This is a genomic window from Agrobacterium sp. SOY23 (assembly GCF_027212525.1).
Lineage (GTDB): Bacteria > Pseudomonadota > Alphaproteobacteria > Rhizobiales > Rhizobiaceae > Agrobacterium > Agrobacterium tumefaciens_I.
The window spans coordinates 57672-480723 of sequence record NZ_JAPWDT010000005.1 but is presented as its reverse complement, the minus strand read 5'-3'; the positions used below and the strand labels follow the sequence as shown (position 1 = coordinate 480723).

The 423052-nt window shown below is 60.3% G+C and carries 363 protein-coding genes, 1 tRNA gene and 2 pseudogenes (1 of these 366 running past the window's edge); 201 read left to right on the top strand and 165 right to left on the bottom strand.

Going from position 1 to position 423052, the window contains the following annotated elements; all coding sequences use genetic code 11:
* The 5 genes from O3S81_RS17375 to tssH form a co-directional block, all read right to left on the bottom strand.
* Positions 1-429, bottom strand: a 429-nt coding sequence (locus O3S81_RS17375) for a contractile injection system protein, VgrG/Pvc8 family (protein ID WP_269345131.1), incomplete at its 3' end; no start/stop codon positions are given.
* Positions 430-442: 13 nt separating this feature from the next.
* Positions 443-943: a type VI secretion system amidase effector protein Tae4 gene (locus O3S81_RS17370; RefSeq protein WP_269345129.1), complete on the bottom strand. Its 501-nt coding sequence runs from the start codon at positions 941-943 to the stop codon at positions 443-445.
* Between the two features lie 11 nt (positions 944-954).
* Positions 955-1344: a Rap1a/Tai family immunity protein gene (locus O3S81_RS17365; protein ID WP_269345128.1), complete on the bottom strand. Its 390-nt coding sequence runs from the start codon at positions 1342-1344 to the stop codon at positions 955-957.
* A 108-nt stretch (positions 1345-1452) separates the two neighbouring features.
* Positions 1453-1929, bottom strand: coding sequence for an Hcp family type VI secretion system effector (locus tag O3S81_RS17360; protein WP_003504561.1), 477 nt, complete (start codon positions 1927-1929; stop codon positions 1453-1455).
* Positions 1930-1986: 57 nt separating this feature from the next.
* Positions 1987-4650 (bottom strand): type VI secretion system ATPase TssH, encoded by a 2664-nt coding sequence (tssH, locus tag O3S81_RS17355; protein WP_269345122.1) that lies wholly within the window; start codon positions 4648-4650, stop codon positions 1987-1989.
* Between the two features lie 220 nt (positions 4651-4870).
* Between tssH and tssA the strand changes: the two genes are divergently transcribed.
* The 14 genes from tssA to O3S81_RS17285 all read left to right on the top strand — a co-directional run bounded on the left by tssA (position 4871) and on the right by O3S81_RS17285 (position 23536).
* Entirely contained in the window at positions 4871-5926 is a 1056-nt protein-coding gene (tssA, locus tag O3S81_RS17350; protein ID WP_269345120.1) for a type VI secretion system protein TssA, read from the top strand.
* 65 nt (positions 5927-5991) lie between these two features.
* On the top strand, positions 5992-6501 hold the full coding sequence (tssB, locus tag O3S81_RS17345; RefSeq protein WP_269345118.1) for a type VI secretion system contractile sheath small subunit: 510 nt from the start codon (positions 5992-5994) through the stop codon (positions 6499-6501).
* A 95-nt stretch (positions 6502-6596) separates the two neighbouring features.
* Positions 6597-8078 (top strand): type VI secretion system contractile sheath large subunit, encoded by a 1482-nt coding sequence (gene tssC, locus O3S81_RS17340; RefSeq protein WP_269345116.1) that lies wholly within the window; start codon positions 6597-6599, stop codon positions 8076-8078.
* Between the two features lie 55 nt (positions 8079-8133).
* Positions 8134-9528, top strand: coding sequence for a type VI secretion system contractile sheath large subunit (gene tssC, locus O3S81_RS17335; protein ID WP_269345114.1), 1395 nt, complete (start codon positions 8134-8136; stop codon positions 9526-9528).
* The gene (locus O3S81_RS17330) at positions 9525-10349 is read left to right on the top strand and encodes a type VI secretion system accessory protein TagJ (protein ID WP_269345112.1); all 825 of its coding nucleotides are present in this window, start codon (positions 9525-9527) and stop codon (positions 10347-10349) included. Before tssC (O3S81_RS17335) ends, O3S81_RS17330 begins: the two co-directional genes overlap by 4 nt.
* Positions 10342-10851 (top strand): type VI secretion system baseplate subunit TssE, encoded by a 510-nt coding sequence (tssE, locus tag O3S81_RS17325; protein WP_269345110.1) that lies wholly within the window; start codon positions 10342-10344, stop codon positions 10849-10851. Before O3S81_RS17330 ends, tssE begins: the two co-directional genes overlap by 8 nt.
* Entirely contained in the window at positions 10844-12625 is a 1782-nt protein-coding gene (gene tssF, locus O3S81_RS17320) for a type VI secretion system baseplate subunit TssF (RefSeq protein ID WP_269345109.1), read from the top strand. Before tssE ends, tssF begins: the two co-directional genes overlap by 8 nt.
* A 9-nt stretch (positions 12626-12634) precedes the next feature.
* Positions 12635-13636: a type VI secretion system baseplate subunit TssG gene (gene tssG / locus O3S81_RS17315; RefSeq protein WP_269345107.1), complete on the top strand. Its 1002-nt coding sequence runs from the start codon at positions 12635-12637 to the stop codon at positions 13634-13636.
* 9 nt (positions 13637-13645) lie between these two features.
* Positions 13646-14845, top strand: coding sequence for a type VI secretion system-associated FHA domain protein (locus tag O3S81_RS17310; RefSeq protein WP_269345105.1), 1200 nt, complete (start codon positions 13646-13648; stop codon positions 14843-14845).
* Positions 14835-16175, top strand: a complete 1341-nt coding sequence (gene tssK, locus O3S81_RS17305; RefSeq protein ID WP_269345104.1) for a type VI secretion system baseplate subunit TssK — start codon at positions 14835-14837, stop codon at positions 16173-16175. Before O3S81_RS17310 ends, tssK begins: the two co-directional genes overlap by 11 nt.
* Positions 16172-17674 (top strand): type VI secretion system protein TssL, long form, encoded by a 1503-nt coding sequence (gene tssL, locus O3S81_RS17300; RefSeq protein WP_269345103.1) that lies wholly within the window; start codon positions 16172-16174, stop codon positions 17672-17674. Before tssK ends, tssL begins: the two co-directional genes overlap by 4 nt.
* The gene (gene tssM, locus O3S81_RS17295) at positions 17671-21159 is read left to right on the top strand and encodes a type VI secretion system membrane subunit TssM (RefSeq protein WP_269345101.1); all 3489 of its coding nucleotides are present in this window, start codon (positions 17671-17673) and stop codon (positions 21157-21159) included. Before tssL ends, tssM begins: the two co-directional genes overlap by 4 nt.
* A gap of 81 nt (positions 21160-21240) precedes the next feature.
* Positions 21241-22650 (top strand): type VI secretion system-associated protein TagF, encoded by a 1410-nt coding sequence (gene tagF / locus O3S81_RS17290; protein ID WP_269345099.1) that lies wholly within the window; start codon positions 21241-21243, stop codon positions 22648-22650.
* Positions 22637-23536, top strand: a complete 900-nt coding sequence (locus O3S81_RS17285; RefSeq protein ID WP_269345097.1) for a protein kinase domain-containing protein — start codon at positions 22637-22639, stop codon at positions 23534-23536. The genes tagF and O3S81_RS17285 overlap by 14 nt, the downstream gene beginning before the upstream one ends.
* Positions 23537-23544: 8 nt before the next feature.
* On the opposite strand, the gene O3S81_RS17280 is transcribed toward O3S81_RS17285, so the two are convergent.
* Positions 23545-24681 (bottom strand): polysaccharide biosynthesis/export family protein, encoded by a 1137-nt coding sequence (locus O3S81_RS17280; RefSeq protein WP_269345096.1) that lies wholly within the window; start codon positions 24679-24681, stop codon positions 23545-23547.
* Positions 24682-24952: 271 nt separating this feature from the next.
* Between O3S81_RS17280 and O3S81_RS17275 the strand changes: the two genes are divergently transcribed.
* Positions 24953-25249, top strand: a complete 297-nt coding sequence (locus tag O3S81_RS17275) for a PRC-barrel domain-containing protein (protein WP_269345094.1) — start codon at positions 24953-24955, stop codon at positions 25247-25249.
* Positions 25250-25326: 77 nt separating this feature from the next.
* Here the strand turns inward: O3S81_RS17275 and O3S81_RS17270 are convergent, their stop codons facing one another.
* From O3S81_RS17270 to O3S81_RS17205, 14 genes are all read right to left on the bottom strand, one after another.
* A complete protein-coding gene (locus O3S81_RS17270; RefSeq protein WP_080827908.1) occupies positions 25327-26052 on the bottom strand; it encodes an SDR family oxidoreductase in 726 nt (241 codons plus the stop codon).
* Positions 26053-26109: 57 nt separating this feature from the next.
* Positions 26110-27720: an FGGY-family carbohydrate kinase gene (locus O3S81_RS17265; protein WP_269345093.1), complete on the bottom strand. Its 1611-nt coding sequence runs from the start codon at positions 27718-27720 to the stop codon at positions 26110-26112.
* An 89-nt stretch (positions 27721-27809) separates the two neighbouring features.
* On the bottom strand, positions 27810-28541 hold the full coding sequence (locus O3S81_RS17260) for an SDR family oxidoreductase (protein WP_269345092.1): 732 nt from the start codon (positions 28539-28541) through the stop codon (positions 27810-27812).
* 39 nt (positions 28542-28580) lie between these two features.
* Entirely contained in the window at positions 28581-29558 is a 978-nt protein-coding gene (locus O3S81_RS17255; protein WP_269345090.1) for an ABC transporter permease, read from the bottom strand.
* Complete coding sequence (locus O3S81_RS17250; protein ID WP_269345089.1) at positions 29548-31050, bottom strand: sugar ABC transporter ATP-binding protein; 1503 nt, start codon at positions 31048-31050, stop codon at positions 29548-29550. Before O3S81_RS17250 ends, O3S81_RS17255 begins: the two co-directional genes overlap by 11 nt.
* A 70-nt stretch (positions 31051-31120) precedes the next feature.
* On the bottom strand, positions 31121-32032 hold the full coding sequence (locus tag O3S81_RS17245; protein ID WP_269345088.1) for an ABC transporter substrate-binding protein: 912 nt from the start codon (positions 32030-32032) through the stop codon (positions 31121-31123).
* Between the two features lie 97 nt (positions 32033-32129).
* On the bottom strand, positions 32130-33014 hold the full coding sequence (locus O3S81_RS17240) for a helix-turn-helix domain-containing protein (RefSeq protein WP_269345149.1): 885 nt from the start codon (positions 33012-33014) through the stop codon (positions 32130-32132).
* A gap of 373 nt (positions 33015-33387) precedes the next feature.
* Positions 33388-34440 carry an NAD(P)-dependent alcohol dehydrogenase gene (locus O3S81_RS17235; RefSeq protein WP_269345087.1) on the bottom strand — a complete coding sequence of 351 codons (1053 nt, stop codon included), beginning with the start codon at positions 34438-34440 and terminating at the stop codon, positions 33388-33390.
* A gap of 253 nt (positions 34441-34693) precedes the next feature.
* Positions 34694-35152 carry a DUF1801 domain-containing protein gene (locus tag O3S81_RS17230; RefSeq protein ID WP_269345084.1) on the bottom strand — a complete coding sequence of 153 codons (459 nt, stop codon included), beginning with the start codon at positions 35150-35152 and terminating at the stop codon, positions 34694-34696.
* A gap of 238 nt (positions 35153-35390) precedes the next feature.
* Positions 35391-36830 (bottom strand): ABC transporter permease, encoded by a 1440-nt coding sequence (locus O3S81_RS17225; protein WP_269345083.1) that lies wholly within the window; start codon positions 36828-36830, stop codon positions 35391-35393.
* A complete protein-coding gene (locus O3S81_RS17220) occupies positions 36827-37516 on the bottom strand; it encodes an ABC transporter ATP-binding protein (RefSeq protein ID WP_269345082.1) in 690 nt (229 codons plus the stop codon). The genes O3S81_RS17225 and O3S81_RS17220 overlap by 4 nt, the downstream gene beginning before the upstream one ends.
* Positions 37517-37520: 4 nt before the next feature.
* Positions 37521-37985: a hypothetical protein gene (locus tag O3S81_RS17215; protein ID WP_269345080.1), complete on the bottom strand. Its 465-nt coding sequence runs from the start codon at positions 37983-37985 to the stop codon at positions 37521-37523.
* A 121-nt stretch (positions 37986-38106) separates the two neighbouring features.
* Positions 38107-39861 (bottom strand): alkaline phosphatase, encoded by a 1755-nt coding sequence (locus tag O3S81_RS17210; RefSeq protein WP_269345078.1) that lies wholly within the window; start codon positions 39859-39861, stop codon positions 38107-38109.
* Between the two features lie 124 nt (positions 39862-39985).
* Positions 39986-40579 carry a TetR/AcrR family transcriptional regulator gene (locus O3S81_RS17205; RefSeq protein ID WP_269345076.1) on the bottom strand — a complete coding sequence of 198 codons (594 nt, stop codon included), beginning with the start codon at positions 40577-40579 and terminating at the stop codon, positions 39986-39988.
* A 122-nt stretch (positions 40580-40701) separates the two neighbouring features.
* Between O3S81_RS17205 and O3S81_RS17200 the strand changes: the two genes are divergently transcribed.
* Complete coding sequence (locus O3S81_RS17200; protein WP_269345074.1) at positions 40702-41928, top strand: MFS transporter; 1227 nt, start codon at positions 40702-40704, stop codon at positions 41926-41928.
* A gap of 25 nt (positions 41929-41953) precedes the next feature.
* On the opposite strand, the gene purU is transcribed toward O3S81_RS17200, so the two are convergent.
* The 7 genes from purU to O3S81_RS17165 are packed head-to-tail and all read right to left on the bottom strand — an operon-like array spanning position 41954 to position 50683.
* Positions 41954-42838, bottom strand: a complete 885-nt coding sequence (gene purU, locus O3S81_RS17195) for a formyltetrahydrofolate deformylase (RefSeq protein WP_269345072.1) — start codon at positions 42836-42838, stop codon at positions 41954-41956.
* 21 nt (positions 42839-42859) lie between these two features.
* On the bottom strand, positions 42860-44254 hold the full coding sequence (locus O3S81_RS17190; protein WP_269345071.1) for an L-serine ammonia-lyase: 1395 nt from the start codon (positions 44252-44254) through the stop codon (positions 42860-42862).
* The gene (glyA, locus tag O3S81_RS17185) at positions 44255-45523 is read right to left on the bottom strand and encodes a serine hydroxymethyltransferase (RefSeq protein ID WP_269345069.1); all 1269 of its coding nucleotides are present in this window, start codon (positions 45521-45523) and stop codon (positions 44255-44257) included.
* 18 nt (positions 45524-45541) lie between these two features.
* Positions 45542-46096 (bottom strand): sarcosine oxidase subunit gamma, encoded by a 555-nt coding sequence (locus tag O3S81_RS17180; protein WP_269345068.1) that lies wholly within the window; start codon positions 46094-46096, stop codon positions 45542-45544.
* A gap of 13 nt (positions 46097-46109) precedes the next feature.
* On the bottom strand, positions 46110-49100 hold the full coding sequence (locus O3S81_RS17175) for a sarcosine oxidase subunit alpha (RefSeq protein WP_269345067.1): 2991 nt from the start codon (positions 49098-49100) through the stop codon (positions 46110-46112).
* Positions 49097-49417, bottom strand: coding sequence for a sarcosine oxidase subunit delta (locus O3S81_RS17170; protein ID WP_269345066.1), 321 nt, complete (start codon positions 49415-49417; stop codon positions 49097-49099). The genes O3S81_RS17175 and O3S81_RS17170 overlap by 4 nt, the downstream gene beginning before the upstream one ends.
* A 12-nt stretch (positions 49418-49429) precedes the next feature.
* Positions 49430-50683, bottom strand: a complete 1254-nt coding sequence (locus O3S81_RS17165; protein WP_269345065.1) for a sarcosine oxidase subunit beta family protein — start codon at positions 50681-50683, stop codon at positions 49430-49432.
* An 85-nt stretch (positions 50684-50768) separates the two neighbouring features.
* Between O3S81_RS17165 and O3S81_RS17160 the strand changes: the two genes are divergently transcribed.
* The 11 genes from O3S81_RS17160 (at position 50769) to O3S81_RS17110 (ending at position 62212) form a co-directional block, all read left to right on the top strand.
* Positions 50769-51815, top strand: coding sequence for a GlxA family transcriptional regulator (locus O3S81_RS17160; protein ID WP_269345064.1), 1047 nt, complete (start codon positions 50769-50771; stop codon positions 51813-51815).
* 281 nt (positions 51816-52096) lie between these two features.
* Positions 52097-52807, top strand: coding sequence for a GntR family transcriptional regulator (locus O3S81_RS17155; RefSeq protein WP_269345063.1), 711 nt, complete (start codon positions 52097-52099; stop codon positions 52805-52807).
* A complete protein-coding gene (locus tag O3S81_RS17150) occupies positions 52804-53715 on the top strand; it encodes a dihydrodipicolinate synthase family protein (protein ID WP_269345061.1) in 912 nt (303 codons plus the stop codon). The genes O3S81_RS17155 and O3S81_RS17150 overlap by 4 nt, the downstream gene beginning before the upstream one ends.
* Positions 53708-55225, top strand: coding sequence for an aldehyde dehydrogenase (locus tag O3S81_RS17145; RefSeq protein ID WP_269345059.1), 1518 nt, complete (start codon positions 53708-53710; stop codon positions 55223-55225). The genes O3S81_RS17150 and O3S81_RS17145 overlap by 8 nt, the downstream gene beginning before the upstream one ends.
* Entirely contained in the window at positions 55222-56568 is a 1347-nt protein-coding gene (locus tag O3S81_RS17140) for an NAD(P)/FAD-dependent oxidoreductase (RefSeq protein ID WP_269345057.1), read from the top strand. Before O3S81_RS17145 ends, O3S81_RS17140 begins: the two co-directional genes overlap by 4 nt.
* Positions 56569-56645: 77 nt before the next feature.
* Positions 56646-57497 (top strand): glycine betaine ABC transporter substrate-binding protein, encoded by an 852-nt coding sequence (locus tag O3S81_RS17135; RefSeq protein WP_269345055.1) that lies wholly within the window; start codon positions 56646-56648, stop codon positions 57495-57497.
* A 98-nt stretch (positions 57498-57595) separates the two neighbouring features.
* Positions 57596-58675 carry a quaternary amine ABC transporter ATP-binding protein gene (locus tag O3S81_RS17130; RefSeq protein WP_442864939.1) on the top strand — a complete coding sequence of 360 codons (1080 nt, stop codon included), beginning with the start codon at positions 57596-57598 and terminating at the stop codon, positions 58673-58675.
* A 13-nt stretch (positions 58676-58688) separates the two neighbouring features.
* Positions 58689-59537 (top strand): ABC transporter permease, encoded by an 849-nt coding sequence (locus tag O3S81_RS17125; RefSeq protein ID WP_269345051.1) that lies wholly within the window; start codon positions 58689-58691, stop codon positions 59535-59537.
* Entirely contained in the window at positions 59534-60397 is an 864-nt protein-coding gene (locus O3S81_RS17120; protein WP_269345049.1) for an ABC transporter permease, read from the top strand. The genes O3S81_RS17125 and O3S81_RS17120 overlap by 4 nt, the downstream gene beginning before the upstream one ends.
* A gap of 13 nt (positions 60398-60410) precedes the next feature.
* Positions 60411-61409, top strand: a complete 999-nt coding sequence (locus O3S81_RS17115) for a 4-hydroxyproline epimerase (RefSeq protein WP_269345047.1) — start codon at positions 60411-60413, stop codon at positions 61407-61409.
* Positions 61410-61423: 14 nt separating this feature from the next.
* Entirely contained in the window at positions 61424-62212 is a 789-nt protein-coding gene (locus O3S81_RS17110; protein ID WP_269345045.1) for a pyrroline-5-carboxylate reductase family protein, read from the top strand.
* 45 nt (positions 62213-62257) lie between these two features.
* Here the strand turns inward: O3S81_RS17110 and O3S81_RS17105 are convergent, their stop codons facing one another.
* Positions 62258-63325 carry a hybrid-cluster NAD(P)-dependent oxidoreductase gene (locus O3S81_RS17105; RefSeq protein WP_269345044.1) on the bottom strand — a complete coding sequence of 356 codons (1068 nt, stop codon included), beginning with the start codon at positions 63323-63325 and terminating at the stop codon, positions 62258-62260.
* A gap of 4 nt (positions 63326-63329) precedes the next feature.
* Positions 63330-64577, bottom strand: coding sequence for an aromatic ring-hydroxylating oxygenase subunit alpha (locus tag O3S81_RS17100; RefSeq protein WP_269345042.1), 1248 nt, complete (start codon positions 64575-64577; stop codon positions 63330-63332).
* 124 nt (positions 64578-64701) lie between these two features.
* On the opposite strand from O3S81_RS17100, the gene O3S81_RS17095 reads away from it, so the two are divergent.
* Complete coding sequence (locus tag O3S81_RS17095; protein WP_269345040.1) at positions 64702-65580, top strand: LysR substrate-binding domain-containing protein; 879 nt, start codon at positions 64702-64704, stop codon at positions 65578-65580.
* A gap of 10 nt (positions 65581-65590) precedes the next feature.
* On the opposite strand, the gene O3S81_RS17090 is transcribed toward O3S81_RS17095, so the two are convergent.
* The 8 genes from O3S81_RS17090 to O3S81_RS17055 form a co-directional block, all read right to left on the bottom strand.
* Entirely contained in the window at positions 65591-65923 is a 333-nt protein-coding gene (locus O3S81_RS17090) for a cytochrome C oxidase subunit IV family protein (protein ID WP_269345039.1), read from the bottom strand.
* 14 nt (positions 65924-65937) lie between these two features.
* Positions 65938-66660, bottom strand: a complete 723-nt coding sequence (locus tag O3S81_RS17085) for a heme-copper oxidase subunit III family protein (protein WP_269345036.1) — start codon at positions 66658-66660, stop codon at positions 65938-65940.
* Positions 66661-66727: 67 nt separating this feature from the next.
* Positions 66728-67432, bottom strand: coding sequence for a cytochrome c oxidase subunit 3 (locus O3S81_RS17080; protein WP_269345034.1), 705 nt, complete (start codon positions 67430-67432; stop codon positions 66728-66730).
* On the bottom strand, positions 67429-69207 hold the full coding sequence (locus O3S81_RS17075) for a cbb3-type cytochrome c oxidase subunit I (protein ID WP_269345032.1): 1779 nt from the start codon (positions 69205-69207) through the stop codon (positions 67429-67431). The genes O3S81_RS17080 and O3S81_RS17075 overlap by 4 nt, the downstream gene beginning before the upstream one ends.
* A gap of 55 nt (positions 69208-69262) precedes the next feature.
* A complete protein-coding gene (locus O3S81_RS17070; RefSeq protein WP_269345031.1) occupies positions 69263-70078 on the bottom strand; it encodes a cytochrome c oxidase subunit II in 816 nt (271 codons plus the stop codon).
* Between the two features lie 179 nt (positions 70079-70257).
* A complete protein-coding gene (locus tag O3S81_RS17065; RefSeq protein ID WP_269345029.1) occupies positions 70258-70644 on the bottom strand; it encodes a c-type cytochrome in 387 nt (128 codons plus the stop codon).
* Positions 70645-70720: 76 nt separating this feature from the next.
* Positions 70721-71536: a DUF2189 domain-containing protein gene (locus tag O3S81_RS17060; RefSeq protein ID WP_269345027.1), complete on the bottom strand. Its 816-nt coding sequence runs from the start codon at positions 71534-71536 to the stop codon at positions 70721-70723.
* A gap of 264 nt (positions 71537-71800) precedes the next feature.
* Complete coding sequence (locus O3S81_RS17055; RefSeq protein ID WP_269345026.1) at positions 71801-72547, bottom strand: 4'-phosphopantetheinyl transferase family protein; 747 nt, start codon at positions 72545-72547, stop codon at positions 71801-71803.
* Positions 72548-72796: 249 nt separating this feature from the next.
* Here O3S81_RS17055 and O3S81_RS17050 point away from each other — a divergent pair, with 249 nt between their 5' ends.
* Both O3S81_RS17050 and panD read left to right on the top strand, forming a co-directional pair.
* Positions 72797-73285: an Rrf2 family transcriptional regulator gene (locus O3S81_RS17050; RefSeq protein WP_269345024.1), complete on the top strand. Its 489-nt coding sequence runs from the start codon at positions 72797-72799 to the stop codon at positions 73283-73285.
* Between the two features lie 23 nt (positions 73286-73308).
* Complete coding sequence (gene panD / locus O3S81_RS17045) at positions 73309-73776, top strand: aspartate 1-decarboxylase (protein WP_269345023.1); 468 nt, start codon at positions 73309-73311, stop codon at positions 73774-73776.
* Positions 73777-73809: 33 nt separating this feature from the next.
* Here panD and O3S81_RS17040 read toward each other — a convergent pair whose 3' ends face one another.
* The 6 genes from O3S81_RS17040 to O3S81_RS17015 all read right to left on the bottom strand — a co-directional run bounded on the left by O3S81_RS17040 (position 73810) and on the right by O3S81_RS17015 (position 87206).
* The gene (locus tag O3S81_RS17040; RefSeq protein ID WP_269345022.1) at positions 73810-74346 is read right to left on the bottom strand and encodes an Rrf2 family transcriptional regulator; all 537 of its coding nucleotides are present in this window, start codon (positions 74344-74346) and stop codon (positions 73810-73812) included.
* Between the two features lie 121 nt (positions 74347-74467).
* Positions 74468-75829, bottom strand: coding sequence for an MATE family efflux transporter (locus O3S81_RS17035; protein ID WP_269345020.1), 1362 nt, complete (start codon positions 75827-75829; stop codon positions 74468-74470).
* 33 nt (positions 75830-75862) lie between these two features.
* Positions 75863-79246, bottom strand: a complete 3384-nt coding sequence (locus O3S81_RS17030; RefSeq protein WP_269345018.1) for a non-ribosomal peptide synthetase — start codon at positions 79244-79246, stop codon at positions 75863-75865.
* Between the two features lie 12 nt (positions 79247-79258).
* Positions 79259-80326 carry an LLM class flavin-dependent oxidoreductase gene (locus tag O3S81_RS17025; RefSeq protein WP_269345017.1) on the bottom strand — a complete coding sequence of 356 codons (1068 nt, stop codon included), beginning with the start codon at positions 80324-80326 and terminating at the stop codon, positions 79259-79261.
* A 40-nt stretch (positions 80327-80366) separates the two neighbouring features.
* Positions 80367-84929 carry a type I polyketide synthase gene (locus tag O3S81_RS17020; RefSeq protein ID WP_269345016.1) on the bottom strand — a complete coding sequence of 1521 codons (4563 nt, stop codon included), beginning with the start codon at positions 84927-84929 and terminating at the stop codon, positions 80367-80369.
* Positions 84930-84968: 39 nt separating this feature from the next.
* Complete coding sequence (locus O3S81_RS17015) at positions 84969-87206, bottom strand: AMP-binding protein (protein WP_269345148.1); 2238 nt, start codon at positions 87204-87206, stop codon at positions 84969-84971.
* A gap of 337 nt (positions 87207-87543) precedes the next feature.
* Between O3S81_RS17015 and O3S81_RS17010 the strand changes: the two genes are divergently transcribed.
* The 21 genes and pseudogenes from O3S81_RS17010 to O3S81_RS16920 all read left to right on the top strand — a co-directional run bounded on the left by O3S81_RS17010 (position 87544) and on the right by O3S81_RS16920 (position 126771).
* Positions 87544-92112 carry a non-ribosomal peptide synthetase gene (locus O3S81_RS17010; RefSeq protein WP_269345015.1) on the top strand — a complete coding sequence of 1523 codons (4569 nt, stop codon included), beginning with the start codon at positions 87544-87546 and terminating at the stop codon, positions 92110-92112.
* The gene (locus tag O3S81_RS17005; protein ID WP_269345013.1) at positions 92109-93005 is read left to right on the top strand and encodes a class I SAM-dependent DNA methyltransferase; all 897 of its coding nucleotides are present in this window, start codon (positions 92109-92111) and stop codon (positions 93003-93005) included. The genes O3S81_RS17010 and O3S81_RS17005 overlap by 4 nt, the downstream gene beginning before the upstream one ends.
* Positions 93002-94465: an aminotransferase class III-fold pyridoxal phosphate-dependent enzyme gene (locus O3S81_RS17000; RefSeq protein WP_269345011.1), complete on the top strand. Its 1464-nt coding sequence runs from the start codon at positions 93002-93004 to the stop codon at positions 94463-94465. The genes O3S81_RS17005 and O3S81_RS17000 overlap by 4 nt, the downstream gene beginning before the upstream one ends.
* Positions 94466-94479: 14 nt before the next feature.
* On the top strand, positions 94480-94719 hold the full coding sequence (locus tag O3S81_RS16995; protein WP_269345009.1) for an MbtH family protein: 240 nt from the start codon (positions 94480-94482) through the stop codon (positions 94717-94719).
* Between the two features lie 11 nt (positions 94720-94730).
* Positions 94731-95249 (top strand): siderophore biosynthesis protein, encoded by a 519-nt coding sequence (locus O3S81_RS16990; RefSeq protein WP_269345007.1) that lies wholly within the window; start codon positions 94731-94733, stop codon positions 95247-95249.
* Complete coding sequence (locus tag O3S81_RS16985) at positions 95246-95809, top strand: siderophore biosynthesis protein (protein ID WP_269345005.1); 564 nt, start codon at positions 95246-95248, stop codon at positions 95807-95809. Before O3S81_RS16990 ends, O3S81_RS16985 begins: the two co-directional genes overlap by 4 nt.
* A 37-nt stretch (positions 95810-95846) precedes the next feature.
* Positions 95847-100280, top strand: coding sequence for a type I polyketide synthase (locus tag O3S81_RS16980; RefSeq protein WP_269345002.1), 4434 nt, complete (start codon positions 95847-95849; stop codon positions 100278-100280).
* Positions 100277-104839: pseudogene (locus tag O3S81_RS26640) on the top strand (amino acid adenylation domain-containing protein); the annotation flags it as partial. The gene O3S81_RS16980 and the pseudogene O3S81_RS26640, both read left to right, overlap by 4 nt.
* A gap of 6 nt (positions 104840-104845) precedes the next feature.
* A pseudogene (locus O3S81_RS26635) lies at positions 104846-106180 on the top strand (amino acid adenylation domain-containing protein); the annotation flags it as partial.
* A 9-nt stretch (positions 106181-106189) separates the two neighbouring features.
* Positions 106190-107473, top strand: a complete 1284-nt coding sequence (locus tag O3S81_RS26630) for a SagB family peptide dehydrogenase (RefSeq protein WP_442864941.1) — start codon at positions 106190-106192, stop codon at positions 107471-107473.
* A 14-nt stretch (positions 107474-107487) separates the two neighbouring features.
* Positions 107488-115185, top strand: coding sequence for a non-ribosomal peptide synthetase (locus O3S81_RS16970; RefSeq protein ID WP_269344998.1), 7698 nt, complete (start codon positions 107488-107490; stop codon positions 115183-115185).
* A 4-nt stretch (positions 115186-115189) separates the two neighbouring features.
* Positions 115190-116863, top strand: a complete 1674-nt coding sequence (locus O3S81_RS16965; protein WP_269344997.1) for a condensation domain-containing protein — start codon at positions 115190-115192, stop codon at positions 116861-116863.
* A gap of 29 nt (positions 116864-116892) precedes the next feature.
* Complete coding sequence (locus tag O3S81_RS16960; protein ID WP_269344995.1) at positions 116893-117624, top strand: thioesterase II family protein; 732 nt, start codon at positions 116893-116895, stop codon at positions 117622-117624.
* Between the two features lie 74 nt (positions 117625-117698).
* On the top strand, positions 117699-118559 hold the full coding sequence (locus O3S81_RS16955) for a ferric iron reductase (protein WP_269344994.1): 861 nt from the start codon (positions 117699-117701) through the stop codon (positions 118557-118559).
* Between the two features lie 154 nt (positions 118560-118713).
* Positions 118714-121137: a TonB-dependent receptor domain-containing protein gene (locus tag O3S81_RS16950; protein ID WP_269344993.1), complete on the top strand. Its 2424-nt coding sequence runs from the start codon at positions 118714-118716 to the stop codon at positions 121135-121137.
* 53 nt (positions 121138-121190) lie between these two features.
* Positions 121191-122111 carry an iron-siderophore ABC transporter substrate-binding protein gene (locus tag O3S81_RS16945; RefSeq protein WP_269344991.1) on the top strand — a complete coding sequence of 307 codons (921 nt, stop codon included), beginning with the start codon at positions 121191-121193 and terminating at the stop codon, positions 122109-122111.
* Between the two features lie 98 nt (positions 122112-122209).
* Positions 122210-123160, top strand: coding sequence for a FecCD family ABC transporter permease (locus O3S81_RS16940; protein WP_442864937.1), 951 nt, complete (start codon positions 122210-122212; stop codon positions 123158-123160).
* On the top strand, positions 123157-124131 hold the full coding sequence (locus O3S81_RS16935; RefSeq protein WP_269344987.1) for a FecCD family ABC transporter permease: 975 nt from the start codon (positions 123157-123159) through the stop codon (positions 124129-124131). Before O3S81_RS16940 ends, O3S81_RS16935 begins: the two co-directional genes overlap by 4 nt.
* Positions 124124-124915, top strand: coding sequence for an ABC transporter ATP-binding protein (locus O3S81_RS16930; RefSeq protein WP_269344985.1), 792 nt, complete (start codon positions 124124-124126; stop codon positions 124913-124915). Before O3S81_RS16935 ends, O3S81_RS16930 begins: the two co-directional genes overlap by 8 nt.
* A gap of 294 nt (positions 124916-125209) precedes the next feature.
* Complete coding sequence (locus tag O3S81_RS16925; protein ID WP_269344983.1) at positions 125210-125752, top strand: RNA polymerase sigma factor; 543 nt, start codon at positions 125210-125212, stop codon at positions 125750-125752.
* Between the two features lie 59 nt (positions 125753-125811).
* Complete coding sequence (locus O3S81_RS16920) at positions 125812-126771, top strand: FecR family protein (protein WP_269344981.1); 960 nt, start codon at positions 125812-125814, stop codon at positions 126769-126771.
* A 32-nt stretch (positions 126772-126803) separates the two neighbouring features.
* Here the strand turns inward: O3S81_RS16920 and O3S81_RS16915 are convergent, their stop codons facing one another.
* The gene (locus O3S81_RS16915; protein ID WP_269344980.1) at positions 126804-127304 is read right to left on the bottom strand and encodes a thermonuclease family protein; all 501 of its coding nucleotides are present in this window, start codon (positions 127302-127304) and stop codon (positions 126804-126806) included.
* Positions 127305-127378: 74 nt separating this feature from the next.
* Positions 127379-127750: a PAS domain-containing protein gene (locus tag O3S81_RS16910; protein ID WP_269344978.1), complete on the bottom strand. Its 372-nt coding sequence runs from the start codon at positions 127748-127750 to the stop codon at positions 127379-127381.
* A 210-nt stretch (positions 127751-127960) separates the two neighbouring features.
* Here O3S81_RS16910 and O3S81_RS16905 point away from each other — a divergent pair, with 210 nt between their 5' ends.
* The 7 genes from O3S81_RS16905 to O3S81_RS16875 all read left to right on the top strand — a co-directional run bounded on the left by O3S81_RS16905 (position 127961) and on the right by O3S81_RS16875 (position 133372).
* Complete coding sequence (locus tag O3S81_RS16905; RefSeq protein ID WP_269344976.1) at positions 127961-128863, top strand: NUDIX hydrolase; 903 nt, start codon at positions 127961-127963, stop codon at positions 128861-128863.
* A gap of 71 nt (positions 128864-128934) precedes the next feature.
* Positions 128935-129906 (top strand): quinolinate synthase NadA, encoded by a 972-nt coding sequence (gene nadA / locus O3S81_RS16900; protein WP_269344974.1) that lies wholly within the window; start codon positions 128935-128937, stop codon positions 129904-129906.
* Complete coding sequence (locus tag O3S81_RS16895; RefSeq protein ID WP_269344972.1) at positions 129903-131474, top strand: L-aspartate oxidase; 1572 nt, start codon at positions 129903-129905, stop codon at positions 131472-131474. Before nadA ends, O3S81_RS16895 begins: the two co-directional genes overlap by 4 nt.
* Position 131475: 1 nt before the next feature.
* Positions 131476-132333: a carboxylating nicotinate-nucleotide diphosphorylase gene (gene nadC, locus O3S81_RS16890; RefSeq protein WP_269344970.1), complete on the top strand. Its 858-nt coding sequence runs from the start codon at positions 131476-131478 to the stop codon at positions 132331-132333.
* 152 nt (positions 132334-132485) lie between these two features.
* Positions 132486-132737, top strand: a complete 252-nt coding sequence (locus tag O3S81_RS16885) for a GlsB/YeaQ/YmgE family stress response membrane protein (RefSeq protein WP_004437812.1) — start codon at positions 132486-132488, stop codon at positions 132735-132737.
* Positions 132738-132749: 12 nt separating this feature from the next.
* A complete protein-coding gene (locus tag O3S81_RS16880; RefSeq protein ID WP_269344965.1) occupies positions 132750-133163 on the top strand; it encodes a DUF3597 domain-containing protein in 414 nt (137 codons plus the stop codon).
* 20 nt (positions 133164-133183) lie between these two features.
* On the top strand, positions 133184-133372 hold the full coding sequence (locus O3S81_RS16875) for a hypothetical protein (RefSeq protein ID WP_269344963.1): 189 nt from the start codon (positions 133184-133186) through the stop codon (positions 133370-133372).
* 158 nt (positions 133373-133530) lie between these two features.
* Here O3S81_RS16875 and cydX read toward each other — a convergent pair whose 3' ends face one another.
* The 7 genes from cydX to O3S81_RS16840 form a co-directional block, all read right to left on the bottom strand.
* Positions 133531-133653, bottom strand: a complete 123-nt coding sequence (gene cydX / locus O3S81_RS16870; protein ID WP_003508602.1) for a cytochrome bd-I oxidase subunit CydX — start codon at positions 133651-133653, stop codon at positions 133531-133533.
* A 22-nt stretch (positions 133654-133675) separates the two neighbouring features.
* Positions 133676-134833 carry a cytochrome d ubiquinol oxidase subunit II gene (gene cydB / locus O3S81_RS16865; RefSeq protein WP_269344958.1) on the bottom strand — a complete coding sequence of 386 codons (1158 nt, stop codon included), beginning with the start codon at positions 134831-134833 and terminating at the stop codon, positions 133676-133678.
* A 6-nt stretch (positions 134834-134839) separates the two neighbouring features.
* Complete coding sequence (locus tag O3S81_RS16860) at positions 134840-136417, bottom strand: cytochrome ubiquinol oxidase subunit I (protein ID WP_269344956.1); 1578 nt, start codon at positions 136415-136417, stop codon at positions 134840-134842.
* A gap of 67 nt (positions 136418-136484) precedes the next feature.
* On the bottom strand, positions 136485-138176 hold the full coding sequence (locus tag O3S81_RS16855; RefSeq protein ID WP_269344955.1) for an amino acid ABC transporter ATP-binding/permease protein: 1692 nt from the start codon (positions 138174-138176) through the stop codon (positions 136485-136487).
* The gene (gene cydD / locus O3S81_RS16850) at positions 138173-139822 is read right to left on the bottom strand and encodes a thiol reductant ABC exporter subunit CydD (protein ID WP_442864936.1); all 1650 of its coding nucleotides are present in this window, start codon (positions 139820-139822) and stop codon (positions 138173-138175) included. The genes O3S81_RS16855 and cydD overlap by 4 nt, the downstream gene beginning before the upstream one ends.
* Positions 139823-139966: 144 nt before the next feature.
* Positions 139967-140545 (bottom strand): GbsR/MarR family transcriptional regulator, encoded by a 579-nt coding sequence (locus O3S81_RS16845; RefSeq protein WP_269344953.1) that lies wholly within the window; start codon positions 140543-140545, stop codon positions 139967-139969.
* Positions 140546-141054: 509 nt separating this feature from the next.
* On the bottom strand, positions 141055-142086 hold the full coding sequence (locus O3S81_RS16840) for an L-idonate 5-dehydrogenase (protein ID WP_269344951.1): 1032 nt from the start codon (positions 142084-142086) through the stop codon (positions 141055-141057).
* Positions 142087-142302: 216 nt separating this feature from the next.
* Between O3S81_RS16840 and O3S81_RS16835 the strand changes: the two genes are divergently transcribed.
* From O3S81_RS16835 to O3S81_RS16825, 3 genes are all read left to right on the top strand, one after another.
* Positions 142303-143058: an SDR family oxidoreductase gene (locus O3S81_RS16835; protein WP_269344949.1), complete on the top strand. Its 756-nt coding sequence runs from the start codon at positions 142303-142305 to the stop codon at positions 143056-143058.
* Between the two features lie 88 nt (positions 143059-143146).
* On the top strand, positions 143147-144040 hold the full coding sequence (locus O3S81_RS16830; RefSeq protein WP_269345144.1) for an NAD(P)-dependent oxidoreductase: 894 nt from the start codon (positions 143147-143149) through the stop codon (positions 144038-144040).
* A 174-nt stretch (positions 144041-144214) separates the two neighbouring features.
* Entirely contained in the window at positions 144215-145198 is a 984-nt protein-coding gene (locus O3S81_RS16825; protein WP_269344948.1) for an aldose 1-epimerase, read from the top strand.
* A 30-nt stretch (positions 145199-145228) separates the two neighbouring features.
* Here O3S81_RS16825 and O3S81_RS16820 read toward each other — a convergent pair whose 3' ends face one another.
* On the bottom strand, positions 145229-145690 hold the full coding sequence (locus O3S81_RS16820) for an Lrp/AsnC family transcriptional regulator (protein ID WP_003508584.1): 462 nt from the start codon (positions 145688-145690) through the stop codon (positions 145229-145231).
* 167 nt (positions 145691-145857) lie between these two features.
* Between O3S81_RS16820 and O3S81_RS16815 the strand changes: the two genes are divergently transcribed.
* The 8 genes from O3S81_RS16815 (at position 145858) to glgX (ending at position 158889) form a co-directional block, all read left to right on the top strand.
* The gene (locus O3S81_RS16815) at positions 145858-146571 is read left to right on the top strand and encodes an aspartate/glutamate racemase family protein (RefSeq protein ID WP_269344947.1); all 714 of its coding nucleotides are present in this window, start codon (positions 145858-145860) and stop codon (positions 146569-146571) included.
* A complete protein-coding gene (locus O3S81_RS16810; RefSeq protein WP_269344945.1) occupies positions 146572-147342 on the top strand; it encodes a class II glutamine amidotransferase in 771 nt (256 codons plus the stop codon). It begins immediately after the preceding gene.
* A 441-nt stretch (positions 147343-147783) separates the two neighbouring features.
* On the top strand, positions 147784-150246 hold the full coding sequence (locus O3S81_RS16805; RefSeq protein WP_269344944.1) for a glycogen/starch/alpha-glucan phosphorylase: 2463 nt from the start codon (positions 147784-147786) through the stop codon (positions 150244-150246).
* A complete protein-coding gene (glgB, locus tag O3S81_RS16800) occupies positions 150246-152453 on the top strand; it encodes a 1,4-alpha-glucan branching protein GlgB (protein WP_269344942.1) in 2208 nt (735 codons plus the stop codon). The genes O3S81_RS16805 and glgB overlap by 1 nt, the downstream gene beginning before the upstream one ends.
* Before the next feature lie 21 nt (positions 152454-152474).
* Complete coding sequence (gene glgC, locus O3S81_RS16795) at positions 152475-153737, top strand: glucose-1-phosphate adenylyltransferase (protein ID WP_269344940.1); 1263 nt, start codon at positions 152475-152477, stop codon at positions 153735-153737.
* Positions 153738-153742: 5 nt separating this feature from the next.
* Complete coding sequence (glgA, locus tag O3S81_RS16790) at positions 153743-155185, top strand: glycogen synthase GlgA (RefSeq protein WP_269344938.1); 1443 nt, start codon at positions 153743-153745, stop codon at positions 155183-155185.
* A 4-nt stretch (positions 155186-155189) separates the two neighbouring features.
* A complete protein-coding gene (locus tag O3S81_RS16785; protein ID WP_269344936.1) occupies positions 155190-156818 on the top strand; it encodes an alpha-D-glucose phosphate-specific phosphoglucomutase in 1629 nt (542 codons plus the stop codon).
* A 103-nt stretch (positions 156819-156921) separates the two neighbouring features.
* Positions 156922-158889, top strand: coding sequence for a glycogen debranching protein GlgX (gene glgX / locus O3S81_RS16780; RefSeq protein WP_269344934.1), 1968 nt, complete (start codon positions 156922-156924; stop codon positions 158887-158889).
* 61 nt (positions 158890-158950) lie between these two features.
* On the opposite strand, the gene O3S81_RS16775 is transcribed toward glgX, so the two are convergent.
* Entirely contained in the window at positions 158951-159385 is a 435-nt protein-coding gene (locus O3S81_RS16775; RefSeq protein WP_269344933.1) for a GFA family protein, read from the bottom strand.
* 128 nt (positions 159386-159513) lie between these two features.
* Between O3S81_RS16775 and O3S81_RS16770 the strand changes: the two genes are divergently transcribed.
* The 3 genes from O3S81_RS16770 to O3S81_RS16760 are packed head-to-tail and all read left to right on the top strand — an operon-like array spanning position 159514 to position 161425.
* Complete coding sequence (locus O3S81_RS16770) at positions 159514-159873, top strand: winged helix-turn-helix transcriptional regulator (RefSeq protein WP_269344931.1); 360 nt, start codon at positions 159514-159516, stop codon at positions 159871-159873.
* A 1-nt stretch (position 159874) separates the two neighbouring features.
* Positions 159875-160363 (top strand): MaoC family dehydratase, encoded by a 489-nt coding sequence (locus tag O3S81_RS16765; protein ID WP_269344929.1) that lies wholly within the window; start codon positions 159875-159877, stop codon positions 160361-160363.
* A 21-nt stretch (positions 160364-160384) separates the two neighbouring features.
* Complete coding sequence (locus tag O3S81_RS16760) at positions 160385-161425, top strand: DUF2332 domain-containing protein (RefSeq protein ID WP_269344927.1); 1041 nt, start codon at positions 160385-160387, stop codon at positions 161423-161425.
* On the opposite strand, the gene O3S81_RS16755 is transcribed toward O3S81_RS16760, so the two are convergent.
* The 5 genes from O3S81_RS16755 to O3S81_RS16735 are packed head-to-tail and all read right to left on the bottom strand — an operon-like array spanning position 161422 to position 166915.
* The gene (locus O3S81_RS16755) at positions 161422-161976 is read right to left on the bottom strand and encodes a sarcosine oxidase subunit gamma (protein WP_269344926.1); all 555 of its coding nucleotides are present in this window, start codon (positions 161974-161976) and stop codon (positions 161422-161424) included. The two genes, O3S81_RS16760 and O3S81_RS16755, sit on opposite strands and share 4 nt — an antisense overlap.
* Positions 161969-164929, bottom strand: coding sequence for a sarcosine oxidase subunit alpha (locus O3S81_RS16750; protein ID WP_269344925.1), 2961 nt, complete (start codon positions 164927-164929; stop codon positions 161969-161971). The genes O3S81_RS16755 and O3S81_RS16750 overlap by 8 nt, the downstream gene beginning before the upstream one ends.
* Positions 164926-165240, bottom strand: a complete 315-nt coding sequence (locus O3S81_RS16745; protein WP_269344924.1) for a sarcosine oxidase subunit delta — start codon at positions 165238-165240, stop codon at positions 164926-164928. Before O3S81_RS16745 ends, O3S81_RS16750 begins: the two co-directional genes overlap by 4 nt.
* Before the next feature lie 11 nt (positions 165241-165251).
* Positions 165252-165662, bottom strand: a complete 411-nt coding sequence (locus tag O3S81_RS16740) for a hypothetical protein (RefSeq protein WP_269344922.1) — start codon at positions 165660-165662, stop codon at positions 165252-165254.
* Positions 165662-166915, bottom strand: coding sequence for a sarcosine oxidase subunit beta family protein (locus O3S81_RS16735; protein WP_269344921.1), 1254 nt, complete (start codon positions 166913-166915; stop codon positions 165662-165664). The genes O3S81_RS16740 and O3S81_RS16735 overlap by 1 nt, the downstream gene beginning before the upstream one ends.
* 317 nt (positions 166916-167232) lie before the next feature.
* On the opposite strand from O3S81_RS16735, the gene rpsU reads away from it, so the two are divergent.
* Both rpsU and O3S81_RS16725 read left to right on the top strand, forming a co-directional pair.
* A complete protein-coding gene (rpsU, locus tag O3S81_RS16730) occupies positions 167233-167460 on the top strand; it encodes a 30S ribosomal protein S21 (RefSeq protein WP_003508541.1) in 228 nt (75 codons plus the stop codon).
* A gap of 133 nt (positions 167461-167593) precedes the next feature.
* Positions 167594-168490: a tetratricopeptide repeat protein gene (locus tag O3S81_RS16725; RefSeq protein WP_269344917.1), complete on the top strand. Its 897-nt coding sequence runs from the start codon at positions 167594-167596 to the stop codon at positions 168488-168490.
* Positions 168491-168561: 71 nt separating this feature from the next.
* Here the strand turns inward: O3S81_RS16725 and O3S81_RS16720 are convergent, their stop codons facing one another.
* Positions 168562-168828: a DUF6074 family protein gene (locus O3S81_RS16720; RefSeq protein ID WP_269344915.1), complete on the bottom strand. Its 267-nt coding sequence runs from the start codon at positions 168826-168828 to the stop codon at positions 168562-168564.
* A 342-nt stretch (positions 168829-169170) separates the two neighbouring features.
* Here O3S81_RS16720 and O3S81_RS16715 point away from each other — a divergent pair, with 342 nt between their 5' ends.
* Both O3S81_RS16715 and O3S81_RS16710 read left to right on the top strand, forming a co-directional pair.
* Positions 169171-169449, top strand: a complete 279-nt coding sequence (locus tag O3S81_RS16715; protein WP_269345142.1) for an exopolysaccharide production repressor protein — start codon at positions 169171-169173, stop codon at positions 169447-169449.
* Positions 169450-169559: 110 nt separating this feature from the next.
* Complete coding sequence (locus tag O3S81_RS16710; protein WP_269344914.1) at positions 169560-170549, top strand: glycosyltransferase family 2 protein; 990 nt, start codon at positions 169560-169562, stop codon at positions 170547-170549.
* A 230-nt stretch (positions 170550-170779) separates the two neighbouring features.
* Here the strand turns inward: O3S81_RS16710 and O3S81_RS16705 are convergent, their stop codons facing one another.
* Positions 170780-171748 carry a polysaccharide pyruvyl transferase family protein gene (locus tag O3S81_RS16705; protein WP_269344912.1) on the bottom strand — a complete coding sequence of 323 codons (969 nt, stop codon included), beginning with the start codon at positions 171746-171748 and terminating at the stop codon, positions 170780-170782.
* Between the two features lie 52 nt (positions 171749-171800).
* Entirely contained in the window at positions 171801-172766 is a 966-nt protein-coding gene (locus O3S81_RS16700; RefSeq protein ID WP_269344910.1) for a glycosyltransferase family 2 protein, read from the bottom strand.
* A gap of 118 nt (positions 172767-172884) precedes the next feature.
* Between O3S81_RS16700 and O3S81_RS16695 the strand changes: the two genes are divergently transcribed.
* The 13 genes from O3S81_RS16695 (at position 172885) to O3S81_RS16635 (ending at position 189024) form a co-directional block, all read left to right on the top strand.
* Positions 172885-174363 carry a lipopolysaccharide biosynthesis protein gene (locus O3S81_RS16695; protein ID WP_269344907.1) on the top strand — a complete coding sequence of 493 codons (1479 nt, stop codon included), beginning with the start codon at positions 172885-172887 and terminating at the stop codon, positions 174361-174363.
* Between the two features lie 371 nt (positions 174364-174734).
* Entirely contained in the window at positions 174735-175883 is a 1149-nt protein-coding gene (locus O3S81_RS16690; protein ID WP_331284196.1) for an acyltransferase family protein, read from the top strand.
* A gap of 4 nt (positions 175884-175887) precedes the next feature.
* Positions 175888-176679, top strand: a complete 792-nt coding sequence (locus tag O3S81_RS16685) for a glycoside hydrolase family 16 protein (protein WP_269344904.1) — start codon at positions 175888-175890, stop codon at positions 176677-176679.
* 25 nt (positions 176680-176704) lie between these two features.
* Positions 176705-177886, top strand: a complete 1182-nt coding sequence (locus O3S81_RS16680) for a glycosyl transferase family 1 (protein WP_269344902.1) — start codon at positions 176705-176707, stop codon at positions 177884-177886.
* 17 nt (positions 177887-177903) lie between these two features.
* Positions 177904-178902 (top strand): glycosyltransferase family 2 protein, encoded by a 999-nt coding sequence (locus O3S81_RS16675; protein WP_269344900.1) that lies wholly within the window; start codon positions 177904-177906, stop codon positions 178900-178902.
* Complete coding sequence (locus O3S81_RS16670) at positions 178899-179843, top strand: glycosyltransferase (RefSeq protein WP_269344898.1); 945 nt, start codon at positions 178899-178901, stop codon at positions 179841-179843. Before O3S81_RS16675 ends, O3S81_RS16670 begins: the two co-directional genes overlap by 4 nt.
* On the top strand, positions 179843-180838 hold the full coding sequence (locus O3S81_RS16665; RefSeq protein ID WP_269344897.1) for a glycosyltransferase family 2 protein: 996 nt from the start codon (positions 179843-179845) through the stop codon (positions 180836-180838). Before O3S81_RS16670 ends, O3S81_RS16665 begins: the two co-directional genes overlap by 1 nt.
* A 67-nt stretch (positions 180839-180905) precedes the next feature.
* Positions 180906-181811 carry a UTP--glucose-1-phosphate uridylyltransferase gene (locus O3S81_RS16660; RefSeq protein WP_269344895.1) on the top strand — a complete coding sequence of 302 codons (906 nt, stop codon included), beginning with the start codon at positions 180906-180908 and terminating at the stop codon, positions 181809-181811.
* Positions 181812-181919: 108 nt separating this feature from the next.
* Positions 181920-184268 (top strand): polysaccharide biosynthesis tyrosine autokinase, encoded by a 2349-nt coding sequence (locus tag O3S81_RS16655; protein WP_269344893.1) that lies wholly within the window; start codon positions 181920-181922, stop codon positions 184266-184268.
* 265 nt (positions 184269-184533) lie between these two features.
* Positions 184534-185478, top strand: coding sequence for a 2-hydroxyacid dehydrogenase (locus O3S81_RS16650; protein ID WP_269344891.1), 945 nt, complete (start codon positions 184534-184536; stop codon positions 185476-185478).
* A 382-nt stretch (positions 185479-185860) separates the two neighbouring features.
* Positions 185861-186859 (top strand): ABC transporter substrate-binding protein, encoded by a 999-nt coding sequence (locus tag O3S81_RS16645; RefSeq protein ID WP_269344889.1) that lies wholly within the window; start codon positions 185861-185863, stop codon positions 186857-186859.
* Between the two features lie 223 nt (positions 186860-187082).
* Positions 187083-187970: an ABC transporter permease gene (locus O3S81_RS16640; protein ID WP_269344887.1), complete on the top strand. Its 888-nt coding sequence runs from the start codon at positions 187083-187085 to the stop codon at positions 187968-187970.
* On the top strand, positions 187963-189024 hold the full coding sequence (locus tag O3S81_RS16635) for a quaternary amine ABC transporter ATP-binding protein (protein ID WP_269344885.1): 1062 nt from the start codon (positions 187963-187965) through the stop codon (positions 189022-189024). Before O3S81_RS16640 ends, O3S81_RS16635 begins: the two co-directional genes overlap by 8 nt.
* Here the strand turns inward: O3S81_RS16635 and O3S81_RS16630 are convergent.
* Entirely contained in the window at positions 189016-190251 is a 1236-nt protein-coding gene (locus O3S81_RS16630) for a TIGR03862 family flavoprotein (protein ID WP_269344884.1), read from the bottom strand. The genes O3S81_RS16635 and O3S81_RS16630 overlap by 9 nt on opposite strands.
* A gap of 62 nt (positions 190252-190313) precedes the next feature.
* Between O3S81_RS16630 and O3S81_RS16625 the strand changes: the two genes are divergently transcribed.
* Genes O3S81_RS16625 through O3S81_RS16615 form a run of 3 tightly spaced genes read left to right on the top strand, consistent with a single transcriptional unit; the run spans position 190314 to position 192243 of the window.
* Positions 190314-190901: an IMPACT family protein gene (locus O3S81_RS16625; protein WP_269344882.1), complete on the top strand. Its 588-nt coding sequence runs from the start codon at positions 190314-190316 to the stop codon at positions 190899-190901.
* 38 nt (positions 190902-190939) lie between these two features.
* Complete coding sequence (locus tag O3S81_RS16620; RefSeq protein WP_269344880.1) at positions 190940-191608, top strand: pseudouridine synthase; 669 nt, start codon at positions 190940-190942, stop codon at positions 191606-191608.
* Between the two features lie 8 nt (positions 191609-191616).
* The gene (locus O3S81_RS16615; protein WP_269344878.1) at positions 191617-192243 is read left to right on the top strand and encodes a class I SAM-dependent methyltransferase; all 627 of its coding nucleotides are present in this window, start codon (positions 191617-191619) and stop codon (positions 192241-192243) included.
* On the opposite strand, the gene O3S81_RS16610 is transcribed toward O3S81_RS16615, so the two are convergent.
* Complete coding sequence (locus O3S81_RS16610) at positions 192244-192429, bottom strand: hypothetical protein (RefSeq protein WP_020812967.1); 186 nt, start codon at positions 192427-192429, stop codon at positions 192244-192246.
* Between the two features lie 184 nt (positions 192430-192613).
* Here O3S81_RS16610 and O3S81_RS16605 point away from each other — a divergent pair, with 184 nt between their 5' ends.
* Positions 192614-193843, top strand: a complete 1230-nt coding sequence (locus O3S81_RS16605) for a PQQ-dependent sugar dehydrogenase (RefSeq protein ID WP_269344875.1) — start codon at positions 192614-192616, stop codon at positions 193841-193843.
* Between the two features lie 100 nt (positions 193844-193943).
* Positions 193944-194960, top strand: coding sequence for a DNA topoisomerase IB (locus O3S81_RS16600; RefSeq protein ID WP_269344873.1), 1017 nt, complete (start codon positions 193944-193946; stop codon positions 194958-194960).
* Positions 194961-195065: 105 nt separating this feature from the next.
* Here O3S81_RS16600 and O3S81_RS16595 read toward each other — a convergent pair whose 3' ends face one another.
* Together O3S81_RS16595 and O3S81_RS16590 are read right to left on the bottom strand one after the other, a co-directional pair.
* Complete coding sequence (locus tag O3S81_RS16595) at positions 195066-195788, bottom strand: response regulator transcription factor (RefSeq protein WP_080828556.1); 723 nt, start codon at positions 195786-195788, stop codon at positions 195066-195068.
* Between the two features lies 1 nt (position 195789).
* The gene (locus tag O3S81_RS16590; RefSeq protein WP_269344868.1) at positions 195790-197025 is read right to left on the bottom strand and encodes a GAF domain-containing sensor histidine kinase; all 1236 of its coding nucleotides are present in this window, start codon (positions 197023-197025) and stop codon (positions 195790-195792) included.
* Between the two features lie 308 nt (positions 197026-197333).
* Between O3S81_RS16590 and O3S81_RS16585 the strand changes: the two genes are divergently transcribed.
* From O3S81_RS16585 to recX, 6 genes are all read left to right on the top strand, one after another.
* Positions 197334-198350: an ABC transporter substrate-binding protein gene (locus tag O3S81_RS16585; protein WP_269344866.1), complete on the top strand. Its 1017-nt coding sequence runs from the start codon at positions 197334-197336 to the stop codon at positions 198348-198350.
* Positions 198351-198455: 105 nt separating this feature from the next.
* Positions 198456-199919, top strand: coding sequence for an ATP-binding cassette domain-containing protein (locus O3S81_RS16580; protein WP_269344864.1), 1464 nt, complete (start codon positions 198456-198458; stop codon positions 199917-199919).
* Positions 199916-200857 carry an ABC transporter permease gene (locus tag O3S81_RS16575; RefSeq protein ID WP_269344862.1) on the top strand — a complete coding sequence of 314 codons (942 nt, stop codon included), beginning with the start codon at positions 199916-199918 and terminating at the stop codon, positions 200855-200857. Before O3S81_RS16580 ends, O3S81_RS16575 begins: the two co-directional genes overlap by 4 nt.
* Positions 200854-201801, top strand: coding sequence for an ABC transporter permease (locus tag O3S81_RS16570; RefSeq protein ID WP_269344861.1), 948 nt, complete (start codon positions 200854-200856; stop codon positions 201799-201801). The genes O3S81_RS16575 and O3S81_RS16570 overlap by 4 nt, the downstream gene beginning before the upstream one ends.
* Before the next feature lie 33 nt (positions 201802-201834).
* Complete coding sequence (locus O3S81_RS16565; protein WP_269344860.1) at positions 201835-202755, top strand: SMP-30/gluconolactonase/LRE family protein; 921 nt, start codon at positions 201835-201837, stop codon at positions 202753-202755.
* A gap of 70 nt (positions 202756-202825) precedes the next feature.
* On the top strand, positions 202826-203416 hold the full coding sequence (recX, locus tag O3S81_RS16560) for a recombination regulator RecX (RefSeq protein ID WP_269344858.1): 591 nt from the start codon (positions 202826-202828) through the stop codon (positions 203414-203416).
* A 3-nt stretch (positions 203417-203419) separates the two neighbouring features.
* Here recX and O3S81_RS16555 read toward each other — a convergent pair whose 3' ends face one another.
* The 6 genes from O3S81_RS16555 to O3S81_RS16530 form a co-directional block, all read right to left on the bottom strand.
* Entirely contained in the window at positions 203420-203818 is a 399-nt protein-coding gene (locus O3S81_RS16555) for a c-type cytochrome (protein ID WP_269344856.1), read from the bottom strand.
* Positions 203819-203915: 97 nt separating this feature from the next.
* Positions 203916-204443: a DUF992 domain-containing protein gene (locus tag O3S81_RS16550; protein WP_269344854.1), complete on the bottom strand. Its 528-nt coding sequence runs from the start codon at positions 204441-204443 to the stop codon at positions 203916-203918.
* A gap of 247 nt (positions 204444-204690) precedes the next feature.
* Positions 204691-205500, bottom strand: coding sequence for an ATP-binding cassette domain-containing protein (locus O3S81_RS16545; protein WP_269344853.1), 810 nt, complete (start codon positions 205498-205500; stop codon positions 204691-204693).
* A 34-nt stretch (positions 205501-205534) separates the two neighbouring features.
* Positions 205535-207499 carry a Fe(3+)-hydroxamate ABC transporter permease FhuB gene (gene fhuB / locus O3S81_RS16540; protein ID WP_269344852.1) on the bottom strand — a complete coding sequence of 655 codons (1965 nt, stop codon included), beginning with the start codon at positions 207497-207499 and terminating at the stop codon, positions 205535-205537.
* The gene (locus tag O3S81_RS16535) at positions 207496-208398 is read right to left on the bottom strand and encodes an iron-siderophore ABC transporter substrate-binding protein (protein WP_269344851.1); all 903 of its coding nucleotides are present in this window, start codon (positions 208396-208398) and stop codon (positions 207496-207498) included. The genes fhuB and O3S81_RS16535 overlap by 4 nt, the downstream gene beginning before the upstream one ends.
* Positions 208399-208426: 28 nt before the next feature.
* Positions 208427-210589, bottom strand: coding sequence for a TonB-dependent siderophore receptor (locus O3S81_RS16530; protein ID WP_269344850.1), 2163 nt, complete (start codon positions 210587-210589; stop codon positions 208427-208429).
* A 159-nt stretch (positions 210590-210748) separates the two neighbouring features.
* Between O3S81_RS16530 and O3S81_RS16525 the strand changes: the two genes are divergently transcribed.
* The 5 genes from O3S81_RS16525 (at position 210749) to O3S81_RS16505 (ending at position 216130) form a co-directional block, all read left to right on the top strand.
* A complete protein-coding gene (locus O3S81_RS16525; protein WP_269344849.1) occupies positions 210749-211660 on the top strand; it encodes a LysR family transcriptional regulator in 912 nt (303 codons plus the stop codon).
* Positions 211661-211925: 265 nt separating this feature from the next.
* Entirely contained in the window at positions 211926-212189 is a 264-nt protein-coding gene (locus O3S81_RS16520; RefSeq protein ID WP_269344848.1) for a spike base protein, RCAP_Rcc01079 family, read from the top strand.
* A 198-nt stretch (positions 212190-212387) separates the two neighbouring features.
* Positions 212388-214055 carry a phosphoethanolamine transferase gene (locus tag O3S81_RS16515; RefSeq protein ID WP_269344846.1) on the top strand — a complete coding sequence of 556 codons (1668 nt, stop codon included), beginning with the start codon at positions 212388-212390 and terminating at the stop codon, positions 214053-214055.
* 66 nt (positions 214056-214121) lie between these two features.
* On the top strand, positions 214122-214775 hold the full coding sequence (locus O3S81_RS16510; protein ID WP_269344845.1) for a response regulator transcription factor: 654 nt from the start codon (positions 214122-214124) through the stop codon (positions 214773-214775).
* A 17-nt stretch (positions 214776-214792) separates the two neighbouring features.
* A complete protein-coding gene (locus O3S81_RS16505; RefSeq protein ID WP_269344843.1) occupies positions 214793-216130 on the top strand; it encodes a sensor histidine kinase in 1338 nt (445 codons plus the stop codon).
* A gap of 59 nt (positions 216131-216189) precedes the next feature.
* Here the strand turns inward: O3S81_RS16505 and O3S81_RS16500 are convergent, their stop codons facing one another.
* Positions 216190-217494: an MFS transporter gene (locus O3S81_RS16500; protein WP_269345141.1), complete on the bottom strand. Its 1305-nt coding sequence runs from the start codon at positions 217492-217494 to the stop codon at positions 216190-216192.
* Positions 217495-217785: 291 nt separating this feature from the next.
* Here O3S81_RS16500 and O3S81_RS16495 point away from each other — a divergent pair, with 291 nt between their 5' ends.
* Together O3S81_RS16495 and O3S81_RS16490 are read left to right on the top strand one after the other, a co-directional pair.
* Positions 217786-218898 carry an RHE_PE00001 family protein gene (locus O3S81_RS16495; RefSeq protein ID WP_269344841.1) on the top strand — a complete coding sequence of 371 codons (1113 nt, stop codon included), beginning with the start codon at positions 217786-217788 and terminating at the stop codon, positions 218896-218898.
* Positions 218899-219121: 223 nt separating this feature from the next.
* Positions 219122-219352 carry a helix-turn-helix domain-containing protein gene (locus O3S81_RS16490; protein WP_269344839.1) on the top strand — a complete coding sequence of 77 codons (231 nt, stop codon included), beginning with the start codon at positions 219122-219124 and terminating at the stop codon, positions 219350-219352.
* A gap of 13 nt (positions 219353-219365) precedes the next feature.
* On the opposite strand, the gene O3S81_RS16485 is transcribed toward O3S81_RS16490, so the two are convergent.
* Complete coding sequence (locus O3S81_RS16485; protein WP_269344837.1) at positions 219366-219545, bottom strand: hypothetical protein; 180 nt, start codon at positions 219543-219545, stop codon at positions 219366-219368.
* A 45-nt stretch (positions 219546-219590) separates the two neighbouring features.
* Between O3S81_RS16485 and O3S81_RS16480 the strand changes: the two genes are divergently transcribed.
* The 3 genes from O3S81_RS16480 (at position 219591) to O3S81_RS16470 (ending at position 223320) form a co-directional block, all read left to right on the top strand.
* Positions 219591-220835 carry an adenylate/guanylate cyclase domain-containing protein gene (locus O3S81_RS16480; protein ID WP_269344835.1) on the top strand — a complete coding sequence of 415 codons (1245 nt, stop codon included), beginning with the start codon at positions 219591-219593 and terminating at the stop codon, positions 220833-220835.
* A gap of 238 nt (positions 220836-221073) precedes the next feature.
* The gene (gene iolG / locus O3S81_RS16475) at positions 221074-222066 is read left to right on the top strand and encodes an inositol 2-dehydrogenase (RefSeq protein ID WP_269344834.1); all 993 of its coding nucleotides are present in this window, start codon (positions 221074-221076) and stop codon (positions 222064-222066) included.
* A 369-nt stretch (positions 222067-222435) separates the two neighbouring features.
* Positions 222436-223320 carry a DMT family transporter gene (locus O3S81_RS16470; RefSeq protein WP_269344833.1) on the top strand — a complete coding sequence of 295 codons (885 nt, stop codon included), beginning with the start codon at positions 222436-222438 and terminating at the stop codon, positions 223318-223320.
* Here the strand turns inward: O3S81_RS16470 and O3S81_RS16465 are convergent.
* The gene (locus O3S81_RS16465) at positions 223317-224396 is read right to left on the bottom strand and encodes an ornithine cyclodeaminase (RefSeq protein WP_269344831.1); all 1080 of its coding nucleotides are present in this window, start codon (positions 224394-224396) and stop codon (positions 223317-223319) included. The genes O3S81_RS16470 and O3S81_RS16465 overlap by 4 nt on opposite strands.
* Positions 224397-224411: 15 nt before the next feature.
* Complete coding sequence (rocF, locus tag O3S81_RS16460; protein ID WP_269344830.1) at positions 224412-225332, bottom strand: arginase; 921 nt, start codon at positions 225330-225332, stop codon at positions 224412-224414.
* Positions 225333-225462: 130 nt separating this feature from the next.
* Here rocF and O3S81_RS16455 point away from each other — a divergent pair, with 130 nt between their 5' ends.
* Positions 225463-225900 carry an Lrp/AsnC family transcriptional regulator gene (locus O3S81_RS16455; protein ID WP_269344829.1) on the top strand — a complete coding sequence of 146 codons (438 nt, stop codon included), beginning with the start codon at positions 225463-225465 and terminating at the stop codon, positions 225898-225900.
* A 121-nt stretch (positions 225901-226021) separates the two neighbouring features.
* Positions 226022-226095 (top strand) — tRNA-Gln (locus tag O3S81_RS16450).
* 384 nt (positions 226096-226479) lie between these two features.
* Here O3S81_RS16450 and O3S81_RS16445 read toward each other — a convergent pair.
* Positions 226480-226836, bottom strand: a complete 357-nt coding sequence (locus O3S81_RS16445; RefSeq protein ID WP_269344827.1) for a hypothetical protein — start codon at positions 226834-226836, stop codon at positions 226480-226482.
* 444 nt (positions 226837-227280) lie between these two features.
* Here O3S81_RS16445 and O3S81_RS16440 point away from each other — a divergent pair, with 444 nt between their 5' ends.
* The 8 genes from O3S81_RS16440 to O3S81_RS16405 all read left to right on the top strand — a co-directional run bounded on the left by O3S81_RS16440 (position 227281) and on the right by O3S81_RS16405 (position 235965).
* Positions 227281-228432, top strand: coding sequence for a transporter substrate-binding domain-containing protein (locus O3S81_RS16440; protein ID WP_269345140.1), 1152 nt, complete (start codon positions 227281-227283; stop codon positions 228430-228432).
* Between the two features lie 12 nt (positions 228433-228444).
* Entirely contained in the window at positions 228445-229053 is a 609-nt protein-coding gene (locus O3S81_RS16435; RefSeq protein WP_269344825.1) for an ANTAR domain-containing response regulator, read from the top strand.
* Between the two features lie 250 nt (positions 229054-229303).
* Positions 229304-230554, top strand: a complete 1251-nt coding sequence (locus O3S81_RS16430) for a transporter substrate-binding domain-containing protein (protein ID WP_269344823.1) — start codon at positions 229304-229306, stop codon at positions 230552-230554.
* A 150-nt stretch (positions 230555-230704) separates the two neighbouring features.
* Positions 230705-231598 (top strand): urea ABC transporter permease subunit UrtB, encoded by an 894-nt coding sequence (gene urtB / locus O3S81_RS16425; protein ID WP_269344821.1) that lies wholly within the window; start codon positions 230705-230707, stop codon positions 231596-231598.
* 1 nt (position 231599) lies between these two features.
* Positions 231600-232739: an urea ABC transporter permease subunit UrtC gene (gene urtC, locus O3S81_RS16420; protein WP_269344820.1), complete on the top strand. Its 1140-nt coding sequence runs from the start codon at positions 231600-231602 to the stop codon at positions 232737-232739.
* 1 nt (position 232740) lies between these two features.
* The gene (urtD, locus tag O3S81_RS16415; protein WP_269344817.1) at positions 232741-233490 is read left to right on the top strand and encodes an urea ABC transporter ATP-binding protein UrtD; all 750 of its coding nucleotides are present in this window, start codon (positions 232741-232743) and stop codon (positions 233488-233490) included.
* A complete protein-coding gene (gene urtE / locus O3S81_RS16410) occupies positions 233490-234185 on the top strand; it encodes an urea ABC transporter ATP-binding subunit UrtE (RefSeq protein WP_269344816.1) in 696 nt (231 codons plus the stop codon). The genes urtD and urtE overlap by 1 nt, the downstream gene beginning before the upstream one ends.
* Before the next feature lie 28 nt (positions 234186-234213).
* Positions 234214-235965 (top strand): nitrilase-related carbon-nitrogen hydrolase, encoded by a 1752-nt coding sequence (locus tag O3S81_RS16405; protein WP_269344815.1) that lies wholly within the window; start codon positions 234214-234216, stop codon positions 235963-235965.
* A 191-nt stretch (positions 235966-236156) separates the two neighbouring features.
* On the opposite strand, the gene O3S81_RS16400 is transcribed toward O3S81_RS16405, so the two are convergent.
* The 7 genes from O3S81_RS16400 to O3S81_RS16370 form a co-directional block, all read right to left on the bottom strand.
* Positions 236157-237401, bottom strand: a complete 1245-nt coding sequence (locus O3S81_RS16400) for an MFS transporter (protein ID WP_269344814.1) — start codon at positions 237399-237401, stop codon at positions 236157-236159.
* 12 nt (positions 237402-237413) lie between these two features.
* Positions 237414-237740: a putative quinol monooxygenase gene (locus tag O3S81_RS16395; RefSeq protein WP_269344812.1), complete on the bottom strand. Its 327-nt coding sequence runs from the start codon at positions 237738-237740 to the stop codon at positions 237414-237416.
* 56 nt (positions 237741-237796) lie between these two features.
* Entirely contained in the window at positions 237797-238492 is a 696-nt protein-coding gene (locus tag O3S81_RS16390) for a VOC family protein (RefSeq protein ID WP_269344810.1), read from the bottom strand.
* A gap of 245 nt (positions 238493-238737) precedes the next feature.
* Positions 238738-239394 carry a type 1 glutamine amidotransferase domain-containing protein gene (locus O3S81_RS16385; protein WP_269344808.1) on the bottom strand — a complete coding sequence of 219 codons (657 nt, stop codon included), beginning with the start codon at positions 239392-239394 and terminating at the stop codon, positions 238738-238740.
* Positions 239395-239424: 30 nt separating this feature from the next.
* Positions 239425-239727: an esterase/lipase family protein gene (locus tag O3S81_RS16380; RefSeq protein ID WP_269344806.1), complete on the bottom strand. Its 303-nt coding sequence runs from the start codon at positions 239725-239727 to the stop codon at positions 239425-239427.
* 55 nt (positions 239728-239782) lie between these two features.
* Complete coding sequence (locus O3S81_RS16375; protein ID WP_269344805.1) at positions 239783-242482, bottom strand: 2Fe-2S iron-sulfur cluster-binding protein; 2700 nt, start codon at positions 242480-242482, stop codon at positions 239783-239785.
* 112 nt (positions 242483-242594) lie between these two features.
* Positions 242595-243452, bottom strand: a complete 858-nt coding sequence (locus O3S81_RS16370; protein ID WP_269344804.1) for an AraC family transcriptional regulator — start codon at positions 243450-243452, stop codon at positions 242595-242597.
* Positions 243453-243737: 285 nt separating this feature from the next.
* Between O3S81_RS16370 and O3S81_RS16365 the strand changes: the two genes are divergently transcribed.
* Positions 243738-246521 carry an ATP-binding protein gene (locus tag O3S81_RS16365; protein WP_269344803.1) on the top strand — a complete coding sequence of 928 codons (2784 nt, stop codon included), beginning with the start codon at positions 243738-243740 and terminating at the stop codon, positions 246519-246521.
* An 18-nt stretch (positions 246522-246539) separates the two neighbouring features.
* Here the strand turns inward: O3S81_RS16365 and O3S81_RS16360 are convergent, their stop codons facing one another.
* From O3S81_RS16360 to O3S81_RS16315, 10 genes are all read right to left on the bottom strand, one after another.
* Positions 246540-247871, bottom strand: coding sequence for an MFS transporter (locus tag O3S81_RS16360; RefSeq protein ID WP_269344801.1), 1332 nt, complete (start codon positions 247869-247871; stop codon positions 246540-246542).
* A 351-nt stretch (positions 247872-248222) separates the two neighbouring features.
* Complete coding sequence (locus O3S81_RS16355; RefSeq protein WP_269344799.1) at positions 248223-249191, bottom strand: MBL fold metallo-hydrolase; 969 nt, start codon at positions 249189-249191, stop codon at positions 248223-248225.
* A gap of 349 nt (positions 249192-249540) precedes the next feature.
* Positions 249541-249906, bottom strand: a complete 366-nt coding sequence (locus O3S81_RS16350; RefSeq protein ID WP_269344798.1) for a response regulator — start codon at positions 249904-249906, stop codon at positions 249541-249543.
* A gap of 29 nt (positions 249907-249935) precedes the next feature.
* Positions 249936-252545 (bottom strand): PAS domain-containing protein, encoded by a 2610-nt coding sequence (locus O3S81_RS16345; RefSeq protein ID WP_269344796.1) that lies wholly within the window; start codon positions 252543-252545, stop codon positions 249936-249938.
* A gap of 228 nt (positions 252546-252773) precedes the next feature.
* The gene (locus O3S81_RS16340; RefSeq protein ID WP_269344795.1) at positions 252774-254264 is read right to left on the bottom strand and encodes a mechanosensitive ion channel family protein; all 1491 of its coding nucleotides are present in this window, start codon (positions 254262-254264) and stop codon (positions 252774-252776) included.
* A gap of 24 nt (positions 254265-254288) precedes the next feature.
* Positions 254289-254720: a CBS domain-containing protein gene (locus O3S81_RS16335; RefSeq protein ID WP_269344793.1), complete on the bottom strand. Its 432-nt coding sequence runs from the start codon at positions 254718-254720 to the stop codon at positions 254289-254291.
* Positions 254721-254853: 133 nt separating this feature from the next.
* Positions 254854-255267, bottom strand: coding sequence for a cupin domain-containing protein (locus tag O3S81_RS16330; protein WP_269344791.1), 414 nt, complete (start codon positions 255265-255267; stop codon positions 254854-254856).
* Between the two features lie 77 nt (positions 255268-255344).
* Positions 255345-256103 (bottom strand): SDR family oxidoreductase, encoded by a 759-nt coding sequence (locus O3S81_RS16325; protein ID WP_269344789.1) that lies wholly within the window; start codon positions 256101-256103, stop codon positions 255345-255347.
* 297 nt (positions 256104-256400) lie between these two features.
* Positions 256401-257051, bottom strand: coding sequence for a response regulator transcription factor (locus tag O3S81_RS16320; RefSeq protein ID WP_269344787.1), 651 nt, complete (start codon positions 257049-257051; stop codon positions 256401-256403).
* A 212-nt stretch (positions 257052-257263) separates the two neighbouring features.
* Positions 257264-257794 (bottom strand): RrF2 family transcriptional regulator, encoded by a 531-nt coding sequence (locus O3S81_RS16315; RefSeq protein ID WP_331284195.1) that lies wholly within the window; start codon positions 257792-257794, stop codon positions 257264-257266.
* 353 nt (positions 257795-258147) lie between these two features.
* On the opposite strand from O3S81_RS16315, the gene O3S81_RS16310 reads away from it, so the two are divergent.
* Positions 258148-260166 (top strand): mechanosensitive ion channel family protein, encoded by a 2019-nt coding sequence (locus O3S81_RS16310; protein WP_269344783.1) that lies wholly within the window; start codon positions 258148-258150, stop codon positions 260164-260166.
* Between the two features lie 119 nt (positions 260167-260285).
* Here O3S81_RS16310 and O3S81_RS16305 read toward each other — a convergent pair whose 3' ends face one another.
* From O3S81_RS16305 to O3S81_RS16290, 4 genes are all read right to left on the bottom strand, one after another.
* Complete coding sequence (locus O3S81_RS16305) at positions 260286-260660, bottom strand: response regulator transcription factor (protein WP_269344781.1); 375 nt, start codon at positions 260658-260660, stop codon at positions 260286-260288.
* Positions 260661-260725: 65 nt separating this feature from the next.
* Positions 260726-261385: a response regulator transcription factor gene (locus O3S81_RS16300; RefSeq protein ID WP_269344780.1), complete on the bottom strand. Its 660-nt coding sequence runs from the start codon at positions 261383-261385 to the stop codon at positions 260726-260728.
* On the bottom strand, positions 261378-262958 hold the full coding sequence (locus O3S81_RS16295) for a sensor histidine kinase (protein ID WP_269344779.1): 1581 nt from the start codon (positions 262956-262958) through the stop codon (positions 261378-261380). Before O3S81_RS16295 ends, O3S81_RS16300 begins: the two co-directional genes overlap by 8 nt.
* Positions 262959-263157: 199 nt before the next feature.
* The gene (locus O3S81_RS16290) at positions 263158-265452 is read right to left on the bottom strand and encodes an FdhF/YdeP family oxidoreductase (RefSeq protein ID WP_269344778.1); all 2295 of its coding nucleotides are present in this window, start codon (positions 265450-265452) and stop codon (positions 263158-263160) included.
* Between the two features lie 426 nt (positions 265453-265878).
* Between O3S81_RS16290 and O3S81_RS16285 the strand changes: the two genes are divergently transcribed.
* Positions 265879-266397 (top strand): Dps family protein, encoded by a 519-nt coding sequence (locus O3S81_RS16285; RefSeq protein ID WP_269344777.1) that lies wholly within the window; start codon positions 265879-265881, stop codon positions 266395-266397.
* Between the two features lie 60 nt (positions 266398-266457).
* Positions 266458-267438: an alpha/beta fold hydrolase gene (locus tag O3S81_RS16280; protein ID WP_269344775.1), complete on the top strand. Its 981-nt coding sequence runs from the start codon at positions 266458-266460 to the stop codon at positions 267436-267438.
* A 200-nt stretch (positions 267439-267638) separates the two neighbouring features.
* Here O3S81_RS16280 and O3S81_RS16275 read toward each other — a convergent pair whose 3' ends face one another.
* The gene (locus O3S81_RS16275; RefSeq protein WP_269344773.1) at positions 267639-268055 is read right to left on the bottom strand and encodes an organic hydroperoxide resistance protein; all 417 of its coding nucleotides are present in this window, start codon (positions 268053-268055) and stop codon (positions 267639-267641) included.
* Between the two features lie 383 nt (positions 268056-268438).
* Between O3S81_RS16275 and O3S81_RS16270 the strand changes: the two genes are divergently transcribed.
* The 3 genes from O3S81_RS16270 (at position 268439) to O3S81_RS16260 (ending at position 272079) form a co-directional block, all read left to right on the top strand.
* A complete protein-coding gene (locus O3S81_RS16270) occupies positions 268439-270214 on the top strand; it encodes a cytochrome c biogenesis protein DipZ (RefSeq protein ID WP_269344772.1) in 1776 nt (591 codons plus the stop codon).
* Between the two features lie 44 nt (positions 270215-270258).
* Positions 270259-271017, top strand: coding sequence for an alpha/beta fold hydrolase (locus O3S81_RS16265; RefSeq protein ID WP_269344770.1), 759 nt, complete (start codon positions 270259-270261; stop codon positions 271015-271017).
* Between the two features lie 300 nt (positions 271018-271317).
* On the top strand, positions 271318-272079 hold the full coding sequence (locus O3S81_RS16260) for a hypothetical protein (RefSeq protein WP_269344768.1): 762 nt from the start codon (positions 271318-271320) through the stop codon (positions 272077-272079).
* A 60-nt stretch (positions 272080-272139) separates the two neighbouring features.
* Here O3S81_RS16260 and O3S81_RS16255 read toward each other — a convergent pair whose 3' ends face one another.
* The gene (locus tag O3S81_RS16255) at positions 272140-273018 is read right to left on the bottom strand and encodes an AraC family transcriptional regulator (RefSeq protein ID WP_269344766.1); all 879 of its coding nucleotides are present in this window, start codon (positions 273016-273018) and stop codon (positions 272140-272142) included.
* A 130-nt stretch (positions 273019-273148) separates the two neighbouring features.
* On the opposite strand from O3S81_RS16255, the gene O3S81_RS16250 reads away from it, so the two are divergent.
* A complete protein-coding gene (locus O3S81_RS16250; protein ID WP_269344764.1) occupies positions 273149-274732 on the top strand; it encodes a GMC family oxidoreductase N-terminal domain-containing protein in 1584 nt (527 codons plus the stop codon).
* Entirely contained in the window at positions 274722-275570 is an 849-nt protein-coding gene (gene aroE / locus O3S81_RS16245; protein ID WP_269344762.1) for a shikimate dehydrogenase, read from the top strand. The genes O3S81_RS16250 and aroE overlap by 11 nt, the downstream gene beginning before the upstream one ends.
* 108 nt (positions 275571-275678) lie before the next feature.
* Here the strand turns inward: aroE and O3S81_RS16240 are convergent, their stop codons facing one another.
* The 3 genes from O3S81_RS16240 to O3S81_RS16230 form a co-directional block, all read right to left on the bottom strand.
* Entirely contained in the window at positions 275679-276512 is an 834-nt protein-coding gene (locus O3S81_RS16240; RefSeq protein ID WP_269344760.1) for an aldo/keto reductase, read from the bottom strand.
* Between the two features lie 14 nt (positions 276513-276526).
* A complete protein-coding gene (locus O3S81_RS16235; RefSeq protein WP_269344758.1) occupies positions 276527-277552 on the bottom strand; it encodes an LLM class oxidoreductase in 1026 nt (341 codons plus the stop codon).
* A gap of 63 nt (positions 277553-277615) precedes the next feature.
* Entirely contained in the window at positions 277616-278797 is a 1182-nt protein-coding gene (locus tag O3S81_RS16230; protein ID WP_269344756.1) for an MFS transporter, read from the bottom strand.
* 155 nt (positions 278798-278952) lie between these two features.
* On the opposite strand from O3S81_RS16230, the gene O3S81_RS16225 reads away from it, so the two are divergent.
* Positions 278953-279861, top strand: a complete 909-nt coding sequence (locus O3S81_RS16225) for a LysR substrate-binding domain-containing protein (protein WP_269344754.1) — start codon at positions 278953-278955, stop codon at positions 279859-279861.
* Between the two features lie 78 nt (positions 279862-279939).
* Positions 279940-281064: a zinc-dependent alcohol dehydrogenase family protein gene (locus tag O3S81_RS16220; protein ID WP_269344752.1), complete on the top strand. Its 1125-nt coding sequence runs from the start codon at positions 279940-279942 to the stop codon at positions 281062-281064.
* Positions 281065-281087: 23 nt separating this feature from the next.
* Here O3S81_RS16220 and O3S81_RS16215 read toward each other — a convergent pair whose 3' ends face one another.
* The gene (locus O3S81_RS16215; RefSeq protein WP_269344750.1) at positions 281088-281987 is read right to left on the bottom strand and encodes a LysR family transcriptional regulator; all 900 of its coding nucleotides are present in this window, start codon (positions 281985-281987) and stop codon (positions 281088-281090) included.
* A 190-nt stretch (positions 281988-282177) separates the two neighbouring features.
* Here O3S81_RS16215 and O3S81_RS16210 point away from each other — a divergent pair, with 190 nt between their 5' ends.
* The 3 genes from O3S81_RS16210 (at position 282178) to O3S81_RS16200 (ending at position 284189) form a co-directional block, all read left to right on the top strand.
* Positions 282178-282870, top strand: coding sequence for a type 1 glutamine amidotransferase domain-containing protein (locus O3S81_RS16210; RefSeq protein WP_269344748.1), 693 nt, complete (start codon positions 282178-282180; stop codon positions 282868-282870).
* 80 nt (positions 282871-282950) lie between these two features.
* Complete coding sequence (locus O3S81_RS16205) at positions 282951-283790, top strand: type 1 glutamine amidotransferase domain-containing protein (RefSeq protein ID WP_269344747.1); 840 nt, start codon at positions 282951-282953, stop codon at positions 283788-283790.
* 102 nt (positions 283791-283892) lie between these two features.
* Positions 283893-284189 carry a putative quinol monooxygenase gene (locus O3S81_RS16200; RefSeq protein WP_269344745.1) on the top strand — a complete coding sequence of 99 codons (297 nt, stop codon included), beginning with the start codon at positions 283893-283895 and terminating at the stop codon, positions 284187-284189.
* A gap of 112 nt (positions 284190-284301) precedes the next feature.
* Here the strand turns inward: O3S81_RS16200 and O3S81_RS16195 are convergent, their stop codons facing one another.
* Together O3S81_RS16195 and O3S81_RS16190 are read right to left on the bottom strand one after the other, a co-directional pair.
* Positions 284302-287397 carry a multidrug efflux RND transporter permease subunit gene (locus O3S81_RS16195; RefSeq protein ID WP_269344743.1) on the bottom strand — a complete coding sequence of 1032 codons (3096 nt, stop codon included), beginning with the start codon at positions 287395-287397 and terminating at the stop codon, positions 284302-284304.
* 14 nt (positions 287398-287411) lie between these two features.
* A complete protein-coding gene (locus O3S81_RS16190) occupies positions 287412-288587 on the bottom strand; it encodes an efflux RND transporter periplasmic adaptor subunit (protein ID WP_269344742.1) in 1176 nt (391 codons plus the stop codon).
* A 157-nt stretch (positions 288588-288744) separates the two neighbouring features.
* Between O3S81_RS16190 and O3S81_RS16185 the strand changes: the two genes are divergently transcribed.
* The 4 genes from O3S81_RS16185 to O3S81_RS16170 all read left to right on the top strand — a co-directional run bounded on the left by O3S81_RS16185 (position 288745) and on the right by O3S81_RS16170 (position 292849).
* A complete protein-coding gene (locus O3S81_RS16185) occupies positions 288745-289434 on the top strand; it encodes a response regulator (protein ID WP_269344739.1) in 690 nt (229 codons plus the stop codon).
* Between the two features lie 35 nt (positions 289435-289469).
* Positions 289470-290486: an ATP-binding protein gene (locus tag O3S81_RS16180; RefSeq protein ID WP_269344737.1), complete on the top strand. Its 1017-nt coding sequence runs from the start codon at positions 289470-289472 to the stop codon at positions 290484-290486.
* 184 nt (positions 290487-290670) lie between these two features.
* Positions 290671-292209 carry an MFS transporter gene (locus tag O3S81_RS16175; RefSeq protein ID WP_269344736.1) on the top strand — a complete coding sequence of 513 codons (1539 nt, stop codon included), beginning with the start codon at positions 290671-290673 and terminating at the stop codon, positions 292207-292209.
* Between the two features lie 67 nt (positions 292210-292276).
* Entirely contained in the window at positions 292277-292849 is a 573-nt protein-coding gene (locus O3S81_RS16170) for a cytochrome b (protein WP_269344735.1), read from the top strand.
* 120 nt (positions 292850-292969) lie between these two features.
* On the opposite strand, the gene O3S81_RS16165 is transcribed toward O3S81_RS16170, so the two are convergent.
* Together O3S81_RS16165 and O3S81_RS16160 are read right to left on the bottom strand one after the other, a co-directional pair.
* Positions 292970-293575 carry a nucleotidyltransferase domain-containing protein gene (locus O3S81_RS16165; RefSeq protein ID WP_269344733.1) on the bottom strand — a complete coding sequence of 202 codons (606 nt, stop codon included), beginning with the start codon at positions 293573-293575 and terminating at the stop codon, positions 292970-292972.
* Positions 293576-293644: 69 nt separating this feature from the next.
* A complete protein-coding gene (locus O3S81_RS16160; RefSeq protein WP_269344731.1) occupies positions 293645-294991 on the bottom strand; it encodes an aminotransferase-like domain-containing protein in 1347 nt (448 codons plus the stop codon).
* Positions 294992-295127: 136 nt separating this feature from the next.
* On the opposite strand from O3S81_RS16160, the gene O3S81_RS16155 reads away from it, so the two are divergent.
* From O3S81_RS16155 to O3S81_RS16130, 6 genes are all read left to right on the top strand, one after another.
* Positions 295128-295532 carry a VOC family protein gene (locus O3S81_RS16155; RefSeq protein WP_269344729.1) on the top strand — a complete coding sequence of 135 codons (405 nt, stop codon included), beginning with the start codon at positions 295128-295130 and terminating at the stop codon, positions 295530-295532.
* Positions 295533-295566: 34 nt separating this feature from the next.
* On the top strand, positions 295567-296190 hold the full coding sequence (locus O3S81_RS16150; protein ID WP_269344727.1) for a LysE family translocator: 624 nt from the start codon (positions 295567-295569) through the stop codon (positions 296188-296190).
* Positions 296191-296250: 60 nt separating this feature from the next.
* On the top strand, positions 296251-297096 hold the full coding sequence (locus tag O3S81_RS16145; RefSeq protein WP_269344724.1) for a PhzF family phenazine biosynthesis protein: 846 nt from the start codon (positions 296251-296253) through the stop codon (positions 297094-297096).
* Between the two features lie 26 nt (positions 297097-297122).
* Positions 297123-297719, top strand: coding sequence for an NUDIX domain-containing protein (locus O3S81_RS16140; protein ID WP_269344722.1), 597 nt, complete (start codon positions 297123-297125; stop codon positions 297717-297719).
* A gap of 146 nt (positions 297720-297865) precedes the next feature.
* Positions 297866-298417, top strand: coding sequence for a DinB family protein (locus O3S81_RS16135; protein WP_269344721.1), 552 nt, complete (start codon positions 297866-297868; stop codon positions 298415-298417).
* Between the two features lie 71 nt (positions 298418-298488).
* The gene (locus O3S81_RS16130; RefSeq protein ID WP_269344719.1) at positions 298489-298908 is read left to right on the top strand and encodes a GNAT family N-acetyltransferase; all 420 of its coding nucleotides are present in this window, start codon (positions 298489-298491) and stop codon (positions 298906-298908) included.
* A gap of 87 nt (positions 298909-298995) precedes the next feature.
* Here O3S81_RS16130 and O3S81_RS16125 read toward each other — a convergent pair whose 3' ends face one another.
* A complete protein-coding gene (locus tag O3S81_RS16125; RefSeq protein WP_269344717.1) occupies positions 298996-299883 on the bottom strand; it encodes a LysR family transcriptional regulator in 888 nt (295 codons plus the stop codon).
* Between the two features lie 126 nt (positions 299884-300009).
* On the opposite strand from O3S81_RS16125, the gene O3S81_RS16120 reads away from it, so the two are divergent.
* The gene (locus tag O3S81_RS16120) at positions 300010-300363 is read left to right on the top strand and encodes an antibiotic biosynthesis monooxygenase (RefSeq protein ID WP_269344716.1); all 354 of its coding nucleotides are present in this window, start codon (positions 300010-300012) and stop codon (positions 300361-300363) included.
* Between the two features lie 124 nt (positions 300364-300487).
* On the opposite strand, the gene O3S81_RS16115 is transcribed toward O3S81_RS16120, so the two are convergent.
* A complete protein-coding gene (locus O3S81_RS16115) occupies positions 300488-301063 on the bottom strand; it encodes a DUF1349 domain-containing protein (protein WP_269344715.1) in 576 nt (191 codons plus the stop codon).
* A 274-nt stretch (positions 301064-301337) separates the two neighbouring features.
* Entirely contained in the window at positions 301338-301997 is a 660-nt protein-coding gene (locus O3S81_RS16110) for a hydrolase (RefSeq protein ID WP_269344714.1), read from the bottom strand.
* A 153-nt stretch (positions 301998-302150) separates the two neighbouring features.
* Here O3S81_RS16110 and O3S81_RS16105 point away from each other — a divergent pair, with 153 nt between their 5' ends.
* The 3 genes from O3S81_RS16105 (at position 302151) to O3S81_RS16095 (ending at position 304420) form a co-directional block, all read left to right on the top strand.
* Positions 302151-303047 (top strand): LysR family transcriptional regulator, encoded by an 897-nt coding sequence (locus tag O3S81_RS16105; protein ID WP_269344713.1) that lies wholly within the window; start codon positions 302151-302153, stop codon positions 303045-303047.
* 279 nt (positions 303048-303326) lie between these two features.
* A complete protein-coding gene (locus O3S81_RS16100) occupies positions 303327-303947 on the top strand; it encodes a TetR/AcrR family transcriptional regulator (protein WP_269344712.1) in 621 nt (206 codons plus the stop codon).
* A gap of 29 nt (positions 303948-303976) precedes the next feature.
* Positions 303977-304420 carry an SRPBCC family protein gene (locus O3S81_RS16095; RefSeq protein WP_269344711.1) on the top strand — a complete coding sequence of 148 codons (444 nt, stop codon included), beginning with the start codon at positions 303977-303979 and terminating at the stop codon, positions 304418-304420.
* 171 nt (positions 304421-304591) lie between these two features.
* Here the strand turns inward: O3S81_RS16095 and O3S81_RS16090 are convergent, their stop codons facing one another.
* Together O3S81_RS16090 and O3S81_RS16085 are read right to left on the bottom strand one after the other, a co-directional pair.
* Positions 304592-305542: a phytanoyl-CoA dioxygenase family protein gene (locus tag O3S81_RS16090; RefSeq protein WP_269344710.1), complete on the bottom strand. Its 951-nt coding sequence runs from the start codon at positions 305540-305542 to the stop codon at positions 304592-304594.
* Positions 305543-305790: 248 nt separating this feature from the next.
* Entirely contained in the window at positions 305791-306564 is a 774-nt protein-coding gene (locus tag O3S81_RS16085) for an SDR family oxidoreductase (protein WP_269344709.1), read from the bottom strand.
* An 87-nt stretch (positions 306565-306651) separates the two neighbouring features.
* Here O3S81_RS16085 and O3S81_RS16080 point away from each other — a divergent pair, with 87 nt between their 5' ends.
* Positions 306652-307302 carry a TetR/AcrR family transcriptional regulator gene (locus O3S81_RS16080; protein ID WP_269344708.1) on the top strand — a complete coding sequence of 217 codons (651 nt, stop codon included), beginning with the start codon at positions 306652-306654 and terminating at the stop codon, positions 307300-307302.
* 85 nt (positions 307303-307387) lie between these two features.
* Here O3S81_RS16080 and O3S81_RS16075 read toward each other — a convergent pair whose 3' ends face one another.
* From O3S81_RS16075 to O3S81_RS16050, 6 genes are all read right to left on the bottom strand, one after another.
* Positions 307388-308062, bottom strand: a complete 675-nt coding sequence (locus O3S81_RS16075) for a 4-carboxy-4-hydroxy-2-oxoadipate aldolase/oxaloacetate decarboxylase (RefSeq protein ID WP_080827938.1) — start codon at positions 308060-308062, stop codon at positions 307388-307390.
* A 98-nt stretch (positions 308063-308160) separates the two neighbouring features.
* Positions 308161-308997 carry an ABC transporter substrate-binding protein gene (locus tag O3S81_RS16070; RefSeq protein ID WP_269344707.1) on the bottom strand — a complete coding sequence of 279 codons (837 nt, stop codon included), beginning with the start codon at positions 308995-308997 and terminating at the stop codon, positions 308161-308163.
* Between the two features lie 31 nt (positions 308998-309028).
* Positions 309029-309793 (bottom strand): amino acid ABC transporter ATP-binding protein, encoded by a 765-nt coding sequence (locus O3S81_RS16065; RefSeq protein WP_269344706.1) that lies wholly within the window; start codon positions 309791-309793, stop codon positions 309029-309031.
* Positions 309790-310548, bottom strand: a complete 759-nt coding sequence (locus O3S81_RS16060) for an amino acid ABC transporter permease (protein ID WP_269344705.1) — start codon at positions 310546-310548, stop codon at positions 309790-309792. The genes O3S81_RS16065 and O3S81_RS16060 overlap by 4 nt, the downstream gene beginning before the upstream one ends.
* A complete protein-coding gene (locus tag O3S81_RS16055; RefSeq protein WP_269344704.1) occupies positions 310545-311252 on the bottom strand; it encodes an amino acid ABC transporter permease in 708 nt (235 codons plus the stop codon). The genes O3S81_RS16060 and O3S81_RS16055 overlap by 4 nt, the downstream gene beginning before the upstream one ends.
* Positions 311249-312028, bottom strand: coding sequence for an SDR family oxidoreductase (locus O3S81_RS16050; protein ID WP_269344703.1), 780 nt, complete (start codon positions 312026-312028; stop codon positions 311249-311251). Before O3S81_RS16050 ends, O3S81_RS16055 begins: the two co-directional genes overlap by 4 nt.
* 240 nt (positions 312029-312268) lie before the next feature.
* Here O3S81_RS16050 and nac point away from each other — a divergent pair, with 240 nt between their 5' ends.
* Entirely contained in the window at positions 312269-313174 is a 906-nt protein-coding gene (gene nac / locus O3S81_RS16045; protein ID WP_269344702.1) for a nitrogen assimilation transcriptional regulator NAC, read from the top strand.
* 47 nt (positions 313175-313221) lie between these two features.
* Here the strand turns inward: nac and O3S81_RS16040 are convergent, their stop codons facing one another.
* The 9 genes from O3S81_RS16040 to O3S81_RS16000 form a co-directional block, all read right to left on the bottom strand.
* Positions 313222-314427 (bottom strand): pyridoxal phosphate-dependent aminotransferase, encoded by a 1206-nt coding sequence (locus O3S81_RS16040; RefSeq protein WP_269344701.1) that lies wholly within the window; start codon positions 314425-314427, stop codon positions 313222-313224.
* A 45-nt stretch (positions 314428-314472) separates the two neighbouring features.
* The gene (locus O3S81_RS16035) at positions 314473-315240 is read right to left on the bottom strand and encodes a 5-oxoprolinase subunit PxpA (protein ID WP_269344700.1); all 768 of its coding nucleotides are present in this window, start codon (positions 315238-315240) and stop codon (positions 314473-314475) included.
* A gap of 30 nt (positions 315241-315270) precedes the next feature.
* A complete protein-coding gene (locus O3S81_RS16030; RefSeq protein WP_269344699.1) occupies positions 315271-316266 on the bottom strand; it encodes a biotin-dependent carboxyltransferase family protein in 996 nt (331 codons plus the stop codon).
* A complete protein-coding gene (gene pxpB / locus O3S81_RS16025; protein ID WP_269344698.1) occupies positions 316263-316970 on the bottom strand; it encodes a 5-oxoprolinase subunit PxpB in 708 nt (235 codons plus the stop codon). Before pxpB ends, O3S81_RS16030 begins: the two co-directional genes overlap by 4 nt.
* Positions 316967-317395, bottom strand: coding sequence for an acetyl-CoA carboxylase (locus O3S81_RS16020; protein ID WP_269344697.1), 429 nt, complete (start codon positions 317393-317395; stop codon positions 316967-316969). The genes pxpB and O3S81_RS16020 overlap by 4 nt, the downstream gene beginning before the upstream one ends.
* Positions 317392-318783, bottom strand: a complete 1392-nt coding sequence (gene accC / locus O3S81_RS16015) for an acetyl-CoA carboxylase biotin carboxylase subunit (RefSeq protein WP_269344696.1) — start codon at positions 318781-318783, stop codon at positions 317392-317394. Before accC ends, O3S81_RS16020 begins: the two co-directional genes overlap by 4 nt.
* Positions 318783-319226, bottom strand: a complete 444-nt coding sequence (locus O3S81_RS16010; protein ID WP_269344695.1) for an acetyl-CoA carboxylase biotin carboxyl carrier protein — start codon at positions 319224-319226, stop codon at positions 318783-318785. Before O3S81_RS16010 ends, accC begins: the two co-directional genes overlap by 1 nt.
* Before the next feature lie 231 nt (positions 319227-319457).
* Complete coding sequence (locus O3S81_RS16005; protein ID WP_269344694.1) at positions 319458-320486, bottom strand: LLM class flavin-dependent oxidoreductase; 1029 nt, start codon at positions 320484-320486, stop codon at positions 319458-319460.
* A gap of 165 nt (positions 320487-320651) precedes the next feature.
* A complete protein-coding gene (locus O3S81_RS16000) occupies positions 320652-321197 on the bottom strand; it encodes a MarR family winged helix-turn-helix transcriptional regulator (protein ID WP_269344693.1) in 546 nt (181 codons plus the stop codon).
* Between the two features lie 149 nt (positions 321198-321346).
* Here O3S81_RS16000 and O3S81_RS15995 point away from each other — a divergent pair, with 149 nt between their 5' ends.
* From O3S81_RS15995 to O3S81_RS15985, 3 genes are all read left to right on the top strand, one after another.
* Positions 321347-321682, top strand: a complete 336-nt coding sequence (locus O3S81_RS15995; RefSeq protein ID WP_269344692.1) for a cupin domain-containing protein — start codon at positions 321347-321349, stop codon at positions 321680-321682.
* Positions 321683-321709: 27 nt separating this feature from the next.
* Complete coding sequence (locus O3S81_RS15990; protein WP_269344691.1) at positions 321710-322114, top strand: VOC family protein; 405 nt, start codon at positions 321710-321712, stop codon at positions 322112-322114.
* Between the two features lie 142 nt (positions 322115-322256).
* The gene (locus O3S81_RS15985; protein WP_269344690.1) at positions 322257-323519 is read left to right on the top strand and encodes a peptidase S41; all 1263 of its coding nucleotides are present in this window, start codon (positions 322257-322259) and stop codon (positions 323517-323519) included.
* Positions 323520-323578: 59 nt separating this feature from the next.
* On the opposite strand, the gene O3S81_RS15980 is transcribed toward O3S81_RS15985, so the two are convergent.
* From O3S81_RS15980 to O3S81_RS15970, 3 genes are all read right to left on the bottom strand, one after another.
* Complete coding sequence (locus O3S81_RS15980; RefSeq protein WP_269344689.1) at positions 323579-324409, bottom strand: SDR family NAD(P)-dependent oxidoreductase; 831 nt, start codon at positions 324407-324409, stop codon at positions 323579-323581.
* Positions 324410-324543: 134 nt separating this feature from the next.
* Positions 324544-327648, bottom strand: coding sequence for an efflux RND transporter permease subunit (locus O3S81_RS15975; protein WP_269344688.1), 3105 nt, complete (start codon positions 327646-327648; stop codon positions 324544-324546).
* Complete coding sequence (locus O3S81_RS15970; RefSeq protein ID WP_269344687.1) at positions 327645-328760, bottom strand: efflux RND transporter periplasmic adaptor subunit; 1116 nt, start codon at positions 328758-328760, stop codon at positions 327645-327647. Before O3S81_RS15970 ends, O3S81_RS15975 begins: the two co-directional genes overlap by 4 nt.
* A gap of 99 nt (positions 328761-328859) precedes the next feature.
* Between O3S81_RS15970 and O3S81_RS15965 the strand changes: the two genes are divergently transcribed.
* From O3S81_RS15965 to ppk2, 8 genes are all read left to right on the top strand, one after another.
* A complete protein-coding gene (locus tag O3S81_RS15965; protein WP_269344686.1) occupies positions 328860-329438 on the top strand; it encodes a TetR/AcrR family transcriptional regulator in 579 nt (192 codons plus the stop codon).
* Between the two features lie 60 nt (positions 329439-329498).
* Positions 329499-330767, top strand: coding sequence for a beta-ketoacyl-ACP synthase II (gene fabF, locus O3S81_RS15960; RefSeq protein ID WP_269344685.1), 1269 nt, complete (start codon positions 329499-329501; stop codon positions 330765-330767).
* A gap of 63 nt (positions 330768-330830) precedes the next feature.
* Entirely contained in the window at positions 330831-331901 is a 1071-nt protein-coding gene (gene ftsZ, locus O3S81_RS15955) for a cell division protein FtsZ (RefSeq protein WP_442864932.1), read from the top strand.
* A gap of 564 nt (positions 331902-332465) precedes the next feature.
* Positions 332466-334061, top strand: a complete 1596-nt coding sequence (locus O3S81_RS15950) for a peptide ABC transporter substrate-binding protein (RefSeq protein ID WP_269344683.1) — start codon at positions 332466-332468, stop codon at positions 334059-334061.
* Between the two features lie 54 nt (positions 334062-334115).
* The gene (gene oppB / locus O3S81_RS15945; RefSeq protein WP_269344682.1) at positions 334116-335039 is read left to right on the top strand and encodes an oligopeptide ABC transporter permease OppB; all 924 of its coding nucleotides are present in this window, start codon (positions 334116-334118) and stop codon (positions 335037-335039) included.
* A complete protein-coding gene (locus O3S81_RS15940) occupies positions 335032-336162 on the top strand; it encodes an ABC transporter permease (RefSeq protein ID WP_269344681.1) in 1131 nt (376 codons plus the stop codon). The genes oppB and O3S81_RS15940 overlap by 8 nt, the downstream gene beginning before the upstream one ends.
* Position 336163: 1 nt before the next feature.
* Positions 336164-337774: an ABC transporter ATP-binding protein gene (locus O3S81_RS15935; protein WP_269344680.1), complete on the top strand. Its 1611-nt coding sequence runs from the start codon at positions 336164-336166 to the stop codon at positions 337772-337774.
* Positions 337775-337925: 151 nt separating this feature from the next.
* The gene (gene ppk2 / locus O3S81_RS15930; RefSeq protein WP_269344679.1) at positions 337926-338834 is read left to right on the top strand and encodes a polyphosphate kinase 2; all 909 of its coding nucleotides are present in this window, start codon (positions 337926-337928) and stop codon (positions 338832-338834) included.
* Positions 338835-338978: 144 nt separating this feature from the next.
* On the opposite strand, the gene O3S81_RS15925 is transcribed toward ppk2, so the two are convergent.
* Complete coding sequence (locus O3S81_RS15925; protein WP_269344678.1) at positions 338979-340883, bottom strand: helix-turn-helix domain-containing protein; 1905 nt, start codon at positions 340881-340883, stop codon at positions 338979-338981.
* A 116-nt stretch (positions 340884-340999) separates the two neighbouring features.
* Between O3S81_RS15925 and O3S81_RS15920 the strand changes: the two genes are divergently transcribed.
* Positions 341000-342223, top strand: a complete 1224-nt coding sequence (locus O3S81_RS15920; RefSeq protein WP_269344677.1) for an MFS transporter — start codon at positions 341000-341002, stop codon at positions 342221-342223.
* A 9-nt stretch (positions 342224-342232) separates the two neighbouring features.
* Positions 342233-343624 (top strand): amidohydrolase, encoded by a 1392-nt coding sequence (locus O3S81_RS15915; RefSeq protein ID WP_269344676.1) that lies wholly within the window; start codon positions 342233-342235, stop codon positions 343622-343624.
* Between the two features lie 133 nt (positions 343625-343757).
* Here O3S81_RS15915 and O3S81_RS15910 read toward each other — a convergent pair whose 3' ends face one another.
* A complete protein-coding gene (locus O3S81_RS15910; protein WP_269344675.1) occupies positions 343758-343988 on the bottom strand; it encodes a hypothetical protein in 231 nt (76 codons plus the stop codon).
* Positions 343989-344260: 272 nt separating this feature from the next.
* On the opposite strand from O3S81_RS15910, the gene O3S81_RS15905 reads away from it, so the two are divergent.
* From O3S81_RS15905 to O3S81_RS15890, 4 genes are all read left to right on the top strand, one after another.
* Complete coding sequence (locus O3S81_RS15905; RefSeq protein WP_269344674.1) at positions 344261-345211, top strand: MYG1 family protein; 951 nt, start codon at positions 344261-344263, stop codon at positions 345209-345211.
* Between the two features lie 334 nt (positions 345212-345545).
* Positions 345546-346559 (top strand): taurine ABC transporter substrate-binding protein, encoded by a 1014-nt coding sequence (tauA, locus tag O3S81_RS15900; RefSeq protein ID WP_442864931.1) that lies wholly within the window; start codon positions 345546-345548, stop codon positions 346557-346559.
* A 72-nt stretch (positions 346560-346631) separates the two neighbouring features.
* Entirely contained in the window at positions 346632-347423 is a 792-nt protein-coding gene (locus O3S81_RS15895; RefSeq protein WP_269344673.1) for a taurine ABC transporter ATP-binding protein, read from the top strand.
* A complete protein-coding gene (locus tag O3S81_RS15890; protein WP_269344672.1) occupies positions 347420-348271 on the top strand; it encodes an ABC transporter permease subunit in 852 nt (283 codons plus the stop codon). The genes O3S81_RS15895 and O3S81_RS15890 overlap by 4 nt, the downstream gene beginning before the upstream one ends.
* A gap of 193 nt (positions 348272-348464) precedes the next feature.
* Here the strand turns inward: O3S81_RS15890 and O3S81_RS15885 are convergent, their stop codons facing one another.
* On the bottom strand, positions 348465-349511 hold the full coding sequence (locus tag O3S81_RS15885) for a substrate-binding domain-containing protein (RefSeq protein WP_269344671.1): 1047 nt from the start codon (positions 349509-349511) through the stop codon (positions 348465-348467).
* Positions 349512-349866: 355 nt separating this feature from the next.
* Here O3S81_RS15885 and O3S81_RS15880 point away from each other — a divergent pair, with 355 nt between their 5' ends.
* The 4 genes from O3S81_RS15880 to O3S81_RS15865 all read left to right on the top strand — a co-directional run bounded on the left by O3S81_RS15880 (position 349867) and on the right by O3S81_RS15865 (position 354779).
* Positions 349867-351348 carry a sugar ABC transporter ATP-binding protein gene (locus O3S81_RS15880; RefSeq protein ID WP_269344670.1) on the top strand — a complete coding sequence of 494 codons (1482 nt, stop codon included), beginning with the start codon at positions 349867-349869 and terminating at the stop codon, positions 351346-351348.
* Positions 351348-352382 carry an ABC transporter permease gene (locus O3S81_RS15875; RefSeq protein ID WP_269344669.1) on the top strand — a complete coding sequence of 345 codons (1035 nt, stop codon included), beginning with the start codon at positions 351348-351350 and terminating at the stop codon, positions 352380-352382. The genes O3S81_RS15880 and O3S81_RS15875 overlap by 1 nt, the downstream gene beginning before the upstream one ends.
* Before the next feature lie 32 nt (positions 352383-352414).
* Positions 352415-353458, top strand: a complete 1044-nt coding sequence (locus tag O3S81_RS15870) for a substrate-binding domain-containing protein (protein ID WP_269344668.1) — start codon at positions 352415-352417, stop codon at positions 353456-353458.
* Positions 353459-353525: 67 nt separating this feature from the next.
* A complete protein-coding gene (locus tag O3S81_RS15865; RefSeq protein WP_269344667.1) occupies positions 353526-354779 on the top strand; it encodes an LVIVD repeat-containing protein in 1254 nt (417 codons plus the stop codon).
* Positions 354780-354845: 66 nt separating this feature from the next.
* Here O3S81_RS15865 and mgrA read toward each other — a convergent pair whose 3' ends face one another.
* The 5 genes from mgrA to O3S81_RS15840 form a co-directional block, all read right to left on the bottom strand.
* Positions 354846-355889, bottom strand: a complete 1044-nt coding sequence (gene mgrA, locus O3S81_RS15860) for an L-glyceraldehyde 3-phosphate reductase (protein WP_269344666.1) — start codon at positions 355887-355889, stop codon at positions 354846-354848.
* Between the two features lie 89 nt (positions 355890-355978).
* Positions 355979-357241, bottom strand: coding sequence for an SfnB family sulfur acquisition oxidoreductase (locus tag O3S81_RS15855; RefSeq protein WP_269344665.1), 1263 nt, complete (start codon positions 357239-357241; stop codon positions 355979-355981).
* 10 nt (positions 357242-357251) lie between these two features.
* On the bottom strand, positions 357252-358520 hold the full coding sequence (locus tag O3S81_RS15850) for an SfnB family sulfur acquisition oxidoreductase (RefSeq protein ID WP_269344664.1): 1269 nt from the start codon (positions 358518-358520) through the stop codon (positions 357252-357254).
* A gap of 218 nt (positions 358521-358738) precedes the next feature.
* Positions 358739-359908, bottom strand: coding sequence for an FMNH2-dependent alkanesulfonate monooxygenase (gene ssuD, locus O3S81_RS15845; protein WP_269344663.1), 1170 nt, complete (start codon positions 359906-359908; stop codon positions 358739-358741).
* A 26-nt stretch (positions 359909-359934) separates the two neighbouring features.
* A complete protein-coding gene (locus tag O3S81_RS15840; RefSeq protein ID WP_269344661.1) occupies positions 359935-361371 on the bottom strand; it encodes an FAD/NAD(P)-binding protein in 1437 nt (478 codons plus the stop codon).
* A gap of 293 nt (positions 361372-361664) precedes the next feature.
* Between O3S81_RS15840 and O3S81_RS15835 the strand changes: the two genes are divergently transcribed.
* The gene (locus O3S81_RS15835) at positions 361665-363083 is read left to right on the top strand and encodes an LLM class flavin-dependent oxidoreductase (protein ID WP_269344659.1); all 1419 of its coding nucleotides are present in this window, start codon (positions 361665-361667) and stop codon (positions 363081-363083) included.
* A 74-nt stretch (positions 363084-363157) separates the two neighbouring features.
* Here the strand turns inward: O3S81_RS15835 and O3S81_RS15830 are convergent, their stop codons facing one another.
* From O3S81_RS15830 to O3S81_RS15815, 4 genes are all read right to left on the bottom strand, one after another.
* The gene (locus O3S81_RS15830) at positions 363158-364159 is read right to left on the bottom strand and encodes an ABC transporter permease (protein WP_269344657.1); all 1002 of its coding nucleotides are present in this window, start codon (positions 364157-364159) and stop codon (positions 363158-363160) included.
* A 1-nt stretch (position 364160) separates the two neighbouring features.
* Positions 364161-365168: an ABC transporter permease gene (locus O3S81_RS15825; RefSeq protein ID WP_442864940.1), complete on the bottom strand. Its 1008-nt coding sequence runs from the start codon at positions 365166-365168 to the stop codon at positions 364161-364163.
* Between the two features lie 25 nt (positions 365169-365193).
* Positions 365194-366753, bottom strand: coding sequence for a sugar ABC transporter ATP-binding protein (locus tag O3S81_RS15820; protein ID WP_269344655.1), 1560 nt, complete (start codon positions 366751-366753; stop codon positions 365194-365196).
* 89 nt (positions 366754-366842) lie between these two features.
* Positions 366843-367847, bottom strand: coding sequence for a sugar ABC transporter substrate-binding protein (locus O3S81_RS15815; protein WP_269344653.1), 1005 nt, complete (start codon positions 367845-367847; stop codon positions 366843-366845).
* Between the two features lie 373 nt (positions 367848-368220).
* Here O3S81_RS15815 and O3S81_RS15810 point away from each other — a divergent pair, with 373 nt between their 5' ends.
* Positions 368221-368973: a helix-turn-helix transcriptional regulator gene (locus O3S81_RS15810; protein ID WP_269344651.1), complete on the top strand. Its 753-nt coding sequence runs from the start codon at positions 368221-368223 to the stop codon at positions 368971-368973.
* Between the two features lie 30 nt (positions 368974-369003).
* Here O3S81_RS15810 and O3S81_RS15805 read toward each other — a convergent pair whose 3' ends face one another.
* From O3S81_RS15805 to O3S81_RS15770, 8 genes are all read right to left on the bottom strand, one after another.
* Entirely contained in the window at positions 369004-369654 is a 651-nt protein-coding gene (locus O3S81_RS15805) for a GntR family transcriptional regulator (protein WP_269344650.1), read from the bottom strand.
* A 23-nt stretch (positions 369655-369677) separates the two neighbouring features.
* Positions 369678-370769: an ABC transporter ATP-binding protein gene (locus O3S81_RS15800; protein WP_269344649.1), complete on the bottom strand. Its 1092-nt coding sequence runs from the start codon at positions 370767-370769 to the stop codon at positions 369678-369680.
* Entirely contained in the window at positions 370762-372444 is a 1683-nt protein-coding gene (locus O3S81_RS15795) for an ABC transporter permease (protein WP_269344647.1), read from the bottom strand. Before O3S81_RS15795 ends, O3S81_RS15800 begins: the two co-directional genes overlap by 8 nt.
* 109 nt (positions 372445-372553) lie before the next feature.
* Positions 372554-373645 (bottom strand): ABC transporter substrate-binding protein, encoded by a 1092-nt coding sequence (locus tag O3S81_RS15790; RefSeq protein WP_269344645.1) that lies wholly within the window; start codon positions 373643-373645, stop codon positions 372554-372556.
* A gap of 4 nt (positions 373646-373649) precedes the next feature.
* Positions 373650-374498, bottom strand: a complete 849-nt coding sequence (locus O3S81_RS15785) for an alpha/beta hydrolase (RefSeq protein ID WP_269344642.1) — start codon at positions 374496-374498, stop codon at positions 373650-373652.
* 113 nt (positions 374499-374611) lie between these two features.
* Entirely contained in the window at positions 374612-375280 is a 669-nt protein-coding gene (locus tag O3S81_RS15780) for an RraA family protein (RefSeq protein WP_269344641.1), read from the bottom strand.
* Entirely contained in the window at positions 375277-376137 is an 861-nt protein-coding gene (locus O3S81_RS15775; RefSeq protein WP_269344639.1) for a carbon-nitrogen hydrolase family protein, read from the bottom strand. Before O3S81_RS15775 ends, O3S81_RS15780 begins: the two co-directional genes overlap by 4 nt.
* Positions 376134-377051, bottom strand: a complete 918-nt coding sequence (locus O3S81_RS15770; protein ID WP_269344637.1) for a proline iminopeptidase-family hydrolase — start codon at positions 377049-377051, stop codon at positions 376134-376136. The genes O3S81_RS15775 and O3S81_RS15770 overlap by 4 nt, the downstream gene beginning before the upstream one ends.
* A gap of 138 nt (positions 377052-377189) precedes the next feature.
* Here O3S81_RS15770 and O3S81_RS15765 point away from each other — a divergent pair, with 138 nt between their 5' ends.
* The gene (locus tag O3S81_RS15765) at positions 377190-377966 is read left to right on the top strand and encodes an HpcH/HpaI aldolase family protein (RefSeq protein WP_269344634.1); all 777 of its coding nucleotides are present in this window, start codon (positions 377190-377192) and stop codon (positions 377964-377966) included.
* A 204-nt stretch (positions 377967-378170) separates the two neighbouring features.
* On the opposite strand, the gene O3S81_RS15760 is transcribed toward O3S81_RS15765, so the two are convergent.
* From O3S81_RS15760 to O3S81_RS15720, 9 genes are read right to left on the bottom strand one after another with little or no spacing between them, the layout of a single operon-like run.
* The gene (locus tag O3S81_RS15760) at positions 378171-379118 is read right to left on the bottom strand and encodes a LysR family transcriptional regulator (RefSeq protein WP_269344633.1); all 948 of its coding nucleotides are present in this window, start codon (positions 379116-379118) and stop codon (positions 378171-378173) included.
* Between the two features lie 49 nt (positions 379119-379167).
* Positions 379168-380676 carry a carboxylesterase/lipase family protein gene (locus O3S81_RS15755; protein WP_269344631.1) on the bottom strand — a complete coding sequence of 503 codons (1509 nt, stop codon included), beginning with the start codon at positions 380674-380676 and terminating at the stop codon, positions 379168-379170.
* 1 nt (position 380677) lies between these two features.
* On the bottom strand, positions 380678-381466 hold the full coding sequence (locus O3S81_RS15750; protein ID WP_269344629.1) for an ABC transporter permease: 789 nt from the start codon (positions 381464-381466) through the stop codon (positions 380678-380680).
* Positions 381467-381474: 8 nt separating this feature from the next.
* Entirely contained in the window at positions 381475-382350 is an 876-nt protein-coding gene (locus O3S81_RS15745; protein ID WP_269344626.1) for an ABC transporter permease, read from the bottom strand.
* Positions 382350-383405, bottom strand: coding sequence for an ABC transporter ATP-binding protein (locus O3S81_RS15740; protein ID WP_269344625.1), 1056 nt, complete (start codon positions 383403-383405; stop codon positions 382350-382352). Before O3S81_RS15740 ends, O3S81_RS15745 begins: the two co-directional genes overlap by 1 nt.
* Before the next feature lie 20 nt (positions 383406-383425).
* Complete coding sequence (locus O3S81_RS15735) at positions 383426-384499, bottom strand: ABC transporter substrate-binding protein (RefSeq protein ID WP_269344623.1); 1074 nt, start codon at positions 384497-384499, stop codon at positions 383426-383428.
* Between the two features lie 30 nt (positions 384500-384529).
* The gene (locus O3S81_RS15730; protein ID WP_269344621.1) at positions 384530-385531 is read right to left on the bottom strand and encodes a dipeptidase; all 1002 of its coding nucleotides are present in this window, start codon (positions 385529-385531) and stop codon (positions 384530-384532) included.
* Positions 385528-386172: a 2-hydroxychromene-2-carboxylate isomerase gene (locus O3S81_RS15725; protein WP_269344619.1), complete on the bottom strand. Its 645-nt coding sequence runs from the start codon at positions 386170-386172 to the stop codon at positions 385528-385530. Before O3S81_RS15725 ends, O3S81_RS15730 begins: the two co-directional genes overlap by 4 nt.
* Entirely contained in the window at positions 386165-387664 is a 1500-nt protein-coding gene (locus O3S81_RS15720) for an NAD(P)/FAD-dependent oxidoreductase (RefSeq protein ID WP_269344617.1), read from the bottom strand. Before O3S81_RS15720 ends, O3S81_RS15725 begins: the two co-directional genes overlap by 8 nt.
* 375 nt (positions 387665-388039) lie before the next feature.
* On the opposite strand from O3S81_RS15720, the gene O3S81_RS15715 reads away from it, so the two are divergent.
* The 17 genes from O3S81_RS15715 to O3S81_RS15635 all read left to right on the top strand — a co-directional run bounded on the left by O3S81_RS15715 (position 388040) and on the right by O3S81_RS15635 (position 408794).
* Positions 388040-389365, top strand: a complete 1326-nt coding sequence (locus tag O3S81_RS15715) for an LLM class flavin-dependent oxidoreductase (protein ID WP_269344615.1) — start codon at positions 388040-388042, stop codon at positions 389363-389365.
* A gap of 153 nt (positions 389366-389518) precedes the next feature.
* Entirely contained in the window at positions 389519-390514 is a 996-nt protein-coding gene (locus O3S81_RS15710) for an aliphatic sulfonate ABC transporter substrate-binding protein (RefSeq protein WP_269344614.1), read from the top strand.
* Positions 390511-391380: an ABC transporter permease gene (locus O3S81_RS15705; protein ID WP_269344612.1), complete on the top strand. Its 870-nt coding sequence runs from the start codon at positions 390511-390513 to the stop codon at positions 391378-391380. The genes O3S81_RS15710 and O3S81_RS15705 overlap by 4 nt, the downstream gene beginning before the upstream one ends.
* Positions 391377-392108 (top strand): ABC transporter ATP-binding protein, encoded by a 732-nt coding sequence (locus O3S81_RS15700; RefSeq protein ID WP_269344610.1) that lies wholly within the window; start codon positions 391377-391379, stop codon positions 392106-392108. The genes O3S81_RS15705 and O3S81_RS15700 overlap by 4 nt, the downstream gene beginning before the upstream one ends.
* Before the next feature lie 131 nt (positions 392109-392239).
* A complete protein-coding gene (locus O3S81_RS15695) occupies positions 392240-393082 on the top strand; it encodes an NADPH-dependent oxidoreductase (protein WP_269344609.1) in 843 nt (280 codons plus the stop codon).
* Positions 393083-393385: 303 nt separating this feature from the next.
* Positions 393386-394426 (top strand): ketopantoate reductase family protein, encoded by a 1041-nt coding sequence (locus tag O3S81_RS15690; protein ID WP_269344607.1) that lies wholly within the window; start codon positions 393386-393388, stop codon positions 394424-394426.
* Between the two features lie 37 nt (positions 394427-394463).
* Entirely contained in the window at positions 394464-395033 is a 570-nt protein-coding gene (locus tag O3S81_RS15685; protein WP_269344605.1) for a TetR/AcrR family transcriptional regulator, read from the top strand.
* A 12-nt stretch (positions 395034-395045) separates the two neighbouring features.
* Positions 395046-395648, top strand: a complete 603-nt coding sequence (locus O3S81_RS15680; RefSeq protein ID WP_269344603.1) for a 2-hydroxychromene-2-carboxylate isomerase — start codon at positions 395046-395048, stop codon at positions 395646-395648.
* 111 nt (positions 395649-395759) lie between these two features.
* A complete protein-coding gene (locus tag O3S81_RS15675; protein WP_269344601.1) occupies positions 395760-397136 on the top strand; it encodes an FAD-binding oxidoreductase in 1377 nt (458 codons plus the stop codon).
* Positions 397137-397173: 37 nt separating this feature from the next.
* On the top strand, positions 397174-399579 hold the full coding sequence (locus tag O3S81_RS15670) for a molybdopterin guanine dinucleotide-containing S/N-oxide reductase (protein ID WP_269344600.1): 2406 nt from the start codon (positions 397174-397176) through the stop codon (positions 399577-399579).
* A 335-nt stretch (positions 399580-399914) separates the two neighbouring features.
* A complete protein-coding gene (locus O3S81_RS15665) occupies positions 399915-401570 on the top strand; it encodes an ABC transporter substrate-binding protein (RefSeq protein WP_269344598.1) in 1656 nt (551 codons plus the stop codon).
* A 38-nt stretch (positions 401571-401608) separates the two neighbouring features.
* Positions 401609-402619 (top strand): ABC transporter permease, encoded by a 1011-nt coding sequence (locus O3S81_RS15660; RefSeq protein ID WP_269344596.1) that lies wholly within the window; start codon positions 401609-401611, stop codon positions 402617-402619.
* Positions 402616-403461 (top strand): ABC transporter permease, encoded by an 846-nt coding sequence (locus tag O3S81_RS15655; RefSeq protein WP_035262723.1) that lies wholly within the window; start codon positions 402616-402618, stop codon positions 403459-403461. The genes O3S81_RS15660 and O3S81_RS15655 overlap by 4 nt, the downstream gene beginning before the upstream one ends.
* Positions 403440-405158, top strand: a complete 1719-nt coding sequence (locus O3S81_RS15650; RefSeq protein ID WP_269344589.1) for a dipeptide ABC transporter ATP-binding protein — start codon at positions 403440-403442, stop codon at positions 405156-405158. Before O3S81_RS15655 ends, O3S81_RS15650 begins: the two co-directional genes overlap by 22 nt.
* Complete coding sequence (locus O3S81_RS15645; protein WP_269344587.1) at positions 405155-406288, top strand: LLM class flavin-dependent oxidoreductase; 1134 nt, start codon at positions 405155-405157, stop codon at positions 406286-406288. The genes O3S81_RS15650 and O3S81_RS15645 overlap by 4 nt, the downstream gene beginning before the upstream one ends.
* 108 nt (positions 406289-406396) lie before the next feature.
* On the top strand, positions 406397-407500 hold the full coding sequence (locus O3S81_RS15640) for an LLM class flavin-dependent oxidoreductase (RefSeq protein WP_269344585.1): 1104 nt from the start codon (positions 406397-406399) through the stop codon (positions 407498-407500).
* A gap of 112 nt (positions 407501-407612) precedes the next feature.
* Positions 407613-408794, top strand: coding sequence for an acyl-CoA dehydrogenase family protein (locus O3S81_RS15635; RefSeq protein WP_269344584.1), 1182 nt, complete (start codon positions 407613-407615; stop codon positions 408792-408794).
* Positions 408795-408865: 71 nt separating this feature from the next.
* Here O3S81_RS15635 and O3S81_RS15630 read toward each other — a convergent pair whose 3' ends face one another.
* Positions 408866-410101, bottom strand: coding sequence for an NADH:flavin oxidoreductase/NADH oxidase family protein (locus O3S81_RS15630; RefSeq protein WP_269344582.1), 1236 nt, complete (start codon positions 410099-410101; stop codon positions 408866-408868).
* Positions 410102-410186: 85 nt separating this feature from the next.
* On the opposite strand from O3S81_RS15630, the gene O3S81_RS15625 reads away from it, so the two are divergent.
* Entirely contained in the window at positions 410187-410594 is a 408-nt protein-coding gene (locus tag O3S81_RS15625; RefSeq protein WP_269344580.1) for a MerR family transcriptional regulator, read from the top strand.
* A gap of 141 nt (positions 410595-410735) precedes the next feature.
* Here O3S81_RS15625 and O3S81_RS15620 read toward each other — a convergent pair whose 3' ends face one another.
* The 3 genes from O3S81_RS15620 to O3S81_RS15610 are packed head-to-tail and all read right to left on the bottom strand — an operon-like array spanning position 410736 to position 413777.
* Positions 410736-411701 carry a LacI family DNA-binding transcriptional regulator gene (locus O3S81_RS15620; RefSeq protein WP_269345133.1) on the bottom strand — a complete coding sequence of 322 codons (966 nt, stop codon included), beginning with the start codon at positions 411699-411701 and terminating at the stop codon, positions 410736-410738.
* A gap of 46 nt (positions 411702-411747) precedes the next feature.
* Positions 411748-412740 (bottom strand): Gfo/Idh/MocA family protein, encoded by a 993-nt coding sequence (locus O3S81_RS15615; protein WP_269344578.1) that lies wholly within the window; start codon positions 412738-412740, stop codon positions 411748-411750.
* Positions 412740-413777, bottom strand: coding sequence for a Gfo/Idh/MocA family protein (locus tag O3S81_RS15610; protein ID WP_269344576.1), 1038 nt, complete (start codon positions 413775-413777; stop codon positions 412740-412742). Before O3S81_RS15610 ends, O3S81_RS15615 begins: the two co-directional genes overlap by 1 nt.
* A gap of 207 nt (positions 413778-413984) precedes the next feature.
* Here O3S81_RS15610 and O3S81_RS15605 point away from each other — a divergent pair, with 207 nt between their 5' ends.
* The 8 genes from O3S81_RS15605 to O3S81_RS15570 all read left to right on the top strand — a co-directional run bounded on the left by O3S81_RS15605 (position 413985) and on the right by O3S81_RS15570 (position 421926).
* Positions 413985-414764: a 6-phosphogluconolactonase gene (locus tag O3S81_RS15605; RefSeq protein WP_269344574.1), complete on the top strand. Its 780-nt coding sequence runs from the start codon at positions 413985-413987 to the stop codon at positions 414762-414764.
* Entirely contained in the window at positions 414761-415912 is a 1152-nt protein-coding gene (locus O3S81_RS15600) for an N-acetylglucosamine-6-phosphate deacetylase (protein ID WP_269344572.1), read from the top strand. The genes O3S81_RS15605 and O3S81_RS15600 overlap by 4 nt, the downstream gene beginning before the upstream one ends.
* A 12-nt stretch (positions 415913-415924) precedes the next feature.
* Entirely contained in the window at positions 415925-417001 is a 1077-nt protein-coding gene (locus O3S81_RS15595) for an ABC transporter ATP-binding protein (protein ID WP_269344570.1), read from the top strand.
* Between the two features lie 52 nt (positions 417002-417053).
* Entirely contained in the window at positions 417054-418322 is a 1269-nt protein-coding gene (locus O3S81_RS15590; RefSeq protein ID WP_269344568.1) for an ABC transporter substrate-binding protein, read from the top strand.
* A gap of 65 nt (positions 418323-418387) precedes the next feature.
* On the top strand, positions 418388-419278 hold the full coding sequence (locus tag O3S81_RS15585; protein ID WP_269344566.1) for a carbohydrate ABC transporter permease: 891 nt from the start codon (positions 418388-418390) through the stop codon (positions 419276-419278).
* On the top strand, positions 419275-420129 hold the full coding sequence (locus O3S81_RS15580) for a carbohydrate ABC transporter permease (RefSeq protein WP_269344564.1): 855 nt from the start codon (positions 419275-419277) through the stop codon (positions 420127-420129). The genes O3S81_RS15585 and O3S81_RS15580 overlap by 4 nt, the downstream gene beginning before the upstream one ends.
* Positions 420130-420198: 69 nt before the next feature.
* Entirely contained in the window at positions 420199-421419 is a 1221-nt protein-coding gene (gene uxuA, locus O3S81_RS15575; protein WP_269344562.1) for a mannonate dehydratase, read from the top strand.
* 201 nt (positions 421420-421620) lie between these two features.
* A complete protein-coding gene (locus O3S81_RS15570; protein ID WP_269344561.1) occupies positions 421621-421926 on the top strand; it encodes a hypothetical protein in 306 nt (101 codons plus the stop codon).
* Positions 421927-421977: 51 nt separating this feature from the next.
* On the opposite strand, the gene O3S81_RS15565 is transcribed toward O3S81_RS15570, so the two are convergent.
* Positions 421978-422460 carry an Lrp/AsnC family transcriptional regulator gene (locus O3S81_RS15565; RefSeq protein WP_269344559.1) on the bottom strand — a complete coding sequence of 161 codons (483 nt, stop codon included), beginning with the start codon at positions 422458-422460 and terminating at the stop codon, positions 421978-421980.
* Between the two features lie 92 nt (positions 422461-422552).
* On the opposite strand from O3S81_RS15565, the gene O3S81_RS15560 reads away from it, so the two are divergent.
* Positions 422553-423052: the 5' portion of an EamA family transporter gene (locus O3S81_RS15560; protein ID WP_269344557.1), read on the top strand. 415 nt of this gene lie beyond the right edge of the window; the window shows 500 of its 915 coding nt (coding positions 1-500); it begins with the start codon at positions 422553-422555; its stop codon lies off the right edge, out of view.

Below are 423052 nucleotides of genomic sequence, written 5' to 3'. Positions count from 1 at the left end.
GGGAATGCCGTGTTCGGAAAACAGCGTCTCGACGATCTCGACCGCCGTCTTGTCCATCCAGATGCGGCAATCGGACCGGCGCGACAGCAGCCACATCTGCGGCCGGATGGCCAGCGCATAGGAGCGCATGCCACGGGTAATCGGCGGTCCCTCGTGCAGTTCCGTCACCAGGCCGTTGAACGGACGGCGAACACCGCCGCCATCGCCCTGGCTGATTTCGATGGAGATATCGACCAGCCGTCCGATCAGTTCCTCGGGCTTGACCACTTCTTTCTTGGCACGCACCGTCAGGCGAATGTCGAAGAGCTGCGATACGCCCTCCTCGACGGACAGGCGCTCTGGCAGAAGCTGGTCTTCGCCGAGTGGCGAAGACACCTTCAGAACGCGGCTCGCCTGAACGAAATCGGAAAACGAAGGCTGGTCGTTCATGGGATACTCCTAATCAGGACCCGCGGCTGGCCTGCAGGGGCCAGAACCAAATCGTTTCCGAATTGTAGTAGCAGGCCGACGCGCATTGGGTGGCTTCCGAGCCGCCGCGCACGAGATCGATATGACCGCCACCCGTGTAGCCCGGGATATTGTTGAACGCCACGACACCGTTGCGCGCGCCGATGCCGTTGCGGGCCGTCGCGGGCGTGAAAGGCTCGGGCTCGCCGAGATAGCTCGTCCGCTTCATCAGGGTGGCAAGGCGGCGCATGTTCACCTCCGTACCTTTTCCGGCATAGGAGCCCTTCTGGATGCGGTGTGAGGCGGGCACGATATTGATGCCCGACTTCACGAAGGCAATGCTGACGCGGATCGCGCAGGTATTGTGATAGTTCGGATTGCCGATGAAGCTCTCCCAGCCGATTTCGGTGAACAGATCACGCTGGCTGAGATAGTTCGGATGCGACGGATCGCTGCTTGGATAATTCTTGTAGAGAGTGTCAAAGTTAACGCGCATGGTTCGTCCCACTAGTTACTTTTCTGCTCACAGGGAAAGGAGACCTTGAGCGCCTCCCGCACGAGAGTGGCTGCCTGTTCATCCAGTTTTTCCGCAGGGATATCGCCGAGATAGGTGTAGATCCGGTCGGTGAGCTCATGGGGCGCCACGGCACCCGCACCGCACCAGTCCGATCCGCCTGTCAGATCGGCCACACCGGCGATGTAGGCGCTCGATTTCGCGACGGAAACCAGCCGCCTCATTTCCGGATCAGTCACTTCCGGCGCAAGCTTGCCCTCAATGGCCTGCTTGAGTTCGGCACCGGAAAAAATCCATGTCCGTTCCGCCGCACCGGCCGGTGAATAACCGGACAGAGCCAGAATAAACGGCGCGGAGACAAAGAAAGCATATAGGGAGCGCATTATAACCCGCCTCGCCCAGCGTGGATGCGAAACATCACGATGTGAGCTGTAAAAACTGCAATGAAAACGTCCCGGTGCCGGCAATGCCGGCACCGGGTCGCGTCGCTATCAGGCGGCCTTGGTCGTCGCCAGATCGTAAGAAGCGATCATCGGAGACTGCGGCGAGTTGTTGTCATCAAACGGCGTGTACTTCACTTCCATTTTCGTGAAGTTGAGCTTGATGGTTTCCACCGGACGGTCACCGCTGGAATCCACCGAGTAGCTGGCGATAAGCGTGTTCGTCAGCAGGTACTCGATATAGGTGTTGCCCGGATTGCCGGTCGTCACCAGGTGGATCGTTGCAAGCTTGCCAGTGCGGCCGGCGCAGGCTTCCTGGAAAAGCTTCGTGGAAGAAGAATCGCTGACCTTCGTCAGAATGACTTCCGAGATGGTCGGTTCGGATGCTTCGCGGTTTGCAGCAGAACCAGCAGAGGTGTTCATGTTGCGGGCCACGTTCCAGTGAATGGCTTCAATGTCCATCCACTTGCGGTGCTCCTCATGCGTGGCGTCGCCCTGGATACCGTCAATCTGCAGATAAATTGGCATGCTGTAAGCTCCTGTAGCTGAAATGACCTCTTGCTCCGAGGCCGAGTTACCCTTCGTTCAATGCCGCATGCGTCGGGTAGCCCCATCCGACGCGGCAACTTTATCCACCCCAACCTCTTCGGTTACGGCGAATTCATCTGCTTCCCCAGCCGCTTCGGCACGAATGCCGAACCCGTTTTCACCAAAATCGACAATGATCTTCCCCACACGTTCTCCCGCGATGACCTTCTCAAGGAAAAAGCTGGAAAGAGGCGGCAGGAGATCCTTGCCGATCATGATCTCGATGGCGCGTGCGCCGATTTCACTTGCACCGGCGCGCGCCACCAGGGCACCGCGCGCCGCATCGGACAGGGTCAGGTCGGTGCCGTATGTTGCGAGCACACGTTCCCTGATCTTGCCAATCTGCATGTCCACGATCCTTGCAAGTTCCTCCGTGCCGAGCGGCATGAAGGGCAGGATGATCGTGCGCCCGAGAAATGCGGGCTTGAACTGTTTGGAGAGCTCCGGCATCAGAAGCGCTTCCAGCGCTTCGCCTTCCGGCATCGTGTCGGGATCGGCGGACAGCGCCGACAGCAGTTCCGAACCGGTATTGGCGGTCATGAAGATCGTGGTGTTCTTGAAATCGACGTCGCGGCCTTCGCCATCACGAAGTACACCCTTGTCGAACACCTGATAGAAAATATCCTGGACGCCGGGATGGGCCTTGTCGATCTCATCGAGAAGGAGAACGCCGAACGGCCGGCGGCGCACCGCTTCCGTCAGCACCCCGCCCTCGCCGAAACCGACATAACCGGGCGGTGAGCCGAGAAGCAGCGAAACCTTGTGCTCCTCCTTGAACTCCGACATGTTGATCGTCGTCAGGTGGCTGTTGCCGCCGTAAAGCAGATCGGCCAGCGACAGCGCCGTTTCGGTCTTGCCCGTTCCGGACATGCCGACAAGGAAGAACACGGCCGGCGGGCGGCGTGGATCGGACAATCCGGCCCGGGCGGTGCGCATGGCATCGGCAATCCGGGTAATCGCGGCATCCTGCCCCACCACCCGCTGCCGCATGCGCTGATCCAGCGTGCGGGCGCTCTCGATCTGGTCCGCCAGAAGTTTGCCGAGCGGAATCCCGGTCCATCGCGAGACGACAGCGGCGATCGCTTCCCGATCAACCACGGTCGGTACAAGCCTTTCGGCATTTGCCGGCCGCATCTCCGCGGCAGGCCGCAGGTGCGAAACATTCGACGCACCGGTTTCGGCTGGCTGCTCTTCACTGAGCGCCGCCAGTTCAGCCATTTCCGCCTCGTAGCGGCTGCGCAGATCATCGATCCCGCCCTCGAGCTGTTCAAGCTCGTCGCGTATCGACCGGATGCGGTTTTGCATGTCCTCATCCTGCGGTTCACGCAGTAGCCAGTTCAGCTCGTCCGACAGAAGGCGCCGCTCGCTTTCCATGGCACGCAACCGCTCCGGCAGGGTCTGGCGCGCCAGCGAAACGGCCGCGGCGGCGGTATCAAGCAGGCTGACAGCCTTGTCCGGCAATTGCCGCGCCGGCATGTAGCGCGCGGATAATTGCACGGCAGCCACGATCGCCTCGTCACGAACGGTGACGTTGTGATGGCTGACGAAACTATCCGCCACCCCACGCAGCATCCGTATCGCGGTCGCCTCGTCCGGCTCGCGCACATGCACGGGCTGGAAACGACGCGTCAGCGCCGCATCCTTCTCGAAATATTTCTTGTATTCGCTCCACGTCGTTGCCGCGACGGTGCGCACTTCGCCTCTTGCGAGTGCGGGTTTAAGAATATTCGCCGCATCGCCCTGGCCCGCGGCCCCACCCGCGCCAACAAGGCCATGAGCCTCATCGATGAACAGGATGACCGGTTCGGCCGAACGCTTGACCGCATCGATCACGCCGTGCAGGCGCCGCTCGAACTCGCCCTTCACGCCGGCACCGGCCTGAAGCAGCGAAATATCGAGGTTCAGCAGGCGGACATTGCGCAATTTTTCCGGAACGTTGCCGGAGGCGATCTCCAGCGCCAGCGCCTCGGCCACCGCAGTTTTGCCAACGCCGGCCTCGCCCACCAGAATGGGATTGTTCTGGCGGCGGCGCGTAAGAATATCAACGAGCTGGCGCAGTTCATCATCGCGGCCGATCACCGGATCGACCTTGCCGTTGCGGGCATCGGCGGTCATATCCTGGGTGTAGAGGCGCAAGAAATCATTCTGGCCGGCGGCCTGTCCTGCACTTGCCGGCGCGGTAGGAACATCCGCGTTTGCGCTGTTCTCGGCCGAGCTGCGAAGACGCTCAAGCGCCGCACGATCCATCGCCTTGAGCGACGGAAATGCCGAGCGGACGAAGGAGCGAAGTGAGGTTTCCTCATCCATCGCCAGCAAGAGATCGCAAAGCGTCACGCGGTCACGGCCAGCCTCCAGCGAAGCAAGAATCCATGCCTCCCGGGCTGCCGTCAGGATGTTCTGGGAGAGCGACAAGGCCTCGCCGTCGCCGATAATGGCCTCCTCCAGACTGCGGCCGATTTCAGCCTTCAATACCGGAAGTGGAATTTTTAATTCGTCGAATGTTTCCACATAGATACCGGCATCTACAACCGCCAGCAGCCAATGCGGGATATCAACGTACCTGTGCCCCATACGCACCGCAACGGAAGCCGCAGCCTCAAGGGTGACGCGAAGGTCTGGCTCAAGCGCTCCAACGAGGCGATTGAGATCAATATGCGACATGCAATGAGCCTCCTGCCCCGGTTCATTCCACAACGTGACGTGGAATAACTATGATGATGAAACCGGGTTGTCCACCCCGAAGTTTATTTTTTATCGGGTTAGATTAAGCAGTAGACGCCACAATTTAGACACATTTTGAATAAGTCTGTCTGATCAATAGCCTCACGCAAGGGAAGTAACTACAAAAAATCCATTACTATTTTCTGGGGATAGACTACTCTTGGATACGCAGCATGTTAAAAGAGATATAGAGTTTTTGGGGAATTGCGGAGATAATATCCGCAACGATTCAAGAACGCGTGAAATATACTATAGAATTAAGGACGAAAGAAACCAGGCACGAGCAGAAGAGCGGGCTGCATCCCCTCAGGATAACCTGAAGATCTCCAGTAGCTGGGACAGTGTTAGCAATCTTGGATTGCAGATTATATATTCCGAAAGCAAAGATGTTGAAATATTGGCATGGCTCGCTGAAGCAAGCCTGCGACTGCGTGGCTTCCATGGACTGCGCGAAATCTACGAGCTTTGTGGCGATCTTTTTTACAACCATTGGGACTCATTGCGCTCGATCAGCGATGATAATGACGAGGAAAAATTTGCACCTTTTGCGGGATTGAATGGCATTGGCAGCGAGGGAACACTTGTTCAGCCGCTCCGGCTGGCGTCATTGATCCCCGGTGGGAAATTCGGAGAACACAGTCTCTGGGATTTCCAGCTGGCCCAACGGCCGAACGAGAGCAAACGCCGCGAAGAACTGTACCGGATAGCGTCCGAGGCCGGTGTCGCCGCCATGTCTTCCCATCTGGCGGCGGTGAATGCCTGTCTCTCCTCGTTTGACGCCATCACGGCCGTTCTTTCCGAACGTTGCGGCCAGGCCGCCCCCCCGAGTTCCAATATCCGCAACACGCTTATCGAAGCGGCCGCGGCAATTCGCACGCTGGGCGGGCGCGACCAGGAGCCGGCACCGGTCGCGCAGGCGCCAGCCACCGTTGCGGGCGCCGATGTAAGCGGGCAGCCGGCCGTGCGGACACCCGCAGCCTCCCCGGAAGGCATATCTTCGCGCGACGAAGCGTTTGAAACTCTTCTTTCGGTTGCGCGTTACTTTCGCCGGACCGAGCCGCATTCACCGATCTCGCTCTCCATCGAAACGCTGGTTCGCAGGGGGCGCATGGATTTTTCGGAACTGCTGGCGGAGCTTCTGCCCGAAGCGCAGGCCCGCAACGCCGTTCTAACCGCCGCCGGCATCAAACCCGGCGGAGACAACAACGGAAAATAACCAATTCGGGGCGGGACGACGCCCCGTAACAGTCATCTATGCCAAGGGGCATCAAGGAGGTTGAAATGGCAAGTGTACATGAAAAGCTGGAGCGGGTTCGCAAACCCCGCGTTCACATCAAATATGAAGTCGAGACCGAAGGCGCGATGGTGGTCAAGGAACTGCCTTTTGTGGTCGGCGTGCTCGGTGATTTCTCCGGCAATCCCACCCAGCCGCTGAAGCCGTTCGGCGAGCGCAAATTCGTTCAGATCGACCGCGACAATTTCGACGAAGTCATGCGCCGCATGACGCCGGGCCTCACCATTTCCGTTGCCAACACGCTGCAGAAAGACGGCACGGACATGCAGGTCAACCTGAAGTTCGAAAGCATGGATGATTTCGAACCCGGCGCCGTCGTGCAGCAGGTTCCGGCGCTCAAGGCGCTTCTGGATGCCCGCAACGAGCTGCGTGACCTGCTTTCCAAGGCCGACCGCTCGGAAGATCTGGAGCGGATGCTGGAAGATATTCTGCAGAACAAGACCGACCTCGCAACGCTGGTTTCCGAACTGAAGGAAAAGAACGGCGCGAGCGAATAATCGCCTGTGCGGAGGAAAACCTCCCCGAACGGCCCCGTCATGGGGCTTCAACTGTTCAAGCGGCATTTAAAAGCCGCATGTGGAAGGACTGAAACATGAGCGCTGAAAGCCTGCTGAAAAGCGAAGCCCAGGCAACGACCGCCGAAGATCAGGGACTGCTGTCCAAGGTGGTTGCCGCAACCCGCCAGACCGAACCGGACCGCGCGCAGAATCTTCTGCGCACGCTGACCGACCAGGCCCTGAAGGGAACGGTCAAATATGACCGCAACCTCACCGTCACCCTCAACCACGCGATTGCGGAGCTCGACCGGACGATTTCCGAGCAGCTCGCCGCCATCATGCAGGCGCCGGAGTTCGCCAAGCTGGAAGGCACCTGGCGCGGGCTGAACTATCTCGTCAAGAACTCCGAGACGAGCGTGAACCTCAAGATCCGCGTCATGAATGCCGGCAAGCGGGAACTGGCGCGCGATCTGGAAAAAGCCGTCGAATTCGATCAGTCCCGCCTCTTCAAGGCGATCTACGAAGACGAATTCGGCACCCCCGGCGGCGAGCCGCTCGGCGCCATCATCGGCGACTACGAGTTCGATAATTCCTTCGATGACGTGCAGCTGCTTCAGGGTGTCTCGTCGATTGCGGCGGCCGCTTTCGCACCGTTCATCTCCGCTGCCAGCCCACATATGTTCGGTTTCGAGGATTATCGCGATCTCGCCCGTCCGCGTGATCTGGAGAAGATTTTCGACACGGTGGAATATGCCAAGTGGCGCAGCTTCCGTGAAAGCGACGATTCCCGTTTTGTCACGCTCGCCTTGCCGCGTGTTCTGGCCCGCATGCCCTATGGCCCGAAGACCAACCCCATCGATGATTTCGCCTATGACGAAACCAGGGGCGCGGTGAATGGCGACCTGCAGCATGACGAATATTGCTGGATGAACGCCGCTTACGTCATGGGCACCAAGCTGACCGACGCTTTTGCAAAAAGCGGCTGGTGCACGGCGATCCGTGGCGCGGAAAATGGCGGCCGGGTGGAAAACCTGCCCATGCACGTCTTCTCCAGCGATGACGGCGATCTCGACCTGAAATGCCCGACCGAAGTCGGCATTACCGACCGCCGCGACGCAGAACTCGGCAAGCTCGGTTTCCTGCCGCTCTGCCACTACAAGAACACCGATTACGCTGTGTTCTTCGGTGCCCAGACCGCGCACAAGCCGAAGCTTTACGACAAGCCGGAAGCAACGGCCAATGCCGCCGTTTCGGCCCGCCTGCCCTATATCATGGCGACTTCGCGTTTCGCGCATTATCTCAAGGTCATGGGCCGCGACAAGATCGGCTCCTTCATGGAAGCGTCCGACTGCGAAGTCTGGCTCAACCGCTGGATCGCCAACTACGTCAACGCCAATGACGAAGCGGGCGAAGAAAGCCGGGCGAAATACCCGCTGCGCGATGCCAAGGTGACGGTGCAGGAAGTGCCGGGCAAACCCGGCGCCTACAACGCGGTCGCATGGATGCGGCCCTGGTTGCAGATGGAAGAACTGACGACCTCGCTGCGCATGGTCGCCCGTATTCCATCCAAGAACTGAGCACGGACCGGGGTGGTCCGCCACCCCGGCCCCGTTCATCACCCGGAGCCCGCTCATGGCGCATCAGTCCTTTCCGGACGCCCGTCTTTTCGCCGACCAGCTCATCGCTCTCATCGACGATGCGCTGACCGGCCAGGTGAACGCCATTCTCCATCACCCTGATTTTCAGGCGATGGAAGCGAGATGGCGCGGGCTTGCCATGGTCGTGCGCGAGGCGGGCCGCAGCACCGATGTCAAGGTGAAACTGCTGAACGCCAGCTGGCGTGACCTTGCCCGGAACACGGAACGCGCCACCGACTTCGACCAGAGCCATCTTTTCGAAGTCATCTATAACCGCGAATTCGGCATGCCGGGCGGCGAACCCGTCGGGCTGCTGATCGGCGATTATGCCTTTTCCCCTGATGATGTTCAGGGGGCGGATTCCATCACCACGCTCTCACAGATCGGCATGGTGGCTGCGGCGGCCTTCTGCCCCTTTGTTGCAGCCGCTGCTCCTTCCGCCGTTGGCCTCGAGGACTTTGCCGAACTCAGCCGGGTCCACGACTTTTCCTCGCTGAAGCAGGACAAATCGCGGCTACGCTGGAACGCTCTTCGCGCCCGCGACGATTCCCGCTTCGTCGGCCTTGTCGCGCCGCGCGTTTTGCTGCGCTCTCCCTACAGGCCCTATGCGCGTGAACGGGACGACGGATTTCCATTCCGCGAACATGTGGCGGAAAGTGGCGAGACACTGCTCTGGGGCAATGCCGCCTTCGCCTTTGCAACCGTGGTGGTACGCAACTTCGTCGATTCCGGCTGGTTTGCCGATCTGCGCGGCGTGACGCAGGACGCCGTGGATGGCGGCATGCTCTCCTCCTGGCAATTGCCGCCGTTCGATCTCGGCGTCGAGAGCAACGGCCTTTCCGCGCAGCCGCCCGTCGAGGTACAACTGACGACCGGACAGGAACAGCAGTTTTCCGATCTCGGCATCGTGCCCGTCTCCACCACCTATCTTTCCGGCATGGCGATCTTCAACGCCAACCAGTCCCTGCATGCGCCCGGCCATTATTCCACCGAAGCGGCAAGGCAGAACGCCCGCCTTGCCGCCATGCTGCAATATGTGCTGTGCGCCTCGCGGTTCTCACATTACCTCAAGGTCATCATGCGTGATGACATCGGCCAATTGAGCGATGCCTCGACGATCGAGCGCAAGCTGGAAAGCTGGCTTTCCTCCTACACGCTCGGCAATGACGATGCGGAAGCGGCGTTGCGCACGCGCTATCCGCTGCGCTCTGCCGGGATCAATGTCTTCGAGGTTCCCGGCAAGCCCGGAACATTCTCCTGCACCGTGCGCCTTCAGCCGCATTTCCAGCTCGATGACGTCTCCACGAGCTTCCACCTCATCGCCGAAACCATGATGCAGCCCACCGGCGCATCCCGGTCTCCGGCCGAGCCGCAAAGGATATCCGCATGACGCTGCGCGACGACATTTCCCGCCTTCTCGATGATGACCGGCTGCAGGAAGCGATTGAGCTTGCGCGCGAACACGTCAAAACCAGACCGACCGACAAGGACGGCCGCCATTTTTACATCGACCTGCTGGTGCTTGCCGGCGACTATGAAAAGGCCGATGCACAATGCAATCTGGCCGCAACATTTTCGCCGCAGGACAGCGTCGGTTTTTCCCTCTTCCGCCACCAGCTGCGCGCCATGGCAGCGCGCAATGCGTGGTTCGAAAACGGCGCCGTGCCGGATTTCCCCGGCGGCCCCTCCGAACTCGATCAGCTCGCCATCCGGGCGAATATTGCCGCACGCGGCGGTGATGTGGATGCCGCCAAGACCGCTCTGGCTGAGCTCGACGAAAAACGCGGCAATGTACCGATCGGCCACGATGGCAAGAGCGCCGGCGACATCCGCGATCTGGACGATCGGGTCCCGCATGCGCTGGAAGTGCTGACCAATGGCGGCCGCTATCTCTGGATCGATTATGGACGCATCGAAAGCCTCACCATCGACCCCATGAGCCGCCCGCGCGATCTCGCATTCCGCGGCGCCGAACTGACCTTGCGCGACGGCGCGGTCGCATCCGTGCTGCTTCCGGCGATCTATCATGGCGCGGGAGACGATGTCGGCCTTCTCCTTGGTCGGGAAACGCGCTGGAGTGAAGACGACCAGCCGCTGGTGACGGGCCTCGGACAGCGCTGCCTGCTGATTGGCGACGATGTGGTGCCGTTCCATGAGATCGGCTCCCTTTCCGCCGCGTCCGACGAAGAAAGGCAGATCGCCCGTGGTTGATCCGCTCGAGCAATATCGCGCACGGCAGAGAACGCTGTCGCGCTCCGTTCTGGACCGGCTGCTCGATGACGCGCCGGATGCGGAAACGGACAGGCTCGTCAGCCTCAAGGATCAGGCACGCGAGATGCGCGAGGTGATCCGCCGCGATCTCGAGGCATTGCTCAATACCCGCCGTAACCCCGCCGGCCCGCCGGCGGCGCTGAACGAGCTTTCCGATGCGCTGGTGAGCTATGGCGTGGATGGCATTCTTTCGGCCAATCTGGTGACGGATGCCTCCAAGGCGCGGCTGGCGCGCAGCATCGAGCGGCGGATTTCCCTGTTCGAGACCCGCCTTGCCGATGTGCATGTGACAATCCTGAAGAACCGCACGGATGGCGACCGGGCACTTCGCATGCGCATACAGGCGACATTCCGTCTTCAGGAAGGCATGCCGCCGATCAGCTTCGAATCCCGCATCGATCCATCGACGCAGCGTTTTCTGGTGGAGACGACGAATGGCTGAGGGTTTTCTCGAAAAATACAATGACGAGCTTTTTGCGCTGAGAAAGCGGGCATCCCGTTTTGCGGCTGCTTTCCCGAAAATCGCCGGCAGGCTGCGCATGACGGGCGATGTCGCCGACGATCCACACGTCGAGCGGTTGATCCAGAGCTTTGCCTATTCCGCCGCCCGTGTGCGCCAGAAACTGGATGACGAGTTTCCCGAACTGTCGGACAGCCTGCTGGAAACGCTCTACCCGCATTATCTTGCGCCGATCCCTTCGATGAGCGTCGTGCAATTCGCTCCGAGCCCGGCACTGGCAACCGTGCAGACGCTTACCCGTCACAGCGAAATCCTTGCCGAACCGGTGGGTGGCGAGAGCTGCCGTTTTCGCACCACGCAGGAGGTGGGGATCGTTCCGCTGCAGGTTACCGCCGCGACGCTTTCCGGCCAGCCGATCGATGCACCTTTTTCAGCCTCCTTTGCCGGGGCGGCGAGCTGCCTGCGGCTTTCCCTGCGCAGCACGGCGCCGCGCGGCGGCACCTTTGCGGAAATGGGGCTGACGAAGCTCCAGATTTTCCTCTCCGCCGCATGGCAGCAGGCGACCGCCCTTTACGAGCTTTTGACGAACCATTGTGTGGGCATGGCGCTTGCGCGTCACTCCGAAGACAGGGAAGCCGTTTTCCTGCCCGCCGGCAATCTTAGGCCTTCCGGTTACACCCGCGATCAGGCGATGCTGCCCTATCCCGCCAACAGCTTCGATGGATACCGGCTTCTCACCGAATTCTTCGCCCTGCCGCAGAAGTTTCTTTTCATCGATATTGACGGGCTGAACAGATGGAGCGGCGGCGATTGTGAGCTTTATATCTATCTGGATGCGGCGGATACGCGGCTCGAGCGCATGGTCTCCGTCAAGGATTTCGTGCTGAACGCCTCGCCGGTCATCAACCTGTTCAAACAAAGCTGCGAACCGCTGAGCCTCGATGGAACGCGCACGGAATACCGCCTCCTGCCGGATGCGCGGCGGCAGCGGACCCGTGAAATCTACGCCGTCGAAACCGTGGAGCTGACCAGCCGCTCCGGACAGACGGAAAAAACCTCGCCCTTCTTCGGACGCACCCAGCGCAACAATGGCGCGACGGTGTTCTGGCAGATCCAGCGCCGGTTTGACGACGATGGTTCGTCCGACACCGACATTGCCTTCGTGGATGAAAAGCGCGGCCCCCTCGGACCGCTCGACGTGGTGGCAAGCATCGACACGCTCTGCATCAATCGCGAATTGCCGAGCCAGCTTCCCTTCGGCGGCGGGCATCCTTTCCTGCAGCTTACAACCGGCAACGAGGCGGTAAAGTCCATCCACGCACTGATGCCGCCGACGGCGGCCATTCGCGTCAACGAGCGCTCGGCGCGCGAATGGCGGCTGATATCGCATCTGCTGCTCAATCATCTTTCGCTCACCGACAATGGCGGCGCGCCGCTGAAGGATATATTGTCGCTCTATTCCTTCCGGGACAGCCCGGAAACCCGGCAACTGGTTGAATCGATCAGCAATATCGAGGCGCAGAATTCCCATGCCCGGATCGGTTCGGTGATGGTGCCGGGAACGGACATCACCGTGGAATTCGACCCATCGCTGATCGCCCGCCCTGCGGCTTTCATCTTCGCCAATGTTCTCAACCACTTCTTCGGCCTTTACACCTCGATCAACAGCTTCACGCGGCTGACGGCGACGATGCGTGGCCACTCCAAACCGATTGCCCGCTGGCCGGCCCGTGCCGCAGACCGGCCATTGCTTTAGGAGGCCGGGATGGAGCAACAGACACCAACCGCAAAAGACCGGCAGGCAGCGCTTCTCAGCACCGATCCCGGCCGCTTCGACCCTGCCACCGCTTTTCGCGTGGCCCAGCATGTTTCCGATGACGGGTTGACGATTACGGCGCATGGCGGCGTGCAGCCGACCGCATTGGCCATCAGCGGGTTCGGCCGCAAACAGGGCGCGTCTGAGCTCAAATCCGCCTTCGCGCCGATTGTCGGGCCGCTCGGTTCGCTGCCGCCGGCCTATGGCGAATTGCTCCAGCGGGAGGAACGCAACCGCTCCGGGGCGCTTGCCGGTTTCTTCAATCTGTTCGCCGCAAGGTTCAGCGAACTTTTTGTATCGGCCACGGAAAAATACCGTCTTGCAAGGGGGCTGCGCTGGTCCGGCCAGAGCGGGAACAACGGCTTCCGCAAGACCCTGCTTGCGCTCACCGGGTTTCGAACGGCGGGGTTGGTGCAGAAGGCGGGCGTGAGCGAAGATACGCTTCTGCGTTTCAGCGGGCTCATGGCCAATCGCAACCGCAATGTCTCCGCCCTCACCTCAATGCTCTGCGAATTCACCGGGCTTCCCGTCGGTATCGAACAGTTCCGCAGGCGATGGGTGGCTTTGCCGCTTCACGAACAGAGCCAACTCGGGCAGGCCTCCGGTTTGCGGCTGGGGCAGAACACAACGGCCGGAAGCGCGGTGGAAGATATGAGCGGTGGTTTCCGTGTCGTCATCGGACCGGTTGCCTATGCCGATTATCTGGCGTTGACGCCCGGATCGAAGCGGCTTGCCCAAATCTTCTCGCTGACGCGCCTGTTCGTCGGCAGCGCCCTTGAGTTCGACGTGCAGGTGATCCTGAAAAAGGAGGATATTCCGTTCTGCCGGCTGGGTGAGCCCGATGCTCCCGCCCGTCTCGGCTGGAACAGCTGGGCCCGTGTGGCCCCGGCACAAAAGGACAGCACCGACGCCATCGTGACCGAGCGGGAAGGCTCGGCAATCTCCGCGTGAGGGCATGATATGAAACTGGCGCTCAAGGACATACAAAATCTCGGGGCCTCAAGGCCCGGCCAATGGAGCTTCGAGCGCGGCCGCCGCGTGATCGGCCGTTCGCAGGATTGCGACTGGCAGATCGATGACAATGAACGGCGCGTTTCCAAACTGCATTGCACGCTCAGCCGTGAGGGCGAAGACTTCACGATCCTGGACCAGAGCGCAAACGGCACGCTGGTCGATGGCCGTCTGTTGCTCGAAGGTGAAAGTGCGCGTCTGCGGGACGGCTCGCAGATCAACATCGGCGGGCAGATTTTTCAGGTAAGCATCAGCGGCGCTGTCGAGCTGGATTTTTCCGACCCCGACGCCTCGCTGCGGATGAGTGACGAACCCCTGACCATTTCGGCCATCCTTGCCGATATCGCCCCGAACGGTCGTTCGGCCGGCGGCGTGCTGGGCAACACGCTTCCCCAGGAGGACTGGACACAAACCGCTGATGGCCAGACGGGCCGGAAGGCCAAAACCATTTCGCGCAATGTCGAGATCGGCTGGAGCGCCCCGCCCAATGCCACCGGCATTGGCGCGATACTCCCGGCGGACTGGGATGACGAGCCGGCCGCAAGCAGCAGGCACGAACATACTGATGCGCTGAACACGCCGGTCGTGATCGCGCGCACGCCATCACCAATCCAGGGCGCAGATTTCGACAGCGTTTTTCCGGACGAGGTCAAAAATCCGACAGCGGAAGAGCCGGAACCTGCTGGAATATCTGCCGCACAGGCGGAGATCGGCGATCTTGTGACGGCGCTCGAAAGGGAGAATGCCGAGTGCCTCGCCATTTTCGACATCGAGGGCGATCACGCCACCGGGCCGCACGCATCGCTGGGCGAGCGTCTGGAAGCGCTCATTCATCAGCAGCGCCGCCTCACCGCCTCTCTCGAAACCCTTATCCAGACATGCACGCAGAAGCTCGAACCAAGGCTTCTCGAAGCGTCCGTCGATACCGCAAACGATATCCGCTCGAAAATCGAGCGCAGGGATTGGCAGGCGCTGATCACGAAGACGGATTACTGGTCCGCCTACAAAAAACAGTTTGAAGAAAACGGTCGTCAATTGCCGGTTCGGCAGTTTCTGCAACGGGCAGCGCGCGGCAACGCCGCGCCTCTCGCTGAACCCGACGCGATTGCGGTCGATGCCAAGGGGGTAAATAACCACGATGAGACATGAAAACCGTGTTGCCTGGAGCGAAGGCATGTTTCTTCGCGTTCAACATTTCCAGCAATCCGATCGCTGGACGGAGCGTCTGGTGCGCAATACCACGCGCAACCTTTCCCCCTATCCCTGGGGCATTGCCGAGATCGGCCTGGATCGCAGCGCGCTTTCGATAGGGCAATTCGCCCTGTCCAACCTGCGCGGCGTTCTTCCCGACGGCACACCCTTCGAGGCGCCGGAGGATTCCGATCTGCCGCCGCCGCTCGATCTCGATGACACCATCAAGGATGCCATCGTCTACCTCGCCCTGCCCGCCCGTCAGCCCGGCAAGGCGGACATGTCCGCGTCAGGCCGGAATGATACGGCCAGCGTCCGCTTCCTCGCCTCCAGCTACGAGGTCTCGGACACCAATATCGAGACGGATTTCGTGGCGCCGATCGATGTCGGCCGCCTCAGCCTGAAATTCCTCAAGACCGGCGACGATCTCGCCGGCTACGATCTCATCGGCCTTGCGCGCGTGATCGAGGTGCGTTCCGACCGCGCAGTCATTCTGGATCCGGATTTCATTCCGCCCAGCCTCACCTGTGCGGCTGCACCCCGCCTCAACGAATTGCTGACGGAACTTCTGGGGATCGTGCGCCACCGTGCCCAGGCAATCGCCGAACGGATCGGCGATCCGACAATCCGGGGAACGGCGGAAGTGGGCGACTATTTCCTGCTGCAAATCCTCAACCGGGCCGACCCGCTGCTCGCGCATGTCGGCGCCAACGCCACGCGTTTTCACCCCATCCGCTTTTATGAAGACTGTATCCAGCTTGCCGGCGAACTCGCGACCTTCACCACCGACAAAAAACGGGCGACGAATTTCCCGCCCTACCGGCATGATGATCTGAAAGCCACATTCGGTGCGGTGTTCGATGATCTGCGCACATCGCTCTCGGCGGTTCTGGAACAGGCAGCCGTTGCCATCGAACTGGTGGAGCGCCGCCACGGCGTACGCGTCGGCACGATCCACGACCGTACCCTGCTGCGCGACGCCGGTTTCGTGCTGGCCGTGCGCGCGGATATGGCCGCCGAGGACATTCGCCGCCGGCTGCCCGCACAGATCAAGGTCGGGCCGGTGGAGCGGATTTCCGAACTGGTCAATGTGGCGCTGCCGGGCATTCCGGTGCGGTCGCTGCCCGTTCTGCCACGGCAGCTGCCCTATCGTTCCGGCACCGTCTATTTCGAAATCGATACGACATCACCGCTTTGGAAACAGCTCGATACGTCCGGCGCCATCGCCCTGCATCTGGCGGGCGAGTTTCCGGGACTTGAGATGGGAATGTGGGCGTTACGCGAATGAGCAACGAAAAGCCTTCTTCCTGGCAGGATTTGCCGACGGTGGTCGAAATCACCGAGGAGAGCCGCCGCCGCAACCGGAACGCCCGCAACATGGCGGCGATCCTCGAAGACATCATCGAAACCGACGAACCGGCCGGGCGACCCAGGGGCGGCGCGACCGCCATGCCGGTCGACGAACTGCTTTCCGGTTTCCGCTTCGGTGGCGAGGAGGTGCCGACGCTCGTGCAATCGGCGGCCCCCCTGCTCAATCTCGCGCATCTGTTGCGCTTCAGCGACGACCAGCCGGACCCGGATCATCTTCGCCGCGCCTGCCTGGAGGCGATCACCCGCTATGAGCGCGATCTCGCTTCCGCCCGCATCAGCGCCGAGCGGGCGCGGGCGGCGCATTATGTCGTCTGCGCAACGGTGGATGATGTCGTTCTCAGCAAGCCCTGGGGCGTGCGGGCGGGCTGGGCGCGCTCCGGTCTTGTCTCCACCTTTCACAACGATGTCACCGGCGGCGACCGGGTCTTCGACATTCTCGACCATTTTCACCAGTCGCCCGGCGCCAACAAGGATCTGCTGCTGCTGATCTATCTATGCCTGTCGCTGGCTTTTGAAGGGCGTACACGCGTCTCCCCCAAGGGCGCGCTGGAACTTTCGCGCATCCGCGACAGTCTCTACAAGACGCTGATCGGCCAATATGGCGCCTTCGAACGGGAACTTTCGCCGCACTGGAAAGGTGTCGAGGCGCGGCATACGCCGTTGCGGACAATGGCGGCACTGTGGACGCTGCTGTCGTTGATGGCGCTTGCTTTCGCCCTTGGTTATCTCTTCTTCACGCTGTCGCTCAACAACGCATCCGACGTCACTTTCGAAAGGCTGGCCCATCTGCCGCCGAACGAGACGCCGAGCGTGCTGATCGCGAGCCCGCCAGCGCCACCGGTGAAAACCGAAGCCCCGAAAATTGTCGAACCACCAAAAATCGTGGAGCCGAAGCAACCTTCCCGGCTTGAAAAGCTGATGGCCTTCCTTCAGCCCGAAGTCGAAAAGAAGCTGGTCACGCTGGCGGATGTGAACGGGCGACTGCGCGTGCGCATCAACAATTCCGGCCTTTTCGCCACCGGCAGCGCCGAGGTCAGCCAGCAGTTTCGCGATCTGATACAGCGCATCGGCGGCGCGCTTGCCGCTGAAAAATTCCGCGCGGTCGTCATCGGTTATACCGATAACGTGCCAATCAAGACCGTGGAATTCCCGTCCAACTGGCACCTTTCCGAAGCGCGCGCCAAGGCGGTCGGGGACATTCTTTCCCAATTCACCGGCCCGGATGCGATCCTGACGGAAGGCCGCGCCGATAGTGACCCGATTGCCGACAACAAGACGCAGGAAGGCCGCGAGACGAACCGCAGAACCGAGATCATGGTCCTGACCAACCCCGATGAAAAATTGAGCGACGCCGGCATTCTCTCGCCGACCATCCAGAACAGTCCGGGACAGCAGCCGGGAGAGACGCAGCCATGAATCCGCTGAGTTATTTTTATTCGATCCGTTCCTATGTCGACAGCTACGCGGCCCTCGTCGGACGCCGCTTCCTGTCACTTCTCTGGGTAATCGCGCTCTGCGTCGTCATCTGGTTCTACGGCTATTTAATTGCACTCGGCGGTTTCAAGCCGCTCGGCACGACACAATCCCGCCTCATCGCCATCGGCATCGTTGTCGCCATCTGGCTGGTTTATATCGCCGTCACGATTTACCGCGGCCGCAAGCAGGACAAGGAACTCGTCGACAGCATCGAGCGGGAGGCTCTGGCCAACCGGCAGGCTGAAATCGGCGAAATCCAGACACGGCTGAAGGAAGCGCTGGCGCTGCTGCGGCGCGTCACGAAAAAGCGCTTCGGTTATATTTACGACCTGCCCTGGTACGTGATCTTCGGCGCACCGGGCTCCGGCAAGACGACGGCGCTGACCAATTCCGGCCTGCAATTTCCGCTTGGCGACGCACTCGGCGAAAATGCGGTCAAAGGCATCGGCGGCACGCGCAACTGCAACTGGTGGTTCGCCGACGAAGCGATCTTGATCGACACGGCTGGCCGCTATACCACGCAGGACGATCTCGACGGCTCTTCGAAAGCCGGCTGGGAGGGTTTCCTTGGGCTTTTGAGGCGATATCGCCGTTCGCAACCGATCAATGGCGCACTGGTCACCTTGTCCATCCCCGATCTTCTCACCCGCGATCCGGAGGAGCAGCGGCAGGAACTCCGCTCCATCCGTCAGCGGCTTTCGGAACTGGATGAATATCTGCATGCCCGCGTACCCGTCTATATCGTGCTGACGAAGGCCGACCTGCTGCATGGTTTCGTGGAATTCTTCGACGGTTTCAACAAGACCGACCGCCAGCAGGTCTGGGGCACAACCTTCAAGCTGGAGGAAAGCTATTCCGCGAAAGACCTGCCGCAACGCCTGACGGAAGAGCTCGAACTGCTGCAACAGCGTGTCGATGCGATGCTGATCGAACGCCTGCAGCAGGAGCAGAACGCCGAGATTCGCGGGCGCATCTTCCGTTTCCCGGCGGAACTCGCACGATTGAAGGACCGGCTGCACGAGGCTCTGACCGAGCTTTGCGCAAGCTCGCCCCTGATCGAAGCGCCGCTTCTGCGCGGTGTCTATCTCGCTTCGGGAACACAGGCGGAAACGGAACGATCCGTCAGCGCTTCCAAAGCCCGCCGAAGCTACTTCCTGTCCAGGCTCTTCAAGGACGTCATCTTCCCCGAGGCCGCGCTGGTAATGCGCGACAAGCGCCTTTCGGGACGGCAGCTGCTGGTCCGGCGCATTGCCTATGCGGCTTGCGCCGTCGCGATCGCCGTCGTTTTCACCGGCTGGATTTTCACCTATTTCGCCAATACCCAGGCACTGGCGGAAGCAGATCGCAAGCTCGGCGCTTATGAGCAGCTCGTTCAGGGCATTCCCGTGCGGGATGTCTCCGATGCCGATTTCCTGCGCATCCTTCCGGCACTCGACAATCTGCGTGACGTCAATTCCGGCTTTGCCCGGGAGCGCGTGTGGAATGTCAGCTTCGGTCTCGATCAGGAAGACAAGATTGCCGGGCGGCAGCGTGATGCCTATCAGCGCGCGCTTAACGCCCTTCTGCTGCCACGCATGATCGTGCAGCTGCAGAAGCCGCTGAAGGACGAAAAGGATATCACCCGCACTTTCAATTCGCTGAAACTCTATGGAATGCTCGGCGGAATGGGCGCGCTGGACCGGGATTTCCTGACCATGCAGACCCACCAGATGTTCGCATCCCTTTATCCGGGTGACGGAAGGGCGGCAGCGAGAGAGGCGCTCAACCAGCACGCCAGCGCGCTGGCGGATGGCGTGCTCGCCCCGATAGAGCTCGATGCGCGGCTCATCGCCACCGCCCGCGAAACCATTCGCGATCAGGCGGTCGGCACGCGCGCCTATGATATTCTCGCCGGCCTCCCGCAGGCGCAGGAGCTGATGGAATGGACACCCGCCACGGCCTTCGGCCCACTTGGTGAGCGCGCCTTCGAACGCCGCAGCAAGGCGCCGATGGCGGACGGCGTAGAAGGCCTTTTCACGGCGGAAGGATATCGCACCGTCGTCATTCCGCAGATTGCCCACGCGGCGCGTGTCGCACTTTCCGAAGGGTGGGTGCGCGGCTCCGACGATGCGATCCGTGGTGCAACGGTGGAGCAGGTGGCGCAGGCTGCATTGCAAATCTATTTCGACCGGTTCGAGAAAAAATGGGCCGATACCCTCGCGAATCTTCGGGTCAAGCCTTCCCAGACCCTCGGCGATGCGGTGGAAACGACCCGCGCGCTTGCCAATGAGCGCAACATCCTGGCGGAGGCGGCAAAATCGATCGCCAATGCTACCGATCTGCGCCCCAATGTGGGAGAAAATCCGACCAGCCTCGCCTCCACCGCCGAAGGCGACGCAACGGCAGCCGTTCTCGCCGCCACCGTCAACGCCGCCGATCCTTATGCAAGATTGCGGGACATGCTGGCGGAAAAGGCCGCCGCACCGGCGGCAGGCGGGGAAACCGCCGGCGGCAAGGCTGCGGGAACCCCGGCCGAACAGCTGCTTGCGCATTTCAAGGTGCTGAACGAGCAGCTTGCCCGCTCGGCAACCACATCCGACGAGGTTGCCAAGGTGTTCGATGTGGACAGCCAGCTGACCAAGGCGAACCAGGATCTTTTGCAGCAGGCACGGGATTTGCCGGCGCCTCTCGACGTCTGGGTGGCGGGCGTCGCTGCCGATGTCGGCTCGCTTGCGGTGAAATCCGCACGCGGCCGCATTGCCGAACTCTGGGCAGCGGATGCGGCCTCCCTGTGCTCTTCGATCGTGACGGGGCGTTACCCTTTCGACAGGTCGTCTTCCCGCGATGTCGCGATCGCGGATTTCACACGGCTGTTCGGCCCGACCGGCGTTTTCCAGAGCTTCTTCAAGCAGCGCATGGAGCCTTTCGTCGACAGGACGACCACCCCCTGGAGCTGGAAAGGTACTTTCGGCGCCCCCGGCATTCCGAGCAGCGCCATTGCCCAGTTCGAAAATGCCGACAAGATTTCGCGCGCCTTCTTCCCGAACGGCAGCGAGACGCCGGCGGTCTCGATCAATGTCAAACCGGTTTCGCTCACCAATGCCTCAAGCGCCGTGATGCTGGAAATCGAGGGTGAGCGGGTCGTTTATTATCACGGTCCTATTCAGGCGAAGTCGATCACCTGGCCATCCCGCGAGAACACGGCCAGCCTGTCCCGCATCGCATTCCAGCCGGGCGGCTGGCAGCAGGCCAAGACGGAAAACGGCGACTGGTCGCCATTCCGCCTGTTCGACGGCGCCAATATCGAAAGCAAGTCCGGCGATCTTTTGCGGGTGCGGTTTGATAATGGCGGTCAGGCGGCCGAATTCGATATCCAGTTCGGTTCGGTTCTCAATCCATTCAGGCTGGAGGCAATGTCGAGCTTTGCCTGCCCGCAGCAATTTTAACGGCGGGCAGCGCATGGATTTGCAACGGAGGGGATTTATGATGACAGCGATGACAAGAGCCACCCGGATCGTTCGTGTCTGATGGCCAATCAGGCAACAAGACCTGCGGAAACCGCTGCGGAAAGCGACCGCATCGGTTTCTTCGGCAAGATACCCAGCCACGGCGATTTTATCTCCGATGGCCTTGAACGGGAATTGATCAGCATTTTCGACGACTGGATGCGATCCGGCCTGCATGCCTGCGCGGAAATGTTTTCCGGTCGCTGGCCGGCGATATTCTCGTCATCCCCGCCCATCCGTTTCATCGTCGAAAGGGGCATATGGGGAAATTGTGCCTATGTGGGCGTGCTGGTGCCTAGCGCTGACCGGGTGGGGCGGAAATATCCACTTGCGATCATTGCCCAGCTCAACGGTTTCCGGAAACATCCGAGAACGCTCTACCTCGACGATACCTGGTTCATGGCGGCCGAGGCTCTCGCCGAAACATCCATGACCGGTGATTTCGACATGTCCCGGTTCAATGCCGCCGTCAAAAAGCTGCGTCTGCCGAAGCCGCGGGCAGATGACGACGAACCGGATATGATGCGTGACCGCATGCCGACAAGCCTCTGGTGGCATATCGATCCGCAGAGCCGCCGCGCACGCGGACACAAATTCGACGGCAAGCCGAAGGCCTCCGATTTCATGCGCCTGTTCAGCGAGATAGCGGTGAAGGACGATGAAGACGCAGCAAGCCCTGCAAGGGCGGTGTCGCCGGGTGATGTGAAACCTGAGCCCACTGCCGCGGTTCGGCCCGCGCCGCCGGCCATGCAGCCGTCGTCATCGGTCGTCTACAGCTACGCGACACATGCCGGAACACGGCTTTCCCTCAATGCGGATTCGCTGTTCGTTTCACAAAAACCTTCTCTTTTCGCCATAGCCGACGGACAGGGCGATACGCACGGCGCCGTGGAAGCCGCACGTCTGGTGACCAATATTCTGGCGGAAACGCCGGATGCCGAAAATGCGGAGATGATGGCGCAGCAGATCAGGGGCAAACTCGGCACCGTCAACAGCCTTCTCCTGTCGAGACAGAGCGCCGGCGCAGACAGCAGGCCAACCGCCAGCACCGTCATCGCCCATATCATCGACGGAAGGCTGGGCATAATATGGTCTGGTGATGCGCGCGCCTATCTGCTGAAAAACGGAACGATGCATCTGCTTTCCCGCGATCACGTCATTATCGGCATGAAAAAGCAGCTGTCCCAATGTGTCGGATTTTCCCAGCAGTTCCGGCCGGATATTGTTTATGAGGATTGGGGCGAGCAGGACCGGCTGCTTCTGTGCAGCTACCCGCTGGTGCACTTGCTGAAAGAACGGACGATCGCCGAAATCATCAGCAGCACGCCGGTCAAGGATTGCGCCGGTGCCCTGATACAGGAGGCGCTGATCGAAAACGCACGCGAAAATATCAGCGCAATCGTGATTGGAAACGAGCATGAGCGAGGGTGAACGGGAGGGCCGAAGCCCCGTTTATCCGCAGGTGAGCGAGCGCTTTTCGGAGTTGTGGCAAAGCATTCGCCATGACGGCACGCGAGAGCGGCCCGCTGAAGAACAGAAAGACCTGATCGACCAGATAAGACATGCGCTGGATCGAAAGGTCTCGCATTTTTCCGCCGCGAAACCCGAATGGATCGCCGACAGCTTTTCCGTCGAGGGCACGGCCTATGAAAGCGAAACCACGCTGTTACTCCTGCTGCGACACCGCGATCTCGGCTCCCTTCATGCCCTGAAAACAGCGCCGCCGGCAATGAGAGACGACGCGGCGCTGCTGCAAAGATTGCGGGAGGAAGCTAGGATCGGCTTGGCCCTTCGCCATCCGTGTCTGCTGGAAACATCCATGCTGCTGCGATTGCCCGATGGCCGACCGGGGCTTCTACAGCCTTGGTTTCCGCAATCGCTGGCATCACCCGCCCGGCCAATCACGGCGCAGAATGTAATCCTCATCCTTCGCCGCGTGCTGGAAGGCCTGAGCGCCCTGCATGCGCGCGGATATGTCCATTGCGATGTGACGCCCGCCAATATCCTGCTGCAGGACGGTGATTACGAAACCGGCAGGCTCGGTGATTTCGGCATTGCACTGGAGATCGGTCAAAAACATGCGGAGCGGGGTATGACCTTTGCCGCATCGGCCGGGTTTGCCGCGCCGGAACAGAGGGGCGGGGCAGCAGCAAAGCCAAGTCAGGACATATTTTCAGTCGGGCGGCTTGCTGCGCGGCTCATCGAAACAGGCGACGGGGCGGCAACGGACAGGCTTTCGCACTTTGCCGATGCCTGTAGCCGTGACGACCCCACTCTCCGTCCGCAATCCGCCATGGATGCGCTACGGCTTCTCTAACCCTGGCTTCAGTTGCTGCTGCCGGGCAGAGGCGCGGCCGCCGTCGGCGCGCTTTTCTGGAACACGGTCAGGAGCTTGGCCGAATCCACCAGCGGCGCATTGCTGGCATAAAGCACGTCGCCCTTCTGCATCTGGAAGAGCTGCATGAGTGCGATACTGGAAGCGTCCCGCATGTTGACGTGATAGATCACCGGCCGCATGCTCGTGGCCGTAGCGACCGGGCCTTTCGCGCCCGGCGCGGATGTCGACGGAATCTGAATGATCTCGTTGCGGAACACATAAACGTTGCGCGCATCGGCGCGGTCATCCAGCAATCCGCCGGCACGGCCGACGGCCTGCGCCAGGGTCAGCTTTCCGGTTTCGAACTGGAATTCCCCGGCGCTCTTGAAAGCGCCAAGTGCCGTGTAGCTCGCCGCATCGCCATCGATCATGATCTGATCATCCGGCGAAAGACGGATGTTCTGACGGTCTTCCCGCATGACGCGGTCAAGCGGCGCGCTGGCTCTCTGCGAGCCGCGAACGATCGTGACGTTGGCCGCGCCCGGAGCGACAGTCGGACCGCCAGCCTGGTTGAGCGCGTCGAGCACCCGCTCCTGACGGGCGGTGAGCACGATCTTTCCGGGTGTCTTCACCGCACCGCTGAGCATGACGGCGCTCGTCGGCTTGTCGACGACGGTGACGACGGCCTGCGGATTAACGGCCGATCCCTTGAGCCCGGCGACGACCTGTGATTGCAGCCCTTCTGGCGTGGAATCAATAACCCTCTGCTTGCCGACGAAGGGAATATTGACCGAGCCGCTTTGATCCACGGTAAAGCGGCCGAGATTGAGCGTCTTGCTCTGCGTCGGGGAGAAAAGACCGTCTTCACCCGTATCCAGCACGGTGATGTCGATCACGTCGCCGCGCCGCAGTCTCTGGGCGTTATAGCCGGTATTGCGAAGCGCGGTGAGGCCGGGACCGGAAGCGTTTTGCAGGCTGCCGGCGGAAACCGTGGCCGCCGGTGCATTTGCAAGTTCGATAACGGGGATTTTTTCGTTGGTTCGAGGGAAGGTCGCAGACCGGATATTGCCCGCGGTCGGCCCGTCAGATGGCTTTGCACATGCGCTCAAAAGAGCCACCAGCAAAACCGCCCCCAACTTCTTCATCCCTCATCCCCTTGATGATTCAACCTGACGCAGAGATAACATCCAAACACGTCATCGCAACAACTTTAGCGGTTGCAATTTAGCGAAAACTTGTCTTCCGGCGAAAAGGTGTGACCATTCCGCAACCTTTTCCAAAGTGTTCCCTCACCGACCCCAACAATGTACCGATGAGAAATAAGTGGCCTGCTCCTGCCGGCGCCTAGGAGATTGGATGGAACGGTTTTGCAGTGCGGGAGTTAGCTTTCTGCACACCAAGACAGGAGAAAAAACAATGGACCACAGCAATCACGTTCGTCTGGTTGAAACCGAACTCACGCCATCCGTTCTTGAAGGCGCCACCGTTTATGGCGCGGACGATCACAAGGTCGGCAAGGTCGATCATGTCCATGGTGTTGGCGCCGGCACCACCGCGATCATCGATGTCGGCGGCTTTCTCGGCATCGGCGCAAAACCCGTCGCGGTGCCGATCAGCGATCTCGATTTCATGCGGGACGAGGACGGAGAGATCCACGCAGTGACCTCATGGACCAAGGACCAGCTTGAGGACATGCCCGAGCATCGTCATTAATTGCATTGTCATTGATCCAGAAGAGCGCCCGGCTGTTTGCCGAGCGTTCTTTTATTTTCCGGGCAAACGCTTTTGCGTCAAACGGCGAGGAAACCGCCATCGACGGGCAATACGGCACCGGAAATCATCTTGCTGTCGTCCGAGAGCAGCAGCGCAATGCTCTGCGCCACCTCTTCCGCTTCGGCAAAACGGTTGAGCGGATGACGAACCATCATCGGCTGGCTCTTGGCCGGATCGTTCCAGGCTTCGGCAGCGAGCTCGGTCAGCGTGATGGTGGGCGCAACCGCGTTGACGCGGATACCGTGGGGGCCAAGCTCCTTGGCGAGAACGCGGGTTGCGCCTTCAAGCCCGGCCTTCGACGCCGCATAACACAGGTGATCCTGAAAACCGCGATGACCGGCAATGGACGTGATGTTGACGATGGCACCGCCGCCGCCATTTGCGACGCGGGCGCGAGCAAATTCCTGGCAGGTGACGAGCGCGGCGCGCAGGTTGATGCCCAGCACGGCTTCGTAACCCGCATCACTCATGTCCAGTACGCTTTCCAGCACGTTGATGCCGGCGCTGTTGATCAGGAAATCGCAGGGACCGGCTTCCGCCATGGCGGCGCGGGTGGCGGCGACATCGGCAAGATCGACACGGATCGAACGGCCACCGATTTCGCTTTTCAGGCTGTCGAGATCGGACTGGGTGCGGCTGATCGCCACCACTTCCGCACCGCGCGCGGCCATCAGCTGCGCACAGGCGCGGCCGATGCCTTTGCCTGCGCCGGTGATGATGACGGATTTTCCGGAAAACTGCATGGAATCCTCGTTATTTTGCGGCCGATACGGCCGGATGATCTAAGTATGTGACAGCGCTCAGGAATGGCTGGCGGCACGAATGGCGCGCGCCGCATTCTGCAGCGCCAGAAACGCGTCGTAACGCGTCTGGTGGATCTTCTGAAAAGCAGGATCGGGCGCAGCACAGCTGGCGATACGCGACATGGCGGGCATGGCGGCCATCAGGTCCGGATAGGTTCCGGCGGCAACGGCACCCAGCATGGCCGAACCGAGAAGCACCGGCTCCTCGCATTCCGTCAGTTCCACAGGAAGCCCCGCCGCGTCCGCCAGCAACTGCCGGGCAAGCGGGTGTGCACCCGCCCCGCCGCTGACGCTGATGGTTTCCACCGGCGCACCATTGCGGGCCTGTGTTTCGATGATCTGGCGAAGCCCGTAACCGAGGCCGAGAAGCCCCGCCACATACAGCGCGACGAGGGAATCCACGCCGGTCTCCATGCCATAACCGGCAATGACCGCGCGGGCATGGGGATCAGCGAAGGGCGCGCGATTGCCAAGGAATTCCGGCACCACATGAAAATCTTCGGCAAGCTTTGCCGCGACGGAAGCAGATGCGGCGAGACTGAGCGCACGGTCGGCAAGCCAGACCGGCAAGGCTTTGCCTTCCTTCCCGGCAAGCGCCTTCGCCTCGGCAAAGGCCGGGTGCAATTGCACGAGGTAGTCGATCGCCGCCCCGGCGGCGGACTGTCCGCCTTCATTGAGCCATGCACCTGGAACCATGGCGGAATAATAAGGACCCCAGACACCCGGCACGAAGGCGGGTTCGGTGGTGGTGGTCATGGTGCAGGACGAGGTGCCGAAGACATAACCGAGGCATCGCGAGGCATCGCCACCGGCAGCCACCGTGCCGACACCGCCGGCATGGGCATCGATCAGGCCCGCGGCAACGGCGGTGCCCGCGACCAACCCCATGGCCTTTGCGGCATCTTGCGTCAGGCCTGCACCGAGCGCGGTACCGGGATGCACGACGCTTTCACCGATGCGGCGAAAGCCCTGCTCGGCCAGATCGCCAAGCCCGATCTTGGTGAAATAGTCCGCATCCCAGCGGTTTTCATGGGCGAGATAGGTCCATTTGCAGGTGACCGTGCAGGCGGAACGATCAAGCGCGCCGGAAGCCTTCCATGTCAGAAAATCCGTCAGGTCGAAGAAGTGCTCGGCGCGGGCATAGACATCCGGTCGGTTTTCACGAAGCCACAAAAGCTTCGGAGTCTGCATTTCGGGAGAGATGCGGCCGCCGACATATTTCAGGACGGCATGCTCTCCAGAATTGATGCGCTCCGCCTGTTCAACGGCGCGGTGATCCATCCAGACGATGATATCGCGTTCGGGATGATCGGCAGCGCCGACCGGCAGGGTCTCGTCATCAGGTCCACGCACGACAAGTGAACAGGTGGCGTCGAAACCGATGCCGGCAACCGCGGCCGGATCGATGCCGGCGCGGGAAACGCTTTCGCGCACGCTGTCGCAGACGGCCTGCCACACTTCTGCGCTCGATTGTTCGGCAATGCCGCCATCCTCGCGATGCATGCTGATCGGGCGCTTGGCGGTGGCGAGAAGCTTGCCCGCGACATCGAAGACACCGGCCCGCGCCGAGCCGGTCCCGACATCGACGCCAACAAGATAGGAAGCCATTTGCGATACTCCTCGGAGCGGATCATCCGGTGCTTGAACAGGTTGAAGCGGCGGGACCGTTTCCGGTCTTTCCGCCGCTCCAGAGATTTTTAAACGCGGTCGAAGTTGGTCGGCAAGACCAGCATGTCGCGGATGGTGACGGTACGCTTGCGTGTCAGCATGTAAACGACGGCATCGGCCACTTCGCTCGCATCGATGAGGCTGCCGGATTCCTTGGCCTTGCGAAGGTTTTCCTCCGGCCAGTCGGCCAGAAGCGCCGAGACGACCGGACCGGGAGAGACCTGCGCGACGCGCACGCCGTGCGGGATCATCTGGCGACGCATGCCCTGCACGAAGCTGGTGATCGCCCATTTCGAACCCGAATAGACCGGCTCCCAATAGGTCGGGAAATGGCCGGCGATCGAGCAGGTGACGATGATATCACCGGTCTTGCGCGCCGACATATGCGGCACGACGGCCTGCACGTTCTTCATCACGGTATTGACGTTGAGGTTCAGCATCTTGTCGATGGCTTCGGGCGTCGTCTCGGTGAGAGAGCCGCCGATATAGGTGCCGGCGTTGCAATAGAGAATGTCGATATGGTCGACCTTCTTGAGGATTTCCGGGATCATCGCATTGCAGCTGTCGGCATCCAGCAGGTTCGTCACCTGCGGGATGGCGCGGTCGCCGAGCTTGGCGGCCAGATCATTCAAGGCTTTCTCGTTCCAGTCGACCATGACCACGGTTGCGCCCTGTTCCAAGAGCGCTTCCGTTGTGGCAAGCCCGATGCCGGATGCGGCGCCGGTGATGACCGCGATCTTGCCTTGCAGCGATTCAGACATTTAATTCTCCTGCGTTTATGAAGATGTTTCCGGGCCGGCTCAGCGCCATTCGCGCCCGATATAGATGGCCAGCAGAATGATGCCGCCTTTGATGACATCCTGCAGATAGGGGTTGATGCCCATCAGGTTGAGGCCGTTATTGAGGATGCCGAGCAGCACCGCGCCGATGAGCGTGCCGAGGATGAGACCCCTGCCGCCGGCAATCGCCGTACCGCCGAGAACGACGGCCGCAATGGCATCGAGTTCGAAGCCGACGCCGGCATTGGGCTGACCGCTCATCAGGCGGCCGGTCAGAATGAGGGCGGCGAAAGCTGCCGTGACGCCCGAGATGCCGTAGACCGCGAGCTTGACGCGCTGGGTCTTCACGCCCGAAAGACGCGCCGCCAGCTCGTTCCCGCCAAGTGCGTAGACGTGGCGACCAAAAGCCGTGCGCTGCAACAGCACCCAGGCGATGGCATAAATCACCACCATGATGACGACAGGTACGGGAACGACGCCGATACGGCCGACGCCGAACCACGAAATCCAGCTCGGAATGCCGCTGACCGGGTAACCGCCGGAATAGATGAGACCGAGACCGCGCGCCATGCCCATGGTGGCGAGCGTCACGATGATGGCGGGCATCTTGCCCCAGGCGACGAGCGCCCCGTTGAAGATGCCGATACCGAGACCGATGAACAGGCCGGCCGGCAAAGCAACCGCGGGCGACAGGCCGGTATTCACCATCAGGCCGGCCGACAGCGTGCCGATAAGCGCCATGACCGCACCGACCGACAGGTCGATGCCGCCGGTGAGGATGACGAAGGTCATGCCGACGGCGAGAATGCCGACGACGGACACCTGCCGCAGCACGTTCATGATGTTGTTGAGGCTGAAGAAATTGTCGCTCGCGAGCCCCATCAGGATGGATACGACAATCAGACCCGCCAGCGGCAGGGTAAGCGGCGAGCGCAGCATGGCACTGAGACTGAAACCGCCCGTTTTCACGGCGGTGCCGGTGTTTGCATCAAGCGACATGTTCAACTCTCCCGGTGGTGGCGTTTGTCATTATTGTTTCTGAATTGATGTCTTCGCCTTCGACCGTGGCGACGATGCCGCCGGAACGGAAGACGCAGACCCTGTCGGACATGCCGATCACTTCCGGCAGCTCCGAGGAGATCATGATGATCGAATGGCCCCTGGCGGCGAATTCGCGCATCAGAGCGTAGATTTCCGCCTTTGCGCCGACATCGATGCCGCGTGTCGGCTCGTCGAAGATCAGCACGCGCATGTCATGGTTCAGCCAGCGGGCGATGACGATCTTCTGCTGGTTGCCGCCGGACAGCGTGTCGACCCGGGCATATGGTCCCTGCGCCTTGACCTGCACCTGCGCCATGGCCTTCGTCGTATGTTCCAGTTCCTTTTTGAGATCGAGGAACCAGTGGGCCTTGCGGTATTTGCGATAATTGTTCAGCGAAATATTCTGCAGGATCGAGAAGCTGGTGATCAGCCCCTCTTCCTTGCGGCTTTCCGGAAGCAGGCCGATGCCACGCATCAGCGCATCATCGGGGCCCGATAAACGGATATCCACACCATCGAGCTTGATCTTGCGGCGCGAGGCGGAATGCGCGCCGAGCATGGCCAGCACCGTTTCCGTGCGACCCGAGCCGACGAGCCCGGCAAAGCCGAGGATTTCACCCTTGCGCAGCGCAAATCGCGAGACAGGGCCGCCCTTCTTCAATTGCAGCTCTTCCACTTCGATCACCTTTGCGGCGGAAGGATCGAGCTGCGGCTTCGGCGGGAAGCTGGCTTCGATGCGCCGGCCGACCATCATCTCCACCAGGCGGTCATTGTCGACCTCCGATGTCAGGCAGGAACCGATCAACTCGCCATCGCGAAGGACCGTGATGCGGTCGCAGATCTCGAATATTTCCTCGAGATGATGCGAAATGAAGATGATCGCCACACCCTGACGTCGCAGCTCGCGCATGACCTTGAACAGATGCTCTGTCTCGGACGGCGTGAGCGTCGCTGTCGGCTCGTCGAGCACGAGAATGCGGGCGTCGAGCGACAGCGCCTTGGCGATTTCGACGAATTGCTGCTGGGCAACCGAAAGACGATGCACCGGCACGTCGAGCGGCACATCCACGGCCAGACGGCCCATGATCTCGGCCGCGCGCTTGCGCATCGCACCCTTGTTCAAAAGGCGCAGCGGCCCGCGGATTTCGCGAGCAAGAAACATGTTTTCGCCGGCATTGAGATAGGGGATCAGGCTGAATTCCTGAAACACGATGCCGACGCCAGCGGCAATCGCCTCATCGTAATTGGCGAAGCGGCGATCCTTGCCGTCAATGCGGATCGTCCCTTCGGAGGGCTGCAAAATGCCGCACAGGATCTTCATCAAAGTCGACTTGCCGGCACCGTTCTCACCCAGAAGCGCATGCACCTCACCGGCGCGCGCCTCAAGGTCGACGCCGCGCAGGACTTCGATCTTGCCAAAGCTTTTTCTTATTCCATTCAGTTCCAGCATTTCACCCTCCTCAATGGTCGGGACTTAACCCCGCCCCCACACAAGGTGGGGACGGGACTGGGAGGAGATCTTACCAGCTGAACTCGCCAGCGTTTTTGCTGTCGACAACCATGACGTCGATCGGGACTTCCTTCGGCACGACGCGTGCGCCCCACTTCTGGGCAAGCGCCATGGCAAGACCGACACGCACCTGGTCACGCGGGAACTGCGCGGTGGTCTCGATGAAAGGACCGCCATCGGCAATCGCCTTCACTGCTTCCGGAGCACCGTCCACCGAGGTCAGCTTGATGTCCTTGCCGGAACCCTGGATCGCAGCGAGTGCACCCATCGCGCCGCCGTCGTTGACCGAGAAGATGCCGGCGAGGTTCGGACGCGACTGGATCATATTTTCAACGACACCGAGAGCAACGGAACGGTCCTGACGGCCGTTCTGCGTGTCAACAAGCTTGATCTCGGGGAATTCGGCAAGAGCCGCCTTGCAACCTTCGACGCGCTGCAGGATCGGAACGACCGGAATACCGTCGAGGATAGCAACCTCGCCCTTGCCGCCAAGCGCATCGCCGAGATATTTGCACGACTGATAACCTGCGTCGCGGTTCTTCGAACCGACGAAGGTGTCGACCGGGCCGTTGGCATTGGCGTCAACCGCAACGACAGTCACGCCGGCAGCCTTGGCAGCGTGAACGGCGGCTTCGATGCCGGCGCTGTCTGTCGGGTTGAGGAGCAGGATGTCGATCTTCTGCTGAAGCATGTCTTCAACGTCGGAAATCTGCTTTGCCACATCGTGGCCGGCGTCGGTGACGATGACGTCAGCGCCGATACTTGCGGCGGCTTCCTTCAGCGCTTCCTGCATCGATACGAAATAGGGGTTGTTCAGTTCCTGGAAGGTCATGCCGATCTTCAGCTTTTCCTGCGCCAGCGCCGGAGCGGCCATCATTGCAATTGCGGCTGTCGCCATCAGAAACTTGGATTTCATTTTCATCTCACTTTTCCTCCCGTTTGGAAAGTTGGGGCAACAGGTGCCCGTTTCCGGACAGCCCTCTGCCCGAATTCTAAAAAATCGGCGATGTGTCGCTGGTTTACTCCGCCATGACCGCTGCCTTCTGGGCCGCGAATACGGTTCGGAACCTCGACGGCGACATTCCCTTCAGTTTCAGGAAATGCCGGTTGAAATTCGAAAGATTGGAAAAGCCCACATCGTAGCAGACCTCCGCCACCTTCACGTCCTGATCCGCCAGCAGCATCTGGCAGGCGAGATCGATGCGCAGTTGATTGCGATACCGCACCAGCGTCGTGCCCGTATGGCGCTTGAAGGCGCGGGAAAAGGCGCTCGGGCTCTGACCCACCATGTCGGCGAGATCGATCTCCTCGACCTGTTCGGTCAGGTGCTGGCGCAGATGTGACAAAGCGCGGTTGATGCCGCTATCGCCAATGCCGGTCAGATCAAGCTCATAACTCAGGCTTGCAAGCACTTCTGAAGACGGCGCGTTGACCAGCAGATCGAGAATTTCCCAGAAAAGCGCGAGCCGCGTCAGCCCCTGCGCCTCGATCAACCGCAGGATCAGCGGGCGAACCCGGTCACTCGTCTCATCGTCGAAGAGAATGCCACGGCGGCTGCGATCCAGCAGTGCACGCACCACGTCCATTTCAGACATGGAGGCGCAGGCATCTTCGATAAAGCTCTCCGGAAACTGGATCACGAGGGAACGAGTCGGCACGATTTCGTCCGGCTCGATCTCGCTGATCCAGTTCTGGGGGAGATTGGGGCCGGTCATGATGAGCTGACCGGGGCTGAAGCGACCGACGAAATCACCTATGTAGAAGGTGCCCGACGTGGCGACGACCAGATGAATTTCGTATTCGGGATGATAATGCCAGCGCACGGTGCGGAACGGATAGCCATGCCGCCAGGCAGCGAAGGATTCGCCCTTGCGGATGTGCACCAGTTCCAGATCGGGCTGCATCATGGTTCCTCCCATCAGTCGCGTCCGCCGCATTTGCGGAACAGAGCCATTTCCTCTTTATGGCTCGTCCCAGGCGTTGATGAGGAGCATATGGCGTGCGGCCTCTGTGCTTCCACATCACGCCGAAGAAATTACCGATACTTTTTTGACTCTTTTTTGTCGGGAAATGAATAGTCGCCCGATGGGGCTGACCAAAAACGCGGCGATGTCACCGAATTTTCCGCTCAATTTGGCGTGATGCGCTCAAACAATGCGCAACCGGAAGCAATATCCGGTGAAATCTTGACGTGTGGCCTGCCTCCTGTCGGCAGGCCACACTCATACTTTTCCGCAAGATATCTGCCGCTCAATCATCAGCGGCAGGCTTCGTCCTTTATTGCGGCATCACGATCTGCAGTTTCACGTCCGTTTCCCGTGCTTCGACTGCACGGTCGAAACCGGCAATGCTGTCTTCGAAGGGAATGGTCGCGGAAATCAGCGGCTTCAGATCGACCTTGCCGGATGCGATGAGCGCAACCGCGCGGTCATAGACATTGGCGTAACGGAATACCGTTTCCACCCGCAGCTCCTTGGCCTGAAGGCCAACAATATCGACCGGAACCGGATCAACCGGCATGCCAACAAGCACGATAGCACCGCCCGGCCGTGCCAGCTTCGCCATGCCAAGCACGGCGGGTGCCGCGCCTGAGCATTCAAAAACGACGTCGCAGCCCCAGCCATCAGTAGCGGCTGCCACGGCGTCGGCAAGATTACGCTCGCGAATGTTGACAGTCTCGATACCGTCATAAGACGCGATAATGTCGAGCTTCGGCTGGGCGAGATCAGCAACGATGACCTTGGCGCAACCGCCGGCAAGGGCTGCCAAGGCAACCATCATGCCGATCGGGCCGGCGCCGGTGACAACGGCAATATCACCGGGCTGGATGCGCGCCCGAAGTGCCGCCTGCATGCCGATGGCGAAGGGCTCGACCATCGCCCCTTCGGCAAAGGAGACATTGTCCGGCAGCTTGTAGGTGAAGGCAGCGGGGTGAACGACTTCCGGCGTCAGGCAGCCATGGATCGGCGGCGTCGCCCAGAAGCGGACAGCCGGATCGACATTATAGATACCGAGTTTCGAGGCCCGCGATGTGGCATCGGGAATACCCGGCTCCATGCAGACACGGTCGCCCGCCTTCAGGTGGGTGACTTCGGAACCGGTTTCGATCACCGTTCCCGAAGCCTCGTGTCCGAGCACCATCGGCGCATTGACGACGAAATGGCCGATCTTGCCATGGGTATAATAATGAACGTCCGAGCCGCAGATGCCGACCGTGTGGGTGCGGATGCGCACATCCTTCGGTCCGAGTTCACCGGACCCGGCTCCACCGGGAATATCAAAATCCCTGAGCGAGAGCTTGCCTTTTTCTTCCAGCACCAGTGCCTTCATCTCATCCTCCGTGGTTTGCGATACGCCTGGCAGCGAATTCAATGAGCGTGATGGCGTGCAACATCGGCAAAAGTAAACAGAAATCCACCGGATCGTCCGGTTTTTCTTCGCCAGGGAAAAACTGTATCGAGACGCCCGCTATTTCTCATCACTGGCAGGATGTCACGGCCTTTCGGAAGCGGGACAGAGGGCATGATTCGTCTGCCGATACGGAGCGCCTTCCATCCCCGCGGGGCTTGCGGGCCGAGCCTCCCTAAAGCTTCTCGCCCGGCAATCGGCTCGCCTGTTTCACCCAGTCGGCGAACTGCGCTTCATCGAAATTGCCCTCATGGATATCGAGGTAACGAACCCTGGGATGCTTCGACGCGCCGGGCGGCAGGGGCTGCAAGGATGCGCCGTTGAGGAAGGTGACTTTGATATATCTGGTAAAACAGTGAAGGCTGAGAAACCAGACGTCGTCTTCCATGCCGTAAAAGGGTGAATTCCACTTCACTGCCTTGCGCACGCCCGGCACCAAGCTTTCGATCAACGCGTCGATACGGGCTCCGGCCGGGCTTTTCCAACCCGGCATGGCGGCGATATAAGCCTGCACCGGCGCATCACCATATCCCTTTGCAATCTGCGGATTACCGCCCGAAAGAAGTTTCGGTTCGGCGGCGGACGGCTTGGTCTCAGCTATTTCGGCAGCTTTACCCGGCCTCTTTTCAGCCATCGCGGTTCCTCCTGTTCTTTGGCGGCCTCCTGCCGCTTTCCAAAGCCCCGGTACGAACCTGCCATAAAAAGCGAACGCAGTAAAAAAACTATATTTTATCGGCCCTGCCCTGTCCTGCCCTCGGAGCCGCATTTATCCAGGAAACGCGATCTGCCGGCATGGTACGGTGCGCCAGTCACCCGGCTGGCCCACCGTTAAAGCTGAAAAAAGCGGGGCCTGTTTTAGCCTATACGTTGTCTCAGGCACGCAGGGCAGCGGCTGGAGACTGGCGATAGGCGAGCAGCGCCGGTATCGCCGCAAGAACAGCGGCAAAGCCCAGCAGGAAGAGCGCAAGACGCAGATCCTCCCCGGTGAACCCCACCGGCAGGATCACGCCGCTTTTTGCCGTGAAGAGCTGCGCGCCGAGATGGGCCGCGCCCAATCCCAGCAGAAAACCGATGCCGACACCGAGTGCCACCAGAAAGAAAAGCTCCAGCCAGACGATGACGAAAACCGAGCCGCGCGGCGCGCCGAATGCGCGCAATGCGCCGATCTGCCGACGCCGTTGCCCGACATGGATCACCGTGACCAGCATCAGCGCCGCCGCCACCAACCCCTGCGAACCGGCGGCGACCGCGCCCAGCACCATCTTGGCGTCGCCCAGCGTTGCATAAAGGCCGGTCAGCACCTCACCCGGAAACACACCGAGCGTATTGCCGCTGCGATATTCCTGTCGCAGGCGATAGGCATCGGCAATCGTTTTCGGCTTGACGAGAATGGCCGGCAGGCCGGGCAGGCCATCGCCAAAATTTTCGACGATCGGGGCATCGGGATCGATGCCGCCATGATGATCGGACTCCATATGCGCCGACGTTGCGGGGCCGAGGGCCAGGGCATGCTTTTGCACCTGCGAGGCCGCAAGCTGAACGGAAGCTTCGGCCTGGCCGCCCCCGCTTTCGGCATGGGTGTCACCGTCCTCACGGCGCTCCCCATTTTCATCGGCGTGATCGTGCCCCTCCCCGTGCTGATGCTCGTCGGCATGCGCATCCGCATCGCCCACGCCATGCCCTTCCTCGTGGTCGTGCCCATGGTGCTCACCGAGACCATGGACATGCCAGACGGCCTGGATCGGCACCAGGATGGCGCGATCCCAGGGCGTACCGGTCGGCTGCAACTTGCCGACAACCTTATAGGCGATCTCGGTATGGGTATGGCCGCCGGTCTCGGCGGTGCCATGCATCGGCTTGATCTCCGCGCCGACGGACAGATTAACGGCAGCGCCAAGGACGGCTTCGCCTTCCAGCGTGAAGATTTTGCCCTCGGCAAAACCGGGCGTCGTATTGCTGACGAGGCTCGTCGTCGTACCGACGATGGGGTAACCGGCGAAGGAATCGCCAAACCCGACCGGGGCAGCCCAGGCAACGCGCGGATCGGCGGCAAGTCTGGTGAGGACGGCGCCATCCACGAGTGGCAGGGGCGCTGCCTGGAGGAAGATGGACGAGAGAACCAGCTGGGTTTCGCTGCCGGCCGCGCCGATGACGAGATCGAACTTATCGGCTGCGCGGGCACTGCCGAGACGCAGCGACCGTTCCTGCAGCGTGACCGCCACGCCGAGCGCCGTGGCCAGCGCAACAAGCAGAACCACAACGGCCCCGCCCAGCCAAAGGCGGCGCAGGTCGGCGAGGATGAAGCCGATCATGCCGCGATCTCCTTGCGTTCGCTATCGGCGACGATACGGCCTCCGCTGAGGGTCAGACGCCGGTCGAGACGGCCGATCAGATGCTGGTCGTGGCTGGCGACGATCAGCGTGCTGCCAGTGCTGGCGGCGACGGATAAAAGCAGGTCGCCGACAGCCTCGCCGCTTTCGAGATCGAGGCTTGCGGTCGGTTCGTCGGCGATGATGACGCCGGGGCTGCGCAGCAGCGCACGGGCAATGGCGACACGCTGCATTTCACCCCGCGACATGGTCTCAACATGCTGCTCCGGCCGTTTGAGGCCAACGGTCGCAAACAGGGATTGGGCGCGTTTCATGAGGTCCGCATCTGCCACACGCGACAGGCGGGCGGGCAGCAGGATATTATCCAGCGCGGACAGGCCGGGAAAAAGATGAAATTCCTGCATGACGAGGCCGATATTGGCGGCCCGCCAACGGTCACGGCGACCCTCCGACAAGTCAGCGATATTCTGCTCGCCCCAGACGACGCGGCCGGCCTGCACGCGCTCGAGACCGGCGATGATGTTGATAAGAGTACTCTTTCCCGAGCCGGAGCCGCCCGTCAGCGCAACACGGCTGCCGGCGGCGATGTGTAGATGGTCGAGAACGAGAACCGGCGCCGCAAGCCCCGGAAAGGACACGGCAAGATGATCTATCTTCAGGGACAGCATGGTCTCAAACCGTCGCGTATTCTGCCTGGCGAATGCGCAGCAGGCTGACGAATCCGGTCTCGGGATCGGTCCACGAGCCCGTTTCCAGCGTGCCGCGCACTTCGATCGTCTGGCTGGGCTGGGTAAAGGTCTGTTTTTCGCCGAGGTAAACAACGACGATATTGTCCGGCCAGTCCGCATCCGTGGAGCAGAACGGGCAGATCGACATGGGTATTTCAGTCAGCACGAAAAACTGCGCTTCGGCCTTCAGCGGCGGCGCCATGAAACCGCGCATGGCGATTTCCTTGCCGTTCAGCTGTTTGACCTTTTCGGAAAATTCCAGTCCGAGGACGCTGACCTTGCCGTAGAGTTCGTCAAAGGTGAGGTCGCTTGTCGCCTGCGCGCGCGTGCCGGCGGCCAGCAGCGGCAGGCCGGCAATGAGACCCAATGTCTGGCGGCGGTTGAACCGCGCCTGATCAGGCTTGCCCATGACCATTCTCCTTTTTGAAAGGTCTTTCATCACCAGCCGCGTGGACCGGCAATGCAAGACCGGAAGTGACGGCAAGGGCACGCCATGGCCCATGGCGGCGCGCCCTTACCCGGTTCAGATCTTAGTTGGTCTGCTTTGCGCCGAGTGCGAAGGCTTCAGCGAGACCCCTGTAAACGTCACTCTGTTCCATATAGCCGCGGAAACCTTCAGCGCCGGGGCCTTCGGCCTGCAGCACGACGTCATCCACCGCATGGACGCCGCTATCCGAGCTTTTCGGAATGATGCCGGATACGAAGACAGCACCGGGAACGTCCTTGTACTGCTCGTTGGCGACATATTCCTTCTTCTCGTTCTGCACGGCCGGCGTGAACGGACCGTCAAGCTTCGGACGGAAGGTTTCGTAATGGTCCGGGCCGTTATTGGCGTTCAGGAACAGGCGACGCGAAACATCCACCCTGTCCGGATAACCGTCACCGTTCTTGTCTTCGTAGTTCGGGAAGCCGGCTTCGGCATAGGTGCCGACCTTTTCCCGCATTTCGGTGCCCGGCTTGTCGTCATCAACGGTGCCGATGATGGAAACGCCATGCGTGTGGTCACCGGTGACGATGATCAGCGTATCGGGGTTCTTCGCTGCAAATTCGCGGGCAATGCCGATGGTCTTGTCGAATTCGATCGTGTCGACGACAGCGCGATCCCAGTCCAGCGGATGGGACATCTTGTCGACATTGGCGGCTTCAACCATCAGGAAGAAACCTTCCGGGTTCTTCGACAGATTGTCGAGCGCAACCTTGGTCATTTCGACGAGGCCCGGCTGGTCCGGGAACTTGGCCGTGGTGCCCTTTTTCAGGAACTCGCGGTCGAGCGCGGTATCCATGTTGCCGGTGTGGAACAGGCCGAGAATCTTGCCGGTATTGGTGCCGGCAGCCGTTGCGAGTTCGGCCTTGCTGGTCGCGAGCGTATAGCCAGCTTCCTTGAACAGGGCGATATAGTCCTTGTCGTCCTTGCGCTTGGAGCCGGCCGTGGCCTGCGGCAGGAAGTAGGCGGAACCGCCGCCGAGAAGCACATCCGGCTTCACATCGAACAGCATGCCATTGATTTCGGCCTTGTCGCCACGTTTGCGGGTGTGGGAAACGACGGCAGCCGGGGTCGCATCCTGCACTTCGGCGGTGGAGATGATGCCGATCGACTTCTTCGTCTGGCGGCGCAGGGCTTCGGCCAAGGTTTCCACCTTCGGATCGTCAAGCGAGGCCGGGGTGCGGTCGGCATAAACGCCGATGGCGTTCACGGCGGTCTTGTGACCGGTCATGTAAGCCGACATGGTGTTGGCGCTGTCGGTGGCGACGGCATCGGTGGCGGAGGTGCCGATGAAGGCGACCGGCGGCACGTCATCCATGTTGAGACGGCCATTGGCCTTACCCTCGGTCATGCCCTTGGACATGATGCGGGCGGCCGTGCGATGGGCGACGGAAAGGCCGTCGGCGATCAGGAAGATGACGTTCTTGGCCTTTGCCTGGGCAGGCGTGCCATAAACGGTCCAGGTGACATTCTTGGTTTCGGCACCGGCCGAAACCTCGACCTTGTAGTCACCGGCATTGGCGATCGAAACGCCGCGCAGGATGACGGCCGAACCGAGCACCTTGTCCTTGTTCTTTTCCTCGGCGACGAATTCCGCGTCCTTGCCGAGAGCAGCCTTGTAATCCTGGCCATTGACGGTGATCTTGACGTCTTCCGGCTTCACGACGGAAGCGAACTCGACTTTGAAATCGAACGGCGAACCGGTCAGGATCGTAGCACGATCAAGCGGATAAACCTCGGCAGCCTGAACGGCGCCGGCAAGAACGGTCGTGGCGACCAAAGCAGCAACGATTTTGCGCATATTCCCCTCTCGAGACGTGTGAAAACCACACCCCCTCCTAGACCCGCCACATGACAGTTGCATGACTTGCAACCCACCATATCGGGCGTTGCGGGAAATTCGCAGAGCCTTGTAAGGCTGCGGCTCAGTCTTTCTTGATCCGCAACCCTTCCAGAAAAGTCCGGAAACTGTCCACAGCCCGTTTCGAGGTCGTCTCCGGGTCGTCGGAATTCGCGATCCATTGGGCGGCACTGCTGCTCGCCGCATTGATGAAACGGGCGCATGCCTCCGGATCGATATCGCCTATGGTGCCCTCTTCCTTCAGCGCGCTGAGGCTGCGCGCAACGGCTGAGATACAGCCATTGGCATTTGGCCAGCGGGATGGATCGCCGAGAACCGCCGGCCCGTCGCGAAACATGATCCGCTGGATTTCGGGTTCCAGAGCCATGCGCACATAACCGAGATTTTCCTCGACAAAACCCTGCCACCGGGTCTCGGCCCTTGAGGAGATGTCACAGAGCCTTTTCGTCATCTCCGCGTCGATTTCGGCCACAACGGCCATCAGCAGACCCTTTTTATCGCCAAAGTGATGATAGAGCGCGCCGCGGGTGAGACCTGCCCCGGCGGTGAAGTCGTCCATCGATGCTTCCGCGTAACCGATGCTGCCAAAGGCCTCACGGCCGGCAGCCAGAAGCTTCGCCCGCGTCTCGGCAATCATTTCACTGCGAGGTTTACGCAATTTTTTCTCCAATCTTCGCATACGACGCGTATATTAGTTGACATACGCTCCGTATGCAATTATCTCATTCACATACGCCACGTATGTATGTGGTGGACACCCTCTGAACAAGGTGCATCCCGATGTCTAATCCATACAGAGAAATTTTCCGCGCTCCAGGTGCAAAAGGCTTTTCCGCCGCCGGCTTCTTCGCCCGCCTTCCCATCGCCATGGCCCCGATCGGCATCGTCGCCATGCTGTCACAGACCCATGGGGAATATTGGCTGGCCGGCGCCGTCTCCGCCACCTTCGCCTTGACCAACGCCGCGGCATCGCCGCAAATCTCCCGGCTGGTGGATCGCAAGGGGCAGAGCCGCATCCTCATCCCTGCCACCATCGTCTCGGTCATCGCCTTTGCGGCGCTGATTATCGCGACACATCAGAGGTGGCCGGCCTGGACGCTCTTCCTTTCGGCCTTCCTCGCCGCCGCCATGCCCAGCATTCCCGCCATGATGCGCGCACGCTGGACGGAAATCTTCCGCGACCGGCCGGAACTCAACACGGCTTTCGCCTTTGAATCCGCCGCCGACGAACTTGTCTATATCGCCGGCGCCTCGCTTTCCGTCGGCCTTGCGGTTTCCCTCTTTCCGGAGGCCGGCATGATGATCAGCACCGCCTTCCTGGCGCTCGGCACCTTTGCCTTCCTGCTGCAACGTTCGACCGAACCGAAGGTGCGGCCGGTTGAAAGCGGACACCGGCAGCGTTCGGCCATCTCCCTGCGCCCGGTCCAGATCATCACGCTCGCCCTGATCTTTGTCGGCTCGACTTTCGCCACGGCCGAAGTGAGCGCCGTCGCAATCACCAAACAACTCGGTCAGCCGGAAACCGCGAGCCTCGTCATCGGCGTTTATGCCGTCGGTTCCTTCGTGGTCGGCCTCATTCTCGGCGCGATCAACCCGAAAATGCCGTTGCAACGCCAACTGCTGATCGCCGTCAGCGTGCTTGCACTCACCACGCTGCCGCTCCTCGTCGCCAATACCAGCGTTGCCCTGCTCGCCTTTGCCGTCTTCCTCAGCGGCATTGCCATCTCGCCGATCTTCATCACCTCATTCGGCCTGATCGAGCGCCGCGTGCCGGAATCGATGCTGACGGAGGGTGTCACCTGGGTCATGACCGGCATCGGTATCGGCATGGCGTTCGGTGCCTTCGTCTCCGGCTGGGTGATCGACAATTTCGGCCCCAACAATGGCTTCTGGGTGTCGGTCGTCGCGAGCCTCTCGACAGTCGCCATCATCGGTCTCGGTCAGCGCAGCCTTTCCGGCGACCGCGAGCGCGCCGACACGGCGGCCGCAGCGCAACCCGCCGAATAACAGCCGTTAATCGCTGGCGGTCACGTCAGCCCATGCGCTCGGAGACATGCTCTCCGGGCGATGCGGGGAAGACGACCGTCTTGTTTCCGTTCAGGAAGACCCGGTGGTGAATATGGGCGTGGATGGCGCGGGCCAGAACCTGGCTTTCCACGTCCCGCCCCAGGCTCACATAATCCATCGCGCTCTGGGCGTGGGTCACGCGGATCGTATCCTGCTCGATGATCGGCCCTTCATCGAGATCGGCGGTGACGTAATGAGCGGTCGCCCCGATCAGCCGTACGCCACGTTCATAGGCCTGCTTATAGGGATTTGCACCCTTGAAAGACGGCAGGAAGGAATGGTGGATGTTGATGATGCGGCCCGACATTTCCTGACACAGACGGTCCGACAGGACCTGCATGTAGCGCGCTAGCACGACGAGTTCCGCCCCGTTATCCTGCACCACCTGCAGGATCGCGGCTTCCGCCTCGGGCTTCGTTTCCGGCGTGACGCGGATGTGGTGAAAGGGAATATCCTCATTCACCACCTGCTTCTGGTAATCGAGGTGATTGGAGATCACCGCGACGATCTCGACCGGCAACGCGCCGATGCGGGAGCGATAGAGCAGATCGTTCAGGCAATGGCCGAAGCGCGAGACCATGATCACGACCTTCGTCTTTCGCGAAAGGTCGTGAATGTCATATTCCATATCGAAATCGGCCGCGACGGGACCAAACCCGTCACGCAGCGCATCACGGCCCGCCCCCTGCTCGGAAACGAAGCTCAACCGCATGAAGAAGCGGCCCGTCTCCTGGTCTGTGAATTGCGAACTGTCGTTGATGTTGCAGCCGGACCGGGCAAGATAACCGGATACGGCGGCGACGATGCCGCTACGCGCCGGGCACGCGACTTTCATGATATAGGTGGTCAAATCCTGCTCCCCCTTGATGGATCAGCACTCGGGCAGATTGACGGCGATGCCGCCCTGCGAGGTTTCCTTGTATTTCACATGCATGTCGCGGCCGGTCTCGCGCATCACGGTGATGCAATTGTCGAGCGGCATGAAATGGGTGCCGTCGCTGCGCAGCGAAAGGCTGGCCGCAGAGACGGCCTTGATCGCACCGAGCGCGTTGCGTTCGATGCAGGGAACCTGAACCAGCCCCGCCGCCGGATCGCAGGTCATGCCGAGATGATGCTCCAGCGCGATTTCGGCGGCATTTTCCACCTGCGCGTTGCTGCCGCCCAGAACCGCGCAAAGCCCAGCCGCCGCCATGGCCGCCGCCGAACCGACTTCACCCTGGCAGCCAACTTCCGCCCCCGAGATCGAGGCATTGTGCTTGATCAGACCGCCGATTGCCGCCGCCACAAGCAGAAGATCGCGAATGCCTTCCCGGTGTGCACCAACGCAATGGTCGAGATAATAGCGTGCCACCGCCGGCACCACGCCCGCCGCGCCATTGGTGGGTGAGGTGACCACGCGGCCACCGGCGGCGTTTTCTTCATTCACCGCCATGGCGTAGACGCTCATCCAGTCATTGGCCTGATGCGGCTGGGTAAGATTGAGCCCGCGTTCCGATTGCAGTTGCGCGTGGATCGCCTTGGCCCGGCGTTTCACCTTCAGTCCGCCGGGCAAAATGCCCTCCTGCGTCAAGCCGCGCTCGATGCAGCTTTCCATGACCTCCCAGACACGGTCCAGCCGCGCATTCAGTTCCGATCCGTAAACAACCTCCTCATTCGCCCGCTTCATCTGGGCGATGGTCTTGCCGGATGCGCGGCCCATGCGCAGCATTTCCGCCGCCGTGCTGAAGGGATAAGGCACCGGATGCTGCTTGCCGGCACCCGCTCCCCCGGCCGACCTTTGCAGCTCGGTTTCGGTGACGACGAAGCCGCCGCCGATCGAATAATAAACCTCCCGGTGATAGGTGTTCCCCTGGCGGTCGCAGGCGCTGAGGATCAGCCCGTTGGCATGGCCGGGAAGCGGCGGGCCATAATCGAAGACCAGATCCTTGTCGGGATCGAACCGTAGCGCCGGCAGCCCCTCGGGCCGGACGAAACCGGTGCTGCGCACCTCCGCCTCGATCTCTTCAACGCGGTCGGGATCGAGCGTATCCGGCTTCAAACCACACAGGCCGAGGATGACGGCGCGATCCGTCGCATGGCCCTTGCCGGTGAAGGCGAGCGAACCGTGCAGGCTCGCCCGCAGACCGAACAGGTCTCCCGCCCCCGGGATCTTGTCGCCGCCGCGCAGATCGTCAAGAAACCGCGCGGCCGCGACCATGGGCCCCATCGTATGAGAGGACGATGGGCCGATGCCGATCTTGAATATATCGAAGACCGACAGGAACATTTACGAACCGTAGATCGGGAAGGCGTCGCAAAGTGCGGCAACCTGCGCCCGCACCTCGGCCTCCACGGCGCTGTCGCCTTCGGCATTCACCGAAAGCGCATCGATGACGCGCAGGATCAGCGCGCCGATCTGCTCGAATTCGGCGACGCCGAAACCGCGCGTGGTGCCGGCCGAGCTGCCGAGCCGAATACCCGAGGTGACGAAGGGCTTTTCCGGGTCATTGGGAATGGCGTTCTTGTTGCAGGTGAGACCCGCCCGTTCCAGGGCGATTTCGGCAATCTTGCCGGTCACGCCTTTCGGGCGCAGATCGACCAGCACCATATGGCTGTCGGTTCCGCCCGAGACGATGCCGAGACCACCTTCCGTCAGCACTTTCGCCAGTGCCTGTGCATTGGCGATGACCTGACCGGCGTAATCGGAAAATTCCGGGCGCAGCGCCTCGCCGAAAGCCACGGCCTTCGCGGCGATGACATGCATCAGCGGGCCGCCCTGGTTGCCGGGGAAGACGGCCGAGTTCAGCTTCTTGGCGAGATCGGCATCGTTGGTGAGGATCACGCCGCCGCGTGGGCCGCGCAGCGTCTTGTGGGTGGTCGAGGTGACGACATGGGCATGCGGCACCGGGTTCGGATATTTGCCGCCGGCAATCAGGCCGGCATAATGGGCCATGTCAACCATCAGATAGGCACCGACTTCATCGGCGATCTCACGGAAACCGGCAAAATCGATCTGGCGCGGATAGGCCGATGCGCCCGCGACGATCAGCTTCGGCTTCGTTTCCAGCGCCCGTGCGCGCACCTTTTTCATGTCGATCAGGTGCGTATCGGCATCGACCTCATAAGAAACGACGTCGAACCATTTGCCCGACATCGTGACCGGCGAACCGTGTGTCAGATGGCCGCCATGGGCAAGCGACATGCCCATGATCCGGTCGCCCGGCTGCAGCAGCGCCAGAAACACTGCCTGATTGGCCTGCGCGCCGGAATGCGGCTGCACATTGGCAAATTCCGCGCCGAAAAGCTGCTTCAGCCGGTCGATGGCGACCTGTTCGACCTTGTCGACGAATTCGCAGCCGCCGTAATAGCGCTTGCCGGGATAGCCTTCGGCATATTTGTTGGTCAGCACCGAGCCCTGTGCCGCCAGAACATCGGCGGAAACGATGTTTTCCGAGGCGATCAGCTCGATCTGCGTCTTCTGGCGATCGAGTTCCTCGGCGATGGCGTCGGCGATCACCGTGTCCGAGACGGTATTGTGTGACAGACGGTTGAGCATTGTTTTCTCCTCTGAGAATCAGGCGATGTCCGCCGCAAGTTCCTTGCAGCCGGTTTCAAGCAGATGGCCAAGATGCGATACGAAACTGTTCCAGATATCCATGCGGAAACGGTTTTCCGCATCGCGCCAGAGCACGACGCTGACGCCGTCAAAAATCGTCCGGCGCCCCTCGCCCACCGCAATGGTGTCGATGTCGCGGGCGCAGCCAAGCGTCAGCAGTTCGGCGGCCTGCGGGCCTTCGATCAGAAGTGTCACCTCGCGTCCGGAAATATCGACGAGGCTATGCGGATGGCTCGCATAAACGCCCGCGCAGGCGGCGATCAGCCGGTCGATCTCGCCAACTGGAGTAAGGATGGTCCACTCATCGGGACCGAGCCGCAGCACCTCGGTTTCACCGGAAGCGGCGCGGGCACCGATGCGGTCGGGCAAGGTGAGACCAAGGGCGGCGTTGAGCGCCGCCAGATCGCCGCGTGCGCGCAGCGACAGCCGCGCCTGTGTCGGCAGAATGGTGACCCGGGCTGCTTTGCTCTCGGCCAGCGTGCCGGCAACGGGGGAGGAAACGCGCATGTTCATTGTCATCTCCGGGTCAGATTTTCAGGCGGGTATTTTCAGGATCGACAAAGACCATCCCGGTGATTTTCGCGGCAATGGTGCGGTCCAGCATCGGAATATAGACGGTTTCGCCCATCCGCTCATGCCCGCCTTCCACCAGCGCCAGCGCAATCGGCTGGCCGGCCGCATCCGAATGATAGGAGGAGGTCACATGTCCCACCATTTTCATCGGGATCGGCTGTTTCGCATCGAAGACGATCTGTGCGCCCTCTTCCAGCTTCGAACGGTCTTCGGTGAGAAGACCGACGAGGTGGCGACGGCCCTTGGCGACGAGATCGGGGCGGGCAAGGCCGCGCTTGCCGACAAAATCGGGTTTGTTCTTGCCCACGGCCCAGCCCATCGCAGCATCATAGGGCGTGACCGTGCCGTCCGTGTCCTGACCGACGATGATGTAGCCTTTTTCGGCACGCAGCACATGCATGGTTTCGGTGCCATAGGGCGTGATGCCATATTGCTGGCCGGCTTCCCACAGGATTTCCCAGAGCTTGCGGCCGAGCGGCGCGGGCACATTGACCTCAAAGCCGATCTCACCGGTGAAGCTGACGCGGAACAGCCGCGCCGGCATGCCGGCGACCGTGCATTCCACGCAGGACATATGCGGGAAGGCCTCTTCCGTCAGCTCGACGCCTTCGACAAGTGGCGCGAGCAGCTTTGCCGCATTCGGACCGTTGAGCGCAATGGTCGACCATTGTTCGGTGGTCGAGGTCAGCCACACATTGAGATCGGGCCATTCGGTCTGGAGGTAATCCTCCATCATGTTCAGCACACGAGCCGCGCCGCCTGTCGTGGTGGTGACGTGGAAACGATCCTCGGTCATGCGGCCGATGACGCCGTCATCACGGATGAAGCCGTCATCGCCAAGCAGCAGGCCATAACGGCAGCGGCCGGCTGCCAGCTTTGTCCAGGGATTGGTATACATGCGGTTCATGAACTCAACCGCATCCGGACCGACCACTTCGATCTTGCCGAGCGTCGAGGCGTCAAAAATGCCGACACTCTGGCGCACCGCGCGGCATTCGCGGCCAACCGCCGCATCCATGTCTTCGCCCGGCTTCGGGAAATACCAGGCACGACGCCATTGCCCGACCGGCTCATAAACCGCGCCATGAGCCTCGGCCCACGCGTCGATCTGGGTCTTGCGCGTCACTTCGAAATGCGCGCCACGGTGATAACCGGCAAAAGCGCCGAAGGTCGTCGGCGTATAAGGCGGGCGGAAGGTGGTCAGCCCCACCTGCGGCTGGCGCTTGCCGAGCGCTTCCGCCGCGATGTTCAGGCCGTTGATGTTGGACATCTTGCCCTGATCGGTGGCCATGCCGTTGGTCGTATAACGCTTGACGTGCTCAATGGAGCGCATGCCCTCGCGCACGGCGAGCCTCAAATCCTTGGCGGTGACATCATTCTGGTAGTCGACGAAAGCCTTGGCCTTGCCGGCGTCGCGGTCGCTCGGCAGCTCCGTATGCGAGACACCAGTGCCGATGCGATCATGATCCACCGTATGGCTGGAAGCATTGGCAGCCTTGCCGAGTGCGGCGACGACTTCACGACCCCGCTCCGCGCCGTCCTTCAGCGCGGCCTCAATGCCCCAGAGCCCGCGCCCGGCGCCTGCAATCACACAGTCCTCGTTGGTCATGGCAGGCAGGAAGGTGGTCCGCTCATCGTCCCAGGCAAGCTTGCCCTGCGTGTGGGAGAAGAGATGCAGCGACGGCGTCCAGCCGCCCGACATCAGCACCGCGTCGCAGGCGATCTCCCGTCCCGCAGCGACTGTCGAACCATTCACCTGATTGACGCGGACAGACTTGACGCGCAGCCGCCCCGACGTCGCCGTGACCGTATGCGACAGCTTGACCGGAATGCCGAGCGCACGCGCCTCGTTCACCAGCTCCTCGCGCACCCTGGCACGGGTATCGACGATGGCCTGAACGCGCGCGCCGGCACCGTGAAGATCGAAAGCGGCATACCAGGCACTGTCATGGCTCGTCACCACCACCGGCCGGTTGCCGACCTTGACGCCGTAACGGTTGAGATAGGTCTGGGCCGCTCCTGCGAGCATCACGCCCGGCCGGTCATTGCCGTGGAAGACCAGCGGCTTTTCCAGCGCGCCCTGCGCCAGCACCACCTGACGTGCCCGAACCCGCCACAGGCGTTCGCGCGGCGTATCCTTCGGTACGGTTTCAAGATGGTCGGTCAGCTTTTCGCAAAGGCCGATCATGTTCTGGTGGTAATAGGCAATCGCCGTCGTGCGGGTCATTACCTTGACGCCCTGATCCTTCAGGGCCTTCAATTCATCCACCAGCCAGGTCCAGGCGGGCTTGCCATCAATCTTCGCCTGCGGTTCCGACAGCAGCGTGCCGCCGGCTTCTGCATTTTCATCGACCAGCACGACCTTCAGACCATCGACCGCCGCCGCACGCGCGGCTGCGAGACCCGCAGGACCGGCGCCGACGATCAGCACATCGCAATGCAGGTTACGCGAAGCATAGGTGTCCGGGTCTTCCTCCTTGGGAGAAACGCCGAGACCCGCGGCCGCGCGGATGAAGGGCTCATAGACCTTGTTCCAGAAGCTCTTCGGCCACATGAAGGTCTTGTAGTAGAAGCCGGCCGAAAACAGCATATAGGCCATGTCGTTGACAGCGCCGATATCGAATTTCAGGCTCGGATATTTGTTCTGCGAGGTGGTTTCCAGCCCGTTCCAGATTTCCTGCACCGTGGCGCGGGTATTCGGCTCGAACCGGCCGGCGCCACGGCGGGTGCCGATCAGCGCATTCGGCTCCTCGGAACCCGCCGCCACCGGGCCGCGCGGGCGGTGGTACTTGAACGAGCGGCCCATCAGATGCACGCCATTGGCAAGAAGCGCGGAAGCAACGGTGTCACCCTTGACGCCGCGATAGGTCTTGCCGTCGAAGGTGAAGCTCACGGAACGGGCAGCATCCACCCGGCCACGGCCGGAAACGCGATAGGAGTTCATTTCGACACCTCGGAGCTTGCTGGTGCGTGTGTCAGGGAAGACAGTTCAGGGCGCGGCTCACCCGCGCGATAGGTCGTGAGAAAACGGTCGCTCACCGTGTCGCGCACGGCGTTGAAGAAGCGGCCGCAACCATGCATGTGCCGCCAGCGCTCGAAATGCGGACCTTTAACGTTTTCGCGGATGAACAGGAATTCCTCCCATTGTTCGTCGGTCTGCGACGAAGGGTCGGCGGCGCGCACGATATGGGCCTGCCCGGCATAGGTGAATTCGGCTTCGGGCAGCGTTTCGTTGCAATAGGGGCAGCGGATCAAAAGCATGGGGTCAGCTCCTCAATGCGCCACGGCTGCGGCGGCGGCCTCGTCGATCAGGCGGCCGGAGCGGAAGCGTTCCAGCGTGAACGGCGCGTTGATCGGGTGCGGTTCGTTTTTGGCGATGGTCCAGGCGAAGGTGTGGGCAGCGCCCGGCGTGGCCTTGAAGCCACCCGTGCCCCAGCCGCAATTGACGTAGAGCCCGTCGACCGGTGTCTTCCCGAGAATGGCCGAGCGATCCGGCGTGACATCAACGATACCGCCCCATTTACGCAGCATGCGCATGCGGTTGAAGATCGGGAAGATTTCGACGATGGCCGCAATCGTATGTTCGATGAGCGGCAGGCCGCCGCGCTGCGAATAGGAAGTGTACTGGTCCGTGCCCGAACCGATGACCAGTTCGCCCTTGTCGGACTGGCTGATATAGGCGTGGACCGCATTGGACATGACCACGCAGGGGAAGATCGGCTTGATCGGCTCCGACACCAGCGCCTGCAACGGATAACTTTCGAGCGGCAGGCGGACGCCGGCCGTATCCATGACGACCGATGTGTGGCCAGCGGCCGAGACCGCGACCTTCTTCGCCTTGATGAAGCCGCGCGCCGTTTCCACGCCGGCAACGGAGCCATCGGCGTTACGGCGAATGGCGGTGACCGGGCAGTTCTGGATGATATCGACGCCACGGGCAGCGGCACCACGTGCATAACCCCAGGCAACCGCATCGTGGCGTGCCGTACCCGCACGCTCCTGCAATGCGCCGCCCATGACAGGGTAACGGGCATTCGGCGAAAGGTTCAGGGGCGGGCAATATTCCTTGCATTCTTCCGGGGTGAGCCAGCGATTGTCGACGCCGTTCAAGCGGTTGGAATGGATATGGCGCTTGAAGCTCTGAACGTCGTGCACATTATGGGCCAGCATCAGCACGCCGCGCCGGGAATACATGACGTTGTAGTTCAGTTCCTGGCTCAGGTTCTCCCACAGATCGACCGCGTGATCGTAAAGATGGGCGCTCTCGTCATAGAGATAGTTGGAACGGATGATCGTCGTGTTGCGGCCGGTGTTGCCGCCGCCGAGCCAGCCCTTGTCGATGACGGCGACATTGGTGATGCCGTGCTGGCTGGCCAGATAATAGGCGGCACCCAGACCATGGCCGCCGGCGCCGACGATGACCACGTCATATTCGGCTTTCGGCTGGCTGTCGGGCCATTGCTCGTCCCAGTTCTTGTGGCCGGTCAGGGCATTCCGCAAAAGATTGAAGGCATTAAAACGCGTCATAGCGGGACCCGATGGTTGGAAAATCTCGTGTCATAAAAGCTAGGAGCATTTGTTACACCCCGGCTGGACAATCGCGTCTGTTTGCATGAATATTTGCGCCATGACCTCACATCGAACCAGAAAACGCCTCAGCGTCGCCTTCCTGCTGGCCGATCGCTTCACGCTGTCGGCCTTCGCGAATTTCGTCGATGTGCTGCGTCTTGCCGCCGACGAGGCCGACCGCTCCCGGCCGATCCTGTGCGAATGGTCGGTGCTCTCGGCAACGCTCGGCAGCGTGCAGTCCAGCTGCGGCGTGAAGGTGCAGCCGGATACGCGGCTGATGGATGCCGGGCACTACGACTATATCGTCGTTGTCGGCGGCTTGATCAGCGACCACAGCGCCCTGCCGCCGGAGGCACTGCGCTTCCTGAAGGATCGCGCGGCGGCGGGAGTTCCGATTGTCGGGCTCTGCACCGGCGTCTTCATCCTGCACGAAGCGGGCCTGCTCGACGGCTATCGCTGTTGCGTGAGCTGGTTCCACCGTCAGGATTTTCTCGACCGGTTCGACACGGTGCAAATGGTCTCCGACCAGATCTTCGTCATCGACCGCGACCGGTTGACCTGTTCCGGCGGCCACGGCGCCGCGCATCTGGCCGCCTTTCTCGTCGAGCGCCATGTCGGCCAGTCCGCTGCCATCAAAAGTCTCAACATCATGATGATCGACAGCGCGCTGAGCGGCGAAAAGCCCCAGCCGGGCCAGCAGAGCGCTCGCAAGGCCAATGATCCCCTGGTCAAGAAGGCGATCCTGCGGATGCAGCAGAATATCGAGGTGCCGAGAACGGTGCTGGAACTGGCCCACGACCTCGGCCTTGGCCGCCGCAGCCTCGAACGGCGCTTCCTCAACGACCTGAAGGCGACACCGTCCAAGGTCTATCTCGAGCTCCGGCTGGACCGCGCCCTGTCACTTCTGCGCACGACGCATGACCCGATCACCCAGATCGCGCTTGCCACCGGCTTTTGCGACGCCCCGCACCTCTCCCGCACCCTGCGGACCGAGCGCGGCTTTACCCCCAGCGAATATCGCAAGACGCAGGCCGGACACACGACAACCGACGAGGAATTCGCCGTCGGCGTACTGCTTCCGCAATCCTGAACATCCCCCGATCATCGGTACTGCTCAGCTTCCGCACCCTGCCCGTTGCTGAAACGAGGCGGATTTCGCCAGCCGCACGCGAATAGCCAGAATCCATAAAGATAAGCGTTTTCAAACCATTGCTCATTCGCGAACGTATGAAATCATCACATTGAATTATTTCCTTATAAGCAATGTATAACGAAATTATACAATTTCATTGACTCGCCCTGCGACCCGTGTCAGTTTTTCACCGTCGACAGAAATGGAATGAGCTCACACCGGTTGGGCAGGAGGTTTGGATGAAAAACGGCAAGAACGGCTTGTACGAAGATATCAAGCATCAGATTCTGACGATGGAACTCGACCCCGACCAGGATCTGGACGAAGTGAGCCTCGGCCTGCGCTATGGTCTTTCGCGCACGCCTGTCCGGGAAATTTTCCGCCGGCTCGAGGGCGAAGGTTATATCGATATCCGCGCCAATCGCGGCGCCCGCGTCATTCCGATGAATCACCAGACGCTGCGGCACTTCTTTCTGGTCGCGCCGATGATCTATGCCGCGATCGGCCGCCTCGCCGTGCAGAATTTCCGGCCGAAACAGCTTGGCGAATTGCGGGACACACAGGAGCGGTTCCGCACGGCAAGCCTGACGGGCGATGCGCCGGCCATGGTGGTGGAAAACAACCATTTCCACGCACTGATCGGCGACATGTCCGGAAATGTCTACCTGCAGGCGAGCCTCGGCCGGCTGCTGATCGATCACGCCCGCATCGGCCACACCTTCTACCGGCCACGCAATGACGACATGCGCGAGCGCCTGAAGCTCGCCGTCGAGCACCATGACGGCTTCATCGCCGCGATTGAAAAGCATGACGAGGACGCCGTCGTCGATCTGGTCTTCGAACATTGGGAATTGTCGCGCGAGAACATGGAAATGTTCATCGCACCGCAGGGAATGAAGGCGGATGCCCTCGTCGAGGTGCCCGTCGCAGCGATGGAGAAATCGTCTTGAAGTTCGAAGGCATATACACTCCGGCAATCACGCCGCTCGGGCCCGATGGGCAGATCGACCGTGACGGTTTCGCAGCCGTTCTGGAACAGCTGATCGAAGCCCGCGTCCACGGCATTATCGTCGGCGGTTCCACGGGCGAATATTACGCGCAGACAGCGCAGGAGCGCTTCGATCTCGCCGCTTACGCAAAGCAGGTCATTGGCACGCGCCTGCCGCTGATCGTCGGCACGGGCGCCACGCGCACCGAGGATTCCATCGACTATGCCAAGGCCGCGAAGGAGATCGGGGCGGACGCCATTCTCGTCTCCTCGCCGCCCTATGCGCTGCCGACGGAGCGCGAAAATGCGGTCCATGCCCTTGCCGTCGACCGCGCCGCCAACCTGCCGATCATGCTCTACAATTATCCCGCGCGCATGGGCGTGGTGATGGGGGAGGACTATTTCTCCCGCGTCGGCAAATCCAAGAACGTCGTCGCCATCAAGGAAAGCTCCGGCGACATGGGCAATCTGCATCTGCTCGCCCGCAAGTTTCCGCACATTGCGCTTTCCTGCGGCTGGGACGATCAGGCGCTGGAATTCTTCGCCTGGGGCGCAAGAAGCTGGGTCTGCGCGGGTTCGAATTTCCTGCCGCGCGAACATGTGGCGCTCTACGAAGCCTGTGTTCTCGAAAAGAATTTCGACAAGGGCCGCGCGATCATGACCGCGATGCTGCCGCTGATGGATTTCCTCGAATGCGGAAAATTCGTGCAGTCCATCAAGCACGGCTGCGAGATTATCGGCCTGAAGGCCGGTCCCGTCCGCGCTCCGCTGCGTCCGCTCAATTCCGAGGAAAAACGCACCCTCCAGACTGTCGTCGCCACCTTGAAGCGCACGGTCGCCCAGATCACGTCGGGAGCCAATCATGCATGAACCTTTGACCGCCGCCGAATACCGCGCGATCGCCGCCAATCTGCAACTGCCCGCCAATGCCTTCATCGACGGCGCTTTCGTGCCGGCGAAATCGGGCAAGACATTCACCTCGACCAACCCCGCCACCGGCGAGACGCTCGCCGAAATCGCCGCCTGTGACGCAAGCGACGTGGATTTCGCCGTCGCCAAGGCGCGGGAGGCTTTTGACGACGGCCGCTGGCGCAATCTTGCGCCGGCCGACCGCAAGGCGATCCTGCTCGACTTCGCAAAACTTCTGGAAACCAACCGGCACGAACTAGCCGTCATGGAAAGCCTCGACAGCGGCAAGCCGGTCCGCGAATGCCAGACAGTCGATATTCCCGATACGATTCATACCATTCGCTGGCACGCCGAACTGATCGACAAGCTTTACGACAATGCGGCCCCGGTCAGCGGCAATGCGCTTGCCATGATCGTGCGTGAACCCGTCGGCGTCGTCGGCTGCGTGCTGCCCTGGAACTTCCCGCTGCTGATGCTCGCCTGGAAGATCGGCCCGGCACTTGCCTCCGGCTGCTCGGTCATCGTCAAGCCGGCGGCGGAAACGACGCTCACGACCTTGCGCGTTGCCGAACTCGCCCATGAGGCCGGCATTCCGGCCGGCGTCTTCAACGTCGTCACCGGCGGCGGCAAGGAGGTCGGCGAGCCGATCGGCCTGCATATGGATGTCGACATGGTGGCCTTCACCGGCTCGACGCCGACCGGACGGCGGTTCCTGCGTTACGCCGCCGACTCCAACCTCAAGCGCATCGTGCTTGAATGCGGCGGCAAGAACCCGGCGGTGGTGCTGGATGACGCCGAAGACCTCGATCTCGTTGCCGAGCAGGTTGTCAACGGCGCCTTCTGGAACATGGGCGAGAATTGCTCGGCCTCCTCGCGGCTGATCGTCGATGCGAAGATCAAGAACGAACTGCTTCAGCGGATCGGCGCCTATATGCGCGAATGGAAGATGGGCGACCCGCTCGACCCGGAAAACCGCGTCGGCGCGCTGGTCAGCAAGGCCCATTTTGACAAGGTCCATTCCTTCCTCGAGGATGTGAAGACCGAAAAGCTTGCCATCGTTCACGGCGGCAAGACCGAGAAGGGCATCTTCATCGAGCCCACGGTGGTCGACAAGGTGACGCCGGCGAGCCGTCTCTTCCAGGAGGAAATCTTCGGGCCCATCCTGTCGGTGACGAGTTTCAACACGCTGGCCGAGGCAGTCAGTCTCGCGAATGACACCAATTACGGCCTCGCCGCCTCCGTCTATACCGCAAGCCTGCGCAAAGCGATCCGGCTGTCGCGCGAAATCCGCGCCGGCATCGTGACGGTCAACTGCTTCGGCGAGGGTGACGCCACCACGCCCTTCGGCGGTTACAAGGAATCCGGTTTCGGCGGGCGCGACAAGTCGATTTTCGCGCATGACAATTATTGCGAACTCAAGACGATCTGGATCGACATATCGGATCGTTCGGTGGACGAGACGGTCAGATGACGACCCGGTCCGTCAAACGTTTGCCGGTCGAAAACGGCATCTCGGGCTGGGAGGCGATCAGCAAACGTTCCTTCCCGGTCCGCAGCCTGGAAGGCAACGTAACGGCGGACTGGCTGGTCATCGGCGCGGGTTTTGCGGGTCTTTCCGCTGCCCGCCGCCTCACGCAGCTTCGTCCCGGCGACAGGATCGTCGTGCTCGATGCGAGCGAGGTGGGCAAAGGAACCTCGGGCCGCAATTCCGGCTTCATGATCGACGTCCCGCATAACCTCGCCTCCGGTGAATATTCGAGCGGCGCGGCCGATGCCACCAAACTCGAGATGGAACAGAACCGGTCGGCGATAAAATTCGCCACCGAAGCAGCGGCGGAATACGGAATGTCGCGCCAGACATTCGATCCGGCCGGAAAGATCAATGCCGCCGCCACCGCCCGGGGGCTGAAACTCAACCAGAGTTTCGGCCTGTCGCTGAAAAACACCGGCGAAAAACACCGTTTCCTCGACGCCGCCGAAATGCGCGCACTGACCGGATCGGACTACTATCTCGGCGGGCTTTATACGCCGGGAGCCGTGCTGATCCAGCCGGCGGACTATATTCGCGAACTGGCCTCAGGCCTGTCGCCGAAGGTGGACCTGTTCGAAAATTCGCCGGTCACGGCGCTCGGACACGAAAACCACATCTGGACGGCGACGACACCAAAGGGCAGCGTCAGCGCTCCAAAGGTCATTCTCGGCGTAAACGGCCATATCGACGATTTCGGCCATTTCGGCGGACGGCTGATGCATATTTTCGCCTATGCCTCGATAACCGCGCCCTTTGCGGCGGATGATTTCGGCCACCGTGTCTCGGGCGAGGACAGATGGGCGCTGCTGCCTGCCGACGCGATGGGCGCGACCGTGCGCAAGATTACCTCGGGCGGCCAGTCACGCATCGCGATCCGCACGAAATACACCTACGAGACGACGGTCGGCATCAGCGAGCGGTGGCTTGCGAAGATGGCGCAGGCGCATCGGCGCTCGCTCGACGCCCGCTTTCCCGGCCTTACCAATATCGGTTTCGAACATAGTTGGGCCGGCAGGCTTTGTCTCAGCCGCAACCACGTGCCTGCCTTCGGCGAAATTGAGGAAGGGCTGTTTTCCGCCTGCTGCGAGAACGGGCTCGGCACCGTGAAAAGCACGCTTGCCGGCATGATGGCGGCGGAACTGGCGACCGGCAACGCCTCCCGGCACCTTGAGGAATACATGGATCATCCCGCGCCCACCCGGCTGCCACCGGAACCGTTTGCGTGGCTCGGCATCAATTCGGTGATCCGATTGCAGGAATTGCGTGCAGGCCGCGAGGGATGAACCCTCCCGCGCAATAGGAGGACCGGGCCGGTGTCGGGTCTTCGATAAGAATGGGAACAAAAACTAGGAGAAATAGTATGAAGACTTTATGGAAAGCGCTTTGCGCGGTCGCGATGGTCGGCATGACGGCGTTCTCCGCTCATGCGGAAGAAAAGACCATTACCATGGGTACGATGTCCTGGGAGGATCTCACACCCATCACCGGCATTACCAAGAAAGTGCTTGAGGATTCCGGTTATACCGTCAAGGTCGTACCGTTCTCGGAATGGGGCATCGCCTATGCCGCGCTGACCAAGGGCGATATTCAACTGCTCGCCTCGCAGATCGATTATGTCGCACAGGATTACTGGGACAAGAACAAGCGGCGTCTCGAGAAAATTTCGCCCGTGTCGCACGGCCTCTTCCAGGGCGTCGCCGTGCCGAAATATGTCACCGTTGATTCCCTCGACCAATTGAATGACAACGCCGAGAAGTTCGGCGGCAAGATCGTGGGTATCGAACCCGGTTCCGGCCTGATGCGCGACACCAGCAACGCCGTGAAGGATTACGGCCTGAAGCTGCAGCTCGTCGAAGGCAGCACGGCGGCAATGACCGCGGCGCTCAAGTCGGCAATCGACCGCAAGGAATGGATCGCCGTCACGATCTGGGAACCCTCCTGGATGATGCAGCGCTACGACGTCAAGTTCCTCAAGGATCCGAAGGCCGTATTCCCGCCGCCGCAGGGCTATTACTGGATCGGCCAGAAGGGCTTTTCCGAGAAATATCCGCATGCGCGTGAAGTGGTCGCCAGCGTTTATGTGCCGCTTGCCGATATCACCGCCATCAATGCTGCGGTCAATGATGGCAAGACGATGGATCAGGCGGTCAAGGACTGGACCGACAGCCACGCCGACCTTCTGAAGCGCTGGGAAAACATCAAGAGCGAATGACCCTGAACGTGCGGGCCGCAAAGCCGGCCCGCACGCGGATTTCCAAAAGTTGAAGGCCGGCCCCGAGCAGGCCCGTGGGGAACGCGATGAATGCTGTGATGAACGAACCCAACGAAGTGTTGGTTGATTGCCAGAACGTCTGGAAAATTTTTGGCGCACGGGCCCAGGCCGCCGTCAAGGCCGTCTCCGAGCGCGGATTGTCAAAGAAGCAGATACTGGAGGATTTCGACTGTGTCGTCGGCGTCTCCGACGCCAGCCTTCAGGTTCGCCGCGGCGAAATCTTCTGCATCATGGGGCTTTCCGGCAGCGGCAAATCGACCCTGATCCGGCTCCTCAACCGCCTCATCGAACCGAGTGTCGGCAAGATCACGGTGAAGGGCAAGGATATCGCCAGGCTGAACGCCGCCGAATTGCGCGAATTGCGCGCCCGCAACATCGCCATGGTTTTTCAAAGCGTGGCGCTGCTGCCCTACCGGACGGTGCTCGAAAATGCCGGTTTCAGCCTTGAGGTACGCGGTGTCGCGAAAGACGAACGCAATCGCGTGGCGCGCGAAGCCCTTGAAAAAGTAGGGCTGGCCGACTGGACCTCCCGTTATCCCTCGGAATTGTCCGGTGGCATGCAGCAGCGCGTCGGCCTTGCCCGTGCGCTCGCGGCCGATCCCGAGATCATTCTTATGGACGAGCCGTTCAGCGCACTCGATCCCCTCATCCGCCGTCAATTGCAGGACGAGTTCCGGCAGCTGACGAAATCGCTCGGCAAATCCGCCGTCTTCATCACCCATGACCTCGAAGAAGCCATCCGTATCGGCGACCGCATCGCCATCATGAAGGACGGCGTCATCGTGCAGGTCGGCACCGCCGAGGATATCGTCACCAAACCTGCTGACGATTATGTCGCTGATTTCGTGGCGGGCATCTCCCGGATTCACCTGGTGAAGGCCCATTCGGTCATGCAGCCGGTCGCCGAATTCGTGGCCTCGCAGCCCCAGTGTGATATCGGCACGCTGCTCCGCGCCTCGCCGGAGACCGATATCGGCGGGCTGATCGATCTGACGATGCGGTCCGACCACGACGCCGTCGCCGTCTTCGAGAAAGACACCGTCATCGGCATCGTCACCGCCCGCGACCTTTTACGCGGCGTGGCCGGCGCGCCCGACGAACAATTCGCGGCGGCATAGGTGGAGGCTCAAAATGGACACCTCGATCATCACGGACCGTTTCGATAGCTTCACGGAGGATGCACTCGGCTGGATCGGCGATAACGGTCAGGGGCTGTTCGATTTCGTCAGCAGGCTGCTTGAAGGCAGCTATGACGGAATCCTCGGGCTGCTCCAGCTTGCCCCGCCCGTCGTCATCGCCCTCATCGCGGCCCTGCTCGGCTGGCGGTTGATCAACCTCGCGGCCGGTATTCTTGCCGGCGTCGCGCTGATGTTCTGCGCCGCCATGGGGCTGTGGACCGAAACCATGAGCACGCTTGCCTTGGTGGCCACGGCGACGATCCTCGCTTTGCTGGTCGGCATTCCGCTCGGCATCCTTGCCGGCTTCGCCAAATCGCTCGACCGGGTACTAGAACCCGTGCTCGACCTGATCCAGACCATGCCGCCCTATATCTATCTCCTGCCCGCAATCGCGCTTCTGGGCTATGGGCCGGCGACGGCACTCATCGCTACCTTCATCGTCGCCATGCCGCCCGCCATCCGGCTGACCTCGCTCGGCATCCGCATGACGCCGCGGGAATTCATCGAACTCGGCCACGCGAGCGGTCTCACCTCCTGGCAGATGTTCACGAAAATCCGCCTGCCCTTCGCCATTCCGAGCATCATGGCCGGCATCAACCAGAGCCTGATGATGGCTTTCGGCATGGTCGTCATCGCCGGCATCGTCGGTTCCGGCGGGCTTGGCGAAACGATCTACGGGGCGGTGCGCACGCTGGATATCGCGACCTCCATCAATGCTGCAATCGCCATCGTCATTCTGACCATGGTGCTGGACAGGCTCACGCAAAGCGCGGCCAGCCGCGTCAAGGCAGGTGCAAGATGAACTTCGATCTCCTCCGATTTTCTCCGGGCACCTATCTCGCCCCCGCCGTGGACTGGCTGAACACCAATTTCCACCCGTTTTTCGCAGCCGTGACCAACCTCATCGAGAGCGTTCTCGGCGCGATCGAAGCCGTGCTGCTTTATCCGCCCGCCTTTGCCCTGATTGCGGTCGCGACCTTGCTCGCCTTCTTCGCCATCAACCTCAAGGCCGCGATCGTAACGGTGCTTGCGCTCTCCTTCTGCTTCTTCGCCGGCTTGTGGACGGAATCGATGCAGACGCTCTCTCTGGTGACCGTGGCCGTCGCCATTTCGGTGTCGGTCGCCTTCCCGCTCGGCATTCTGGCGTCGCGCTACAAGAGGTTCGAAACCTTCATTCGCCCGGTGCTCGACATCATGCAGACCGTACCGCCATGGGTCTATCTGATCCCGGCCGTGATGATCTTCAGCCTCGGCCGTGTCCCGGCGATCATCGCTACGATCGTCTATGGCGTTCCGCCGATGCTGCGCCTCACGACGCTTGCCTTCAACCAGGTGCCGAAGGATCTTCTGGAACTTGGACAGGCAACAGGCGCCTCGCCCCGATCCATCCTGTTCAAGATCGAAATCCCATCCGCCACGCCCACGCTTCTGGTCGGCCTCAACCAGTGCATTCTGCTGTCCCTGGCCATGGTCGTGCTGGCCGGGCTTGTCGGGGCCGGCGGGCTCGGCGCCGAAGTCACGCGCGGCTTGACGCGCATGGAAATGGGTCCGGGCCTGAGAGCCGGACTTGCCATCGTCGCCATCGCCATTTTCCTCGACCGACTGTCCAGAAGCGCGCTACAGGGCCGCAGGGTATCGGCCGGAGGAAACGGCGCGCACTGAGGAAAAGAGAGCCATGCGCCACAGCTTCTTCTGCATCGATTCCCACACCTGCGGGAATCCCGTTCGTCTCGTCGCCGGCGGAGGGCCGCTGCTGCCGCATCTTCCGATCGCCGAGCGCCGCGACATATTCGTTCGCGACCACGACTGGGTACGGCAGGCGCTGATGTTCGAGCCGCGCGGCCACGATGTGATGTCGGGTGCGATCATCTATCCGGCCTATCGGCAGGACTGCGATTTCGCGGTGATCTTCATCGAGGTCAGCGGATGCCTGCCCATGTGCGGCGCCGGCACAATCGGGCTTGTGACGGCGGCAATCGAGGAGGGCCTAGTGATTCCTAAGGTGCCGGGAAGGCTGTCAATTGAGACGCCCGCTGGAAAGGTCGATATTCAATACGAAAAGCCCGCAGACTTCGTCGAATCCGTCCGCATGTTCAACGTGGCCAGCTATCTTCATGCCGCCGATGTGGAGGTGGAAATTCCCGGTCTCGGCAGGCTCACGGTCGATGTCGCCTATGGCGGCAATTATTATGCGGTGGTCGAGCCGCAAGCCGCCTGGCCCGGTCTCGATGGCATGTCGGCCAGCGATATCGTCGATCTCAGCCGCAAGCTGCGCGACGCGCTTTCGCAAATCTGCAATCCGGTGCATCCCGAGGACGAGAGAATAAGTGGCGTGCACCATGCCATCTGGTGCGACAAACCGGTTTCAGCCGAGGCGGACGGGCGCGGCGCAGTGTTTTACGGCGAAAAGGCCATCGACCGCTCGCCCGGCGGCACCGGCACCTCGGCCCGCATGGCGCAACTCCATGGCAAGGGCCGCCTGCAAGCCGGGGAAAGATTTCGTCAGGAAAGCCTGATCGGCACGATCTTCGAAGGCAGGATCGAGGAAGAGACGGCAGTCGGCAGCTTCAGAGCCATAATGCCGAGCGTCTCCGGCTGGGCGCGGATCATTGGACACAACACCATATTCGTGGATGATCGCGACCCGCTGGCGCATGGATTTCAGATCGGTTGAGGAGTGTTTCGATCATGGTGGATATCGGTCGCATCGGCATCGTCGGAGGCGCTGGATGGCTGGGAACGGCGATGGCAAAAGCACTCGTCCGCTCCGGCACCCTATCCGCCGAGCGGCTGATCTGCTCCTACCGGCGCAGCAAACCGGCGGAGCCTCTGGCTTGCCGCTGGACACAGGACAATTGCGAGCTGGCGGAGAATTCCGACATCGTCATCCTTTCGGTTCGGCCGCAGGATTGGAGCGCGGTCGAGATCGACCTCACCGACAAGCTGGTGGTCTCGGTAATGGCCGGCGTGACGGTCGACAATATCAGGGAAAGAACCGGCTCCGCGCGTGTCGCGCGCGCTTTGCCGAACGCGGCGGCGGAAGTCGGTTTTGCCTATACGCCCTTCTTCGTTGCGTCGTCCGAAACCAGTGACGCAGAGACTGTCGGCACGCTGTTTCGCAGTTGCGGCGAGGTGGATCTCGTCAACCGCGAGACGGATATCGACTATTTCACCGCCATGTCCGGATCTGGAGCCGCATTCCCGGCATTGCTGGCGGAGGCGATGATGAACGATGCGATCGCGCGTGGCATACCGCCGGCGGTGGCTCGCCGCGCCGCACAGCAGGTCATCATCGGCGCGGGACGGCTCCAGGAACGGGACGGCGTTTCTCCCGACGAAACCGTGACGTCATTTGTCGACTACAAGGGAACAACGGCCGCCGGCATTCTCGCAATGCGCCGCGCGGGCTTCGCCAACGTGGTCGAGGCGGGATTGGATGCGGCTTTCAGAAAAGCGAAGGCGCTTTCAGTGCAATGATCGGGCGGCGTGCTTCCCCTGCGAATGCACGCCACTCTTTTGCGCCTATATTTCAAGCTTCACGGAGCCGATCGGCCTCGAACAGCAGGCGAGAATATAATCGTCGGCAATATCCTCGTCGGTAATGCCGCCATTATGCACCATATGCACCTGCCCTTCGAGCTTGCGGATCTTGCAGGTGCCGCACAGGCCCATGGTGCAGCCCGAAGGGATCATCAGACCTGCCGCCCGCGCGGCGGCGAGGATCGTGTCGGTCTCGGCGCAACGGGTGGAAATGTCCGACAGGCTGAATTCGATCTCCGCCGTTTTATCCTCATCTGGAACGACATCGGCCGGAACCGCTTCGGCCTGCTGCGGGGCCGCCTGAAAGCTTTCCTGATGGTAGCGGCCCATATCGTAACCGAGGCTGGCCAGAGCCTCGCGCACCGCCCGCATGAAGGGTTCAGGCCCGCAGCAGAACACCTCGCGTTCCAGATAGTCCTGCGCCATCAGGCCCAACATGATCTGGTTGAAGAAACCGCGATAACCCGTCCAGGGCCTGAAAGGATCGGTCTGTTCGACGACCCATTTCAGATCGATGCCGTTGACGCGCGAGGCCATATGCTCGAGCCGTTCCCGGAAGATGATCTCGGAAGGACGCCGGGCACAATTGACGAAAACAATATCCGATTCGCGGCCGGAATCGTAAAGATGGGTGGTCATCGACATCATCGGCGTAATGCCCGATCCGGCCGAGATGAACAGATATTTCTCCGCCGGATGCTGCATGATCGAGAACCGGCCCGCCGGCCCCGTGGCGCGCAGCCGAACGCCCGGGCGCAGATTGTTGAACATCCACCGTGTGCCGATGGAATCCGCCTGCGCCTTGACGGTGACGGTAAGGCAGGTCGGCCGCGACGGCGAGGACGAGATCGTATAGGTGCGGTAGACGTTTCCACCCGGCACCGGCAGTTCCAGCGTGAGGAACTGGCCGGGATCGAAGCTGAAAAGAGCGCCGGAAGGAGACTGGAAACCGAACGTCATGACGTTCGTCGCTTCCGGCAGACAGGAGACGCATTCCAGCTCTTCCGTGTCCGACCAGAAGGCGAGTCTGGGCCTTGTGATGGTGTTCATCGCCTCACTCCGCCGCTATCTGGGCCGCCATCTCAGATGTCGTCAGCGAGCGTTCCAGCCAGCCGGCATACCAGTCGATGAACTGGATGACGCCGCTTTCCTGCGCCGGCGAATAGGGGCCGGGGCGGTAGGCGGGGGAGAAAATTCCCTCCTGATTGGTTTCGACGATCTCGCGGTCTTCGTCATTCGTGGCGATCCAGACTTCCGTCAGCCGTTTCAGATCGTAATCGACGCCTTCGACCGCGTCCTTGTGAACGAGCCAGGTGGTGGTGACCTCGGTTTCCGTGGGGCTGATGGGCGCCACGCGGAAGGTCAGCGAATGGTCGGGCAGGAAATGGTTCCAGGTCGAGGGATAGTGGAAGACCAGCAGCGAGCCGGCGTCCGGCACGGCGACCCGGCCGAGTTTCTTATCCACGCCGGCCTTGCCATCCATGGTGTAGCTCAGCGCACCTTCCTGGAGCGGCATCCGCGCCAGACGATATTGGCCGTCGCCGGCCAGGAGGAATTGTGCCGGAGCGCCGGCGGCTTCGCAGCGGTCGAAATGGGCCTGAAGCCGCGCCGAGATGGAACCGTCCGCCGAAACGCCCGCCACTTCCGGATCGAGCGGGAAGGAGCGGCAGAGCGCCGGATGGTTGCTGCTGCAATGGTAACATTCGCGGTTGTTTTCCCAGACGAGCTTCCAGTTGCCTTTCTCGACGATGGTCGAGGTGTAAGCGACCTTGGCGTTGGAAAGATCATGGACCGCCAGATAGGGGCGCGCCAACTCGGCGAAGGGCTCGAAGGCCGGCGGCGTGTCGGACAGACAGATGTAGATCAGCCCGTCGAGGTTACGCAGGCTAACCGGCTTCAAGCCGTGGGACGATGCGTCGAAGTCCGGGCCCATGTCGTTTGCCCAGAGAAGTTTGCCGTCCAGCTCATAGGTCCATTGATGGTAGGGACAGACCAGTTTCGCCACCTGCCCCTCACGCGCCTTGCAGACGATGGAGCCGCGATGACGACAGGAATTGTGAAAGGCACGGATTTCGCCATCGCGGGCTTTCACGATGATGATGTTGTAGGCGCCGACGCGCATCGTGACGTAACTGCCGGTTTTCACCAGCTGGCAGGCGGGAATGGCAAACAGCCACTCCTTGTAGAAGAGATGTTCGAGATCGAGATCGTAGATCGACTGCGACGTATAGAAGGGCTGTTCCAGAGCATGGCCTGGCTTGCGGCGTGCCAGCAGTTCCTGTGCGGAAATATGTGCGTTCATGGCGGTAGGTTCCCGGTTTATCCTTGTTCTGACCGCAAAAATCCCCCTCACCGCTGTTTTTGACAATAGCAATTATTTTCATGCTGATTTAGTTTAAGTAAACTCATAATGTGGAGACCCCTTCATGCCGAGGCCTTACGACTTATCCTCGATAACCGCCCTCGTGTGCTTCGAGGCGGCGGCGCGGCATCTGAGCTTCAAGCAGGCCGCAGGCGAGATGAACGTGACGCCGGCGGCGATCAGCCATCAGATAAAGGCGCTCGAAAGCGATCTGGGCTGCCCGCTGTTCATCCGCCGCAGCAAGGGCGTGGAGCTGACCGAAAAAGGCGCTTTCCTGTTTGTTGCGCTTCAGCGCGGTTTTGAGGCGATCTCGGATGTTATCGGCGAGATAAGGGATCGTCCCGAGGCGGTCGATGTGACCATTCGGGCGACCACGGCGGTCAGTTCGCTCTGGCTCACGCCGAAAATATCCGCTTTCTGGAAATTTCATCCCGCAGTCACCATCGCCCAAATCGTCAGCGATGTTCCGGCGCAGGCGAACCGCTGCGATCTCAGCATTCACTATGGCAATCCGGAAGACGATCATTGCGAATATCGCAAGCTTTTTCAGGACAGGATCGTCGCACTCGGAACCCCGCGCTTCATGGCGGAACACGGCATTTCCTCGATAAAAGACTTGCTCAGGGCTCCCCTGATCCATTCGAGCAGCGAGGAAACCAACTGGACAAGCTGGTCCGACTGGTTCCAGTCATTGGGTCTCCCCGCTCCGAAAGGCCGGGGCTTCCATGTCAACAATTACACGATTGCGCTTCAGAGCGCGCAGGACGACATTGGCGCGGTGCTGGGGTGGGATGGATTGGTCGGCAACCTGATGCAGGACGGCTCGCTGATCCCGCTTGTGCCCGAAAGCATCGCCTCACCCGTGGCGTTTCATCTGAAAATTCACCCACGCGCCTCGGCACAGGCCCGGCTGTTCGCGGACTGGCTGGTCAAGAGCGCATAAACTCAGGGGCTTACGAGCCGGCGCCCAGGAAGGTCAGTCGGCTAAGGACCGTGTAACTGGATTCCGAGGCCATCAGGGCGGTGAAGATGAGCACGAGGACCGGGGGAAGCAGGATCACATAGATCAGGACCAGCCGTTCCCAGGCCAGATGCATGAAGATCGCAATGATGAGCCCCGCCTTCAGCAGCATGAACAGGATGATCAGCGACCACCTTGGATAGCTCTGGATGCCGAGATAATCGACCATGTAGGAGAAGGCGCTGAGGACGAAAAGCAGGCCCCAGACCACCATGTAAAGCCTTATCGGATGCTGCTGTCCCGAATGTGTCTGTTCCTGTGCCATGATGCCATCCTCACTCACCACAGATAGAAGAATGCAAAGATGAAGACCCACACCAGATCGACGAAGTGCCAATAAAGGCCCATGATCTCGACGATCTCGTAATGCCCCTTGCGGCTGGTGAAAAACCCCCGCCTTTCCTCATCGAAATCGCCCCGCCACACCTTGCGCGCGATGATGAGGAGAAACAGCACGCCAATCGAGACATGGGTGCCGTGAAAGCCCGTGATCATGAAGAAGGACGAGCCGAATTGCGCAGCCCCCCAGGGGTTTTCCCAGGGACGCACGCCTTCCTTGATCAGTTTCGTCCATTCGAAGGCCTGCATTCCGACGAATGTCGCGCCGAGCGCCGCCGTCAACACCATCAGTGCGGCGGTCTTGCGGCGATCGCGGCGGTATCCGAAGTTGACGGCCATGGCCATCGTGCCGCTGCTGCTGATGAGGACGAAGGTCATGATGGCGATCAGGATCAGCGGAATTTCCACGCCGCCGATCGTCAGGGCGAAAACCTCGCTCGGATTGGGCCAGGCGATGGTGGTCGACATGCGCGCCGACATATAGGCCAGGAGAAAACAACCGAAGATGAAGATGTCACTGAGGATGAATATCCACATCATCGCCTTGCCCCAGGAGACGTTCTTGAACGCCCGCTGGTCCGATGACAGATCGGCGGCGATGCCGCGCAGTCCCGTCGGCCGCAGATGCGGATCACTTGCTGGTCTTTCCACGGACACGGTCATGATCGACACTCCTTAGAGGACTTCCAGTAAAAGTGCGGCGGCCTATTCAGGTTCATCTCCCGCAGCTCTAGCTGACCAATTGACGGCAGAGATCGACGAAACTGTTCGCCCAGCCGGCGAAGAGCGCAAAAAGGATCAGCCAGACGACCAGCATGAAATGCCAGTATATGGCGCACATCTCCACGCTCAGGCGTATCCGCGCCGACAGGGGCTCGATCCGGGCACGGATTGCGGTGCGTCCGAGCACGAAAAGCCCGCCCACTATGTGCAGCCCGTGCAGCCCGGTAATCATGTAGAAGAAGCTGTTCGATGGATTGTTCGCCAGCACGTAACCCGCAGAGGTGAGTTGCCACCACGCCATGAACTGCCCGCCGACAAAGAGAAGGCCTGTCACAAAGGCGGTCGCAAGAGCCGCGTTCAGCCTGTCGCGATGAGTGGCACCGACTTCGGTTTTCGCCCATTGCAGCGCCAGACTGCTGGCGGCAAGGGCCGCGGTATTTGCCCATAACAGCCCCGGGACGGGGATGCCCCACCAGTCTGCGCCGCCCATGCGGCCGAGATAGGCGCTGATGAGCAGCGTGAACAGCGCACCGACGACACCCAGAAAAATACCGAGCCCGAGTTTCGCGATCATCGCCGGAGATCTCTGCATCTGCGGCGTACCACCTGCCGGCCCGACTTCCAGCCAGGGTTTGGAGGTCAGCCGCTGGCCCGCCATCCACCAGCCGATGATGCCCGCTATTCCCGCCATGAAAATGAGAATGGCGATCATGACAAGGCCCTCTCGGACGGCCCGGCTGCCGGCGGCTGGTTTTGCGGCAAAAAGTCCTCAGCCGCGCCCGGCACGCTGTAATCATAGGGCCAACGATAGACCACCGGCAGCTCCTTGCCCCAGTTGCCATGAACCGGCGGAGTTTGCGGCGTTTGCCATTCCAGCGTCGTTGCCCGCCATGGATTGCCGCCCGCCTTTTTGCCCCAGCGCAGGCTCCAGTCGAGATTGAACAGGAATAGCAATTGCGCCGCCCCCACAACGAGCGCAGCCACGGTGATGAACATGTTCAGCGTGTGTGCCGAAGCTGGAATGAATGCGCTTTCGCCCAGTTCGTAATAACGGCGCGGCACGCCAATCAACCCGAGATAATGCATCGGGAAGAAGATGGCATAGGCGCCGAGAAAGGTGACCCAGAAATGGACATGCCCCATCGCCTCGTTCAGCATCCGGCCCGTGACTTTCGGATACCAATGATGGATCGCACCGAAGATCACCATGATCGGCGCAACCCCCATGACCATGTGGAAATGGGCGACGACGAACATGGTGTCCGAAAGCGGCACGTCGACGACGACATTGCCGAGGAAGAGGCCGGTCAAACCGCCATTGAGGAATGTGACGATGAAGGCGAGCGCAAACAGCATCGGCAGGGTCAGGTGGATATCGCCGCGCCAGAGCGTCAGCACCCAGTTATAGACCTTGATCGCCGTGGGTACGGCAATGATCAGCGTCGTGGTCGCGAAAAAGAAGCCGAAATTCGGATTCATGCCGCTGACATACATGTGATGCGCCCAGACGACGAAGCTCAGCGCCGCGATGATGACGATCGCCCAGACCATCATCCGGTAACCGAAGATATTCTTGCGCGCATGGGTGCTGATCAGATCCGAAACGATGCCGAAGGCCGGAAGGGCGACGATATAGACTTCCGGATGGCCGAAGAACCAGAACAGGTGCTGGAACAGGATGGGACTGCCGCCCTCCTGTTTCAATTGCTCACCCATCTCGACGATGGCCGGCATGAAGAAGCTGGTGCCGAGCAGCCGGTCGAACAACATCATGACAGCCGCAACGAGGAGCGCCGGGAAGGCGAGCAGCGCCATGGCGGTCGCCGTGAAGATGCCCCATATCGTCAGGGGCATGCGCATCAGCGTCATGCCGCGTGTGCGGCCCTGCAGCACCGTGACGACATAATTCAGCCCGCCAAGGGTGAAACCGATGATGAACAGGATCAGCGACAACAGCATCAGGATGATGCCCCAGTCACGCCCTCCCGGCGTTCCCGATAGAAGCGCCTGCGGCGGATAAAGCGTCCAGCCGGCGCCCGTCGGCCCGCCGGGCGCAAAAAAACCAGCAACCAGCACGAGGACCGCGGAGAGATAAAGCCAGTAGCTCAGCATGTTCGCATAGGGAAACACCATGTCGCGTGCGCCGAGCATCAGGGGGATCAGGTAATTGCCGAAACCGCCGAGGAACAGCGCGGTGAGCAGGTAGATCACCATGATCATGCCGTGCATGGTGATGAACTGATAATAATGTTCGACATCGATGAAGGCGAAATAACCGGGAAAACCGAGTTGCAGCCGCATCAGCCACGACAGCACCAGGGCCAACATGCCGATTGCAACGGCCGTCAGGAAATATTGAATGGCGATGACCTTGGCATCCTGGCTGAAGACATATTTCGTCCACCAGCTTTTCGGATGATAAAGCTCGACATCCTCGACTTCAGCTGACGGGATGATCTGCCCGGCGCCGGTTTCAATCTCGACCATATTCCGTCCTCCCTGTTCCCTCCGATACGGTCTTTCCTTCAACGGCGCATGGCGCTCACCTGGCCGCCGATTTTTCCGCCGATGCGAGCGATTTTCCGAAAGTCGGTTGCTGTTGCAGCCAGGCCTGATAGTCAGCCTCGGTATCGACGATGACGGTGCCGCGCATCTGCGGATGGCCGACCCCGCACAATTCCGCGCAGAGAACCTCGAAGGTTCCCGTCCGCGTAGGGGTGAACCAGTAATAGGTGACCGAACCGGGAATCATGTCCATCTTGGCCCGGAACTCCGGCACGTAGAAATCATGCACCACGTCGATGGCGCGCAGCAGCATTTTCACCGGCCTGCCGGCGGGCAGATGCAACTCGCCGCCGTCAACGATGACATCATCCATTCCGGCGGGATCGTTCCTGTTCAAACCGAGCGGATTGTCCGGCGTGATGGCGCGCGTATCCGCCCGCCCGAGCCGCCCGTCCGCTCCGGGAAGCCTGAAACTCCATTGCCATTGCTTTCCGACGACCTCCACCTCGCCGGCGCCGTCCGGCACGGTTACGAACTGGTGCCACACGAAGAGGCCGGGCAGAAGCATCACAGCCACCCCAACCCCGGTGCCTCCGGCAAGCCATGCTTCCAGACGCTTGTTTTCGGGCTCGTATGCCGCCTGATTTCCGGCGCGATGCCTGAAGCGCAGCACACAATAGGCAACGAACAGCACGATGGCCGAGAAGACAAATCCGGTGATCCAGAAGGTGATGATGATCGTATTGTCGATATAGCTCCAGTTGGAGGCAATCGGCGTCCACCACCAAGGGCTCAGCAGGTGGAATGCGACCGACCCCACCACCAGCAGAACGAGAACCACAACGACAGCCATCGTCTCCTCCCCGAACACGGCCGCGACTATTTCTACAATCCTATCGCGAAACGTATTAGCATTATCTCATGAACAGGTCGGGCGAGCAATTGCGGCAACCGCAGCCATTCGTCCGTCAATCGGCCCTCACCCATCAAGCCCCCCCGATGCGAGACGGGCCGCTCTCACCGGTCATTTCGTTACCTAGAATATTGCTTCAGATAGGCGATCAGATTGGTGATATCGGTGTCGTCCTTCAGCCCGACAAAGGCCATTTTCGTGCCCTTCACCTTCATCCTTGGGTCGTGCAAATAATCGCGGAGCGATGTCTCGTTCCACACCAGACCGGCTTTGCCCGCATCCCGCATCGCCTGCGAATAGGCGAAATCCGGATGTGTGGCGGCGGCTCTGCCGAACAGGCGGTTCAGCGAGGGTCCAACCTTGTTCTGGTCCGTTTCTGCGGCATGGCAAATGGCGCATTTCTTGAAAACGGTGGCCCCGGCAGCAGTGTCGCCCTCCTGCGCATGCGCGTTAAACGGGAGGGTAATGGCGAAAAGCAGACAGATCGGAAGAAAGCGATACGACATGGCATCCTCACGCGTTCCATCGCCCTCCCCGCCGCAAGGCGGGAAGGATGATCGACGCTGGATTTCCGTTATGAATTCAGGGCATGCGATTTGGATAAACGGGGACGATCAATTTCCGATAGAGGTGCCAGGTCGCGTGTCCGAGGATGGGCATGACGACCGCAAGGCCGACGAAGACGGGGATCGTGCCGACGACGAGCAGCGCCGCGACGATCAATCCCCAAAGTGCAACCGGAACCGGATTGGCAAGCGTGGCGCGAATGCTCGCATCCACCGCCGCGACTGCACCGACATCCCGATCCAGCAGCAGCGGGAAGGCCACCACCGTTGTCGCCAGCACAACGACCGCGAATACGAAACCGGCCAGGTTCCCCCAGATTATCAGGGAGAGGCCCTGCGGAGTCGTCAGCACATCCGACAGAAAGGTCGAGAGCGCGACCGGACCGACCGCATCGAAGGTCGTGGTGTAGATGCGCTGCGCAATAATCAGCCAGACGACAAAAAGCGTAAACAGCATAACGGCGACTGCGACGATCGACGGCAGGGCCGGAGATTGACGCACCTCCAGCGCATGGCGCCATGAACTGTCCAACCCCTGCTCGCGCCGTCGGCTGATTTCATAAAGACCGATGGCCGCGATCGGACCGATCAGCGCAAAACCTGACATCAAGGGATAAATCAGCGGCAGCAGATTGGCGCCGGAGCTCCACATGACCAGGAAAACACCGGCGATCGGATACATGAGACAGAGAAAGACATAGTGGGACGGCTTCTCCTTGAAGTCGTCGAGTCCCAGCCTCAATGCATCCACAATATCTGCGATACCAATCTTGCGGACTTCCGGGCGAGTAAATTCACCGCTCGCACCGGCCATGACATGGAATGCCGTCATAGCACTTCTCCTCCTGCGCCATGATCCGGCTGGCGGTATAGGAACGCCCGGAGACTTTTATCTGCGCGTCAAACCGCAGCCGGCCGATTTGTAATTTATCAAATCCGGCCGCCTTTGTCGCCTATTCTTTAAACCTGGGAAATTTGATACTATCGGTGTGGCCAGCGCGTTTTGGCGCCGATACTTCGAAGACAATCCTGCCGTTGCGCTTCCCGAACTGGCAAGCCGGCACATGACGGCGGAAAGCGCCTCGGTGGAAGCGAACTAGTCGACCGGAGAGCCGTTTCGAACACCCGCCGACGACGACGGCAGGGATTGAAGCCGCGCCAAAACATGCCTTAGATCACTGGCGCTGCCACAGATACAAATCTCGGGTATGCCCGCATCGGTAGCAACGGCCAGAACATGCTCCGCATCGAGTTGCCGCCATTCGCCCGACAAACCTTCTGCGGGCAGGGCCGCAACAAAGGTCTGCGAACCGGCCATATCGATAACGATTTCCGGGAGTGGTATGGCAAGCCCTGCCCCATTCGCCTTCGCGGCGGCCTCCTTTGCGGTCCACAGTTTCAGGAAACCGACGTTTTTGCCCTCGCCTGGCGCCAGGAACACCGAGGCGATCTCCCGCCAGAAGTCGTCCTCTCTTTCGGATTCGACGTCGACACCGATACGACCCGACCATGAGAGCGCGACGGCGACCCAATCACCGCCATGCGATAAATTAAAATCCAACCGGCCGCCATTGACGAGAACGGGCTTGCCGCCCGCCGCCCGCGAAAAATGCAGATCTTCGGTATTCTTTCCAACAGCCGCACCGATCAGCAGCCGCTTGACGACATGTGCCGCCTGATAGCGGGAACTATCCTCCTTTTTGTGGAAGCGTTCCGCCTGGGCCTGCTCGGCCTCGTTGAGGAGCATGGTCGCATCATAAGCTGCGAGAACTTCGCAGACAGGGATTGCGACGACGACATCTGATCCAACCTGGCCGTTATCAACCATTTTTAGTTCGCTCATCTCAACAAAATCTCTTGTCCGAAAAGAGAAATTCCCTTGCCGGAGTCAACAGCACAAGTCGTCGCCATTCTCAACTCCTGCGCCGCGAGATTTCCCATCGGCAGACACAAGCCTCCGGGCTTTCGCTTCCCGATGCCGCTGCCGGTCGGGATATTTTTTTTATGACAATGTCCTAAAGAGCAGATGCTGTTCGTCTAAATCACGAGAGGAAATTTGCACTTTCCGTTTCTCGGTGTGAGGAGAACCACGATGTATCTGACCAGGGAATCTGAAATCGCAATCGGCATTCTGACCAACTGCATACATGAAGCAGAGGAAGCCCATACGACGAGAAAGCTGGCTCACCGGCTCGGGGTGACGAAAGACCATGCGGCGAGAGTGGTTGCAATTCTCGTCAGAAACGGCCTGTTGCAGAGCAGGCGTGGGCGCACCGGCGGTGTCGTTCTCAATGTCGATCCGGAAAGTCTTTCCGTGGGCATGATCCTGCGAGCCACACAGCCGGTTATCGTCAGGCGGCCGCGCACGCGCAACACCAATCCTTCCGGCACGGCGGGCATTTTCCATATGCTGGCGGAAGCCACCTCCGAATATTTCATCGAACTTGCCGACACCTACAAGATAGCCGACGTCACCCCGACAAAGATCGACGGTTCAAAGTGTCGCAGTCGGCGATTGGCGCCGCCGGTGCCATCTGCGGGCGAGACCGACGCTGTGAGACGGTTGAATGCGACAATCTGAAATCATCTTGAGGAGAGTTGCATTTGATACGCATCGTCAGAGCCAAACTACACGGCATCACCGTAACGGGAGCCGATCTTGATTATCACGGATCCATCACGCTGGATCCCGAGCATTGCGACCTCGCCGGCATCAGACCTCTGGAATTCGTCGATATCTGGAACAAGCAGAGCGGCGCCAGAATTTCGACCTATGTGATTTTCGGCGAAGCGGGATCAAGATGCTGCATCCTGAACGGCGCTGCGGCGCGCACCTGCCAGCGTGGCGATCAGGTCATCATATGCTCGTCGTCTTACGTGCAGGAAACGGCGCTTTATGACACCGCTCCCATGGTCCTCACTTTCACGCCGAAAAACGACGTGAAGGACGTTCTGCGTTATCGCGTCAAGGAAACGGCGCGGCGCCCCTTCGACTTCTTTATCGAGACCCTGCCGCATGGGCAAAACCCCGATATGGAAGAAGAGAGCATGGCAGATCGGGCCATTGCCTGAAACCGTGCCGGGCGTGAAAAACTGCGCCGGTCTTTAGAGACGGGCGCGCCTCGCCGCGGCAGCCGGGCTGGCTGGCGAAGAAAGCCGTGGCTGGTCGTCACCCGTCATCTGGACCACCGTCTGCTGGCTTGAGGTCAGCAGACGACAATCCAGACAGCTGAGGGGAACTTTGCTCTCCGGGGCGATCAGATCGGCAATCGTGAAGCGATCGAGCAGACGGGCAAAAAAAGACGATGTCGTTGAAACGATACGGCTCAGGAATGCTTCGGTTTCCGATTGAGGCAATGAGAGATTGCCTTCACCTTCCCCGAGTAATTCCGGCTGTATCAGCCGCAACACCTCGGTCAGTTTCACCGTTTCCGGTTCCCTTGCCAGTTTCAGGCCGCCGCCGGGGCCCCGTTCGCTTTGGAGCAGGCCGTTTCGGGCGAGCAAGGCGACAACCTGATAGGTATGGTCTTTCGTCGAACCGATTTCCTCCGAGACCTTTTGAACCGATACGATTTCGTTCCCCTGCCGCGCACATACCGCAAGTATGCCAAAGGCGATTTCAGTCTGCCGTTTCAGATGCATCGTTTATGAACGTCCTCATGACGAGTGGCGGGGATCGCCGGTCCGGCATTCACACTATCGCGTAATATCACTGCATTCAATTGTTCCATGGACATAACCGCCCCCCGGCGCACCGGCCGGATCAGCCCGCCTCCTGTCCCGCCCGGCGTGAGAGCCAGCGGTGCAGGAACAGACCGCCCTTTATGGTCTCTTCGACGATCAGCGACCACCAGACGCCCGTCACGCCGAGATTCAGGAACGAGCAGAAGAACCAGGCCATGGGAAGGCCGAGCCCCCATGTCACGGTCAGGCTCACAAAAACCGGCCAGCGAACATCTCCCACCGCCCGCAGCGATTGAAACAGGATCGTATTAAATGCAAATCCCGGCTGAACGAATATCGTCAGAAACAGCAGGCTGCCACACAATTCGATGACGGCCGGATTGTCGGTGAACAACCGGGTATAAGAAGCCGATGCGAGCCAGATCAGCGTGGCAAGCCCGGTTGTCGTCGCGGCCGCAATGCCCGCTGACCGAAGGGCCTGGCTCTTCGCCGCCTCGAGCCTTCGTTCGCCGAACCGATACCCGATCAGAACCTCGTTCCCCTGGCTGATTGCCATGACGACGACGACCAGAAACGCCATGGCAAGCATCGTATAGGTACGCCCAAGCACGGCATCGACACCGGATCTGGCGACCAGCCCCAGAAGAATGATCTGATAAAAACTGTAGGCGATGTAATCGGTGACGCTCGGCAGGGCGATTGCGATCATCCGGCGGGCGGTTGCGAGGCGCGCGATCGTATCTGCAAGCGAGAAACGCAGCCCCAGCTTGCGGACGAGCACCGGTGTCAAAACGGAGGCGGTCAGCAGGCGCACGCTCAGCGTGCCGATTGCCGCACCTGTCACGCCCATAGCCGGCAAAGGTCCAACGCCCAGAATGAGCACCCATTCGGCAAGAAGATAAAAGGCCGATACGCCCACCCCGAATGCAAGAATCAACCTGCTGTGGCCGAATGCGCGCAGGCAGGCCAGACCGGCGGCAATGAAGCCGTTAAAGATCATGCCAACCGCGACGATGTTCAGGTAAAGGCCGGCTTCATCGTTCAGGGAGGTCGATCCCGCCAGCTGTTCCAGCACGAAGGGACCCGCAACGATCAACGACAGGCCAAGCGCCAGGCCGACGAGCGTGTTGGTCAAGAGCGCCACCGCCACCACCTGCCGCGCCGCGCCCACCTCTGCCCGTCCAAGATGCCGGGAAATAACGATGACCGCGCCGATGCCAACCAGCCCCGACAATTCGAAAGCGATCATCATCACCTGTTTGGCGACGGCAACGGCCGCCGCGGCTTCTGCCGAATAGGCGCTTATTATCGCCGTATCGACCAGGTTGACGAAGAAACTCAGCAGCGAATGAAGCAGGAGCGGAAAGCTCAGTTGGAATAGGGTGGGCTTACCATGCGCATTGATGTCTTCTGTCCCGGCGGTTGCGACGCCCTGTTCCATGGCTGCTGTTCCTGATCGACTTCATGGGACGGGTCAGGCGAAATTGCCGGACCTGATGCGCCGTTGCAATTGCCGTTCACGCCCCTGCACCCTGGTATCGCTTCGCCCGCGCGCCGTCTCAGCCGGCGTGGCTTTGCCGTGCTGGAGATCGATTATGTGGCCAGCCAGCGTTTCCAGTGTGGGGAAACGGAAAAAATCCGTGACCTCCAGCTCGATGCCAAGGGCATCGCGCACCTTGGCCGGCATGGCGACGATCAGCAGGGAATCACCTCCCAGCTCGAAGAAATTGTCGTTGACGCCAATATCCTCTCGCTTCAGCATCTTCTGCCAGACGGCATGCAGAGCCTGCTCGACGCGGTTTCCCGGCGAATTGATCTCGGAAACGGCCCTTTCCGAGCGATCCGGCAGCGGCAGACGCTTGCGATCCACCTTGCCGTTCGCATTCTTGGGAAAGTCTTCCAGAAGAATGAAATGTGAAGGCACCATGTAACGCGGCAACCGCGCCGAAAGCGCCCTGCTCAACCTTATACCCATGGCCCCCTTGTCGACCTTGCCGGAACGATCCTCGAGGAGAACATAGGCCAGAAGCTGCTCCTTATTCGCATCGAGCAGAACCAGCACCTGGTCGACCCCATCCTCCTCCTGAAGAAGGCTCTCGATTTCTCCGACCTCGATGCGATAACCGCGCAGCTTGATCTGGAAGTCGGTCCGTCCGACGAAATCCAGGCTGCCATCCGGCCTGCGCACGACGAGATCACCCGTCTTGTAAAGGCGGGAACCCGGCGTGAATGTCAGATCATACGGATCAGGAACGAATTTTTCGGCCGCGAGCGCCGGCCGGTCCCAGTACCCCCGGCTCAAGCCTATGCCGCCGATGTGCAGCTCTCCCGGCACCCCTTCCGGAACGGGGTCCATATAGGCGTCGAGAACGAGGAAGGACGTGTTGTCCAGCCGCCCGCCGATTGGCACCTTGCCGCTTCTGGAGTGCGCCTCGGTCACCAGCAGCGCACCCGCCCAGATCGTCGTCTCGGTGGGGCCATATACATTCCAGAGAGAGCCGATCTTGCGAATGAGCCGGCCGGCGAGCTGTGCGTCGAGAGCCTCACCGCCGCAGAGCCCGGTCAGGGATTTTCGTCCCTCCCAACCGCTGTCCAGCAACATTCTCCATGTGGCGGGCGTCGCCTGGAAATGCGAAATATCGTATTCGTCCAGCGTCCTGCCCAGCTTCTCGGGTTGAAGCAGCAGGTCCGGTTCACGCATCACCACAGTGGCGCCGACACTCAGCGGCCAGAGCATTTCCAGAACGGAAATGTCGAATGCAGGTGTTGTTACCGAGAGCATTCGGTCCCCGGCCTTTATACCGGGCTGATGCGCCAGTGACTGGAATTGATTGAGCAGGCCCCGGTGCGTAATCGGCACTCCCTTTGGCCGCCCCGTACTGCCGCTTGTGTAGAGAATGTAGATGTCGCTGTGGTCCGGCATGGACGTAAGCGCGGCATCGGACTGGTTTTCAAGATGATGAACCGGATCGATGCAGGCTATGCCGGAAAAAGGCGTCGGGTCGTTTGTCAGCACCAGAACGGCTGCGGCATCTTCCAGCACGTAACCGACCCTGTCTGCCGGGTGGCGCGGATCGATCGGAACATAGACCGCGCCGGCCTTTATGATGGCGAGGAAAGATATGATGCAGCTTGCCTGCCCCGGCAATGAAACCGCCACCCGCATTCCCGGCTTCACCGGCTTGTCCAGCGTAAGGAGCGCCCGCGCGAGGTTGTCGGAAGCCTCCTCCAGCTGGCTATAGGTCCAGCTCCTGTCCGCGCATTCGATGGCAATCTTTTCGGGATGGCGGCGGGCCGCACCGCTTATCAGCTCATGCACGCCATTGACCGGGAGAGGCCGCGCCACAAGCGCGCCCGATGACAGAAGCGTTTCGCGTTCGTCGGCCGGGATATAGTCAAAGGTGGGGAGAAGGGCATCGGGGGAAGAAAGCACCGAGCGCAACAGATTTTCGAAATGCTCCAGCAACCGCTTCATTCGCACTGCCTCGAACCGGCCGGACCGGTACTCAACGGTGACCAGCGCACCCGATGCGCGCTCCATGATCATCCAGCTCATATCGAGCTTTGCTTCCGCCACCGGCACCGCTTCCTGCCACACCCGCAGGCTGGCGTCTCCCAGATCGAAGCCCTGCGCATTCTGCTGCCGGTAGCCCATCGTCTGGACCTGAAAGGAGATCTGGAACGGCGAATTTTCCACGCCTTCGCGGTTGCTGCCCAGCACATCCATCAACTCCGCAAAGGGATAGTCCTGATGTTCCAGGGCATTGGCAAAATCTTCCTGGACCCGTTTCGTCCAATCCCGAAACGACAGGGTGGGGCTTAGATCGTTGCGCAACACGATCGTATTGGTGAACAGGCCGATCAAGCCTGCCATATCGGGATCGCTGCGACCGGCGACGGGCACACAGACAGCAAGGTCCCTGCGCCCGGTATAACGGTGGTGCAAGAGCTGGAAAACAGCGGCAAACACGACGAATGTCGTCGTGCCGAGTTTGGCGGCAAGGGCCGACACCGCAGACATCAAGTCCTGCGGGATTTCGCTCACCAGCGTCTCGCAGGCCATATCCGCCGTTTCGTGCCGGGGATAGTCGGCGGGAAACTCCTGCGGCTCGAAATTTTGCAGCCGGTTGATCCAGAAGTGCTTTTGCCGCTCATAGTCCGCGGTGCCGGACCATTTTTGCCTCGACCGGACAAAATCGCCATAGGATCGCGGCAAAGGATCGAGGACCGGTTCCCGCCCATTTGCCACCGCGGCATAACATGACGAAAATTCGCGCATCAGAATACCGCGGGACCACCCGTCGGCCACGGTGTGATGGAAGACAAACACGAGAATATGCTCGTGTTCTCCAACCTGGAGAAGATGCGTCCGCATCAATGGCGCTTTCGACAGGTCGAAAGGTGCACGTGCGATCCGGTATATGACCTCGTCGCGGTCGGCGGCAGAGATTTCCCTGCAATCGGAAACGACAAGTTCGGGCTCGACATTGCCGTGAACCTGCTGCCACGGCCTGCCGTCCTCAAGCGGAAAAGCCGTTCGCAGCGGCTCGTGCCGTTCAACGAGGATTCGAAGCGTGCGGATGATAGCGTCATGGTCGAGCGGGCCGTCAATATGCCACCTATATGGAATGACATAGGCCGAACTATCCGGGAAAATCTTCTGCTGCAGCCAGAAATGCATCTGCGATGACGTCAGCGGCAACCGCCCGGCCCCGCCATCGGCGTCCCCATCGTCCGGCGCAATATCGTGCCAGGACATGCCGCGCGCCTCAAGCTGGGCACGCAGCCTTGCGCGCTGCTCCGGGTCAAGATTTGCGATGCGGTTGCGCAATGCGGCAATGGTCTCGGCGTTCGACATCATCGCAATCCTTTACACCGCTCTGGCGACGCTTACCGGCGGGCGGTTTGCTTCCACGAGTTTCAACAGGAAGGGCAGGCTGCCCATGACGAGGTCGTAATCCTGGACGAAATCGATCAGGCAGGCGATTTCATCGACCCCCATCTCCGCCAGCGTGTCCACCGTCGACTGGCAGCTTTCAGGGGTTCCGATCAGCGACCTGCCTTTCATGAAGCCCTCAATGCCGAATTCGATCAGGCTGTCGAGATCGTCGTCGCTGAAATTATCGAGCGTTATGTCGACACCCATGCTGCGCCCGAGGCCTTCGAGCAGATGATAATGGGTGCGGAGATAATCGCCGAAAGGCTTGGAAACATTGGCCTTTACCCTGGCGGCCTCGGCGCCCAGAAATGTATGGACCATCATGCTCACCCTCCCCGCCGCCGGATCGTGCCCATGTTTCTCCCGCGACTTGCGGTAGGCCTCGATCTTGGGGGCGAGCGACTCCGTCGTTTCGCCGAGCAAAGCCGTAAGAACATTGAGGCCGCGGCGGCCGGCTTCGATGAAGGTCTCCGTGGACTGGCATGCAACCCAGAAGGGGATGCGCGACTGCACGGGCCGGGGCAGGGTTTTCGCATCAACGATATTGCCGTCCGCATCCTCGAATGCGACCGCCTCGCCGGCGAGCAGCCGGGTGATCTGTTCATAGGAGCGCCACATGGTGCTGCGGCGGTTCCCGTGTGGTTCCTTCGAAAAGACGAACTCGTCCTTCGTCCAGCCGGCCGCAATCGCAATGCCTGCCCTGCCCCCGGAAAGATTGTCGACGACCGCCCACTCCTCCGCCACGCGGGCGGGGTGGTGCAGGGCCGCAACGACGCTGCCCGCGCGCAGTTGCACATTGCGCGTCACCATCGCCAGCGCGGCGCTGACGATCGAAGGATTGGGGTAGAGACCGCCAAATGCGTGGAAATGCCGTTCCGGCACCCACAGGGCTTCGAGGCCGTTTGCATCTGCAAATTGGGCGCTGTCCATCAGCAGCCGGTAATTTGCCTGACCCGGACGCGACCCGTCGCCGTCGAAATAGAAAAGGCTGAATTTCATCAGAATGATCCCGAATTATGTGTGAGCGTTATCGCCGTTCTCAACGGCCGGCCTCGACGTCATCAAGCATCGAGGCGAGGATATCCGCCTCCTGGTTGCGGGCGTCGAGACCCTCCTGAATGACCCTGGCAAGGCCGGCGGCGGTCGGTGCGTCGAAAAGCAGGGCCCGCATGGGAATTTCAACGTCAAAGCGCTTTCGAAGCCGGGCGACGACCTGAATGGCCAGAAGCGAGTGACCGCCGAGTTCGAAGAAATTATCGGCAGCGCCAATGCCGTTTATCCCGAGAAGCTCCGCCATGATGGCGACGACCTCCTCCTCGAGTGGACCCTGCGGCGCGGCGTAAGCAGCCGATACGCCGCTGCGGGCGTTTTTTTGGCTGCTGGCCGTGGCTGCATCGGGCTCCCGAACCTCCGCCGCCGGGCGGCTCTCGAGATCATAGGGCGTGACCACGATCGAAGAGGCCGAAGGCTCCTCCAGCACCAGCGTCGTGACTTGCCAGACCTCCTCCGGACTTATCTCCCTATGGGCCGCATGCCCCGCCTCCGGCGCGTGGATGGATGCGCAGGCATCCCAGTTGACGGATTTCCAGACAGGACCGGACCGATGCCGTTTTGCGGAAACGAAGGCATCCAGATAGGAATTCTCCGCAGCGTAACGGGCAAGGCCGGTACCGCCAACGATCGATGACAGCGACGACTGGACGAGCACGAAAATGCCGTTGCGTTGCCCAAGAACACGATCAATCGCGTCGATGGCGCCGGATTTTACGGCCTGAAGGCTTCTGGTGTCGAAATTTTCACTGCCCAGCAGCCCGAAATACTGGTCACCCATGGCGGCGGTGTGGAAAACACCCTTCACCGCACCAAGGCTTTTCTCCCCCTCCTCCAGCGAGAGCCGAAGCCATTCGGCATCGCTGACATCACCGGAGAAAAGAAGATAGTCTCTTCCGGGTGTTCCCAGCGATCTGAGCGTCTGGATGAACAGGCTGACCGGGTGTCTGGGGCTGTGGGATGCGAGCCATCGCTCCCAGTCCGGCGCCAGCGGAATTCCCGCACGGCCCGCCAGAATGACTTTCGCTCCGGCCTTGATGAGGGCGCGGGCGTAGACGAGCGCCAGTCCTCCGAGAAGTTCACCCACGACAAGATAGGTTTCACCGGGCTTTACAGGTGCGCTGCCCGCCGCGCCGTCGAGTTCGACACGCTCATGGGAAAGGGTGAGCAAAAGACCGTCGCGAAGGGCATAAATCTGCTCGCCCTCGACAAAGGGCGACGAGATGACATCCCGCAGATATTTTGCCGCATTTGCATCAGGCAGGCCCTGAAGATCGATGCTGCGGCATGACAATCCGGGTAGTTCCTGGCCCAGCATACGTGCCAGCCCGTTGATCCGGGCTTTCGCAGGCGCGACGCCATCGGCGGCGAAAATCCCGTGCATGGACCTGCCGATGAACGTCACATCCGGGCGCTGCCCGCCACGGGCAAGCGCCTGGGCAAGGGCAAGCGCGAAATTCCATGCCGCATCCGGCGCATCCCTTTCCGCCAATCCGAAACCGCTGACGATCTGGTCCGGCGTCCAGTTCTTTTGGGCAAGATCGTCGAACAGGGAAACAAGGTGCTCCGCTCTTGCCGGATCGATCGTATAGGCTCGCTCCGAAGCGCTGAACAGCGCTCCTTCACGGACGAGAACAGCGTCGATCCCGTCCGGAATCCCAAGGAGAGACTCTGCACCGAAAACAAGCCAGCGACCCTTGGCGGCTGCCGATGCCCCGATTTTCAGCGGCCGCGTCTTCCACACCGGCTGATGGAACCACTCAGCCATCGGCCTATGGGTTGCAGGGGCCGTAATATCCTGCGTCCCTGCGGGCGGCGCGATCCAGTATGATTGCCGCTCGAAATGATAACCCGGCAAACCGACGCGGCGATGCGGCGATCCGCCGTGAGGCGCCTCCCATCGGACATCGATACCCGCCAGCCACAGCTGCCCGAACGCGAGCAGCGCATGGTCGGCAGAGCCGGCCATGCCGACGGCATCCGGCAATGAGGTGATGATGCGGCACTCCTCATGGGCCTGCTGGCGCGCCAGCCTTGAAAGCGTGGAGCCTGGCCCGACCTCGAACAGGACGGGAGCGGAAAGAGCGAGAATATGTTTTATGCCATCGCTGAAATTGACCGCCCTGCGCAGATGTTCGGTCCAATATGCCGGGTTGCGGGCCTCTTCGGCCCGCAGCCAGTTGCCGGAAAGATTGGACATGACGTCGATTGTCGGCGCAGCGAGATTGATGCTGGCAAACAGGCTCGAAAATTCCTCAAGGATCGGCTCCATCGCCGCGCTGTGAAACGCATGCGATGTCTTGAGCAACCGGCATCCCGCCCCGTCTTTCTCCAGCCGTTCGGCAAGACGATGCAGGGCCGCCGTATCGCCAGCGACGACGCAGCTGCCCGGCCCGTTCACCGCGGCGATTTCCAGCCCCTCATCCAGCCGGACACGAAGATCGGCCTCGGGCAGCATGACGGACAACATTCCGCCGGGCGCGCAACCCTGCATCAGCCGGCCTCGCGCCAGCACCAGGACCATGGCGTCCCGAAGTGAGAAAACCCCGGCCAGGCAGGCCGCGACATATTCGCCGACACTGTGACCGATCATCGCACGCGGCTGCACACCCTTCTGCATCCACATTCTGGCCAGCGCATATTCAACGGCGAAAAGGGCCGGCTGGGCGCGGTCGGTGCGGTCAAGCCCGGTGCTGGCGTCATCCGCCCCTTGCAGAAGCAGCGGCCGGATTCCAAGCTCCTCCGGTATCAAGGACAGGCATTCATCCAGCGCGGCCCTGAAATATTGGTCACCTTCGTAAAGCGATCCGGCCATTCCGACATGCTGGCTGCCCTGCCCCGGGAACATGAACACCAGACTTGGATCGTGCTGCGGGATCTGGCCTGCGGCGAAACCCGGCCCGGAAGCGGCTTTCAGTCTCATGGAGGCGTCGGATAGCGTGGTCGCAAGCGTGATCGAACGATGATTGAAGGTCTCGCGTCCCGTCTGCAGCGTGTGGGCGACATCAGCAAGGGACCCCCCTTCCCTCTCTTCGATTTTCGCAAGCGCATCCGAAAGGGAGGCCTGCATCGCGGTGAGCGATGCGGCCGAACGTGCAGAGAGCGGCAGCAACAGCGCCTCCGTCCCGCGTTCCGCCGGCGGCTCCCGTTCGGGTGCTTCCTCGATGATCACATGGGCATTGCTGCCCCCCATGCCGAAGGCGCTGACGGCGGCGCGGCGCGGCCTGTCGGCATCGGCTTTCCAGTCGGATTTTTTCGCAGCCACCCGGAAGGGGCCGCTTTCAAAATCGCAGGAGCTGCTGGGCGTCGTGAAGTTGCCGCTTGCGGGCAGGCATTCATGCCGCAGTGCAAGGATGGCCTTGATAAGCCCGCCAATGCCTGCCGCAGCGTCCATATGCCCGACATTTCCCTTCACCGAACCGATGAGGCATGTCCGGCCTTCGGCACGCAGCGACGGCCCGTAGACACGGTTCAGCGCTGTCAGCTCGATGGGATCGCCAATCGCGGTTGCGGTTGCATGCGCTTCCACATAATCCACCGCCGAAGGTGCGATGCCCGCATTGGCCAGCGCCTTCTTGAGAACCGAAGCCTGGCCTTTTACGCTCGGGGCCGTCAGGCCGACTTTCGAGCCGCCATCGTTGCCGATCGCCGATCCCGCAATGACGGCATAGATCGTATCGCCATCCGCCCTGGCATCGCCAAGGCGCTTCAGGATCACGGCGCCGACCCCGTTGGTGAAAATGGTCCCGTTCGCAGCCGCATCGAATGGCCGGCACTGGCCATCGGGTGCACCGATGCCACCCGCCTCATAAAGATAACCGGCGGGTTTGGGTTGACCGACGGAGACCGCGCCGGCCACCGCCATCTCGCATTCGCCCGCCAGCAAGGCCTGCGCGGCCAGATGCACCGACACCAGCCCGGTGGCGCAGGTAGCCTGAACGCCCACGCTCGGGCCGTCCAGATCGAGATGGTAAGCAACGCGCGATGCGATCATGCCGGACACATTGCCGAGCCCGGCCTGAAGCGGCGCCACATTGTCGCGCAGGGATGGGTCGGAATGAATATGGGTGAAGTGATAATTCAGCGAACCGCCGGCATAAACACCCGTGCGGCCCCGGCCTTTCCCGTTGCCATAACCGGCATGTTCCAGCGCATTCCAGGCGCATTCCAGAAACACGCGCTGCTGCGGGTCGAGGAGTTGTGCTTCCCTTGGCGCGTAACCGAAAAATCCAGCATCGAAAGCGGTCGGATCGCTGAAGCCGCCCCAGACCCTGACATAGTCGGGCTGCCCTGACAGTCGAGGATCGACACCAGCGCTTTCGAGATCGGCATCCGTTACCGGCTTCAATCCCGTACCGCCCTCGGCAAGCAATCGCCAGAAACCGTCAATGTCATCAGCGCCGGGAAAGCGCCCCGAAAGACCGATGATCGCCACGCGCTCATCGTGACGTTTCTGGAAAATCTCCAGACGCTCGCGCGCGTCACGCAATATTCCGAGCAATGTCGCCTGATCGGGCTGACTGCCGGCCCCGGCCTGTTGTTTTACGTTCATCGGCAATGGCTCCGATCATCGATTGTGTGAAAGCGTGGACTATTTGCGGCCTGTTCCGGCCTGCAGAAGCGATGACAGGGCGGCCAGTTCGGATGACAGGTCGCTTTCTTCCGGAGGAGCCTCCGGTAGAGAATTCTGTGCGGGCTGCTCTCCCGCTTCCGGCGTTGCCCGGGAGGCAAGGAGATCGCTGCACAAATGCTCCACAAGCGCATCGATTGTCGCGTGCTCGAAAAACAGCGTCGGGTGGGTTCTGATACCCAGTTCCCGTTCCAGCGTTCCGGCAAGGCCGACAAGCGCCACGGAATCCAGTCCGAGATCAAAAAAACCGGCATTTGCAGCGGGAAGCGTTCCGGCGGGAAGACGGGAAAGCCAGGCGACCTCCTCCCTGATCCACTGGCGAAGCAGGGTCGGATATCGAGACCGGTCAACCTGCGCCAACTGCTGCGCCCAGTCTGCAACCGCGCCCGGCTCGGCACGGATGGTGAAGCGCGCCTGCGGGGCAGCCTCCCATCGCTCGACGAGCTTCAGATTGCCATTCAGCAGATCCTGCCGGCAGGCGAAACGCCGGACCTTGCCGCTCGGCGTGCGCGGCAGGCTTCCGGGGCGGATGAGGACGATGACGGCGAGCTTGAGCTTGTGGACGCGGGAGACGGAGCCGCGAATAGCTTGCAGGATGGCTTCGGCATCGAGGTTGCGCAAACCATCACGTGTCAGCTCGCAGACGAGACCGACCTGCTCCTCCCCATCCACCTCGAGCGCGAAAGCCCCCGCACGCCCCTGCGCAAGCGCGGCATGCGAAGAGAAGGCGGTTTGCTCAATATCCTCGGGGTGATGGTTCTGCCCACGGATGATGATGAGGTCCTTGAGGCGACCCGTGATGAAATATTGCCCCTCATGGCGAAAGCCGAGATCGCCCGTGCGGCGCCAGCCGCCCTCGCCGGCAATTGTCTGGTCGAAGCTTTCCGCGCTTGCTTTGGCCCTCGCCCAATAACCGGGAGTGACATTCGGACCGCGAATCCACAATTCGCCGACTTGCGCATCCTCAAGCAGCCGATTTTCTTCGGGATCCACGACGACAATCTCGATATCCGCTCCCGGACGGCCGCAGGCCGCCAGCTCGATTGCATCATGCTCGTCAGAACCAACGGGTAGCGGCAGCGCCATTGCCTGTTTTGCGAGCGTTTCACGCTCGAAGCGTCGCAAAACCGGTGGATCGGACGGGGCATTTCCGGTCAGGAAAAGTGTCGCCTCGGCCTGACCATAGCAGCAGTAGAAGGCCTCGTGCCGAAAGCCGTGTTCCGCAAACAGGGCGCTGAAACGCCTGAGCGTGTGCGGGCGCACGGGCTCTGCGCCATTATAGGCTATCCTGATATTGGAGAGATCGAGTTCTGCCGCGCCTTCGGCGCTGTAACGATCGGCGCAATGTTCATAGGCAAAATTCGGCCCGCCGATTATCGTTGCCCTGTTTTGCGTCGCCAGCTCGAGGAACCGCAACGGACGCCTGAGAAAGCTCGCCGGCGCCATGATCGATACCGGAAACCCGTTGAAGATAGGCGACAGAATTCCGTCGATCAGCCCCATATCGTGATAATGGGGCAGCCATGTCGCAGACCGGTCCTCCGGGCCATAATGAAAAGCAAGGCTGATCTGCCGCAGGTTGGCCATCAGGTTCGCATGGGTGACCATGACGCCTTTCGGATCGCTGGTCGAACCGGACGTATATTGCAGGAATGCGATCCGGCTTCCGTCGAGAACGGCAGGCAGGCTCGATGACGGCGGAAGTTCGTGAAGCGGAAGATTTGGATCGGCACCTGAAGGCGCCAGGCAGAACCCATGACCGACAGCCCTCTGGAGCGGCTCAAGCAGCTCTTTCAATTCGGCGGCGCAGACAATTCCCGAGATGCCGGCATCTCTCGCAATATGCAACCAACGGTGTATTCCTTCATTTCGCCGCGGCGCCGGAACCGGCACCGGTACGGCGCCCGCATGCAGGCATCCGAGGAAGGCTGCGATGAAGGCGAGGCCGGGTTGATAGACGATGAGGATCCGGCCGCCCTGCCCGACAAGACCCGTCCTGGAAATCTCGTCGGAAACAATTTTGACGCGAGCGTTCAATTCTCCCCATGTCCAGCCGTCACTGCGGCTTTCGCCTATCGCTCCCGGATCATCAGGGTAAAAACGAAACGCCTCCTCCGTCGGCCGGGTAGAGGAAATATCATCAAGCCTATGTATTATCGTTATAAAATCTCTTTCTCCAGATGGTTTTCGAGCGAACATGGGTATGATCTGCATCTGAAAAAACTCCTGACGTCTGGCCGTCAATATTCGCGACAAGCAACCATAGGATGCTCATCGTTCTGACCGCCCACACTCAATCGCCAGCGGCAGGCATCACTGCCCGCTGCCTGTCAATGACAACAATTACCTCTTGCATATAATTCTTGAATCGCTTAGTCAAGAATAAGAAATTGAAATTGACGACCGGCTTCAGGCAACTGAAAATGCAATTGATAGTTGTTTCAGCGATGAAAACCCTACCGCTCGACGCCGACCTGAAAAGGCGCGCCGAGCGTTGCTTGGGTTGCGTGACGCCAATGCAGCCAAGGGGCGGCATATGAATTACATCGAGCCTGTCGAAACCCTCATAACCCGGCTGCACCGGGACAATATCCGTGTCTGGATCGACGCCGGAAGCCTCAAATGTTCGGACCCTGATGGCCGCTTGAGCGATGCCGTGATGAGCGAAATCCGGACCAGAAAAAACGATATCCTGGCCTTTCTCAACGTGGCGCACGCGAATGCCGGTGCGCCCGGCCAGAATGCCATTCCGCCCCTTGACGGGGCTTGCCCGCCGCTATCATTCGCACAGGAAAGACTGTGGTTGATCGACCAGATCTACCCCGGCTCGGCACTGCACCACATATGCATTGCACTCGAGGTCCGCGGCACTCTCGATCTCGCTGCGCTGAAGGTGGCGCTTGCACGCGTCATGAACCGCCACGCGGTGCTTCGCGCCCGCATTTACAGCGACCGCGGCGTGCCGAAGCAAACCATATCCGCAGAATGCGACGCGCCCTTTTCGCTGATGGAAATTTCACCGGCCGCTGCGGCAATGGACGATATCATCCACGCGGAAACGAGCAGGCCCTTCGATCTTGCCATCGAACCTCCCGTTCGCCTTCTCGCCATCAATTGCGGTGAAGGCCGCCATGTCCTCGTTTTGACGCTTCACCACATCTGCGCCGACGGTTGGTCAACGGAAATTCTGCTGAGGGATCTCGGTGCGTTTTATAGCGCGGAGGTTTCCGGCGAAGCTGTCGTGAACGTTGCCTTGCCGATACAATATGGCGACTTTGCCGCGTGGCAGCGCGAGCGTCTGGCCGGGGAAACCGCCGGAGCGCTTGATGATTTCTGGAAACAGCATCTTTCCCAACCCCTGCAGACCACGCAGCTGGTGACGGATATGGCGCGCAGCGCGGGCCATGGGCATGCGGGTGAACTGCATGAATTCGCGATAGACGGGGAAACGACCGATGCGCTGCGCAGGATTGCCGCCGCGCAGGGCACGACACTTTTCACCGCGCTCTTTACCGCCTTCAACATATTGATCCACCGCTATACCGGGCAGACCGATCTGGTGATCGGCACGCCCGTCGCCAGCCGCCCGCATGTGGAAACGGAGGAACTGATCGGGTTGTTTGTCAATCCGCTTCCCGTCCGATCGAATGTGAATCCCTTCGGCAATTATGAGAAGGCCCTGCGGGAAACCCATGCCACCCTGCAGCGGGTCATCAGCCACCAGGACATGCCGTTCGAGCGGATTGTCGATATGGTCGGCGGACAACGCGATCCGGACAGCCACCCGCTGTTCCAGATAAAATTCCAGCTCGACGCGGCACCGCGCGAGCGTATCCGGCTTCCCGGCCTAGAAATGCGCCGGCTTGCCCGCCAGGACAAGGTCTCAAGGCTCGACCTCTGCCTCGATCTGCGGGAGACGGAAGCCGGGCTTTCCGGCACGATCGAATACAAGACCGCGCTGTTCCGCCCCGATACGATCGGTTTGCTTGCCGGGCATTTCCGCCAGTTGCTGAAATCCATCGTCGCCGATCCCGCCCTGCCGGTCGCCACCCTTCCACTTCTGACGCAGGAAGAACAGCAGGAACGGGTCGGTGCCTTCAATAGCACGGCGCAGGAGCACGCCGGTCCCCATTTCTTTCATGAACTGTTCGAAGCGCAGGCAGCGCGCGCGCCGGAGGCCGTGGCGCTGCTTGTGCCCCGCGCTGATAACGATGACGTTCTGACATATGGCGAGCTCAATGCGCGCGCAAACAGGCTGGCCCGTCTTCTGCGCCGTAAAGGCGTCACCGCGGAAACGATTGTGGCCATCGCGCTGCCGCGTGGTTTCGACATGATCGTGGCCTGGCTCGCGGTCTGGAAAGCGGGCGGCGCCTATCTGCCTCTCGATCCGGATTACCCTGCGGAGCGGATCGGCAACATGCTGTCAGACGCAGACGCCCGGCTTGTCATCACCCACAGCGCGATCGACCTCCCGACGACAGCCGCCCGGCTTGATCTGGATGGGGAATTCCCTGACGACGAACGCGCCGACAACCTTAAAACGGTCACCCGTCATTCGCAGCTCGCTTATGTGATCTACACATCCGGCTCGACAGGCAGGGCAAAAGGCGTCCTCGTCGACCACAGCGGATTGGTCAACCTGACCAGAGACAAGATCCGGGTCTGCGATGTCAAACCCGGCGATTGTGTGCTGCAATTCTTCAGCTTCAGTTTCGACGCCTCCATTCCCGAACTTGTCATGAGCCTCGGCGCCGGCGCCAAACTTCTCCTCCTGCCCAGACATGCGACGCTTCCGGGGGCAGAATTGGCCGATATCCTGCGCGAGCGGCACGTCACGCACCTGACGATGACGCCATCGGCCCTGCTCGCCCTGCCGGTCGATGATCTACCGTCGCTGCGCACCGTTCTGGTCGGCGGTGAGGTTCCGATGCCGGAACTTGTCGAGAGATGGGGAAAACATCGCCGCTTCATCAACGCCTACGGCCCCACCGAAACGACCGTCAACGCCAGCATGGTCGATATGGGAGGTGGGCTTCCCGCCGTGCCGGTTTTGAGACCCGCCGCAAACAAGCAGCTCTACGTGCTGGACGACAACCTCGAATTGTTGCCCTTCGGCGTGCCCGGAGAACTTCATATCGGCGGCTGCGGCGTTGCGCGCGGTTATCATGGCAGGGCGGCGTTGACCGCCGAACGCTTCGTTCCCGATCCGTTTATCAGAGACGGCCGCGCGGGCGTTCTTTACCGCACGGGTGACCGGGCCGTATTGCTGCCGGATGGCCGGATTCACGTTTCGGGGCGGCTGGACAGTCAGGTCAAGATCCGTGGATACCGGATCGAACCCGGGGAAATCGAGGCCGGCCTGCTCGCCCACCCGGCAATCGTTTCGGCGACAGTGGCGGTGCGCGACGACGGGCGTGGCGGCAAGCGGCTCGCCGCCTATGCGGTGCCTCAGATCGATCAGGACGCGGCAATCAGGCCGACCCCCTCGGATATCCGCCAATGGCTGGCAAACCGCCTGCCGAAGTTTCTTGTGCCCGACACGTTCGACTGGCTCGAGGCGCTGCCGCTGACCGTGAATGGCAAGATCGATCCCTCGAAGCTTCCCGCACCGCGCGCGGAAACAAATCCCGATGGCCGTGCGCCCGAAAGCGAGATGGAAACCCGGATAGCCAGCGCGTTCGGGCAAATTCTGAACATCGATCAGGTTGCCGCGACCGACGATTTCTTCACGCTTGGCGGCCACTCGCTGCTGGCCACCCGCTTTTGCGCCGTGGCGAAAGAGGAATTCGGGCTCGACATCGGCGTTCTCGATCTCTTCAACGCCTCCACGGTGGAAGCGCTGGCAAACCGCCTGCGGACAAGAGACGCCGGTGGCGAAGGCAATGACGATGAAGCCCTCCTGCTGAAGCGAGACATAAGGCTTGACGATGCAATCCGGCCGAAAGCCGCGGCGAGAGCGGCAGACAGCACCGCCCACGTTTTCCTGACGGGCGCGACCGGTTTTCTCGGGACCTATCTGCTTCGCGAGTTGCTTCGCGACACCACAAGAAGGGTGACCTGCCTGGTGCGCGGCGAGGATGGAATGAGCCGAATAAGGCAGGCCTTCCAGCACTACGATCTGCCACAATCCGTGTTGATGGAACGGGTGGCGATAATAAACGGAGAGCTTTCCCGACCGGGCCTCGGGCTTACCGGTGACGATTACGAAAACATCGTCCGGAATGCCGACTGCATTTTCCACAATGGCGCGGAAGTTCACCACCTGCATCGATATGAGAGGCTGCGCGAGAGCAATGTCCTTGGAACCCGCGAAGTTCTCAAACTGGCCTGCGCCGGAGCCGGTCGGCCCGTTCATTACATCTCGACACTCAGCGCCATCACGCCGCGCCGCGGTTCCGGCGACGATGCGCGGCCCGTCAGCGAACTGGAGAGCATAGACGGATTTGCCGCACCCGCCGGCGGCTACAACCGGAGCAAATGGGCCGCGGAGCATCTGGTGAAAGAGGCCGGCAGGCGGGGATTGCCAGTCACGATCTACCGGCCGGGCGCGATATCGGGTGACAGCGTTACGGGCGCTTTCAACAGTTCGGACATATTGTGCCGGCTGGTTCAGGCCTATCTTTACACCGGGGCGGCGCCGGAAGGCGAAAGATTGCTCGACATGCTGCCCGTCGATCATGTGGCACGGGCCATCGTCCACCTTTCCGGCAAACCCGCTTCAGCGGGACAGGCTTTCCACCTCATTCACTCCACCCCCGTTTCGAGCGCCCGCCTCTTCGAAGCCTGCGCGCTGGAGGGAATCGAGCTGAAACGGGTTTCGCAGCAGGAATGGCAGGACATGCTGAGCGATGTGGCGCGCGGAACGCCCGACCACCCGCTCTATCCGTTGCTGGGACTGCTGCGCTCCCCTTCCACCGCCGGCAAGAGCGACGAAAAACAGACGCGCAACTTCGATTGCCAGCTCACGCAGGAGGCCATGTCCGACGCGCCATTCCGCGAACCGGCCCTGACATTCGAGCTGTTGCGGACATATCTGCGCGCCTTCGCCAGGGCCAATTTTCTGAACGCGGCGTCGGCCGACGCGCGAAAGCAGGGTGAACAATGAGCACAGCAATATCAAGCGAAGCCAGCAACTACGACCATTGGGCCTGGCTCTACAACCACACGCTTGGCCCACGCTATAGCGAGCAGAAGATCGAGCCGCTGGCGCGGGCGGTCCTTTCCCGGCTGCCCAACGGCGCTTCGCTTCTCGACCTGTGCTGCGGAACGGGACATCTCGCTAAGCTGATGGCGGCGCGCGGATATGCCGTCACCGGGCTGGATGGTTCGCAGGACATGATAAATCATGCCCGCGGCAACGCGCCCGATCTTGAATTCGTCCTTGGTGACGCGAGGGATTTCACCTTCGATCAGCCGTTTGACGGTGTGGTCTGCACCAGCGCATCGCTCAACCACATCCAGAATCCTGAAGACCTGCGGAAGGTCTTTTCAAGCGTCCGGCACAGCCTGAAGGATGGGGGAATTTTTGCCTTCGACATCAACCATCCCGGCCAGATGGCGCGTTATTGGCGCGACCGGCCGGCCGAAGGTGAACTCACCGATGACTACGCCTGGCTGATTACGCCGCGATATGATTCACAGGCGAACGAGGGCTCGTTCACGGTTGAAATTCATACACGCTCAAAGGCGGCGGGCTTCTCCCCGGCGGAGACTGCATACCGGCTGGCAGCCGGATTGCTGTCCAATCGCCAGAGGCTCGGGCTCATCGCCCGCTTCGGCATTCCGGGAAAGAACTGGCAGCGCCACTCCGTCACCAACCCGGTATGGGGCCATGACCTCAACACCGTGACCGAGCTTCTCAAGTCCTGCGGCTTTTCCGTGACATTGCGAAGCACCGATGGCGGTCCGGTTACCGATGAGAGGGCGGTGTATTTCCTTTGCACGAAGATCGCCGGCGATCACGCGGGGCGCGATGTCACACAGGAGGCCGTCGAATGAATATTCACAATAATCCCGGCACTGCGACCGATCCCGTCACGGAAATCGTTGCCGGCTTCAATCTCAAGACACCGGGCTCGAAGCACGCCGCCGCCTATAACCGCCGTTTCCTCTCGGACAAAAGCTCGATCGGCCTTCCGTTTACGCTTGAGACCAAGGAGGCGCTTTATCCCATCGTCGCCACCCATGCCGAAGGCGCCCATTTGCAGGATATCGACGGCAACAGATATGTCGACATTCTCATGGGCCTCGGCACCAATCTCTTCGGCCACAATCCGTCCTTCGTCCGCACGGCAATCGAAGCCCAGCTGGCAAAGGGCTTTGCGCTCGGGCCGCAATCCGATCTGGCCGGCGAGACCGCGGAGCTGTTTTGCCGGATCACCGGAAAAGACCGCGTCACATTCAGCAATACCGGGACGGAAGCCGTGCAAACGGCCATGCGGATAGCGCGCGCCGCAACGGGGCGGGACAAGATCGCCCTGTTTACCGGTTCCTATCACGGCCATATCGACGCTGTCCTGCACAAGGCCACGAGACTTGAATATATCCGCAGGGGCGCGTTGCTTCGGTCTCATCCAGCCTGGCTCGTGGCCCTGAAGCCACTCCTGAAGCGCATGATGCTGACCAGGGCAATTCCCGGCTTCTCGGGTGTAGCACCTTCCTCCGCCCGCGATATCGTTCTGCTGGAATATGGCAATCCGCGCTCCATCGATTATGTCAGGCGTCACGGCGACCGTCTCGCCGGCGTGCTCGTCGAACCCGTCCAGAGCCGTAACCCGGAGCTGCAGCCCCGCGAATTTCTCCATGAGCTGCGCAGCGTGACCGAAAAAACCGGAAGCGCACTGATATTCGACGAGATGATTACCGGTTTCCGCGTCGCACCCGGCGGCGCGCAATCCCATTTCGGCATAGACGCCGATATTGCCACCTATGGCAAAATCGCCGGAGGCGGACTGCCTCTGTCGCTCATCGCCGGCAAGGGGAAGTTCATGGACCTCGTCGACGGCGGAGCCTGGGCTTACGGCGACAGGTCTTTCCCGAAAGTGGCTCCGACATTCTTTGCCGGCACCTATTGCCGCCATCCGCTGGCGCTTGCCGCCGCCAAGGCAGTCGCACTGCGGTTGCTGGAGGAAGCACCGGCCCTGCAACAGGGCCTCAACGCCAGGACGCTGGCATTCGTGGAACGGCTGAACGGCGCACTCAAGGATGCGGGGTTGCCCGTTGCGTTCATGAGCTTCGGTTCGTTCTTCGCCATATCCGTTGCCCGCAGCCGCATCTCGCCGCTGGCTGTCACCATGCTTTCCTTCCTTCTTTTGACCTCCGGCATTCACCTTCGCGCCGGAGACCGTGGCGGCTTTCTTTCCACCGCCCACGGCGATGACGATATCGCCTTCCTTCACGACGCGGTTCTGCAAGGCCTGACGGCTCTGGCGGACCACCGTCTTCTCGACAGACATTGATCGGAGTGACCACGATGAGTTCCCAGACACCGGCTGAAGACCTGCACTACAACGTCGTGATCAGCGACGAGGAGCGATATTCGATATGGCCGGTCTACAAGGCGGTCCCGACAGGGTGGCGCCTGAGCGGCTTTTCCGGATCGAAGCAGGCCTGCCTCGACCACATCGAGGTGGAGTGGACCGACATGCGCCCCTTGAGCCTGCGGCGGTTGATGGACGGCGAAGCAGCGAACGCAACCGGCGCGCAAGAGTAGGACGAGACCCCATGGACGACCAACCATGGCCAAGCCCGGTGCGGCACGAGGATGCCGGACCGGACGGGGACTGGCTTCTGAAAGACGCAGCTCTCGATCTGCTCCTGCCGGAGGCGCTGGCGCCGGTCATGGCACCGGAGGAGCACGACAAAGCCCGCCTGCAGCACATTATCTGCGAGGCCCTCGAGGCGTTCACGCTGCATTATCCCGAATGCCGCGCGCGTATCGCCGCACTCCTCGGCAATATGGAAAAACCGGTGTCAGATCCCGGCATCGTGGATATCAGCGGCCTGCCGCTGACATCCTTCCACGCGAATGACTACGACCGGTATTTCCGCGTGAACCGCATTGCCACAACCCAGCCCGCGCACGCCCTGCTGCGCAGCTTCCTGCAGGTCGCGCTGTCCGTCACCGATCTTTTCTGCCGGGCACCCCACCTGTCGGAAAAGGCCGCGAAGGCCCAGTTTGACGGTTTTGAGGTTCATGCAAGGCTGCTTGCAAGATGCTTCGGCGTGGAGTGTGCAAAATGACCATTGCTCCCCCGCCGCCATCCCGGATCTGGCGCGAATTCCACTGGGCGTTTTTCATGAACGTGCAGGGGCTGGTTCTTTGCCTGCGCCGCTTCAACATGCAGGTGCATGAAGGCAACAATGCCGAAGCGGACAGGGAATTGCGGGCCGCCGCCGTACTCCTGCGCACATCCGCCAGCTCCATGGACCTCGCCGCGAGCTTCAGCAAAGCGGATTACGAGAACACGATCCGCGTCTCCATGACGCCGCCTTCCGTGGAATCCGATGATTTCAGCGGGCTGATGTCGTTCGATCACGCGATCCTCATCCAGGTCTGGCGCGAGATGAAGGACGTGTTCGCCACCCTGCCGGTCGAGCTCCATGACGCCCATGCGGAATTCGTCGCAGCCTACAAATATCTGGCGGAAGGCCACGTCGGCGTCTGCTCCCGTTTCGTCGGCTCCGACGCCGGAAGTCTGCGATACGGCGACCGGAAGGCGATCGATACGCTCCAGCGTTTTGAACGGGGCCGCCTCGGCATGATCGATCCCCCCAAGAAAGGCTGCCCGTTCCACAAGTGACGGGTGTGTTCAATTTCAAATCCAGCGAGAACTGCATATGTCCGACTATACCAGCGCTTCAAACCAGGATCGGAACGCCTTTCGGGTCGCCGTCATAGGTATGGCAGGCCGGTTTCCGGGAGCTTCGGATATCGAAAGCTTCTGGGACAATCTGGTCAATGGCCGGGAGTCGGTCAAGCAATGGACCGACGAGGAACTCGTCGCGCTGGGTGTCCCGCCCGAACAGTTGACCGACCCCGATTTCGTGCGGGCTTCCGCGCCGCTGGAGGGGGCTGACCAGTTCGACGCCGAATTTTTCGGTTACAGCCCCAGCGAGGCGGAAATCCTCGACCCGCAGCAGCGCCTGTTTCTCGAATGCGCCTGGGCGGCGCTGGAGCGCGCAGGATATCAGGGCGACACCTTCGGCGGCTCCATCGGCGTCTATGCCTCGAGCGGCTTCAATACCTATCTTCTGAACCTGCATGCCAATGCAGCGGTGCGTCAATCGATCAGCCCCTTTGAACTGTTCGTCGCCAACGACAAGGATTTTCTGGCTACGCGCACGGCTTACAAACTCAATCTGCGTGGACCGGCCCTGACGGTGCAGACCGCCTGCTCTTCGTCGCTGGTTTCCGTGCATGTCGCGGCGCAGAGCCTCATTGCAGGCGAATGCGATATTGCGCTCGCGGGCGGCGTAACGGTTTCCCGTTCACACGGATATGTGGCGCGCGAAGGCGGGATATTGTCCCCGGACGGCCATTGCCGGGCTTTCGATGCGGAGGCCGCCGGAACCGTTCCCGGCAGCGGCGTCGGGGTCGTCGTGCTCAAGCGTCTCGAAGACGCGCTTGCCGACGGCGACACGATAGAGGCCGTCATCATCGGCTCGGCCATCAACAATGACGGCGCGCTGAAGGCGAGCTTTACCGCGCCACAGGTGGACAGCCAGGCCATGGTCATCAGCGAGGCCCATGCGGCTGCGGGAATATCGGCCGATTCCATCGGTTATATCGAGGCGCATGGCACGGGAACATCGCTGGGCGACCCCATCGAGATTGCGGCGCTGACGCAGGCCTTTCGCAAGACGACGCCGCGCAGCGGATATTGCGCAATCGGCTCCGTGAAAACCAACATCGGCCACCTCGATACGGCTGCAGGAATTGCCGGTTTCATCAAGACCGTGCTTTGCCTGAAGCACGGCAAAATTCCCGCAAGCCTTCATTTCAAACAGGCAAATGCGAAGATCGATTTCCCGGCGAGCCCCTTTGAGGTGAATACGGCATTGCGGGATTGGACTGCTCTTGAAAACCCCAGAAGAGCGGGCATCAGCTCGCTGGGTATCGGCGGAACGAATGCGCATGTGGTGCTGGAAGAGGCACCGGCGGAAGCGCACACGAGGCGGAAGACGCAACCGGCATCGCCGCAGCTTCTGGTCTTTTCCGCGCGCAATGCAACGGCCCTCTCGGAATTGCTTTCGGCACAGGCGAAAGCTTTCGAAACGCAACCCGACCTTTCGCTTGAGGACGTTGCCTTCACGCTGCGTAGTGGCCGCAAGGCCTTCAGCCACCGCCAGTCTCTGGTTGCCGATGATATGGCGTCGGCCGTCACGGAACTACGTCGCCTTGCTGGGGAAAAGCCATCCGTTGCCGGCAGCGCACCCTCACCGGTATTCCTGTTTCCGGGACAGGGAAGCCAATATGCCGGTATGGGCAGAGACCTTTATGACCGGGTGGAGCTTTTCCGCACGCCTTTCGATGCCTGCGCGGATCGTCTTGCCGGGATCATGCAACGCGATTTCCGTGCCGATCTCTTTGCCGGACATGACGATATCAATCATACGGAATTCGCCCAGCCGGCGCTGTTTGCCGTGGAATATGCCCTTGCAAAGGCATGGATGGCGCAGGGTGTGACGCCGCAGGCGCTGCATGGCCACAGCGTTGGCGAATATGTGGCGGCCTGCCTGGCGGGCGTCTTCGATCTCGATACCGCGCTGTCACTTGTGGTGGCGCGCGGCCGGTTGATGCAACAGGCAGCCCCCGGCGCAATGCTCGCGGTCGTCCATCCCGACACGCCGATCGACCGTTGGCTGGGCGCCGACATCGCGCTTGCCGCCAGCAACGCACCGGGCCTGAGTGTTGTTTCGGGCAGCTTGGACGCCGTTGCAAGGCTCGAAGCAGAACTCAGACAGACCCGCCACGTGACCCGCCGGCTGAAAACCGGACACGCCTTCCATTCGCCGATGATGGCGGAGGCCGCGGCGCATTTTGTCCGGGAATTGCAGGCCGTAAAGCTTTCCCCGCCTTCCATTGCGATGATTTCCAACGTGACGGGAACCTGGCTGAGCGCCGCCGAAGCGACGGATCCAAATTACTGGGCCAGACATCTGGAACGGACGGTGCGTTTCGACGAGGGTACCCGGACGCTTCTCGGCATGGAAAATGCCGTTTTCATCGAGGCCGGTCCGGGCTCGACATTGTCGGGTCTGGTCAGCCAACACGCCATTGCGGAAGACCGCCTCATAACCTGCCTCGGCCGCTCCAACCCGGAGAACGAGACAAGCCAATATCTTGCCGCGCAGGGCCATTATTGGCGGAGTGGCGGGCACCTCGACTGGCGGGCCGCCGCGCAGGAAGGCCACCGCGTGCCGCTGGCTACCTATCCGTTCCAGCGGCAGCGCTACTGGATTTCCAGCCAGGCCGCGGAAAAACAGACGCTGATTTCGACCTCCGGCGACAGTGCAAGGATCTATCGTCCGACATGGCAGCGCCTGCCGCCGGCAAGCGGGGCTGATTGCAGAAATCGCCGGGTGCTGATCCTCGATGAAGGACGCGTCGGCAAATCGCTCGCCGCACGGCTCGAAGGGGCCGGCGCGCAGGTCTATCGCGCCATAGAAGGCGAGAGGTTCGAGGAATGCGACTTCCGTTGCTTCAGCCTTGCTGGACAGTCGGCAGCGGATTTCGCCGAACTGCTGGACACGCTCGGCGAACGCGGGGCGCTGCCGCAGGATATCCTCTATCTATGGCCCCTGAAGCCCGGCCAACGGGACGAGATTACGACTTTGCTCAATCTCGTGCGGGCGCTCGCCGCCCGTGGGCATACAACCACGCTCACACTGGTCACCTATGGGGCAACGGATGTCACAGGCCTGGAGAGCCTCAACGAGCTCCAGTCGCGGTTGCCGGGAATTCTGAAGGTCGCGGCTCAGGAATATGAGGACCTGACGTGCAGACATATCGACATCGCCGTCGCGCAGGACATGGCGGACGCGGCGGTTGCCGATCGCCTTTTTGCGGAGTTCGGCGGCAGCGGCCCGGTGGTCGCCCTAAGAGGCCCGCATCGGTGGTCGCATGGATTTGCGCCGCTTGACCTGCCTGAACCGCAGGCATCGACCCGGCTGCGAAAAAACGGCGTTTATGTCGTGATCGGAAATATCGCCGAAGGCGTCGGCACCGTCTGGCTGGATCATCTGGCGAAAATTTCCGGCACGCGACTGACCGTGCTGCAATCCACCCAAGAGGCAGAAGCCGCCACTTTTTCGGGGGCAGGCATCGATACCCGCCGGATCGACTGCAATGACGCGGCTGCGGTCGGCGCCGCACTGGATGAGGTGGTATCGACACATGGCCGGCTCGACGGGATTTTCCTGAGCATGCCTCAGGCAAACCGGCACGCGGCAGCGCCCCTTTCCATGATGGATGAAACCCATCTCACCTATAATGAAGCGGTTCGCATCACGCCGTTGCGGGCGCTCATTCAGGCCATGGAACAACGCCGCGCGGGCTTCTGCTGCATCCAGTCATCGCTTGCCACCGTCATCGGTGGCGTCGGGCTCGCCGCCTATACATCGGGATACCAGGCGGTGGAGCTGCTTGTTGCGGCCCAATCACGCGCCACACGCATGCCCTGGTTCGCCATCGGCTATCCGCTCATCGATGTCCTGGCCGCCGGCAAACGCTCTTCGCTCGACACCAATGCCTATGCGGTGAGCTCGGAGGATGCCTGGAGCCTGACGAAAAAGATCATCGAGAACGGCATTACTGGCACAACGATGATGTCCCGCAGCGACATCACCGTGACGCCGGCCTCCGGCAAAAGCGCACCGCTCCCGAAAGCTCCGGTTGCAGGCCGTTCCAGACCGGCGATGTCCACGCTTTTCGTCGCCCCGCGAACGGGGATCGAAACCACGGTCGCCGACATTTTCGAAGAGCTGATCGGTGTGAGCGGGATCGGTGCCGATGACGGGTTTTATGAGCTGGGCGGGCACTCGCTTCTGGCCATCCGGGTCGTCGCCAAACTGAGGGAAACATTCCTGGTCAAAATCGAAATGCGTGAACTCCTCTTCGAAAACCCCACCGTCGCCCGCGTGGCGAGCATGATCGCCGCCCATATGCCCGATGAGGGCGACCTGGACGAGATGGCGGCGCTGCTGATGGAAATCGAAGGCCTTTCCGACAGTGAGGTCCGGAGCGCACTTGGAGGAGCAGAAGCACGATGAACGAATTCTACGCCAAACTCGCGAACCTTTCGCCCGAGCGCCGCCGCCTCATAGAGCAGCGTCTTGCCGAGCGGGGTTATCAATCGGCTCTCGACTCCGTCATTCCCGGACGTGAAGACGGTGATGGCGACCGTCCGCTGTCCTTCGCACAGCAGCGCCTGTGGTTCATGCAGCAGCTTGAACCGGACAGCACGGCCTACAATATGCGCAGCGTCCTGCGGTTTCGCGGAAAGCTCGACAGGATGGCGCTGGAAGAGGCGCTGGCAAATGTCGTCAAACGGCATGAGCCGCTGCGAACGCGCTTCATTCCCGGCGCGGACGGTTTTCCGCAACAGGATATTCTGATCGATGGCGACGCAGCCATCGAATTCCTCGACCTTGGGCAGGATACTGACCCGGAAGCCAATGCCCGTCAGCACATCCTGCAACGGCTTTCGGAACCCTATGACCTGAGCCGCCCGCAATTGCGTGCAATGCTGGTTCGCCTGTCCACCGAAGATCATCTGCTGGCGGTCGGCCTGCATCACATCGCCGGGGATCGCTGGTCCATGACGGTGCTCGCCCGCGATCTGGCGGGCTTCTACAAGGGGAAAACCGGACAGTCCCATCCGCTGCCGGATATTCGCGTTCAATATGCCGACTGGGCGATCTGGCAGGGGAAAATGCTGCGTGGCCCGGTCCTCGAAAACCAGCTCTCCTACTGGAAGACGGCGCTTGCAAGCGAACTGCCGGTGCTCGACCTTCCATTCGACCGTCCGCGCCCGGCGATTGCGAGTTTTCGCGGCGCGCAATTTGCCGTGTCGGTCGATCCCGAACTTTCAGGAAAACTAAGGGCGCTGGCGCGGGCCCATAATGTAAGCCTGTTCGTTCTGCTGCTCTCCGCTTTCAAACTCGTGCTCCATCTCTATTGCGACAGCGATGACATCGTGGTGGGGAGTGAAGTCGCAAACCGCGACAGGCCGGAAACCCAGGCGATGATCGGCCCGCTGGTCAACACGCTGGTGCTGCGCACCGATCTTGCGGGAAATCCGGATTTTTCCGTTCTGCTGCAACGCGTCAGCGAGACCGTCCGTACAGGCCTTGCGAACCAGGACGTGCCTTATGAGCGGATCGTCGAGGTTCTCAATCCGAAACGCTCCCTTTCCGAAATGACGCCGCTGTTTCAGGCCAAGTTCGATCTTCAGCACAATCTGGCCAGGTTGCCCGAACTCGACGGCCTTGAAATCGAAACCCTGCGCCTGCCCGATGGTGCGGCCAAAAACGAGATTCGCTTCAATCTCGAAGACAATGATCCGGATATCGGCGGCAAGATCGAATATGCGACCGATCTTTTCAACGAAGAGACGATTGCTGCGATCTGGCGCCGTTTCGAACATGTCCTGCGCACAATCGTTGAAGACCCTGCCCGCAGGCTGTCGGAATTTTCCCTTCTCAGCAACGATGAGCAACGGGGGCAGATCAGCCGTTCCGCCGGTCAAGAGCTGACAATCGAGGGTCTTTGCCTGCACGCGATGCTGACTGAACAGGCAGCACGCTCGCCGGAAAAATCCGCGGTCGCAAGCGAAGAGGGCAACCTTACCTATCGGGCCCTCGATCAACGAAGTGATGCCATCGCCGCTGCGCTTGCCGCCGGCGGATTTGGCCGCGGTTCCATCGTCGGCGTCTGCATGCGACGCACGCCGGATCTCCTCGCAGCCCTGTTCGGCGTCCTGAAGGCAGGTGCTGCCTATGTTCCGCTCGATCCGGACTATCCGTCCGAAAGGCTTGCTTTCATCGCACAGGATGCCGCCATAAGGGTCGTCCTCACCGACAGCGACCGGCTGGCATTCGATGCGGCGGAAGATTTGGCGCTCCTTGAGGTCGGTAAACTTCCCGGTGCGGCCTTCACCCCAACCCACACCAGCGACCTGGCCGATCTTGCCTATATCATCTACACGTCCGGCTCCACGGGACGACCGAAGGGTGTCGCGATCACCCATGGCAACGCCGCTGCCCGCATGCAATGGACCGCCGGCAATTTCACCCGTGACGAGCTTGCAAATGTGCTGGCATCGACCTCGGTCTGCTTCGATCTTTCCATATTCGAGATTTTTGGCACCCTTTCCTGCGGCGGTCAGGTGGTTCTGGCCAACACGCTTTTCGATGTGCCGCGTTTGCAGGATGTGGTCGAGATCAGCCTGATCAACACCGTACCGAGTCTGCTGCGCGAGTATCTGCGCCACGACACGCTTCCGAAATCGGTCCGCGCCATCAATCTTGCCGGGGAACCGCTACCGCCGGTCCTGCTCGAAGAGCTGGCGCAAAAGGCGCCGCAGGCGCGCATACACAATCTCTATGGACCCTCGGAGGATACGACCTATTCGACCGGAACGATCGTTTGCGCCGGTGGCGACGAAAGAACGGTTCCGATCGGCACGCCCCTGCCAGGCACGCAGGCTTACGTCCTCGACCGGGCGGGGCGTTTGCGGCCTGACGGTCTGGCGGGCGAGCTTTATCTCGGAGGAGCCGGGGTCACCCGCGGATATCTCCGGCGCCCGGGCCAGACGGCGGAGCGTTTCGTTCCCGATGCGTTTTCCGGGCGATCATCGGCCTATCTTTATCGCACCGGCGACCGGGTCAGGCGCCGTGCTGATGGCATGCTGGAATTCCACGGGCGTCTCGACAATCAGGTCAAGATCAGGGGCCTGCGCATCGAGACCGGCGAGATCGAACACCGGCTCGAGGACATCGATGGCATCGACGAGGCCGTCGTCGCGGTCATCGGCGATGAGGCAAGCCCGGACCGCCAGCTCGCCGCTTACATTTCTCTCGATGCCGGCCGGCATCTGAGCGCCGACGACATTCGAACGACATTGGCAAAACACCTGCCGTCCCACCTCGTTCCGGCCTTGTGGACCATATTGTCGGCCATGCCGCACCTGCCGAACGGCAAGATCGACCGGAATGCCTTGCGCTCACTGGAGATAAGCGCGCCGGGCGGCAGCGGCACGGCGCCGCGAAACGATCTCGAACAAAAGCTTGCGGCCATATGGCAGGACGTCCTTCAGACGGGCGTGACCGATGTCGAGCGCAGCTTCTTCGAGATGGGAGGACACTCGCTCCTTGCCATCCGGATCATCGCCCGCATAAAGGCCGATTTCGGGGTTTCGTTGCCGCTGAAGGCAATTTTCGAGACCCCGACAATCGCCCAGCTGGCAAACCGGCTTGAGAATGCAGCCGAGGACGTTGCCCAGGCCGACGGCCACGCGGTGATCCACGATCCTGAAAACCGCCATGAGCCGTTTCCCCTGACAGATATCCAGCATGCCTACTGGATCGGCCGCAACCAGGGCTTCGAACTCGGCAGCGTCGGCTCCCACGGCTACCGGGAATTCGATATCGACAATCTCGATACCGATGCGCTGGAAAACGCCATAAACGATCTGGTCGCACGCCACGACATGCTGCGTGCGGTCGTCGATCCGGACGGGCGGCAGCGCGTGCTGGCGGATGTTCCCCACTATGCGCTGCCGGTTGCGGATCTGCGCAATGCGGCCGATCGCGCCACGCGCCTGATCGACATCAGAAACAGGCTGTCGCACAATATTTTCAAGGCGGACCGCTGGCCGCTATTCCACATCGAGGCCGCCCGGCTGGATGAAAAGACGACGAGGCTGTTCGTCAGTTTCGACGTCCTTATCGGCGATGCCTGGTCACTGAAACTGATGGGCAGCGAACTGGCGGCCCTCATGCAGAAACGCGCGCTTCCCGAAATCGGGCTGACATTCCGCGATTATGTTCTCTTCGAGAAATCCGCTCACAACAGCGCCGCCTATGAGCGGGCAAAAGAACACTGGTCCGCCCGGATAGCCGCCCTGCCGGCCTCACCGGATCTGCCGCTGGCATGCAATCCGTCGCAGATCGAACACCCGCGTTTCACCCGCCGCCGGGGCCGGCTTGCCGCGAAAGACTGGTCGCGCTTCAAGGAGCTGGCCCAGAGCGCCGGCCTGACCCCGACAGCCGCGATCATGACGATCTTTGCGGAGGTTCTGGCACGCTGGAGCAGGCGTCAGGAATTCACCCTCAATCTGACCGTCTTCAATCGCGAACCGGTTCATCAGGACGTGGAAAAGATCGTCGGCGACTTCACCGCGTCGCTGCTGCTGGGGCTTGATTTTTCGGCCCGTGCCGACTTCACCACGCGCGCGCAGCAAGTCCAGCTGCGCCTGATGGAAGATCTGGAACACAGGCTTTTCAGCGGCGTCTCGGTGCTTCGCGAACTGGCGAAGCAGAACGGACGCTCTGGTGGTGCGCTGATGCCGGTGGTTTTCACCAGCGTACTGGGGCAGACCACGAAAGACGACAACGCTCCACGTCTGGATACGCGACTGGTGGACAGCGTCAGCCAGACGCCGCAGGTCTATCTCGACCATCAGGTTTCCGAAGATGCGGGTGATCTGGTCTATAATTGGGATGCCGTCGAGGAACTCTTTCCGCCCTCCATGCTGGACATGATGTTTGCCGCCTATGAAACATTGCTGCGGGCGCTGGCCAGCGACGATGCGGCATGGCAGGCCGAGCCGGCCATTGTTGATTGCCGGGCCTTCGAAACGCTCAACAACAGGGCGAAAATCGCGCTTCCTGACGACACACGGCTGCTGCATGAGGCGTTTTTCCTGAGAGCGGCGGAAAGCCCGGAGAAAATCGCCGTCTGCGCGCAGGGCGTCGAACTGACATATGGACAGGTCGCCGAGCGCGCGCTGGCGCTCGCGGCAAATCTTCAGGCGGCCGGTGCCGGCCCGAACGACCGGGTTGCCGTTTCGCTGCCCAAGGGCGCAAATCAGGTGATCGCCTGCCTCGGCATTCTGGCAAGTGGCGCGGCCTATGTGCCGGTCGATCCCGACCTGCCGGCGGAACGGCGTTTCGAACTGGTGGAAGACACGGCGGCCGATCTCGTCATTGCTGAAGGGGGTGACTGGCCGCAGCGGGTGACGGTGATTGCGGTTCCCGAAAATGGCGGAGCAAGACCCTCGCCCTCGGCTGCCATGCCGTCGGATCTTGCCTATATCATCTTCACTTCCGGTTCGACCGGAAAACCCAAGGGCGTGATGATCGACCATCGTGGCGCGCTGAACACGATCCTCGATGTCAATCGCCGCTTTGGCGTTTGCGCCGAGGATCGGGTCTTCGCGCTCTCCTCCCTCAGCTTCGATCTTTCGGTCTACGATATATTCGGTCCACTTGCCGTTGGCGGCGCCATCGTCGTGCCCGTGCGCGAGGAGGTGTCGGACAGCGCCCGGTGGATGAAACTGCTGCTGCAGCATCGGGTAACAGTCTGGAACTCGGTTCCGGCCCTTGCCCAATTGCTGCTGGCCGAACTGCCGGCGCTGCGGGAAAAACCGCCGTTGCGTCTCGTCATGATGAGCGGTGACTGGATTCCCGTCAGCTTGCCGCCCACTTTAAAAGCGCATTTGCCCGATGCCGATCTCATCAGCCTTGGCGGCGCCACCGAAGCCTCCATCTGGTCGGTTTTCCATCCCATCGGGGAAGCTCTGCCGGGCTGGACCAGCATCCCTTATGGCAAGCCGCTGGCAAACCAGCGCTGGTATGTCCTGGACGATCAGGGAAGGCCCTGCCCGCCATGGGTCACGGGTCGGCTGTTTATCGGCGGCATCGGTGTCGCGCGAGGTTACTGGGGTCGGCCGCAACTGACCGCCGACCGCTTCATCCCCGACAGCTTTGCGGATGAAGAGGACGCGGAAAGCGGAGCGCTTCTGCTTTACGATACCGGCGATCTCGGACGGCTGCGGCCGGAGGGACTGCTGGAATTCCTCGGGCGCGAAGATTTCCAGGTCAAGGTCAACGGCTTCCGGATCGAGCTTGGAGAAATCGAAACCGCGCTGCTGCAAAATGAAAATGTCGCCGAAGCCGTGGTGACGACGGTGGGCCAGCCGCCTGCCCTCGTGGCCTATATCGTTGCGGATACGGCAGGCAGCCTCATCGGCAAACTGGAGGCGAAAACCACCCGTTCAGGCGCAGGCGGGTTGCACGACGCCGGAAGGAACATCGACCTGCCTTCTCCGGAGAGCCTGATCCACGAGGCGATTGCCCGGCAAAGCCATCGCCGGTTTTTGCCGGCTCCGGCGGAACTTCCGAAAATCGGGCATCTTCTGGCCAGCATACGGGCCTTCGAGATGCCGGGAACACCGCTGAAAAAGGCGCTCTACCCGTCCGCCGGCGGTATTTACCCTGTCCAGACCTATATTCTGGTCCGTGAAGGCCGGATCGAGGGGCTGTCTGCCGGCTGGTATCGCCATCATCCCGCAGAGCATCGGCTGGAATTCCTGAAGGATGTTTCGCAGGAACAGATCGACGCGATTGCGGGCAAGAGCGACGATATTGTCGGGCAATGCGCCTTCCTCGTGGTTTTCACCGGCCGCAAGGCGGCAATGGCGCGCAGCTACGGGGAGAAATCCCGCGACTTCTGCCTTCTGGAAGCCGGCCATATGGCCCAAGTCATGATGCTGCACGCCCCCCGTCTCGATATCGGCCTATGTGCAGCCGGTGGCGCTGATCTTTCCGCCATGGCCTCGGCACTGGCAACCGAAGCGGAGGAAGAGCCGCTTTACGTTCTCGCCGGCGGGACTATCGATCCCGCATGGAGTACGCAGTGGCAGGCATCCGCGCAAATGCGGGGTGAAACCCTCTCGGAGCGGCTGCGTGCATTTCTTGCCGCGAAACTTCCCGCCTACATGGTCCCGCGCGAATTCGTGATCATGGATCGACTGCCTCTCAGCGCCAACGGCAAGGTTGACCGAAAGGCCCTGCCCGCACCGGGCACAAGGGCGCGAAACGCCGTTGCCCCGGCTACGGCCAGCGAGGCCGCATTACTGGCGATCTGGCACGAGCTCCTGGCCAATGACAACGCCGGCGTGGAGGACAATTTCTTCGAAGCGGGCGGCGATTCACTGACGATCATGCAGCTGCTGTCGCGCATAAGGCAGGAATTTTCGGTTCACCTGACGCTCGCGCAGCTCTTTGGCGTCACCACCGTCAAGGCCCAATCCGAATTGCTCGGCTCACTTTCACCTTCCGTATCGGACGCAGTGGAAACCGGTATTTCCCCAGTCGTTGCGGGTGCCTCCGTCAACGACCTTTCCGAGAGCGACGTGGATCGAATGCTGGAGCAGCTGCTCTCCAGCCAAAAGGACTGATAAACGTGAACAGAATGGATATTTCCAGGCTGACGCCGGATGAAAAGCGCCAGCTTCTGCAACGCCTGATGGCCGGACAGCAGGCATCCGAAAAAAGGAATTTCCGCCTCAGCCACGCCCAGGAGCGCATCTGGTTTGTGGAGCAGATGCAGCCCGGGACGGGTGCCTATTCCATACCCGTGGCCGTCCGGCTGAAAGGCCCTCTCGACCGCGACAGGCTGAAGACCTGTTTCGATATCGTCGTCCAGCGCCATGAAAGCCTGCGAACCGTTTTCGAGGTTCTGGACGGGGAACCGTTCCAGACCATCGCCACCCGATCAACGGCGGACTTCAGTTTTCAGGATCTCGGCAATGACGAGCCTGCGCAAGACGCCGCCATCGGCCATTTTGCGCGTCAGCCCTTCGCGCTGGCGCAGGGTCCGCTGTTTCGCGTCCGCCTGTTCGCCGTCGCGCCTGACGAACATATCCTCGTGATGGTGATCCATCATATCATTTCCGACTACGCCTCGTTGCAGATCCTCATCGACGAGGTCTACAGGCTTTACAGCGCGGCCGGATCCCCGTCCCCCGCACAGCTGCCCGCACTGGATATCCAGTATCGCGATTATGCCGAATGGCAGCGCAATGGAACGGCGGAACTCTCAGGCCAGCTCGGCTACTGGCGTGAGCGGCTTCGCGACGCTCCGCTGCTTCTTCAGCTCCCATTCGACTTTCCCCGTCCGGTCACGCAGGCCTTTCACGGCGCCCGGCACAAATTCCACCTTGGGCCCGCGCTGTCCGCCGCCATCAAGGATCTGGCAAGAAGCCGGAAACTGACCACCTTCATGGTGCTGCTGGCGGCATATCAGATCCTGCTCGCCCGTCTCTCGCGATCGGACGACATCTGCATCGGCACGACGGCATCGAACCGCAACAGGGCAGAGACCCGCAATCTCATCGGGCTTTTCGTCAACAATCTTGTCATGCGAACCCGCCTGCAGCCCGACGACACGTTCGACATGGTCCTTTCAAGGGTGCGCGACACGACTCTGGACGCCCTCTCCAATCAGGATGTTCCCTTTGAGCAGGTGGTGGATACGCTGAACGTCGAGCGCGACATCGGCCACAACGCGCTGTTCCAGTCGACCTTCGTCCTTCACAACGCTTCCGGCGCCGCTTTCGACCTCGGTGACATCAAGGTCACGCCGGTGGCGCTGGATTCAGGCGCATCGCGTTTCGACCTCAGCCTCGACATGCATGAGGGACGGGGAACAGAAGGGTTCAGTGGAATTTTCGAGTTCAATACGGAACTCTTCCTGCCCGAAACTGTGGCCCGCTTCTCCGCCTATTTCACGAGACTGCTTGGCGGCCTGGTATCGGATCCCGGCGGGCGCATCGCCGAAATGGACCTGTTGGACGAGGTGGAACATGCCGCCATGGCAGCTGCAAACCAAACCGCCACCGCCTTTCCATCGAAAGACGTCGCATCGCTGCTGGAAGACACGGCACAGGCGCGCGGCCCGTTTGCGGCTCTGCGCTGCGGAACCCGCGAATTTTCCCATAGCGACCTGAATGATGCCGCCAACCGGGTGGCATCCGGTTTGCGTGATCATATCGGCAACGGGAAATCTCATCCCCGCATTGCCATCTGCCTGCCGCGTTCCGAAAATCTCGTCATCGCCATTCTCGCGGTGCTGAAGCTCGGCGGCCATTATGTGCCTCTCGACCCCGGACATCCGGCGGAACGGCGCGCACTCATTCTCGAGGACTGCCGTCCCGACATCATCCTCGTCAGCGAAGCTGACGATGACCGCGCGGCACATGAATGCGATTATCTGGCGATTGAACCCTTGCTGGGTAAAGCCGGCTCCTTCGGCAATCCGCTTCGTGAGGTATCGCCGGATGATCTGGCCTATATCATCTACACCTCCGGTTCGACGGGCCGGCCGAAAGGTGTACCGATCAGGCAGAAAAGTCTGGTCAATCTTCTCACCAGCATGGCGAGACGTCCGGGCATGTCCGCCGAGGATCGCTTCCTCGCCGTCACGACACCTGCCTTTGACATCGCCACCCTCGAGCTGATGATGCCGCTCATGGTTGGCGGTCTGCTGATTGTGGCCGAAGCCGATGACGTCTATGACGACATGGCGCTCGCAGAGCTTATCCGGAAACACGGCGCGACGATGATGCAGGCGACACCTGCGACATGGCGGCTGATGGCCGATGCCGACTGGCAGGCTCCGGCGGGTTTCAGAATGCTGTGCGGCGGCGAGGCTCTCGAACCCGCCCTTGCCCGCCGTCTGCTGGCGACCGGTGGCGAATTGTGGAACCTTTACGGCCCGACCGAGACGACCATATGGTCGACCTGCACGCGTATTGACCCCGAACATCTGGATCTTCCCGCCCTGCCGATCGGCGAACCGATCGCCAATACGCAGCTTTATCTGCTCGATGATGCACTGATGCCCGTGCCGGCGGGCGTCGTCGGAGAGCTTTATATCGGCGGCGACGGTCTGAGCCCCGGCTATTTCAATCGCGACGATCTGACCTCACGCGCATTCGTGGAAAGGTCGGCCGGACGTTCGAACGGAAGCCCTGATACATCGAGGCTCTACCGAACAGGAGACCTCATGCGGCGCTCCGCCGCCGGGCATCTCCTCTATGTCGGCCGCGCGGATTTTCAGGTCAAGCTTCGCGGCTTCCGCATCGAACTCAGCGAGATCGAGGCAATCCTCGCCGCACAGCCGTCCGTCGAACAGGCTGTCGTTGCCCTTTGGCAGGACGGCGAAGGGTCGGGCCATCTCGTCGCCTATTGCCGCCGCGCGGCAGGCCACGTGGATGAGGATCAAATCCGTGCAGCACTCGCTTCGCAGCTTCCTTCCTACATGCTTCCCTCCGCTTATGTATGGATGGACAGTTTTCCATTGAACGCCAATGGAAAGATCGATCGCAAGCGGCTTGAACGCCCGAAAAACGTATCATCCTCAGTCGCTTATTCCGCACCGCAGGACGGCACCGAGCAGATTGTCGCCTTCCTTTGGTGTGAACTGCTTGGCGCTCCGAGGGTGGGGCGTGACGATAATTTCTTCACGGTCGGCGGCCATTCCCTTTTGGCAACCCGCATGCTTGCGCGCCTGCGGGCATCTTTCGCCATCGAAATACCCCTGCACACCATTTTCGAGAAACCGAAACTCGCCGAATTTGCGGGCGCGATCGACGCTCTGGTCTCCACGGCGGGACTGAGGACGGATATGGATTTATCCGGACTGTCAAAACGGCAAAGGACCGGGCGGACGCCGCTTTCCTACGCACAGAACAGACAATGGGCCCTGGCGCAGCTTGAGCCGGACAGCCCTCTTTACAATATTCCATTTGCCCTGAAGATAAGCGGGCCGCTCGATTTCGAAATTCTGTCGCACGCACTCACACTGACAGCGCAAAGACAGGAAATCCTGCGCAGCCGGTTCGTCTCGGTCGATGGCAAGCCCTTTGTCGAGACCGACGCAGAGATCATGTTCAGGATCGTGCCGGAAGAGATCGGTGACAGGGAACTTGAGGCCGCCCTGCTCGATTGCGCGCGCCGGCCATTTGATCTTGCCGTCGCACCCATGCTCCGCATTCACGCTTTGCGCACCGGCCCGCAGGACCATGTTCTGCTTTTCATATTGCACCACATCATCGGCGATGCCCTTTCGGCGGAAATTCTCCTGAATGAGGTTGCCACGTTCTACGCCTCACTTTTGAAGGGTGTGGCACCGGCAGGCGAGACGCTGCCGCTGCAATATGCGGATTTTGCACTCTGGCAACGGGAACAGGATACGCAGGATCAGGTTGATTACTGGTGCAGGACACTTGCCGGCGCTCCCCCTCTGCTGGAGTTGCCCACGGATTTCGTGCGGCCCGCCATACAGGGCTTTTCCGGCGACAGCGTCCGTTTTTCGCTCGAAGCGGGTTTGTTCGCAAAATTGCGCAAGCTCTGCGACCAGCAGGGCGCAACCCTTTTTATGGGAATGCTGACGGCGTTCTCGACGCTGCTTCAGCGCGCCAGCGGCATGCGCGATATCGTCATGGGCACACCGGTATCCGAGCGCTTCCACCCCGATCTGGAAAAGGTCATCGGGATGTTCGCCAATACACTGGCGATCCGGTTGCAGACGCAGGGCGGCGAAAGCTTCAACGATGCGCTCAGGGCCACCCGCGAGACGGCATTGAGTGCTTTCGCAAATCAGGCCGCGCCCTTCGAGAAGGTGGTCGATGCGCTCTCGCTTCCGCGATCGTGGAGCCACAACCCGCTGTTTCAAGCCATGCTGGTCTCCACCGTCGAAACCCGACGTGAGACAATCCCGCTTGCCGGGATGGAATGGGAAAGGCTGGTGCTTCCCGACACGTCATCACGCGTGGACCTGACGCTGTTCATCCACGAAACGGCCGGGGAACTTTTATGCCGCCTCGAATATCGCAGCGATCTTTTCCGCCGGGCCACCATGGAATCGCTCGGCGATGCGCTGGTCGCCCTGCTTGAAAGAATTGTCGAACACCCTGACATGCCACGCGACCGGTTGCCTATGCTGCCCGAGAGCCAGCGGAGAAGGCTGCGGCACTGGAACGGGACGGACGCGGCATTCGAACCGCAGCGGCACTGCCTGCACGACTTCGTCAAAGCGAGCGTCGAAGCCAGTCCGCAGGCGATAGCCGTTACAGATCAGGAACGCAGCCTGTCCTATGCCGAACTCGACCGGAAAGCTGACCGGCTCGCAAACGGGCTGGCCGCGTCCGGCATCGGAAGGGGAAAACGGGTCGGTATCCGCCTCGAGCGGAGCGTGGAACTGGTGGCCGCCATACTCGCCGTTCTTCGCACCGGTGCGGCCTATGTGCCGCTGGACCCGCGTTACCCCAAGGACCGGATAGAATTCATCGCCGCGGACGCCGATCTGGCACTCATCCTGGTCACGAGCGATGATGATATTTCGGCTGCCGGACAGGCCTTCCGATGCATGACGCCCGGCATGGTGGAGAATCTCGCAGACGGGGCCGTTCCAGCATCGGGAACGTCCGGGTCCGATCTCGCTTATATCATCTACACCTCCGGTTCGACCGGCAGGCCGAAGGGCGTGGCCATCGAACATCACAACGCCGTCGCTTTCGTGCAATGGTGCCTGCACAGCTTCACGCGCGACCAGCTGTCCGGGGTGCTGGCCTCCACGTCGATCTGCTTTGATCTTTCGATCTTCGAGATATTTGCGACGCTTGCGGCAGGCGGGCGCATCTTCATGGTGGACGATCTCTTCGCCTTCCCGAACGCGCCATTCGCGGACGACGTAACGCTCGTGAACACGGTTCCGACGCCAATGTCCGAACTGCTGAAACTTGGGCCCCTGCCGCAAGCCGTAAAAACTGTGTGCCTGGCGGGAGAGCCGCTTCCGCGTGAACTTGTCGGGCGGATTTACGCCAACGACCATGTCGAAAACCTCTATAACCTTTACGGCCCCTCCGAAGACACGACCTATTCCACGGTGGCGCCTGTACTGAAATCGGGAGAATGGTTCGGGATCGGCGTGCCGATTGCCAATACACGCGCCTATGTGCTCGACGGCGAGTTGAACGAGGTTCCCGTTGGCGTGCCCGGCGAACTGTTCCTGTCCGGCAGCGGGTTGGCGCGCGGTTACTGGAACCGGCCGGGCCAGACGGCCGAGCGTTTTCTACCCAATCCCTTTGCGGAGCACAGTGAGCACCGCGTCATGTATCGGACCGGCGATATCGTCCGCAGGCGTGATGATGGCGGTCTGGATTACATGGGACGCGGCGACCGACAGTTGAAGCTGAACGGTTTTCGCATCGAACCGGGCGAGATAGAAGCCACTTTGCTTCAGCAGGAAGGGGTGCATGAGGCCGTTGCCGGGCTCTGGTACGACGCCTCCAATCATCCGCGCCTGGCAATGTGGATTGCCGGCGACCCCGAACTGGAGATCACCGGACTTGTCACAACGCTCAGGCAGCGCCTGCCCGAGCATTTCGTTCCCGTCCTTGCAAGGAAACTCGATGCCCTTCCGCGCCTGCCGAACGGCAAGCTGGACAGGTCCGCCCTGCCGGATCCCGCAGCCTATGGCGAACGTTCCCACGAAACCGCTCGCCCGCGAACCGGGCAGGAGGAAATGCTGGCGGGGATATGGCAGGGCCTGCTGGGCTGCGAGGACATTCGGCCAAACGACAATTTCTTCTCGCTCGGCGGCGATTCCATCCTTGCCATCCAGCTGGTGTCGCAGGCCCGCCAGAAGGGCTTGAGAATGACCCCGCGCGACGTGTTCCTGTATCCCACGCTGGCATCGCTTGCCGAAGCGACGGGCGCCGAAAGCGCCGCGACGGCCGAGACGGGTCACAGCCATGATGACGGCACGCTGGGAGCGATACAGCACTGGCTGCTGGAGCAGGATCTACCCGATCTCGCCCATTGGAATCAGGGGCTGATCCTGAAGCCCACCCGCACCGTCGATCCCGACCGGCTCGAAAAAGCGATTTCCCAGGCGCTCGGTGAACATCCATCGCTTCGCGCCAGATTTTTGCGCGAAAATGGAGAATGGCGACAGGAGTTCGCGCCGCTGTCAGCCATGCAGCCCATGCAGCGGTTTGCCGCCGCAGATGAAAATGATGTCACGGATCTTGCCAAAAAACTTCATGCTGGCTTCGATCTTGGCGCCAGGCCTCTCTTCGGCGCAATCCTGGCGACATTGCCAGATGGATCCGGGCGTCTGATCCTCGCGGCCCACCACCTCATCGTCGACGGCGTATCGTGGCGAATGATCGTTGCGGATATCGAGCGCCACTATCTGGAAACCGGCGCCGCTCGCTCCGGCATAGCCACCGCAGGCGAATGGCACAGCCGGCTTTCCCGATTAGAGCTTTTCGACGATGAGCAGGAATATTGGCACGGCATCTGCGACGAAGATGTGCAGCCCCTGCCCCTCGACTACAAAAACGGCGGCAATAACGTATCAGATGCGGTGACTTACCGGCAGACGATCGATGCCAGGACAACGAAAGAACTGCTTCGGGACGTGCCGGAAGGCTTCAGCGTAACCTCGAACGAAGTTCTCGTTGCAGCTCTTTATCTGGCGCTGCGACAGTGGAGCGGCCAACCGCGCCTGCGCATCGACATGGAAAGCCACGGCAGACCGCATCTGTTCAAGGATTTCGACATTTCCGAAACCGTGGGATGGCTGACCGCGCTTTATCCCGTCTTGTTCGACACGCCGGCGGAGACCACCCCCGACCGGCTGCTCCTTGACGTCAAGGACACGTTGCGGCGAATTCCCAATAATGGCGTGGGCTTCGGCGTTCTGAAATATCTTCGCGGGAAGGGTGAGCATCTGGACTGCGGGAAACCGCAGGTCCGCTTCAACTATCTCGGCCAGATGGACGCCATGTTCGGGGCCGAGAGCCTGTTTGCTCCCTCAGGCATAGCCTCCGGCCCGATGCACGGGCCGCGCAACCCGCGCGATGCGATCCTCGAGATCAATGCCATGGTCGTGCGCGGCGAATTGCAACTGCAATGGGTCCATGGCGCGCAGCTGCATCGCGAAGACACCATCAGGACGCTGGCCGGCCATTTCCGGGAAAATCTTGAAATCTTGATCCGGCATTGCCTGACGGGTTCCGGCGCGGGTTTCAGCCCAACTGATTTCCCGCTCATGGACCTCGGCCAGGACGAACTCGACAATCTGCTAAAGAGCTTGTGACACCATGGACAATCGCCCCTCTGAAAGCCGCCGCCCGGCCATCGAAAACATCTATCCGCTGTCACCGATGCAGGAAGGATTGCTGTTCCACTCCATCGCCACGCCTGACGAGGGCGTTTACGTTCCCCAGATCGTCCTGCATCTGAAGGGCGCCGTCGATGCGCGGATCATGCATGATTGCTGGCGCGAGATTGTGTCGCGGCATGCGGTTCTGCGCACCACGTTTCACTGGGAAGAAAGAGACGAACCCTTTCAGGTGGTTCACGGCGATGCCGGCCTCGCCTGGTCGCAGCTGGATTGGTCGGGCATCGATGCCGACGAGCAGCAAAGACACCTCGGCACACTTCTGTCCGACAACCGGCGACAGGCTTTCGATCTGAAAAAGGCTCCGCTGATACGCCTGCAATGGATCGACTGCGGCGGGGAAAATTCGCGCCTCGTTCTTCAGTATCATCATATCATTCTCGATGGATGGTCGGCCGGCCGCCTCGTCGAGGATGCCTTCAGGACCTATCAGAGGCGGTGCGGCTCTTCCCGCCCCGCTCTGGCCGCGCCGCGGCCCTATGTGGATTATATCGCCTGGCTGAAAAGCAGGAAGCGTGAGGCGACGCGGGAATTCTGGACGGATTACACCGCCGGGATCGCCGGGCCGTGCAGAATTACACACGCCGCCGCCGGCGAGGCCGACTTTTCCAGTCGTCACCTCACATGCGATCCCGTGGTTTCGGCGCAAGCCGCAAAACTGTGCAGGGACATGGGCATTACGTCCAACACCCTGTTGCAGGGCGCCCTTGCCATCACCATCGCCCGCAAGACCGGCGGCAGGCATGTCGTCTTCGGCGCGACGACGGCGGGGCGACCTCCGGAACTGCCGTGCGTGGAAAATATGGTCGGCCTGTTCATCAACACGCTACCGGTCTGCGTCGAGGTTGAACAGGGCGACCTTGCCCAATGGCTGCAAAAACTGCAGAAACGCCAGTCCGCCTGTGCGGAGCATGACTATCTTCCGTTACGGGAGATACAGGCCGGGCGGGGCGATCTCTTCGACTGCCTCCTGGTCTTTGAAAACTACCCCGTCCCACGGGATGTATCGTCGGACGCGACATTCGCCGTCGCCGGCGTCGAGGTCGATGAATGGACCCACTATCCGCTCACCCTGTTTGCCGTTGCCGACGCGGCCAAGATTTCGATTGCCGCCCGATACGATAGACGGAGCATGACCGAGCGGGAGATTGAAGCATTTCTGAAAGAGCTTGAAGCCGCAATCGGCGAGATGGCCGGCGGCGCGGCGCGAATTCCGGATATATCCGATGCGGATATCACTGCGGCCGCTGCCGATACGCCTATGCCACTCGAGGCAGCGGAAACGCACCATGATCTCCCCATCTCCACCCCTTCTCCGATAACGGCCTGGACACCGACGGAAGAGGCGATGGCCCGGATCTGGGCAGAGGTTCTGAAAGTCGAGGTGCGGCGCAATACGGATCATTTCTTCGACCTTGGCGGTCACTCGCTTCTGGCTGCGAGGGTCGTCAACCGGGCGCGGAGAGAATTTGCCATCAACTTTCCCGTAAAGGTCCTGTTCGACCGCCCGGTCCTTGCGGCGTTTTCGGCATTCATCGATGCGCTGAAAGCAACGGCCGCCCCCGTCGGCGAACACAATGCGATTGAAATATGAGACATTGAAATATGAGACAAGGAGCCCCGATGACAGTTCGCCCCAGGTTGATTTGCCTTCCGCCAGCCGGCGCCGGCCCAAGCCTGTTCCGGTCATGGGTCCATTCCGAGAGCATCTTCGACGTCTTCCCCGTCCCCCTGCCTGGCCGCGAAGCCCATTTCACCAAGCCGCTGCCGCGCGATATAGAAAGCCTTGCCGACCATGTCGCAGGCGAAATCTCCGGTCTGCTGCAGGCGCCCTATGCCCTGTTCGGCTATTCCATGGGCGCGGTGGTGGCATATGAGCTGCTCCGGAACCTCTCCATCCGGCGCCTGCCGCTTCCCCACGCATTCTACATCCTCGGCTCGAACGCGCCCGACCGTGTCCTTGAAGGACGTGAACCCATTCACATCATGTCGAGCGAAGATTTCCACCAGTCGCTGGTGGAGATCGGCGGAACGCCGGAGGCAATATTGCGCGACAGGGAGGCGATGGCCCTGTTCGAGCCGGTTCTCCGCAATGATTTTCGCATTTGCGAGACTTATGAATTTACGCCCCCGCACGCCCCGGTTGCCCTTCCGGTGCATGTATTCGTGGCCGATGCCGACCATCTCGTCAGCTGGAGCGCGGCGCATGCCTGGGAAAGCTGTATCGGGTCGAACGTCACCATGCATCGGATCGAAGGCTCGCATATGCTCCCGCCGCAGGCCTTCGCCGGCTTTATTGGCAAACTGGGCCAGCTGTGGCAAACCGATGCGATGCAGACTATGGCTGTTCGATGAGAGAGGCGTGAGCCGGATTTGATATGCGAATCTGACGGATGCGGCGGACAATGAGATATCAGGAGGCCGCCGGCGTGCCCACCACCGACGATATTCTGACGGAAGCGACCGCTCTCCAGCAATCCATGTGGCCCGAGGTGCCCTGCAGCGCCGGCCCGATGCTTCCCGGCTGGATAACCGCCGCCGGGCTGTTTTCCAGCCCGGAGGAACTCGAAGAGTTCCTCGACTATGAGGGATCGTTCAATCCCGGCGTCGATCTCAAAAGTCGCGCGGCCTTCTTGATGAGCGATTATTGCTACATCTTCTTCATGGCGACCGTTCCGTTGCTGGTTGGCCGCGGCCTGGTGCCGGATCTGTCGCCCGACGCCGTCTCATTGCAGTTCTACACCTATCATGGCGAGCATGATGGAGAGCCGATGACGGTGCGGCGCGCCCGCGTCAGGCTGCTTTCGCCGCAAATATTTACGGATCGGCATGCAGGGCCATTTTCGATAGTCACAGACCACGCGGCGTTGTGCGAAAGGTTCCGCATGGGCGTCGAGCGGCATTTCGAGCCGCTGGTCGAAGCATTGGCAAAACGGACGGGCTTTTCGAAAAACGCGCAATGGCGGCTGATTGGCGACGGAATAGCCGGCAGGTTTCTCGATGTCGGAAGACGATTCGGCTGTCTGCCCGAAGCGATAGCCTCGGCAATCGCGATCGTCAAAGCGCAGGGATCGCCGCTGAACAACCGCCAGCTGGGCTACTTTGACCTCACCCTGCACGACAGCACATTGAAGGAACCATTCACCTACACGTTCCGCGCGCGGGGCGGATGCTGCCGGTACTATACCGTCGAGGGAGCGGAAAAATGTGCGACCTGTGTGCTGAAGTCAAATGAAGAACGTGATGCCATTCTGCTTCAGGAAATGCGCACCCGTATCTGCCTAAAATAAAATGTTTATTTTCCATAAATTTTTTTCGACTTGAGAGTCCCATTACGCCTCCTTTGATCGTCTTCAGCATGAGCGGACGGTTGTTGCCGTCATATTGTTCTGAAACGTGCGTATTGAGCGCACGGGCGCGGGGGCTTCAATGGAATGCAAGGGAATGAACGGCAGAGCGGTTCGAACCGGTCTGGCGGGTTGGGTAGCAATGCTGCTTACAACTTCGGTGTCGGCGCTGGCCTTATATGTGCCTGCCGCAGCGCAGAGCGAAGGCCAGACACGCAGCGCGCCGCGACAGATTTCGATTGCCGCCGGCCCCCTTACCAGCGCGCTCAATCAGCTTGCCACGCAAACCGGCCTGCAGATTCTCTTTGACGGGTCTGTCGCCAACGGCAAGACGTCGCGGGGCGCCAGCGGTAACCTCACGCCTTCCCAGGCGCTTGACGCAGTGCTTGCAGGAACCGGCGTCCAGTCGCGGTTTGCCGGCCAGAACCAGATCGCCCTCAGCCTTGCGGCGGCGCCTGCAGGCGCCGCAGCCGTCGGTGCCGATGGCGCGACCCAGCTGCAGGCCATCACGATTTACGGTTCACGCAACGCCACGACGCTTGCCAGCACCTCCTCGAGCATCGGCATCGTCACCGCGGACCAGATCGCCGACAGCCAGATACGGAGTTTTCGCGATAGCTTCCGCCGCATGGCAAACGTCATGGATGGCGACTGGGCCGATGCCGGCTTCATCATTCGTGGTGTCAGTTCCGAGGGCCTTGTCCCCGGTGGCGCGCCTCTTGCCACGCTCTACATCGACGGCGTTCAGCAGACGGTTCGCGGCGCGCGCCGTGGGGCACGCGGATTGTTCGACGTCGAACAGGTCGAGGTATATCGCGGCCCGCAGTCCACCCTGTCGGGGCGCGCTGCCATGGCTGGTGCAATCTATATAAAGACCAAGGATCCCACCTTCGAAAAGGAGGCGGAACTCTCGACCACGATCGCCACCGGCAATCTCTACGGCACCGGCTTCATGTTCAATACGCCGCTGATGGACGATCAGCTCGCCATTCGTATTTCCGGTGAGGTTCAGCGAAGCAAGAACGACATCAATTACCCGACCTTCGTGGGTTACGAGAACTACAACGAGTTCACGCACGATTTTTATTACCAGGTTCGCGGCAAGGTCCTGTTTGAACCGGCGGAAATGCCGGAGACGCGCGCCCTTCTCAGCTACTCGTTTTCACATGACAACCCCGCTGTTCGCGACATCGGCGGTCCCGCAGGCTCCATTCCCTTCAGTTTCGACCAGAAACGCGGCGATTATCTGCTGCCAGCCTACATAGAATATCGCCCGACCGACGTGCATAATGTCGGACTGGAGGTTACCCATGATTTTTCAGACGAGCTAAAGCTGACTTCACTTTCGGCCTTCAGCTATTCCGACGCCGATCGTCTTTCGGTCAATTATGGAACCCCGGGCGAAATCAACACCTATCATGGCTACTACAAGGAATGGATCGCCTCCCAGGAGCTGCGTCTCAATTATGAAGGCGACAAATGGGACTGGGTCGGCGGCGTCTATTTCGCCTATGAAGACGAAAAGAACTTCTACGATCGCACCATTCCGCTGAGTGCCACCGTCAACCGCAACCAGGTGCAGCACAATACGCAGAAATCGTTCAATGCCGCCATTTTCGGAGAGGCGACATACGAGTTCGTCCCGACATGGAAAATTACCCTCGGCGGCCGGCTGGACTATACGGATCAGGACATAACCCAACATCTGGTGCGGACCCAGCCGCTTGGCGGCAGGACAACCGTTTTGACGGACTATGCCGCATCCTTCAACGAGGTCAATTTCGTACCGAAAATCGGCCTTTCGAAAGAGCTGACGGACACACAGACGGTCGGCATTACCTATTCCCAGGGTTTCCGGACCGGCGGCGCGAGCTACGATTCGTATCGGCGGACGGCCTATAACTACGAACCCGAAACGGCATCGACCTACGAGATTTTCTACAAAGGCTCGTTTATGGATGACCGGCTGACCGTGAATTCAAACGTGTTCCTCACCAAATATTCGGACCAGCAGGTTTTGATGCAGCTCGACCCGACGGATCTGCTCAGCCGACGCATCATCAACGCCGCGTCGTCGGAAGCATGGGGCTTCGAGTTCGAGCCGTCGTTCAAGGTAACTGACAACCTCGAAACCTTCGCATCGCTCGGCTATGTCCATACCGAGTTCAAGAACTTCAACGATCTGACCTATGGCAATCTGTCCGGCTTGCCATTCCCGGAAGCGCCGGAGTGGTCGCTGGGTCTTGGCGCTCGCTACACGTTTGACAACGGCGTCTATGTCGGCGCAGACGCCAAATATACCTCGAGCTACCTGGCCCGTCTGGGCAGCCTGCCGCACGATTATCTCGACAGCCGCTGGATCGTGAACCTGCAGGCGGGCTACAAGACCGAAAGGTGGGAAATCAACGCCTTCGCTCAGAACCTTCTGGATGAGGAATATTTCGTCTACAACGACAACGATATTGCCGCCACGCTCGGGGAGCGCCGCAGCGTCGGTCTCAACCTCAAAGTCAAGTTCTGATCCGTTGCCTGCGCGGCTTTCAAGCCGCGCAGTTTCCGTTTCTGGAGTCACCAATGATCCTGCGATCGTTTTTCATATTGCTGATCGGACTTTTCGCGTCGGGCGCTTCGGCGCAGTGTCCTGGCCGGTCGTTCACATCCGGATTGTATGGTGCACCCGTCTGCGTGCCGGATACGCCCCGCAGGATCGTCGTGCTCGATCCCTTCTATAATCTGGGAATGGCGCTGGAACTGGGACTGCCGCTGGTTGGCGCGCCGCTTATGTCCGTTCAGGACCACGAACTGAGGGAAAAAGCCGATGGAGCGATGGTTTCCGATATTGGCGAAGCCCGGCAGCCCAGTCTGGAACGCATCGTGGCGTTGAAACCGGACCTGATTATCGGCGATGCGGCCCTGCACAGCCAGTCCTACGAGAACTTCAAAAAAATTGCGCCGACCGCACTCATCGCCGCGAAGGACTGGAAGGAACATTTCAAAACGCTGGCCCTCCTTTCCGGAAAAAGCGAAGAGGCGGCGCGCATGCTCGCCAGCTATGAAAGCCGTGTTTCCGCGATCAGGAGCAAAACAGGATCCCGGACGATGTCGGTACTGCGGGTGACACCCACCGGATTTCACGTCTATCTCGACGGCCCGGCCGCCTATGCGCCCTATGTGGTTCTTCGCGATGCAGGCGTAAAGCGGAGCGCTTATGAAACGACCGAGGACAACACGGTGTTCAAGCGGCCCGAATGGGAAGACCTCACCCTTCTCGACGGTGAAATCCTTCTTTACGTCGTGTCCGGCAAATATGAAGCGGCCCTCGACGATGCACTTGCCGCCCGCACCACCAGCAACCCCTTCTGGCAGATGATGCCCGCCGTCGCCTCCGGAAACGCCCACCGGGTCAAGCGCGAAACATGGATGAGCTTCAACGGCATAGGCTCCGCGAACCGGGTTCTCGACGACATCGAAAAATATCTGCCGGGCACGCCGTGACGTCGTTTTGCGGACTTCGACAGGCGGAAAGGCCGATCAATTCTCGCCGGGTAAAATTTTCCCGCGCGGCCCTGCTCCTCCTCGCAATCGGCGGCCTGATGGTTTGCGCCATCGTGGCGATGATGGCCGGTCCAAACCCCATTTCACCGTCGACGGTCCTCGCCGCAATCTTCCGGTTTGACGGCTCGCGCGATCATCTGGTCGTGACATTGCTGCGCTTGCCGCGCATCGCGGCTGCGATGATTGCGGGAGCGGGCCTGGCCGTTTCGGGCACCATCATGCAGGCGGTAACGAGAAATCCCCTGGCTTCGCCGGGTCTCCTGGGCATCAATGCCGGCGCAGCTTTCGCGGTCGTCGCCAGCCTGACGATTATTGGCGTTTCGGATGGTAACGTGCTGGTCTGGTATGCCTTTGCCGGTGCGGCATTTGCGGCCTTTTGCGTTTTCTTCATCGGTTCGGTCGGCCGCGTCGGCGCAACACCGCTGGTGATGGTGCTGGCCGGTGCGGTGGTCGCAACATTCCTCACCTCGCTGACAACGGCAATTCTGATCTTCGACCAGACGACGCTCGATGCCGTGCGCCTGTGGACCGTCGGTTCCCTGAGCGGGCGGACGATGGATCAGGTCTTTGCCGTCATGCCATATTCGCTTGCGGGGCTGATGGGATCGCTTGTTCTCGCCCGTCATCTCACGACCCTGAGCCTGGGCACCGATGTCGCCACGGCGCTTGGCCAGAACCCGGCTCTCTGGCGCGGCCTGTCGGTCGTGATCGTCATTCTCCTTTCGGGAAGCGCGGTCGCGCTTGTCGGGCCGGTCGGCTTCGTCGGCCTCGTCGTGCCGCATATCGTTCGCCTCGCCATCAGCGTGGATTACCGCTGGATCGTTCCTTTCAGCGCCGTCATCGGCGCGATCATGGTCGTCGTTGCCGACCTCGCCGGACGGATGATGTTCGCCAACCAGAGTTTCCCCGTCGGCGTCACGATGGCATTGATCGGGGCACCATTTTTCCTCTGGCTGGCGCGCTATCGCACGGGGACGGACAAGCCGTGACGCGAGCCATAACCGTCCTGATCATTCTGAACCTCCTGGCCGTGGTTGCCGCGATGATGTGGGGAGACCAGTCGATCGCCTGGCGCGACGTTGCCGATGCGGTTGCCGGCGGGGCATCGCCCGATCTGCAGATGATCGTCATCGAATTCCGGCTCTCGAGAGCGATACTGGCCCTGCTTGCCGGCATAGGCCTTGCCGTTGCCGGGACGATCTCGCAGACCGTCATGCGCAACCCCCTGGCGGAGCCCGGCGTCTTGGGCATCAATGCCGGCGCAGCGCTCGCCGCAAGCGTGGTTATCATCGTTTTTGCCGATGTTTCACCGACCGTTCTGCCCTGGGCGGGCTTTGCGGGCGCAGTCACCATGGCGGCCGCCGTCTATTTCCTGTCCTGGAAACGCGGAACATCCTCTCTCCGGATCATCCTTGTCGGCATAGGCCTGAGCGCCCTGGCTGGCGCAGGAACCAGCTTTCTGACCGCATTCGGCAATGTCGGGGATGTTCAGCGCGCCATGGTCTGGCTTTCGGGCAGCGTCTACGGGGCGGACTGGTCCAGGGTTCAAAGCCTTCTGATCTGGCTCGCCGCCCCGCTTGCCTTGAGCTGGTTCTGCTGCCGTCAACTGGACCTCATCCGTTTCGGCGACGACGTGGCGACGGGCCTTGGACAAAAGGTCAATCTCGTGCGCGCATTCCTGATCGTGCTCTGCACGCTGATATCGGGAGCCACCGTTGCCGCAGTGGGTCTGGTGAGCTTTGTCGGCCTGATCGCCCCGCACATCGCGAAGAGGATCGTGGGCCCCGCCCATCGCTCCCTCATTCCCGTCGCCGGCCTGACAGGCAGTCTTTTATTGTTGATCGCCGATATTGTCGGCCGCACGGTCATCGCACCGGCGCAACTGCCCGCCGGTATCGTCACGGCGCTGCTCGGCGCTCCGTTTTTTGCCTATCTTCTGAAGGGTCGCAGGCATGTCTGAACCTTATCGCCTCGCGACGCGCGATCTTTCCCTTGGATATAACGGTTCCGTCATCGTCGAAGACCTGAACCTGAAAATTCCATCCGGGCGCTTCACCGTTCTCGTCGGGAAAAACGGATGCGGCAAATCCACTATATTGCGCGCGCTCGCCGGCCTTCTGGCCCCGATGAAAGGGGAAATATTTCTCGACGGCACGCCAACAAGGAAAATGCCCTCGCGAGACCGTGCGAAGCAGATCGGCGTCCTTACACAGGGGCCCCAGGCCCCGGAAGGATTGTCGGTCGCGGAACTCGTCCGTCAGGGGCGTTATCCCCATCGCAGGCTTTTCGAGCGGTGGTCCAGACACGATGAGGACGCCTGCGCCCATGCTCTCGATCTGACCGACATGACATCGCTCGCCGGCCGTCAGGTGGAAGCGCTGTCCGGCGGCCAGCGGCAACGCGCATGGATCGCCATGGCGCTCGCCCAGGAAACGGACATTCTTCTCCTCGATGAACCAACAACTTTCCTCGATCTCGCTCACCAGATCGAGATACTGGATCTGATAAGACAACTTGTTCACGACGGTCGCACCATCGTCGCCGTCCTCCACGATCTCAATCAGGCCGCCCGTTACGCCGATGAGGTCGTGCTCATCAAGGACGGCAAGATATTCGACGCGGGTACGGCAAGCGCCGTCATCACGGACAGAAATGTCCTCGATGTCTTCGGTGTGAACGCCGTGATCATGCCGGACCCGCTTTCGGGAACACCGATGTGTGTTCCCGTGCCTTCACGGGGCTGAGCGGCGCAAGACCTGTGGCTGCCTCGCAACATTCGTCAGGTTTTTCGTAAGGGCCGATCCCGTCTCCGGCGGCTCCCCGCATTCGCCCGCTGACCAAAAGATGTAATGAATCCAGATATAAACATGATAAAAACTGTCCGCTTTTGGCGGGCGGTGGATTTTTTAACGGCCGCTACCTTAAATCATTGCACTTGCATCGCTTTTTCCCCGCCACTAGAAATTCGTCACCGGCATGGATAGGTGAAAACGCCTTCATTTGTCGCACATTGCAGATTACGGAGCACCAGGAAAGCAATGCGGATGTCGATGGCAAGCCTCAATGAAAATGACGGAACCGACCTGCTGAACCGGGCGATCGTCGAGCATTACGGCGACATCATCAAGGCGGTCGGAGGGCGCAGCCGCTCGGACGGGGCCGCGCGTGAAATCGTGCACGATCTCTACGTAAAACTCGCATTGCAGCCCGATGCCCTGTCCGGCAAACGATCGATAAAAGCATTCCTGTGCCGCGCCGCTTCCAACATGCGGATCGACCGGATCAGGCGGGAGCAATTCGAGTCCAGGCTTTTTTCCGGCACGGATGAAGATGCAAGGGCGGTGTCGGCGACCGACAGCCCGCCCGACCAGGGACTGGCCATCGAGGCGCGGCTGACGATCCTCAAGCAGGCCATCGCCGACCTGCCCGAAAAGCGGCGGACGGCGTTCGTGTTGCACAGGCTGCATCATCTTTCCCCGGACCAGATTGCCGCGAAACTGAAAATTTCACGTAATATGGTCGACCGGCACCTCCGGCGCGCGCTCAGTCATTGCCTCGACCGCCTTTTTGAAATGGAGTAAACGTCCCAATCGACACAACTCATTCGTCTACACATGGGAGAGCAGAATTGGAGCGTTCCGTGCAAGGTAGACGTCTGACGCGCGATCAGCGCAAGCGAAACAGGGATGCAGCCGACTGGGTCTTTCGCAACCGCGACCCCGGACAGTCGGAAACGGAAAGGGCGGAGTTCCGTCGCTGGATGGAGCTCGACCCGGAAAACTGTCGGGCCTACACGGCTGCGAAACGCATTCTCGGCGAAGCCAGAACTGCGATCCGCTCCGATGCCGGGCTTCGCGACATGCCCGTTGCGCCCCCGCCGCGACGGCGCGGCGCGGTCATCCCGTCGATCGTGGCGATCATTGCCGCCGGAACTCTGTTCGTTGCCCTGGACGGTCCCATGCGCCTCCATGCGGATGTCATGTCCGACACCGGTGAAATGCCTGAAGTGACACTGGAAGATGGTTCCCGGGTGCAATTGAACGCATCGTCTGCGATCGCGCTTGATTTCAGCAGCGGCCAAAGGATCGTTCGGCTCTTGCGCGGCCAGGCATTTTTTCAGGTGAGCCCGGATGAGAAGCGCCCCTTCTCCGTCCGCACTGATGATACCGTGGTCACGGCCCTCGGTACGGCCTTCGACGTTCGCCGAAGCGATGACGATACGCGCATCGCCGTTGCCGAACATTCGGTGAAGGTGGAATTCAAGGCGCAGCAAAGCGCGCCCGTCAGACTGACGGAAGGGGAAGAAATCCTCCACTCAAACGTCACGGGAGAATATACCGTCCGGAAAACGGATGCCGATACGGCTCTCGCCTGGCGCCGAGGCCAGCTCACCGTGGACAATGTTCCCCTGTCCTATGTGGTCGAGGAAATCCAGCGGCACTTCAACGGCCGCATCGTCATCGGAAACGAGGCAACTGCACGACGTGTCGTCAGCGGCACCCTCTTCGTTACCGATACGGAGGGTGCGCTGAATTTCCTGCGCACCGCCCTCAACATCAAGACATATAAGCTTGGCCCCGTCATCGTCGTTACGTCCTGATCGGCTTCGGCACGACGTGCCGGCGTCACCGCCTATTGCAGTAGCGCCCGGACATCCTGCCCGTTGATCCGGCATTCCACGGATCGCAGCGGACTTTCCTCCTCCACCACCCGGCATTCGACATATCTGCCGCGCAGACGGTTCTCCAGCGCCTTGAAGGCATTGAGGCCGCAGGCATAACGGCGACCATCGGCACCGGTGCAGACGCGGTTGCGGTCGACCTCCTCCACGCCGGCGAGGCGGAATTCCTGCCCCTTGAAGGTGAAGCGGTTGCTGGAGACGACACGCAGGCGCTGATCCGCATGCATTTTCAGCGGGTACAGATCGGGCGGTGTCGGAATGCGCTCATAATTCTGCCGACGAGGATCGACCCGCACCGGCGCAGTCGTCCACAACAGTTCCGTGTTGGCCGCCAGACCTGCCGGCGCAGAGGTCGCCTCGCCATTGACAAGCGAAGCGATGCGAATGCCGGCTATGCCGAGGCCTGTGGCCAGGACGATCTGAAACAGCAAAATTGCGATCTGCCGGACCATGTCACCGCAACATCAAAACAATGAACGAAATAAAATCGGTCGGCCGCCTCATTAAAAAGAGGTGCGGCCGCGTATCACATCAATAAAACCTTGGCCGCGCTGACATCGCGCACCGTGCCCATGGCCATCATCGGAATCCGGTCGCTGTCCAGGATCACCCTTCCGGTTGTCCGCAGCCAGCGAAAACCACCGCATTCAAGCTGGATGCGGTATTCCTGATCATAAAACACGCCATTTGTCAGCGAATTATAAACCGCCTTGGCGACACGCGCCCGCGCGCCGCTTTCAATCCGCTCAATGAAATCTTCGACCGGAATGCCGCAGGCGGCTTTTTCCGGGGAAACGTCACGCAGGCGGGCGGCCACGGCATCGAGATAAATCAGATTTTGCCCGATGTTCCAGGTAAAATACCCCACAAGTGTCTCTTCGAGAGATATGTTCTCCAATGTCGGCCTTCTACAATCTGAAATTCTTGTGGCGGGTCTCTAACATATCAGACGATAGACGGCTAACCACAAGAATTCATCCTTTTGTCTGATAGGACCCGTTTTCGTGGGACAGATCTATCGACAGCCCTTTTTGGCCGCCATGTTGGCGAACCAACCTTCCTGTGCCAAAGAAGGTTGATCCTGAAGCCAGTGACCAGAGGAGCCGCCGTGACCATCGGGCTTGCCCATGCCGAACTCATCGCCGTCGTCACCGCCATCACCACGGACGAGCCCCGCGTCATGACCGTTCGTGAAGGCGCTGCCCTTCCGTCGGGTCCCTTCGAATTCGGGCACAGAACGCTTCAAAGCGGGCTGCGGGAATGGATTCACGAACAGACGCATCACCCCGTCGGTTATCTCGAACAACTCTATACTTTTGCCGATCGCGACCGCAACAACGAGATTTTGGGCGGCAGAACCATTTCCATCGGCTATCTCGGGCTGGTGCGCGAGCAGGAGGCCCTGGTTGATAAACGCCCCCTCTGGCACGGCTGGTATGAATATTTCCCCTGGGAGGACCATCGGCAGGGACGCCCCGAGGTTCTCGACAGCATCATCGACAGGCTGCGCGCGTGGGCCGATTCCGACCCCGCCTGCCGGGACCAGCGTCATCTCCGCGCCGATTTCACCTTCGGGCTGGATGGCGGCGGCTGGAATGAGGAGCTGACCCTGCAGCGTTATGAGTTGCTCTATGAGGCCGGGCTGGTCGAGGAAGCGCAGGGCGAACCGCGGATCAATTTCGGCAGGCCGATGTTTGCCGACCACCGCCGCATCCTTGCGACCGGCATTGCCCGGCTCCGGGCTAAGATCAAATATCGACCGGTGGTGTTCGAACTGATGGCTGACAGCTTTACCCTCCTGCAATTGCAGCGCGCCATCGAGGCGCTGGCAGGGCTGACCTTGCACAAGCAGAATTTCCGCCGACTGATCGAACAGCAGCAACTGGTGGAAGAAACCGGCGACATGGCGACTGAAACCGGCGGCCGCCCGGCGAAGCTTTTCCGCTTCCGCCAGACCGTTCTCGATGAACGCGCCCTTTCCGGAACGAAACTGCCCCTCTCCCGCAATTGACATATACTCACAATGAGAATATGTCTTTGCCCTAGATATACTCAAAAAGAGTATAAATGGGAGAGTGCATCGTGAACGAACAGATTTCTGCCGCAAGCCTTTATGACCGCGTCAGCCGCGTCATTCCCAAGGCCGAATGGATGGGATTTCAGGATGATGTGGACGCGATCCTCGGGCTGAAGCGCAAACGCAACGCCGTCATCCTCGCCCATAATTACCAGACGCCGGAAATCTTCCACGGTGTCGCCGATATCGTTGGCGACAGCCTCGCCCTTGCCCGCAAGGCAATGGAGGTGGAGGCGGATGTGATCGTTCTGGCCGGCGTGCATTTCATGGCCGAGACGGCAAAACTGCTCAATCCCGAAAAAACCGTGCTCATTCCGGATATGGGCGCCGGCTGCTCGCTGGCCGATTCCATTACGCCCGAAGACATTGCCCTTCTCCGCCAGGCCTATCCCGGCGTTCCGGTCGTCACCTATGTGAACACATCTGCGGCAGTGAAGGCGGCATCCGACATCTGCTGCACCTCCGGCAATGCCCGGCAGGTGGTGGAATCGCTCGGCGTGCCGCGCGTGCTGATGCTGCCGGATGAATATCTGGCAAAGAACGTGGCGCGGGAAACCAATGTCGAGCTGATCGCATGGCATGGCCATTGCGAGGTGCACGAGCTTTTCACCGCCGATGACATTCGAGAACTTAGGGAAAGCCATCCCGGCGTCACCGTGCTGGCGCATCCCGAATGTCCGCCCGATGTCGTCGAGGCTGCGGATTTTTCCGGCTCCACCGCCGTCATGTCGGATTATGTCGGCCGCGAGCGCCCCGCCCGCGTGGTCCTGCTCACGGAATGCTCGATGAGCGACAATGTCGCCGTACATCACCCCGATGTCGAATTCATCCGTCCCTGCAATCTCTGCCCGCATATGAAGCGCATCACGCTCGGCAATATCCGCGCCGCACTGGAGGAAAATCGCCACGAGGTGACGGTCGATCCGGCCATCGCCGTCGCCGCCCGCCGTGCCGTGGAAAGGATGCTGGCGGTATGAGCGAGCGCTTCCCGTCGTCGCAGGACTGGACGGTCATTGTCGGCAGCGGCATTGCCGGGCTGATGGCGGCGCTGACGCTTGCACCGCAGCCCGTGCTGCTTCTGACGCGCGGCGCGCTCGGCGGCGAAACCTCCAGCGCATGGGCGCAGGGCGGCATCGCGGCCAGCCTCGGCCCTGACGACCGCGCAGCACTGCATCTTGCCGACACGCTGGCCGCAGGCGATGGCCTTTGCGATGAGGATATGGCTGTTGGCATCGTCTCTGCGGCCCCCAGCGTCATCGGCGCGCTGGAGCAGTCGGGCGTTCGCTTCGATCGGGATGCCGGCGGCAACTACGTTTTCGGGCTGGAGGCCGCCCATAGCCGGCGGCGCATTCTCCATGCCGAAGGCGACGGGTCAGGCGCCGCAATCGTCAGGGCCCTTGCAGCCACCGTTCGCCGCACGCCTTCGATCACGGTTCTGGAAGGCACGGAAGTGCGCCGGCTGATGACGGAGGATGGCGTGATCTCCGGTCTCGCCTGCCAGGGCCCAAGCGGCGGTTTCGTTCTGGCGGCAGGCCGGGTCGTTCTGGCCACCGGCGGCCTCGGCGGGCTTTATGAGGCGACGACCAACCCCTCCGGCAATTTCGGGCAGGGCATCATGCTCGCCGCCCGTGCCGGCGCCGTCCTTGCCGATATGGAATTTGTGCAGTTTCACCCGACGGCGCTTTCCTCGCCCCGGCGGCCGCTGGCGCTGGTGAGCGAAGCCGTGCGGGGCGAAGGCGCGCTGCTTCTCAATGAAAATGGCGAAAGGTTCATGGCGGCGGTGCCGGGCGCTGAACTCGCGTCGCGCGATATTGTCGCCCGCGCCATCGACCGTGAAATCCTGCGCGGCGGCAAGGTCTTTCTCGATGCCCGGCAGGCGCTCGGCTCCGGCTTTTCTACCCGTTTCCCGTCGATCGACCTGCTCTGCCGCGAGGCAGGCATAGACCCCGCCCGCGAACTCGTGCCGGTCCGCCCGGCCGTGCATTACCATATGGGCGGTGTCGCCACGGATGACAGAGGCCGAAGCTCGGTGCCCGGCCTCTGGGTTGCGGGTGAAACCGCCTGCACTGGCCTTCACGGCGCAAACCGGCTTGCCAGCAACTCCCTGCTGGAAGCCGCCGCCATGGGCATGCGCGCGGCTCAGGATATTGCCGGCCGGCCCGCGCCCGCGGCAAAACCGGTGGCTGACGCCATGCCCGACACAACAGCTGATTTTCCGCCGGCAGATCCCGCTGCTGTCCGACCCCTCGTTTCCCGTCATCTCGGCATCGTCAGACATGCCGCGGGTTTGGCCGAAGCCATTGGCGATTTGTTGCCGCTTGCCGAGCGGAACGGCCCGGCATCCGACCCGGCCGTCGTCGCAATCTCCATCGCCGTTTTCGCGGCCCTGCGGATGGAATCGCGCGGCGCACATTTCCGCGACGATTTTCCGCAAAAGGATGCGGTGGCGACAAGACGAAGGCTGAGCCTGAATGACGTCATCACCCTCGCCCACGAGCTTTCTTCTTCGAGCCTTTCAACGGCCGGTTTCGCGCGGAGCGCCTGACATGACCCTTTCCCCCCTGCCACGTCTCATCATCGAACCACTCGTGCGCAACGCCCTTCTGGAAGACCTGGGGCTCGCAGGCGACATAACCTCCGCCGCCGTCATCCCCGCCGATCATCGCTCGGTCGTCGTCATGGCCGCGCGGGAGCCGGGCATCATTGCCGGTCTCGATGCGGCGGAACTTGCCTTCCAGCTTGTGGACCCGGCGATCAGGATGACACGGCACATTCCGGATGGCGCGGCAGTAGCGCCCGGCGATGTCATCACAACCATCGAAGGGCCCTCACGCGGGCTTCTGACCGGGGAACGCACGGCGCTGAATTTTCTCGGCCATCTCTCGGGCATCGCCTCAGTCACCGCAAAAATCGTTGCCGCCATTGCCGGCACCAAGGCTTCAGTCGCCTGCACCCGCAAGACGACGCCGGGGCTCAGGGCTCTGGAAAAATATGCCGTGCGCGCCGGTGGCGGCATGAACCATCGTTTTGCGCTTTATGATGCCGTTCTCATCAAGGACAACCATATCGCCGTCGCCGGCGGCGTGCGTGAGGCCATCCGCCGCGCGAGACAGGGTGTTGGACATCTCGTCAAGATCGAGGTCGAAGTCGATACGCTCGCGCAGCTGCACGAGGCCATGGAGGAGGGCGTGGATGCGGTTCTCCTCGATAATATGACGCCTGAAACGCTGCGCGAGGCGGTGGAAATCGTTGCCGGTCGCGCCATCACCGAAGCCTCCGGCCGCATCAACCCGCAAACGGCGGCCGCCATTGCCGCAAGTGGCGTTGACCTCATCTCCATCGGCTGGATCACCCACAGCGCGCCGGTTCTCGATATCGGGCTGGACTTCCAAAGCCAGAGCTGACGAAAAGGGTTGAGGCGAACCCAGCCGCACGGAACCAATCGCCGGCATCTTCGTTATTGTCCCGCCTGAGGTCTATTCAAGGCGGGGGGATCAGTGCGCGCAAAAGCCTGTCCATATGCCTTTTGACCTCTCTCACAAAGGAAAGGCCTGTTATGGAAGACGCACAAGTTGGCTGGATTGCAGCAATCATCATCGGCGGCGTAGCCGGTTGGCTCGCCGAACAGTTCATGAAAAGCAATATGGGTGTTTTCATGAACATTATCCTCGGCATTGTCGGCGCCATCGTCGCCAATTTCCTTCTGGGGCTCGTGGGCGTCTCGCTCGGAGGCTGGATTGGCTATCTCATCGCCGGTTTCATCGGCGCATGCATTCTCATCGCCGTCGGGCGGGCATTTCGCCGATAAAGGGAGACCATCATGAGCTTTTTCGACAAGATCAAGAATGCGATTTTCGGCAAGGCCGAGGCCGCGCCGCAGACCTCCGCGCCGGCCGGAGCACCAACGACAACCGCAAGCCCGGCAGCACCGGCCCAGCCTGCCGCACCGACAGCCGCGGCTCCGGCACCCGCCGGCAATGTCGACGTCGCCTCCATTCTGGATGCCGCAGTCAAGAAGAACGGCCAGAAACTCGACTGGAAACATTCGATCGTCGATCTTCTGAAGGCGCTTGACCTGGACAGCAGCCTCGGCGCCAGAAAGGAACTGGCGGGCGAGCTCGGCTATAGCGGCGACACCTCGGATTCGGCGACGATGAATATCTGGCTGCACAAGGCCGTGATCAAGAAACTCTCCGAAAACGGCGGCAAGGTTCCGGCCGACCTTCTGGATTAACCGACAACGGGAGAGCCGCGATGGACGACTATTCCAGCCTGCGAGAACAGATCGGCCGGGACCTCGACACCCTGCACAGGACGGAAAACCCGAAGTCGATCTTCGAAATCGCCGACGATTATCTGCTGGGAAATCCAAATCTCAAGAGAGCCCTCGTCGAAGACATCATCAAGGAAGAAGCGGACAAGCGCGGCATCGCGATCCACTGACGCTGCGCATTGCAGGCGCGGCTGCTTTACGAGAAGGGCGGCATCCGGACCGGATGCCGCCCTTGTATATTTGGCAGAATTGCATCATCCACTCTCACGGCGCAGACGCGCCGTGAGAGTGGATGCCGGATCTAGTCCGGCATGACGGAGGAGAGGCTCTATTTATCCAGCTTCGCTTCGGCCTTTTTCGCATTTTCTTCCATCAGCTCATACCACATGGCATTCATGACGGCGAAGATGGCGGCGAGAGGCAGGCCGAGCAGCCAAGCGAAATACCACATGTTCGATCTCCTTCTTTCTTGATCAATAAGCGTGGCCGCTGTCGTCGCGGATCGCCTTTTCATCCACCTTGCCCCACAGCACGCGATAGACCCACGATGTGTAGGCAACGATCAACGGAACGAAGATGAGCGTGACGACCAGCATGTTGAACAGCGTCATATGGCTGGACGAGGCGTCCCACACCGTCAGGCTCGATTTCGGATCAACCGAGGACGGCAGGATGAAGGGAAACATCGTCAGCCCGACGGTGGCGATGATGCCGAAAATCGCGAGCGAGCTGGATAGCAACGCCAGAACTTCCCTGCGGGCCCTGAACAGGATGAAGGCGACGAGTGGGAAGACAAGACCGAGCGCCGGCGCCAGCATCATCCAAGGATGTGCGGCGTAATTCGCAAACCAGACGCCACCCGCAACCTCGACCGTCTTGGACAGCGGGTTGGAGGGGCCGTCGGTCACGACGTCCGAGGTGAAGCGATAACCATCGATCCCGAGCCAGAGAAAGACACCGCCGAGCGCAAAAAGAACGGTGGTGGCAAGGGCCGCCATGCTGCCAAAGCTGCGCGCACGGGCAGCCACCGGACCTTCGGTCTTCAGCACCAGCCAGGCCGCCCCATGCATTAGCAGCATGGCGACGGAAACGAGGCCGCAGAGAAGCGCATAGGGGTTCAGAAGCTCGAACAGCGTCGTGCCGTCGTAGAAAATCCTGAGGTCGTCGTTAAAGTGGAAGGGAACACCCTGCAGCACATTGCCGATGGCCACGCCAAAGATCAGCGCCGGCACAAAGCCGCCAACGAACAAGGCCCAGTCCCAGGCGCTGCGCCATGCCGTGCTCTCGCGCTTGGAGCGATATTTGAAACCAACCGGCCGCAGGATCAGCGCGAACATGATCGCCGCCATCGCCAGGTAAAACCCTGAAAACGACACCGCATAGAGCGGTGGCCAGGCGGCAAAAATCGCGCCGGCTCCGAGGATGAGCCAGACCTGATTGCCCTCCCAAACCGGACCGATGGAATTGATGACGACGCGCCGCTCAATATCCGTCTTCGCCACGAAGGGCAGCAGCGCGCCGGTGCCGAGATCGAAACCACCCGTCACGGCAAAGCCGATAAGCAATACGCCGAGCAGCAGCCACCAGATGACGCGAAGGATTTCATAGTCGATGAGTTGATGCAGGATCATGATATCTTACTCCGCAGCGACGAGTTTTTCAGGAACGAGCGGCGCTTCCGGCTCATGGTCCGGATCCGGCCCCTTGCGGATCGCCTTCAGCATCAGCCCCATTTCGACGATGAACAGCACCGTGTAGATGGCGATGAAGCACAGGAGCGTAATCAGCACCGTTGAAGCGCTGAGGCTGGAGACGGCAGCGGCCGTTGGCAGCACACCCTCGATGATCCACGGCTGGCGGCCGAATTCGGCGACCACCCAGCCCATTTCGGCGGCGATCCACGGTAGCGGAATGGCAAAGACCGCCACTTTCAGCAACAGCGGATAATGATCCAGCCGGCGGCGGGCCGAGAGATAAAAGAAGGTCGCCGTCAGCAGGATGAAGAAGATGCCGAGACCGACCATGATACGGAACGCCCAGAACAGGGTCGGCACATGCGGGATGGTGTCAGCCGCGGCCTTGGCAATCTGCTCTTCGCTCGCCTGACGCGGATCGTCGACATAACGCTTGAGCAGCAGGGCATAACCAAGCTCGTGGCCGAGTTCGGCAAAGGTGCCGCTCACCTCTTCAGGCAGCTGCGCGCCCTTGCCGGTGGCGCGGATCTGCATCAGCGCATCATAGGCTTTGATGCCATCGCGGATGCGGGTCTTCGCCTGCTCGACAAGATCGTTGATGCCTGGGATTTGCGTATCGAGCGAACGGGTGCCGATGAGGCCCATCACCCACGGAATCTTCACCGCAAAATGCGTCTCGCGCGCTTCCTGGTCCGGAAAACCAATGGCCGTGAAGGGGGCGGGTGCCGGCTCGGTTTCCCACATGGCCTCGATGGAGGCGAGCTTCATCTTCTGGTGTTCGGTGGAGAGATAACCGCTTTCGTCCCCCAGCACGACGACCGAAAGTGCAGACGCCAGACCGAAGGAGGCGGCTACCGTCATCGACCGCTTGGCGAGATCGACATGGCGGCCTTTCAGTACATACCAGGCGGAAACGCCGAGCACGAAGATGGAGGCCGTCACGTAGCCGGCGGAAACCGTGTGCACGAATTTCGCCTGCGCCACCGGGTTGAACAGGACCGCGAAAAAGTCAGTGACTTCCATGCGCATGGTCTGTGGGTTGAAGGCGGAACCCGTCGGGTTCTGCATCCAGCCATTGGCGATCAATATCCACAGCGCTGAAAAATTCGAGCCGATCGCCACGCACCATGTCGCCACGAGATGACCGAGTTTCGACAGCTTGTCCCAGCCGAAAAAGAACAGGCCAACGAAGGTGGCTTCCAGGAAGAAGGCCATCATGCCCTCGATCGCCAGCGGCGCGCCGAAGATATCGCCGACATAATGGCTGTAATAACTCCAGTTCATGCCGAACTGGAATTCCATGACGATGCCGGTGGAAACACCGAGCACAAAATTGATGCCGAACAGGGTGCCCCAGAATTTCGTCATCTGCCGCCAGATCGTGCGCCCGGTCATGACATAAACCGTTTCCATGATGGCGATCACCACCGACAGCCCGATCGTCAGGGGAACGAACAGGAAGTGATATAAAGCCGTCACCGCAAATTGCAGGCGCGACAGCGCCACTATGTCGAGTTCCATAGTCTTACCCACCTTTTCCGGAAGGCCGGCCTTCCATTTTCAAGACGACGCCGGCTCTCAAAAAATCTCAGTCCGGGCGCAGTGTCTCAAGCACTACGCCGTATTCCGGGGTGCCGCTTTGACATTCATCAAGTTGGCGCCCCTCTTTCAGCACGATGATACGATCGGCAAATTCCGCCTCGCGGCGATTATGGGTGATCATAAAGACAGTCTTTCCCGCTGCCTTCGCGAAAAGCCGGCCGAGTACATCCCGAGCAGTCTCGCCATCCAGCCCTTCCGTCACCTCGTCGAGAAGCCAGAGCGGCCGGTCGGCCAGCAGGAAACGGGCGAGCGCCAGCCGGCGCGACTGGCCGCCGGACAAACCCTGCCCGGCCTCGCCGAGCCTCGTTTCCAGCCCTTTCGGCAAGGTTTTGACGTGTTCGGCAAGCCCGGCCGCCTCGAGCGCGTCCCACAACTCGCCCACGGTTGCCGCAGGTTTTGCCAGCCGCAGATTGTCGGCGATGCTGTCACGGAAAAGCTGGCTGCGCTGCGTCATCAGGGTGGACGGCAAGGCACGGGCCGAGCCCGCAGCCGGGCGCAACTCGCCCGCCACCACCTGGATGAGGCTTGTCTTGCCGGCACCGCTCGGACCGACGATCGCGACCCGTTCCCCGCAGGCGATTGCGAGGTTGATATTCGTCAGAACCGGATTGCCGTTCCCTTCCCGCTCCAGACGCACGCCTATGAACTCCGCCGCCACGCCACTCGCGGGCAGTGCAGGACAGTGCGCCTCAGCCGTTGCAGAAAGGCGAGGCGCAATACGCCTTGCGGAAAACAGCGTGCGGCCCAGTTCCATCGCCCCGCGACGAAGCGCCGTGAAAGGCTCCAGCGCGGCGAAACAGACCAGCAGGCCAAGTGCAGCGGCGGGCGCACTCACCATCCCATGCTCCGCCAGCCAGGCCATGCCGAGAAGGGCGGAGCTCAGGAGAATGGCCGCCGAAAGACCAAAGGAAAAGCCGGCATTGGTCTCGATGCGGTTGAGGCTGTCATCGCAGGCCGCGAGATAATCATCCGCCCGCTTTACCGCCGCAACCTGTGCGGAAAGCCGCCCGGTGGTCAGCAGTTCCGTCTGTCCACTCACGAGATCGGCCGTGCGGGCGCGCAACGCCTCGAGCCCGATGGCCCGCCGGCGCGAGAATTTTTCCGCCCTCAAGGCAGAGCGCGCAGAAATGCCCAGCCCCGCCGCAATGAGGAAGGTTGCCGCCAGCACGCCGGCAAGCGGATGCAGGAAAGCAAGCCCGAAGCCGGTCACGAGCGCGGCGAGGATGGCGACGGCGGCAGGAACCAAGACGCGCAGATAAAGCGAATCCAGTGCATCGATATCCGCCGTCAGCCGGTTCAGCAGGCGCGCGGGCCTCGCCTCCAGGGATTTGGCTGCCTGTGGTGCGGCAAAACCACGAAACAGTTTCTCCCGAAGTGCTGCAAGCACGGAAAGCGTGGCTTCGTGGGTCGTCATGCGTTCGCCATAACGGGCGGCGGTGCGCGCCAGCGCCAGAAGGCGAATGGCGGCTGAGGGGGCAAAGACATCGAAAGCGAAGGCCGTCGCTGGCAGCAGGCCGGCAATGGCTGTCGCCGTGATGAACCAGCCGGACACGCCGAGAAGACCGATGCCCGCCAGAACCGTCGTGACCGCCAGAACCGCGCCCGCAAGCAGCATGCCGCGCCGCGTCGACCAGAACAGGGCGATGACGAGTCTCAATATGGCAAAACGCGCGATCATGGCTGCCCCCTCGAATGGATCGTCGTCATATCCACGATCCTGTCCATGCGTACCGCAAGCACCGGATCATGGGTCGCGACGATCAATGTCCTGCCCTCTGCCAGTCGCAGCAGACTATCCGTGACGAGAGCCGCCGTTTCCCGGTCGAGATGCGCGGTCGGCTCATCGGCCAGAACAAGCTGCGTTGTCGGGTCTGCGAAAGCACGTGCTATGGCGAGCCGCACCGCCTCCCCGCCCGAAATGCCATATCCGCCGTCACCGATCTGCAGATGCCGGCGCGCCTGCGTCAATCCATCCAGCCCGGTGCGGTGCAGGGCCTCTTCCACCATGGCTTCGCTGACCGCCGAGCGGCCAAAACGAATATTCGCCTTCAGGGACCCGGCAAAAAAGAACGGCTTCTGACTGACCCAGCCGATCGTTCCGCGCAGCCCATCCGCCGTTGCATCATCAAGCGTGACACCGCCGATCCTGATTACGCCCTCACCCGCCTCGGCCAACCCGGCAATCAAGGAGAGTACAGTGGATTTGCCACAACCGGAAGGCCCAAGAATCGCAACTCTCTCGCCCTGCTGAACCGTCAGGTTGAAATTCCGGATGACAGGCGGAGCGCCAGGGTAGGCGAAGGAAAGGTTGTTCATCTCCAGCAGGCCGGGCGTTGAAAATGGCGCGCGCACCACATCCGCACCCTCACCCACGATGGCCGCACCGCTGGCCGTTAATGTCGCGAGCGCATCGAGCGACGCCTCGCCGGCTGCGCGGTCGTGCCAGACGGCGGAGAGTTCCCGCAGCGGCTCGAAAAAGGCTGGCGCAAGCAGCAGGATGAAGAGGCCTTCGGCCAGCGTGAGCTTTTCACCCCAGGCGCCGAAATCGAGAAAACCGAGAAGGTGGAAACCGATATAGACGGCGGTCATGGCAACGCCGATCGCCGCAAAAAGCTCCAGCACCGCAGAGGAGAGAAAAGCGATCCTCAGAACGGCGATCGTCCGCTTCTTGAGGTTCTGCGCATCGGCCCCAAGGCGCGCCGCCGTCAGATCGACAGCCTTGAGCGTGCGGATCGTTTCCAGCCCGCGCAGGCGATCGAGCAGGAAGGCATTCATGTTGCCCGTCTCGGCCAGCTGTTTTTCACTGGCGGCCTTGGCCTGCCAGCCGATGAGCGCCATGAAAAGCGGGATGGTGGGCATGGCGAGCAGGAGCACCAGCGCTGCAATCCAGGTAAAGGGCAGGATGGCGAGCACAAAAACCAGGGGAACGATGGTGGCCTTCATGCGTGCCGGCTGGAACCGGGAAAGATAGGGCACCAGCGCTTCCGCAGCCTCCGCCACGACGCCTGCCGCCTCACCCGAGGCCGTGCGCGACAGATCGAGCGGGGAAACCTTCGCCACCGCCTGCAGCGCCTCGAACCGCCGCTGCGAAAGCGCTGCGCGTGCGGCCCGGAAGGACAGCCGCGCCGCGATTTTTTCCAGCCACGCCTTGAGGAGCCCGAGCATAAGAACCGCAACAGCCGCCGGCACGATCGCCATCATCGGCTCGCCATCGGCAATTTTTCCGACTGAAAAGGCCAGCAGGCCCGCCTGCGGCAGCCAGAGAAGCGCCGGCAGCACGTGCAGCAGGGCGACAGATCTGCCAACCGCCGGCGCATGTTTCATTTTCACCGCGGCCTTGTCGGGGGCCGTGTTGTGCCGGGTTCGGCCGAAGAATCGTCGTTGCCCGGCATCGGGCACGGGACAGTCTGCGGCATCACCATCGGCCGACCGGGGCATTTGTGCGGATATGGTCACGACCGATCACCCTCACCCGTTCTTCTTCGCGCCACGGGGTCTGGCAAGCGAGACGATCTTGTCCTTCGCCTCCAGAAGCTTCGTGACCTTCGAACCGAGCGCTAGAAGCGAGGCCAGCCTTTCGGTCTCCAGCCGCTTCACATCATCGTACCAGCCGGTCAACTGCTCGATCAGCGTCTTCATCTCGTCGATGCGCCTTTGCGCATGCCGCTCATCGTCGTTTTCCGGCGTCTCCATCAGGATTTCGCGCAGCACACTGAGGGTGGGATCGATCTCACGCTTTTTCCGCTCTTCGGCGAGCGTGCGCAGAATCTGCCAGACATCATCCGGCGTCGTGAAAAAATCGCGCCTGTCGCCGGGGAAGTGCTTGAGAATTGCAAGGTTCCACGCCTGAAGCTCCTTCAGGCTCATCGACACATTGGAACGGGAAATGCCAAGCGCTTCGACGATCTCGTCCGCACAGAGCGGCTGCGGCGAAATGTAAAGCAAAGCATAGACTTGGCCGACGGTGCGATTGATTCCCCAGCGGCTGCCCATCTCGCCAAAATGCAGCACGAAGGACTGAACGAGCGGTGACAGGCTGGTTGGCATTTCTTCGCTTCCTGAATTTTCAGTAATTTCTGAAATTTCGATAACGCAAAAAACCGCAGGCAGCAAATCACCTTTTTGACCTGCGTCAAAATGTGCAAAGTGGTAGCGGAGAGGTCCCCAATGGGCGGTTAGGGGCGATCAGGGCCGGCAAACTATGCGACTGTAATTTTGGGATAATAGAGCGAGTTGATGTTTGCTGCCTTCATGACCTCGCTTCCGTCATTCCGGCCCTGAGCCGGAATCTAGCCGACACGGCTCGCGCGCGACGGGAAGAGTCTTTCAGCCCAAGGGCTTGGGCTGGCTGGATACCGGCTCGAGGCCGGTATAACGGACAATTGGGCGTAGTCCTACATGGAGTTACGCGATCACGCTGCGGCCTTACGACAACCAATGATATCGATAACATCTTCCCGCATCGCGCTGCGCGAAAAAAACCACGCATAAAAAATCGGCGGCGGAATAATACGCCGCCGATTGAAATGCCGTCATATCCGTTCGCAGGAAAGCGCTTACGAAAAAGCGATCTGCACCTTCATGGCGCGGCTGCGATCCGAGGCGAATTCGAAGGCCGAGATGGCGTCGGCAAGATCGACCGTCTGGGTGATGAAGGGTTTGACGTCGATCAGGCCCTTGCGCATCAGCTCGACGCCGGTGGCAAATTCCTCGTGGAAGCGGAAGGAGCCGCGCAGGTCGAGTTCCTTGGCGGTAATCGCCATCATCGGCAGGCTCATATCGCCGCCGAGCCCGAGCTGGACGATGATGCCACGCGGACGCAGCGCCGTAATACCGCCGGCAAGCGCCACGGCCGCACCGGAGCATTCATAGAGAACATCGAAGGTTCCCTTGTTCGCGCCATAAGCGGCGAGCGCATCGGGCTCGTCCTTGCTGTTGATGACACGATCCGCCCCCGCTTCGCGCGCCTTGCCGAGTGTGAAATCGGAAAGGTCGGTGGCGACGATTTCAGCCGCACCCGCCCGGCGCGCAGCCAGAATGGAGAGGATGCCGATGGGGCCACAACCCGTGACGAGCACGCGTTTTCCCAGCAAATCTCCGGCGCGACGCGTGGCATGCAGCGTCACGGCCAGTGGTTCCGCCATGGCGGCTTCACCGGCACTGAGACCATCGGCCGGCACGCATTGCAGGGCGTCCGCCACCAGAACTTCGCGGAACGCGCCCTGAATATGCGGGAAGGGCATGGCGCTGCCATAAAACCGCATGTTGAGGCACTGATTGTGCAGGCCTTCCTGGCAGAAGCGGCAGGTCCGGCAAGGGCGGGAGGGAGAAACCGCCACCAGACCGCCGATCTTCAACCCTTCAACACCTTCGCCGAGTTCCTCGATGACGGCGGAAACCTCATGACCCAGCACCATGGGTTCACGGAGCCGCACGGCGCCGAAACCGCCATGATTGTAATAATGCAGATCGCTGCCGCAGATTCCGCCCCTGGCCAGACGGAGCCGAACCTCACCCCGCCCCGGCTTTTCCTCCGGCCGGTCTTCGATGCGCACATCCTTTGCCCCGTGGGCGACAATCGCTTTCATGACAACTCCCGTTCAAGCGCGCGCCACTGCGGCGCATAAAAATTCCGCATTCAAATTGCTGCCGCAAGGCGCGCCTTGACCCGCCTTGCCAGTTCGCCACCCGCCCGATACGTACCGAAAACGGGCGCGTCAGCCTTGACATCCGCCCTCAAACAGATGAATGTTATCGGTAACATATATCTTCACGAATGCAATGTCGAGAGACTGGAGGAAACAGTGGGCCTTAATTTGTTCGATCTTTCCGGCCGCCGCGCGCTGATCACGGGTTCGTCCCAGGGCATCGGTTTCGCGCTGGCGCAAGGACTTTCGGAAGCCGGGGCGGAAGTGGTGCTGAACGGGCGGGACGAGGCGAAGCTGAAAGCCGCCGCCGCCGGCATCAAGGGCGCGAGGACACTTGCCTTCGACGCCACCGATCATGGCGCGGTGCGCGAGGCCATCGACCGCTTCGAGGCGGAGGTCGGTGCGATAGATATTCTCGTCAACAATGCCGGCATGCAGCACCGCACGCCGCTTGAGGATTTTCCGGCCGATGCCTTCGAGCGCCTGCTGCAGACCAATATCGCCTCGGTATTCCACGCCGGACAGGCCGCCGCGCGCCACATGATTTCGCGCGGGCGTGGCAAGATCATCAATATCGCCAGCGTTCAGACCGCACTTGCCCGCCCCGGCATTGCCCCCTACACCGCCACCAAGGGTGCAGTCGGCAATCTGACGAAGGGCATGGCAACGGACTGGGCCAAATATGGCCTGCAATGCAATGCCATTGCGCCCGGTTATTTCGACACCCCGCTCAACGCCGCCCTGGTAGCGGACCCAACCTTCTCGGCATGGCTTGAAAAGCGCACGCCGGCCGGACGCTGGGGCAAGGTGGAAGAGCTTGTCGGCGCCTGCATTTTCCTGTCATCCGACGCCTCGTCCTTCGTGAACGGCCATATTCTCTACGTCGACGGCGGCATCACCGCCTCGCTTTAAAAATGCCATTTCCGGATGGTGGGCCGCGGCCACCATCCGGATGTGACCTGACGATACCACGACACCTTGGGAGGAGGCCGTGAACAGCATGACCGAGAAGAACAAAGTCGCCCTCATCGGCGCCGGTGCCATGGGCGGTGCGATCGGCACGCGGCTGGTGGAGACCGGCAATCACCTGACGGTTTTCGATCTGGATGCGGAAAAGGTGGCGGCGCTGACCAGCCTTGGCGCGGAGAGCGCCCCAACCGCGGCGGCGGCGGCCGCCGTTTCCGACGTGGTCATCCTCAGCCTCAATTCGCCAAAAATCGTCCGCATCGCCGTCTTTGGCAAGGATGGCGTGGCGGCCGGGGCAAAACCCGGTACGCTGATCATCGACATGTCCTCCATCGACCCGGAAGCGACCAAGGAACTGGCGGCCGATGCCGCTGAAAAGGGGCTGCGCTGGGTGGATAGCCCGCTTTCAGGCGGTGCACCCAAGGCGCTCATCGGGCAATTGACCCTGATGGCGGGCGGCAGCGAGAAGGATGTGGCCGATGCCCACCGCGTGCTGCAGCATGTGGCCAGCAACTACACCCATATGGGCCCCTGTGGCGCCGGGCAGACGACCAAGCTCATCAATCAGGTTCTCTGCGGCCTGAACTTCCTCGCCGTGGCGGAAGCAACACAGCTTGCGCTGGATGCCGGCGTCGATGCCGCCAAGATACCGGAGGCACTGAAGGGCGGCCGCGCCGACAGCGCCATCCTGCAGGAATATATGCCGCGTTATGTGGCGAAGGACTACCGCCGCACCGGCCGTATCGACAATATGGTCAAGGATCTGAATGGCGCGCAGGATCTCGCCCGGCGCACCAACACGGCCATGCCGCTGACGGCAGTTTGCGCCGAGGTGCACCGCATGCTGACGGCGGCGGGGCTAGGCGGAGAAGACCAGGCGGCGCTGATGGAATTTTTCAGCGGCGCAAAACGAACCTTCCCGGACTGATCTCCATCGCGGGCGCCATACCCTCATGCAAATAAGGTTGCGGAAAGCGCCGGCCATGGATGGTGCGGCGCATCATAGCCATTGCGAAATGTCGCTGCAGCGAAGATGATCGGGCGAATCGGCGGGCAATCGGCCCGGCCGTCGCAGATGCATGCATGCAAAGGACAATTCCCGATGACCACTTCCGCAACAGGCACGGGGATTGCCAGTCTGACCGTTTCCGGAAACGGTTTTTACGCCGAAATCGCCTATGAGGGCGCAACGCTTCTCAGCTGGCGGCCGCTCTCTGCCGATGGTGAAAAGGGCGACGATCTGGTTGACGGATATCTGACGGCCGCGGAGTTAAAGTCGCAGAACGGCGTAAGAAACGGCTTTCTCGCGCCCTTCACCAACCGCATTCCGCAGGGCCGGTATGATTTCGCCGGGGAAACGCATCACATAGAGCCCGTGCTTGCCCATGAGGACCTTGTTTTCCATGGCTTTGCCCGCGCCCTGCCCTTTGTCCTCGACCGGTCCTTCGAGGAAAATGGCGCGCAGATTCTCGTCTTCCGGGCGGAAATAGCGCCGGGAGATTTCAGGGGTTATCCCTATCGGCTCACCATCGAGGTGGAATATCGCTTTGCCGGGCATGACGTCACCATCGACATACGCGGCATCAATCGCAGTGACCGGCCCCTGCCCTTCGCCGCCGGCTGGCATCCCTATTTCCGCCTGCCCGGCACGGCGTCCATCGACGACCTGCTTCTCACGCTGCCCTCGCGAACCGCGATCGAAACGGACGAGGATCTCATTCCCCTGCGGGCGCCACAGGGCGGGATAATCAAACGGGACGACGCCCGCTTTCTCCATGCGCCACTATCCGGCCATGTGCTGGATGCCTGCTTCACCGATCTGACCGCATCCGAAAACGGGCTTTACGAGACACGGCTCGAAAACCCGCATGACGGTTCGAGCCTCACGGTTTGGCAGGAGCGTGGCCACATGCATGTCTTCACCGGCGATACGCTGGCCCGCGACAGGCGACAATCCATCGCGCTCGAACCGGTGGAAACGCCCACCAATGCCTTCAACCATCCGGAACTTGCGGCTGCGATTACATTGCAACCGGGCGAAACACGAAGCTTCCGCTTCGGCGTCCGTTTCGAGGCGGGCCGCTGACTGGGGCACCGACAGGAGCTAGACGACCCTTCAGATATGCGTCGTCGGCAGCGACGAAGACAGCTTTACCGTCTCCATGGAGATATAGGCGGACATGTCATAAAGCTGAACACGGCGCAGGATCTGTTTGTAGACCGTGTCGTAATATTCGACATTCGGCAGCACCAGTTTCAGAATATAGTCGAAATTGCCGGTCAACCGGTGAACCTCGACGATCTCCGGTATGGTGCTGACGGCCGCATGGAACCGGTCCAGCCAGTCCTCGGCATGCAGGCCCGTTCTCACCAGCAGGAAAACCGTCGTCGGAAGGTTGATCTTCCGCCGGTCGAGCAACGCCATCGTGCCTGTCACATACCCCTCAGTCCGCAGCCGCGTGATGCGGCGCGAACAGGCGGATAGCGACAGGGAAACCTCCTCCGCAATATCGGCGAGCGGGGTTTCGGCATTTTCCTGGAGAATCGCAAGGATTCGGCGGTCACGATCATCAATCATCCATAAAGAATGCACCGGTTAACGCAATGGCGCAACAAGTTTGCAGATTTTCCGTATAATACGCTCCATACTTGCGTCTGCGCACTGAAATACCCGAAAAAACGCACGCCGTTTTCGTGGCGGCGATGGCATCCTTATCTTCAATCAAACTTGATAAGGGGAAACTTATGAAACGCATCGGCCTGATCGGCGGCATGAGCTGGGAATCCACCGCAACCTATTACCGCATGATCAATGAGGCCGTGCGCGACAGCCGCGGCGGTCTGGTCTCGGCCGATATCGTCATGCATTCGCTCGATTTTTCCGAGGTTGTCGCCCTTCAGAAGGCTGATCGCTGGGATGAGGCTGGCGCGCTTCTGGGCGCTGCCGGTGCCCGCCTTGCCAATGCCGGTGCCGATTGCGTGCTGATCTGCACCAACACCATGCATCTCGTTGCGGACACGGTTGAAAAAATGTCGGGCGTGGCGCTCATCGACATCATCGACGAAACGGCTGCCGCCCTGAAAGCGGACGGGCGCCGCAAGCCGCTGCTGCTTGCCACCCGCTACACGATGGAACACGGCTTTTACACCGACCGCATGCGCCAACACGGCGTCGACGTGGTTGTGCCCGAGGCGGAAGACCGGGCTGCAATCCACGACATCATTTTCGGCGAGCTGTGCCAGGGCGAAATCAAGTCCTGCTCGCGTGAACGCTACCTTGCCGTCATCGAAAAGGCCCGTGCGCTGGGTGTCGATTCCGTCATTCTTGGCTGCACCGAAATTTCCCTGCTGATCGATCCCGATGCGCTGCCGCTGCCGGGTTACGATTCGACCGCCATTCACGCGAAGGCCGCCGTCGGCTTCGCGCTCGGAAACAAGGCTTTCGACAGAGCCGCATGAATGTGCCGCCTTTTTGCCTATTCCGGTAAACCCGTCTGGCTCGACAGCCTGCTGATCGAGCCGGAAGCGTCGCTGGTCAGCCAGTCCATGGCCGCAAGGGAAGCAAAAACCGTTGTCAATGGCGATGGTTGCGGCCTTGGATGGTACGGTGAGCGGGGAACGCCTGGCGTCTTTCGCGACACAAGGCCCGCCTGGTCCGATGCCAATCTGGCCGCCCTTTGCCATCAGCTTCGCTCCGGCATGTTCATGGCCCATGTCCGCTCCGCCACATCAGGCGAAGTCTCCCGTGCCAATTGCCATCCCTTTGCACATGGCCAATATCTCTTCATGCATAACGGCCAGATCGGCGGTTACGAGCAGATAAGGCGCGACATCGATTCCCTTATCCCGGACGATATCTATGCCTCCCGGCGCGGCACCGGCGACAGTGAAGCCATTTTCCTGATCGCCGCCGGCCTCGGCCTCGATGCCGATCCGGTACAGGCCATCTCCACAGCACTGCATCTCTGCCAGCAAAGGATGATTGCGGCGGGCGTCTCCTCGGCCCTGCGGTTCAGCGCCGTGTTGATGGATGGCGATTGCCTGCATGCCTTCCGCTGGTCGAGCGACGACAAGCCGCCGACGCTTTACTGGCGTGGGCTGGACGACGGCATTGCGTTGAGTTCGGAACCCTTTTCCTTCGACTGCACCCCGTGGTGCGCCGTTCCGCCGAATACCAGGGTAACGATCCGCGCCGGCGAAATGGCGATGGAGCCCTTTTCCCTGCCATAAACATCGCCGTTGATGGCAGGGAAAAGGCCGGTTTTTATGCCTGCGCCGCCCTATGTCGGCGCGACGGCCGCACCGTTGCATTTATTTTATTGAATTTTCGCGACCGCGAAGGCTAGTGTGTGATCCGATAGTTCGAAACAGATTTCAGGACCGGTGAACCATTTCAGAAGTATTGCAGCCTCTTCCCCTTTTCTGAGCGATGCCGGGCATCGCAAGGACCAAGAAAATCCGTTCAAGAACGGCACAGACAGGGCTGGCAAAGCTTTCGGCGATCCTTGGGAGGCCGAGAAAAACTCTTATTTTTCATTATGCTAAGCCGTTCAATTTTCCGAAAAAATTGCTGTTGCCACGCCTCCATATCGATGCATAAACTGGCATCAACAAAGGCAAGCCGGATCAACCTCTCAGACCCTCTCCTCCCACCAAGGTGCTGACCGACCAATGATCAATAATCTCAACGCCGCTGATCTTCCCCGCCCCGCCCCGCGCAGTTCCAACCCGGAAATCATGGCGTCGGAAATCATCGAACGCCTCACCTACCGCATCGGCAAGGACGTGAAGGTTGCCAAGCCGCATGACTGGCTGACCGCAACCATCCTCGTCGTGCGCGACCGCATCATCGACAAGTGGATGGAATCCACCCGCAAGGCCTATGCCAACAATTCCAAGCGCGTTTATTACCTGTCGCTGGAATTCCTGATCGGCCGCCTGATGCGCGACGCCATTTCCAATATCGGCCTGATGCATGAAATCCGCGACGCGCTGTCCTCGCTCGGTGTCGATCTGGACGTCATCGCCGGGCTGGAACCGGATGCGGCACTCGGCAATGGCGGCCTCGGCCGACTTGCGGCCTGTTTCATGGAATCCATGGCGACCGTCGATATTCCCGCCTATGGCTATGGCATCCGTTACGTGCACGGCCTCTTCCGCCAGCAGATGGCGGATGGGTGGCAGGTGGAACTGCCGGAAACCTGGCTGGCGCATGGCAATCCCTGGGAATTCGAGCGCCGGGAAAGCTCCTATGAGGTCGGCTTCGGCGGATCGGTTGAGACCATCGGTGGTTATGAAGATCCGCAGCGTTTCGTCTGGAAACCGGCCGAACGCGTCATCGCCATGGCCTATGATACGCCGGTCGTCGGCTGGCGTGGCACCCGCGTCAACACGCTTCGCCTGTGGTCGGCACAGCCGATCGACCCCATTCTTCTCGCCGCCTTCAACGCCGGCGACCATATCGGCGCCTTGCGCGAAAGCAACAAGGCGGAAAGCCTGACACGGGTTCTCTACCCTGCGGACGCGACGCCCGCCGGTCAGGAACTGCGCCTCAGGCAGGAGTTCTTCTTCTCCTCCGCGTCGCTGCAGGACATTCTGCGCCGTCACCTGCAGCAATATCCTGATTTCACCTCGCTGCCTGAGAAGGTTTCGATCCAGCTCAACGATACGCATCCGGCCATTTCCATCGCCGAGATGATGCGTCTTCTGTGCGATGTGCACGGCCTGGAATTCGACGAAGCCTGGAAGATCACCCAGGGCACCTTCTCCTACACCAACCACACGCTGCTGCCGGAAGCGCTGGAAAGCTGGCCGGTGCCGCTGCTCGAGCGCCTTCTTCCAAGACATATGCAGATCGTCTACGCGATCAATGCCAATACGCTGGTTTATGCCCGCAAGGAAAAGAAGATGGCGGATCAGCAGATCCGCTCCATCTCGCTGATCGATGAAGGCGGCGAGCGGCGCGTGCGCATGGGCAATCTCGCTTTCATCGGCTCGCATTCGATCAATGGCGTTTCCGCCCTTCATACCGATCTGATGAAGGAAACGGTCTTTGCCGACCTGCACAGCCTTTACCCCGACCGCATCAACAACAAGACCAATGGCATCACGCCGCGTCGCTGGCTGATGCAGTGCAATCCCGGCCTGACCAGCCTGCTGCGCGAAGCAATCGGCGATGATTTCCTCGACGACGCGGAAAAGCTGACCGCGCTTGATCGTTTTGCCGACGATGCCGGTTTCCGCGAGAAATTCGCCGAGGTGAAGCGTCTGAACAAGGTGCGGCTGGCGAATACGGTCGCGCAGCGCATGGGCATCCGCGTCGATCCCTCGGCCATGTTCGACATCCAGATCAAGCGTATCCACGAATATAAGCGCCAGCTTCTGAACCTCGTGGAAACGGTGGCGCTTTACGACCAGATCCGTTCTCACCCGGAACTGGACTGGGTGCCACGCGTTAAGTTCTTCGCAGGCAAGGCGGCGCCGAGTTATCACAACGCGAAGCTGATCATAAAGCTTGCCAACGATATTGCCCGGGTCATCAACAACGATCCGGCCGTGCGCGGGCTTCTGAAAGTGGTGTTTGTTCCGAACTATAACGTCTCGCTTGCGGAAATCATGGTTCCCGCCGCCGATCTTTCGGAACAGATTTCGACGGCCGGCATGGAAGCCTCCGGCACCGGCAATATGAAATTTGCCCTGAACGGCGCGCTCACCATCGGCACGCTCGATGGCGCCAATGTCGAAATGCGCGATCATGTCGGTGCGGAGAATATCGTCATCTTCGGCATGACGGCGGATGAAGTGGCCAAGGCCCGCGCTGAAGGTCACAATCCTCGTGCGATCATCGAACAATCCGCGGAACTGTCGCAGGCATTGTCGTCCATCGCGTCAGGCGTGTTCTCGCCGGATGATCGTTCCCGTTTTTCGGGTCTGATCGACGGGCTCTATAACAGCGACTGGTTCATGGTCGCCGCTGACTTCGACGCCTATGCCAATGCGCAGCGCGAAGTGGACGCGATCTGGAGCGATCCGGATAGCTGGTATGCCAAGACAGTGCGCAACACGGCGCGTATGGGCTGGTTCTCGTCCGACAGGACGATCCGCCAATATGCCACCGAGATCTGGAGAGCCTGATGAAAAAACCGCTCAATTCGGCCGAAGAGAAAAAGACTGGCGAAATCACGAAGGCTGAAATCGAGGCGATCAAGAGCGGTTTGCATTCCAATCCCTTTGCCCTTCTCGGTGTTCACGAAACGCCGGAAGGGTTTTCCGCCCGCTGTTTCATTCCCGGTGCCGAGGAGGTTTCCGTCCTGACGCTGGATGGAAACCTCGTGGGCGAGTTGAAACGGCTTGATCCGGACGGTTTTTTCGAAGGCCGCATCGATCTTTCAAAGCGACAGCCGGTGCGCTACCGCGCCTGTCGCGACGATGCCGAATGGGCGGTGACCGACCCTTACAGCTTCGGCCCGGTTCTCGGCCCCATGGACGATTATTTCGTCCGTGAAGGGTCGCATCTGAGGCTCTTCGACAGGATGGGCGCACATCCACTGAAGCTCGAAGGTGTCGAAGGTTTTCATTTCGCCGTTTGGGCACCCAATGCGCGGCGCGTTTCCGTCGTCGGCGATTTCAACAATTGGGATGGCCGCCGGCATGTCATGCGTTTCCGCAAGGACACCGGCATCTGGGAAATCTTCGCGCCGGACGTCTATGCCGGCTGCGCCTACAAGTTCGAAATCCTCGGCGCCAATGGCGAGCTTCTGCCGCTGAAGGCCGACCCCTATGCCCGCCGCGCCGAATTGCGGCCGAAGAACGCTTCCGTCACCGCGCCGGAGCTGTCGCAAAAATGGGAAGATCAGGCCCACCGCGAACATTGGGCGCAGGTGGATCAGCGCCGCCAGCCGATCAGCATTTACGAGGTGCATGCCGGCTCCTGGCAGCGCCGCGAGGACGGCACCTTCCTCAGCTGGGATGAACTCGCCGCCCAGCTCATCCCCTATTGCACCGATATGGGCTTCACCCATATCGAATTCCTGCCCGTCACCGAACATCCCTATGACCCCTCCTGGGGTTACCAGACGACCGGCCTTTACGCCCCGAGCGCCCGTTTCGGTGATCCCGAGGGTTTTGCCCGTTTCGTCAACGGCGCCCACAAGGTCGGTATCGGGGTGATCCTCGACTGGGTTCCCGCGCATTTTCCGACCGACGAGCACGGGTTGCGCTGGTTCGACGGCACGGCGCTTTACGAACATGCCGATCCGCGCCAGGGTTTCCATCCCGACTGGAACACGGCCATCTATAATTTCGGCCGCATCGAGGTGATGTCCTACCTCATCAACAATGCGCTTTATTGGGCCGAAAAATTCCATCTCGACGGCCTGCGCGTGGATGCGGTCGCCTCGATGCTCTATCTCGATTATTCCCGCAAGGAAGGCGAGTGGATCCCCAACGAATATGGCGGGCGCGAAAACCTGGAATCCGTCCGCTTCCTGCAGAAGATGAATTCCCTCGTCTACGGCACCCATCCGGGCGTCATGACGATTGCCGAGGAATCCACCTCCTGGCCGAAAGTATCGCAGCCGGTCCACGAGGGCGGCCTCGGTTTCGGCTTCAAATGGAACATGGGCTTCATGCACGACACGCTGAGTTATTTCTCGCGTGAGCCGGTGCATCGCAAGTTCCACCATCAGGAACTGACTTTCGGCCTGCTTTATGCCTTCAGCGAAAATTTCGTGCTGCCGCTTTCCCATGACGAGGTGGTGCACGGCAAAGGTTCGCTGATCGCCAAGATGTCCGGCGACGACTGGCAGAAATTCGCCAATCTCCGGTCTTATTACGGTTTCATGTGGGGTTACCCCGGCAAGAAGCTGCTGTTCATGGGGCAGGAGTTCGCCCAGTGGAGCGAATGGAGCGAAAAGGGCTCGCTCGACTGGAACCTGCGCCAATATCCGATGCATGAGGGCATGCGCCGCCTCGTGCGCGATCTCAACCTCACCTATCGATCCAAAGCTGCCCTGCACGCCCGAGACTGCGAACCCGACGGCTTCCGCTGGCTTGTGGTCGATGATCACGAGAATTCCGTCTTCGCCTGGCTGCGCACGGCGCCCGGCGAAAAACCGGTGGCGGTCATCTGCAATCTGACCCCGGTCTATCGGGAAAATTATTATGTGCCGCTGCCCATCGCCGGGCGGTGGCGGGAGATTCTCAACACCGACGCCGAAATTTATGGCGGCAGCGGCAAGGGAAATGGCGGGCGCGTTCAGGCGGTCGATGCCGGAGGAGAAATCGGCACGATGCTCGTCCTGCCGCCGCTCGCGACGATCATGCTCGAGCCGGAAAACTGACAGACAGAAAGGGAGGACACCATGTCGGAAAAAAGAGTTCAGCCTTTGGCGCGTGATGCAATGGCCTATGTCCTCGCGGGTGGCAGAGGAAGCCGCCTGAAGGAACTGACGGACCGCCGGGCAAAACCCGCCGTTTATTTTGGCGGCAAGGCGCGCATCATCGATTTCGCGCTTTCCAACGCGCTCAATTCCGGCATTCGCCGCATCGGCGTCGCCACGCAATACAAGGCGCACTCCCTCATTCGCCACCTGCAACGCGGCTGGGACTTCTTCCGCCCCGAGCGTAACGAGAGCTTCGACATTCTGCCGGCCTCGCAGCGCGTTTCCGAAACGCAATGGTATGAAGGCACCGCCGATGCCGTCTACCAGAACATCGACATCATCGAGCCCTATGCGCCGGAATATATGGTCATCCTGGCCGGCGATCACATCTACAAGATGGACTACGAATACATGCTGCAGCAGCATGTGGATTCCGGTGCGGACGTGACCATCGGCTGCCTGGAAGTGCCGCGCATGGATGCGACCGGCTTCGGCGTGATGCATGTGAACGAAAAAGACGAGATCATCGATTTCATCGAAAAGCCGGCCGATCCGCCCGGCATTCCCGGAAACGAGGGTTTCGCGCTTGCTTCCATGGGCATTTATGTCTTCCACACGAAATTCCTGATGGAAGCGCTGCGCCGCGACGCCGCCGACCCGACCTCCAGCCGCGACTTCGGCAAGGACATCATTCCCTATATCGTAGAGCACGGCAAAGCCGTCGCCCACCGCTTCGCCGATTCCTGCGTGCGTTCGGATTTCGAGCATGGCCCCTACTGGCGTGACGTCGGCACCATCGATGCCTACTGGCAGGCCAATATCGACCTCACCGATGTGGTGCCGGACCTCGACATCTACGACAAATCCTGGCCGATCTGGACCTATGCGGAAATCACCCCGCCGGCGAAATTCGTGCACGATGACGAGAACCGCCGCGGTTCGGCCGTATCTTCGGTCGTCTCGGGCGACTGCATCATTTCCGGTGCCGCCCTCAATCGCAGCCTGCTGTTCACAGGTGTTCGCGCCAATTCATACTCCCGCCTTGAGAATGCCGTAGTACTGCCGAGTGTGAAGATCGGGCGCCATGCCCAGCTCAGCAATGTCGTCATCGACCATGGCGTGGTCATTCCGGAAGGACTGATTGTAGGAGAAGACCCAGAACTGGATGCCAAACGTTTCCGCCGCACTGAAAACGGCATCTGCCTTATCACCCAATCGATGATCGACAAGCTGGACCTGTAGAGCCCATGAATGTCCTTTCGGTTTCATCCGAAATCTATCCCCTGATCAAAACCGGAGGGCTCGCCGACGTTGCCGGCGCGCTCCCCATCGCGCTCGAAGCCCATGGCGTCAAGACGCGGACATTGATACCCGGATATCCGGCGGTGAAAGCCGCCGTGACCGACCCCGTCAAATGTTTTGAATTTACCGACCTGCTCGGCGAAAAGGCCGATCTGCTCGAAGTGCGGCATGAGGGGCTCGATCTCCTCATTCTCGATGCACCGGCCTATTACGAGCGCTCGGGCGGCCCCTATCTCGACCAGACCGGCAAGGATTATCCTGACAACTGGAAGCGCTTTGCGGCGCTGTCCCTTGCCGCGGCCCGCATTGCCGCCGGTGCCCTTCCCGGCTGGCGGCCGGATATGCTGCATGCGCATGACTGGCAGGCCGCCATGGCGCCGGTCTATATGCGTTATGCCGAAACGCCCGAGATTCCGAGCCTTCTCACCATTCACAACATCGCCTTCCAGGGCCAGTTCGGTGCGAATATCTTCAGCAAGCTTGGTCTTCCCGCCCATGCCTTCGGCATGGAAGGCATCGAATATTATAACGATGTGAGTTTCCTCAAGGGCGGCCTGCAGACAGCGACAGCGCTCAGCACCGTCAGCCCCTCCTATGCCGAGGAAATCCTCACTCCGCAGTTTGGCATGGGCCTGCACGGCGTCATCGGCAGCCGCGCCCATGTGCTGCACGGCATTGTCAACGGCATCGATGCCGACGTCTGGAACCCGTCGACCGATCACCTGATCCACGACAATTATTCCGCCGCCAACCTCAAGAACCGCGCCCTGAACAAGAAGGCCGTCGCCGAGCATTTCCGCATCGACGATGATGACAGCCCGCTGTTCTGCATCATCTCCCGCCTCACCTGGCAGAAGGGCATCGACCTCATGGCCGAAGCCGTGGACGAGATCGTTTCCCTCGGCGGCCGTCTGGTGGTGCTTGGCGCGGGCGATGTGGCACTGGAAGGCGCGCTGCTTGCGGCGGCCTCCCGCCACCATGGCCGCGTCGGCGTTGCGGTTGGTTATAACGAGCCGCTGTCACATCTCATGCAGGCGGGCTGCGACGCGATCATCATCCCCTCGCGTTTCGAGCCCTGCGGCCTTACCCAACTTTACGCGCTGCGTTATGGCTGCATTCCGGTGGTTGCCCGCACCGGCGGCCTCGCCGACACGGTGATTGATGCCAACCACGCCGCCATCGCCAATAAATCGGCGACCGGCGTACAATTTTCACCCGTCACGCTGGACGGGCTGAAACAGGCGATCCGCCGGACCGTCCGTTATTATCACGACCCAAAACTGTGGACACAAATGCAGAAACTCGGGATGAAATCCGATGTTTCCTGGGAAAAGAGCGCCGGTCTTTACGCCGCGCTTTACAGCCAGCTTATTTCGAAAGGCCATTGAAACAATGATCAACACCGTACAGACGAAGCCCTATCAGGACCAGAAGCCGGGCACATCCGGCCTGCGCAAGAAGGTGCCAGTCTTCGCCCAGGAAAATTATGCGGAAAACTTCATCCAGTCGATCTTCGACGCGCTTGAAGGCTTTCAGGGCCAGACGCTGGTGATCGGCGGCGACGGCCGTTATTACAACCGCGAAGTCATCCAGAAGGCGATCAAGATGGCCGCCGCCGCCGGTTTCGGCAAGGTTCTGGTCGGTCAGGGCGGCATTCTCTCCACGCCAGCCGCCTCGAACGTCATCCGCAAATACAAGGCCTTCGGCGGTATCGTGCTTTCCGCCAGCCACAATCCCGGCGGCCCGAACGAAGATTTCGGCATCAAATACAATATCGGCAATGGCGGCCCCGCGCCGGAAAAGATCACCGATGCGATCTATGCCCGTTCGAAGGTCATCGATAGCTACAAAATCTCCGATGCCGCCGATATCGATCTCGACAGGATCGGCAGCTTCAAGGTGGATGAGCTGACGGTCGAAGTCATCGATCCGGTCGCCGATTATGCCGCGCTGATGGAAGAGCTGTTCGATTTCGCCGCCATCCGTGCCCTCATCGCCGGCGGCTTCAAGGTCGTCGTCGATTCCATGAGCGCCGTCACCGGCCCTTATGCCGTGGAGATCATCGAAAAACGCCTCGGCGCTCCAAAAGGCTCTGTCCGCAACGCGACGCCGCTGCCGGACTTCGGCGGTCATCACCCCGATCCGAACCTTGTCCATGCCAAGGAGCTTTATGACGATGTCATGAGCCCTGAAGGTCCCGATTTCGGCGCCGCTTCCGATGGTGATGGCGACCGCAACATGGTCGTCGGCAAGGGCATGTTCGTCACCCCGTCCGACAGTCTCGCGATCATCGCCGCCAATGCCAAACTGGCGCCCGGTTACGCCGCCGGCATTTCCGGCATCGCCCGTTCCATGCCGACGAGTGCGGCAGCGGATCGCGTCGCCGAAAAGCTCGGCCTTGGCATGTATGAAACGCCGACCGGCTGGAAGTTCTTCGGCAATCTCATGGATGCCGGCAAGGTTACGATCTGCGGCGAGGAAAGCTTCGGCACCGGCTCGAACCATGTGCGTGAAAAGGATGGCCTGTGGGCCGTGCTTTATTGGCTGAACATTGTCGCCGCGCGCAAGGAAAGCGTGAAGGACATCGTCACCAGGCACTGGGCCGAATATGGCCGCAACTATTATTCCCGCCACGATTATGAAGAAGTGGATTCGGATGCCGCCAACACGCTGGTCGCTGCCCTGCGTGAAAAGCTCGCGACGCTGCCGGGCACCAGCTACGGCAATCTGAAGGTCGCGGCAGCGGATGATTTTGCCTATAACGACCCGGTCGACCAGTCCGTCAGCAAGAATCAAGGCATCCGCATCCTGTTCGAAGGCGGCTCACGCATCGTGCTGCGCCTTTCCGGCACCGGCACGGCGGGTGCAACGCTTCGCCTTTATGTCGAGCGTTACGAGCCGGATGCGGCCCGTCACGGCATCGAAACACAGACGGCGCTCGCCGACCTGATTACCGTTGCCGATACGATCGCCGGCATCAAGGCCCATACCGGCCGCAGCGAACCGAGCGTTATTACCTGATAGTTTCTGCCAAGCATGAGGGACGCCCAGGCGCCCCTCATTCGGCCTTGCCTCTGCCTTCTCCGGCCTGGAGGAGGCACCCATCCCTCCGGAGAGACAGACCATGCAGACACCACCCGTTTTCCCCAAAGGCGCAACCCGAACGGAAAACGGCACGGAGTTTACGGTCTATTCCCGGCACGCCTCACAGATCGATCTCTGCCTTTTCGATGAAACCGGTGAGAAAGAGACGGTGCGCCTGCCGATGGTCCGCGGCGAAGATGACGTTCATCGGCTCACAGTCGCGCAAGCCGGCCCCGGCACGCGATATGGCTTTCGCGCTCACGGCATTTACGCCCCGGAACATGGCCTGTGGTTCGATCCCGCAAAATTGCTGCTCGATCCCTATGCTACCGAGATCGACCGTCCCTTCCGGCACGATCCCTTGCTTTTTGCCTTTGGCGCGGACACCGGCGCGATCATGCCGAAGGCGATCCTTTCCGAGCATGAGCTGGTCAAGCGCCAGCCGCCCCGTTTTACCGAAGGCGGGCTGATTTACGAACTGGCCGTCAAATCCTTCACGCAGCTGCATCCTGATGTGCCTGAAGATATCCGTGGCACCGTCGCCGCACTTGCCCATCCCGCCATTCTCGCGCATTTAAAAAAAATCGGTGTCGATGCGGTGGAACTGATGCCCATCACCGCCTGGATCGATGAACGCCACCTGCCGCCGCTCGGGCTTTCCAATGCCTGGGGTTATAATCCGGTCGGCTTCATGGCGCTCGATCCGCGCCTCTGCCCCGGCGGCATGCGGGAGCTGCGCGACACGGTTGCGGCGCTGCATGCGCAAGGCATCGGCGTCATTCTTGATCTCGTCTTCAACCATACGGGTGAAAGCGATATCCAAGGCTCCACCCTGTCGCTGCGCGGACTCGACAATCTCACCGCTTTCCGCCACCCGCAGGGAAACCCCGGCGTGCTGGTCAACGATACCGGCACCGGCAATACGGTCGCCTGCGACCATCCCTATATCCGTCAGCTCATCATCGATTCCCTCAGGCATTTCGTCCTCAATGCCGGCGTGGATGGCTTCCGTTTCGATCTGGCGCCCGTGCTCGGGAGAACGTCCGAGGGTTTCGACATGGCGAGCGAGACGCTGGCCGCCATGCATTCGGATCCGGCGCTTTACGACCGGATATTGATCGCCGAACCCTGGGATATCGGCCCCGGCGGATATCAGCTCGGCAATTTCCCCGAAAGCTTCCTTGAGTGGAACGATCGCGCCCGCGACGACATGCGCCGTTTCTGGCGCGGTGATGCCAGCACGACAGGCGCGCTGGCCAATGCGCTGTCCGGCTCCTCACCGATCTTTTCCCGCCATGGCCGCTTAAAAAGCCGCAGCGTCAACTTCCTTGCCGCCCATGACGGTTTCACCCTGTTCGATCTTGTCAGCCACAAGCACAAGCACAATGAAAGAAACGGCGAGAACAATCGCGACGGCCATAATGACAACCATTCCTGGAACAATGGTTTTGAAGGCCTGACCGACGATCCCACCATTCTCACTGCCCGGCTTGCGGATGTGAAAGCGCTTCTCTCCACGCTTTTCGTCAGCCGTGGCGCCTTGATGCTGACGGCGGGCGACGAGGGTGGCCGCAGCCAGCAGGGCAACAACAATGCCTATTGTCAGGACAATGAGATCAATTGGCTCGGCTGGTCATCGCTTTTCCCGGAATTGATCGACCATACCGCGTTTCTCGCGGCACTGCGCAAACGTTTCGGCGTGTTTTCGCAGACCGGCTTCTTCTCCGGCAGGTACGACGTGACATGGCTTGCCCCCGCCGGAGATCCGATGACGGTTGCAGACTGGGAAAGGCCGGATGGACAGGCCTTCGCCATGCTGCTTTCCACCCCGGACCGAAAGACTGGCGAAGACGCCGAGCTTGCCGTTCTCATCAACCGCAGCCGCGAGATCGTGCCCTTCACCCTGCCCGGCGATGGCTGGCGCGCAATCGGCACGGATTTCGGCAATCCCGTCTTCCTACCTGCCCGTTCAGTGGTGTTTTATCTGCGCGCGAAATTGCCTGGCTGACCGGCGATATACCGTTCGGTTGGAATATACCCGCTTGTCCTCGAAGCCGGTTCGATGCCGTTTATGCGGAGAGAGGGGCCGCTTGCGCAATGGCCTCCAGGCAAAGCCAGTGGTGCATGCGCTCCGGCCAGTGCAGCATTTTGGGCGGCGGGAATTCCGCCTCCCCGAAACAACCGACGGAAACGGAAATCGCGCCCGTCAATGCTTCGGCGCTCATGAATACGACCGAGCCGCAATCGCCGCAAAAATGCTGCTCCAGCCAGCGCCCCGAGGTTCCGTTGCGACGCCACGCCCTGGTATTGCCCTTCCGCCCGGCGATCGCCGTGTCAGAATAAATGGCACGATAGGCAAAGGCCGTGCCGGTGCAACGCTGGCATTCGTTGCAGGCGCAGGCATAAACCGAGCGCGGCTCACCATGCAGTTCAAGTTCCACGGCCCCGCAGGAACAGCTTGCCGTGCGCAGCCTGTCATTCGCCACACAAACATCTGGTTTCATGATGTCTCTCTTTGCTAGATATCTCTTTCAGGGTTTGGGTGAGCGCTCGCAGCGAAACTATCCATTTCGTCAGGCACAATGAAGTACGCACCTTGAGGTTCGTGCCGAAATCTGTCAGGAGGCGATACATGACCAGCGGCCGGAAGGACGAGACCGAAGATTGCGGCTTTAGCGGCGCCTTGAAGGCGATTGGCGGCAAATGGAAGCCATCGCTGCTATGGTCGCTGCATCTTCGCCCACACCGTTTCTCGGAATTACGCCGATCCCTGCCGGGCATCAGCGAAAAAGTCCTCACCCAGCATCTCAGGCAAATGGAGAATGACGGGCTGATCAGCCGCCGCGATTATGGCGAAGTGCCGCCACGGGTCGAATATTCGATCACGCAGCACGGCTTCAGCCTGAACCACGCTGTCACCACCATGTCACAATGGGGGAAGCAGCATGAGCACTGGAAAGCGCAACAAGCGACCGAACCGCAAACGAGGTAACATGACCAAGGACATTGGGCTGGCGGAGATGAAGGGCCGCGTTGGCACGGAAATGGGTGTCTCCGACTGGATCACCGTTGACCAGACGATGATAAACGCCTTCGCAAAGGCAACGCTGGATGAACAGTTCATCCATACCGACCCGGAGCGCGCAAAGGCGGAAAGCCCCTTCGGCGGCACCATCGCCCACGGGTTCCTGACGCTCTCCCTGCTTTCGGCGCTGAATTACGACGCTCTGCCCCGCATTCGCGAGCAGACCATGGGCATTAATTATGGCTTCGATGCCGTTCGTTTCGTCACGCCGGTGAAAAGCGGTGCGCGGGTGCGCGGCCATTTCACGCTGGCGGAAGCGCGTTTTCGCGGTGCGGCCATGTTGATGACGACCTATGACGTGACGGTGGAAATCGAAAACGAGAAAAAGCCGGCGCTCACCGCCCGCTGGACCACCATCAGCCAATTCAACCCGGAAGACAGGCCGGAAGACGCCTGAACGCAAAAAGGGAGAGACCGCATGCATGACGAAGCCGTAAGGAATGCGTTTCTCGTGCAGGCAAAGGCCTGTGACAGCCTCGGTTCCCCCTTTACCGCACGGCTTTGTCGCGCCATGGCGGCACGGCTCGACCGCCAGACGGAAGTCGGCGAGACAATCCTGTCCTGGCCCGGCGATGTCGGCCCCTCCGGTGATTCCGTTCCCCTGCGGCTGGCGGGCGCCCTGCATGCGCTGGCCATCAAGGAAAAAATCGCGCCGCTTGTCGATATTGCGCCTGATGACGAGGAGGCGTTGTGGCAGGCCTGCGCCAGCGCCCTGCGGTTCCATCAGGTCTTTATCCTCGAAAGACTGAAATCACCGCCGCAGACCAACGAGGTCCGCCGTTCCGCCGTGCTGTTGCCGGGCTTTCTTTCGATAGCAGAGCGCACCGGCAAGCCGCTCGTACTCTCCGAGGTGGGAGCGAGCGCCGGGCTCAACCTGCAATTCGACCGATACCGGTATCGTCTCGGTGATTTTGCATGGGGCGAACAATCCGAAGTCTTCCAGTCTCCGGAATGGCGCGGGAACACCCCTCCGGATGGGCGGATCGAGGTTATCGAACGCGCCGGATGCGACCTCAACCCGCTCGACCCCTCTTCGACCGAGGATCGCCTGCGGCTGATGTCCTATATCTGGGCTGACCAGACCGACAGGCTGGAACGCACCGCGGCGGCGTTACGGATCGCGGTGGAGAACGGCCTGCGGGTGGAAAAAGCCGATGCGATCGACTGGCTGAAATGCCGCCTTTCCACGCAATATCCCGGCGCGGCCCATGTCGTCTATCACTCCATCGCCTGGCAATATCTGCCGGATGCCCTGAAACAGGCGGGCGAGGCATTGATCGCCGAGGCCGGCGCCCGCGCCACGCTGGATGCCCCGCTTGCCCGCCTGCAGATGGAGGCGGATGCGACACCGGGTGGTGCCGCCATTACCCTGCAAATCTGGCCGACGGGCGAGAAACAGGAGATCGGCCGTGCCGATTTCCATGGTCGATGGGTCGAATGGCGGGGGTGGAGGCGCTAAACCGCCACGTCGGCCGCCGCTTCCTGCAATAGCCCACCGACATATTCGGCAAAGGAGCGCCAGCATTCCACCCGGAACGTATCATCCGCCGTGCGCAGCAGCACCACTTCTGCCTTGCCGAAAACCGTGCGCGAGCAGGCGCCGACCGGGAACCTTGCCGGAGACAGGTCCTGCGGGCAGCCGGCATTGAGTGCTGCTTCCGCGCCGGGGCCGGAAACGATGACGGCCGTGTTGCGGTGGGAAACATCGGTTGCGGAGAACAGGCCGGAGACGCCGGCAAGCGCCGCCACCAGGTCGCTCTCGCCCTGATCGATCACCAGCCATTCATCCGGGCCGAGCCACAGAGCCGAGCGCAGGCCCGAAGTTACCGAAGTCTTCGGTTTGGTGGGCAAGGCAAGGCCAAGCGCTTCCGAAAGCGCCGGCACGGCGCTTTCCCGCGCCCGCAACGACAGCCGCGATGCGGAAGCGGCGGGTTTCAGCGAAACGAAGGGCGAGCCGCCGTGAAAATCCTCGAGCACGGATTTGCGTTTTGCGTGCAGCATGTCAGCCATTGAGACGGGCTCCTTCCTTGTCGAGGAAGACCATGTCGGTCACTTCGACGGCAATGGTTTTATCGGCAAGCGGAATATAGAGCGTTTCGCCCATGCGCGCCCTGCCATCCGCCACCAGCGCAAAAGCGATGGAATGGCCGAGATTTTCCGACCAGTAAGCCGAGGTGACATGGCCGAGCATGGTCATCGGCTTCGGCTGGTTCGGATCGGTAACGATCTGGCCGCCTTCATCGGGCACCGTTAGCCTGTCCTTCGTTTTCAGGCCGACAAGCTGCTTGCGGCCAGTACGCGTAAGATCAATGCGCTTCAGGCCACGAATGCCGACGAAATCCGTCTTCTTCTTGGAAACGGCCCAGGCGAGCCCGGCATCGTCAGGTGTCACCGTGCCGTCCGTATCCTGGCCGACGATGATATAACCCTTTTCCGCACGCAGGATATGCATCGTCTCGGTGCCATAAAGGCAACCGCCGACCGCTTCCGCCCTGGCGCGGATCGCGGACCAGACAGCTGCACCGTAGTCGGCCGGAACATTGATTTCGAAACCGAGTTCTCCGGTGAAGGAGACGCGGAAAAGCCGCGTCGGCACACCGCAGAACTTGCCTTCTGCCACCGCCATATGCGGGAAGGCCTCCGGCGACAGATCGATGCCCTCGACGAAAGGCGCGATCACCTCGCGCGCCTTCGGCCCCTGCACGGCAATCACCGCCCATTGTTCGGTGGCAGAGGTGAGCCAGACGTTGAGATCGGGGAATTCGGTCTGGAGATAATCTTCCATATGCTGCAGAACACGCGGCGCGCCGCCCGTGGTCGTCGTCACATGGAAACGGTCTTCGGCCAGACGCCCGACGACGCCGTCATCGTAAACGAAGCCGTCTTCGCGGGTCATGATGCCATAACGGCAGCGGCCGGGTTTCAGCGTATCCCAGGCATTGGTGTAAATGAGGTTCAGGAACTTCGCCGCATCGGGGCCGACCACTTCGATCTTGCCGAGTGTCGAGGCATCGAACACGCCGACGCTCTCACGCACCGTCTTGCATTCGCGATTGATCGCCTCATGCATGTCCTCACCTGCCCGCGGGAAGAACCACGCACGCTTCCAGTTGCCGACATCTTCAAATACCGCACCGGCCGCCAGTTCTTCCTCATGCATCGGCGTCTTGCGAGCCGGGTCGAACAGCGCGCCGCGCGAATGGTTGATGAGCGTGCCGAAAGTGACCGGCGTATAGGGCTGGCGGAAGGTGGTGAGACCGACCTTGGGCAAATCCCGGCCAAGCGCTTCCGATGCGATGGCGAGGCCATGCATGTTCGACATCTTGCCCTGATCGGACGCCATGCCATTGGTGGTGAAGCGCTTGATATGCTCGACGGAGTGCATGCCTTCGCGCACGGCAAGGCGAATATCCTTGGCGCAGACATCGTGCTGGAAATCGATGAAGGCCTTGACGCCGGTGCCCTCACCCGCGCCTTCGGCAGCACCGATCATGCCGCCCGTCCAGGCCCGGGCATTTTCGCCCGAGAATTCCACCGAGCCGCCGCCGGCGGCGGCCGATTCGGCAATCAGCGCATCAAGATCATCCGTGCCGTTGCAGGCGCCGATGGAAACGCAGTTCTGCACATGAATATCCGGCAGGAAGCGCTGGTTCGCCGCGTCAAACTTCAGCTTGCCACGCGATTGCGAGAAGAGATGCACCGAAGGTGTCCACCCCGCCGAAACGACAAGCGCATCGATGGCGATCTTGCGCTTGTTGGAGCCGCCATTGCGGCCAACGGTCATGGAAGAGACGCGCAGGCGGCCGGCGGTATTATAAACGCTGTGGCCCGCCAGCACTTCGATGCCGAGCGCCCGTGCCTCGTCCAGCAGGCGCTGATCCGGGTTTTCGCGGCAATCGACGATGGCGGCGATCTTCACGCCGGCCTTCTTCAGGTCGAAGGCCGTCTCATAGGCCGAATCATGCGCGGTGTAGACACCCACGTTGTGGCCGACGGATACGCCGTAATGGTTGAGATAAATGCGGGCCGCCGAAGCCAGCATGATGCCCGGCCGGTCATTATTGGCAAAAACCATGTGGCGCTCGATTGCACCTGCGGCCAGCACCACCTTTTTGGCGCGCACCTGCCACAGCCGTTCACGCGGCTGGTGTCTGGCCGGCGTGGCGAGATGATCGGTGACCCGTTCCGCCAGCGCGATGAAATTGTGGTTGTAATAACCGAAGGCCGTCGTACGCGTCAGAACCCGCACATTGGGCATCGCTTGCAGCTCGGCGAGAACCTTCTGCGCCCACTCGTAACCGGGAATACCGTCGATCACCACGCCGGTATCGAAGCGCAGCACGCCGCCGACTTCGGCATTTTCATCCACCAGAATGACGCTGGCTCCGGTTTTCGCCGCCGAGAGAGCTGCCGTCAGGCCGGCAACGCCGGCACCGGCCACCAGCACGTCGCAATGGGCATAACGGCCGGAATAATGATCCGCATCCGGCTCGCGCGGCGCCTTGCCGAGACCGGCGGCGCGACGAATCAGCGGTTCGTAAATCTTGTGCCAGGCGGCCTTCGGCCACATGAAGGTCTTGTAGTAGAAACCGGCCGCGAACATCGGCGACAGGAGGTCGTTGATGGCGCTCAGATCGAAGGACAGCGACGGAAAACGGTTCTGCGAGGCGATGATGGCGCCGTCGAACACTTCCTGCACCGTGGCGCGCACATTGGGCTGCTTGCGCAGACTGTCGCGGGAAACGTCGATCAGCGCGTTCGGCTCTTCCGGCCCGGCGGACAGGAAACCGCGCGGACGGTGATATTTGAACGAGCGGCCGATCAGATGCACGCCATTGGCCAGAAGCGCTGACGCAACGGTATCGCCCTCCAGCGCCGAATAAATCTTGCCGTCGAAGGTGAAACGCGCGGTTCTGGCCGGAGTGAGACGGCCCGCACCCTTGATACGATAATCGCCGCTCATTGCCCGGCTCCCTTTTCTGCGGAAAGGACCGTTTCGACATCGGGTTTCGGTTCGCCGGCCTTGTAGGTCATCAGGAATTTGTCGCTCACCGAATCGCGGGCGGCGTTAAAGAACCGGCCGCAGCCGTGAATATGCCGCCAGCGCTCGAAAACGAGGCCCTTGTCATTGTCGCGAATGAAGAAATATTCCGCGAAGGCCTCGTCGGAAATATCGGCGATGTTTTCCGGCCGGGCAATATGGGCTTCGCCCGCCCAGCGGAATTCCAGTTCGGAACGGTCTTCCCCGCAATAGGGGCAATGGATCAGAAGCATCGTCGCTCCACCTAGAGAGAATTTTCCGGAAGCACTGTTCCGGCGGGTTGGTCACACAGCCGCTTCCCCATGGCCACGAAGGGGGAAAGCCGCTTTAAAAGCTGCTCGAAATTATCGAAAGGGCGCAGCGCCGAGGCCCGGCCCATATTAACGATGGCGACCGCCATCATGTCGGTGTCGATCGCAAAGGGGTAATCCTGCTCGCCATCCTCCTTCTCGCCGACAAAATAAACCATCTTGTCCGCGAGACTTGGAGCACAGAGAAGCAGGCCTTTTTCCGCCACGAAAGGCCAGTCTTTCTCGCCCTGCATCTTTGCAATCTTCTGGCTGCGAAAGTCCTTCGCCTCGGGAATGACGCTGCCAACGGGCACGGCCACTGCCGCGCCGGATATGTTGATCGCAAGCATGGCCGCCGCCAGCATCAATGCGCCACCGCGGCAGCGGCAGCCTCATCGATAAGGCGGCCGGTGCGGAACCGGTCGAGCGTCAGACCGGCTGCGAGGCGATGCGGTTCACCGCGGGCGATGAGATGCGCAAAGAGGTTGGCCGAACCCGGCGTCGCCTTGAACCCGCCCGTGCCCCAGCCGCAATTGACGAAGAGGTTAGGCACCGGCGTCACGCTCTGGATCGCGGAACGGTCTGGCGTGTTGTCGGTGATGCCACCCCACTGGCGCATCATCTTGACGCGGCGGAAGATCGGGAAGAGTTCGCAGATGGCGTCCAGCGTATGGGTGATGATCTGGAGACCGCCGGTCTGGGAATAGGAATTATATTGGTCCGTGCCCGCACCGATGACCAGCTCGCCCTTGTCCGACTGCGAAATATAGGCATGTACCGTGTTGGACATGACAACGCAGGGGAAGATCGGCTTCAGCGGTTCCGACACCAGCGCCTGCAGCGGGTTGGAATGCAGGGGAACGCGCACGTCAGCCATTTTCATGATGACGGAGGAGTGGCCCGCGGCGGAAACGCCGATTTTCTTCGCGCCGATGAAACCGCGATTGGTCTCCACGCCCGTCACCGCCCCGTCCGGCCCGCGGCGAATCGCCGTGACCTCGCAGTTCTGGATGATGTGGACGCCGCGATCGGAGGCCGCACGCGCATAACCCCACGCCACCGCATCGTGGCGTGCCGTGCCGCCACGGCGCTGAAGGGCTGCGCCATTAATGGGATAACGCGCATTGCCGGAAATATCGAGCGGCGGGCAATAGGCTTTCGCCTGCTCCGGAGTCAGCCACTCGTTGTCGATTCCGTAGAGGCGGTTGGCATTGATATGACGGCTGAAGGACTGCCGGTCATGGATATTGTGCGACAGCATCATCACGCCGCGCGCCGAATACATGACGTTATAATTGAGATCCTGGCTCAAGCCTTCCCACAGTTTCAGGGAATGCTCGTAGATATCCATGCTCTCTTCATAGAGATAGTTGGAGCGGATGATGGTGGTGTTGCGACCGGTATTGCCGCCACCGAGCCAGCCTTTTTCCAGAACCGCGACATTGGTGATGCCATGTTCCTTGGCCAGATAGTAGGCAGCGCCCAGTCCGTGACCGCCACCGCCGATGATGATGACATCATAATCCTTGCGTGGCTCGGGTGAGGCCCATTGCGCATCCCACCCCTTATGACCCCGCAACGCCTCACGCGCCACGGCAAAAACGGAATATTTGCGCATTCGCAGTCTGCTCCTCAAGAACCGGCCAAAGGCCGTAAACATACGCCCGGCCCGTATCATACACATGGCAAATCGGGATGGGAGGCAATATTCATTTTGCGACGTCGCAATGATTTTGTTTCGACATTGCGGGAAGAACGCGGGGCACGCTGCATTTTGCGGGTGGATTATGCGCTACCGGCTGGACTTGCTGCAAATGATCTGTTATTGCACGTCACCAATCGCCCAGCTCGACAGCCGGACGGACCATTTTTTGTTTGCGTGCGAATGCCTTTATTCACACAGCAAGATAACCAAACTAAAGGAACGGGATTCACGTGCAGGTACTAGTCCGCGACAATAACGTTGATCAGGCGCTCCGCGCCCTGAAGAAAAAGATGCAGCGCGAAGGCATTTTCCGTGAAATGAAAATGCGCGATTATTACGAAAAGCCCTCCCAGAAGCGCGCCCGCGAAAAGGCTGAAGCCGTTCGCCGCGTTCGCAAGCTGGCACGCAAGCGTGCACAGCGCGAAGGTCTGGTTGCAGGCCCCCGCGCAGGCCGTTAATAGGCCGTCTTTTGGACGTTTTTGAATGCTTGTTGGGCGGGGGCGATCAATTCGCCGCCGCTCTTTGTGTTTGTGGCCGGAGAACGCTCTTGAAAACGACCGTGAGACCGGCCTGCGAGGGAACCCACACCGAATGATCGCTGTCGACGCCTGTGTTGTGAAAAACGCCGATGCCTCCAGGCACCGGATGCCATTGAAAAACAACAGAGGGTTTCGCGCTTCTCTGGTCGTCTGCACCGTTCTTGCCGGTCTTTCCGGCTGTGCGACATCCAACCAGACGGAAGATGTGTTCAGAATCGACCGCGCCCAGGGTTCGCAGGAAAACATCGCCTCGCTGACCTCGGTCATCAACGCCAATCCGCAGGATCCGGAAGGCTACAATGTCCGTGGTTCGGCTTATGGCCGTGCCGGCGATTCGCGCCGTGCCATCGAGGATTTCAACAAGGCGCTGCAGCTCAATCCGCGCTTTTATCAGGCCTATGCCAACCGCGCGCTCGTCTATCGCAATACCGGGCAGCAGCAGCAGGCCCTGCAGGACTACAACGCCGCCCTGCAGATCAACCCGAGCTATGATGTGGCGTTGATCGGCCGCGGCAATCTTTACCGCCAGTCCGGGCGCGTGAACGAAGCCTTCAACGATTTTTCCCGCGCCATCGAGCTGGAAACCACCGACGGACGCGCCTGGCACAATCGCGGCCTGATCTACCAGCTGCGCAACCAGCATGCGCAGGCCATCGAGGACTTCTCCAAGGCAATCTCGCTTTCGTCGACATCGCCGGAGCCCTATAACGGCCGTGGCCTTTCTTATGTCGCGCTGAATGACGACGAAAACGCCTTTGCCGATTTCAACCACGCCATTTCGCTGGATGGCAACGTGGCAGAATCCTGGGCCAACCAGGCGTTGGTCTATGAGCGGCGCGGCGAGATGCCCAAGGCTGCCAAGTCCTACGGGCATGCGGCCCGACTCGACCCGAAATACAAGCCGGCACTGGACGGCGTGGCCCGCACGCGCGGCGCCAGCGCCTCCTGATCAAACGGGAATCAACAAAAAAGCCGGCAGGTGTGACACCCGCCGGCTTTTTTATGGGAAATCCCAAAGCCTCAATGGCTGTCGCGGCGCGCCTCGGGCGCAACGTCACCCGTCCACAATTCCGCCTGTACCGCATTTTGAAATTCCATGACCTCGCGCCGCATGGCGGCGTCCTCATAACCGAGCGCCGTCAGACGGGCGGCCAGTTCACGGCACTCCCTGCGCCAGAAATCATTCGCCTCCACACCATGCAGCCGGTCGAGCATGGTTGCACATCGTTTTACGTCGGCAATGCGGTTCTTTGCCGGAAAGGCGATTACTTCTGAACTCGTTGTCACGCGGGCACCTTGCTCTTGCTGAGGAATCAATACCGACTTTTTAAAGGCGAGATGGTTAACGAAGTCTGCAGAGCGCCCAAGACGGCTCGCAAGGGCCGTCGGCGAAAGGGTTTTACCGCCTCTCAGAAGCAGGAACGGGTGTTTTCGGCAGGCCTGGTCGGGGCGAATCAGCAATTACCGAGGAATTTACCAATCGAGATTACCGAAATTTCATGCCGCAACCCTTAGAAGAAGTATATGTGTGTTGAAACAACACCGGTCTCATCGTATATTTCTTGCAAAGAAAAAAGAATGCCGCACCGCAGTCAGAAATGGAGAAATCGTTCTCGGGAGGAGAGCACCATGTATGCACCTCGTGTTTTTTTCAGCATGATCGGTGCATTGCTTACCTTTGCGGTTGCCACATATTTCATCCACGGCTCCTTCTATACGGCATTCATCCAGACCCTCATCTGCGCCGTCATTCTGCAAGTCGGTTATTTTATTGGGATTCTGGTTCTCGTCGCCCGGGAAAAACGGCGGATGCGGGAGACCTTCTCGCGGGATCGTGCCGCGGAAACCCTGACGGCGGATACGGCTAAAAGCGCCCCGCCACATGGTGCGAAACTGACGGATATGTGACGCTTCGCGCATCTTCTTTTATTGCGTCGCAAAAAAATCGCTTGCATCCACACGCCTGACACTTTCTGCTGGCCAAATCCTGACGGTTGGTCAAAGCAGAAGGACAACACATGGTGAGCGGTTCACAGCCCATTTGCGTCATCATCGCTGCGAAAAATGCATCCGAAACGATCGATATCGCCATACGCTCCGCCCTCGCGGAGCCGGAAGTCGGTGAGGTCGTCGTGATCGACGACGGTTCCACCGACACGACGAGCGAAGTTGCGCATGCGGCGGATGACGGCACGGGGCGTTTGAGGGTTGTGCGATTCGACGTCAATCGCGGCCCTTCGGCGGCCCGCAACCATGCGATTTCGATTTCCTCTGCCCCGCTCATCAGCATTCTCGATGCGGATGATTTCTTTTTCAGCGGCCGTTTTGCCGCCATGCTGGCCGATGACGACTGGGACCTCGTGGCCGACAATATTGCCTTCATCCAGCAATCGGTTCCCGGCGCCTCCTCCCTGCAGCCAGCACGCTTTGAACCGCAGGCGCGGTATCTGTCGCTCACGGAATTCGTGGAAGGCAATATTTCCAGGCCCGGCATCGAACGCGGGGAAACCGGCTTCCTGAAACCGGTGATACGCCGCGCTTTTCTCGACAAACACGCGCTGCGTTACGACGAGGCGCTGCGGCTTGGCGAGGACTATGAGCTTTATGTACGCGCACTTGCCGCCGGCGCCCGTTACAAGGTCATCCGCCATTGCGGTTATGGCGCGATCGTGCGCGGCAACTCGTTGAGCGGCCGTCATCGCACCGACGATCTTCGCCGCTTATACGAGGCGGACAGGGCGATTCTGGCGGGCTGCAAGCTTTCCGCGGAGGAAACGGCGATCCTGCGCGAACATGAAAGACATGTCCGCGCCAAATTCGAGCTGCGCCATTTTCTCGATGCAAAAAAGCAGAAAGGCATGGGCGGCGCACTGAGCCACGCCCTTGTGCGGCTGCCCGCCCTGCCCGCCATCACGCGCGGCATCTGGAGCGACAAGACCGCCCGCTTCCGCAAATCGCCGCCAGTGCGGGATGTGCGTTATCTGCTGGATGGCACGCCGGTTTCGTGAGGGGGAAAGACCACCTCACCAAATTTTCTGCCGTCATCCTCGGCCCTGTGCCGAGGATCTAATCCCATTGAACAAAATCGAAACGTTGCAGACCCTCGGGACAAGCCCGAGGATGACGTCGGCGCAATTGGCATGAGCGGCGTGCGAGCAATGACGACAGAGAAGTCAGAGGACGGCATTCCCGAGTAAAGGCGGCAGGGAGTTCTCTGCCGCATCCACTGCCTTCACCCTCAGAGATAATCCCGCTTCACCGTTTCCAGAACGGCGGCAAAACGCTCCTTGCGCTCCTCCAGCCGGCCATCCGGGCTGAGACGCGGCTCCGCACGGCTTGCCTGCCAGAGCGCCAGCGTGGAAGGTGCGGCCAGCACCTGCTTCGCCAGTTTGCGCAATGACCGGGGTTGCGTTTCCTGCGGCCGGACCATCACATCACCCTCATGCGCCGGGCCCTCATGCGCCGGGGCAGAACCGGCATCAGTGATGACGGGGGCTGATGGCGGCGGGAAGCTCATGCCCCAGAAGCGCGAGCCCTTTTTCGCGGCCTCGGCGCGAGTGGAAACCGGAACATAACGCGGCTGATATTCAACACCCACGCTGTTGGCCCAGTCGCTCCATTTGAAGCTGTTGATCGACGGCGAAGTGCTGACCGCGACCCATGGCACGCGGAAGGCATCGGCTAGGATTGCGCCGTGCATCGATTCGGCAACGATGAATTCCGACTGGGCGATGGCGCGGATGACGGCTTTCGCCTCGCCGCGCGGGTCAAGGTAGGTCAGACCCGCCGGTTCGCACACGGTTTCCCACATGCCGAATTCCGCCGATTCCCAATGGGGAACGAAGGTCTTCTTGTGAAGTTTCGGCAGGTTTTTGAACTCCGGCATCTCCGTTACCATCACGGCCGGATCGACGATGCCCTTTTCCGGGGAAAGCCCGAGCTTGGCGGCGGTTTTTTCGCCGCGCACGCAGCGAATATCCCAGAATTCGGTGCTGGTATCCGGCACCGCGCCATAACCATAACCGCTGCCGATGACCAGCTTGCGCTGTTTTGCGGGCAAAAGAACATCGTTCAGAACGGTGCCGACGCCGACCAGCATGACATCATCATGCACATCGCGCAGGCCGGGGAGCAGAAAATCCCACAGCCACAGATTGAGATCATCACCGAAATTGCCGTGGTGAGATTCCCAGTGGTAAGGTTTCATGAGGTCACTCCTGGGGTGAAAAACATATAAATTCTTGCGGGCGAGAATTCGCTTATCGTGAGCGGACGATTTTTCCCGCACCGAGTTCGAAAGCAGCCCGCAGAAGTGCCGGATCACGCATCGCCCACTTCAGCAGCAGCCCGAATTCGGGTGCCTTGCGCCGTTTCAGATTGCCCGCCTGGCTCCACAGCGCCTGTTTGCGCGCCGTGTTTTTATAGGAAGCAATGGAGGCAACATCGGCCGGCCGGCGTGAAAAACGGCCTTCCAGCGTATCGAGCGCCACCCAGGTATTGAACTGCTGGCGCAGGAATTCCGGCGAGGTATTGTCGATGCTGTGGAAGATATTGACGCCCATTCCGCGCATCGCGCCCGCATCGTCACACAGCAGCGTGCGCTTCGATGCAAGGATGGAATCGCAGAAAAACAACACGTCTTCGGCCGCCAGACGAAGCGCCGGGTCGAAACGGATCCTTTCAAAAAGCGGACGGCCGATCACCATGCAGGAGAGATGCAGGAAGCTCCAGTTGCGCAGCATGACGCTTGCGAGATCCGGCAGCTCGATCACCAGCGGCTTCTCGGAAAGCCGTGCCGCGCCCTCATTCTTTTCCAGTTCGGAAATGGCGAAATGATAATAAAATTCGTCACTTGCCTGCATGGATGCCCAATAGCACTCGCCGCCGTAAGTCTCTAGCGCGAAGGCCGCATTCTGCAGATGATCGGGTGTCCAGATATCGTCGGAATCGAGGAAAGCGACATAGTCGGTACCCTCAGGCACATGGTCGAGACCGGTGTTGCGGGCGCCGCCCGGACCGGCATTGGCCTGTTTAATGACGATAATCCGGTCTTTCTCAACCTGCGAAAGTTCCGCAAGTTCCTTGTCGATCGGGTATGGCGATTCGTCATCCACGATGACAAGATCGAAATCCTGGTAAGTCTGCGCAAAAACCGATGCGAGCGCACGTCCCAAGACACCGTGCTGCTTTTGGTAATAGGGAATGACGACAGTAAATCTTGCCATTGTTTCGCCCCTTGCGTTGATCAAGAAGTGTCGGGCCCGATCCTAAAAGCGGCCCCGATGGTATCGGCAACTCCCAACCGGCTTTCCTCCCGCCGGCCTCCAGAAACAGGATGCTTGTATGCCCCCAGCGCCAAATGTAAAGACCATCACCACGAATGTCGGCTGGAGCGTTTTATCAAAAACAGGGACATTCGGGCTTAAATTTGTCACGGTCCCCATTCTTGCAAGACTGCTCTCCCCGGAAGAATTCGGCGTGGTTGCGGTAGGACTTACGGTTGTACAGTTCCTGACCATGATCGCCGGCGCAGGACTGACCTCCGCGCTGATCGTCGAGAAGGAAGAGGATATGGATACGATCCATACCGTCTTCTGGGCCAATCTGGCGATTTCCTGCACCATGGCCGCCGCCCTTTACATCTGGGCGGAATTTTTCGGCGGGTTGCTCGGCGCGGTGGAAAGCGCCTATCTCCTGCGCATCATGGCCTTCCTCATTCCGCTGCAGCTTGCCGGCGATGTCGCCTATTCGCTGCTCGCCCGGCGCATGAATTTCAGCAAGGACGCGCTGTGGAGCATGGCATCGGAAAGCATTGCGGCCATTGTCGCAGTGGCTCTCGCCTTTCTCGGCTTCGGCGTCTGGGCGCTTATCATCCAGCTATTTGCCGCCGCCCTCATCCGGCTCGTCGGGCTTTACGCCGTGTCCCGTTATTGCCCGCGTTTCGTCATGAAACCGCGCCGGCTGGTACCGCTTCTCGGCTTCAGCTCGGGGCTTATGGGCTCGGAAATCGCCAATTTCGTCACCTTCCAGTCGCCGATGGTGGTGATCGCCCGACATCTCGGGCTGGCGGATGCCGGCGCCTATTCCGCCTCCAACCGCTTTGCCAGCATCCCCAACCAGGTGGTTCTGTCCGCCGTCATGGGCGTTTTGTTTCCCGCCTTCAGCCGCATGATGGACGACCCGCAGCGCCGCCGCGACGCGCTGATGTTCAGTACCCAGGTGCTGACCGTGCTTTTGGCGCCGATGATGTTCGGCCTCTGGGCCGTAGCGGAACCGGCCATGCTGGTGATCTTCGGGCAGAACTGGGCCTATGCCTGGCCAGTTCTCGGTCTTCTGGCACTTTCCAAGGCCATTCTGACGCCCTGCAGCACCTTCATCCCCTATCTGAAGGGCGCGGGTTACGGCCGCGTGCTGTTCTGGTCGGCGACGATCCGCGCCATCGTCACTACGGTCGCGGTCTGGCTCGCCGCCCTTTATGGCACGCTGATCGATGCCATGGTGTGGCTGTGCATCGTCAATGCGGTGACGCTGGTTGCCTATTCCTGGGCGGTGTTCAAGGCGAGCGACACGCCGTTTTTCCGCGGCCTTTACGTCAGCAGCAGGCCGATGATCGCAGCGCTGATCATGGGTCTTGCGGTGCGCTATCTGCTTCACATCCTTGCGGACCGTATCCCCAGCGCCACCCTTCAGGTCCTCATCGGCGCCGCTGTCGGTGGCGTCATCTATGCGGTGCTCATCCTGCTGACCGAGCGTGCGCTGCTCAAAAAAATCTTCGGAATGGTCAAATCCCGGCGCGTGCAGGACGCCGCAACCCAAGGTTAGCAACCTCATAAAAAAACGCGCCTCATTTCCGCCGTGAAGCGGCTTTTCCGCGGTGATTTCATTCACCGCGGCAAGGGCACGTAACAGCTGTTTTTGCAGCGCAACATCGCGACAAATGACAATTTCGCACGCTTCAGCGATTTTTAACGATGCCAGACTTTGCGGAAATTATAGCAATTTCAATCTCTTGAATTTTCTCGGCGGCAAGAATGGCGCTAACGCCAGACAATCACCCGCAAATTCTAAGCTTGTGTTTTTCCCGCGTCGCCACATTTTATCCCAAAGTCGAAACCAGACTTTCCAGCGCGGGCTTAAGTTCGCTCTGGTTGCAACGCGGCGTGGGTGGACGCCGCCCAATAGGGGTGACTGATGTGACTGTCGATCAGAACCTATCCTCCCGTATCAATTTGATGCGCATATTGTTGATCTCGGGGATTGTGTTCGTCCATGTGCCGCACAATGCCGAAACCAGCCCGTTTCTTGGCCTTTACGGCTTCTTCGACTGGCTGCGCGTTTTTCTGGGCGATGCCCTGTTCCGCATCGGCGTGCCCTGTCTCAGCGCCATTTCCGGTTACCTTCTGTTTCGCCGCGGCATGAGCAGTTTCGATTATCCGGCGACAATCCGCTCCAAGTCGAAAACCGTGCTGCTGCCTTTCCTCCTTTGGAATGGCGCGCTGTTTTCCGTCGTGCTGCTGATCCAGCTGTTCGATGTCGGCGTGGGTTATTTCCCTGACCTGTGGAACGCCAGCCCGCGTGAAATCATCAGCCACGGAACGGCGCTCGAAGAGTTGCCGGTGAATGTGCCGCTTTATTTCCTGCGTGATCTCTTCGTCTGCATCCTGCTGTCGCCGGTGCTCGCTTTTCTGATGCGCCGCTTCGCGCTGCCGACGCTGGCGATCCTGCTCATCATCACCGCCATGCCGGATCTGACGATCTTCATCGTCCAGAAAAAATCCATCCTTTTCAGCTTCTCGCTCGGCATTGCGCTTGCGCTGCACCGGGTCGATGTCAAGGCGCTTGACCCCTATGCCGTGCCGATCATGGCGCTAACCTTTGCCGCCTCGGCCATATTGGCGACGGGACTTTATTTCACCGGTCCGGAATTCACCTTCTGGCTCAATATGTCGCGCAATCTGCTTGCGGTCTTCGGCGCACTTGGTTTCTGGGTTTCCTCGGCGATCCTGATCCGCAGCCGGCTTGGCCAGCGGCTTGCCGAAACCGGCAGCCTGAGCTTCTGGATATTCTGCGCCCACTACCCTTTGCTCGTCATCATGTGGATGGTGTGGAACAAGGGCGGACCGGATTTCTATCCCGCCTTCTATATCAGCGCGACGCTTTCCGCCTTCGTCATTCTGGTGATCAGCAACGCCCAGACCCGCAAATATCTGCCAGCCCTCTATTCCGTGCTGACCGGAAGCCGGAACGGCAAAGGCAAGACGAAGGCCGACTTTGCGGCAAAACGGGCCGCCATGATCGGCCCGCCGACATCCGAAACGCTTTATTCGCAACGACAGAGGTGAACTAATGACAACATTTGTCACCCGCGTTCAGACACGCATTTTTCTCGCCGCGGCCCTTCTGGCCGCCCCTTTTGCGACGCCGGGCCAGGCGCAGGAAGGGAATGGCGCATCCTTCATCGAGAACTTCGATTCCATGGACAGAAGCTTCTGGTACGTCTCCGACGGCTGGAACAACGGCGCGCACCAGAACTGCACCTGGTCGAAGAAGCTGGCAACGGTGGAAAACGGCCAGCTCACGCTCGGCTTCGAGGAAGCCAAGGCCGGCGATCGCAAATTCGCCTGCGGTGAGATCCAGACCAAGGGGCGTTATCGCTACGGCACCTATGAAGCACGGATGAAAGCCGCCACCGGCTCGGGCCTGAACTCCGCCTTCTTTACCTATATCGGGCCGACCGACAAGAAGCCGCATGACGAAATCGACTTCGAGGTGCTGGGCAAGAATACCGGCAAGGTGCAGCTCAACCAGTATATTTCCGCCAAGGGCGGCAATGAGAAGCTGGTGCCGGTGGAGGGGGGAGCCGATGCCGGCTTCAACGATTACGCCTTCGTATGGGAGCCGCAGCGCCTGCGCTATTACGTCAACGGCAAGCTCGTCCATGAAGTGACGGACGAGACGAAAATCCCGCAAAACGCCCAGAAGATTTTCTTCAGCCTGTGGGGAACCGACACGCTGAAGGACTGGATGGGCGCGTTTTCTTATGCCGGCGCGACGCAGATGATCGTCGACCGTTTCGCCTTCACGGCGCTCGGCGACAAGTGCCAGTTCCCGGAATCCATCGCCTGCGCCCTCAACTGACCGTTCTTAAAAACCGGAACCCCGCATGACCCATGTTCTTTACCTCGCGCATGATCTGTCGGATCCCGCCATTCGCCGGCGGGTGCTGACCTTGCTGGCGGGTGGGGCGCTGGTCACGCTGGCCGGTTTCCGGCGCGGTCAGAACCGGCTGGCGGAAATCGAGAGTGTCGTTCCCGTTGTGCTCGGAGAAACCGCCGACGGGCAGTTTCTGCAGCGCATGGCGGCGGTGGCAAAAGCCAGCCTTTCGCTCGGCAAAACCTTGCGCGACATCCCGGTTCCCGATGTCATCCTCGCCCGAAATCTGGAAATGCTGGCCCTGGCAAAGCGCGCCATGTCCATCTATTCCAACCAGCCAGCGCTGGTTTACGAATGTCTCGACATTCACCGCCTGCTTCTGAACAAGGGCAAGCCCGGGCAGTTGCTGAATGCCGCGCAGCGTTATTTCGCCCGTGACGCCAAGCTGCTGGTGACGAGTTCTCCTGCTTTCGTGGAGCATTATTTCAAGCCCGTCTCGGGGCTCAACCTTCCCGTCCTCTTGCAGGAAAACAAGGTGCTGGCGCTTGACGCCACCGTTGCCGCTGCCCCGCAGCCACGCCCGCCCGCCCCCGGCGAGCCCTGGAAAATCGGCTGGTTCGGCGCGCTTCGCTGCCGCAAATCGCTCGAAATCCTCGCCGAATTTGCCCGCCGCATGGAAGGCAGGGTCGAAATCATCCTGCGCGGCCGGCCGGCCTATTCGGAATTTGCCGATTTCGATGGCTTTGTGGCCGCAGCCCCGCATGTGCATTTCCATGGGCCTTACAAGAACCCCGAGGATCTCGCGACCATCTACAACGAGGTGCAGTTCACCTGGGCCATCGACTTTTTCGAGGAGGGCCAGAATTCCAGCTGGCTCCTGCCCAACCGGCTTTACGAAGGTTGCCTTTATGGCACCCTGCCGATTGCGCTTGCCGGCACGGAAACTGCCCGCTTCACCGAAAAGCGCGATATCGGCTTCGTCCTGCAAAATGCGGGTGCTGATGATCTGGCCGCACTGTTTGCCCGGATGAACCCGCAAACCTATGCGGCCGCCTTCAACACCCTCTCGGCACTCGACAGGAAACAATGGCTGACCGACCGCGACGATTGCCGTCAACTGGTCCAGCACTTGTCCTCGCTTGCCAAATCCGCCTCCGGCCATGCCCGTGATGCGCAGTTTTCACCCGTGTAGTGCGTAGGGGGCAAATCATGGAAGATCTTGGTCATTCCGGCATCAGAACGCTGATCGTCATTCCCTGCCTCAATGAGGCAAAAACGATCGAGGGACTGCTTGTCAAATTCACCGGCGCGATGAACGGGCGTCTTTTCCGCATCGTCGTTGCCGATGGCGGCAGCACGGATGGAACCCGCGATATCGTGTCCGCCTTCGCGGCGAAGGACGAGCGCGTGACGCTTCTCGCCAATCCGAAGCGCATCCAGAGCGCCGGCATCAACCTTGCCGTCGCCACCTTCGGCGAGGATTTCGACTACCTCATCCGCATTGATGCCCATGGTGATTATCCCGATGATTATTGCCAGCGGCTGATCGAAGACGCCGAGCGCACCGGCGCGGATTCCATTGTCGTCGCCATGGATACGGTCGGCCACGGGCTGTTTCAGAAGGCGACGGCGATTGCCCAGAATTCCAAGCTCGGCAATGGCGGCTCCAAGCACCGCGAAGGCGCCAAAGGCCACTGGATCGACCACGGCCATCACGCATTGATGCGGATTGCCGCCTTCGATGCGGTCGGCGGTTATGACGAGAGCTTCAGCCACAACGAGGATGCCGAACTGGATTTCCGACTGCGCAAATCCGGTTTCCGCATCTGGATGACCGACAAGACCCGCATGACCTATTATCCGCGCGCCAGCGTCATGCCGCTGTTCCGGCAATATCTCGCCTATGGCCGCGGCCGTGCGAAGAACCTCCTGAAGCACCGGTCGATCCCGAAAATCCGCCAGATGATTCCGCTTGCCGTGCTGCCGGTGTTCATCTTTGCCTTGCTGTCGCTCATCCATTGGGCAGCACTTATTCCGCTCGGCCTCTGGATCGCCGCATGTGTGGGTTATGGCTTGTGGATGGCAATAGGTCAGAAAAACCCATACGGCCCGCTCGCCGCCTTTTCGGCGATGGTGATGCATCTGGCCTGGTCCACCGGCTTCTGGCTGGAACTCCTGAAATTCCGGGGAAGAAAGGCTGTCTCATGACCGACAACACCATCACCCGCCCGCATGATTCGAGAACCGTCGATATCGGCATCTGCACCTACAGACGCCCGGCGCTCGTCGCCACACTTCTGTCACTCTTCGAGCTGGAGGTGCCGGAAGGCGTGAAAATTCGCCTGATCGTCGCCGATAATGACGAGGAGCCAAGCGCCAGGGTGAGTGTGGACCGGCTGCGCGAAGCCGCGCCCTTTGAGATCACCTATGTTCATTGCCCGAAATCGAATATTTCGATTGCCCGCAATGCCTGCCTGTCGGAATGCAGGGCAGATTATCTCGCCTTCATCGATGATGACGAGACCGCCCCGCCGCACTGGCTCGCCGCCCTGCTGAAAAAGGCCGACGAGACAGGCGCGGAAGCCGTTCTTGGCCCCGTCACGGCAGTTTACCGGGACAATGCACCGGGATGGATGAAACGCGGCGATTTTCACTCGACCGTTCCGGTCTGGGTCAACGGCGAGATCATCACCGGTTATACCTGCAACACGCTTCTCAGGATGGATGCACCCTCGGTGAAGGGCCGACGTTTCGCGCTGGCTCTCGGCCAGAGCGGTGGCGAGGACACACATTTCTTCTCGCACCTTCACGCCGCTGGCGGCCGTATCGTCTTTGCGGAAGATGCCGTTCTGTCGGAGCCGGTGCCGGAAAGCCGCGCCCGTTTCATGTGGCTTGCCAAACGCCGCTTCCGCTCCGGCCAGACCCATGGCCGCGTGCTGGCGGAAAAGAAACCCGGCATACGCCGCGTGATACAGGTGCTGAAGGCCGGTTCCAAGGTGCTTTATTGCGGCGTCTTCGCCGGGCTGAACGGTTTCAATGCCGTGCGCCGCAACCGCTATGCGCTGCGCGGCGCGCTGCATATGGGTTCCGTGAGCGGCGCCTTCGGCGTGCGTGAAATCCGCCAATATGGCGCGGTGGAGGCGACCTGATGGAAAACCTCACCTCCCCGCCTGATATCAGCTTCGTCATCGCCGCCTATAATGCCGCCGATACGATTGAAGCCGCCATTCAAAGCGCGCTCGACCAGCAGGGAGTGACGCTGGAGGTGGTCGTCGTCGACGACCGCTCCGCCGATGACACCATACCGCTCGTTGAGGCGATCGCCGCCATCGACCCGCGTGTACGCCTGCTTGCGCTCGAAGAAAATCTCGGTCCGGGCGGTGCGCGCAATGCCGGCATCGAGGCCGCGACCGGCCGCTGGATCGCCGTGCTCGATTCCGACGATATCATTCGCCCGGAACGCTCCGCCTGCATGATGTGCCGGGCGGAAGCCGCAAGTGCGGCAATCGCGGTCGACAATCTCGACGTCGTCTACACCGACGGCAGGCCGATGGAGACCATGTTTCCGGAAGAGTTTCTGGAGGAAAGGCCGGTCCTTACCCTTGAGGACTTCATTTCCTCCAACATCCTGTTCCGCGCCACCTTCAATTTCGGTTACATGAAGCCAATGTTCCGGCGCGATTTCCTGAATGGCGAGGGACTGCGTTTCCGCGAGGATATCCGCATCGGCGAGGATTATATCCTGCTCGCCTCGGCGCTCGCCGCCGGCGGCCTCTGCGTCATCGAACCGAAGCCGGGTTACGTCTACAATATCCGCGAAGGCTCGATCTCGCGCGTGCTCGAACTTCATCACGTCGAGGCGATGATGCGGGCGGATCAGGAATTCCTGAGCCATTACACATTGCTGCCGGCCGCCATGGATGCGCAGCAGGCGAGAGCCCGCAGCCTGCGGCTGGCGCATAATTTTTTGACATTGGTGGAAAACATCAAGCGCCGCTCGGTACTCGGCGCCTTGAAGACCACGATCAGGGATCCTGCCGTGCTGGGGCACTTAAGAATGCCCATTGCAGTGCGGCTGAGGAGGCTGCGGGACGCGATGTTCGCGCCCGGAGCGAATACAGGGGTGAAAAGACAGATTTCGTGAAATTGACGCGTAGACGAAATCTGCGCGGGGACTGGGGACAGATCAAACCTTGATGAAGGAGAACGCGATGGACCTGAAGAGAACTGTCAGAAAAGCCGTCATTCCGGTAGCCGGCAACGGCACGCGGTTTTTGCCCGCCACCAAGGCGATGCCGAAGGAAATGCTGACGATCGTCGACCGGCCGGTCGTGCAATATGCTGTCGATGAGGCCATGCAGGCCGGCATCGAGCACATTATTTTTGTAACGAGCCGCAACAAGACCGCCATCGAAGACTATTTCGACAGCGCACCGGAACTCATCAACACGCTGACCCGCTCCGGCAAGACCGTGCAGGTTTTGCAGCTGGAAAAGATGCTGCCCGTTGCCGGCACCGTCAGCTATACACGCCAGCAGGTGCCGCTCGGTCTCGGCCACGCCGTCTGGTGTGCGCGTGAACTGGTGGGCAAGGAGCCTTTCGCGCTGCTGTTGCCGGACATGGTCTCCTATGGCGCACGCGGCTGTATTGCCGGGCTGATGGAACTTTATGATGAAGTCGGCGGCAATATTCTCGGCGTCGAGGAATGCCTGCCGGAAGAGGTCTCGTCCTATGGCGTCGTCGGCGTCGGCCAGAAGGTCAATCACGGCTTTTCCGTCACCGAAATGGTCGAAAAGCCGGAACCGTCCAAGGCACCTTCGAATTATTACCTGAACGGTCGCTACATCCTGCAGCCGGAAATCTTCGATATTCTCGCCAAGCAGGAACGCGGCGCGGGTAATGAAATCCAGCTGACCGACGGCATGAAGCGGCTTGCCGAAAAGCAGGCTTTCCATGCACAGAAATACAGCGGTCGCACCTTCGACTGCGGCAGCAAGCAGGGCTTCATCGCCGCCAATGTCGCCTTCTCGCTGCTGCGGGCCGACATGGAGGCGCAGGTTCTCGCTTCCGTGAAGGAACTGCTGGCGAACCACGAAAGCCGCGTCCAGGCGGCCTGACTTTCATCGCGCCGCCGGGGGAGGCGGCCGGCGCACCAATAACGGGAGGCGGGAAGGCGAGTGTGGCTCGGCTTCCCGCGTACCATTTTTAATTCACAAGGTAGGTCCATGCACCACAAGACCTTTAAATCCAATATTGGTTTTCCGGAATCCGGCAAGGATTCCGACACGTTCATCGACCTCGACCGCCTGTGGGCCGCCGTGGTGCGCCGCGCCAATGTCATTGCCGCCTCCGTCATTGCCGCCGTGGTTCTGGCCGGTCTTTATCTGGTGCTTGCGACCCCCGTTTACACCGCGATGACGCAGGTGCTCTTGGATGAAAGCCTTTCCCGTTATGCGGAAGAGGAATCGCCGGTGCCCGCCGCGCAGATCGTCGACAACCGCATCGCCAGCGCCGTGGAAATCCTCAAATCCAAGGAAATGGCGCTGACCGTGGTCGACAAGGCCAGGCTCGACGAGAACGACACCATCGTCAATCCGCCGATGTCGCCGGTCGAACTCGTCAAGATCTCCGTGCGTGGTATCCTCGATCTCGTCCTGCCGGGCGATCCGCCGGCTTCCGAAGCCGCCATCCGCGCCGGGCGCCGTGAAAAGGCCGCCGCCGTGCTGCAGCAGTCGCTGACGGTGGAACGTGTGGGCCGCAGCTCGGTCATCGCCATCTCCACCCGCTCGACCGACCGGCAGCTCGCCGCGCAGATCGCCAAGACCTATGCGCAGGCTTACCTGACCGAGCAGCTGAACGCCAATTTCGACGCCAGCGAACGCGCCTCCGTATGGTTGCAGGAACGCATGACCGATTTGAACCAGCGCGCCCAGGCGGCGGAGCTGGCGGTGCAGAAATTCAAGTCGGACAACAACATCGTCTCCTCGCGCGGCGAGCTGATGTCGGAAGGCCAGCTTGCCGACCTGAACGGCCAGCTGATTGCCGCGCAGGCGGATGCCGCGACAGCGTCCGCCCGCTACAGCCAGTATAAATCGATCATCGACCGGGGACCGGATGCGGCTGTCGACAATGCCGTGGTTTCGGCCCGCGACACCGACAATTCGGTCATTCAGGATCTTCGCAAACGCTACATCACCATTTCCGACCGACAGCAGGGCATCGTCCAGCAATTCGGCGCCGACCACCCGCAGGCGGTGGCGCTGGACGCCGAAAAGAAGGAAGTGTCGCGGCAGATCTATCAGGAATTACAGCAGCTGACCGGCAGCCTGAAGAACGAATATGACGTCGCCAATTCCCGCGTGCAGTCGCTGCGCGACAATATCGACCGGGTGGCAGGCCGCAATTCCGAGGCCAACATCACCATGGTGCAGCTGCGCGAACTCGAGCAGCGGGCAACGGCACTGCGTACCCTCTACCAGTCCTATCTCGGCCGGTTCGAGGAAGCCTCGCAGAAACAGTCGCTGCCGATCGCCAAAGCGCGCATCATCTCCGAAGCCGGTCTGCCGACATCACCTTCCAGCCCGAAAAAGACCATGACCATGGCCCTGTCCATCGTTCTGGGCCTGATGCTGGGCGGCGGTATCGCAGCGCTTCTCGAATTTCGCGACCGTTTCTTCCACACCGGCAACGATGTGCGCGACAATCTGCGCATGCGCTTTCTGGGTTACCTGCCCTTTATCGGCGAACGTGGCGTGGAAATCGCCAAACCGGGCAACAGCGCCGCCACTCCCGGCAGCGAAAACACCACACTTGACGAAAGCGGCCAGGTTTCGTTCCAGAAAATGCTGCGCCTTGCCGTCGACAGTCCACGTTCCAGCTTTGCCGAGACGCTTCGCAACGTGAAGTTGACGGCAGATGTCGTCATTCAGGAGCGCCAGTGCCGGGTCATCGGCGTCATTTCCTGCCTGCCGAATGAAGGCAAATCGGTCGTGGCGCTCAATCTCGCCGGGCTGATCGCTTCGACAGGCAAGCGCACGCTGGTGGTGGATGCCGATATCCGCAATCCCGGCCTCAGCCGCATGCTGACGACACGCCAATCCGCCGGTCTGGTGGAAGTCGTGCTCGATGAAGTTCCGTGGACGCAGGCGGTGAAGGTGGATACGCGCACGAAAATGGGCATCCTGCCGGTTTCCACCAGCAACCAGTTTGCCCATTCGAGCGAGCTTCTCTCCTCCTCCGGCATGCGCAAATTCATCGATTCTGCCCGCGAAGCCTGCGACTACATCATCGTCGACCTTGCGCCCGTCGTTCCCGTCATTGATGCCAAGGCGTTTGCGCCGCAGGTGGACGGTTTCGTCTTCGTCACCGAGTGGGGCAAGACGCCAATCCAGATGGTGCAGAACCTGATGGCCAACGAACCGCAGATCGCCAACAAGACGCTCGGCATCGTGCTCAACAAGACCGACATGACGGAATTGCAGCGTTATGCCGGCCCCGGCGGTTCGGAACATTATCACGAGAGTTTCTCGGCCTATTACGGCGACGCCAAGCCGCCGGTGAAGGAAAACGCCTGATGGCGATAACGGCGGCCCTGGTAAGCGGGGCCGTCGAAACGACGGAGGCTCACGCTGCCTTGCGCCGTTCCCCCCGAGCCGAGGGTCCAGCCAGCCCAAGTCCTTGGGCTGAAAGGGGTCTTGGCACCGCACCAACGCGCGGCGGCTGGATACCGGATCTAGTCCGGCATGACGGAAGAATCGTAAAATCCCACCTGCTGCCTATGGCGTTACCTTCCAAAACTGCGCATTGATGGCCAACGCCACAATCAGCAGGACCTACCCCATGCCATCACCCATCGCCTTTGTTTCGCGGATGAATGCGGAAACGGAATCCGTCTGGAAGGAGGCGCTTCGCACCGCCATGCCGCAGGAGAAAATCCTGTCCTTCTCGGAGTTGACCGACGACCAGAAACTGGCAGTGGATTTCGCCATCGTCGCCAATCCCGATCCGGCCGATATTGCCGCACTTCCGGGCCTCACATGGATTCACAGTCTGTGGGCCGGCGTCGAACGGCTGGTGCTGGAACTGGGCGAGAAGACACCGCCCATCGTCCGGTTGAAGGACCCGGAGCTTTCCCGCGTCATGGCGGAGGCCGTGCTGGCATGGACCTATTATCTGCAACGCGACATGCCCGCCTATCGCGAGAACCAGCAAAAGGCGCTCTGGCAGGAGCTGGACTACCGCCACCCCGGCGAGATGACCATCGGCCTGCTCGGCCTCGGCGCGCTCGGCACGGCCGCGGCGCAGCGCCTCACCCATGCCGGGTTCAACGTCGCCGGCTGGAGCCGCTCGGACAAGGCAATCGCGGGCGTGGAAACGCTGACCGGCGATGACGGGCTGCAAATATTGCTGAAAAAAAGCGACATCCTCGTCTGCCTCGTGCCGCTCACCGATGCGACGCGCGGCCTTCTCGATGCGCGCCGTCTCACCGCGATGAAACAGGGGGCTGCGCTCATCAATTTCGCCCGCGGCGCCGTCATCGTCGCCAATGACCTGATCGCGACACTCGATTCCGGCCGGCTTTCGCATGCCGTTCTCGATGTCTTCGAACAGGAGCCGCTGCCTGCGGCTTCGCCATTCTGGCGGCACCCGAAAATTACCGTGCTGCCGCATATTTCCGCGCCGACAAGCCGGGAAAGTTCGGCCCGAATCGTGGCCGGTAACGTCCGCATATGGCGGGAAACCAGCAATTTGCCGGAAACCGTCGATATGGCGCGCGGTTATTGAAACAGGCCGGCGGCGGTCTGTTCCGCCGCCACCGTCTTTGCCGCATCGGCCTGTTAATTGGCCGAGATGAATTGCTGCCCGTCAGATAAAACCGTCGCTTATTGTTCCCGGCCATTTTTTAAATTTCGGAAAAATCCCTTTCTCGCGTAATATCCCGCTGCATCGCCTGGGCGATGGCGCGACTTCGCTATCCCGACACCGCAAATTTTAAGATCGCATCGGCCGGGCCGGCAATTGATTGATAATTGCCAGCCTCAATACGCCAGAAATTGCCGCAAACGGAACGGCCACAAAGGAATTATTAAGCCTCAATACAGGGGCTGACGGTCGCGGTGCCGCCAGCACCCGGGTCTTCGCCACACCGCGACCAGAGGGAACAAAAATGAAAATACTTTTGGGTGCCACAATTCTTTCCGCCGGCTTCGCCTTTTCGGGCGGCGCAGCCTTTGCTGCGGACTGCGGAAACGTCACCATCGCCAGCATGAACTGGCAATCCGCCGAAGTCGCCGCCAATCTCGACAAATTCATTCTTGAAAATGGCTATGGATGCTCCGCCGAAATCGTCACCGGCGACACCGTGCCGACCCTGACCTCCATGGCCGAAAAGGGCCAGCCGGATATTGCACCGGAAGCCTGGGTCAGCCTGCAGCCGGAAATCGTCAAGCAGGGGCTGGAAGGCGGCAAGGTCGTCGCCGCTGCCAAGATCCTGTCGGACGGCGCCGTGCAGGGCTGGTGGATTCCGAAATATGTCGCCGACGCAAACCCCGATCTCAAGACCATTCCGGATCTCTTCAAGCATCCCGAACTTTTCCCCTCCCCTGAAGACAAGTCCAAGGGCGCCGTATTCAACGGCCCGCAGGGCTGGGGCGGCACGGTCGTCACTGCGCAGCTTTTCAAGGCTTTCGGTGGTGAAAAGGCCGGCTTTACCCTCGTCGACACGGGCTCCGCCGCAGGCCTCGACGGCTCCATCGCCAAGGCTTACGAAGCAAAGCAGCCATGGGTCGGTTATTATTGGGCTCCCACGTCGCTGCTCGGCAAATATCAAATGGTGAAGCTCGGCTTCGGCACCGAATATGATGCGGCCGAATGGAAGCGCTGCACCTCGATTGCCGATTGTCCGGACCCGAAGCCCAATGCATGGCAGGTGGATGACGTGCAGACGCTGGTCAGCAAGTCCTTTGCCGATCGTGCCGGCCCGGCCATGGATTATCTCAACAAGCGTGCCTGGACCAACGACACCGTCAACAAGCTGATCGCCTGGATGACGGACAATCAGGCGACCGGTGAAGACGGCGCCAAGCGTTTCCTGAAGGAAAACGAAGCCCTGTGGACGGGCTGGGTATCTCCTGAGGTCGCGCAAAAGGTCAAGGACGCCCTTTAAGGCCGGTCCGATATGTCTGACCGGCACCCGGCGTCTGCCACAGGCGACGCCGGGCCGCATTGCCGCAACGCATCGCATGTTTCGCGGGGCGCGCGGTGCGCCGGTTCAACAGGATAGAGCGTTCCGCCCGGCGTCCACGAAGACGCGCGGCGCTCTGGCGATTTTACTCCCGGAGCGCGGAGGATATCGATCCCCGCCTCCGGTTCGTCATGGAGAACAGGATATGGAATGGCTTTTCAAATTTCCGACCATGAATGACGATGCTCTGCGCGCGCTGAAAAAAGTCATCGACGAGGGGTTCCGGGCTTTCACCCGAACCTATGGCGGCGCAATCGAGGGACTGTTTACCCCCCTCCAGAGCTTCCTCATCGGGTCGGAAAGGCTTTTGATCGGCGCGCCCTGGCCGGTCGTTATTCTTATTGTCGGCGCGCTTGCCTGGTTCGGCAGCCGCAGCGCAACCATCGTCTCGCTTTGCTGCGGCATTCTTTTCGCCATAGGCTGGTTCGGCATGTGGGAAGACACGATGAAGACGATTTCGATGATCTTCGTCTGTGCCGTGCTGTCCATCATCATCGGCCTGCCGATCGGCATCGCCATGGCGCGCTCCAACCGCCTGCAGAACGTGGTCAACCCCGTTCTCGACGTGATGCAGACGATGCCGAGTTTCGTTTATCTCATTCCCGTCGTCATGCTGCTCGGCATCGGCCGCGTGCCGGGTGTCATCGCCGTCGTCATCTACGCCATTCCGCCGATGATCCGCCTCACCAATCTCGGCATCCGCATGGTCGACCGCGATGTGCTGGAGGCCGCCGATGCCTTCGGGTCTTCGAAGCGCCAGAAGCTTTTCAAGGTGCAGCTGCCGCTGGCGCTCCCTACCATCATGGCCGGCATCAACCAGACGATCATGATGGCGCTCGCGATGGTGGTCATCGCTTCCATGATCGGCGTGCAGGGTCTCGGCCAGCCAGTGCTGAAGGCCATCGCCAACCAGTATTTCACGCTCGGCGTGTTCAACGGGCTTGCCATTGTCGGCATCGCCATCATCTTCGACCGCATCAGCCAGGCCTATGGCCTTCGTCTGCAAAAACACCGGGAAGTGGCGCATGGCTAGTCAATCGATCGAAATTCGCAGCCTCTATAAGATTTTCGGCTCCAAGGCGGCAGATCACGTCGAAGCCGTGAAGGCCGGCATGTCGAAGGCCGAACTCAACGCCACGCATGGCCATGTGCTTGGTCTGCGCGACATCAACATCACCATGCCGGGCGGGCAGATCACCGTCATCATGGGCCTTTCCGGCTCGGGTAAATCGACGCTGATCCGCCACGTCAACCGGCTGATCGACCCGACCGCCGGCGAAATCCTTTATGGCGGCACCGATGTCTGTCGCTTGAACGAAACGGATCTTCTGGAATTCCGACGCCACAAGACGGCGATGGTGTTCCAGAAATTCGGCCTGCTGCCGCATCGCAACGTGCTGCAGAATGTCGTCTATGGCCTTGAGGTGCAGGGCGTCGACAAGCGCGAGCGCGAGGAGCGGGCCGAAGTCTGGATCAGGCGCGTGGGGCTCGAGGGCTTTTCCAGCCATTACCCCAACCAGCTTTCCGGCGGCATGCAGCAGCGTGTCGGCCTCGCCCGGGCACTGACCAACAATGCCGAAATCCTGTTGATGGACGAGGCCTATTCGGCGCTCGATCCGCTCATCCGCGTCGATATGCAGACGGTACTCCTGGAGCTGCAGAAGGAGCTGAAGAAGACCGTGGTCTTCATCACCCACGATCTCGATGAGGCGCTGCGGCTTGGCGACAAGATCGCCATCCTGCGTGACGGTGAGATCATCCAGCAGGGTACGGCGGCGGAAATCGTCATGTCGCCCGCCGACAGCTATATCGAGGCCTTCGTGGAAGAGGTCAATCGCGGCAGGGTCATTCGCCTCGGCGCCGTCGTGCAGCCGGAATTCTCCGGCCAGTCCCGCCTTCAGCTCGATGCCGATATGACGGTCGAGGAAGGCCTGCGCGCACTCGTCCGGGAAAATGTCAGCAGCGCCACGGTCATCGGGGAAAATGGCAAGGCGCTCGGCGCCATCACCACCGACGCCATCATGCGCTGCCTTGTGAAGACCGCGCATGGCGAGGAAGGCGGCATGGCGGAGCGGCTGTCAGGCTGAACCGTCAAGCCAACGGGCCATGCCCTTCGCCACCGCCCTGCCGGTGGCGAAACAGGCGGTCAGGAGATAACCGCCTGTCGGCGCTTCCCAGTCCAGCATTTCCCCGGCAGCGAATATGCCGGGGAGCTTTCCCAGCATGTAGTTCTCATCGACACCGCTCCACGCGATACCACCGGCCGCCGAAATCGCCTCGGCAATCGGCCGTGGCCGCAGGAGCGGTATCTCCATGTGTTTTATTCTCGCAGCGACAAAATCATCCGGCATGGCCGCGATATCGGGGAAGATGTCCCGTAGCAGCCCGACCTTGACGGCGGAGAGGCCGGCGGCCTTGCGCATGCGGTTTGCGAAACTCTCCTTCCGGCCAAGCTTCGCCAGGTCACGGCTGAGCCGTTCGACCGTGCGTCCGGGCGCAAGATCAACCGCGAGCGAAGCGCCGCCCGCCTGTTCCAGCCGGTCGCGCAGCGCGGCGGAATGGGCGTAGACCACGCTGCCTTCGATGCCGTGCTTCGTTATCACGAACTCGCCCTGAAAGTTCCCGGCCGGGGAAATGGTGATGGTGGATTTCACCGCTTCGCCCGCAAAACGCTGGCGGAAAATATCGCTCCAATTGACATCAAAACCACAATTGGCGGGGCGGAACGGGGCGATCGCCACACCCTTTTCCACCAGCACCGGCACCCATGCCGCATCGGAGCCGAGCCGTGGCCAGCTCGCTCCGCCGAGCGCCATAAGCACGGCATCGGCCTTGAGGGCGACCGCACCCTCCGGCGTTGCAAACATCAGCCGGTCGCCGGAAAAACCCGTCCAGCGATGCCGCGTCCTGATGGTGACGCCCTGCGCCTCCAGCCGGGCGAGCCAGGCGCGCAACAGCGGCGAAGCCTTCATCACCTTGGGAAACACCCGGCCCGAGGTGCCGACAAAGGTTTCCTGCCCCAGCCGCTCAGCCCAGTCGCGCAGCATGTCCGGCGTGAAATCATCGAGGGCGGCGCGAAGCCTCGGTTCCGCGTCGCCAAAACGGCGACGGAAACTATCGTAATCTTCGGCATGGGTGATGTTGAGGCCGGATTTTCCGGCCATCAGCAATTTGCGCGCCACGGTCGGCATCGCCTCGAACACCGTCACGGCATGGCCCGCGGACGAGAGCATCTCGGCCGCCATCAGCCCCGCCGGTCCGCCGCCGATAATCGCGACCTGCCTCGCCTCGCTCAAAACCCTCTCCTTAGCCATCTTTACCGTTGAGAGCCTTATACCGATTTCCGGGCGCGAATATATGCGATATTGAAACGCCCATGTTCACGCTCGACCGCCCCGTCACCTTTTCGCAGGATATCAAAAAAAGCCGCTTCATCGCCTTTGCCGCACCGGTAACCGGCGAAGAGGATGCGAAAAACTTCCTCGCGGCGCATTCCGACCCCGACGCCAACCATAATTGCTGGGCATGGCGAACAGGCCAGACCTATCGTTTCAGTGACGACGGCGAGCCTTCCGGCACGGCCGGCAAACCGATCCTTCAGGCGATTGACGGTCAGGCGCTGGACAACGTGGCGGTTCTCGTCATCCGCTGGTTCGGCGGCATCCTGCTCGGCAGCGGTGGGCTGATGCGCGCCTATGGCGGCACGGCGGCAGCCTGTCTGCGGCTCGGCGAGACATCACCCGTCATCGCCTATGTCAGCGCCACACTGAGCTGCCCCTTCTCCGATCTGGCGCTGGTGAAATCGCGCCTTTCCGCCACGCCGAACCTGCGGCTGGAGCGGGAGGATTTCACCGGTACCGGCGCGGATATGCTGCTCTCCGTTCCGACAGAGGAAGCCGAACGGCTTACCCGACTTTTGAGCGATCTGACCAGCGGGCGCGTCAATCTCGATATTCCCGACTAGCGCCTGTCCGAACACGAGATTCGTGCTAAGGAAGCGGCATGTCATCTGAGCTTTCCAACCCCATCTACAATCCGCCGCTCGAGCCCTGGCTCACCATCGTGCACCGCGACGACGACCTGCTGGTGCTGGACAAGCCGAGCGGGCTTTTATCCGTGCCCGGGCGCGATCCCGCGCTTTCCGACAGCCTTTTGACGCGGGTGCAGAAACAGTTTCCGAAAGCCCTGATGATCAACCGGCTGGACAAGGACACATCAGGCATCGTGCTGATGTCCCTGAACCGCAAGGCACATGCTGCGATCGCCGCCCAGTTCGAGAAACGTGAAACGCGCAAATCCTATGTGGCCGTCGTCTGGGGCGCTGTCGCGGGTGAAGAAGGCGAAGTGGACCTGCCGCTGGCGATCGACCCCGACAACAAACCCCGCCACCGCGTGGACCATGAAAACGGCAAGCCGGCGCAAAGCCTCTGGCGCGTGTTGGAGCGATTGCCGCTTCCGGCAACACGGCTGGCGCTTAGCCCCCTCACCGGCCGCACCCACCAATTGCGGGTGCATATGAAGGCGCTTGGCCATCCCATTCTCGGAGATGAGTTTTATGCCGAAGGCGAGGCACTCGCCGCCGCGCCGCGCCTGATGCTGCATGCGCAAGAGGTCGGCTTCCGCCATCCCGATGGCCGCGACGTCACCTATACCGTGCCCTGCCCGTTCTGAGGTCGCAGATGAAGGAAGAAAACGAAAGTTTCGTAGTGGATTTTGTCGGCGGCGCGGTCGGCCACCGTTTCCGCTCCGGCGAAGGACGTGGACAGGCCCTGCCGAAAGCTGCCGGCTTCACCAAGGGCCGCACGCCAAAAATCGTGGACGCCACGGCCGGGCTGGGGCGGGATGCCTTCCTGCTCGCCTCGCTCGGGGCTGATGTCACCCTCATCGAACGTTCGCCGGAGATGCATGCCCATCTCGCCGATGGCATTCGCCGCGCCCTGGAAGCGGGCGGCGCCTATGCCGAGGCGGCGGCGCGCATGACACTGCTGCATGGCGACTCCCGTCAGTTGCTGAAGGAGCTTTCCCCGGAGGTGGTTATCGTCGACCCCATGCATCCGCCGCGCCACAATACGGCGCTGGTGAAAAAGGAGATGCGGGTACTCAGGGAACTGGTCGGCTCCGATCCCGATCAGGTGGAGCTCATGGAGGCGGCGCTTGAAAATGCAACGAAACGGGTGGTGCTGAAATGGCCGCTGCGCGCCGAGCCGATGCCGGGCATTCGCAAGCCCTCGCACCAGATCATCGGCAAGAACACCCGTTATGATGTCTTCATGATCTTCGGAAAATCTCTCGATCCGGAGGAATGATCAGCGGAAGCTCGGCTTGCGCTGTGCATTCATCAAAAGCTCGTGCCGGGATGCAAATTCGCCGAACAGTTTTCTGAGCCGGGTCTCTTCCGCCTTGTCCAGCCGGTAACGGCGGCAGAATTCCGCGACATTCAGGATCGGCCTGGTTCTGTTCCCGTCGATGGTTTTATTGTCAATGATCTGCATAACACCCTCCTTGTCACCAGAATGAAAACGTGGCGGAGGACCGGCGGTTCCTTATGAATTCCCATGGATGAAAAAAGGGAGCGCGCCTGCACACGGCACGATCAAGTTTTCTTGAAACTATCGCAGGAAACGAAATCCTCCCCAAATGGTTTCCCACCAGATGCCAACGGAGGAAGGGAGACCCATGTTCCGCAACAACCGATTTCTGAGTTCGACGATGCTGCTTGCGTTGCTCGCCGTGCCGCTTGCAGGCGCAGCCCATGCACAGACCGCCCCGGCTGCCGAAACGAAACGGCCGAATGCGCCGGATCAGAAACCGGCTTTTGAGGGTCAGACCCGCGCGCCGCAGGCTGCTGCCCAGCCGAACGTCGAAAAAACCGTTGTCGCAGAGGGCCTGCCCCATCTCTGGTCCATGGAATTCCTGCCCGATGGCCGCATGATCGTGGCTGCGAAGGAGGGTGCCATGCATATCGTCGCCGATGGCAAGGCCGGCCCGGCGATAGAAGGTGTGCCGGAGGTCGCCTCCGACGGACAGGGCGGTCTTCTCGACATAGCGCTTGCACCGGATTTCGAAACATCGCGCAAGATATTCTTCTCCTTCTCCGAACCGCGTGACGGCGGCAACGGTACCTCCGTGGCCTCCGCCAAGCTGACCGAACAGGAAGGCACGGCGAAGCTGGAAGACGTCTCGGTGATCTTCCGCCAGATGCCGACCTATGACGGCGACAAACATTTCGGATCCCGCCTCGTCTTCGGCCCGAACAACGAGCTTTACGTCACCGTTGGCGAGCGTTCGGACGCGAAGCCGCGCGTGCAGGCGCAGGATCTGTCGAGTGGTCTCGGCAAGGTCTTCCGCATCGATACGCAGGGCAAGGCCTTCAAGGGCAACCCCTTCTCCGGCCAGCAGAATGTCCTTCCCGAAATATGGAGCTACGGTCACCGCAACATGCAGGCGGCAGCGCTCGACGGCCAGGGCAGGCTCTGGACCGTGGAACATGGCCCAAGGGGGGGCGACGAGTTGAACAGGCCGAAAGCGGGTTTGAATTACGGCTGGCCCGTCATAACCTATGGCGTCGAATATAGCGGCCGATCCGTCGGCCAAGGTATTACCGCAAAGCGGGGCATGGAACAGCCGGTCTATTATTGGGATCCGGTCATCGGCCCTTCCGGCATGGCCTATTATGACGGTGACCTGATTCCGGAATGGAAGGGCGCCTTCATCGTCGGCGGGCTGGTGAGCCAGGGCCTCGTCATCCTGCATATCGATGGTGACAAAGTCGCAACCGAAAGCCGGCTGCCGCTCGAAGCGCGCATCCGCGACGTCAAGATCGGGCCAGACGGCGCGGTCTACGCTGTGACCGAGGAACGCGGCGGCGGCGAATCCCAGATTATCAGGATCGCCAAAGCCGGCTAAAAAGGCCGGCCAAGAAAACGGATGATCGTAGCGACAGGCCGCCGGAACGAAGGCGGCCTGTTTTTCGTTTGCCGCAGCGTGAAACCTGCCGGGAAAAACAATGCCACAACCGCCGACCCGCCTTCTTGCCAAAATCGGACTTGCCTATGTCAACGATCAGGAGCCGGGTATTTCCCGCGAAAAACGCGGGCGGGGTTTCTGTTACCGGCTGCCGGGCGGCGAGCTTCTCTCTGACAGCGTCGAACTGAAGCGCATCAAATCGCTCGGCGTGCCGCCTGCCTACAGGGACGTATGGATATGCATCGATCCGTCAGGGCATTTGCAGGCCACGGGCTTTGATGCGCGCGGGCGAAAACAATATCGCTATCATCCCGACTGGCACGCGCTGCGCGGTGAGACGAAATTCTTCCAGCTCAAGAGCTTCGGCAAGGCGCTGCCCGCCATCCGCCGCCGGGCCATTGCCGATATCGAAAAGCAGGATCATGGGCAGGAGATGACGCTAGCGGCGCTTACCCTGCTGCTCGACGCCGCCTATCTGCGCGTCGGCAACCGCTCCTATCTCGAAACAAACGGCACCTATGGCGCGACGACCCTGCTCAAACGCCACGTTTCCTTCGGCGAGACCATCGAGCTGCGTTTTGCCGCCAAGGGCGGTCAGAAGGTGAAACGGCAGTTGCGCCATCCGCGCCTTCAGAAAATCCTCGAGGAAATCGCCGATCTGCCCGGCAAGGAACTCTTCGTCTGGCAGGATAGCGAAAACCGGGTGCATTCCGTCGATTCCAGCGATCTTAATGCCTACCTCTCCCGCATCGGCGGTGAGGGCATTTCAGCCAAGACCTTCCGCACCTGGGGCGGAACGCTCGCGGCCTTCTGCAACGCGATGGAGCATGTCGCGGCAGGTGAAAAACCGAGCATAAAGGGCATGTGCCAGGCGGCCGCAGCCGAGCTCTCCAACACGCCCGCCATCTGCCGCAAGAGCTATGTGCACCCCGCCGTTCTCGACATAGCGACAGAAGAAAAAGCCCGGAAAAAACTCGGTCGTATCCTGAAGGTCGGGGCAAAGCCCGTCTCCGGCCTCAGGGCCGATGAAAGACGGCTGCTCGCCTTCCTGCCTTAGAGCATTTCCAGTAAAAGTGCGTAGCGGTTTTACGTCCGGATAATGCGATAAAACAAAAGATAGAGCACGTCCGCGCTTCCGTTTAAACCGGATGTGCTCTAGCAGTCAGCGGCTTGCCGCCCACTCCGCCAGATCGCGCTCGGCCCTTTCGAGAGCGCTGTAATTCAGGAGCTTGCGCAGGAAAGCCACGGTCACGGCGCGGGTCCGGAGATTATACCGCCCTTCCGCTTCGTCATCGCCGGCCGCCTGATGCACGTTCAGTTTCTCATAAAGGCTCTGCAGCCGGTTCTGCACGCTGCGCAGCGACAGGTTGCGGCGCCGTGCAATCGCCTTGTCTGTGAGGCCCAGCGCGACATCGACGAGAATTTCATATTCGGAATCGGTAAAACCATGCGCCTTGCCGAGGCTCTTCTCCTGAAGGCCGCGCACTTCCCGGTCGATCACGCATTGCGCCTCGATGAAGATGCTGCGCAGCGCCAGCCGCAGGCGGTCATCAGAGGCGGATTTCAGCACGTAACCATAGGCGGCCCCTTCGGGCACGATGCGCGAGACGCCGCGTACATAGGCCTCGTCGGAATAGTTCGACCAGAACAGGATGCGGGTATCCGGCCTTTCCTTCCAGATTGTGCGCGCCGCCTCGATGCCGTTGCGCTCGTTCATCTGCAAATCCATGACAATATGGGCCGCTCGGTTTTCCCGCGCGAGTTTTTCGCCCGTCCTGCCGTTGGCCGCCTCCAGCACCTTGTCGCATTCCGGCAGGGCTGCTCTGACAGCCTCATTCAGATAGGCGCGGTGCAACGCATCGTCCTCGACGATCAGCACATCCATGTCACACATCCTCCCGGTGATCGAAAGCACCTTCCGGCAGGGTCACGGTGATGCATGTGCCTGCCCCATTACGATTGCCACCGATATCGAATCTCGCCGAAATCAGCCTTGCCCGTGTCTTCATGTTGCCGATGCCGAGACCGCCGGAGGCCGCGCCGTCACCGCCGCCATTGCCGTCATCGCTGACCGTTACCCTCAGCCCACCATCGACGGCGGTGAGGTTTACGGCAATCGTTTCCGACTGGGCATGACGAATGGCGTTATTGACCGCCTCCTGCACGATGCGGAACAGCGAGATGGCCACTGTCTTGTCGAGCCTTTCCACCAGCCCGTCCGTCTCATCCGTGACAGACCACTCTATAACCGAGCCGCTATCGCGCACGGAACGGTCCACATAGGTCTCGATGGCCTCAACGACGCCGAACAATTGCAGGATCGAGGGTTTTGCCTCCTCGATGATCTCGCGCAGATCCTGCATGCAATGCTGCAGGCTGCGCACCACCGGCTCCAGCATCTCGCCGGAAACATCGGCCGAATGGCTCATGCGCTCGATGCGCCGCGCAAGCCGCGTCAGATCGGCCAGCGTCTGGTCATGCAGGTCCATGCCGATGCGTTGCCGCTCCGCCTCCAGCGCCTCGGTCAATTGCAGCGCGCCGAGGCGCAGACCCTCTTCGCGGGCATTGGCACGCGCTTCCTCGATGGCCGAGCGTTTGGCCTGTTCGGCGGCGCGGATGGCATAGAAATAGGGTGCGAGCAGATCGGCGACCGCGCGGGCATTCGCCACATCCTCCATCGTATAGGCGTCCGATTGGTGGGAAGAGCAACTCAGCGCGCCGATAATATCGCCATGCACCTTCATCGGCACATGCAGGCGGCTATGCAGGTTGAGTTCGATGATCGGGCTTGAAAACGACCCTTCGAAATGAAACCTCGGATCGGCACAGGCATCCCCGCTCAGGAGATATTCAACCTCGCCTGACAGCAGGGAACGGATCGGGCTGCCGCTCAGAAGTGCTGGCGGCTGGCGGCTCCAGGCGCTGACGAGACCGCTTTCATAGGCTATGTGAAATTTGTCATCCAGCTGCTTGATGCAGACATCAAGGTGGACGTGCGGAATGATATGGGTGATCTCGGTGGCGACGGCCTGAATGATGGCGTTAAATTCCAGCTGCCCGGCGAGCAGCCGCGAAATACCCATATAGTGGTGGAAAAGAGCGCTTTTCGGCGTATCCAGCATGTGCGGACGCCCTCCCAAGCGCCTGCCTAATCGACATCAGGCGGCGCAGTTTTAAACACATCAGAACGCCGCATCATTCATTCTGCGCCCGGCAATGCCGTTTCGTCCTGCGGGTTCCCGCATGCTTTCTGCGGAAACCCGCAGGAAGATTGCCGTGATCCGCCTATACAAGCCAAATCTTCTTGGTCATTCTCGCTTGTACTGGGGAACGGAGCTCCAGTGCAACGGGATTTCGTCTGCCGCCGAGGAGATTTGCGGCGGATGAGGGTTCCGGACCCCGAAAGGGCAAGCCACCAGGGAGGAAATCAATGGCTTTCAGAAAGATGCTTCTGGCATCGGCCGCTGTCGCATGCGCAGCTCTGCCGATCACCGCTCACGCCGATACGTCGGCAAAAAAAATCGCGCTTTCAAACAATTACGCAGGCAACTCCTGGCGTCAGGCGATGCTGACCAGCTGGGACAAGATCACCAAGCAGGCGGTTGCCGACAAGCACGTTGCCGCCGCTGACGCCTTCACGACCGCCGAAAACCAGGCAACCGAGCAGGCCGCACAGATCCAGAACCTCATCCTGCAGGGTTATGACGCCATCGTCATCAATGCCGCTTCGCCGACCGCGCTTAACGGCGCGGTGAAGGAAGCCTGTGATGCCGGCATCACCGTCGTGTCCTTCGATGGCATTGTCACCGAACCCTGCGCCTGGCGCATTGCCGTGGATTTCAAGGCGATGGGTGCAAGCCAGATCGATTATCTCGCCAAGGCCATGCCGAAGGGCGGCAACCTGCTTGAAATTCGCGGTCTCGCCGGCGTTTCCGTGGATGACGAAATTCATGCCGGCATCGTTGCGGCCGTCGCAAAGAACCCACAGTTCAAGATTGTCGGTTCGGTCAATGGCGACTGGGCCCAGGATGTTGCCCAGCGCGCCGTCGCCGGCATCCTGCCGAGCCTTCCCGAAGTCGCGGCTGTCGTGACGCAGGGTGGCGACGGTTACGGTGCGGCACAGGCCTTCGCCGCCGCCAAGCGCCCGACACCCACCATCGTCATGGGCAACCGCGAAGATGAGCTGCAATGGTGGAAACAGCAGAAGGACGCGAGCGGCTACGAGACCATGTCGGTCTCCATCGCTCCGGGTGTCTCCACGCTCGCTTTCTGGGTGGCGCAGCAAATCCTCGACGGCAAGGATGTGAAAAAGGACCTGACCGTTCCTTTCCTGCGCATCGACCAGGGCAACCTTGAGGATAACCTCAAGAACACCCAGAAGGGCGGCGTCGCGAATGTGGAATATTCGCAGGAAGACGCCCAGAAGGCCATCGCGTCGGCCAAGTAAGGCTGGGCAATTGCCCGATGTGACCGATTGCGGCGCTCCCCAAAACGGGGGCGCCGCAACAACCATCGATATTATCCTGTTTTCAGATTACTGGCGTAATTGCTCATGAATGACATCATCGAGGCGGAAGAAGTCGTCGCCGCGCGCGGCGTGAAGGTCGTGTTCGGCGCGGTCAAGGCACTGGATGGGGCCGATCTCGTCATCCGTGCCGGGGAATGCCTCGGGCTCGTCGGCCATAATGGCGCGGGAAAATCCACCATCGTCAACGTCATCAATGGCGGGCTGACGCCGCATGAAGGCTCCCTTTCCTATGGCAGTGACCAGAACCGCCACGGCATCGCGGCTGCCCGCGCCAGCGGCGTGCGCTGCGTGTTTCAGGAACTCTCGCTCTGCCCGAACCTCACGATCAGCGAAAATGTCCGCATCATGCATGCCACTATCAGCGGCCGGAACTGGCGCGGTCGCACCCTTTCCGTGATCCGCCACACGCTCGACGAGATTTTTCCCGGTCACGGCATCGATTGTGAGCTGACGATTGCCGAACTTTCCATCGCCGAACGGCAGATGGTGGAAATCGCCATCAATTTCTGCCGCACACCTGAGGCCCCGAGGTTGGTGATCCTCGATGAACCCACCTCCTCGCTCGATGCCGGCCTTGCCGAACAATTGATGGATTATGTCCGCCGTTTTGTCCGCACGGGCGGTTCGGTGCTACTGATCTCGCATATTCTCGGCGAGATTCTCTCAACCGCCACCCGCATCGTGGTGATGAAGGATGGCCGTGTGGTGGCTAACCGGCCGGCCGCGGAATTCACGACGCGCACGCTGGTGGAGGCCATGGGCAGCGTCGTCAAACCGCAGGACAGGCAGAAAAGCGAAAACCGCAAGGCGGGCGAAAAAGTGCTGTCCATGCCGGCGCGCCGGGGCGAAGGCCTTGCCTTCGAGGCTTTCCGCGGTGAAATCATCGGCCTTGCCGGGCTCGGCGGCCATGGCCAGACCGAAGCGCTTCTCGACCTTTACCTTGCCCGCAACAGCAGCTGGCTGCCGGCGCGCAAGACCGATATCGCCTTTGTGGCGGGTGATCGCAGCCTGAACGGCACCTTCCCGCTGTGGAGCATCCTCAAGAACCTGTCCATCGCCTCTCTCAGGGATATTTCATCCGCAGGCATGGTGGACAGGGCGAAGGAAACCGAACGCGGCGATGAGTGGAAAAAGCGCATCGAAATCCGCACGCCTGATATGGGCAACAAGATCCTGTCCCTCTCCGGCGGCAACCAGCAGAAGGTGCTTTTCGCCCGCGCTCTCGCCACCACCGCCAGCACCGTTTTGATGGATGACCCGATGCGCGGCGTCGATATCGGCACCAAACAGGAGGTCTATGACATCTTGAGAACCGAAGCCTCCCACGGCCGCACCTTCATCTGGTATTCCACCGAAATGGATGAAATCCGTCTCTGCGACCGGGTCTATGTCTTCCGCGATGGCGCCATCCAGGCGGAACTCATCGGCGATGATATTACCGAGCAGAATGTGCTGGCCGCTTCCTTTGCCGGAGAAGACCACGCATGAAACTCTCGGCAAACGCCCTCCGCCTCATCATCCCCGCCGCCTCGCTCGCCTTCCTGCTCGCCGCTGTCTTCTACATGCAGCCGCGCGCCATGAGCTATACCGGCATGAACCTCCTGTTCAATCTGGCGGTGCCGATCGCGCTCGCCACCATTGCGCAGATGCTGATCATGTCGGTCAACGATCTCGACCTGTCGATGGGCACCTTCGTCAGTTTCTGCGCCTGCGTCACCGCCACCTTCCTGCAAACCTCGCCGCTGACAGGCATTGCGATCTTTGCCGGGGCGATTGCGGTGTACGCGGTGCTGGGCGCCGTGATCCACATCCGAAACCTGCCCTCCATCGTCGTCACGCTCGGTATGAGTTTCGTCTGGGGCGGCCTTGCCGTGCTGATCCTGCCCTCACCCGGCGGTCAGGCGCCGGCCTTCATCCGCACACTGATGACGGCGAAACCGCCTTTCGTGCCGATCGCCATCGTCGCCAGCATCCTGATTGCTGTTGTCGCCCATTACATCGTCATGCGTTCCTCCTTCGGTGTGCTGATGCGCGGCGTCGGCGGTAATTTCCGCTCGGTCGAGCGTTCCGGCTGGTCGGTCGTCGGCATTCGCGCCGCAACCTTTGCGCTCGCCGGTTTCTTCGCGGTGCTGTCAGGCATCGCCCTTGTGGGGCTGACGACATCGGCAGATGCCAATATCGCGCTGCGCTACACGCTGCTGTCGATTGCCGGCGTCATCCTCGGTGGTGGTGAATTCGTCGGTGGCCGGGTATCGCCCATCGGTGCCGTCATCGGCGCGCTGACGCTGACGCTCGCCGGTTCCTTCCTCTCCTTCATGCGCATTTCGCCGGACTGGCAGATCGGCGCTCAGGGGGCGATCCTCATCATCGTGCTTGCACTGCGCATCCTGCTCAACCGTCTCGAAAAGCGGGAGAAAAACCAATGAACGGGCTTTCGTCTCTCACCAGAAAACCGTGGATCTGGTCCTTTGCCGCAACGGTTGCGGTGTGGATCGTCACCGTGCTCTTCACCGGCGGCGCCAGCTCCTTCGGGCTGTCGCATGCGGCGCTCACCTTCGCGGCCTTCTCCGTCATCGTCGGCATCGGCCAGATGTTCGTCATTACGCTCGGACCGGGTAATATCGACCTCTGCGTTCCCGCGACGATGACTTTGTCGGGCACTCTGGCCCTGAAATTCATGGATGTGTCCGACAGCCTCATCCTGCCCGGACTGCTGATCGCCATCCTGATCGGCATCGCCATCGGCATCGGTAATTATGCGCTGATCAAGCTCCTGCGCATTCCGCCGATCATCGCCACCCTCTCGATGAGCTTCATCGTGCAGTCCATCGCCATCTGGTCGAACCGCGGCCTGCGCATCAAGCCGCCGGAAACATTGGCAACATTCGCGATCTCCAGCTCTTTCGGCATTCCGAACGTGGCGCTTGTCGCACTGCTGCTCTCGGTCGTCGCCTGGCTGCTGCTCGACCGCACATTTTACGGACGCTGGATTTCCGCCATCGGCCAGAGCACCTTCGCTGCCCGCATGACCGGCATTCCGGTGGACGGAACACGTTTCGTCACCTATGTGCTCTGTGCGGTGCTGGCAGCGATCGCAGGTTACCTGCTCGCCAGCTTCTCCGGCGGTGCGGCGCTCAACATGGGTTCGGAATATCTGCTGATGTCCATCGCCGTCGTTGTCATCGGCGGCACGGCGGTGGCGGGCGGCGATTCCAACGTTCCCGGCATCTGGGGCGCCTCGCTTTTCATGTTCCTGGTGGTATCAATGCTGAACACCTATGGTTTCGGCGCCGGCATCCGCCTCATCCTCACCGGCCTCATCATCATTTCCGTCATTCTTCTGGCAAGTGGCCGCAAGGCCACGCGCTGACCCCAAACGACAAGCCTCAAGCGGACCACGCTCATGACCACAGACAAGACCTCCCCTTACGAAATCCACGATGACCGCTTCCGCCATCTGATCGTTGGCAATGCGGAACTGGAAGAGCTTTATTCCGGCTGCCGCTGGGCCGAAGGACCGGTGTGGTTTGCCGATCTCAACTGCCTGCTGTTCAGCGATATTCCCAATGAGCGCATGCTGCGCTGGGTGCCGGATGGCGGGATTTCCGTGTTCCGTCAGCCTTCCAACTTCACCAACGGCAATACCCGCGACCGGCAGGGGCGGCTTGTCTCCTGCGAACATGGCGGCCGCCGCGTCACCCGCACCGAGGTCGACGGCTCGATCACGGTTCTTGCCGACAGCTACGGCGGCAAGAGATTGAACTCACCCAATGATGTCGTCGTCAAATCCGATGGCAGCGTCTGGTTCACCGACCCGACCTACGGCATTCTTTCCGACTATGAAGGCTACAAGGCCGAACCCGAGCAGAAGACCCGCAATGTCTACCGGCTCGACCCCGCAACCGGAAAGATCGACATCGCCATCGACGACTTTGTGCAGCCGAACGGCCTTGCATTCTCACCCGATGAAACGAAGCTTTATGTCGCCGACAGTTCCTACAGCCACGATATCTCCCGTCCGCGCCATATCCGCGTCTTCGACGTGGTGGATGGCGTGAAGCTCGCCAACGGCCGGGAATTCTGCAATCTCGACAATGGCCTGCCCGATGGCTTCCGTCTCGACACGGCCGGCAATCTCTGGACCAGCGCCGGCGATGGCGTTCATTGCTTTGCGCCCGATGGCACGCTGATCGGCAAGATCAAGGTGCCGCAGACGGTGGCGAACCTCACCTTCGGTGGCCCGAAGAAGAACCGCCTGTTCATCACCGCGACCAAATCGCTCTATTCGGTCTATGTCGCCGCCACCGGCGCACAGACGCCCTGAGACGCCGAAACCGGGGAATTCAGACCGGGAGGGAACTGGCAAGACGGCTCAAGCGCGTTATAAATGCGCCATGAGTGACGATTCCAGCCCCTTCCTGACTGACGATATGGATTTCGACGGTGAAGCGCAGGCCAATGAGCCCAGCAGCCGCATGCTTTCCTGGGCGCGCAATTCCGCTCTTTACCGGCTGGAACAGCGCATGATGACGGAAAAGCAGCTGCGCGACGCCATCACGCGCAAGGCGCGGGAAAAATTCGAGGATATCAGCCCGGCGCAGGTCAAGGCGCTCGGCGAATTTGCCGTGACCTTCGCTTACGGCATCAAGGCGCTCGACGATACCGCCTATGCGGAAATCACCGTGCGAAGCGGTCAGCGCAGCGGCAAATCAAAACGTGGGCTGGCGCAGAAACTCCAGATAAAGGGCGTCGCCCGGGAAACGGCAACGGCCGCGTTGCAGGAGACCAACGATCTGGTCGCCGCCGTCATCTTCGCGCGCAAGCGCGCCTTTGGGCCTTATCGCCGTGTCGAGCCGGACGAGAAACGCAAGGCCAAGGAATTTTCCGCTTTCGCCCGCAACGGCTTCGGTTTCGAAATCGGCGCGAAGGTGATGGCGATGACGGTGGAAGAAGCGGAAGACATCCTCTCCGATGCTCCCCTCTGATATTTATTGCGGCAGGGGATGCGTCTTCAGATAGGCGATCAGGTCCGTTATATCGGTCTCGCTCCACAGCCCGAAAAAACGCATCGCATTTCCGGGGATCGCCTTCTTCGGGCTGGCGATGAAGGCTTGCAGTTCCTCTTCCGTCCAGACCCGGCCAGCCGCGCCGGCATCCTTCAGCGCCTGCGAATAATGGCCGTAATCGGCCACGGACGCCATCGGCCTGCCGACCACACCCATCAGATGCGGCCCCATGCGGGTGCGCGGCGCATCGACGCTATGACAGGTGGAACAGCGGCTGAAAACCTTCTCGCCATGGGCCGCATCGCCCTCGGCAAAGGCGGACGCCGCAAGCAGGAGGAAAAACGCGGTCGCGGCCGCAGCTTGTTTGGACACGGAAATCATGGCCCGGATAATACAACGCCCTCTCCGTCTGACAACGAAGAGGGCGTGTTTTGGCATGCGACAGAATGCCCGGTCAAAACACCGGGCGCTTCGCAGATCAGTTCATGGCCGTCAGCGTCACGGAGGTACCGGTCGCTGCGAGGTTGAGGCCAACCTGACCCGTCACGCTGACCGTCTGAAGCTGGATCGAGCCCGAGGTGCCGCCAACGAGAACGTTGGTGCCGACGCCGAGACCGACGGTGACTTCAGCCGTAGCGCCCTGATAGAGGCCGCCCAGCGAACCGCGGTGGTAACCGGCGGTCGGGGCGAAAACGGCCCAGACCAGACGGCCCTGCGTGGTGAAACCAAGGTCAACGCCCATCTTGCGGATGGCGCCGGTGTAATGGTCGGTGCGACGGGCGCCGATCGTGGACTGGAAAGTGCAATCCAGTTCCTTGGCCGAGCCGATCACGTAACCGACGCCGCCGCCGATATCGCAGGTGAGGTAACCGATCTTGACGCCGTTGCGTTCGTCCTGCTCCTGCGGAGCCGGCTCATATCTTGCAAGGTCGGCAGCGAGTGCGGATGCGGTTCCGCCAAGGCCCATCGTCAATGCGGCAAAAGTTACGGCAACAGCCTTTTTCATCTGATTTTCTCCTGTTTTATTCCTACCCGCAGCAGCCCTTCTTGCCCTCTCCGGATATTGAATTCCGCACTGTTAACGTTTGTTCCCAGAAATCGATCCAAAACAACTTAATTGGAGGCGATGAAAGCGGAACGGTTAACAATGTCTCATCGCGGTAGGATGCCATTAAGACATTGTTAGGGCGGGAAATGCGCGCGGAATCACCATCAACAACAAGCGTTTCCTGCCGTTGTTTTGCTGCAACATCTCAAAGCGGCAGTGCGACGGGAAAACCGGTGGCGGCATGGGTCATGACATCCATGCGAACACCATAAATACGCTCCAGCGTCTCCGGCGTCATGATCTCCTGCGGCGTTCCCCGGGCGATGAGATTGCCGGAATGCAGGGCGATAATCTCGTCGCAGAACCGTGCCGCCATGTTCACATCGTGCAGCACCACGATGACGCCGAGGCCTTTTTCACGCGATAGCCGCTGCACCAGCGAAAGCACCTCGATCTGGTGCGCCATGTCGAGTGCGGAGATGGGTTCGTCGAGAAGCAGGCTTTCGGCATTCTGGGCCACCAGCATGGCAAGCCACACGCGCTGGCGTTCGCCACCGGAAAGCGTATCCACCAGCCGGTCGCGGAAGGCGACGGTATCAGTGAGTTCGATCGCCTCGTCCACCTTCTCCTGGTCCGCCCTGGTGAATTGTCCGAGCGCGCCATGCCAGGGATAACGGCCGAGTGCCACCAGTTCCCTGGCCAGCATGCCGGAGGCGGCCGGCGTATATTGCGGCAGATAGGCGAGCTTGCGCGCAAATTCGCGGTTGCCCCAGGCGTTCAACGGTTTTCCCTCGAACGAAACCCGGCCCGCCGTCGGCTCCTGCATACGCGCCAGAATCTTGAGCAGTGTCGATTTTCCCGAACCATTATGGCCAATCAGGCCGATGGTCTTGCCGGTCGCAAAACTTGCCGTCAGCGGATGCAGCAAGGTCCTGCCCGGCACCTCCATCGTCACACCATCAAGAGAAAAAAGCGGAGTATTGTCGTAATCGACGGCAAGCGCTGCCTGACCCATGGTTCTCATCTCCGTAAATCAACTAAAAAAATCATCATCGCCTGCCTGACAGCCAGATCAGATAAGGCGCACCGGCGAGCGCCGCAAAAAGCCCGAGCGGCAGCTCGTAGGGAAAGGTGACCGTTCGCGCGCCGAGATCGGAAAGCGCCATCAACACCGCACCGAACAGGAAGGAGGCGAAGAGATGGTCGCGCGGCGTGGTGAACCCGGCCCGCAGCGCAATATGCGGTGCCATCAACCCGACGAAACTCAAGGGGCCAACGAGCAGCGAGGCAGCCCCGGTGGCAATGCCCGCCACCGCAATGACGGCGATGCGCGCGGCGCTAAGCGGCAGGCCGAGGGCAAGCGGCACATCCCGGCCGAGCGGCAGGATCGTCAGCCAGCGTGTCACCGAAAGGGCAGCGACCAGAAGCACGACGGAAAGGATGGCGAGAAAGATCGCCGAAGCCGGGGTCGCCGTCGAACCGGAACCGCTGAGCCAGGCAAGAATCTGCCACGCCCGCTGGTCACCAATGGCAAGCAGCGCCGAGAGCACCGCCGAGCAGAGCGAACTGACGGCAATGCCCGCAAGCAGTATTTTTTCCGGAGCCAGATGCCGGCGCACGGCGAAGAACAGCACGAGGATCATGACTGCGGCCGAACCGATGCCGGCGCCGCAAAACAGTTCGAACAGGCCTGCCGCCGGAAAAACCGTGATCGCGGCGGCAAAACCGAGGCCGGCACCACCGCTGACACCGATCACTTCCGGGCTTGCCATGGGATTGCCGGTGAGCCGCTGCAAAAGCGCACCCGCCATGGCGAGAAGACCGCCGGCGGCTATGGCTGCCACCAGCCGTGGCCAGCGGAAGGGCAGAAGGCTTTGCAGATCACTGGCCCTGAGCATTGTCCAGCCTTCAGGCCCCTTGCCGATGGCGAGTGCGGCAAACACCAGCACGGCCATGATGATGAGCACCGGCAGCAGGGCCGCAGCCCCACGTCTTGTGGCAAGATCGACGCCTTCGCCGCGATGAACATCGGTCGGTCGGATTTTTGGCAAGAGCCATAAAAGCAGCGGGCCGCCGATCAGCGCCGTCACCGCACCCGTCGGAAAAACTTCCGCCGTCGTACTCGCCAGAAGCTGCACGAGACCGTCACAGAACCAGAGGAGCAGACCGCCCAAAAGGGGCGAAACAAACAGGACGGAAGACGAGCGCCGCACACCGAGCGCACGGGTGAGCGCCGGTGCGGCAAGACCGATGAAACTGACGAGGCCGACCGCTGCGGCAACGAAGGCAGCCAGCGCGACCGCAACGGATGCGACCGCCAACCTGATCGAAAACAGCGATACGCCAAGCGATCGCGCACCGGAATCGCCAAGGCCGAGAACCGTGAGCGGCCTTATCAGCAAGCCGGTCAGGGCAAGCCCTGCGAGAAGCTGGAAAGCGAGCACAACGGCATTCGACCAGTCCTGCTGGCTGAGCGAGCCGCCATTCCAGACGACGAGGGACATCAGATATTCGCCCTGCGCCAGCGTCAGCGCCGCCGAAACGGAAGCAGCGGTGATGCCGACCAGCAGCCCGGACACCACCATCGTCACCGGCTCGAACGAGCGTCGCCAGCCGAGAAGGAAAACGATGCCGGCCGCAGCCGCCGCGCCGGCGAGCGCCACAAATGCGCGGTTACCGTCCAGCACCGAAGGAAAGAACAGGGTGGCGATGACGATGGCGAGCTGCGCGCCGGCCGATATGCCGAGCGTCGAAGGGTCGGCAATCGGATTGCGCAGCAATTGCTGGAAAAGCGCGCCCGACAGGCCGAGCATCGCGCCCGCAAGGATGGCAACCGCCACGCGCGGCAGCAGGCTGAAGGCGAAGATGATCTGATCCATCGACATGGATGCGGCATCGAATGGAAGGCTTGGCCAAGCATCGAGGGGCAGCTGCTGCAGGCCGGCATGCAGGGAAAGGCCGCAAGCGAAAACAAACAGGAGCCCGAAGAAAAACTGGAGAGGCCGCACCGTCACAGGGCTTCCCCCTGCGCCGTCAGGGCCTCGGTCAGAAGCCGCGCAAACCGCATGCCGGCGGTGATGCCGCCATAGGGGCCGACATTGCCGAGCGTCACCACCCGGCCTTCCCGCACCGCCGGAAGCGCGCGCCAGATGGCGCTGTTGCGCAGGCTTTCGCGGGCTTCCACCGGAATATCGGAAACGATGACGATACGCGCCTCCGGCGCGGCCGCGAGATTCTCGAGCGGCACCGGCGCCGCGAAGGTGAATTGCGACCGATCCACCCAGGCATTGGCAAGCCCCAGCCTGCCAAGGACATCGCCGAACATGCTGTCCGCACCAAATGCACGAAAATGCCGGGCATCGCCGATATTGATGACATAGGTCGGGCGCGCGGAAAAACCGGCAAGACGGGTCCGCATGGCTTGCAGCGCCTCTTCCGTTTTGATGAGAACCTTGCGTGCCTCATCAGTGCGCCCGAGCTTTTCACCAAGCGCGGTGACCGCCGCCAGCGCCTTTTCGAACGGCGGCTCGCCCTTCACGTAAAAGGGCAGAGAAAACACCGGGGCGATCGCTTCCAGCCTGCCGGTATAACGCGTGTAGAAAGGCGAAATCAGGATGAGATCCGGCCGGGTGAGTTGCAAAAGCTCGAAATTCGGCGCGCCGCGCAGGCCGAGATCGGCGACGGTTTCAGGAATTTCCGGCTCGACCGCGCCGGCCCGAAACTGGATGAGTTCGGTTGCCGCGACCGGCATGACGCCAAGCGTCACGGAGGTTTCGAGCATCGCCCAATCGATGGCGGCAATGCGCGGCATCGCCTGCGCCTGCACCCTGCCAGCAAGGGCGGAAGCCGCGAGCAGGCCCAGAAACTCCCGCCGCCCCCAAAAGGGGGACATCCATCGATCCTTACGCGTCATGCCCCTGCTGCTTCACTTTGATATGGCGTTACCAACGGTAAGTCAGCTTGCCCATAACCGTTCTTCCGTCACCGTAATAGCATCCGAAAGTGGAGCAACTAGAAATATATTCTTTATCAGTCAAGTTTTGCACCAGAAGCGAGGCGCGGTAGCCGTTCTTCTCGTAATGCACGCCGAGATCGAGAAGGGCGAGGCCCTTCATTTCGAAGGCATTGGCGGCATCGCCATAACGCTTTCCGACATAACGGACACCGCCGCCGATGCCGAAACCCTCAAGCGCGGTATCTTCGGCAAAGGTGTAATCCAGCCAGAGGCTTGCGGCATGCCGGGGCGTGCTATCAAGCTCCTTGCCGTTATTCACACGGCCGGAAACTTCGCTGTCCATGTAGGTATAGGCCGCGCGCAGATCGAGCCCGTCGGCAAGGCTTGCAACGCCTTCCAGTTCGAGGCCTTTCACATGCGCCTCATCCATCTGCTGCGTCACACCGCCCACGGTCGTCGTGACATTCTTCTGTTTCAGGTCGTAGATCGCGGCGGAGAAGAAACCGTCGAAACCCTCGGGCTGATATTTGATGCCCGCCTCCCACTGCTCCCCGGTGGTGGGCTTCGGCGCATCGCCGACAGCCGGCTGCGGCACCGGCTCGAAGGAGGTGGCATAGCTGACATAGGGCGCGAAGCCGCCGTCGAAGAGATAGCTGACGCCGACGCGGCCCGTCAGCTTGTGATCGTCCTTGTCGAGAGAGCGATAGGTGGTGCCGCTGAAAGTCGTGCCGCTGGTGCTTGCCCAGTCCTGACGCAGCCCGGCGGTGATGCGCCAGTTCTCGATCGCCATCTCGTCCTGTGCATAAAGACCGATCTGGGAAATATCCGTCTTCACATCGGCATAAAGCGTGCGCGAGGTCAGGCTGATCGGCCCGCCATAGACCGGGTTGACGGGGTTGAGCGGCGTCGCGGCCCAGAATTCGGTTTTGACGTTATTGTCGAAATAACGGTAGTCCAGCCCGACAAGCAGGGTGTGATCGACTGGCCCCGTGGAAAAATCTGCCTGCAGGCTGTTGTCGATGTTGAAGGTGTTCAGCAGCTCGTCCTGGAACGTCGCATTGCGGCGGATGAGATTGCCGATCATGCCGCCGCTGGTCGAAGACATGCCGAGCGCCCGGTAGGACCAGTCGAAATTGGAATAACGCGCATTCTGCCGGAAGGTGAAGGTTTCGTCGAAACGGTGCTCGAATTCATAACCGATATTGGTGAACTTGCGGTTTGACGTGTCAAAGGAGGGATCGCCGACATAAAAGCTGCGATCCAGCATGTTGCCCGGCCGCGAATAAGTCAGCGCCGGCGGCAGGCCGGAGGGCGAGCTGGGATTATCGTGCTGATAGGAGGCAAGAACCGTCAGCTTCGTGTCCTCATCCGGCTGCCATGTCAGCGCCGGGGCGATGAAATAGCGGTCGTTCTGCAGATTATCCGTCTGGGTGTGGGCGTTGCGGGCAAGGCCGGTCAGGCGATAGGCGAAACTGTCGGTGCCCGCCACCGGTCCACCAATATCGAACATCGACTGGTAATAATCGAAGCTGCCGATCTGCGCCCCGACTTCACCGAAGCGCTCGAAGGTCGGCCGCTTGCTGACGAGATTGATGAGACCGCCGGGATTACCCTGACCGTAAAGCACCGAGGCTGGCCCGCGAATGACTTCCACCCGCTCCAGACCGTAGACCTCGTAGGACGGCGCACCGGCCGTGCGCATCAGCCGCAGGCCGTTGAGGAACTGCAGCTGGTTCCCCTGGAAGCCGCGAATGCGCGGCGCATCAAAACGCGGATCGGCACCGAATGGCTGCGCGACGACGCCGGGCACATAATTCAGCGCCTCGCTGAGAGTGCGGACGTTCTGCGCATCCATCTGATCCTTGGTGATGACGGAGACCGATTGCTGCGTCTCGATCAGCGAGCGGCCTGTCTTGGTGGCGCTGGCGCTGGTTTTCGCGACATAACCTTTCACCGGTGCCTTGGGATCCTGATTTTTGGCGCCTTCCACGGTGATGGTTTGCAGGACCGTCGTTCCGGCTTCCTGAGCAAGGGCAGTAGCGGGAGCCAGGAACGCCACATAGGCAATGGCGGCGCAACCACCAGCCAGAATGGAAATGTGTTTGGATTTTCCCTGCACGCCAATACCCTTCATCACCCGCGCCGCCACAAGACGGTTATTTTTCTGGAGAATTTAACTCATCTTATTACGCAAGGTGCAGATTGTGATCCAATAAGTGACTCCGGTTTTTTTCATAACTATTGATTATGAAAAATCGCATTGATAATAGCTTGGAATTATTCAAATCTACCGGGAAAGGCCGTGACGATGGGCAGGAAGCCAGCGGGTCGCGCCGATACATTCGAGCTGCGGCACCTGCGCTATTTCACCACGCTGGTGGATGAGCGCAATTTCGAACGTGCCGCCGCCCGTCTCGGCATTGCCCAGCCCGGTTTGAGCCAGCAGATCATGGCGCTTGAGGATATTGTCGGCATGCCGCTGCTCGATCGGACGCGCCGGTCGGTGAAGCTGACGACGTCTGGCCAGCTGCTCTACGAGGACGCCCGGAAAATCCTTGCCAATGCCGAGGCGGCACTTGCCGCACTCAAACGTGTCGGCCGTGGCGAGACGGGTCGCATCTCCATCGGTTATGTCGCCTCCGCCGCCTATTCCGGCCTGATGATCCAGTCCATCGCCAGTTTCCGCGCCTCCCATCCCGATGTTGAATTGCAGCTCATCGAGATGGAAATGCGGTTGCAACTGGCCAAGATCGCCGATGGCAATCTGGATTTCGCCTTCATCCGCCCGCCGGCTCCCATTCCGGAAGGGGTGACGACCCATGTGATTCTGCGCGAGCCGCTGATGGCCGCCCTGCCGGAGAACCATCCTCTGGCGTATGCAGTGCAGCTCGATCTCAAGAACCTTGCCGGCGAAACCTTCATCACGCCACGGCAGCCGCCGGATGTCGGCTTTCACTACAATACGATGGAGGCCTGCAACGAGGCCGGGTTCCAGCCGGTGATCAGCCCGGAAGGCCGAGATTACACCACCATTGCCAGCATGGTGGCCATCGGCCTCGGCGTGGCGCTGGTGCCCCGCTCGCTCGATTGCCTGAGGCTGCCCGGCGTGCGTTACGTACCGCTTGCAGCAAGCGCCACGACCTCGGACCTCGCCATCGCCCACCGGAAAACGGAAGCCTCTCCCGCCGTCAGGGCTTTCATTCTCCATACCCGTAATTGAAGCGGCGGCACCCGCCCATCCGCTGAATATCCACAGCCCGCCTGCCGATCCCGTGGACGACAAATCCGCCCTGATACGGTTGCACCGCATCGGCAGCAACTGGCCGGTGCGGTGCAACCGCATGAGATTGCCGGGAAATCCCGCCCCTTCCCCGGTCCGGCGGAAGCAGGACGGTAATTCCGAACGGAAATTTCCGTCCCCGCTTGTTCCCGCTCCTCCGGCGCGCCGCATAATCATGGCAGATTTCGACTTACGGGAGACAAAAATGGCTGAGACTTACGAACACCACGCCGCCGGCCTCGAATCCCCGGCATCCCACGCTTTCGATGTCGTTGCGGACGATGTGAACCCGCTTCCCTCACCCACCCGCGCCATCTATGTGGGCAATGGCGGCCACCTTTGCATGACACTTCTTTCGGGAGCAACGGTGACGTTCCAGAACCTGCCCGCAGGCAGCCTGCTGCCGGTCAGGGCCACGCGCATATTTTCAACGCGCACCACCGCCACAGGCATCGTCGGGCTCAGTTAGAGCCAAGCTGTCACCACCTTTTATCGATCGGAAACCATGCCCTGCCCCCGGGCAGCGCCACGTTGTGTGACACTTTCATGACAAGCTTTCAGGTTAATGTCAGCAAAATGACGCATCCGCCATCAATCGGCCCATGCGGCAGTTCGGTCAGGGCGGTTTTCCGCCCCTCTTCGCTGCCCTCGGCCCCTCGGAAATCTGGTGGATCTGGCAGTGGCTCTTTTTACCGCGAAAGCGACGGGAACAGTAACATATCGTCCGGAAATCGGCAGTGTGCCGCTCAGCCTGCTGACGGCGGCCTATCTGCTGCTTTTCACCAACCGGACATTCTGGTCGAAGGTTCACACCTATCTTTCCGCCTATCCGGTTGCCATCGTCGCGCTTTATGTGGCCATGGCCGCCCTTTTCGGCGCGCTCATCATCATTTTCTCCGCCAAGTATCTCCTCAGGCCGTTTCTGATCTTCCTGATCTTCGCGGCAGCGGCTGCCTCCTGGTTCATGGACCGTTACGGCATCGTCATCGACAGCGACATGATCCGCAACGCCATGGAAACGACACAGGCGGAAGCGGGCAATCTCATCACGCCCGGCTTTCTCTGGCATATGGCGGTTTACGCGCTGGGACCGTCCATCCTCGTCGCCGCCGTCCGGGTCCGGCACCGGCCGATCCTCGACAAGCTTTTGTGGAACACGATCAGCATCCTGATCTGTCTTGCCGTTGCCGGCATCATCAGCTTTGCGAATTCCAAGACATTCACCACCGCCATTCGCCAGCACAAGGACCTCGTCAAGAGCGTCAACCCCCTGTCGCCGATCATGTCGGCCGTGCATTATTTCACGCTGGCCGGCAAGGAAGTCGATATTCAGGTCAGCCCCATCGGCAAGGATGCCAAGGTTCTGCCGGCCCTCGGCGGCGTGCACAAACCGCGTATCACCGTTATTGTTGCGGGCGAGACCGCGCGTGCGGCAAACTTTTCCCTGAATGGTTACGGGCGCGATACAAACCCGGAACTCGAAAAACGCGGCGTCGTCTATTTTCCGAACACGACCAGCTGCGGCACCGCCACGGCGATTTCCATCCCCTGCATGTTCTCGAAATTCCCGCGCTCGCAATATAGCCACAACAAGGCACTCGCCAATGAAAACGTCATGGATGTCCTCGTCCATGCCGGTGTCGGCGCCACATGGCTGGACAACAATACCGGCAGCAAGAATGTCGCCGACCGCATTGCCTATTTCGACCTGCCTTCCACCAATGACAGCCGGTTCTGCACCGGCGGGGAATGCCGCGACGACATCTTCTTCGACAAGCTCGACGCCTGGCTCAACAACGTCACCAAGGACAGCGTCATCGTGCTGCACCAGATGGGCAGCCACGGGCCGACCTATTATCTGCGCTATACCGACGAGTTCCGCAAATTCACCCCGGACTGCCGCACCGCCGAGCTCGGCAATTGCACCGATGCGGAAATCACCAATTCCTACGACAATACGCTGCTCTACACCGACCATTTCCTCTCGACCGTGATCGACAGGCTGAAGGCCCGTTCCGACAGGCTGGCAACGGGCATGATCTATGCGTCGGACCACGGCGAATCGCTTGGTGAGAACGGCGTCTACCTGCACGGCGCGCCCTATCTGCTGGCGCCCGACCAGCAGACCCATGTGCCGTTTCTTGTCTGGTTCGACGACGATTTCGCCAGATCCATGGGGCTGGACAAGGCGTGCCTGGCAAAAAGCGCGGCAGAGGGCGGGCGCTCGCATGACAATTATTTCCACAGCATTCTCGGCATGATGAACGTCTCCACCTCTGTCTACGATCCCTCGCTCGATGTCTTCAGCGGCTGCACCCGGCGCCAGAACAGCTGAAAAGAGCATGCTTGACGCTTATCCAATGAAAGCGATACGCAGGACGATGCGATAGAGGGAGCTGTCTTGCGGGTTCTGCTTGTTGAAGACGATCATGTGCTGGGAGAAGCGCTGCGAGACCATGTCGCCGCGGCGGGGCACGCTGTGGACTGGTTCAAGACGCTGGGCGACGCCATGGCGGCAACGCTGACCATGGCCTATGGCCTGATCCTGCTCGATATGCGCCTGCCGGACGGCGAAGGCATCACCCTTCTGCAAACCCTGCGCAAGCGCGACGACGCGACGCCGGTGATCATTCTGACCGCCCATGACCAGGTCTCCGACCGGATTGCCGGGCTGAACGCAGGCGCTGACGACTATCTGGTCAAGCCCTTCGATCTCAACGAGCTTTCGGCGCGCATGCTGGCAGTTTCGCGGCGTTACGAGGGGCGTTCTGCCCCTGTCATCCGCCTGCCCGGCATCGAGATCAACCAGGTGGCGCGCAATATCACCGTCGACGGAACCGCCCAGACGCTGAGCGCCCGCGAATGGGCCGTGCTGGAAAAGCTGGTCGAACACCCCGGCGCGGTGGTTTCCAAAGCGCAATTGCACGACACGCTCTACGAATTCGGCGCGGAAATAGAGAGCAACACGGTCGAGGTCTATATCAGCCGGCTGCGCAAGAAAATCGGCCATGACCGCGTCGAAACCGTGCGCGGCGTCGGCTATACCATCAGATAGCAACCAGGCAGGCAGAGATGGCCAGACCGACCAGCATGACCCGCAAGCTCGTGACGGCGCTGACCAGCGTTGTCGCCATATCCTGGCTTCTCGCCTGCGGGCTCGGCGTCATGGTGATGCAGGACGAATTTGCCGAAATTTTCGATGCCGGCGTCGAAGAAACCGCCGAAAGGCTGCTGCCGCTGCTGGTGGACGACCTGAGGGAAAACAACACGGCGCCCGCCGCGCAGAAACTCAACCAGACGGCGGCAAGGGCAGAATATCTGACCTATCAGGTGCGCGACCGGGAGGGGCAGGTCGTCCTGCATTCGCATGACAGTTCGACGGAGCCTTTCGAGGTCTCTCTGGACCCCGGTTTTTCCGAAACCGCGACACAGCGCATCTTTACGATTGCGACACCGGACGGCAATTATTTCCTGCAGGTGGCCGATGCCTTCGCCAACCGGCGCGAGGCGATCGAGGAAGCCGGCAGTGCGCTGCTTCTTCCCGTTCTCATCCTCATCCCGGCCAGCATCTTCGCCGTGATCGTCGTGGTGCGGAAAACCCTGCAACCGATACAGACCCTGCGCGACGAGATCGGCAAAAAGGACGGCGGCAATCTTGCGCCGCTTGCAACCCAGCCCTTTCCGGCTGAACTCCACCCCATCGCGCGTTCGGTCAACCTTCTGCTCGGACGGCTGCGATCGGCCATCGAGGCGGAGCGGGAATTCACCGCCAACAGTGCCCATGAATTGCGCACGCCGATTGCCGGCGCGCTGGCGCAGGCGCAGCGGCTGCGTGCCGATATTCCCCCGGAACTGGCGCCGCGCGTCGAAAATATCGAAAAGTCATTGCAGCATCTTGGTCATCTTGCCGAAAAGCTGCTGCAGATGTCGCGGGCGGAAGCACGGATCGGGGTCACCGATACTGCAAGTGATCTCACCCCCGTGCTCGAACTCATCATCGACGACATGAGCAGAACGGCAATCGGCACCTCCCGCATCCGCTTCACCAATCGCTGCGAAAGCGGCCTGTCCTGCAAGATCGGTGCGGATGCCTTCGGCATCATCATCCGCAATCTTCTCGAAAACGCCCTGATTCACAGCCCGGCGGAAAGCCCGGTGCAGATTTTCGCCGAAGCGGACGGCACGATCCGCATCGTCAATTCCGGGCCGGTGATCGACGGTGCGCTCTTGCCCAAGCTAACGACACGTTTCGCCAGAGGCTCGACCACGGCGGACGGCACCGGGCTTGGCCTTGCCATCGTCAAAAGCCTGGTGGAACAGGCCGGTGCGAAGCTGGTGCTTTCCTCTCCGGCGCCCGGCCGTCAGGACGGCTTCGAAGCCCGCGTGATTCTGCCGGTCGAAACGGCCTGAAAACGCAAAGCCCGCCCCAACGGGCTTTCCCGGCGGGCTTTGCTCATTGCGTTATGGGCTCAATCCTCGTGGATATGGCTGTGATCGCGCGTATCGCGCATCTTCACATAAACCACCAGCGACAGCGCGATCATGATCGTCACATACCAGAAGAACCAGTTTTCATGGCCGATCTGCTTGAATTTCAGGGCCACGAATTCCGCCGTTCCGCCGAATATCGTGTTCGCCAGCGCATAGGGCAGCGCCACACCAAGCGCGCGGATATGGGCGGGGAACATTTCCGCCTTCACCACTGCATTGATGGAAGTGTAGCCGGTGACGATCAGCAGGCCAACCAGCACGAGGGCGAAAGCCATGATCGGATCGGTCGTCGTCGAAAGCGTGGTGAAGATCACATAGGTGAACAGCGTGCCGAGAATGCCGAAACCGACCATCAACGGCTTGCGACCAATCTTGTCCGACAGCGCGCCGGCAAGTGGCTGGCACAACATGAAGACGAAGAGCGCCGCCGTGGTGATTTCCGTGGCACTTTCCTTGCTGAAACCCGACGTGTTGACGAGGAATTTCTGCAGATAGGTCGTATAGGCGTAAAAGGCGAGCGTGCCGCCGGACGTCAGCGCCATGACCATCAGCGCCTCCCGCGGATAGTGCTTGAACAGCGCCCATCCGCTGGATTTCGGCTTGTGCGCCTCACCGGCCTTGGCGTTTTCGAAGGATTGCGTTTCGGCAAGGCCGCGGCGGATGTAAAACACCGCAATCGCCAGAATGCCGCCGATGAAGAAGGGAATGCGCCAGCCCCAGGAGCCGAGCTGTTCCGGCGTCAAAGCCCGTTGCAGGATGAGAAGCACCGCCAGCGCCAGCAGCTGGCCGGAAATCAGCGTCACATATTGGAAGCTGGAGAAGAAGCCGCGGCGGCTCTTGCCGGCCATTTCGCTGAGGTAAGTGGCGCTGGCGCCATATTCGCCGCCGACGCTGATTCCCTGCAGAAGCCGGGCGAAAACCAGGATGGCAGGTGCTGCAATGCCGATCGTCTCATGGCCGGGCGTAATCGCGATCAAAAGCGAACCAAGACACATCAGCGTGACGGAGAGTGTGAGGCCGGCCTTGCGGCCCTTGCGGTCGGCATAGGTGCCCATGAACCAGGCCCCGATGGGCCGCATCAGAAATCCGACGGCAAAGACGGCGGCCGCGCTCAGCAGTTCGGCGGTCTGGTTTCCGGAGGGAAAGAAGACAGGCGCGAAATAAAGGGTGAAGGCCGAATAGACATACCAGTCGTACCATTCGACGAGGTTGCCCGCCGAGCCGCCGATAATCGATTTCAAACGGGTTTTCTGATCCGGCGCGGTGGCGGGACCATTTGCCATAATATTCACGGGTAGACTCCAATTCATCTTCGTCTGGAGATGGAAGGGCGAACGGAAGGTGTGATAATTTGTCGCTCTTGGTGGGGGTATATACCCGCCATGCTGCAATGCGCAAGCTTATGCCGCAATGCAGCATGGCGGCTGGCATCGTAATGGCAGCCAAATTACCTTTGCGCGCCAGCCATCGTCCGTCGCCCTTTGTGCATGATTTTTGGGTAGAACCGGCGAAAGCAAAGGCGGCCGGCCGCAATCCGCCTTGTAAGAAACCAGCGCTCAAACTAAAAAATATCAATGATTTACGATATATCGGACGTCCAGATCGAAAAGCTCCTCATTGCCGCCGCCCGCGCGGGGGAAGCTCTGGCGCGGCTGGACGAGCGGATAAGCCGGTCGCCGATGAAACATGGGTTCATCGAAAGGCAGGATTTCACCGATGCCATTTCCTCCATGTGGGTCGATGGCGAACTCGTCCATATGGAGGATCTGGTGCTGCACGACGCCCATATGGACGTGCGGGCGCCAAGCCATGAAATGACGGCGGCACACCGGATTCTCAGGTCTCGACGGCTGATCTTTTCCAATGCGGCCGGCTGGGCCTTCACGGTGCCTGGCCTTTCCAGGCTGCGGGGAAAGACCACACTTGCCGTCGAGGAGGCGACACCTCCCGAAAAAAACGTGGACCATTCTGGCGACGAAGACGCCGATGCGGACGGCGAAACCGCGCTGGATGGGGCTTTTTCCGAGCTGGACGCGCTTTTGGCGCGCAGTTCCGCAACCCTTAATGCCATTACCACCGGCAACGCGCTTCCTACGATGCACAGGGAGGAAAGCCATGCGATCATCAACGAGCCCGACTGGGACGAGGACGAACGGCTGAAAGAATGGTGGGACGTGCATGCCCGCACGGAGGAACTGCCGCCGATCCTGCGCACCGCCATTCTGCTCGACGCCTGGAACATGATCGAGGTGTTGCAGCGCAGCCCCTGGCTCGGCCGGTTGCTGGCCTCCGCCTTTCTGCGCGACGGCGCCGTCACGCCCGATCATCTGCCGGCACTCAGCGCCGGTCTTCGCGCGGTCCCTCGGGAACGCCGGCACGCCAGAAACCAGATGCAGCGCCTCTCAGCCCTTCTGGACAGCTTTTACGAAGCCGCACAGGCCAGCATGAGGGAACATGACAGGCTGACCCACGCGCGCGACCGCATGATGCGCAAGCTGGCCGGCCGCCGTTCCTCCTCCCGCCTGCCCGAGCTGGTGGAGCTCGTCGTCTCCCGGCCGGTGGTCTCGGCGGCAATGATCGTCAAGGAACTCGGCACCACACCGCAGGGGGCGATCGGGCTCGCCAACCAGCTGGAATTGCGGGAAGTTACGGGTCGCGGCCGCTTTCGCGCCTGGGGCATGCTGTAGCGCCAGCCGCCCTGCCGGAACCTGCGAAAACCCGGAAAGAATGGCGCGGCAATGTGGCGATCACGAAACTTAACAAAATTTAACTATTGCGTAGGTCGACGAAGCGGCTATGTTCTCGCTGCGTTGCAACACTGATTTTCTTCTCCGGCAACGCGGTCGCATTCGGCTCCGGCAACCTTCCTTGCCGCCCGCATTTAAGTGTCCACCATCAGGGAGATGCACAATGACAATTTCAATCTCACAACCCGATTCCGATCACGAAACCGATGCTCCTTTTGCCAAAAAGGTTCTGACGGCGCGCAATCTCGCCGGCTATACAATCGAACAGCTTGCCGTGACCTGCGGCCTGACCACGAGCGAAATACGCGCCCTGGAAGACGGCACGGACAGCGATCCGCTGCGCATCAGGCGCGTTGCCGCAGCACTCCATATTCCTGTCGAAACCGTTATCTGATCCTTCCCAGCGATCACCAAAACCCAGCGCCGCCGGAAACGATGTTCACGCGAACATCCGGGCGGCGCGCGTAGCTTGATGCCGCCAGGCTCTTCCGGAACATTTTCCGCGTCGCTCCCTTAACATTTTCGTTATCCGGCACCACATGGGATTGGCGAGCGACCATGTTCGGCCAGATCTGGCCGTTCGACATGTGCCCCGCCCGTGCGAGAGCAGCAACAACCTCCGGAATCCTGCCATGACACTTAGTCTTAACACCGAAGAACGGGTTTCTTCAGCATTGGATGAATTGTGGCCAGCGGAAAAATCGGAAATTCTCGACTGGCTCATTACCGGCACCAAGGATGAGCGCTTTATCGACGAAATATTCGTCGAGCTTTGCAGCAGGCTGCGGGCAAGCGGGATTTCCGTGGCGCGGGGCGTTCTCGCTTTCCGCATTCGCCATCCGCAATGGCTTGGCGCGCGCATTCTGTGGAAAGCCGGCATGTCCGCCGCCGAAATCGCTACCTATGGCTACGGGTCTGAAAATACGCCCGAATATCTGAACAGCCCCATCAACGAGATTCATCAGGGCGCCACCGAAGTCCGCCATCGGCTGAACGTCGATGAAATCGACGAATCCCGCTATTCGATCTATGAAGATCTGCGGGCCGAGGGGCTGACGGAATATTGCGCCTGGCCGATCGAACACACCTTCGGCAAGCGCCATGTCGCAACATTCTCCAGTGACCGGCCCGGCGGTTTTTCCGACAGCGAAATCCTCGCCCTGAAAAACCTGCTTCCGGCGCTGGCGCTTGTCAGCGAAATACGCCTGAAAAACCGCATGACGCGCACCCTGCTGGAGACCTATGTGGGGCCGCATGCGGGCGAGAAAATCCTCAACGGCGCCACGACACGCGGCAGCGGCATAACGGTGGGCGCGGCGATCCTGATCTGCGACCTGCGCAATTTCACCCATATTTCCGACCTCTGGCCGCGCGACGATGTGATCGAGCTTCTGAACGGTTATTTCGATGCCATGTGTGACCCCATCGAGGAATTTGGCGGGGAAATCCTGAAATTCATGGGCGACGGGCTGTTGGCGATTTTCCCGCTCAGCGATCCCAATGCCTGCGAAAACCTGCTGAAAGCCATCGCCAGCGCACAAAAAAGTCTCGTCGCCCTTAATGAAATCAATTGCCGTAAGGGTCATGATCCCCTGGGTTACGGCATTGGCGTGCATGTCGGCGATGTCATGTATGGCAATATCGGCTCGAAAACCCGCCTCGATTTCACCGTCATCGGCCCCGCCGTCAACATTGCCTCCCGGCTTGAAACGCTGACCAAGGAGACCGGGCGCAACGTGCTTTTCTCCGAAGAATTCGTTCGTATGGCCGGTTATCAGGAAAAGTTGGAAAATCTGGGCCAATGGCTGCTGCGCGGCCTTGAAACCCCGGTCGAGGTTTATGCGTTTCCGCCGGATATGGGCGTGATATCCCACTGAACCGGTCGTCGGCACCATTCTCCCCAGTTCCCGCCGCTGCCCTTACGGTGGCGGTGGGGGGCTGCGATTTCGATCTCTGGCGACTTCATTTCCGCCGTTCCCTCCCCCGTCAAAACGCTTGACACATCTGCGATGTCGATCTAGCAAAATGGAACATATATTCCATATCGAAACATTGCTTGCATTCATATTCTGTCCCTCCGGGAGTGAGGGACGGGTGTGAGAAACCGGAGGAAAGATGGTTACGAAATTGGCACTGCTCGGCGCTGGACGGATCGGCAAGGTCCACGCCAAGGCGATCACCACCGACAGCCGTGCGAAGCTGGTGGCCGTTGTCGACGCCATGGCCGGAGCTGCGGAAGCCATCGCCCGCGAAGCACAGTGCAAGGTGAGCACGATCGACGAGGTTCTGGCCGACAAGACGATCGATGCCGTCATCATCTGCACGCCAACCAACACCCATGCCGACCTGATCGAGCGTTTCGCCCGCGCTGGCAAGGCGATTTTCTGCGAAAAGCCGGTCGATCTCGATGTCGCCCGTGCGGAAGCCTGCGCCAAGGTGGTTGAAGAAACCGGCGCGAAGGTGATGCTCGGTTTCAACCGCCGTTTCGATCCGCATTTCCAGGCCGTTCACAAGGCCATCGAAGATGACCGCATCGGCAAGGTGGAAATGGTGACCATCACCAGCCGCGACCCCGGCCCGCCGCCGGCCGAATATATCAAGGTCTCCGGCGGTATTTTCCGCGACATGACCATTCATGATTTCGACATGGCCCGCTTCCTGCTCGGCGAGGAAGTGGAAAGCGTGTTCGCCACCGGTTCGGTTCTCGTCAATCCGGAGATCGGCAAGCTCGGTGATTTCGACAGCGCCAGCATCATCCTGACGACGAAGAGCGGCAGGCAGGCCATCATCTCGAATTCGCGCCGCGCGACCTATGGTTACGACCAGCGCATCGAGGTGCATGGTTCAAAGGGTTCGGCAGCGGCCGAAAACCAGCGTCCGGTTTCCATCGAGATCGCCAATGCGGAAGGTTATACCCGCCCGCCGCTGCATGATTTCTTCATGACGCGTTACACGGCAGCCTATGCCGCTGAAATCACCGCCTTCATCGACAGCATCGAAAACAATGTCGCGCCTTCGCCCTCCATCAAGGACGGGCTGATCGCACTGAAACTCGCCGATGCCGCGCTGAAATCCGCGACATCGAAGACGTCAGTGACGATCGGCTGAGGTCACCCTCGGATTTGTCCCGCGGGGATTTCGCGGGACAAAATATCCGTCATTCCGGCCTTGAGCCGGAATCCAGCCGACGCGGCTCTCGCGCGGCGGGAAGAGTCCTTTTCAGCCCAAAGACTTGGGCTGACTGGATACCGGCTCAAGGCCGGCATGACGGAAAAGTAAACATCGCGCCCATCTTGCCCGCGCGGCATCAGCCACCTATTCGCTAATCTGCCCTTCTAAAAGGCAGCTTCCGGACTTGCATGGCAGCTATTCGGAAAATATGGTTGTCTGACAAGGTGCAGCATAGCATATGGCTGCTATCTGCCCCATTCCTGCCCGACCCTCTTTTGCCGGCAATTGCCGGATAGCGGTTTTCTAATGCCATCAGCCAAGACCGGTTTTCTTTATGCGCTTGTCGCCTTCACGATCTTTGCGGCGCAGGATGGCATATCGAAACATCTGGGCACTGCCTATCCGCCCGTCTTCGTCGCCATGCTGCGATACTGGGCCTTCGCCGTCTTCGTTCTTCTGATGGCTGCAAGGTCGGCCGGCGGCATCCGGGGCGCCGTCATGGCGAACCGTCCCTGGCTACAGATCAGCCGCGGCGTGCTGCTTGCCGTGCAGATCGTTTTTTCGATCTTCTCCTTCGCCGTGGTCGGGCTGGCGCATAGCCATTCCATCCTCGCTTCCGCACCGCTGATCGTTGCGGCACTGTCCATGCCTTTGTTGGGAGAACATGTAGGCTGGCGACGCTGGTGCGCCATTTTCGTCGGCTTCATCGGCGTTCTCGTCATCCTCAAGCCGGATGGCGAAGGTTTTGACAACAAGCTGATCATCACCTTCGTGGCCGCCTTCATGCTTGCGCTCTACAGCGTCCTGACCCGGCTGGGCAGCAAGAGCGATTCAGCCATGACCAGCTTCTTCTACACCGGCGTCGCCGGCGCGGCGGCACTGACGCTGGTCGGCCCGTTTTATTGGGTCAACCTCGCTCCCCAGGACTGGGGATGGATGCTGGCGCTGTGTATTACCGGCATGAGCGGCCATTATTGCCTGATAAAGGCGTTTGAACTGGCCGACGCCGCCTCCGTGCAGCCCTTTTCCTATTACCAGCTGGTGCTCGTCACCATTATCGGCGTCACCATCTATGGCGAGGTCGTAACCTCCAACATGGTAATCGGTGCGGCCATCGTCATCGCCGCCGGCCTCTTCACCATCTGGCGGGAGCATGTGGTTGCCCGAAGGAACCGCCGGGAAGCGGATTAGGCCTGCTGGCGATCGCCGGTTTGGACGAGAGCCGCCTCACAGCGTAACAACATGCCGAAGAGATCGCGCGGTTCATCCGGATCGGCCAAGAGATCCAGCTCGGTATAAAGCCCGGTGGCAGCCAGTTTCGAGCGCACATAACGCAGCGCCGAAAAATCCTCCGTCGCAAAACCGACGCTGTCGAACAGCGTGATCTGCCTGTCGCCCACCCGCCCCTCTTTTTCACCGGCAATGACCTGCCAGAGCTCGGTGACCGGATAATCCGCCGGCAATTGCTGGATTTCGCCCTCTATGCGCGTCTGCGGCGGATACTCCACGAAAATATCCGACCGCAGCAGAATGTCCCGGTGCAGCTCCGTCTTGCCGGGGCAATCGCCGCCGACGGCGTTGATATGAATGCCGGGACCAACCATGTTGTCGGTCAGGATCGTCGCATATTGCTTGTCGGCGGTGACGGTGGTGATGATATCCGCCCCTTCGACCGCCTCTTCGGCAGAGCCGCAGATTTTGATGGCGAAACCCTGCCCGGCAAGATTGCGGGCGCATTTTTCACTGGCGGAACGGTCGATATCGAAAAGCCGCAGCGTATCGATGCCGAGAATGGCCTTGAAGGCGCGGGCCTGGAATTCACTCTGCGCGCCATTGCCGATGATGGCCATGGAGCGGGAATTCTGGCGGGCAAGATATTTCGCCGCGACGGCGGAGGTGGCGGCGGTGCGCAGCGCCGTCAGGATCGTCATTTCGGTCAAAAGCAGCGGGTAACCATTGCCGACATCGGAAAGCACGCCGAAGGCCGTCACGGTCTGGCGGCCTTCCTTCATGTTCTTCGGATGGCCGTTGACATATTTGAAGCCGTAAAGCGTGCCGTCACTGGTCGGCATCAACTCGATGACCCCCTCCTTTGAATGCGAGGCGATGCGCGGGGTCTTGTCGAAGCTTTGCCAGCGGCGGAAATCCTCCTCAACCACATCGGCGAGCTCGCGCAGGAACGTATCGATCCCCACCTTAAGCACGAGCTTCATCATGTGGTCGACACTGACGAAGGGCACGATATTGAGGTTTGGTATCACGGTCATCACTTGTCCCCCTTCTCAGCCGGCCCGCGTCGGGCGGTCCATCACCCGCTTGCCCATCAGGCTGGTGGCAAGATCGACCATCAGGGTCGCCGTCCTGCCACGCTCGTCAAGAAACGGATTGAGCTCCACTAAGTCGAGACTGCAGACCAGCCCGCTATCATGCAGCATTTCCATGACCAGATGTGCCTCGCGGAATGTCGCGCCGCCCGGAACCGTGGTGCCGACGGCGGGCGCGATGGACGGCTCGAGGAAATCCACATCGAGGCTGACATGCAAAAGCCCGTTTGCGGCCTGAACCCGCGCCAGGAATTCGCGCAGCAGAACGGCAACCCCATGCTCGTCTATCGAGCGCATGTCGTGAACGGTGATGCCGCTCTCTTCCAAGGCGGCCCTCTCGGCCGGATCGACGCTGCGAATGCCGATCATGCCGATATTTTCTTCCGGAACGACATGGGAAAGCGGTGGGAAATAGCTGTCAAACCCGGAACGCCCGCTGAAATAGGCGACCGGCGTACCGTGCAGATTACCGCTGCGCGTCGTTTCCAGCGTGTGATAATCGGTATGCGCATCCAGCCAGAGCACGAAAAACGGCCGTCCCGTTTCCGCCACCCGGCGCGCCATGCCGGCGACGGTTCCAGCCGAAATCGCGTGATCACCACCGAGGAAGATCGGCACGGCATCCGCACTTTCGCGATAGGCGGCCTCCGTCAGCGCCTCGGTCCAGGCCACGGTTTCGGCGAGATGATGCACGGCAGGATTGGGATGGCGGAATTCCTGAAGCGGCGTCGGCGTCACATTGCCGGTATCGACCACCCGGTGCCCCAGTTCTTCCAGAGCATGGGCAAGCCCTGCGACGCGATAGGCGCTCGGCCCCATTTCGCACCCCAGTTGCCCTGCCCCGATCTGCAACGGCGCACCAATCAGCCTGATATCCATTCCCGTCCTCGCTTTACCAACCGTTAGTTCCACTACACCATAGAGACATGGCAGAATGAACATCAAATATTGGCAATATTATCGAAATGAGTTATCGTTTTGGCAAAATCTTTTTATCGAAATGGCATAGATGGACAGTCTCGACGAACGCCTCATCACCCTTTTGCGGCATAATGGCCGGCGCAGCATTTCCGATCTGGCGGTGGAAACGGAAACCTCGCGTGCGACGGTTCGCTCACGTATCGAAAGAATGGAAAATGACGGCACCATCATCGGCTATACCGTCATTCTGCGCGCCGACGCGGTGGAAGCGGCGATCCGCGGCATCATGATGATCGAGATTGAAGGCCATGTGACGGACCGCGTCATCCGCACCCTTGGCGGTTTTCCGGAAATTTCCGAAATCCACAGCACCAACGGCCGCTGGGACCTGATCGTGGAGCTCAACGCCGCCACGCTCAGCGATTTCGACGCCGTGCTGCGCCGCATCCGCCTGGTACCCGGCATCACCGGCAGCGAAACCAGCCTGTTGCTCTCCACCCCACGCTCCACCCGCGCAAGGCTCTGACCCGGGGACGAAACGTAAAAGCGGGATAAAACGCATTTTTCGATTTTTTCGACTTGCGCCCCGGAATAAATCATCTATATGACGACCCACCAAAGCAAACGCGCCAAGCGCTTCAAGCTTTTGGGGAATAGTTCAATGGTAGAACAGCGGACTCTGACTCCGTCGATCTTGGTTCGAATCCAGGTTCCCCAGCCAACGCTTTCTTCAATAATTTCATAGCGCTACACTTGGAACATGGCGTCTTATTTGGCGCAATCCTTGTCGCATCATGTCGCACGCTGTTACCCCTTATTTTCCGACCACTCCCCCACAGCCACGGCAATTCCGTGCAACACGCGATGCGACATGCAACATGCATTCATTTGCTGCCATTCTGCTGTAATCGCTCGCCCTAAATCATTAAGCGATCGGATGGACCTAGTGACAACCGCGGGGTGAATGGGTTAGGCGGCGGGCTGTGAAGCCAAGCTATTAGCCGAAGAACCATCCGTTATAGTCTGCTGTCTCCGGCCCGAATTGCCGATCGTCCGATCAATGAGATCGGCAGGCGACTGCCATGGAATACTGAAGCCAATCTGCCTAACTGGGAAAGCGCTGGTCGCAACGTCGCGTAAATTTAATGACAAGCGCGGCGTCTTTCTCAGCGACAGCGGCCAGGGAATCTACATGCTTTTGCATATAAGCTTCTGCATCCCTTTTGGATCGATGAGATTGCTCGAAAATGCCTTCCGCTTTGGTAGCCAGCTTGTCAAATTTTGCTTGATAGCCTGCGGACCGCTTGGCATCTCCAGCTTCTTGGTAAACCTTCGCCATGATCGCAAAGGCCGCTCCGCACTGGAAAGGATGCTCATTTGAATTGGGCCCGAGTTCCGCCGGACCCTGACCGTAGCTCGGCGTCGCAAAAGCTCCGACCAGAAACAAAGCGATTGCACGCATCAAAAGCCCAACCCTTTTATGCCGGAGTTGTTACTCTAGCATCACAGACACGGGAAACGCCATTCATGCATGGAAAATCAGTTAACCGGACGCTTACGTTTAACCGGCTAGCGGAACTGTCTTTATTTCAAGACTACATTCCGCTCGGATGAGGACCGCCGCCCGATATCGTCGGTGGCCGGACTGCGGAATGCGCTGCTGGCCCCGCTTGTCGCGCTGTTAAGGTGAGCCATCAACACTGTCACACACAGAACACCTGAAGCCCGTCTGGTGCTGCCCCTGATGCTTCACACGAGTAGCCAGCACGGGCTTTCGTTCCACTATTGTCACCTGGCAAAGAAACTGCCACTATCAGCTGGCAGGCCCCACTGGGCCGCTTATATTCCATGAGCAGGGTAGCTCTCGACCGGAAACGGGCGGGAGCTTTTTTATTTTTTGGTGGCGATGATGAATTCAGAAAGCTGGCGGGTCGGTGTACTTTTCTCCGAAACAGGCGTGACCGGAGCCGTGGAAAAAACCCAGAGGGCCGCGAGCTTGCTGGCGATCGAAGAAATCAATGCGGCAGGTGGCGTGCTTGGCCGGGTGATCGAGCCCGTGGCTTACGATCCGCAATCGACACCCAATCTCTATAAGGAGCTTGCGGTCAGGCTTTGCGACGAAGATCGGGTCCGCGTCGTTTTCGGTTGCCACATGTCGAGCACCCGCAAAGCAGTCCTGCCCGTCATCGAGGCCCGCAACGCATTGCTGTTCTACCCGACACTGTACGAGGGTTTCGAATACTCCCGGCACTGCATCTACACTGGAGCCGCCCCCAATCAAAATTCCGTTCAGTTGGTCGATTTCCTCACCACGCATTATGGGAAGCGGGTTTTTCTCGTGGGATCGAACTACGTCTATCCTTATGAATCGAACCGGACGATCAGCGACCTCTTTCTTCAGGTGGGCGGGCAGGTTCTGGACGAGATGTATGTCCCGCTTAACCTAAAAACCGAGGACGTCGCCAAGATCATCCGGCACATTCGAGCAGCAAAGCCCGATGTCATCTATTCGACGATCGTTGGCGACGGTATCATCCCCTTCTATACGGCGTTCAAGGAGGCGGGTTTCCATGCAGCAACGATGCCGATCGCCAGTCAATCGACAAGCGAGGCCGACGTGATCCGCATGCGACCGGACGTGGCCGAGGGGCATATTACTGCAGCTCCCTTCTTCGCCTCTCTGGATACCCCCCGCGCCCGCGCCTTCGTTTCGGCCTACCAACAGCGATACGGCCGCGAAATGCTGCCAACGGCTCCGGCTGAAGCGGCCTATTTCCAGGTCTATCTTTATGCCGCAGCCTTGCAGCGGGCCGGTGGCGATGGGCTTGAGCAGCTTCTGCCAGCCCTTTATGAGGTCGAGTACGACGCGCCGCAGGGCGCTGTGAAGATCGACCGGCAGACAAACCACACGCATCTATGGCCAAGAGTGGCAAGGGTGAATGCACAGGGTAGCTACGACATCGTCTATGACCCGTCGCTGCGGGTGGCGCCAGATCCGTTCATGCGCGAATATCGCCCAGACTTGACGCAGACTTTCCAACATCGTGTTCAGGTCTGAGAGGGAGCGACGATGTCTTTCGCCCTTCTCAGAGATTTGCGCGATCTCAAGGTTCTGGTCATCCATCCCCGGACATCCGAAGGAGAGTTTCTCGTCGATCACCTGCGCCGTATCGGCTGTACGGTCAGTTGCCTCTGGCCGGTGCCCGCCGAATTGCCACATGGCACGGATGTCGTCTTCCTTGCCATGGAAGACGAGGCACGACCGGAAATCGAACGCCTGCTGAAATGTTTCCCCAACCCGGCTCCGACCATGCTTGCCATCGTCGGTTACGAAAACCCCTCGACGTTGCAGATCGTTCTGGAAAGCGGCGCGCTCGCCATTGTCGAGAGACCGATAAAACCGTTTGGTCTGCTAACCAACCTCGCCATTGCCCGCAACCTGTGGCTTGAGCGCCAGAAGCTCGTCAAGGAGGCGCGCAAATATAAGCGCAAGGTTTTGGGCGACCAGAAACTGGCCCGAGCCAAGGCCATTCTGATGGCCAATCGCGGCACGAGCGAGAATGAGGCGTATCGCGAAATGCGCGAGCAGGCGATGGCCCGGCGCGTGCCGATCGATGAAATCGCCAATTCGATTATCAACGCCGAACAGCTCTTGCGCCCTTCCCAAAAACATGATTAGTTTTTCATGTGTTTCAAATAAACACCTCCGGCACATCCCTTCGTTTTGCGAAGCCATGTGCCGCTGTTGCACGCGGCGCAGCCGTGATGCGGTGATGGCAAGGGTGCCCGCAGGCTGTGATAAGCCTCGCGGGTTTTTTGTTGTCTGCTGACAGTGACGTCAGCCTTCCAACCTATTTTTCGGCATGAAAGCCTCGCCATTGAGCCAGGCAGTGCCACCGCGTGCGCCAATCAAAAAAAGGGGAACCAAGATGGTGTTCAACAGACGTGAATTTCTGAAAACCGCAGCCACCGCTTCCGCAGCCCTCGCCCTGCCGGCTCTGGGCAACCGGGCCTTTGCAGCCGACGCCATCAAGGTCGGTGCGCTCTACTCCCAGACGGGTGGGCTTTCTGTCGCCGAAAAGCTTCTCGCCAACGGCGTCATGATGGCCGTCGCCGAAATCAACGCGGCGGGCGGCGTTCTCGGCCGCCCGGTCGAGGTTATCGTCGAAGACGGAGCATCCGATCCGAAGGCTTTCAGCGAAAAAGCTTCCAAGCTGATCCTCAAGGACAAGATCTCCACCGTATTCGGCTGCCATACCTCTGCCAGCCGCAAGGCGGTGTTGCCAATCTTCGAACGGCGCGGCGCGATGTTATTCTACCAGACGCATTACGAAGGCTTCGAGTGCTCGCGCAACGTCGTTTATTCCGGCGCTGTTCCGAACCAGCAGCTCTCCAACTATATTCCCTGGATCGTCGAGAAACTGGGCAAGAAGAAGTTCTTCATCGTTGGCTCGAACTATGTCTATCCCCGTGAGATGGCCAAGGTTTCCAAGAAACTGATCGAGGCGGCCGGCGCAGAATGGGTAGCGGACGAATATCTGGAGCTTGGCCACTCGGAATGGGCCGTCATGGTCAGCAAGATCAAGGAATCCGGTGCAGACGTGGTCCTTTCCAACGTGGTCGGCGACTCAATCATCGCCTTCTACCGCGAGTTCAAGAACCAGGGCGTTTCGCAGGAGGTTATCCCGATCTGCGCGACGGTGACGTCCGAAATCGAGATCGCGGCCATGGGCGCCGAATATGCGGCGGGCAGCTACACCTCATTCCCCTATTTCATGTCAATCGAAACACCGGCAAACAAGAGCTTCATTGAACGCTTCAGGACATTCGTCAACGATCCGAAAGCCGTAACGTACCATTCGCTTGAGGCAGCCTATTTTCAGGTTTTCCTCTGGAAGCAGGCGGTCGAAAAATCCGGCGACCTGTCAGCTGACGCGATCCGGGCCGGCATTCGCGGCCAGACCTATGACGCGCCCGGCGGCAAGGTGACCACCGATCCCGACAACCTGCATTGCTGGCTGACGCCACGCATCGGGCAATGGCAGGCGGACGGCCAGAGCAAGGTTGTCAACGCCTACCCGGCGCCGATCAAGCCGCTGCCTTATTCGGCCTATGGCGAGACGGAAAGCAATCTGTTCTGCACCGGCAAAGGTCTCGACGCAACAAAGCTCAAAGGCTGACCCCTCCCCGCGTCGTCCCGCCGTCCATGCGCGGCGGGATCATGTTTCGGCAAGGCGGATCTGCGCTTTTCCTCTGCTCCTCACCCCCCAAACGGGTTGGCGAGGAGCAGGAAAGATGTCTGACCCGCCCTTTTCACGAACGGTGGCGTTATGCTCGACATTCTCTTTATCGGCCTCAGTCTCGGCTCGATCCTTCTTCTGGTGGCGCTTGGCCTTGCCATCACCTATGGCGCCATGGGCGTCATCAACATGGCCCATGGCGAGATGGTCATGATCGGCGCCTATGTTGCCGTCCTCTCGGGCATCTGGCTGAAAGCAAGCCTGCTGCTCGCAATCCCTCTGGCCTTCGTCACGACGGCCTTGCTCGGCCTCGTGATCGAGCGCGTGGTGGTCCGGCGGCTCTACGGCCGTCTGCTGGACACACTTCTCGCCACATGGGGCATTGCCATTCTTTTACAGCAAGCCGTGAGGCTCGAATTCGGCCTGTCCTTTTTCGGCATTCATGTCGAAGGTCTGGGAGCTGGTCTGCAGAACGTCGCAGTACCGTCGTTCCTGCAGGGTACGTTCCGACTTGCCGGTACGGACATCAATGCATACCGCACCTTCATCATCGCTGTAACGGTCGCGCTGACGCTTGGGACATGGTTCATTCTCTACCGGACGACGGCGGGCATGCAGGTGCGCGCCATCATCCGCAATCCCAAAATGGCCGCAGCCTGCGGCATCAACGTAAAACGCGTCAACGCCATGACTTTCGCCTTCGGTTCCGGTCTTGCCGGCGTCGCCGGCGTCATGATGTCCGGCTTCAAGACCGTTTTTCCCGACATGGGCACGACGATGGTCGTCGACGGCTTCATGGTCGTGGTGACCGGCGGGGTCGGCAGCCTTTTCGGCACAATCCTGTCTTCTGGGCTTCTGGGCGAAATCAATGCGGTGGTGGCCATCGGGACAAACGACATTCTGGCGCGCGCCGTCGTTTTCGGGGTCGTCATCCTCGTCATTCTCATCAAGCCCAGCGGGCTGTTCTCGTTCAAGGGGCGCTGACATGAGCAACGAACGGAAATTCCAGATCGCCACCTATGTGCTTTTCATCGCGGTAATTTTCGCAGCACCCGTTTTCGGCGACGAATTCTGGCTGAACCGCATTTCGAAATATCTTGTCTACGGCATGCTCGGCGTCGCCATCGCTCTCACATGGGGTTATGCCGGTATTCTCAATCTCGGCCAGGGGCTGTTTTTCGGCCTGGGCGCCTACATGCTCGCCATGTCACTGAAGCTGTCCAGCCCGACCAGTCTGCAACAGGGCTCAGATAAGCCGGTTCCGGATTTCATGCTGTGGAATGCCGAGCCCGGCGCCCCAACGGAACTTTGCTGCATCAACAAGGGCTCCTTCCTCTGGCTTCCGTTTCAAAGCCAGTCGGTGGGTCTCGTGCTCGGTATCGTGCTTCCTGTGGTGATTGCCGGCGCGCTTGGCATGCTGGTGTTCCGCAAGCGCATTTCCGGCGTTTTCGTCTCGATCATCACACTGGCGCTTGTCCTTCTCGTCCGCCTCGTCATGGTCGACGCGCAACCGATTACAAATGGTTTCAACGGCCTGACCGATCTCGGCTGGCTGACGATCGGCGGCATCGAATTCGATCCCTACAGCCGGGCGACCTATTATCTGTGTGCCGTATGCCTGTCCTTGACGCTCATCGGCGCCCGCCTTGTCGTCGAAACCCGCGCGGGCATGATCCTGCAGGCGATCCGCGATGACCAGGTGCGCGCCCGCTATCTCGGCTTCGACGTCTCACTCTATCAGGTGTTCTTCTTTGTCATCTCGGCGGGCATCGCCGGTGTTGCCGGTATGCTCTACGTGGTCGTCGCGGAATTCGCCTCCCCGACGTTCATGGATCTGTCCTTCTCGGTGACGATGGTCGTCTGGGCAGCCGTTGGCGGTCGCTCGTCCCTGCTCGGCGCCTGTATCGGCGCGATCCTGATCAACATGATCGAGGCGGAGGTCAGCGAGACCGAAGCGCTGGTCGAGGCATGGAAAGCGATCATCGGCCTCATCTTCGTGCTTGTCGTTCTGTTCCTGCCACGCGGCCTTGGCGGCCTTGCACATGATGTGCTGCGCCAGTTTGTCCGCCGGTTCAAACCAGGCGCGGCGTCTTCATCGTTGCAGCAACAAAGCGAGGCATTGTGATATGAGTGCAATCGCATTGACCATCGACGGTCTCAGCGTCGATTTCGGCGGCTTCAGAGCCGTCAACAATGTCAGCATCACGGTCCGCGATGGTGAGTTGCGTGTACTGCTCGGCGCAAACGGCGCCGGCAAGACGACCTTGATGGATCTGGTCAGCGGCAAGACCCACAGCACGCAGGGCAAGGTCTTCGTCTACGACACCGACATCACCAACTGGCCAGAGCACAGAATTGCACGCGCTGGAATTGGGCGGAAATTCCAGATCCCCAGCGTCTTTCGTGAATTGACGGTGCGTCAGAACCTGGAGGTCGCCAATTGTAGAAACCCTTCGGTCTTTGCAAATCTCCGGTTAGGCTTTTCGCGTTCCGAGGCAAGCCGTGTGGACGACGTTCTGGCACTCACGAGCCTTGAGGCTGAACAGGATACGATAGCCGCCTATCTCAGCCATGGTCAGACACAGTGGCTGGAGCTTGGGATGCTCGTCGTGCAGGATCCCAAGGTGGTTCTGCTCGACGAGCCGACAGCCGGCATGACCCAGGCGGAAACCCACAAGACCGCAGAAATCATCAACAATCTCAAAGGTCGCCATACGATCCTCGTCGTCGAACACGACATGGGGTTCGTCCGTGAGATCGCCGAGTACATCACCGTTCTCCATCTCGGAGAGGTTCTGGCGGAAGGAAGCGTCGAAGATATCGAGCGCAATCCGAAAGTCCGTGAAGCCTATCTCGGTTCGAAAGGAATATCCTGATGCTGTCATTAAAAGGCGTGCACAGCTACTACGGCCGCAGCCATATCCTGCACGGGGTCACACTCGATATTCCGGCCGGCAAGATCACGACCATCCTTGGCCGCAACGGCACCGGCAAGACGACGCTGTTGAAAACCCTGATGGCGCTGACCGACCGGATGACGGGCGAGATGCATCTGGAAGGAAAAGACATCGCCTCTTCCCCAACGCATATCAGGGCAAGGGCCGGTATCGCCTACGTCCCCCAGGGCAGGGAGATCATTCCCGATTTCACCATCCGCGAGAACATCCTGATGGGCGCCTTTGCGCGTACCGATCGCAAACGCGAAATTCCAGCGCTGGTGCCGGAACTTTTTCCGTATCTGATGGCCAATCTCGATCGCCGGGGCGGCGTGCTTTCCGGCGGTCAGCAACAGCAACTTGCCATCGCCCGCGCGCTGGCCGCGGATCCGAAAGTGCTGCTTCTCGATGAACCCAACGAAGGCATCCAGCCCTCTATCGTCGAGGAGATTGAAAAGATCATCATCCGGCTCAATCGCGAGATCGGCATGACGATCGTTCTCGTCGAGCAAAACGTCGCATTTGCGCGGCACGCGTCTCACCATTTCGCAATGCTGGAGAAAGGAGGTGTGGTCGCGGCCGGCGCCATCGACACGCTCTCCGACGCGCTTGTTCATCGGCATATGGCTGTCTGAAACAGCCGAATATCCTTTCGTAGAGACAATGGGGACAACCATGACATCGACACAGAGCTACACCGCCGCCGCCATCCAGTTCGAACCGACCATGTTCGAAAAGGCACGCAATATTAGCCGGCTGACGGCCCTTTGCGAGGAAGCGGCAGAGGCGGGTGCGCGCCTGATCGTCACCCCCGAAATGGGAACAACCGGCTATTGCTGGTTCGACAGGGCTGAAGTGAAACCTTTCGTCGAGGCTATTCCCGGACCGACCACCGGTGTTTTCCAGGCCATTGCCAGCAAACACCGGTGCTACATCGTCGTCGGCATGCCGGAAGTCGATCCGGCGAGCGACCTTTATTACAATACCGCCGTTCTGATCGGGCCCGAGGGCGTCGTTGGCCGGCACCGCAAGTCGCATCCCTATATCGCCGAGCCGAAATGGGCCGCCAATGGCGATATCGTCCACGAGGTCTTCGAAACGGAGATCGGCCGGATCTCGATGCTGGTCTGCATGGATCTGCACTTCTTCGAGACGGCGCGGCTGGAGGCTCTGGCCGGTGCCGACATCATCTGCCACATCTCCAACTGGCTGCAGGAGCGCACGCCGGCGCCCTACTGGATCAACCGCGCCTTTGAAAACGCCTGCTATGTCATCGAAAGCAACCGGTGGGGACTGGAAAGAACCGTGCAGTTTTCCGGCGGCAGCTGCCTGATCGAGCCTGACGGAACGGTTGCCGCATCGATTGATACAGGCGACGGGATTGCCTATGGCACGGTCGATCTTGCCCGTGCCCGCCACCGTGAGGTCTTGAGCGAACCGGTCTTCAAGTCCCGCCGGCCCGAGCTTTACATGAACATGATGACCAACAGTTTCACCTGGAATCCAGGCGATTATTTCCGTCTCTATGGCTATCAGCCCATCCCGCGCGGACGAACATCGCGTGCAGCCGTCGCCCAGTTCGCCCCGTCTTCCGTCGTCGCAGACAATATTGCCCGCATCACCACGCTCGCAGCCGAGGCGAAGGTAACGACAGCGCCGGATATTCTGGTTTTCCCGGAATTGTCGCTGACCGGACTTGAGGCTCCCCAAACCCGGGCAGAGCCGCTCTCTGGCCCAACCGTATCCGCCTTCGTTCGCCTGGCAATGAAGCTCGGCTTTTATCTCGTCGCCGGATTTGCCGAAGCGGATGGAGACAAGATCTACAACAGCGCGATCCTTGCAGGACCCGAGGGACTTGTGGGCAGCTACCGCAAGACACATCTTGGCATTGCCGACAGCTGGGCGACGGCTGGGGACGAATGGAAAGTCTACGATCTCGCCATCGGCCGCGTCGGCCTGGCGGTGGGCCACGACGCGCTCTATCCGGAAGCCATCCGTTCACTCTCGCTCATGGGATGCGATTTGGTCGCCTGCCCCTCCGCGATCGCCGGCACGTTCACCGGCAGCCACGCCGGCACGAAGATCCCGCATAACTACCCGATTCCCAAAGGTGCCGACCCCTTTCACTGGCATGCGTTGCGCGTGCGCGGCGGCGAGAACAACGTCTATTTCGCCTTCGCCAACGTGCTCGATGCAGCGCGCGGATACCTGGGCAAGAGTGCGGTGTTCGGGCCGGATTCCTTTGCTTTTCCGCGCCAGGAATCAGCAATCCTGGATGAGGACGGGATTGCCGCTGCAGCCGTCGATACCACCAATCTCGACACACCTTATCCAACAAACATCGTCCGACGAAAGGACCTTGTCGTTATGCGTCAGCCGCATCACTATCAGCCTCTCGTCAAATGGCATCAGTAAAAGACGGCGGCATGTCCACATTCATATTCACGACCGTCCCGCAGATCATTGCGGGACCGTTCAGCCGACCCTCCCGGCCTTATGGAAGCTGGCGCGGAAACATCGATCTTCGCCGGAAGCGGCCATTCACGACGCTGTAGCACAGGCGATCGAGTTTGGTGCAACCAGTCTACCGGGGATCGGCGGCAGCACTATCCCCCTTTGCAACGACGCTGCAACGTCAGAACAAAGATGAATAATCCCAACGCCGTGAGAACGAAGCCGGACCACGCTGCCGAAAGATAACTCCCACCGGCTCCGACCGTAGTGCCGGCAACCCAGGCGCCCAGTCCATTGGCCACGTTGAGGGAGGCCACGTTTAATGCACCCATCAGGGATGGAGCCTCCGGCGCGAAGCGGACCAGGCGCACCTGAACCGTGGGGATGACGGTCATGATCGACGCACCCACCCCAAACAGGCTCACAAGTAGCACCGCGGGTTGGGCGCCTCCCAACGCGAGCATCACCAGGAAACCCAGGGCGCAGCCATAGCCCAAGGTGATGCCACGCGTGGCGAAACGATCTGCGAGAACACCGCCCACTGCATTTCCGATAGTCATCCCCGTGCCGAACACCGCAAGCGCGACCGGGATTGTTCCTTGCGGCAATCGGGCAACCTCGGTGACCACCGGTGCGATGACTGTATAAACCGCAAAAATGCTCGACACTCCTGTCGCGGCCACCGCCATTAATCCCCATGCCGCACCGCTTCGCAGAGCGGCAATTTTGATACTGACTGGTTGTCCATTCAGCGCTGCGGTGCGCGGAACCCGGAGGTAGAGCGTAACCGTAGTAATCGCCGCCATCGTGGCGACGACTGCATAAGCCTCCCGCCATCCCCAAACCTGCCCGATATAGGTCACGGCCGGGGCGCCTATAACGGTAGCGACGGTCAGCCCGGCCATGATGATAGCAAAGGCCTTGCCACCATGACCAAGCCCTATGATGTGGGTTGCAACAACCGCGCTGGCACCGAAATACACTCCATGCGGGACACCTGAAATAAATCGGGCAATCAGGAGTGTGGTCAAATCCTGCGCCAGGGCGGAAAGCACGCTTCCCGCAAGGAATATGGCCATGAGCAGCATTAAAAGCGTGCGACGATTCATAGGCGCGGCGCCGATAGTGAGGAGCGGCGCCCCGATTACCACTCCCGCGGCATAGGCACTGATCGCCCAGGTCGCCTCGGGCAAAGAAATATTCAAACTTTGCGAGAATAGCTGGATGATGCCCATGCTCGCGAAGGCGGACGTGCCGATGGCAAAACTGCCGAGAGCGAGCGCGAACAGCGTCAGCCCTTTATCCCACGCCCTGTCCGGCCTGTCGTTCAGAGAACGACTTCCAGCCAGCGCCGGAGGCGCTGGTTCGGGCGAGTTCGTGGGGGCTGGAGCAATCATTTCGTATGCCCGTCACTGGCCAAGGATCGTGAGCTGCATGACCTCCACTCCACCTTCAGCAAGGTCGGGCAACAGCTTGAACCAACTCTGCACGTGCTCGGTCCGATTGTGGGCTTCAAAAGCTTCGCGACTGGCGAATATTTCGTAGAAGACGAAATGGCCCGGCTGTTCGTGATCCTCATGCAGAAAATAGAGGATGTTATCGTGCTCGTTGCGCACTTGGGACACTAAAGGGAGCGTTGCCAATCGGAGTTCCTGCTCCTTTCCGGCCTTGGCGCTCACCTGGGCCACCACTGCGATGGCACCGGAGGGTATTGTCTCGTATCGGATATCAAACATTGATGAATTCCCCGTGTGAAGTGCCGTGATGTGTGTGGATCGGGATACGATGAGCCTCAACCGCGCTGGCGGGCTTCCCGGGCAGAAGTGAATTTTGCCTTCACAGGCCCCAGAGCCTGCACAAATTCGAGCTGCTCGCCTTCGGGACCCTTGCAGTAGATCAGCCGCCAGCCTTCCGACTGGCCTTCCGTGATCGGGTTGGAATTGCTGTCCCTCGGAGCGTTGCGACGCTCCTCCTCGGTGATGACCGTCACAGTGCGGTTCGCCCTCACCTGCACCATTCCACGCCGCGCGCACTCCGCCTCGAGGTCGGCGATGAACAGATCGAAGTCCACATCGTCGCCGAGATGGAAACAAATATGCATCATGCGAGGAAAGGCGGGACTCATATGGTCAAGTGGCTCGGCAAAAGCTGAGTTTCCGTTGGCAGGTTGATCCGCGTCGCGGTACTTCAGCAGTTCGATCACCACATTGTCGAACTGAATAAAGCGCACATCCAGGCGTTGGGCGCCGCTCCGAAGGTCTGGAATGCCCATCGTGCGCGGGTTCACCTGTCGTGCTCGCGCCTCGATTTCCTGATCGGTAAGCAGCGTGTTGTGGATTCTCTCTCCCTGAAAATCTCCGTCGCGCATGATCTCGGTCCCGCCGAGGACTTCCGTATAGAACGCGTAAGCTCGCTCCATGTCCTGAACTGTCAGTCCGAAGTGTTGAACACCTTGCAATCGATCACCAAGCGAATTGCGAACACTCATCTTGTTTTCCTCCAATTCAGATCAGTTATTGCTGCGGGCAACTATTACCTGGAGCTTATGTCCGGCCCAGACTTGATGTATTTGCGGATCATGCGGATCGATTGACCGATTTTGCTATATTAGCGATCCGGCTCTCCCAACGGACTGGGGTGCCCCATGCATTGAACATTAGGCACTCCTTGTTCCCGGCCAGTGCTCGGAGGCTGATAGGATGGGGATGCGAGCGATAACCATGTCTCCGCGATTTACAGCAACTTCATCACATGCGTCGCCACGGCTGCGGAGGATTGCGGGTTCTGTCCGGTAACAAGGCGACCGTCGGTGACCGCGTTCGGCTCGAAATCGTTCCCGATCACCTGTCGAGCGCCCAGGCCCCTGAGGCGCTCCTCCAAGAGAAAAGGCACGTTGGCAGCATGTTGGCCGGCGCGCTCCTCACTGTCGGTGTAGGCGGCCAGGGTACGATCCTTCACGAAGGGGGTGCCGTCGGGACGACGCATGCCGGTGAAGGCCGCGGGCGCGTGGCAGATCGCGGCGATGACACGGCCGCTTGCCTCAAAGCTGAAGAGCAGCGCGTGGAGCGCGCGATTGTACGGCATGTCGAACATTGTGCCGTGACCGCCCGGTATAAATACCGCATCGAATTTGTCGGCATACAGAACATGGAACGCCGGGGTCGCATCCAATCCTTCGATGGCGAGAGCCCAGGTCGCGACCTGCGACGCCGTTGGCTCACTCCGCGGATCGATCGGTACCAGGCCACCGGCAACAGACGAGACCGTCACCGCGTGGCCCGCGCTGGTGAAGGCGAGATAGGGGATCGTGAACTCGTCCAGCCAGAGGCCGGTGCGTTCGCCGTCGAGCATACGGTCGTGGCTCGTTGTCACGAAAAGGATTTTCGCCATTGTCTCACTCCTGCAAAGTTCGGCTCTTCGTCAAACAAGAGGTTTTGCCCGAGGCCATGATGAAAAGTGGCCGACGAGGATGACGTGTCCGGGCTGGTCGTTGATGACACGGCGCGTGGCCTCTAAATCAGCCTTGAAGGAGGGCAGCGGATTGTGAACGGCGACGACATCGAAGCCACGCGCCTCGAGCAGCGGTACGACCTTCGCCCAACTCGACCCGTTCGCCCAAGCTCCGTGCACCAACACTATAGTTGGCGTGTCTTGCGCGAACGCCGATACGACCATTCCGACCATGCTGATGGCGGCAACAGCGATCGCTTTCTTGGCGGACATGGAAATCTCCTTCTCGGACTGTGCCGGCTGCCCACGCGGCAGCGGCATTTGGGAGTCAGGTATGGGTGGCCGACGCAGCGTCAGCCGTGCTGCTCGTTGCTGACGGCACCAAGTTGATTTCGAGATCCCCCCGCGGCAGCGTCTGGCAGGCCAACACCCACCCGGCAGCGATCTCGGCATCCGAGAATGTTCCACTTCCGGCGAAAGCGAACGGGCCGGACAAAATGCTCGTGCGGCATTTTCCGCAGACGCCCTCATGGCAGGATTGCGCGAACGGGATGCCCGCGCCGTTGGCAGCAGCGAGCAAGGTCTGCCCCGGCACGCAGGGGAAAGCACGACCATTGCGCACTTCAATCGCGAAACCGGCCACTGCAGCCTCAACCGCCTCGAGCCTGATCGTCTGGGCCTGCTCGGCGAGAGACTGCGAGAGGCGGCTGGAAACAAACGCCTCGGTATGGATGATGTCGCGCCGAACCTGCAACTCGGACAGTATTGCAATCATTGCGCTCATGAAGGCATCCGGACCGCATAGGTGAACCCGTCCGACACCCGGAACATGTGGCCAAAGTGCTTCCCGATCCAGCCGTCCGGACGACGTGCTTGACGCAGGGCCGGTCCGGGTGATGATCGTCCTTACGACCAAGCCCGGTAGCATCGCCTGGAATGCTTCAATCTCTTCGCGGAAGAGGTTTTCCACGTCGGAGCGGAACGATGCGAGCAGCGTTACGCGCCTGCGATAACCAGTGGAGGCCGCCGCCCCGAGAACGGAAATCATCGGCGTGATACCGATACCGCCGGCAATGAGCAGGAGATGGCCGTCGCCGAGGTCCCGGTCTGGATCAATCGTGAAATCACCGGCCGGCCCGGACAAGCGCAACGCCTCACCCGGCAAAAGCTCCCGGTGAAGGAATGTCGAACCCAGTCCGCCGGAGAAGTGCCGCACTGCGATGTCGACAAACTCAAGCTCTGTCGGTGCGCTCACAATAGAGTAGGATCTTTCGATCGTGCCGTTCTCGACCGGCAGTTCCAGGGTGAGGTACTGGCCGGCACGAAAGGTGAAGGGAATCTTGCCGCCGCCGAGAGGCTCCATGCGGATCTTCTTTACCGTCGGTGTCAGACGCTGGATCAGCGTGACCCGCATATAGCCTTGCCATGGAAGCTTCAGCGGGACGATGGGCGACCGGAGTGCACTCCACATCCGTCGTATCTGGCGGGGGGCGAGTATGGCATTCGCCGCCTGTATGCCGCCCCACAATGCCGCTTCGATACCGGCGTTCCATGCGTCCTGTCCCGACAGATAGAGGCCTGTGATGTCGGTTCGGCATCGGGCGAGACGCGAGCGCAGCCGCTCAGGGACGTTTGGGAGGCCATAGAAACCGCCGTCGAAGCTGTTCTGGTAGGTCTTAAAGGTCAGAGGCGTCGCCAACTCTGCAAAAGCAACCAATGCACGAAACCCTGGCCATGCCGCATCGAGGCGGTCAAGCAACCGTTCGGTGACCGTCGCCTTGAACTCCTGGTAGTCTTCCGGTCGATCATTCTCAGTCGTGCCCGACCACTTTCGAAACACTTCGGGGTCGACGAAGTGCATCACCTCCATCGTATGTGCGCGTGCCGCCGGATTGTTGAGTGACGAGAACGAAACGAAAAGCACGCCGTCACCGATAGGAAGGGCCGCACCGAGGTCGTCGTCGTGATCAGGCATAAACCAATGATTTTCGCCGGCGACACCGAGTTCGCGTGGTGATCGCGCAAGCCCGATGAACAACAGGAGCGTGGCTATGCCCTGCGGCAGCTTGTTGAGTTCGCGATGCCAAGGAGCCGCGGATTCCGCATCGAGCAGCGCTGCCGTGTTGCGCACGCCGACCGCCGAGACGATACACGGTGCAGCCACACAATACCGCCCGCCGCTCGACATGTCCTCGACCTCGACACCCGTCACACAGCGGTTGTTGACGGCGATTGCGACCACGCGCTGACGCGGGCGCAACTCAACGCCGCGCCGTTCGAGCCCGTCTATGATGGCGCGGCCCAGTGCCCTGGGGCCGCCGACTGGGTGGGCTGCGCCGTCCATGAAGGCGCGGATCGCAATTACCGCATGTGTGCCAAATGCACTTTGTGCCGGCGGCGGACCGAAGAGACCCCAGCGTGCCGAGACGACTGCCTTGAGCTCCGGATCACGAAAATGGCGCGAGACAACGTCCCTGATCGGTTGAAACGTATCCCGAAACAGGAATTCGATAATCGGCAGGGTCACGGCTCGAATAATGGGCGCCAGCGACACGGCGACATTGCGCGCAAGCAGACCCAACGACGCCCATCGAACCTTGGCAAAGAAGCGGTCGATCGCTTCTGCTTCTTCCGGAAAACGCGACTTGAGCCGTGATTTGAATTCGGCCTCCGATGCAGGAACGGCAAAATCGAAACCTGGAAAATGCAACACATCGTAGTCGTACGGCAATCGCTGGAACTGAGCGCGCCCGTCAGCCAGGAAATTCAGCGCCATGCTCGGACCGGCGGTGAGGTAGTGGACACCGGTACCGAAATGATAGCGCCCCTCACGTGTGAACTCGTGCGTGAGACCGCCAAGCGTATAGTGCTGCTCTAGCAACAGAACGCGCTTCTCTCCGAACTCGGCGAGCATGCGGGCGGCAGACAGGCCACCCATACCCGAACCGATTACCACAGCGTCGAACCGTTCGTCGCTCGTGACGGGTGCAGCTTCGCTTACTGTCTTCGAATTGGTATCGTTGTACATTCCCATCTCCTCTAGCCAGTCGGGCCAGTGGTTGCGAACGACTTGAGAGTAGAGGCCAGGTTGGGCGGAATATTTCGAGAATTTGCGACGTCTCACGCAGATATTGCTGAATTCATGCCTGAATCGACGATCGGTTGACCCTGTGCCTCTCGCGGTAGCGGCGCGGCGTCAATCCCGTAACTTTCAGAAAGGCCCGGCAAAAATTCGCCTGCGATCCGAAGCCACAGTCGAAGGCTATCTCCGCAAGTGGATGCTCGCCCGCTTCGAGCAGGGAGCATGCCGCGCGCACGCGCCGTTCGACGACATACCGGTGAGGGGAAAAACCGGTCGCCTCGCGAAACAGCCGTGAGAAATGGAACGGGCTGAGGCAGGCTTCGCGGGCGAGATCCTCAAGGCGTATATCATGTGCGAAGTTCGCTTCCAGATAGTCGAGCACTCGGTAAAGCCGTCTTGGATCGAGGGTCGGAGCAGGTCTGCGGTGCAACCCGCGGTCGGCGTTGGCCCGGTTGATCAAGTGGGCCACCGGCGGCGCCTCGGGCTGGCAGGCGAACCGGTGGCCGGAGCGTTCGGCCGGTTGCCCGGTGAGGTCATACAGAGCGCTGTCGATCCAGATCATTGCCGGCTCGACGCCATGCTCATCGCAAGGACCCTCGTCTCGCGACGCATTTGGGAGAAAGATGATCAGGCATCGGCTGGTGCCGTCGAGGTCGAGCAGAGTTTCGTTCGTATCCGAGGGGACCAGCCAGCCGGTTCCCGCTCGCACCATGCCTGCCAGCAATCGGGCATCAGCGATTTGATGGGCATGTAACCGGTCCGCGGCGAGATAGACCATCTCCATGTTTTGCGGACGAACGCAGGTCTGAACGCCGGCGTCGATTTGTCGACGTTCGATCGTGAGCCTACGCCACCTTGCGGGAACGTCCATTGACGTCGGGGACCGTTGTTTCCTGTCATCATGGGTTTGCAACATTGAGCCCCTCCGTCACGGTGGCGCCTCGATCAGGTCGCCCTGGTGCAAGGTCAGGCGTGTTGGTTTCGATGCGGGAAGTATCACCGCGGCAACGTCGGCTGGCGAGTTAATCGAGGTTAAATTTTTGCCGGCTCTCCTGGAATACACGGCCACGGAATTCGCGTGCTATGCTGGCGAACCTGGGAACAACGTAGTCGAAGCCACATGAAGACCGATCCACCACGACCGTCGGACCGAGCCTATGTTTTTGGTCCCTTTCGGCTAATCCCGAGGCGCCAGTTTCTGATGCACGGCGAGCAGCCCGTGCGCATTGGCGGTCGCGCGCTGGATATTCTCACCGTGCTGGTGGAGCATGCGGGCGAGATCGTTAGCCAAGACGAGCTGCGTTCACGGGTCTGGCCAAATACCTTCGTCGAGGATGGCAACCTTAAGGTCAACATGGCGGGACTGCGACGCGCCCTCGGCGACCAGCCAGCCAAGCCCCGCTACATTTCAACCGTGATTGGTCGCGGCTATCGATTTGTCGCACCCGTCGAAGTTTCCGATTTGGCAGAATCGATTACCGAAAGCGTGCCTGCTCTGGAACGCACTCACAACCTTCCGACCGCAACGGTGCGCATCGTCGGCCGCGATGACGCCATCAAATCGCTTCGCCACGAACTGGAAAACACCCGGCTTGTATCGATCGTTGGTGCGGGCGGCGTTGGCAAGACCACAGTGGCTCTCGCGGTAGCGGAGCAGGCAATCGGGCAAATGCGGGACGGAGTGTGGTTTATCGATCTCGCCGCGCTCACCGACCCTTCGCTGATTGCGAGCGCCATAGCAACGACCTCGGGTCTTGCGGCCCATTCGGCGAACATTCAGACTGCCGTGATTGAGTTCCTGCGTGATCGTCAGATGCTCCTGCTGCTCGATAGTTGTGAGCATGTTATCGAGCCTGCCGCTGCAATCGTCGATCGCATCCTGGCGGAAGCAGTCGGGGTGCGTATCCTGGCGACCAGCCGCGAACCACTTCGCGTGAGGGGCGAGCGCGTGCGCAGGTTGCCTGGGCTTGGAGCGCCAAGCGAAACGATGGCCCTGACGGCAGCAAAAGCCATGGACTTTCCGGCCGTGGAACTCTTCGTCGAGCGTGCCGTTGATCGGCTTGAAACCTTCACTCTTAGCGACGCCGAGGCTCCGCTCGTCGCTGAAATCTGCCGCAAGCTGGATGGTGTGGCGCTGGCGATCGAGCTTGCCGCAACGAGGATCGATGCCTTCGGCGTCGCCGGTTTGCTCGCGAGGCTCGATGATCGCCTGCGGTTGCTCGAAGGGCACAGGGGTAATATCGAACGGCACCGTACCCTTAGTGCTACCATCGACTGGAGCTACGGGGTTCTTCCGCTTTCGGAACGCGTGGTGATGCGCAGGCTAGCGGTCTTTGCGGGCGCATTCGGTCTGGGTTCGGCGATCGCCGTCGCCACTGACGAACACATCGACAGGGTCGAGGTCGCTCAGTGCCTGGCGAATCTGGTATCGAAATCGCTCATCTCGGCCGAAGTCCGCGGTTCCGAGGTGGAATACCGTCAACTCGACTCAACGCGCGCCTATGCGCTTCAGAAGCTGGCGGAAGAAGGCGAGCTTGAGCAAGCCAGACAGCGTCACGCTGTTCACTGTCTCGAGCTCCTGGGGCAGGCAAACAACGATGCCGAAAAGCTTCCGAACGCGGATTGGCTGTCGCGCCATGGCGGCAAGGTCGACGATATCCGCAGTGCGTTGCGCTGGGCTTATGCCGGCTCGACTGAGGGTTCGCTGGCGGTGAAGCTAACCGTCGCGTCGATCCCTTTCGGTAAGCAGGTGTCTCTGGTCGAGGAATGCCGAGAGGCAGTCGAGCTTGCGCTAGAAGAACGTTTTCGCCCGCATCGGAATACCCGCGACGATCTGCTCCTCAACCTGACGCTCGGCGCAACACTGCTGCACACCCGCGGACCGCTCGTCCGGGTGAAAGCTTCCCTCACGAAGGCGCTGGGCATCGCCGAAGAGCTCGGTGATGTCGACCTGCAACTTGAGTGCCTGCGTGGCCTGTCAGAATTCGAACTGTGGACGGGGGATTCGCATTCGGCCATTGCCGTCGCCGAGAAAATGCGCGCGCTGACATTGAAGGGGCAGGCCGCCGCCGCCGGTGATGCCGATGCACAGGCCGGGTCGGCGCTATCATGGCTCGGCGTCCTCGCAGCCGCGCGGCAAAGGCTTGAGCGTATCGTCCAGCGTCCGGTCGGCCGCCATTTGCGCCCTGACGTCGTGCGGTTCGAGTTCGATCAGCGGCTGACGGCGCAGGGTGCGCTGGCGACAGTGCTGTGGTTGCAAGGTTTTCCGGATCAGGCCGTGGAAATCGCAAGGCGGCAATTGAAGGAGGCTGAAGCTTCCAACTATGCCGTCTCGCTCTGTTATGCCTTGCTGCACGGTTCGGCCATCATAGCGATGTATATCCGCGACTACGAAGAGGCATATCGCTACCTCGAGCTCGGCGTCCAGCATGCGACGAGGCACGGGCTGACGATCTGGCGGGCCATGGCGATCGGCCCGCGTAACCGGCTGAACCTCTACGTCGGCCGGCCCATAGACCTGCCCGCCTTCCGCGAGACCCTTGCCGAGGTGCGGGACGGCGGCTTCCGCATGCGATATCCGAATTACCTGACCAACTACGGCGAGGCTCTCGCGCGCAACGGCGATCTTGAGGGTGGGCTCGCCGCCATCGATGAGGCAATCGCACTATGTCGGAGTACTGGACAGGTCGTCGGCATCCCGGAGATCCTCCGGATCAAGGGGAACGTGATCCGGTTCGGTGACCCGACCGCATGGGAGAGGGCGGTGGACTGCTATCTTCAGTCGATCGAACTGGCGCGGGATGATCGTGCGCTGTCATGGGAATTGCGGTCTTCGATGAGTCTGGTCAAGCTGTGGCGAACACGCGGCGGCAATGGCGCTGCCGAGGAGATGCTGCGATCGGTACACGAGAAGTTCACCGAGGGATTCTTAACCGGTGATCTGCGCCGCGCTCGTGCTCTGCTCGACGCGGGGCCGTCGGTATGATTGTCATTTCGGCTAGCCTCACGGGAATTGTGCCCTGAGCGCCACGATGCCCTTGCGCACCGGCGGCCAGACGATGGCAAATGCGACGAGCGCTGCAACAAGGCTGACGGTTGCCATCGCGGACTGAAGGGCGCCCTCGCCGCCGTAGATGTGTTCGGCCACCAATGGCACAAGGGTCGGGCCCAGGCCGATGCCGATCAGCGCGGTGACCGCCAGCGATAGCGCGATCGTGGTTGCGCGCATCTCATTCGGCACGCTTTCCTGCATCACGACATGCCCGATCACATAGCCGCCGATCGAGCCCAATGCCCAAATGGCGAATGCGATTGCGGCGTGCTCGCCGGTCTCGACAAAGAATATCACGCAGGCTCCGATGGTGGTCAGCGTATAGCAACCCAGCAGCAGCACCACCCGCGTCTGCACACCCCAGCGTCGTACGAACGAGTCCGACAGTGTGCCTCCTGCCAGTGATGCAATCACGCCGCTGGTGGTGATCGAAAGCGCGAGCAGGCTTCCTGCCTCGAGCGGCGACATGCCGTATGCGCGCTGCAGGAGGGTGGGTAACCAGGCAATCAGGGCATAGTCTCCCATGCCCAGCGCTCCCTTTACCATGCACACACGCAACACCGTGCCGTTATCGGCGATGAGGCGCGCCGCGACGCCCGACAGTGGAAGCAAACCCGAGCTGCGGCGACGCAGGGGCTCTTTGATGAGCAAGAGGAACGGCACCAGAAGAATGCCGGGAAGGCCCGCCAGCAGGAAAAGCTGCCGCCAGGGTGACAGCGTCCCCACCAGCGGTATCGTCTCGAACAGACCCGCCGTAATCCAGGCCAGCATCAGGCCTCCGAAGAAGAGCGCCGCGCCCGTGCCGAAGGTTGCACCCAGGGCGAAGATGCCAAGCGCCGTGCCGCGTTGGCGAGCCGCGAAGAGATCGATGATCAACGATGACGCCGCGGGTATCAGCGCTGCTTCACCAAGGCCCACGGCGACGCGGGCGGCGAGAAAAAAGCGGAAGTCGACGGCCAGCCCGCAGGCGATCGTGGCGGACGACCAGAGGGTTATGCCGGCGATGATCAGGTTGCGCCGGTTTGTCGAATCGGCCAATCGCCCGCTCGGCAATCCGGCGAGAGCGAAGACGATGGCAAAGCCGGCGCCTTGCAGCAGGCTGATCTGGAAATCGGAGAGCGTGAGCTCCGATCTGATCGGATCGACAACCAGATTGATGATCAACCGATCGGTAAAGGAGATCAGCAGGGCGACCAGCAATATGCTCACCGCGTACCAGCCCCTCATCGTGGAATGATGCTGACCCGCGGAAACGCTGTCATGATCCGTGCGAGTATCGGGCATTGACGTCTCTCGTGTCAGCGGAACAAACGGCCGCGATCATCCTGTCCTCGCTCAAAAGTGGCATGGACATGCACGGACGACAAGCAGCGCTACTCCTCCGACATGCCCGTCGGCGAGGAAAAGCAATTTAAGACAAGAAAAGAACAAGCTGCGCGAAGAAAGGAGCGAATAAGTCGAATATCTTGAGTAGGTCGTCTGTTTCCTTGACGCACCGGATCGGTCCGGCCCTGTTGGCACAGGTGGCCGTGGCTCTACTTGAGATAGACGGTGGTGACGGCGGAAAACCGCATGCGATGGGCGGACGGCCCGATCGCATGCGGTCGCTTGGTTGATCCCTGGGCTAATAGGCGATCAGTAGTCCCAGAAGACCGGCACCCAGCGGAAGGCATCGCCATCGACCGCGACGTGGCCGACCGATGGGAACGGCATATGGGTGGCGACCAGCAGTTCACCTGTCGCTGCGAGCTCGCGCAGAAGCCGAACGCGGACGCGGGCAGCCTCTTCCGGGTCGTGCTCGAAACCATTGAACCAGTCGGGATGCTCAAAACCGACCGCGAAGACGGCATCACCGGCAAACATCAGCCGGTCCTTGCCGGAGGCAACGCGCACCACGCTGTGCCCGGGCGTATGGCCGCCCGTGCGCGAGACGACGACACCCGGAGCCACCTCGTATTCATCGTCGAACAGCCGCAGCTGGTCCTGATATTCCTTGGCGAAGCGCTTGGCGGTTGCGCGAAGTGCATCCGGGAAGCCGGGAGGCATGTTTACATGGGTGAAATCGGGTGCTTCCCAGAATTTGACTTCCGCGGCGGCCACGTGGATGCGCAGATCCGGCCGCAGCCGTTCCTTAACGCCGTCCACGAGCAGCCCGCCAACGTGGTCCATATGCATATGGGTCAGCACGACGTCGGTTACCGACCCGAGATCGATGCCGGCGCTCTCCAGTCGCTTGACCAGTTGCCCGGCCCGCGGCAGGTTCAATTCCGGATCCAGCCCGAGACCGGCATCGATGAGGATAACCTGTGTGCCACTGCGCACCACGACCGCGTTCAGCGCCCAGTCGAAGGCTTCCTGCGGCAGGAACATATTGTCCAGCCAGACGGCGCGTTCCGCCGCGTCGACATTGTGTCCCAGCATCTTGGTCGGAAGCGGCAGCACGCCGTCGCTGATCACCAGCACTTCGATCTCGCCGATCTTCACCGCATAACGCGAAGGAACCAGTTCTTCAGGCGCCAGCCTGCCGGTATGTGAGGTGGTGTCCAAGCTCATATTTGTCTCCTGCTGACCCGTCCTGCGGGAATTTGCTTCTATCTGCGTCATGATGCGCTCCTGTTCTGCGGGGAGTGGAACGTGGGGGGCACGGACCATGCGGCGCAGTGTATGGAGATGGGTTTTGACGGTCGATTGCGCTAATGGAGGGGGCGGACTAACCCCAGGAACAGGATTGACTGTCCCGTTCGTTTACGAGACCGAGCATTGCGCCATGGCCACCCTGACCTTTCGGCGATGGGCCATGAAACAGGTCGTGATCGCTTGCCATCAAGACGGGCGGCCTCGTTCGTACTCTTGGTCTCCCAGGGGAAGGCGACAGGCTTTCCGCGCCACCAAAACCGCTGCAACAGCTATGATGTCGTGGGCCGCGGCAAGTTTTGGCAAATACGGATTGGGCTCAGCTCCGCCCGGCATCCAGGACGTCGCGAACGGCCGCAAGCAGGGCATCTCCGTCGAAAGGTTTGCGAAGAAAACCGCCGAGGCCCCGGGGCCGGGGCCGGTCGGCGATTTCGTGCCGCCCGGTAATCAGGAAGACGGGTAATTCCGGGTTTGCCTGTCTTGCGAGATCGCGGAGTTCGAAACCGTCGGCGCCGGGCATGCCGATATCGGTGATCAACACATCCACGCCCTGAAGCCCGAAGGCCAGCAACGCCTCGCCCGAGAGAAAGCTGCAAGTTGCATATCCCGCCGATTCCAGGAGTTCCACCAAAGAAGCAAGCACCCTTGCGTCGTCGTCAACGATCGCTACCACAGGCCTGTTCATACCGTCCTCCCTCCGGACCGGCTACCGGATCACGGCATCTTTGCTATGTCGAGCGGCAGGGTGAAAACGAATTTGGCGCCGCGCGGTTCGTTCTTTTCCGCCCATAATTGACCATCATGCGCTTCGACGATCGACCGGCAGATTGCAAGGCCCATGCCCATGCCTTGATCCTTGGTGGTGAAAAAGGGCTCGAAAATCCGGTCGGGGAACTGAACGCCCCTCCCCCGGTCCCGGACCTCTATCCGCACCATGTCGCCCGCCCGGAAAGCGCGGACCTGGAGCACACGGTCGCTCGAAACGGAAGCCATGGCATCCATGCCGTTGCGCATGAGATTGACCAGCACCTGCTGGATCTGGACCCGGTCGAACGGGACGACCAGAAGACCGCTCTCCCCTTCGATATCCACCCTGATGCGCCGCCGGCCCGCTTCCTCCGCAAGCAGGTCGCGTGCCTGCCTGACGACGGCGCCAAGCTCGGTGCTGTCCCGCTTATCCGTCGATTGCCTGAAGAGCGCGCGAATGCGGCCCACCACATCGGCCGCGGAATTGGCGCTCTGGACGATACGTTGCAGCGTTTTCTGCGCGCGTTCGATATTTGGCGGTTCGGCAGTGAGCCAGCGCTGGCAGGCGCTGGAATAGTTCATCACCGCCGAGAGCGGCTGGTTCACCTCATGCGCGATGGAAGCCGACAATTCTGCAAGGCTCGCCGCCTGACTGGAACGCGTGAGGTTTTCCTGGGCTCGGCTCAGCTCCTCCTGCGCCCGCACCTGATCCTCGATATCAAGGCAGATGCCGTTCCACTGCGCAATTTCGCCTTCGCTATTGCGCATGGCTGAGGCGCGGGTCTCCACCCAGCGGTAGACGCCATCGAAACGCCGCAGCCGGTGTCGCAGCAGATAGGGTTCACCGGTCGCCAGCGAATGGCCATACCGTTCTTTCACGACAGCGAGATCATCGGGATGGATGACCGCGTCAAGTGTGCCATCCAGCCGGGATTTTCCGAAACCGTCAGTATCTTCAAGGTTGAAGCCGAGATACTGGCGCAGACGCTGGCTGCGATAGATGGGCTTACCGTTCGGCAGGGCGCAATAGATCAGCGCCGGCAGCGTTTCGACAAGCTGCTGAAGGTGCTGCTCGCTTTTGCGCAGCGCTTCCTGCGTGGTAATGAGGTCATGAATGTCGGAGCTCACGCCATACCAGTGGATGATCGTGCCCATCTCATCCCGCAACGGTTCCGCGCGCGTTTCGGTCCAGCGATAGCCGCCGCCGGCCCGAAGCTGGCGATATCGCTGAAGATAGGGAACGCCGGCCTCTACGCAACGCAGGAAGGCCTCCCGCGCCGCCGCCCTGTCCTCCGGATGAACGACGCCAAGCGATGGCGACCCGTTTGGCGCCGTGATATCCTCAAGCGTGGCGCCGGTTACTTCCGTGAACTGCCTGTTGACATAGGCCGGCGTTCCGTCGGCCATCGTGCTCCAGATCAGCGCCGGCACGGTGTCGATCAGCAATTGCAGCTGCCGTTCGCGTTCGCGAAGTGCCGCTTCGGTCCGCTTATAGACATCGATATCCAGCGCGGTTCCATACCATCCCGTGATCCGGCCCTGCTCGTCACGCGTCGGGCGCGCCGCGGCCCGATGCCAGACATAGCTGCCACCGGCACGCAGGGCCCTGTATTCGCAGTTCCAGTGCTCCCCCGACCTGAGGCAACGGCGCAATGTTTCCGCCGCCCTGTCGCTGTCGTCGGGGTGGATGCCGCCCTGCCAGCCCTGCCTGCCGCCGTCGAGAAACGGCTTGCCGTCCAGGAGAGCATTAAGGTCGTCGAGCCCCATGGCGATCGAGGTCTGCAAGGTGGGCGTTGCATAGGTAAATTGCCCGATCGCGTCGATCGCCCAGGCGTCGCCATAGAGTTTCTCGATGGCAAGAGCGGCCTGAACCGCATTGCGCGTCTCACCGAGGGAACTGGCCCTCATCCATGGCTCGCCCTGCCGCGTCACTGCCGGATCGACATCGACGCCGACGCCGTTTTCCGGCTCAAGCCGGAATTCGACCCGGCGATAGCTGCCATCCGCCTGAAGCTGGCGGTAACTTCCGACCTGCGGGATGCCGTGAAAGAAGGCGCGTGCCGCCGCCTGTTCGACAGCCGCGCGGTCATGAGGATGGACCGTGTCCATCGACCGGAGAACATCCTGCGGAGACAGACCGGCGGAGGTATCGTCGCGATTTTCCTCCCCGGACGGCATGGCCATGTCGATCACCGTGCCGTACCATCCGAGGATTACGCCGTTGCCGTCGCGTAGCGGCTGACCGGTGCTACGCGCCCAGCCATAGACACCCGTGGCACGCAACATCCGGTGCTCGACATTGTAATGATCGCCCGTCCGCAGGCATCGCCGCCAGGCGGCGGCAGCCGACTCGTAATCTTCCGGGTGGATGACACCCTTCCAGCCGAACGCGCTGTCACCCGATTGCGAATTGAGACTTTCAAGGCTTATGCCGAAAAAGGCGAGTGCGGCCGGCGTTACGTAAATGAAATTGCCGTCGGTATCGGTTGCCCAGGCGTTGCCGATAATGCGCTCGACGACCTTCGCCGCCTCAACGGCATCGATATCGGGTGGCCTTGCCGATCCCGCATTATCCATCCCCGACCTTCCCGCAGACCTCGACATGCCTCAACCCGATCCCATTCTGTTTGAGATCGCCGTGATGCGCATTGAACCGAGATGGCAGCACAGCTATCTGGTGAGAACGGTATACCGGAGCTTGCCACAAGAACACCTGTTCCGAAGGATAGGGCAAGGATTTGGCGGGCAACTGCCGCGCGCAGGCGCGGGTCGCCGGCGCATTTCCCGTAGCAATCATTCCTGCATTCAGGTGCTGAAAATGGTCCGGATCGATTTCAGGAAGGCGGAGGCGTTGCGTTGGTGTTTCGCCTCCGTAAGCGGCAGCTGGCCGCTGTCACCGGAGCTTGCCGACAGCATTGCCGCAACCTCCTCGGCTATTGCCGGACGGTCGGCGAGAAGGCCCGCAAAACTTTTCTGATCGATTTCGTAAACGGTGACCCGCGTCAGCGCCCGCAAGGTGTAGGCTTCGTCCATTCCCGCAAGCAACCCGGTTTCGCCAAAGAAATCCCCCGGCGAAAGGCGTCTTTTTTCCTGTTCGCCGTGCTGCATCGAGACGACGCCGGTGCGGATGATCATCATCGACGGCAAGGCCTGCCCCTGCGCAACGATGATGTCACCCTGGCGATATTCGCGTTCGCTGCCCGACTGCGCCAGTTTTTCCCTTTCGGCGCCGGTCAGCCTTGAGAAGAACGGATTTTCGTCTATGACCTCCTGCAAGGTGGCTTCAGCCCCCCGGGAGATTTCCGCCGACGCAACGCCGTTCAGGATGGCGATCGCCGAAGGCGGCATTGCGAGCTGCAATCCGATGGATCGGCAATGGCGATAGAACCGGTCGATCACCTCATTCTGGGCCTTTATTCGCAGCATCGGATTGCTCACCCGGAAAAACAGATGGATTTCCAGAGCGGTGGCATCCAGACCGCTCAGGGAAACCAGCGGCGGTGGCTCCCTCATGATCGAGTTGCAACCGGCCAGAACCGTCGTCATGGCCTCCTCGATGATGGATGGGGCATGTGTCGGCACCAGCCGCACCGTCATCTTGAGAAGATGCGTTTCGTCGGGCCGGCTGACATTGGTCAGCTTCAGCTTGGCAAGAACGCTGTTGGGCAGAACGACGATATTGTTCGCCCCCGTCAGGATCTGCGTCGAACGCCATGTGCTGGCAATGACCCGCCCTTCCGTGCCGTCCTCAAGAAGAAGCCAGTCGCCCAGCGCATAGGTATGGCCGAGATTGAGAGCGACGCCGGAAAAGACATCGCCGAGCGTGTTCTGCAGGGCAAGGCCGAGGGCAATGGCGATGACGCCGGACGTTGCGACCAGCGTCCCGACCGGAACGCCGAACACGAAAGCAAGGGCGGACAGCGTAACGCACACATAAACGACGCCGACGACGATATCCTGCAACAGACGCGCCTCGCGCGGCCTGCCCTCCAGGACCAGATAGATCCGCACGAAGCCGATAACCGCCCAGGAGAGATGGAGCCACCACAACAATTGGGCAAAGACAATAAAAACGGCATGCTCATCGCCGGCCCACAGGTCTTTCGGTGGGCCGAGCGGAATTTTTCCAAGAACGAGAACGGAGGTCATCGCCCCGAAAAAGGCGATCTGCACCACAAGCCGCAGATTGGAGCGCAGCGGACCGATGCGCTTCCACACTGCCATTCCGGCAAGGCCGAGAATGATCAGCCATGCCAGCGGCGCAGCGGCGATTTCACCCATATATGCCTGCAGCATCGTGGTCCTCCCGGTCTCCGGTGGTCAGTAACCGATGCCGGCGATGTAATTCGCCAGCATGTGTTCCTGCAGCTGTTCCTGCTCGAAGAGCACTTTCAGGGCATCGCGCATATCGAGGACACCGAGTGGCCTTGCATCCGCATCAAGGACCGGCATGTTCTGGACGCGATTGTCCACCATCACCTGCCATGCCGTCTGCAATTCGTCGGCCGGGCTGCAGGAAATGATGTTCCGGCTCATCAGCGCTTCGACGCTCGCCCCCTGCTCCCCATCCATCAGATGCCGGATGAGGTCGGACTTGCTGAGCACACCCGCCGCCTTGCCGCCCTGTTCGCGGACGACGGCGAGACCGATTCCCGGGTTGGAAAGCGTCTGGGCTGCCACCCGCAGCGTGGCGGCAATGTCGATCACCATCAGGCGCGCCGACGTCATGGGATAGAGTTTTTCGATACGCATGAATTCCTCCTGACGGCGCTCACTGGCGCAGCCGGGACTATCGATTTGACTGTGATTGGAACCGGGATGGCGCCGCTTGCCGGCGCCATCCCGCTGTGAAAGTGCGGCGAGGATCGCACTCTTCGCAGTCGGCTTATTTTTCGTAGACGGTCAGATTGGTTTCGTTCGTATCGACCACGAACACGGCAAGCAGGCGTGCGGGCTCCGTCTTGCTTGCATTTTCGCTGACGGCGTGGTGATCGCCCGGATATTCGGAAAAATTCTCGCCGGCACGATAGATGGTCACCGGCCCATTATTGACCTGGCTGGTGATCGCGCCCTCAAGAACGGTCGCGTAGATGAATGCGGAATTGGGATGCGTATGGGCCGGCGACGTGCCGCCGGGGGCATATTCGACGAGCACGCCCTTCAAGCTCTTGCCCGGCACATTCGGCAACGGCTGGTCATAGACCACCTTTACGTTTTCGCCGCGGTTGGTGTCATGCGCCGTGGCCGCAGCCACGGAAGCAAAGACGAGAGCGGTTGCGCAGAGAAGTGTTCTGATCATTTTTCGTCTCCTGGAAATGGAGGCCCGCGGTCCCGAAAGACCGGCGGAGCCGATAGGGTTTTGCGGGCGGGAGCCGCTTATTTTTTCTGGGCGGCGGAGAGCGCCAGCCAGTCTTCGAAGCGGATAGCGCCGAGGCGGGCGCCGTCATCAGGAACCAAGGTCCGGTCGTCGATGGAAACCTCGAAATAGCGGGCGCGCGGGTCAGCGACGATGCTGCGCGGATCGTTGGTGGCCTTGAGGTAACGCGCGATGAATTCGTTCATCGGTGCGCGCTCTGGACCGGCGATCTCGATCACACCGTTCACCGGCGCCCCGAGTGCCGCGTCAGCCATGGCGTCGGCGACATTGTCTGCCGCGATCGGCTGGAATGCGCCGGACGGCACACGAACAGTCGTGCCTTCGGTGGCCGATTGGGCGATGGCGCCCACGAATTCGAAGAACTGCGTCGCATGCACGATGGTGTAAGGCACGCCCGACTCGCGAATATGCTCTTCCTGGCGCAGCTTGGCGCGGAAATATCCCATCTCCTGCATGCGGTCGGTGCCGACAACCGACAGCGCGACATGGTGACGAACGCCGGCGGCCTTTTCTGCTGCAAAAAGATTGCGGCCGGCCGCTTCAAAGAAATCCATGGCGGCCTTTTCTTCGAAGGACGGCGAATTCGCCAGATCGACGACAACATCCGCGCCGGCCAATGCGCCGGCAAGGCCTTCTCCCGTCACGGTGTTCACACCCGAATTCGGAGAAGCGGCAAGCACCTCATGCCCCTTCTTGCGAAGCCGTTCGACAGTCTTCGAACCGATGAGGCCGGTCCCTCCGATAACGACGATTTTCATGTTCAATCTCCTGGTTTCAAGTTTGATCTGGGTTTCCGGAACCGCTGCCGGCGTGCCTTTGCCGAGGCGCCTCTTCGGCAGGCGAAGCTGTTTCCGTTGGCGAGAATGCGTCACGGCAGGCCGTTCGCCTATCGAACGGAGGCATCGGCCACCTAGTCCCAGAGTACAGGTAGGATAGATCGGGCGATTAGATGCCTCGATTGACCCCGATGCAGACAGCCCGCGACAAGGCGCTGCCTCACGCCCGGGCAAGGGCCACGGGCATGACGACCGTAAACAAGGCGGCGTTGTTCAGGCTCAGGCCTGCGGCTTTTCACGCAAGCTGGAGGGCAACGAATCCCAGGCGCGGATCAGTTCGCCAACGGAGGTCGTCCGCATCTTGCGCATCACATTGCTGCGGTGGAGCTTCACCGTAATCTCGCTTATCCCGAGTTCGAAAGCTATCTGCTTGTTGAGGCGACCCCGTACCACTTCACCGAGGACCTGGCGTTCACGGGGTGTGAGGGTCTCAAACCGGGTGACATGCTGGTGGATATTTTCCGCCTGCGCCCGCTGTTCCACGTCGCGCTGTATCCCGGCGATCACGGCGTCCAGCAGGGTCTGGTCCCGCACCGGTTTTGTCAGGAAATCGACAGCGCCGGCCTTCATGGCCTGCACGGTCATCGGGATATCACCATACCCCGTGAGAAAGACGATGGGTTTCGTGACGCCACGCGTCGAAAGCTGCTGCTGCAGGTCAAGGCCGCTTGCGCCCGGCATGCGCACATCCAGCACCAGACAGCCCGGCCGGTCGGGAAGGCCGGCGTTCAACAGCTCCCTGGGCGAGGAAAAACAGGCGACACCGAGGCCAACCGATTCCATGAGTTCCTGAAGGGAGTTGCGAACGTCCTCGTCATCATCGACGACGAGAACCAGCGGTTCATCCGCAGCGGCAGTCAAGGTTGCCATTCATCATCTCCCGAAATGGCGGATTGCGGGCACAACGATGCACGGCTCACCAGCCGCATCGCGCCAAGGTCGAATGCGCATCAACACGTGAAAAGCGTCGTTATCGGCCAAAGTGACTGTATCCTTCATCCCGCTTCACCACATGCCCACCGGCCGCGGCGGCCGTATCTTCGGCGCCGACCGGCAATCCAGTCTTCTGCTCCATTCTCAGGTCAGGGCAACGACCCATCTGCCGCACCGGTCCGGCGGGTCCGCCGACTGGCCTTGAGGGCAAGCCATTGGCGGATATCCTCGGAGAATTCCGGCGGGGCCTTGCGACCGAAATCGCCGGCTATATCGGCCAGAGTCTGGCTCGCCAGCGAATCCCGCATCGCCTTCTCCGCACGCAACATCACCGCGTGGACCGCGCACACGCCCTTGGTCGCCCATGATGGCGGACGCTGCCGAAATACGGCGCAGCGGCCACGAATTTCCTGGCAGTCAAACAGAGGCTTTCTGCCTTCAATGGCGTCAACAACCTCCAGAACGGTGATCTCTCCTGGCTGCTTTGCCAGCAGATATCCGCCTTTGATCCCCTCGGATGCGGACACGATCCCCGCCTTCTCCAGCTTCGGAAATATCTTCGCCAGAAAGCTCGGGGAAATTCCCTGCAACTCAGCCAGATCGCGACTGCTGAGCGGAGCGCCGGGTGAACTCGCCAACCACAGGAGACAATGCAACCCGTATTCCACACCTACCGTCATATGAGCCATAACGCGGACTATAATTGTCTGAGTTATGGCTGGCAAGCGTCAATTTGAACTGCATCGTGGCGTAACGGGCAAACGCGCCCGTCACCTCATAGCGTGACGCATGGGGACGCCGATATAACCGGATCATTTATACGCCCAGGCCAAAAGGTTAGCTGGATGCGCCGAGTTGCCAGCAGGAGCGACCCGTTCGTATGGCTGGGCGACGACGCCGCCGGCATGGCATCTTATTTCTCCATCGAAGACGGGTGCATGAGATGGATCGTGAAGAATGGAAGCCTGCGGCGCGGATGGCGAAAGCACCTTACGCCGCAAGACCTATTGCACCGAAGATGGCGGAAGCACTCATGACATGGCTCGCGGCATTATTTGTGTTTCTCAGCACAATTCCCGCCCTGGCGCAGGCGCCGTTCCCGGATGCGGAGGAGAAAGCCGCCTCGCCCATCGTGGCATCACCGCAGAAGGTCGATGATCTGATGCGGCTGTTCGCGGATCCCGAAATCCGCCGCTGGATCGAAACGCAGGCCGCACAAAAAATCGGGGCCGTAGCACCTGTCGAGACCGGCACCCATGAAGCAACCTCGGTGGGCGATCTGGCGCGGGAAATGGCGGCGTGGGAGGAACGCGCGCGTGATCGTTTCCAGACCATGATCTCGGCAATGCCGCATATTCCCGGCGAAATCGAGCGCACCTTCCTTCGCCTGCGGGCGGACGCAACGGGCAACGGCCACGCCATGGCCTCCATGATTCTTTTCTTGGTCATTGCGCTCGGAACGACGGCGGAATGGTTTTTCCACTGGCAATGGCAACATCACGGCAAGGGCATCGAACACTATCTGCCGACCGTTGTTTTCACGGCTTTCATGGCGGCCTTGCTATTCGCGATCGAATGGCCGCCACTGCTTCGGCTGGTGGCCGCCTGTTATCTGCTGGCATTCGTCGCCCATCGCCTTCTGGCAACGGCTATCGGGCATGCCGCCCATCCGGAAATTCACGGGCGGTTAAAGACAATCGTCGGCCTTGGGCTTGCAATGACGGCCTCGACGGCGACGGGCACGATCCTCGAAATTGATGCCGACGCTCTTCAGGCGTCTGCCTTTCTCGTTTCCTGCATCATCCTTGGGCTTTCGGTCGAACTCGTCTGGCACAAGGTTGAACGAAGCATCGCGGCAAGGATCCTGCTTTGCCTTCATCTTGCCGGTGTCTGGCTGCTGTGGTGCCTCGATCTCAGGACAGCTTTCTGGATCGGCGTCTATATCCTCCTGCTTCCACCAATGATGCGCGCCATCGGCCATGCCGTGCGTGGCTACATCGCGGCCCATTTTCTCGTGCCGGCATCAGACAGCCGGAGCATCCTGCTTGTTCGTGGAGCGAGGGCGGCGATCACCGGGCTTGCCATTGCCTGGATCGCCGCCGTCTGGGACATGGACGGTCACATGATCGGCCACGGCGATCCGCAGACAGTTGCCCTGTTCTACGGTTTTCTGAAAAGCATCGTCATAGTGCTGCTCGCCGATCTGGTGTGGCATCTCACCAAGGCGGCCATCGATCGCAACCTCATGCCGGCCCCGGCCGGGGCGGAAACGGACAATCCCACAGAGGAGACCCATGCCACCCGCCTTCACACCCTGTTGCCGATCCTGCGCAATGTGCTGGCGGTTTCGCTTTCCATCATCGCAGGTCTCGTCATCCTCGGCCAACTCGGCGTCGATATCGGGCCGTTGATAGCCGGTGCGGGCATTTTTGGCGTGGCAATCGGTTTCGGCTCACAGGCGCTGGTGCGCGATGTCATCAGCGGCATCTTCTACCTCTTTGACGATGCCTTCCGGGTCGGTGAATATATTCAGGCGAAGAACTACAAGGGCACGGTGGAGGGTTTCAGCCTTCGTTCGGTCAAGCTTCGCCATCACCGTGGGCCGCTCTTCACTGTCCCCTTCGGCGAACTCGGCGCGGTCGAGAACATGAGCCGGGACTGGTCGAAGATAAAATTTTCCGTCACCGTGCCCTATGACACGGATATCGAGAAGGCCCGCAAGATCGGCAAGGCGATCGGCCAGGAATTGCTGGGCGACCCGGAACTTGGCCCCCTCTTCATCCAGCCATTGAAAATGAAGGGCGTCGAGGAATTCGGCGAATACGGGATCGCCATCAGCTTCGCCATGGTCACCGTGCCGACCAGCCAGCAAAGTTTCATCCGCCGCTCGGCCTATGCGATGCTGCGCGAGGCCTTTCAGAAAAACGGCATTGCCTTCGCTCAACCAAGTATACAGGTCGGTGCCGGCAAGGCGCCCGAGACGGCTGCCGCAGCCTATCAGTCCCGACAGTTCGCCAGGACGGATGAGCAGGAAGACACAACGTCTCCCTAATGCGGAGGTTCATTTGGCGAAAGGTTGGCGGTCGCGAAATCTCACCCGCACAACGGCAATGTGTGCCCAGACGGCAAGGCATCCGAGCATGAAACGACGATGGGTGAAATACGATGCGGTCAGGGCTGTTGGCCGAGGGCAGACTCCAGGCAGCCCATCAGAGCGCCGATATTGACCGGTTTGCGAAGAAAGGCGAAGGCACCGCCATTCAAGGCGGCGTTGCGGGTGCGCTCATCCTCGTAGGAGGTCACGAAGATCATCGGCGGATGACTACCGAGCCGGTTCAGCTCGCTCTGCAATTCGATACCGGAAAGCCCCGGCATCTTCACATCCACGACGATGCAGTCGATTGCCGCCTGCTCCTCGAATTTCAGGAATTCCTCAGCCGAGGAAAACAGTCGGCATTCGTAACCGAAGGACATGATGAGATCATCCATGGCTTCGCGGATAGCTTGGTCATCGTCGACGACGGCAATAATGGGTACAGGGGGCAATGAAGCGACCTTTTCAGTTTTCTTGATCTCTTCTATGCGCCCATGCCCATTTAAATGGTACCATACTAAGATACAGGTAGGCCCTGCCGCCAACCAAGCAACTCTGATTTCCTGACAAGATCGGCAACGGATCTCGCTTCCATTTTGCGCATGACGTTGCCTCGATGCAATTTCACCGTCACTTCGCTGATTCCAAGTTCGTAAGCGATCTGCTTGTTCATCAGTCCGCGAACGACGGCGCCCATGACCTCGCGCTCGCGCGGGGTCAACTGCCCGGCAAGAGACGCGACGGCGGCACTCTGCTCGCTTTCGCGACGCCGCGAGGCATCGCGTTCCAGGGCCGTCGTCACCGCGTCCAGAATATCCTGCTCCTTGAAAGGCTTGGTGAGGAAATCCACGGCGCCCGCCTTCATCGCCCGCACACTCATGGGAATGTCGCCGAAACCGGTCATGAATATGATCGGCATGCCGTTGCCGAGACGTTCCATCTGCATCTGGAAATCGAGGCCGCTGATACCGGGAAGCCGCACATCCAGAAGCAGACAGCCGTGCCGATTGAGATTGGCTTTCTCCAGAAAAGCCGCCGCACTCTCGAAAGCTTCGACATCGAATTTCATCGACCGAAAAAGATCGGTAAGGGCTTCCCGCATCGACACGTCGTCATCGACGATGAACACGACCGGAGATGATGGTGGCCCCTTGGCTGCCTTGCGTGGCTCAGGCATGTTCCACCTCCGGGCTGATTGGTATGGAAATGGCAAATACCGCGCCGCCTAGTGGGTGGTTGTCACCCTCCAGCCGACCACCGCGGGTTTCCAGTGTGGTGCGGCAAATGGAAAGGCCCATGCCCATTCCCGTCGCCTTTGTCGTAAAGAAGGGCGAAAACAGCTTTTCCTTGATCTCGGCAGCGATGCCCGGCCCGTTATCCCGTACGGTGACGCGAATATTGTCGGCGCCCTGGCTTTCCTTTCGCACGATTATCGTGCGGTCGCTGACGCCTGCCTCGTCCATGGCCTGGATGGCATTGGTGAGCAGGTTGATAAGAACCTGCTGCAATTCAATCCTCACCGCCTTTACGGGTGGGGTATTTTCCTTTTCGACATTGACCGTCGTTCCGCTGCGCGCCAGATCATGTTCAAGGAGGACCAGCGTTTCATCGATGAAATCGTCCAGTTCGAAGGTTTCAACCTTGCCGCCGGTATGGGCCAGCAGGCTTCTGGTATTCTCGATGATCTCGCTGGTGCGCTGGCTGTCGCGGATCATGCGTTCGGCCGAGCGGCGCGCGGCCCCGAGATCGGGTGGATCGCGATCCAGCCAGCGCAGCAATGTCTGCGCATTGACGACGATGGCGCCAAGCGGCTGGTTCAGTTCGTGGGCCAGCGAGGCGGACATGGCACCCACGGCCGCAGCCTTTGACGCCCTGGTCAGTTCAGCCTGCGCCTCGGCGAGAGCCTGAAGGGCCAATTCCCGCTGGGTGATATCGACCATGCTCACCACCACCCGATTGAAGGAGGAAGCTTCCGCGGGAAAGCTGATGGAAAGAAGCACCAGCTTCTCTTCGCCGCCCTCGGTGCGCACAACGACTTTGTCTTCAAAAACGCGCCGATTGTCGATAATCGCCTGCAGCGTATCCAGGAACTTGTCGGGGGCAGAAACGACGGACTGTTTCAACGTGCCGCTAATGGAGGAATCATAACCCAACATCTCCTTGCCGGCTTCGTTTGAGGCAACGATGGTGATGAGTTCGATGCATTGTTCCGTAAAGCCCGGATTGGCGCGGGCATGGGCCCGCATATCGACAACGCCCTGCTGCTTGAGACCCATCAGCAAGGCATGGAGCCTTGAATAATCGCGTTCCCAGAGCGCCACGCGCGTGCGGTCGAAAATCGAACGGTAACGCTCCTCGCTCTCCTTCAGCGCCGCATTGATGGACAACAACGCCAATCGGGCCGTTTCTGTTTTTAAAAGCAGCATCGTCGTGACGATAAGGGCCGCAAGCGCGACGACGAGGCGAAGCGCCGATTGCAGATCGGCATCCTGCGCATGGGTCATCGCATAGGACAAAAGGGAAAGAATCGCACAGGCAGAGGCGATCACGATCAGGCCAAAGCGCGTGATCGCCTGCGCGGCCAGCAGCACCGTGATCACATAGAGCACCGCAATTGCGCTTTCTATGTCGGTATAGGTGTCGATATAAAACACGATGGCGGCCAGCGCCACGGCCGCCAGACCGAAGGCGAGATGATGTGCTCCGCCTCCAGGCTCGCGAGAGCGAAATATCGTTGACGCAATCGACATTGTTCCCCCGATGCGATTTTTCACGACAATACGGTTTTTTGACCACAACCTAACCTATACATAGGTCTTGGTCCCCATGCGCTTCTGCCCGCAAGGAATATCGGGGATATTGTGCTGCGACTTTGAAAAATGCACTCCATTTTTGAATGAATGGCGACCGGGTGGCGATTGTTCATCGCAGACGAAACCGGATCGCCGATCAATCGCCGGCTGCACTTATCGTAATCGGTACGCCCTTGTAGGATGGCGTACCGGACAGGTGGTCGTAATGACCGAGGGCGACGACGGCGTTCATCTCCGGATAATATCCCGCCGCCGATCCTTTGGGGATGTCATAAGCGACGGCGGTGAAACCGCGCACGAGATGCTTCCCCGCTCCATCTGATCCGAGGCCGTGGATGTCGATGCGGTCTCCATCCTTCAGCCCGCGTGTTGCGAGATCGTCCCTGTTCATGAAAACGATGTCCCGGCGGCCGAACACGCCGCGATAGCGGTCATCCATGCCATATATCGTCGTATTATACTGGTCATGGCTGCGGATCGTGGTCAGAACGAGCGCATCCGGATTACCGATGAGCGGATCTTCATCAAGGCCGGTGGCGATGAGGAAGTTGGCCTTGCCGTTCTCCGTATTCCAGCGGCGGAAGGAGGCCGCGACGTCAAGGCGGAAACCTCCGCGTATACGCACCCGTCTGTTGAAATCCCGAAAGTCGGGAAACACCTCTTCGATCTTGCCACGGATGCGGTCGTAATCGGCGATCAGCCAGTCCCAGTCTATGCCGTGGCGATTTCCCAGGGTTGCCCTGGCGATGCCGGCGATAATGGCCGGTTCCGATTTCAGCAGTTCCCCCGGCGGATTGAGAAAACCGCGCGAGGCGTGAACCATGGACATGGAATCTTCGACGGTGACGGCCTGGGGGCCCGAGGCCTGCGTATCGAGGTCCGTGCGCCCGAGACACGGCAATATAAGGGAGGTTCCGGCGATCAGGAGATGCGAGCGGTTGAGCTTTGTCGCGATGTGGACGGCAAGATCAAGCTTGCGCATTCCCTCGAATGTCACGCCCGGATCGGACATGGCGACAGCGAGGTTACCGCCGAGGCATATCAATGCCCTGGATTTCCCCGCAGCGATCGCCTCGATCGATTCGATGGCATTGTGCCCCTTTTCTGCAGAAGGCCGGAAGCCGAAAGCACGCTCCATTCCGTCGAGCAATGCCTTGCTAGGGATTTCCGTGATGCCGACCGTCCGGTCTCCCTGCACGTTGGAGTGGCCGCGGATGGGCGCTATTCCGGCGCCCTGCCGGCCCATATTGCCGCGAAGCATCAGGAGATTGGCGATCTGCTGCACGTTGCCCGTGCCTTTGGCGTGCTGGGTGATGCCCATGCCGTAACAGATGATGACGTTCGAAGCTTTCACGTAAATTTCGGCGACGCTTCTTAGCGCCTCCTTCGTCAGTCCGCTGATGGAACAGATGGTTTCCCAGGGCGTGTCGCCGATATCGCTCAGGAGCGCTTCGAAGCCTGCCGTATGTTCTGCAATGAAGGCACGGTCGAGCACACCTTCACCACCCGCCGCAAGGCTTTCGGCATCCATTTCGAACACTGCCTTCATGATGCCCTTGAGCGCCGCCAGATCGCCACCGATGCGAAGCTGGTGGTAGGCGGATGCAATCGGCGTCGATGACAGCGTAACCATTTCCACCGGATCCTGCGGAGCGGCGAACCGCTCCAGCGCTCTTTCCTTCAGCGGATTAAAGACCACGACCGGCACGCCGCGGCGGGCGGCATTGTGCAACGTCGTCATCATGCGCGGGTGATTGGTGCCGGGATTGTGGCCAAAGCTGAAGATCGCATCGGCGTAATCGAAATCCTCGAGCGTCACGGTGCCCTTGCCAACACCGATGGATTTTGGAAGTCCGACGCTGGTGGCCTCATGACACATGTTGGAACAATCGGGAAAATTATTCGTGCCATAGGCGCGCACGAAGAGCTGGTAGAGGAAGGCGGCCTCGTTGGAAGTGCGGCCGGATGTGTAGAATTCGGCCTGATCTGGGTGGTCGAGCCTGTTCAGTTCTTTCGCGATCAAGCCGAATGCATCTTCCCATGCGATTGGCTCGTACCGGTCATTTTGCGCATTGTAACACAGCGGCACGGTCAGCCGGCCGGCATCCTCCAGCTTGTGGTCCGTCCACTCCCACAGTTCAGAAACGGTGTGCTGCGCAAAAAGCTCCGGCCCGGACCGTTTGGCCGTGGATTCCCATGTGATGGCCTTCGCCCCGTTTTCACAGAATTCGAAGGAGGACGTGTGTTTCGGATCGGGCCAGGCGCATCCGGGACAATCGAAACCTTCCGGCTGGTTCGCCTTGAGCAGCGTCATCGTACCCTGCGCGACGATTTGCTGGTGTGCGAGGGTTTTCGCAACCGCCTTGAGCGCCCCCCAGCCACCGGCAGGCTGATCATATTGTTCGATACCGTCCGGGCGTTGATCTTCCATGTCTGCAACTCCTTGAAGCCGGTTTTGAGCGGGGTTTCCAAGACAGATAAATAACCGCAAGCACGCGTGGTAAACATAATACCCATGCATAGGTTGCCAGCCTTCGACGGGGACAGGAAATAAAAAAGGCCGTCTCCGGCGGGGAAGACGGCCTTGGCGGATCGAGGGGAAGATCCGCGCTCCGGAGGGAGGGGGACACCGGAGATGCTGGCTACCAGGAGCCAATCGCCTCCCTTCGGGCAGGGCGGGGCGATGGGCAAAAGCTACTCCGTGCCCGCGTTTGGAGAAACTACACTTAAGTATCGGATCGACTGTACCAGCAGCCGATTTCTCCAGGGTCGTTCTTCTTCATATCCTTGAAGCCGATCAGACAGCAGCAGGACGGGCGCTCGGTGAAGGGCGGTCGACTGCACAAGGAGAAAGATCATGAACACAGTTACAGCCACCAGAAACCGCAAGCTTCCACTCGCAACGCCGACCGATCTCGGCGCCGATGCTACCCGCGACATCTCCGCTGCGCTGACCGCGCTTCTGGCGGATGTTTTCACGCTCTACATCAAGACCAAGAATTTCCACTGGCATGTTTCCGGGCCGCATTTTCGCGATTACCACACCTTGCTCGACGAGCAGGGCGCACAGATCTTCGCGATGACGGACGATATTGCCGAACGTGCACGCAAGATCGGCGGCACGACCATCCGCTCCATCGGCCAAATCGGCCGTCTCCAGCGCCTGCTTGATAATGATGCGGATTTCGTCACGCCGGACGACATGCTCGCCGAGCTTCGCGAGGACAACAAGCAGCTGACGGCAATCCTGCGGCAAACACATACACTGACATCGGACCATAACGATCATGCCACAACCAGCCTGATCGAAAACTGGATCGACGAAACCGAGCGTCGCACGTGGTTCCTGTTCGAAACGACACGCCGCACGCTCTGAAGACATCAAGCTGCACCCTCCGGTGCACGCCTCTCTCCGCATGCAGGCAGGAAAAATGAGATGACCGACAATCCGATCGAACTGGCAATCTCCCGACGGCACGTCCTGCTGGTCGGCGCCACCCTTTCCACCGCCATGGCCATGCCATCGCTGGCTTTTTCAAAAACCACCAAAACACCGAACGAAGGAGTATTTCCCATGACCGAATCATTCGTCAAAACCAAAGACGGTGTGGATATTTTCTACAAGGACTGGGGTCCGAAAGACGCCCAACCGATCGTTTTCCACCACGGCTGGCCGCTGTCTTCAGACGATTGGGATGCCCAGATGCTGTTCTTCGTCCAGAATGGCTACCGCGTCGTCGCCCATGATCGCCGTGGTCATGGCCGCTCCCAGCAGGTGAGCGACGGCCACGACATGGATCATTATGCCGCCGATGCATCCGCCGTGGCCGAACATCTGAACCTCAGGAACGCCGTTCATATCGGCCATTCGACCGGTGGTGGCGAAGTTGCCCGTTATGTCGCCAAATTCGGCCAGCCGCAGGGCCGTGTCGCAAAGGCCGTGCTCGTGTCAGCCGTTCCGCCGCTGATGCTGAAGACGCCGGCAAACCCGGGTGGCCTGCCGATCGAGGTTTTTGACAGCTTCCGCAAGGGTGTGGCCGATAATCGCGCCCAGTTCTTCCTCGACGTCCCGGCCGGCCCCTTCTACGGCTTCAACCGCCCGGATGCCAAGGTCTATCCCGGTGTGGTCCAGAACTGGTGGCGTCAGGGCATGATGGGTAGCGCCAAGGCCCACTACGATGGCGTCAAGGCTTTCTCCGAGACCGACCAGACGGAAGATCTCAAGGCAATCACGGTGCCGACGCTCGTTCTGCATGGCGACGACGATCAGGTTGTGCCGATCGCAGCTTCCGCGGAACTGTCGGTCAAGCTTCTGAAGAACGGCACGCTGAAGGTCTATAAGGGCTATCCGCACGGTATGCTGACCACCCACGCCGATGTCCTCAATCCCGATCTGCTGGCCTTCGTGAAAGCCTGACGATCAAAAATCGGCCATCACCCGCCCAACCCTTTGCGACAGTGTTCCGCAAACGGGGTTGGGCGGGATTATTGCTGTAAATCACCCTGCGATCGCCGACACCGCGACGAGACCTGCGAGCGGCGACGGCTCCGGCGAGAATGCGTCATAGGCGCAGGGAGCCGCGAAAATGGCGACAATGATGCTGCTTTTCATGAAGGTCACGCGACGTTCAGCTCGACATCAATGTTGCCACGGGTCGCCTTCGAGTAGGGGCAGGTCTGGTGGGCTTCCTCGACGAGCGCCCGGGCGAGTTCCGCATCGAGGCCGGGCAGGCTGACATTCAGGCGGGCCTGCAGGAAATAGGCACCGTCCGTGGTGCCGAGATCGACTTCCGCATCAACGGCGGTATCGGCGGGAAGCCTGAGCTTGCGCTTGCCTGCGGCAAGCCCCATCGCGCCGATGAAGCAGGCCGACCAGCCGGCTGCGAAAAGCTGTTCGGGATTGGTGCCCGGCCGGGCGGTGCCGGGAGGAGACAGCTTGATGTCGAGCTCGGCATCGTCGCTGCGCGCAAAACCGTCGCGGCCGCCGGTGGTGTGCGTCTTGCCGGTATAGAGAACCTTTTCGATCTTCGTCATGGAACATTCCTTCGTTTGTCGCTGATAGCGATGTTTTTTGACGGGGAACGGTTTGGAGGATCGGCGTATCCGGCATGTTTCACGGAATGCCCGAAATGTATCAAAGGGTAACAACGGGCCGGAACGATATCTTCCCATACAAGATCCGGAGAGCCGGCCCGGATTCCCCCCCGCGGAATGTCACTTCCGCCGCAAGCGACCGTAGAGCCTGACAGCCCCCCATGTTTCACTCTGTAGGGCTCAAACACAATTCCTACACACCGATACATTTCGACCCGGATCCGGACACATCCGGGATACGTCACCTCGACCAGATTGGCTCCATTGCTGGTCGAGCCGCATCGCCGCCCAGAGCCCGAACCCCGGTTTCAAAGGAAACGATGATGACGCTTCTTATCATTGCCTATCTTGGAGGTGCGCTGACCATATTCAGCCCCTGCATCCTCCCTATCCTTCCCTTCGTTTTCGCCCGCGCCGGGCAGCCCTTCATGCGCAGCACCCTGCCCATGCTGGCCGGTATGGCCGCCACATTCGCACTCGTCGCGACGCTTGCGGCGGTCGGCGGAAGCTGGGCAATCCATGCCAATGAATATGGTCGCCTCGCGGCTCTGCTGCTCCTCGCCGTCTTCGGTGTCAGCCTTCTTTCGCCGCGCATCGCGAGCATCGTCACCCAGCCGGTCGTCGATTTCGGCAACCGGCTGCTGAATGCCTCGGGCCGCGCCGGTTCCACGCCGACCGCCGCAAGTTCGCTGGTCCTCGGCATTGCCACCGGCCTGCTCTGGGCGCCATGCGCAGGCCCCATCCTCGGCCTCGTGCTGACGGGCGCAGCCCTGCAGGGCGCAAACCTCGAGACAACCTTCCTGCTCACGGCCTATGCCGCCGGCGCCGCCACCTCGCTTGCCGTCGCATTGCTTGTCGGCGGCAGGATCTTTGCGGGCATGAAGCGTTCCCTCGGTGTCAGCGAGCGAATCCGCCAGGTCCTGGGAGCTGCCGTTCTGGCCGGCGTTTCGGTCATCGCGCTCGGCCTCGATACCGGACTTCTGGCACGCCTTTCCTATGCCAGCACCGCCTCCTTCGAACAGGCCGTGCTTGACCGGCTGCATGCAAGGCAGGCGTCCGGCGCACCGTCGGAGGTCGCCAGCAATGGCGCGGTGGTCACGGCCGCCGATACCTCGCGGCCGTTCCGCAGCGACTTGCCCGTCGAAGGCCGCGCACCTTCGCTCGACGGCGCAGTCGAATGGCTCAACTCGCCGCCGCTGACGAACGAACAGTTGCGGGGCAAGGTCGTGCTCATCGATTTCTGGACCTATTCCTGCATCAACTGCATCCGCACCATTCCTTATGTGCGTGCCTGGGCAGACAAATACCGCGATCAGGGGCTTGTCGTCATCGGCGTGCATGCTCCGGAATTCGCCTTCGAAAAGAAGATCGACAACGTTAAAAAGGCAATCGGCGATTTCAAGATCGGCTATCCGGTGGCGATCGACAACGACTACAAGATCTGGCGCGCCTTCGAGAACAGCTATTGGCCGGCCCATTATCTGATCGATGCCAAGGGCCAGATCCGTTACCACCACTTCGGCGAAGGCAATTATCCCCAGACCGAACAGGCAATCCAGGACCTGCTGCGCGAGGCCGGCAGCGAGATGGCGGCAAGCGCGCCGGTGACGCCCGATGCGAAGGGCGCGGAGGCAAGCCCTGATCTGGAGAATATCCGCTCGGGCGAAACCTATCTCGGCTACAAGCGTGCCACCAGTTTCGCCTCGCGGGAAACCCTGCATGCCGATGCCGCCACCAGCTATTCGGTCGCCGAACCGGGCCTCAACCAATGGGGCCTTTCCGGAACCTGGACCGTGGGTGCGGAGCAGGCAACGCTCGACCAGCCGGGCGGTGGTATCGCCTACCGGTTCAGCGCCCGCGACCTGCATCTGGTTCTCGGACCGGGCCCCTCCGGCAAGCCTGTCCGCTTCCAGGTAACGATCGACGGCAAGGCCCCCGGGGCCAACCACGGTGCCGACACCGATGCCGATGGCAACGGCTCCGTGACATCCACCAGACTCTACCAGCTCGTCCGCCAGTCCGCAGACGTGGAAGCACGGAACTTCGAAATCCGTTTCCTCGATCCGGGTGTGGAGGCCTACGCCTTCACCTTCGGCTGAACCACCCCTTCCCCAACCTGATATCAAACCACAGGAGTTGACCCATGAACCGCCGTTACATCGCAACCCTCGCACTCGCATTCGCCACCAGCGCAATCGCCTTCGCCGCACAGGCTGCCGAGGTGAAGAACATCGTCATCGTGCATGGCGCACTCGCCGACGGCTCCGGCTGGCGCAAGGCGACCGAAATCCTCGGAAAGCGGGGCTTCAACGTCACGATCGTACAGGAACCGATCACCTCGCTCGCTGACGATATCGCCATGACCAACCGGGTACTCGATCTTCAGGATGGCCCGACGCTGCTTGTCGGCCACAGCTATGGCGGCATGGTCATCAGCGAAGCGGGACACAATCCCAATGTCGCCGGTCTCGTTTATGTCGCGGCCTTCCAGCCGGATAAGGGCGAAAGCCTGCTCAGCCTTGCAAGTTCCAAGCCGGCCGGCGGCATGAACATCCGTGAGACGAAGGACGGACAATTTCTCTATATCGACCCCGCCGCCTTCGCGAACGACTTCGCCGCCGACCTGCCGAAGGACGAGGCCGCATTCCTCGCCAGATCGCAGGTCTTCGCCGCCAAGGAAGCTTTCTCGGCCAAGATCGGCGATCCCGCCTGGAAGACGAAAAAGAGCTGGTCGGTCGTCGCCACCGAGGACCGCTCGATCAATCCCGATCTCGAGCGCGACATGGCAAAACGCGCTGGCAGCGATGTGACGGAGATCAAGGCCAGCCACGCGGTCTTCGCCTCGCAGCCCGAAAAGGTAGCCGCGGTCATCGAAAAGGCGGCGAAGGAAGCCAGCCACTGATCCATGACGACGGACCGCCGTTACCCGGCGGTCCGCTTCACCGGGGCATGGTTCGGTGGCGGTCGTCCGACGTGTCGCACGCCGCCTTGGCCAATGTTGTGTGGTCGTCGAGGGCCACGGCAGTACAGGCTGTGCCGGAAAACACCGAGGCGAAAACCGGGCCGGTGGGAGCGGGTTTACCCGGGTTACAACCAGCCTCGAGCAAGATGTTCATGTCATAGGCCGAAGTCGGAACTGGCGGATGCGAAGGCTTCCTTTCAGGTTCCTGCGGCGCTCTGGAGGCCCTTGATGAATCGTGTCGTGCTTGCCCGCTATCGCGAACCATTGGACTGGATAAAGCTCATCCCCGATGACTTCGAAGTCATCATCTACAACAAGGGCGATAAAATCGAAGCGCCCGGTATACAGCAGCGCGCGTCGCAGATCATCGACCGTCCCAATGAAGGGCGGGAGTCGGAAACATACCTCCATCATATGCTGACCAATGTGCGGGACGATGACGGTTTCACCGTCTATGCCCAGGCCGGTCCTTTCGAACACAGCCCGGACTTCATTGGCTTGCTGCACACTCGAAAAAGCTGGGCCGATCTACAACCGATGTCGTGGCAATGGCTCTCCGAGAAAAATGTGCCGCCGCCGCTCCTTCTTTCCGAATACGAGCGTGGCCTTTTCGGGCGACCGCGCGTGCGCCTCGAACGGTTCTCGCTGCTGACCTGGGGGCCGATCGACTTCATCGATCAGGGCGCCTGGGGTATGGGCAACGTCTACCGCGCCATCCACGGCCTGCCTGAAGGGGCCAATATTGCCAGCCACTTCCTCGACCTGGCCGGGCTCGATGATTTGGCGGCGGAGGCCGAGCGCCATATGGTGGGCGTATTTTCCTACGGCGCCATCTTCGCCGTGCGCAACAGCAGGGTCGCTTCCATCCCCAGCGCATCCATCGATATTCTGCGCAAACTCTCGGTGTCCGGCGCCGTCTACGGCTACATCCTCGAGCGCCTGTGGCTGCACTTTTTCGGCGAAAGGTTTACCCTGCCGAAGCTGGCACCACAGCCGCTTTGACGACGCCGCGGAGTGCAACTTCCGCCCATCTGCTTTGCAAGCCTCGGGAAAATTGAGACATCAACCGTCGCTCACCCGGGAACGTGATGCAAACTGCCGCCGGTAGTCGCCGGGCGTCATGCCCTTGGCCGCGCGAAACTGGCGCGAAAAATGCGCGGGGTCGGAAAAACCGGTCTCCTCGGCGATCCGGGCGAGAGATCGATCCGTCTGCGCAAGCAGGCGGCATGCGCCGCCGATGCGCAGCTGGCCGACATATTGGCTGATCGTCATGCGGGTCGAGCGTTTGAAGAGCCGCTGCAGCTGGCTGTCGCTGAGATGGGCGATCTCGCTCAGGGGCTTGATGCTGATGGTTCCGGTATAGTGGGCATGAATGTGACTGAGCACCCGCTGCATGCGCGCCCGGTCGCGCGGCACGGTGCTGGCGCTCGTTTCTCCGCTCGAAAGCGGCCTGCGGTCTGATGCCCGGGAAAGATCGACCAGGACACCAAGCAGCGTCAATATTTGCTGTTCCGGCGCGATTTCATGCAGCGTCGCCAGACGCTCCCGCACTTTCACCAGCTCCGCCTCCCCGAAACAGATGCCGTGGTCGCTTTCTTCCAGCAGGGGTTTGATGGCGGTCAGTTCCGGGGTCAGCGCGATCAGTCCCTCGATCCAGTCACGGGTAAACCAGCAGACCACCGCGCGATGAACGCCCGGCGTCTCTATCAATGCCTGCGACTGCCAGGCATGCGGCAGGTTCGGACCGAGAAGAACGAGATCGCCATCGCCGTAGCTCTCCACCGAATCCCCGACAAAGCGCATGCCGGCACTGTTGAGCGTCAGGGTCAGCTCGAATTCGGGATGGTAATGCCAGTTGAAGGGAAATTCCGGCAGGCGGCGATCGAACAGCAGCCAAGAACGATCGGCCGGGACGCTGACGGCCTCGAACCATGGCTCCATCTCTTTCGACCTTTCTCGCAAATCGCGACAGAAGAATGCGGCGATCATACAAGAAAACGCGGCAGGCGGGAATGGCCGATCCAACCGCAATCAGTATCCTCGGCCAAAAAGCGCATTGCGAGGAGGAGACATGTCTTTCAGCTCACAGGGGGATCCACACGGTAAACCCGATATCGTCATCATCGGCTCCGGCGTCGGCGGAAGCTCGGTCGCACTGAAACTCGCTGCGACGGGTGCGAAGATATTGATCATCGAGCGGGGAGAAAAACTACCGAACGAACCCGAAAATGCCGATGCGGAAGCCGTTTTCGTTCAAAACCGATATCGCACCACCGATCTCTACCGCGATGAAACCGGGCGCAACTATCGTCCCGGACAATATTATTATGTCGGCGGCCATACCAAATTCTACGGAACCGCCATGTTCCGTTTTCGCGACCGCGACTTCCGCGAAGTTGCGCATGAGGATGGGGTTTCGCCCGCATGGCCCGTGTCCTATGCGGAGCTTGAACCGTTTTATACCGAGGCCGAACGGCTTTTCGGCGTCAGGGGCAGGGCCGGAGACGATCCGACCGAGCCGCCGCGCTCGGCACCCTACATGCATGCGCCGATCCCCCACGAACCCGTCATCGGGCGCGTGGCGAAGGGCTTCGAGCGGCTGGGGCTGCGCCCCTTCCACATGCCCTCGGCAATCGATTATGGCCCCGGCGGCCTCTGTCGACGCTGCGGCACCTGCGATGCCTTCGTGTGCCGCTTCGATGCCAAGGGCGATGCCGAGACCCGGCTTCTGCGCCCGGCGTTAAAACACCCAAATGTCTCGCTGCTGACCGGCGCGCGGGTGCGCCGGCTGATTGCCGATACCGATGGTAAACACATCGTGGCGGCGGAAATCGAACGGGCTGGCGAAATCACGACAATCGAGGCTCCGCTTTTCGTTCTCTCGGCGGGGGCCATCAATTCCGCCCTCATCCTGCTTCGTTCGGCAGACGAGAAGAACCCGAACGGCCTTGCCAATTCCTCCGGTGTCGTCGGTCGTTACCTGATGAACCACCATTTAAGCGGGCTGATGGGATTGTTGCCCTTCACCGTCAACGACACCCGTTTCCCGAAAACCATGTCGCTCAACGATTTTTATGACGGCACGCCGGGCGATGAGGCCGCCCGCGGCAATGTCCAGATGCTGGGCAATATTCAGGGCCCGATGATCCGCGCGGCCTATCCCTGGATGCCGAGACCTCTTGCCAATCTTCTTGCCCGCCACAGCGTCGATTTCCTCGTCATGTCGGAGGACACGCCGAAATATGACAGCCGGGTAAAGCCATTGGGGGAAAATGGCGCGGAGGTGGCCTACCGTCCGGGCGACCGGGAAGCCCATGAGCGATTTGTGCGGCATATGCGTTCATTATTGAGGAAAAATGGTTTTCCCGTCGTTCTCGGCCATTCCTTCGGCATCGAGGCGCCGTCGCATCAATGTGGCACCGTCCGCATGGGTGACGACCCGAACGAGGCGGCGCTAAACTCCCTCTGCCTGACCTACGATCACCCCAATCTCTATGTCGTCGATGCCGGTTTCTTCCCCTCCTCGGCCGCGCTCAATCCAGCGCTCACCGTTGCGGCACAGGCATTGCGGGTCGGCGATCATATTCGCGAAAACCGGTTTTCAGGCCTTCGCGCCCATGACATTTCATCCACGGAGAACAACCATGCCCCATGACTTTCTCGCCGAGATCACCGGCTCCTTCGCCATGCCTGCCGGGGAAAACCCGACGGTCGCCATGATCGAGGCTGCCTATCAGCATCACGGCCTGAACTGGCGCTATATCAATCTGGAGGTCAGCCCCGAAAACCTGAAGGATGCCGTAGCGGGGGCACGCGCCATGGGCTGGGCCGGGTTCAACTGCTCCATTCCCCACAAGGTCGCGGTCATAGAGCATCTCGACGGCCTGGGAGAATCCGCAGAAATCATCGGCGCGGTCAACACCATCGTCCGGCGGGGCGACAGGCTGATCGGCGAAAACACCGATGGCAAGGGTTTCGTCAAGGCGCTTCGCGATGTCATAGATCCGAAGGGCAAGAAGGTCGTGCTGTTCGGTGCCGGTGGGGCGGCGCGTGCGGTCGGTGTCGAGGTGGCGCTCGCCGGTGCGGCGCATATCACCATCGTCAACCGCAACCGGGAACGTGGTGAAACCGTGGCGCGGCTGATCGATGAAAAGACGCCCGCCACCGCCGTCTTCGCCGCATGGGAGAACACCTTCGCCATTCCAGAGGAGATGGATATCGTCATTCACGCCACCTCGGTCGGCCTTTATCCCGATATAGACGGCATGCCCGACATCGATCTGAAAACGCTGCGCCCCTCCATGGTCGTTGCCGACGGCATCCACAACCCGCCGCGCACGCGGCTGATCCGCGCCGCCGAAGCCGCGGGCTGCAAGACGGCCGATGGTCTCGGCATGCTGGTCAATCAGGGTGTCATCGGCATCAAATACTGGACCGGTGTCGATGTCGACGCCTATGTGATGCGGCAGGCCCTCATCGGTCTCGATCTCTGAGGGTATCAATAGACGAAGCGAACGTTCCTCCTGTCGAAGACGCGTTTCATCCACGATAGGCATTTGAACAGATGAAGGGAGAGGCGTAACGCCCCTCCCCTGCGGATATCAGGCAGCCTTGTCCCAGACCGGCGCGAGGCCGTCGGGCGATACGATGCGGCCACCCGGAACAGCCAGAGCATGGATGGCGGCCATTTCATCAGCAGAGAGTGCGAAGTCGAAAATCGCAAAGTTCTCGACAGCGCGGGCCTCGCCAACCGTTTTGGACAGCGCGATGACGCCTTCCTGCTGAACAAGCCAGCGCAGAACCACCTGCGCGACCGACTTGCCGTGCCTTGCGCCGATGTCCTTGAGGACGGCGTCGTTGAAGACCTTGCCGTCGGCCATGCCATAATAGCCGGTGATCGACATGCCGGCCTTCTTCGCCGCGGCGATGACGACGTCCTGGTTGATGTAGGGATGGTATTCGATTTGGTTGGTGACGATCGGGGCCTTGGAGAGCTTGACCGATTCAGCCATCAATTCAGTGTTGAAGTTGGAAATGCCGATATGGCGAACCTTGCCGGCTTCCTTCACCTCGTTCAGCGCGCCGATCTGCTCGGCAAGTGAAACCGCTTCATTCGGCCAGTGCAGCAGAAGCAGATCGACATAATCGGTCTTCAGCTTCTTCAGGCTCTCATCGACGGATTTGATGAAGGCGTCATGCCCGTAGTTCTCGACCCAGACCTTGGTGGTCAGGAAGATATCGCCGCGGGCGACGCCGGAATTGGCGATGGCTTCGCCGACTTCCGCTTCATTGCCATAAATCTGCGCGGTATCCACATGGCGGAAACCGGCCTTCAGCGCATGCGGAACGATCCTGAGAACATCGGGACCGGGCATGCGGAAGGTGCCGAAGCCGAGGGCCGGAATGGTGGCGCCATTGGCGGTTACGTTGTGCATTGGTTTCTCCTTGGTTATTCCGCAGCGGTCTTCGCCGGGGAGGATTGGCGGTTGAGGACAGGCAGGACATCGCGCGACAATTCGTCGATCACCTCATTGAGCGGCCGCCGCGAAGGCCGCAGCAGAAGTGCGAGATGATCGACGCCGGCGTCTTCCAGCGCATTGAGATGGTCGATGAAGGCGTTGCGCCCTAGCCGCGCACCGAAACGGCGCGGTGTCGGTCGCTCGTCCGGGTCATCGGCGAGATCGAGATGGAAAGCGCTGACAAAGGCGCCGCGCTGCAGGCCGAGACCTTTACGGGTAGCGGTCCAATCACGCGCCTGGGCGGCGAGCCGCTCCAGCCCGTTGGGATAGACGAACCGCCCTTCCATATTGGCGGCGATCCAGTCCGGTGACTGTTGGCCCTGCCCGGCAATGATCATCGGAATCTGCGACTGCTGCGGCTTCGGCAGCAGATCGAGGCTCGGTTCGATCCGGCCGTCGCCGAGCGGCAGACCACCGGTCTTCCAGGCATCGCGCAGATAGGAGACGGCACCACGAAACGCTTCGCCGCGGCCCTCGAAATCGAGACCGAGCAGCGGATATTCCACCGGCCGGTCGCCGGAGGCGACGCCGAGGATCAGGCGACCTCCCGACAGCCGGTCGACGGAGGCGGCAGCCTTGGCGACCATCATCGGGTGACGTAGCGGCAGGACGATGGCCGCCGTGCCGAGCGCCACGTTTTCGGTGATACCGGCGAGGTAGCCGAGATTGACGAAGGGATCATAGACCGAACCGGCATCGCCGAAATTATTCGGATCGAAGACCGGCACGTCGCGCATCCACACGGCGGCGAAACCGGAGCGGTCGACCTGGCGGATGAGAGCGGGATAGCGGGTGAGATCGGGAACGCCGAAGGGACGGCCTTGCCGGGCGCGCTGTTCTTCCCGCTCCGGTGCCCAGTCATTGTCGAGCGGCAGTTCGATGCCGAGCGTCAGGCCACCAGCAGGTTTGCGAATGAGGTCAAGCGCGGAAGAATGGCCTGTGTATGAAGGGGACATCAGAATTCTCCGGAATAAATCGGGTGGGGTCGGCCCGGCGCATATACGCCGGGCCTTCAGGCATCAGGCGGCCTTCAGCACGGGGGCCGCGCGGCGGTCGAGTGCACCGCTCCAGATGGTCAGCAGCAGGGCGACGGCGACGAGGATGGCACCAACCCACGGGGTTGATACGAGGCCCAGCGGCGATTCAACGACCAGACCGCCAAGCCATGCACCGATGGCAATGCCGAGGTTGAAGGCGGCGATGTTCAGCGCCGAGGCGACATCGACGGCACCCGGACGGTGTTCCTTGGCGAGCTGCACGACATAAAGCTGCAGGCCCGGGACGTTGGCAAAGGACAGGAAGCCGAGTGCCACCAGCGTGATGAGGGTCAGGACCGGCGAGACGGCCGTGAAGGAAAAGACGAGCAACACGATGGCTTGCGCCAGGAAGAGGCCGATCAATGCCTTTACCGGGTTGTGGTTGGCGATCTTGCCACCGCCGATATTACCGGCTGCAATGGCGATGCCATAGAGCACGAGGATCAGGCTGACGCTGGATTCGGAGAAGCCGGTGACATCCTGAAGGATCGGCGCCAGGAAGGTGAAGGCGACGAAGGTGCCACCATAGCCGAGCGCCGTCATGGCGAAAACGATGAGCAGGCGGCCGGAACCGAGCACGCGGACCTGATCGAGAATGCTCGCCGGAGGGGCTTTTTTCAGCGTGTTCGGCAACAGGGCGGCAATGCCGGCAAGGGCGACGATGCCGAGAGCGGCCACGGCCCAGAAGGTCGCGCGCCAGCCGAAGACCTGGCCGATATAGGTGCCGAGCGGCACGCCGGTGACGATGGCGACGGTCAACCCCATGAACATCATGGCGATGGCGGAGGCGCGACGGTTTTCCGGCACGAGATCGGCGGCGATGGTGGAGCCCACCGAGAAGAAGACGCCGTGGGCGAAGGCCGCAAGGACGCGGGCGACGAGCAGAATCTCATAGCTCGGCGACAGGGCCGCGACGGTGTTGCCGACGATGAACAGGGCCATCAGGCCAAGCAGCAGCGGCTTTCTTTCAATCTTGCCGGTGAGCGCCGTCAGGATCGGCGCGCCGAAGGTGACGCCGAGCGCGTAGACGCTGACGATGAGGCCGGCAAGCGGCAGGGTGATGTGGAGGTCGTTCGCCACCGTCGGCAGAAGGCCGACAATGACGAATTCCGTTGTTCCGATCGCATAGGCCGCGATCGTCAAGGCGAAGATGGCTAGGGGCATGACAGGTTCCTCTCCGCTCACCGCCCGGGTGAGGGTTGCAGGGACAGCGTCGCTGTCGGTTGGAATTGCTGTGATGCAATATGGTCGAAGAGGGCTTGTGTGATAATCGACACTATTGGATAAATAGCTTTGAATTGAATTCACAGGACGGGCACATGGACAATCGCACCGGCGAAATGGAAGTGTTTGTGAGCGCTGCGGAATTGCAGAGTTTTTCGGCGGCGGGGCGGCGCCTGAAACTCTCGCCATCGGCCGTCAGTAAGCTTGTTACCCGCATCGAGGACCGGCTCGGAACCCGCCTGCTCGTCCGTTCCACCCGCATGATGACGCTGACGCCGGAGGGAGAGGTCTATCTGGCACGGGCCCGGAGAATTCTGGCCGATATCGCCGAGACGGAGCAGATCGTGGCGGCGGGCGGAAAACTGGTGCCGAGGGGATTGTTGCGGGTGAATGCTTCCGTTGGCTTCGGCGAACGGTATCTCCTCCCGCTCGTACCGGCCTTTCTGGAACTCTATCCCGAAGTCCAGCTCGATATCTCGCTGACCGATGGCATCATTGGCCTGATCGAGGAGCGGACGGATATCGCCATCCGCTCCGGGGCCATGGATGACTCGTCCCTGAAAGCCAGGAAACTTCTCGACAGCCGGCGGGTCATCATCGCCTCTCCGGCTTACCTCGAACGGCATGGCATACCGAAAACACCGGCCGATCTTTCAGCCCATAATTGCTTCAGTTTCAATTTCCGGCGCAGCCTCAATGAATGGCCGTTCCGCAATCCCGGATCGACGGAAATCTACCGCCTGCCGGTATCCGGCAACAGCTCCGTCAACAGCGGCATGATCATGCGCCGGCTCTGTCTTGCCGGCAGCGGTCTCGGCCGCGTGGGCCAGTTCCATGTCCAGCCCGATATCGATGCCGGGACGCTCGTGCCGGTGCTGGAGGACTACAATCCCGAAGACATCGAAGAAATCCATGCCGTCTTCGCCGGACATGAGCACCTTGCGACCCGCATCCGCGCATTCATAGACTTCCTCGCCGAACATGTCGGCAGGGACCGGGTATAGCGGTTGATGGAATTGCGCGTGCTATCAATGCCGTGGAAAGATGGCATTGATGAACGACTATATGTGGAGGGAGAAAGAATGCAGGTCAAAGCCGCGATATTGCGAGAGATGAATATCTCTCGCCCTTACGCCACCAGCAAACCGCTTGCGATCGAAGAAATCGAGCTTGCTCCGCCCGGGCCCGGCGAAGTCCTCGTCCGCATCCGTGCCGCGGGCCTCTGCCATTCCGATCTTTCCGTCATCAACGGAGACCGGCCCCGCCCGATGCCGATGGCGCTCGGGCATGAAGCGGCCGGCGTCGTCGAGGCGCTGGGAGAAGGCGTGCGCGATCTTGAGCGCGGCGATCATGTGGTCATGGTCTTCATGCCAAGTTGTGGCCATTGCCTGCCCTGCGCGGAAGGCAGGCCCGCTTTGTGCGAACCGGGCGCCGCCGCCAATGCCGCAGGCAGGCTGCTGGGTGGCGCCACCCGCCTGAACTATCATGGTCAGGCCGTCCATCATCACCTTGGTGTATCGGCTTTCGCCGAATATGCCGTCGTGTCGCGCAATTCACTGGTCAGGATCGAACGGGACCTGCCCTTTGTCGAGGCAGCACTTTTCGGCTGCGCGGTTCTGACGGGCGTCGGCGCCGTGGTAAATACGGCCAGGGTCAGGGCCGGCTCGACCGCCGTCGTCATCGGGCTTGGCGGTGTTGGCCTTGCCGCAGTTCTCGGTGCGCGGGCGGCAGGTGCCAGCAAGATTGTCGCCGTCGATCTTTCCGAAGAAAAGCTTGCGCTTGCCGGCGAACTTGGCGCGACCGCCGTCGTGAACGGGCGCGATGAGGATGCCGTGGAACAGGTTCGCGAAATCACCTCCGGCGGTGCCGACTATGCCTTCGAGATGGCCGGTTCCATTCGCGCCCTCGAAAACGCCTTCAGGATGACCCGTCGCGGCGGCACAACCATTACTGCCGGCCTGCCGCCGCCGGGTGCGGCCCTGCCGGTCAATGTCGTCCAACTGGTCGGTGAGGAGCGGACGCTCAAGGGCAGCTATATCGGCACCTGCGTGCCTCTCCGGGATATTCCGCGCTTCATCGCCCTTTATCGCGATGGCCGCTTGCCGGTGAACCGCCTTCTGAGCGGGAGACTGAAACTCGAAGACATCAATGAAGGGTTCGACCGCCTGCACGACGGAAGCGCCGTTCGGCAAGTCATCGAATTCTGAACCGGCAGCACAGCCGTTCGCGATTATCTCTCCACGAGAAAGTCGATGAGCGCACGTGTCGCGGCCGACAGGCGCCGGTGCGGGGCAAAGATCAGCGAAAAAGGCCGGGAACGGCCCTGCGCATGGTCCAGCACCTCGACAAGACGCCCCTCTTTGACGCGGTCGCGAACGATGAAATCATAGGTCTGGCAGATGCCAAGACCGCTTTCGGCCAGGGACACGACACCCAGCACATCGTCAAACACACGGATGCGGCCGGGTGGCGTCCAGTCCAGATCGCGGCCCTCGACACGAAACAGCCACGGCGCGCAGCGCCCCGTGCTCGGCATCACGAAAGGCAGACACTGGTGTTTAGCCAGGTCTTCGACATGCAGGGGCATGCCCGCCCGTTCGAGATAATGCGGGGCGGCGACAAGACGTAACGGCGCGTCCTCCAGTTTGCGCGCCACCAGCCCGCTGTCGGGCAAGGGACCGAGGCGGATAGCCAGATCGTAACCTTCCGCCACCAGATCGACATTGCGATTGGTGATGCTCAATTCGATCTGGACTTCAGGATAGGCCTGCATGAAACGCTCCAGCATGGCAGGCAGCCGGTAATGGCCATAGGTCGTCGGCACGCTGATACGGACATGGCCCGTCAATGAGGCGCCCGTCGGCCCCTGAATTGCCCGTTCCGCATCGTCGATCATCGAAAATGCCGCGCGTGCCTGTTCGAGATAGGCCCGGCCTTCATCCGTCAAACTCAGGCGCCGTGTGGTTCGCCGCATCAGCTGCGCGCCAAGCCGGGTTTCCAGACGGGTGATCGCCCTGCTGAGAACCGATGCCGTCGTCGCAAGCGCAACGGCTGCCTCCGTCATCGAACCTTTTTCCGCAACGATGATGAATGCCTCCACGTCGCCGAGATGATCAAACCGCCGCCCCATTTTGGTCCCTTGCGAATAAGTCAGCTTCCCTTGGGCAAGTCTTATCCCCGATCATCGCGCCAACAAAGAGATTTCATCCATCTGAGAACAAATGAATTCCCCGAAGGCCCATTTATCCACTCAACAGGCTTCAATACATTTACCTCATCAAATGCGATCCAGTCTCATCCTCTGATGTCAGGAGCAATTCATGACAAGCGCAATTCAGCCTATCAAACCGGTTCTCTTCGTCCTCACCAGCCACGGCACCAAGGGCGAGACGGGTGAACCCACCGGCTTCTACCTTGGTGAAGTCACCCACCCGCTCGCGGTCCTCGATGCCGCTGGCATCCCGGTCGAATTCGCCTCGATCGATGGCGGCGAACCGCCGATCGACGGCCTCGACCTCAATGACCCCAACAATGCGCATTACTGGAACAGCGAGGGCTTCCGCCACGCCATCCGCAACACGTCGCGCCTTGCCGATCTTGACCCGGAAAATTACGCGGCGATCTTTTTCGCCGGCGGGCACGGCGCAATGTGGGACTTTCCGACAAGCCCGGCCGTCAACAGCCTCACCCGTGGCATTTACGAGGCGGGCGGCGTTGTCGCTGCTGTTTGCCACGGCCCGGCGGCCCTGGTGAATGTCACGCTGAGCAACGGCGCCCATCTCGTCGCCGGCAAGAATGTCGCCGCCTTCACCGATGACGAGGAACGGGCCGTCAAGCTGGACAAGACCGTTCCCTTCCTGCTGGCCAGCACGCTCACCGCGCGCGGTGCACATCATCATCCGGCCGCCGACTGGACGGCGAAGGTCGTTGTCGACGGAAGGCTGGTCACGGGCCAGAACCCGCAATCGGCGACCGGCGTCGGCGAAGCCTTGCGTGACCTCCTGACCGCCTGAACGGCATCACCACACCACGAATAACATATCAGCGCTCCCCGCCCATGCGGGGCAGGGAGTGCCCATGTCTGGAGAAAAACATGAAACCCATCCGCACCTTCGCCCTCGCCCTTGCTCTTGGAACCGCCGCATTCAGCGCACAGGCAGCCAATGTCCTGGTCGTCCTGTCGGATTCAGACCGTCTCGATCTCAAGGACGGCAAGGTTTTCGAGACTGGCTTTTATCTCAACGAACTGATGCAGCCGGTAAAGGCGCTGCTGGACGCCGGCCACGACATTACTTTCGCCACACCGAAGGGAAGCGCCCCTGCTCTCGATAAATCCTCGGTGGACAAGATGCATTTCGGTGGCGACGTTGCCGCCATGGAAGAAAGCAGTGCGCTGCTCGAAAAGCTCAACCTGACCTCGAAGGAAAAATCGCCGGTCGTCAGCCTCGCCCGCGTCGAACAGATCGGTTACGACCATTTCGATGCCGTTTATGTGCCGGGCGGCCATGCCCCGATGCAGGATCTTCTGGTCAGCTCGGAACTGGGCAAGCTCCTGACCGACTTCCATACCAAGGGCAAGACAACCGCGCTCGCCTGCCACGGCCCGATCGCGCTGCTCTCTGCCCTTCCAGACGCCGAGGGCTTCACCACGAAGCTTGAGACAAGCGGTTCGGCGAAAGCTGACGGCTGGATTTACGCAGGCTATAAGATGACCGTCATCAGCAATGAGGAAGAGGGTCTCGCCAAGGGCCTGCTGAATGGCGGCGAAATGAAATTCTACCCGCAGACGGCACTGGAAGCGGCCGGAGCCAATTTCAGCAGCAACCAGACGCCGTTCACCTCACACATCGTGACCGACCGCGAGCTGATTACCGGCCAGAACCCCGCTTCCGCCCCGGCGGTCGCCCAGGAGCTGCTGAAGCGCCTGAAATAAGCCTGCCCGTTCCGGCTCCATGCGATAACCAGCGCCGCTCCCGATCCGGAGCGGCGCCTCGATATCATTCATCCCGAAATTCAGCAGCCCGACAGGACAAAAATGACCAGCAGCTTCAAAGTCATGGCCCGCGTCATGATAACGCCCGGCAGGGAAGGCGCATTCGAGAAATATGCGACGGAACTATCCCTCGCCACGGGGGCCGAAGAGGGATGCCTCTCCTATCGTCTCCATCGCAACCTCAACCAGAAGGGCGTTTACGTCTTCATCGAGGAGTGGGCGTCCCCTCAACTGTGGGAACGGCACATGTCCGGCGACGCCATCCGTCTTTTCAATACGCAACTGCCGCCGGGAACGATTGCCCACATCGAGATCCATCTACTCGAACAGATCGCCTGATGCGACATGGATACGGCTCTCATCGCAACGCCCCTCGCCCGGAGGCCGAGAGCCGAACCGGGCGCGGGCCTCGCGGATTTGCCCGATCCATCTCTCAAGAGCGGCCCGCCCCCTAAGCCCGGCTGCGCGCGGCGGACCAAAGCCGTGCCACCATGATGTAGAAGACAGGAACGAAAAACACTGCGAGAAGCGTTGCCGAGATCATCCCCCCGAAAAGCCCGGTTCCAATGGCATTCTGTGTCTCGGAGCTTGCGCCTTTGGCGATCACCAGCGGCACGATGCCAAGGGTGAAGGCAAGTGAGGTCATGACGATGGGACGCAGGCGTAACCGCGAGGCTTCGATGACCGCGTCGGCGACAGCCTGTCCGTCCTGCTGGCGTTTGCGGGCGAATTCAACGATCAACACCGCATTCTTGGCCGAAAGCCCGATCAGGGTGATCAGTCCGACCTTGAAGAAAACATCGTTTTCCAGCCCCCGCAGGTGAACGGCAACGACGGCGCCGACAATGCCGAGCGGGACGACAAGCATGACCGACAACGGCACCGTCCAGCTTTCATACAATGCCGCCAGCACCAGAAAAACGATCAGGAACGAAAAGGCCATCAGCAACGGTGCCTGTGCTCCCGACTGACGCTCCTGGAGCGATTGCCCCGTCCATTCGAGCGCAAATCCTTTCGGAAGCTTCGAGGCGAGACGTTCCATCTCCTCCATCGCCTTGCCGCTTGATACGCCGGGGGCCGCGGAGCCGGAAATGCTGGTGGAGGGATATCCATTGTAGCGTGTGAACTGCAGCGGAATTGTCGACCACTTCGGCGTAACGATTTCCGAGAGGCGAACCATCTTGCCGGCATCGTTTCTGACATGGAGGTTCAGGACGTCATCCACCTGCATGCGGCTTGCAGCCTCGGCCTGGACGATCACCTGCTGCAACCGGCCATCGCGTGGAAAATCATTGACATAGGTCGAGCCCACGGCACCGCCCAGCGTGTCGCTGATCGTCGCATAGGAAACACCGAGCGCACCGGCCTTCTGGCGGTCGATTTTCAACGCCACGCTGGGGCCGCTCGGGAGACCGTCGACTCGGACGTCTTTTAGAAACCTGCTCCCGGCAGCCAGTTGGGTAAGCTCGGTCGCAGCCGCGTTCAGGGCCTCCGCTCCGCGATTGGCGCGGTCCTGAAGGCGCAGGGCAAAGCCGGACGTGCTGCCCAATTCGTCGATGGCAGGCGGTTTCAGGCTGAATATCTGCCCTTCATCGGCTGCCGACATGGCTGTGGTCGCGGCGGCGACTTCTTCATCGACGCCGGTCTTGCGTGTGCCCCATTCCTTCAGCGTGGTAAAGGACATCGCCGTATTGGGCCCCGAGCCGGAAAAGCCGAACCCCATGATGGTCAGGTTGTTGTCGATGTCAGGGCGCGTTCTGACATGGTTTTCGAAGAGATCCACGACCGCACGCGTGCGCTCGGCGGTGGCGTCCGCCGGCAGGGTGAAGGATGTCATGAAGGATCCCTGATCCTCGTCCGGAACGAAGGCGGTGGCGAGCGTGCCGTATCCATAGGCCACTGCACCCACAATGGCCCCGTAAACCAGGGTGACACATCCGGTTTTGCGGATGAGGATTGTCACCCAGCCGGCGTAACGCCCGGTCAGGCGATCGAAACCGCGATTGAACCAGCCAAAGAAGCCTTTGCGATGGTGGTGATCCTCTTTTACCGGCTTGAGCAGGGTCGCGCAAAGCGCAGGCGTGAGGCTGAGCGCCAGAAAGGCTGAAAACAGGATCGAAACCGCCATGGACACCGTGAACTGGCGATAGATCGCACCCACGGAGCCACTCGCCATGCCCATGGGAAGGAAGACGGCGGTCAGGACAAGGGTGATGCCGATCACCGCCCCGGTGATTTCCGTCATCGCCTTGCGGGTTGCCTCGCGCGGTGAAAGCCCTTCGGTCGCCATGAGGCGCTCGACGTTTTCGACGACCACTATGGCGTCGTCGACGATGATGCCGATGGCGAGCACCATGCCGAACATGGTCAATGCGTTGATTGAATAGCCGATCGCCAACATGACCGCGAAGGTTCCGAGAAGGGCGATGGGGGCGACGATCTCCGGAATGAGCGTGTATCGAATGTTCTGCAGGAACAACAGCATGATCAGGAATACGAGGCCCATGGCCTCCAGAAGCGTCTGGACGACCTTCTGGATTGAAACCTTCACGAAGGGTGCCGTGTCGTAAGAAATGGCATATTCCATTCCGGCGGGCATGGTGGTCGACAGTTCCGCCAGACGCTCCCTTACGCCGCTGGATGTGTTGACTGCATTCGCGCCCGGCGCAAGCTGGATTGCGGCGGCCGTTGCAGGCTTGCCGCCATCGAGAATGGAGAAGCTCGACGTCTGCGATCCGACCTCGATTTTTGCCACATCCCCCAGTGTCAGCTTCGACCCGTCGGGATTGGAGCGCAGGATGACCTCAGCAAACTCCTCCGGCGTCTGCAACTGGCCGGAGACGCTGAGCGGAACGCTGACCTTCTGGCCTGGAAGAGCGGGCGCCTCGCCAAGCCGGCCGGGCGTAACCTGAACATTCTGCGACTGAATGGCCTGCGTGACCTCCGCCATCGAAATGGAATAGGAAACGAGACGCGCAGGGTCCAGCCAGATGCGCATCGCCGCCTCGGAGCCGAAAGACTGGACACGGCCGACGCCCGTTACGCGCTTCAGTTCAGGCGCGATGTTGCGGACGAGATAGTCGTCCAGCGCCAGTGCGTCGAGCGTACCGTCTGCGGACTTGAGAGAAACGATCATCAAGAAGCCGGCGGAAGCGGCTTCAACGGTCAGGCCGGCACGGCGCACCTGCTCGGGCAACCGCGGCTCCACCGCCTTCAACCGGTTTTGAACATCGACCTGCGCAAGCTCCAGATCGGTGCCGGGCTTGAACGTGGCGGTTATCGTGGCGCTTCCAGAGCTGTCCGCCGATGAATCGAAGTAGAGAATGTTCTTCGCGCTCGACAGTTCCCGTTCGATCAGGCTCGTGACGCTGTCATTGATTGTCTGCGGCGTCGCCCCCGTATAGGTGGCGTAGATGGAAACGCTGGGCGGTGCGATGACGGGAAACCGCGAGACGGGAAGCTGCGGGATAGAAATCACGCCGGCGATCACGATAAGGATGGCTATGACCCAGGCGAAAACCGGCCTGTTGATGAAGAACTGCGGCATTGGTCATCCGCTCCTTAGCTTTTAATGTCATTGGTGAGAGGCTGGCTCCGGGATGTTTCCAGCCGCAGGCCCGGCTGGACGCGATCCTGCCCCAGCACGACGATTGTTTCCCCGCCGGAAAGCCCGCGCGTGACCATGTACCTGCCGTTCACCAGCGCTCCCACCTCTATGGTCCGGCGGTTACCGGTCTGGTCGGCGTCCACCACGACGATCTGCGGCCGCCCGGACGGATCACGGATGACGGCTTCCTGCGGCACCATCAGCGCGTCGGCATAGATCGCGCGCGGAACCATCGCCCGGATGTACATCCCCGGCAGCAATTGTTTCTGAGGGTTGGGAACCAGAATACGGATACCGAGGCTGCCGGTGGCGACATCAACGGATGTATCGGCAAACAGCACCTTTCCGGCATACGGGTAGGGATTGCCGGCAATGGTCAGGATTTTGACCGGCAAGCCTTCCGGGTCCGCAATGCCGGATTCGGACGCCATGTCATGGAGCAGTTCCAGGCTCATGGCCGACTGGCGCACATCCACATACACCTGATCGATCTGGTAAATGACGGCGAGCGGCGAGGTTGCCGCGGACGAGACCAACCCGCCCTCGCTCATGAAGGACTGACCGATCACGCCTTCGATGGGGCTGCGGATCGTCGCATAGGACAATTCGAGTTTCCGCCTGGCCAGATTGGCCTTGGCTTCCGCAACGCTTGCCTTTGCCTGGGCCAGCGCCGCCGTGGCATTGTTGAATGATTCCGCACTCGCGATTTTCTGCGATGAAAGCAATCCGGCGCGATCGAATTTTACCTGTGCGTTCAAGAACTCGGCTTCTGTGCGGGCCAGCACGGCCGCCGCGGCATCCGCATCAGCTGAAAACGGGGCCGGGTCGATCTGGAAAAGGGATGTATCCGCCGCGACGAAGCTTCCTTCCTTGAAAAGCTTCTTCTGAATGATGCCGCCGACCTGGGCACGGATTTCCGCAGTGCGATAGGCGGAAACGCGCCCCGGCAGTTCGTCATAGACGGTTACGCTTTCAGGCTGGACCGACATGACGCTGACGCGCGCTGGCTGCGCCTGTTCGGCGTCGGTTCCTTCGCGGCCGGATTGGTCTTCGCTGCAGGCGGACAGCAAGAAGGCCGAAAACAGCAGCGCGCCGAGTGTCACAGGGCGCGGGAGGCATCGCATAGGCATTGTTCATCCATTTAAAAAACAGGCTTCGGGTGCCTACCGTTAAGGCCTCTGGATGTGGCTTATGTGGACGCCGTGTTGCGGTTCTGTGGAGGCGCGCGGTCGGCGCTCGACTGCGGATGCGTTCGATGGCATTGATGGGTCAAGGAGCTTAAAGATCATGGCAGCATTGGTTTTGATCGCCGAGGATGACGTTCAAATTGCCGAAATCCTTCAGGCCTATCTGATCAGGGAAGGATTTCGAACCGTTCACGCCCGTGACGGCAAGGTGGCGCTGGACCTGCATCGGTCCCTGAAGCCGGATATCGTCCTGGCGGATGTGACGATGCCGCGGCTTGATGGCTGGGAAGTCCTCGCGGAAATTCAAAGGCGCGGGCATACACCGGTCATCATGATCACCGCTCTCGATCAGGATGTCGACCGGCTGCAGGCATTGCGGATCGGCGCGGACGACTACATCGTGAAACCATTCAATCCGATTGAGGTCGTGGCCCGCGCCAAGGCGGTGTTGCGGCGGGCGGGCCTCAGCCAGGCCGGACCGATGATACGGGTCGGAGATTTGACACTTGATCTCGACAGCTATCAGGCGCGCATCGAAAAGGATGGCGTTGCAACCCCGCTTTCCCTGACCCTGACCGAGTTCAGGCTGCTTGTGCATCTTGCCAGAACGCCCAGCAAGGCGTTTACGCGCGGCGAACTGGTCGATGCCTGCCTCCCGGGTTCCGACGCGCTCGACCGTACCGTGGACAGCCACCTCAGCAAGTTGCGCAAGAAACTCGAACAATCGGGCGGTGAAGGCATGCTCGTCAGCATACGCGGCATCGGTTACCGGCTCGCGGTCGAGCCATGATGCTGAAGGGCCTCAGCCGACAGATTCTGCTTGCAATGTCTGCGATGACCGTCATCGCCGGTCTCGTCGTATTCTTCGGCACCTATATCGCCTTCAGCATCATATTCTATTTCTATCCCTGGTCGGAATCGACGGACAATTGGTTGACGGGCGTCGACTTCATCATCCTGTCGGTGCTGATCTTCATCGCCCTCATCGTCGCGGCAATCGCATCGGTAAGGCTGGCCCGGCGCATTCTGGAGCCGCTGGAATCCCTTGCTTCAAGCGCGAGGCGCATCAAGGATGGCGATCTGTCCGCGCGCGCGTCTCCCGGAGATCACTCGCTTGGAGAGACCGCACATCTCGTCGGAGACTTCAACGCCATGGCGCAACGCCTTCAGGACATGGCGGCCGATATGCAGCTATGGAATGCTACGATCGCCCACGAATTGCGCACGCCGCTGACGATTTTGAAAGGCCGTCTGCAAGGCATTATCGATGGCGTGTTCGATCCTGACGAAACGTCGTTGCAGGCACTCGTTCTGCAGGTGGATTCGCTTGCCAGACTTGTGGAGGATCTGAGAACCGTGACGCTCGCCGATAGCGGTCGCCTCGACCTCCAGATCGAGCCGGTGCGGCTCGGGGAAGAGATAAGCAAGCTGGCGATGGTCATGGAGCCTTCGCTGAAGAGTGAAGGTTTCGAACTCCGGCTCAACCTTTGCGATGTGACGGTGCGTGTCGATGCAATGCGCATCCGCCAGGCGCTTCTGGCACTTGTGACCAATGCCCGCCGTTATGCGGTGCGAGGCGCGATCGACATAACGCTTTCCGTCGAGAATGATGTGGCCATCATTCGCGTCATTGATGAGGGCCCCGGACTTGGGAGCGATATCGCCCCATGGGCTTTCGAACCCTTCCAGAGGGGAACGCAATCGGGTTTGCAGGGAGGAAACGGATTGGGCCTTTCCGTCGTCCGTGCGATCGTCCAGGCACATGACGGAAAGATCCGGTATGCGCCTTCGGAAAAGGCAGGCGCCATGTTCGAGATATCGCTCGGGCAGCCGATCCCGTGACAGCCAGGGAAGACGGCACCGAACCGCAGCCTTCCTTCGCCTCCATATATCCTCCACATTCCCTCCATCAAAATGCAAAGCCGGGCCGGTAAGAGCGAAAGGTGGAACAGATCATCGCCCGCCCGCAGATGGGTGGTCGCGATATCCGCAATCCGGCAAATATGCGTAATTACTGGTGAAAAAAATGACGGTCTCCCTCGACCCGAATGGTGTCCCCTCTCCCGCACAGTTGCAGAAGCGAAGATGGCTGATCCTTTTTGCGGTCATGCTCGCTTTCCTGCCCGTTGTTCTCGACATGACGATCCTCCATATCGCCGTGCCGTCGCTGACCCTGGCCTTGCAGGCATCGACAACGGAGGTGCTTTGGATCATCGATATCTATTCCCTGCTCATGGCCGGCCTGCTCGTGCCCATGGGAACGCTTGCCGATCGTATCGGCCACCGCAAACTGCTGCTGTGCGGCCTCGCGATTTTCGGAATGGCCTCGATCGTGGCGGCTTTTTCGGTGACGCCCGAAATGTTGATCGGCGGACGGATTCTGCTCGCCTTCGGTGCTGCGATGATCATGCCCTGCGTTCTCGGCATCATCCGGCGTACATTCGAGGACCCGGGCGAACGGGCCATGGCGCTGGGGCTTTGGGGAACGGTCGGAGCGGCGGGCGCCGCCGTCGGTCCGCTCGTGGGCGGTGCTCTGCTGGAGCATTTCTGGTGGGGTTCCGTTTTCCTGATCAACGTGCCGGTATTGCTTCTGATCTTTCCGGTCATCGCCTTTGCCCTGCCGCGAAAAGAGCATCACGCTCCGGGTCGATGGCAGATCGGCCAGGCCATGTTGCTGATTGTCGGCATTATCGGATTGGTCTTTGCCGCAAAATCCGGATTCGGCGGCAAGGAGCCGCTCTGGGTCATTGTTCTTGCCCTGGCTGTCGGCGCCGCGGCTCTCCTTTTGTTCGTCAGAAGTCAACGTGCTGTCGCGGAACCCATGCTCGATATGTCCCTGTTTTCACGGCCCGCCATCGTGACGGGCGTCGGCATGGCGATCGTGACCGCCGGGGCGCTTGCCGGTGTGGAACTGACGCTCGCGCAGGAACTCCAGTTCGTCCTTGGCAAATCCCCGCTTGACGCAGGTCTTTTCATGCTGCCGATCATGGTTGCGGCCGCCGCTGGCGGTCCGGTCGCCGGCTTTCTGTCAAATCGTTTCGGCCTCAGGGCAGTGGCGACGCTGTCCCTTTCGACCGCGGCCATTTCCCTTGTGGCGCTGGCGCAGTCCGATTTCCATCGGCCCGGCGTCCTCGTTCCGGTTTTGCTGGCAGTGCTGGGGTTGGCCTTGAGCATTGGCCTCACCGCCTCATCGATCGCCATCATGGGAGCGGTGGAGGCGGAAAAAGCTGCCGCGGCGGGCTCACTGGAAGCCACTGGCTATGAACTCGGTGCGGGCCTCGGCATCACCTTTTTCGGCGTGGCATTGTCGGCAATCTATGCCGGCGCGATGACTGCGCCCCCCGGCATTCCGGCCGAGCTTGTGGAAGCGGCAAGCCGGTCGATCGGAGATACCTATGTATTGGCCGGCAAGCTTCCCGACGATCTTGCCGCGTCGCTGGTGGCCGCCGGCAAGGACGCGTTTTCCAGGGCGCATGCCCTGCTTTTGACGGCGGCGGGCGCACTGATCGCCATTCTTTCGGCGGCAGTTTTCTTCGCCCTGAGGAATGCAAGGGCAAGCCATTGAGCCTCCCAGCCACAATTGACCCAGGTCTATCCAATCAGGATGGACGTTCATTACGGAGAATATTCGGATGTCAGATGTCACAATAAAGGGTTCTTCGGTGAGATATCCCTTGCCGATCCGCTGTCTGCACTGGGTAAGGGCCGCGCTGGTGATCGGCCTCATCGCCTCCGGCTGGTATATGACGCGCCTGCCGGAGAGCGACATGGCGACCGCCTCGTTTTTCTATCCCAACCACAAGCAGTTCGGCGTTCTGGTCTGGTTGCTTGCGCTCGTTCACCTTGCACTTCGCTGGCGCTACAGCAAAATCCTGCCCTCGACCCCGCCGGTTCTGGCGCCCTGGGAGAAAACTCTCTCACATGTGGTGCACCGGCTTCTGATCCTTTTGACCCTTCTCGTTCCGCTCCTCGGATACTCGCTTTCCAGCAGCTTCTCGCAGAGCGATGGTGTCCCCTTCTTCGTCATATCGCATCTGCCGGAACTGCTTCCCAAGAACGACAGCGCCTTCGTGGTTTTCCAGACGCTTCATCGATATGGCGCCTATAGCCTCCTGGTCCTGATCGCCCTTCATGTGCTGGGTTCGCTGAAGCACAGGCTGATGGACAAACATGGACCGACCGATGTCATCCCCCGGATGTTTTGACCTCGACCAACGATGCCTGGGATACAGGCCATAGTCGCGCGAAAATCCCTGTCCGATTCGACACCGTGCCCGGCCTTGCGAAGGCTCAAGGTGTTTTTCGCGCGCTTGTTTCCTGTCATCTCACACGAGTGCCCATTCGTGACCGGGATGCAGGAGATCAAGGCAATCCCTCAACCATCGGCGCTCCGATGGGGATAGTTTCGGGTGGGCATTCATGAAGTCTTCCTCATCCTTGGGGCGCCTGTGCTTCGCCTTGAACAGGAGCACGGCGGAGGGATTGAGGTAAGGGATACCATCTGCCGTCAACGACACCATCTCGATACGGGGCCCGGTAATTGCCGGGTCTCTTTTATAGACCCACATGTCATTCGTTCCGGGTTCGATCATCATGTCGGCGCGCCAGCACCCGGCAATGCGATCGAAACACCATATCTGGAAGATCTCCATCGCCGATTCCCGATCCGCCGGCAGCAGTTCGAGCACGCCGTCCTTGACGGTGTAGAATTCCATATCCTTCAGTTCATGCCGGAAAACGCCCAGATCCTCACGCAGGACCGCGAATTCCAGATCCTCATGTTCGCGCGTTTTCCTCCCGTGCCACAGATCGAGAGCCCAGCCGCCAACGACGCACCAGGGTCTCGATACGCCGCTCAGCCGCCGGGACAGCTCAGCAGGGCTCCAGGGCTCCCACGCATTCTCATCCGGTACGATCGGGTAACGGTTCATGGCTATACAGGCTCTCTTGTCTGGTTGTCTGTCTGATTGTCGTGCTGGTGGTTTTGCGTTTCGATGGCGTCACGCCAGCCGCCTCAGCAGCCCCGCAAGCGTGGTCAACGCCCCGGTCAGGTCATCGAATGCGGGGCCGCCGAGACAAAGCCGGATGCCGCTTGCCTGATCCTGCCTATCCACCATCATGGTGTCCGGAGGGGTCAACCTTATGCCGTTCGCTGCGGCGATGGATGTGAAGTGATTGGCGGCCTCGCGTTCCATCGGTAACCAGACATTGTATGCATCGGGGTGCGAGACAAGTTCGCTCGCACCCAGCAGGGAAACCGCAAGGCTGGAGCGTCGCCGCGCCTCATGGCGCAGATCGCGCTGGGTCGACGAGATGACGCCGGTCGTCAGCCAGTCCTCGACTACCGCGCAGGAGAGTGCCGAGGGAGCCATGGGCACATCCTGCAACAGGCGCTCCGCTGCATCCTTCCGTCCCGCCGGCAGCGCCAGCACGCCGATCTGCAAACCGGGGCCGAGCGACTTGGACAATCCATTCACATGAAACGAAATATCGGGAGCCAATGCCGCCAATGGGTAAAAATCCGGATCGGATGCCGCATAAACACCGTCCTCGATGATCGAGACGCCCGCCCGGCGACAAATATCCACAATGGCCTGCCGCCGCGCCATGCCCATCGTCGCGGTTGTCGGATTGTGCAATGTCGGCGTCAGATAGATCGCCCTGCCGCCGTGCGGTTCCACGCCCTTGAGCGCTTCGGCAAGCGCGTCCGGCACCATTCCCTCGGCATCGATCTCCACACCCTGCACCCGGCACCCTTTGCGCCGAAGAAGTGCGAGCGCGCCGGGATAGGTGATCCGCTCGGTCAGCAGCAGGCCATCCGGGCCACAGGCAAGATCGAAGGCCAATGCCAGCGCCTGGCGGGCGCCGCTCGTCAGCACCAGATGCGATGGATCAACGGGCAGACCCAGCGTTTCGAGCCAGCGGGCCAGCACGCGCCGATGTTCCACATGCCCGGCGGGCGGAGCGTAGAGATTAAAATGATCCGCATCGATCCTGCGCGCGATGCCGGTCAGCGTTTTTGCCAGAATGTGGGCGTTGAGCGTGGCGGGCGGCGCGTTGGACGAGAGGTCGATCTGCCGGTCGTTATGGGCTTCCTGAAGCGCAACGAATGTTCCCCGCCCCTTGACGCTGCGCGTCAGGCCGCGCCGTTCAAGCACGGCATAGGCCTTCGTCACCGTGCCGAGGCCCACGCCCAGTTTCCATGCGAGGTCGCGATGGGCGGGCAGACGGTCGCCGCCAGCCAGCCGCCCTTCGATAATGTCATCGGCAAGCGCAAACACCAGCCGTTCGGCGGCATTCGCCTCGATGTTTGCAAGGTGCGGGGTCCAGGGGGATTGCAGCAGCAAGGTCGCGGCCTCTTTAAAAGTGTCACGTTACACTATTTCAATAAACAGCAAGTGTAACATGAGCTATGAGGAAGCCAAATGAAATCCACATTTTACACCGCCTGTCGGCCACCACCGCTCGTGTATTGAGGTTTGAATGTTCAGCCATGTAACCGTTGGAACGCGTGATCTTCAGCGGGCGGGACGTTTCTATGATGCCCTGCTTGCGCCGCTTGGCATGATACGCCGGGCCATCACGCCCGATGGCGGGCCTGCGGCCCTTTGCTGGGTGACAGCGCACGCTCCATTGCCGCGGTTTTATGTCTATCATCCCTTCAATGGCGAAGCGGCAACGGCTGGCAATGGCGGCATGGTCGCCTTTCTGGCGCCATCGAAAGAAGCGGTGAGCGAGGCCCATGCCGGCGGTCTGGCTCACGGAGGAACGGACGAAGGCGGCCCCGGTCCGCGCCCGCACTATGGCGACGGCTATTTCGGCGCCTATCTGCGTGATCCCGATGGCAACAAGGTCCATATCGTCCATCGCGGCGATCTCCCGCATTAATGCGGAAAACGTCTGATTTCCGGAGAAAGCCCGAATGTTCGCCAGCCAGCTCGCCCTCGTCTACGGCACCTACCTCATTGCCACCGCCAGCCCGGGGCCGAGCAACATGGCAATCATGGCAACGGCGATGCGTGACGGGCGCCTGCCGGCCCTTGCTTTGGCAGCAGGCGTCATCACCGGTTCACTGTTCTGGGCGATCCTGACGGCGACCGGCCTGTCCGCCGTGCTCACCGCCTATGCCCAGGCGCTTTTCGTCATCAAGATCGTTGGTGGGGCATATTTGCTGTATCTGGCCTTCCGTGCCGGCAGATCAGCCCTCAAACCGGTCTCCGATTTTGCAGGGACGATCACGGAGCGCGCGGTGCCGCGCTATCGATCGCTCTATCGGCAGGGGCTTTTCATGCATATAGGCAACCCCAAGGCCATTCTGTCATGGATAGCCATCATGTCGCTCGGGTTTCGCGCGGACGCGCCTGCCGGCATGCTACCGGCGATCATCGGCGGCTGCGCCATTCTCGGCGTCACCGTGTTCGGTGGTTATGCCTTGCTTTTCTCGACCTCCTCGATGATCGCACTTTATACCAGATTACGGCGCTGGATCGAATCCGTGCTCTCTGCTGTCTTTGCGGTTGCGGGTCTCAAACTGCTTGTCTGGTAGAGCTAAAGGCCCACCCTCCGTCCGCGACCGCCCGTTGATCCGAACTGAAAGAACGATGTCATGACTTTTGCTATCCATATGATCGATGTGTTCGGCGCCGGGCCGCTTTCCGGCAATCCGCTGGCCGTCGTCACGGGCGCCGACAACCTGACGACCGATGAAATGCAGCGGCTAACGCGGTGGTTCAACCTGTCTGAAACCACATTTCTCTTGCCGCCCACCCATCCCAAGGCTGACTACCGGGTCCGAATATTTTCGCTCGACCGGGAAATGCCCTTTGCCGGGCACCCCACGCTGGGCAGTTGCCACGCCTGGCTGTCTGCCAACGGTTCACCCAAAAACGAAACGGGCATCATTCAGGAATGCGGTGCCGGGCTCGTTCCGATCCGGCGCGCGCATGGGCGGCTTTCCTTTGCCGCCCCGCCGCTTGTCCGTTCCGGTGCGCCGACACCGGCTGAGCTGGAAGAGGCACGGCAACTATTACGGATCGAGGCTCATGACGTCCTTGATGCCGCCTGGATCGATAATGGTCCCGGATGGCTGGGGATCAGGCTGGCATCGGCCGAAAAGGTGCTTTCCATCGATCCGGTTCGCAGCTGGCCCGGGCGCATTGATGTCGGTGTGGTTGGCCCCCACGCGGAAGGCGGCGAAGCTGCCTTTGAGGTTCGCGCCTTCTTCAGCGATCATCTGGGCGCCATCGCCGAAGATCCCGTTACCGGAAGCCTCAATGCCTCGCTGGCGCAATGGCTGTTTGCCACGGGCACGGTCGCGGCAGATTATGTCGCCGCTCAGGGGACACGTCTCGGCCGGCACGGCCGCGTTTACCTGAGCCGCGATGAGACCGGCGTAATATGGGTGGGTGGTGAAACACGCACACATGTCGAAGGCCGATTGCTCGGCCTTTGAAAGACAGATGAAAACGAGGTGACTTGATGAATGACAGTGTTTACCGCCCAATTGCCGAACGCGTGTTGGCGGATGATTGGGGCCGGCTGACCAAGTATGAATATGAACTCCGGCTGCGGGACGGAAGCTGGCAGAAGCAGACCCGGGAGGCCTATGACCGCGGCAACGGCGCGACATGCCTGCTTTACAATCCGGCAAACGGCCATGTCCTTTTGACCCGCCAGTTCCGATTGCCGGTTCTCTTGAATGGCGGTCTGGAATCACTGATCGAGACACCGGCAGGGCTGCTCGAAGGCGCAGAACCGGCGACGCGAATGCGTGCGGAACTGATGGAGGAGACCGGTTACGAGGTTTCCGAACTCACACACCTGTTCGATATCTATATGAGCCCCGGCTCGGTCACCGAATATCTCGCCTTTTTCCACGGCGAATATGCCGACACACACAAAGTGGGTGCAGGCGGCGGTTCCGCTGACGAGGGAGAAGATATCGATGTGCTCGAAATCCCCCTGCCGGAGGCGATGCGGATGATCGATCGTGGCGACATTCGCGATGCCAAGACGATCATTCTGCTCCAGCATCTTGCCATCCGGCTTTTACAGGAAAAGCACGGATCGCTCTGATCCCGGTCCACGGACATTGGCGGTTCGGGACAGGCATGGATCATATTCCCATGGCCGACCCGCAAAACCGTTTCCGGCCCGGCGCAGGCAGCGCCGGACCGACTCGATCATTGCTTTGAAGTTGCAAACCACCAAGGAGTTCCAGCATGTCTTCCGCCTCGCTCAGCCCAACCCACGCGCACGCCGCATCGGCGGCAGATACCCTGAAAATGCTGGTTCGCTACAAGGCCTGGGCGAATGGGCTGACCTTCGGCAGCGTGATGGAGTTGCCGGATGGCGAGGCTCTTCGGCAGCGGCCGACCCGGTTCGGAAACATGGTGCATACATTGAACCATGTTTATGTGGTGGACGATATTTTCAGGCACCATCTGCAGGGAAAGAAACACGGTTACACCGCGCGCAATACCGAGCATACACCGGCAATCGGCGATTTGTGGGACGCGGTGCAGGACATGGACCGCTGGTATATCGATCTTGTCGACACATGGTCGGACGAAGACCTCGCCAAAGCCGTTCATTTCGAATTTGTTGGCGGAGGCGAAGGCGTCATGACCCGCGAGCAAATCGTGCTGCACGTCGTCAATCATGCCACCTATCACCGTGGTTTTGTCGGCGACATGATGTATCAGGTGCCTTTCACGCCACCGTCAAACGATCTTCCCGTATTCATCAGGGATCATTTTCGCGACACCCTGTGAGTGCTCGGGATAGAGGTCAGTAACACCGGCGATCAATTTTCGCGAGCGCATCGGCTGAATGGAGATACGAAATGCCTGTTTTGGAAATGAAGCTCGATCCAAACGAAGATGACCGCAATGCAATCCTCAACCCCCTGCTCGCCTTTAATGATTCGAAGGCGGGAGAGGATGGCTACAAGCCGCTTGCAATTTTACTGCGCGATGATGACGGCGGAATCCAGGGTGGCCTGTGGGCGAAATGCTATTATGAATGGCTGTTCGTCGAGTTGCTGTTCGTGCCCGAAGCCATGAGGGGCCAGCAACTGGGGGCGAAGCTTCTGGCGCAGGCGGAGCAATGGGCGAAGGACGAAAACTGCGTCGGGATTTGGCTCGACACATTCAGCTTTCAGGCTCCAGGTTTCTATGAAAAGCAAGGATACTCCGTGTTCGGCAAGCTGGAGCGATATCCCCCCGATAAGCATGCGAGAATATTTCTGCGAAAGTTGCTTTGATCGTCGACGCAATATCCGCTTGGGCCTCTTCCCGTTCGCAGCCATCACCGGGAGTCGTGGCTGGTACTCGTTTCACCATTCTTGCGATCATCTGGCGAAAAGATTGGCGGCCATGTAGTCGACAAACGCCCTGACCTTTGGAGAAAGATATCGATTGGTCGGCCAGAGTACGCAGAAAGTTCCCGTATCGGCCACGTAGTCGTCCAGGAGCGAAACCAGTTTCCCCTGGGCGATTTCGGATGCCACGGCGAATGAAGGAAGACAGGTGATCCCGAATGATCGCTCCGCGAGGTAGATCAACGGCTCCAGCGTGCTGGCAACGGTTGCGACCGGCAGATCGATCCTGATCTCGCATCCGTCGCGAACCAGCGGCCACGGTTCAAACTTTCCGGAATTCGCGAAACGGTGATGGAGGCAGCGGTGCCCGGCGAGATCCTCGGGAACCGCCGGCCAGCCATGCGCTTCGAGATAGCCGGGTGCTGCCACGATCCTGTGTTTGAAGGTGCCGAGCTTGCGGCTCATCAGCCGTGTATCCCTGATATCGCCGGTCCGGATGACGGCGTCGAACCCTTCCTCGATGACATCCACCAGGCGATCGGTGAAATCCAGGTCGAGATTGATGTCCGGATAGGTATTCATGAAGGCCGATATTGTCGGCATCAGGAGCATGCCCGCCAGGGGAAGGCTGACGCGCAGCTGCCCGCGCGGAGCGGCCTGCGATCGCGACAGCTGCGCCTGAACGGTCTCATATTCCGACTGGATGCGCCGGCACGTATCGAGGAAGAAACCGCCATCCTCCGTCAGGGTCATGCTGCGCGTCGAGCGATTGAACAATCGCACGCCCAGCTCGTCTTCCAGACGGGCGATGGCCTTGCCGACGGCCGATCCGGAGATGCCGAGACGATGTCCGGCCGCCACGAAGCTTCCCGCTTCCGCGACCTGAATGAATATGCCGAGTGTTCCGAGCTTGTCCATGATCCGCGATTAAGGAATTTTCTTCCTGTATGTTGAGAATAGCAGCCCGTTTATCCGCTATTTTCCTTCCGATATCCAGATGCGGCCGCGGCGAAATTGGCCCCGGCTTCACAAATGGAGATATTCATGGAAACGACACCTCTTGCAGCTTTTACGGGCTCTCCCGCCCCCACGACCTTCGTTGTCAACGTCATTCACGCTCACCCCGGAAAACAGGAAGAAGCCTTCGCCATCATTCAGGATGTCGTGCACTACGTCGCCGAACGGAAAGAAGGGTTCCTCTGGAGCAGCCTTGCGAAAAGCACGGATGGGCAGACGGTCGTCAACGTCGAGGCCATTCAGGGAACCGGCAATGTCGATGAGTTCTTTTCCGATCCGGTATTCGTTGAAAAATTCCGCAAGCTGGACACGGTTTCGAAAAGCGAATTCCACACCTACACGGTTGGCGATCTGGTTCTCCCCAAACCCGGCAAAGCGTGACCGGCATCGCATCCGGCTCTTGAAAAATGCGTCGGGTCGCAAGCTGTTCAGGGGGAAGTTTCCCCCTGTCACGGGCTCGCGCAGGCGGCTACGGCCGCTGACGGGATGGCGTTCCCGACATTCCTCACGTCAGATCATGAAGAGCCTTGCGGAGTGGAGGTCCTACATGAAACTCCGAAAACGTCACCTCCAGGCCCTCACGCTCGGGTGTGCAGCACATGGGACCAACCTGATAGAACTGAGCTTCCGGAAACGGGCAAAGTTTGAGAAGAGGCCACCGGATGCCGTCTCCAGAGGTCTGGAGGCGCAGGACACCATCGGCAACCGTGACGCGGAGATAAAAATCGCGCGGGTCCCCGGAATAGGCGGTTGTAGACCAGTCGGAGCGATCCACGGTCAGGACACTGCCTATGCAGGCAGCGCCATCCGATAGCTCAATGCCTGCCTTGATCCAACGGGACCCGTCGATCCGGACCATGATCCCCGCCTGATCGTATAATTCCTCATAATTGCCCTGAACACGCAGCGAAGCGGTGAAATCGCCCTGCCACTGCATTCCGAAGAAATGCCCGCTATCACGCGTAAAACCGTAATAGGTCTCCCGCCAGAAATCGGAGTTCTTGTCGGTGGTTAGCTGTAGGACCCCGTCGCTGAGCGACCATTGCTGCGGCTCATTGTGCCAAACACACTTCTCGAACATAGGGTCCCCTTACGGATAAAATGTAACTGCAAGCCTGACCGCGTTCGCAACACGGAAGCAATGGAGTTGTACGTAAAGGGAGGCTGGCTGACCAGCGGGCACTGCGCTTGCAATCCAGTAATGGCGGCTGACAGATGCCGGAAATTCATCACGCCCACCATCAAGCCGCCGGGGGCTTCAGGCACGTCCACCTGTCATGAAAAACGGACGCTGTGGTTCAACACACCGTCCGCACTGTCGCGATGGGTCATTCGACCCCATCGTGCCTTTGTCTTTAGTGACCGCTTTGGGTGGCCGGTACCGGCGTGTTGAGCAGCTGCTGTTCCCAGAGATAGGCGATGCCGCTGCCGGCGAAGTGCTGGATGAGGATCTCGGTCAGCTGCTCGACATGCCCGGTGCGGGCCCAATCGCGTTGCCATTCGCCAGCGAGCGCCATTACTGTCATCGGGTTCGCGCCAGCCGCGATCATCCGCTGGATAGCGACTTCGTGAGACTCCTTCGAAATCCCGCCCGATGCGTCGGTAATCACGGTCACGTCCCAGCCTTCGCCGGCGGCCTGGATCACAGGCATCGCCACGCAGACCTCGGTCCACAGGCCGGCGATGATCAGCTGCTTGCGGCCGGTCGCCTTGACGACGTTCACCACATTCTCGTCCTGCCAGGTGTTCACCCAGGTACGATCGATGACCTCCTGGCCGGGAAATACGTCGGTGATCTGCTTGAAGAGAAGACCGCCGCGCGCCGCGATGACACTGGTCAGAATGGTCGGGACATCGAAGGCTTTTGCCAGCTTCGCCAGCGCAGTCGTGCTGTTGACCACCGCTTGCGGATCGTGGCTGTTCAGGTTCGCCAGCTGGTAAGGCTGGTGGTCGATCAGAACAAGGACGGAATCTTCGGGACGGAGAAGGGAATCAAGGCCGTTACGAAAGGTCATGGTTTCATCCTGTGTTGGCGATTTATTGAAAGCGCATTTGCTCAAGAGGCATGCGCCCTTCGAGACGCTGCCGCAGAACGAACTTGTCATTCCTGTTTATGGTGCGGTAGTCCCTGTCTATGCTAAGCTGTGTCGCAGAATGAGGAACACCGAGTGGATATCGAAGATCTCCGGACATTCGTCGAAGTCGCTGATGCAGGTGGCGTCACCTCGGCCGCGCTGCGACTGGGCGTCTCCAAGTCGATGGTCAGCCGCCGGCTCGTGCGGCTTGAAGCGGAGCTTGGGGTGCAGCTTCTGGCGCGATCCACCCGCGGCGCTTCTCTGACAGAGGCGGGCGCAACATTCCGGGACTATGCGGCAAGGATTTCGGCCGAAATCGATGTGGCGAGGGAGACAATCCTGCCGGCCGGTGAACTCCGTGGACGCCTGCGGATTGCCGCGCCGCTTTCCTTTGGCCCGACGCATTTCGCATCAGTGATCGCGCAAATGGCGCTCGGGCATCCTCAACTCCAGATCCAGACCTGTTACAGCGATCGTTTCGTCGACCTCATCGCGGAAGGATATGATTGTGCGATCAGGGTCGGCATTCTTCATGACTCGAACCTGGTAGCAAGACGCGTCGGTCCCCTCTACGGGACCTTCGTTGCAAGCCCGGACTATATCAAGGCCCATGGTTCTCCGGAGACCCCGGAGGAACTTGTCGCCCATCAGGCTCTCATGCAGGGAACGGAAGTCTGGCAGGTGATGGATGGGGACAAGGTGATAACCGTTCGCCCGCAGGGACGTTTCAAGGCCGACAACGGTGCCGCTCTCGCTGTCGCCGCAGCAGCCGGCCTGGGTATCGCCGTGCTCCCTGTCGATCTCATAAGGGATCATCTGGGCTCGGGCGTGCTGGTTCCGGTCATGAAACGTTTTCCACCGCCGCCTGCGGGAATATATGTCGTCAGACCGCCCGGGCAGCATCCTGCGCGAAAAATCCGGGTGTTGACCGAAATGCTGATCGAGTGCTTCGACCATGGCCCGGCTTTGCCGAAGACAGCTAACCCATAATATCGCACGCTCCCCGGCGACACCCATCATTGCGCGGCCTCACGCGCGGCCCCGCTGTTTGATCCCTCGAAATCAGGGCGCCACCACAACGCGCCGGCGGGTCGGATGTCTCCTCATACACATGCGTTTTCGACGCCCCCGCTGCCGACCGCCAAAGCATTCTGATGTCGATACCGGCGAGCTGACGCGCCGTTTCGGTTGGGGATATCTCTTCGGTGAAAAATTTCCATTGATTAAATACCAACTAGTCTGTATTTAATTACGCAAGGGAGATTTAACGTGGCAAGGAAGCAGAACCCATCAACCAGACCGAGCTTGCTGGAGGCGGCCTTCGCCGTCATTCGGACCAAGGGCTATGCCGCGGCGACAATCGATGATGTCTGCGCGAAAGCCGTCCTTTCCAAGGGCGCATTTTTTCACCATTTCTCCAGCAAGGAGGAGATGGCCGTCGCGGCAGCGGATCATTGGTCGCATGTTACCGGCGCGGTGTTTGAAACCGCACCTTACCATGATGCGCCTGACCCGCTGGAGCGCCTGCTGAACTATGTCGCTTTCCGCAAACAATTGATCCAGGGCGAGCTGCCGGATTTTACCTGCTTCGTCGGCACGATGGCGCAGGAGGTCTATGAAACCAGCGATGCGATCCGCAAGGCATGCTGGGACAGCATTTCGGGTCACGCCGGCACGCTGGTTGCCGATATCGAGGCCGCCATGGATCAATATGGCGTCGCAAGGACATTTACCGCAGAAAGCCTTTCCCTGCACATCCAGGCCGTCATCCAGGGCGCTTTCATTCTGGCAAAGGCGAGCGGCGACCCACAGCAGGCCGTCGGAAGCCTCGACCACCTTCACCGCTATATCCGGTTACTCTTCAGCCCGGAGACTGATCGACCACGTTGAATGACAATGCATCAACAGGAGGAGAAACCATGCCTAGCACCATTCGCCTACACCGCGTCTTCGCCGCCAAACCCGAGAAGCTTTATCGCGCCTTCGTCGAACCGGACGCAATTTCAAGCTGGCTCCCGCCATTCGGGTTTACCTGCACCGTTCATGAACTGAACGCAAAAGTCGGCGGAAACCACCGGATGTCCTTTCGGAATTTCACGACCGGCGACAGCCATTCCTTCGGCGGCACCTATCTTGAACTCGTGCCGGGAGAACGTCTTGTCTATACGGACCGGTTCGATGATCCCAACCTGCCCGGCGAGATGAAAGTCACCGTCAGCCTGAAGGCCGTTGCATCCGGCACCGAGGTAAACATCGAGCAGCAGGGCGTGCCGGACATCATTCCCGCCGACGCCTGCTATCTGGGTTGGCAGGAGTCCCTGCGCAAACTTGCAAAGCTCGTGGAGCCGCAAATCAACCAGTAAACAGGTGGCGAGGGTCTAAACCGCGCGTACATGTCCGTGAAGGCTCCGGGTACGCAGACTCGTCTTTCGTACCCGGAGCCTTTCCGCGCTGGCGGGCGCGGCGAGTATCTATTCTCTTCAGTGGCAATGAATACAGGCTGAATGTCATCTGCCTGCCGGTTGGCGAATGACCTAGCGGACGACCGGCTCGCCATGATAGCGCCGCTTTGACGGCCTGGAGACACCAAAGCCCACCTCCATCATCAGTCGTGGCGTGGTTTTGGCAGGTGTCCCCATATGAAAGCCGAAGGGGTCTTCAACGAAGCCGGTTCCCGCCTTGCCGGTCAATTCGACAACGTTCTCGGACCCGTAATATTCCAGCACGTCCTCTGCGGGATGGCCCACGAGAAGTGTGAGCTGATGCTTCAGCCGCCGGCGATTGTGGCTGCCTCGGACATAGATGTGAGGGCCGGCATCGCTATCGACATCCGAGAGGTAGAAGAAGAATTTCAGCATGCGCCAGTCATCGAGATCGAAATGATATTTAAAGGAGGCGCGGCTCAAATCCTCTTCCGATGCTGATTTTGTTGGAAAGCTCCACCAGGTTCGTGTCGTGATCAGCTTGGCTTCACCACCGAGATAGTGTCTGGCAATATCGAGAAGCAGCGGATCTCTTTGAACCGCCAGCGCGGCATCACATTGCATCACCCTCTCGAAATGATGCCCGCTCAGGATCGTCCGCCCGAAACGCTGCTCGGCCTCCGCATGCTCTCCGGCAAGCAATTCGAGCTTCCGTTCGAAATTGCCGAAACAGGGCGTTTCACAGCCGAACCTGAAAAGCTCCTGCTGGATATCCTTTGGCAGCGGCAAACCGGTAAAAATTCCGGTACGCCGCAACTCGTCCGCGACGACTTCGGGCTTGAGGTTCCCGAACATCGAGGGCGCTGTTTCCACGGAACGAGGCACGCGGCGGGCGGTCAGCCAGTGTGCTTTGCGAAAGGGCATCGTGCGGGCGAGCATGAACATTGGCAGCCAGGCCGGATTTTCCCGCAGGTCGGTCAGGTAGGTTGGTATGCGAGCCGCCATGCGCTGAAATTTGCCGCCACGGCGGGCGACGGTTTCCAGATCGGAAGTGGATGACATCCAGGATCCTCGTAGATGTTGACACGAACTGCCACCCTCCCAAGAGACGGGTCAACTTAGTCACCTGCATATGATGTTGCAAAGCAGCAAAAATAGTGGATGACAACAGGTAGCTCTGCCATCCGCACAATCCGGCATTTCCCTGTTTTCACGATCATCAGGCGATGCGGATCAAGCAAAACCTCGCTCGCGGCACCGGGCGAAACCGCCCGACGCCGGTCGTCCAGGGTTATTTGCAGAGCCTCGGCTCAAAGCCGCGCACCGCCTGTCGCGTCGATCATCTGTCCCGTAGTCCAGCGGGCATCCGTCGATGCGAGGAATGTGATGACGTCCGCAATATCGTCGGCATGGCCGAGACGGGAAAATACAGACAGGGCTTCCGCACCCGCGCGGGCTTCCGGCGCCGCCAGCCATCCGGCGTTCATGTCGGTCTCAGTCACCCCCGGCAGTACCGCGTTGACCGTAATGCCGCGCCGTCCGAATTCCGGGGCAAGCGCCAGCGTCAAAGTCTCAAGCGCACCCTTGGATGCCGCATAGGCTGGATGCGTCGGCGCCGCGATGCGGGTGAAACCGGTCGAGACATTGATGATACGGCCGCCATCGCGGATATGGTCAGCCGCAGCCTGAATGAGAAAGAAGGGCGCCTTGAAATTGATCGTCATCAACTCGTCGAACGCCGCTTCGGTCGTCTCTTTCAACGGCGTAGCCGGCGCGATACCCGCATTGTTGACCAGAATATCCAGCGATGGCGAGCCCGTGAAGGCAACCGCAGACTCCCTGAATTGCTCCCAAAGGCTGTCTGTCGCCACCTTCCCCTGGCGAAGATCGGCATTGAGCGCGACCGCTTTCGAGCCGAGGGACTCGATTTCGCGGACCGTTGCCTGTGCCGCCTCCGCATTCGCAGCGTAGTGAACGCCGATAAGGGCTACCCCCTCCTTCGCAAATGCCAGGGCGGCGGCGCGGCCGATACCACGTGAACTTCCCGTTATCAGGGCTACTTTGTTCGATAGTCGTTGAGACATGGATCACTCCGTTGCGATTTAACTAGTGATCGATATAATAAGAGGCACTCATGATCTGTCAATATTTTTATAGCGATCGATACAATAATGTCTGAAACGATGCGAAAACGCGGCAGGCCGCGCCGGCTCAACAGGGATGCGGGGCTTGATATCGCAGCCCGGCTGTTCTGGGAGCGTGGCTACGAGGGAACCTCGATAGCGGATCTCACCCACGCGATGGGGATCACGCCGCCGTCTCTTTATGCGACCTTCGGTTCGAAGGAGGAATTGTTCCGCCTGGCGCTTGATCACAGCATTGCGCAGCAAAGCCAGCGTCGCTCCGAAATATTGCAGGCACCGATACCGGCCCACGAGGCGCTCGCCGCCTATCTATATGACATTGCTGAAGGAGACACGCAGCCCGACAAACCGCGCGGATGCATCGTTTCGACCGCAGTTCTCCAGCATTCTGAAGAAAACGCCTCCGTCGCCCGCACAACGGCCGCGTTGCGCGAGGCGTCGATGCAGATTCTCAAGGCACGGTTCGATCGCGCCGTCAGCGAAGGCGAACTTCCGGAACAAACCGACACGGACACCCTTGCACGTTTTTATGGCGCCATCATTCAGGGCATGTCCGCGCAGGCCTGCGATGGTGCATGTACGGTGAGATTGAAGGCTTTGATCGATGTCGCGCTAACGGCCTGGCCCGGGAGCCGCACTGTTTCAGTGAAGCACGACGCCGCTGACCGCCAAGACTGAAGCCCGCGGGCGGCATGTCGCGTACCGGCGCCCAGTCGGCCGCCGGCGGGGCTCAGGCCCATGCGGCCGAGCCCGCCCTTCACGTTCAGATGTCGACAACCAGCCCCTTGGCCTTCAGCACCGGTTCCAGATTACTGACCTCGATTACCGATTTGCCCTGTTTATAGGCCTCTATGAAACCAGCCTCGGCATCTTCGCGGGCCTGCGACAGCCGTGCGGCTTCCTGCGCTTCCGCGCGACGGACCACGACCAGACCATCGGCATCACCAACGACAATATCGCCCGGATTGATGATTTCGCCGCCAACGATAATGCTGTCATTGACTGCCGCAATGGTTTCCTTGACGGTTCCCTTGATGCAGACGCTGAGGGAAAACACCGGGAAACCGAGGTCTCGCAATTGCAGCGTATCGCGCACGCCCGTGTCCGTCACCAAACCGCCAATACCTTTTGCAAGGCAGGCATTGGCGAGGACGTCACCGAACGAACCCGCTTCCTCATATTCGCCGGCCGAAACGACAATGATATCGCCGGGCTTGGCGTAGTTGATCGCAAGCTGCAGCATGATGTTGTCACGCGGCGCGCATCTGACGGTGAAAGCGGGGCCACACAGCTTCATCCGGTAATCGACTGGCTTGAGACGGGAGGACAAAGCGCCCCTTCGACCCTGCGCCTCATGGATGGTGGCGGGCGAAAACTTCGAAAGCGCTTCGATGTCCGCCTTGCTTGGCCGTTCTGCTATATCTTTGATGTGGATCATAAAACCTCCCACGGTAAGGCTGGCGGCGGGAACGTCCCGCCGCTTGCATTTGAGTTCAGGTGAATATTGAAATCGCTGCTGTGGGCCGAGCCGGCAGATCAGGGGATCGGGTCGAACTTCAGCTCGGAAAGCGGGACGACCTTGTCGGTGCGGGTCATCTTGTATTCCGTATCGGGGCCGAGCCACTTGTTCCAGATCGTGTTGATCTCGCCATCGGCATCGAGCTTCCGGAGAATCTCATTGATCTTGGCGGTCAGGGCCGGATTGTCCTTCGCCATGCCGATGCCGATCGGCTGATAGAGCATCGGTTCTTCGATCATCCGCATCGGCTTGCCCTTGGTCTTGGATTCATTGACGAATTTCGTGGTCGTCATGGTGTTGGCCACCATGCCGCGCGCCTTGCCCTGCTGAACGGCGAGATAGGCAGACGCCGTATCCTGGAAGGTCAAAGGCTCCGACTTGTTGAGCTTGATCGACATTTCCGAGGTCGAACCCTTGGTCGAAGCGACACGCTGGCCTTCATAATCGGCCTTTTTCTTGCCGGCATCGTCAACCGGAACGATCAGCATTTCCTTGGCGAGATAATAGGGATCGCTGAACTGGATCTGCTCGGCGCGGCTTTGTGTATAGGCAAGATTGGCAACGGTGATATCGACGCGGCCAAGCTTCACTTCGGGAACGCGGGCCTCGACCGATACGGGCTTGATCTCCGCCTTGACCCCAAGTTCCTTCGCGATGGCCTTGCAGAGATCGACATCAAAACCGGCCATCTCGCGGGTTTTCGGATCCGGTGCGGCGAAGGGAACGACATCCGCGAAGGTCGCGCAGCGCAGCGTCTTGTTCGCCGTGATGGTATCGAGTTGATCCGCTGCGGCGGGCGAAGCGGCAGCCGTTCCCAAAACTGCGGCGGTAAGTGTAAGGCATTTCCAGTTCATTGCTGTTCTCCTTTTATATTATTGGCTGTTATCAGTGACGCAGATCGGCGAGGAACCGCTGCGCGCGCGGATGGCGGGGTGTCTTGAAGAATTCTTCCGGTGTCGCTCTTTCGAGTATTTCGCCGGCGTCGATGAACCAGATGCGGTCCGCAACTTCACGCGCGAAGCCCATTTCGTGGGTGACGCAGAGCATGGTCATGCCTTCCGCCGCCAGGCCCTTCATCACGGCCAGCACTTCGCCGACCATTTCCGGATCGAGCGCACTTGTGGGTTCATCGAACAGCATGACGGGCGGCTCCATGGCAAGCGCACGGGCAATCGCCACACGCTGCTGTTGCCCGCCGGACAATTGACCGGGATAAGCGCCAGCCTTGTCGGCGAGACCGACACGCTCAAGCAGAGCGAGTGCCTTTTGCCGTGCGATATCCGGCGAGACGCCCTTTACGCGGATTGGCGAAATCGTGACGTTTTCGACAACGGAAAGATGCGGAAACAGATTGAAGTTCTGGAACACGAAACCGATGCGGCTGCGCAGAAGGTTCAGTTCCTTGGTGCGCGTGGCGGCGTGAATGTCCTGCCCATCAAGCGTGATCGAACCGCTGTTGATTTCCTCCAGGCGATTGACGGTACGGATCAGGGTCGACTTGCCGGAGCCGGAAGGGCCGCAGATGACGACCACCTCACCGCGCGCCACTTCGGCGTCGATATTCTTGAGGACCTGATAGTCGCCATAACTCTTGCAGACATTCGAGATGCGGATCGTCTGCTGGGGCGTCGATGATGCGGTCGTGGTCATGGCTGCTCCGTTAAGATTTTGGCCTGCGTCAAGGACGGCTGATGCGGGCGGCCCGCCACGCCGGCACGGCGGCGAGCGATGCGGCGTTCGACGGCATTTGCGAGATAAGTCAGGCTCCAGCAGAGGGCGTAATAGACCACCGCAAGAATGAGAAATACCTGGAAGGGCTGCGTCAGAAGCTGGTTGTTCACCTGGCTCGCTGCGAAGGTGAGATCAGGCACGTTGATGACATAACCGAGCGTCGTGTCCTTGATCGTCGCCACGAAGGTCGAGATCATGCTCGGGATCATGTTGTAGAGCGCCTGCGGCAGGATGATGAAGCGCATCGCACTGCCGTAGCTGTGGCCAAGCGCTTTCGCCGCATCCATCTGCCCGACGCCAAGGGCAACGATACCTGCCCTTACCACTTCACTCAGGAATGCGCCCTGATAGACGACAAGCGTTGCCAGCATGATGGCGAAACTGGGCACGTCGGCACCGGTCCAGAGCGGGATGAGGAAATAGGTCCACAGGATGAGCATCAGCAACGGCACGCCGCGCGTGACATAGACCAGTGCCGTCACCGGCCAGCGCAGGACGCGCCATGTCGACAAACGCGCCAGCGCCATGAGGATGCTCACCGGAAAAGCGAGCGCGATGGCGAGTGCGGAGAGAATGAGCGTATTCACGAGCCCGCCGAGAGGGCCGTTCGGATATTGGCCGATCAGCAGCAGCAGCCAGTAATCGTGAATGATGGTAACGATATCCCCGATCATGCGCGCGCCCTCCAGGCCGGATCAAGGCGCATGGACAGATAGGCACCGCCCCCCATGATCAACAGCGAGAAGAAGAGATAGAGAACCGTGCCGACGAGATAGATTTCGAAGGTCTGGAAACTCAGATTTTCGATTTCCTTGACCGCATGGGTCAATTCAGACGCGCCGATGACAAGCGCCAGACTGCTGTTCTTGAACAGGGAGACACTGTGATTGATGAGCGGAGGCAGCGCATTGCGCACACCCTGCGGCATGATGATGAAACGCATAGCCGAGAGATAGCTGTGCCCCAGCGCCTTTGCCGCTTCCATCTGCCCCGGACTGACCGAGCGCAGACCGGAACGCAGATCCTCGCTGAAATAAGCCGCCTGACACAGGCCGAGACCCACCACGGCGAAGATCGCTTCAGCATTATGGTCCGTCAGCCAGCCTGTCAGGCCGGAAGGCAACAGCGTGAAAATACCGAAGTACCACAACATCAACTGCACCAGTGTCGGCACGTTGCGGTGATAGGAAACATAGGCTGCGACAAGCCGATCCCCGAAGCGGGAAGGCGAAAATCGGATACAGAGCAGGATGAGCGCAAGCGACATGGCAAGCGACCACGAACCTATGAAGATGATCAAGGTCATCTCGATGCCGTGCACCAGCATCGCGATATATTCCTGATTGCTCAGGATAGCCGAAAGGTCAAAGCCGCTCACGGCTTCTGCTCCTTCTTTGCGCCGTCCTCGGCTGCCGCCTGGGGCTTGGCTGTTTGAAGGCCGCCCATGACCTGCAATGTCGGGGTAATTTCCATATGGCCGATATTGACCGCGACCGGCGCAGCAATGGCAAAACCGATCGCATCGGCAATGTCTTCCGCCTTCGGCAATTCGAAACCGTCGATGAAGCGCTCTCGTACGCTTGGATCATTGCCGTGGACGTGGTTGAAGATATCCGTCGCCACGCGGCCGGGGCAGATTTCCGTCACGCGCACGCGCTTGCCGAATGCGTCGATCCGCAGCTGGTTCGAGAGCATGGCAACGCCAGCCTTCACGGCGTGATAGGTGGAATTGCCGCCGAAATTATAATTCCCGGCGATGGATGAGATATTGATGACGTGGCCACGATCGCGCTCAACCATGCCCGGAACGATCAGCCGGCAGATATGAAGGACGGCGCGTAGATTGACGTCGACCAGAAGATCGATGTCGGCTTCATCCGCCTCGAGAAACTTCTTCGGGCGATCGACGCCGGCATTGTTGACCAGAATATCAAACTGCACCCGGCTTGCGAGATCGGCAATCGCAGCACGGTCCGTCACGTCGATGACATGCGCGATACAGCCGGTCCGCTCGGCGAGTTCCTTCAATGCATCGGCACTGCGGGCGATGGCATGGACTTCAATGTTTTCGCGGCGCAGCCGCTCGACGACTGCGGCACCGATACCGGATGATGCGCCAGTGACCAAAGCGGTCTTGTAATCGGAAAATGGCATTCTGATCCCCTTTTCGTTGCCATAGAGATTAGCGAAGCTTTATTTGCTTGCCTAAGACCGATTACTTTTGGAGTAATAAGCAACTTTTATGGAGCCCGAAGCGCCATGGTTTCCGGGCAAAAAGCCTAAGGAAATCCGCTTCGCAGAGGTTTGCGGACAATTCCGGTTCCCGGTTCGCATTGCAAAACGGGGGCGACCTTGTAGATTTGCCGCAGCACAACCGAAATCGTCATCATCGCAATGGATATCAGGCGTCTCAAATCCTTCATCGTCATCGTGGATAGCGGCAGCATCACGCGCGCGGCCGATATTCTGCACCTTGCCCAGCCGGCGCTGAGCCAGCAGCTGGCCGCGCTCGAAGAGCATTTCGGCCAGAAACTGCTGATTCGCAGCCAACAGGGCGTGACGATGACGGATGCGGGACATGCGGTTTACCGCCATGCGCAAATCATCCTGCGGCAGATGGAACAGGCGCAGGTCGATGCGGCGGCGGCCGGCAATTCGCTTGCGGGACGTGTTTCGGTCGGGCTGGTGCCTTTCAGCAGTGCCGCCACGCTCTCCGTCGAGCTTCTGGCGGAGACGCGAAAACGGCATCCGGGCATTTTGATCCACCTGACGGAAAGTGTCGGACAGACCTACAGCCAGATGATCATGAACGGCCGTCTGGAAATGGCCTTGATTCACGGCGTCGGCCCGATCAAGGGCGTGCGCTTCGAGCCTGTCCTCAGTGAAGAGTTCTATCTTGTCGCCCACCGCGATTTCGCAATCGAAGCGGATATGAAACCTGTGCCCATCGGTGCACTGGACGGGCTGCCGATGCTGCTGCCGCCGAGCTACAATTTCGTGCGCCGCGCGGTGGACACCGCATTTACGCGCAGCCGGATCAATCTCAAGGTCGTTGCGGAAGTCGAGATCGTCAGGACGCTGGCCCGTGCCGTCGCAAGCGGCCTTGGTGCCACTATCATGCCAAAGGCGATAGCCGACCGTATCGTCTCGGAAACAAGCGAACCGCTCGTCTGCCGGCTTCTGTCTCCGCGCATAGAAGAGACATTGTCCCTCTGCACATCCGATCAGAACTCCCTGTCCGAGCCGGCTTTTGCCGTGAAGGACATTCTTGTGGAACTGACCGAGAAGCTGAAACTGTAAACATCTCCCGGTCTCGTCACACCGGACCGGGAGATATGTTGCATCAATCAGCGCATGTCCTGACAAAACTGGGCGATACGCGCGCATCCTTCGCGCAGCATCTCCGTGCTGGTGGCATAGGAAAGGCGGAAATAGGGGCTCATGCCATAGGCGGCACCCTGCACGGTGGCGACGTGATGCTCATCCACCAGCGCCATGACAAAATCGACATCGCTTTCTATCTTGCGTCCGCCCTTGGTGGTTTTGCCAATGAGGCCGGAAATATTCGGATAGATGTAGAAGGCGCCCTCCGGCTTGTGGCAACGCAGGCCGTCGATCTCACCCAACTGGCCAAGAACGAAGTCGCGCCGTTCGCGATAGATGGCGGCTCTTTCCGCCAGCAGATCCTGGGGGCCATCCAGTGCGGCAATGGCTGCGGCCTGTGTGACGGTGGTGATGCCGCCGCCATTCTGGCCGTTGACATTGCTGATGGCGGCAATGAGTTCCTTCGAGCCACTGGCGCAATAACCAAGGCGCCAGCCCGTCATGGCATAGGCTTTGGACACACCGTTCATGGTCAGCACGCGGTCGTAAAGCCGCGGCTCCACATCGGCGATCGTGCCGAATTCGAAGCCGTCATAAACGAGATGCTCGTAAATATCGTCGGTCAATATCCACACATGGGGATGACGCAGCATGACCTCGGCAATCGCCGCCATCTCTTTCCGCGAGCAGGCTGCACCGGTCGGATTGCTGGGGAAATTCAGGAAAAGCCATTTGGTACGCGGCGTGATCGCCGCCTCGAGATCTTCCGCACGCAACTTGAAACCGGCCTGCTCGAAGCAGGGCACAGGCACCGGAACGCCACCGGCAAATTTGACGATATCGGCATAGCTGACCCATGAGGGCGCGGGGATGACCACCTCGTCACCCGGATTGCAGGTGGCCAGCATGGCATTAAAGATCACCTGCTTGCCGCCGGCGGAGACGACGATCTGGCTGGCATCATAGGTCAGGTTGTTGTCGCGCTTGAATTTCCGGCTGATAGCAGCCTTCATCGCCACCGTCCCATCCATCGGCGGATATTTCGTTTCACCGTTCAGCGCCGCGGCATGCGCGGCTTCGATGGCATGGGCGGGGGTTGGAAAATCCGGCTCGCCGGAGGAAAGGCTCACGACCTTGATCCCCTTCGCGGCCAGTTCCCTGGCACGCTGGGTCATGGCGGCGGAAGCGGAGATGGAAACATTTTTCAGGCGATCGGCGGTGGAAGGCATCTGGGTAATCTTTCGATGAGATGGAAACAACAGACAGCGACCCGGTCAGGCCGCAAGTTCGGCCGCAGGCGCGAGAGTGGCGCCGGAAGCCTCGATTTCACTGCGGATGATGCGTGCAAGCTCCAGAGAACCGGGCGTATCGCTGTGGACGAGGATCGAGCGTGCAGGCATGGCGATGATCGTGCCATCGATGGCCTCGACCTGACCATCCGTCAGGAACCGTCGAACCCGCGCACGCACCGACGCCTCGTCCTTGACCAATGCGCCGGGCAATCCCCGCGCCACGAGCTTGCCTTCGGCATCATAGGCACGATCCGCCAGAAACAGCGCCAGCGTCTTGAGGCCGGCGCGTTTCGCCGCCCTTTCGATTTCACTTTCGGGCGTAACGAACACCACGAGCCGCGGATCGACGGTAGCAATGGCGTTCATCATCAGATCGGCCAGCGCGGGATCGCGATTGACCATATTGCCCATAGCCGCATGAAAGCTGAAATGGCCGACCTTCATGCCCTCGGCCCCGGCAATCGCCATCAGTGCGCCGAGCTGGTAGAGCATCTGCTGGCGCAGCTCGTCGGGCTGGAACGGTATTTCCCGTCGTCCGAAACCGGCGCGGTCCGGCAACCCCGGATGGGCGCCGATGCCGACACCATTCGCTTTCGCCAGACGCACCATGCGGACCATCGTGTCAGGATCGCCGCCGTGAAAACCACAGGCAATGTTGGCGGATGACACGATCTTCATCATCGCCTCGTCATCGCACAACCGGTAAGGACCGAAACCTTCGCCCATATCGGAATTCAGATCGATCTTCATCGCATTTTCCTTCGATCCGTTCACCTGCCGTCAGGCCATTGCCTTCAGCGCCCGCTTGACCATCTGTGATGTCTGCCGAACATCCTCGACATAGGCGGCAACCGCCTGTTCGACGGCTCGCGCTTCCGCATGGGTGGAGCGCACGAATTGCAACCGGCTACCGATCCGCGCCTGACCAAGCCGCCACAGATCGCATTCGATCACGCCGGCAACCTTGGGATATCCACCCGCCGTGTTGGCGTCACTCATCTGAATGATCGGTTCTCCCCCCGGCGGCACCTGAACCACACCCGGAACGACCCCGTGGGAGCGCATTTCAATTGTCTCCGTCGGCTTGATCGGCTCCCCGGACAAACGATAGCCGGTGCGGTCGCTGCGGGATGAAATGCGCCATGTCTGGTTCCAGAAAGCCTCGCCATCGGACGCAAAAAGCCCATGTTCGCCAGCCGGTATCGCACGGACCTGCAAGACGCCCTCTTCTGCCTGCGCGAACACGTCACGCAGGGCAACAGCAGGTTCGATAACGGCAATACCGCTTGCGGGCAGCGACAGCGCATCCGGGACCACACCAATCTTCAGCCTGTCGCCGTTGACAAGAGGCCGCCCGGCATTGCCGCCAAACCCGCCGCGCAGCGCCGTGCTCCGCGACCCCATCAGCACCGGAACATCCACACCGCCTGCGAGAGAAATATAGGCGCGGGCAAGGCGCGGCGGCTGTCTCAGTTCCAGAACCTGACCTTCGGCCGCCACATGGGTGCACCATGGAAGCAGCTCCCTGCCATCCAGCAACATCTGGCCATCTGCCCCCGTGACCGCGAAGGCCGCACGGGCTTCAAACCGCATTTTGAACGGAAAGGTCTGGACCTCGACAACGGCGGCATCGTCGGCATTGCCGAGAAGGATATTACCGATTTTGACGGCGAGCGGGTCCATGGCGCCACCGGCGGAGACGCCGATGTCGCGATAACCCGGACGTCCGAGATCCTGCACCGTGTTGAAGGGGCCTGCTTCGATGATTTCGATCATAGCTCGATCCTCGCCGGCACGAACCGCACGATATCGCCGGGCGCCATCAGGGCAGGCACCGAAGATGCCGGGTCGAACATCTGCAAATCGGCATGACCGAGGGAATTCCAGCCATTCGGGCCCGTCAGCATCGCCACACCGGTCTGCATACCGCCGATGGTCACGCAGCCCTTTTCCATCCGGATGGATGGCACCGTTTTTCTGGGCATGTAAATCCGGGGATCGAGACCGTGCAGATAACCGAAACCGGGGGCGCTGCCCAATGCGAAGACGCGATAGGTCGCCTCATGATGCAGGCGCACCACCTCACGGTCACTCAGCCCGGAAAAATCGCAGATGGCGGCAAGATCGGTCGCGTATTCCCCGCCATAATGCACCGGGATTTCGATGGTTTTGCCGGCCAGATCCACGCTCCGGGCGCTGTTCCATGCATCCAGCAACCGCCCCACGACACTGTCGGGGTCATCGGGCGTTTCCTTGAAGATCGTCAGAAGATTGGTCATGCCGGGGATGATTTCCGCAACATCCGGCCAGTTGCCGATCGTTTGCGACAAGGCCCAGATCCAGCGTTGTGCGGGCAGATCGAATTCGCCGGGCGCTTCGAGCAGGAAGGAACGGGAGCCGATGAAGGAAATACGTGCCTCTTCCTTGGCGAGGGGCAGGATGTCATGCAGCGGCGCAAGAATATTCGGCGTGGCAATCATGATTGAGGCTCGATTTCGAACAGGGGATCGCCGAACCCGACCAGCGCATCCGGCTCCGCAAGCCGCCTCTTCACGACGCCGGGACGGCCGGAGGATACGGGAAGCAGAACCGAGCCGATGCGGATGAAGCCGAGAATATCGGCACTGGTAACAGCGCGCGGGAGATGACCGGTCTCGGCCAATGCCGAAGGATGAGAGGAACAGAAACGGCCCGCCATCGGCGCCTTGACAATCACCGTCGCCGCAGCGGTTTCAGCCGTTGAGGTTTTCACCACCGAAGCCGCCTGTGCACTGTTGCCCGTGGAGACGACGAGGCGCAAATGACCCTTGGGCGTTGAGATTTCAATTCCGTCCACACCCGCCGCCGTCAGGGCTTCGGTCAGAGCCGCGATGGTGGCGGTATCGGCGAGGTCGAGCGTAGTCATGCCACCCTCCGTTGCTTGAGCCATGTCTCCAGATAATGAATGTCCGTTTCGCCCCGCGCAAAGGCATCGTCATCGAAGAGAGCGCGCAGGAACGGCAGATTGGTCGAAATGCCATCAATCGACGTCTCGGCAAGTGCCCCGCGCATCTTCGCCATAGCCTCGCTGCGGGTTGGCGCGTGGACGATCAGCTTGGCGATCAGGGAATCGTAATAGGGAGAAACCCGGTAGCCTTCATGGATATGGGTATCGACACGAATACCCTGCCCCTGGGGCAAGGAAAGGCCCGTCACCACACCGGCGGAAGGCAGAAAACTCTGCGGATCTTCGGCGTTGATGCGGCATTCGAAAGCATGGCCTTCGCATCCCACATCCTGTTGGCGCAAATCCAGTTCTTCCCCCTGCGCCGCCCTGATCTGCGCCTGGACGATATCGATCCCGCTGGTCATTTCAGTGACCGGATGCTCGACCTGCAGACGCGTATTCATCTCGATGAAATAGAAGGACCCATTCTCATAGAGGAATTCGAAGGTTCCGACGCCACGATAACCGATCTGCTGGCAGGCCTCGACGCAGGCGTGTCCGACGGATCGGATCACATCCGGCGAGATGCCGGGCGCCGGCGCCTCCTCCACCACCTTCTGGTGGCGGCGCTGCATCGAACAATCGCGATGCCCCAGCCAAACCGCATGTCCGTGAGTATCGCACAGGACCTGTATTTCGATATGCCGTGGATGCTGGAGGAATTTCTCCATGTAGAGTGCCGGCGAACCGAAGGCCTGACGAGCTTCCTCGCGTGTCGTGGCAATCGCCTCATGCAGGGAAGCGGCATCCGGCACCACCCGCATGCCCCGGCCGCCGCCACCGCCGGCAGCCTTCACGATGACGGGATAACCGATATCCTGCGCAATGCTTTCGACGGCAGCCGGGTCATCCGGCAATGCCGTATCCGGGCCCGGAACACAGGGCACACCGGCGGCAATCATCGCCCGTTTCGCAGCGATCTTGTCGCCCATTGTCGCAATCGATGAGGCATCCGGCCCGATGAAAACAAGGCCGGCTTTTTCGATCGCCTCGGAAAAGGCGGCATTTTCGGACAGAAACCCGTAACCGGGATGGATCGCCCCGGCGGAGGTCAGCCGCGCGGCAAGCAGGATGGCATCCCTGTTGAGATAACTTTTGCCTGCGCTGGAAGGGCCGATGCAAAGAAAATTGTCGGCAGTCTGGACATAAGATGCCTGCCTGTCCGCTTCGGAGCATATTGCGACGGTTTTTAACCCGAGCTCGTGGCAGGCACGCTGAATTCTCGCTGCTATTTCACCCCTGTTCGCAATCAGAACCGTATCGAAACGCTTTTCGGCAGGTGTCGTATTTTTGAAGATCTCCACCATCACACGATCTCCGCCAGCACATCGCCCGTCTCGACCTCGCCGCCATCGACATCCGTCAAATATGCAATTCGGCCCGCATGCGGCGCGGCAATGGTGTTGAAGACCTTCATCGCCTCGATGATGAAGAGGGTCTGTCCCTCTTCAACGCGATCACCGGCATTGACGAATGGCTGCTGACCCGGAGCCGGGGAACGATGCAAAACACCAAAAACCGGCGCCTTGACGGTGAAGGTCGAACTCGCGCCCACAGGGGAAGATGCGCCATCAGCAGGAGAAGCCGGCCCGGCGATCTCACCTTCGGCCGAGTTCGTGTCGACACTGGTTGCGGCCTGACCAACGGTTCGGAAAATCCGGACCGTCACTTTTTTTTCCGCAACCGTCAGCTCCGTGACATTCGTCCGTCCAACGAAATCGATCAGCGTTTTTATCTTCGGCAGGTCCATGGCACACTCGGTATTTCGCAGAGCCTTTCGCAACCGTCATTCAAACGATGCGTGGCTGCCTACCTGCGTACACGATAGCCAGTACGATGGGGTCAAACGAACTTTTAATGGACCAAGGTCTTTGGGGGGGCATCCCGCCCGATGCTCTGCCAAAATTTCCGCCCACGGAGACCGTAGCGGGCTCTTTCAGACCGCAGCACGGCTACGAATAGCTTTCGGGAATAAACAGGACTAGTGGCCGCCTGCCACTTTCAAAACAGGCCGCCGATCGGCCAGTTGCGGCACGATACGAGCAAAGTCCTCGATAATCTGCCGGTAGTCTTCTGCCTCAAATTCGTAAGGCAATTCGAGGCGGAATTCCGAAACGAGCGGCAGGACCGGGTCCTGCGCCAATGTTCTGATGATCTCCTCCGCCGTTCCGACGATATCCGGCAGGAAAAGCGTACGGCGTGGCCCGTGCGCCGTTTGCGTGCGTCCGTTTCGCCCTGCAACGAATTCGGCGTAGCGGCGGCGTGTCGCCGGGCTTGCGCTGTCGGTTGGCAGGATCACGCGGCCAAGAGCAACGCGCGGTGTATGGGCATGGGCCCATTCCTGCCGGAAACGGTTTATCAATGCACTTTGCGCCGCATGGAAATCGTCGGTGTTCTCACCGCTGACAATATTACCCGTCAGAAGATTGAAGCCCGCCTGCCCGGCCCAGCGGGCGGAATTCTGCGAGCCGCCGCCATACCACAGGCGATCGGTCAATCCCCTTGCAACGGGACGAATGCGCGGTAGCTGAACCCCGGCGGCATTGCCGGCTTCCGTCTCGCTTGACAGGGGTTCCGATCTCAATGCCCGCGCCAGCTTCTCCGCCCGGCCGTGGCTATAGTCCGCTTCCGGCGCAAGATCGGTATAATCCCGGATCAGATGCGCGAAGGGAGGTGCGCCGACGGAAACCCCGACATTAAGCCGGCCGCGCGAAAGCACGTCAACCGTTGCAAGATCTTCGGCCAGGCGAAACGGATTTTCATAACCGAGCTGGATGACCGCCGTACCAAGACCGATGGTTTTCGTCCGCTGGGAAGCCGCCGCCAGAAACGTCGCTGCCGAAGAGACGCCCCGCTCGAGATGCCGCTGGCGTATCCAGGCGCTGTGATAACCAAGTTCCTCGCCACGCTCGAAAAGCTGCAAGGTCCTCTCCAGTCCCGCGAATGGATCGTCATCATCGTAATTGCCGGGGATCAGAAACGAAAAATGGGTGATGTGGGAAAGTGGCATGATCGCCGTCCAATGAAAAAGTGCGGATTTTCATGGAGGATGCATGATGGGAGGCCGCTTTTGCACGGCACGATCTTTTATTGTGCAGGCGATTGTTGAAAGATCGTTGCCCGATTTTATAATCTACTAAAAATATAGATTACTCGACCCGACCAAACTCGCTGACTACAACCGGGCATCGATAGCCAATACCAGCTTTTTCAGCAGCGCGGCGAGGTTGGCGCGCTCCTCCGGATTGAGGCCCTGCAAAAAACCCAGCTCATTCGCCATGTCTTCGCGAAACGCCTTTTCCGCCAGTTCGATGCCGGCCGGCAGGAGGCACACAATAACACTGCGCCCATCCAGCTTCGATTTTCTGCGCTCGATAAGGCCAGCCTTTTCCAATCGATCAAGCCGATGCGTCAGACCGCCCGACGAGAGCATAAGCGCCGTGTACATTTCCGTCGGCGTCAGTTGATAAGGCGGCCCTGCCCGGCGCAAAGTCGCGACGACATCGAACTCCCCGCGGTCAAGGCCGAAGCGGGCAAAGATTGCCTCGATGGACGGCGCCACAAGATTACTGAGCCGTTTGGCCCGGCCGAAAATGGCCATGGGTTCCGTATCGATATCCGGCACTTCCCGCGCCCACTGGCCACGGAGACGGTCGACATGATCTTCCCCGTCAGCTTCGATCGGCCCCTGCGCCGTCACGTCCGGCCTCGCCTGCTTCATTTCACTACCCCATCACCAATCTGGAAAACCATATACGGCTTCGCCCGCCCCGTGAATATATCTTTGCGAGAAGACATATATCTTGACAGGAAGATAAATCGGAAATATATCTTCTCGCGAAGATAATTCTGCCTCAGGGAGGAGATCAGATGTTTTCAATCCGTCGCCATCAGGAACCGAAACCGGGCGAGAGCCGAACGGTACGTTACGAAGGGTGCGAATACGGAAGCGCCGTGTCCATCTTTCTCGTCAATGTCGATCCGGGTCGCGGCCCTGATCTGCATGTCCACCCCTATGCCGAGACCTGGGTCGTGCGCAAAGGCGAGGCCGAGTTTACCATCGGCGAGCATCGGATGCGCGGCTCGTCGGGGGATATCGTCGTGGGGCCTGCCAATATCCCCCATCGCTTCGAGAATATCGGCACTGACCCGCTGGAAGTCATCTGCATCCATCCGAGTGAGATCTTCCAGCAGACTTTCCTGTAACCCAGTTTAAACATGAGGAGAAAGACAATGGCCAAGACGATTTTCCTGAACCTGCCGGTGAAAGATCTGGCTGCTTCGACCGCCTTCTACCAGGCTATCGGTTGTGTGAAGAACGAAGAGTTCTCAAATGAGGACGCAAGCTCGATGGTGTGGTCGGACACAATCACGTTCCAGCTTCTTCAGCACGACTATTATAAGTCCTTCACTGCCAAGCCGATCGCCGATGCCCATGCGACAAACGGCATGCTGATCGCCCTTTCGCGTGACAGCCGCGAAGAGGTCGATGCCATGGTTGAGGCCGCGGCAAAAGCGGGCGGCCAAGCGGATGTGCGGGAGCCGCAGGATCTGGGCTTCATGTATCTTCGGACCTTCGCCGACCCCGATGGCCACGTCTTCGAGCCCGCCTACATGGATTTGAGCAACCATAACTGACGTCATCATTTGCGGGCGTGCGAGATAAAGGGTTGACGCCATGGGAAGTACCTCACATCGTAACCTTGTCCCTTGCCTTCTCGCAATCCTGCTTTTGCCCCTGACAGGCCATGCCGGCGAGATTCCGCTGACGCCCCGGCAGATGCGGGAAGATCTGTCGGTGCTGAAGCAGCAATGGGCTCCGCTGGATAAAAGCTTCAGCCCGGATCAACGGCAAGCATTCGAGCGTCACGTTACGTCCATCGAAAGCACGATCGGGCAACTGACCGCCGAAGCCTTCGCGATGGAGATCATGCGATCCGTGGCGATCGCCCGAAACGGGCATACGAATGCCAATATCGGCGCTTTTCTGGGCGGCGATCTGCCCATTCGTATGTGGTGGTTTGCCGATGGCCTGTACGTTGTAAAGGCCCATCCGGATTATGCCCGCCTGCTCGGAGCGCGTGTGGAAAAGATCGGCTCCTTGACCGCAGCGGAGGCCGAAAAACGGCTCAAGCCCTATCTTGCCGGAACGGATCAGAGAATCCGCTTCCTCGGCCCCGGTTATCTGGTGACGCCCCGGGTGCTCCAGCACATAGGCGTCATCGACAGCACCACAAAAACCCCGCTGACGCTCGATCTCGGGCACGGCACCCTGGAAACGGTGTATTTACCGATTGGAGGGGAAGACCCGGGCGATGAGCGCAGGATGGGGCTGAACAGGGGTTATTCTGTCCTCATTCCGGATGCGGACGAGGTGGCAGGGCGCTGGCCGCATGTGCTCGACCCGTTAAAGACAAGACCTCGCCTGTATACCAGGCGGGGCGATGTGACCGCGTCCTTTCTGGATGACGGCAAGACCACGCTCTACATCAGAAACGATACGGCCCGCAGTATCGACGACACGTCACTGGTCGAAAAATTCGCCGGCATCATCCACAGGGACATCCTGCCTTTCCAACCGGGACACATCGTTGTCGATCTTCGTCTCAACAATGGCGGTGACTTCTTCAACAGCATTCTCTTCGCACAGGCCCTGCCCCGGCTCCTGCCCGACCGAGGGCGGATTTCCGTTCTCGTGGGACGCGCGACCTTCTCCGCAGGTATCGTCACCGCCGCCCTGATAAAGGGAAGCGGCGGCGAGAAGGTATCCCTGATCGGCGAAAGAATGGGAGATGGCGGTCAATTCTGGGCAGAAGGCGATAAAATAACATTGCCAAACTCAAGGATAAGCGTCCGCTACAGTTCCGAATTCGAGGATTACGAGCAAGGGTGCAACGATGTCCGCACATGTTACTGGGCAACCGTCGCATTTGGCCCCCGCAATATCTCTCTTGCACCCGACATCCCTGTCGATCTCAGCTTCAGCGACTATGTGAGCGGCCGGGATCCGGTGCTGGAAAAGGCATTGGAGTTTGAACGCTAGGCCTGATCAACACCGGCTTCCCAAACAACTGACAATGCGGTCCGCCGCATTTTCCGCTTCTACGGCGCCATTACTTTTCGCATCGAAGCCCGCTGCATTGAGCGTGGCGTCAGACGATTTGAAAACGCAACGATGTTGTTCATGAAGCCGGCAATAACGGACGCCTTTCCTTTCGACAGGGCTTGAAGTCCGGCCTCTGCGACGGGACGGGGTTTCATGGTGAGCAGGCGCAGCATCGGCGAGGCCTGGGCACCCGCAGCCGCATCAAACCCTGTTTCCGTGTGTCCCGGGCAAAGGCTGGTGACAACCACGCCCTGCGCGCGAAGTTCATCGTGCAAAGCTTCACCGAAAGACAGCACGTAAGATTTGGTCGCTGCATAGGCAGCATAGGTGGGGACAGGCTGGAAAGCCAATAAACTGGCGATCAGAAGAATTTTACCCGATCCCCGGGCCGCCATGTCCCGGCCGAAAACATAACTCAGTTCGGTGAGCGCCGTGATGTTGAGCTGAATCATATCGGTGGTGCGCTCGATCGGGGTTTCCAGAAACTCCCCCTGCAGCCCGTATCCGGCATTGTTCACCAGAATGTCGATCTGTATCGCCTTCTCGTCCAGGCTGTCTTTCAAGCGGGCCGCGGCTCCGGGTGCGGCAAGGTCGATTGGCTCGACAAGAATGTCGACGCCATGTTTTCGGCGAAGGTCGTCGGCAAGTTTTTCCATCGGCTCCTTACGCCGGGCCGCAAGCACGAGGTTAACCTTCTGCGCCGCCAGCAATTCGGCAAATTCGACCCCGAGGCCGCTTGATGCGCCTGTGATGAGGGCCCGCCTTCCGACGGAAGCATCCGACCTTTGAGTGACGGCGATCTTTCTCGCATCGTCTATGTGCTGCATCTGTTTTTCCTTTACAATCCTTAGATGAGGTTCACGCGATTGCCATCCTTGGGAGCATGATCGGCCCGGACATCGCGCGGTCGGTTGATTGGTGCCCTTTGCGGCGAGGTGCCGCCGCGAAGGGCACTGAAGCACTACTCGGCAGCGAGGGAGTGCTGATAGTCTTCGACTGCCGCCGGCGATGCTTCGCTACGAGGCGGCTTGATCCGGAACCACGCCGCATAGAGAGCGGGCAGGAAGAGCAGGATGATTAGCGTGCCCACCGCCGTTCCGCCGATAAGCGTGTAAGCCATCGAACCCCAGAAAACCGAATGCGTCAGGGGAATGAAGGCGAGGACCGCGGCAAGCGCCGTCAGGATGACCGGCCTCGTTCTTTGCACGGTCGCTTCAATCACGGCGTGATAATCATCAAGACCTGCCGCCTTGTTCTCCTTGATCTGCTCCGTCAGGATCAGCGTATTGCGCATGAGGATACCTGCGAGCCCGATGAGACCCAGAATGGCGTTGAAGCCAAAGGGCTGATTGAAGAGAATGAGCGTCGGCACCACCCCCGCCAGTCCAAGAGGAGCCGTCAGCATGACCATCGTCATGGTGGACAGGCTGCGAACCTGCAGGATGATCACGATCAAGGTCGCGGCGATCATCAGCGGGAACACTTTCACCAGGGCGTTATTGGCCTTGATCGACTCCTCGATGTTTCCGCCCATCTCGATGCTGTAACCTGCGGGCAGCGAGGCGATCAGCGGTTGAAGAGCGTTCATGACCTGCTGCGACACTTCCGGCGGCTGTGTCGCCTCGTTGATGTCGGACCGGACCGTTATTACCGGTGTCCTGTCGCGCCGTTTCAGGATGGGCTCTTCGAACCTGACTTCCGTATGACCGATCTGATCAAGCGGAATGGCTCTTCCATCTCTGCTGATGAGCGAGAAATCCGCAAGCCGCGAGGGATCCAGGCGTATTTCACCCGCACTTCTGGCGACGACAGGAACGTTCCGGATGTTTTCCCGCACCTGCGTGATTGGAACACCGCTCAGCAGAAGCTGGATTTGCTGTGCGGCTTCCGCGGGTGAAAGGCCGATAAGGTTCAGGCGGTCCTGATCCGGAACGAACCGGACGACAGGCGTCCTGTTTCCCCAATCACGATTGGCATTCCGCACATCCGGAACGGTGTTCATGACGGCAAGGGCCTGCTCCGAAATCCTGTATAACTCGTCCGGGTCGGGTCCCTTGACGCGGAACTCGACCGGGAAAGGCGTGTAAGGGCCGAAAACCAGTTGCGTCACGCGGACGAAGGCCTCGGGCGCGAGGCCATTGGCAATCTCCTGACGAAGACGGTGCTTCAGTTCCTCTCGTTGATGGGCATCAGACGTGAGGACGACGATCTTTGCGAATGCGGGGTCGGGCAGCTCCGGCGACATGGCAAAAAAGAAACGTGGGGCACCCTGACCGATATAGCTGGTCGCGATCCTCGTTTCCGGCTGCGCCTTCAGCCAGTTCTCGATTTTTTCAACGGTCGCCGTCGTCGTTTCGATGCTGGCACCTTCCGGCATCCGGACTTCGACCAGAACCTCCGGGCGATCGGACGTCGGGAAGAACTGTTGTTTCACCGCACCCATGCCGACAATGGAGAGCGCCATGGCGATACCCACGAAACCGCAGGTCAGGAACTTGTGTTTGACGGCAAACTCGATCGCACCGCGCAGACGCCGGTAGTTCGGCGTATCGTAAATCGCGTGATGGCCGCCCGCGACCGGCTTGATCTCCGGCAGCATCTTCACCCCGAGATAGGGCGTGAAGATGACGGCGACAAACCAGGAAACAATCAGTGCGAAACCGACGATCCAGAAGATATTGCCCGCATATTCACCGGCAGCGGAACTCGCAAAACCAACCGGCATCAGGCCGATGATGGTCACAAGCGTACCCGACAGCATCGGCGCCGCCGTGTGGCTCCAGGCATAAGCGGCCGCCTTGATGCGGTCCATGCCCTCTTCCATCTTAACGACCATCACCTCGATGGCGATGATCGCGTCATCGACAAGCAGGCCAAGCGCCAGGATCAATGCACCGAGCGTGATGCGGTCGAAAAAGCGTCCTGTCTCGAGCATGATGATGAAGACGACCGCAAGGGTCAGCGGAACGGCCAGAGCCACAACGATGCCCACCCGCCAGCCGAGCGCAATGAGGCTGACGAAGAGCACGACGCCGAGGGCCATGGCGAACTTCACCATGAATTCACCCACCGCCGCATCAATGTTGACGGCCTGATCGCTGACCTTGGTCAGCGTTATGCCAAGGGGCAATGACTGTGCGATCCGGCCGGAGCGCTCCTCGAGAGCCTTGCCAAGCTCCAGACCATTCCAGCCCTGCTGCATGACCACACCGAGCATGATGGCCGGCTCTCCGTCATGACGGATGACGTAGCTTGCCGGCTCCTGATATCCGCGACGGACATCTGCAATATCCGACAGTTTGAGAACGCGGCCGGAAGCGACGATCGGGGTGTCGGCGATCGACTGGACGCTGTCATAGGCGCCATCGAACCTGATGAACACCTGCGGACCCTGGGTATCGATCGATCCGGCGGGCGTTACCGTGTTGCGCCGCTGGAGGGCAGCGGCAATGTCCTGCGGCGAGACGCCGAGTGTCGTGAGCTTTTCATAGGAAAACTCCACGAAAATCTGTTCGGGCTGTTCGCCGAGAATGTTGATCTTCTTCACGCCGGGAACATGGAGCATGTCCTGCCTGATCTTTTCGGCTTCCCTGACCAGATCGCGCATCGGCATGCCCTTTGCCTTCAGGGCATAAAGGCCAAAGCTGACGTCGGAATATTCGTCGTTGACGAAAGGTCCAAGGACACCCTGCGGAAGGTTTCTCGCCTCATCGCCGAGCTTCTTTCGCGCCTGATAAAATTCTTCCCCGACGACACTCGGGGGCGTGTTGTCCTTCAGCGTAACAGTCAGAAAAGCGTATCCGGGGCGAGTGGTCGTCTCCACCCTGTCATACCAGGCCAGTTCCTGGATTCGCTTTTCGAGCGGCTCTGCCACCAGATCCTGCATTTCGCGTGCGGTGGCGCCCGGCCAGACGGTCGTCACGGTCAAGGTCTTGATCGTAAAGGACGGATCTTCGGCGCGTCCCAGCTTCACGAAAGCATATATGCCGGCCAGGGCCAAAAGGACGATGAAAAACAGGGTGACGGCCCGTTCGCGGACGGCAAGGGCGGAGAGATTGAGGTTCATTGATTTGCCGCCTGTGCTTTTTCTGCAGTCGTGCGCACGCTCGCGCCGTCTTTCAGGAGATGCGCACCCAGTGCAACCACCGCTTCGCCGGCCCTGACGTTGGTAACGACCGCCTTTTCTTCACTCATCCGCTCGACACGCACGTCGCGGAATTTCACGACAGAGGACTGCCGATCGATCACCCAGACCCCGGTGCGCGTGCCATCGTCGAGAAGGGCGCCGATTGGAATCTCAGCGTGATCCTGAGCGTCCTGATTGGTGATCTCGATGGTAACGGTCGCCCCAAGCGGAGCGGCAGCGGCGGAACCTTCCAGTACCCATCGGGTTTCATAGGTGCGGGTCTGCTGGTCCGCGGAGTCGGCAATCTGGCGCAGTACAGCATTTTCCTTGCCGCCTCGGCCATAAACCAATGCGAAGGCCTTGGCCCCGATCTCCGGCCGCAGCGTCTCGGGAAGCCATATGACCGCTTCGCGCGGGCCTGCTTTTGCAAGCCTCACCACCGGTTGCCCCGCCGAAACCACCTGACCAGGTTCGCCGAGCGTCTCAACAATCGTTCCATCGGCATCCGCCACCAGAACGGCATAGGCTGCTTCGTTTTCGGCAACCTCCGCGTCGGCTTGAGCTGCCGCCAATTGCGCTTTTGCCGTATCGAGCGCGGCTTTCGCCTGCTCATATCGCTGCGGCGACGCGGCCATCCCGTTCCTGACGAGGGAGCTGTAGCGACGCTCATCGGCCTGCGCCTGATTGAAAGTAGCCTGAGCGGCTGCCACCGCATTTCTTTTTGCGGTTAATGCAAGACGCAGATCCGTGGCATCGAGGCCCATCAATGGCTGGCCTGCCCTCACCTGTTCCCCGACTTCGACAAAGCGTTCGACGATCTTGCCCGGAACGCGGAAGCCCAGATTGCTCTGTACGCGCGCGGCGATCGTCCCCGTGAAGCTGCGGCTGGCGTTTCCCGGGATGCTCGCGGTCGCCAGATTAACAAGCGGCGCGGCAGTTCGCGGATCTGCGGCCTCCGCATCGAGCGCCTTCGACGGTAACAACACGCTAATGGCGGCACCGCCCGCCAGGGCCACCACTGCCGCCGCAGTGAAAATCAGTTTGCGGTTCATCTCATAGACCCCTTCTTGACGGCCTGAATGGAAATATTAGATTGCATCTTAAATCTAAACGCATTATAGATGTCAATCGAAATCTAAAAGGAGCCGACGATGAGAGTAAGCAGAGCCCAGGCCGAGGCGAACCGTGAAACAGTCATCAATGTCGCCAGCAGGCTGTTTCGCCAGCATGGTTTCGACGGAATTGGCCTGAAGGACCTGATGAAGGGCGCCGGGCTGACGCAGGGCGGTTTTTACAAACAGTTCCAGTCGAAGGACGACCTTGCAGCGCAGGCCTCCCGGCGGGCGCTCGAAAGCGCCACGCGGAGATGGTCGGCCGCTGCGGCCAAGCATCCGGATCCGCTGATGGCGGTTGTCGACTTCTACCTGTCATCGGATCATCGAGGCGAGATCGCCGATGGGTGCCCGCTGGTCGCGCTTGGCGCGGATGCGGCGCGACAGAGCGACGAGGTAAAAAAGCCTTTCGAAGACGGCATCAAGGCGCATCTTCAGGTTCTCCGGGAAATGCTGCCGGCGGGTGCCCGGCCGGAGCAGGAAGCCATGGCTTTGCTGTCCCTCATGGTTGGCGCGGTGACCTTGTCCCGTGTCGTGGCGGACAAAAATCTCTCCGACGGTTTTCTGGATGCTGCCCGTGCACATGTGTCGGAAATGGTGTCGTCATCGAAGGATTGAACCGGTCGGTTGCTGGCATCGCCAGAAACGCGACATATCGAACAGTAGAATGGAAGCATAATGCGCCGTATCGTTATTACAGGCATGGGAGCGGTCAGCCCGCTCGGTGCCGGCGTCGAGAACTCCTGGACGAACCTGCTGGCCGGAAAATCGGGGATCCGCAGACTGAGCGACGACATCGTCGGGGACCTTCCTGCAAAGGCGGGAGGCGCGGTGCCCTCGCTGGAAGAGGAGCCCGATGCGGGCTTCAGCCCTGACCGGTATGTTGCACACAAGGACCAACGAAAGGTCGATCGATTTATTCTCTTTGCCATTGCCGCGGCAGACGAGGCGCTCGCCCAGGCTGGTTGGAAGCCTGTGTCGGAGGAGGATCGCGTCAGGACTGCGACAATCATTGCCTCCGGCATCGGCGGCTTTCCGGCGATAACCGATGCGGTGCGAACCGTCGATCAGAAGGGGCCACGTCGCCTCTCTCCTTTCACCATTCCCTCTTTCCTTGTTAACCTCGCTGCCGGCCAGGTTTCGATCCGGCACGGCCTTAAAGGCCCGCTTGGTGCGCCGGTAACGGCATGTGCAGCCGGCGTCCAGGCAATCGGCGATGCAGCGCGGATGATCCGCGCCGGTGAGGCAGACATTGCCGTCTGCGGCGGAACGGAGGCCTGCATCAACGTCGTCAGCCTCGGCGGCTTCGCCGCAGCCCGGGCGCTCTCGACCGGTTTCAACGACGTTCCCGCCCAGGCATCGCGTCCATTCGACATGATGAGGGATGGTTTTGTCATGGGCGAAGGTGCCGGAATTCTGGTGATCGAATCCCTGAGCCATGCACTCGCGCGTGGGGCGACACCTCTGGCGGAACTGGTGGGCTATGGAACATCGGCCGACGCTTACCACATCACCTCAGGTCCGGAGGATGGCTCAGGCGCCGCAAGGGCAATGCAATCGGCAATTGACCAGGCGAGGATTCGCCCGGAAGACATACAGCATCTCAATGCCCATGCCACATCGACGCCCGCCGGCGATCGGGGTGAGATAGAGGCAATCAAAAAGGTTTTCGGCACAGGCGGACGGATCGCGGTCAGCGGAACGAAGTCTGCGACCGGGCACCTTCTCGGTGCAGCCGGAGGACTGGAAGCAATATTCACGATCCTCGCCCTTCGTGACCAGATGGCTCCGCCAACGCTTAATCTCAACACGCCGGACCCGGCAGCGGACGGGATAGATATCGTGGCCAACAGGTCGAGATCACTTTCAATGGAATACGCCATCACGAACGGTTTCGGCTTCGGGGGCGTGAACGCCAGCGCCATTCTCCGTCGCTGGATCCCCTGAAATTTCGCGGGACCACGATATCGGCGCGGCAGGAGTGCTGCAAACCACAGCGATCAATGCATAATGGAGACAAACGTGGTGCCGTTGATTTCAAAGGCCGCATGGACGCCAAAGATTTCAGTCGTCGGTCTCGGTGGAGGCGGCGGAAACGCCGTCAACAACATGATCGCGCGTCACCTCTCCGGCGTGGAGTTCATTGCAGCCAATACGGACGCGCAGGCGCTTTCGGCCTCGAAAGCCGATCATGTCGTCCAGCTCGGGCTTCAAGCCACCGGAGGTCTTGGGGCAGGTTCCCTTCCCGAGATTGGCCGAATAGCCGCCGAAGAATCCATCGAGGCGCTGATGACCCATCTATCGGGCACACAAATGTGTTTCCTGACAGCGGGTATGGGTGGCGGAACTGGCACCGGCGCAGCTCCGGTCGTTGCGGCGGCGGCACGCGCCGCCGGCATGCTCACGATTGCGGTCGTTACGGAACCCTTTCGCTTCGAAGGAAACCACCGTGCCCGACAGGCGCGGATCGGTATCGATCAATTGATAGAGGTGGCGGATACCGTGATCGTGGTTCCCAACCAGGAGCTCCTTCAAATTTCCGATGCCAAAACGCCCCTGAAACAGGCATTCTCCCTCGCTGACGACGTGCTCCACTCCGGCATCAGCGCAATCGTCGATCTGATCGGCAAGGATGGCTTGATCAATCTCGACTTTGCAGACGTCCGGTCGGTGACGAGAAACATGGGCCGCGGCGTCATGGCCACAGGAGAGGCGGCCGGCCCCGCGCGGGCCGCCACTGCTGCCCGCGCTGCCGTGCACAATCCGCTGTTCGGCAATGCCTCCCTGCGCGGCGCCGGGGGTGTTCTGGTTTCACTGGCAGCAGGCCGTGACCTTACGCTTTTCGAAGTCGACGAGGCAGCAAGCGTTATCCGCGATGAAGTCGACGCCGGCGCCGAGATCGTTCTGGGCGCGACCTTTGACGAAGGCCTTGGCCCGAATCTCCGTGTCTCGATCATCGCGACCGGCCTGCGCCCGCCAGCGGAGATCATCCATCTTGCTGACCGCGTTCACGGTATAATGATACCTCACGCTCAGGACCTTGCGGCCGAAAGGCACCTCAACCCCGGCAATGAAGGGTAGGACCATGATAAAGCGCTTGTTGCAAAAATGGCGCCAATGGGAAGACGCCTTCCTGGGAGCGGACGATCTTCAGGGCGAGGAAATATCAAACCTCGAAAGGCGAATTCGTCACCTGGAGGAAGACATGGATGTGCTTCACAGACAGGGCAACCAAGCCCGCCCTGGAGACACGACGATATATCGTTCTTGATACCGGAATATCGCGAGCTCTCGAGAGGATTCGAACCCTCGCCCCCGCCTGTCCAGCGAGGTGCCGACAGCTGGCGATTACGAGCTTGTGGATTAGTGCGTACCGGGACGGATCAGGGATGACGACCTGAAGGCCGCTTCGATGGAGCGGAATTTTCCCCGGCGAGCCCACAAAGAATAAGCAGAAAAGCGTAAGGAATCCGCACTGGCGCCACTGAAGGGTTGGCATCTTTGCCGTGAGACATCTTGTCGCCGGATACCTCAACCGACGTGAAAGTCGCAGTTTCCACATGAATTCACAATTTATTGTGGTTGCGCTTCGGAGCAATATCGCCTTGTTTGTAGACTCAAAAATCTTCATGGGGAGAGAAAACAATGTCGATAACAACAACAACTCGCGCCGCCCTGCTGGTAGGATCGCTTCTGATCGGGGCCAGTCCCGTGCTTGCAGAAACAGTTCTGCACCGCGGCAATGCAGGCGAGCCGCAGACGCTTGATCAGGCACAGACCTCGATCAACATCGAAGAATTCATCCTGAAAGACCTTTATGAAGGTCTCACCGTTTACGATGCTGCCGGCAAGATCGTTCCCGGCACGGCGGAAAGCTGGACCCTGTCTGAGGACGGCACCGTCTACACCTTCAAACTGCGCGCGGATGCGAAGTGGTCGGATGGCACTCCGGTAACGGCGGGAGATTTTGTTTTCTCTTACCAGCGCGTCGAAGACCCGAAGACCGCTGCAAAATATGCAAACATCCTTTACCCGATCAAGAACGCCGAAAAGATCAACAAGGGCGAAACGCCGGTTGACCAGCTTGGCGTCAAGGCGGTGGATGACAAGACCCTTGAGATCACACTCGAGCGCCCGACACCTTTCATCCTCGAGCTCCTTGCGCACCAGACGGCTCTGCCAATCTCGAAGGCGAGTTACGAAAAGAATGGCGCCAACTTCGTAAAACCGGGCGTCATGGTCTCGAACGGTGCTTACAAGCTCGAAACGCATGTTCCCAATGACAGCCTGACGGTCGTCAAGAACACCAATTTCTGGGACGCATCAAACACCAAGATCGACAAGGTCATCTTTTACCCGATCGACGACCAGGCCGCATCCGTTCGTCGTTTCGAAGCAAAGGAAATGGACCTCGCCTACAATTTTTCCGCGGACCAGATAGACCGTCTGCGCAAGTCCTATGGCGAGCAGGTTCACGTTTCGCCGACGCTTGCGACCTATTATTACACCTTCGATACCCGCGAAGCGCCGTATAACGACGTCCGTGTCCGTCAGGCGCTCTCCATGGCAGTGGACCGTGATTTCCTCGCCAAGGAAATCTATAGCGGCTCCCAGATTCCGGCCTACTCCATGGTTCCCCCGGGCATGGATTCCTACGGAGAACCGGCAAAGGCCGATTTTGCCACGCAGTCGCAGCTTGATCGTGAAGACGAAGCGCTCAAGCTCATGAAGGACGCCGGTTACGGTGAGGGCGGCAAGCCGCTTTCCATCGAAATCCGTTACAACACCAACCCGAACCATGAACGTGTCGCGACGGCTATCGCCGACATGTGGAAGAACACCTTTGGCGCAAAGGTGTCGCTGGTGAACCTCGACGTCGCCTCGCACTATGGCTACCTGCAGGAAGGCGGCAAATTCAACGTCGCGCGTGCCGGCTGGGTTGCCGACTATGCGGATGCGGAAAACTTCCTTGCCCTTTCGGTATCCTCCAACAAGACCTTCAACTATTCCAAGTTCAACAATGCGGAATATGACGCGCTGATGCAGAAGTCCTATGACGAGAAGGACCCTGCGGCACGCTCCAAGCTACTGCATGAGGCAGAAACCATCCTTATGAAGGAACAGCCGATCGCCCCGCTTCTGACGCAGGCCGATCTTTGGCTGGTTTCCAGCCGCGTCAAGGGTTGGGTCGACAATGCTGCCAACGAACACCTCAGCCGCTTCCTGAGCGTTTCCGAATAAGCAGCGCTGGCACGGTGGCAGACACCACCGTGCCATGCCGGAGCCCGAAAAACCATGATCTCGTTTATCCTGCGCCGTTTGGCGAGCGCCGTGCCGACCCTGTTTATCGTCGTCACGATTTCGTTTTTCCTGATGCGTTTCGCACCGGGTGGTCCGTTCAACCTTGAACGCCCCCTGCCGCCGCAGACGATGGAAAACCTGATGAGAACCTATCATCTGGATGAGCCATTATGGCGCCAGTATCTCATCTATCTCGGCAATGCCGTCACCGGCGATTTCGGTCCGAGCTATATCTACAAGGACAATACCGTCGCGCAATTGATCGGCAAGGGCCTGCCCTATTCGCTGGAGCTCGGCAGTTATGCTCTTTTGCTGGCGCTGGTGGGCGGCGTTCTTGCCGGCACCCTGGCCGCCCTCCGGCAGAACAGCGCCTTCGATTTCTCGATCATGTCCATTTCGACAATCGGCGTCACCGTGCCGAACTTCGTTGTCGCGCCCGTTCTCACGCTGATCTTCGCCGTCATACTCGGGCTTCTGCCCGCAGGCAGCTGGGGTGATGGATCGCTCAGATATCTCATTCTTCCTATGATCGCGCTTGCATTGCCGCAGCTTGCGGTTATCGCGCGTCTGACACGCGGCGCGATGATCGAGGCTTTGCGGATGGACCATATCCGCACCGCCAAGGCTTACGGCCTTCCGGCCCGCAGCGTGGTCGTGTTCCATGCGATGCGCGCGGCGATGCTGCCCGTCGTTTCTTATCTCGCGCCCTGCGCCGCCGCCCTTCTGACGGGTTCGGCGGTCATCGAGACAATCTTCACCATCCCGGGCGTCGGCCGCTACTTCGTTCTTGGCGCTATCAATCGTGACTATACGCTGGTGATGGGAACCGTCGTTCTCGTGGCCATTTTTGTCATCGTGTTCAATCTCGTGGTCGATATTCTCTACGGCCTGCTTGATCCGAGGGTCAGACATGACTGATATTTCCGGCAATGTTGCCCCTCAACCGCTGGTGAAAAGCCGAAGCCTGTTCCAGCTGGCAGCCCTGCGTTTCAGACGGAACAAGGCCGCAATGGCCGGTTCCATCATGCTCGTGCTGATTACGCTTTTCTCCTTTATCGGTCCGCATTTCCTCACGCATACCTATGACCAGGTGTTTTCATCCTATGTCTCGGTGGCGCCAAGCCTTGAGCCCCGCCCGGATGTGAACAACCTCCAGGGCGTAATGGAGGGCGTTGCCGGCCGGGCACGCGTGGAGCTGAAGGAATTTTCCGTGGAGGGGCAGACCTTCACGGCAACCATCACCTCCAGCAGCGCGATAGATCCGCGCGCGACACGCTATTTCGACCGCGCCAACGAATTTGAAAACACCAGGGTGGTTGCCACCGAAGATGAAGGCCGGACACTGAAGCTGGAAGGCGACGTCAACCGCGAATATTTCCTTTTCGGCACGGATTCGAACGGTCGCGACCTGTTGGCCCGCGTGATGCTGGGTGGGCAGATCTCGATCGCCGTCGGCGTTCTGGCGAGCCTCGTTTCGCTCGGGATAGGCGTTCTCTATGGCGCGACGGCGGGATATATCGGGGGGCGTGTCGACAATGTGATGATGCGTTTCGTCGAAATCCTCTATTCGCTGCCCTTCGTCTTTCTGGTGGTCGTTCTGGTGGTGTTTTTCGGCCGCAGCTTCATCCTGATCTTCCTGGTGATCGGCGCCGTCGAATGGCTCGACATGGCGCGTATCGTGCGTGGCCAGACACTTGCCTTGAAACGGCGCGAATTTGTGGGGGCCGCACAGGCTTTGGGGTTGAGCGACTGGCAGATCATCCGCCGCCACATCATTCCCAATACGATCGGGCCCGTCGTCGTGTTCGTCACGGTCGTGGTGCCCAAAGTCATTCTTCTGGAAAGCTTCCTCTCCTTCCTCGGCCTTGGCGTTCAGGCGCCGCTGACGAGCTGGGGTGCACTGATTTCCGAAGGTGCCAACAATATCCAGTCGGCACCGTGGCTATTGATATTTCCGGCGATCTTCTTCGTGTTGACCCTGTTTTCGCTCAATTTTGTGGGCGATGGGTTGCGTGATGCACTGGATCCCAAGGATCGTTGACATGAATACGACATCTGAAACCATCCTCACCGTGCGCAATCTCAAGGTCGATTTCACGACGCCGGACGGCGCGGTGAACGCCGTCAAAGGCATCGATCTTGACGTCAAACAGGGCGAAACGCTCGCCGTCGTCGGAGAATCCGGTTCCGGTAAAAGCCAGACCATGATGGGCATCATGGGACTGCTTGCATCCAACGGCATGATCGAGGGCTCGGCAAAATATCGAGGGCGCGAGCTGATCGGCCTGCCGGTCAGCGAGCTGAACAATATTCGCGGCTCGAAAATCACCATGATTTTCCAGGAGCCGATGACCTCGCTCGATCCTCTCTACCGGATCGGCGCGCAGATCGCCGAACCGATCCTCCACCATAGGGGTGGCAATAAGAAGGAAGCGCGCGCACGCGTCCTCGAACTCCTGAAGCTTGTGGGAATTCCTGACCCGGAGCGGCGTATAGACAGCTACCCCCATGAGCTTTCCGGTGGCCAGCGCCAGCGTGTGATGATCGCCATGGCTCTCGCGAACGAGCCGGACATTCTGATCGCCGATGAGCCGACCACTGCGCTGGATGTGACGATCCAGGCGCAGATCCTCGACCTTCTGAAGTCGTTGCAGCAACGCTTCGGCATGGCCATCGTCCTGATCACGCATGATCTCGGCGTGGTCCGCCATTTCGCCAACCGCGTCGCCGTCATGCGCCGCGGCGAGATTGTCGAGTCCGGTACGACGGAAGATATCTTCGATCGCCCGCAGGCGGACTACACCAAGATGCTTCTCGATGCTGAACCCCGTGGACACAAACCGGCCGTTGGCACAGAGGCGCCGGTCGTCCTTTCCGGCCGGAACGTGACGATCGATTATAAAATTCCAGGTGGCTTCCTGGCGAAATCCAGCTGGTTCCGGGCTGTGGACGACGTCAATATCAGCCTTCGCCAGGGACAGACCATCGGCATCGTCGGCGAATCCGGATCGGGCAAGTCCACGCTCGGTCGCGCGCTTCTACGTCTCATCGTGGCTGATGGCCGTATTTTCTTCGGCAAGACGGAGATCACCGGCCTTGACCGAAAGGCCATGCGGCCATTGCGGCGGCATCTGCAGCTTGTGTTTCAGGACCCCTATGGCTCGCTGTCGCCAAGACAGACAGTCGGGGAGATCATCACCGAAGGCCTGTTTGTGCATGAGCAACAGCTGAGCCGGGCGGAGCGGGACAAGCGGGCAATCGCAGCACTGAAAGAAGTCGGTCTCGATCCCGCAGCCCGCAACCGCTACCCTCATGAGTTTTCAGGTGGGCAACGTCAGCGTATCGCGATTGCCCGCGCAATCATCCTCAAGCCGGACGTCGTCATTCTTGATGAGCCTACATCCGCGTTGGACCGATCCGTTCAAGGACAGGTTATCGACCTGCTGCGCGATTTGCAGAAGACGCATGGCCTTTCCTACATCTTCATCAGCCACGACCTTTCCGTCATCAAGGCCATCTCGGACTACGTCATCGTCATGAAAAATGGGAAGATCGTGGAAGAGGGAGAAACGGACGCCATATTCAACAAGCCTACGGCTGAATATACCGAAACGCTCATCAAATCCGCGTTTTCGGCGGAAGTGGCATCATAGACCATCCCCTGCCAGAAGGGTCGTCCGCCAGAGTGCGAAGAACTCACGGACGATCGCCGCGGTCCTTGCGATCGCCGCCATTCTGTCATGCGCTTGTTGTAAGATCGTGCTTGATGACAGTATCGCAACCATTTGCTGGCGGAAATACAAGATGATCGAAGACAACCAGTTGAGCCGCATCAAGGACGAAATCATCGACAGCTTCGACGAAGAGCTGGAAATGCAGCTCGATGAAGACCGTCTGGACGATCTCGTGGCCGAAACCATGCCTCGGTCAGCCGATGAGACGCTGGATCGCAGGACGTATTTCCGCGAACTCTTCCGGCTTCAGCATGAACTGGTTCGCCTCCAGGACTGGGTGCAATATAAAAAGCTGAAGATGGTCGTACTGTTCGAGGGCCGCGATTCCGCCGGCAAGGGCGGCGCCATCAAGCGTGTCATCCAGCGTCTCAACCCGCGCGTCTGCCGCGTCGTGGCGCTGCCGGCGCCGACCGAGCGGGAGCGGAACCAGTGGTATTTCCAGCGTTACACCGCGCATCTGCCGACCGCCGGGGAAATGGTACTTTTCGACCGCTCCTGGTACAATCGCGCCGGCGTCGAGCGCGTCATGGGCTTTTGCTCGAACGACGAGCTTGATGAATTTTTCCGCTCCGTGCCGGAATTCGAGCGCATGCTCGTGCGTTCGGGCATCATTCTCGTCAAATACTGGTTCTCGATCACCGACGAGGAGCAGGAATTCCGCTTCAACATGCGTATCAGCGATCCGCTGAAGCAGTGGAAATTGTCCCCGATGGATCTGGAAAGCCGGGCCCGCTGGGAGGAATACACCAAGGCCAAGGAAGAAATGCTGGAACGAACCCACATTCCAGAAGCGCCCTGGTGGGTGGTTCAGGCCGTCGACAAAAGAAAGGCGCGCCTCAACTGCATCGCGCATCTTCTCGGCCAGATTCCTTACGAAGATGTGCCGAAGCCGGACATCGTCCTGCCGAACCGTGTACGCAACAGCGACTACACCCGCCATCCCGTTCCTCCGGAAATGTATGTTCCCGAGGTTTACTGATCACCTGGGGCTGTTCGCCAAACGATTTCCGGGATCTTCAACTTCATGTCCTGCCCTGGAGGCCGGCTTGCGGCGGGGCGCGGCCTCGCGCGCAGGGAACCGACAACGCCCGCTAGCCGGCTTGTGAAAAGGCGCGTAGGCGCCTCAGCCAGCGTAAGTTGAGTAAAGCTGGCAGGCGACGCTTAACAGCGTGAAGTCTTCCGCGTTTGAAATTTTCCGGCCGGTCAGCATTTCGATTCTGGCAAGTCGTTGATACAGCGTATTGTTATGTATCTTCAGACAGGAAGCTGCACGCGTGGCGGATTTTCCCTCCCGTATATAGCTGCGCAGGGTTTCATAGAGAAATTCATGTTTCTGATCGTGCAGAAGCGGAGCGAGAACCTCGTGGGCAAAGTCGATGATTTCATACCGGTCGCGCCCACTCAGCAGAGCTTCGATCCCCATATCCTGATGTGACAAAATCCCGGACTGTCCGCGCCGCACGAGGCATTCTGCCGCTCGTTGGGCCTGAGTTTTCGCCGTCGAGTGGAAACCGGTCAGATCGTAAACCACGCTTGCCCCCACCTGGATATTGAGGTGCAACATCCTGTCCATCATTGCGTTGATATTTCTGGCAAGGGCAGCCGCAGTGGACGCGGAAAAGACGATGATGATCTCATCGTCCTGATGGAAAACAAGTGCATTCGACAGCCTGATCGCGTTCTGCAGATTTGTCTGAGATCTATGGAGAGAGAGGCGAGCATCAGGCGACAGCGGGCCCGACACTTTTGCGACCATGATCTGATGAAAGCGCTCCAGCCGGAACCCGAAATGTTCGAGCCGGCCATGACTTTCGACGCCTTTCAAAAGATCGTCGAAATATGCTCTCTTGCTTGCGTTCAGGACATCTAGCTTCGACATGTCGCGGACAAAGTCCAATGCCACGAACGCAGAAAGCGTGCCGAAAAGTGCGCGCTGAAAGAGCGCATCCTCAATGGGTCGGAAATGAAAAAACCCCACGGGGGCTTCAGCGACCTCAACGATCTGCTCAAGGCTGTCACGGTGATCTGTCCAGCCGCGGGAGCGATAATCCACGCCGAGCACGTTCTCAAATCGAAACTCGACGCCAAACAGGCCCGCAACCAGATCCAGCCGTTCGACCAGACTTCCGCTGGTGGAGAAAATACGTAAAAGCTTGTCGTGCAACTCCACGGCGCGGTCGAGCTCGGCATTCTTGCTTGCCAGATCGCTCCGCATTTTTTCAAGCCGGCTTGATGTCGCGATAGCGTTCTTATAGGCGAGCGAGCGCTGGTATGCGACGGCAACCTGAGCAGCCAACGACTCCAGAACCGTACGATCAAACGGCGAGAAGGTGCCACGCGGTGAAAAGCACAATGTGGTCAATGTGCCAAGGCGCTTGCCTTCCGCGGCAACGGGTACGCAAAGCAATGCGTTGGCAATCCGCGATCGTTCCATGAAAGACTGGCTTTCGGGGCTCATCACACGGTGGGCATCAATGATGTTTTGCCTTCCATTATGAATGGCAGGGACGCCGGTTACGAAGACCTCGCCGGAGACGGATTCATTCGGCTGCAGGCGGTAATGCGTATAGTCATCCGGCAGCCCTTGATGTGAGACCGGGATAAGATAACCGCTTTCTTCATCGAACAACCGAAAGACCCCGGCATCCGCGTGCGGCAGCACGTTCATTACCTCGGCAAGGACACTATGGACGATTTCCTGATCGTCCAGGGAGTTGATCACCGCGGCATTGACAGATGCCAGCATTTCCACGGTCTTGGTCTGTACGGCAATGACCGCCTCCTGAACGGCCGCAACGACGCGGGTGGTGACCTGTTCGCCGCACTGGGCGGAAACCTCGAAAATCGTGCGTTTCGCCGTGAAATAGGAGTGGTCCACCACCAGGCGGAGTCTGTCGTCACTTCGCTCAACTGCGTGGGACAGCAGGGCCACTGTCTGCTCGGTTTCCACATCGACATCTTCGAAGCGAAGCACGCCTTCGTGCTGCATCCTGCTCAGTTCCGGATGGGAAGACAGCGTAATTTCCACGGGCAACCTCATGGTGATATGCACATATTACTCTGAAATATTATGGAGGAATAAACATCGATTTTTTCCCTGGCAATGCGACAAAGGCAGAAAGTCAATAAAAGGGAACTTCTGATATGTTTTCAAAAATACAGCGTCGCCATGTCATCATAGGAATGTTGTTCCTGTGCTGGGTCGTGGGCTTCATCGACAAGACCGCCATCAATATCGCGATCATTCCCATCAGTGAGGAGTTCGGCCTTTCCCCGGATCACCAGGGCATGATCATCAGCGCCTTTTTCCTGGCCTATTCGATGACGCAGCTGATTGGCGGTTATCTGGTGGATCGTTTCGGGGCGCGGCGCGTGCTCAGTTCCGCCGTTGCGGTCTGGTCGCTGGGAACGGCCGTATCCGGCGCTGTCCACAACGCCGTAGGCCTTGCTGCGGCACGCGCCATGACCGGCGCGGGCGAGGCCGTCTTTCCCGCAGGCGGTTCCGTGGCAATCACCGAACACTTCGAGAAGTCGCAGATGGCGCGCGCCAAGTCGGTACTCCAGTCAGGGGCGTCGGTTGGTTTTGCAGTCGGCTCGATCGTCATCACGGCTTTGATCGCCGCACATAGCTGGCAGATGATGTTCTTTGTCCTCGGCGGCGTCGGTCTTCTCCTCTCGGCTGCGCTATTCTTCGTCATGAAACCGGCGAACGACACGCCTGTCGTCAAGGAGAAGGTGGAGAAGGTTTCGGAAAAGAAGCGTATCGGCGCGCTATTGAAAAACTCGCTGACCTGGAAGATCACGCTGGTCTATTTCTTCACCAATATCGTGTTCTGGGGTCTGCAGTCATGGCTGCCGTCCTACTGGGTGAAGGTCAAGGGCATGAGCATGGTGCAAATGGGCGCCTATTCGATGATCCCGCCGGCGCTGGGCTTCATCTCGTTCCTCACCTGCGGCTGGCTGCTCGACCGCTTCTTCCACCAGAAGGAAAAGTATCTGATCTGCATCGGCGCGGCCGTATCGGCGATATTCATCTATCTCATGGCCAATGAGGAATCCATTCCGCTTGCCTTCGCTTACCTGTCGGTTTCCAACGTTTTCCTGAATGCGATCTCGATCAGCGTATTCGTCAGCATCATGAAACACTTCCCGCAGAACACAGTGGGTACGGCAACGGGTCTGATCAATTCGCTCGCACAGCTCGGCTCGTTTGCATCCCCCATGCTGATCGGAGCCGTTCTGTCGGCCACCAATCAAAATTACGGGATTGCGTTTTCGGTGATCGTTGCCTGTGCCGTTCTCGTCTGCGTTATCGCCACCACCTTTCCCGCCGTTCATGGCAACAAACCTGTCGAACAGACCGCCTGAAGGAAGAAAATGACCTATCTCGACATTATCGAACGGACCGTCGCCACCCAATCCGACAATCTGAAGTCGGTGTCCGATGCAATCTGGTCTTTTGCAGAAATCCGTTATGAAGAGACACGTTCGGCGGCGCTTCTGGCGGATGAACTGGAAAAGGCAGGCTTTGATGTCACGCGCAATGCCGGCAATATAGAGACCGCTTTTGTAGCCAGTTACGGCGAAGGCCAGCCGGTCGTCGCGATACTGGGTGAATTTGATGCACTGACGGGCCTCAGCCAGAAGAGCGGCGTCACCCATCATGATCCCGTCGTCGCAGGCGGCAATGGTCATGGCTGCGGTCACAACCTCTTGGGCACCGGTGCGCTCGCCGCCATCCTTGCCCTCAAGGCCTGCAAGGACGAACTGGGGCTGGCGGGCACGATCCGTTATTACGGCTGCCCAGCCGAAGAAGGCGGTGGCGGCAAAGCGTATATGGCACGCGAAGGATTGTTTTCCGACGTCGATGTGGCATTCACCTGGCATCCCTGGGATGAAAACCTCGCCTATAACGCCCGCATGCTGGCGACCAACCAGCTCTATTTCTCCTTCCGGGGAACGAGTGCTCATGCAGGTTTTGAACCTCACCTGGGACGCTCGGCGCTGGATGCCGTCGAGTTGACCAATGTCGGCTGCAACTATCTGCGCGAACACATCATTCAGGATGGCCGCATTCACTATGCCATCACCGATACCGGCGGACGGGCACCGAATGTGGTTCAGGCGCAGGCGCAGGTGCTTTACAAGATACGCGCACCGCGGATGGATCAGGTCCGCGACATCACCGAACGGGTGAAGGATGTCGCGCGCGGCGCCGCCCTGATGACAGGCACCGAGCTGGAGATTACTTTCGACGCGGCCTCGGCTGACCTTGTGCCCAACATCACTCTGGCGCGCATGATGCATCAGGAGTTCGAAAAAATCGGCGTTGCCGGTTTTTCTAACAGCGAAAAGGATTTCGCTGGAAATATCCAGAAGACCTTCACCAGTGAAGTTCAGGCCCGTATTGCAAAACGTGGCAAGGTCCTTTCGGAGGATCTGAACGCCTTTGAAGAAGTGCCGACCTTCCTGCACGGCTCAACCGATGTCGGTGACGTAAGCTGGCTCGTTCCGACAGGTCAGGTATATGTTGCGACCGAGGCTTACGGCACGCCGCCGCATACCTGGCAGATGGTCTCGCAGGGGACTTCGGGTTACGCCCACAAGGGCATGCTGCAAGCCGGCAAGGTTCTTGCCGCCTCTGCGGTGCGTGCGCTGACCGATCCGGAACTGATCACCAGGGCGAAGGGCGAACATCGCGAGCAGCTGGCAGGAGAAAGCTACATCCCGCTGATACCGGCGGATGCCACGCCGCAACGTCTTCGCTGACTTCCCGCCCCCTCTCCTTTTTTGCGCGCAAGCCGGGTGAGCGTGGATAAAAAAAGAAACCCTCCGCGAGGAGAGTTTCTGATTGGCGGCATATCGAAATATGCGACGCTCTCAAACGACAAAAATGATGGCGTCAGAGAGAGCTTTGCCGAACGACGGTGATTTTGCCAAGTTCCACCAGGGGCGTAACGTCAAGCCGTTGCCCCTCGCCCGACAGATCAAGACTGTATCGAAATATTTTTACGAACGGCTGATCGTCCTGTTCATGAATTTTCTCCGTCCCGACATAGGGGCCGGCAGGTATGGGAATGCCCGAGGCCTCACAATCCTCGAGAGCGCGAAAACGTACAGGTGCACCTTCCATTTGTTCCTCCATAGGTTCAATCAAATGAAAACCAATGCAGCGGGTACTGCCGGAAAATAATGCGTTGAAATGAATCGTGAGGCAATCGGCGAAATCTGATGGGGGAGAAACGTACCTCAGCGGATTGAGATAGCTGCCACGGAGACACGGTACAGCATGTCATTGCTTTTGGTCTCCGTGGCGAATGGCGGGTTGAGGTGGCGCCCGGCAACAGGTATCAGGTGCCCAGTTTTCCAGCCGGACCTTCCGCAAGCAACAAGGCGTATCCCGACATGATCCCGGACTTCCTCGTCACCCATTCCGGTGGCTTCCATGCCGACGAACTTCTGTCCAGTGTCGTACTGACCCGGCTTTTTCCGCAGGCACGTCTCGTCCGCAGCAGGGCGCCCGAATGGATCACACCCAGCGAAGACCGTATCATCTACGATGTCGGCGGCATCTACGATGCGGCAAAAGGCATCTTTGACCACCACCAGCGTGGTGCACCGTTGCGGGACGACGGCCAGCCATATAGCTCGTTCGGCCTGATCTGGAAGCATTTCGGCCGTGACTATCTTGCCGCCTTCGGTGTACCGGAAGACCATATCGAAACCGTCCATGCCTCTTTCGATACCAGCTTTGTGCTGCCGGTCGATCTGGTCGATAATGGCGCGCTCAGCCCGTTCATCGCCGGGCCGCTTGCCGGGCTGACCCTGCCTGTCTTGCTGGAAACGCTGAAGCCTGTTTTCGACGAGACCGATCCCGAGGCGGACAATCGCAGTTTCCATGCGGCGCTGGCCGTTGCCCGCAGCTTCGTTGAGGCAAAAATCGCCAACAGCGCCGCGAAATTGCGGGCCGAAGCGCTGGTGAAGCAGGCTATCGTCGATACCGGTGAAGGGCATATTCTGGAACTGCCGATGGGCATGCCGTTTCGGCCCGCCATCGTGAAGTCCGGCGCCGACCATCTGCTCTTTGTCGTTCATCCACGCAACAACGACTGGTGCCTGACCGGTATCCGTCGCGCGGATGAAGGCTTTGATCTGCGTGCGGACCTACCGGTGGCCTGGGCCGGTCTGACGGACAAGGATCTGGAAGCGGCGTGTGGCGTCGAAGGCGCAAGCTTCTGCCATAACGGCCGGTTTGTCGCAGCGGCGAGAACCCGCGATGCCGCACTGGCCATGGCAGAGCTCGCGGTAAAGGAGGCTCTCTCCCTCGGCAAGGAAGCGATGGCGGCAAAGCCCTGACATAACCGCGATCCCCCTCCGCCGTTCTTGCGCCTGATGCATTTTGGGTCCGCCTCAAAGCTGGCCTTCGTGGCACGCAGGTCGCAGGCGGAGGGGCACACAACAGTTCCGGCCTTTGCCAAAGCCCGATGGGTGTCTTCACGGCCTTTGCCGTCAAGGCGACGATCTTGATCGGATAGTTTTCTATAGTTTTTATGGTTTTTCCGCCAAGAATTTACCGTTCGGTGGAATTCTATAGATTGGTTTTCCTGCCAATTCCCGGCGCGTCACTTATGCTTTTCTTCATTCACATGAATTCCGAAGAAATGGCGCTACCGCCGGAAAGCTCAGAGACATGACGCCCAGAACACTCTTTTCCGCTGTGATCGCAGCGACCATTGGCATGACGGCTCCGGCATTTATGGCCGAAGCGGCAGAAAAAAAGGTGGTCGTCGCTTATCAGACTGATGCGCTGCCTTCCTCCGTGGCGATTGCCAACGGCGAATTCGCCAGGGAAACCGGCTACGATATTGACTTCCGCAAGTTCAATTCGGGCGCGGAAATCTTCGCGGCCATAGCCTCCGGCGATGTGCAGATCGGCTATGTTGGCTCCAGTCCCTTCGCTTCCTCCACCTCGCGCGGCCTCGACGTGAGGGCCTTTTACCTGTCCTCGATCTCCGGCATCGATGAGGCTCTCGTCGTTCGCAACGGCTCGGGCATTGAAAGCCTCGATGATCTCAAGGGTAAAAAGCTGGCCGCCGCGCCGGTTTCCACTGACCACTATCAGCTTCTGCAACTGATCAAGTCGCGCGGCCTTTCGGAAAAGGACGTGCAGGTTCTGGCCATTCCGCAGCCGGAAATCGTCGCCGCCTATAATCGTGGCGACATTGACGGCGGTTTCGTCTGGGATCCGGCGCTGACCGAGCTGAAGAAAAACGGCAAGGTTCTCATCACCTCGAAGGAAGTGGCCGAAAAGGGCGCCCCAACCTTCAGCGCCTGGGTTGCGACCGGCAAATTCGCCGATGACAACAACGAATTCCTGATCAAATTCGCCGGTGTCATCAATAAATATTACGCCTCCTTCGCCGCCGACAAGGCTGCATGGGGGCCTCAAAGTGAAAATGCCAAAACACTTGCCAAGCTCCTTGGCGGCACTGCGGAACAGCAGGCAGCCGCACTTAACAATCTCAACCTGCTGACGCCGGATGTCCAGGCTTCCGACGCATGGCTCGGCGGCGGAGAAAATTCCGGCGTTGCCAAAATCCTCAAGGCGACATCGCAGTTCCTCAAGGACCAGGGCAAGATTTCCGAGGTTCTGCCGAGCTACGCGGCCTTCACGACGGCGGACGCGCTGAAGCTCACCCAGTAAGCACGGCAAGAGAAAACACGCGCCCGCCTGTTCCCAGGGAACCGGCGGGTTTGCCACTTTGGAAACGATAAAATGCTGCAAATCCAGAACGCCACCGTTTATTTCGACGGGCACGACGGCAAGGAAATCCACGCGCTCGACCGTGTAAACCTCGATATCCCCGAAGGCGCTTTCGTGGTGGCGCTCGGCGCTTCGGGCTGCGGCAAATCCACGCTTTTGAACGCAATTGCCGGATTCCTGCCCATCTCCGAGGGGTCCATCACCTTGAACGGCCGCGAAATCACAGCGCCGGGCGCGGACCGCGGCGTCGTCTTCCAGAAAGATACGTTGCTGCCCTGGTCCAACATCGCCGACAACGTGGCGCTCGGATTGAAATTCGCAGGTATCGGCAAGAAACAAAGGCGAGAAAAAGCCGAGGAACTGCTTGCGCTGGTGGGCCTCAGGGATTTCGCCGAGAACTTCCCTCATGAACTTTCAGGCGGCATGCGCCAGCGTGTCGGTATCGCGCGGGCGCTGGCCACCGAGCCCGCTATTCTGCTGATGGACGAGCCGTTCGGCGCTCTGGACAGCCTGACGCGCGAGCAGATGCAGGAATTGCTGATTTCCGTCTGGCACCGAACCGGCAAACGCATCTTTTTCATCACCCATTCCATCGAGGAAGCACTTTTTCTCGGCACACAGGTCATCGTCATGTCGCCCCGGCCCGGCCGGGTCGTCGCGCGTTATGATCTCGATTTCGTGCGCCGCTTCGTTGAAACCGGCGATGTGCGTTCCATCCATCTCTCGCAGGAATTCAACACACTGCGCGAAGAGATCCGCGAAATTCTGCATCACGACCACAGCAAGACGGAGCTTCACGCATGACGACGCTGGAACTTGAAGGCAAGGCGATGGAAACCGCCCCCACAAAGCCCAGGACGGTGAGGATGGCCGGTTTCGGGCTGGACGGCAGGCCGACAGTCGCGATCAGCATCGCCACCGCCGCCGTGCTGATTTTCGCCTGGTGGGCGGCAACGGCGCTCAAACTCGCGCCGAGCCTCTTCCTGCCACGCCCCGGCGAAGTGCTGCACCAGTTCACCGTGATCTACACCGACGGTTATGCCGGCGCATCGATTGGCCAACACATCGGCGCCAGCCTGTTTCGCATCGGTCTTGCCGCCGCGCTTGCCGTCGTCACCGCCATTCCAATCGGCCTTCTGATGGGCCTGAACCGCTGGGCCAAGGGCATTCTCGATACGCCTATCGAGTTCTACTGGCCGCTGCCGCCGCTTTCCTATCTGCCGTTGATGATCATCTGGCTCGGCATCGGAGAAACATCCAAGGTAGCCCTGCTGTTTCTGGCCATGTTCGCCCCGATCTGCCTCTCGGCGCAAGCCGGCGTGCGTTCCGTTTCGGTCGAGCGCGCCAATGCGGCACGCTCGCTTGGTGCATCGCGCCTGCAGCTTTTCACGCACATCGTGCTGCCAAGCGCCCTGCCGGAAATCCTCACCGGTGTGCGCATTGCCTTCGGTATCGGCTGGGGAACGCTGGTCGCCGCCGAGTTGATCGCCTCCACGCGCGGCATCGGCTTCCTCATCATGTCCGCCGCACAGTTCCTGGCAACCGACGTGGTGTTCGTCGGCATCGCCATCATCTCCATCTGCGCTTTCGGCTTCGGTTTTTCGGTCCGGCTGCTGGAGCGGGTTCTCGTTCCCTGGAAGGGGAAGGCCTGACGGCCCTTCCCTTCTTTAACAGGGCGCGGCTGGAAAGGAGTGGAACCATCCCCCTCTTTCCAGAGCAAACGGCGTGCCAACAATTCGAAAGATAAGCAATTGTGCGCTAGGGAGACCCGGAGGCCATTGCCGACATGAAAACGCCCCGGCACGGCGGGCCGGGGCGTTTTTGACATCCGTTTTTCCAGGCGGTTCAAAAGGCTGCGGCCGGTATCCAGCTCGCGGTGGCAGCTGTGCTGGTCGAGAAGGCGGGAATTTTCTTCGCAAGCTCTTCGATGGTTTTCACGCCTGCCGCCCGTAACTGTTCCTGGGTAACCAGAACCGGATCGACAACGATGGTTTTCGGCACGTTTTCACCGGCGATTTCAAGTGCGGCGGCGCGCACCGACACGGCACCCACCACAGCCGGATTGGTCGCCGCAGTGGCGACCCAGGGGCTGCCCGGCTCGACGATTTCCTGAATATCGGCCGTGGAAACATCGGCAGAATAAATCTTGATTTTGTCACCGATACCCAGATCGGCCGCAGCCAATTTCACGCCACGGGCAAATTCATCATAGGGTGCAAAAATCACCGAGATTTCCGGGTTGGCGCGCAGAACGGCCTTGGCCTGATCCGCCGTGGCCGCTGCGGTCGTATCGCTCACCGTTCCGAAACGGGCCTTCTCGACAATGCCCTTATTGGCTGCCTTCACTTTGTCCCACACCTCGTTACGGCGGTCGAGCGGCGCAAAACCCGCCACATAGGCATAACCGGCCTTAAAATTCGTGCCGTTATCCTTCAAGGCCTGATCAAGCGCCAGCTCAGCCAGACGATGATCCGACTGCTCGACCTGCGGGATCTTCGGATTGTTGAGGTTCACGTCGAAAGCGACGACCTTGATACCCTTGTCCAGTGCCTGCTGAACCACATCCGTCAGCGATTCCGGCTGGCCATGATCGATGATGATGGCCTCAACACCAAGATTGATCGCCTGCAGGATCTGCTCACGCTGCTGCGCTGCATCCTGCCTGCCGGGGAATATCCTGAGGTCTGCGCCCAGCGCCTTTGCCTGCGCCTCGGCGCCAGACTGATAGGCCTGGAAGAAATCGCCGGCGGAAATATAGCTGATCAGCGCGATCTTGACGCCACCCTTGTCGAAGGGATCGGGCGCGCCTTTCAGCCCTTGTGCGCTTACGGCCCCGGCGGCCAGAAGCGAAGGCAAAAGCGCAAGAGCGATGTGACCGGGTTTCAAAGACATCGGGATTTTTCTCCAATTGAGTGGCGGCTGGATAGTCCTCAAATTATGCGCATATAATCTATCGTTTTTATGGGTTTAATATTGCTATTTTGCGCGGGGAAACGAGTTTTCTTTTGTCTCGCGGGCACAGGAAATGACAGGTTTTGCTCAAGCTGGAAGGGCGGAGATTCTTCGCAACGCTGGTCTGACCGATTGGCCAAGATCGCGTAAAAATGATGAATTTCAATCCTTTGGAACCCGCGCAGAGGACGATGGAAATTTATTCCCTGCTTTGACGGCACAATAGAAGGGCCATTCTTGTTTGCCGCTGCAAAAGTATTACCAAACTGGATTGTTACAGGATGGATTTCCGCACATGCCCCTTCTCGACGTTCAGAACATCTCCCATGCCTTCGGCTCCACCAAGGCCCTCACCGATGCGCATCTCGCAATCGAGGCGGGTGAAGTCGTCGCACTGATGGGCGCAAACGGTGCTGGAAAATCCACGCTCGTTAAAATTCTCTCCGGGCTTTATCGGCCGGATGCCGGAACGATGACATGGCAAGGCAAGCCGTTTTCACCGCAAAGCCCGGCGGATGCGGCATCGCAGGGCATCGTCACGGTCCATCAGTCAACGGATGTCGTTGGCATTCCGGGTCTGACGGTCGCGGACGCGCTTCTGCTCAACCATTTCGTTGATGGCCGTCACCCCTTCTTCCTGTCGAAAAAATCGGTCCGCCGGCAGGCTGCGGCCATTCTCGCCGAAACCGGTTTCGATCTGCCGCTCGACCGGGATTTCGAGACGCTGAGCGCCGCTGACCGGCAGCAGGTCGCCATTGCCCGCGCACTCGCCAACAAGGCCCGGCTGATCATTCTGGACGAACCGACGGCCAGCCTTTCCACTCGGGAATCGGCCCGTCTTTATGATCTCGTACGCTCCCTGAAGGCGCGCGGGATCGGTGTGCTCTATATTTCGCACCGAACCGCCGATCTCGAAGCGCTCGCGGACCGGGTCGAAATCCTACGCGGCGGGCGCAATGTCGGTTCCTTTGTCCGGCCCGTCGATTTCAGCGCCGCCATTGAAACCATGATCGGCCGTTCGTTGAATGCGGCGCGCCCGGACCGGCGGCGTGATTTCGAAAAGACGGTGCTGCGACTGGAAAACACGCGTCTGCTGCCGGAAAGCGCACCCTTTTCCCTCTCCGTCCGGGAGGGAGAGGTGGTCGCCATCACCGGCGTTCTCGGAGCCGGTAAAAGCCGTCTTCTGTCCACGCTATTTGGCCTTGGCGCCTTTTCGGGCGGACAGGCATTTCTGGATGGCAAGACCTATGCGCCGGGCAGCCCCGCCGAAGCGATCGCCGCCGGCGTGGTGATGGCCGCCGAAGACCGGCACAGATCCTCTTTCATTCATGCCGACTGGCCGGGCGAAAGCATTGCCGCAACGATCAGCCTGCCGCATCTCGGAAAATGGTATCCCTCCGGTTTCCTGTTATCCAACCGGGAAAAAGAGGAAGGCCGGAAAGCGATCCAGCGCCTGTCGATCAAGGCGCAATCGGCCGACGCCTCCATCTGGTCGCTTTCGGGCGGCAACCAGCAGAAGGTCGTCATCGGCCGCTGGGAAGCCGAGCCCAGCCGCCTGCTTTTGCTGGACGAACCGTTCCAGGGCGTCGATGTCGGCGCACGGCAGGATATCATTGCCGCCATTCGCCGCCATTCCGGGCGCGCCACGCTCATCGCCACATCCGATCCGGAAGAAGCCTATGAGGTGGCTGACCGGGTTCTCGTGATGGATAGCCACACCCTTTTCGAACAAACCAACGATGCCGGAACGCCGCATCTTCACAAGGAACCCGCCTGATGGTCGACGGCACCCGAGATATTTCAGAACAGTCAAAAGAAACGGCGACACTGGAAACGCTGCGAAACGCGATAAGACGGGGCGCGGTTTTCCTGTTGCTCGCGGCGATGGTCGTCGGTTTTTCGCTCGCGCAGCCCGCCTTCATCAACATCAACAATCTCATGAGCATCCTGCAGGCGGTCTCCGTCGTCGCCATCATCGGTGCCGGCGTCAGCGTCACGCTTGCCATCAACGGCTTCGACCTCTCGGTCGGGGCGGTGGCGGCATCCAGCGTCATGGCCGCAAGTTATGCGATGATCGTGCTGGGGCTGAGTGCCTGGCAGACGGTGCCGCTGGTACTGGCCTTCGGCGCGCTTGTCGGCCTTGCCAATGCTTTCCTGATCGTCAGGCTCAAGGTGCCGGACCTGCTGGCCACACTCGCCACCATGTTCCTGCTGACCGGCCTCCAGCTCATCCCGACGGCCGGCCGTTCCATCTCCGTCGGCCTCATCCTGCCTGACGGTTCGACGGCCAGCGGCAAATACGATCCCGCCTTCCTGACGATCGGGCGCTCCAGCCTGTTCGGCTTCATCCCCCTGCCCGTGGTGCTGATGGCCATCGTCGCCGTCGTTCTGTTCATTCTGACCGAAAAAACGAGGTTGGGCCGCCTGATCTACGCCACCGGCGGCAATGAAACGGCGGCGCGGCTTGCTGGCGCCAATGTCGACAGGATCAAGACCTTCGCCTACGTGCTTTCCGGCACGCTCGCGGCGCTTGGCGGCATCATCGTCGCCGCCCGCGTCGGCCGGGGTGACGTTTCCTCCGGCGCGTCGCTGCTGATGGATTCGGTCGCGGCCGCGCTGATCGGCTTTGCGGTTCTGGCGCTTCGCCGTCCGAATGTTCTCGGCACGCTTGTCGGCGCCGTTTTCGTCGGCGTGCTGCTCAATGGCCTCACCATGCTGAACGCGCCTTATTACACGCAGGACTTCATCAAGGGCGCCGTTCTGGTTGGCGCGCTGGCGCTGACCTACGGCGTTGCCCGCACAAAAATCTGACCTTTCAATATCCGTCCAGAGAAGTGGAAACCATGTTCAAGACCGTCAAGACACTGGCCGCGGCCGTCATCTCGCTTAGCTTCCTCTCCACCAGCGCCTTTTCCGCCGGCATCGAAGGCGCCCCGGCACCCTTCGACAAGAAGACGGTCAACATTGCCGTCGTCAGCTTCCTCGGCAGCGGCGACTGGCTGCAGGCCTTTGAGGCGGGCGTCAAGCGGCAGGCCGATACGCTCGGCGTCAAGCTCACCGTCTCCCAGGCCCGCAATGACAATGACACGCAGAGAAACCTCGTCGAGCAGGCGATCAATCTCGGCGTCGACGGCATCATCATCAACAATGGCCGCCCGGAAGTGCTGAAGGACGTGGCGCAAAAGGCGCTCGACAAGGGTATCAAGGTCGTTGCCTATGACGTGGACCTCGAAAACCCGCAAATCCCGCAGATCGAGCAAAGCGACAAGGACATGGCGAGGCTGGTGCTGGACCAGGCCGTAAAGGACAAGGGCGACGGCTTTGTCGGCGGGGCGGTCTATGTCGCCGGCTTTGCGCCGCTCGACCGGCGTTACGCCGTGTGGAAAGACTTCATCGTCAAACACAATCTGAAGGAAAAGGCCGTCTGGGGCGTCGTCAACGATACGGTGCCGGCCTCCGTCGCCGATCAGACGAAGGCCGTCCTGCGCGCCAATCCGGATATTTCCGTCATCTTCACCCCGTGGGATGAATTCGCCAAGGGCGCGAAGCTCGCCATCGATGAACTTGGCCTTTCGCAGCAGGTGAAGATTTACGGCGTTGATATTTCGACCGCCGACATCCAGCTCATCACCGAGCCGGACAGCGCCTGGGTCGCCACCGCCGCAACCAACGCCGCCGTCGTCGGCGAAGTGTCGGTGCGTGCCGTCTCGCTTTCGATCGCAGGCCAATTCCCCGGCCGGTCGGTGCTGTTGCAACCGACCCTCATCACCCGTGACGATCTGGTGAAAAACGACATCGGCACCATCGAGGACCTCCAGAAGAAATTCCCGGCATTTCTGAAAAGCGACGCCGCTACCGCCGCCTGGATCCCCGCCGTCAAGCATTGATCGCCTTTACCAAGATGCGCCGCCGCCCGCAGGCGGCGCTTTTCCCATAGCAACGCAAGAGCAGACCATGGCCGCCCCAGACCTTCCGAAACCCGATTTCACCCGCAACATGAAACTCATCGGCCATAGCGATATCGGCGGCCGTGGCGATGGCCTGCAACTGATGGTCCATCGCGGTTACGCCTATGTGGCACATCCATGGTCGCAGGGTTTTTCGATCATCGACGTGCGCGACGCTAAAAACCCTGTCACCGTCAACTACGTGCAGGCCCCGTCCAACACCTGGAACATTCACCTCCAGACCCATGACGACCTGCTGCTGGTCATCAATGCGCTCGATCTTTTCGCCGATGTCCAGTCCTTCACCGACGAAAAGGCCTATTATACCAAATCGGTCGGTGAGACGGTCGCTGCGGAAAAACGCGAGCGGGTGTGGACTGCGGGCATGACGGTGTTCGACATCTCGACACCCGACAAGCCCAGGAAAATCGGCCAGCTGGATGTCGACGGCATCGGTTTCCACCGCCTGTGGTATGTGGGCGGGCGTTACGCCTACGCTTCGGCGCTGCTGGACGGCTTTTCCGATTATATCTTCGTCACCATCGATCTTGCCGATCCCACGAGGCCACAATTGCTGGGCCGCTGGTGGCTGCCGGGCATGAACATGGCCGAGGGTGAAAAACCGGCATGGGGCGAGGGAAAACGCTATGCCCTTCATCACGCGCTGGTGCATGGCGACACCGCCTATGCCTGCTGGCGTGATGGCGGCCTGACCCTGCTTGACGTCAGCGATCATTCGGCTCCCAAGCTCATCGCCCATCGTAACTGGTCACCGCCCTATGGCGGCGGTACCCATTCGCCGCTGCCCTTGCCGGGCCGCGACCTGCTGGTAGTCGCCGACGAGGCCGTGCTGGACAACGAGGAGGATGGGCGCAAGCACACCTGGATTTTCGACATCCGCGCTCCGGAAAATCCGGTCAGCATTTCGACATTCCCGATCCCGAACGAGATCGATTATGGGAAGAAGGGCGGCCATTTCGGCCCGCATAACCTGCACGAAAACCGGCCGGGTTCTTTCGTGTCGGAAACGCTGATCTTCGCCACCTGGCAGAATGCCGGCATCCGCGCCTTCGATATTTCCGATCCCTATCATCCCGTCGAAACCGGCGCGCTCGTTCCGGCAGGGCCGGCAACGATGACGGACCGGCGGCCGGGCCGGCCGAAGGTCATCCAGTCGGCCGATGTCTTTGTTGATGCCAATGGGCTGATCTACGCGACCGACTATAACGCCGGGCTTGAAATCATCGAATATGGCGGTTGAAGCAACGTGACCTGACGAAAAAATCGCCCGGGAAAACCCGGGCGATTGTTGGTAAGACAGAATGCATCAGACCACTTCGTCGTGGGACGGTTTTTCCCACAGATTGATGCCACCTTCGACGGCATAACGATCGATTTCCGCCAGCTCTTCCGCCGTAAAATACGGGTTCTTGAGCGCCGCGACATTTTCCTCCACCTGTCTGGCGGAGCTTGCGCCAATCAGCGCCGAGGTGACGCGCTTGTCGCGCAGCACCCAGGCGATGGCGAGCTGCGCCAGCGACTGCCCGCGGTTTCTGGCAATCTCATTGAGAGCGCGGGCTCGATCGATATTTTCCTGCTTCAGATGCTCCGGCCGCAGGAAATCCCCGCCCGGACGGTTGACGCGCGCATCCTGCGGCACGCCGTTCAGATATTTATTGGTCAGCAGTCCCTGCGCCAGCGGCGTGAAAGCAATCACACCCGCACCGACCTCGTCGGTCGCATCCAGAAGGTCCTTTTCGGCCCAGCGGTTGAAGAGATTATAGGCAGGCTGGTTGATGAGAAGCGGCACGCCGCGCTCTTTCAGCAGCGCCGCAATTTCACGCGTCTTCACGCCGGAATAAGACGACACGCCAACATAGAGCGCCTTGCCCTGACGAACGGCCTGCGCCAGCGCATCGGCAGTTTCTTCAAGCGGCGTTTCCGCATCGAAACGATGCGAGTAGAAAATATCGACATAGTCCAGCCCCAGCCGGGTCAGGCTCTGATCGAGGCTGGAAAGCAGCGCCTTTTTCGAGCCGCCGCCACGTCCATAGGGACCGGGCCACATGTCCCAGCCGGCCTTGGTGGAGATGATCAGCTCATCGCGATAGGCCGCAAAATCCTGTTTCAGTATATGGCCGAAATTCACCTCGGCGCTGCCGGCGGGCGGGCCGTAATTATTGGCAAGGTCGAAATGGGTGATGCCGAGATCGAAAGCCTTGAAAAGAATGGAGCGCTGAGTTTCGAGCGGCGTCGTATCGCCGAAATTGTGCCAGAGGCCGAAGGAAATCGCCGGCAGTTTCAGGCCGCTGCGCCCGACACGGCGGAAGGTGGCGTCTTCATAGCGGTTGGGATCTGGATGATACGTCATGGTCTCTGTTTCCTGATGGCGTTGAATGGTCGTCCGGCGATCGGTGATCGCCGGTTTGGGTAGGGGATTTGTGATTTTGAAACCGGACGCTAGATGGCCCCGTGACGCGGCGGCAGCGTGCCGTTCAGATAGAAATTGCCGATATGGTGATATTTCCAGCGGACGGGATCATGCAGCGAATGCGTTCTGGCATTGCGCCAGTAACGGTCGAGCCCATAGCTTTCCAGCGTGGAACGCGCCCCGCCGAGTTCTATGAGCTTCGTAGACACAAGTTGAGCGGCTTCCGTACCAAGCGACTTGACCTCCGCCACCGCGATGGAGGCCGCTGCCACCGATTTTTCGTCCGGTGCCGCACTCGCACTGTCGAGGATGCGGCCGGCTCTTGCGAGAAGCGCGTCGGCCGCATGCACGCGGATGGAAACGTCTCCGACAGCATGGATGGTGTGCGGGTCTTCATAACCGTGCTCGATGCTCAGCTCGAAAAACGGGCGAGCATGGGCGCGAACATAGGAGATCGTTTCCGCGAGAGCACCGCGTGCAATGCCGACCTGAACGGCGGCATGGATGATCTGCGCGAAAGGCCCCATGGGTGTCGGCCGCTCGAAGACGACATCGTGATCCACGACCTGGAACGGTGTGATTTCTACCTCATCGAAGGTGACAGTGCCGCTGCCTGTCGTGCGCTGGCCAAAGGACGTCCAGTCGTCGACCAGCGAAAGCCCAGCCGTTGCGCGATCGATAAAGACGATATTCACCCGCCCATCCGGCCCCTTGGCGACGACAACGATGATGTGGGCAAACAGAGAACCGGTGGAATAGAACTTCTGTCCGTTCAACAGCAGCCTGCCATCCCGCTTGGCGAAGTGCGTCTTGTAATCGACCGGGGTTTTTGTACCGATTTCGGTGAAGGCATTGCCCAGCCGGTCTCCGTCGAGAATGCGCTTAAAAAAATGCCGCTTCTGTTCCTCGCTGCCGGCCAACCGCAAGGCCTCGACCATGTAGAAATGGTTTTGCGGAATTTGCCCGATGCTGCCATCGGCGGCGGAAATGATCGCGGTCACTTCCGCAAGCGTTACGGCCGAAACGCCGGCACCGCCATAGTCTTTCGGCACGGTGATGGCCCACAACCCGCTTTGCGAGAAACGCTCGATTTCGGCGAGCGGCAACCGCCGCTCCCTGTCGCGTTCCGCCGCCCCGGCGGCAAAGCCGCGCGCAAGCTCCTGCGCAACGGCAATAGCCTCGGCATCGTCCTTTATGATGTGAGCCTTCGTCCGGCGCGGCGGGATATGCGGCGCAGGTTTTCCCGAGGTCAACGCGGCCTCGCGATGCAGCTTCCGGTCAGTCGTTGTCATGGAAACAGCCTCAATTCCAGGCATGGCGCGGGGGGTGTGCGCCGTTCAGATAATAGTTTCCGACATGGAAATATTTCCACCGCACCGGATCGTGCAGCGTGTGGACACGGGCGTTTCGCCAATGCCGGTCCAGCCCATGTTCGGCAAGTGTCGAACGGGTGCCGGCAAGTTCGAAGAGCTTGTTGGTTGCTAGAATAGCGATTTCGGTGGTCAGAACCTTCGATTCCCCGGTCCTGATCGTCGCTTCCGAAACGGTTTCCAGCGTCGTGTTCCGCTTTGCGGCATCGATGCTGTGACCGGCGATTTCAAGAAGCGCCTCGGCTGCATGCAGACGGATTTTCAGATCGCCGATGGCGGCAATGGTGAAGAGATCTTCGCCCGCCGTCTGCTTGCCGCTGTCGAGCCACGGACGACTGTGCTTGCCGATGAAGGCGATGGTGTCATCGATCGTGCCGCGGGCAATGCCCACATCGATTGCCGACTGGATGATCTGCGAGACCGGGCCGCCAATGGTGGGGTGATCGAAGGAGGTGACCTTTACCGCCCTCTCCTTGGGAACACGGACATTTTCGATCTTCACCGATCCCGATGCCGTGGTGCGCTGGCCAAAGCTCGACCAGTTGTTGGTCACCGTCAGGCCCGGAGCGTCACGGTCGGCGAAAACGAGATATCCCTGCCCCGTTTCATCTAGAGCGACAATCGGCACGATATGCGCGAGAAGGGCTCCGGTCGTATAAAATTTCTCGCCATTGACGATCACGCTGTCGCCGTCATGGGCCACTTTCGTCTCGAAATCGGCGACGGTCTTGCTCTTCAACTCGGAGAAGGCGTTGCCGTAACGAATACCCTGAAGCGCCCAGCCGAAAAACAGTTTTTTCTGGTCTTCCGTGCCGTCCAGATCGACGGTGGCGACGATTGCCAGATGGTTCTGGGTGATCTGGGCAATGGCGGGATCGGCCGCCGCAATCGTTGCGATGACCCTGGCAAGCGTGGCGTACGATACTTCCGGCCCGCCATAGGCTTTGGGAACGTTGATGCTCCAGAGACCGCTCTGGGAATATTCGTCCAGCTCATCAATCGGCAACAGGCCTTCGCGATCGCGCAGCGCCGCACCGACCCTGAATTTTTCCGCCAGCCGCTGCGCGATTTCTATCGCTTCCGCGTCCGACGAGACGATATGCGCCGGGGTCGCCGGCCGCGGACGCGGCGCAATCAGGTCCGCGGAATTGACGCGCGGATGAACACTATAGTCGATCTTGGTCTCGGAAATCGTGCCCATGGGACGCCTCTCAAACACGGTGAATGATGGCGTGAGCATCGCACAAGGCGCGGCGCAGAACAGTAATTCTATGTTTTTTATGCTCTATAATAGAGAAGGTTTTTCTCTGAATATCGAAAAAAATGAAAGAGCGCCTCGGCGGGTCAACGCGCCAAAATACGCTTGGCGTCTTAAGCCTCATGTCTGGCGGAAGAGGTTTCTTCCGCCAGATATTTTCTTCAGGAACCTGATGCGACTTTCACATTGCCGCCATGGCCGCCACCGCCGAACACCTGTTTCGCGCCGAAGGAAGAGCGAATCTCGTTTCGCGGCCCGCCGAGGCCGATTTCCGGAAACAGCAGCTCGGACAGGCGATAGGCCTCCTCCAGATGCGGATAACCGGAGGCAATGACGGTATCGATGCCGAGCTCCTGATATTCCCTGAGCCGTGCCGCGACCGTCTTCGGTGAACCGACAAGTGCCGTGCCTGCGCCCGAACGAACCAGCCCTATGCCCGCCCATAGATTGGGAGAAACTTCCAGCTTGTCGCGCCGGCCATTGTGCAGGGCCTGCATCCTCGCCTGCCCGACGGAGTCCGAGGCCTTGGAGAAGACCTCCTGAGCGGAAGCGATGGTCTCATCGGAAAGCTTCGAAATCAGCCTGTCGGCATCGGCCCAGGCTTCCTCGTCCGTTTCACGTACGATGAAATGCAGACGGATGCCGAAGGTAACCTTCCGCCCCCTTTTTGCGGCGGCCGCACGCACCTTGGCAATTTTTTCCGCCACCTGTGCCGGCGGCTCGCCCCAGGTCAGATATTTGTCGGTGATCCCGGCCGAAAACTCGATGCCGGCATCGGAAGAGCCACCGAAATAAATCGGCGGGCGCGGCTCCTGCACCGGCGGCAGACCAAGCCGGGCATCCAGCGCCTTGATATATTTGCCGTCGAGATTCCCCTTGCCGGTTTCGATCAGTGAGTTGAAGACCTGAAAGAACTCGTCGGCGTGATCGTAACGCTCGTCATGCGGCAGGAAAATGCCGTCGCCGGCCAGTTCCTGCGCGCTGCCGCCAACCACGATGTTAAGCAGCAGCCGGCCATGGGAAACACGATCGAGCGTGGAAGCCAGCCGCGCATAATAGGCGGGTGATGCAACGCCCGGACGGATGGCGACGAGGAATTTGAGCTTCTCGGTAAAAGCAGCGAGATTGGCCGCCAGAATGAAGGATTCCTCACAGGCAACGCCGGTGGGAATGAGCACGCCGGAGTAACCAAGCCGATCCGCCGCCTGGGCTATTTCCCGGAAATATCCGGGATCGGAAGGTCGCGACAGATCATCGGAACCGAGATAGGAACCATCGCCCGATGACGGGATGAACCATAAAAAATCAAGCGGAGCGTCTGTTTTCGCCATCTGGAATATCCTTTCGTGTTGTCCGTTCAGCGACGGCTTTCCGTCGCGGCCGATGCAAGGCTGTTCGCAATCTCCGCGGCCACATAGACCGCATGTTCCGTAACCTGTGGCAGGCCCATCAATTCTCCGAAGGTTCCGCGAGCCAGAGGACCGCCGATCAACAGCGTCTCGACGGCCTGACCCTGACGGTCGATGGCGCGTGATCGCTCGTCGCAACGGATGCCGAGGCCGGTCGGGCAGAGTGTCAGAAAACCCGCCTGCTCCAGCCCGGAAAGAAAGGCCTGCGATTTCAGAATCCCGCCATGGGCAGGCCCGGTGGTGACGATGATCGCCTCCACATCGATCCGCGCGATGTCCTTTTGGCCACGAAGCATGAGATCGACAAGCAGCGAACCGTTCCGGTCATCCTGTGCTGATACGAGCGAACCGGCGACAATCCGCAACTCACCAGAAACGACGGCTTCATCCAGAAGCGCCTCGACCTGCGGCGCAATCCTGAAACGGTGCGCGTCCCAGAAAGGTCGCAGCCAGCGCACGACCCTGCGCCGTTCATTCAAGGGAAGATTGTGCCATATGTCGCGCCCCTGCAGGCGCACGGCATCCAGAACGCCATGCCAGGTAACACCGGTTGCCTGCGCTGCGCGCAAAGCCTCACGGATCCGCCGCAGCAATTCCGACGCGCTTCCCAGCGGCGGATCGGTAAAATCCCCGTAGGGCTCCTGCGGCGCGGCGGGATGGCCACGCGACCGCAGACCCCGGCGCGACAGTGAAACGACCGGCGCGTGATGGCCACGGCGCTTCAGTGCGGCAAAAGCATCGGCCGCCGTCAGGCCATTACCGACGATCAGAACGCGATCATCTGCGGTGATATTGTCCAGCGCAGCATCCGCATTCAAGTCAGCCACCAGTTTCGGATGGCCGGCAAGCGGTCGCAGCACCTGCGGAATGGCCGGCGGCGGATGGCTTGTCGCCACCACCACGATATCAGCGACGTGACTGTTGCCGTCTGCGGTAAGCAATTCCCAGCCCTCCCCGTGGCGGGCCACATGTTCCACGCGGCTGCGCTCGTGTTCGACGATGCCCGCTTCCAGCAAGGGAGCTATCTCGGCGGCAACATAAGCGCCGAAGACACGGCGCTGGGGATAGACCTGACCATCCGGCAGAAGCGCAGCCGCATCCTCCGCCAGCACATTGGTTTTCTCGATATAACGGACAAAACTATCCGGATCATCGGGATAAAGCGTCATGCGCCCGGCCGGCACATTGATCCGGTTGGCAGGCTCCGGCGTGGAATAGGCAAGCCCGGCGCCCAGCATCTCCCTCGGTTCGAACACGACGATCCGCACCCCTTCCAGCCGCGCGGCAGCGCGATGGAGGTGAACAGCAAGCGCTGCTCCGCTAAACCCACCGCCAATGATGGCGACAATCGCATTCTTCCGGTTTACTGGCATCTCAATCCGCATGATCTTGTCGCCTCGCGACTGGAGAAAATCTACAACATTTGTCGATTTAGTAGCCTTACGAACTTCCAATTTTGGCGGGCGGAACGAAAAAATCATCCGCGTCGCCTGTCATCCGGCATCGGTTTCATTCAGTGGCGCCTGTCGCGCGTGTCCGGGGTGACGGGACAGGGCTGTTGCCTGCTCCACCCAGCGCGGAATTTTATTCTCCAAGTTAGTCTATAAAAAACATCAAGAAACTGTCGCGCGCGTCATGCCCCCTTTATCCTCGGCTCCGACATATCTGGGAGTTTAGCATGAGCAAGACCATTCGCTTCAACGCCTTCGACATGAATTGTGTAGGGCATCAGTCACCGGGCCTCTGGGCGCATCCGCGCGATAAATCCTGGAAATACAAGGATCTCGATTATTGGCAGGATCTGGCCCGCACGCTGGAACGCGGCGTGTTCGACGGTATCTTCATTGCCGACGTCATCGGTTATTACGATGTCTACAAGGGTTCGAACTATCACGCCCTGCATCAGGCCGCGCAGATACCAGTGAACGATCCGCTGCAGCTTGCCGCCCCCATTGCGCTGGCGACGGAACATCTGGGCATCGGCATCACCGCTTCCACCTCGTTTGAGCATCCCTACACATTTGCGCGCCGGCTTTCGACCGCCGATCACCATAGCAAAGGCCGGATCGGCTGGAATATCGTCACCTCCTATCTGGAGAGCGGGGCGAAGAATATCGGCCAGGGCGGCCTGCGCCGTCACGACAACCGTTATGAAGTGGCCGCCGAATATATCGAAGTGCTCTACAAGCTTTTCGAGGGAAGCTGGGAAGAAGGCGCGGTGCTGCGTGACCGTGACCGACGCATTTTCACCGATCCCGCCAAGGTTCACGAGATCGGCCACAAGGGCAAATATTTCGAGGTGCCGGGCTATCATCTGAGTGAACCCTCGCCGCAACGCACCCCCGTTCTCTATCAGGCGGGCGCTTCAGGCCCCGGCAAGGCCTTTGCCGCCGAACATGCTGAATGCATCTTCGTCGCCGCCCCGACCAAATCCGTTCTCAAACAGCACGTTGCGGAAACCTGCCGACGCGTCGCCGAAGCCGGACGTGACCCCAAGAAGGTCTATATCTACACGCTGGTCACGATCATCACCGACGAGACGGACGAAAAGGCGCAGAAGAAGTTCGAAGAATACCGGGATTACGTTTCCTATGACGGCTCTCTGGTCTTCATGTCGGGCTGGAGTGGCATCGATTTCGGCCAATATGCACCGACGGACCAGGTGCGGAAGGTCGAAACCAATGCAATCCATTCCTTCGTCGAGCACATCGCCGGCGGCGACAAATCCTGGACAATCGACGAACTGGCGAAATTCGGCGGCATCGGCGGGATGGGGCCGGTCTTCGTCGGCTCTCCTTCGCGCATCGCCGATATCCTGCAGGAATGGGTGGATGATACTGACGTCGACGGCTTCAACCTCGCCTATGCGGTGACACCCGACAGTTTCGAGGATGTGGTGGGTTATATCGTCCCTGAACTCCAGAAACGCGGTGTTTATCCCACGGCATACAAGCAGGGCACACTACGGGAAAAGCTTTTCGGCGATGGCGACTATCTGGCGACCAACCATCCGGCCAACCGTTATCGTGACATTGAAGCGATCAAGCGGGAAGAGGCGGAAGCGGCCGGCACGATACCAAAGAGTGCCGCGGTCTGAAACGGCCTCTCGCCCGGCCGTCTCGCGCCTGTGATCCAAAAACGCCATCCTCGCGCCGCCCCTTCCGGGGCGGTTCATGCATGTGCGGTCGCCTTCCGATTGGCGAAGCCGATGGCAAGCACAAGGAAGATCAGCAGTCCCGTACCGACCTGCTGCCAGTAGAAATTCAGGCCTGACAGCAGAAGACCATTGGCGACGATGCTGAGCAGCAGCACACCAAGAACGGTGCCGGGCACATTCGGCCGTCCCCTTGGATCAAGCGTCGTGCCGATGAAGGTTGCGCCGATCGCATTCAGCAGAAAGGCGTTGCCGGATGACGGGATGTAGACGGTCACCGTCGAGGTGATAATGAGCCCCGCAATGGCGGCGACGGCTGCCGCCAGAACATAGACCACCGCCACATGACCGGAAAGCCGGATGCCCGAATAGCGGACGACACTGGCCTGGATTCCGGAGGAAACGACGACGCGGCCGAAGCGCGTGCCGGACAGGATGCTCCAGGCAGCGATGACCACGGCGAAGGCGACAATCAAGGAAACGGAAACACCGAACAGATTGCCATGACCGAGGAACCGAAAGGCTTCGGGCACACCGGCGGGAGGCAGATAGACGGGATTACCGCCATTGGTCAGCAATTGCTGGATGCTGCGGCCGACGAACAGGGTGCCGAGCGTGGCGAGGAAAGGCGAAATGCCGATGCCCGCAATGAGAATGGCATTAAAAATGCCGACCAGCGCACCGGCCGCAAGCCCCGCCAGCGCAGCAATTGCCACTGGCTGTCCCGCAAGAACCAGCGACACGAATGCGAAACTTGCAAAATCAATCGCGGCGCCGACGGAAAGATCGATGCCGCCGGAGGCCACGACAAAAGTCATGGCGATGGAGACGATTGCCAGCAGCACGAAATTATTGACCAGCACGCTGATGAGGTTCGTCGTCGTCAGAAATCCGGGCGCAAGGCTCGCGAACAGGGCAAAAACGATCAACAGAGCCGACGGTAGCGCAAAGCGCGCGACCGTCCGCACGACCGAGATGATCGTGGCTCTATTGCCCGGAGCGATGGCAGCAGACGACATATTAGCGGTTCTCCCGACGCAAAAGGGTCGTGGCGGACACGACGAGCAGGATCAGGAGACCCTGGACGCCGCTCACCAGCGTGCTGGAAATGTTGAGAAGCTGGAAACCGTTGACAAGGAAACCGACGAAGAGCGCCGACAGCAGCGTGCCGGTCACCGTCGGCACCAGGCGACGTGAAAAGACGGAGCCGAGAAGCGCGGTGACCACCACGGGCAGAAGCATTTCACCGGAGCCGGTGGTGCTGCCGCTAAGGTAGGACACGGACAATATGCCTGCGAAACCGCCAAACAGACCGCTCGTCACGAATGCGCCAGCCACGAAGGATTTTACCGGCAACCCGGCAGCCCTCGCCGCCTCGGGAAATTCGCCGACGGCATAAAGCCGCAATCCCAGGGGGGTATATTGCACCACCGCTGCCACGAGCCCCGCAAAAAGGATGAGGACATAGGCCAGCACCGGTATTCCGGCAGGACCGGTGGCGGAAAGGGCCGAGAGGAATTCGGTGGAGGCCGGGATGACGGTATTCTGCGTCAGAACCAGTTCGAGCCCGGCCACGACATTCATCACCGCCAGCGTCGCCAGAAGCGGTACGATGCCGACGACCGTGACGGCGAGCGCGTTTACGGCACCGATTGCGGCCCCCGTTGCAAGCGCTCCTGCAGCCGCCGTGGCATCACCATAACCGGCCTGCGTGAGGGTTGCGTAAACCGCCGCGCTCAATCCCATATTTGCCGCCAGCGACAGATCGATGCCCCCCGTAACCACGTTGGAACCGCCGGCAATGATCACGATCGTCAGCCCGATGGCGAGGACGCCGCCAATGGCCGATTGCGCCAGCACGTTGCCGATATTGCCCACTGACAGGAAAAAGGGGGCCGCAAGCGAAAAGAAGGCAAAAACCGCGACAAAAACCGCAAGCGCGCCGCCGCGCAGGGCAAAGGTCGCAAGTCTGCGACGGATATTGCCTTCGCGCGAAAACCGGAAGGGTGCCTGCTGCGGGAAATTCAGATCGTGAGGCGCGGTGGACGCGGCTTCAGCGACTGTGAGTATGGGCGTCCGAAGCACCTGTGACCTCCGATAGAATTTGTTCCTGCCGCGTGTCTTTCGAAATGAACTCGCGCGTGATCCGTCCGCGGAAAAAGACCAGAACCCGGTCCGTTATGCCCAGAAGCTCCTCGATATCGGAGGAGAGGACGATGACGCCGGCGCCACGCGCCGCGAGTTCGCCGATCAGCGTATAAATCTCGACCTTGGCGGCGATATCGACGCCGACCGACGGCTCATCGAGAAGATAGATTTCCGACTGACGGCTCAGCCATTTGGCGATTGCGACCTTCTGCTGGTTGCCACCGGAAAGGGTTCTGACCAGCGCATCCGGACCTTCCGTTTTGATCTGCAACCGCTTGATCAGATCTTCGGCCTGGCGCCGTTCGTCTGTCTTCCTGAGAAAGCCCAGGCGGGAAAAGCGCCCGAGACTGGCAAGTGTTGTATTTTCAGCGACGGTGAGATCGAGCGCCACACCATCGCGACGACGATCTTCAGGAACGAGCGCGAGCCGCCGCGCCGCCGCATGTGCCGGGCTGGCGGCCGATATCGTCTCGCCACCCACCTCCACCGTCCCGGACGACGGTGTCTCCAGCCCGAAAAGAGTGCGGATGACTTCTTTTGCGCCTGAACCAACCAACCCGGCGAGGCCCAGCACCTCGCCCTTTCTCAGCGTGAAGCCGACATCCGAGTATCTGTCGGCAAGCGAAAGACCTTTCACCGACAGGAGATCCTCCCCCGGAACGATCCGGGGCTTGGGGTAAAATTCGGTGATATCGCGGTTCACCATCAGCGCGCCGATTTCAGCGGCCGATGTATCGGCGACAGAAAGGGTTGCGACATCGCGGCCGTTGCGCAGAACCGTCACCGTATCGCAGATATCGACGATCTCGCCCAGATAATGCGAAATATAGATCACCGTTATGCCGTCCTCCCGCAGCCGCCGGATCAGCGAGAACAGGAGTTCCGCCTCCCGCCGCACAAGGGCTGCGGTGGGTTCATCGAACACCAGCACCTTGGGATTGTCGATGAGCGCGCGCGTGATCTGGATAATCTGTTTTTCCGCTGCCGAAAGATCGGAAATCAGCGCCGAATTCGGCAGGTGCAAACCGAAATAGCGCTCAAGCACCTCGGCGGCACGACGGCGCATCAGGGTGCGGTCAAGAAACGGTGTCCCTTTGATCCGCGGTTCACGCGCCAGAAAAAGCGCTTCGCCCACCGTGAATGTCGGCACCAGCAACCGGTCCTGATGGATGAAATGGATGCCGAGCTTTTCCACGAGATGCGGCGTCAACCGATCGTAGGATTGTCCATCGATCTCGATTGAACCGCCATCCGCCCCGTGCAAGCCGGCCAGCAACTTGATGAGGGTCGACTTGCCGGCGCCATTCTGGCCAACGAGGCCGTGAACGGTGCCGCGACGCACGGCAAGCGATGCACCGGACAAAGCCTGGGCACCGCCAAAGGATTTGGTAATATCGCGCAGACGAATGATGTCGTCCGTCTCGCGAGCCTCGACCGGATGGTCCGGATATGTTGCGACAGCCACGGCAAATTCTCCATGCACGGCGGTTCAGATCATCCGAACCAGAGCCTGAAGGCGCGAAGCGGCTGCATCGCGCCTTGCGGGTTCACGCCTCAGCCAATGCCGAGCTTTTTGGAGACCTCGCTGACATTCCCCTTGTTGGCGATGAGCGCCGGTACGTAGGTTTCGCGCGGAAGGGTTTCGCCGGCCAGATAACGCGCGACATTGCGGATGGCCGTTCTGCCGAGTTCGGCTGGCTGCTGGGCGACATCGGCCGCAGCGGGAGAGTTGGGATCCGCCACAAGCTGGAGAACCTCTGGGCTGCCATCAACGCCATAGGTCTTGATTTCAGTACGGCCCGCCGCGACCAGTGCCTGCGTTGCCCCGAGCTGCGGAATATCCCAGGCCGACCAGATCGCCTTGATCGAGCCCTTTTCCGGATATTTGCTCAGAATTGCGGTGATCTGGGTAAAGGCATCCTGCACCGTGTTCGGAATGACGTCGCGCAGTTCCGGCTGGATGATCTTCACCTTGGGGAAATATTTCGTGACGTTGACGAGCTGGTCATAACGGATGGCGCAGGGCGTCACGCCGTAAAAACCGTTGAACACGACGATATTGCCTTCGCCTCCGATATCGGAAACGAGCTGCAACGCCAGATCCTTGCCGATGCCCCAATTGTCGGATGTGGCATTGTTCAGCGAATTGGTCGAGCCGACATCGATGGTGAAGACGGGAATGCCCGCATCACGCGCCTTTTTCAGCCAGGGATCGATGACGCTCAAGGTGCCCAGAAGCTGCACGATCGCATCCGGTTTCTGGGCGATCAACGTCTGGAGCTGTGATACCAGCTTGCCGTCATTGCGGCTGGCGTCAACCGCGATCGGCTCACCGCCGAGACGCTTCACTTCCTCGATCTGGGCATTATAGGCCTGCAGATCGAAGAAATGATCCGTACCCGTGGCACTGATGCCGATACGCTTGCCCTTCAGGGAAAGCTCCTGCTCGGCGAAAGCCCGCGAACCGGAAGCGGCCTGCGTGCCGATGGCCGCAGCGGTGACCGCCGCCAGTTTCAGGAGGTTGCGGCGGTTAAACCCGGAGAAAATATCTTTTGTCATGTGCGTCCCCAAAATAGATATAATCCATAAATAAAATATGGAATATGGCGCCAACAGACAGGATTTTCCAAATGCGGGCCGATGCGGGAAAATTTTAAGCCGGCGGGTGAGCTTGATTGGGCTTCGCGGCAAGCAGACTGATTGAGCCTTGATTTCGCAATGCCAACGATAAGGCGGCGCGATCCGTCGGGGGCTGAATGTCCGAACCGTTTGATGTCGGCAGCAGGCATATGTGTTGATGCGAAGGAGCTTGCCGGGCGTATGAATATTCCTACGCATTCGATCTGCAAGAGTTGCCGAAGCTCATTGCGATGGTTCAAAGTTTCAGCATAAAATCATCAGGGGTGGAGTTTAGGCAAACGGCGGAATCGGGATGAAAAGCGCGCTTCAGGATCAAGGCAGAAGACGAAGCAATCAGCCGCAGGATCTGGATGGTTTTTTCGACAGTGCCATGGTGGAGGCTGCTGCATTCGGGCTTGAAGGCCTGATTTACGACTATACGCCCGTACCGTTCACGCCCGATGGACAAGTGGTGCCTCCGACCATCGTCGGTATGCGCAACATGCCCAAAGATATGGAATCCATGTGGTTTGACGGGGGGCTCTATCTTTCAGACCCGGTCCAGATTCTTGCGCTCAGATCAATCCAGCCACTCTATTGGTCTTATCATTTCGACGAACCATCGGTTCTGACACCCACGGCCCAGGGGGCGGTCGCGAACTATCTCCGGGACTCCGAAATGGCGCGCGGATTGACCGTACCGGTTCAGACCCCATCAAAAGGCTGCGCCACGGTGACCGGTTTCTGGCGACGACCGCCGGACAGGCAGGTTCTGGAAAGCCTGTTCGTGGCGGAATTCATGTTGTTTGCCCACAAACTGCATGGAAAGCTGTTGGCAGAAGCCAGTCAGGAAGACCTGGCAACGGTTGCCGTGCGGCTGACCCCGCGCGAAACGGAATGTGTCCGCCTTTGCGCGGAGGGCATGTCGGACAAGCAGGTGGCATATGCGCTGGACCGCTCGATCTCGACTGTCGTGATGCATCTCCAGTCAGCCATGCGAAAGCTCGGAGCACGCAACAGGGCGCAGGCGATTGCCCGCGCCGCCCACTACGGAATATTGCAATAGATATTGCCTGGCGGGCCGGAGCGCGTTCTCCTATGCCTCGGCCGCATGCGCACGCCAGCGGTTAATGTGTCGACCAACGATTTCCGCGAGCTGCGGACCGTCGCGCCTGCGCAACGCCTCCACCATGTCGAAATGATCATCCGACGAGGCTTTCAGAGTGCTCGTGCTGACCCAGCCCGACCAGGAACCCGGCAGATCGCGTTCCCTCAGGTCATTGAGCAGGTTCGCCATCATCGTGTTGGCAAGCGAGGCATTCATGGTCCTGTGAAATTCGTGGTTGAGGCGTCGTAGTTCCACATACGACCCCACTTCGATGGCCTGTTCGAAAGCCGCCGCCGCCGAGGCGATTTTCTCGATATCACTCGATCGTATATCCTTGACCATGAGGAGCGCCGCTTCCCGCTCCAGAATGGTGCGGATCTCCGAAATCTGCGACCGTGCCTCGGTACTCGGCATCACCAGGCGGATACCGCGATTGGGCACATGCTCCGCCATGCCCATCAGCACCAGGTCGTCCAGCGACCGGCGTATCTGCGCCCGGGTTACACCGTAGGTCTCCTGCAGATCAACCTGCCGCAACCACTCACCGGGGCGATAGGTGCCCACCAGAACATCCGAACGGATACGCTCGGTAAGCGGGCGTACCACTTCGGCCGGTTTCGCCGTTTCCGGCCTATCCAAATCTCTGTCCTTGCCGCTGTTCATCAGGTCTTGTCTTTCGCGCGTTCATCCGGCGGGAAAATAAGCGCATTCGCCCGATCGATCCAGATATTACCTTGTCCTTCAGGCGCCGGCCGGATTGCCTGAAGACGAAGACGGCATTCTCCGAGAAAGGCTTCCTGCTCAAACCGGTCGCCGAGATAATTCGCGGGGCCGAAGCGAACGAGAAGGCGATTGGCGTCTGGCACCTCGGCCAGCCGAATATTCTGGGGCCGCACCGCAACGAGAGCCGGGCTGCCCGACTGGAGCGGCAATGGCGCAACTCCACGAATGGCCTGCCCGTCCCCGAAGGTGATGACCGCCTCTTGCTCGGAAACCTCGGAAACAGACCCGCCCGCGATCAGATTGGCGCTGCCGATGAAACTCGCCGAGAAGGGATGTACGGGCCTTTCATAAATATCCTGCGGGGTGCCCATCTGAATGATATGGCCTCCGCGCATCACCACGATCCGGTCGCTCATCGATAGAGCCTCTTCCTGATCATGGGTGACATAGATCGCGGTCAGGCCAAGCTCGCGTTGAATGCTCTTCAGCCAGACGCGTGCCTCCTGACGAAGCTGGGCATCCAGATTGGACAGTGGCTCGTCCAGCAGAAGCAGTGCCGGGCGGAACACCACCGCGCGTGCCAGGGCCACACGCTGCTGCTGCCCACCGGACAATTCGCCGGGATAACGTTTTGCATAGGCAGTCAGTCCGACGAGTTCGAGCGCCTCCCCTACCCGCCGGTTTCGCTCGGGCGCCGCGACCTTCCGCAGCTTGAGGGAGAGGCAGACATTGTCTTCCACCGTCATGTGGGGCCAGAGCGCGTAGGACTGGAAAACGACGCCAAACCCCCGTGCCTCGGGCGGAAGCGCAATCCCTGCGGCGGCATCGAACAATGTGCGGCCCGCAAAGTTGATGCGGCCATGGGTCGGTTGGTCGAGGCCGGCGATCGCGGCAAGCGTCGTCGACTTGCCGCAGCCTGACGGACCAAGCAGGGTGAGAAACTCTCCGGCGCCGACCGTGATGTTGATGTTGTCTATGGCGTTGATGGCGCCATAGCTGCGAGTGAGATCGGAAAGGACGAGATCAGTCATAGAGTTTTACCCGGAAAACGAGCCGCGTCGCGACGAGGAAGAGAGCAATGAGAACCATCTGAAGCGTTGCAAAGGCGGCGGTTACACCAACATCACCATTTGTCCAGAGGCTGAGCATCGTCACACCCATCACTTCCAGCCCGGGGACGATGAGGAAAATGGCGATGATGTAGGATTTGAGGTGGAAGATGAACAACAGCACGAAGCTGCCCAGCATGGCCGATCGCAGAAGGGGCACCATGACGATGCGCATCGAACTGAACCAGTTCGCCCCCACCGTGCGCGCCGCCTTGTCGAGATCCGCGCTGATCTGGATGACGGCCGGCTGTATGGCGCCGAGCGCGAGCGGCAGCGTCGCCATGACGTAAGCGAGGACGAGTATCCACAGGCTGCCACGCAGCCAGCCCAACGGTGCGAAGATGACGGTCGCGTAGAAGATACCCAGTCCGGTGATGAGGCCGGGGATGACGCGTGGCGAATAGGCGAGCGTCTCCAGCGTGCGTTTGAACGGAAAGTCCGACCGTTGAATGAGCAACGCCACCATCACCGCCAGTATCGTTCCCGCCGACGCGGAAAAGAAAGACACGAAGAAGGTGTTGCGAATCGCCCGGACGAAAGCCTCCGAAGCCAGCAACGTATTGAAATTCTTCAACGTCAACGTGGTCCAGGGTGCGACGAGCGGCGAAAGGAAGGTGGTGAATGCGCGCAGAACAACACCGAAGACCGGCACGATGACGAGGAAGAAAGCCAGCAGTGCCACGATGACGACAATCGGCCACTTCAAGCTGCCGAGCCTCAGGAGAGCCGGACGGCTGCCCTTGCCTTTCACCGTCTCGTAGCGATGGCTGTTCTGCAGCAGCAACCGCTGGACAAACAGTGTCGCCGCCACGAGCACGACGAGGAGCAGGGAGGAGGCCGCAATCAGGCCATGGTCCGGGTCGCTTGCCGCAATGCCCTGATGATAGAGGAATGTCGACAGCGTTTCGATCCGTGCAGGTCCGCCGAGAAAAAGCGGGATGGACAGCGTTTCGACCGCAATGATGAGGTTGAGCGCGGCGGACGTTATGATCGAAGGGATCATCAACGGTAGGGTCACGCGCGCCAAGACATTCAAGGGACGGGCACCGACCGTGCGCGCCGCATGTTCAAGCGCGGGGTCGACGGATCGAACGGCGCCATAAAGACAATAGAGATAGGCGAGCGGGATCTGGGACACGCCGGCGACAATCCCCATACCCGTCAGGGAATAGAGGTTCCAGGGTGCACCGCCCAGCATACGCGCGAGCCATTGGGTCAGAAATCCGGACGGACCATACATGATGGCCCACCCCATGCCGAAGATCAGGTGGGAAAGGTAAAGCGGCCACATCAGGACGCCGCCTATCCATTGTCTGCCGGGAAGATCGGTGCGCCCGAGGAGCAGAGCGGCCGCCACGCCGCCGACCTGCGCGATGACGACGGTGATCACGGCGAAGACAGCCGTTGTGCCAAGAACCGAAACGAGCTGCTCAGACCCGAAGAGCTTGCCGAAATTGGCGAAGGTAAAGACCCAGCCTTCGGAATAAAGCGGCCGATCGATAAAAACCTGAACGGCGATGGGAATTGCCGGCGCCAGCATGAGGATCGCCGTCACGACGAAGATCAGCAGCTGAATGAGCCGTGAGTAGTCCGGCAAGGTTGACGGCGCCTCCCCTTGAGGGATCGCCGAAGAAATACGAGGGCTGCGGCCCATGATTGTCCACCCTTTTGTCAGGGTCCGGCGCGACATCACGCCGGACCGTCAATCACATTTTGAAAGCAGCGCCCCAGCGGGCCGAAAAGGCCGCATTGCCATCGATCATCTTTCGGTCGTAGCTGATCATCTGCAGGTTCTGTTTTCCGCCCACGGCCTTGGCCACCTCGTCCAGCGAATAGGACAGGTCGCCCTCCGCGACAAAGCCGGGGCGGTATGGCGTGAGCTTTCCGGCTGCAACCGCCGCCTGGCCTGCCTCGGAGAGAAGGAAATCAAGGAAAACCCTGGCCGCGGCCGGGTGCGCAGCCTTGGCGGTTATGCCCATTCCGCGCGGAAAAATGACGGTGCCATCCTTCGGGAAATTCCAGCCGATGATGTCACCAAGCCCGTCGGCGATCTTGCTGAACACCACCGGCCCGGAGACAAAATAGGCCGAAGAGAGTTCTCCGCTCAAGGTGCGCTCAATCATGCCACCCGCACCGCCGCCGGGCTTGATGGACGGGCCGGCTTTTTCGAACCAGCCCCAGGCCTTGTCGCCATATCGCTCCACCAGAGCGTAATTGAGCGCACCACCAAAGGCATAACGACCGTCATAGGTCCCGACCTTGCCGGAAAACACCTCCGGATGCGCGGAGATATTGGCGAAATAAGCCTCCATGCTGTCGACCTGAAGCTCCGCCGGAACCGTCAGCTTGTTGTAGATGGTCACCATGGGGTCAGCGGAGAATGTATAAAGGCCGGCGTGCGGATAGCTCCATTCGGGCAGTCTTTCCCGTTCCGGCGAATTATAGTCGGTTAAAAGGCCATCCTTGATCGCGCTCATCCAGTCGACGATCGTGCTGGAGATCAGGAGATCGGCAGATTCAACACCGCTCCCCACCTCGGCACGATAGCGGGAAAAGGCTTCGGAAGGTCCCATTTCCAGGCTCCCGACCTTGATGTCCGGATAGGCCTTGTTGAAAGCCTTGATAACCGGCGCGATATTGTCTTCGCTGAGGTTCGTGTAGATGCGCAGGCTGCCCTCGGCTTTCGCCTCCGCAACGAGTTTGGAATAGCTGGCAGGATAACCCGCCGGCACATCCTGCGCCTTGACGGCACCGGCGGTGAGTATGACGGCGGCAGTCAGAAGATATCTGTATTTCACGGCTTCATTCCCCTTTTTTTATCGGCGATGTCTGGCATTCCCCGGCATCGATCCATCGCGCGATCAACTCCGCGGCTTTCAAGGTGACGGGCCTGAGTTCATGACCCACACCCTCGATTTCATGGAGAACGGTCTGAATATCGTGGCTCCGGAGGCTTTGGCTCAGGCTGTGCGCACGCTCCAGACGACTGGCCCCGGCCACGCCTTCGTAAAGGGATCCATGCGGGGCACCGGCGGGCCGCGCAACGAGGCCGCCTGCCCGGTCTTCCGATCCGATGATGATCCCGACCGGAAGCTTGCGCAGCGAAGCAATATCCGTTGCACGGCCAATTGCCGCGCCAGCGCCGCCAAGCCCCGGCCACCATTCGAGCGTTTCATCAAGCAGCGTCACATTTCCGGGTGAGGCGACAACAAGCCCTGACAGTTCCGATGCACAAAACAGCGCATATCGATGGGCAAACTGCGCACCGCCCGAAAATCCGAAGAGATAGACGCTACCAAAACCTCCGCCCAGCCGCGAGGCTGCGGCAATCATGGATTTCGTCACCGAAATATAATCGATACCGGCCGACACCAGGAATTTATAACCGTCGGAATGATCCTCTCCGTCGATCTCGGAGGCAAAGAGAGGTGCAAGAATGGAGACTGCCCTCCCCCCAAGCCCTTCGCGCATGGCCTCGAGCATGCCGGCTGCATCGCGATCGGAGCCGTGAGCGACAATGACCAGAGGCGCCTTGGCCGCGCTCGGATCGGCCCCCTCCTCAACAGGAGCGCCTGCCGGAGAGAACAGGAAACCGAAACGCGGCTCACCGTCGGTAAACGCATGGATCGGGCTCGTCGAATGAAACGTCACGTCGTTCTTGCTCCTGTTGGCCCAAGCAATCTGAACTTCTCAAACCAATAACGCAAACAATATTGGCGCCAATTTTGCTTGCGGAAACTGAGGCGGGTGCCGTTGCTCATATTTCAGCGACCTTCGACCATGGTGGTTGCCCCGGAAATATCGCAGAGGCGCTCACCGCGCCGCAGGCGTGCAATAACGGATGCCTCGTTCTCCTGCATGGCAATTGCGCGCGAACAGATCGGCATGATCTGTTCCGATTTCAGCAGCACGACGCCATTTTCGTCACAGAGAACGCCATCGCCTGGCATCACCGATATTCCGCCGACGCTGACCGGGATGTTGATGGCACCACCGAGGCCGACGAATTTCGTCGTTTTCGACGAGGTTCCACGACACCAGACGGGCATATCGTGACTGCGTATCTCGGCAAAATCGGTCGCTCGCCCATCGATGACGGCGGCGGCAACGCCGGCCAGCTTGGCCGCGAGGGTGACCACTCCGCCCCAGCAGGCATGCGTATCATCGCCGGCGCGATCGATGATGAGGATATCCCCGGGGCGAACCATGGACAGCGCATAATGCAATGTCGCCGAGTCCATGCCCGGAATGCGAACCGTGAACGCCGTGCCGGCCACACGCTTGCCGGTAACCACCGGGGCCAGAGCCGGATCACAGAAACCATCATGCAGGATATGGCCGATGGTTGCCGTTTCAGTCCGCGACATCAGGTCGACAAGATCAGATGAAAGCGGCGCTGCGGGCGGGTTGACCTGATAAAGCGACGCCGTCATGAGAGACTTCCGGCAAACACTGTCATTGTCGGCCGCAGATCCCGGCCCTGGGTGAGACCGGGCAAACGACGGCGGGTTTCCTCCACCTCAGCCGGATCGATATCTGCGACAATGACACCGGGCTCTTCACCCAGTGAAGAAATGACCTCTCCGAACGGAGAGACAATCATGGCATGACCATGCGTATGCACACCATCCCGCGTACCGCACTGAGCCGCAGCAACGACATAGCTTCCGGTTTCGATCGCACGCGCCCGCAGGAGAGTTTCCCAATGCGCCGGCCCGGTAACAGGCGAGAAGGATGCCGGGATCATCAGCACATTTGCACCCGCGGTGGCCAGCATCCGGAAGAGCGCGGCAAACCGCACATCATAGCAGATCGACAATCCGAGCCTGACATTTGAGGCGCCGAGATCGACAACGACAGGCGGGCCCTCGCCCGGCTGCACGGCCCGCGATTCCCGGAAATCATGCCCATCGCCGAGCTTCACGTCGAAGGTGTGCAGCTTGTCGTAACGCGCAACGATGTCTCCCGTGGGAGAGATGACGTGGGTGCGGTTCCAGATGCGCGTACCGTCTTCCGTTCTGATCAGAAGCGAACCGTCGTGCAGCCATATTCGCAGTTCGGCGGCCAGTCGGCGGCAAAGCGCCAGGGTCGTATCGTCATCTTCGGCAACGCAGGTGCCGGCATACTGCAAATTATCCTTCAACAGGATATTGGCGGCTTCCGGCAGACTGACAATAGTCGCTCCCAGCCCGGCCGCCTCACGGACGAACCCTTCAATGGCGCGGTTATTCGATGCCACATCTGCGGTGCTGCACATCTGGATGGCGGCAAAACGGGTGGCGGTGGTCATGCGGAAACCCTCAGGTCGTGTTGGCTCAGAAATCCTTCAACGGCAGCCATGGTGTCGGCGCGCTCCTCCAGATGACACATATGCGCGGAGTTCGGCATCACGATCTGCTGCGCATTCGGAATGAGCTGCACGAAGGGCTCAACGCAGGCCTGCGTCGCCTCGTCATGATAACCGGACATAACGAGCGTCGGTACGGCAACACGGTGAAGCCGGTCATCCACGGTCCAGTCCTTCAGCGTTCCGATGACGTGGAACTCCGTCGGTCCGTTCATCGCATGATAGACGGTGGGGTCTTCCGCCAGCGCCCGGAAGGTTCGCACCACATCGTCGGGCCAGGGGTCGAGGCGGCACACATGACGCCGATAGAAGACATCGCTTGCCGCCTGATAGTCCGGATGATCATAGGTGCCGTCCGCCTCGTGGCGTGCAAGCGTCTCCTGCACGTCGAGCGGAAGGGCCTTGCGCAATCTCAGCGCCTCGACCACCCAGACCGGCATGGAGGATGGTGAGGACGCAATGACGAGGGCATTGAGCCCCTCCGGGCGCCGAACCGCATGTTCCGCTGCCAGCATTCCACCCCATGACTGTCCAAGCAGATTATAGCGCTGCCCTATCCCCAGATGGCGCAGCAGATTGTCCAGTTCACCGAGAAACAGATCGACGGACCAGAAACCCTCAGGCGCACCGCGCAGGTGAGTCGAGCGGCCATTTCCGATCTGATCATAATGAATGACGCAACGGCCACTCTGCGCAATATCTGCGAAAGACAGCACGTAATCATGGGTGCAGCCGGGACCACCATGGGCCACGATCAGCGGCACGTTATCGGAATTCGGGTTTCCCGTCACCCGAAACCAGGTCTTGTATTCCCGAAAAGGGGCATGTCCCTCAAGGACTTCAGGCCTCTGCTGCATCGATATGTCATCCGTGTGAGTTCAATATGCCCACAGCATGCCAGCGCTGAAACGGGCTGCCTACCTGCAAAGAATTACAGGATTGCGTCCCGCGCCAACGCGCGCTCTTTTCGCCAGAAACCCTCTGGAGACGCAAGCATGCCTGAAACCGATCGCCCCGATCTCCGCGCGCAATTGCACGCCGGCGCAAAGGTGCAGGGCGCATTCCTGTTTTTGGCCTCTCCCGACGTGGGGGAAATCATGGCGCTGGCGGGTTACGGCGCGCTCGTCATAGACAGGGAACATGCGGCAGCCGGCCTTTCCGGCGCACTACACGAGTTACGCGCGATAAAGTCCGTAAGCACCGTGCCAGTGCTCGCGCGCGTGCATGGCGCCTCGGCGGCGGACATCAAACCGCTACTGGATGCCGGGTTCGACGGCATCGTCGCGGCGGATGTCCGTTGCGCGGAACAGGCACGCGCACTCGTCGAAGCCACCCACTATCCACCTCTCGGGCGACGTGGCGCCCAGTTCACGGTCTCCCGTGCCGCGCGTTACGGCCTGGACCGGCTCACCTATGTGGAACAGGCCCGATCCCGGACGCTGGTTGTCGCCATGATCGAATCACGCGAAGGAACCGAAGCGATCGATGCCATTACGGCGGTCGAAGGCATCGATATGCTGTTCATCGGCCCGCTCGATCTCACCTCCGGCTTCGGGCCTTATGGCGATCTCGGTTCGAGCGAACTCAAAAAAGCGATCGCCCATATCGAGGAACGCGTTCTCGCATCCGGCCGGTTGCTCGGCGGTGCGGCAATCGACCCTTCGGATCTCGGCGACATGTTTGATCGAGGCTACAGCCTCGTGACAACTGCAAGCGATACAGGCCTGCTCACACAGGCATCGAGGGCGGCGTTACGGCCGAAGACAAGTTAAAACATGCCCCGAGCAGACCGGGACTAACGTCGGATGCCGTCTTGCTGATCGATGGGATGGCGCTTGTTGGGCGATCACGATGAGTGGACTGGAACAGGTGTAGGCGCTTCGAACGCTTGCAAAAGTTCGCTCAACAGATGGACTGCCCCTCAAGGCGGGAGGCGAGAGATGCCGAACAATCGAAACGCCCGCATCTAGGAAAACTCAATCAAATAATTGGATTTGCGATATTTTATCGTACACCACCGCTTGCGGTATGTCCGCCACCATTCGCCTTGCGGTGGCCACCAGTTGCTCCACCTCGAAAATGACCGGCCGGCCGGCCGCCGTGACGAGGCCCCACTGGAACGGTATGTGGAATGAAAGAGGCAGAACGCGGACACCCTCCACCGGCAGGCCCCAGAGGGTGATCGATTCGACGATGGCGATGCCGAGCCCCATGCGCGCAAGCGAAAGGGAAACATAGGTCGCATTGCTGTCGATCACGGAGGACAGGTCGACGCCGAGATTGGAAAGCACGTCGTTGATCCGCATACGAAGGCGGAAGGGATTTGCGGACGCTATAAGCCGATGTCCGGCGAGGTCTTCCGCGGAGATCACCGCCTTTTGCGCCAACGGGTGATCCTCCGCAACCACGGCCACGCATGGCACCTCCCCCAGCCAGTGGATGTCGATGCCGGGATTGTCGAGCGGAAGACTGACGGCGCCCAGATCCGCCGTCCCCGCCATCACCGCCTGCACGACATTTTCCGAAGAAATGCTCTGCAGATGCACGTGATCGGGAAACCTGTCGGCCGGTAGGGCGGCAAGCGCCTTCGGCAAAAGGCTGGCCGCAATCGCCGGAATCGACGCCACCTCGATGGCCGTACGGCGCGCGCCTTGAATGCGCCTTGCGCTTTCGCTGATCGTTCTGAGGCCGCCGAGGAACAGTTCCGCCTGGGCGAAAAAAGCGACACCCTTTTCGGTGGGGGCGATGCGGGGTCCGTTGCGATGCAGCAGCGCAAAACCGATTTCGCCCTCCAGGTCCTGGATGAGGCGCGTCACGACGGGTTGGGATTTGCCCAGCGCTTTTGCTGCACCCGTAATGCTGCCGATCGAAACCACAGCCACGAAAGCCTCGAGTTGCCGTGTATCGAGATAGTCAGACACCATTTTCCACTCCGCCCCGAGACCTGTGTTTCTTCGTCATCGCCACCAAGCGCTATACCGGCCGACGATCTTCATGACCAGCCGGCAGCCAGAGCGCCTCGCGCCCGTCGAAGGGATCGAGAGTGACACCAAACCCTGTTGGCCCCGCCCGCAGAACCATCGGCTTTTCGTCATGATAAAGCGGCCACGTGCCGTTCGGCGCGGTCGGCCGTACGCCCGTGATGAATGAGGCCCACAGATCATGGATCGCTCTTGCGAAGCCCGCATCCGGCACGCGCTGCCTCTCCGGCAGGTCGCGGCTGTTTGAGCCATCGCGATACCAGACGGAACCGACTTCCGCCCCATGCGGCGCACCCAGTTCATTGGCACCCAAAGAGCCGTAGAGATATTTATAGACCGGGTTGAAACGGGCATGCAGCTTGGCGAAACGGATCGCTGGAAGCTGGAAGACCAGATCTCCGGCAACCGCGCGCCAGATGCCGCGTGGGCTGTGGCCTGGCAAGGCAGCGCGATAGCGCTCCACAATGCCGGAACCGCTGTGGCCACTGGGCAAAACACGCTCATGCAGCAGCTTTGCGCAGAGCGCGAAATCCATTTCCGGCTGCGCCGTCGCGTGGGTGACATATTCTCCGGTCGTGCAGCCGATCATCATCGGCACGGCGGCGGTGCGCCCTGCCTGCGCGGCAGTTTCCGGATGTTCGGGCAGGGTCACCCCGTCGACGACAGGCACAAAGGGCACGCCGAGCATCGCGGCCGCCCCGTCGCGGGCAAAATCATGTTGCTCATAGGACTGGTTGCAGAGATCGCGCTGGATTTCGAGCAGCCTCTGCATGGGAAGCTCGGCAAGCGACGCATCGTCCGTTTCCGCCGCCGCCCGAAAGCGGCGCGAAAGCTTGGCGGCATCCTCTTGCGAGGCGATCGCCGTGCTTGCACCGCTTTGCGGCATGGCCCGGTGAAAAAGCCCCCGCGCGCGCGGCATGGCCATCAGCGTCGCGACCGCGAAGCCGCCTGCCGAGCGCCCCGCGAGGGTCACCCGTTCAGGGTCACCACCAAAGGCGGCAATAGTGTCGCGCACCCATTCGAGCGCGGCCACAAGATCGAGCAGACCGCGATTATCGGGTTTTCCCTCGACATGGAGGAAGCCGAGTGCACCGAGGCGATAATTGACGGTAACTTCGACGATGCCGCTTGCCGCGAAAGCACCGCTTTGCAGCACCGGCTCGTTTGCAGAACCGACCGCATAACCACCGCCATGGATCCAGAAGAGCACCGGCGCCCGGCCAGCAGGATCCGGCGTGCGGATATTGAGCGTCAGGAAATCCTCGCCGAAGGCCAGTTTCGAGGTGGCGGCGGTGCCTACCGGACCGTAAGTGGGAATTTGCGGGCAGACGGGCCCAAGCCGGGTGGCGTCCCGCGTGCCCTGCCATGGCAGGACTGGCTGCGGAGCTTCGAAGCGGCGTTCCGGCGTGACAGGTGCGGCATAGGGCACACCGAGAAAGGCGTGAATTCCGTTTTCCCTGACACCCTGCAGCGCACCGGCCGCGATTTTTACCATCGTCATGTCACAACACCTTGCGCAACCCGATCAACCGCTCGACCGCCACCACGACGATAACCGAAATCAGAATGAGGATGACGGAGAGAGCGGCAATCTGCGGATCGGTGGAGTATTCCAGATAGTGATAGATTTCCGTCGGCAGCGTCGAGGATTTGACCGAAACGATGAAGAGCGAGATCGTCGCTTCATCGAAAGAAATCAGGAAGGCGATGACAGCCCCGGCGATGAGGCCGGGCCGCACCAGCGGCAGTGTGATGCGCCACAGCACCATGGCGGGCGATGCGCCGTGAACGCGCGCCGCTTCCTCGACACGGCGATCCACCGCCATCAGGCTCATGGTGATGGTGCGCACCGTATAGGGCGTGGTGATGCCGAGATGGGCGAGGAAAATGCCGGTATAGCTGTCGAGCAGGCCAAGCGGCCCAAGCACCAGCATCACGCCGACAGCAAGCACGATATGCGGCACGAGGAAAGGGGCGAGGATGAGGAAGTTGATCGCGCCCTTGCCGCGGAATTCGTGCCGCGACAGCGCCAGCGAAAGAAGCAGCCCGGCAAAGATCGAGACGCAACCGACAAGCAGGCCTATGCCGAGGCTGCGCCAGAAGGCGCCGATGAATTTGGCATTGGCGAAAACCTTGGCATAGGAGCCGAAGGACAGGCTTTCCGGCGGAAAGGCCAGATATTGCCGCGTATCGAAAGAAATTATCAGGACGACGATGATCGGCGCCAGAAGAAACAGATAAAGCAGCGTCAGCAGCAGAGCGTGGGCGAGACGTCCGAATTTTGCGTCCATGGCCGGCCTCACGTCTCAAACGCGCGCATGGCGCGCTGGTAAATCACGATCACGCTGCCGAACAGCACGAGCAGCAGCACCGAAAGCGCCGCCGCCAGAGGCCAGTTCAGCGTCACCGTCGCCTCGTTATAAACCTCCGTGCCGATGACGAAGACGCGGCCGCCGCCCATCAGGCGCGGCGTGACGAAGGAGGAAATCGCCAGGACGAAAACGAGAAGTGCGGCGGTGAGAACGCCGGGCAGAGAAAGCGGCAGCACGATGCGGGTGAAGACGCGCAGGCGGTTAGCACCCAGCATGGCGGCGGCTTCTTCCAGCTGCGTGTTCAGCCGGCCGAAACCGCTCAGCATCGCCAGGATCGCATAGGGCATCAGGATTTCGATCAGCGCGACGGTGGCACCGAAATAATTATTGGTCAGCCGGATGACGCCGTCCGTAAGCCCGGAGGATTGCAGCGCCGTGTTGATGACGCCCCTGTCCCCCAGAATGACCATCCAGCCATAGGTGCGCACCACCGAGGAGGTGAGAAGCGGGGCAACGGCAAGTGCCGTCAGCACCCCGCGCCAGCGGCTTTGGGTGCGGGCGAGGAAAAGTGCGATAGGATAGGAAAGAACGACCGCGAAAATGGCGACATTCACGCCGAGATAAAGCGTGTTCCAGGCAATCTTCCAGTAAAACGGGTCGAACAGCACGGTTCTGTAGGATTCGAGCGTCCAGTCGCCGCCGCGAAGTGCGGCCATGGACGAGGATGCGAATGAGGCGCGCACCAGCCAGATGAGCGGCAACAGAAACGTCGTCAACAGTGCGACGAGGCCCGGCAGAAGCAGGAGAAGCAAAACGCCGCGATGCGACGTGCCGCCACCGGAAGCATGGCTTGCCGCCGCCATCAGGCCGCCTCCCCGATCAGCGTCACATCCTCGGGCGCAACGGAAAGCGTCACCCGCTCACCCTTCGCCGGCAAGGCAGCGGCATGGGTGGGCAGATCGGCCTGAAGGCGATGATCGCCGGCGCGCACGCCAAGCGTCAGCATCTGCCCGCGATAGGTGACGTGCTCGACGATGCCCGAGAAAGCATTGACGCCATCGCCAAGGAGAAAGCGATGCGGGCGAACCAGAAACCGCGCTTTTTGGCCAACCGGGACAGCGCCCGAGAAATGCAGGAAACCGAGACCGGGAATCTCGGCGCGTCCCGGCGCAACCACGGTGCCCGCAAGGAACGAGCCGGTACCAATGAACGAGGCGACAAAATCCGTTTTTGGCCGGTCGAAAATCTCGCGCGGCGTGCCGATCTGCTCCAGCCGGCCTTCCGACATGACGGCAAGCCGGTCGGCCATGGACAGGGCTTCGTCCTGATCATGCGTCACGAAAATACTGGTGACGCCGGTTCGGTTCTGGATATCGCGGATTTCATCGCGCATCTCGTCGCGCAGCTTGGCATCGAGATTGGAGAGCGGCTCGTCGAACAGCAGCAGAGCGGGTTCGATGACGAGAGAGCGGGCAATCGCCGCCCGCTGCTGCTGGCCGCCGGAAAGCTGGGAAACCCGCCTTTCGCCGAAACCGGAAAGCTTGACCAGATCGAGCGCTTTTTCCACCCGCTCCTTGCGCTCCGACTTGGCGATGCCACGCATTTCCAGCCCGAAGGTGATGTTTTCGGCGACATTCATATGCGGAAACAGGGCATAGGCCTGAAAGACCATGCCCATATTGCGCCTGTGCACCGGGGTCGCAGAAATATCGCGACCGTCCAGCCGGATTTCACCCGAGGTTACCGGAATGAGGCCGGCGATCATGCGCAGGATCGTCGTCTTGCCGCAGCCGGAAGGCCCCAGCAGCGCCAGCATTTCCCCGCGCGGTAGGGAAAGGCTGACGTGATCCACGGAGGGCTTGAAGGCGCCCGGATAGGTCTTCACGAGATTGTCGATCTCGACATGATGATCGGCCATGGCGTCCTCTGCTTCCTGTCTCAATTCGCCGCGATGACCTCGCGGTTGATCCGCTGTATCCACGCCGAATATTTGTCCGCCACGAAGTTCCAGTCGAGAGAAGACTGCGCGGCCTGGGCCTCCTTGCTGCCGTAGATGCGGGCGGCAACGGGTTCGCTGAGCGCGACCTTGCTGTTGACCGGACCGTAGAAGCTCTTTTCGGCAAAGGTCGCCTGTGCCTCGGCGCTCAGCGCATAATTGACGAAGAGTTCGGCAGCCTCCTTGTTGGCGGAGCCTTCGACAAGACCGATCGTGTTCGTCTGGCCGATGGAGCCTTCCTTCGGCAGGGCAATGCCGATCTTGCCGCCCTGCGTGTCGTGCAGATATTGCGCGCGGCCGTTCCAGCAGATGGAAAGATCAACTTCGCCGCTCTGCACTACCGCATAACAATCCGGCGCAGGTTCGAAGGTCGAGACGCTCGGCGCAACTTCCTTCAGGAAATCAATGGCCGGATCGACGGAGGTCTTGTAGTCCCCGCCCTTCAGCTTGGTGAGGATCGGCAGCAGGATGACGCCGCGCGTATCGGAAAGCTTGGCGGCGATCTTTCCCTTGTATTTCGGATCGGCGAGATCAGCCCAGCTTGTCGGCGGCTCCTTCACTGCGTCGGTATTATAGAGGATAGCCAGATTGTCCTGCGAGAAGGCGACGGCGCGGTCACCGTCGATGCGCGCCCATTCCGGCTGTTCGGCAAGGTTCGGCACCCTGGCGGGATCAAGCTTGGTGAACAGCTCTTCCTTGTTCGCCTTGATCGCCACCGAAACGTCGATCAGGGCGACGTCGACCTTCGGCTCGGCGCGCTGAAGGGTGAGAAGCGCCAGCGTTTCGGCCGAATTCTTGCTCTGCTGATAATTCACCTCGATGCCGGGATGTTTGGCCTTGAAGGCGTCGATGATGAATTTCTGATAGTTATCCGCAAAGACACCGGAGAAACCGACGATGTTGACGGTGCCCTTCGTCGCATCCTGCGCAAAGACGGTTCCCGAGAGCGATGCGATCCCGGCGGCAACGATACCGACGAAGAAAGCGGCCTTGCGGCGCTGATGAGCATTTTTCATTTCAGTTGCCTCCGTTTGTTTTTGATATTGTCAGTTTGCCGGCCGCCAGGCGGTATCCAGCACGCGCAGCCAGTTCTGGCCGAGAAGTTTGAGGACGAGTGTTTCGCTCCAGCCGCGCGCCAGCATGCGGGCGGTGATGTTGGGAACCTCGCCGATGCGCTCGATGCCCTTCGGCTTGGAAATCTTGACGGTCGCAAATTCCGTCAGCGTGCGGGCCGTGCCCTTGTCACGGTTGGCCCAGAGCTGCCAGGGGCCGGGGCGCGGCCGCTCCTGCGAGAAATCCGTGCCGATGCCGACATGATCTTCGCCGACGAGATCGATGACATAGGCCATGGCGTCGAGATAATCCTCCACCGTCGCATCGTTTCCGGCGGCAAGTCCCGGCGCAAAAAGGCTGATGCCGATGATGCCGCCCTTTTCCGCGCAGGCTTTGAACAGTTCATCCGGCTTGTTGCGCTTCACGTCGCGCAGCGCCCGTGGCAGCACATGCGAAATGCAGACCGGCGCTTGCGAGCGGGCGATGACATCCGCCGTGGTTCTGTCGCCGACATGGCTCAAATCGCAGAGAACGCCGACACGGTTCATCTCCGCCAGCACCTCGCGGCCGAAGCCTGTCAGGCCGCTGTCATTTTCTTCCAGATACCCGGCACCGGAATAGTTCTGGGTATTGTAGGTCAGCTGCATGATGCCGACGCCGAGATCCTTGAAAATCTCGACATAATCCAGCTTGTCCTCGAGCGGCGAAGTGTTCTGCCAGCCGATGATGATGCCGGTCCTGTTCTCGGCCTTGGCCGCGTGAATATCGGCAACCGTACGCACCGGGCGGATAAGGTCGTCGTTTTCCCGCAGGAAACGCTTCCATTCGCTGACATAACCGATGCCCTCGCGGAAATTTTCCCAGATCACGCTGGAGACATTGACGGCGGTGAGGCCGCCGGCGCGCATGTCCTCGAATATGGACCTGCTCCACTGGCAGGTCTGCAGACCGTCGATGACGATGGCCTCATTGTGAAGTTTTGCGGCATCGGTCATGCGGATGTCCTCACTGCGGATTGTGAAAGCTGCTGCTTGAGCGCCCCAAGGGCGCGGCTGACGAATTCCAGACGGTCCTGCCCCCAGAAGAGTTCGCCATTCACCACATAGGTCGGCGTGCCGAAAATCCCGAGACGTTCGGCTTCGGCGAGATTTCCCTGCCATTCCGCCACGATGTCTTGCCGTTGCGGATCGCGCACGAGGGCCGCACCTTCAGAGCCGAGAACCGCCTGCGCGATGGCGCGGAGCGTCTCGAGATCGGCAATGTCACGCTCTTCGCTCCACAAGGCGCGCTGGATGGCGAAGGACAGGCTGATCGCATCAAGCCCGGCCTTCTGCGCAGCGATGATAAGCTGGGCAGCGCGTTCGATGGTGGCGCAGGGATAAAATTTCGGCGTCAGGTTGAGCGGCATGTCGAGATAGCGTCGCCACCGGTCCAGTTCCATGGCATGATAGCTCTGCCGGGCATCCGGGCGGCTGCGCAGCGGAATTCCGCCATTAGCCTCGATGATGCGGATGGGCCGCAGCACGATTGCGGCGCCATGTGTGCGGGCGACTTCGACGGCCCGTGGTGCGCCGAAATAGGCCCATGGCGAAGAAATGCCGTAAAATATCTCCAGTTTCAGCGCCGCTTCAGCCATTGGCATGCTCCTTGATCCTGTCCTGCGCGTCCGCATCGCGCCATTCCTCGCCGGTGATTTCAGCGGCGTCGTGGTTCATGAAAGTTTCGAAATGACGGGCGCGGTCTTCGACGAAGAGAGACCGCGCGATGCCCTGCGCCAGCCGCTCCGCCCCCGGGCTTATGGCCGGAATGCCGCTGGTGATTTTCCCGTGGGACGGGACGGCCGGATAGGCGAAACAATGGATGCGGGAAATCGCCTCCGCCTCGGCGGCCGGAATATCCGGTTTGGGCAGAAACTCGAAGGCCGGCCCGAGATAGGGATAGGACCCCAGCGCGTCATTCTCCTGCCCGGCCGGCGGCTGATAGGCATCGCGCCAGAGCAGGACACGGTCGTTCAGGGCTGAAAATTCCGGCCGCCGGGCGAACTCGACATCGAAGCCGGTGGCGAAAATGATGAGATCGGCGAGATAACGCCCCTTCGGGGTCTCGATCTCTACCACATCGCCCACTTCCGTCAGGCTGAGAATGGGACTGCCAAGATGGAAGAACGCATTGTCATGGCGCGAGACCCTGAGGACGCTGTGGCGCGGCGGCGGGATCTGCGTCCGCTCCGCCTCAACCATGAAGGCCCAACGGTCGGCATCGGGCAGGCCGATATAACCGTGGGTCATGCCGAGACTGGCGACACCGCCGAATTTTTCGACCCGCGGGATATCGGGCCTGCGAATGAAAAGATCGACACGGGCGCCCCCCGCTTCCAGCGCTGCGGCTGCATTGTCCATGGCCGAAGCCCCGGCACCGACCACCGCGACGCGCTTGCCACGCCATGCGCTCACATCGAATACATCGCCGCTATGGCGCACGAAACGGGTGGGAACCGTTTTCGCCACATCCGGCAGGCGCGGCGCACCGAGACCATCGAGCCCCGTCGCCAGGATCACCCGGCGCGCCAGAACCCTGGCAGGACCTTCCGGCCCAACAAAATCAAGAGCGAGCAGGCCATCTTCGCGCAAAACGAGACCGGCAAGTTCGGTATCGTTGCTCACCGGCAGCGCCAGCACAGTGCGATACCAGACCATGTAGGCCATCCAGGCTTCACGCGCTATCAGCCCCATTTTCTCATACGCACGCGCGCCGAACTGCGCCTCGAACCACGCGCGGAATGTCAGGGAGGGCACGCCGAGCGCCGGCCCGGCCAGTTCCTTGCGGGTGCGCAATGTCTCCATGCGCGCGCTGGTCACCCACGGGCCTTCCCGCCCGCTGGGCGCCCTGTCGAAAGCCCTGACATTGTCGATCCCGGCAAATGAAAGAGCGGCAAGCGCGGTCAGTCCGCAGAGCCCGGCACCGATGACGGCGACGTCAAGCACTTCAGAGCCGTTGAGAGAGGTGCGCGGCACCCACGGCTTTGCAGGCCGCTCAAGCAGGGCGAGCTCCTGCGCAAGCCTCGCCTCCAGCGCCGGCAAGCCGCCCGCATCCACAGACACTGCGTCGGTTTTGCGATCTTTCATCATGTTATTTCTGAATTAATGAGCGTTAAAAATTCTATTTAAGCATTATAAGAAACACAGAAGCGGAGATCCGGAAAGCAAAATTCTTCTAATCATCTGCGGTTTTCGGCAAATTTTGGCGCGGGCGGCCGGAAGTGACGTCCGACCCTTTGGTTCTCCCGCTCAACAGGGTGGAAACAAAGCCGCGTGGGTGGCGGGATCATCGCCAAATGCGGAATTTCGGCAAAAATCTTTCGGTTCGGAAATCATAATCGGAATAGTCTTTGCCGCGCCGATCCTCCGGCAGGGATATCGTCGCCACCAGCAAAGGCGTGCCTGCGGCTGCGGCCATCGGCAACGAGTCGCGCAAGCCAAAAACATCAACGAAAGTGAAGCCCAATGGCAAATGATCGCAAACTGCATCTCGGCGCCTTCATGCGGCCCGTTAGTCTCCACACGGGTGCATGGCGTTATCCGGGCGCATTCCCGGATGCGAATTTCAATTTCGCCCATCTGGCGCGCTTCGCACAACAGCTGGAAGCCGCGAAATTCGATGCCTTCTTCATGGCCGATCATCTGGCGGTGCTGAACATGCCCACGGAAGCACTGCGCCGCAGCCACACCGTCACCTCCTTCGAGCCCTTCACCCTGCTTTCGGCGCTTGCTGCCGTCACCTCCCGCATCGGGCTGGTCGCCACCGCCTCCACCACATTCGATGAGCCCTATCATGTGGCCCGGCGTTTCGCCTCGCTCGATCACCTCAGCAACGGCCGCGCCGGCTGGAACATCGTCACCACGTCCAACCCGGATGCGGCGCGCAATTTCGGCCGCGACGATCAGCCTGATCACACCGAGCGTTATGCGCGGGCGCGGGAATTTTACGATGTCGTCACCGGCCTCTGGGACTCCTTCTCCGACGAGGCCTTTATCCGGGATGTCGATAGCGGGCTGTTCTTCGATCCTGAAAAAATGCATGTGCTCAACCACAAGGGACCGGAATTTTCCGTGCGCGGGCCGCTCAATATCGCCCGCCCGGTGCAGGGCTGGCCCGTCATCGTTCAGGCCGGGGCATCGGAGCCGGGACGCCAGCTTGCCGCCGAAACCGCAGAAGTGGTCTTTGCGGCGACACCCACGCTTGCGGCGGGAAAGGCCTTTTATAAGGACGTCAAGGACAGGACCGTCGCCGCAGACCGTTCCCGCGACGGCATCATCATCCTGCCGGGCGCTTTCGTTCTGGTCGGCGATACCGTGGACGAGGCGAAAGCCAAACGCGCCAAACTCGACAGTCTCGTCCACTATGAAAGTGCAATCGCCTCGCTTTCGATCGCGCTCGGCCACGATGCTTCGAGCTTCGATCCCGATGGCCCCTTGCCTGACATCCCTGAGACGAATGCGAGCAAATCCAGCCGTGAAAGGGTCATCGAACTCGCCAGAAGCGAAGGCCTGACGGTACGCCAACTCGCCCAGCGACTGGGTGGTTATGGAGGTCTCGCATTTGTCGGCACGGCCAGAACCATCGCCGACGAGATGGAGCAATGGCTCCATGAAGAGGGCTCGGATGGTTTCAACGTCACCTTCCCTTTCCTGCCTGCCGGTCTGGACGATTTCACGACGCAGGTGGTGCCGGAACTGCAAAGGCGCGGGCTGTTCCGCAAGGATTATGAAGGGCCGACATTGCGCGACCATCTTGGCCTGCAACGACCGGCCAATCGATTTTTCACCTGAATAAAGCGCCGTCGCGCCGATCGCTCTCCCGGTAGGGAGATTTTCCACGCCGGTCGCAAAGTTTGGCATGAGGTTCCAGAAGGGCGGATTGACCTTAAAAACACCCGCCCATACCCTTTAAATACACAAAATACATAAATTAGGTGAATTAATATGAAGGCTGAACATTCCCGCCGCCAGATCCTCAAATTCGGCATCGCCGGCGCGCTCGCAGCACCACTTGTCACGGGCAATGCACTGGCCCAGAATTCACAGGAGTTTCCTGCCGAGCTGAAGCTGGACTGGGGATTTTACTCCTCTCACACGCTGCTGATAAAGAACAAGGGCTGGCTTGAGGAAGCTTTCAAGGATGTCGGCACCAAGATCACCTGGGTGCAATCCCGCGGCAGCAATAATTCGCTCGAATTCCTGAAGGTCGGTTCGACGGACTTTGCCGGCTCGGCCGCCCTTTCCGCCTTTCTCGCCCGCGCCAACGGCGTGCCGCTAAAGGTGATCTATGTGGCGAGCTGGGGCGGTTCCTCCATCATTCAGGTGCGCCCGGATTCACCCATCAAGACCGTCGCCGACCTCAAGGGCAAGACCATTGCGGTCACCAAGGGCACCGCACCCTATTTCACCCTCGTCCGCGCGCTTGACCAGAACAAGCTGTCCATCAACGACCTCAAGGTCGTGAACCTGCAGCATCCGGAAGGTTTCAACGCGCTTCAGCAGGGTCAGGTGGATGCCTGGGTCGGCATCGATCCGCACACATCCCAGGCCGAGCTTGCCGGCGACCGGGCGATTTTCGACGAGCGCAGCTGGCGCGACGGCAGCGTCTTCAGCGTGTCCGAAGAGTTTCTGGCGAAGTACCCGAAAGCGGTCGACAGACTTCTCGGTGTCTGGGTGCAGACGCAAAAATGGATCCGTGAAAACAAGGGCGAATTCATCGATTTCGTCACGCAGGTCACCGGCAACGATCCCAAGATCACCAAGCTCACGATCGAGAAGCGCGACTGGAAGGATCCCGTTCCCGGCGAAGAATTGCTGAACTCGATCCGCATCGTCACGCCGCTTTTGGGCGACGATGTTCTGCGCCCCGGCGTCAATGTCGACAATGTCCTTTCTTCGCTGATCGATCCGACACCGGCGAAAAAGGCACTTGGCGCATGAATTCCCATCCGCGCGAATTCCAGCGCGTGAAACAGACTACGGGACAATTCCCTTCCCGATTGCCGCTCGCGCAAAGGGTGGGGAATTTCCTTGGCCGTTTCGACCTGCGCGGCGCAATCGTGCCCGTCGGCTCGCTTTTGCTTCTCGAGCTTTTCGTTCGCCTCGGCTGGGTCAGCCCCTATGTGCTGCCGCCGCCCTCCGAACTTTACGACACGTTCCTGCGGCTTGCGGAAGGTCCCCTGTGGACGAATGTTGCGGCCAGTACTGCGCGCGTCTTCGTCGGCTTCGTCATCGGTTCCCTGCTCGCCATCGTCGTCGGTTCGCTCGTCGGTCTGGTGATTGCCGCCGAACGTTATCTCGAGCCGACGTTTCAGGCGTTGCGTGCGGTCCCGAGCCTCGCATGGGTGCCGCTGCTGATGATCTGGTTCGGCATCGGCGAAACCTCGAAAATCGTGCTGATCGCCAAAAGCGCGTTTTTTCCGGTCTATCTCAACCTTTTTTCCGGCATCAGGAATGTCGACCGCAAGCTGGTGGAGGTGGGCGAGATGTATCGCCAGCCGCTGCCCGTGCTGGTGTGGCGGATTTTCATTCCCGCCTCGCTGCCGCATCTCTTCACGGGCCTGCGTTACGGGTTGTCGCTCGCCTGGCTGAGCGTCGTCGCGGCCGAACTTCTGGCTGCCTCGGAAGGTATCGGCTACATGCTGTCCGACGGGCGGGAGCTTTCCCGGCCCGATCTCGTCATGATCGCCATCATCTGCCTTGCGGTGCTGGGCAAGATTTCCGATAGCCTCTTCAAGATCGTTGAGGACCGCTGCCTGCGCTGGCGCGACACCTATCCGCTTCAGCAGGAAGGACGCCTGCGATGAGTTTGCTGAGTGTCGATGTGCGCGAGAAGGCTTTCGGCGACACGGTGGTCCTTCAGGATATCCAACTCACGCTGGGTGATGGCGAAGCGGCGGTCCTTCTTGGCCCCAGCGGCTGCGGCAAGAGCACATTGCTGCGCATCGCCGCCGGCCTCGACCGGCGTTTTTCTGGTGCGGTCAGGGTTCAGGAGGACGAGGCGCAGGCATCGGGCTCACCGCCCATTGCCTTCGTCTTTCAGGAACCCCGCCTGATGCCCTGGCTGACGGTTGCCGAAAACATCGGTTATGCGGCCGGCAGGAAATATGATGTCGGGCGCGTGGAAAAGCTGATCAACGATGTCGGTTTGAGCGGCCATGGCGGAGCACTGCCAAAAGCCCTTTCGGGCGGCATGGCGCAACGTGTGGCGATAGCAAGGGCGCTCTATACCGAGCCGCGCATCCTGCTGCTCGATGAACCCTTCAGTGCGGTCGACGCTTTCACGCGGATGAAGTTGCAGGATCTGGTGCTGAAGCTCGTCGAACAGCGCGGCATTTCCTTCCTGCTCGTCACCCATGACATTGACGAAGCGCTCTACCTCGGCGACAGGATTTACATGATGGGTGCCCATGACGGCCGCATCCAGCAGCATATAGAGGTGGACGTGCGACGTCCGCGCGACCGAAGGTCGCCGCAACTCGCCAGCCTCAAGAACGAGGTGCTGACCGCCCTGCACAACGCCCACGTCATCTGACGGCTACGGCTTGATCCGAATAGTCTGCGTGAAGCTGGCCGGTGAACTGGGAAAGCATAAAATGATAGGCCTTGCACGGCCTTCCCACCATGGGCGTTGCAACCCATCCCAATATTACGGAGCTTAACGCGATGACCCTGTCCAGTCCGATCACCAAACTTGAAACTCCACAGCAGCGGGTTGAGGCCCGTTATGGAGCGCAGGCCGACTTTTCTCCGCCCTTCTGGAACGACACCATTGACGCCTTGCTGAACCATCGCACCGCCCGCGCCTATCTGCCAAAAGCTCTGCCGCAGGGCACTCTGGAACTTCTGATCGCAGCCGCACAATCTGCACCGACATCGTCCAATCTTCAGGCTTGGAGCGTGGTGGCGGTTCAGGACAGGGAGCGCAAGACGCGACTGGCAGATTTCACGGGTGGTAACGGTCACATAAAGGACGCACCCGTTTTCCTCGTCTGGCTGATCGACCTGAAGCGGTTGCGCACCGTCGCTTCCAAGCAAGGCAACAGGGGCGAAGGGCTGGATTATCTGGAGAGCTTCCTGATCGGCGCCATCGATGCGGCGCTGGCCGCGCAGAATGCCGTTGCCGCCATTGATTCACTCGGTCTTGGCTCCTGCTATGTCGGCGGTATCCGCAACAGGCCGGAAGACGTGTCCCGCGAACTGAACCTTCCTCCCGAGACCATCGCCGTCTTTGGCCTCACGGTCGGCTATCCCGACCCGGCGGTGAAAACCGACGTCAAGCCGCGCCTGTCGCAATCATCCATTCTGTTTCATGAAACCTATTCAGAACCGGCAAGCGATGATCTCAGTTCCTATGATGAGGTCTTGAAGGTGTTTCAGGAAAAACAGGGCCTGCCGCAAAACGGCTGGACCTCACCCATTGCCCAGCGCGTGGAAAATGCCGCCGCGCTGAAAGGCCGCGCGGAACTGAGCCAAACATTGCGCCGCCTCGGTTTCGGTATCAAATAAAGATTGTTGCGGCTGCCGGCATCGAATGCAGATGCGTCCCTGTCAGCCAGAATGAAGCGCCGGCCAGGAGCAGCGCGATCTCTCCCGAAATCGCTGATTTCGGGAACTGATTTTCTATAAAATTAGTAGATATAGAATGACCGGTCTTCCTTTACACGGCGGGCAGGCTTTACGATCCGCTCCAGAATAATTCTGAACCGCTTCCACCCCCATCCCCAATTGCCGCCCGCGCAGACCGCCAACCAATGAACAGCCGACGCCCTCCGGAAAATCCGGGGCGTGAAAAAAGACGAGAAACAACAGATGCCACGTTACGTTATCATCGGCGCCGGTGCGGTGGGCGCGAGCCTTGCAGCACAGTTTGCACTTTCCGGCATTGACTATGCGCTTTTCGGACGGGGTGCGCAGATCAATCATATCAGGCAACATGGCCTTACCTTCCAGCGCCCCGCGGAGACGCGGCAGATCGATCTCAAGGTTTTCGACCTGGCGGATCTTCCGGAATTGACACTGGATGATATCCTCCTGCTCACGGTGAAAGCTCAGGATGCCGTCAGCGCACTTGCCTTCTGGTCCTGGCAAAGCGTCTCGAACACGACGACGCCGGCAGCGGCAAACCTTCCTGTCGTGACCTTTCAAAACGGACTGGCGACCGAAGCAAATGCGCTGAGAACATTTTCCAGGGTATATGGCGCAAGCATTCTGACACCGGCGCGGTTCACGGAAACCGGCAAGGTAGTGGTCGGTGGCGAGCCGCAGTTGGGCATCGTGACGGTTGGGCGTTTTCCGGACGGACAGGATGACGTGACCACGCAGGTCACGGCGGACCTGAACAGGGCGGGATATCTGGCCGAGGCGAGCGACGATATCCGCCGGTGGAAATCAGCAAAACTCCTCCACAACGTTCGCAATGCCCTGGAACTTTTCGACGGTCCCCGGGATCTGAACGACAGGATCAGCGCGGCTCTGGTGGATGAGGCCCGCCATGTGCTGGAGGCAGCGGGTTACACCCTTGCCTTGCCCTCCGAGCGGACCCTCGACATCTCCAACTGGCACGTAGCGCCGAACAGCGGCATTCATCCGGGCCAGCAATCAACATGGCAGAGTTTCAAACGCGGAGCCTCGAGCGAGGTGGATTTCCTCAACGGCGAAATCGTTTTGCTCGGCCGGCTTCACAATGTTCCGACGCCCTATAACGAAGCCGTTCAAACGCTTGCCGGAAATCTGGCGCATCAGGGCGGGTTTTCAAAACCGCTGCCACTCGATGCGATCACTTCTCTCATCGTCGCTCCGGGCCGGGCGGCACATCCCGGTCCTGCCGCCCTTCATGACGACAACCCGTAGCAGTGCGATTTATGAAACGACAGTGTGAAACGATAAAATGAGAGAAGCCATATCAGACCATATCCTTGCCGCCGCCGGTACGCTCTTCTATCGTGAAGGTATCCGGGCTGTCGGCATAGATCGGATCATTGAAGAAGCGAATGTTGCGAAAGCCACGCTCTACCGGCATTTCCCGTCCAAGGATCACCTCGTTGCGGCCTATCTAGAGGCACGGCACGAGCGGGTAATCTATTCGTTTCAGAAAGTGCTGGATGCGGACATGGCTCCGAAGGAGCAGATCCGGTTGATCTTCGATCAACTCCACGAAAAAGCCGACAGCCCGGATTTTCGCGGCTGCGCTTTCGCTCTTGCGGTTGCGGAACATGGCGAGTCCGAGCGTGTCGTATCCGTTGCACGTACCCATAAGGCCAAGGTCAGGGACGTATTTGCCGCTGTCCTCGCAAGAGCCGGCAGCACTGCGCAGATTGCCACCGCCCATCTTTCGCTTCTTTACGAAGGGGCATTGGCTACCGTCGCCGTCGGGCGGGATCCTGAAGCTGTCCTGATTGCGCGTGACTGTGCTCTCTCCGTCTTCGACATGGCCGCCTCCACCAATCAATCCAACTGAAAGCAGCAGACAATGACAAAGACGATCGATTATTTTTTCAGCATCGGCTCTCCCTGGGCGTTCATCGGTCTCGAACCCTTTGCTGCCCTGGCGAAAGAACAGGGTGCCACGATCCACCCGCATGTCATTCCGCTGATCGAGGAAAATGGCGGCATTTATTCGCGAAACCGGCCCGAGGCCAGACGTGCCTACTGGATCAGGGATCTGAAGCGCTGGGCGGAATTGCGCGGAAAAGTGCTCAATTTTGACAATCGCGCAGCTCTCTCCGATCCCTCACCGGCAGGCCTGATGGTTGCGGCAGCGATCGAGGCGGGTCAGGACTGGCTCAAGCTTGCACTTGCGCTTCAGGAGGCTTTCTGGGTTCGCGGTGAAGACATCGGCAATGCGGATGTCCGGCGGGCGATTGCGACAGCCGCGGGCTTTGATGCGGCGGCGCTCGATGAACGTGGCCAAAGCGATGCGGTTGCGGCCCGGCAAAAGGCCAGTTTCGAAGCCGCCAGGACAGCAGGTGTGTTCGGCGTGCCGACCTACCGATATCAGAATGAACTCTATTGGGGGCAGGATAGTCTTCCGTTCCTCGAGCGTCACCTCAGCGGTGAGAAGCTCGCCGCCTGATATCGCCGCCGGACGGCAGGAGACGGTTTCGCGGTCCTGCCAAGGCGTTTCGTCCTATGTTCATAAAGCCTCTCGCGGCTTTCTCCCGCAAGGCTCCCATGGAATCTCCTTATGCCCGATCTGCCCGCTCCTCTTATTCAATCCCTGCAGGACCTGCTCGGTGAGCGTCTATCGACGTCACTTGCCCTGCGCGAGCAGCATGGGCGTGGCGAAGCGCATCATGCAGCCGCGTTTCCCGACGCGGTCGCTTTCGCTGAAACCACGGCAGAAGTATCCGAAATCGTGCGGTTATGCGCGGCAGAAGGCGTGGCCGTCATCGCTTTCGGCGCCGGCACTTCGCTCGAGGGGCATTTGACGGCCGTTAAAGGCGGGGTCTCGATCGACCTTTCACGCATGTCGAAGATTGCCCGTATCAGCAGTGACGATCTGGATTGCACGGTTGAGGCTGGCGTAACGCGGGAGCAGCTGAACACTTACCTGCGAGACATGGGGTTGTTCTTTCCCATCGATCCCGGCGCAAACGCCTCCATTGGCGGCATGGCCGCAACCCGCGCTTCCGGCACCAATGCCGTCCGCTATGGAACGATGCGGGAAAACGTGCTCGGGCTGACCGTGGTGCTGCCGTCCGGCCAGATCATCAGGACCGGCGGTCGCGCCAGAAAATCTTCCGCCGGATATGACCTGACGCGGTTATTTGTGGGCTCGGAAGGCACTCTCGGTATCATCACCGAAATAACGCTTCGCCTCTACGGAATACCGGAGACCATCTCGGCAGCACTCTGCTCTTTCGAGAGCGTCGAACAGGCGGTGGCGGCTGCCATTCAGGTCGTTCAGCTGGGCATCCCGGTCGCCCGCATGGAGCTTATGGACCGTGGCCTGATCAGGGCCGTCAACGCCTATTCCGGGCTGGACCTGAAGATCGAGGATACGTTGGCTTTCGAGTTTCACGGCTCGCCCGCCGGCGTTCAGGAGCAGGTCGATATGGTATCCGCCATCGTGGAGGACCATGGCGGCAAGGATTTCGAGTGGGCCAATGCGCCCGAAGAACGCAATCGTCTCTGGAAAGCGAGGCATAATGCGTTCTATGCCGTCGTATCCCAGAGGCCAAATGCCAAAGGCTGGTCATCGGATGTCTGTGTTCCGGTCTCGCAGCTCAGCAACTGCATATTGAAGACCCGCGAACTTCTGAAGGATTGCAGCGTCCCGGCGGCTATCCTCGGCCATGTCGGCGACGGCAATTATCACGTCGTCTTCGCCTTCGATCCCGGCAATGCGGAAGAGCTCGGCGAAGTGGCGGCCATCAACAAGAAGATGGTGCAATATGCCCTCTCTGTCGGCGGCACTTCGACTGGCGAACATGGCGTGGGCACCGGCAAAATCGCTTATCTGCGTGAAGAACATGGCGACGCGGTTGATCTGATGGCGCTCATCAAACATGCGGTCGATCCCGCCGGTATCATGAACCCGGGAAAAATCCTGCCGAAATAGAATTGCCATTCTGCAATCCTGATCGTGAGGTCATGCGATGAATTCCTTCAAAACTCACAGTTCCCATTGGGGCGCGTTCTCCGGTCGGTTTGCAAATGGGCGACTGGAGATAGAGCCGCACCCCGGCGACCCGCACCCGTCACCGCTTCTGGGCAATCTTCCCGCAGTTGCCCATAGCCCGGCTCGCGTCCGGCGGCCTGCGATCCGGCGTGGCTGGCTTGAGCGCGAAACGGGCCATACACAGCGACGCGGCGCTGACGATTACGTCGAGGTCAGTTGGGCCGAAGCAACGAAACTGGTCGCGGACGAGCTTGGACGGGTCTATGACGATCATGGCCCGGGCGCGGTGTTCGGCGGCTCCTATGGTTGGTCGAGTGCCGGCCGGTTTCATCACGCACAAAGCCAAATACACCGTTTTCTGAATGTCCTTGGCGGATATGTCCGGTCCGTCAACACTTACAGTTCCGGCGCGGCCATGGTGATAATCCCCCATGTGCTTGGACCGTATGACAGCTTCGACCGCAAGAGCGTGACCTGGGATGCGATCGAACGCAGCAGCGAGCTGGTGCTTGCCTTCGGCGGCATGGCGATCAAGAACGCCGATGTCCATGGTGGAGGGATCAGCGTGCACACCGTCCGGCAGAAACTGGCTGGCGCCAGGGCTCGCGGTGCGCATTTCACGTTCGTCAGCCCGCTGGCAGACGATTTTCCCAGTGATGTGAATGCCGAGTGGCTTTCTATAACTCCCGGCACGGACGTGGCGATGATGCTGGGGCTTGCCCATGTCCTCGTCACAGAAGGACTGCACGACCGGGCGTTTCTGGAGCGTTACACGGTTGGATATGACCGTTTCGAGACCTATCTTCTCGGCAAGGAGGACGGCCAGCACAAAAGCCCGGAATGGGCGGCCGCGATCTGCAACATCGCGCCGGAGACGATCCGCGAGCTGGCGCGGAAGATGTCCAGTTCGAGGACCCTGATCACGGTCAGCCATTCGCTCCAGCGGGCCGATTATGGCGAACAACCGGTGTGGATGGGCATTGTCCTTGCCGCAATGCTTGGCCAGATCGGATTTGATGGCGGCGGATTTTCCTATTCCCTCGGCGCACTGGGCAATATCGGCAAGAACCTGCTCGCCGTTCCCTTGCCAACATTGCAACAGTTCAAAAACCCCGTGCCGGACTATATCCCCTGCGCACGCATCGCCGACATGCTGCTCAATCCCGGCGACGAGTTTCATTACAATGGCCACACGCTTCGCTATCCCGATATCCGGCTCGTCTATTGGGCGGGCGGCAATCCGTTTCACCACCATCAGGATATCAACCGGTTGCGGGCCGCTTTCCGGCGTCCCGAAACGATCATCGTCCACGAATCGGCCTGGACCTCGACCGCGCGACATGCCGATATCGTACTTCCCGCCACCACCACGCTTGAGCGTGACGACATCGGCGCTGCCGATCGCGATCCCCTGATGATCGCCATGAAGCGCCTGATCGACCCCGTTGGTGAAGCACGCAATGATTACGAGATATTCGCCGGCATTGCGCGGGAAATTGGCAGGTTCGACGCCTTCACCGAAAATCGTAGCAGCAGGGAATGGCTCGCCTTCCTGTACGAGACCACCCGTAACGCGCTCGCGGCAGGCGGGCATGATGCGCCTGATTTTGAAACCTTCTGGGAGCGTGGGGAGCTGCTTCTTCCGATTAAAACCGACGAAGGAGGCCCGGCCCGCAGCTTCCTGCTGGATCCCGAGACTAAACCGCTGCCAACGCCTTCAGGAAAGATCGAGATTTTTTCCGGAACTGTCGAGGGCTTCGGTTATGACGACTGCAAAGGTCATCCGCGCTGGTATCCGCCACGAGCGGAGATATCGGATGACGCGCCCCTCCACCCCCTTCATCTCGTCTGCAATCAGCCGTATCAGCGTCTGCACAGCCAGCTGGACTACGGCGATTTCAGCCGTTCGACCAAGATCAAAGATAGAGAACCTGTCCGCATCCATCCCGCCGATGCGTCTGCCCGTGGAATATCTGATGGCGACGTCGTCAGGCTTTTTAATGCACGCGGAAGCTGCCTCGCCGGCGCTATCCTGAGCGATGACGTCATGCCGGGCGTGATGCAGCTTGCCACCGGCGCATGGTTCGAGCCGCTGGATCCCATTGCGGACAATGCCGTCTGCATCCATGGCAACCCTAACATCCTCACCCGCGACATCGGCACTTCGAAACTGGCGCAAGGTTCGACCGGCCAGATCGCCAAGGTGGAGGTTGAGCTTTTCACTGGCGACCTGCCGCCGGTCAGGGTTTTCGAAGCCATGACCTTTGTGCCGCGTGACACAGTATCTTCGGCACTGCGACATCATCTATCGCCGGTGCGAGACGGCAATTTACATGCGTCTGAAACACCAATCCAAACTGCTGGCAAAATGGCGATAAAATAATTCACTAAATCGATAGAAAAAGAATAACCAGTCTTTCTCCCTCACGCCCGGCTGTTAGGTTATGGGCAAGATAAACACCGCAACGAAGGGGCCGCGTCATGACTGAAATATGTAGAAGCGGGCGCGCTCCTCATCCAGGCAAGCTGCCAGGAGCCGCTCGCTAACCCTCGCGGTCAACCCGCTCACCCAATGAACTCAAGCATTCCCCCGCTCGGCTGAAAGGTCGGTGCGGCAACGGTTTAACATGCGTTGTGTCAACGACGGCAACAGCATGTGCGACCGCAGGAGATGCCGAAATTACAACGAAAAAACTTTGAATTTTTCAGGATCATATCATGACACAACGTTCTTTCTCATTCTCCCTCTCGCGTCGCCGGTTGCTTTTCACAGCCTCCCTGGCAATCTCCGCCTCGCTGTTTTTATCGACCGCAGCACCTTTGACGGCAATCGCCGCGGATACGCCGCGCGATGGCGGTGACATCACATTTCTGATCGATTCACTGGGCGATACATGGATCCCCAACAACAGCGCCATCTCCAGTTTCCAGGGCCATATATGGGGTCATGTGACGGATAAGCTGCTTTACGTCGATGCCGAAGGCAAGGTCAGCCCATGGATTGCCGAACGTTGGGAGCAGAACGACACCGCAACGGAATTCACGCTTCACCTCAAAAGCGGCGTGACTTTCTCCGATGGCGAACCGCTTGATGCCAAGGCCGTCGTTGCCAATCTCGACATCTGGTATGCCGGCCGCAAGAGCGAGGGGATCAACCCGATCGGCCTCTTCCCCAAGACCTACGATCACGCTGAAGCGGTCGATGCCACGACGGTCAAGGTATTTTTCAAGAAACCCACGCTCGGTTTCATTCCAACCCTTGGTTATCACGGCTCCATCCTGATCTCTCCCAAGAGCATTGCCCAGCCGGCCGGCCAGCAGGCTGACCTCAGCAAGACCGCCGGCAGCGGACCTTACGTGGTGGAGTCCTGGAAAGAGGGCGACCATGTCACGCTGGTCAAGCGCAAGGATTATAATTGGGGACCTGCCGCAGTCGGCCACACCGGCCCCGCCTATCTCGATACCATCACCTACAAGCTGGTGTCGGAGCCATCCCTCCGCGTCGCTTCCGTTCAGTCCGGTCAGGCGGACGTCGCTTACAATGCCTCACCCCAGGAGCTGAAATCGCTCAAGGAGGAAGGCTTCACCGTCGCGACCCCGCGTTATCTCGGCTTCGTCAATGGCTGGGCGGTCAACACCAAGCTTCAACCCTATGATGACGTGAAGGTGCGTCAGGCACTCCAGGCAGGCATCAATCGCCAGGAGATCATCGACACCGTCTATACGCAGGACTGGAAGCTTGCGACATCGTTCATTCAAAGCAATGTCCCGGGTGCCACGGATCACAGCGATCTCCTCGCCTATAACCCGGACAAGTCGGAAAAACTTCTGGACGAAGCCGGATGGGTCAAGGGCGCGAACGGCGTTCGGGTGAAAGACGGCAAGCCGCTGGAACTGACGATCCATTCCAATCCTTACCTGGCAACTTCGAAATCCGTCGATGAGTTGATTGCCCAGCAGCTTGGCAAGCTCGGGTGGAAGGTCAACATCAGGGCTTATGATGTCGTGACCTATGGCGAGAAGGTCAAATTCGGTGGCGCCGCCGTTCCCACATATGAAGTCACGCGCAGCTTCATCGACGCCGGCACGGTCGCCAGCATCCTGACCAACGCCAACAATGGCGAGAACTGGTTTGCGCTGGATGATCGTGACGCCAAGCTGAACGATCTGCGCGACAAAATCGCCGGTGCGGGTTCCGTCGAAGAACGAAAGCCTCTTTTGGACGGCCTGCAAAAATACCTGCTGGAACAGGGCTACTTCATACCACGCACGCAAATCGTTCAGCGCATTTACGTGCAGTCGCCGAAGCTGAAGGGCGAAGTCTATAACGGTGTCGCTTACGCCAGCTATTACACAGCGTTCATTGCCGAATGAGGCCAGCACCCACCGAGTAACGTCAAGGAGGTGACGGCATGAGCAATGCCTACCTAACCTACGCCGCAAAGCGGCTCGGCCAGGCGATCGTCGTCATCCTTCTGGCCTATGTCTTCACCTTCGTGGTCGTCAGCGTTTTGCCTGGCGACCCGATCACCAGCGTTCTGCGCAACCCTCAGAACGGTTTTTCGGAACAGGAGATCGCCGAAATCATTGCTGCACAGGGGCTGGATAGGCCGATCATCGTGCAGCTCTGGCACTCCCTGTCGGCATTCCTGACGGGCGATCTCGGCATTTCCATGCGCTCCAATCGACCCGTGGCGACCCTGATTGCCGAAGTGCTGCCATCGACGCTGGTTTTGGCCTCCGCAGGGCTGACGGTCGCCTTGATCCTCGCCTTCGCCGTTGCCTATGGCACGCAGGTCGTGCCGAAACGATATGGGCAGGGGTTGCTGCGGGCCTTCCCGTCGCTATTCCTGTCGACACCCAATTTCGTCATCGGCCTTTTTCTGATCCATCTCTTCGGTTTTCAGCTCAGGCTGTTCCGGGTCATCGAACCCGACAGCTTCTGGGCGACGCTGTTTGCGGCGATCACCATCGGCATACCGTTTTCCGCACAGATCGCGGAAGTCCTGATCGCCAATCTCGATCATGAAGCGGAGCAGGATTACGCAGCGGTTGCCCGCAGCCGCGGCATCGGCCCGAAACGGCTTTTCACGACACATCTGCTCAAACCCGCCTCGCTACCGGTGGTGACCGTCATCGCCCTGACCGTGGGTGAACTTCTGGGCAATTCGCTGATCACGGAAACGGTATTCGGCCGTACCGGTATCGGCAGTCTCGTACAGCGCTCCGTCAGCACGCAGGACCTGCCCGTCCTGCAGGCCATCGTCTCGCTGGGAGCCGTGGTGTTCGTCGTCGTCAACCTCATCGCCGACCTTCTCTATCCGCTGCTCGATCCGCGGGTAAAAATTATCGTTGGCCGCAAACGTCGTCTCGCGACCATCGATGACACGCCGCTTGGCCTTGAAACGGGGGCCAAGCCATGAGCCTTATCTCCAGCCCGGTCTCCGGCAGCAATCCGTTCGAGAAGCTGAGAGCTCTCAACATCACCGCAACGGTTGCGCTTTCCCTCCTCGTCATCGCGATTGTCGTCGCCTGGTCGATTGCGCCGCAACTGTTCACCAGCCAGAGCCCGATCAACGGCGTCCCGGCCGACAAGCTTCTTGCCCCCAGTTTTGCGCACTGGTTCGGCACGGATCATCTGGGGCGCGATCTCTATACGCGGGTCGTTTATGGCACAGCCTCATCCGTATCGAGCGCTTTGGTCGCCGTCGTCATCGGCGTCTTCATCGGTGGTGTGATCGGTTTGCTCGCCGGGTTTTTCGGCGGCTGGGTGGATATCGTCTTTGCGCGTTTTGTCGACGTGCTGCTGTCCATCCCGAAGTTCCTGCTCGCGGTCATCATCGTCACGGCCATCGGCTTCGAAACGATCAATGCCGCGATCGCGACGGGCATATCGGCCATTGCGTTTTTCGCCCGCGTGGCGCGCTCCGAGGTCATCAAGACCCGTCAGGCGACCTTCGTGGAGGCCTCGTTTCTGCTGGGCGGTTCACGCCGCTACATCGTTCTGAGACACGTCCTTCCAAATGCATCCCGCTCGATGCTGCCGCTCGCCGTGCTGCAATTCGGCGAGTCCATCCTGGTCATCGCCAGCCTCGCCTTCCTCGGCTACGGCGACCCTCCGCCTTCTTCCGACTGGGGCCTGCTGATTTCAATCGGCAAGGACTACCTCAAATGGCCCTGGCTCGTTTATGCGCCCGCGTTCGTTACGATCGTGACCGTCCTCTCTGTCAACAGGATCAGCCGATGGCTTCGCAAATCGCACTGAAAACAGCGCCAGTCCTACCCGAGATCGTGGCAGCGTCTCCACTACACGCAACGCCCCTCCTCAAGGTCGAAAATCTTGCCGTTGCCTACGGGAGGCAGGAGGTCGTCCATAATGTCGGTTTCGAAATCGGGCGCGGCGAAAGCCTCGCCCTCATCGGAGAATCCGGTTCTGGAAAATCGACAATCGCGAAAGCCGTGCTGAGGCTTCTTCCCAACGGTGCGAACTCTACGGGGCAGGTCGTTTTCGACAGGCAGAACATTCTCGCCTTGCCGGAACGCCGCTTCAGGCCGTTTCGTGGCCGTGAAATCGGCTTCGTGCCGCAGGATCCGGGCAACGCTCTCAATCCTGTGAGAACAATCGGCTCCCAGGCACTGGAGGCCGCAGCGCTGACGGAAGAGGCCAATCCTGCGATCCGCAAGACACTTATCCTCGATACATTCGCCAAGGTGGGTCTCGACAATCCGCAACGGGTCTACGATTCCTATCCACACCAGCTCTCCGGCGGGATGCTGCAACGCGTGCTGATCGCTCTGGCAATATTGCCGCGCCCTGCATTGCTGGTGGCGGACGAGCCGACTTCGGCACTCGACGTCACGATCCAGAAGCGCATCCTCGATCTCCTCTCCCGCCTTCGCGACGAGCTGAACATCAGCCTGCTTCTCATTACCCATGATCTCGCAATAGCGGCAGAAAGGGCAGACAATCTCGTCGTGCTGAAGAACGGTGTCGTGCAGGAAGCAGGCAGGACGTCGGCCGTTTTTTCCTCCCCCTCCTCACCCTATGCGAAAAAGCTTCATGGCGACGTGCCCGCGCTCAACCCGGAGCGTTATGCCAAGTTCCGCGATCCGGGCTTCAGCCTTCTCGAGAGCGTCAAATCGCCAAAGATCGCCGTCAGCGGCGTCACCAAGCGCTTCACCGTCGATGGCAAAACCCTGACGGCGGTGGACGATATTTCGTTTACGGTTCCGGCAGGCACGACCCATGCCCTCGTCGGCGAATCCGGCTCCGGCAAGACGACGACGATCCGCCTGCTGCTGGGGCTCGAAGAGCCGGAAAGCGGTACGATCACGGTTGCCGACGAGACCGTCACGAGCAAAAGCCGCGCTTCGCTGCGGTCCGTCTGGCGGCATCTTCAACTGGTTTACCAGAACCCGTTTACATCACTCGACCCGACATGGAAGGTGGGACAGCTTGTTCGTGAACCACTCGACCGGTTCGAAATCGGGACGCCGAAAGAGCGCTCCGAACGGGTACGGGAAGCTCTCGCGAATGTCGGCTTGAGCGAGCACTTGCTGGAGCGCAAACCGTCGGCCCTGTCCGGCGGGCAACGTCAGCGTGTGGCAATCGCCCGTTCGCTGGTTCTCAAACCGGATGTGATCGTGCTGGATGAGCCCACCTCCGCTCTCGATGTCAGCGTTCAGGCAGATATCGTAGAGGTTCTGCTGTCCCTGCAGGCAAAGCTCGGCCTGACCTACGTCTTCGTTTCACATGACCTCGCCCTGGTCCGGCAACTTGCGCACAGCGTTTCGGTGATGCAGCGGGGACGCATCGTTGAACATGGCACGGTCACCGAGATTTTCGGCAATCCGAAACATGAATATACCGCGTCGCTGCTGAACTCCATCCCGTCGGGCATTGCCGGGACGGTTCGCGTTCCCGCGGTCCGGCACGCTCTGCGCAAGGAGCAACTCGCATGAATATTGCAGCAGCTTCCCGCGACCTTCCCGCGTTGTTTCGACCGAAGCAGCGGCTTGGTTTCAATACGCGGGTGTCGTTCAACGACGATGACGGTCCGGCAAAGGGGCTGCGACAGGGCATAGAACTGTTCAGGCAGGCGGAAAGGCTGGGTTATCAGTCAGGCTGGGCCTATCAGCGTCACTTCGATCATTACCTTTCTTCGCCGTTACCCTTCTTTGCGGCAGTCGGCCAGCATACGCGGCACATCACGCTCGGCTCCGCCGTCATCCCGATGCGTTATCAGGACCCTATCCTCCTGGCTGAGGCGGCGGGAACAACCGATCTTTTGATCGACGGCCGGCTTGAACTTGCCATTTCGACCGGGGCCAACGGTGCGTTCGACGCCGTTTTTGGAACCGTCGATACCGATGCCCGGACAGAGGCAAAGCGGCGCCAGTCGCGTTTCCTCGCCGCCATTGCCGGCGATGTTCTGCACACGGTTACGGAGCGGGACACAGGCGCGCCTGCGGGAGCCGAGTTACGCGTGACCCCACATAGCCCCAGTTTGCGCGGCCGTATCCGGCAAGGCTCTGCCAGCCTCGATTCAGCGATACAGGCCGCCGAACTCGGGATCGGCCTGATTTCAGGAACCGTGCTTCACGATCAGGCCGAGGGCGAGACTTTCGGTCAATATCAGGCGCGGATCATCGAAGCCTATCGCACCCACTGGCTGCGCATCTGGAAAACGACGCCGCCACCGGTCGCCGTTGCCGCTTCCATTCTGGTCGGCACCACCCCGGAGCTGCGGGAGAAATATGCGGCCTACGATCTTGAGCGCCGCACGGCGGGAATTGCCGCCTCGCGCCCGAAGGGGGCGCTGGCTCCCGCCGGCCAGCCGGTAGGTGCGATGATTTCTCCGGTCTTTCAAGGAACACCGGATGCCGTCATCGAGGCGGTGTTGAGCGACCCGGGGCTGGCAGCAGCAGACGAACTTGTCCTGTTTCTGCCTCCCGCTTTCGGACTGTCCGAAAACATAAGATTGCTTACCGATCTTGCAACGACGGTTGCTCCGTCTCTGGGGTGGAGACCTACTCCGCATCACGACGAACCGGAACAGACGGCAATCGAGGCTTCTAGACCATCAGCATAGTCGGGCAATATTTTCTACATATTCCATAGAAATAGAAAGACCTGTCTTCCTCATATGCCGTGCCGGCTTTAGCTTTTACCCGACACACAGAAACACCAAGGAGCTCCCATGGCTGCGGAATTCATCAGCGTCAGCTTTCCCAACGCGTCCAATGATCTGAACCCCATCCCGGATGCTCCGGTCGATCCGCTTTTCCTCGAACGTTATGCGCGTGCGCTGGACGACTACGGGTTCAACTACACGCTCATTCCCTATTCCTCCTCCTCATTCGATCCCTTCACTTTGGGCGCGACGGTGCTTGCGCATACCAAGCACATCAAGATCATCGTCGCCCTCCGGCCCAACACCGTCTATCCGACGGTTGCGGCCAAATCGCTCGCCACGCTCGACCAGTTGAGCGGCGGGCGCGTCGTCGTCCACTTCATCGCGGGCGGCAGCGACGAGGAACAGGCGCGCGAGGGAGATTTCCTCAACAAGGAAGAGCGTTACGAACGTCAGGAAGAATATATCCGCATTCTCCGCCTTGCCTGGACGTCGACCGAACCCTTCGATTTCGACGGCAAATATTACCAGTTCAAGCAATTCCGCAGCGCCGTGCGCCCCATCAACGGTGTGATCCCGATTTCGCTCGGCGGTTCGTCGGACGCCGCCTATCGTATCGGCGGCTCACTGTGCGATATTTTCGGCCTCTGGGGCGAACCTCTGGCTGAAACCAAGCAGCAGATCGACCGTATCTATGCCGAAGCCGCAAAAGCAGGCCGAACCGATCGACCGCGCATCTGGGTTACCTTCCGGCCAATCGTGGCTGAAACGGACGAACTGGCCTGGGAAAAGGCACACAGGGTTCTCGACCGCCTGAACGAGAACCGCCAGAAGGGGCTTTCCCGCGCACCCGTCAACGCAACAGCCCCCGCCAACATCGGCTCCCAGCGCCTGCTCGATATCGCCAAACGCGGCGATGTTCACGACCGGGCGCTGTGGTATCCGACGGTCACCGCGACCAATGCAAGCGGCGCGACAACCGCTTTGGTCGGATCACCACGAACGATCGCCGACTCCATTCTCGACTATATTGATCTCGGCGCCGATCTGATTTCGATCCGTGGATACGACAATTATAATGATGCCGTAGACTACGGACGATACATCCTGCCCCTCGTCCGCGAAGGCATTCGCGAACGCGAAGAGGCAAAAAAGAAGGCCGCCGCCTGATCGCGGCAGTCCGGCCACGCCGTCGGACCTATGCACTTTCCTTCCAGGACGGGATCATCCGTGCCCGTAACGGGTGATCCCGCCTCTCGACCTCCAGAAAGCCGTTATCCGCATGTCGTTTGATCCCACCGCACTTGACGCAGCCGTGCGCGTCCTTTCCGAAGCCGCACCGGATGCCGATCAGACCGGCCAGTTTCCCTGGACCGGTATTCGCGCCGTTCATCAGGCGGGGCTTCTCGAGAGCACCGTGGCCACACGTTACGGCGGCCCGGCAGGGACCCTGAGCACCGCGGCCCATATTCTGGCAGCGCTTGGACGCGGTGATCCCTCTGTGGCCCTCATCAGCGCGATGACGATCTTCACCCATCTGGGGCAGGCAACGAAGGACCACTGGCCTGACGGCCTTTACAGAGAGCTTCTTTCCAGGGCCAAACATCAACCACTGCTGCTGAATGCCGCCCGCGTGGAACCCGAGCTGGGCTCTCCGGCACGCGGCGGATTGCCCGCCACACGCGCGCACCGGACGGCAAATGGCTGGTCGATCACGGGCCGCAAGCGCTTTGTGACGGGTGCGCATGGCCTCACACACTTCCTCGTCTGGGCGCACACCGATGAGGTTCAGGCGCGGGTCGGCACCTTCGTGGTCCCCAACGACTTGCCCGGCATCAAGATCATAGAGAACTGGAAGAGCCTCGGAATGCGGGCGACCGGTTCGCACGACGTCGAATATACCGAGGTTGAAATCCCGGCAGAAAATGTGCTGGAGCTCGTTGATCCCTCGGTTGCCCAGCAGGATAATCGCAGCCACGCGGCAATGACCCTTGCGCTGACAGCAATCTATCTGGGCGCGGCCGAGGCCGCTCAAGAAGCATTCATTCGTTTCGCCCACGAACGCGTGCCCGCCAATCTCGGCCATCCCATTGCGCGGACAGAACGTTTTGTCACGCTTTCGGGTGAGATCGACCTTTTGGTCTCCGGCGCCCGGCAAATCATCTTCGACACGCTCGCAAGCCATATCGGCGATGCCGAACACCTGATAAGGGCCCGGCTTCTCGCCGGCAGGCAAATCCGGGAAGCCGTGCAACTGGCTGTCCGCGGCATCGGCAATCCCGGTCTCAACGCCGATCTCGGCCTGGAACGGCATTTCCGGGATATCCAGTCCGTTCTCGTCCATGCTCCCCAGGAGGATACGTCCGTCGCCATTCTCGGCCGAGCCGCCTTCGAGCGCTGGAAAACAGGCGAGAATGAGCGATCGACACATCCGGCCGGTCTGTCAATCCTGAAGACGGCCTGAGGCTCGGTGGCAGTGCCAGGGTCAAGAGCCGGGCAGCTCCCGTTAACTGGCGCAAATTCACCGGCGGGCGATCAGGCCGCCTTCCGCTCCGCCATCCAGTGACGATACCGACGCGTGCTGCGCTTTGCGCATATCTGGGAGGTGAGCAGCGCCCAGACCGGCGACACATTCGGAGCCGTGCGCCGGCGACGGCTGAGGCGGACCAACTGGTAGCGGACAGCGGCCATGTGCGCCGAAGATGCAACTGGCTTGTTCTTCCAGGTGATCGGCTTTAGCGCCGGAGCGTCGTTTTTCCCGAGGCTCCAGTTACGCGCCAGGTTCGGCTCGATAGCGAGCGCTGTCGCGATCCCCGCCATGGCCACACCACTTTCGATCACCATCTCCGCCACCTCGCGACGCCTGATGCCGCCTGTGACCATCAGCGGCATCGTCGCGGCTTCTGCGATCTTGCGCGCAAATTCGAGGAAGTAGGCTTCGCGTGCCAAGGTGCGGTCATCGCGCGCCGCACCCATCATCGCTGGCGCTTCATAGCTGCCGCCGGACAACTCAACGAGGTCTACACCGAGGTTGCCGAGCATGGCGACCACGGCTTGCGCATCGTCAGGCGAGAAACCGCCACGCTGGAAATCGGCCGAGTTGAGTTTGACCGCCACGGCAAAGCCCTGCGAGACGGCCGCGCGCACGCTGCGAACGATATCCAGCAAAAGACGCGCACGGTTTTCGAGGTTTCCGCCCCAGCGATCCTTGCGATGGTTGGCGAGTGGGGAAAGGAACTGGCTCAGCAGATAGCCATGGGCCGCGTGGATCTCGACGCCGGTGAAACCAGCGCGTTCCGCCAGAACCGCAGTGTTGACAAAGCGGCGCTCGATCTCGGCGATGTCGTCGGACGTCATCTCGCGCGGCACGGGGAAAACTTTGGACTGCGCGCCAAGATCGAGCGCAATCGCGGATGGAGCCAGTGTCGGCTGGCCAAGCCCAGCCGGCATCTGGCGGCCGGGATGATTGATCTGCATCCAGACCTCGCCACCGCCCGCTCGCGCGGCGTCCGCCCATGTCTTGAAGCGGTCGAGGTAACGATCGTCTTCCAGGACAATACCGGCCGGGCCGGTCATGGCGTGGGCATCGATCATCACATTGCCAGTGATGATGAGCCCGGATCCACCCGCGGCCCACGCACGATAGAGGCTGATGAGCTCGGCGGACGGCGCGTGGTCACCGTCCGCCATATTCTCTTCCATCGCAGCCTTGGCGATGCGGTTTGGGATAATAACGCCATTGGGCAGCGTCAGCGGGGAAAACAGGGACATGACAAGGTCTCCAAACTAGGTTTGGACAGACCCTAACGTTTAAGCTAAGTTGAAGGTCAAGCGACTTCCCGGAGGAATTTTGCAGATGAATATCGGTGAACTGGCGAAGCGTACGGGGCTGACGAACTCGCGCATCCGCTTCTATGAAAGCGCCGGCCTGCTCAAGATGGTCGACCGCCGTCCGAACGGCTACCGCCGCTATCCGTCGGAAGCAGTGACGGTGCTGGAACTGATCACCACCGCGCAGGCCGCCGGCTTCAGCCTTGATGAAATCCGCACGCTTCTGCCGTCCGACCTGGACCGATGGGACCATGGCAGCCTGATTGAGGCGCTCCGCCGCAAGGTGGCGGATATCGAGGCACTGGAAACGCGGCTGGCCCAAAGCAAGACGCAGCTCGTCGCACTCCTTGAGGATATCGAGGCCAAGCCTGGCGACATGGATTGTGCAGCCAATGCGCGGCGTGTTCTGTCCCGTATACTCGGCAAGACGTGAGACGCCGCCACCCGCAGGGCCGGGCGGCTCGACACACGGCCTATATGGACATCGAGTGGGAAAGACGGCCCGCAGCGTACCTCAACTTGTCGCGCCGACCGCAGGAATTCCGACTTGCGGTCAAAACCAATGTTGCGATCCCTACCTACGCCGCACCGGCCCCGCGGTATCGCGGCTGATGAAGCGCGCGCCCAGAACGACCTTCATGTCCTGAAGGCTTTTGCCATGCTGGATAGCGTCTTGCAAAAGCTTCAATGCATGTCGCCCTGCCTCCTGCGACAGGCCGCTCAGGGTCGAAAGGGCGGGGTAGGTCATGGCGGGTAGCGCATCGTCGCAACCGATTAGACTCATGTCCCGCGGCACCACGATTCCCAGAGCGGAAAGTCGGGCGTGTGCACCTTGCGCGGTCAGGTCATCAAACGCCAGAATGGCTGTCACGCCTGCGGTTACAGCCTCTTCCGCCGCCTTCTCGCCGCCTTCGAAGGTGGGTTCGGATAATTGAATTACCTCAAACCGCACGCCTGCCTTCCGGCACGCTTCGGCCGCGGCCTCCAGTCGCTGCTGGTTCGACCAGGACTCCTTCGGGCCGGAGAGATAGGCAATATCACGATGGCCGTTCTCGAGCAGGAAGCCGATGGCATCCCTCACCGCCGCCTGCGTGTCTATCAGCACACGCGGCAATCCCGCGATGTCGCGATTGATCAGCGTTACAGGGTGTCTTTCGGCGTGGGCCCGCACCTGCGCCTCGCTGAGCCGGGTCGAGGCCAGAATGATACCGTCCGTCTGGCTCGCCAGACGCTGGAAGAGCGTGTTTTCCCGCGTCGCGCTTTCGCCGGAAGATCCCAGGAACAGGCAGAGGTCATAGGCGTCGGCATTCTGCTGAATAGCCTTGATGAGCGGCGGAAAGAACGGATTGGCTATATCCGGCACAAGCAGCCCGATATTGCCCGTTCGGCCCGTGGAAAGCGCACGGGCCATGTTGTTCGGCCGATAGCCAAGTTCCTCCGCGATCGACAATATCTGCTCGACCGTCTTCGGATTGAGCAGGTCCGGCCGACTGAAGGCGCGTGAAACCGTCGAGCGGGAGGTATTCGCCCGATGCGCTATTTCCTCCAGCGTCGGCTTCGCACGCTCCTTCGACTTCTGTTCCTTCTTACCAGTGATAGTCCTGTCCCCCGTCTTCCGCGCTGAGAGCGGCCAATGCCGCGATACGACTTGCCAGAAGCGCCTCCCCTGTCGATACCTGCAAAGGCGCTACCCCTGTCAATGCATCAAGAGCATCCTGCGCCGGCCCGATGGGCGACGGCAATTCCGGCTCCCAGAGGCGGCGCTTATCGGTTTCCACCAGCAGGCGTCCTTCTCCAAACAGAATATCCATGCGTCCGCGGGTTCCGACAAGACGCATTGCGTAATCGCCATGCCGGATCGCGGCCTCGGGTTGACGCCAGTCCATGTCGATTGCCGCCTGCACGCCGGAATCGAGGGTCAAAAGCGCACGCCCCGCCAGCGAAAATGCCGGGTGCCCCTCAGGATGGCGCGGGCTTTTCCAACCGCTGATGCGGCCTGACGATGCCGCCGTCAGCCACAGGACGAGATCGATGTCGTGGACAGCAAGATCGTTGACGATTGTGCCATAGAGCGCTGGATCGAAAAACCACGCCGGACGCGCCGATGGCAGGAGCTTGTGGGGACCTGTCGCGGTAACGGCGACGAGGTCGCCGATCTCACCGTTCAGAAAGAGTTCTCGCGCCTTTCGCGTTACCGGATAAAAACGCTTTTCCAGCATGAGCGCCACGCGGTTGCGGCCACCATCTGCCTTGCCGATCCGATCGACCTCTTCCATGGTCAAGGCGAGGGGTTTGTCTGCGATAACGAAAATATTCCTTTCAAGGCACGCCTCGATGAGCCCTGCGCGCAGGCCGGGTTCGGCAATCACGGCGGCACCATCGATTTCGTGCGCAGCAAGAAGCGCATCGAGGTCCGCATAGGCCGGCACGCCGAATTTTTCGCTGAAGGTGCGGCGGCGTTCCCCATCATGATCGGCCAGTGCCACAAGCTCGACGTCTTTGCGTCCGGCAAGGCCATCGGTGACATAGCTGACATGGCCGTGCGCCGCGCCCAGTATGGCAAGTTTCTTCACGGACATCATGCGTCTCCCACGTCGCTCATGACAATTCTGCGCCCGGATTCAGCAGATCGATAGATCGCAGTGATGACACGTACCGCTTCGAGACCGTCCCGAAAGGTAATATCCGCCGGACGTCCGTCGCGGATCGCATCGCGGATATCGAGCCACTGATCGACATGACCGCGAATGCCAATGCTGACCTGGCTGCCCGCGCCACTTTTGATCGAGGCATCGGCAGCGACCGGCAGCGGCTGATCCGGGAATGTCCACTCAACGACATCCGTATGATTGATCGCCACGTGGCCGCGATCCGTGAACAGCATCAACGAGGCGGGGCGTCCCGGCGGCGTGGCCGTGCTGGTGACGATGATGCCCCGAGCACCGTTTCCGAAGGTCAGAAGGGCCTGGCAGAGATCCTCGCTGCCGCCTTCGCGCCCCGCAACATTGGTCGTTTCCGCCATCACGCTTACGACCGGACCGAAAAGCCAGAGCATGAGATCGAGCGTATGGATGCCCTGATTGAACAGCGATCCACCGCCCTGTCGATCGAGCTTTCGCCACGGCTTTTCATCGTAATAGGCATCCGAACGGTGCCAGTAGACCTGACCTTCGATAGCAACGGGCCGCCCCAGTTCGCCTGAGCGCAGACGGCGATGGATATCCTGGTGCTGAGCCTCCAGACGCCGCTGCGACATGGTGGAGCAGACAAGACCAGCCGCTTGCGAACGCCGATAAAGATCGGTCGCCTCATCGAGATCGACAGCCAGCGGCTTTTCGACGACGACATGCAGACCCCGGTCCAGCGCCGCCCGCGCCGGCGCATAGTGGGTGCCGCTCGGGGTGGCGATCACGACCACATCCAGGTCGGCCTGCTCCAGCATCGATGCGGCGTCGGTGAAGAGGCGCGCGCCCTGCGGTACGGCGAAGAGTTCCAGCTCCTCTGCGGTGCCGCCTGCGACGGCGGTCAGTTCGATACCTTCAACAGCACCGATCGCATCGCGATGAACCCTGCCAATTGTTCCGGGCCCAACCAGCCCGACCTTGATGACCGACACGTCTATCTCCTTCCTGAGCGAGTGTAGTGCACATAACATCTATGCAACCGATTTCATAAAATTTTGCAATAGGCGCCGAGCAAAAATTATGAATTCCTTGGAAATTACGGCAATCGAGACAGGTTTTCGCAAAAAATTGCACAAAAACACTATTGACTTATGCAATCGGTTGCATTTCTCTCGAAGCAACAAATGGGGAGTTTGCATATGTCGCCGTCATGGCAGGTTGATCGTCTCATCATCCGAAGCGGAGCGTCGCGCAGCGACATGGCCAAAATGGCCAGCCTTGATCTTGCCGGCACGCTACGCCAGCTTCTCGCCACGAAGGATCGCGCTTCGGTCATGTTCGCCGCCGCCCCCAGCCAGCAGGATACGCTTGCCCTTCTCTGCCAGGAAAAGGATATCGACTGGTCGCGGATCACGGCCTTCCACATGGACGAATATATCGGGCTTGAGACTGGCCATATGGCGCGTTTCGCCAACTGGCTCGACCGGCATCTGTTCTCACACTTGCCCTTCGGAACCGTACATCACATCGAACCGCATAGGTTCGCGTCGCCCGAAGCCTGTGCTGCCGATTATGCCCGCCGCCTCGCCGATGAACCGCTCGACCTCATATGCCTCGGTGTCGGCATCAACGGCCATCTTGCCTTCAACGATCCGCCGGAAGCGCGGTTCGACGAAAAAGAGGCGGTTAAGGTCGTGACGCTCGCGCAGGATTGCCGTGTGCAGCAGGTGGAGGACGAATGTTTCGCCGAACTGGCCGACGTGCCGCAACGGGCGATCACCGTTACCATTCCCGCACTTCTCGCCGCGACCAGCATGATATGTGTCGTACCCGGTGCGCTCAAGAAAGAGGCGGTGACCCGCATGCTGACCGGGCCGGTTGAGGAAGACTGCCCCGCGAGTATTCTACGCACCCATAATCAGGCGCGGCTCTATATCGATGCTGATTCCATGCCCGACATCGACAGGAGCGCCGCATGATTGTCGGACGCGACGCCATAAGCGGAAAGGTCATCGGTATTGCCGTCGAAAACGGCTGGATCGCCGCTCTGCGCCCCATCGAGGAAGACCTCGGTGAGGATCTTCCCTGGCTGGCGCCCGGTCTCATCGACCTGCAGGTAAATGGATGGGGCGGCCATGATTTCAATCGTCACGATATCAACGAGGAGACGGTACTCGCCGTTGCGGCGGCGATGCGCAGCCAAGGCATCAGGGCGTTCCTGCCGACGCTGATCACCGCATCAAGCGATGCGATCTGCAATGCGCTCTCCGCCATCGCGACCGCCCGTACAAACCATCAATGGCTCACCGAGATGATCCCCGGCGTTCACGTCGAAGGCCCTTTCATCTCGCCGGAAGACGGGGCACGGGGCGCGCATCCGCGGGAGCATGTTCGTTCTCCATGCTGCGAGGAGTTCGACCAGTGGCAAAAGGCCTCGGGCGGAATTGTGCGATTGGTGACGCTCTGCCCGAAGCAGGCCGATGCACGCGCCTTCATTCGTCATGTGCGCAACGCGGGTTGCCTTGTTTCCATTGGGCATTCCTCGGCCGAAGCCGCTGATATCGCCGAGGCGTCGCAGGCGGGAGCCGGCTTCAGCACCCATCTCGGCAACGGCGTCTCTCAGACATTGCCGCGTCATCCGAACCTGATATGGGCGCAGCTCGCCAATGACGGGTTGCAGGCAATGTTCATCGCCGATGGCCACCACCTGGACCGGGTAACCCTCACTGCGATGTTGAGAGCGAAGGGTGTGCAGAGATCGATCCTTGTCAGCGATATGGTCGCGCTTGCGGGCATGCCGCCGGGCCGCTACCGGCAGCCGGTCGGCGGCGACGTGGAGCTTTCGGCCGAAGGCCGCCTCTCCATGGCAGGCACGCGGCTGCTTGCCGGTGCGGCAAAACCGCTTTCGGATGGCGTCGCATTGGTCGCAGGCCTGGAAGGGTTCAACATTAGGGATGCGATCACCATGGCCGCAGTCAATCCGGCAAAAGCACTCGGTCTCGAAACCGGTCTGCGCGAGGGCGCCCGGGCGGATTTCATTGCCTTCCGCTGGGTGCCGGGAGAAACGAGCCTGCGTCTTTGCGAGCCAGAATCGGGGGCGGAACCGTCCGCCTCTCAACAAGCATAGTGGGGAAGTAAGATGGCACGGGTGGAAATCCGCAAACTGCATAAACATTACGGCGACTTTCACGCCCTGCGCGATCTTAACGTTGCGATGGAAGATGGCGAATTCGTCGTACTCGTCGGCCCGTCCGGTTGCGGCAAGTCCACCCTCCTCAGAATGATTGCGGGGCTTGAGGACGTTTCGGATGGCGAAATCCACATCAATGGCCGGGTGATCAACGACATCGAGTCGAAAGACCGCGATATCGCGATGGTGTTCCAGAACTACGCGCTTTATCCGCACATGACGGTTTACGACAACATGGCCTTCTCGATGAAGCTGCGCCGTGCTCCGGCCGACCGCATCCGCAACGAGGTGGAGGCCGCGGCCGCGATCCTCGGCCTCAGCGACTACCTGAAGCGCTACCCACGCCAGCTCTCGGGTGGCCAACGCCAGCGCGTCGCCATGGGACGCGCGATCGTGCGCAAGCCAAAGGTCTTCCTGTTTGACGAACCCCTGTCCAATCTGGACGCCAAGCTGCGCGTGAAGATGCGCACGGAAATCAAGTCGCTGCATCGCCGGCTTGGCAACACGATGATCTACGTCACCCATGACCAGGTCGAAGCCATGACGATGGCGGACAGGATCGTGGTCATGCAGGGCGGTATCATCGAACAGGTCGGCTCCCCGCTGGAACTGTACGACCGGCCCGCCAATCTCTTCGTTGCAGGCTTCATCGGTTCACCGGCGATGAATTTTCTCGAAGGACTTTCGATGGAAACGGATTTCGTGATGCGTGACGGCACAAAAATACCGCTTCCGACACGATTGGGCCGCCCATCGGGCGAGATACTGCTCGGCATCCGGCCCGAAAGCCTGTTCCTCTGCGCACCCGACGATCCGGCACGCATCGAGGCCTCCATTGTCTCCGTCGAGCCGACAGGCGCGGAAAGCCATGCCACGTTGAAGCTCGGGGGAGAGGAAGTGACCGCCGTTTTCCGGGAAAGATTGCCGGACAATCCGGGTGCCACCCTGTCGCTGAAACTATCCCCTGCCGGAACGCACCTGTTCGACAAGGCAACCGGCGCAAGGATCGAAGGCGATCAGCGTTAACCGATAAATATAACGACAAAAAAACAGTCGATTACCTAAGAGGAGAACAGAAATGGCATTGCATCGCTTAAAGACACTACCGATTGCCGCACTTCTGGCTGGCCTTTCCTGGACAGCGCAGGCGGAAACCCTGACGCTTTGGGGCGGATCGCCCGAGCTCGACCCCTTCTACCAATACGTAGCCGGACAAATGAAAGCCAAGCATCCGGATTTCGAGTTGAAAGTCGAAACCATTAGCCTGCGCGAACATGAAAAGCGTCTGGCCTTTGCCCTGCCCGCTGGTTCCGCCGCCGATATTGTCGAAATGCAGTCCGAGGCGCCTCGTTACGTACAGTCGGGCTTGCTGGCGCCCGCGCCGGATAAAGTGGTCGCCTTCGTGAAGGACCCGAAGAACTTCAACGCCGTCTATTCCGCCGCCGTCTCGGATGGCGAGCATGTCTACGGCGTGCCGCTTTATCACGGACAGGCGGCACTCTATTACAATACCGAGAAATTCGCCAAGGCCGGCCTTTCCGGCCCACCGAAGACGATGGAGGAGTATTCCGAATATGCCGCCAGGCTGACCGAGCGGGATGCTTCTGGAAATCCCGCCGCCAGTGGCTGGTCCATGCGGCTTTCCGGCGGCGGCCAGGGCATCAGCGAAAAGTTCTGGATCAATCTTCACCAGTTCGGCGGTACGTTGATCGAGAGGAAGGGCGAAGGCTGGAAAGCGGCGATTGCCAGTGAGGCCGGGCGCAAGACGCTGAAGCAATATCTCGAGCAGCTTTTTGTAACGAAGACCGTCAGCCCGCAGATGAAGGCGGATGCGGAAGCATTCGAGCTTGGGCAGACCGCGATGTTTATCCGTGAATCCTGGGTCATCGGCGACATCGTCAAGAAGGCGTCGAGCCTGAAATACGCAACCGCGCCGCTGCCCAAGGGCTCTCTGGTGGTGCCGGCATCGCTGTTCGTGCCGGCCGAAAACGACCGCAGTGCGCTTGCCTGGGAGTTCGTCGAGAGGACAAATGCTCCTGAGAATCTGCAATGGCTGCTGCAGAATGTCGGCTGGCTACCATCACGGGATAATATCGACTACGCGGCCATCATCGCCAAAAACCCGGCGCTGGAAGCATTTGCTGCCCCACCAAAGGATTACACCTATTTCAGCTTGCCGCCGATCGCACCCTCAAGCGAAATCTTGACCCGTTTCGCTGCACGTCTGGAAGCTGCTTTCGCCAATCCGGCGCTCGCGACGGACGATGCGGGTATCGACCGTGTGCTTGCCGACGCCGCCAGGGAAATCGACTCCATCCTCGAACGGGAAGGCCTGCTGGCGAAATAATCGCCAGGGCCTGAAGTAACGTGCCGGGGACAGCCTTGCTGTCCCCGCGGCAAAAGGACTGTCAGATGAAACGCCGCAAACAATTGAGCTTCGTGATAAGCGCGCTGGCCGTGCCGCTGACGCTGTTCGTGCTCGTCCGTGTCGTACCGATCTTCGAGACGTTACGGCTCAGCCTGTTCAAATGGGATATCATTTCCCGAAACAAACCTTTTATCGGCCTTGCCAATTTTCAGGAGCTTGCGGGCGATCCGCTGTTTCTCGAAGCCCTGCGCAACACCACGATCATCGCCTTCGGTGTGCTGGCGTTGACGATCCCCCTTGCGCTCGGTCTTGCCGCACTCATCCAATATCGCTTCGGCAGCGCATTGGCGGGGTTTTACGAAACCAGCCTCTTCATTCCCCATATCGTGTCGCTCGTGCCGGCGGCCATGGCCTGGAAATGGGTTTTCGATGCACAACTCGGACCGTTGAATGCTTTCCTCGGCCTCTTCGGCATGCCTGCGCAGGCCTGGCTTTTTGATCCTGTCTGGTCGATCGTCTGCATCATCGTCCTGTGTTCCTGGCAGGCGCTCGGTTACGCGGTCCTGATCTTCCTGATCGGCCTGCGCAATATCCCGGTATCGCTCTATGAAGCCGCCCGGCTGGACGGTGCGACGGCATGGGAATGTTTCCGGCATATTTCTGTGCCGCAGCTGCGGCCCGTGACGCTCTATGTATCGGTCGTCACCATGATCGCCGCCTTCAATATTTACGGACAGGCTTTCGTGCTCGCCTCGGACTCCCAGGGCGCGCCCGGCAAGCTCGTCAGGGTACTCGTGCTCGACATGCTGGAAAACAGCTTCCGCAATTACCGCGTCGGATACGCCGCAGCGGAAGCCGTGGTGCTTCTCGCCATCGTGCTTCTCCTGACGGCCGGTCAATTCGTTTTCTTCCGTGACAAGGCGGCGCGCCGATGAACCACACGTTACAGAACCGGAAATCCGGGGGCTTTTCCTTCCAGAAACTCACCGTAGACGTCATTCTGACGGTCTTCGGCGTGCTGATGATCCTGCCGCTCATCATGCTCACCGCCAACGCCTTCAAGACACCAGCGGAACTCCTGGCGTGGCCGCCGCGGCTCATTCCGCAATCGCCGACGCTGGATAATTTCTCCTCCGTCATTACCGAAACGCCGCTATTGATCTGGATGGGCAACAGTCTCGCCTTCGCGGCCATTTCGACGGTCGCCATCGTTCTTACGTCGTCCGTCACCGGTTATGTCCTGGCGAAATTCCGCTTTCCCGGCGTGAACCTGATATTCTTCGGTGTACTCGCTACCGCTATAGTGCCATTCGAAGTATACATGATCCCGCTTTATCTCGGCGTGCGGCAACTGGGGTTGCTGAACTCCCTCGGCGGACTTCTGGCCGGCTATCTGGTGATGAGCTTCGGCATCTTCCTCATCCGTCAATACGCGATCTCCTCCATCCCCGACGAGTTGATGGAAGCCGCGCGCATGGATGGTGCCGGGGAATGGTGGATTTTCTTCCGCATCGTTCTACCGCTCATGCGTGGCCCGATCGGCACGCTGACCGTTCTCGCCTTCTTTCAGGCATGGACGACCTTCGCATGGCCGATGGTCGTCAATACCGCCCGCGACAAATACGTTCTCGAGGTCGGGCTTGCCCTTTTCCAGACAGGCTTCACCGTCGATCTCGGTCGCCTCAGCGCTGCTGCTGCCCTGTCGCTGATCCCGAGCGTCATCTTCTTCGGCGCGATGCGGCGGAACTTCGTCAAGGGCGTCGCCGCCAGCGGCATGAAGGAATAGCGGGAGGCCCAACCTCCCCTCTTCCTTCATTCGCCAAGCTTCATTCACACAATCAGAAAAGGACTAGAGATGCGGCAGACTTGGCGTTGGTTCGGCCCTTCCGATCCCGTATCGATCGATGACATGCTGCAGGCGGGGGTCGAAGGTGTCGTAACGGCGCTGCACCACATCCCGCCCGGCGAAATATGGTCACCGAAGGAAATCGCCCGGCACCAGCGGGATCTTTCCGTCATGCGCGGCGGTCAGCCATCCGGCCTGACCTGGGAGGTGGTGGAAAGCCTGCCCGTTTCAGAGGATATCAAGCGCCAGAGCGGCGCCTGGCGCACGCATATCGAAAACTGGAAGACCAGCCTCTCCCATCTGGCCGGCGCCGGCATTCGCACGATCTGCTATAATTTCATGCCGGTTCTCGACTGGACGCGCACCGATCTCGCCTACCGCCTGGGCAACGGCGCAACCTGCATGCGCTTCGATGCCGTGGATTTCACCGCCTTCGATCTTTTCCTGCTCGAACGCCCCGGCGCCAACGGGGGTTTCGATGCGGAGCTGATCGAAGAAGCGCGGCAGCGTTTCTCGGAGATGGACGATCGCCGCAGACAGCAGCTTGTCGCAAACGTCGTGTCTGGCCTGCCCGGGGCAGCGACCCATATGACCATCGATGAGGTAAAGGCGCATCTTGATCTCTATAGCGGCATATCCGCCGACCGGTTGCGCCAGAACCTGCTGGATTTTCTGGGCGAGGTCGCGCCTTTCGCCGAAAATCTCGGCCTGAGACTATGCTGCCACCCGGACGATCCGCCATTCCCGCTGCTCGGCCTGCCGCGTATCATGTCGACCGAAAAAGACTATCGCGATCTGATCGACGCCATCGACATTCCGGCAAACGGTATCACGCTCTGCACGGGCTCGCTTGGTGCCCGCAGGGACAACGATCTGCCCGGCATGATGGCGAGGCTCGGAAGCCGGGTGCATTTCCTGCATCTGCGGAACGTGGCGCTGGAAGACAGACGCGCCGGCGGTTCGTTTCATGAGGCCGCCCATCTGGAAGGCAATACCGATATGGTTGCCGTCATCGCCGCAATACTTGCCGAAGAAGCCCGACGCAAACGGCAAGGCCGGGAGGACTGGCAGATACCCTTTCGCCCGGACCATGGCCAGAACATTCTCGACGATCATGTGCGCCAGACCCGCCCCGGTTATCCGGCCATCGGCCGCCTCAAGGGACTGGCGGAACTGCGCGGCATCATGACCGCGATATCGCATCCGATGTTTTCCGGGGAACGCACCTGATGATGCTCGGCGCCGCCAGCAAGCCAATTGTCGGCGGGGCCGCCCGAACCTCTTCCCGCCGGCGACCGTAGTGGCCTATTTCATACCGCCGCGTAGAAATCTGGATCGAATACCCGTCGGATCGACAGAGAGCCATGCAAAGTTTTGGTTGACCTCTTTGACAGCGAGGTCACAATTGAAAGCCAAGACGGAGGAAAAATAATGGATCAACCACGCCGATGGCGTCATATGGCAAGCGCGCCAAAAAATGGCGATCGCATTCTCGTCACGATCCGCTCATCCGAACAAGGTCCGTCCCAGGTGGACCTTGCGTACTGGTCGAAGGGTGACCAGCACGGTTCAGAAGGCTGGCGTGCTTCTGACTCGTCTCCAGGGCGGATCATCGAGTACCCGGAGCCGGAATTGAAGTGTTGGATGCCCATGCCCTCAGCAGATGTCGACGGCCTCTCGATGCCCACTCCCTGGGAAGGCGAAGACGCCCGCGAGCTTGACGGGTCGGGTATCTGAGCTTTCCTGCCGCGCCATATTCAGATGAGTGAGCTTGTTTTTCTGAAGTTTTCAGAGTGCTTCCGCAAACGCCCCCAATCTGGCCTCGAAGGGCGCGGACTGGACGATTGCCGAGTTGGTGGATCCGTAAGGAACTATTCGGTCAATGACAGCTTCCATCTGCTGCACGTCCCGGACATGCGCGATAGCAACAAAACAGTCGTCCCCCGACACGCGGTCACACCTTACGATTTCAGGCGTGTTGCGGATCGCCTCAATCATGTTCTTCATTTCGCCTGGCAGGGGCCGCGCCCGGATCATGATGGTAAGCGCAAGCCCCAGCTTGCTATGATCCACACGGGCACCATAGCCGGTGATCACGCCCCGATCTTCCAACCGCCTGACCCGCTCTGAAACGCTGGGCGCCGAAAGTCCGACCTGGCGTGCCAGTTCCGCATTCGACAGGCGCGCATTTTTATACAGAGCGGTCAGCAGGCGCGCGTCGATCTCATCAAACCCGGCCTCCAACACTCCCTTTCTATTTTGAAAGTGCATTGTCTTTTTCACCTTTGATCATGAGGCATTATCATTAATTTCTGAGTTCAATCGTTATTCCGAAGGCTGAATTGCCTTGGTATCATGCTGACATGAACAATCAAGTCTCACCCACCGCTCCTTCACAACAGTCAACCCACATTGCCGAGCGGGTTCCGCCGCACGCGTGGTTCGGCGTTTCGGCCGTCTTTCACTATCTTGGCCCATCATTTGCCGTGTTGCTGTTTCCTGCTGTCGGCGTCCTCGGTGTTGCCTGGTTCCGGATTGCCTCGGCCGCACTGATTTTTGCGCCGTTTACCAAGCCTTGGCGGACCTTCGCGCTTGCCTCATCAAGGGAGCGGCTGCTCCTTCTCTCATTGGGCGCGTGTCTCGCGGTCATGAACTCCGCATTTTATCTGGCACTTGACCGCCTGCCGATTGCGCTCGTTGCGGCAATAGAGTTCGTCGGGACCATTGGAATAGCGCTTTGGGGCCTGCGAACCGGCAGAAACTGGCTCGCCTTCGCCCTGACAGTTTTCGGCGTCGCCCTGCTGATTGACGTGCCCTGGCTCATTGGCATGGGTGGGGGCAGAGAATGGTCTGCCGATCCGCT

Bases quoted from the DNA above. Each gene is read 5' to 3' on its own strand.
- O3S81_RS17370 (WP_269345129.1), bottom strand. From the start codon at position 943: ATGCGCGTTAACTTTGACACTCTCTACAAGAATTATCCAAGCAGCGAT.
- O3S81_RS17365 (WP_269345128.1), bottom strand. From the start codon at position 1,344: ATGCGCTCCCTATATGCTTTCTTTGTCTCCGCGCCGTTTATTCTGGCT.
- O3S81_RS17360 (WP_003504561.1), bottom strand. From the start codon at position 1,929: ATGCCAATTTATCTGCAGATTGACGGTATCCAGGGCGACGCCACGCAT.
- tssH (WP_269345122.1), bottom strand. From the start codon at position 4,650: ATGTCGCATATTGATCTCAATCGCCTCGTTGGAGCGCTTGAGCCAGAC.
- tssB (WP_269345118.1), top strand. From the start codon at position 5,992: ATGGCAAGTGTACATGAAAAGCTGGAGCGGGTTCGCAAACCCCGCGTT.
- tssC (WP_269345116.1), top strand. From the start codon at position 6,597: ATGAGCGCTGAAAGCCTGCTGAAAAGCGAAGCCCAGGCAACGACCGCC.
- tssC (WP_269345114.1), top strand. From the start codon at position 8,134: ATGGCGCATCAGTCCTTTCCGGACGCCCGTCTTTTCGCCGACCAGCTC.
- O3S81_RS17330 (WP_269345112.1), top strand. From the start codon at position 9,525: ATGACGCTGCGCGACGACATTTCCCGCCTTCTCGATGATGACCGGCTG.
- tssF (WP_269345109.1), top strand. From the start codon at position 10,844: ATGGCTGAGGGTTTTCTCGAAAAATACAATGACGAGCTTTTTGCGCTG.
- tssG (WP_269345107.1), top strand. From the start codon at position 12,635: ATGGAGCAACAGACACCAACCGCAAAAGACCGGCAGGCAGCGCTTCTC.
- O3S81_RS17310 (WP_269345105.1), top strand. From the start codon at position 13,646: ATGAAACTGGCGCTCAAGGACATACAAAATCTCGGGGCCTCAAGGCCC.
- tssK (WP_269345104.1), top strand. From the start codon at position 14,835: ATGAGACATGAAAACCGTGTTGCCTGGAGCGAAGGCATGTTTCTTCGC.
- tssL (WP_269345103.1), top strand. From the start codon at position 16,172: ATGAGCAACGAAAAGCCTTCTTCCTGGCAGGATTTGCCGACGGTGGTC.
- tssM (WP_269345101.1), top strand. From the start codon at position 17,671: ATGAATCCGCTGAGTTATTTTTATTCGATCCGTTCCTATGTCGACAGC.
- tagF (WP_269345099.1), top strand. From the start codon at position 21,241: ATGGCCAATCAGGCAACAAGACCTGCGGAAACCGCTGCGGAAAGCGAC.
- O3S81_RS17285 (WP_269345097.1), top strand. From the start codon at position 22,637: ATGAGCGAGGGTGAACGGGAGGGCCGAAGCCCCGTTTATCCGCAGGTG.
- O3S81_RS17280 (WP_269345096.1), bottom strand. From the start codon at position 24,681: ATGAAGAAGTTGGGGGCGGTTTTGCTGGTGGCTCTTTTGAGCGCATGT.
- O3S81_RS17275 (WP_269345094.1), top strand. From the start codon at position 24,953: ATGGACCACAGCAATCACGTTCGTCTGGTTGAAACCGAACTCACGCCA.
- O3S81_RS17270 (WP_080827908.1), bottom strand. From the start codon at position 26,052: ATGCAGTTTTCCGGAAAATCCGTCATCATCACCGGCGCAGGCAAAGGC.
- O3S81_RS17265 (WP_269345093.1), bottom strand. From the start codon at position 27,720: ATGGCTTCCTATCTTGTTGGCGTCGATGTCGGGACCGGCTCGGCGCGG.
- O3S81_RS17260 (WP_269345092.1), bottom strand. From the start codon at position 28,541: ATGTCTGAATCGCTGCAAGGCAAGATCGCGGTCATCACCGGCGCCGCA.
- O3S81_RS17255 (WP_269345090.1), bottom strand. From the start codon at position 29,558: ATGTCGCTTGATGCAAACACCGGCACCGCCGTGAAAACGGGCGGTTTC.
- O3S81_RS17250 (WP_269345089.1), bottom strand. From the start codon at position 31,050: ATGCTGGAACTGAATGGAATAAGAAAAAGCTTTGGCAAGATCGAAGTC.
- O3S81_RS17245 (WP_269345088.1), bottom strand. From the start codon at position 32,032: ATGAAAATGAAATCCAAGTTTCTGATGGCGACAGCCGCAATTGCAATG.
- O3S81_RS17240 (WP_269345149.1), bottom strand. From the start codon at position 33,014: ATGCAGCCCGATCTGGAACTGGTGCACATCCGCAAGGGCGAATCCTTC.
- O3S81_RS17235 (WP_269345087.1), bottom strand. From the start codon at position 34,440: ATGAAGGCACTGGTGCTGGAAGAAAAAGGCAAGCTCTCGCTCAGGGAT.
- O3S81_RS17230 (WP_269345084.1), bottom strand. From the start codon at position 35,152: ATGGCTGAAAAGAGGCCGGGTAAAGCTGCCGAAATAGCTGAGACCAAG.
- O3S81_RS17225 (WP_269345083.1), bottom strand. From the start codon at position 36,830: ATGATCGGCTTCATCCTCGCCGACCTGCGCCGCCTTTGGCTGGGCGGG.
- O3S81_RS17220 (WP_269345082.1), bottom strand. From the start codon at position 37,516: ATGCTGTCCCTGAAGATAGATCATCTTGCCGTGTCCTTTCCGGGGCTT.
- O3S81_RS17215 (WP_269345080.1), bottom strand. From the start codon at position 37,985: ATGGGCAAGCCTGATCAGGCGCGGTTCAACCGCCGCCAGACATTGGGT.
- O3S81_RS17210 (WP_269345078.1), bottom strand. From the start codon at position 39,861: ATGCGCAAAATCGTTGCTGCTTTGGTCGCCACGACCGTTCTTGCCGGC.
- O3S81_RS17200 (WP_269345074.1), top strand. From the start codon at position 40,702: ATGTCTAATCCATACAGAGAAATTTTCCGCGCTCCAGGTGCAAAAGGC.
- O3S81_RS17190 (WP_269345071.1), bottom strand. From the start codon at position 44,254: ATGTTCCTGTCGGTCTTCGATATATTCAAGATCGGCATCGGCCCATCG.
- glyA (WP_269345069.1), bottom strand. From the start codon at position 45,523: ATGCTCAACCGTCTGTCACACAATACCGTCTCGGACACGGTGATCGCC.
- O3S81_RS17180 (WP_269345068.1), bottom strand. From the start codon at position 46,096: ATGAACATGCGCGTTTCCTCCCCCGTTGCCGGCACGCTGGCCGAGAGC.
- O3S81_RS17175 (WP_269345067.1), bottom strand. From the start codon at position 49,100: ATGAACTCCTATCGCGTTTCCGGCCGTGGCCGGGTGGATGCTGCCCGT.
- O3S81_RS17170 (WP_269345066.1), bottom strand. From the start codon at position 49,417: ATGCTTTTGATCCGCTGCCCCTATTGCAACGAAACGCTGCCCGAAGCC.
- O3S81_RS17165 (WP_269345065.1), bottom strand. From the start codon at position 50,683: ATGACGCGTTTTAATGCCTTCAATCTTTTGCGGAATGCCCTGACCGGC.
- O3S81_RS17160 (WP_269345064.1), top strand. From the start codon at position 50,769: ATGAATATTTGCGCCATGACCTCACATCGAACCAGAAAACGCCTCAGC.
- O3S81_RS17155 (WP_269345063.1), top strand. From the start codon at position 52,097: ATGAAAAACGGCAAGAACGGCTTGTACGAAGATATCAAGCATCAGATT.
- O3S81_RS17145 (WP_269345059.1), top strand. From the start codon at position 53,708: ATGCATGAACCTTTGACCGCCGCCGAATACCGCGCGATCGCCGCCAAT.
- O3S81_RS17140 (WP_269345057.1), top strand. From the start codon at position 55,222: ATGACGACCCGGTCCGTCAAACGTTTGCCGGTCGAAAACGGCATCTCG.
- O3S81_RS17135 (WP_269345055.1), top strand. From the start codon at position 56,646: ATGAAGACTTTATGGAAAGCGCTTTGCGCGGTCGCGATGGTCGGCATG.
- O3S81_RS17130 (WP_442864939.1), top strand. From the start codon at position 57,596: ATGAACGAACCCAACGAAGTGTTGGTTGATTGCCAGAACGTCTGGAAA.
- O3S81_RS17125 (WP_269345051.1), top strand. From the start codon at position 58,689: ATGGACACCTCGATCATCACGGACCGTTTCGATAGCTTCACGGAGGAT.
- O3S81_RS17120 (WP_269345049.1), top strand. From the start codon at position 59,534: ATGAACTTCGATCTCCTCCGATTTTCTCCGGGCACCTATCTCGCCCCC.
- O3S81_RS17115 (WP_269345047.1), top strand. From the start codon at position 60,411: ATGCGCCACAGCTTCTTCTGCATCGATTCCCACACCTGCGGGAATCCC.
- O3S81_RS17110 (WP_269345045.1), top strand. From the start codon at position 61,424: ATGGTGGATATCGGTCGCATCGGCATCGTCGGAGGCGCTGGATGGCTG.
- O3S81_RS17105 (WP_269345044.1), bottom strand. From the start codon at position 63,325: ATGAACACCATCACAAGGCCCAGACTCGCCTTCTGGTCGGACACGGAA.
- O3S81_RS17100 (WP_269345042.1), bottom strand. From the start codon at position 64,577: ATGAACGCACATATTTCCGCACAGGAACTGCTGGCACGCCGCAAGCCA.
- O3S81_RS17095 (WP_269345040.1), top strand. From the start codon at position 64,702: ATGCCGAGGCCTTACGACTTATCCTCGATAACCGCCCTCGTGTGCTTC.
- O3S81_RS17090 (WP_269345039.1), bottom strand. From the start codon at position 65,923: ATGGCACAGGAACAGACACATTCGGGACAGCAGCATCCGATAAGGCTT.
- O3S81_RS17085 (WP_269345036.1), bottom strand. From the start codon at position 66,660: ATGACCGTGTCCGTGGAAAGACCAGCAAGTGATCCGCATCTGCGGCCG.
- O3S81_RS17080 (WP_269345034.1), bottom strand. From the start codon at position 67,432: ATGATCGCCATTCTCATTTTCATGGCGGGAATAGCGGGCATCATCGGC.
- O3S81_RS17075 (WP_269345032.1), bottom strand. From the start codon at position 69,207: ATGGTCGAGATTGAAACCGGCGCCGGGCAGATCATCCCGTCAGCTGAA.
- O3S81_RS17070 (WP_269345031.1), bottom strand. From the start codon at position 70,078: ATGGCTGTCGTTGTGGTTCTCGTTCTGCTGGTGGTGGGGTCGGTCGCA.
- O3S81_RS17065 (WP_269345029.1), bottom strand. From the start codon at position 70,644: ATGTCGTATCGCTTTCTTCCGATCTGTCTGCTTTTCGCCATTACCCTC.
- O3S81_RS17060 (WP_269345027.1), bottom strand. From the start codon at position 71,536: ATGACGGCATTCCATGTCATGGCCGGTGCGAGCGGTGAATTTACTCGC.
- O3S81_RS17055 (WP_269345026.1), bottom strand. From the start codon at position 72,547: ATGAGCGAACTAAAAATGGTTGATAACGGCCAGGTTGGATCAGATGTC.
- O3S81_RS17050 (WP_269345024.1), top strand. From the start codon at position 72,797: ATGTATCTGACCAGGGAATCTGAAATCGCAATCGGCATTCTGACCAAC.
- O3S81_RS17040 (WP_269345022.1), bottom strand. From the start codon at position 74,346: ATGCATCTGAAACGGCAGACTGAAATCGCCTTTGGCATACTTGCGGTA.
- O3S81_RS17035 (WP_269345020.1), bottom strand. From the start codon at position 75,829: ATGGAACAGGGCGTCGCAACCGCCGGGACAGAAGACATCAATGCGCAT.
- O3S81_RS17030 (WP_269345018.1), bottom strand. From the start codon at position 79,246: ATGTCGAACGCCGAGACCATTGCCGCATTGCGCAACCGCATCGCAAAT.
- O3S81_RS17025 (WP_269345017.1), bottom strand. From the start codon at position 80,326: ATGAAATTCAGCCTTTTCTATTTCGACGGCGACGGGTCGCGTCCGGGT.
- O3S81_RS17020 (WP_269345016.1), bottom strand. From the start codon at position 84,929: ATGAACGTAAAACAACAGGCCGGGGCCGGCAGTCAGCCCGATCAGGCG.
- O3S81_RS17015 (WP_269345148.1), bottom strand. From the start codon at position 87,206: ATGTTCGCTCGAAAACCATCTGGAGAAAGAGATTTTATAACGATAATA.
- O3S81_RS17010 (WP_269345015.1), top strand. From the start codon at position 87,544: ATGAATTACATCGAGCCTGTCGAAACCCTCATAACCCGGCTGCACCGG.
- O3S81_RS17005 (WP_269345013.1), top strand. From the start codon at position 92,109: ATGAGCACAGCAATATCAAGCGAAGCCAGCAACTACGACCATTGGGCC.
- O3S81_RS17000 (WP_269345011.1), top strand. From the start codon at position 93,002: ATGAATATTCACAATAATCCCGGCACTGCGACCGATCCCGTCACGGAA.
- O3S81_RS16995 (WP_269345009.1), top strand. From the start codon at position 94,480: ATGAGTTCCCAGACACCGGCTGAAGACCTGCACTACAACGTCGTGATC.
- O3S81_RS16990 (WP_269345007.1), top strand. From the start codon at position 94,731: ATGGACGACCAACCATGGCCAAGCCCGGTGCGGCACGAGGATGCCGGA.
- O3S81_RS16985 (WP_269345005.1), top strand. From the start codon at position 95,246: ATGACCATTGCTCCCCCGCCGCCATCCCGGATCTGGCGCGAATTCCAC.
- O3S81_RS16980 (WP_269345002.1), top strand. From the start codon at position 95,847: ATGTCCGACTATACCAGCGCTTCAAACCAGGATCGGAACGCCTTTCGG.
- O3S81_RS16970 (WP_269344998.1), top strand. From the start codon at position 107,488: ATGGATATTTCCAGGCTGACGCCGGATGAAAAGCGCCAGCTTCTGCAA.
- O3S81_RS16965 (WP_269344997.1), top strand. From the start codon at position 115,190: ATGGACAATCGCCCCTCTGAAAGCCGCCGCCCGGCCATCGAAAACATC.
- O3S81_RS16960 (WP_269344995.1), top strand. From the start codon at position 116,893: ATGACAGTTCGCCCCAGGTTGATTTGCCTTCCGCCAGCCGGCGCCGGC.
- O3S81_RS16950 (WP_269344993.1), top strand. From the start codon at position 118,714: ATGAACGGCAGAGCGGTTCGAACCGGTCTGGCGGGTTGGGTAGCAATG.
- O3S81_RS16945 (WP_269344991.1), top strand. From the start codon at position 121,191: ATGATCCTGCGATCGTTTTTCATATTGCTGATCGGACTTTTCGCGTCG.
- O3S81_RS16940 (WP_442864937.1), top strand. From the start codon at position 122,210: ATGGTTTGCGCCATCGTGGCGATGATGGCCGGTCCAAACCCCATTTCA.
- O3S81_RS16930 (WP_269344985.1), top strand. From the start codon at position 124,124: ATGTCTGAACCTTATCGCCTCGCGACGCGCGATCTTTCCCTTGGATAT.
- O3S81_RS16925 (WP_269344983.1), top strand. From the start codon at position 125,210: ATGCGGATGTCGATGGCAAGCCTCAATGAAAATGACGGAACCGACCTG.
- O3S81_RS16915 (WP_269344980.1), bottom strand. From the start codon at position 127,304: ATGGTCCGGCAGATCGCAATTTTGCTGTTTCAGATCGTCCTGGCCACA.
- O3S81_RS16895 (WP_269344972.1), top strand. From the start codon at position 129,903: ATGAGCGAGCGCTTCCCGTCGTCGCAGGACTGGACGGTCATTGTCGGC.
- nadC (WP_269344970.1), top strand. From the start codon at position 131,476: ATGACCCTTTCCCCCCTGCCACGTCTCATCATCGAACCACTCGTGCGC.
- O3S81_RS16885 (WP_004437812.1), top strand. From the start codon at position 132,486: ATGGAAGACGCACAAGTTGGCTGGATTGCAGCAATCATCATCGGCGGC.
- O3S81_RS16880 (WP_269344965.1), top strand. From the start codon at position 132,750: ATGAGCTTTTTCGACAAGATCAAGAATGCGATTTTCGGCAAGGCCGAG.
- O3S81_RS16875 (WP_269344963.1), top strand. From the start codon at position 133,184: ATGGACGACTATTCCAGCCTGCGAGAACAGATCGGCCGGGACCTCGAC.
- cydX (WP_003508602.1), bottom strand. From the start codon at position 133,653: ATGTGGTATTTCGCTTGGCTGCTCGGCCTGCCTCTCGCCGCCATCTTC.
- cydB (WP_269344958.1), bottom strand. From the start codon at position 134,833: ATGATCCTGCATCAACTCATCGACTATGAAATCCTTCGCGTCATCTGG.
- O3S81_RS16860 (WP_269344956.1), bottom strand. From the start codon at position 136,417: ATGGAACTCGACATAGTGGCGCTGTCGCGCCTGCAATTTGCGGTGACG.
- O3S81_RS16855 (WP_269344955.1), bottom strand. From the start codon at position 138,176: ATGATCGCGCGTTTTGCCATATTGAGACTCGTCATCGCCCTGTTCTGG.
- cydD (WP_442864936.1), bottom strand. From the start codon at position 139,822: ATGAAACATGCGCCGGCGGTTGGCAGATCTGTCGCCCTGCTGCACGTG.
- O3S81_RS16845 (WP_269344953.1), bottom strand. From the start codon at position 140,545: ATGCCAACCAGCCTGTCACCGCTCGTTCAGTCCTTCGTGCTGCATTTT.
- O3S81_RS16840 (WP_269344951.1), bottom strand. From the start codon at position 142,086: ATGAAAGCGATTGTCGCCCACGGGGCAAAGGATGTGCGCATCGAAGAC.
- O3S81_RS16830 (WP_269345144.1), top strand. From the start codon at position 143,147: ATGACCGAGAAGAACAAAGTCGCCCTCATCGGCGCCGGTGCCATGGGC.
- O3S81_RS16825 (WP_269344948.1), top strand. From the start codon at position 144,215: ATGACCACTTCCGCAACAGGCACGGGGATTGCCAGTCTGACCGTTTCC.
- O3S81_RS16820 (WP_003508584.1), bottom strand. From the start codon at position 145,690: ATGATTGATGATCGTGACCGCCGAATCCTTGCGATTCTCCAGGAAAAT.
- O3S81_RS16815 (WP_269344947.1), top strand. From the start codon at position 145,858: ATGAAACGCATCGGCCTGATCGGCGGCATGAGCTGGGAATCCACCGCA.
- O3S81_RS16810 (WP_269344945.1), top strand. From the start codon at position 146,572: ATGTGCCGCCTTTTTGCCTATTCCGGTAAACCCGTCTGGCTCGACAGC.
- O3S81_RS16805 (WP_269344944.1), top strand. From the start codon at position 147,784: ATGATCAATAATCTCAACGCCGCTGATCTTCCCCGCCCCGCCCCGCGC.
- glgB (WP_269344942.1), top strand. From the start codon at position 150,246: ATGAAAAAACCGCTCAATTCGGCCGAAGAGAAAAAGACTGGCGAAATC.
- glgC (WP_269344940.1), top strand. From the start codon at position 152,475: ATGTCGGAAAAAAGAGTTCAGCCTTTGGCGCGTGATGCAATGGCCTAT.
- glgA (WP_269344938.1), top strand. From the start codon at position 153,743: ATGAATGTCCTTTCGGTTTCATCCGAAATCTATCCCCTGATCAAAACC.
- O3S81_RS16785 (WP_269344936.1), top strand. From the start codon at position 155,190: ATGATCAACACCGTACAGACGAAGCCCTATCAGGACCAGAAGCCGGGC.
- glgX (WP_269344934.1), top strand. From the start codon at position 156,922: ATGCAGACACCACCCGTTTTCCCCAAAGGCGCAACCCGAACGGAAAAC.
- O3S81_RS16775 (WP_269344933.1), bottom strand. From the start codon at position 159,385: ATGAAACCAGATGTTTGTGTGGCGAATGACAGGCTGCGCACGGCAAGC.
- O3S81_RS16770 (WP_269344931.1), top strand. From the start codon at position 159,514: ATGACCAGCGGCCGGAAGGACGAGACCGAAGATTGCGGCTTTAGCGGC.
- O3S81_RS16765 (WP_269344929.1), top strand. From the start codon at position 159,875: ATGACCAAGGACATTGGGCTGGCGGAGATGAAGGGCCGCGTTGGCACG.
- O3S81_RS16760 (WP_269344927.1), top strand. From the start codon at position 160,385: ATGCATGACGAAGCCGTAAGGAATGCGTTTCTCGTGCAGGCAAAGGCC.
- O3S81_RS16755 (WP_269344926.1), bottom strand. From the start codon at position 161,976: ATGGCTGACATGCTGCACGCAAAACGCAAATCCGTGCTCGAGGATTTT.
- O3S81_RS16750 (WP_269344925.1), bottom strand. From the start codon at position 164,929: ATGAGCGGCGATTATCGTATCAAGGGTGCGGGCCGTCTCACTCCGGCC.
- O3S81_RS16745 (WP_269344924.1), bottom strand. From the start codon at position 165,240: ATGCTTCTGATCCATTGCCCCTATTGCGGGGAAGACCGTTCCGAACTG.
- O3S81_RS16740 (WP_269344922.1), bottom strand. From the start codon at position 165,662: ATGCTGGCGGCGGCCATGCTTGCGATCAACATATCCGGCGCGGCAGTG.
- O3S81_RS16735 (WP_269344921.1), bottom strand. From the start codon at position 166,915: ATGCGCAAATATTCCGTTTTTGCCGTGGCGCGTGAGGCGTTGCGGGGT.
- O3S81_RS16725 (WP_269344917.1), top strand. From the start codon at position 167,594: ATGATCGCTGTCGACGCCTGTGTTGTGAAAAACGCCGATGCCTCCAGG.
- O3S81_RS16715 (WP_269345142.1), top strand. From the start codon at position 169,171: ATGTATGCACCTCGTGTTTTTTTCAGCATGATCGGTGCATTGCTTACC.
- O3S81_RS16710 (WP_269344914.1), top strand. From the start codon at position 169,560: ATGGTGAGCGGTTCACAGCCCATTTGCGTCATCATCGCTGCGAAAAAT.
- O3S81_RS16705 (WP_269344912.1), bottom strand. From the start codon at position 171,748: ATGAAACCTTACCACTGGGAATCTCACCACGGCAATTTCGGTGATGAT.
- O3S81_RS16700 (WP_269344910.1), bottom strand. From the start codon at position 172,766: ATGGCAAGATTTACTGTCGTCATTCCCTATTACCAAAAGCAGCACGGT.
- O3S81_RS16695 (WP_269344907.1), top strand. From the start codon at position 172,885: ATGCCCCCAGCGCCAAATGTAAAGACCATCACCACGAATGTCGGCTGG.
- O3S81_RS16685 (WP_269344904.1), top strand. From the start codon at position 175,888: ATGACAACATTTGTCACCCGCGTTCAGACACGCATTTTTCTCGCCGCG.
- O3S81_RS16680 (WP_269344902.1), top strand. From the start codon at position 176,705: ATGACCCATGTTCTTTACCTCGCGCATGATCTGTCGGATCCCGCCATT.
- O3S81_RS16675 (WP_269344900.1), top strand. From the start codon at position 177,904: ATGGAAGATCTTGGTCATTCCGGCATCAGAACGCTGATCGTCATTCCC.
- O3S81_RS16670 (WP_269344898.1), top strand. From the start codon at position 178,899: ATGACCGACAACACCATCACCCGCCCGCATGATTCGAGAACCGTCGAT.
- O3S81_RS16665 (WP_269344897.1), top strand. From the start codon at position 179,843: ATGGAAAACCTCACCTCCCCGCCTGATATCAGCTTCGTCATCGCCGCC.
- O3S81_RS16660 (WP_269344895.1), top strand. From the start codon at position 180,906: ATGGACCTGAAGAGAACTGTCAGAAAAGCCGTCATTCCGGTAGCCGGC.
- O3S81_RS16655 (WP_269344893.1), top strand. From the start codon at position 181,920: ATGCACCACAAGACCTTTAAATCCAATATTGGTTTTCCGGAATCCGGC.
- O3S81_RS16650 (WP_269344891.1), top strand. From the start codon at position 184,534: ATGCCATCACCCATCGCCTTTGTTTCGCGGATGAATGCGGAAACGGAA.
- O3S81_RS16645 (WP_269344889.1), top strand. From the start codon at position 185,861: ATGAAAATACTTTTGGGTGCCACAATTCTTTCCGCCGGCTTCGCCTTT.
- O3S81_RS16640 (WP_269344887.1), top strand. From the start codon at position 187,083: ATGGAATGGCTTTTCAAATTTCCGACCATGAATGACGATGCTCTGCGC.
- O3S81_RS16635 (WP_269344885.1), top strand. From the start codon at position 187,963: ATGGCTAGTCAATCGATCGAAATTCGCAGCCTCTATAAGATTTTCGGC.
- O3S81_RS16630 (WP_269344884.1), bottom strand. From the start codon at position 190,251: ATGGCTAAGGAGAGGGTTTTGAGCGAGGCGAGGCAGGTCGCGATTATC.
- O3S81_RS16625 (WP_269344882.1), top strand. From the start codon at position 190,314: ATGTTCACGCTCGACCGCCCCGTCACCTTTTCGCAGGATATCAAAAAA.
- O3S81_RS16620 (WP_269344880.1), top strand. From the start codon at position 190,940: ATGTCATCTGAGCTTTCCAACCCCATCTACAATCCGCCGCTCGAGCCC.
- O3S81_RS16615 (WP_269344878.1), top strand. From the start codon at position 191,617: ATGAAGGAAGAAAACGAAAGTTTCGTAGTGGATTTTGTCGGCGGCGCG.
- O3S81_RS16610 (WP_020812967.1), bottom strand. From the start codon at position 192,429: ATGCAGATCATTGACAATAAAACCATCGACGGGAACAGAACCAGGCCG.
- O3S81_RS16605 (WP_269344875.1), top strand. From the start codon at position 192,614: ATGTTCCGCAACAACCGATTTCTGAGTTCGACGATGCTGCTTGCGTTG.
- O3S81_RS16600 (WP_269344873.1), top strand. From the start codon at position 193,944: ATGCCACAACCGCCGACCCGCCTTCTTGCCAAAATCGGACTTGCCTAT.
- O3S81_RS16595 (WP_080828556.1), bottom strand. From the start codon at position 195,788: ATGGATGTGCTGATCGTCGAGGACGATGCGTTGCACCGCGCCTATCTG.
- O3S81_RS16590 (WP_269344868.1), bottom strand. From the start codon at position 197,025: ATGCTGGATACGCCGAAAAGCGCTCTTTTCCACCACTATATGGGTATT.
- O3S81_RS16585 (WP_269344866.1), top strand. From the start codon at position 197,334: ATGGCTTTCAGAAAGATGCTTCTGGCATCGGCCGCTGTCGCATGCGCA.
- O3S81_RS16580 (WP_269344864.1), top strand. From the start codon at position 198,456: ATGAATGACATCATCGAGGCGGAAGAAGTCGTCGCCGCGCGCGGCGTG.
- O3S81_RS16575 (WP_269344862.1), top strand. From the start codon at position 199,916: ATGAAACTCTCGGCAAACGCCCTCCGCCTCATCATCCCCGCCGCCTCG.
- O3S81_RS16570 (WP_269344861.1), top strand. From the start codon at position 200,854: ATGAACGGGCTTTCGTCTCTCACCAGAAAACCGTGGATCTGGTCCTTT.
- O3S81_RS16565 (WP_269344860.1), top strand. From the start codon at position 201,835: ATGACCACAGACAAGACCTCCCCTTACGAAATCCACGATGACCGCTTC.
- recX (WP_269344858.1), top strand. From the start codon at position 202,826: ATGAGTGACGATTCCAGCCCCTTCCTGACTGACGATATGGATTTCGAC.
- O3S81_RS16555 (WP_269344856.1), bottom strand. From the start codon at position 203,818: ATGATTTCCGTGTCCAAACAAGCTGCGGCCGCGACCGCGTTTTTCCTC.
- O3S81_RS16550 (WP_269344854.1), bottom strand. From the start codon at position 204,443: ATGAAAAAGGCTGTTGCCGTAACTTTTGCCGCATTGACGATGGGCCTT.
- O3S81_RS16545 (WP_269344853.1), bottom strand. From the start codon at position 205,500: ATGGGTCAGGCAGCGCTTGCCGTCGATTACGACAATACTCCGCTTTTT.
- O3S81_RS16535 (WP_269344851.1), bottom strand. From the start codon at position 208,398: ATGACGCGTAAGGATCGATGGATGTCCCCCTTTTGGGGGCGGCGGGAG.
- O3S81_RS16525 (WP_269344849.1), top strand. From the start codon at position 210,749: ATGGGCAGGAAGCCAGCGGGTCGCGCCGATACATTCGAGCTGCGGCAC.
- O3S81_RS16520 (WP_269344848.1), top strand. From the start codon at position 211,926: ATGGCTGAGACTTACGAACACCACGCCGCCGGCCTCGAATCCCCGGCA.
- O3S81_RS16505 (WP_269344843.1), top strand. From the start codon at position 214,793: ATGGCCAGACCGACCAGCATGACCCGCAAGCTCGTGACGGCGCTGACC.
- O3S81_RS16500 (WP_269345141.1), bottom strand. From the start codon at position 217,494: ATGGCAAATGGTCCCGCCACCGCGCCGGATCAGAAAACCCGTTTGAAA.
- O3S81_RS16495 (WP_269344841.1), top strand. From the start codon at position 217,786: ATGATTTACGATATATCGGACGTCCAGATCGAAAAGCTCCTCATTGCC.
- O3S81_RS16490 (WP_269344839.1), top strand. From the start codon at position 219,122: ATGACAATTTCAATCTCACAACCCGATTCCGATCACGAAACCGATGCT.
- O3S81_RS16485 (WP_269344837.1), bottom strand. From the start codon at position 219,545: ATGTCGAACGGCCAGATCTGGCCGAACATGGTCGCTCGCCAATCCCAT.
- O3S81_RS16480 (WP_269344835.1), top strand. From the start codon at position 219,591: ATGACACTTAGTCTTAACACCGAAGAACGGGTTTCTTCAGCATTGGAT.
- iolG (WP_269344834.1), top strand. From the start codon at position 221,074: ATGGTTACGAAATTGGCACTGCTCGGCGCTGGACGGATCGGCAAGGTC.
- O3S81_RS16470 (WP_269344833.1), top strand. From the start codon at position 222,436: ATGCCATCAGCCAAGACCGGTTTTCTTTATGCGCTTGTCGCCTTCACG.
- O3S81_RS16465 (WP_269344831.1), bottom strand. From the start codon at position 224,396: ATGACCGTGATACCAAACCTCAATATCGTGCCCTTCGTCAGTGTCGAC.
- rocF (WP_269344830.1), bottom strand. From the start codon at position 225,332: ATGGATATCAGGCTGATTGGTGCGCCGTTGCAGATCGGGGCAGGGCAA.
- O3S81_RS16455 (WP_269344829.1), top strand. From the start codon at position 225,463: ATGGACAGTCTCGACGAACGCCTCATCACCCTTTTGCGGCATAATGGC.
- O3S81_RS16445 (WP_269344827.1), bottom strand. From the start codon at position 226,836: ATGCGTGCAATCGCTTTGTTTCTGGTCGGAGCTTTTGCGACGCCGAGC.
- O3S81_RS16440 (WP_269345140.1), top strand. From the start codon at position 227,281: ATGATGAATTCAGAAAGCTGGCGGGTCGGTGTACTTTTCTCCGAAACA.
- O3S81_RS16435 (WP_269344825.1), top strand. From the start codon at position 228,445: ATGTCTTTCGCCCTTCTCAGAGATTTGCGCGATCTCAAGGTTCTGGTC.
- O3S81_RS16430 (WP_269344823.1), top strand. From the start codon at position 229,304: ATGGTGTTCAACAGACGTGAATTTCTGAAAACCGCAGCCACCGCTTCC.
- urtB (WP_269344821.1), top strand. From the start codon at position 230,705: ATGCTCGACATTCTCTTTATCGGCCTCAGTCTCGGCTCGATCCTTCTT.
- urtC (WP_269344820.1), top strand. From the start codon at position 231,600: ATGAGCAACGAACGGAAATTCCAGATCGCCACCTATGTGCTTTTCATC.
- urtD (WP_269344817.1), top strand. From the start codon at position 232,741: ATGAGTGCAATCGCATTGACCATCGACGGTCTCAGCGTCGATTTCGGC.
- urtE (WP_269344816.1), top strand. From the start codon at position 233,490: ATGCTGTCATTAAAAGGCGTGCACAGCTACTACGGCCGCAGCCATATC.
- O3S81_RS16405 (WP_269344815.1), top strand. From the start codon at position 234,214: ATGGGGACAACCATGACATCGACACAGAGCTACACCGCCGCCGCCATC.
- O3S81_RS16400 (WP_269344814.1), bottom strand. From the start codon at position 237,401: ATGATTGCTCCAGCCCCCACGAACTCGCCCGAACCAGCGCCTCCGGCG.
- O3S81_RS16395 (WP_269344812.1), bottom strand. From the start codon at position 237,740: ATGTTTGATATCCGATACGAGACAATACCCTCCGGTGCCATCGCAGTG.
- O3S81_RS16390 (WP_269344810.1), bottom strand. From the start codon at position 238,492: ATGAGTGTTCGCAATTCGCTTGGTGATCGATTGCAAGGTGTTCAACAC.
- O3S81_RS16385 (WP_269344808.1), bottom strand. From the start codon at position 239,394: ATGGCGAAAATCCTTTTCGTGACAACGAGCCACGACCGTATGCTCGAC.
- O3S81_RS16380 (WP_269344806.1), bottom strand. From the start codon at position 239,727: ATGTCCGCCAAGAAAGCGATCGCTGTTGCCGCCATCAGCATGGTCGGA.
- O3S81_RS16375 (WP_269344805.1), bottom strand. From the start codon at position 242,482: ATGTACAACGATACCAATTCGAAGACAGTAAGCGAAGCTGCACCCGTC.
- O3S81_RS16370 (WP_269344804.1), bottom strand. From the start codon at position 243,452: ATGTTGCAAACCCATGATGACAGGAAACAACGGTCCCCGACGTCAATG.
- O3S81_RS16365 (WP_269344803.1), top strand. From the start codon at position 243,738: ATGCACGGCGAGCAGCCCGTGCGCATTGGCGGTCGCGCGCTGGATATT.
- O3S81_RS16360 (WP_269344801.1), bottom strand. From the start codon at position 247,871: ATGCCCGATACTCGCACGGATCATGACAGCGTTTCCGCGGGTCAGCAT.
- O3S81_RS16355 (WP_269344799.1), bottom strand. From the start codon at position 249,191: ATGACGCAGATAGAAGCAAATTCCCGCAGGACGGGTCAGCAGGAGACA.
- O3S81_RS16350 (WP_269344798.1), bottom strand. From the start codon at position 249,906: ATGAACAGGCCTGTGGTAGCGATCGTTGACGACGACGCAAGGGTGCTT.
- O3S81_RS16345 (WP_269344796.1), bottom strand. From the start codon at position 252,545: ATGGATAATGCGGGATCGGCAAGGCCACCCGATATCGATGCCGTTGAG.
- O3S81_RS16340 (WP_269344795.1), bottom strand. From the start codon at position 254,264: ATGCTGCAGGCATATATGGGTGAAATCGCCGCTGCGCCGCTGGCATGG.
- O3S81_RS16335 (WP_269344793.1), bottom strand. From the start codon at position 254,720: ATGCGTATCGAAAAACTCTATCCCATGACGTCGGCGCGCCTGATGGTG.
- O3S81_RS16330 (WP_269344791.1), bottom strand. From the start codon at position 255,267: ATGATCAGAACACTTCTCTGCGCAACCGCTCTCGTCTTTGCTTCCGTG.
- O3S81_RS16325 (WP_269344789.1), bottom strand. From the start codon at position 256,103: ATGAAAATCGTCGTTATCGGAGGGACCGGCCTCATCGGTTCGAAGACT.
- O3S81_RS16320 (WP_269344787.1), bottom strand. From the start codon at position 257,051: ATGGCAACCTTGACTGCCGCTGCGGATGAACCGCTGGTTCTCGTCGTC.
- O3S81_RS16315 (WP_331284195.1), bottom strand. From the start codon at position 257,794: ATGACGGTAGGTGTGGAATACGGGTTGCATTGTCTCCTGTGGTTGGCG.
- O3S81_RS16310 (WP_269344783.1), top strand. From the start codon at position 258,148: ATGACATGGCTCGCGGCATTATTTGTGTTTCTCAGCACAATTCCCGCC.
- O3S81_RS16300 (WP_269344780.1), bottom strand. From the start codon at position 261,385: ATGCCTGAGCCACGCAAGGCAGCCAAGGGGCCACCATCATCTCCGGTC.
- O3S81_RS16295 (WP_269344779.1), bottom strand. From the start codon at position 262,958: ATGTCGATTGCGTCAACGATATTTCGCTCTCGCGAGCCTGGAGGCGGA.
- O3S81_RS16290 (WP_269344778.1), bottom strand. From the start codon at position 265,452: ATGGAAGATCAACGCCCGGACGGTATCGAACAATATGATCAGCCTGCC.
- O3S81_RS16285 (WP_269344777.1), top strand. From the start codon at position 265,879: ATGAACACAGTTACAGCCACCAGAAACCGCAAGCTTCCACTCGCAACG.
- O3S81_RS16280 (WP_269344775.1), top strand. From the start codon at position 266,458: ATGACCGACAATCCGATCGAACTGGCAATCTCCCGACGGCACGTCCTG.
- O3S81_RS16275 (WP_269344773.1), bottom strand. From the start codon at position 268,055: ATGACGAAGATCGAAAAGGTTCTCTATACCGGCAAGACGCACACCACC.
- O3S81_RS16270 (WP_269344772.1), top strand. From the start codon at position 268,439: ATGACGCTTCTTATCATTGCCTATCTTGGAGGTGCGCTGACCATATTC.
- O3S81_RS16265 (WP_269344770.1), top strand. From the start codon at position 270,259: ATGAACCGCCGTTACATCGCAACCCTCGCACTCGCATTCGCCACCAGC.
- O3S81_RS16255 (WP_269344766.1), bottom strand. From the start codon at position 273,018: ATGGAGCCATGGTTCGAGGCCGTCAGCGTCCCGGCCGATCGTTCTTGG.
- O3S81_RS16250 (WP_269344764.1), top strand. From the start codon at position 273,149: ATGTCTTTCAGCTCACAGGGGGATCCACACGGTAAACCCGATATCGTC.
- aroE (WP_269344762.1), top strand. From the start codon at position 274,722: ATGCCCCATGACTTTCTCGCCGAGATCACCGGCTCCTTCGCCATGCCT.
- O3S81_RS16240 (WP_269344760.1), bottom strand. From the start codon at position 276,512: ATGCACAACGTAACCGCCAATGGCGCCACCATTCCGGCCCTCGGCTTC.
- O3S81_RS16235 (WP_269344758.1), bottom strand. From the start codon at position 277,552: ATGTCCCCTTCATACACAGGCCATTCTTCCGCGCTTGACCTCATTCGC.
- O3S81_RS16230 (WP_269344756.1), bottom strand. From the start codon at position 278,797: ATGCCCCTAGCCATCTTCGCCTTGACGATCGCGGCCTATGCGATCGGA.
- O3S81_RS16225 (WP_269344754.1), top strand. From the start codon at position 278,953: ATGGACAATCGCACCGGCGAAATGGAAGTGTTTGTGAGCGCTGCGGAA.
- O3S81_RS16220 (WP_269344752.1), top strand. From the start codon at position 279,940: ATGCAGGTCAAAGCCGCGATATTGCGAGAGATGAATATCTCTCGCCCT.
- O3S81_RS16215 (WP_269344750.1), bottom strand. From the start codon at position 281,987: ATGGGGCGGCGGTTTGATCATCTCGGCGACGTGGAGGCATTCATCATC.
- O3S81_RS16210 (WP_269344748.1), top strand. From the start codon at position 282,178: ATGACAAGCGCAATTCAGCCTATCAAACCGGTTCTCTTCGTCCTCACC.
- O3S81_RS16205 (WP_269344747.1), top strand. From the start codon at position 282,951: ATGAAACCCATCCGCACCTTCGCCCTCGCCCTTGCTCTTGGAACCGCC.
- O3S81_RS16200 (WP_269344745.1), top strand. From the start codon at position 283,893: ATGACCAGCAGCTTCAAAGTCATGGCCCGCGTCATGATAACGCCCGGC.
- O3S81_RS16195 (WP_269344743.1), bottom strand. From the start codon at position 287,397: ATGCCGCAGTTCTTCATCAACAGGCCGGTTTTCGCCTGGGTCATAGCC.
- O3S81_RS16190 (WP_269344742.1), bottom strand. From the start codon at position 288,587: ATGCCTATGCGATGCCTCCCGCGCCCTGTGACACTCGGCGCGCTGCTG.
- O3S81_RS16185 (WP_269344739.1), top strand. From the start codon at position 288,745: ATGGCAGCATTGGTTTTGATCGCCGAGGATGACGTTCAAATTGCCGAA.
- O3S81_RS16180 (WP_269344737.1), top strand. From the start codon at position 289,470: ATGTCTGCGATGACCGTCATCGCCGGTCTCGTCGTATTCTTCGGCACC.
- O3S81_RS16175 (WP_269344736.1), top strand. From the start codon at position 290,671: ATGACGGTCTCCCTCGACCCGAATGGTGTCCCCTCTCCCGCACAGTTG.
- O3S81_RS16170 (WP_269344735.1), top strand. From the start codon at position 292,277: ATGTCAGATGTCACAATAAAGGGTTCTTCGGTGAGATATCCCTTGCCG.
- O3S81_RS16165 (WP_269344733.1), bottom strand. From the start codon at position 293,575: ATGAACCGTTACCCGATCGTACCGGATGAGAATGCGTGGGAGCCCTGG.
- O3S81_RS16155 (WP_269344729.1), top strand. From the start codon at position 295,128: ATGTTCAGCCATGTAACCGTTGGAACGCGTGATCTTCAGCGGGCGGGA.
- O3S81_RS16150 (WP_269344727.1), top strand. From the start codon at position 295,567: ATGTTCGCCAGCCAGCTCGCCCTCGTCTACGGCACCTACCTCATTGCC.
- O3S81_RS16145 (WP_269344724.1), top strand. From the start codon at position 296,251: ATGACTTTTGCTATCCATATGATCGATGTGTTCGGCGCCGGGCCGCTT.
- O3S81_RS16140 (WP_269344722.1), top strand. From the start codon at position 297,123: ATGAATGACAGTGTTTACCGCCCAATTGCCGAACGCGTGTTGGCGGAT.
- O3S81_RS16135 (WP_269344721.1), top strand. From the start codon at position 297,866: ATGTCTTCCGCCTCGCTCAGCCCAACCCACGCGCACGCCGCATCGGCG.
- O3S81_RS16130 (WP_269344719.1), top strand. From the start codon at position 298,489: ATGCCTGTTTTGGAAATGAAGCTCGATCCAAACGAAGATGACCGCAAT.
- O3S81_RS16125 (WP_269344717.1), bottom strand. From the start codon at position 299,883: ATGGACAAGCTCGGAACACTCGGCATATTCATTCAGGTCGCGGAAGCG.
- O3S81_RS16120 (WP_269344716.1), top strand. From the start codon at position 300,010: ATGGAAACGACACCTCTTGCAGCTTTTACGGGCTCTCCCGCCCCCACG.
- O3S81_RS16115 (WP_269344715.1), bottom strand. From the start codon at position 301,063: ATGTTCGAGAAGTGTGTTTGGCACAATGAGCCGCAGCAATGGTCGCTC.
- O3S81_RS16110 (WP_269344714.1), bottom strand. From the start codon at position 301,997: ATGACCTTTCGTAACGGCCTTGATTCCCTTCTCCGTCCCGAAGATTCC.
- O3S81_RS16095 (WP_269344711.1), top strand. From the start codon at position 303,977: ATGCCTAGCACCATTCGCCTACACCGCGTCTTCGCCGCCAAACCCGAG.
- O3S81_RS16090 (WP_269344710.1), bottom strand. From the start codon at position 305,542: ATGTCATCCACTTCCGATCTGGAAACCGTCGCCCGCCGTGGCGGCAAA.
- O3S81_RS16085 (WP_269344709.1), bottom strand. From the start codon at position 306,564: ATGTCTCAACGACTATCGAACAAAGTAGCCCTGATAACGGGAAGTTCA.
- O3S81_RS16080 (WP_269344708.1), top strand. From the start codon at position 306,652: ATGTCTGAAACGATGCGAAAACGCGGCAGGCCGCGCCGGCTCAACAGG.
- O3S81_RS16075 (WP_080827938.1), bottom strand. From the start codon at position 308,062: ATGATCCACATCAAAGATATAGCAGAACGGCCAAGCAAGGCGGACATC.
- O3S81_RS16070 (WP_269344707.1), bottom strand. From the start codon at position 308,997: ATGAACTGGAAATGCCTTACACTTACCGCCGCAGTTTTGGGAACGGCT.
- O3S81_RS16065 (WP_269344706.1), bottom strand. From the start codon at position 309,793: ATGACCACGACCGCATCATCGACGCCCCAGCAGACGATCCGCATCTCG.
- O3S81_RS16060 (WP_269344705.1), bottom strand. From the start codon at position 310,548: ATGATCGGGGATATCGTTACCATCATTCACGATTACTGGCTGCTGCTG.
- O3S81_RS16050 (WP_269344703.1), bottom strand. From the start codon at position 312,028: ATGCCATTTTCCGATTACAAGACCGCTTTGGTCACTGGCGCATCATCC.
- nac (WP_269344702.1), top strand. From the start codon at position 312,269: ATGGATATCAGGCGTCTCAAATCCTTCATCGTCATCGTGGATAGCGGC.
- O3S81_RS16040 (WP_269344701.1), bottom strand. From the start codon at position 314,427: ATGCCTTCCACCGCCGATCGCCTGAAAAATGTTTCCATCTCCGCTTCC.
- O3S81_RS16035 (WP_269344700.1), bottom strand. From the start codon at position 315,240: ATGAAGATCGATCTGAATTCCGATATGGGCGAAGGTTTCGGTCCTTAC.
- O3S81_RS16030 (WP_269344699.1), bottom strand. From the start codon at position 316,266: ATGATCGAAATCATCGAAGCAGGCCCCTTCAACACGGTGCAGGATCTC.
- pxpB (WP_269344698.1), bottom strand. From the start codon at position 316,970: ATGATTGCCACGCCGAATATTCTTGCGCCGCTGCATGACATCCTGCCC.
- O3S81_RS16020 (WP_269344697.1), bottom strand. From the start codon at position 317,395: ATGACTACGCTCGACCTCGCCGATACCGCCACCATCGCGGCTCTGACC.
- accC (WP_269344696.1), bottom strand. From the start codon at position 318,783: ATGGTGGAGATCTTCAAAAATACGACACCTGCCGAAAAGCGTTTCGAT.
- O3S81_RS16010 (WP_269344695.1), bottom strand. From the start codon at position 319,226: ATGGACCTGCCGAAGATAAAAACGCTGATCGATTTCGTTGGACGGACG.
- O3S81_RS16005 (WP_269344694.1), bottom strand. From the start codon at position 320,486: ATGCCACTTTCCCACATCACCCATTTTTCGTTTCTGATCCCCGGCAAT.
- O3S81_RS16000 (WP_269344693.1), bottom strand. From the start codon at position 321,197: ATGAAGCAGGCGAGGCCGGACGTGACGGCGCAGGGGCCGATCGAAGCT.
- O3S81_RS15995 (WP_269344692.1), top strand. From the start codon at position 321,347: ATGTTTTCAATCCGTCGCCATCAGGAACCGAAACCGGGCGAGAGCCGA.
- O3S81_RS15990 (WP_269344691.1), top strand. From the start codon at position 321,710: ATGGCCAAGACGATTTTCCTGAACCTGCCGGTGAAAGATCTGGCTGCT.
- O3S81_RS15985 (WP_269344690.1), top strand. From the start codon at position 322,257: ATGCGGGAAGATCTGTCGGTGCTGAAGCAGCAATGGGCTCCGCTGGAT.
- O3S81_RS15980 (WP_269344689.1), bottom strand. From the start codon at position 324,409: ATGCAGCACATAGACGATGCGAGAAAGATCGCCGTCACTCAAAGGTCG.
- O3S81_RS15975 (WP_269344688.1), bottom strand. From the start codon at position 327,648: ATGAACCTCAATCTCTCCGCCCTTGCCGTCCGCGAACGGGCCGTCACC.
- O3S81_RS15970 (WP_269344687.1), bottom strand. From the start codon at position 328,760: ATGAACCGCAAACTGATTTTCACTGCGGCGGCAGTGGTGGCCCTGGCG.
- O3S81_RS15965 (WP_269344686.1), top strand. From the start codon at position 328,860: ATGAGAGTAAGCAGAGCCCAGGCCGAGGCGAACCGTGAAACAGTCATC.
- fabF (WP_269344685.1), top strand. From the start codon at position 329,499: ATGCGCCGTATCGTTATTACAGGCATGGGAGCGGTCAGCCCGCTCGGT.
- ftsZ (WP_442864932.1), top strand. From the start codon at position 330,831: ATGGAGACAAACGTGGTGCCGTTGATTTCAAAGGCCGCATGGACGCCA.
- O3S81_RS15950 (WP_269344683.1), top strand. From the start codon at position 332,466: ATGTCGATAACAACAACAACTCGCGCCGCCCTGCTGGTAGGATCGCTT.
- oppB (WP_269344682.1), top strand. From the start codon at position 334,116: ATGATCTCGTTTATCCTGCGCCGTTTGGCGAGCGCCGTGCCGACCCTG.
- O3S81_RS15940 (WP_269344681.1), top strand. From the start codon at position 335,032: ATGACTGATATTTCCGGCAATGTTGCCCCTCAACCGCTGGTGAAAAGC.
- O3S81_RS15935 (WP_269344680.1), top strand. From the start codon at position 336,164: ATGAATACGACATCTGAAACCATCCTCACCGTGCGCAATCTCAAGGTC.
- ppk2 (WP_269344679.1), top strand. From the start codon at position 337,926: ATGATCGAAGACAACCAGTTGAGCCGCATCAAGGACGAAATCATCGAC.
- O3S81_RS15920 (WP_269344677.1), top strand. From the start codon at position 341,000: ATGTTTTCAAAAATACAGCGTCGCCATGTCATCATAGGAATGTTGTTC.
- O3S81_RS15915 (WP_269344676.1), top strand. From the start codon at position 342,233: ATGACCTATCTCGACATTATCGAACGGACCGTCGCCACCCAATCCGAC.
- O3S81_RS15910 (WP_269344675.1), bottom strand. From the start codon at position 343,988: ATGGAAGGTGCACCTGTACGTTTTCGCGCTCTCGAGGATTGTGAGGCC.
- O3S81_RS15905 (WP_269344674.1), top strand. From the start codon at position 344,261: ATGATCCCGGACTTCCTCGTCACCCATTCCGGTGGCTTCCATGCCGAC.
- tauA (WP_442864931.1), top strand. From the start codon at position 345,546: ATGACGCCCAGAACACTCTTTTCCGCTGTGATCGCAGCGACCATTGGC.
- O3S81_RS15895 (WP_269344673.1), top strand. From the start codon at position 346,632: ATGCTGCAAATCCAGAACGCCACCGTTTATTTCGACGGGCACGACGGC.
- O3S81_RS15890 (WP_269344672.1), top strand. From the start codon at position 347,420: ATGACGACGCTGGAACTTGAAGGCAAGGCGATGGAAACCGCCCCCACA.
- O3S81_RS15885 (WP_269344671.1), bottom strand. From the start codon at position 349,511: ATGTCTTTGAAACCCGGTCACATCGCTCTTGCGCTTTTGCCTTCGCTT.
- O3S81_RS15880 (WP_269344670.1), top strand. From the start codon at position 349,867: ATGCCCCTTCTCGACGTTCAGAACATCTCCCATGCCTTCGGCTCCACC.
- O3S81_RS15875 (WP_269344669.1), top strand. From the start codon at position 351,348: ATGGTCGACGGCACCCGAGATATTTCAGAACAGTCAAAAGAAACGGCG.
- O3S81_RS15870 (WP_269344668.1), top strand. From the start codon at position 352,415: ATGTTCAAGACCGTCAAGACACTGGCCGCGGCCGTCATCTCGCTTAGC.
- O3S81_RS15865 (WP_269344667.1), top strand. From the start codon at position 353,526: ATGGCCGCCCCAGACCTTCCGAAACCCGATTTCACCCGCAACATGAAA.
- mgrA (WP_269344666.1), bottom strand. From the start codon at position 355,889: ATGACGTATCATCCAGATCCCAACCGCTATGAAGACGCCACCTTCCGC.
- O3S81_RS15855 (WP_269344665.1), bottom strand. From the start codon at position 357,241: ATGACAACGACTGACCGGAAGCTGCATCGCGAGGCCGCGTTGACCTCG.
- O3S81_RS15850 (WP_269344664.1), bottom strand. From the start codon at position 358,520: ATGGGCACGATTTCCGAGACCAAGATCGACTATAGTGTTCATCCGCGC.
- ssuD (WP_269344663.1), bottom strand. From the start codon at position 359,908: ATGGCGAAAACAGACGCTCCGCTTGATTTTTTATGGTTCATCCCGTCA.
- O3S81_RS15840 (WP_269344661.1), bottom strand. From the start codon at position 361,371: ATGCGGATTGAGATGCCAGTAAACCGGAAGAATGCGATTGTCGCCATC.
- O3S81_RS15835 (WP_269344659.1), top strand. From the start codon at position 361,665: ATGAGCAAGACCATTCGCTTCAACGCCTTCGACATGAATTGTGTAGGG.
- O3S81_RS15830 (WP_269344657.1), bottom strand. From the start codon at position 364,159: ATGTCGTCTGCTGCCATCGCTCCGGGCAATAGAGCCACGATCATCTCG.
- O3S81_RS15815 (WP_269344653.1), bottom strand. From the start codon at position 367,847: ATGACAAAAGATATTTTCTCCGGGTTTAACCGCCGCAACCTCCTGAAA.
- O3S81_RS15810 (WP_269344651.1), top strand. From the start codon at position 368,221: ATGAAAAGCGCGCTTCAGGATCAAGGCAGAAGACGAAGCAATCAGCCG.
- O3S81_RS15800 (WP_269344649.1), bottom strand. From the start codon at position 370,769: ATGACTGATCTCGTCCTTTCCGATCTCACTCGCAGCTATGGCGCCATC.
- O3S81_RS15780 (WP_269344641.1), bottom strand. From the start codon at position 375,280: ATGACGGCGTCGCTTTATCAGGTCAACCCGCCCGCAGCGCCGCTTTCA.
- O3S81_RS15775 (WP_269344639.1), bottom strand. From the start codon at position 376,137: ATGACCACCGCCACCCGTTTTGCCGCCATCCAGATGTGCAGCACCGCA.
- O3S81_RS15770 (WP_269344637.1), bottom strand. From the start codon at position 377,051: ATGCAGCAGAGGCCTGAAGTCCTTGAGGGACATGCCCCTTTTCGGGAA.
- O3S81_RS15765 (WP_269344634.1), top strand. From the start codon at position 377,190: ATGCCTGAAACCGATCGCCCCGATCTCCGCGCGCAATTGCACGCCGGC.
- O3S81_RS15760 (WP_269344633.1), bottom strand. From the start codon at position 379,118: ATGGTGTCTGACTATCTCGATACACGGCAACTCGAGGCTTTCGTGGCT.
- O3S81_RS15755 (WP_269344631.1), bottom strand. From the start codon at position 380,676: ATGACGATGGTAAAAATCGCGGCCGGTGCGCTGCAGGGTGTCAGGGAA.
- O3S81_RS15750 (WP_269344629.1), bottom strand. From the start codon at position 381,466: ATGGACGCAAAATTCGGACGTCTCGCCCACGCTCTGCTGCTGACGCTG.
- O3S81_RS15745 (WP_269344626.1), bottom strand. From the start codon at position 382,350: ATGGCGGCGGCAAGCCATGCTTCCGGTGGCGGCACGTCGCATCGCGGC.
- O3S81_RS15740 (WP_269344625.1), bottom strand. From the start codon at position 383,405: ATGGCCGATCATCATGTCGAGATCGACAATCTCGTGAAGACCTATCCG.
- O3S81_RS15735 (WP_269344623.1), bottom strand. From the start codon at position 384,499: ATGAAAAATGCTCATCAGCGCCGCAAGGCCGCTTTCTTCGTCGGTATC.
- O3S81_RS15730 (WP_269344621.1), bottom strand. From the start codon at position 385,531: ATGACCGATGCCGCAAAACTTCACAATGAGGCCATCGTCATCGACGGT.
- O3S81_RS15725 (WP_269344619.1), bottom strand. From the start codon at position 386,172: ATGGCTGAAGCGGCGCTGAAACTGGAGATATTTTACGGCATTTCTTCG.
- O3S81_RS15720 (WP_269344617.1), bottom strand. From the start codon at position 387,664: ATGATGAAAGATCGCAAAACCGACGCAGTGTCTGTGGATGCGGGCGGC.
- O3S81_RS15715 (WP_269344615.1), top strand. From the start codon at position 388,040: ATGGCAAATGATCGCAAACTGCATCTCGGCGCCTTCATGCGGCCCGTT.
- O3S81_RS15710 (WP_269344614.1), top strand. From the start codon at position 389,519: ATGAAGGCTGAACATTCCCGCCGCCAGATCCTCAAATTCGGCATCGCC.
- O3S81_RS15705 (WP_269344612.1), top strand. From the start codon at position 390,511: ATGAATTCCCATCCGCGCGAATTCCAGCGCGTGAAACAGACTACGGGA.
- O3S81_RS15700 (WP_269344610.1), top strand. From the start codon at position 391,377: ATGAGTTTGCTGAGTGTCGATGTGCGCGAGAAGGCTTTCGGCGACACG.
- O3S81_RS15695 (WP_269344609.1), top strand. From the start codon at position 392,240: ATGACCCTGTCCAGTCCGATCACCAAACTTGAAACTCCACAGCAGCGG.
- O3S81_RS15690 (WP_269344607.1), top strand. From the start codon at position 393,386: ATGCCACGTTACGTTATCATCGGCGCCGGTGCGGTGGGCGCGAGCCTT.
- O3S81_RS15685 (WP_269344605.1), top strand. From the start codon at position 394,464: ATGAGAGAAGCCATATCAGACCATATCCTTGCCGCCGCCGGTACGCTC.
- O3S81_RS15680 (WP_269344603.1), top strand. From the start codon at position 395,046: ATGACAAAGACGATCGATTATTTTTTCAGCATCGGCTCTCCCTGGGCG.
- O3S81_RS15675 (WP_269344601.1), top strand. From the start codon at position 395,760: ATGCCCGATCTGCCCGCTCCTCTTATTCAATCCCTGCAGGACCTGCTC.
- O3S81_RS15670 (WP_269344600.1), top strand. From the start codon at position 397,174: ATGAATTCCTTCAAAACTCACAGTTCCCATTGGGGCGCGTTCTCCGGT.
- O3S81_RS15665 (WP_269344598.1), top strand. From the start codon at position 399,915: ATGACACAACGTTCTTTCTCATTCTCCCTCTCGCGTCGCCGGTTGCTT.
- O3S81_RS15660 (WP_269344596.1), top strand. From the start codon at position 401,609: ATGAGCAATGCCTACCTAACCTACGCCGCAAAGCGGCTCGGCCAGGCG.
- O3S81_RS15655 (WP_035262723.1), top strand. From the start codon at position 402,616: ATGAGCCTTATCTCCAGCCCGGTCTCCGGCAGCAATCCGTTCGAGAAG.
- O3S81_RS15650 (WP_269344589.1), top strand. From the start codon at position 403,440: ATGGCTTCGCAAATCGCACTGAAAACAGCGCCAGTCCTACCCGAGATC.
- O3S81_RS15645 (WP_269344587.1), top strand. From the start codon at position 405,155: ATGAATATTGCAGCAGCTTCCCGCGACCTTCCCGCGTTGTTTCGACCG.
- O3S81_RS15640 (WP_269344585.1), top strand. From the start codon at position 406,397: ATGGCTGCGGAATTCATCAGCGTCAGCTTTCCCAACGCGTCCAATGAT.
- O3S81_RS15635 (WP_269344584.1), top strand. From the start codon at position 407,613: ATGTCGTTTGATCCCACCGCACTTGACGCAGCCGTGCGCGTCCTTTCC.
- O3S81_RS15630 (WP_269344582.1), bottom strand. From the start codon at position 410,101: ATGTCCCTGTTTTCCCCGCTGACGCTGCCCAATGGCGTTATTATCCCA.
- O3S81_RS15625 (WP_269344580.1), top strand. From the start codon at position 410,187: ATGAATATCGGTGAACTGGCGAAGCGTACGGGGCTGACGAACTCGCGC.
- O3S81_RS15615 (WP_269344578.1), bottom strand. From the start codon at position 412,740: ATGTCCGTGAAGAAACTTGCCATACTGGGCGCGGCGCACGGCCATGTC.
- O3S81_RS15605 (WP_269344574.1), top strand. From the start codon at position 413,985: ATGTCGCCGTCATGGCAGGTTGATCGTCTCATCATCCGAAGCGGAGCG.
- O3S81_RS15600 (WP_269344572.1), top strand. From the start codon at position 414,761: ATGATTGTCGGACGCGACGCCATAAGCGGAAAGGTCATCGGTATTGCC.
- O3S81_RS15595 (WP_269344570.1), top strand. From the start codon at position 415,925: ATGGCACGGGTGGAAATCCGCAAACTGCATAAACATTACGGCGACTTT.
- O3S81_RS15590 (WP_269344568.1), top strand. From the start codon at position 417,054: ATGGCATTGCATCGCTTAAAGACACTACCGATTGCCGCACTTCTGGCT.
- O3S81_RS15585 (WP_269344566.1), top strand. From the start codon at position 418,388: ATGAAACGCCGCAAACAATTGAGCTTCGTGATAAGCGCGCTGGCCGTG.
- O3S81_RS15580 (WP_269344564.1), top strand. From the start codon at position 419,275: ATGAACCACACGTTACAGAACCGGAAATCCGGGGGCTTTTCCTTCCAG.
- uxuA (WP_269344562.1), top strand. From the start codon at position 420,199: ATGCGGCAGACTTGGCGTTGGTTCGGCCCTTCCGATCCCGTATCGATC.
- O3S81_RS15570 (WP_269344561.1), top strand. From the start codon at position 421,621: ATGGATCAACCACGCCGATGGCGTCATATGGCAAGCGCGCCAAAAAAT.
- O3S81_RS15565 (WP_269344559.1), bottom strand. From the start codon at position 422,460: ATGCACTTTCAAAATAGAAAGGGAGTGTTGGAGGCCGGGTTTGATGAG.